Annotated in this window: 332 protein-coding genes, 4 tRNA genes and 2 pseudogenes (1 of these 338 running past the window's edge); 220 read left to right on the top strand and 118 right to left on the bottom strand. The window is 68.2% G+C overall.

Features of this window, described 5'->3' with window-relative positions:
* The 3 genes from ACLARN_RS04590 to ACLARN_RS04580 form a co-directional block, all read right to left on the bottom strand.
* The coding region (locus ACLARN_RS04590; RefSeq protein WP_409489999.1) for a transposase domain-containing protein at positions 1-407 on the bottom strand (407 nt) is incomplete at its 3' end.
* A 186-nt stretch (positions 408-593) separates the two neighbouring features.
* Complete coding sequence (locus tag ACLARN_RS04585; protein WP_409489998.1) at positions 594-866, bottom strand: hypothetical protein; 273 nt, start codon at positions 864-866, stop codon at positions 594-596.
* A gap of 45 nt (positions 867-911) precedes the next feature.
* Positions 912-1,046: a hypothetical protein gene (locus tag ACLARN_RS04580; RefSeq protein ID WP_409489997.1), complete on the bottom strand. Its 135-nt coding sequence runs from the start codon at positions 1,044-1,046 to the stop codon at positions 912-914.
* 210 nt (positions 1,047-1,256) lie between these two features.
* Here ACLARN_RS04580 and ACLARN_RS04575 point away from each other — a divergent pair, with 210 nt between their 5' ends.
* Genes ACLARN_RS04575 through ACLARN_RS04565 form a run of 3 tightly spaced genes read left to right on the top strand, consistent with a single transcriptional unit; the run spans position 1,257 to position 3,794 of the window.
* Positions 1,257-2,114 carry a helix-turn-helix domain-containing protein gene (locus tag ACLARN_RS04575; RefSeq protein WP_005163455.1) on the top strand — a complete coding sequence of 286 codons (858 nt, stop codon included), beginning with the start codon at positions 1,257-1,259 and terminating at the stop codon, positions 2,112-2,114.
* Position 2,115: 1 nt separating this feature from the next.
* Positions 2,116-2,931 (top strand): SAM-dependent methyltransferase, encoded by an 816-nt coding sequence (locus ACLARN_RS04570; protein ID WP_409489996.1) that lies wholly within the window; start codon positions 2,116-2,118, stop codon positions 2,929-2,931.
* 14 nt (positions 2,932-2,945) lie between these two features.
* Positions 2,946-3,794, top strand: coding sequence for an SAM-dependent methyltransferase (locus ACLARN_RS04565; protein ID WP_409489995.1), 849 nt, complete (start codon positions 2,946-2,948; stop codon positions 3,792-3,794).
* Positions 3,795-3,806: 12 nt separating this feature from the next.
* On the opposite strand, the gene ACLARN_RS04560 is transcribed toward ACLARN_RS04565, so the two are convergent.
* On the bottom strand, positions 3,807-4,073 hold the full coding sequence (locus tag ACLARN_RS04560; RefSeq protein ID WP_409489994.1) for a hypothetical protein: 267 nt from the start codon (positions 4,071-4,073) through the stop codon (positions 3,807-3,809).
* A 5-nt stretch (positions 4,074-4,078) separates the two neighbouring features.
* A complete protein-coding gene (locus ACLARN_RS04555) occupies positions 4,079-4,351 on the bottom strand; it encodes a hypothetical protein (RefSeq protein ID WP_409489993.1) in 273 nt (90 codons plus the stop codon).
* Positions 4,352-4,702: 351 nt separating this feature from the next.
* On the opposite strand from ACLARN_RS04555, the gene ACLARN_RS04550 reads away from it, so the two are divergent.
* On the top strand, positions 4,703-4,957 hold the full coding sequence (locus ACLARN_RS04550; protein ID WP_409489992.1) for a DUF397 domain-containing protein: 255 nt from the start codon (positions 4,703-4,705) through the stop codon (positions 4,955-4,957).
* Positions 4,958-5,016: 59 nt separating this feature from the next.
* On the opposite strand, the gene ACLARN_RS04545 is transcribed toward ACLARN_RS04550, so the two are convergent.
* From ACLARN_RS04545 to ACLARN_RS04515, 7 genes are all read right to left on the bottom strand, one after another.
* Positions 5,017-5,565 (bottom strand): hypothetical protein, encoded by a 549-nt coding sequence (locus tag ACLARN_RS04545; protein WP_409489991.1) that lies wholly within the window; start codon positions 5,563-5,565, stop codon positions 5,017-5,019.
* On the bottom strand, positions 5,558-6,691 hold the full coding sequence (locus ACLARN_RS04540) for a hypothetical protein (protein WP_409489990.1): 1,134 nt from the start codon (positions 6,689-6,691) through the stop codon (positions 5,558-5,560). The genes ACLARN_RS04545 and ACLARN_RS04540 overlap by 8 nt, the downstream gene beginning before the upstream one ends.
* Positions 6,692-6,709: 18 nt before the next feature.
* On the bottom strand, positions 6,710-7,105 hold the full coding sequence (locus ACLARN_RS04535; RefSeq protein ID WP_409489989.1) for a FixH family protein: 396 nt from the start codon (positions 7,103-7,105) through the stop codon (positions 6,710-6,712).
* Positions 7,106-7,128: 23 nt separating this feature from the next.
* On the bottom strand, positions 7,129-8,577 hold the full coding sequence (locus ACLARN_RS04530) for a hypothetical protein (RefSeq protein ID WP_409489988.1): 1,449 nt from the start codon (positions 8,575-8,577) through the stop codon (positions 7,129-7,131).
* Between the two features lie 83 nt (positions 8,578-8,660).
* Positions 8,661-9,539 (bottom strand): oxygenase MpaB family protein, encoded by an 879-nt coding sequence (locus ACLARN_RS04525; protein ID WP_409489987.1) that lies wholly within the window; start codon positions 9,537-9,539, stop codon positions 8,661-8,663.
* On the bottom strand, positions 9,536-10,084 hold the full coding sequence (locus ACLARN_RS04520; protein WP_409490022.1) for a TetR/AcrR family transcriptional regulator: 549 nt from the start codon (positions 10,082-10,084) through the stop codon (positions 9,536-9,538). The genes ACLARN_RS04525 and ACLARN_RS04520 overlap by 4 nt, the downstream gene beginning before the upstream one ends.
* Positions 10,081-11,463 (bottom strand): amidase, encoded by a 1,383-nt coding sequence (locus ACLARN_RS04515; protein WP_409489986.1) that lies wholly within the window; start codon positions 11,461-11,463, stop codon positions 10,081-10,083. The genes ACLARN_RS04520 and ACLARN_RS04515 overlap by 4 nt, the downstream gene beginning before the upstream one ends.
* Before the next feature lie 75 nt (positions 11,464-11,538).
* Here ACLARN_RS04515 and ACLARN_RS04510 point away from each other — a divergent pair, with 75 nt between their 5' ends.
* Entirely contained in the window at positions 11,539-12,543 is a 1,005-nt protein-coding gene (locus tag ACLARN_RS04510; protein WP_409489985.1) for a D-cysteine desulfhydrase family protein, read from the top strand.
* 81 nt (positions 12,544-12,624) lie between these two features.
* Here ACLARN_RS04510 and ACLARN_RS04505 read toward each other — a convergent pair.
* Together ACLARN_RS04505 and ACLARN_RS04500 are read right to left on the bottom strand one after the other, a co-directional pair.
* Positions 12,625-13,092 (bottom strand): annotated as a pseudogene (locus ACLARN_RS04505) (DUF998 domain-containing protein); the annotation flags it as partial.
* A 134-nt stretch (positions 13,093-13,226) separates the two neighbouring features.
* Positions 13,227-14,000, bottom strand: a complete 774-nt coding sequence (locus ACLARN_RS04500) for a protein phosphatase 2C domain-containing protein (protein WP_409489984.1) — start codon at positions 13,998-14,000, stop codon at positions 13,227-13,229.
* A 61-nt stretch (positions 14,001-14,061) separates the two neighbouring features.
* On the opposite strand from ACLARN_RS04500, the gene ACLARN_RS04495 reads away from it, so the two are divergent.
* Together ACLARN_RS04495 and ACLARN_RS04490 are read left to right on the top strand one after the other, a co-directional pair.
* Positions 14,062-14,271, top strand: a complete 210-nt coding sequence (locus ACLARN_RS04495; protein WP_004559389.1) for a sigma factor-like helix-turn-helix DNA-binding protein — start codon at positions 14,062-14,064, stop codon at positions 14,269-14,271.
* Complete coding sequence (locus ACLARN_RS04490; protein WP_409489983.1) at positions 14,271-14,795, top strand: Clp protease N-terminal domain-containing protein; 525 nt, start codon at positions 14,271-14,273, stop codon at positions 14,793-14,795. The genes ACLARN_RS04495 and ACLARN_RS04490 overlap by 1 nt, the downstream gene beginning before the upstream one ends.
* Positions 14,796-15,092: 297 nt before the next feature.
* On the opposite strand, the gene ACLARN_RS04485 is transcribed toward ACLARN_RS04490, so the two are convergent.
* Entirely contained in the window at positions 15,093-15,725 is a 633-nt protein-coding gene (locus ACLARN_RS04485) for a YczE/YyaS/YitT family protein (RefSeq protein WP_409489982.1), read from the bottom strand.
* 61 nt (positions 15,726-15,786) lie between these two features.
* Here ACLARN_RS04485 and ACLARN_RS04480 point away from each other — a divergent pair, with 61 nt between their 5' ends.
* Positions 15,787-17,241: a PLP-dependent aminotransferase family protein gene (locus ACLARN_RS04480; protein WP_409489981.1), complete on the top strand. Its 1,455-nt coding sequence runs from the start codon at positions 15,787-15,789 to the stop codon at positions 17,239-17,241.
* A gap of 515 nt (positions 17,242-17,756) precedes the next feature.
* Here ACLARN_RS04480 and ACLARN_RS04475 read toward each other — a convergent pair.
* Positions 17,757-18,803, bottom strand: coding sequence for a hypothetical protein (locus ACLARN_RS04475; protein WP_409489980.1), 1,047 nt, complete (start codon positions 18,801-18,803; stop codon positions 17,757-17,759).
* Between the two features lie 365 nt (positions 18,804-19,168).
* On the opposite strand from ACLARN_RS04475, the gene ACLARN_RS04470 reads away from it, so the two are divergent.
* Entirely contained in the window at positions 19,169-19,642 is a 474-nt protein-coding gene (locus tag ACLARN_RS04470) for an RNA polymerase sigma factor (protein ID WP_409489979.1), read from the top strand.
* 15 nt (positions 19,643-19,657) lie between these two features.
* On the opposite strand, the gene ACLARN_RS04465 is transcribed toward ACLARN_RS04470, so the two are convergent.
* A complete protein-coding gene (locus tag ACLARN_RS04465) occupies positions 19,658-20,821 on the bottom strand; it encodes a pyridoxal phosphate-dependent aminotransferase (protein WP_409489978.1) in 1,164 nt (387 codons plus the stop codon).
* 29 nt (positions 20,822-20,850) lie between these two features.
* On the opposite strand from ACLARN_RS04465, the gene ACLARN_RS04460 reads away from it, so the two are divergent.
* Positions 20,851-22,149 (top strand): DUF445 domain-containing protein, encoded by a 1,299-nt coding sequence (locus ACLARN_RS04460; RefSeq protein WP_409489977.1) that lies wholly within the window; start codon positions 20,851-20,853, stop codon positions 22,147-22,149.
* Between the two features lie 335 nt (positions 22,150-22,484).
* Here ACLARN_RS04460 and ACLARN_RS04455 read toward each other — a convergent pair whose 3' ends face one another.
* The gene (locus tag ACLARN_RS04455; RefSeq protein ID WP_409489976.1) at positions 22,485-22,985 is read right to left on the bottom strand and encodes a CGNR zinc finger domain-containing protein; all 501 of its coding nucleotides are present in this window, start codon (positions 22,983-22,985) and stop codon (positions 22,485-22,487) included.
* A 60-nt stretch (positions 22,986-23,045) separates the two neighbouring features.
* Between ACLARN_RS04455 and ACLARN_RS04450 the strand changes: the two genes are divergently transcribed.
* Genes ACLARN_RS04450 through ACLARN_RS04440 form a run of 3 tightly spaced genes read left to right on the top strand, consistent with a single transcriptional unit; the run spans position 23,046 to position 24,472 of the window.
* Positions 23,046-23,414, top strand: coding sequence for a VOC family protein (locus ACLARN_RS04450; protein WP_409489975.1), 369 nt, complete (start codon positions 23,046-23,048; stop codon positions 23,412-23,414).
* Positions 23,415-23,447: 33 nt separating this feature from the next.
* Complete coding sequence (locus ACLARN_RS04445) at positions 23,448-23,834, top strand: zf-TFIIB domain-containing protein (protein WP_409489974.1); 387 nt, start codon at positions 23,448-23,450, stop codon at positions 23,832-23,834.
* Between the two features lie 2 nt (positions 23,835-23,836).
* Complete coding sequence (locus tag ACLARN_RS04440) at positions 23,837-24,472, top strand: AAA family ATPase (protein WP_409489973.1); 636 nt, start codon at positions 23,837-23,839, stop codon at positions 24,470-24,472.
* Here ACLARN_RS04440 and ACLARN_RS04435 read toward each other — a convergent pair.
* Positions 24,461-25,579 carry a methyltransferase domain-containing protein gene (locus ACLARN_RS04435; protein WP_409489972.1) on the bottom strand — a complete coding sequence of 373 codons (1,119 nt, stop codon included), beginning with the start codon at positions 25,577-25,579 and terminating at the stop codon, positions 24,461-24,463. The genes ACLARN_RS04440 and ACLARN_RS04435 overlap by 12 nt on opposite strands.
* Before the next feature lie 151 nt (positions 25,580-25,730).
* Here ACLARN_RS04435 and ACLARN_RS04430 point away from each other — a divergent pair, with 151 nt between their 5' ends.
* The 5 genes and pseudogenes from ACLARN_RS04430 to ACLARN_RS04410 all read left to right on the top strand — a co-directional run.
* Positions 25,731-26,132: a helix-turn-helix domain-containing protein gene (locus tag ACLARN_RS04430; protein ID WP_409490021.1), complete on the top strand. Its 402-nt coding sequence runs from the start codon at positions 25,731-25,733 to the stop codon at positions 26,130-26,132.
* Entirely contained in the window at positions 26,129-26,776 is a 648-nt protein-coding gene (locus ACLARN_RS04425; RefSeq protein WP_409489971.1) for a hypothetical protein, read from the top strand. Before ACLARN_RS04430 ends, ACLARN_RS04425 begins: the two co-directional genes overlap by 4 nt.
* Before the next feature lie 85 nt (positions 26,777-26,861).
* The gene (locus tag ACLARN_RS04420) at positions 26,862-27,155 is read left to right on the top strand and encodes a DUF2516 family protein (RefSeq protein ID WP_076164220.1); all 294 of its coding nucleotides are present in this window, start codon (positions 26,862-26,864) and stop codon (positions 27,153-27,155) included.
* A gap of 13 nt (positions 27,156-27,168) precedes the next feature.
* Complete coding sequence (locus ACLARN_RS04415; RefSeq protein ID WP_409489970.1) at positions 27,169-27,723, top strand: YbaK/EbsC family protein; 555 nt, start codon at positions 27,169-27,171, stop codon at positions 27,721-27,723.
* A pseudogene (locus tag ACLARN_RS04410) lies at positions 27,720-28,988 on the top strand (aromatic amino acid lyase); the annotation flags it as partial. The gene ACLARN_RS04415 and the pseudogene ACLARN_RS04410, both read left to right, overlap by 4 nt.
* A 123-nt stretch (positions 28,989-29,111) precedes the next feature.
* On the opposite strand, the gene ACLARN_RS04405 reads toward ACLARN_RS04410, so the two are convergent.
* Positions 29,112-29,828 carry an ABC transporter permease gene (locus ACLARN_RS04405; RefSeq protein ID WP_409489969.1) on the bottom strand — a complete coding sequence of 239 codons (717 nt, stop codon included), beginning with the start codon at positions 29,826-29,828 and terminating at the stop codon, positions 29,112-29,114.
* A complete protein-coding gene (locus ACLARN_RS04400; RefSeq protein WP_409490020.1) occupies positions 29,825-30,511 on the bottom strand; it encodes an ABC transporter permease in 687 nt (228 codons plus the stop codon). The genes ACLARN_RS04405 and ACLARN_RS04400 overlap by 4 nt, the downstream gene beginning before the upstream one ends.
* Positions 30,512-30,685: 174 nt before the next feature.
* Between ACLARN_RS04400 and ACLARN_RS04395 the strand changes: the two genes are divergently transcribed.
* The 3 genes from ACLARN_RS04395 (at position 30,686) to ACLARN_RS04385 (ending at position 33,399) form a co-directional block, all read left to right on the top strand.
* Positions 30,686-31,582: an ABC transporter substrate-binding protein gene (locus tag ACLARN_RS04395; RefSeq protein WP_409490019.1), complete on the top strand. Its 897-nt coding sequence runs from the start codon at positions 30,686-30,688 to the stop codon at positions 31,580-31,582.
* Positions 31,583-31,861: 279 nt separating this feature from the next.
* On the top strand, positions 31,862-32,296 hold the full coding sequence (locus ACLARN_RS04390; protein ID WP_409489968.1) for an SRPBCC family protein: 435 nt from the start codon (positions 31,862-31,864) through the stop codon (positions 32,294-32,296).
* A gap of 104 nt (positions 32,297-32,400) precedes the next feature.
* Positions 32,401-33,399, top strand: a complete 999-nt coding sequence (locus ACLARN_RS04385) for an NADP-dependent oxidoreductase (protein ID WP_409489967.1) — start codon at positions 32,401-32,403, stop codon at positions 33,397-33,399.
* A gap of 76 nt (positions 33,400-33,475) precedes the next feature.
* On the opposite strand, the gene ACLARN_RS04380 is transcribed toward ACLARN_RS04385, so the two are convergent.
* From ACLARN_RS04380 to ACLARN_RS04360, 5 genes are all read right to left on the bottom strand, one after another.
* The gene (locus ACLARN_RS04380; RefSeq protein WP_409489966.1) at positions 33,476-34,105 is read right to left on the bottom strand and encodes a pyridoxamine 5'-phosphate oxidase family protein; all 630 of its coding nucleotides are present in this window, start codon (positions 34,103-34,105) and stop codon (positions 33,476-33,478) included.
* Positions 34,106-34,120: 15 nt separating this feature from the next.
* On the bottom strand, positions 34,121-35,005 hold the full coding sequence (gene purU, locus ACLARN_RS04375; RefSeq protein ID WP_409489965.1) for a formyltetrahydrofolate deformylase: 885 nt from the start codon (positions 35,003-35,005) through the stop codon (positions 34,121-34,123).
* A complete protein-coding gene (locus ACLARN_RS04370; protein WP_409489964.1) occupies positions 34,983-35,642 on the bottom strand; it encodes a DedA family protein in 660 nt (219 codons plus the stop codon). Before ACLARN_RS04370 ends, purU begins: the two co-directional genes overlap by 23 nt.
* Before the next feature lie 63 nt (positions 35,643-35,705).
* Positions 35,706-36,503, bottom strand: a complete 798-nt coding sequence (locus ACLARN_RS04365) for a class I SAM-dependent methyltransferase (RefSeq protein WP_409489963.1) — start codon at positions 36,501-36,503, stop codon at positions 35,706-35,708.
* On the bottom strand, positions 36,485-36,982 hold the full coding sequence (locus tag ACLARN_RS04360) for a DUF2505 domain-containing protein (protein WP_409489962.1): 498 nt from the start codon (positions 36,980-36,982) through the stop codon (positions 36,485-36,487). The genes ACLARN_RS04365 and ACLARN_RS04360 overlap by 19 nt, the downstream gene beginning before the upstream one ends.
* Positions 36,983-37,008: 26 nt before the next feature.
* Between ACLARN_RS04360 and ACLARN_RS04355 the strand changes: the two genes are divergently transcribed.
* From ACLARN_RS04355 to ACLARN_RS04325, 7 genes are all read left to right on the top strand, one after another.
* Entirely contained in the window at positions 37,009-38,082 is a 1,074-nt protein-coding gene (locus ACLARN_RS04355; protein WP_409489961.1) for a UDP-N-acetylmuramate dehydrogenase, read from the top strand.
* 209 nt (positions 38,083-38,291) lie between these two features.
* Positions 38,292-39,470: an Ig-like domain-containing protein gene (locus tag ACLARN_RS04350; RefSeq protein WP_409489960.1), complete on the top strand. Its 1,179-nt coding sequence runs from the start codon at positions 38,292-38,294 to the stop codon at positions 39,468-39,470.
* Between the two features lie 132 nt (positions 39,471-39,602).
* Entirely contained in the window at positions 39,603-40,415 is an 813-nt protein-coding gene (locus ACLARN_RS04345) for an alpha/beta fold hydrolase (protein WP_409489959.1), read from the top strand.
* Positions 40,416-40,436: 21 nt separating this feature from the next.
* On the top strand, positions 40,437-41,741 hold the full coding sequence (mshA, locus tag ACLARN_RS04340) for a D-inositol-3-phosphate glycosyltransferase (RefSeq protein WP_409489958.1): 1,305 nt from the start codon (positions 40,437-40,439) through the stop codon (positions 41,739-41,741).
* On the top strand, positions 41,738-42,253 hold the full coding sequence (locus ACLARN_RS04335) for a YbjN domain-containing protein (RefSeq protein ID WP_125790238.1): 516 nt from the start codon (positions 41,738-41,740) through the stop codon (positions 42,251-42,253). Before mshA ends, ACLARN_RS04335 begins: the two co-directional genes overlap by 4 nt.
* Positions 42,254-42,320: 67 nt before the next feature.
* Positions 42,321-43,235, top strand: coding sequence for a DUF4349 domain-containing protein (locus ACLARN_RS04330; RefSeq protein ID WP_409489957.1), 915 nt, complete (start codon positions 42,321-42,323; stop codon positions 43,233-43,235).
* A 517-nt stretch (positions 43,236-43,752) separates the two neighbouring features.
* The gene (locus tag ACLARN_RS04325; RefSeq protein ID WP_409489956.1) at positions 43,753-44,502 is read left to right on the top strand and encodes a phosphoglyceromutase; all 750 of its coding nucleotides are present in this window, start codon (positions 43,753-43,755) and stop codon (positions 44,500-44,502) included.
* A gap of 70 nt (positions 44,503-44,572) precedes the next feature.
* Here ACLARN_RS04325 and ACLARN_RS04320 read toward each other — a convergent pair whose 3' ends face one another.
* Entirely contained in the window at positions 44,573-45,490 is a 918-nt protein-coding gene (locus ACLARN_RS04320; protein ID WP_409489955.1) for a hypothetical protein, read from the bottom strand.
* On the bottom strand, positions 45,487-46,134 hold the full coding sequence (locus tag ACLARN_RS04315; protein ID WP_409489954.1) for a DNA-binding response regulator: 648 nt from the start codon (positions 46,132-46,134) through the stop codon (positions 45,487-45,489). Before ACLARN_RS04315 ends, ACLARN_RS04320 begins: the two co-directional genes overlap by 4 nt.
* A gap of 291 nt (positions 46,135-46,425) precedes the next feature.
* Between ACLARN_RS04315 and ACLARN_RS04310 the strand changes: the two genes are divergently transcribed.
* From ACLARN_RS04310 to ACLARN_RS04260, 11 genes are all read left to right on the top strand, one after another.
* Positions 46,426-47,658 (top strand): sensor histidine kinase, encoded by a 1,233-nt coding sequence (locus ACLARN_RS04310; RefSeq protein WP_409489953.1) that lies wholly within the window; start codon positions 46,426-46,428, stop codon positions 47,656-47,658.
* The gene (locus ACLARN_RS04305) at positions 47,655-48,344 is read left to right on the top strand and encodes a response regulator transcription factor (protein WP_005167072.1); all 690 of its coding nucleotides are present in this window, start codon (positions 47,655-47,657) and stop codon (positions 48,342-48,344) included. The genes ACLARN_RS04310 and ACLARN_RS04305 overlap by 4 nt, the downstream gene beginning before the upstream one ends.
* Before the next feature lie 82 nt (positions 48,345-48,426).
* On the top strand, positions 48,427-49,416 hold the full coding sequence (locus tag ACLARN_RS04300) for a hypothetical protein (RefSeq protein WP_409489952.1): 990 nt from the start codon (positions 48,427-48,429) through the stop codon (positions 49,414-49,416).
* 105 nt (positions 49,417-49,521) lie between these two features.
* Complete coding sequence (locus ACLARN_RS04295; RefSeq protein WP_409489951.1) at positions 49,522-51,105, top strand: hypothetical protein; 1,584 nt, start codon at positions 49,522-49,524, stop codon at positions 51,103-51,105.
* Between the two features lie 300 nt (positions 51,106-51,405).
* The gene (locus ACLARN_RS04290) at positions 51,406-52,131 is read left to right on the top strand and encodes a sugar phosphate isomerase/epimerase family protein (RefSeq protein ID WP_409490018.1); all 726 of its coding nucleotides are present in this window, start codon (positions 51,406-51,408) and stop codon (positions 52,129-52,131) included.
* A gap of 141 nt (positions 52,132-52,272) precedes the next feature.
* Positions 52,273-53,103, top strand: coding sequence for a thioesterase family protein (locus tag ACLARN_RS04285; protein ID WP_409489950.1), 831 nt, complete (start codon positions 52,273-52,275; stop codon positions 53,101-53,103).
* A 24-nt stretch (positions 53,104-53,127) separates the two neighbouring features.
* Positions 53,128-53,943 carry a pyrroline-5-carboxylate reductase gene (proC, locus tag ACLARN_RS04280; RefSeq protein ID WP_409489949.1) on the top strand — a complete coding sequence of 272 codons (816 nt, stop codon included), beginning with the start codon at positions 53,128-53,130 and terminating at the stop codon, positions 53,941-53,943.
* A 427-nt stretch (positions 53,944-54,370) separates the two neighbouring features.
* Positions 54,371-54,595, top strand: a complete 225-nt coding sequence (locus tag ACLARN_RS04275; RefSeq protein ID WP_409489948.1) for a helix-turn-helix domain-containing protein — start codon at positions 54,371-54,373, stop codon at positions 54,593-54,595.
* A 143-nt stretch (positions 54,596-54,738) separates the two neighbouring features.
* The gene (locus ACLARN_RS04270; protein WP_007030867.1) at positions 54,739-54,840 is read left to right on the top strand and encodes a 30S ribosomal protein bS22; all 102 of its coding nucleotides are present in this window, start codon (positions 54,739-54,741) and stop codon (positions 54,838-54,840) included.
* A gap of 285 nt (positions 54,841-55,125) precedes the next feature.
* Positions 55,126-56,175, top strand: coding sequence for an NAD-dependent epimerase/dehydratase family protein (locus tag ACLARN_RS04265; protein ID WP_409489947.1), 1,050 nt, complete (start codon positions 55,126-55,128; stop codon positions 56,173-56,175).
* Positions 56,172-57,263, top strand: a complete 1,092-nt coding sequence (locus tag ACLARN_RS04260) for a lysophospholipid acyltransferase family protein (RefSeq protein ID WP_409489946.1) — start codon at positions 56,172-56,174, stop codon at positions 57,261-57,263. Before ACLARN_RS04265 ends, ACLARN_RS04260 begins: the two co-directional genes overlap by 4 nt.
* 231 nt (positions 57,264-57,494) lie before the next feature.
* Here ACLARN_RS04260 and ACLARN_RS04255 read toward each other — a convergent pair whose 3' ends face one another.
* From ACLARN_RS04255 to ACLARN_RS04245, 3 genes are all read right to left on the bottom strand, one after another.
* The gene (locus ACLARN_RS04255) at positions 57,495-58,397 is read right to left on the bottom strand and encodes an HAD family hydrolase (protein WP_037308177.1); all 903 of its coding nucleotides are present in this window, start codon (positions 58,395-58,397) and stop codon (positions 57,495-57,497) included.
* Positions 58,398-58,517: 120 nt separating this feature from the next.
* A complete protein-coding gene (locus ACLARN_RS04250; RefSeq protein ID WP_409489945.1) occupies positions 58,518-59,603 on the bottom strand; it encodes a DUF5667 domain-containing protein in 1,086 nt (361 codons plus the stop codon).
* 163 nt (positions 59,604-59,766) lie between these two features.
* Positions 59,767-60,468: a sigma-70 family RNA polymerase sigma factor gene (locus tag ACLARN_RS04245; RefSeq protein WP_409489944.1), complete on the bottom strand. Its 702-nt coding sequence runs from the start codon at positions 60,466-60,468 to the stop codon at positions 59,767-59,769.
* A gap of 262 nt (positions 60,469-60,730) precedes the next feature.
* On the opposite strand from ACLARN_RS04245, the gene ACLARN_RS04240 reads away from it, so the two are divergent.
* The 7 genes from ACLARN_RS04240 (at position 60,731) to ACLARN_RS04210 (ending at position 69,149) form a co-directional block, all read left to right on the top strand.
* Positions 60,731-62,245: an AMP-binding protein gene (locus tag ACLARN_RS04240; protein ID WP_409489943.1), complete on the top strand. Its 1,515-nt coding sequence runs from the start codon at positions 60,731-60,733 to the stop codon at positions 62,243-62,245.
* 48 nt (positions 62,246-62,293) lie between these two features.
* Positions 62,294-62,530, top strand: a complete 237-nt coding sequence (locus ACLARN_RS04235; RefSeq protein ID WP_007030874.1) for a glutaredoxin family protein — start codon at positions 62,294-62,296, stop codon at positions 62,528-62,530.
* Between the two features lie 57 nt (positions 62,531-62,587).
* A complete protein-coding gene (locus ACLARN_RS04230) occupies positions 62,588-64,123 on the top strand; it encodes a molybdopterin-dependent oxidoreductase (RefSeq protein ID WP_409489942.1) in 1,536 nt (511 codons plus the stop codon).
* Between the two features lie 176 nt (positions 64,124-64,299).
* Positions 64,300-65,127: a redox-sensing transcriptional repressor Rex gene (locus ACLARN_RS04225; RefSeq protein ID WP_409489941.1), complete on the top strand. Its 828-nt coding sequence runs from the start codon at positions 64,300-64,302 to the stop codon at positions 65,125-65,127.
* Positions 65,128-65,129: 2 nt separating this feature from the next.
* The gene (locus ACLARN_RS04220) at positions 65,130-66,527 is read left to right on the top strand and encodes a glutamyl-tRNA reductase (RefSeq protein ID WP_409489940.1); all 1,398 of its coding nucleotides are present in this window, start codon (positions 65,130-65,132) and stop codon (positions 66,525-66,527) included.
* An 82-nt stretch (positions 66,528-66,609) separates the two neighbouring features.
* Positions 66,610-67,557 (top strand): hydroxymethylbilane synthase, encoded by a 948-nt coding sequence (gene hemC, locus ACLARN_RS04215; RefSeq protein WP_409489939.1) that lies wholly within the window; start codon positions 66,610-66,612, stop codon positions 67,555-67,557.
* Between the two features lie 59 nt (positions 67,558-67,616).
* The gene (locus tag ACLARN_RS04210; RefSeq protein ID WP_409489938.1) at positions 67,617-69,149 is read left to right on the top strand and encodes a uroporphyrinogen-III synthase; all 1,533 of its coding nucleotides are present in this window, start codon (positions 67,617-67,619) and stop codon (positions 69,147-69,149) included.
* 113 nt (positions 69,150-69,262) lie between these two features.
* On the opposite strand, the gene ACLARN_RS04205 is transcribed toward ACLARN_RS04210, so the two are convergent.
* Positions 69,263-70,549, bottom strand: coding sequence for an Nramp family divalent metal transporter (locus tag ACLARN_RS04205; protein WP_409489937.1), 1,287 nt, complete (start codon positions 70,547-70,549; stop codon positions 69,263-69,265).
* Positions 70,550-70,699: 150 nt separating this feature from the next.
* On the opposite strand from ACLARN_RS04205, the gene hemB reads away from it, so the two are divergent.
* The 4 genes from hemB to ACLARN_RS04185 are packed head-to-tail and all read left to right on the top strand — an operon-like array spanning position 70,700 to position 73,040.
* Entirely contained in the window at positions 70,700-71,671 is a 972-nt protein-coding gene (hemB, locus tag ACLARN_RS04200; protein WP_409489936.1) for a porphobilinogen synthase, read from the top strand.
* A 10-nt stretch (positions 71,672-71,681) separates the two neighbouring features.
* Positions 71,682-72,227, top strand: a complete 546-nt coding sequence (locus ACLARN_RS04195) for a hypothetical protein (RefSeq protein ID WP_409489935.1) — start codon at positions 71,682-71,684, stop codon at positions 72,225-72,227.
* The gene (locus ACLARN_RS04190; RefSeq protein WP_409489934.1) at positions 72,224-72,679 is read left to right on the top strand and encodes a hypothetical protein; all 456 of its coding nucleotides are present in this window, start codon (positions 72,224-72,226) and stop codon (positions 72,677-72,679) included. The genes ACLARN_RS04195 and ACLARN_RS04190 overlap by 4 nt, the downstream gene beginning before the upstream one ends.
* Complete coding sequence (locus ACLARN_RS04185; RefSeq protein ID WP_409489933.1) at positions 72,657-73,040, top strand: hypothetical protein; 384 nt, start codon at positions 72,657-72,659, stop codon at positions 73,038-73,040. Before ACLARN_RS04190 ends, ACLARN_RS04185 begins: the two co-directional genes overlap by 23 nt.
* Before the next feature lie 11 nt (positions 73,041-73,051).
* Here the strand turns inward: ACLARN_RS04185 and ACLARN_RS04180 are convergent, their stop codons facing one another.
* Positions 73,052-73,540 carry a TspO/MBR family protein gene (locus ACLARN_RS04180; RefSeq protein ID WP_409489932.1) on the bottom strand — a complete coding sequence of 163 codons (489 nt, stop codon included), beginning with the start codon at positions 73,538-73,540 and terminating at the stop codon, positions 73,052-73,054.
* 121 nt (positions 73,541-73,661) lie between these two features.
* Between ACLARN_RS04180 and hemL the strand changes: the two genes are divergently transcribed.
* The 8 genes from hemL to ACLARN_RS04140 all read left to right on the top strand — a co-directional run bounded on the left by hemL (position 73,662) and on the right by ACLARN_RS04140 (position 82,180).
* Complete coding sequence (gene hemL / locus ACLARN_RS04175) at positions 73,662-74,966, top strand: glutamate-1-semialdehyde 2,1-aminomutase (protein ID WP_409489931.1); 1,305 nt, start codon at positions 73,662-73,664, stop codon at positions 74,964-74,966.
* Positions 74,963-75,595: a histidine phosphatase family protein gene (locus tag ACLARN_RS04170; protein ID WP_409489930.1), complete on the top strand. Its 633-nt coding sequence runs from the start codon at positions 74,963-74,965 to the stop codon at positions 75,593-75,595. Before hemL ends, ACLARN_RS04170 begins: the two co-directional genes overlap by 4 nt.
* Positions 75,592-76,173, top strand: coding sequence for a TlpA family protein disulfide reductase (locus tag ACLARN_RS04165; protein WP_409489929.1), 582 nt, complete (start codon positions 75,592-75,594; stop codon positions 76,171-76,173). Before ACLARN_RS04170 ends, ACLARN_RS04165 begins: the two co-directional genes overlap by 4 nt.
* A gap of 137 nt (positions 76,174-76,310) precedes the next feature.
* A complete protein-coding gene (locus tag ACLARN_RS04160) occupies positions 76,311-76,982 on the top strand; it encodes a rhomboid family intramembrane serine protease (RefSeq protein ID WP_409489928.1) in 672 nt (223 codons plus the stop codon).
* A 435-nt stretch (positions 76,983-77,417) separates the two neighbouring features.
* Positions 77,418-78,191: a cytochrome c biogenesis CcdA family protein gene (locus ACLARN_RS04155; RefSeq protein ID WP_409489927.1), complete on the top strand. Its 774-nt coding sequence runs from the start codon at positions 77,418-77,420 to the stop codon at positions 78,189-78,191.
* A gap of 74 nt (positions 78,192-78,265) precedes the next feature.
* The gene (locus ACLARN_RS04150; protein WP_409490017.1) at positions 78,266-79,765 is read left to right on the top strand and encodes a cytochrome c biogenesis protein ResB; all 1,500 of its coding nucleotides are present in this window, start codon (positions 78,266-78,268) and stop codon (positions 79,763-79,765) included.
* Between the two features lie 5 nt (positions 79,766-79,770).
* A complete protein-coding gene (ccsB, locus tag ACLARN_RS04145) occupies positions 79,771-80,742 on the top strand; it encodes a c-type cytochrome biogenesis protein CcsB (protein WP_409489926.1) in 972 nt (323 codons plus the stop codon).
* A gap of 79 nt (positions 80,743-80,821) precedes the next feature.
* Positions 80,822-82,180, top strand: a complete 1,359-nt coding sequence (locus tag ACLARN_RS04140; protein WP_409489925.1) for a MinD/ParA family protein — start codon at positions 80,822-80,824, stop codon at positions 82,178-82,180.
* Between the two features lie 8 nt (positions 82,181-82,188).
* Here ACLARN_RS04140 and ACLARN_RS04135 read toward each other — a convergent pair whose 3' ends face one another.
* The gene (locus ACLARN_RS04135; protein ID WP_005151794.1) at positions 82,189-82,371 is read right to left on the bottom strand and encodes a hypothetical protein; all 183 of its coding nucleotides are present in this window, start codon (positions 82,369-82,371) and stop codon (positions 82,189-82,191) included.
* A gap of 149 nt (positions 82,372-82,520) precedes the next feature.
* Complete coding sequence (locus ACLARN_RS04130) at positions 82,521-82,733, bottom strand: BldC family transcriptional regulator (RefSeq protein WP_409489924.1); 213 nt, start codon at positions 82,731-82,733, stop codon at positions 82,521-82,523.
* Positions 82,734-82,969: 236 nt separating this feature from the next.
* On the opposite strand from ACLARN_RS04130, the gene ACLARN_RS04125 reads away from it, so the two are divergent.
* Genes ACLARN_RS04125 through ACLARN_RS04115 form a run of 3 tightly spaced genes read left to right on the top strand, consistent with a single transcriptional unit; the run spans position 82,970 to position 84,827 of the window.
* Positions 82,970-83,443, top strand: a complete 474-nt coding sequence (locus ACLARN_RS04125) for an Lrp/AsnC family transcriptional regulator (protein ID WP_409489923.1) — start codon at positions 82,970-82,972, stop codon at positions 83,441-83,443.
* A gap of 11 nt (positions 83,444-83,454) precedes the next feature.
* Positions 83,455-83,748, top strand: coding sequence for a DUF4229 domain-containing protein (locus ACLARN_RS04120; protein WP_076164269.1), 294 nt, complete (start codon positions 83,455-83,457; stop codon positions 83,746-83,748).
* On the top strand, positions 83,745-84,827 hold the full coding sequence (locus tag ACLARN_RS04115) for a PLP-dependent cysteine synthase family protein (RefSeq protein WP_409489922.1): 1,083 nt from the start codon (positions 83,745-83,747) through the stop codon (positions 84,825-84,827). The genes ACLARN_RS04120 and ACLARN_RS04115 overlap by 4 nt, the downstream gene beginning before the upstream one ends.
* Positions 84,828-85,127: 300 nt before the next feature.
* Here ACLARN_RS04115 and ACLARN_RS04110 read toward each other — a convergent pair whose 3' ends face one another.
* The 4 genes from ACLARN_RS04110 to ACLARN_RS04095 all read right to left on the bottom strand — a co-directional run bounded on the left by ACLARN_RS04110 (position 85,128) and on the right by ACLARN_RS04095 (position 88,658).
* Positions 85,128-85,997 carry a 1,4-dihydroxy-2-naphthoate polyprenyltransferase gene (locus ACLARN_RS04110; RefSeq protein WP_409489921.1) on the bottom strand — a complete coding sequence of 290 codons (870 nt, stop codon included), beginning with the start codon at positions 85,995-85,997 and terminating at the stop codon, positions 85,128-85,130.
* A 93-nt stretch (positions 85,998-86,090) separates the two neighbouring features.
* Entirely contained in the window at positions 86,091-86,249 is a 159-nt protein-coding gene (locus ACLARN_RS04105; protein ID WP_168214479.1) for a hypothetical protein, read from the bottom strand.
* A 63-nt stretch (positions 86,250-86,312) separates the two neighbouring features.
* On the bottom strand, positions 86,313-87,437 hold the full coding sequence (gene menE / locus ACLARN_RS04100; protein ID WP_409489920.1) for an o-succinylbenzoate--CoA ligase: 1,125 nt from the start codon (positions 87,435-87,437) through the stop codon (positions 86,313-86,315).
* A gap of 297 nt (positions 87,438-87,734) precedes the next feature.
* The gene (locus tag ACLARN_RS04095; RefSeq protein WP_409489919.1) at positions 87,735-88,658 is read right to left on the bottom strand and encodes a 1,4-dihydroxy-2-naphthoyl-CoA synthase; all 924 of its coding nucleotides are present in this window, start codon (positions 88,656-88,658) and stop codon (positions 87,735-87,737) included.
* Between the two features lie 57 nt (positions 88,659-88,715).
* Between ACLARN_RS04095 and menD the strand changes: the two genes are divergently transcribed.
* From menD to ACLARN_RS04080, 3 genes are all read left to right on the top strand, one after another.
* On the top strand, positions 88,716-90,392 hold the full coding sequence (menD, locus tag ACLARN_RS04090; protein WP_409489918.1) for a 2-succinyl-5-enolpyruvyl-6-hydroxy-3-cyclohexene-1-carboxylic-acid synthase: 1,677 nt from the start codon (positions 88,716-88,718) through the stop codon (positions 90,390-90,392).
* Positions 90,393-90,490: 98 nt separating this feature from the next.
* Entirely contained in the window at positions 90,491-92,011 is a 1,521-nt protein-coding gene (locus ACLARN_RS04085; RefSeq protein ID WP_409489917.1) for a M1 family metallopeptidase, read from the top strand.
* Between the two features lie 22 nt (positions 92,012-92,033).
* Positions 92,034-92,477: a DUF3592 domain-containing protein gene (locus ACLARN_RS04080; RefSeq protein ID WP_409489916.1), complete on the top strand. Its 444-nt coding sequence runs from the start codon at positions 92,034-92,036 to the stop codon at positions 92,475-92,477.
* 158 nt (positions 92,478-92,635) lie between these two features.
* On the opposite strand, the gene ACLARN_RS04075 is transcribed toward ACLARN_RS04080, so the two are convergent.
* Complete coding sequence (locus ACLARN_RS04075; RefSeq protein ID WP_409489915.1) at positions 92,636-93,466, bottom strand: inositol monophosphatase family protein; 831 nt, start codon at positions 93,464-93,466, stop codon at positions 92,636-92,638.
* 111 nt (positions 93,467-93,577) lie between these two features.
* Here ACLARN_RS04075 and ACLARN_RS04070 point away from each other — a divergent pair, with 111 nt between their 5' ends.
* From ACLARN_RS04070 to ACLARN_RS03975, 20 genes are all read left to right on the top strand, one after another.
* A complete protein-coding gene (locus ACLARN_RS04070; RefSeq protein ID WP_409489914.1) occupies positions 93,578-94,696 on the top strand; it encodes a glycosyltransferase family 4 protein in 1,119 nt (372 codons plus the stop codon).
* A 47-nt stretch (positions 94,697-94,743) separates the two neighbouring features.
* Positions 94,744-95,847, top strand: coding sequence for a glycosyltransferase family 4 protein (locus ACLARN_RS04065; RefSeq protein ID WP_409489913.1), 1,104 nt, complete (start codon positions 94,744-94,746; stop codon positions 95,845-95,847).
* A 67-nt stretch (positions 95,848-95,914) separates the two neighbouring features.
* The gene (locus ACLARN_RS04060) at positions 95,915-96,685 is read left to right on the top strand and encodes a BTAD domain-containing putative transcriptional regulator (RefSeq protein WP_409489912.1); all 771 of its coding nucleotides are present in this window, start codon (positions 95,915-95,917) and stop codon (positions 96,683-96,685) included.
* A gap of 69 nt (positions 96,686-96,754) precedes the next feature.
* On the top strand, positions 96,755-97,444 hold the full coding sequence (locus ACLARN_RS04055) for a demethylmenaquinone methyltransferase (protein WP_364039065.1): 690 nt from the start codon (positions 96,755-96,757) through the stop codon (positions 97,442-97,444).
* Positions 97,445-97,454: 10 nt separating this feature from the next.
* On the top strand, positions 97,455-98,741 hold the full coding sequence (locus tag ACLARN_RS04050; RefSeq protein WP_125788704.1) for a geranylgeranyl reductase family protein: 1,287 nt from the start codon (positions 97,455-97,457) through the stop codon (positions 98,739-98,741).
* A gap of 526 nt (positions 98,742-99,267) precedes the next feature.
* The gene (locus ACLARN_RS04045) at positions 99,268-99,675 is read left to right on the top strand and encodes an NADH-quinone oxidoreductase subunit A (RefSeq protein ID WP_409490016.1); all 408 of its coding nucleotides are present in this window, start codon (positions 99,268-99,270) and stop codon (positions 99,673-99,675) included.
* 6 nt (positions 99,676-99,681) lie between these two features.
* Positions 99,682-100,230: a NuoB/complex I 20 kDa subunit family protein gene (locus ACLARN_RS04040; protein ID WP_005151847.1), complete on the top strand. Its 549-nt coding sequence runs from the start codon at positions 99,682-99,684 to the stop codon at positions 100,228-100,230.
* A 5-nt stretch (positions 100,231-100,235) separates the two neighbouring features.
* Positions 100,236-100,997: an NADH-quinone oxidoreductase subunit C gene (locus ACLARN_RS04035; RefSeq protein WP_409489911.1), complete on the top strand. Its 762-nt coding sequence runs from the start codon at positions 100,236-100,238 to the stop codon at positions 100,995-100,997.
* Positions 100,994-102,325 (top strand): NADH-quinone oxidoreductase subunit D, encoded by a 1,332-nt coding sequence (locus ACLARN_RS04030; RefSeq protein ID WP_409489910.1) that lies wholly within the window; start codon positions 100,994-100,996, stop codon positions 102,323-102,325. The genes ACLARN_RS04035 and ACLARN_RS04030 overlap by 4 nt, the downstream gene beginning before the upstream one ends.
* Positions 102,322-103,194: an NADH-quinone oxidoreductase subunit NuoE gene (nuoE, locus tag ACLARN_RS04025; protein ID WP_409489909.1), complete on the top strand. Its 873-nt coding sequence runs from the start codon at positions 102,322-102,324 to the stop codon at positions 103,192-103,194. Before ACLARN_RS04030 ends, nuoE begins: the two co-directional genes overlap by 4 nt.
* Positions 103,194-104,531, top strand: a complete 1,338-nt coding sequence (nuoF, locus tag ACLARN_RS04020) for an NADH-quinone oxidoreductase subunit NuoF (RefSeq protein WP_409489908.1) — start codon at positions 103,194-103,196, stop codon at positions 104,529-104,531. The genes nuoE and nuoF overlap by 1 nt, the downstream gene beginning before the upstream one ends.
* Positions 104,528-107,011: an NADH-quinone oxidoreductase subunit G gene (locus ACLARN_RS04015; protein ID WP_409489907.1), complete on the top strand. Its 2,484-nt coding sequence runs from the start codon at positions 104,528-104,530 to the stop codon at positions 107,009-107,011. The genes nuoF and ACLARN_RS04015 overlap by 4 nt, the downstream gene beginning before the upstream one ends.
* Before the next feature lie 169 nt (positions 107,012-107,180).
* The gene (gene nuoH / locus ACLARN_RS04010) at positions 107,181-108,518 is read left to right on the top strand and encodes an NADH-quinone oxidoreductase subunit NuoH (protein WP_409489906.1); all 1,338 of its coding nucleotides are present in this window, start codon (positions 107,181-107,183) and stop codon (positions 108,516-108,518) included.
* A complete protein-coding gene (gene nuoI, locus ACLARN_RS04005) occupies positions 108,505-109,047 on the top strand; it encodes an NADH-quinone oxidoreductase subunit NuoI (RefSeq protein ID WP_409489905.1) in 543 nt (180 codons plus the stop codon). Before nuoH ends, nuoI begins: the two co-directional genes overlap by 14 nt.
* Entirely contained in the window at positions 109,044-109,889 is an 846-nt protein-coding gene (locus ACLARN_RS04000) for an NADH-quinone oxidoreductase subunit J (protein WP_409489904.1), read from the top strand. Before nuoI ends, ACLARN_RS04000 begins: the two co-directional genes overlap by 4 nt.
* Positions 109,886-110,185, top strand: coding sequence for an NADH-quinone oxidoreductase subunit NuoK (gene nuoK / locus ACLARN_RS03995; RefSeq protein WP_076164289.1), 300 nt, complete (start codon positions 109,886-109,888; stop codon positions 110,183-110,185). The genes ACLARN_RS04000 and nuoK overlap by 4 nt, the downstream gene beginning before the upstream one ends.
* Before the next feature lie 64 nt (positions 110,186-110,249).
* Positions 110,250-112,148, top strand: coding sequence for an NADH-quinone oxidoreductase subunit L (gene nuoL / locus ACLARN_RS03990; RefSeq protein WP_409489903.1), 1,899 nt, complete (start codon positions 110,250-110,252; stop codon positions 112,146-112,148).
* On the top strand, positions 112,148-113,698 hold the full coding sequence (locus ACLARN_RS03985) for an NADH-quinone oxidoreductase subunit M (RefSeq protein ID WP_409489902.1): 1,551 nt from the start codon (positions 112,148-112,150) through the stop codon (positions 113,696-113,698). The genes nuoL and ACLARN_RS03985 overlap by 1 nt, the downstream gene beginning before the upstream one ends.
* 3 nt (positions 113,699-113,701) lie before the next feature.
* The gene (nuoN, locus tag ACLARN_RS03980) at positions 113,702-115,267 is read left to right on the top strand and encodes an NADH-quinone oxidoreductase subunit NuoN (protein ID WP_409489901.1); all 1,566 of its coding nucleotides are present in this window, start codon (positions 113,702-113,704) and stop codon (positions 115,265-115,267) included.
* 107 nt (positions 115,268-115,374) lie between these two features.
* The gene (locus ACLARN_RS03975; RefSeq protein WP_409489900.1) at positions 115,375-116,199 is read left to right on the top strand and encodes a helix-turn-helix domain-containing protein; all 825 of its coding nucleotides are present in this window, start codon (positions 115,375-115,377) and stop codon (positions 116,197-116,199) included.
* On the opposite strand, the gene ACLARN_RS03970 is transcribed toward ACLARN_RS03975, so the two are convergent.
* Genes ACLARN_RS03970 through ACLARN_RS03955 form a run of 4 tightly spaced genes read right to left on the bottom strand, consistent with a single transcriptional unit; the run spans position 116,176 to position 119,296 of the window.
* The gene (locus tag ACLARN_RS03970) at positions 116,176-116,928 is read right to left on the bottom strand and encodes an ESX secretion-associated protein EspG (protein ID WP_409489899.1); all 753 of its coding nucleotides are present in this window, start codon (positions 116,926-116,928) and stop codon (positions 116,176-116,178) included. The two genes, ACLARN_RS03975 and ACLARN_RS03970, sit on opposite strands and share 24 nt — an antisense overlap.
* A 27-nt stretch (positions 116,929-116,955) precedes the next feature.
* On the bottom strand, positions 116,956-118,251 hold the full coding sequence (locus ACLARN_RS03965; protein ID WP_409489898.1) for a hypothetical protein: 1,296 nt from the start codon (positions 118,249-118,251) through the stop codon (positions 116,956-116,958).
* Entirely contained in the window at positions 118,251-118,874 is a 624-nt protein-coding gene (locus ACLARN_RS03960) for a DUF3558 domain-containing protein (protein WP_409489897.1), read from the bottom strand. The genes ACLARN_RS03965 and ACLARN_RS03960 overlap by 1 nt, the downstream gene beginning before the upstream one ends.
* The gene (locus ACLARN_RS03955; protein WP_409489896.1) at positions 118,874-119,296 is read right to left on the bottom strand and encodes a hypothetical protein; all 423 of its coding nucleotides are present in this window, start codon (positions 119,294-119,296) and stop codon (positions 118,874-118,876) included. The genes ACLARN_RS03960 and ACLARN_RS03955 overlap by 1 nt, the downstream gene beginning before the upstream one ends.
* Positions 119,297-119,742: 446 nt before the next feature.
* On the opposite strand from ACLARN_RS03955, the gene ACLARN_RS03950 reads away from it, so the two are divergent.
* Genes ACLARN_RS03950 through ACLARN_RS03940 form a run of 3 tightly spaced genes read left to right on the top strand, consistent with a single transcriptional unit; the run spans position 119,743 to position 122,692 of the window.
* Complete coding sequence (locus tag ACLARN_RS03950) at positions 119,743-120,741, top strand: hypothetical protein (RefSeq protein ID WP_409489895.1); 999 nt, start codon at positions 119,743-119,745, stop codon at positions 120,739-120,741.
* 26 nt (positions 120,742-120,767) lie between these two features.
* Positions 120,768-121,955, top strand: coding sequence for an AAA family ATPase (locus ACLARN_RS03945; RefSeq protein ID WP_184898826.1), 1,188 nt, complete (start codon positions 120,768-120,770; stop codon positions 121,953-121,955).
* A complete protein-coding gene (locus ACLARN_RS03940; RefSeq protein WP_409489894.1) occupies positions 121,952-122,692 on the top strand; it encodes an HNH endonuclease in 741 nt (246 codons plus the stop codon). The genes ACLARN_RS03945 and ACLARN_RS03940 overlap by 4 nt, the downstream gene beginning before the upstream one ends.
* On the opposite strand, the gene ACLARN_RS03935 is transcribed toward ACLARN_RS03940, so the two are convergent.
* Together ACLARN_RS03935 and ACLARN_RS03930 are read right to left on the bottom strand one after the other, a co-directional pair.
* Positions 122,668-123,303: an SRPBCC domain-containing protein gene (locus ACLARN_RS03935; RefSeq protein ID WP_409489893.1), complete on the bottom strand. Its 636-nt coding sequence runs from the start codon at positions 123,301-123,303 to the stop codon at positions 122,668-122,670. The two genes, ACLARN_RS03940 and ACLARN_RS03935, sit on opposite strands and share 25 nt — an antisense overlap.
* 112 nt (positions 123,304-123,415) lie before the next feature.
* Complete coding sequence (locus tag ACLARN_RS03930; protein ID WP_409489892.1) at positions 123,416-124,075, bottom strand: hypothetical protein; 660 nt, start codon at positions 124,073-124,075, stop codon at positions 123,416-123,418.
* A 179-nt stretch (positions 124,076-124,254) separates the two neighbouring features.
* Between ACLARN_RS03930 and ACLARN_RS03925 the strand changes: the two genes are divergently transcribed.
* Complete coding sequence (locus ACLARN_RS03925) at positions 124,255-124,569, top strand: DUF6204 family protein (protein ID WP_409489891.1); 315 nt, start codon at positions 124,255-124,257, stop codon at positions 124,567-124,569.
* Here the strand turns inward: ACLARN_RS03925 and ACLARN_RS03920 are convergent.
* The gene (locus tag ACLARN_RS03920; RefSeq protein ID WP_409489890.1) at positions 124,541-125,653 is read right to left on the bottom strand and encodes a Fic family protein; all 1,113 of its coding nucleotides are present in this window, start codon (positions 125,651-125,653) and stop codon (positions 124,541-124,543) included. The two genes, ACLARN_RS03925 and ACLARN_RS03920, sit on opposite strands and share 29 nt — an antisense overlap.
* Positions 125,654-125,809: 156 nt before the next feature.
* Positions 125,810-126,751 carry a neutral zinc metallopeptidase gene (locus ACLARN_RS03915; RefSeq protein ID WP_409489889.1) on the bottom strand — a complete coding sequence of 314 codons (942 nt, stop codon included), beginning with the start codon at positions 126,749-126,751 and terminating at the stop codon, positions 125,810-125,812.
* A 160-nt stretch (positions 126,752-126,911) separates the two neighbouring features.
* Between ACLARN_RS03915 and ACLARN_RS03910 the strand changes: the two genes are divergently transcribed.
* The gene (locus ACLARN_RS03910) at positions 126,912-127,937 is read left to right on the top strand and encodes a polyprenyl synthetase family protein (RefSeq protein WP_409490015.1); all 1,026 of its coding nucleotides are present in this window, start codon (positions 126,912-126,914) and stop codon (positions 127,935-127,937) included.
* A gap of 15 nt (positions 127,938-127,952) precedes the next feature.
* Positions 127,953-129,323: a hypothetical protein gene (locus ACLARN_RS03905; protein ID WP_409489888.1), complete on the top strand. Its 1,371-nt coding sequence runs from the start codon at positions 127,953-127,955 to the stop codon at positions 129,321-129,323.
* Between the two features lie 67 nt (positions 129,324-129,390).
* Here ACLARN_RS03905 and ACLARN_RS03900 read toward each other — a convergent pair whose 3' ends face one another.
* From ACLARN_RS03900 to ACLARN_RS03885, 4 genes are all read right to left on the bottom strand, one after another.
* Positions 129,391-130,458 (bottom strand): 2-oxoacid:ferredoxin oxidoreductase subunit beta, encoded by a 1,068-nt coding sequence (locus ACLARN_RS03900; RefSeq protein ID WP_409489887.1) that lies wholly within the window; start codon positions 130,456-130,458, stop codon positions 129,391-129,393.
* Positions 130,455-132,362 (bottom strand): 2-oxoacid:acceptor oxidoreductase subunit alpha, encoded by a 1,908-nt coding sequence (locus tag ACLARN_RS03895; RefSeq protein ID WP_409489886.1) that lies wholly within the window; start codon positions 132,360-132,362, stop codon positions 130,455-130,457. The genes ACLARN_RS03900 and ACLARN_RS03895 overlap by 4 nt, the downstream gene beginning before the upstream one ends.
* A gap of 289 nt (positions 132,363-132,651) precedes the next feature.
* On the bottom strand, positions 132,652-133,404 hold the full coding sequence (locus tag ACLARN_RS03890; RefSeq protein WP_409489885.1) for an enoyl-CoA hydratase: 753 nt from the start codon (positions 133,402-133,404) through the stop codon (positions 132,652-132,654).
* 13 nt (positions 133,405-133,417) lie between these two features.
* Positions 133,418-133,864: an Lrp/AsnC family transcriptional regulator gene (locus ACLARN_RS03885; RefSeq protein WP_005151923.1), complete on the bottom strand. Its 447-nt coding sequence runs from the start codon at positions 133,862-133,864 to the stop codon at positions 133,418-133,420.
* 74 nt (positions 133,865-133,938) lie between these two features.
* Here ACLARN_RS03885 and ddaH point away from each other — a divergent pair, with 74 nt between their 5' ends.
* The 3 genes from ddaH (at position 133,939) to ACLARN_RS03870 (ending at position 136,328) form a co-directional block, all read left to right on the top strand.
* The gene (gene ddaH, locus ACLARN_RS03880) at positions 133,939-134,781 is read left to right on the top strand and encodes a dimethylargininase (protein WP_409489884.1); all 843 of its coding nucleotides are present in this window, start codon (positions 133,939-133,941) and stop codon (positions 134,779-134,781) included.
* A gap of 93 nt (positions 134,782-134,874) precedes the next feature.
* Positions 134,875-135,531 (top strand): polysaccharide deacetylase family protein, encoded by a 657-nt coding sequence (locus ACLARN_RS03875; RefSeq protein ID WP_409489883.1) that lies wholly within the window; start codon positions 134,875-134,877, stop codon positions 135,529-135,531.
* 116 nt (positions 135,532-135,647) lie between these two features.
* Positions 135,648-136,328 carry a glycoside hydrolase family 75 protein gene (locus ACLARN_RS03870; protein WP_409489882.1) on the top strand — a complete coding sequence of 227 codons (681 nt, stop codon included), beginning with the start codon at positions 135,648-135,650 and terminating at the stop codon, positions 136,326-136,328.
* 97 nt (positions 136,329-136,425) lie between these two features.
* On the opposite strand, the gene ACLARN_RS03865 is transcribed toward ACLARN_RS03870, so the two are convergent.
* Complete coding sequence (locus ACLARN_RS03865; RefSeq protein ID WP_409489881.1) at positions 136,426-137,835, bottom strand: hypothetical protein; 1,410 nt, start codon at positions 137,833-137,835, stop codon at positions 136,426-136,428.
* A gap of 300 nt (positions 137,836-138,135) precedes the next feature.
* Here ACLARN_RS03865 and ACLARN_RS03860 point away from each other — a divergent pair, with 300 nt between their 5' ends.
* The 11 genes from ACLARN_RS03860 (at position 138,136) to ACLARN_RS03810 (ending at position 154,391) form a co-directional block, all read left to right on the top strand.
* Entirely contained in the window at positions 138,136-139,452 is a 1,317-nt protein-coding gene (locus tag ACLARN_RS03860) for a nucleotide sugar dehydrogenase (RefSeq protein ID WP_409489880.1), read from the top strand.
* Positions 139,433-140,629: a glycosyltransferase family 4 protein gene (locus ACLARN_RS03855; protein WP_409489879.1), complete on the top strand. Its 1,197-nt coding sequence runs from the start codon at positions 139,433-139,435 to the stop codon at positions 140,627-140,629. The genes ACLARN_RS03860 and ACLARN_RS03855 overlap by 20 nt, the downstream gene beginning before the upstream one ends.
* A 139-nt stretch (positions 140,630-140,768) precedes the next feature.
* Positions 140,769-142,058 (top strand): exopolysaccharide biosynthesis protein, encoded by a 1,290-nt coding sequence (locus ACLARN_RS03850; RefSeq protein ID WP_409490014.1) that lies wholly within the window; start codon positions 140,769-140,771, stop codon positions 142,056-142,058.
* Complete coding sequence (locus tag ACLARN_RS03845) at positions 142,055-143,629, top strand: Wzz/FepE/Etk N-terminal domain-containing protein (RefSeq protein ID WP_409489878.1); 1,575 nt, start codon at positions 142,055-142,057, stop codon at positions 143,627-143,629. The genes ACLARN_RS03850 and ACLARN_RS03845 overlap by 4 nt, the downstream gene beginning before the upstream one ends.
* 15 nt (positions 143,630-143,644) lie before the next feature.
* A complete protein-coding gene (asnB, locus tag ACLARN_RS03840) occupies positions 143,645-145,573 on the top strand; it encodes an asparagine synthase (glutamine-hydrolyzing) (RefSeq protein ID WP_409489877.1) in 1,929 nt (642 codons plus the stop codon).
* A 148-nt stretch (positions 145,574-145,721) separates the two neighbouring features.
* A complete protein-coding gene (locus ACLARN_RS03835) occupies positions 145,722-147,899 on the top strand; it encodes a bi-domain-containing oxidoreductase (protein ID WP_409489876.1) in 2,178 nt (725 codons plus the stop codon).
* Entirely contained in the window at positions 147,899-149,836 is a 1,938-nt protein-coding gene (locus tag ACLARN_RS03830; protein ID WP_409489875.1) for an alginate lyase family protein, read from the top strand. Before ACLARN_RS03835 ends, ACLARN_RS03830 begins: the two co-directional genes overlap by 1 nt.
* Complete coding sequence (locus ACLARN_RS03825) at positions 149,833-151,362, top strand: right-handed parallel beta-helix repeat-containing protein (RefSeq protein ID WP_409489874.1); 1,530 nt, start codon at positions 149,833-149,835, stop codon at positions 151,360-151,362. Before ACLARN_RS03830 ends, ACLARN_RS03825 begins: the two co-directional genes overlap by 4 nt.
* Before the next feature lies 1 nt (position 151,363).
* Positions 151,364-152,584, top strand: a complete 1,221-nt coding sequence (locus ACLARN_RS03820) for an O-antigen ligase domain-containing protein (RefSeq protein WP_409489873.1) — start codon at positions 151,364-151,366, stop codon at positions 152,582-152,584.
* Positions 152,581-153,762 (top strand): glycosyltransferase family 4 protein, encoded by a 1,182-nt coding sequence (locus ACLARN_RS03815; RefSeq protein ID WP_409489872.1) that lies wholly within the window; start codon positions 152,581-152,583, stop codon positions 153,760-153,762. The genes ACLARN_RS03820 and ACLARN_RS03815 overlap by 4 nt, the downstream gene beginning before the upstream one ends.
* On the top strand, positions 153,759-154,391 hold the full coding sequence (locus ACLARN_RS03810) for a phosphatase PAP2 family protein (RefSeq protein WP_409489871.1): 633 nt from the start codon (positions 153,759-153,761) through the stop codon (positions 154,389-154,391). Before ACLARN_RS03815 ends, ACLARN_RS03810 begins: the two co-directional genes overlap by 4 nt.
* Here the strand turns inward: ACLARN_RS03810 and ACLARN_RS03805 are convergent.
* From ACLARN_RS03805 to ACLARN_RS03720, 18 genes are all read right to left on the bottom strand, one after another.
* Positions 154,378-154,854, bottom strand: coding sequence for a DinB family protein (locus ACLARN_RS03805; protein WP_409489870.1), 477 nt, complete (start codon positions 154,852-154,854; stop codon positions 154,378-154,380). The two genes, ACLARN_RS03810 and ACLARN_RS03805, sit on opposite strands and share 14 nt — an antisense overlap.
* Positions 154,855-154,863: 9 nt before the next feature.
* Positions 154,864-155,469, bottom strand: a complete 606-nt coding sequence (locus ACLARN_RS03800; RefSeq protein ID WP_409489869.1) for a hypothetical protein — start codon at positions 155,467-155,469, stop codon at positions 154,864-154,866.
* 490 nt (positions 155,470-155,959) lie between these two features.
* Positions 155,960-157,405, bottom strand: coding sequence for a right-handed parallel beta-helix repeat-containing protein (locus tag ACLARN_RS03795; RefSeq protein ID WP_409489868.1), 1,446 nt, complete (start codon positions 157,403-157,405; stop codon positions 155,960-155,962).
* Positions 157,406-157,461: 56 nt separating this feature from the next.
* Positions 157,462-158,961, bottom strand: a complete 1,500-nt coding sequence (locus ACLARN_RS03790) for a right-handed parallel beta-helix repeat-containing protein (RefSeq protein WP_409489867.1) — start codon at positions 158,959-158,961, stop codon at positions 157,462-157,464.
* Positions 158,958-160,274: a glutamate-1-semialdehyde 2,1-aminomutase gene (locus ACLARN_RS03785; RefSeq protein WP_409489866.1), complete on the bottom strand. Its 1,317-nt coding sequence runs from the start codon at positions 160,272-160,274 to the stop codon at positions 158,958-158,960. The genes ACLARN_RS03790 and ACLARN_RS03785 overlap by 4 nt, the downstream gene beginning before the upstream one ends.
* A gap of 152 nt (positions 160,275-160,426) precedes the next feature.
* Positions 160,427-161,005, bottom strand: coding sequence for a dTDP-4-dehydrorhamnose 3,5-epimerase (gene rfbC / locus ACLARN_RS03780; RefSeq protein ID WP_409489865.1), 579 nt, complete (start codon positions 161,003-161,005; stop codon positions 160,427-160,429).
* Positions 161,002-162,189, bottom strand: a complete 1,188-nt coding sequence (locus tag ACLARN_RS03775) for a polysaccharide pyruvyl transferase family protein (protein WP_409489864.1) — start codon at positions 162,187-162,189, stop codon at positions 161,002-161,004. Before ACLARN_RS03775 ends, rfbC begins: the two co-directional genes overlap by 4 nt.
* Positions 162,186-163,136, bottom strand: coding sequence for a glycosyltransferase family 2 protein (locus ACLARN_RS03770; protein WP_409489863.1), 951 nt, complete (start codon positions 163,134-163,136; stop codon positions 162,186-162,188). Before ACLARN_RS03770 ends, ACLARN_RS03775 begins: the two co-directional genes overlap by 4 nt.
* Entirely contained in the window at positions 163,133-164,407 is a 1,275-nt protein-coding gene (locus ACLARN_RS03765; protein WP_409489862.1) for a hypothetical protein, read from the bottom strand. The genes ACLARN_RS03770 and ACLARN_RS03765 overlap by 4 nt, the downstream gene beginning before the upstream one ends.
* 6 nt (positions 164,408-164,413) lie before the next feature.
* On the bottom strand, positions 164,414-165,688 hold the full coding sequence (locus ACLARN_RS03760; RefSeq protein WP_409489861.1) for a DUF4910 domain-containing protein: 1,275 nt from the start codon (positions 165,686-165,688) through the stop codon (positions 164,414-164,416).
* Positions 165,688-166,710 (bottom strand): NAD-dependent epimerase/dehydratase family protein, encoded by a 1,023-nt coding sequence (locus tag ACLARN_RS03755; RefSeq protein ID WP_409489860.1) that lies wholly within the window; start codon positions 166,708-166,710, stop codon positions 165,688-165,690. Before ACLARN_RS03755 ends, ACLARN_RS03760 begins: the two co-directional genes overlap by 1 nt.
* A 5-nt stretch (positions 166,711-166,715) precedes the next feature.
* Positions 166,716-167,369, bottom strand: coding sequence for a PIG-L deacetylase family protein (locus ACLARN_RS03750; protein ID WP_409490013.1), 654 nt, complete (start codon positions 167,367-167,369; stop codon positions 166,716-166,718).
* Positions 167,366-168,163, bottom strand: a complete 798-nt coding sequence (locus ACLARN_RS03745; RefSeq protein ID WP_409489859.1) for a glucose-1-phosphate cytidylyltransferase — start codon at positions 168,161-168,163, stop codon at positions 167,366-167,368. The genes ACLARN_RS03750 and ACLARN_RS03745 overlap by 4 nt, the downstream gene beginning before the upstream one ends.
* Positions 168,160-169,395, bottom strand: coding sequence for a class I SAM-dependent methyltransferase (locus ACLARN_RS03740; protein ID WP_409489858.1), 1,236 nt, complete (start codon positions 169,393-169,395; stop codon positions 168,160-168,162). Before ACLARN_RS03740 ends, ACLARN_RS03745 begins: the two co-directional genes overlap by 4 nt.
* A 372-nt stretch (positions 169,396-169,767) precedes the next feature.
* Positions 169,768-171,693 carry a S8 family serine peptidase gene (locus ACLARN_RS03735; RefSeq protein ID WP_409489857.1) on the bottom strand — a complete coding sequence of 642 codons (1,926 nt, stop codon included), beginning with the start codon at positions 171,691-171,693 and terminating at the stop codon, positions 169,768-169,770.
* 137 nt (positions 171,694-171,830) lie between these two features.
* Positions 171,831-172,355: an acyl-CoA thioesterase gene (locus ACLARN_RS03730; protein WP_409489856.1), complete on the bottom strand. Its 525-nt coding sequence runs from the start codon at positions 172,353-172,355 to the stop codon at positions 171,831-171,833.
* A gap of 10 nt (positions 172,356-172,365) precedes the next feature.
* The gene (locus ACLARN_RS03725) at positions 172,366-173,553 is read right to left on the bottom strand and encodes a BtrH N-terminal domain-containing protein (RefSeq protein ID WP_409489855.1); all 1,188 of its coding nucleotides are present in this window, start codon (positions 173,551-173,553) and stop codon (positions 172,366-172,368) included.
* A 53-nt stretch (positions 173,554-173,606) separates the two neighbouring features.
* Positions 173,607-174,575 carry a YncE family protein gene (locus ACLARN_RS03720; RefSeq protein WP_409489854.1) on the bottom strand — a complete coding sequence of 323 codons (969 nt, stop codon included), beginning with the start codon at positions 174,573-174,575 and terminating at the stop codon, positions 173,607-173,609.
* Between the two features lie 145 nt (positions 174,576-174,720).
* On the opposite strand from ACLARN_RS03720, the gene htpX reads away from it, so the two are divergent.
* The 3 genes from htpX (at position 174,721) to ACLARN_RS03705 (ending at position 178,226) form a co-directional block, all read left to right on the top strand.
* Positions 174,721-175,587, top strand: coding sequence for a zinc metalloprotease HtpX (gene htpX, locus ACLARN_RS03715; RefSeq protein WP_409490012.1), 867 nt, complete (start codon positions 174,721-174,723; stop codon positions 175,585-175,587).
* A 248-nt stretch (positions 175,588-175,835) separates the two neighbouring features.
* On the top strand, positions 175,836-176,906 hold the full coding sequence (locus ACLARN_RS03710) for an LLM class flavin-dependent oxidoreductase (RefSeq protein WP_409489853.1): 1,071 nt from the start codon (positions 175,836-175,838) through the stop codon (positions 176,904-176,906).
* Between the two features lie 3 nt (positions 176,907-176,909).
* On the top strand, positions 176,910-178,226 hold the full coding sequence (locus ACLARN_RS03705) for an NtaA/DmoA family FMN-dependent monooxygenase (protein ID WP_409489852.1): 1,317 nt from the start codon (positions 176,910-176,912) through the stop codon (positions 178,224-178,226).
* On the opposite strand, the gene rfbA is transcribed toward ACLARN_RS03705, so the two are convergent.
* Both rfbA and ACLARN_RS03695 read right to left on the bottom strand, forming a co-directional pair.
* Complete coding sequence (gene rfbA, locus ACLARN_RS03700) at positions 178,216-179,097, bottom strand: glucose-1-phosphate thymidylyltransferase RfbA (protein WP_409489851.1); 882 nt, start codon at positions 179,095-179,097, stop codon at positions 178,216-178,218. The genes ACLARN_RS03705 and rfbA overlap by 11 nt on opposite strands.
* Before the next feature lie 53 nt (positions 179,098-179,150).
* The gene (locus tag ACLARN_RS03695) at positions 179,151-180,299 is read right to left on the bottom strand and encodes a sialidase family protein (protein ID WP_409489850.1); all 1,149 of its coding nucleotides are present in this window, start codon (positions 180,297-180,299) and stop codon (positions 179,151-179,153) included.
* A 181-nt stretch (positions 180,300-180,480) separates the two neighbouring features.
* On the opposite strand from ACLARN_RS03695, the gene ACLARN_RS03690 reads away from it, so the two are divergent.
* Positions 180,481-181,164: a hypothetical protein gene (locus ACLARN_RS03690; protein ID WP_409489849.1), complete on the top strand. Its 684-nt coding sequence runs from the start codon at positions 180,481-180,483 to the stop codon at positions 181,162-181,164.
* Positions 181,165-181,216: 52 nt separating this feature from the next.
* Here the strand turns inward: ACLARN_RS03690 and ACLARN_RS03685 are convergent, their stop codons facing one another.
* The gene (locus ACLARN_RS03685; protein WP_005152002.1) at positions 181,217-181,708 is read right to left on the bottom strand and encodes a YajQ family cyclic di-GMP-binding protein; all 492 of its coding nucleotides are present in this window, start codon (positions 181,706-181,708) and stop codon (positions 181,217-181,219) included.
* 119 nt (positions 181,709-181,827) lie between these two features.
* On the opposite strand from ACLARN_RS03685, the gene ACLARN_RS03680 reads away from it, so the two are divergent.
* Positions 181,828-181,909: transfer RNA gene (locus tag ACLARN_RS03680), tRNA-Tyr, on the top strand.
* 158 nt (positions 181,910-182,067) lie between these two features.
* On the opposite strand, the gene ACLARN_RS03675 is transcribed toward ACLARN_RS03680, so the two are convergent.
* The 4 genes from ACLARN_RS03675 to ACLARN_RS03660 all read right to left on the bottom strand — a co-directional run bounded on the left by ACLARN_RS03675 (position 182,068) and on the right by ACLARN_RS03660 (position 184,529).
* Complete coding sequence (locus ACLARN_RS03675) at positions 182,068-183,066, bottom strand: hypothetical protein (RefSeq protein WP_409489848.1); 999 nt, start codon at positions 183,064-183,066, stop codon at positions 182,068-182,070.
* 9 nt (positions 183,067-183,075) lie between these two features.
* On the bottom strand, positions 183,076-183,402 hold the full coding sequence (locus tag ACLARN_RS03670) for a hypothetical protein (protein WP_409489847.1): 327 nt from the start codon (positions 183,400-183,402) through the stop codon (positions 183,076-183,078).
* A gap of 113 nt (positions 183,403-183,515) precedes the next feature.
* Complete coding sequence (locus ACLARN_RS03665) at positions 183,516-183,887, bottom strand: hypothetical protein (protein ID WP_409489846.1); 372 nt, start codon at positions 183,885-183,887, stop codon at positions 183,516-183,518.
* 72 nt (positions 183,888-183,959) lie between these two features.
* Complete coding sequence (locus ACLARN_RS03660) at positions 183,960-184,529, bottom strand: dihydrofolate reductase family protein (RefSeq protein WP_409489845.1); 570 nt, start codon at positions 184,527-184,529, stop codon at positions 183,960-183,962.
* A gap of 39 nt (positions 184,530-184,568) precedes the next feature.
* Here ACLARN_RS03660 and ACLARN_RS03655 point away from each other — a divergent pair, with 39 nt between their 5' ends.
* On the top strand, positions 184,569-185,105 hold the full coding sequence (locus tag ACLARN_RS03655; protein ID WP_409489844.1) for a GNAT family N-acetyltransferase: 537 nt from the start codon (positions 184,569-184,571) through the stop codon (positions 185,103-185,105).
* Here the strand turns inward: ACLARN_RS03655 and ACLARN_RS03650 are convergent.
* Positions 185,090-185,512 carry a PPOX class F420-dependent oxidoreductase gene (locus tag ACLARN_RS03650; protein WP_409489843.1) on the bottom strand — a complete coding sequence of 141 codons (423 nt, stop codon included), beginning with the start codon at positions 185,510-185,512 and terminating at the stop codon, positions 185,090-185,092. The two genes, ACLARN_RS03655 and ACLARN_RS03650, sit on opposite strands and share 16 nt — an antisense overlap.
* Before the next feature lie 132 nt (positions 185,513-185,644).
* Positions 185,645-186,283 carry a TetR/AcrR family transcriptional regulator gene (locus ACLARN_RS03645; RefSeq protein ID WP_409489842.1) on the bottom strand — a complete coding sequence of 213 codons (639 nt, stop codon included), beginning with the start codon at positions 186,281-186,283 and terminating at the stop codon, positions 185,645-185,647.
* Between the two features lie 96 nt (positions 186,284-186,379).
* Here ACLARN_RS03645 and ACLARN_RS03640 point away from each other — a divergent pair, with 96 nt between their 5' ends.
* Together ACLARN_RS03640 and ACLARN_RS03635 are read left to right on the top strand one after the other, a co-directional pair.
* Entirely contained in the window at positions 186,380-186,523 is a 144-nt protein-coding gene (locus ACLARN_RS03640) for a hypothetical protein (protein ID WP_409489841.1), read from the top strand.
* Positions 186,524-186,570: 47 nt separating this feature from the next.
* Positions 186,571-186,951 (top strand): VOC family protein, encoded by a 381-nt coding sequence (locus ACLARN_RS03635; RefSeq protein ID WP_125788774.1) that lies wholly within the window; start codon positions 186,571-186,573, stop codon positions 186,949-186,951.
* A gap of 77 nt (positions 186,952-187,028) precedes the next feature.
* Here the strand turns inward: ACLARN_RS03635 and ACLARN_RS03630 are convergent, their stop codons facing one another.
* The 4 genes from ACLARN_RS03630 to ACLARN_RS03615 are packed head-to-tail and all read right to left on the bottom strand — an operon-like array spanning position 187,029 to position 189,536.
* Entirely contained in the window at positions 187,029-187,418 is a 390-nt protein-coding gene (locus ACLARN_RS03630) for a VOC family protein (protein WP_409489840.1), read from the bottom strand.
* Positions 187,415-187,705 carry an ArsR/SmtB family transcription factor gene (locus tag ACLARN_RS03625; protein ID WP_076164349.1) on the bottom strand — a complete coding sequence of 97 codons (291 nt, stop codon included), beginning with the start codon at positions 187,703-187,705 and terminating at the stop codon, positions 187,415-187,417. Before ACLARN_RS03625 ends, ACLARN_RS03630 begins: the two co-directional genes overlap by 4 nt.
* A 44-nt stretch (positions 187,706-187,749) precedes the next feature.
* Entirely contained in the window at positions 187,750-188,394 is a 645-nt protein-coding gene (locus ACLARN_RS03620) for a response regulator (RefSeq protein ID WP_409489839.1), read from the bottom strand.
* A complete protein-coding gene (locus ACLARN_RS03615) occupies positions 188,385-189,536 on the bottom strand; it encodes a sensor histidine kinase (protein WP_409489838.1) in 1,152 nt (383 codons plus the stop codon). The genes ACLARN_RS03620 and ACLARN_RS03615 overlap by 10 nt, the downstream gene beginning before the upstream one ends.
* Before the next feature lie 134 nt (positions 189,537-189,670).
* On the opposite strand from ACLARN_RS03615, the gene ACLARN_RS03610 reads away from it, so the two are divergent.
* Positions 189,671-190,321, top strand: a complete 651-nt coding sequence (locus ACLARN_RS03610; protein WP_409489837.1) for a DedA family protein — start codon at positions 189,671-189,673, stop codon at positions 190,319-190,321.
* A 44-nt stretch (positions 190,322-190,365) separates the two neighbouring features.
* Here the strand turns inward: ACLARN_RS03610 and ACLARN_RS03605 are convergent, their stop codons facing one another.
* The 6 genes from ACLARN_RS03605 to ACLARN_RS03580 all read right to left on the bottom strand — a co-directional run bounded on the left by ACLARN_RS03605 (position 190,366) and on the right by ACLARN_RS03580 (position 196,837).
* On the bottom strand, positions 190,366-191,526 hold the full coding sequence (locus ACLARN_RS03605; RefSeq protein ID WP_409489836.1) for an alkaline phosphatase PhoX: 1,161 nt from the start codon (positions 191,524-191,526) through the stop codon (positions 190,366-190,368).
* The gene (locus ACLARN_RS03600; RefSeq protein ID WP_409489835.1) at positions 191,527-192,027 is read right to left on the bottom strand and encodes a helix-turn-helix domain-containing protein; all 501 of its coding nucleotides are present in this window, start codon (positions 192,025-192,027) and stop codon (positions 191,527-191,529) included.
* Positions 192,024-192,224: a hypothetical protein gene (locus ACLARN_RS03595; RefSeq protein WP_409489834.1), complete on the bottom strand. Its 201-nt coding sequence runs from the start codon at positions 192,222-192,224 to the stop codon at positions 192,024-192,026. Before ACLARN_RS03595 ends, ACLARN_RS03600 begins: the two co-directional genes overlap by 4 nt.
* Positions 192,225-192,393: 169 nt before the next feature.
* Entirely contained in the window at positions 192,394-194,844 is a 2,451-nt protein-coding gene (gene lon, locus ACLARN_RS03590) for an endopeptidase La (protein WP_409489833.1), read from the bottom strand.
* A gap of 167 nt (positions 194,845-195,011) precedes the next feature.
* Entirely contained in the window at positions 195,012-195,860 is an 849-nt protein-coding gene (locus tag ACLARN_RS03585; RefSeq protein WP_409489832.1) for an SAM-dependent methyltransferase, read from the bottom strand.
* Between the two features lie 38 nt (positions 195,861-195,898).
* Positions 195,899-196,837, bottom strand: coding sequence for a GNAT family N-acetyltransferase (locus ACLARN_RS03580; RefSeq protein ID WP_409489831.1), 939 nt, complete (start codon positions 196,835-196,837; stop codon positions 195,899-195,901).
* 280 nt (positions 196,838-197,117) lie between these two features.
* Between ACLARN_RS03580 and ACLARN_RS03575 the strand changes: the two genes are divergently transcribed.
* The 6 genes from ACLARN_RS03575 to ACLARN_RS03550 all read left to right on the top strand — a co-directional run bounded on the left by ACLARN_RS03575 (position 197,118) and on the right by ACLARN_RS03550 (position 201,156).
* Positions 197,118-199,733 carry a bifunctional diguanylate cyclase/phosphodiesterase gene (locus tag ACLARN_RS03575; protein WP_184898966.1) on the top strand — a complete coding sequence of 872 codons (2,616 nt, stop codon included), beginning with the start codon at positions 197,118-197,120 and terminating at the stop codon, positions 199,731-199,733.
* Between the two features lie 79 nt (positions 199,734-199,812).
* Positions 199,813-199,885, top strand: a tRNA-Thr gene (locus tag ACLARN_RS03570).
* A gap of 50 nt (positions 199,886-199,935) precedes the next feature.
* Positions 199,936-200,008 (top strand) — tRNA-Met (locus ACLARN_RS03565).
* Between the two features lie 45 nt (positions 200,009-200,053).
* Positions 200,054-200,218, top strand: coding sequence for a 50S ribosomal protein L33 (gene rpmG / locus ACLARN_RS03560; protein WP_005152047.1), 165 nt, complete (start codon positions 200,054-200,056; stop codon positions 200,216-200,218).
* 87 nt (positions 200,219-200,305) lie between these two features.
* Positions 200,306-200,755, top strand: a complete 450-nt coding sequence (locus ACLARN_RS03555; RefSeq protein ID WP_409489830.1) for a MaoC family dehydratase N-terminal domain-containing protein — start codon at positions 200,306-200,308, stop codon at positions 200,753-200,755.
* A complete protein-coding gene (locus ACLARN_RS03550; protein WP_409489829.1) occupies positions 200,752-201,156 on the top strand; it encodes a MaoC family dehydratase in 405 nt (134 codons plus the stop codon). Before ACLARN_RS03555 ends, ACLARN_RS03550 begins: the two co-directional genes overlap by 4 nt.
* A gap of 123 nt (positions 201,157-201,279) precedes the next feature.
* Here ACLARN_RS03550 and ACLARN_RS03545 read toward each other — a convergent pair whose 3' ends face one another.
* Positions 201,280-202,212 (bottom strand): SGNH/GDSL hydrolase family protein, encoded by a 933-nt coding sequence (locus ACLARN_RS03545; RefSeq protein ID WP_409490011.1) that lies wholly within the window; start codon positions 202,210-202,212, stop codon positions 201,280-201,282.
* 117 nt (positions 202,213-202,329) lie between these two features.
* Here ACLARN_RS03545 and ACLARN_RS03540 point away from each other — a divergent pair, with 117 nt between their 5' ends.
* The gene (locus ACLARN_RS03540) at positions 202,330-202,545 is read left to right on the top strand and encodes a hypothetical protein (RefSeq protein WP_409489828.1); all 216 of its coding nucleotides are present in this window, start codon (positions 202,330-202,332) and stop codon (positions 202,543-202,545) included.
* A 36-nt stretch (positions 202,546-202,581) separates the two neighbouring features.
* On the opposite strand, the gene ACLARN_RS03535 is transcribed toward ACLARN_RS03540, so the two are convergent.
* Complete coding sequence (locus ACLARN_RS03535; RefSeq protein ID WP_409489827.1) at positions 202,582-203,475, bottom strand: TIGR03619 family F420-dependent LLM class oxidoreductase; 894 nt, start codon at positions 203,473-203,475, stop codon at positions 202,582-202,584.
* Positions 203,472-204,701, bottom strand: a complete 1,230-nt coding sequence (locus tag ACLARN_RS03530) for a pyridoxal phosphate-dependent aminotransferase (RefSeq protein WP_409489826.1) — start codon at positions 204,699-204,701, stop codon at positions 203,472-203,474. The genes ACLARN_RS03535 and ACLARN_RS03530 overlap by 4 nt, the downstream gene beginning before the upstream one ends.
* A gap of 207 nt (positions 204,702-204,908) precedes the next feature.
* Between ACLARN_RS03530 and ACLARN_RS03525 the strand changes: the two genes are divergently transcribed.
* The 6 genes from ACLARN_RS03525 to ACLARN_RS03500 all read left to right on the top strand — a co-directional run bounded on the left by ACLARN_RS03525 (position 204,909) and on the right by ACLARN_RS03500 (position 208,547).
* A tRNA-Trp gene (locus ACLARN_RS03525) sits at positions 204,909-204,981 on the top strand.
* Between the two features lie 27 nt (positions 204,982-205,008).
* A complete protein-coding gene (gene secE / locus ACLARN_RS03520; RefSeq protein ID WP_409489825.1) occupies positions 205,009-205,461 on the top strand; it encodes a preprotein translocase subunit SecE in 453 nt (150 codons plus the stop codon).
* A gap of 80 nt (positions 205,462-205,541) precedes the next feature.
* Positions 205,542-206,396 carry a transcription termination/antitermination protein NusG gene (nusG, locus tag ACLARN_RS03515; RefSeq protein WP_409489824.1) on the top strand — a complete coding sequence of 285 codons (855 nt, stop codon included), beginning with the start codon at positions 205,542-205,544 and terminating at the stop codon, positions 206,394-206,396.
* A 78-nt stretch (positions 206,397-206,474) separates the two neighbouring features.
* Positions 206,475-206,909 (top strand): 50S ribosomal protein L11, encoded by a 435-nt coding sequence (rplK, locus tag ACLARN_RS03510; RefSeq protein WP_076164368.1) that lies wholly within the window; start codon positions 206,475-206,477, stop codon positions 206,907-206,909.
* Between the two features lie 82 nt (positions 206,910-206,991).
* Positions 206,992-207,705: a 50S ribosomal protein L1 gene (rplA, locus tag ACLARN_RS03505; RefSeq protein WP_409489823.1), complete on the top strand. Its 714-nt coding sequence runs from the start codon at positions 206,992-206,994 to the stop codon at positions 207,703-207,705.
* 77 nt (positions 207,706-207,782) lie between these two features.
* A complete protein-coding gene (locus tag ACLARN_RS03500; RefSeq protein WP_409489822.1) occupies positions 207,783-208,547 on the top strand; it encodes an alpha/beta fold hydrolase in 765 nt (254 codons plus the stop codon).
* An 88-nt stretch (positions 208,548-208,635) separates the two neighbouring features.
* On the opposite strand, the gene ACLARN_RS03495 is transcribed toward ACLARN_RS03500, so the two are convergent.
* Positions 208,636-209,478, bottom strand: a complete 843-nt coding sequence (locus tag ACLARN_RS03495; RefSeq protein ID WP_409489821.1) for a hypothetical protein — start codon at positions 209,476-209,478, stop codon at positions 208,636-208,638.
* Between the two features lie 327 nt (positions 209,479-209,805).
* Here ACLARN_RS03495 and rplJ point away from each other — a divergent pair, with 327 nt between their 5' ends.
* From rplJ to ACLARN_RS03430, 13 genes are all read left to right on the top strand, one after another.
* Positions 209,806-210,357 (top strand): 50S ribosomal protein L10, encoded by a 552-nt coding sequence (gene rplJ / locus ACLARN_RS03490; protein WP_409489820.1) that lies wholly within the window; start codon positions 209,806-209,808, stop codon positions 210,355-210,357.
* A gap of 49 nt (positions 210,358-210,406) precedes the next feature.
* Entirely contained in the window at positions 210,407-210,793 is a 387-nt protein-coding gene (gene rplL / locus ACLARN_RS03485; RefSeq protein WP_409489819.1) for a 50S ribosomal protein L7/L12, read from the top strand.
* 451 nt (positions 210,794-211,244) lie between these two features.
* Positions 211,245-212,414: an ABC transporter ATP-binding protein gene (locus ACLARN_RS03480; RefSeq protein ID WP_409489818.1), complete on the top strand. Its 1,170-nt coding sequence runs from the start codon at positions 211,245-211,247 to the stop codon at positions 212,412-212,414.
* A 38-nt stretch (positions 212,415-212,452) separates the two neighbouring features.
* Positions 212,453-213,205: an MlaE family ABC transporter permease gene (locus ACLARN_RS03475; RefSeq protein WP_101612142.1), complete on the top strand. Its 753-nt coding sequence runs from the start codon at positions 212,453-212,455 to the stop codon at positions 213,203-213,205.
* Between the two features lie 3 nt (positions 213,206-213,208).
* Positions 213,209-214,045 (top strand): MlaE family ABC transporter permease, encoded by an 837-nt coding sequence (locus ACLARN_RS03470; RefSeq protein WP_409489817.1) that lies wholly within the window; start codon positions 213,209-213,211, stop codon positions 214,043-214,045.
* Between the two features lie 16 nt (positions 214,046-214,061).
* Positions 214,062-215,399: an MCE family protein gene (locus ACLARN_RS03465; protein WP_409489816.1), complete on the top strand. Its 1,338-nt coding sequence runs from the start codon at positions 214,062-214,064 to the stop codon at positions 215,397-215,399.
* A complete protein-coding gene (locus ACLARN_RS03460) occupies positions 215,396-216,427 on the top strand; it encodes an MCE family protein (RefSeq protein WP_409489815.1) in 1,032 nt (343 codons plus the stop codon). Before ACLARN_RS03465 ends, ACLARN_RS03460 begins: the two co-directional genes overlap by 4 nt.
* Complete coding sequence (locus tag ACLARN_RS03455; protein WP_409489814.1) at positions 216,424-217,410, top strand: MCE family protein; 987 nt, start codon at positions 216,424-216,426, stop codon at positions 217,408-217,410. Before ACLARN_RS03460 ends, ACLARN_RS03455 begins: the two co-directional genes overlap by 4 nt.
* Positions 217,407-218,585 carry an MCE family protein gene (locus ACLARN_RS03450; protein ID WP_409489813.1) on the top strand — a complete coding sequence of 393 codons (1,179 nt, stop codon included), beginning with the start codon at positions 217,407-217,409 and terminating at the stop codon, positions 218,583-218,585. Before ACLARN_RS03455 ends, ACLARN_RS03450 begins: the two co-directional genes overlap by 4 nt.
* A complete protein-coding gene (locus ACLARN_RS03445; protein ID WP_409489812.1) occupies positions 218,582-219,787 on the top strand; it encodes an MCE family protein in 1,206 nt (401 codons plus the stop codon). The genes ACLARN_RS03450 and ACLARN_RS03445 overlap by 4 nt, the downstream gene beginning before the upstream one ends.
* Complete coding sequence (locus ACLARN_RS03440; protein WP_409489811.1) at positions 219,787-221,052, top strand: MCE family protein; 1,266 nt, start codon at positions 219,787-219,789, stop codon at positions 221,050-221,052. The genes ACLARN_RS03445 and ACLARN_RS03440 overlap by 1 nt, the downstream gene beginning before the upstream one ends.
* A 31-nt stretch (positions 221,053-221,083) precedes the next feature.
* Entirely contained in the window at positions 221,084-221,605 is a 522-nt protein-coding gene (locus ACLARN_RS03435; RefSeq protein WP_409489810.1) for a hypothetical protein, read from the top strand.
* An 83-nt stretch (positions 221,606-221,688) separates the two neighbouring features.
* Positions 221,689-222,675, top strand: a complete 987-nt coding sequence (locus ACLARN_RS03430) for a hypothetical protein (RefSeq protein WP_409490010.1) — start codon at positions 221,689-221,691, stop codon at positions 222,673-222,675.
* A gap of 121 nt (positions 222,676-222,796) precedes the next feature.
* On the opposite strand, the gene ACLARN_RS03425 is transcribed toward ACLARN_RS03430, so the two are convergent.
* Positions 222,797-224,035: a hypothetical protein gene (locus tag ACLARN_RS03425; protein WP_409490009.1), complete on the bottom strand. Its 1,239-nt coding sequence runs from the start codon at positions 224,033-224,035 to the stop codon at positions 222,797-222,799.
* Positions 224,036-224,712: 677 nt separating this feature from the next.
* Here ACLARN_RS03425 and ACLARN_RS03420 point away from each other — a divergent pair.
* From ACLARN_RS03420 to ACLARN_RS03410, 3 genes are all read left to right on the top strand, one after another.
* A complete protein-coding gene (locus ACLARN_RS03420) occupies positions 224,713-228,213 on the top strand; it encodes a DNA-directed RNA polymerase subunit beta (protein WP_409489809.1) in 3,501 nt (1,166 codons plus the stop codon).
* A gap of 89 nt (positions 228,214-228,302) precedes the next feature.
* Entirely contained in the window at positions 228,303-232,214 is a 3,912-nt protein-coding gene (locus ACLARN_RS03415) for a DNA-directed RNA polymerase subunit beta' (RefSeq protein ID WP_409489808.1), read from the top strand.
* Positions 232,215-232,428: 214 nt separating this feature from the next.
* Positions 232,429-233,526 (top strand): serine hydrolase domain-containing protein, encoded by a 1,098-nt coding sequence (locus ACLARN_RS03410; protein WP_409489807.1) that lies wholly within the window; start codon positions 232,429-232,431, stop codon positions 233,524-233,526.
* A gap of 74 nt (positions 233,527-233,600) precedes the next feature.
* On the opposite strand, the gene ACLARN_RS03405 is transcribed toward ACLARN_RS03410, so the two are convergent.
* Together ACLARN_RS03405 and ACLARN_RS03400 are read right to left on the bottom strand one after the other, a co-directional pair.
* A protein-coding gene (locus ACLARN_RS03405) for an IS5 family transposase (protein ID WP_409489806.1) occupies positions 233,601-234,421 on the bottom strand; the annotation gives its coding sequence in 2 pieces (ribosomal slippage) (positions 233,601-234,067 and positions 234,067-234,421; 822 coding nt in all).
* 119 nt (positions 234,422-234,540) lie between these two features.
* The gene (locus tag ACLARN_RS03400; protein ID WP_409489805.1) at positions 234,541-235,347 is read right to left on the bottom strand and encodes a M15 family metallopeptidase; all 807 of its coding nucleotides are present in this window, start codon (positions 235,345-235,347) and stop codon (positions 234,541-234,543) included.
* Positions 235,348-235,985: 638 nt separating this feature from the next.
* Here ACLARN_RS03400 and ACLARN_RS03395 point away from each other — a divergent pair.
* The 6 genes from ACLARN_RS03395 to ACLARN_RS03370 all read left to right on the top strand — a co-directional run bounded on the left by ACLARN_RS03395 (position 235,986) and on the right by ACLARN_RS03370 (position 241,328).
* Positions 235,986-237,785: a hypothetical protein gene (locus ACLARN_RS03395; RefSeq protein ID WP_409490008.1), complete on the top strand. Its 1,800-nt coding sequence runs from the start codon at positions 235,986-235,988 to the stop codon at positions 237,783-237,785.
* A gap of 81 nt (positions 237,786-237,866) precedes the next feature.
* Positions 237,867-239,627 carry a hypothetical protein gene (locus ACLARN_RS03390; protein ID WP_409489804.1) on the top strand — a complete coding sequence of 587 codons (1,761 nt, stop codon included), beginning with the start codon at positions 237,867-237,869 and terminating at the stop codon, positions 239,625-239,627.
* Positions 239,628-239,673: 46 nt separating this feature from the next.
* A complete protein-coding gene (locus ACLARN_RS03385; RefSeq protein ID WP_409489803.1) occupies positions 239,674-239,907 on the top strand; it encodes a hypothetical protein in 234 nt (77 codons plus the stop codon).
* A gap of 26 nt (positions 239,908-239,933) precedes the next feature.
* On the top strand, positions 239,934-240,167 hold the full coding sequence (locus ACLARN_RS03380) for a hypothetical protein (RefSeq protein WP_101612157.1): 234 nt from the start codon (positions 239,934-239,936) through the stop codon (positions 240,165-240,167).
* 55 nt (positions 240,168-240,222) lie between these two features.
* Positions 240,223-240,708 (top strand): hypothetical protein, encoded by a 486-nt coding sequence (locus tag ACLARN_RS03375; protein WP_409489802.1) that lies wholly within the window; start codon positions 240,223-240,225, stop codon positions 240,706-240,708.
* A gap of 119 nt (positions 240,709-240,827) precedes the next feature.
* On the top strand, positions 240,828-241,328 hold the full coding sequence (locus ACLARN_RS03370; RefSeq protein WP_409489801.1) for a GNAT family N-acetyltransferase: 501 nt from the start codon (positions 240,828-240,830) through the stop codon (positions 241,326-241,328).
* 4 nt (positions 241,329-241,332) lie between these two features.
* On the opposite strand, the gene ACLARN_RS03365 is transcribed toward ACLARN_RS03370, so the two are convergent.
* From ACLARN_RS03365 to ACLARN_RS03350, 4 genes are read right to left on the bottom strand one after another with little or no spacing between them, the layout of a single operon-like run.
* The gene (locus ACLARN_RS03365) at positions 241,333-242,781 is read right to left on the bottom strand and encodes a hypothetical protein (RefSeq protein ID WP_409489800.1); all 1,449 of its coding nucleotides are present in this window, start codon (positions 242,779-242,781) and stop codon (positions 241,333-241,335) included.
* Positions 242,782-242,790: 9 nt separating this feature from the next.
* Positions 242,791-243,954: a hypothetical protein gene (locus tag ACLARN_RS03360; RefSeq protein WP_409489799.1), complete on the bottom strand. Its 1,164-nt coding sequence runs from the start codon at positions 243,952-243,954 to the stop codon at positions 242,791-242,793.
* Positions 243,955-243,967: 13 nt separating this feature from the next.
* Entirely contained in the window at positions 243,968-244,306 is a 339-nt protein-coding gene (locus ACLARN_RS03355; RefSeq protein ID WP_076162996.1) for a hypothetical protein, read from the bottom strand.
* Positions 244,306-244,890 carry a YbaB/EbfC family nucleoid-associated protein gene (locus ACLARN_RS03350; protein WP_409489798.1) on the bottom strand — a complete coding sequence of 195 codons (585 nt, stop codon included), beginning with the start codon at positions 244,888-244,890 and terminating at the stop codon, positions 244,306-244,308. Before ACLARN_RS03350 ends, ACLARN_RS03355 begins: the two co-directional genes overlap by 1 nt.
* A gap of 707 nt (positions 244,891-245,597) precedes the next feature.
* Between ACLARN_RS03350 and rpsL the strand changes: the two genes are divergently transcribed.
* The 39 genes from rpsL (at position 245,598) to truA (ending at position 270,304) form a co-directional block, all read left to right on the top strand.
* Complete coding sequence (gene rpsL / locus ACLARN_RS03345) at positions 245,598-245,972, top strand: 30S ribosomal protein S12 (protein WP_003102113.1); 375 nt, start codon at positions 245,598-245,600, stop codon at positions 245,970-245,972.
* Positions 245,972-246,442 (top strand): 30S ribosomal protein S7, encoded by a 471-nt coding sequence (gene rpsG / locus ACLARN_RS03340; RefSeq protein WP_005166770.1) that lies wholly within the window; start codon positions 245,972-245,974, stop codon positions 246,440-246,442. The genes rpsL and rpsG overlap by 1 nt, the downstream gene beginning before the upstream one ends.
* Positions 246,443-246,505: 63 nt before the next feature.
* On the top strand, positions 246,506-248,605 hold the full coding sequence (gene fusA, locus ACLARN_RS03335; RefSeq protein ID WP_409489797.1) for an elongation factor G: 2,100 nt from the start codon (positions 246,506-246,508) through the stop codon (positions 248,603-248,605).
* Between the two features lie 127 nt (positions 248,606-248,732).
* Positions 248,733-249,926, top strand: coding sequence for an elongation factor Tu (gene tuf, locus ACLARN_RS03330; RefSeq protein WP_409489796.1), 1,194 nt, complete (start codon positions 248,733-248,735; stop codon positions 249,924-249,926).
* A 379-nt stretch (positions 249,927-250,305) separates the two neighbouring features.
* The gene (rpsJ, locus tag ACLARN_RS03325) at positions 250,306-250,611 is read left to right on the top strand and encodes a 30S ribosomal protein S10 (protein WP_003102098.1); all 306 of its coding nucleotides are present in this window, start codon (positions 250,306-250,308) and stop codon (positions 250,609-250,611) included.
* Positions 250,612-250,642: 31 nt separating this feature from the next.
* The gene (gene rplC / locus ACLARN_RS03320; protein WP_125788816.1) at positions 250,643-251,293 is read left to right on the top strand and encodes a 50S ribosomal protein L3; all 651 of its coding nucleotides are present in this window, start codon (positions 250,643-250,645) and stop codon (positions 251,291-251,293) included.
* Between the two features lie 2 nt (positions 251,294-251,295).
* Complete coding sequence (gene rplD / locus ACLARN_RS03315) at positions 251,296-251,985, top strand: 50S ribosomal protein L4 (RefSeq protein ID WP_409489795.1); 690 nt, start codon at positions 251,296-251,298, stop codon at positions 251,983-251,985.
* Complete coding sequence (rplW, locus tag ACLARN_RS03310; protein WP_409489794.1) at positions 251,982-252,293, top strand: 50S ribosomal protein L23; 312 nt, start codon at positions 251,982-251,984, stop codon at positions 252,291-252,293. Before rplD ends, rplW begins: the two co-directional genes overlap by 4 nt.
* A 16-nt stretch (positions 252,294-252,309) precedes the next feature.
* On the top strand, positions 252,310-253,146 hold the full coding sequence (gene rplB / locus ACLARN_RS03305; protein WP_409489793.1) for a 50S ribosomal protein L2: 837 nt from the start codon (positions 252,310-252,312) through the stop codon (positions 253,144-253,146).
* Between the two features lie 18 nt (positions 253,147-253,164).
* Positions 253,165-253,446 carry a 30S ribosomal protein S19 gene (gene rpsS / locus ACLARN_RS03300; protein WP_026468892.1) on the top strand — a complete coding sequence of 94 codons (282 nt, stop codon included), beginning with the start codon at positions 253,165-253,167 and terminating at the stop codon, positions 253,444-253,446.
* Between the two features lie 29 nt (positions 253,447-253,475).
* Positions 253,476-253,892 carry a 50S ribosomal protein L22 gene (gene rplV, locus ACLARN_RS03295; protein ID WP_076163003.1) on the top strand — a complete coding sequence of 139 codons (417 nt, stop codon included), beginning with the start codon at positions 253,476-253,478 and terminating at the stop codon, positions 253,890-253,892.
* Positions 253,892-254,743 (top strand): 30S ribosomal protein S3, encoded by an 852-nt coding sequence (gene rpsC, locus ACLARN_RS03290; RefSeq protein WP_364026035.1) that lies wholly within the window; start codon positions 253,892-253,894, stop codon positions 254,741-254,743. The genes rplV and rpsC overlap by 1 nt, the downstream gene beginning before the upstream one ends.
* A gap of 3 nt (positions 254,744-254,746) precedes the next feature.
* A complete protein-coding gene (gene rplP, locus ACLARN_RS03285; RefSeq protein WP_004558864.1) occupies positions 254,747-255,166 on the top strand; it encodes a 50S ribosomal protein L16 in 420 nt (139 codons plus the stop codon).
* Positions 255,166-255,414, top strand: a complete 249-nt coding sequence (gene rpmC / locus ACLARN_RS03280; RefSeq protein WP_005166783.1) for a 50S ribosomal protein L29 — start codon at positions 255,166-255,168, stop codon at positions 255,412-255,414. Before rplP ends, rpmC begins: the two co-directional genes overlap by 1 nt.
* Entirely contained in the window at positions 255,411-255,689 is a 279-nt protein-coding gene (gene rpsQ / locus ACLARN_RS03275) for a 30S ribosomal protein S17 (RefSeq protein WP_409489792.1), read from the top strand. The genes rpmC and rpsQ overlap by 4 nt, the downstream gene beginning before the upstream one ends.
* A 79-nt stretch (positions 255,690-255,768) precedes the next feature.
* Positions 255,769-256,137, top strand: coding sequence for a 50S ribosomal protein L14 (gene rplN / locus ACLARN_RS03270; protein ID WP_005166785.1), 369 nt, complete (start codon positions 255,769-255,771; stop codon positions 256,135-256,137).
* Positions 256,138-256,140: 3 nt separating this feature from the next.
* Positions 256,141-256,455, top strand: coding sequence for a 50S ribosomal protein L24 (rplX, locus tag ACLARN_RS03265; RefSeq protein ID WP_076163007.1), 315 nt, complete (start codon positions 256,141-256,143; stop codon positions 256,453-256,455).
* A gap of 2 nt (positions 256,456-256,457) precedes the next feature.
* Positions 256,458-257,021 carry a 50S ribosomal protein L5 gene (rplE, locus tag ACLARN_RS03260; RefSeq protein WP_016331092.1) on the top strand — a complete coding sequence of 188 codons (564 nt, stop codon included), beginning with the start codon at positions 256,458-256,460 and terminating at the stop codon, positions 257,019-257,021.
* A 4-nt stretch (positions 257,022-257,025) separates the two neighbouring features.
* Complete coding sequence (locus tag ACLARN_RS03255; protein WP_005166789.1) at positions 257,026-257,211, top strand: type Z 30S ribosomal protein S14; 186 nt, start codon at positions 257,026-257,028, stop codon at positions 257,209-257,211.
* A 181-nt stretch (positions 257,212-257,392) separates the two neighbouring features.
* Positions 257,393-257,791 (top strand): 30S ribosomal protein S8, encoded by a 399-nt coding sequence (gene rpsH, locus ACLARN_RS03250; protein WP_409489791.1) that lies wholly within the window; start codon positions 257,393-257,395, stop codon positions 257,789-257,791.
* Positions 257,792-257,807: 16 nt separating this feature from the next.
* The gene (gene rplF / locus ACLARN_RS03245; protein WP_409489790.1) at positions 257,808-258,347 is read left to right on the top strand and encodes a 50S ribosomal protein L6; all 540 of its coding nucleotides are present in this window, start codon (positions 257,808-257,810) and stop codon (positions 258,345-258,347) included.
* Positions 258,348-258,349: 2 nt separating this feature from the next.
* The gene (rplR, locus tag ACLARN_RS03240) at positions 258,350-258,748 is read left to right on the top strand and encodes a 50S ribosomal protein L18 (RefSeq protein ID WP_039919720.1); all 399 of its coding nucleotides are present in this window, start codon (positions 258,350-258,352) and stop codon (positions 258,746-258,748) included.
* Between the two features lie 31 nt (positions 258,749-258,779).
* On the top strand, positions 258,780-259,427 hold the full coding sequence (gene rpsE / locus ACLARN_RS03235) for a 30S ribosomal protein S5 (protein ID WP_076163010.1): 648 nt from the start codon (positions 258,780-258,782) through the stop codon (positions 259,425-259,427).
* A gap of 1 nt (position 259,428) precedes the next feature.
* Positions 259,429-259,614: a 50S ribosomal protein L30 gene (gene rpmD, locus ACLARN_RS03230; RefSeq protein WP_076163011.1), complete on the top strand. Its 186-nt coding sequence runs from the start codon at positions 259,429-259,431 to the stop codon at positions 259,612-259,614.
* The gene (rplO, locus tag ACLARN_RS03225; protein WP_409489789.1) at positions 259,611-260,057 is read left to right on the top strand and encodes a 50S ribosomal protein L15; all 447 of its coding nucleotides are present in this window, start codon (positions 259,611-259,613) and stop codon (positions 260,055-260,057) included. Before rpmD ends, rplO begins: the two co-directional genes overlap by 4 nt.
* Positions 260,058-260,365: 308 nt before the next feature.
* Positions 260,366-261,139 carry a hypothetical protein gene (locus tag ACLARN_RS03220; RefSeq protein WP_409489788.1) on the top strand — a complete coding sequence of 258 codons (774 nt, stop codon included), beginning with the start codon at positions 260,366-260,368 and terminating at the stop codon, positions 261,137-261,139.
* Between the two features lie 50 nt (positions 261,140-261,189).
* Complete coding sequence (locus ACLARN_RS03215) at positions 261,190-261,822, top strand: LysE family translocator (RefSeq protein ID WP_409489787.1); 633 nt, start codon at positions 261,190-261,192, stop codon at positions 261,820-261,822.
* Positions 261,823-262,144: 322 nt separating this feature from the next.
* Complete coding sequence (gene secY, locus ACLARN_RS03210) at positions 262,145-263,452, top strand: preprotein translocase subunit SecY (RefSeq protein ID WP_076163417.1); 1,308 nt, start codon at positions 262,145-262,147, stop codon at positions 263,450-263,452.
* Positions 263,449-264,003 carry an adenylate kinase gene (locus ACLARN_RS03205; protein WP_409489786.1) on the top strand — a complete coding sequence of 185 codons (555 nt, stop codon included), beginning with the start codon at positions 263,449-263,451 and terminating at the stop codon, positions 264,001-264,003. The genes secY and ACLARN_RS03205 overlap by 4 nt, the downstream gene beginning before the upstream one ends.
* Positions 264,004-264,047: 44 nt before the next feature.
* Positions 264,048-264,824: a type I methionyl aminopeptidase gene (gene map, locus ACLARN_RS03200; RefSeq protein WP_409489785.1), complete on the top strand. Its 777-nt coding sequence runs from the start codon at positions 264,048-264,050 to the stop codon at positions 264,822-264,824.
* Between the two features lie 538 nt (positions 264,825-265,362).
* Positions 265,363-265,584 (top strand): translation initiation factor IF-1, encoded by a 222-nt coding sequence (gene infA, locus ACLARN_RS03195; protein WP_005166804.1) that lies wholly within the window; start codon positions 265,363-265,365, stop codon positions 265,582-265,584.
* A 36-nt stretch (positions 265,585-265,620) separates the two neighbouring features.
* Positions 265,621-265,734: a 50S ribosomal protein L36 gene (gene rpmJ, locus ACLARN_RS03190; protein WP_004558882.1), complete on the top strand. Its 114-nt coding sequence runs from the start codon at positions 265,621-265,623 to the stop codon at positions 265,732-265,734.
* Between the two features lie 205 nt (positions 265,735-265,939).
* Positions 265,940-266,320, top strand: a complete 381-nt coding sequence (rpsM, locus tag ACLARN_RS03185) for a 30S ribosomal protein S13 (protein ID WP_101612179.1) — start codon at positions 265,940-265,942, stop codon at positions 266,318-266,320.
* Positions 266,317-266,502, top strand: coding sequence for a hypothetical protein (locus ACLARN_RS03180; protein ID WP_004558884.1), 186 nt, complete (start codon positions 266,317-266,319; stop codon positions 266,500-266,502). The genes rpsM and ACLARN_RS03180 overlap by 4 nt, the downstream gene beginning before the upstream one ends.
* An 18-nt stretch (positions 266,503-266,520) precedes the next feature.
* A complete protein-coding gene (rpsK, locus tag ACLARN_RS03175) occupies positions 266,521-266,928 on the top strand; it encodes a 30S ribosomal protein S11 (RefSeq protein WP_020643222.1) in 408 nt (135 codons plus the stop codon).
* A 23-nt stretch (positions 266,929-266,951) separates the two neighbouring features.
* Positions 266,952-267,557, top strand: coding sequence for a 30S ribosomal protein S4 (gene rpsD, locus ACLARN_RS03170; RefSeq protein WP_409489784.1), 606 nt, complete (start codon positions 266,952-266,954; stop codon positions 267,555-267,557).
* A 127-nt stretch (positions 267,558-267,684) separates the two neighbouring features.
* A complete protein-coding gene (locus tag ACLARN_RS03165) occupies positions 267,685-268,758 on the top strand; it encodes a DNA-directed RNA polymerase subunit alpha (protein WP_005166811.1) in 1,074 nt (357 codons plus the stop codon).
* Positions 268,759-268,833: 75 nt separating this feature from the next.
* Entirely contained in the window at positions 268,834-269,397 is a 564-nt protein-coding gene (gene rplQ / locus ACLARN_RS03160) for a 50S ribosomal protein L17 (protein ID WP_409489783.1), read from the top strand.
* 73 nt (positions 269,398-269,470) lie between these two features.
* The gene (gene truA / locus ACLARN_RS03155) at positions 269,471-270,304 is read left to right on the top strand and encodes a tRNA pseudouridine(38-40) synthase TruA (protein WP_409490007.1); all 834 of its coding nucleotides are present in this window, start codon (positions 269,471-269,473) and stop codon (positions 270,302-270,304) included.
* Here truA and ACLARN_RS03150 read toward each other — a convergent pair.
* The 4 genes from ACLARN_RS03150 to ACLARN_RS03135 form a co-directional block, all read right to left on the bottom strand.
* Positions 270,274-271,233 (bottom strand): endonuclease domain-containing protein, encoded by a 960-nt coding sequence (locus ACLARN_RS03150; protein WP_409489782.1) that lies wholly within the window; start codon positions 271,231-271,233, stop codon positions 270,274-270,276. The genes truA and ACLARN_RS03150 overlap by 31 nt on opposite strands.
* Before the next feature lie 289 nt (positions 271,234-271,522).
* Positions 271,523-272,245 (bottom strand): hypothetical protein, encoded by a 723-nt coding sequence (locus ACLARN_RS03145; protein ID WP_101612183.1) that lies wholly within the window; start codon positions 272,243-272,245, stop codon positions 271,523-271,525.
* Positions 272,242-273,423, bottom strand: a complete 1,182-nt coding sequence (gene eccE, locus ACLARN_RS03140) for a type VII secretion protein EccE (protein WP_409490006.1) — start codon at positions 273,421-273,423, stop codon at positions 272,242-272,244. Before eccE ends, ACLARN_RS03145 begins: the two co-directional genes overlap by 4 nt.
* A gap of 38 nt (positions 273,424-273,461) precedes the next feature.
* Positions 273,462-273,695, bottom strand: coding sequence for a hypothetical protein (locus ACLARN_RS03135; RefSeq protein WP_409489781.1), 234 nt, complete (start codon positions 273,693-273,695; stop codon positions 273,462-273,464).
* 259 nt (positions 273,696-273,954) lie between these two features.
* Here ACLARN_RS03135 and eccB point away from each other — a divergent pair, with 259 nt between their 5' ends.
* From eccB to ACLARN_RS03120, 3 genes are all read left to right on the top strand, one after another.
* Complete coding sequence (gene eccB / locus ACLARN_RS03130) at positions 273,955-275,580, top strand: type VII secretion protein EccB (protein WP_409489780.1); 1,626 nt, start codon at positions 273,955-273,957, stop codon at positions 275,578-275,580.
* A gap of 68 nt (positions 275,581-275,648) precedes the next feature.
* Positions 275,649-275,963: a hypothetical protein gene (locus ACLARN_RS03125; protein ID WP_409489779.1), complete on the top strand. Its 315-nt coding sequence runs from the start codon at positions 275,649-275,651 to the stop codon at positions 275,961-275,963.
* A 5-nt stretch (positions 275,964-275,968) separates the two neighbouring features.
* Positions 275,969-277,111, top strand: a complete 1,143-nt coding sequence (locus ACLARN_RS03120; protein ID WP_409489778.1) for a WXG100 family type VII secretion target — start codon at positions 275,969-275,971, stop codon at positions 277,109-277,111.
* A 102-nt stretch (positions 277,112-277,213) separates the two neighbouring features.
* On the opposite strand, the gene ACLARN_RS03115 is transcribed toward ACLARN_RS03120, so the two are convergent.
* A complete protein-coding gene (locus ACLARN_RS03115; RefSeq protein WP_409489777.1) occupies positions 277,214-278,866 on the bottom strand; it encodes a S8 family serine peptidase in 1,653 nt (550 codons plus the stop codon).
* 23 nt (positions 278,867-278,889) lie between these two features.
* Positions 278,890-280,254 carry a type VII secretion integral membrane protein EccD gene (eccD, locus tag ACLARN_RS03110; protein WP_409490005.1) on the bottom strand — a complete coding sequence of 455 codons (1,365 nt, stop codon included), beginning with the start codon at positions 280,252-280,254 and terminating at the stop codon, positions 278,890-278,892.
* Between the two features lie 457 nt (positions 280,255-280,711).
* Between eccD and eccCa the strand changes: the two genes are divergently transcribed.
* The 5 genes from eccCa (at position 280,712) to ACLARN_RS03085 (ending at position 287,975) form a co-directional block, all read left to right on the top strand.
* The gene (gene eccCa, locus ACLARN_RS03105; RefSeq protein WP_409489776.1) at positions 280,712-284,719 is read left to right on the top strand and encodes a type VII secretion protein EccCa; all 4,008 of its coding nucleotides are present in this window, start codon (positions 280,712-280,714) and stop codon (positions 284,717-284,719) included.
* Between the two features lie 68 nt (positions 284,720-284,787).
* Complete coding sequence (locus ACLARN_RS03100; protein ID WP_409489775.1) at positions 284,788-286,707, top strand: type VII secretion-associated protein; 1,920 nt, start codon at positions 284,788-284,790, stop codon at positions 286,705-286,707.
* A gap of 12 nt (positions 286,708-286,719) precedes the next feature.
* Positions 286,720-287,082, top strand: coding sequence for a hypothetical protein (locus tag ACLARN_RS03095; protein WP_409489774.1), 363 nt, complete (start codon positions 286,720-286,722; stop codon positions 287,080-287,082).
* Between the two features lie 233 nt (positions 287,083-287,315).
* Positions 287,316-287,636 carry a WXG100 family type VII secretion target gene (locus ACLARN_RS03090; RefSeq protein ID WP_409489773.1) on the top strand — a complete coding sequence of 107 codons (321 nt, stop codon included), beginning with the start codon at positions 287,316-287,318 and terminating at the stop codon, positions 287,634-287,636.
* Positions 287,637-287,690: 54 nt separating this feature from the next.
* The gene (locus tag ACLARN_RS03085; protein ID WP_409489772.1) at positions 287,691-287,975 is read left to right on the top strand and encodes a WXG100 family type VII secretion target; all 285 of its coding nucleotides are present in this window, start codon (positions 287,691-287,693) and stop codon (positions 287,973-287,975) included.
* Between the two features lie 122 nt (positions 287,976-288,097).
* On the opposite strand, the gene ACLARN_RS03080 is transcribed toward ACLARN_RS03085, so the two are convergent.
* Both ACLARN_RS03080 and ACLARN_RS03075 read right to left on the bottom strand, forming a co-directional pair.
* Entirely contained in the window at positions 288,098-288,835 is a 738-nt protein-coding gene (locus ACLARN_RS03080; protein WP_409489771.1) for a DUF4333 domain-containing protein, read from the bottom strand.
* Between the two features lie 3 nt (positions 288,836-288,838).
* The gene (locus ACLARN_RS03075) at positions 288,839-289,729 is read right to left on the bottom strand and encodes a hypothetical protein (protein ID WP_409489770.1); all 891 of its coding nucleotides are present in this window, start codon (positions 289,727-289,729) and stop codon (positions 288,839-288,841) included.
* A 276-nt stretch (positions 289,730-290,005) separates the two neighbouring features.
* Here ACLARN_RS03075 and rplM point away from each other — a divergent pair, with 276 nt between their 5' ends.
* The 6 genes from rplM (at position 290,006) to ACLARN_RS03045 (ending at position 295,887) form a co-directional block, all read left to right on the top strand.
* On the top strand, positions 290,006-290,458 hold the full coding sequence (gene rplM, locus ACLARN_RS03070) for a 50S ribosomal protein L13 (protein WP_076163031.1): 453 nt from the start codon (positions 290,006-290,008) through the stop codon (positions 290,456-290,458).
* 14 nt (positions 290,459-290,472) lie between these two features.
* On the top strand, positions 290,473-290,985 hold the full coding sequence (gene rpsI, locus ACLARN_RS03065) for a 30S ribosomal protein S9 (protein WP_409489769.1): 513 nt from the start codon (positions 290,473-290,475) through the stop codon (positions 290,983-290,985).
* Positions 290,986-291,182: 197 nt separating this feature from the next.
* The gene (gene glmM, locus ACLARN_RS03060; RefSeq protein ID WP_409489768.1) at positions 291,183-292,517 is read left to right on the top strand and encodes a phosphoglucosamine mutase; all 1,335 of its coding nucleotides are present in this window, start codon (positions 291,183-291,185) and stop codon (positions 292,515-292,517) included.
* 78 nt (positions 292,518-292,595) lie between these two features.
* Positions 292,596-292,910 (top strand): type VII secretion target, encoded by a 315-nt coding sequence (locus tag ACLARN_RS03055; RefSeq protein WP_409489767.1) that lies wholly within the window; start codon positions 292,596-292,598, stop codon positions 292,908-292,910.
* A complete protein-coding gene (locus tag ACLARN_RS03050) occupies positions 292,910-295,372 on the top strand; it encodes a hypothetical protein (RefSeq protein ID WP_409489766.1) in 2,463 nt (820 codons plus the stop codon). The genes ACLARN_RS03055 and ACLARN_RS03050 overlap by 1 nt, the downstream gene beginning before the upstream one ends.
* A 20-nt stretch (positions 295,373-295,392) precedes the next feature.
* Complete coding sequence (locus ACLARN_RS03045; RefSeq protein WP_409489765.1) at positions 295,393-295,887, top strand: hypothetical protein; 495 nt, start codon at positions 295,393-295,395, stop codon at positions 295,885-295,887.
* 4 nt (positions 295,888-295,891) lie between these two features.
* Here ACLARN_RS03045 and ACLARN_RS03040 read toward each other — a convergent pair whose 3' ends face one another.
* Complete coding sequence (locus ACLARN_RS03040) at positions 295,892-296,824, bottom strand: cytochrome P450 (protein WP_409489764.1); 933 nt, start codon at positions 296,822-296,824, stop codon at positions 295,892-295,894.
* A 15-nt stretch (positions 296,825-296,839) separates the two neighbouring features.
* On the opposite strand from ACLARN_RS03040, the gene ACLARN_RS03035 reads away from it, so the two are divergent.
* The 5 genes from ACLARN_RS03035 to ACLARN_RS03015 all read left to right on the top strand — a co-directional run bounded on the left by ACLARN_RS03035 (position 296,840) and on the right by ACLARN_RS03015 (position 302,306).
* Positions 296,840-298,573, top strand: coding sequence for a fatty acyl-AMP ligase (locus ACLARN_RS03035; RefSeq protein WP_409489763.1), 1,734 nt, complete (start codon positions 296,840-296,842; stop codon positions 298,571-298,573).
* A complete protein-coding gene (locus tag ACLARN_RS03030; RefSeq protein ID WP_409489762.1) occupies positions 298,563-298,868 on the top strand; it encodes an acyl carrier protein in 306 nt (101 codons plus the stop codon). The genes ACLARN_RS03035 and ACLARN_RS03030 overlap by 11 nt, the downstream gene beginning before the upstream one ends.
* A 138-nt stretch (positions 298,869-299,006) precedes the next feature.
* Complete coding sequence (locus ACLARN_RS03025) at positions 299,007-299,321, top strand: hypothetical protein (RefSeq protein WP_076163038.1); 315 nt, start codon at positions 299,007-299,009, stop codon at positions 299,319-299,321.
* A complete protein-coding gene (locus ACLARN_RS03020; RefSeq protein WP_409489761.1) occupies positions 299,321-301,711 on the top strand; it encodes a hypothetical protein in 2,391 nt (796 codons plus the stop codon). The genes ACLARN_RS03025 and ACLARN_RS03020 overlap by 1 nt, the downstream gene beginning before the upstream one ends.
* Before the next feature lie 28 nt (positions 301,712-301,739).
* Positions 301,740-302,306, top strand: a complete 567-nt coding sequence (locus ACLARN_RS03015) for a hypothetical protein (RefSeq protein ID WP_409489760.1) — start codon at positions 301,740-301,742, stop codon at positions 302,304-302,306.
* A 185-nt stretch (positions 302,307-302,491) separates the two neighbouring features.
* On the opposite strand, the gene ACLARN_RS03010 is transcribed toward ACLARN_RS03015, so the two are convergent.
* The gene (locus ACLARN_RS03010; protein ID WP_409489759.1) at positions 302,492-303,316 is read right to left on the bottom strand and encodes a dienelactone hydrolase family protein; all 825 of its coding nucleotides are present in this window, start codon (positions 303,314-303,316) and stop codon (positions 302,492-302,494) included.
* Positions 303,317-303,445: 129 nt separating this feature from the next.
* Between ACLARN_RS03010 and glmS the strand changes: the two genes are divergently transcribed.
* From glmS to tsaE, 8 genes are all read left to right on the top strand, one after another.
* A complete protein-coding gene (gene glmS / locus ACLARN_RS03005) occupies positions 303,446-305,308 on the top strand; it encodes a glutamine--fructose-6-phosphate transaminase (isomerizing) (RefSeq protein ID WP_409489758.1) in 1,863 nt (620 codons plus the stop codon).
* 14 nt (positions 305,309-305,322) lie between these two features.
* Complete coding sequence (locus ACLARN_RS03000; RefSeq protein ID WP_409489757.1) at positions 305,323-306,768, top strand: NAD(P)H-hydrate dehydratase; 1,446 nt, start codon at positions 305,323-305,325, stop codon at positions 306,766-306,768.
* A gap of 234 nt (positions 306,769-307,002) precedes the next feature.
* On the top strand, positions 307,003-307,818 hold the full coding sequence (locus tag ACLARN_RS02995) for a DeoR/GlpR family DNA-binding transcription regulator (protein ID WP_409489756.1): 816 nt from the start codon (positions 307,003-307,005) through the stop codon (positions 307,816-307,818).
* Positions 307,808-309,235 carry a xylulokinase gene (gene xylB / locus ACLARN_RS02990; protein ID WP_409489755.1) on the top strand — a complete coding sequence of 476 codons (1,428 nt, stop codon included), beginning with the start codon at positions 307,808-307,810 and terminating at the stop codon, positions 309,233-309,235. Before ACLARN_RS02995 ends, xylB begins: the two co-directional genes overlap by 11 nt.
* Positions 309,236-309,239: 4 nt before the next feature.
* Positions 309,240-310,331, top strand: coding sequence for an ABC transporter ATP-binding protein (locus ACLARN_RS02985; RefSeq protein WP_409489754.1), 1,092 nt, complete (start codon positions 309,240-309,242; stop codon positions 310,329-310,331).
* A gap of 29 nt (positions 310,332-310,360) precedes the next feature.
* Positions 310,361-311,500 (top strand): alanine racemase, encoded by a 1,140-nt coding sequence (alr, locus tag ACLARN_RS02980; protein ID WP_409489753.1) that lies wholly within the window; start codon positions 310,361-310,363, stop codon positions 311,498-311,500.
* On the top strand, positions 311,497-312,594 hold the full coding sequence (locus tag ACLARN_RS02975; protein WP_409489752.1) for an alpha/beta fold hydrolase: 1,098 nt from the start codon (positions 311,497-311,499) through the stop codon (positions 312,592-312,594). Before alr ends, ACLARN_RS02975 begins: the two co-directional genes overlap by 4 nt.
* Positions 312,594-313,058 carry a tRNA (adenosine(37)-N6)-threonylcarbamoyltransferase complex ATPase subunit type 1 TsaE gene (tsaE, locus tag ACLARN_RS02970; RefSeq protein ID WP_409489751.1) on the top strand — a complete coding sequence of 155 codons (465 nt, stop codon included), beginning with the start codon at positions 312,594-312,596 and terminating at the stop codon, positions 313,056-313,058. The genes ACLARN_RS02975 and tsaE overlap by 1 nt, the downstream gene beginning before the upstream one ends.
* 176 nt (positions 313,059-313,234) lie before the next feature.
* On the opposite strand, the gene ACLARN_RS02965 is transcribed toward tsaE, so the two are convergent.
* From ACLARN_RS02965 to ACLARN_RS02955, 3 genes are all read right to left on the bottom strand, one after another.
* Positions 313,235-313,648, bottom strand: coding sequence for a hypothetical protein (locus ACLARN_RS02965; protein WP_409489750.1), 414 nt, complete (start codon positions 313,646-313,648; stop codon positions 313,235-313,237).
* Positions 313,649-314,127: 479 nt separating this feature from the next.
* Complete coding sequence (locus ACLARN_RS02960) at positions 314,128-315,456, bottom strand: carboxyl transferase domain-containing protein (RefSeq protein WP_409489749.1); 1,329 nt, start codon at positions 315,454-315,456, stop codon at positions 314,128-314,130.
* Entirely contained in the window at positions 315,453-316,874 is a 1,422-nt protein-coding gene (locus tag ACLARN_RS02955) for an acyl-CoA synthetase (protein WP_409489748.1), read from the bottom strand. The genes ACLARN_RS02960 and ACLARN_RS02955 overlap by 4 nt, the downstream gene beginning before the upstream one ends.
* 290 nt (positions 316,875-317,164) lie before the next feature.
* Between ACLARN_RS02955 and tsaB the strand changes: the two genes are divergently transcribed.
* The 3 genes from tsaB to tsaD are packed head-to-tail and all read left to right on the top strand — an operon-like array spanning position 317,165 to position 319,352.
* Positions 317,165-317,830 (top strand): tRNA (adenosine(37)-N6)-threonylcarbamoyltransferase complex dimerization subunit type 1 TsaB, encoded by a 666-nt coding sequence (gene tsaB / locus ACLARN_RS02950; RefSeq protein WP_409489747.1) that lies wholly within the window; start codon positions 317,165-317,167, stop codon positions 317,828-317,830.
* Positions 317,827-318,306: a ribosomal protein S18-alanine N-acetyltransferase gene (rimI, locus tag ACLARN_RS02945; RefSeq protein ID WP_409489746.1), complete on the top strand. Its 480-nt coding sequence runs from the start codon at positions 317,827-317,829 to the stop codon at positions 318,304-318,306. The genes tsaB and rimI overlap by 4 nt, the downstream gene beginning before the upstream one ends.
* Entirely contained in the window at positions 318,306-319,352 is a 1,047-nt protein-coding gene (gene tsaD, locus ACLARN_RS02940; protein ID WP_409489745.1) for a tRNA (adenosine(37)-N6)-threonylcarbamoyltransferase complex transferase subunit TsaD, read from the top strand. The genes rimI and tsaD overlap by 1 nt, the downstream gene beginning before the upstream one ends.
* On the opposite strand, the gene wecB is transcribed toward tsaD, so the two are convergent.
* From wecB to ACLARN_RS02925, 3 genes are all read right to left on the bottom strand, one after another.
* Complete coding sequence (gene wecB / locus ACLARN_RS02935) at positions 319,349-320,500, bottom strand: non-hydrolyzing UDP-N-acetylglucosamine 2-epimerase (RefSeq protein ID WP_409490004.1); 1,152 nt, start codon at positions 320,498-320,500, stop codon at positions 319,349-319,351. The two genes, tsaD and wecB, sit on opposite strands and share 4 nt — an antisense overlap.
* Positions 320,501-320,607: 107 nt before the next feature.
* On the bottom strand, positions 320,608-320,787 hold the full coding sequence (locus tag ACLARN_RS02930) for an LPXTG cell wall anchor domain-containing protein (protein WP_044855691.1): 180 nt from the start codon (positions 320,785-320,787) through the stop codon (positions 320,608-320,610).
* Positions 320,788-320,808: 21 nt separating this feature from the next.
* Positions 320,809-321,585: a choice-of-anchor P family protein gene (locus ACLARN_RS02925; RefSeq protein WP_409489744.1), complete on the bottom strand. Its 777-nt coding sequence runs from the start codon at positions 321,583-321,585 to the stop codon at positions 320,809-320,811.
* Positions 321,586-322,010: 425 nt separating this feature from the next.
* Here ACLARN_RS02925 and xrtP point away from each other — a divergent pair, with 425 nt between their 5' ends.
* Both xrtP and ACLARN_RS02915 read left to right on the top strand, forming a co-directional pair.
* Complete coding sequence (gene xrtP, locus ACLARN_RS02920; protein ID WP_409490003.1) at positions 322,011-322,514, top strand: exosortase P; 504 nt, start codon at positions 322,011-322,013, stop codon at positions 322,512-322,514.
* The gene (locus ACLARN_RS02915; RefSeq protein WP_409489743.1) at positions 322,514-323,902 is read left to right on the top strand and encodes a glycosyltransferase; all 1,389 of its coding nucleotides are present in this window, start codon (positions 322,514-322,516) and stop codon (positions 323,900-323,902) included. Before xrtP ends, ACLARN_RS02915 begins: the two co-directional genes overlap by 1 nt.
* A gap of 15 nt (positions 323,903-323,917) precedes the next feature.
* On the opposite strand, the gene ACLARN_RS02910 is transcribed toward ACLARN_RS02915, so the two are convergent.
* Positions 323,918-325,813 (bottom strand): N-acetylmuramoyl-L-alanine amidase, encoded by a 1,896-nt coding sequence (locus ACLARN_RS02910; protein ID WP_409489742.1) that lies wholly within the window; start codon positions 325,811-325,813, stop codon positions 323,918-323,920.
* 143 nt (positions 325,814-325,956) lie between these two features.
* Here ACLARN_RS02910 and ACLARN_RS02905 point away from each other — a divergent pair, with 143 nt between their 5' ends.
* A protein-coding gene (locus tag ACLARN_RS02905; RefSeq protein ID WP_409489741.1) for an HAD family hydrolase crosses the window boundary here: on the top strand, positions 325,957-326,052 show its beginning. It continues 567 nt past the right edge of the window; only the first 96 of its 663 coding nucleotides appear in the window; it begins with the start codon at positions 325,957-325,959; its stop codon lies off the right edge, out of view.

Genomic DNA, 326,052 nt, shown 5'->3' with positions numbered 1-326,052 from the left:
CCACGCAACCACGCACCCGGCGTGGACCGTTTCGCCATCGGTTGAGCGACCCGCTCGAACAACAACCTCAATGGCTCCGAACCCAGTCGCATCCGCGCTTTCGAAATCGCGCCAACCGTGGGTATCGCCCATTCACTCCGCCAGGAACCAACAGTTCGCAACCCATGAGACAGCTTGCGCATGACCTCTTCGTAACCGTCACCAAAGAACAAGCACAACGCCAGCACATAATAAACAACAACCCGCGCAGGCAATAGCCGGACACGCTTTTCCTGCCGATCAGCGGCAGTGACCACCTCGTCGACCAGATCACGATCCAATAAACGAGTCAGCACACCAATGCCAATAGCATCAGTTAGTCGATCATGATCACTGACTATCGACCGCAAATCACGCGTCACACCCACAACGGAACGCTACCCCACGCCCCGTTACAATCAGCAACACCACCATCACAGTCAAACCGGCAGCTGCTAAGTAAGTGGCATTGCCCAGGGACGGGTGGGGGGCTGGGGTGCGGGCGCGCGCGGTATTCGCGCTAGTAGGCCACTTGCTGGTGTGTTCCCAATGTCGCCTTTGAGACGCTCAGCGTCTCAAAGGCGACATTGGGAACACATGCGGAGTGGACCGATCGCGGCCCCCAGGTCGACCGGCGCGGCACTGTCGAGGCCGTCTAGTTCGGCGTAGGTCCGGTGCGGGTTCGCGGGCAGTCGTTCCTGTTCGGACAGTGCGTCGTAGGACCCGAGATCGGTTTCGTGAGCGGCCTGGAGGGCGTAGACCGGCGGCTCCAGCTCATGGACCAGGTCCAGGGCTTTCCGCCAGTCGTCGACGAACAGCACCCGCCGTTCCGGCGGCCGGACCAGCACGTGCGCCGCGTGTCCAGGGCGGATCAGCTCCAGCCGGACGTCGGGTCAGCCGGTCGCGCGTCTTCCGGTGCCGGCGATCGTCGCACCGGTCGCCGGCCAGTTCTCGTTCGTGTGGCCGCCGTAGTGACCACAGTGGTCACCGACGCCCCGCCGGTCGGGATTGGTCCACTCGGTCCCCATCCCGGGCGAAGGTGGCCGAAATGTGACGAGATCGTTCCGCCACCAGGGTGACACACCAGGTGACTGGTGTTTTCAGCCGTTTCCTGGAACGCTGCGCAATGTCATCATCGAACCCCGCAAGGTGCAGTACCCTGGGTGGGTTCGAAGTGTTCGCGCGCAGGACGGCGGGAAGCCGCGGTCCTGGCTATGTGGTCCGGGAGAGCAAGGCTGATGGCCAGCACCGTCACCTCGCGCCGGAAGCAGCTCGGAAACGAGCTCCGGCATGCCCGCAACGCCGCGCGGATGACACAGCAGCAGGTCGCCGAGGTTCTCGGCTGCACCCAGGGCAAGGTCAACAAGATCGAGTCCGGTGCCGTCGGGGTCAAGCTCGGGGATGTGCGATCGATGCTGAACGCGTTCGGGATCAACGGCGACGAGGCCGACACGCTGATGAACCTCGCCCGCGCCGCCGCCGGGCAGCGTGGCCACTGGTCCGGCTACCGATCCGTGGTGCCGCACTGGTTCCGCACCTTCACCGACCTCGAACCCGCGGCCGCGGAGATCCTCACCTGGCACGGTGAGCGCATCCCCGGCCCGCTCCAGTCCGAGCACTACATGCTCAAGCAGTTCACCGAAGCCGGCGCCACCGACGTCACCTCGCTGGTCCGCAACCGGCTGGACCGCAAGGCCGTCTTCGAACAACAGCAGCCGCCCTACTACCGGTTCATCATCAGCGAAGGCGCCCTGCGCCGCGCCCCCGGCGGCTCCGCCCCCGCCGTGATGCTGGACCAGGTCGAGCATCTCTTGGCACTGGACAAGCATCCGCGCGTGTATGTGCACGTGTTGCCGTTCGGCGCGCGGCTCGCCGCGGTGCCCAACGACTTCACCATCATGCGTTTTCCCGATCGCACCAGGGATTTCGTCTACATCGAGCATTCCGCGGGCGGCTTGTACCTCGACGACGTCAAGGATTTCAACATTTTCGTCGATTCTTGGGACCGGTTGCGCGGCGCCGCGCTGGAACGCCAGGAGACCCGGCAGTTCCTCAAGGAACTCGCCGAGCTGTACCGCAACCAGATGCAATCCTGAGATGGACCCGCAGTTCCTGCCCGAGGGGGTCGATCTCGAGCGGCCCAACGCCGCCCGTATCTACGACTGGGCGCTCGGGGGAACCGCGAACTGGGCGGTGGACAGGGAATTCGGCGAGCAACTGGTCAGGACCTTCCCGCTCATCCGCTCCCTCGCCAGGGCCAACCGGGCCTTCCTCGGCCGCGCGGTCCGGCATTGCGCGGAGAACGGCGTGCGCCAATTCCTCGACCTCGGTTCCGGTGTGCCGACCGTCGGCAACGTCCACGAAATCGCCAACGAGGTCGACGACGACAGCCGCTGCGTGTACGTCGACAACGAACCGGTCGCCGTCGCGCACGCCAAGATCCTGCTGGAGAAGAGTGGTGACCCCGCCAGGCACGCGGTGATCGCCGGCGACCTCCGCGACGCGGACGGCATCTGGGAGAGCGCCTTCGACACCGGCGTGCTCGACCCGGCGAAACCGGTGGCCCTGCTCACCGTCGCCGTCCTGCATTTCGTGCCGGGTCCCGAACTCGCCACCGTCGTCGCGCGGTACCGGAAGCTGCTGCCCGCCGGGTCGTTCTACGTGCTCTCCCACGTCACGATGTCCGACGTGGAAGGTGACGAGCTGGAACAGGTCCAGAGCGTCGTGAAGCAGTACGAACAGTCGAGCACACCCGCGTCCTTCCGCGACCGGGAAGAGATCTTGGGCTTCTTCGGGGATTTCGACCTCGTGGCGCCGGGTCTGGTCCCGGTCGGCGCATGGAGGCTGGACGACGCCCGCTCGCCTACGCTTAGCTGCACCATCGGCGGGGTCGCCCGCAAACCCGCTTTATGACGAGGTGTGACCGCATGACGACGCAGCAGGATCCCGCAGCCCCCGAAGGTGTCGATCTCGAACGACCCAACGTGGCCAGGGTGTACGACTGGTTCCTCGGCGGTACGGCCAACTGGGCCATCGACCGCGAGTTCGGCACGCAGGTGCTCAAGCAGTTCCCGGAGGTCAAGACGTTCGCCAGGGTCGGGCGCGACTTCCTCGGCCGCGGCGTGGGATACCTGGCCCGCCAGGGGATCACCCAGTTCCTCGACATCGGCTCCGGGGTGCCCACCGTCGGCAACGTCCACCAGATCGCGAGTGCGATCAACCCGGACTCCCGCGTCGTCTACGTCGACATCGAGCCGGTCGCCGTCGCGCATTCCCAGCTGCTGCTGGAACGCGAGGGCCTGCTCGGGCGGCACGCGGTCCTGCAAGGCGACGTACGGGACCCCGCCGACATCTGGAAGCGCGCCCTCGAGACCGGCGTCCTCGACCCGCGGCAGCCGATCGGGCTGGTCATGGTCGGCCTGCTGTACTTCCTCGGCCCGGACGAGGGCGTACACGAGATGGTCCAGCGCTACATCGACCTGCTCCCGTCGGGTTCGTACTTCCTGTCCTCGCATCTGACCGAGGACGGCGTCACCCGCAAGGAGGGCGACAACCGGGAGAACGTCCAGGAGCTGTACAAGAAGACCAGCGCTCCGTTCCACCTGCGTTCCCGCGCGGAGTTCGCCGCGTTCTTCGACGGACTGGAGATGGTGGAGCCCGGGATCGACTGGATGGCCGCCTGGCATCTGGACGAAGCGGCTTCCCGCGCGAGCGACCGGTTCGCCGACGATCCGACGTTCACCGGCGGGCTCGGTGGACTGGGCCGCAAGCCCTGAGACCTCTGGAAGTCAGGCCCGGCCGGTCAGATGCCCGATCAAGGGCGACAGCTCGAACTGACCCTCGAACGGCCGGCCGGTCCTGATCAGGTCACGATGCGCGCCGCGCTGCCCGGGGAAATCGATCTCGGAGTTCCACGGTGGCTGCTTGCGCAGCGGGGCCTGGATGAGGCTGAACCCGAAACGCTGGCGGAGTTCGAGTCCGATGTTGCGGTGCTTCGCCGAGGCAAGGCGTTCGTCCTCACGGCGGAACAGCAGCGTGGTGAGACGGACGGCCATCCCGGTCACACCCCCCGGCTCGGACGCGGCAACCGCGTCTGCTCGGCCGAACCGGCCAAGCCGAGACAACGCTCACACGGCATCCCCGAACCGACGGGGATCCATTCCAAGTGGTCGTAAGGCATCGCCGCGCCGCAACGGGCGTGCAGGAACTCGGGGTGCGAACCCCTGGAGTGCAGGTCGAAAAGGTGCGCGGAGCGGCGGCTCTCGCCTGCCGTACCGGCCATGAGCCTGCCGACGGCGAGTACCGTCGCAGGCATGGTGTCCTGAATGATCACGCTGATCCTCCCCCACGAGGTCGGCGGTGGGTGGTCATGCGCCGCGGGGTGCTGCCCCTGCCGGTCACCTGCCGTCGGTGCCCTGCCGGAACGGCGAAACTCCCTGCTAACGCCGCCTCGGTGACGCCTGTCGCCGAGGTTTTTGCATACTGCGAGCGATTCACCAACAACCGAGCCCCGGCCGCTGCGATTAATCCTACTCCTGGAATAATCTTCATGTCGAGAGTGGGCGGAGTTGATCACCCACTTGGCCGTGCGGGATAGTCCCGTTGAGGCAGGGAGAAGCCGGGACCGTGACGGTTCGCGCAGGTCGCGACCCGCACCCCCGACCGACGTTCGGAGGTACGACCAATGGCCGATTATCCATCGGCGGCGGATTACGATCCGACCACGGCCGTGTCGCTGTTCGACGACGCCGCGTGGGAGAAGTCCTTCGCGAGCGAGCCCAACGGGGGGAACTGTGTCGAGGTCAACCTGGGCAGGGAAGGCCTGGTGGGGGTGCGTGACACCAAACTGGCCGAGAGTCCCGTCTTCGTCTTCGATTCCGGTGAGTGGAACGCCTTCCTCAAGGCGGTCAAGGCCGGACAGTTCGATTTGAGCCCATGACGAAAGGCTCGCGTGCCCCATCGGGACACGCGAGCCATCCGATCTTCGGTCACTTCGAGTCACACCGCCGCAGGGAGCCCGCTTCCACGCAACCTGGATCTGGTCCTGCGCCAGGCGACGGTGATCAGGACGGCCAGGACGATCAGCGGGATCAGGCTGATCGACCAGCTCACCGCCATCGGCGGCCCCGGCTGTTCGAGCACCGTCAGGTCGCGGAGTTCCCCCGCGCCCTTGCCCGCGGGCCCGTCGAGCTCGAACCGGAACGTCCACGAGCCCTCTGTCTGGAGGGCCCGGATATCCAGTCCCCACACCTCCAGTTTCCGTGGATGCTTCGCCAGCGGCTGCGGGCGGCCCAGCCGCCCGGTCTCCGGATTGACGAACGCGAGCGTCCCCGACTTCCCGGCGATCCCGTCGTCCGGGATGAACGTGAAGTCCAGCGATTGCATGGCACGCAACGGCCACGTGCTGAACCCGACCGTCATCCCGTACGGGCCGACCTGCACCCGTTCGGTGTGGACGATGTTCACCGGTTCGTAGGCGTTCGCCGCGGGAGTGGTCGCGAACAGCAACCCGATCGCCGCCGCCAGTGCCAGCAGTGTCTTACGCATGCGCGTTGTCCTCCTTCGCCGGGGCCAGCAGCCGCAGCATCCCGCCGAAGCGCCACCCGGCGAACCCGCCGAGCAGCCCGATCACCGCACCGACGGCGGCCGTCGCGAACACGACCGCCCAGTCGACGGAGTCGCCCCCGTAGACGATGGTGTTCTGGATCGGCATGCTCGCACCGACCAGGAAACCGCCGATTCCGCCAGCCAGCACCGAAACGCGGCCCGCGGACCAGCCACGCCGCGAAAGCAGGTAGACCGCTTCGAGTACGGCAGCGATCGGCAGCAACGCCATCGGCATCATCGCGGGCATCGCGGGCACGCCGTCGATGTAGTCCCGCATCGGCAGGCCGACGGCGTTCGCGTACGCCTCCGCGGCCCACGGCGAGAACCACCAGGTGATCGCCTGGATGACCGCCAGCGCCGCGGCGACCCGGATCGCGCCGCCGGGCCGCCCCCAGAATCCGGCGCCCGCCGAGACAAGCAGCACCGAAAGCAGCGCGATGCCCACGGAGACGACGTCGAGACCGTCGACGTCGACCTGCTCCAGCCCCAGCACGGTCACCGTGCTGAACGCGATCAGCACGCCGAGGCTGCCGACCACGCCGACGGTGCCCCAGCGGTGCTCCCGCGCCGCCGCGAACACCATGACCGTGCCGATGATGCTCAGCGTGATCGACAGCAGCAGCCCGATGTGCGGCGGCGAGTCGATCACCGCGTCGAAGCCGTACAGGCCGTGCCACCACTGGTCCCACAGGCCGTACAGCAGGAACATCGCCGCGCCGGTCCCGGTCACCAGGTAGCCGGCCGGTGCGGCGAAGACCTTGCCGAAGACGTTGATCGCGCGACCGCCGACGCGCGCGTCGACCTGGCGGCCGGCCCGGCGCGCGGCCGTGGTCATCAGCACGACCACGAGGCTCGCGAGCCCGGAGATCGCGCTGCCCGAATACAGGAACAGATGTGGCATCGTGAAGAACGTGTCCGGGCCGACGTCGCCGTGCCACTGGATGTCCCAGGTCAGCCCGATCAGCGAGATCACCGATCCGGCCAGCACGGTGCCCGCCGGGATCAGCCCGGTGCGCTCACTTCGCGCCACCGAGGCGACCCTCGCTCCTCCCGCGGTGAGATCCATACCCCCGACCTCCCTCTCTTACTTGACCAGCAAAGGAAAAACGTGCTGCGTGGCGCCGGACGGCCCACGCAGTGAAACGGTGATCTCCCATTGCCCCGGCATCGGCAACAGGACGTCGCCGGTGCGATACCGGCCGGGCGCCTCCGCGATCGCTGGCGACGGCGCGAGCGCGTGCCCCATCTGCGGCATCACGGGTTCGAGGGTGACCACGTCCGGCTCGGCGCCGGTGACGGTCAACGCGAAGACATTGCCGCCCTGGTGCGGATCTTCGACCGACAACTGCACGGTGTACGGACCCTGCGTCGAGCGCTGGACCTGTGCCCCGCCGCCGCTCGGCCACACCAGCCAGGCCACGATCGCCGCCGCGAGCACGGCGACCACCGAGATCAGCAGGACGGGCTTTCGTCTGTCCACTGTGGAATTAACTGCGGTGGAATTCACTGCGGTGCCCCTTCCGCCGGGACTTCGAGCTGCATGGGCACGGTCAGCACCGTGTAGTCGCGTTCGGCCTGCAACCAGATCCGGTACTTGCCTGGTGCGGCGAAGGTGTAGGTGAACGGGACGTCGGGGCCGTACGCGGCGACGGTCTCGTCCGGTTTCCCTGGCATACCGGGCGATTGCGGGATCATCGAGTGCACGTGGGCCCAGGTCGGCGCGGCAGCGGCATCCGCGCCGACCCGGCTGTCGTCGGTTATCGGGCCGACGACGATCAGGTGGCCGAGCATGCCAAGCCACGGTTGGAGATCCGCCTTGCCGAACCGCGCGGTGATGGTGGTCGGTGTACCCGGTTTGACGTCGACGTCGACCGGGTTCCCGTTGACGACTCGCTTTCCCGCCCCGGTGGGCACGGGTTCGGCGGGGGAGTCCGGTCCGGCCGCGACAGCCATCGTGGTGCGGACCAGTTGCACGCCACCGCCTCGCCGGGCGAGTTCCGCGGCGACGGCGTAGGTGCCGGCTTCGGGTGGCGTGAACTTCACGCGGTAGTCACCGGGGCCGACGCGCACCGGATGCAGATGCCAGAGCCTGCCTGTCGGTGATATGACGACGAAGTGGATCAAAGCGTTGTCGTGCACCAGAAGGTCGTCGACCGGGCGGCCGGTCGCGCCGTCGGCCAAGGCGATCCGGACCTCGGCGAGGCCGCCTGATCGCGCGTTCGGAGACCGTACGGCCAGGTTCACCGGCGGTCGTGAGAAGTCCACAGTGGACATCTGGGCGTTCGCGTACGGGTCCTGGATGTTGTCGATGGTCGGATCCAGTGCTGTGCCCGGCGCGGGCGGTGCGGGGGTCGACGCCGAGAGCATCGCCCCGGTGATCGCGACCGCGAGCGCGGCGACCATGCCGCCAGCCGGGATCAGCGCGAGCTGTGGTCGTTTGACGCGCATCGCCACGACGAGACCGATCACCAGGAACACCCCCGCGGCGACGAAACCGCCGAAGGTGGCCTTCTCCCACGGAGGGATGACCCTGGCCGGGACGAGAAACGGGACGGACGCGGTGTCCGTCCCGTCGTCGAGGCCGAGTTCCCACGGCCCCGGCTGGTCGACGCGCAGCAACGCCGGATGAGCGCCGGGCTTCCCGTCCAGCTGGACCGTGGCTTCGGAAAACACCGTTCCCGCGGTGGACGCGCGCAGCTTCAGCGTTCCCGGCGCGCTCCCGGTATGCGTGACGACGTCGACGTGCAGTGGACCGGGCGCGATGTCCATCCGTCGCAGCACGATCGTGAGATCCCGGGTGCCGAGCGTCTGCGCGACCTGGACGTCCGCCCCGCTCGACACGCCGTCCGCCTGGGCCGTGCCGCCCAACAGCAACGACGCCAGCGCACAGAGCACGAGTACGCGGGCGATGACCAGCGGCGCCGTGCGCCGCCCCCTCGGTGAATTCCCCATCCCGCCTGAAGTTAACGACCGGGGCCGGGGAAAGCGTCACGGCGCCGGGTGAACCGGTGTCCCCCGTGAAGGGGATGGTTCCCTTACTTCGGGTGGGGGGAGCCCTGAACCCCACCCAAGAACCGATACGCCCGAGGATGCGCCCGGAACCAGACGTTGAGCCGCCCGATCCGGCGCACGAGCGAGGACCGCAACGTCACCGGCACCAGGCCGCCGGCCAGCCTCACCACGGTACGGAACCGGTCGAACCGGCGCCGGTCCCGATCCGTCCACTGTAGACCGAGCCGGTCGCGCAGTGCGGGTGGGAGCGTGCCCCGGATGACGAACATCTGTGCCAGGTACTGCCATCGCCGCAACCGGATCCAGCGGGCGTCGGGCAGCCACCGCCAGGGCTTCTTCACCGTCCGGATCGTCTCGAACAACGTCGAGATCGTCTCGTTCGGCCCGAAGCCGTCGAGCGTTTCCGCGTAGTACCGCTCGAATTCCGGCCACGTCGGCGGCAAGTCCTGCTCGCGCAGGCCGAGAAGCCGCCCGACGTCGCACATCTGCGCGTAGTACTCGTCCAGTTCGGAAGGTGTCATCGGTTTGCCGTAGAACCGTTGCGTGTCAACGGGAACCATGACGAGCGTGGCGTGCACCCAGGCGTACGCGCGGGGGTTCAGCGCGCTGTACCGACGGCCGTCGGCGTCGACACCGGTGAACTCGCGGTGCAGCGCGCGCAGCCTGTCCGCTTCGTAGCGAGCGCCTTCCGGGCCGCCGTAGACGTAGATGGACAGCGACGCGGCCGTGCGCATCAGCCGGGTCCACGGATCTTCGACGTAGTCGGAGTGATCGCGCACTCCCGCGGCGACCACCGGATGCGCGACCTGCAGCACCAGTACCTGACCGGCCAGCAGGCCGGCCCGGAAGTCCCCGAAGTACCTCCACGCCGCCGTCCCCTTGACGATCGGCGGGCCGGTCATGACGCGCCGCGGATGAGCATCATCAAGGGCAGGGCCACCGGGACGCCGTCGTCGCCCGTGGCGAGCCTGCGCAACTGGAGCCCGGCGATCAGCGCCACGACCGGACCGGTCAGCCGCTCGGGCGACGGCACACCCAGCGTCCGCAGGATCACCAGCGAGAGTTCGTCGTAGGCGGCGAAACACCGCGCGGCCGCGTCCTGGAGTCCTGGATCGCGCGCTGCCTGCAAGTACAGCTCGTGCGCGCCGAGTTCGTCGGTGCCGAAGGGCAGTTGCGCGATCACCTGCTCGACCACGGTCGCCGCTTCTTCGACGCTCAGGCCCTTCTCGCGGTAGGCGTCGACGAACCCCGTCAGCTTCGAGGTCTCCTCCTCGGCGAACAACAGCATCGCCTCGCGCAGCAACGCGGTCTGGCTGGGGAAGTGATAGGTCAGCGTGCCGAGCGAGACCTCGGCCTGCCGCGCGATCCGGCGGTTGGTCAGCCCGCCGACGCCCTGTTCCCCGACCACCTTGAGTGTGGCGTGGAGGATCGTCTCGCGGGTGTTCACCAAGCGGTCTCGGGTTTGCGGTCCTGCCACCGTTCGACCTTTTCCAGTTGCGCGGCCAGCGAGATCAGCCGTTCCTCGGAGTGCGACGGGCCGAGCAGCTGCCCGCCGAGCGGCAGGCCTTCCGGACTCGGCCCGGCGGGCACGTTGACCCCCGGCCAGCCCAGCACGTTCCACGGCCAAGCGTAGGGGCACGCGGCGATCATGGCCTGGTCGGTCTGCCAGCCGCTGAGCTTGTCGAAGGTGCCGATCCGCGGCGGCGGCGTCGCGGTGGTCGGCGTGAGCAGGACGTCCACCCGGCCGAACACCGAGCCGATCTGCCGTTGCAGCAACGGTTCCGTGGCCCGCGCGAGCCGCAGCGCCGGACCGGCGAGCGCCGAGCCCTGCCGCGCGTTGGCCCGCGTGCGCGGGTCGAGCCTGGCCTGATCCGGGACGCGACGGGACCAGTCACGCACGCCGACGAGAGAACGCGGCAGGAAGGTGAGGCCGATCAGCCGGTAGTCCGGTTCGACCTCGACGATCTCGTGGCCGAGTTCGGCGAACCGCTCCGCGAGCCGGACGACGGCCGCGTGCGCTTGCGGGTCGAGCCGGGTTTTCGTGGCGGTGAAAGGGATCCGCGTGGACAGCCCGATGCGCATCCGGCCCGGTTCGCGGCGGGCGGCCGCCTGGAACGCGGTCCCGGTGCCGGCCGCGACGTCGAGCAGCAGGGCCGCGTCGGCGACGGTGCGCGCGAGCGGGCCGACCACGGTCAGCCCGTGGAAGAGTTCGCGTTCGGTCGGGACGCGGCCACGCTGCGGTTTGATCCCGACCAGATCGGTCCACGCGGCCGGGATCCGGATCGACCCGGCCCCGTCGGAACCCAGCGCGGCGGCGATCACCCCCGACGCGATGGCCGCCGCCGCGCCGCCTGAGGAACCGCCAGGGGTCCGCTCGGGGTCCCACGGATTGCGGGTCGCGCCGAACGCCGGGCCTTCGGTGAAAGGCCACTGGCCGAGTTCCGGAGTGTTGGTCTTGCCGATGAGCACCGCGCCCGCCCGGCGGAGCGCCGCGACGGGCGGGGAGTCCGCTGTCGCGGGGGAGAAGTCGCCGTCGCAGCCGAACGCCGTCGGCAGGCCGGTGACGTCGAGGTCGTCCTTGATCGCGGTGGGGACGCCGAGCAGGGGAGCGGTCTCACCGGCGGCCAGGCGCCGGTCGGCGTCCTCGGCCTCGCGAAGGGCTTCTTCGTGGCGAAGGCACTTGAAGGCGTTGAGAGTCGGCTGGCTTGCTTCGGCTCGCTCGAGCGCCAAGCGCGTGAGCTCGACAGATGTCGTGGCTCCGCTGGCGAGCATCGAGGCCTGTTCAACGAGGCCGGTGAACGCGAGGCTTGGTTTCGAGGTGGTCATGATTCCCCCTGCGTGTCTCGTTCGTTCAAACGAACGATACCACCGGGTGGGCCTCGATGTGGTTACGTGACCTGCATGAACTTCGATCGCTTCCCCCGCGTCGACCTCGGCGGGTACCCGACGCCGCTGCATCCGGCACCCCGGCTTGGCGAGGCTCTCGGCCTGCCGAACCTGCTGCTCAAACGGGACGACGTCCATCCGCTCGGCCTGGGTGGCAACAAGCTGCGCAAACTCGAGTTCCTGCTCGGCGCGGCGATCGAGGCGGGCGTCGACACGGTGATCACCTTCGGCGCGTTGCAGACCAACCACGGCCGCCAGACCGCCGCGGCCTGCGCGAAGCTGGGCTTGCGGTGCGAACTCGTGCTCACCGCGAAGGTTCCTCGTGACGGCGACGCGTACGAACGGTCCGGCAACGTCTTGCTCGATCACCTCTTCGGCGCGAACGTGCATGTCTGCCGCGACGGGGAGGAGACGGGCGGGACCTACGACCGGCTGATCACCGAGGCCGCGGCCGAGGGGCGCAAGGTGGCCACCTTCCCCGTCGGAGGCTCTGACGCCGTCGGGGCGCTCGGGTACGCGACGGCCGCACACGAAATCGCCGGGCAACTCGCCGACCGCGGCATCACCAAGGCGCGGCTGGTCGTCCCGCACGCCAGCGGCGGGACCGCGGCCGGGCTCCTCGTCGGGACGGCGAAGCTCGACTGGCTGACACTCGACATCGCCTGCGTCAGCCATCCGGTCGACGAGGCCCTGGACAACCTGGCCGACCTCACCACCGCGGTCTCCGCACTGCTGGGGACCGAGCCGCCGTCACTCGAAGGACTGCGCATCGACGACCGAGCGATCGGCCCCGGCTACGGGATCCCGACCGCCGAGACGTGGGACGCGGTGCGGCTTTTCGGCCGTACGGAAGGGATCGCGCTTGATCCCGTGTACACCGGCAAGGTGGCCGCCACGCTGGTCGATTGGGCCGCCGAAGGCCATTTCGCGGCCGAGGAGCACGTCGTTTTCCTGCATACGGGTGGTCTGCCCGGCCTCTACGGTTACGCGCCCGAATTCACCGGCACGCTGGGCCGCTGACGCGACCTTCAGCATCCCGCCGATCAGGATCACGTGCGCCACCAGTGAAAGCCGCTGCGCGACGCCGACCGGCGCGATGTCGGTCAGCGTCATGAAGAACGGGATGTCGGACAGGCGCACGAAGATGAAGGTGAGCCCGAAGACGATCAGCCCGGCCGCGCTGCCCCAGGCGAGGCGGCCGATCTGCCTGGCCGCGGGGGTGCCGCGCAGGTTGTCGCGCAGGCTGAACCCGGCGGCGGGCAGGCTGAGGAACGCGATGAGGCACGCGTACAGGTGGATCTCGCCGCTGACCGGGTCCGGGAATTCGGGGTAGCTCGCCGGGAAGATCGCGGCCGCCGCCAGCCCCAGCGACCACAGCACGAAGAGCAGTTTCGTGGTGCGGCTGAGCTGGATCCCGGCCGCGGCCAGCGCGCCGAGCGCGGTGAGCGAGCCGATGGACAGCGACAGCACGCTCGCGCCGAGCATGCCCGTGCCGCGGTCGACGTAGGCGTAACTCGACAACGTGTCGAACACTGGATCGCGTGAACTGATCAGGTGCAGCACGACCATCGTGAACACCGCCCAGCCGATGGCCACCGCCGACGCGATCAGCCAAGGTCTGGCACGCGAGGACTCCCCAGGGAACGTCATGCGTTCAGCGTGCTCGCGAGGCCGCGGATTTCCGATCCGGGAAGCCCCCGGTTTTACCCTGGGGCTACCCCTAGCTCGACCAGTACCAGTAGCTGGTCATCGTGCCTTTTCGCGCGGGGCCAGCGGTCGCCGTCCGGGTCCTGTTTCTCCGCCGTGCGCACCGCGTCGAGTACCGCGTCCGGGCCACGCTTCCGGCTGATGGCGAGCACTTCCGGCCAGTCGAACAGTTCGTACTCGTCGACACCGATCGCGACGCCGTCCGTCGCCAGCAGCAGGGCCTCGACCTCGGAGCGTGGCCAGCTGCGGCGTACGGCCTCGGTGGCCGCCTTCGGTTCCGCCTCGGCGACCCAGAAGCCGTCCGGCGCGTTGCGTTTCGCGCGGACGTCGGCGCCGGTGCGGAGCTGACCGCCGTCGCGAAGGGAGACCAGCCTGTCGTCGGTGAGCGGGTCGGCGCCCGAAGGCCGGAAGGCGACGATCGGGCTGTCGGCGAGCACCAGCCCGTCGACGGTGTCGTCCGTCCAGCGCGCGATCGCGACCGTGCTCGACGGCGAGCGCCCCGGTTCGAGGCTTTCGCGCCGTGCGACGTCGGCGATCGACTCGGCCAGCAGGACCGAGAGATCCGCCCGGGGTTCCGCGCTCAGCGCCTGCGACAGGCTGTGCACGAGCAGGCTCGCGTACCAGCCACCGGACGGCAGATCCGGATGCGGCGAGGTCGCGCCGTCGAGCACCACCACGGCGTTGCCGAGTACGGCGACGTGGTCTTCGGTCGGGCGCGGTGCTCCGTCCGCGCCTACTCCGTCCCTTTCCGCCACTGCGATTTCGACCATGCCACGACCCTAACTGTCAACTGGCGTTGACACCGGTGTCATGTCAACGTAGGTTGACATCATGACCGAAGCGACAGACCTGGCCGCGCGAGCCGGTGACCGCGACCCCCGCGTGGGGTTGCGCGCCGTCGCCGCCTTGCGCCGGCTGTTGGAACAACTCGAGGCCGTGCAGGTCCGCAGCGCGCGGGTGCACGGCTGGTCCTGGCAGGAGATCGCGGCCGAGCTGGGGGTCAGCAGGCAAGCGGTCCACAAGAAGTACGGGAGGCACTGATGTTCGAACGCTTCAGCCCCGAAGCCCGCGAGATCGTCCTCGGGTCGCAGCGTGTCGCGTCGGACGAGAAGTCCGCGAACGTCGACGCGCTCCACCTGCTGACCTCGCTGTCCCTGAACGCGGGCCTGCTCGCCACCTTGGGCTGCCCGGCGGAAGAACTGGCCGACGACCTCCGGCGGGTCCGCCGGCGGGGCGGGATGAGCGACGCCGATGTCGAAGCGCTGACCGGCTTCGGCATCGACGTCGAGCACATCGTCGAGCGGGTCGAGCAGACCCACGGCGAGGGCGCGTTGACCGGTGGGGCGCGGAGCAAACGCGGCCACCGGCCCTTCACGCAGGAGGCGAAGAAGGTGCTGGAGAAGAGCCTTCGTGAAGCCATCGACGTCGGGGACAAGCGCATCGACGCCGAGCACTTCCTGCTCGCGCTGACCTCGATCCCCGGCGTGGCCGCCGATGTCCTCGCCCAGCGGGGCATCGACTACCTCGCCGTCCGCCGCCTGCTGGAGCGACGCGCGGCCAGCTAGCGTCGCGTGATCCTGCTTGCTTGGCGTTTGGTTTCGTTCCTCAGACGGCGATCTCGCGTGACCGCCGTCCGGTCACGGGTAAGACCTGCAGGATCACGCGACAGCACGTGTCGCGAAAGCCACTTTCGCGACATCTGACGTCCCGAAAGTGGCTTTCGCGACGCATCAGGTCCGGCGTTGTTGGCGAATTCGGGTCCTGACGGGACTACGAGCGGCGGCGGCAGTTCGGGCGAGCGGGTCCCACCAACCTCACGAGCAGGTGGGGTTCATTCAGCGATGGGTGACCGGATTCCGGCTTCAGCTCTCAGCGCGCTCACGCCAGGCGACCAACGGAAGGAACGCCTGCGTGAGCGGCCCGATGGCGAGCGCGTAGAGGATCGTGCCGACGCCGACGGTGCCACCGAGCAGCCAGCCGGCGGCCAGCACGGTGATCTCGATGAGGGTCCGGACAAGCCGGATCGACTTGCCCGTCCGGGCCGCGAAACCGGTCATCAGCCCGTCGCGAGGACCAGGGCCGAGTCGCGCGCCGACGTAGATCGCGGCGGCGAGGCCGTTGAGTACGACACCGGCGACCAGGTTGAGGATCTGCCAGCCGAGCACGTGCTGCTCGGGAAGGAAGATCCGCACGAGGTCGACGGTGAGCGAGATGACCACGATGTTGGCGACGGTGCCGATGCCGGGCCGCTGCCGCAGGGGGATCCACAGCAGCAGCACCGCGACCGAAGCGAACGCGGTGACCGTGCCGAACGAGAGACCGGTGATCTTCATCAGGCCTTCGTGGAGCACGTCCCACGGGTCGAGGCCGAGGCCCGACCTGGTCAGCATGGCCATGCTGCCGCCATAGAGGGCGAGACCGCCGACGAGCTGGATCGAACGGCGGGTGGTGTCGTGGGAGATGCCCACGGGTCGGAGATCGAGTGTAAGTGCCACGAGTGCACCATCAGGGGTAAGCGGCTTTCTTGACCATGGCCAATCTGCAAGAATTGGCCTTATGGAACCGCTGATCCCGCTGACTGGACGCGTTTCGGGCCTGAAATTGGCCACTTTGCTGGGAAGTTGGCGGCAGAGTGGTTCTCGTCACGGCGCCGCGGACCTCGCGGCGGCGGTCGAACTGCTGGTCCTCGACGGCAGGCTCACGCTCGGCACGAAACTCCCGGCCGAACGGGAGCTCGCCGACGCCCTCGACGTCAGCCGCACCCTGATCGGTGCCGCGCTGGACAAACTGCGGGCCGACGGCCTGGTCGCCAGCCGTCGCGGCGCCGGATCCTGGATCGCGTCACCCGGTGGCCGGGGCCGGGAGGCGATGCTGCCGTCCGGGGAAGGCCTCATCGACCTCGCCCAGGCCTGCCCGCCCGCCATCGCTGGCCTGGTCCCCGCCGTGGACGCCGCGCGGAAGGCGCTGGCGGACCACCTCGGCGAGAACGGCTATCACGTACGTGGCCTGCGGATCCTGCGCGAGCGGATCGCCCGCCGCTACACCGAACGCGGCCTGCCGACCAAGGCCGACCAGGTGATGATCACCAACGGGGCGCACCACGCGTTCGTGCAAGTCCTGCGGATGCTGGCCGGTCCGGGTGACCGGGTGCTGGTCGAGCAGCCGACGTATCCGAACGCGCTCGAAGCCATCGGCGCCGCGCACGCCATCGGAGTACCGGTGCCGCTGGACCCGGCCACGGGCTGGGACGTCGTCGGGATCGAGGCCGCGCTGAGGCAGTCCGCGCCGAGGCTCGCGTATTTCGTCGCGGATTTCCAGAACCCGACCGGACTCCGACTGGACGCGGCGGGCCGGGAGCGGCTCGCGGCCGCACTGAGCCGCGCGCGGACGCCGTCGATCATCGACGAGACGCTGGTCGAACTGGACCTCGAAGGCGATCCGGCCGACGGCCCGCCGCCGCTCGGCGCGTTCGCGGGCGATCTCGGCATCACGATCGGCTCGGCGTCGAAGTCGCATTGGGCCGGGCTGCGACTCGGCTGGATCCGTGCTTCGGAGGACGTCATCGGCAGGCTGGTCGCGGCCCGTTTCGCCGTCGATCTGGGCTCTCCGGTCTTCGAGCAACTCGTCCTCGCCGAGCTGCTCGACGACGGCGGATCCGCGCTGGCGCACCGTCGCGAGGAGACGCGGGCCCTGCGCGACGCGCTGACCGGGGCGCTGAACTGGTACTGCCCCGAGTGGACTTTCACCGTGCCGCCGGGCGGGCTTTCGCTGTGGTGCCGTCTGCCGGAGCCGATGAGCACGCGGCTGGCTGTCGCCGCGGCGGGGCACGGGGTGCAGGTGGCGCCGGGCTCCCGGTTCGGCGTCCACGGTGGACTGGAGCGCTGGCTGCGGCTGCCGTACGCGCTTCCGGCCGACAGGCTCTTCGAGGCCGTGCGGCGGCTGGGCGCGGCCGCCGCTTCGGTGTCCGCGACTCCCGCCACGGCCGCCCCGGTAGCCGTCCAGGTCACCTGACCCCGCCGCAATTCGTCACCTACTTGCGGCCGTTCCGTGGGTGACCAGCGCAAGTAGGTGACGAATTGCGGGGCCGGAAACGGAAATAGCCGGTGCGCCGGCGGGGCGGCCGATGCTCCAGGGAGGGCATCGGCGCCGCACGACCAGCGCACCGGCTATCCGGCCCGCCCCGAAGTCGAAACCTCGGAACGGGCACCGCGGCGGTTACCCGGCACAGCCCCTCGACGTGCCGGGAACCGCCCGCGGTTCAGGTGGTCTTCGAGCTTGGCCGGTTCCTGCTCGGCGCGGTGAGCAGAAACCCCCGAAGTCCACCCTGTGCTGGTCCCGGCGCCGCAGGGGCAGCGCGGCGCCGGGGCCGGGATCCGAACCGGCCGGGCGCGGTCGGCCGTTCGGAAAGACGGGAAAACCTGACTGAGGGCAGGCGGAAACGCGACTTGTGCCAGGGATTTCAGGAGACGTCGAAAACCGAAGTTGATCTTGGTTTGGACGTGGTTCTCCCCGGCGACCCGGTCAGGTCAGTCGGGGGAGGTGGCGGGAAGCGCGGCTTCCCTGCCGGTGCGCTCGCCTTCGTGGTCGCAGCCGGTCCCGAGGAGCTTCAGCTGCGTGGCGGGGATTCCGGAGTCGAGCACGGCGAGCGGCCCGCGGCCGCCGCCGGAGTGGTCGTGCCCTGGCTGGGCGGTCGTCGTGGGCGCGAGCGGGGCCACCGGGGTGTTCGGCAGGCCTCCTCCGCCGCCCGAGCCGCCGCCGTCCGGGGACGCGTGCGTGTCGGACTCGACGGGGGCCGCCGGAGCGGGCCGGTCGTCGGACTTGATCCGGGTGGGCAGGGCGACACGGTGGTTCTGGACGGTCGTCGCCGGAGCGGGAGCCTCGGCGGGGACGAGCGGACGCGGGTCCGGTGTGCTCGGCGCGGACGGGCCCGGCGTCGTGGCCTTGACCGGCACGGCGATGGTGACCGAGCCACTCGCCGAGTCGCCCGAGCCGCCGCCGAAGACGGGGTCGAGGGTGTCGCCGACGCCCGGCAGGATCACCGGTTTGTCCGAAGTGCAGCAAGGGCCCGGCGTGACGATCGGCACGACGACCTCTTCGCTGATTCCGCCGACGACCCCGCCGACGGTTTCGACGACGCCGCCGACCGTGTGCGTGACGATGTCCAGCACGCCACCGATGAGGCCGCCCAGCAAACCGTTGGCGGCCTGGGGCTTCGTGGTCTTTTCGACGGAACTCGTGCTCGAAACGGCCTTCTCTTCGACGGCGGCCTCAGGCTCTTCGCTCTTTGCGGGGACGAGCGTGGGAACGGGCTCTTCTTGCGCCGACTCGGCCTTCGAGGTTCCGGTCTCGCTCGAGTCCGAAGTGGACTCTTTTGGCGTAGTCGTCTTTTCGTGCGACGGCTGGACCACCGAGGTCTCCGGCGTCGCGGAAGTCTGTTCCTCGGCCGAAGCCGGCGTGCTCAAGACGGCGCCGAGGAGCCAGCCCGTGAGTGCCAGCCCGCCCGCGAAAAGGATTCGCGCTCCCGCTTTCGGGGGGACGAGGCCGCGACGGCGCACGACTGCCGGACCACTCACAGCAATCACCACCGTCCGCGCCTGAAACCCACGTTCTCCGCGTGAGTCCGATCTTGCTTGGGGTCTCTTCCGGTCAGGTCGCAGTTCCCCCGGGGCTGCACCAGTTTTAGCACCGGAGGGGAGTGTTTCACCTCAGCCGCCGCCGATCCAGCCCGTTAGGCGGAACGACGCAACCGGCTCCGGTGCCTGGAGTACCGAAGTTGATCACTCTCGGTGTGTGCCGTGCGGCCATCCGGGCACGGGTGGAACTACTCAAATCCTCGGTGACCTGACCTTTTCTGGATCCCTGCTGCGGTGCGTGCCGTCGAAGTCGCGTTCGGTGATCGAAGCGGCGGACGCGAGCCGCCCGGAGAGGAGAGTCCGCGATGTGGGATGTGAAAGCGGTTTCGGCGGCGGTGCTCAGCGCGCTGAAGGTCTACCGGCTGAGCGAAGCCGACGCCAGGGACGTCTGCCAGGACGCCTGGCTGGAACTGCTCCGCGCGCCGGGCGCGCTGCGTGACGAAGCGAAGCTCCGGGCTTGGCTGACGACCACCGCGCGGCGCCGCGCGCTCCGGATGATCACCAGGAACAGGCGTGAAACGCCGCGTCCGCTCCCGCCTCCGGACACGACCCCGGAGGCGGAGGTCGTCCGCGCCGAACGCGACCGCGCACTGTGGGCCGCGGTCGACCTTCTGCCGGATCTGCACCGGCGGTTGATGTGGCTGCTCGCGCACCGGCCGGAGTTGTCCTACGCCCAGCTCGCGGGGGAGCTGGGGATCAGCCCGGCCAGTGTCGGCAGGGTGCGAAGACGGTGTCTGGATCGGCTCAGAAGGGCTCTTGAAAAGGGCGGCTGGGCCTGATGGACATCGGACGAGTCACCGCAGTTTGCGCAATCGGGTGACCGCTTCGTCGATGACCTCGTTGCGTTTGCAGAACGCGAAACGCAGCAGGTGTTTCCACTCTTCCGGGTGATCGGTGAACACCTTTACGGGCACGGCCGCCACACCCACCCGTTCGGGGAGTTCCCAGGCCAGTTCCGCGGCGTCGTCGAAGCCGAGCGGACGGACGTCGACACAGATGAAGTACGTCCCGGCGGTCGGCCGGACCGCGAACCCCGCTTCCTTGAGGCCGGCCGCGAGCCGATCCCGTTTGCCCTGGAGGCTCGTGCGCAGCTCCTCGGCCCACGGCAGTTCGTGGTCCAGCGCGTGGGCGACGGCCGGCTGCAACGGGCCGCCGGAGACGAAGGTGATGAACTGCTTCGCCGCCTTCACCGCCGCGACCAGTTCGGGGCTCGCGCAGACCCAGCCGATCTTCCAGCCGGTGCAGTTGAACGTCTTGCCCGCGCTGGAGATCGAAACCGTGCGATCGCGCATACCGGGCAGGGTCGCGAGCGGGATGTGCTCGGCGTCGTCGAAGACGAGGTGCTCGTACACCTCGTCGGTGATGGCGATCAGGTCGTGTTTCACGCAGAGCGCGGCGACGGCTTCCAGTTCGGCGCGTGTGAACACCGTGCCGGTCGGGTTGTGCGGCGAGTTGACGAGGATCGCCCTGGTCCGGTCGGTCACCGCGGCGCGCAGGCCCTCGACGTCCAGCGCGAACCGGCCGTCGCGTTCGACAAGGCCGACGACGCGCCGCTCGGCCCCCGCCATGGCGACGGCGGCCGCGTACGAGTCGTAGTACGGCTCGATGACGATGACCTCGTCGCCCGCCTGCGTCAGCGCGATCAGCGACGCCGCGATGGCCTCGGTGGCCCCGGCGGTGACCAGGATCTCCGTGCCGGGGTCGTATTCGACGCCGTACCGGAGCCGGTGTCGCGCGATCGCCGCGCGCAATTCCGGTCGTCCGGGACCCGGCGGATACTGGTTCGCACCCCCGAACAGCGCGTTCTTGGCGGCGTCGAGCATTCCGGCAGGCCCGTCGGTGTCGGGAAAACCTTGGCCGAGGTTGACGGCTTCGTGGCGGACGGCCAGTGCCGTCATCTCCGCGAAGATGGTCGACGTGAAGGGCTGGAGGCGGGGTACGAGGACAGGTTCGCGCACGATCAGCCATCCTCACGGACAATGGCCGTGTGGAGCAACTGACGCCCGCCAAGGTGACCCCAGCCGATCCTCCAGGTGGAACCGCCGCAGAGGAGGAGAAGAGCCGCGGCCTGCGCAAGATGAAGATGGTCGCGCTGTCGTTCCTGCTCGGTGCGACGGTGATCTTCCTGCTGACCAGCTGGGCCGAGGCCGAGGGCTGGCCGGGCTGGGTCGGCTACGTCCGTGCCGCCGCCGAAGCCGGGATGGTCGGCGCGCTCGCGGACTGGTTCGCGGTGACGGCGCTGTTCCGGCATCCGCTGCGGCTCAAGATCCCGCACACCGCGATCATCCCGAACAAGAAGGACGCGCTGGGCAGCAGCCTCGGTGACTTCGTCGGCTCGAACTTCCTGTCCGAGGCCGTGATCCGCGAGAAACTGAGCCGGGTCGAGGTCTCGAAGCGGCTCGGCGGCTGGCTCTCGCAGCCGAAGAACGCCGAACGCGTGACCTCTGAGCTGGCCACCGTCGTGCGTGCCGCCGTCAAGGTGCTCCGCGACGAGGACGTCCAGGCGATCATGGAACAGGCCGTGGTCAAGCGGATCGTGGACAAGCCGTGGGGACCGCCGCTCGGTAAGATCCTGGCGGGCGTGTTCGCCGACGGGGCGCACCACAAGCTGGTGGACCTGATGTGCGACCGCGCCTACGAATGGGTGCGCGACAACCACACGACGATGCTGCGCGTGGTCTCGGACCGGGCGCCGAGCTGGTCGCCGAAGTTCGTCGACGAGATGCTCGCGGACAAGGTCTACGGCGAGGTGCTCTCGTTCGTGTGGGCGGTGAAGACCGACGTCAACCACCCCATGCGGCTGGCGCTGGACAAGTTCCTCGGCGAGTTCGCCCAGGACCTCCAGACCGACCCCGAGGTGATGGCACGCGCCGAGCAGGTCAAATCCCAGATGCTGGGGCACGACGAGGTGCAGAAGCTGATCGGCTCGGCATGGGCGACGGCCAAGGAGATGCTGCTCAACGCCGCCGAGGACCCGTCGAGCGAGCTGCGGCGCCGGGTGCGCACCGGGCTCGAGGCCTTGGGTGAGCGGCTGGTCTCGGACGACCACATCCGGTCCAAAGTGGACAACTGGGTGGAGGGCGCGGCGGCCTATCTGGTCACCAACTACTCCCGCGAGATCACCGGGATCATCACCGACACCGTGCAGCGCTGGGACGCCGAGGAGACCTCGCGCAAGATCGAGCTCCAGGTGGGCCGGGACCTCCAGTTCATCCGGATCAACGGCACGGTGGTCGGCGCGCTCGCCGGTCTGGTCATCTACGCGGTCGCGCAGCTGCTCTTTTGAGCGGCGACGCCTATACCACACTCCGGAGGCCTTACCGGGAGTTGTCCACAGGAAGTGGAGTCATCCCCAGGGTTATCCACAACATTTCACGTTTTTGGCCTAACGGTGTGCACAACCCCTGGGGGTAACTCGGGGGTGGGTGACACCAGAAGTTGTGGTCGCCCCGGGTGTGAGGGCCAGCGGCCGTGTCGCGAAAGCCACTTTCGGGACATCAGACGTCGCGAAAGTGGCTTTCGCGACACCCGGAAGGGCCCCGCGGCGGCCCGGATCAGCGAGCACTCATGACCACCTGTACCGACCGGTCACCGCAGCCTCCCCGCGCCGCCGGAGTGCTCTCAGGTCGAGACGTCCGCCGTCCGCGCCCGCCAGACCCGCGCCTTCTCCCGGTTCCCGCACGACCGCATCGAGCACCACGTCCGCGACCGGTTGCGTGATTCGTCGTAGAAGGCCCACAGGCAGTCGTCCGCCGGGCAGATCTTGAGCCGGATCCACTCGCCGAGCACGGTCAGCCGGGTCGACGCCGCCATCACCGCTTCGCTGACCGATTCCGCGACCAGGAGCGGGCCTGCCGGGCCGAGGACGATCTCCGCCGGCGCGCGCAGGCCGAGCCGGGGCAGCCGCGGATCGCCGATCGCCGAGCGCAGCGCGTCCCGGGTTTCGCGTGCGGCCGCGGGGGTATCCGCTCGCAGCCGGTGATCGCGGGCCCAGCGTTGCCAGGTCTCCAGATCGTCCAGGAGGTCGGTGCCGCGGTCGACGTTCACCGTGTTCAAAAACTCGACCACCAGGGACGCGTCGGTGTTCACCTCGCCCAGTGTACGGGCGAGACCGGTTGTCATCGGCTCCGATAACCCGCATACTCCGTTCACTGGTTACTCGATCATTGTGGAGGCTGAACCATGGGTGCGGTACCGACCTTCGGCGCGGTGGCCCTCGACTGCCCGGACCCGGTCGCGCTGGCGGAGTTCTACCGCGAGCTGCTCGACTGGAAGGCGGCCGAAGTCGCCGCGGACGGCCATTGGGTGACGCTGCGGAACCCGGAGGGTGGCGCGCGGTTCTCGTTCCAGCGGGTGCCCGACTACCGGCCGCCCGCGTGGCCGTCGGCGGAGAACCCGCAGCAGGCGCACGTCGACCTCGACGTCACCGATCTCGAAGCCGGTCACGAGCGCGCGCTGGCCATCGGTGCGAAGCTGCTCGACGACTCCCCGAAGACCTTCCGGGTGTACGCGGATCCGGCCGGTCATCCGTTTTGTCTGTGCGCCTGCTGACCTCGGCCGCGAAAAATGCGTAATCTCTGATACGTGATTTGTCCGAAGTGCCAGAACGCCATGAAGACCGTCGACAAGAACGGTGTCCACATCGACCAGTGCCAGGGATGCCGCGGCATCTTCCTGGACAGGGGCGAGCTGGAAGCCATCGCCGGTGCCGAGAACTCGTACTACGGCGGCGGCGGGCACCAGCCGCCACCGCCGTACCAGGGAGGTGGACACGCGCCGGCGCCGCACTACGGCCGCCCGGACTCCCCGCGCCCGCACCGCGGCGGGTACGCCGACTCGCCGAAGGGGTACCGGGGCGGCGGTTACGCGGATTCGCCCAAGGGTTACCGCGGCCACGCCGACTCCCCGCACGGGTACGGCCACCACGGCAAGCGTCGTAAGGGCGGCTTCCTCGAGGGCCTCTTCGACTGACCGTGGTCCTCGATCTCAAGATCTGCCCGGCCTGCGGTGATCGTGCCGAACGGCCACAAGTCGAGAGCGGAGGGCTGCTGGTGTGCGCGGAATGCGCGCACCGGTGGCCGTTCCGGCGGCTCCCGCTGTTCGCGCTGACCGGGCCGAGCGGGGCAGGCAAGTCGACGGTCGGGCCGCGCCTGGCGGACCGGCTCGGCGACCTCGCGCTCGTGGTCGAGCAGGACGTGCTGTGGACCGGGGCGTTGCGCGACGACGTCCCCGGCCATCCCGCGTTCCGCTCGACCTGGCTGCGGATGGCGGCGATGCTGCACCAGAACGGGCGGCCGGTCGTGCTCTGCGGCACCGTCGCGCCGCCCGAGTTCGAGCAGTTGCCCGAGCGCGTCTTCTTCTCCGACATCCACTACCTGGCGCTCGTCAGCGAGCCCGAAGCCCTGCGCAAGCGTTTGCTGGCCCGGCCTGCCTGGCGCGAGTGGGACGAGGAGCGGGTCGAGGAGATGCTGGAGTTCAACGAGTGGTTGCAGCGGGAAGCGCCGTCGCTGGAACCGCCGGTCGAGCTGTTCGACACCACCCACATCCCGGTGGACGCCGCCGTCGACCGCGTGGAGACGTGGGTACGGGGCCTGCTCTCACGGTCGTAGCGGCCAGGTCCTGCCTTCAGGTGAGTCCAGCCAGATCACCTGGTCGTCACCGTCGAGGCTGAGCCCGAACCGGTCCCGCCAGGGTTGGCCGAGTTCCAGCCAGTCCTCCTGCGCGCGTTCGACCTGCTCCCAGAGCCGCCGCGGCCCGCCTTCCGCCACTTCGAACTCGCGGCCCCGTTTCCGGTGCCGCACCCAGGAGCCGTCGGAGTGCACGAGGCCATCCCGCAGCGCCGACACCCCGGGAAGCTGGAGTCCGGCGAAGAACTCGAAGCGGCTGCGGACTTCGGTGATGGCTCCCATCGGCAGCCGGGTCGGACGCCACGCGAGGTCGCCGTCGGGCACCTTCGACGGCTTGAATCTGTGTGCGCGAAGCGGCATGAAGCGACCGTCGCGGGCGAGTACGCGCCCGTGTCCTGTCGCGCCTTCGCCCGCGACGATCCGGACGAGGCCGCCGCCGATCGGCCGGTTCAGCGTGGTGACGATCAGCCCGCCCGGCACCGTCTGCTCCAGCCACGCGGGCGGGATCGACGACACCGAGCATGTGCACAGCACCCGGTCGTAGAGGACGCCTGCCGGGAATCCCTCGGCGCCGTCGGACGCGGCACACGAAGGCGCGTACCCGGCTTCCGCGAGCCGCTTGCGCGCGGCGTCGACCAGGTCCGGGTCGATGTCCACTGTGTACACGAGCCCCGAGCCGAGCCGTTGGCACAGCAGGGCGGCGTTGTAACCGGTCCCTGTGCCGATCTCCAGTACACGGTGCCCGTCGGCGACCCGGAGCTCTTCGAGCATGATCGCCATGATCGACGGCTGGCTGGACGAACTCGTCGGTGTCCCCGGCTGCGCGCCCAGGTAGCGCGCCCGTTCCCAGAGCCCGGAGTCGTCGTCGAGCTGGACGACGAGGACTTCGGGGGAGTAGGCGCGTTCGAGCCAGCCGTCGTCGCCGTTCTCCATCGCGGCCCAGCCGTTCGCCGCCGGGACGAAGAACCGCGGCAGGAAGACGTGCCTCGGCACGGTGCGGAACGCGGTCATCCAGCGCGCGTCGTGCAGCGCGCCTTCGGCGAGCAGATGCTCGACGAGGCGTCGCCGCAGCCGCGTCGCACTCGACATCCCTCCAGCGTAGCGGGGTGAGCGGCAACACACCCGATGGTTGCAAGCACAGTGCTTGCAATAGCTAGCACTCGCGCGTAGCGTTGAAGACGTCGCGAGGAGGTGACCGATGTCAGACACCGACCGGGATCAGCCCCCATCGGGTGGACCGATGGAGAAGGTCGCGGACATCGCTTCCGACATCGGCGAGTACATCCGCCAGCAGCGCAGCACGGCGAAGATCTCCTTGCGGCAGCTGTCGAAACTCGCCGGCGTGTCCAATCCGTACCTGAGCCAGATCGAGCGCGGGGTCCGCAAACCCAGCGCGGAGATCCTGCAGCAGATCGCCAAGGGCCTGCGTATCTCGGCCGAGGCGCTCTACGTGCAAGCGGGAATCCTCGATCTGCCGACGGGCGGCCCGGTCGGCGACTCGATCCGCGCCGACACCGAGCTGACCGAGCGGCAGAAGCAGGTCCTGCTCGACGTCTACGAATCGTTCCGCCGCGAGAACGCCGCCGCGAAGCCAGAGCGGGCGGCGACCACAGATCAAGTCGAACCCAAGGAGACAGCATGACCACGGCCACGAACACCAACACCGACCGCAAGAACACCGCCCTCGACCAGGTCCGCACCCCGCTGCTCGCCGCCCTCGGCGCCGGGAACCTGGCAGGCCAGGCCGTCATCGACGCCGTGAACAAGGCCAAGGAGAAGGTCGTCGAGGGTGGCGAGACCGCTCGCAAGAACATCGAAGAGCTCCCGCACGACGTCGAGGGCCTCCGCGAGAAGCTGGACCCGGCCGAGCTGCGCAAGGTCATCGACGAGTACACCGAAGCCGCGCTGAAGCTGTACAACAAGCTGGCCGAGTCCGGCGAGCAGGCGTGGGACAAGATCGCCGCGCAGCCGCAGGTCAAGAAGGCCATCGAGCAGCTCGAGGACGCGACCGCGGACACCCGTGAGCGCATCGACACCGTGCTCGGCAAGGTCACCAAGGGCACCCGCTCGGCAGGCGAGAAGACCGCCCGCAAGGTGACCGAGGTCGCCGGCGAGATCGCCGACGAGGTCGAGGAGATCGGCGACGACCTCGCGCACGAGACCCGCTCGGCTTCGCGCAAGGTCGCCAACAAGACCGCGCCGAAGACCACGTCCCCCGTGCGCCGCACCACCACCAGCCCGGTCGCGAAGAAGCCGGCCACCGCGCCGAAGCCGACCGAGAAGTAAGGTCCGCGTGAATCCCAGGGCCCCTGGTACCGGCTTCGGTACCAGGGGCCCGGGTCATTCGCCCGGTTTGACGTAAGCTGACTTCGTGTTCGTTGCCACCTGGATCCTCATCGCCATCCACTGGGGCGGCGCACTGACGGGGCTGTTCGCTTTCGTGCACGCGCTGCTGCAGCGTGCGGACGCGTATTCGGCCGCCGATCGCAAGACCAAACCCATCTGGATGCTCATCACCGGCGGGTCCACCGTCGTGATGACCTTCTTCGAGTTCTACGGCGGCGGCATGATCCTGTGGCTGCCCGCGCTCGTCGCGGTCCTGGTCTACCTCGTGGACGTCCGCCCGAAGCTCATCGAGGTCCAACGCGGCGGCCGCAACTGGTGATTAAGGTGGCGGCGTGACCACTTGGACCATCGCCGGAAGCCTCACCGCCGTCCCCGCCCTCTCGCGCACGGACCTGCTCGCCGAGCCCGTCGCCAAGGCACTCGCTTCCCTCTCCGATCCGGACGCCGTCGGCGTTGTCGAGATCGACGCCGAACTGGCCGACACCGCCGCCTTCTGTGAGGCGTACGGCTCCCCGATGTCGGCGTCCGCAAACTGCGTTGTCGTCGCGGGCAAGCGCGCCGGTGAGGTCCGGTTCGCCGCCGCGATGATCCTCGCCACCACCCGTGCCGACGTGAACGGCGTGATCAAACGCCGCCTCGACGTGCGCAAGGCGTCCTTCGCCCCGATGGACGAGGCCGTCTCGCTCACCGGCATGGAGTACGGCGGTATCACCCCGGTTGGCCTGCCCGAGGGCTGGCCGATCCTGATCGACCAGCGCGTCGCGGACGAACCCGAACTGGTCATCGGCAGCGGGATCCGCGGCGGCAAGCTGCTGATCTCGGGCTCGGCCCTCGCCTCCCTGCCCGGCGCTGAGGTCATCGAAGGTCTCGCGCGTCCCGTCGAGTGAGACTGTCCACAAAGGACTTCGAACTGGACTCGGCGTTCGAGGCCGGGTTCCTGGAGATCGACCCCGCGCTGCTGACGAGGCTCGGCGAGAACCGCGCCCGTGTGCTCGCCGCGCTGGACGATCGCCCCGTCTACGGCGTGAACACCGGTATGGGACGGCTCGCCGGGGTCGCGCTCGGCACGCCCGAGGGGCACCAGCGGAATCTGCTGATCGGCCGTGCCGTCGGCGGTCCGCCCTGGCTCTCGGCCGAGGAGGTGCGCAGGCTCCTGCTGGTGCGCCTGCGGGATCTCCTCGCGCCGGAGGCGGGCGCGAGCCCGGAACTGGTGACGTTCCTCGTCGACCGGCTGAACGAGGGATTCACCCCGGCCGTGCCGAGGACGGGACTGGGCAGCGCAGGCGAGATCATCCCGCTGGCGCACGCCTTCCAGACCTTCCTCGGCGTCGGGACCGTGCTGGTGGACGGTGTCGAGACGCCCGCGTCGGAGGTGCTGGAGAAGCCCTACGAGCTGGGCCTCAAGGAAGGCGCGACGCTCATCCAGGGCTCACCGCTGGCCGAGACGCTGGCGGCTTTCGCGCTGGCCGAGGTGCGGCGGCTGGTGGAGTCGCAGACGCTGGCCGCGGCGATCGCGATCGACGTTCTCGGTGCGCCGCAAGCGATCTATCGCCCTTCGCTGGCGGGAGACGACAGCGTCCTGCGATCGGTGCTCGCCGAGGTGAGCGCTCTGGTCCGCGGTTCGGTCGAACGGCCGGAAGTCGTCCAGGCGCCGGTCTCCGTGCGGGTCGCGCCGCGGGCGATCGCCCATCTGACGAGGGTCGCCGACGAACTGGACGAGGTCCTGCGCCGTTCGATGCCGACGGACTCGCCCGCCTTCCTCGACGGCGAATTCGTGACCACGACGGGGTTTCACGCCGTCGAACTCGGACTGCGGATGGACGCGGTGACGGCGGCGCTGGTGCATCTCGGCGAGATCGGCGTCCAGCGGACGCACCGGTTGCTGGACGAGCGGTTCAGCGGACTGCCCGCCCAGCTGGCGGTGGATCCGGGGCCGCAGGCGGGACTGGTGCCGCTGCACAAACGCGCGGTGGGGGAACTGCACGCGTTGCGGCGGCTGGCCACGCCCGCGACACTGGGCTCCGTCGACACTTCCGCCGGACAGGAGGACGTGCAGGCGTTCGCCTGGGCGGCCGGGAATCAGCTTCGCGACGCGTGCGCGCGGATGTCCGCCATCACGGCTTGTGAGCTGATCACGGGTTCGCAGGCGCGGTGGCTGGCGACCGGTGACGGGCCGCCCGGTCTTCGGGCGGCGTATCGGCGGCTGAGGGAGTTGGTGCCGCCGGTGGTCGTGGATCGGCCGCTGGGACCGGAAGTGACCGCGCTGATCTCGGTGCTAGGAACGGACTTCCGCACGGGACCGGATCGCCAGCCCGCGCGGAGTCACCCAGCGGGTGATGAGCGCGAAAACGGCCTCGCACACCAAAGCCAGCAGGACGACGGCGATCCCGCCCGCCAGGATCTCGCCGTGGCCCGGATCCCCGAGCGCGAAACCGTCCACAATGTACCGTCCGAGCCCGCCGCCGTCGTTGACGATGGCGCCGATCGCGACGGTCGCCACCAGTTGCAGGAACGCGACGCGGGCACCCGCGAGGATGACCGGTGACGCGAGCGGCAACTCCAGGCGCAGCATGATCTGCCACTCGCGGTAGCCGGTTCCGCGCGCGGCGTCGACGGTCTCCTGTTCCAGCTGGATGACGCCCGCGTACGTGTTCGTGAACAACGGCGGCAACGCCAAGGCGACGAGTGCGAGCATCAGCGGCCAGAACGTCGTGTCGACTTCGAGCCGGGAAGCCAGGAACCAGAACAGGATCACCAGCCCGAAGCTGGGGATGGCGCGGCCGATGTTCACCGCGCTCGTCGCGAGGAACTGCGCGCGGCGGTAGTGCGCCAGCCACAACGCGGCCGGGATCGTCAGCACGGCGGAGATCGCCAGTGCCAGCAACGAGAACTGGAGATGCTCGACCGTCCGGTACGGAACGCCGGCCGGGTCCGTCCAGCTCCAGCGGTTCGGTTCGCCGAACCACTCGATGGTCTGGTCGATGATGCTCATCGCGACGCCGCCTTCCGCGACCACGGCGCGAGCGCGCGCCCACCGAGCCACAGCAACAGATCCACCACCATGGCGAGCACCACGGACAGCCCGACGCCGACGATGATCGACGTCGAGTTCGGTGTCGCGGTCTGGATCCCGTTGCGGATGAAGTACCCGAGCCCGCCCTTGCCGAGCATGGAAGTCACCGTCACGAGCCCGATCGTGGTCACCGCCGCGACGCGCAGGCCCGCGATCACCACCGGCAGCGCGAGCGGCAGTTCGACCTGCCACAGCAGCCGCGAGCGCGTGAAACCCATGCCTATCGCGGCTTCGCGGACTTCCTTGGGGACTTGTTCGACACCGGTGACTATGTTGCGGATGAGGATGAGCAACGTGTAAGTCGCCAACGGGATGACCGCGGTGGTGAAGGACGTCAAACCGGTGAAGGGCACCAGCACGGCGAAGGCGCCGAGACTCGGGATGACGTACAGCGAACCGGCCGCGCTCAGCGCGACGACGTAGAACCACCGGCGACGCAACGAAACCACGGAAACACCGACCGAAACCACCAGTCCGATGGCGAGCGCCGCCGCGGTCAGCGTGATGTGCTCACCGAGCCGCTCGAGGATCTCGTCGAGATGGCGGTCCACCCACCGCCATTCGAACAGCGGCCGCCCGCCTTGGGCGGGTACGGGGAACACGGAGGAGGCTCGCACCGGCCGACCTTACCCCGTTCGGGCGCCGGAGATTCCGTTCTCTGAGAGCACACGGGGCGGAACTCTCAAAATGTGGATTCTGTCGTGACCCGGAGATACTGTCCATTCCTCTGATCGAGTCATAGGAGTGTGCACGTGCGCTGGACACGGAATGTTCGAGTGGGCGCGGTGCTCGCCGCCGCCGTCCTCGGTATGACCGCCTGCGGGGGTGGCGACGACGCAGCGGCTCCGGCCGCGCAGGGCAAGGGCGGGAACCCGATCGTCGTCGCCTCGTTCAACTTCACCGACAGCCTGGTCCTCGCCGAGCTGTACGCGAACGCGCTGGAGGCCAAGGGTTACCCGATCACCCGCAAGCTGAACCTCGGTTCGCGTGAGCTGATCTACCCGGCGCTGAAGTCCGGCGAATTGCAGTTCATCCCCGAGTATCAGGGCGCCGCCATCACCACCGGCTTCGGCAAGGAGGCCGCGAAGGACGCGGCGGGCGAGCACGAGCAGCTCAAGAAGCTGTTCGAGCCCGAAGGCGTCGGCCTGCTGGACTACTCACCGGCGGAGGACAAGAACACCTACATCGTGAAGGCCGACCTCGCCAAGGAGAAGGGCCTCACGAAGATCAGCGACCTGTCCAAGGTCGACAACGTCATCGTCGCGGGCGGCCCGGAGTGTGAGAAGCGGCTTCCCTGCTTCAAGGGCTTCACCGACGTCTACAAGTTGAAGGCCACTTTCCAGACCGTGCAGGAAGCGGGCCCGCGCGTCGAGCAACTGCGGTCCGGGAAGGTCACCGTCATCCCGGTCGACTCGGTGAGCCCGCTCGTCGGCGACCCGCAGTTCGTGGCGCTGGAGGACGATCTCGCCATCGTGCCGACCGAGAACGTCGTGCCCGCGGTGAACAAGAAGGTCCTCGACGAACGCGGTGCCGACTTCGCGGCCACCGTCAACGCCGTGAGCAAGGCCCTCGACACCGTGCAGCTGCGTGAGCTGAACAAGCGCGTCGACTCGGACGGCGAGAAGCCGGGCGACGTCGCGAAGGACTGGCTGAAGGAGAAGTCCCTCATCTAGTGTCGCGTGATCCTGCAGGTCTTACCCGTGACTGGACGGAGATCTCGCGTGATCAGACGGAGATCTCGCGAGATCTCCGTCTGAGGAACGAAACCAAACGTCAAGCAAGCAGGATCACGCGACACTAGCCCTCTCAAGTGCGATGAAGGGGCCTTTCATAGCAAAATTTTGCTATGAAAGGCCCCTTCATCGCATCCAGGGGCAGGGGCGCCCGCGCCGGTCAGGCCGTCCGGTGGAATCGTGGGCACTGTCGTCGCAACACGGGTGAAAGGGAGTGGGATGGGAAAGGTCACGGCCATCGCGGAGCGCACCATCGAGGCGCCGGCCGACAAGGTCAGGGCGCTCGTCGCCGACTACGCCGAAACCCGGCCGAAGCTGCTGACAGAGCACTACCGCGACTACGAAGTCACCGAAGGCGGCGTCGGCGCGGGCACGAAGGCGAGCTGGAAGCTGCAAGCGACGTCGAAGCGCGTGCGTGACGTCGCCGCGACGGTCACCGAGCCGTCCGAAGGGACCCTCGTCGAGACCGACGCGAACTCCAGCATGGTCACCTCCTGGACCGTCCGCGAGGTGCCGGAGGGCAGCCTCGTCCGGATCGAGACGACCTGGGACGGCGCGGGTGGCATCGGCGGCTTCTTCGAGAAGACCTTCGCGCCCGGTGGCCTCAAGCGGATCTACGAGGGAGTTCTCGGCAAACTCGCCGAAGTCGTGTAGTACTCGCCACAATCGGAATGGTCGCCCCGGTTAGCCTGTTGTACCCGTCGTGAATGCGGGGCGATCGCCCCGCTTGTGGTTCGCAACAGACTTGGAGTTACCTCGTGAACGCAACCGAGATCCGGCTCGCCTCCCGTCCCCACGGTGTCCCGACGCTCGAGAACTTCGAGATCGCGGACGTCGAGATCCCGACCCCGGGCGAAGGCGAGATCCTGGTCCGCAACCAGGTGCTGAGCGTGGACCCGTACATGCGCGGCCGGATGAGCGACGCGAAGTCCTACGCCGAGCCGTACGAGGTCGGCAAGGTCATGCACGGCGGCGCCGTCGGTGAAGTGCTCGAGTCCACCGTGGACGGCTTCGAACCGGGTGACCTCGTGCTGCACGGTCTCGGCTGGCGTTCCCACGCCGTCGTCGCCGCCAAGCACGCGGTCAAGGTGGACCCCGAGGCCGCGCCGATCACGGCGTACCTCGGCGTCCTCGGCATGACCGGGCTCACCGCGTACGCCGGACTGCTCGACGTCGCGGAGTTCAAGGAGGGCGACACCGTCTTCGTGTCCGGCGCGGCCGGTGCGGTCGGATCCGTCGTCGGCCAGCTGGCGAAGCTGAAGGGCGCGAAGCGGGTCATCGGCAGTGCCGGCACGGACGACAAGGTCAAGTGGCTGACCGACGAGCTGGGCTTCGACGCGGCGTTCAACTACAAGGACGCCCCGGTCGTCGAGCAGCTGCGCGCGGCGGCGCCCGAGGGCATCGACGTGTACTTCGACAACGTCGGCGGCGACCACCTCGAGGCGGCCATCGACTCGATCAACCTGCACGGCCGGATGGCGATCTGCGGGATGATCTCGGTCTACAACAACACCGAACCCGCCGCGGCGCCGCGCAACCTCGCGTCGATCATCGCGAAGCGGTTCACCATGCGCGGCATGCTCGTGAGCGACCACTTCGCGTTGCAGCCGCAGTTCGTCAAGGAGGTCGCGCCGCTGGTCGCCTCCGGCGAACTCAAGTACTCCGAGACCATTGTGGACGGTATCCGCAACGCGCCGCAGGCCTTCCTGGACCTGCTGGGCGGCGCGAACACCGGCAAGATGCTGGTCCGCGTCTGAGCCCTCCCCGATGTTATAAACGGTCCGTTCATAACAAATCCTGTTATGAACGGACCGTTCATAACACTTTCAAGGCTCAGTACTGCGTCGTCAGGGCACCCTCGGTCAGCGCCGCGTCCAGCGCCTCCGCCGTGACGTCCAGCTTCATCTGATCGCGGAACATCCGGCCGGCGCTCGGGATGCCGGAGCGGTCCGGCCAGGTCTCCGGCTTCCACAGCGAGGACCGCAGGAATGCCTTGGCGCAGTGCAGATACAGCTCCTGGACCTCGACCAGGATCGCCAGCGACGGCCGCTTTCCCTTGACCACGAGGTCGTCGAAGAACGGCGCGTCCGCGACCAGTTTCGCGCGGCCGTTGATCCGCAGCGTCTCGTTCATCCCCGGCACCAGGAACAGCAGTCCGGCGTGCGGGTTCTCGAGGATGTTCGTCTGGCTGTCGAGCAGCTTGTTGCCGGGCCGGTCGGCCAGCACCAGCGTCTTCTCGTCGAGCACCAGCACCGAACCGGCCGGGTCGCCGCGCGGGGAGACGTCGCAGGTGCCGTCGGACGAGGCCGTCGCCAGCAGGTAGAACGGCGAGTGCTCGATCACCGTGCGCGCGTGCGGGTCGATGCAGGGGAGGATCTTCCCCTTCGTCCGCTCCATCGGGTGACCCAGGTGCTCACGCAGCGCCTCGTGCGTCTCGATCACCTTGATCTCTGAAGTCCCCATGATCCCAGTGAACCATCAGAAGACGACAGTCCGGTTCCCGTGCACCAGAACGCGGCCCTCGAGGTGCCACCGCAGCCCGCGCGCCAGCGTCACCTTTTCGATGTCGCGGCCCTTGCGGACCATGTCCTCGACCGAGTCGCCGTGGTCGACGCGGATGACGTCCTGGTCGACGATCGGGCCCGCGTCGAGGTCGGCGGTGACGTAGTGGCAGGTCGCGCCGATGAGTTTCACCCCGCGCGCGTGGGCCTGGTGGTAGGGCCGCGCGCCGACGAACGACGGCAGGAAGCTGTGGTGGATGTTGAGCGCCCGCCCGGCCCAGGCCTCGCACAGTTCCGCGGGCAGGACCTGCATGAACCGGGCGAGGACGACGGCGTGCGGGTCGTGCTCGTCGACCAGTTTCCGGACCTCGGCGAAGGCGGACGCCTTGGCTTCGGCGTCTCCGGCGGGGAACGGGACGTGGTGGAACGGGATGCCGTGGGCTCGGGTGATGTCGCCCAGCGACGCGTGGTTGCCGATGACCGCGGCGACGTCGACGTCCAGTTCCCCGGACGCGACGCGGCCGAGGAGGTCGTAGAGACAGTGCCCGGCCTTGGAGACGAGGATCACCGCGCGACGACGCTCACCTGTGTCGCTGACCTGCCAGCTCGACTCGGCCGAAAGCGACTCCGCGACGTCGGCGAAGCGCGTGCGCAGTTCGGTGGCGTCGAACGGGAGCGAGTCGGCGCGGACGACCTGGCGGGTGAAGAACCAGCCGGTGTCCGGGTCCGTGTGGTATGCCGCTTCGACGATCCAGCCGCCGTGCTCGGCGAGGAAACCCGAGATCCGGGCGATGATGCCGGTGCGGTCGGGGCAGCCGAAGGAGATCACATAGCGGCGTTCAGGGTTCGACACACACGCCATTGTCGCCGGTCTCGGCCGCGGCGCGGCGCCGGGTCAGGATGCGCACGCGCACCCGCCGCCCGACCTCGATCGCCCCGACCAGCAACAGCCCGAGCGCGAAAGACAGCAGAAGCCCCTTCTCCGGTTCGTCCGCGAAGGCGGCTCCGCCGACGAGACCGATCAGGACGCTGTACACCGCCCAGATGCTCGCGCCGAGGGCGTCGAGCGGGACGAACTTGCCCGGCGGGTAGCCGAGGCTGCCGTTGGCGAGCCCGCTCGCGACGCGGCCGCCGGGCAGGTAACGGGCGGCGAGGATCAGCAGGACGGCGTTGCGCTGCACCTGGATCTTCGCCCATTCGTAGCGCCGGATCCCGTCCGGACCGCGTTGCAGGCGGGACAGCGCTCGCGGGCCGGCCGCGGCGCCGACGGTGTAGCTGAGGCAGTCGCCTAGCCAAGCCCCGAGCGCCGCGACCACCGCGAGCAGCGCCAGCTGCGGCAGATCCGGGCCGATCAGGACCGCGACGGTGATGACCGTCGTCTCACTCGGCATGAACGGTAGGAGCGCGTCCAACCCGGACACCAGGAACACGATCACCCACAGCCAGGGTGAGCCCAGCGTGCCCTTGAGCAGCTCGGTGACGTACTCCAGCAGTTCCACGGTTCCATGGTGATCACCGCAGGTCGCTTTGGGGTGACGGAGCGGGGTTCGACCGGTGAATTCCTAGTCCGGGGCCACTGACGACCAAGGCACGGTGAGTTCACCGAGCCGCCACCGCGACGGCCGGTTCAGCACCGGCCAGCCCCGGGCGGTGAGCAGGTGCACGGTATGCGCCCAGCGGGCACGGACGCCGAAGTTCTGGTGCGGCGCCGCCGTCGCCCAGCAGATGTCCAGAGTGGACAGTAGTTCGTGGACGCGTTCGCCGGGAACGTTGCGGTGGATGAGGATCTTGGGCAGGCGTTCGGCCACTGTGGACGGACGTTCCAGGCTGGCGAGGTGCACGGACAAGGTCAGCGCGCGCGGGCCGTCGTGCCCGACGGCGACCCAGGTGCTCAGCCGCCCGATCTCGTCACAGGTGCCCTCGACCAGGAGCCCGTCCGGCGCCATCGCGTCCAGCATCAGCGACCAGGCCCCGGTGACCTCGGCCTCGTCGTACTGCCGCAGCACGTTGAACGCGCGCACCAGCACCGGCCGTGTTCCGGCGAGCTCGAAGCCGCCGCGCCGGAAGTCCAGCCACGGCCGGTCGACGGCGGATTGCGCGACCGCGACCCGTTCGGCGTCCAGTTCCAGGCCGAGTACGCGGACGTCGCGCCGGACAGTGCGCAACCGGCGGGCCATCTCCACCGTGGTCACCGGCGAGGCGCCGTAGCCGAGGTCGACCACGAGCGGTTCGTCCGCGCCGCGCAGTAGCCGGGTCACGGCCGGGTCCCTTGCGAGCCACCGGTCCACGCGGCGGAGCCGGTTGGGGTTGGTCGTCCCGCGTGTCGGTGCCCCGACCGGTTTCAGTGCTCGGCCAGCCACTTCGCGACGAATTCCGCCTCGCGTTCCAGCAGTTTGGCGACCTGTTCGGCGATCACGGTCTCCAGCTTGCCGCCGACGAACGGGAGCCGCACCTTGACCTGACCGCTATTGACCAGCGTCGTCTGCTCGCCTTCGCCGGTCAGCGACGTCTTCGCGGTGATCTCGCCGGGCACGCCCTGCACGGACGCCGTCGCGTTGCCCGCGTATCCGGCTCCGGAGGCCTTCCAGGTCTGCTCGCGCTCGACGACGAGGTCGCCCCGGTGCAGTGTCCGGACGGCCGACGGGAGCTTGTCCGAGCTGATGCCCTGACGCAGCTTGTAGCGCACCCCGTCCTCGGCCGGGACGTACTCCAGCAGCTCCGCGTTGTCGCCGCCGATCTGCTCCAGCCGGGCCCGCAGCGCCGCCTCGCCCGCCACCGCGTCCCACGCGCTCGCGAGGTCGGCGGAGAAGGCTGTGCGGTGCTCGATACGGGATGCCATGGCGCCAGACAGTACCGTTCATGGGCGTGAGCACTGCCGAAACTCCCACTCAGCACGCCGCCCTCGCCGAGCACACCACGCTGCGGCTCGGTGGCCCGGCGCGGCGCTACGCCGAGGCGACGACGGCGCAGGCCCTGGTCGACGCGGTCCGCGAAGCCGACGACGCGGGCGAGCCGGTCCTGCTGCTCGGCGGCGGGTCGAACCTCGTCGTCGCCGACGAGGGCTTCGAAGGCGCGCTGCTGAAGGTCGGCAACACTGGCTGGACGCGTGACGGAGATCTCGTCGAGGTCGAGGCGGGGCAGAACTGGGACGGTTTCGTCGAGGGCCTGGTCGCCGAGGGCGTCGGCGGGCTCGAATGTCTCTCCGGCATCCCGGGTTCGGTCGGCGCGACGCCGATCCAGAACGTCGGCGCTTACGGCTGCGAGGTGGCCGAGTCACTGGTCTCGGTCGATCTCTACGACCGCGCCGCCCGCGAGATCCGCACGCTGACCGCCGAAGAGCTCGGCTTCGGCTACCGCACCTCGATCCTGAAGGGGACCGACACGGGCGTCGTGCTCACAGTGCGCTTCAAGGTCACCGAAGACGGGCTGTCGGCTCCGATCCGCTACGCCGAACTCGCCCGCACGCTCGGCGTCGAGATCGGTGACCGAGTCCCGGTGGCCGAAGCACGCGAAGCGGTCCTCGGGCTGCGTCGCGGCAAGGGCATGGTCCTGGACGCCGACGACCACGACACGTGGAGCGCGGGCTCGTTCTTCACCAACCCGATCATCGGCGAGGCCCAGCTGGCGAAGGTGCTGGCGGGGATCGCCGACGCACTTGCCGTCACAGGCGAGGACGTTCGGGTGCCGCAGTACCCGGCGCCCGGCGGCACGAAGCTGTCCGCGGCGTGGCTGATCGAGCGCGCCGGGTTCGCGAAGGGGCACGAGGGGCCGGGTGGCCGGGTGTCGCTGTCGACGAAGCACACGCTGGCGCTCACGAACCGGGGTAAGGCGTCAACGGCGGATCTCCTCGCGCTGGCCCGCGAAGTGCGCGACGGCGTCGAGGCCCGCTTCGGCGTTTCGCTGCACCCAGAACCCCTGCTCATCAACTGCTCGCTCTAACACCCGCAATTCGGCACCTACTTGCGGTCCTTGCGTGCGCAAAGATCGCAAGTAGGTGCCGAATTGCGGGGGAGCGAACAACCCCACGCCGCTCTCGTGCGTCTATCCCCTTGAGGGGCGAGGGTGAGTTCCGTCGCCGCGGGTAACGTCGGAGAGGTCCTCAGCGCTGAGCGGGTAGAAGCTCGCGGGGGGCCAGTGGGAGGTTGACGGTGATCGAACGGCGCACGGTGTTCAAGGCCGCGCTCGCCGCGGGTGCGGCCATGCTGGCCGCTGCCTGCTCCAGCGAATCAGGCGGCAACGCCAAGCCGGAGGGCAGCGGCGGCGAAGGAGAGGCCTCGGCGCCGCCGGTCGCCAAGATCACCGCCGAACCCGCCGTCGACGCCAAGGACGCTCCCGTGGTGACGCCGGTCGTGGTGAAGGTCACCGACGGCAAGCTCACCGAGGTCAAGGTCACCGGGGATTCGGGCAAGGACGTCAAGGGCGAGCTTTCCCCCGACGGGCTCACCTGGACCGCCTCCGAGGTCCTCGGCTACGGCAAGACGTACACGTACGCCGCGAAGGCCACCGGCAGCGACAACAAGCCCGCCGAGCTCAAGGGCACCTTCACCACGGTCAAGCCGGCCAAGGAGGTCCGCGCCACGCTGAACCCGGCCGACGACGCCGAGGTCGGTGTCGCGATGCCGATCAGCGTGAAGTTCGCTTCCCCGGTCAAGGACAAAGCGGCCGTCGAGAAGGCGCTCAAGGTGACGACCGACAAGGACGTCGAGGGCTCCTGGGGCTGGCTGTCGGAGACCCAGGTCGACTGGCGGCCGAAGGAGTACTGGCCTGCCAACATCACGGTCAACGTCGAGGCGAAGCTCTACGGCGTCGCGCTCGGCGGCGGCGCGTACGGCAAGGCCGACGTCACCACGAAGTTCAAGATCGGCCGCAACCAGGTGGTCAAGATCAACACCCCGGACCACACGATGAAGGTCTACCGCGGCGGCGCGGAATCGGCGAGCTACCCGTGCTCGAACGGGCTCGACGGCGACGTCCAGCGGAACACCCCGAACGGCACGTTCATCGTGATGACCAAGGAGCCGACGGCCCGCTTCGACAACGCGCGCTACGGCTACACCAACGTCAACAAGAAGTGGGCCTGCCGGATCTCGAACAACGGCGAGTACATCCACGAGAACCAGGACAACGCGTCGAACATCGGCAAGGCCAACACCTCGCACGGCTGCGTGAACCTGCTCGAGGCGGACGCGAAGAAGTACTTCGACTCGGCGATGATCGGCGACCCGGTCGAGGTCACCGGCTCGAAACTGGGCAGCCCGACCAAATCGGACGTCAAGAACTGGTTCTACGACTGGAAGTCCTGGAAGGCCCTGTCAGCGATTAAGTAGCCGCGTGACGCGCGCCCAGGGTGTCGCGAAAGCCACTTTCAGGACATCCGGTGTCCCGAAAGTGGCTTTCGCGACACTTGCTGCCCGAATCGCGCTCACGACCACCCTGGCCGACCTCATAAAGTGCGACCTATGAAGACCGAGGTAGTCGGCTACGGCGGGACCCGCATCGGCTTGTGGGTCGAAGGCGCCGAGAACACCCGTCCGATCGTGTTCGTGCACGGCTGGGCCCAGTCCGCCAAGGCCTGGGCGCCCCAGCTGGCCGACCCCGCGCTCTCCGAGCGGTTTCGCCTGGTCGCGATGGATCTGCGCGGTCACGGGGACTCCGAGATCCCTTCGGCGGGCTACGACGATCCGCGGGTCTGGGCCGAAGACCTCGCTTCCGTGCTCGACTTCGCCGGTGAAGACGCCATCGTCGTCGGCTGGTCCTACGGTGGGCTCGTCATCACCGACTTCCTTCGTGTGCACGGTTCCGCACGGCTCGGCGGTGTCGTGCTGGTGGGCGCCATCACAGAAATCGGCAAGAACCGGCCCGGCGGCAAGGTCGGGCCCGCGATGCGTGAGGCCATCCCGGCGGTGCTGTCGGACGATCCGGCGGTCGCGATCCCCGCGTTGGTGCAGTTCAGCGCGCGGATGACGGCGGGCCCGGTGTCCGGGACGCTGACCCAATCACTGCTCGGCGCCTGCCTCTCGACGCCGCCTTCCGTGCGCTCCGCGCTGTTCCGGCGCGACGTCGGGAGTGAGGACGTTCTTCGCGATCTGGACAAACCGACGCTGATCGTCCATGGTCTCGCGGACGCTGTGATCGATCCGACGTGCGCGGAATACGCGGCCGGGAAGATTCAGGGGGCTGTCATGCGTTGGTTACCTGAGGTGGGGCATCTGCCGTTCGCCGAAGCAGCGGATGAGTTCGGTGATCTGCTGCGCGGGTTCGCCGATCAGTAGGACTTCAGGAGTGTTGACCAGGTGACGTTCCCTCTGTACGGGTTCGATGCCGCGCCAAGGCGCGTCGCGGTGCTGTCGTTGCACACCTCTCCGCTCGAGCAGCCGGGTACCGGCGACGCCGGCGGGATGAACGTCTACGTGAGCCAGACGGCCACCGAGATGGCCCGCCGCGGCGTCGAAGTCGAGGTGTTCACGCGGGCGACGTCCTCGGATCAGCCCCCGGTCGCCGAACTGGCGCCTGGCGTGCTGGTGCGGCACATCCCGGCCGGGCCGTTCGAGCCACTGGGACGCGACGAACTCCCGGCACAGCTGTGCGCGTTCACCGCCGGGGTGCTGCGGGCCGAGGCGTTCCACGAACCGGGCTACTACGACCTCATCCATTCGCATTACTGGCTCTCCGGCCAGGCGGGCTGGCTCGCCCGCGACCGCTGGGGCGTGCCGCTGGTGCACACCGCGCACACCCTGGCCAAGGTCAAGAACGCCGCGCTGGCCGAGGGCGACACCCCCGAGCCGCGCACCCGCGTGATCGGCGAAGAGCAGGTCGTCACCGAGGCGGACTGCCTGGTCGCGAACACCCGCGTCGAAGCCCGCGAGCTGATCGAGCTGTACGACGCCGACCCGCACGCCGTGCACGCCATCCCGCCGGGGGTCGACCTCGACCGCTTCACACCGGGTTCGCGGTCGGCCGCGCGCCGGGCGCTCGGCTTGCCGCAGGACGCGATCGTGCTGGCCTTCGCGGGCCGGATCCAGCCGCTGAAGGCGCCGGACGTCCTCCTGCTGGCCGCGGCCGAAATGCTGCGCGAGCGGCCGGAGCTGGCGTCACGGCTGGTCGTGCTGATCGTCGGCGGCCCGTCCGGGACCGGGCTGGAGCAGCCGCAGGCCCTGCGCGAACTGGCCGTCTCCCTCGGTATCGAGGAGCAGACCCGGTTCATGCCGCCGCAGCCGGGCCGGTCGCTGGTCAACGTCTACCGCGCGGCCGACGTCGTCGCCGTGCCGAGCTACAACGAGTCGTTCGGGCTGGTCGCGCTCGAGGCGCAGGCCTGCGGGACGCCGGTGATCGCGGCCGAGGTCGGCGGGCTGCCGGTCGCGGTCCCGCACGGGGTTTCCGGGCTGCTGGTGCCTTCGCACGATCCGAAGGAGTGGGCGGGCGCGCTCGCCAACGTCGCGTTGCGGCCCGGCTGGCGTGCCGAACTGTCGGCCAACGCCGTCGTCCACGCGCAGCGCTTTTCCTGGCGCCGTACGACGGACCGCCTGCTGGACACGTACGCTCAGGCGACCGGCGCGTTCCGGCGTGCCCTCGAACAGCGCGCGGAGGTGGCGGTTTGACGCTCGACGAGACCTTGCGGTCCTCTTTGGACAATGCGGGCCTGGAGTACGACAGGCGCGGCGAGGGCAAGTACTTCGTCACGTTGCCCGGCACCAAGAAGTTGCAGACGAACTGCTGGCTGGTCGCGGGTGACCACGCGTTCGCCGTCGAGGCCTTCGTCTGCCGCCGTCCCGATGAGTCCCATGAGGACGTTTACCGCTTTTTGTTGCGCCGCAACGCGAAGTTGTACGGCGTGCATTACACCGTCGACGCGATGGGCGACATCTACCTGGTCGGCCGGTTCGGCCTGGACACGGTGACCGAGTCCGAATTGGACAAGATTCTCGGGCAGGTGCTGGAGGCCGCCGACGGCGATTTCAACACGCTGCTCGAACTCGGGTTCGCCGAGTCGATCAAACGCGAATGGGACTGGCGGGTGTCGCGCGGCGAGTCGCTGGCGAACTTGCAGGCGTTCAAGCATCTCGTCGAACCCTCGAACGGACACGAGCCCGGAGCCTTGACCGACTCGTGACCCGGATGGTGCAACGGCACTGAAGTCCGCTCCGTCTCTCTCCGCAGCACTGGAGGGAGAAGGACTTATGCGCAAGCGATTGAGATGGATCGCCGCCGCCGGCATCGTGCTGGCGCTGGCGGGCTGCTCGGCGAACGATTCCGGCAGCAGCGAATCCGCGGCGATGCCGATGTCGTCCGACGGGAAGCAGGCGGCGCCGAACCAAGGCGCGCCGAATCAGGACAGTGGTGGCAAGGCGGGACAGGAGAAGGCGCCGGTGCCCGCCGGGCAACCGGGCGTCACCGACCGCAAACTGGTGCGCACGGCGAGTATGGAGCTCACCACGCCGAACGTGGCCGACCTGATCTCGCAGGTCCGCGTCATCACGCAGGGCGCCGCCGGCTACACCGGGCAGGAGAGCACCCAGGAGAAGCGGGCGACGATCAGCGTCGTCGTCCCCTCCGAACGCCTCGACGGCGTACTGGACCAGTTGGGGAAGCTGGGAAAGCTGGTCCGGCGGGAGGCCACCGCGACGGACGTGACCGAGCAGCTCGTCGACGTCGACTCCCGGCTCGCCACCCAGCGAGCGAGCGTCGAGCGCATCCGCGCGCTGCTCGCGAGGGCGACGTCGGTCGCGGAGATCACTTCGGTCGAGAGCGAGCTGACGAATCGTGAAGCCGAACTCGAGTCGCTTCAGAAGCGTCGCGAGAGCCTCGCCGGAAGTGTCGCCATGTCGACTATTTCCTTGCAGGTGAAGGCGGAAGAGGTCGTCGTCGCGGAAGAGTCCCGCAACGGGTTCCTCGATGGGCTGGCCGGCGGCTGGGACGCGTTCCTGACGTTCGGTGGCGGCCTGCTGGTCGTGATCGGGGCGATGGCGCCGTTCGTGCTGGTCTTCGGCATTCCCGCGGCCGCGCTGGTGTGGTGGCTGCGCAAGCGGCGCCGTCCGGCGGCACCCGCGATGGCGACGGCGTCGGATCTGCCGTCCGCCCCTCCGCTGGACTGACCGGTGGCCGTGTCGCGAAAGCCACTTTCGGGACATTAGACGTCGCGAAAGTGGCTTTCGCGACACCCGCGAGTGGCCTGAAAAAGACTAGGCGGGACGGCTCGAGGGAGGGGGGAGTCGCGATCTCGAGCCGCCCCGCTGAAGTTCCCGCCAAAGTGGACCCGGTGACGAGGGGGATGCCAACGGGGCCGGCGGGCGCCGCGACTCGGCAGGGGGGAGACGAGTCGCGGTCGTCACCCGCGTCGAGCCGGGGAGTGCGTGGAATCCGGCCGCGCGGGACTTAGTCAACCTGTCAGATCTCCACCTGTAATCACAAGACTACCGGTTACCCCATTCGAGTGAAATTTGAAAACCGGGATAACGGAGTGCAGCCCGATCTCCGGGGATTCGGCCTTGTTGGCAACCCGTCTTCTGGACGGGTGAAGGTGTTACTCACAGGTAACGCACTCTCTGTAGAACAAAGGGCAATCCCAGCCCTCTGACCGGCCCTTCCGCCTGCTCTGGCAGGCTGAACCCCATGGCTGAGCTTGGGACTCTGGTGCTGCTGCGTCACGGGCAGAGCACGTGGAACGCCGAAAACCTGTTCACCGGCTGGGTGGACGTGCCGCTGTCGGAGCAGGGCGAGCAGGAGGCGCGCAAGGGCGGGCAGCTGCTCGCCGAGTCCGGCCTGCTGCCGGACGTCGTCCACACGTCGCTGATGCGCCGGGCGATCTCGACCGCCAACCTGGCGCTCGACGCCGCCGACCGGCACTGGATCCCGGTGAAGCGCGACTGGCGCCTCAACGAGCGGCACTACGGCGCGCTGCAGGGCAAGAACAAGAAGCAGACCCTTGACGAGTTCGGCGAGGAGCAGTTCATGCTCTGGCGCCGCTCCTACGACACCCCGCCGCCCCCGATCGACCCGGCCGACGAGTTCAGCCAGGCGGGCGACGCGCGCTACGCCGACCTCGGCGACTCCGCCCCGCTGACCGAATGCCTCAAGGACGTCGTCGCGCGCCTGCTGCCGTACTGGGAGTCTGCGATCGTGCCGGATCTCCGGGCGGGCAAGACCGTGCTGGTCGCCGCGCACGGCAACTCGCTGCGGGCACTGGTGAAGCACCTCGACGGTATCTCCGACGACGCCATCGCCGGGCTCAACATCCCGACCGGCATCCCGCTGCGCTACGACCTCACCGAGGACCTCAAGCCGGTCACCGCCGGTGGGACCTACCTCGACCCGGAAGCCGCCAAGAAAGCCGCGGCCGCCGTGGCGAACCAGGGCCGCTGACCTCTCGCAATTCGGCACCTGGTTGCGATAGTTCGCGCTTCGAACGATCGCAACCAGGTGCCGAATTGCGTCAGGGGAGGGGCTGGACCAGCTCCAGGCCGGCGGCCTTCCAGCCCTCCGGCAGGTGCTGGAGCCGCAGGACGATCGGCAGGTACTTCTTCGTCACCTGGCCTGCCGCGTCCGTGACGTTCGTGGCCGCGTAGAGCAGCACACTCGCCTTGTCGTCCACGAGTTCCATGACCGCGGCGACGGGGTTCGGCGCCATCGCCGCCTTCGTGCCCGCGGCCCGGATCTGACTCACCTGAGTCGCCTTGCCCTGCTGGAACTGCGTCAGCAACTGTCCGGTCGAGACGGACTCGTAGCGGGCGAAGGTGCCTTCAGGATCGGCCGGATCCACGCTCAGCAGAGTCTCTGCGACACGCAGACCGCCGTCGCGGGCTGAGTCCCGCGCCCTCGCGATCGCCCGGTCGCCCACGCCCGGTTTCTCCGGGGCGAGCGGCGACCCCGCCGGGTTCACCTTCACCTCGCCGATCCGCCAGCGGTCGCCCTCGCGCACGGCCGCGAGCAGCACCGACGCGATGCCTTTGCTGGTGGTGCCCGCCCGGGTACTGCTCTGGTCCAGCACGGTCAGCACCCGCGCCTTGTCCGCCGTCTGCTCGACGGCCGCCGAGACGATCACCCGTGTCACCAGCTTGATCGGCTCCGCCGAGTTCCGGACCTCGGTCAGCAGCTTCGCCAGCTCTTCGCGCGCCGCGGGCGTCAGGTTCTCGGCGGTCGCCTTCTCGTAGGCGGGCAGTGCCGCGCTGTCGTAGGAGAACACCGCTTCGACGGCCTTCTTGACCGACGTCAGCACCGAAGCCGTGCCCGCCGGATTCACCAGCGCGAAGTTCGAGGGCGGGCTCGCCGGTTCGGGCCGGGCGGTGCCGGAGACGGTGGTGGTGCAGCCCGCGAGCACCAGCAGCACGGCGAACCCCGCCCAGCGCTTCACAGGAGGCCGAGCTCCCGCGCCCGCGCGTCGACCTGGAGCCGCGACGTCACGCCGAGCGCCACCAGCAGTTCCGAGACGCGCCGCTGATAGGTGCGCACGCCCATGCCGAGGCTCTTCGCGGCCTTGTCGTCCTTGCAGCCGGTGGTCAGGAATTCGAGGATCTGCGGTGCCTCCATCCGGATGTCGGCGAACCGCGCGTCGAACGTCTCCAGCGTGGCGGCCGCCTGCCAGGCGGTTTCGAACAGCGACAGGATGCCTTGAACCAGCTCCGGGCGCGAGATGACGCTGTAGGAGCGCACCGCCTTGCCCTCGTCGCCCGCCATGATCGCGACCCGCTCGTCGAGCAGGATCGTCTCGTTGATCTCCTCGGTGCCGATCCGGATCTGCGCGCCGAGACCGGACAGGTGGTGCAGGTGCTGCGCGGTCTGCTCGTTCAGCAGGACGCCGGGGCGGTACAGCTTGCGGATCCGCTTGTCGCGCACCATCCGCTCGCCGTGGCGGGTGAGCGACGGCCGGGAAAGCGCCCAGGTGTACAGGTCGTCGGCCGCGCACGCGATGTCGGTCGCCGCGACGAACAGATGAGCCGTCCGGTCGAACAGCTCTTCTTCTCCGCGAATCAGGGAGATGTCACTGACGAGTTCCACGGCGACAGTCTTCCAACATTCCCCGGCCGCCGTGACGGGAACATCGCTATTTCCCGGCGAGCGGTCACCGCGGGCGCCGAGAGTCGCGACGAAAGTCGGGAACCGGGCGCGAGGCGCCACCGGAGTCCCCGTTACGGGTGACCCGCTTCACCCGGGAGATCTCGGCAAGGGATCGGTCACGTGAACGGCGCCTGACCTGCAGGCGAACAGGGTGTCCCCAGGTGTCATAGGCATCACGAGTACGCGGCCGGGACTAGGCCAAAAGACTACCCGCGCGCTTACGATCCCCTTGTGACCACGCCTGTTGCACTCGCCCTTGCCGTCGGCGGACTGATCGTCGGTGTGGTCGTCGGCTTCCTGATCGCGAGGAGCCGCGCCCGCCGCGAGGAACGGCGCCCGACCGGACCCACCGTCGCCGAACTGCTCGAACGCCTCGTGCGGTCCAGCAACAACGGTGTCGTCGTCCTCAACAAGTTCGGCGACATGGTCCTGCACAACCCGCGCGCCTACGAGCTGGGACTGGTGAAGGTCAACCAGGCCGATCCGCGGGCCCGCAAGGCCGCCGAGCAGGTGGTCGAGACCGACGACCCGATGGAGATCGACCTGTCCCCGCTGGAGGCGAGGGGCCGCCAGCCCGAAGCCGTCCTCGGCGAGGTCCGCCCGCTCGGCGACGGATTCACCGTGGTCGAGGCCGTCGACCACTCCGAAGCCATCCGCCTCGAAGCCGTCCGGCGGGACTTCGTCGCGAACGTCAGCCACGAACTCAAGACCCCGGTCGGCGCGATCGCGCTGCTCACCGAGGCCGTGCTCGACGCCGCGGAGGACACCGAGGAGGTCCGCCGCTTCGGTAGCAAGATCCTTCGCGAGTCCACGCGGCTGGGCCAGCTCGTCACCGAGCTGATCGCGCTCTCGCGGCTCCAGGGCGCCGAGCGGCTGCCCGACCTGAACGTGGTCGAGGTCGACGCCGTCGTCCGCGAAGCGCTCGGCCGGACGACGCTGTCGGCGGAATCCGCCGAGATCACCATCACCACCGATTCGGCCAGCGGGCTGCTCATCGAGGGCGACCGGACGCTGATGGTCACCGCGCTGTCGAACCTGCTGGAGAACGCCGTCGCGTACTCGCCTGCGGGCAGCCCGGTGTCGATCAGCAGGCGGCTGGTCGACGGGAAGGTCGAGATCGCGGTGACCGACCGCGGCATCGGCATCGCCGAGGACGAGCAGCAGCGGGTCTTCGAGCGGTTCTTCCGTTCGGACAAGGCGCGATCGCGGTCGACCGGCGGCACCGGGCTCGGCCTGGCGATCGTCAAGCACGTGGCCGCCAACCACGGCGGTTCGGTCGGCCTCTGGAGCCGTCCGGGCACCGGGTCGACGTTCACCCTGCGGATCCCCGCGCACATCGGTGCCGAACCGGCCGCGGCCGCGAAACAGGCTCCGCCGGCATCCCGGCCGGAGAAGACCCCCGAGCGGACACCCCGTCTCGTGGCAACAGGGCAAGAAAGCCCCGACCATGGAGGAAACCTGTGACGAGGGTTCTCATCGTCGAGGACGAAGAGTCGTTCGCCGACCCGCTCGCGTTCTTGCTCCGCAAAGAGGGCTTCACCGCCGCCGTCGCCGTGACGGGGCAGCAGGCACTCGAGGAGTTCGACCGCAACGGTGCCGACATCGTGCTCCTCGACCTCATGCTCCCCGGAATGAGCGGGACGGACGTCTGCAAGCAGCTCCGGCAGCGCTCCGCCGTACCGGTGATCATGGTGACCGCGCGCGACAGCGAGATCGACAAGGTCGTCGGGCTGGAACTGGGCGCCGACGACTACGTCACCAAGCCTTACTCGGCCCGCGAGCTCATCGCGCGGGTCCGGGCGGTGCTGCGCCGAGGCGGTGAGCCGGGCTCCGAAGGCGACCTCGCGCCCCTCGTGCTGACCGCCGGTCCGGTGCGGATGGACGTCGAGCGGCACGTGGTGACCGTCGACGGCCAGGAGGTCTCCTTGCCGCTCAAGGAGTTCGACCTGCTCGAGTACCTGCTGCGCAACGTGGGCCGCGTGCTCACCCGCGGGCAGCTGATCGACCGGGTGTGGGGCGCGGACTACGTCGGTGACACCAAGACGCTCGACGTCCACGTGAAGCGCCTGCGGTCGAAGATCGAACCGGACCCGGGATCGCCCCGGCACCTGGTCACGGTGCGTGGCCTGGGCTACAAGTTCGAGACCTGATAGCGCTGGTACCCGCCTGTTGCGATACAGATCACGGTTACGGTTTCGTGACCTGACGTGCGGGCGGGTACCGTAGACGCTCGTGCGCCTAGGGGTACTCGACGTCGGTTCCAACACCGTCCACCTGCTCGTGGTCGACGCCCACCGTGGCGCCCACCCGACCCCGATGCATTCCGAAAAGGCCGTCCTCCGGCTCGCCGAGCAGATCACCCGCAACGGTGACCTGAGCCGCGCGGGCGCGGACAGCCTCGTGCGGGCGGTCGAGTCGGCGAAGGCGGCGGCCCTGCGGCTCGGCTGCGAAGAGGTCATGGCGTTCGCGACCTCCGCGGTCCGCGAGGCCAAGAACGCCCCGAAGGTGCTGGCGAAGGTCCACGACGAGACCGGCGTGGAGCTGAAGGTGCTTTCCGGTGTCGACGAGTCCCGGCTCACCTTCCTCGCCGTCCGCCGCTGGTTCGGCTGGTCGGCGGGCAAACTGCTGGTGCTCGACATCGGCGGCGGCTCACTGGAAGTCGCGATGGGCCGCGACGAGGAGCCCGAACTGGCCGAATCCCTCCCGCTTGGCGCGGGCCGGACCACCCGGACGCGGTTCCAGCACGACCCGCCGACCCGCTCCGAACTCATCGCGACTTCGGCGTGGCTCGAAGAACAGCTCGCCCCGCTCGCGAAGAAGGTCACCAAATTGGGTGAACCCGATCGTGTCGTGGCGACGTCGAAGACATTCCGGTCACTCGCCAGGCTGACCGGAGCGGCGCCGTCGGCCAGCGGGCCGCACGCGCGCCGTACCCTGACCGACACCGCGTTGCGCCAGCTCATCGCGTTCATCTCCCGGATGACCGCCCATGACCTGGCACAACTCGAGGGGGTCAGCGCGAGCAGGTCGCATCAACTGGTGGCGGGCGCGCTCGTCGCACAAGCCACCATGCGGGCGCTTTCCCTGGAAGAACTGGAGATCTGTCCGTGGGCACTGCGAGAAGGTGTCATCCTGCGACGGCTGGACCATTCGAATGGGGCGGACGAGACTGTGGGCGGCAGCGCCCGACTGGACTTCGTCGAAGGAGAACGGGCACGGTGAAGAGGTGACGGAAATGCGGATGACGGCCGGTAGCGCGCGCGACGACGCCGATGCCCCGTCGCGTGCCGGTTCACAACGGCTGGAGCGCGCATTGGACAGCACGGTATGACGGACGAAACAGAGAGCGGCCCGCCTCAGAAGACCGTGGCGGAGCTGCTCGCGCAGCACGGAGCCCAGCCCGAAGGCGGGCGCCGCAGGCGACGCCGCGCGGCCGACGACGAGGACGAGGCTCCCGAGCCGCCGCGCGGCCGACGCGCGCCCTCGGTGAGCGACACCGCGCCGCAGGCGATCATCGACAGGGTGTCCGGCGACACCCCGCCGCCGCCGTCGCGACCGCCACGCCGTTCGCGCCCCCAGGACTCCGGAGTACGTCCCGTTCCGCCGCCGCAGCAGCAGGACTCCGCGCCGCTGCCGGTGCCGCCGAACGTCGCGTCCGCCCCGACCAGGCAGACCCCGCCGGTGCGCCCGCCGCAGCCGCCTCAGGAGTCGGGTCAGTTCGCGCGCCCCGCTCCGCCGCAACCGCCTCAGCAGTCGGGTCAGTTCGCCCGGCCGACTCCGCCGCAGGAGCAGAGCGGCTATCAGCAGCGCCCGCCGCAACCGCCTCAGCAATCGGGCCAGTTCGCCCGGCCGACTCCGCCGCAGGAACAGTCCGGCTACCAGCAGCGCCCGCCGGATTCCGAAGGGCTGCCTCCGCGTGGCCGTCCGCGGCCCCCGGGCCCGGAGGAGACCCGTGGCGCGGTGCCGCCGGTCCGCCGTCGCCCCGAACCGCCGGCCGGGCCCCCGTCCGCGGGACTTTCGGCGAGACTCGACGGCGGCGCCGACGCTCCGCCCGAGGATGTCCAGGAAGCGCCGGGCCCGATGGCCAGTGGCGCGTTCGCGACCCCGCCCGCGCAACCGGCGCGACGCCGCCGTCCGCCCGCTCGTCCCGCCCAGCCCAAGGCCGAGCCGAGCACCGAGCAGTTCGCGGCGGTCGACGACACCGAAGCCGAGGTGCCCGCGCCCGCCGAGCCCGCGGCGCCGCCCGCCGGGCTCGCCGGATGGCGCAAGCGCAGGCAGAAGGTGCAGTCCGAGGACACCGAGATCGGCGGCATCCCGCCGGTACCGCTCCTGGTCGCACCCGTCGAACCGGACGCCGACCCCGAACCGGACGTGTTCGACGCGGGCCCCCCGACCATGGCTTCTACCCACCAGCCCCACCCCGCGCCGATGCCGTTCGTGCCGCCGCATTCGCTCGACGACCGCGCCCGGCAGGACGAACTCGACGATTACGAGCGCGAGTTCGCCGACCCGGCGTACCCCGACGGCGGCCCGGACTTCGCGCGCGACGACTACGGCTATCGCGCCGACGAGTACGAAGACGACTACGACGAGCAGGATGCGGACGTCGTCGACGAGGCCGAGCCCGAGGAGCCCGCCGAGAACGCCTCGCCGGGGAAGCAGTGGCTGGCGCTCGCCGGTCAGCTCGCCCTCGGCGTGGTCGGCGGCGCCGGGGTCTGGCTGGGCTTCAACTGGCTGTGGGTGAACATCCCTGCCGCCGCGCTGGTCGCCGCGCTGCTGGTGATCGTCGCGCTGGTGTGGATCGTCCGCAAGATCCGCCGGGCCGATGACCTGCAGACGACGGTCCTCGCGGTGCTGGTCGGGCTGGTGGTGACGGTCTCACCGGCCGCACTCCTCCTCGTCGCGCGTTAGCCGCAAGGGCGACCAGCGCGAAGGCGACCACGCGGAACGGTGACCACCGCGACGGTGACCACACGGTCTCCGAAAGCGCGCCAGCGCGACGGAGACTTCACCGTCGCGCCCCTCTTTCGCCGGAGGCTCGCGATCTCGATGGCAGGGCGCCCTTAGGCTCTCCACGTGAGTGCTCTCGGGGACTCGCGCCCTGGCAGCGAGATCGCGAAGGGCGCGACAGACAAACACGGCGCGACAAACATCACCGTCGGCGTATCTACCGCGTCCGTCTGGCCGTTGAAGGCGGGTGTGGCCTTCGAGATGGCCGCCGACCTCGGCTACGACGGCGTCGAGGTGATGATCTGGGCCGACCCGGTCAGCCAGGACGTGTCCGCGCTGCGCCGCTGGTCGCGCCGTACCGGCGTGCCGGTGCTGTCGATCCACTCGCCGTCGCTGCTGATCACCCAGCGCGTGTGGTCGCCGGATCCGGAGGTGCGCCTGCGGATGTCCGTGGACGCGGCGCTGGAACTGGGCGCGCGCACGGTCGTCGTGCATCCGCCGTTCCGGTGGCAGCGCCGCTACGGCGACGCGTTCGGAGACCTCGTCGACGAACTCGAAGAAGAGAGCGGCATCGAGATCGCCGTCGAGAACATGTTCAAGGTCCGCCCGCCCGGTGGCTCGCGGACGTCGCGCGTGTCGGCTTTCCGGCCTTCGATCGACCCTACGGACGTAGGGTTTCGTCACTACACGCTCGACCTGTCCCATACAGCGGCAGCCGGGATGGACGCCCTCGCACTCGCCGAACGGATGGGAAAAGGGCTCACGCACGTCCATCTGGCGGACGGCACGGGCCTCCCGAAGGACGAACACCTGGTGCCCGGACGCGGGATCGAACCCTGCGCCGAACTCCTTGAAAAGCTCGTGAACAGCGATTTTTCCGGACAGGTCGTGCTGGAGATCAACGCCCGCCGCGCACCGGGTGCGGCACAGCGGTCGAGAGATCTCGCGGAGTCACTCTTGTTCGCGAGGTTTCACCTCGGTCAGTGACAAAGATCGTCTCCAGGTGCGGAGATTCATTCCTCCCTGCGCCCGAGGCCCTGGTACACGTAAAGTTCCGACCGTGAACCAGCTGCGTTTGTTGATCTCCCGCACCCCGATGGATCGGCTCGTGGCCTGGGTCAGTGCTCGGTGAGCGCGGCCGACGACACGGGCACCTCCTTCGACGCGGCATGCGCGACGCGCTCACTGGGTGACGGCACTTTCACAGCGGTACTGCGCACGGAATGGTCGATCGGCGGGCATCCGCACGGCGGCTTCCTGATGGCCCTGATGGCGCGGGCCGCCCTCTCGCTTCTTCACGAACGCGGCGAGCCACCGTCCGAGCCGCTGGCGATCAGCGCGGAGTTCCTGCACCCGCCCGCGGTGGGGCCGGTGCTGCTGCGCACCGACGTCCGGAAGGTCGGACGGCGCGCCTCGGTCGTCGCGGTCCTGCTGGAGCAGCGGGGCCGCAGCTGCGTCGAGGCCAGGGTGACGACCGGACGGCTGCCGATGCGGCGGCCGGAGTGGACCGACGTCCCCGCCATGCCCGCGGAGCCGCCGCCCGGCGCGGTGCCCGTCACCGGTGAGACGTCCGAAGGCATGTTCAACCTGGCGCAGGGGTGCGAGGTCCGGCTGGATCCGGCGAGCGTCGGCTACTTGCACGGCCGGATCGGCGACCCGCCGAAGATGCGGCTGTGGGTCCGGCCGCGGCACGGTCTGCCGGATCCGTTCTTCGCCCTGCTCGCGGGGGACGTGAACCCGCCGGTGGTCTACAACCTCGGCCGCGTCGGCTGGTCGCCGACCGTCCAGCTGACCGCGTTGCTGCGCACCCGGCCCGCGCCGGGCTGGCTGCGGGTGATCGTGCAGGCCCATTCGGTGCACGAGGCCTGGTTCGATTCGGACGCCGTCGTGGTGGATTCGCAGGGCAGGCTGGTCTGTCAGGCGCGTCAGCTGGCGCTTGCCCCGGCGCCCGGGGGCTGACGGCGGTTTGGCACGCTGAACCGCATGAGTGTGATCGCGGTTCTGGGTGCGGGAAAGATCGGAGAGGCCCTGCTCTCGGGCCTGCTGCACGGCGGGCACAGCCCCGCTGACCTGCTGTTCACCGAGCGGTATCCGGCGCGCGCGGCCGAACTGACCGAGCGCTACGGCGTCCAGGGGGTCACCGTCGCCGACGCCGCGCGCCGGGCCGACGTGCTGGTCGTCGCGGTCAAACCGCAGGACATCGACCCGGTCCTCGCCGACCTCGCGCCGCTGCTCGGCAAGGAGTCGCTGGTGGTCTCGCTGTGCGCGGGCCTGCCGACCGCCCTGTACGAGCGCAGGCTGGCCGACGGCGTCCCGGTGGTGCGGGTCATGCCGAACACCCCGATGCTCGTCGGAGAGGCGATGAGCGCGGTCTCCGCGGGTGCGCACGCGACCGCCGAGCACATCGCGCTGGTGAAGGAGCTGCTCTCGCACGTCGGACAGGTCGTCGAGGTGCCGGAGTCGCAGCAGGACGCCGTCACGGCGCTGTCCGGGTCCGGGCCGGCGTACTTCTTCTACCTGGTCGAGGCCATGATCGACGCCGGGATCCTGCTCGGCCTTCCCCGCGCGCTCGCCGGGCAGCTGATCATCCAGTCGGCGGTCGGGGCGGCGAAGATGCTCGCGGAGTCCGACGAGCACCCGGTGCTGCTGCGCGAAGCCGTCACTTCACCGGCCGGAACGACCATCAACGCCATCCGCGAACTGGAGAAGCACGGCGTCCGCGCGGCGCTGCTCGCCGCCATCGAGGCCGCGAAGGACCGCTCGACCGAACTGGGCGCCGCTCACGAACCTCGCGATTAGTCACCTGGTTGCGGTCGTGAGCCGCGAGTCGTCCGGCTGGACACGTGTGTTCTCCACCCAATCACCTGTGTTGTCCAACCAATCACGCGAACCGCCCGAAACGCGCCACTCACGACCACCTGTACCGACACCTCACCGGCCGCGGAAGGAAGCGCGGGGCCGGGCGGTGCTGGGACGAAGGGGCCCTTCCGCGCGTGCGACGCGACCCCTGCCCCGCAATTAGTCACCTACTTGCGCCGGTCGAGGGGCGCGTGCGAGCAGGTGCCCCCGCAAGTAGGTGACTAATTGCGGGTCGGACGGGCCCATCTCGGTGACTCGCGTCGCTTTAGCCACACGTGTCCCGCTACTCTCAAGAGAGCACGTGCGTGTCGATACCACAGGTGGGGAAGCCTCGTGGCGCGACACGTGTCGAAGGGCACGGTGATTCATGCCGTCGAACAAGAAGGATGATCTGCCCAAGGTCAACACAGTGGGCCAGGTCCAGTTCCTGACGGTCGCCGAGGTGGCCACGCTGATGCGGGTCTCCAAGATGACCGTCTACCGCCTCGTTCACTCGGGCGAGTTGCCCGCGGTGCGCGTGGGGAAGTCGTTCAGAGTGCCCGAAAAGGCCGTTCACGAATATCTGCAAGGCGCGTACTTCGACGTGGGCTGAGGCACGCTTCGCGGAGCACAGTGTGCCCGCCGGAGGGCGTCTTCCGGGGCGCGAGTACCCTGGAAGACCGCTCGTGCCTGTGCGCTCCACCCGTTGGACGCTGCGCCGGGCAGCGTGACCGACGACGAAGGAAGGAGCGCTCTATGGGCTCTGTGATCAAGAAGCGCCGTAAGCGTATGTCGAAGAAGAAGCACCGCAAGTTGCTGCGCCGGACGCGCGTTCAGCGTAGGAAGGCCGGCAAGTAAGACACAGCCGGTGAGTGGCCCGTCCAGTTTCTGGGCGGGCCACTCCCATTTAGTGGACGTCGTCCGCCCATTCGAGTGAGACGCGTATCCCCTCTGCGAGCGCCGGGTTAATAGCATGTAAGCGCTGGCTCGACTACCCCTAATGAGCGGTAACATCTCAAGGGTCGCCGCGCGATGCTTCCAGTGAGTGCAGGTTCGCGCACGCTCGGTAGATCAAGTTTGCACTCAAGGTCATCAGGACCCCGTGATCGAAGTCCGAGAACCGACCAAGCCGCAGGGAGTCCTATGCCGTCGAACATCGTGCTCGTGACCGGGGTCGGGGGAGACCTTGGCGGGAAACTGCTCGCCAGACTCGGCAACAATCCGGAGTTCGAGCGGGTGATCGGCGTGGACACCACGCCTCCGCAGAAGTCGGTACTGCAGCGCATGGGTCACGCTGAATACGTCCGCGCGGACATTCGCAACCCGCTGATCGCCAAGGTGATCAGCACGGCCAAGGTCGACACCGTCGTGCACGCCTCGTGCACCGCGCATCCGGCAGGGCCCGCTCGCCGCACGGCGATCAAAGAGGTCAACGTCATCGGCACGATGCGGCTGCTGGCGGCCTGCCAGCGCTCGCCGCTCGTGCGCAAGCTCGTGGTGAAGTCGACGGCCGCGGTCTACGGCGCGGGGGCGCGTTCGCAGGCTGTCTTCACCGAGGATTCCGAGCTCATCCCCACCTCGACCAGCGGATACGCCAAGGACGCCGTCGAGATGGAAGGGTACGTGCGCGGGCTCATGCGCCGCCGTCCCGACATCACGACGACGCTGTTCCGGTTCGCCAACATCATCAGCCCCGAGATCGACACCGTGCTCTCGCGCTACTTCGCGCTGCCGGTGGTCCCGACCGTCTTCGGCTACGACGCGCGGATCCAGCTGCTGCATGCTTCGGACGCGCTGGCCGTCTTCGAGCAGGCGACGCTGAACGACAACCCCGGCGTGTTCAACGTCGGCTCGGAAGGGGTACTCACCCTTTCACAGGCGATCCGGCGAGCAGGCCGGGTCGAACTGCCGATGCCCAGCGGTGTCGTCCCGTCGATCGGCAAGGTCCTGCGCGGAGCCCGCGTGGTCGACTTCTCCGCCGACCAGGTCCGGCTGCTGAACTTCGGCCGGGTCGTGGACATCACGAAGCTCAAGAAGGACTTCGGCTACACACCGCGCTGGACGACGCGCGAGGCGTTCGACGACTACATCACCGGCCGCGGGCTCAGGCCCGTGGTGGACGGCGGCAGGCTGGCCGGATTCGCGGGCAAGGTCCTGGTGGCCGCGGCGACAGGGCAGGCGGGACACCGGTGAGCAGGCCACACGAGAACTCTCATGAAGGCGAGGCGGAAGACGTGAGCGGCGCAGAAGCGCAGGTCATCCCGTTGCACGGCCCCGGCAGAGAGAAGCCGGACCCGGCGGCTCAGGCGGATCGGGATCTTCGCGAGTCCGAAGAGGCACAAGAAAAGCTGAAACAGGAGCGTCGGGCCGATGCGCCCGTCGTCGAGTTCCCCGGCTCCGCGCGGGTCTCGCCCGCCCGGACCCGCCCTGCCGACGCGGACCTCCTCCCGGCCTCGCTCAGGACGGCGCTGGGCTTCCTGCGGGACCGGCTGACCGGCGACTACACCGTCGACGAGTTCGGCTTCGACGCCGAGCTCACCGAAACCCTGCTGCTGCCGCCGCTGCGCGCGCTGTTCGAGAAGTGGTTCCGCGTCGACACCTTCGGCGTCGAGAACCTGCCCGCCGACGGCGGCGCGCTGCTCGTGTCGAACCACTCCGGAACCTTGCCGCTCGACGCGCTGATGACCGCCGTCGCCGTGCACGATCACGTCCCCGGCGGCAGGCACCTGCGCGGTCTCGGCGCGGATCTGGTGTTCCAGGTGCCGCTGGTCGGCTCCTTCGCCCGCAAGTCCGGGCAGACACTCGCCTGCAACGCCGACGCGGAACGCTTGCTGCGCAACGGAGAACTCGTCGGCGTCTGGCCGGAAGGGTTCAAGGGCATCGGGAAACCGTTCTCGTCGCGGTACAAGCTCCAGCGGTTCGGCCGCGGTGGTTTCGTTTCCGCGGCGCTGCGGACCGGGGTGCCGATCATCCCCGTGTCGGTCGTCGGCGCGGAGGAGATCTACCCGAAGGTCGGCGACATCAAGCTGCTCGCGCGGCTGCTCGGCCTGCCGTACTTCCCGGTGACGCCGTTCTTCCCGCTGCTCGGCCCGCTCGGCGCGATCCCGCTGCCGACGAAGTGGAGCATCGAGTTCGGCGAGCCCATCCGCACGGACACCTACGACGCGGACGCCGTGGACGACCCGATGCTGGTGTTCACGCTGACCGACCAGGTGCGGGAGTCGATCCAGCAGACGCTGTACAAACGCCTTTCGCAGCGGAAAAGCGTCTTCAAGGGCTGACCGCCTTCCGCACTTAGTCACCTACTTGCGCCGGTCTCTGGCACTGGGGAGCGGGATGGGAGCCGAGGTCATGGCGATCCCCGCCGCGTTCAGTCCTCTGGTTGCGGTACTTGCGCGTGCTAGAACCGCGTGACTCGCGTGCTCAGAACCGTGACTTGCGTGCTTGAGGCCGGAACTCAGACTTCCGGCCTCAAGCACGCGAGTCACGGTTCTGAGCACGCGAGTTACGGGTCAGCGGCGCCGGTAGGCCATGCCGGCCGCGACGGCGCCGGCCACGGCACCCACGCCGAGCACCGAAGGAACGCCGATCTTCGCGGCCTTCCGTCCGGTCCGGAAGTCGCGGATCTCCCAGCCGCGCGCCCGCGCGACGTCGCGAAGTCCGCCATCGGGGTTCACCGCGACCGCGGTCCCGACGACCGACAGCATCGGGACGTCGTTCTGCGAGTCCGAATACGCCGTGCAGCGCTTGAGATTCAGCCCTTCGCGTGACGCCAGCGCCCGGACGGCGTGTGCCTTCGCGCGGCCGTGCAGCAGGTCGCCGACGAGGCGGCCGGTGTAGACGCCGTCCTTGGTCTCCGCGACGGTGCCCAGCGCGCCGGTGAGGCCGAGGCGCCGCGAGATGATGGCCGCGAGCTCGATCGGGGTCGCGGTGACGAGCCAGACGCGCTGTCCGGCGTCGAGGTGCATCTGCGCGAGCGCGCGGGTGCCGGACCAGATCTTGTCCGCCATCAGCTCGTCGTAGATCTCTTCGCTGATGTCGGTGAGTTCCTGCACGGTGCGACCGGCCACAAAGGACAGTGCGCGTTCGCGGTGGGTCTTGATGTCCTCTTTGTTCTCCCGGCCGCCGAGCCGGAATTTGACCTGCTGCCAGACGAATCCGGCCAGATCGGCGGAGGTGAAGAACTTGCGCGCGGCCAGGCCGCGGGCGAAGTAGAAGATCGACGCGCCCATCATCATGGTGTTGTCGACGTCGAAGAACGCGGCCGCGGTCAGGTCCGGCGGAGCGGGCGGCGCGGGCGGTTCGAGGGCTTCGGCGGACGCGGTCGCCATGGCGGCCTCGGCCGACGCCTCGCCCGCGAGCTCGGCCAGCCGTTCGAGCTCTTGACTCTTATCCCTGCCCCGCCAAACTGACACGCACACCGCCTCCGGAATCCCAGGTGCCTACGCACAGCGTAGCGAGCGCTTCACCGGCTCGTCCCGGGTGTGGCGCCTCCCTCAGTGTCTGTTTGGTGAACCCGCTTCCGCGACGGAGCGTCAGCCGATGACTATCGGCGGTAACCCCGGGATGAGCGGCGGAATCGAAATCAGCGGCGGCGGTCGGGTGGTGGTCGTCGGGGGAGGTGTCTTCGTCGTCGGGGCGGGCGTGGCCACGACGGGCGGTGGCACGCCTCCCGAGGGCGGCGTGAGCGGTCCGGTCGGGGCCGCGGTGTCCACGCCGGACGACGGCGGCGCCGAGGTCGGCGACGGCGACGGCGACCCGGTCGGGGCCGAGGACGGCGCGGACGGCGTCACCGGCGGTACGACGGCGTCGGGGGAGCCGGGGTCGCGGACGCAGTCACCGGCGGCCGGGAGCGCGCCCAGCTCGTCGGACGAGCCCGTGGTGATCGTGTAGCAGACCAAGCGCGAGCCGAGATCCGTCGTACGCGCCTGGACCTTGTCGAGCAGGACGCGGGCCGCGGCGAACTTGTCGTGCGCCTCGGCGGGGGCGCTCCCGACCTGGAAGCCGAGCCGGTCGGACTGCTGCTGGGCCCAGGTGCGGAGTTCGGCCAGCCGGGTCTGGCCACCTTGATCGGTGACGATCGCCGTCAGCTGCGAGACGCCGGCACGCAGATCGGTCTCGAAGTCGGCGAGGCCGGTGAAATAGGCGCCGGTGGACGCGCCCTGGCGGGTCAGTTCGCCGAGTTCGCCGACGCGGTTCGTGGCGAACTCCAGATGCTTCTTCGCCTTGTCCCGCTCGTCGAAGGTGAGGCTGAGCGCGGCCGATTCACCCGCTCGTTTGATGCCGTAGAGCGGATCGCCCGGCAACGCGTCCTTCGACAGCAGCAGCGTGATGCCGCCCAGCGCGAGTACGAGCGCGACGGCGGCGGCGGAGAGGTTGGCGACGGCGTGGCCACGGCGCTTCGGCGGGGCTTCGGCTTCGGCGAGACGTCCGGCGATCTCGTCGCGGATACGTTGCCGAGTCTCCGCGTCGGGAGTGCCGCTGGCGCCCAATTCGCGCAAGCCGCCGACGAGCGCGAGTTCGTGCGCGAATTCGTCGTCTTGTGGTGCGGTGCCGTCGACAAGGTCCGCGAAGCGGTCACCGTCCGCCCGCTCCCGTGCGAACCATCCCGGCACGCCCACGGCGAAGTCTCCATCTGCTCAGCCCGGTCCTGACACCGGTCTGGCTGGGAAAACGAGCGGGGACGCCCAGGAGTTACGGCAAGGCCCGGTCAGGAGTAAATATTAGAACTTTACAGCGACGCGGAGCGTCTCCGTTGAGGGTGGTGGTGGGTATATCGGCGGGTTAACGCAATCCGGTGGGCAGAAGTTGTGCCAAACGGCGTACCGCGCGGTGCTGAAGGGCCTTGATGGCGCCTTCGTTGCGCTTCATGATGGCCGCGGTCTCGGCGACCGAGAGTCCCTGCATGAACCGCAGCACGATGCACTCGCGCTGGTCTTCACCGAGTTCGGCGACGCAACGCAGCAGTTCGGCACGGGTGGCGCGGCTGATGGCCTGCTGTTCGGGACCCGCGACGGCCTGCACGCCGACGTTCCCGATCGGCGCCCCGTTCGGCTCGGCGACCTCGTCGGTGACGACCTCAAGGCGGAACCGGCTCGACTTCACGTGGTCGAGGATGATGTTGCGCGCGATGGTGACGAACCAGGCGCCGACGTCGCGCCCCTGGTAGCTCACCGACGTGATGCGGCGCAGCGCACGCAGGAAGGTCTCGCTGGTGACGTCCTCCGCGAGGTCCCGGTCGCCGAGGCGGAACAGGACGTAGCGGTAGACGACGTCGACGTAGCGGTCGTAGAGACGGCCGAACGCGGACGTGTCGCCGTCCTGCGCGGCGCTGACCAGTTCCCACGCTTCGGCCTTCGCGGCCTCGGCGGCGGCATCCGATGCCTCCTCGGGCTTGGGCCGGGACGCCGGAACCGAGGGGAAACCGCTCCGGCGGAGGATGTGGCCCGCCAGCATCGAGACGGGATTCGGCACGGGAAGGGTCACGGTGCACCTCCCGTTCCGGACAGGGAAGACCGGCCCGCATGTCCCACCGCCGCGTGGGCCTGCAAGATCTGCACGTCCGGACTCCCTTTCTCACCATCGAGTGATCAACACCACTCGACGACGACCAGCAGCATACGTGTAGTTACCGCGAAGTAGGTAGCGGTGCCGGGGTTACGGAACTGCGACGAAAGCGAGTGACACCCATGACGGTGGCCGAGATGACAAACTGACAACGCCGTTCACCGAGGGAAGAGGTTCGCAGTTGAGTGCGGAGCAGGTTGCCGAAGGAAGCGTGCCCACCTTGCTCGCCGAGGCCGCCCGGCAGTGGCCTGGAAAGGCGGCCGTCCAGGAGACCGGTGACGGGGTCTCGCTGACCTGGGCGGAACTCGACAACGCCGCCCACGCACTGGCCCGGGCCCTGCTCGACGCGGGAATCGAGCGTGGCGACAGGGTGGCCTTGCGGCTGCCGACGTCGGCCGCGTTCGCCGTCTCGCTGTTCGGGGCACTCCGGGCGGGCGCGGTGGTCGTCCCGATCTCGCCGCAAGCTCCGGTGGCGGAGTTGAACGGGCTGCTGGAGCACAGCGGCGCGCGGCTCGTCCTCGAACGCGAAGTGAGCGAGGAACTCCTCGATGGAGTGACAAGCCTCTCACCGCCTGTTACCTCGGATGGAGCAGTCGAACCGGTCGAGTTGGCTGGGGCCGGTGAGGACATAGCGGTCATTTCGTACACCTCCGGAACGACCGGCCCGCCGCGCGGTGTGATGCTGTCGCACCGGGCGCTGCTGGCGAATCTCGACCAGCTGAGCCGGATCGTCCCGACACCGCTCGTGCACGGCGACCGCGTGCTCATCACCATCCCGCTGTTCCACGTCTACGGCCTCGGGCCGGGGCTGTTGCAGATCACGTCGGTCGGTGCGACGGCGATCCTGTCCGAGCGTTTCCTCGCCGAGCGGACCCTTGCCGACTGCGCCGAGTACCGGGTGACCTCGATCGCCGGCGTGCCCGCGATGTACGCCGAGTTCGCCGCGATGGACCCCGAAGAGCTGGGCGCCGGCCTTTCCACCGTCCGGCGGATGACGTCCGGCGCGGCACCGTTGCACCCCAAGATCCTCACCGCGCTCCGCGGCGCCACCGGACTGGACGTCTACGAGGGCTACGGCCTTACCGAATGCGCGCCCGTCGTAACAACGACGCTGGTCACCGGCTACCCGAAGCCGGGTTCGGTCGGGCGGCCGCTGCCCGGCGTCGAGGTCCGGCTGGTCGACAGCGACGGCGACGCGACACCCGTCCCGCAAGACCCGGACGAACTCGGCGACGCCTTCGACGAGGACGGCGGCACCGGGCTGGTGTCGATCCGCGGCGCGAACCTGTTCTCCGGCTACTGGCCCGACGGCTCGCACGGGCCCGGCGAAGATGGCTGGTTCCGTACCGGCGACGTCGGCTACCTCGACACCGACGGCGACCTGCACCTGGTGGACCGGGCCAACGACCTGATCATCGTCAACGGTTTCAACGTCTATCCGCACGAGGTCGAGAACGTGATCTCGATGCTGGACGAGGTCGTCGAGGCGGGTGTCGTCGGCGTCGTCGACGAGCGCACTGGCGAAGCGGTGAAGGCCGTCGTCGTCCCGGCGCCCGGCGCGTCGCTCTCGGAACAGCAGGTCGTCGAGCACTGCGCGGAGCACCTGGCCGGGTACAAGGTGCCGCACACCGTCGAATTCGCCGAGTCCCTGCCGCATTCGGCCACCGGCAAGCTGCGCAGGCTTCGGCTGCGCTGATGGGCCCTCGGCGGGAAAGATCGTCTCGGGCCAGGTAAGGATTGAGGCATGGCGCACCACGTGACCGTCATGACCCGCACGGGCTGCCATCTGTGCGAGGTCGCGGAACAGGACATCGAGCGGATCTGCGGCGAACTCGGCGTCGCCTGGTCGGCGCGGGACGTCGACAGCGACCCCGAATGGCGGGCCGAATACGGCGACCGCGTGCCGGTGATCCTGATCGACGACGCCGAGCACGGGTACTGGCGGGTCGAAGAGGACAGGCTCCGGAAAGCACTGGCGTAACACACTCGTAAGGGCGAACAGCCGATCTTCGGGCGGTTTCGCTCCGAAGATGGAGTCGTGGACGAAGAACGCAGGCTCACCTTCCCGCAAGCCGCTCTGACCGGGCTGCTCGCTCTCGCCGCCGCGCTCGGCGTCGGGCATCTGGTCGCGGGTTTCGTCGGGTACACGGCTTCGCCGTTCGTCGCCGTCGCGAACTTCGTCATCGACCACAGCCCGCACGCCGTCGTCGCCTGGGCCGAGCGGACGCTGGAGACATGGGACAAGCCCATCCTCAAGATCGGCCTCGCCGTGGTGCTGGTGCTGATCGCGCTGCTCGCCGGACAGTTATCGCGGAGGAAACCACTGCCGGGCCAGGTGCTCGTCGGCCTCCTCGGTATCGCAGGTGTCGCCGCCGTCTACGTGCGCACCGACCTGGGGCAGATCTCCCTGCTGGCGCCGGTGGCCGCGACGGTCGCCGCGCTCGTCGTCTTCACCTGGCTGCACCGGTTCTTCCTGCCGCCCGTGTTCTTCGACCCTCGGGAGAGTGAAGGGCCGGACCGGCGGAAGGTGCTGATCACCGGTGCCTCCGTCGCGGCCGGGGCCGGTGTCGCCGCGCTGACCGGAGAATTCGTCGGGACCAGGAAGAACGCCGAGGAGTCGCGCGCCGCCGTCGGCAGGCTCGTCGCGGCGAGGACAGCGCCACCGATCCCGCCCGACGCGGACTTCGTGAAGTTCGGCACCCCGCCCTATCTCACTCCTTCGAAGGATTTCTATCGGATCGACACCGCCCTGGTCGTCCCGCAGGTCCGCACCGAGGACTGGAGCCTGCGGATCCACGGGATGGTCGACCGCGAAGTCACCTATACGTATGACGACATCCGCTCGCGGCCGCTGCTCGAACGCGACGTCACGCTGTGCTGCGTCTCCAACGAGGTCGGCGGCCCGTACATCTCCAACGCGCGCTGGATCGGCATCGACCTGCGCGACCTGCTGACCGAGGCGGGCGTGAAACCCGGCGCCGAGCAGCTGTTCGCGACCAGCGTCGACGGCTGGACCTGCGGAACCCCCGTCGAAGCCGCGCTGGATCCGGGGCGCGGCGCGATGCTCGCCATCGGCATGGACGGCGAACCGCTGCCGATCGAACACGGCTTCCCCGCGCGGATCGTGATCCCCGGGCTGTACGGCTACGTGTCCGCCACGAAATGGGTGACCGAACTGGAGATCACCACCTGGAAGGGGCGCGAGGCGTACTGGCTCAACCGCGGCTGGGGCCGGGAAGGGCCGGTGAAGACGCAGTCGCGGATCGACGCGCCCGGTTCGGCGGTGACCGCGGGCAAGGTCGTCGTGTCCGGGATCGCGTGGGCGCAGCACACCGGCGTCGCGAAGGTCGAGATCCGGGTCGATCAGGGGCCGTGGCGGGAGACCGTCCTGTCGGCCGAGACGTCGAAGGACACCTGGCGGATGTGGTGGACCGAGGTCGACGTCGCCGCTGGTCAGCATCAGGTCGCCGTCCGTGCCACGGATCAGTCCGGCTACACGCAGACGGAAGAGCGGGTCGGCACGGTGCCGGACGGGGCGACCGGATTTCACACGGTGTCGGTCAACGCGCGCTAGAGACGCTGACCACAGCGCTCACCAGTGACTTTGTGCCTGCGTTCACAAGTGGCTACCGTAGAACCATCGCCTCCGGTGGGCGTCCGGCATCGAACGGACTCAGCGCCTCGGGTCAAGAGCCGATTTCCTGGTTCAGGCGATTCATGTCGTCAGCAGGACCAGAGGAGCGGACAAGCGTGGTGTCGCAACGAGGCCGGCGCACCCGGGTGACACCGGACGCCGACAACGCGCCCACCGCGGAGATGCCCGCCGTCGAGACCACCGCCGAGCCGGAAGCGGTCCGCGCGAAGTCGATCCCCGAGGCCGCGGTCGCCCGCCTCGCCGTCTACCTCCGCGTGCTCTCCGGGCTGGCCGAGCAGGGCGCGACGACGATCTCCAGCGAAGAACTCTCACAGGCCGCGGGCGTCAACTCCGCGAAACTGCGCAAGGACCTGTCCTACCTCGGCTCGTACGGCACCCGCGGCGTCGGTTACGACGTCCAGGTGCTGGTCAGCCAGATCGAGCGGATCCTCGGCCTGACCCGCAAGCACAAGGTCGCCGTGGTCGGGATCGGTAACCTCGGGCACGCGCTGGCCAACTACGGCGGCTTCCCGGGACGCGGTTTCCCGGTCGAGGCGCTGTTCGACCTCGACCCGGACCTGGTCGGCGTGCCGGTCGGCGGTCTCCCGGTCTCGCATCTCGACGAGATCCCCAAGGTCTGCGCCGAACGGCAGATCTCGATCGGCGTCATCGCCACTCCGCCCACCGCCGCGCAGTCGGTCTGCGACCGGCTCGTGGCCGGTGGCGTGCAGTGCATCCTGAATTTCGCCCCGGTGGTGCTGCAGGTTCCGGCACATATCGAGGTGCGCAAGGTCGATCTCGCCGTCGAACTGCAGATCCTGTCGTTCCACGTCGCTCGCCGCGCCGATCTGGCCGCCAACGGCAATGGCGGAGGGGACGCAGGCTCCAAAAGCGCCGAGAATGGCAGCGTGAACGGCCACGGCAATGGAATGGTGGTGCGCTGAAAATGAGCGTGTTGGCGGTCGGGCTTTCGCACCGCAGTGCCGAACTGAACACCCTGGAGCAGGTCGCGGTCCCCGCGACCGAGGTGACCAAGGTGCTCCACGAACTTCAGCAGGCCGAGCACATCAGTGAGGCCATCCTGGTCTCGACCTGCAACCGCATCGAGGTCTACGCGGTCGTCGAGACCTTCCACGGCGGCCTGAACGACGTCTCCGACGTACTCGCCCGCCAGGCCGGGATGCAGCCGGCGGACCTCTACGACTCGCTGTACGTGCACTACGCCGGCGCCGCGATCGAGCATTTGTTCTCGGTCACCTCCGGCCTGGACTCGATGGTCGTCGGCGAGACGCAGATCCTCGGCCAGATCCGGTCCTCGTACGCCACCGCGCGCGACGCCGGCACCGTCGGCCGCACGCTGCACGAGCTGATCCAGACCACGCTGCGCGTCGGCAAACGGGTTCACAGTGAAACGGGTCTAGATCAGCTGGGCGCGTCGGTCGTCTCCGAGGCGCTGGCCGCTGCCGGGGACATCACCGGTAAGCACGCGCTGATCATCGGCGCCGGTTCGATGGGCGCGCTGACCGCGTCCCACCTGCGTAAATCCGGGATCGGCGAGATCACCATCGCCAACCGCACCGAGGCCAGGGCCGCCCGCCTCGCCGCCGCGAGCGTCGAACAAGGGGTGCCGGCCAAGGCCGTGCGGATGAGCGGGATCGCGGCCGCGGTCGCCGAAGCGGACGTCGTCGTCTGCTGCACCGGCGCGAACGCCGCGGTGTTCACCACCGAGCACGTCCCGGCCCGCGCCGGTCGCCCGCTGGCCGTCTGCGACCTCGGACTCCCGCGTGACGTCGAGCACGACGTCGCCGGACTGGCCGACGTCACCGTGGTCGACCTCGAGACCATCCAGCGCCGCATGCGCGAAAAGGGCACCCCGACCACCGACCGGCAGACCGCGAAGGCCACCGGCATCGTGCTCGACGAGGTGCGCGAGTACCTCGCCGGTCAGCGCAGCGCCGAGGTCACCCCGACGGTGACGGCGCTGCGGCGCCGGGCGGCCGAGGTCGTCGACGCCGAACTGCTGCGGCTGGACAACCGCCTGCCGGACCTCGAAGCCGGGGTCCGCGAGGAGGTCGGCCGCACGGTCCGCCGAGTGGTCGACAAGCTGCTGCACGCGCCGACGGTGCGGGTCAAACAGCTGGCCGCCGAGACGGCCGACACCGATTACGCCAACGCGCTGCGCGAGCTGTTCTGCCTCGACCCGCAGGCACCCGCCGCCGTGGCCAGCCCCACCGCTACGAAAGGTGACGGCCAGAAGCGCAGCCCGATCCCGTCCTCGGGAAACGAGCCGTCGCGCGCGCTTCGGCCGGAGGCTCCGCTATCGCGACGGCAGGGCGCCGAGTAATGACAAGTGAGTTCCAAGATCAGGAGCGCCCTGGCGGCGCGATAGCGGTCGCGCGCAACGCCGCGAAGAAAGACAGTGACCAGTGAGCAGAGTCATCCGGATCGGGACGCGCGGCAGCAAACTCGCCCTCGCGCAGACCGGCACCATCGCCGACGCCCTGCGTGCCACCGGGGCCGAGGTCGAGCTCGTCACCGTGACGACGCCCGGTGACAAGTCGTCCGCGCCCATCCCGACGATCGGGGTCGGCGTGTTCACTTCCGCGCTGCGCGAAGCCTTGCTGCGCGAGGAAGTCGACGTCATCGTGCACTCGTACAAGGATCTGCCGACGAAGCCGGAGCCGGGCATCGTGCTCGCCGCCGTGCCGCGCCGCGAGGACCCGCGTGACGCGCTGATCGCCCGTGACGGGCTGACTCTCGGCGAGCTTCCGCCCGGTTCGACCGTCGGCACCGGCTCGCCGCGGCGCACCGCGCAACTGCGCGCGCTCGGTCTCGGTTTGGAAATCGTGCCGATCCGAGGCAATATCGACACCCGCATGCGCAAGGTGACCGACGGAGAGCTCGACGCCGTCGTCCTGGCGCGTGCCGGACTGGCCAGGATCGGCCGGGCGGAGGAGATCACCGAGACCCTCGACCCGATCCAGATGCTGCCCGCACCCGCACAGGGTGCGCTGGCGGTGGAGTGCCGGGCCGGTGACGTGGACATCGAGCACCTGCTCGGGTCCACAGTGGACGATGAAGGCACCCGTGCCGTGGCGACCGCCGAGCGGGCGTTGCTCGCGGCGCTGGAAGCCGGGTGCAGCGCACCGGTCGGAGCGCTGGCGGAGATCGTCGAAGACCTGGACGCCGATGGCCGGGTCGTCGAGCGGATCTCCTTGCGGGGCACCGCCGCCGTCGAAGCCGACGGGGAAGCGGTCGACATGGTGCGCGCTTCCGCGCTCGCCGAAAAGCACGAAGCCGAACAGCTCGGCCGGACATTGGCCGCCGAGCTGCTCGACCTGGGGGCCGGCGCGCTGTCCGGCCCCGCCCAGTGAGCTGAGAGAGACAGTTACGGCCGCGAACGACTGCGGCCGCCTAAGAGGAGAACGCACAGATGACCCCCGCGCGTAAGACCACCGGGCGTGTCGCCTTCGTGGGCTCGGGCCCCGGTGACGCCGGTCTGCTGACCGTCCGCGCTCAGGAGCTGCTCGCCAAGGCCGAGGTCGTGGTGACCGACCCGGACGTCCCTTCGGGCGTCCTGGCTTTCACCGCCGAGGGCGCCGAAGTGCGCCCCGCCGTCGGTGAGGCCACCGAGGTCGCCAAGGACCTGGTGAACGAGGCCAAGGCGGGACGGCTGGTGCTCCGGCTGATCGCTGGTGACCCGCTGACCCAGCCCGCCGTCGTCGCCGAGGTGCAGGCCGTTTCCCGGACCAGCGCCGTCTTCGACATCATCCCGGGCGTCTCACCCGGCGCCGCCGTCCCGGCGTACGCCGGTGTCGCGCTCGGCGGCACGCACACCGAGGTCGACGTCCGCGGTGACGTCGAATGGGCCGCGCTGGCCGCCACCCCGGGCCCGATCGTGCTGCACGCGACGTCGGCGCACCTCGCCGAGGCCGCGTCCGCGCTGACCGAGCACGGGCTGCCGTCGACCACCCCGGTCGCCGTTACGTCGAACGGGACCATAAACACCCAGCGCACCCTGGACACCACGCTGGCCACCGTCGCGAACGAAGCGGGCGAGCTCGTCGGCCCGCTGATCGTGACCATCGGCCAGGCCGTCGGTCAGCGCTCGAAGCTGTCTTGGTGGGAGTCTCGCGCGCTGTACGGCTGGAAGGTCCTGGTGCCGCGCACCAAGGAGCAGGCCGGTGAGATGGCGGAGCGGCTTCGCGGCCACGGCGCCACCTCGCACGAGGTCCCGACCATCTCGGTCGAGCCGCCGCGCAGCCCCGCGCAGATGGAACGCTCGGTCAAGGGCCTCGTCGACGGCCGCTACCAGTGGATCGTCTTCACCTCGACCAACGCCGTCCGCGCGGTGTGGGAGAAGTTCGAGGAGTTCGGCCTCGACGCCCGCGCTTTCTCCGGCGTGAAGATCGCCTGTGTCGGCGAATCGACCGCCGCGAAGGTGCGCTCGTTCGGCATCATCCCCGAGTTGATCCCGGAAGGTGAGCAGTCCTCGGAAGGCCTCCTCGCCGAGTTCCCGCCGTACGACGACGTCCTCGACCCCGTCGACCGCGTGCTGCTGCCGCGGGCGGACATCGCCACCGAGACCCTTTCGGCGGGCCTTCGCGAACGCGGCTGGGAAATCGATGACGTGACGGCGTACCGCACGGTGCGCGCCGCGCCGCCGCCAGCCGAGACCCGCGAGATGATCAAGACCGGCGGTTTCGACGCGGTCTGCTTCACCTCGTCCTCGACCGTGCGGAACCTCGTCGGCATCGCCGGCAAGCCGCACACCCGCACGCTGGTCGCGTGCATCGGCCCGAAGACCGCGGAGACCGCCGTGGAGTTCGGGCTGCGGGTCGACGTCCAGCCCGAGAAGGCCGACGTCCCGCACCTGGTCGACGCACTCGCCGAGCACGCCGCCCGGCTCCGCGCCGAAGGTGCGCTTCCGCCGCCGCGCAAGGCGAAGCGGGCCCGTCGCTCCTGACAGTTCGTTCAAGTACATGAAGGCCCCCTTCCTTGCGCCAGGCGCAAGGAAGGGGGCCTTCATGTACTTGGCACCCGTCGCGAGTAGTTGCCTACTTGCGACGGTCGCTCACCTCAGCTGAAGAACTTCACGACCTCCGTGTAGGCGAGGTAGGCGAACATCGCGAGGCAGATCCCCAACAGCCCGTTCGAAATCCAGCCGGACCGCCCCTCCCTCGGCACCCGCGACGTGTTCATCAGCACCAGCAACGTCCCCGCCAGGAACGGCATGAACAACGCGCCCAGTACGCCGTAGATCACGGTGAGCTGGAAGGGCTGATCCAGGAACAGCAACGCCATCGGCGGAAAAGTCAGCCACAGCACGTAACCCCGGTACGCGGGACTGCGTTCCCCGGCCTTCTTCTCATACGTCTCAACGCTTTCCGTCGTGTTCGCGGGCAGCCGCAGGATGCGCCACCAGTCGGCGAAAAGCAGGCTCACGCCGTGCCAGACGCCGATCACCGACGTGAACGACACCGCGAAGAAGCCGATGAGGAACGGGATCCGCGCCCACTGCCCGTAGTCCGCGGCGAGAGTGTCGCCGAGGAACAGCAGGCCCTTGTCGCCCGAGATGATCTTCTGGCCCATCAGCAGTTCGGCGCCGACGATCAGCATCGCGATCACGAAGATCCCGGTCATGACGTACCCGACGGCGTTGTCGGTGCGCATCATCGGCAGCCACTTCGCCGAGCGCCAGCCCTTCGCGAGCGTCCAGTAGCCGTAGGCCGCCATGGTGATCGTGCCGCCGACGCCGCCGACCAGGCCGAGGACGTAGACGAGCGAGCCATCGGGCAGGGTCGGCACGGCGCCTTCGAACAGCGCGGTGAAGTTCGGCATGACGAGGATCGCGGTTCCGACCACGGTCACGAACATCACGCCGACCAGGATGGTCATCAATTTCTCGATGATCGCGTAGCGACCGAACCACACCAGCGCGAAGCCGAGCAGGCCGCAGATCATCGCCCAGTACCGCACCGAAAGCGCGGGGAAGAGCGCGTTCAGCGGCAAGCCGGACGCCGACATCGCGGTCGCGCCGTAGACGAATCCCCAGATCACCGCGTAGATCCCGAAGTAGATCAGCGCCCACATCCCCAGCGTCCGCCAGCCGGACAGGATCGTCCTGCCCGACGTCAGATGCCAGCGGCCGACGGCTTCGGCCAGCGCGAGTTTGAAGATCGTCCCGACGAGTACCGCCCACAGCAGCGTGTACCCGAAGCGCGATCCGGCCACCATCGTCGCGACGAGGTCGCCCGCGCCGACCCCGGTCGCCGCGGCCATGATCCCTGGCCCGACGTGGCGCAGCCGTGCGCGCCAGCCGACGGGCGGTTCTTCCAGTTGGTCGGTCACCGTTGAACTCGACATGAGGTGGAAGGTAACGCGCGTCACACCGGCGGCAAAACGGGCAAAGGTGATTCTTTGCTGTCCCTTAGGGTTCGCCGCCCGACTGGACCAACGGGCCGTTCATCGCGCCTGCGGACCGGTTCTCAAGCAGGCCGGAGTACCGTCGTGAGGGTGTTTCCTGAGCATCGTCCCCGCAGGCTCCGCACCACTCCTGCCATGCGCAGGCTGGTCGGTGAGACGGAGCTGCGCCCGCGTCAGCTGATCCTCCCGATGTTCGTGGCCGAGGGCATCGACACGCCCCGCCCGATCTCCAGCATGCCCGGCGTCGTCCAGCACACCCGCGACACGCTGCGCAAAGCCGCTGTCGACGCGGTCAACGCCGGTGTCGGCGGTCTGATGCTGTTCGGCATCCCGAAGACCCGTGACGCCGAGGGCACCGGCGCCATCGACCCGAACGGCATCCTCAACGTCGCCCTGCGCGACCTGAGGGCCGAACTCGGCGACTCGACGGTCCTGATGGCCGACACCTGCCTCGACGAGTTCACCGACCACGGCCACTGCGGCGTCCTCGACGCCGAAGGCGGTGTCGACAACGACGCGACCCTTCGCCTGTACGCGGAAATGGGACTGGCGCAGGCGGAAGCGGGCGCGCATCTGCTCGGCCCCAGCGGGATGATGGACGGCCAGGTCGGCGTCATCCGCGGTGCGCTCGACCGCGCTGGCCGCACCGACACCGGGATCCTCGCCTACTCGGCGAAGTTCGCCAGCGCGTTCTACGGCCCCTTCCGTGAGGCCGTCGACTCGCAGCTGAAGGGCGACAGGAAGACGTACCAGCAGGATCCGGGCAACGTGCGCGAAGCGTTGCGCGAGATCGAGCTGGACATCGCCGAGGGCGCGGACATGGTCATGGTCAAGCCCGCACTGTCCTATTTGGACGTCATCAGGGCAGCGGCCGAAGCGTCGCCGGTTCCCGTGGCGGCATACAACATCTCGGGCGAGTACGCGATGGTCGAGGCCGCCGCGGCGAACGGCTGGCTCGATCGCGAGCGCACGATCCTCGAGGTGCTGACGTCGATCCGCCGCGCGGGCGCGGACATGATCCTCACCTACTGGGCGGCCGAAGCCGCTGCTTGGCTGGACTAGGCTGCCTCGCGTGAGCGATAGCAAAGCCGACGAAACGGACGACGAGCGCCGCAAGCGGGGGAGGGCGCCCGATCCGATCCTCCCCGGCCAGGAGGCGCCGAAACACGTCGTGCCGAAGCCTGTCGCCATTTCGTTCTGGCTGTGGATCGCGACCGGTCTCGCTCTGCTCTCCGGGCCCCTCTACCTGCTGCTCGGCAGGCAGTCGGTGATCGACGAGTACTCCAGGCAGAACGCCGCACAGGCCGACCCGGCGCTGAAGGTCGACCCGGTCCGGATCGTCGAGGGGGTCGACGCGCTGATCAGGAACCTGTTCGTCGGTGCGATCACTTTCGCCGTGCTCTTCGCCCTTTTCGCCTATAAGGCCCGCGAGGGAACGCGTTCGGCCAGGACGGTGCTGACCGGGCTCGCGCTCTTCCTGGCGCTCGTCGGGCTCTTCCTCCTCGGTGGCGCGTTTTTCGTGGTCATCGCCACGCTGATCGCGGTGATCGCGCTGATCCTGATGTACCTGCCCAGCGTCGCCGACTACTTCCCGAAGGCCGGGCGCGAGCTGCCATGACGCCCGAGCCGGCTCTCTACGGTGAACCCGGCGTCGGCTGGACGGCGTTGCTGTGGGCACCGCTGTTCGCCCTCGCCGGGCTGCTCGCCGAGCTGGCGACCGGCGGGCCGGTCCACTGGCTGGCGTGGATTCTGGTCGCGGCGGGGCTGGTGCTGATCACCGTGCCGTGGGTGTACGCCCGCCGCCGGTACCTCTCGCTCGAAGTCACCGCCGACGGCTACCGGCAGGGCAGGGAAACCCTGGAGGCGGCCCGGATCGCCGAGGTCATCGAAGACGAAGAGGCGCCGGTCGGTTCGCGGGTCCTCGGTGGCGGCTGGACGATCCCCAAGAAGCACGGAGAGGTCGGGTTGAAGCTCGACGACGGCGTCTTCGTCCGCGCGTGGGCCAAGGATCCGGACGCACTCCGCGAGGCTCTCGAGGATTTGGTGCGTGCTCGCACCACAGAGTCATGAGAAGCTGCTCACTGTGATCGACCTTCCCCAGCCGACCGGGGCCGACCTGTGGCCACCGGAGGACGCCCGGCCCTCGGCCCGGCTGCACAAACCCCTGCGCGCTCTGGTGGGAGCCGTCGAACTGATCCTGGCCGCGTTCGCGGTGTGGGGTGCTTTCGCGTGCTGGCAGGCCGGTGTCGTCCCGGTCCTGATCACCTACGGCGAAACGACGACCCTCGAATCGCAGCGTTACTTCGGCGGCCCGCTCGCCGGTGCCATCGGGCTGGGCGTACTGGCCGCGATCCTGGTGGTGGACGCGATCCGCCAGTTCCTGCTCGCCGTCCGGGCCAAGGGACGCAAACCCAAGGAACCCCAGTACTGAGAAAACCCAGTTCAGTTGAGCCAGACGACGGCGGCGTTGACCGCTGTCGAGAACAGCAGCCACAGCAGATACGGCACGAGCAGCCACGCCGCGAGCTTCGACCGGCGGGCGAATTCCATCATCGTGATGGGTACGACGAAGTCCAGTACGACGACATCGGCCAGTGCCAGGACGTGCGCGCCGCCGGCGAAGAACAGCGGCGTCCACAGCAGGGTCAGCAGGAGGCAGACGCCGTAGAAGGCGAAGCCGCGCGTTTCGCCGTCGGTGCGCCAGTAGCACCAGCCCGCGACGGCGACCAGGAGGAGCAGGGCCGACCAGACCGGACCGTAGAGCCAGCCCGGTGGCGCCCAGGACGGGCGGGCCAGTGCGTTGTGCGTCTCGGTGCGCGTGGCCACGGCAAGCGCGGCCACTCCGCCCACGATCGCGGCCATGGCGACGAACCCGGCCAGCGCCTGCCAGCGCAGGCGGCGGTGATGGGTCGGCGGCCGCATCGTGGACACGTGGATTCCTCCGCGAGGGTTGCGACAGGAGTGCTTCCACCCTAGTGGGGCTGGTCACGCCGCGCCCGGAACCGCGAGGACTCGGCGGCGGGTGTCATCCGGGATTTGCGAGACTGGGGGCGTGACTACCGGAGTCGATCAGTCCAAGGCATGGTTCGAACGAGCGAAAGCCGTGGTCCCGGGCGGGGTGAACTCCCCGGTGCGGGCCTTCAACTCCGTCGGTGGGACCCCGCGGTTCATGGTGCGTGGCGAGGGCCCGTATCTCTGGGACGCCGACGACAACCGCTACGTCGATCTGGTCTCCTCGTGGGGGCCGATGGTCCTCGGGCACGCGCATCCGGCCGTCGTCTCCGCCGTGCGCGAAGCCGCCGTCAACGGGCTGTCGTTCGGCACGCCGACCCTCGGCGAGGTGGAACTGGCCGAGGAGATCATCGGGCGCGTCGAGCCGGTGGAGCAGGTCCGCCTGGTCAATTCCGGCACCGAGGCGACGATGAGCGCGATCCGGCTGGCCAGGGGGTTCACCGGCCGGGCGAAGATCATCAAGTTCGCGGGCTGCTATCACGGCCACGTCGACGCCTTGCTCGCCGAAGCGGGCTCCGGCGTCGCGACGCTCGGCCTCCCGACGTCCCCCGGCGTCACCGGCGCGCAGGCGGCCGACACGATCGTCCTGCCCTACAACGACCTCGACGCGGTCCGGAAGTCCTTTGTGGACAACCCAGGCTCGATCGCCGCGATCATCACCGAAGCGGCCGCGGGCAACATGGGCGCCATCGCCCCGGCCGAGGGTTTCAACGCCGGGCTCAAGGAGATCGCGCACGAGCACGGCGCGCTGCTGATCATGGACGAGGTGATGACTGGGTTCCGCGTCTCGAAGGCGGGCTGGTTCGGTCTCGACGGCGTCGCCGGTGATCTCTACACCTTCGGCAAGGTCATGTCCGGCGGGCTGCCCGCCGCGGCCTTCGGCGGCCGTGCCGACGTGATGGCGAAGCTGGCCCCGGGCGGGCCGGTGTACCAGGCGGGGACGCTGTCGGGGAACCCCGTCGCCGTCGCGGCCGGGCTCGCGACGCTGCGCGCGGCCGACGACGCCGTGTACGCGGCCCTCGACGCCAACGCGAAGCGGCTCGGCGACCTGTTCGACCGGTCACTGACCGAGGCCGGGGTCGCGCACACCGTGCAGTACGCGGGCAACCTGGTCAGCGTGTTCTTCAGCGAAACCCCGGTGACGAACTACCCGGGCGCGCAGGCTGCGGAGACCTGGCGGTACCCGGCGTTCTTCCACGCGCTGCTGGACAACGGCGTCTACGGACCGCCGAGCGCGTACGAGGCTTGGTTCGTCAACGCGGCCATGGGCGACGCCGAGTTCGAGATCATCTCCTCCGCGCTGCGCGTGGCCGCTCGTGCCGCCGCCGAGGCGGTCCAGGCGTGAGCGAGACGACGATCGTGCACCTGCTCCGCCACGGTGAGGTGCACAACCCGGACAAGATCCTGTACGGCCGTCTGCCCGGCTTCAAACTGTCGGATCGTGGTCAGCGCCAAGCGCTGACTGTCGCCGAAGCCGTCGCGACACACGACATCACGCATGTCGTCGCTTCGCCGCTTCAGCGTGCGCAGGAGACCGCGGCGCCGATCGCCGCCGCGCACCGGCTCGACGTCGACACCGATGATCGGCTCATCGAGGCGGACAACCAGTTCGAAGGCGAGCGGGTCGCCGTCGGCGATGGCGCCCTTCGCCAGCCGAAGCACTGGCCGAAGCTGGTCAACCCGTTCCGGCCGTCGTGGGGTGAGCCGTACGTCGAGATCGCGCATCGCATGCTCGGCGCGATCTACCGGGCGCGGCAGGAGGCCGCGGGACACGAGGCGCTGTGCGTCTCGCACCAGCTGCCGATCTGGACCGTGCGGCGGTTCTTGGAGGCGAAGCGGCTCTGGCACGACCCGCGCGTCCGGCAGTGCTCGCTCGCTTCGCTGACCAGCCTGGTCTTCGAGGGCGAGGAACTCGTACGGGTCGTCTACAGCGAGCCCGCCGGAACGACCGACCCGAAGGTGACCGGGGCATGAAGCGCGCGCTGGCGTCCCTGGCGGTGCTGCTGCTCGTCGTCACGGGCTGCACGACCGGCAAGGACGCCGTCGTCGCCGGCGGCAGCTTCAACTTCGTGTCGCCGGGCGGGAAGGTCGACATCACCTACGACGTCGCGGATCGCCAGCAGTCGCCGACGCTGTCCGGCGACGACCTGATGAACGAAGGCAAGCAGCTTTCGATCGCCGACTTCCCCGGCAAGGTCGTCGTGCTGAACCTGTGGGGCCAGTGGTGCCCGCCGTGCCGCGTCGAGGCGCCGGAGATGCAGAAGCTCTACGACCAGACCAAAGCGTCCGGCGTCGAGGTGGTTGGCATCGATCTGCGCGACAACGACCGGAAGCCGCCGCAGGACTTCATGCGGGACCGGAAGCTGACGTACCCGTCGATCTACGACCCGTCCGGGCGGACGCTGCTCCAGCTCTCGGGCTATCCGCGCAACATCATCCCGTCGACGATCGTGCTGGACAAACAGCACCGCGTCGCGGCGGTGTTCCTGCGTAGCCTGCTGGCTTCGGACCTGCTGCCGGTCGTCGAACGCCTGGTCGCCGAACCCGCCTGAGCTGAAGGGCCCCGCGCAAGTAGTCCTCTGGTTGCGGTCCTTCGCCAGCTGACTACCGCAACCAGAGGACGAAACGCGGCGGCTGGTTATCCTCCTCATCCGGCCGCGTGGAGCGGCGCTGAACTGGGGAGAAGGAAATGACGACTGCTTCAGACGTGCCCAGATCCGGTCAACGTGACGCCGAGGCCATGATCGCGGAGGCCAAGAAGGCCCTGTGGGTCATGGTCGGCGTGCTCGTGGTCCTCTGGCTGATTCAGATCTACAACGCTGTCGACGGCTACGAGCTGGCCCTCGAATACGGGACACGGGCACGGGAGATCAGCTCGCTGCCCACCGTGCTCACCGCACCGCTCATGCACGCCAGCTGGGGACATATCGAGTTCAACTCCGGGCCGCTATTCATCTTCGGGTTCCTCGCGGCGTATCGCGGAGTGAAGAAGTTCCTCAGCGTCACGGTCTTGATCGCGGTGACGAGCGGCCTCGGCGCCTGGGCCCTGCACGACTCCGGCACGGTCGGGGTCGGCGCGAGCGGCCTGGTGATGGGCTACTTCGGGTACGTGCTCGTGCGCGGGATCTTCGACCGGCACAAGATCGACATCGTGATCGGCCTGGTCATGGCGTTGTGCTTCGCTTACCAGTTCACGAACCTGTTCCCGCAGGACGCGGGGGTCAGCTGGCAGGCGCACCTCTTCGGCTTCCTCGGCGGCCTCGCTGGCGGCTGGGTGTTCCGGGACCGCCGTCCCAAGCCGGAGCCCGCCGCACCCGCCTTCCCGACCATTCCGCTCACGCCGCCCGACACCCTCAAGTAGTCCTCTACTTGCGGTAGTTAGCTGGTGCAACTACCGCAAGTAGAGGACGAAACGCGGGGTTGCCGGCACGACCACCCCGCCCCACGCGGTGTTGACGCGTGTTCCGCAGCGGCCAGCGGTCTTGCGGCAGGCTGTGGCGAGTGTCCCCAATGTGGCATTGGAGGCGCTGAGCGCCTCCAATGCCACATTGGGGACACATCCCACTCTTTCTCCCGCCCTGCTCGACCCACCGCTTCCCGGTGCCGGAACCGGGAAGCCCCGCACCCCCGCGTTTCGTCCTCTGGTTGCGGTCCTTGCGCGAGCTAACTACCGCAACCAGGGGACGAAACGCGGGGGAGGGGGAGACGGGACCAACGTCCTAAGTGGGTGCGACGTAGGTCCCGTTGGGCAAGCCCCGGCGTTTTCACTCCGACCACACTCCCTACTCTCAGCTGGGTGAACGGTGTAACCGAGCTGGCGCTCTCCGGGCCGCTGCTCCTCGCCGCGGGCGTCGCGCTGCTGGCCGGGACGATCTCCTTCGCGTCGCCGTGCGTCGTCCCGCTGGTGCCGGGGTACCTCGCGTACCTCGCGGCGCTGGTCGGCGCGGACGCCCCCGCGGTCAGCCCCGACGAGGAGCGCAAGAAGGGCCGTTACGCCGTCGTCGGCGCGGCGGCCCTGTTCGTGCTCGGGTTCACCGTCGTCTTCGTGGTGACGCTGGGGACGCTGGTGTGGATCGCCGACGCCGTCCAGCTCAACATGGACCTCCTCCAGCGCCTCGGCGGCGTGCTGACGATCGCCATGGCGCTCGTCTTCCTCGGCTGGATCCCGGGACTGCAGCGCGAGTTCCGTTCACACCACGTGCCGCGCGGCGGACTGTGGGGCGCGCCGGTGCTGGGCGCGGTGTTCGGGCTCGGCTGGACACCGTGCATCGGGCCGACGCTGTCCGCGGTCATCTCCATGGCCAGCGCCACCGGCGGGGCGGCGGTGCGCGGGTACGTGCTGATCCTGGTCTACTGCCTCGGTCTCGGCGTCCCGTTCCTCCTCATCGCGTTCGGCGCCCGCTGGGCCGTCCGCGCGACGGACTGGCTGCGCCGCCACGGCCGTCAGGTGCAGGTCTTCGGCGGCGTCCTGCTGCTGGTCGTCGGCGTCCTGCTGGTGACCGGGCTGTGGGGCGACATGACCGGCTGGATCCGGAACACCCTCGTGAACGACCTCAGGCTGCCCTTGTGACCACCGAATACCGCCAGACGCCGCTGAAGCGGGTCCTCGCCTTCCTGCGCAACACCTGGCGCGGGCTGACGTCGATGCGCACAGCGCTGGTACTGCTGTTCCTCCTCGCGCTCGCCGCGATGCCCGGCGCCCTGCTGCCGCAGCGGAACCTCAACGTCGCCAAGACCGACGAGTACATCGCCGCGCACGGCTGGTGGGGCGAACTGCTCGACCGCACGCAGTTCTTCGAGGTCTACGGCAGCGTCTGGTTCTCGGCGATCTACATCCTGCTGATGGTCTCGCTGATCGGCTGCCTCGCGCCGCGCAGCCTCGACTACGCGAAGGCGATGCGCGCGAAGCCGGTGCTCACGCCACGCAAGCTCGCGCGGATGCCGCACCATCTGTCCACCACGACCGATCGGACTCCCGAAGCGGTCATGAAGGACACTCACGCGCTGCTCAAGGGATGGCGCCGCGTAGAGCGCGAAGAGGCCGACGGCGTCCGGAGCATCTCCGCCGAACGCGGATATCTCCGCGAGACCGGCAACCTCGTCTTCCACTTCGGCATGCTCGGCCTCATCATCTTCTTCGCGCTGGGCAAGCTCTTCGGCTACGAAGGCCAGGTCATCGTCCAGGCCGACGACAGCCAGTGGTGCAACTCCGGGATCCTCGGTTACGACACCTTCAACGCCGGTCTCCGCGTCGACGGCACCGACCTGAACCCGTTCTGCATCCGCCTGAAGGACTTCGAGGCGCGCTACACCGAGGCCGGGCAGGCGAACTACTACCACTCCAACATGGAGTACCAGTCCGGCGAAGACCTGAAGACCGGCGCGTGGAAGCCGTACGGCCTCGAGGTCAACTCGCCGCTGCGCACCGCGGGCGACCGCGTCTACCTGCTGAACTTCGGCTACTCCCCGAAGTTCACGGTGACCTTCCCGGACGGCACCGTCCGCACCAACCTCACGCCGTGGCGTCCCGCCGACGAGCCGACGAAGCTCTCCGAAGGCGCGACGAAGATCGACCAGCCCGGCATCACCGACCCGATCGAACGCCGCACCCGGCAGCTCGCGATCACCGGCCTGCTCGCCCCGACCGCGTTCATGCACGGCAACGTGCTGACGTCGTCGCGGCCCGAGGCGAACAAGCCGGCGGTGGCCATCGACATCTACCGCGGCGACCTCGGCCTCGACGCGGGCCGCGGGCAGTCGATCTTCCAGATCGACCAGTCGCTCGTCGAGGACGGCAGGCTCAAGAAGCTCACCCGGCAGAACCTGGACCAGGGACAGGAAACCGTGCTGGACGACGGCACGAAGGTCCGCTTCGACGGCGTCCAGGAATGGGTGGCCATCCAGGTCTCGCACGACCCGGTGCAGGGCTGGGTGCTGGTCTGCGCGGTCGCGATGCTGATCGGGCTGGCGGGATCGTTGCTGGTCAAACGGCGCCGGGTGTGGGTCCGGGTGACCCCGGGACGCGACGGCGGGACAGGTACCGTGATCGAGGTCGCCGGGCTGGCGCGCACCGATCAGGCGGGCTACGGCGAAGAGTTCCAGCGGATCAGCGACAAGCTGGTCCAGGGGCAGAGAGGCAACTAGAGGTCATGCCGATCAACGAGACGCTGTCCCAGTACAGCGACTACTCCTACACCACCGCGGCGGCGCTCTACGTCGTCGCGCTGATGTTCGCCCTCATCGAGCAGGGTTTCGGGGCGAAGGGCCGCCTGGCGGCCGAACGCAGCATGCAGCGCTCCCGCGAACTGGTCGGTGCGGGTGGTCCGTCGGTGACCACCGTGACGCCCGTCGAGCCCCCGCGCGAGATCGGCCGCCCCGAGCGCATCGGCCGCATGGGCGCCGCGCTGCTGGTGCTGGCCGCGCTGCTCCACCTGTCCGCGATCGTGCTGCGCGGGCTCGCCGTGCACCGCGCGCCGTGGGGCAACCTCTACGAGTACGGCATGGCCACGACCTTCATCGCCGTCGTGACCTGGCTCGTCATCATGCGGAAGTTCCCGGTCCGCCACCTCAGCGGCTTCCTGCTGCTGCCGGTCGTGATCCTGATGTTCGTCAACGGCACCATGCTGTACACGACGGCCGCGCCGGTGCAGCCCGCGTTGCAGTCGTACTGGCTGATCATCCACGTTTCCGCGGCGATCATCGGCTCGGGTGTCTTCCTGGTGCCGGGTGTCGCGAGCGTCCTCTACCTCTTCCGCGCCGCCCACGACGACAACCCGGCGAAGTTCGCCAAGTTCGGTTCGAAGCTGCCCGCCGCGGACGTGCTCGACCGCATCGCCTACCGCACCACCATCTTCGCCTTCCCGATCTTCACCTTCGGCGTGCTCTGCGGCGCGGTGTGGGCCGAGGCGGCGTGGGGCCGGTTCTGGGGCTGGGACCCCAAGGAGACCGTCGCGTTCGTGGCGTGGGTCGTCTACGCGGCGTACCTGCACTCCCGGGCCACCGCGGGCTGGCGCGGGAAGCGGGCCGCGATCATCAACATCGTCGGCTTCTCCGCGACGATCTTCAACATGTTCTTCGTGAACCTGGTGACCTCGGGCCTGCACTCCTACGCCGGGGGCTGACCGTCGCCGCTGCACGCGAGCCGACTACCGTCAATACTGAGGTAATGGGGGAAGACGTGCGCGGAGGAGGAATTCAGCGGTGACCGGACCCAGTGAAGAATCGGCTCCTGGCCACCCCGAACCCACCGAGAGCGCCCAGCCCTCGGAGTTGTTCTCCGAGGACAGGACGGACTCGGCGCCGCATCCGGCCGCGGGCTTCGAGGCGGAGCCGACGCAGGTCGTCCAGCCCGAGTACCCGCCACAGGCCCAGTACCCGCAGCAGCAGGCCCAGCCGGGCCAGTACGCGCAGCAGCCCGCTCAACAGCAGCAGCCGCTGCCGCAGCCGTCGCACGGGCAGTACCAGCAGCCCTACGACCAGAACCTGCCGCCGTTGCAGCCTCAGCAACCCCAGCAGCAGGCCGCCCAGTACCCGCCTCAGCAGCAGTACGCGCCGCCGCCGCAGCAGGCTGTCCAGCAGCCCGCGGTGCCGGGGCTCCCGCAGCCGCAGGGCAGGCACGCCCTCCCGGACGAACTCGCCACCGCGAGCCTGGTCAAACCGCAGAAGCGCAAGCCGCAGTCGGGCTGGCGCAAGGCGCTCTACGTGGGCACGGGGAAGCTCCTCAACCCGGGGGAGAGCCCGGCCGACACCCGCAAGCGTGAACTGATCGCGCAGATCAACCAGCCGCTGCGCGGGTGCTACAAGATCGCGATGCTGAGCCTCAAGGGCGGCGTCGGCAAGACCACCACGACCACCACGCTGGGCTCGACGTTCGCGTCGCTGCGCGGTGACCGGGTCGTCGCCGTCGACGCGAACCCGGACCGCGGGACGCTGTCGCAGAAGATCCCGATCGAGACCACCGCGACCGTCCGGCACCTGCTGCGGGACGCGGACAAGATCACCAGGTACAGCGACGTCCGTTCGTACACCTCGCAGGGCGGGAGCAGGCTGGAGATCCTCGCCAGCGAGCAGGACCCGGCGGTTTCCGAGGCGTTCTCCGAGGACGACTACCGGCGCACGGTCAACCTGCTGGAGCACTTCTACAACATCGTGCTCACCGACTGCGGGACCGGTTTGATGCACTCGGCGATGAAGGGCGTCCTGGACGTCGCGGACGCGCTGGTGGTGGTCTCGTCAGGTTCCGTGGACGGGGCGCGCAGTGCTTCGGCGACCCTCGACTGGCTGGAAGCGCACGGCTACGGCGACCTGGTCAAACGCTCCGTCGCGGTGATCAACTCGGTGCGGCCCAAGGGCGGCTCCGTCGACCTCGACAAGCTCTCCGCGCACTTCGGCGCGCGAGTCCGTTCGGTCTGCCGCATCCCGTTCGATCCGCACCTGGAAGAGGGTGCCGAGATCGAACTGGACCGGCTCGACGCGGACACCCGGCTCGCGCTGCTGGAACTGGCCGCCACCGTCGCCGACGGTTTCGGCGGCCAGCAATACCGGCAGGTCCAGCCCTAGCGCTGCTCTTATTCTTTGTCCTCGTCTTTACCTTTGCGCTGCTGCTCACCGAGCTTGCGCAGGAAGTCGGGGTCGTCGTCCGGGGCCAGTGTCGGTCGCGACGAGGGCACCCCGACACGCTCGATCCCGAACGCGCGCCACAAGACAACAGCGACGGTGAGCGCTCCGATGGCCGCGAGCAGATAGATCATGCTCGGCCCCTTTCCGCGTGGAGGACGTTGCTCAGTCCCACGAGGCTAGCCTCTTTGCCTCGCGCGGGGGGACTCATGGATACCCCAATGTGACGAAGGGTCGTTTCGTACCCTTCGTCACTGGAGTCTCTTTTACGAGAAATGCCAGGTCAGACCCTGCGAGCAGGCTCGCTGGCGTCGGTGGTGAGTTCGGCGAGGAGCTCGTTCACTTCGGCCTCACGGAACCGGCGGTGCCCGCCGGGAGTGCGGATCGAGCCGATCCGGCCCGCGGTCGCCCAGCGGGTCACGGTCTTGGGGTCAACCCGGAACAGGGCCGCCACTTCGCCGGGGGTGAGCAACCTTCCGCCCATCGTCGCGGTCATTTTCCGCCTCCTTCACAGCTCCACTGCTAAACCGGAAGCCGTCGTGCCGGGTAGCCAACACGGCAATCGTTGCATCTCACCCGTCAGGTACTCGAACGGTTGTCCAACAGTAAAGAGCCCTTAAAGGTCAAAACCGACAACCGCGACATGCGCCTCCGGGCGCCGAGGTCTTGTCATGGATGTATGAAAACGCGCCCTGGTCATGCGAATCGGGCCGTGGCACCTAAGGTGTAGCGGTGGACCAGGTGGATCGGAAGATCATCGCGGCATTGCGTGAGAACGGCAGGGCTACCTACGCCGACCTCGGCCGGTCTGTCGGGCTGTCGGCCTCATCGGTGCACGAGCGGGTCGGCAAACTCGAGGCCGCCGGCGTGATCACCGGCTACCACGCCATGGTCGATCCGAGCACGGTCGGACTCGGGGTGACGGCGCTGGTCGGCATCCACCCCACCGACACGGCGAGCGACGAGGACGTCGCGGACGCGCTCGGGGCACTGGACGAGGTCGAAAGCTGCTACGCCGTCGCAGGTGACGAGGCATTCGTCGTCAAGGTGCGAGTGGCGACCGTCGACGACCTGGAGGCGGCGCTCAACCGGCTGCGGCGCATCCCCGGCGTCGGCCGGACGAACACCACCGTCGTGCTCTCGACCCGCTTCGAAGGGCGGCCCAACAACGCGGGCCTGGAGGACGGCCGCAACGGCAGCGCGTAGCCTGCGTTGATGTGAGCGACAATCCGGAAATCGCCGATCACCTCGCCCGTGACCTGACGTTGTACGTGCTGGCCAGGTTCGTCCTGGTCGGGGTCATCGGCGGCGGGTTGCTGCTGGTCAACGTCCCGCTGCTGGTCGCGATGCTGATCGGCCTGGTCGTGGGGCTGCCGCTGGGTCTGCTGCTGTTCCGCCCGCTGAACGCGCGCGTGACCGCCGGGCTCGCCCGCCGCAACGAAAAGCGCGCTCGCGCTCGTGCCGAACTGCGCTCCCAGCTGCGCGGCGACCGGGTGGACGGGACAGCGTGAGCCGGCTGCACAGCCGGAGTTGGGTCCGCGAAGCCGTCCGCATCATCGAGGCCGACGCGAACCGCAGCGCCGACACGCACCTGCACGTCTTCCCGCTGCCCGCGGAGTGGGGCATCGACCTGTACCTGAAGGACGAGTCCGTCCACCCGACCGGCTCGCTCAAGCACCGGCTCGCGCGTTCGCTCTTCCTGTACGGCCTGGTGAACGGCCAGATCGGGCAGAACACCGTGCTCGTCGAGGCCTCCAGCGGCTCGACGGCGGTGTCGGAGGCGTATTTCGCGCGGATGCTCGGACTGCGGTTCATCACCGTGGTGCCGCGGAGCATCTCGCCGGAGAAGATCGCGCTCATCGAGTTCTACGGCGGTGAATGCCACTACGTCGACCGCGCGCCGGACATGTACCCGGAGGCCGAGCGGCTCGCTTCGGAGTGCAACGGCCACTACCTCGACCAGTTCACCTACGCCGAGCGCGCGACGGACTGGCGCGGGAACAACAACATCGCCGAATCCGTGTACGCGCAGATGCAGTCCGAGCGGCACCCCGTGCCGGCCTGGATCGTGGTCGGCGCCGGGACCGGCGGCACGAGCGCGACCTTCGGCCGCTACGTGCGCTACAAGCGCCACACCACGAAGATCGCCGTCGTCGACCCGGAGAACTCGTCGTTCTTCGGCGCCTGGGAGACCGGCGCGCTCGACTACGCGACCGGCATGCCGTCGCGGATCGAGGGCATCGGGCGGCCGCGCGTCGAGCCGTCGTTCGTGCCCGGCGTGATCGACGAGATGCTGCAGGTGCCGGACGCCGGTTCGCTGGCGGCCATCCGGCTGCTGCGCGAGCGCACCGGGCACTGGGCGGGCGGCTCGACCGGGACGAACCTCTTCGGCGCGTTCACGCTGATCTCGCGGATGATCTCGGAAGGCCAGGCGGGCAGCGTCGTCACGCTGCTGTGCGACGGCGGCGAGCGGTACGCCAACACGTACTACAACGACGAGTGGCTGGCGCAGAAGGAGATCGACATCGCGCCTTACCAGGAGATGTACCAGGAGTTCCTGGTGAGCGGGAAGTTCCTGCCGGAGCTGTGACGGCCTACCTCAGGGTCTGCCGGATCACCAAAAGAGCGGGGGACCTTTGCTATCGCCGGGGGCGCATTTAGTGGGCCGCGCACCGGGCAAGCGGCACAGGTAGTGGTCCGAAGCGGGAAACCCAAGGGATGAACGGTCCGTTCATCCCTCTCGCCGCGCCCTCGGGGCCCGACGTGAGCTGGATGTGGTGACCGGCCCTTTCGTGCCGCACTGTGTGGATTTCGGGACGTCAGATGTCCCGAAATCCACACGGTCACGCCGCAAAGGGCCGGTCATGACCGGGAAGCGGCGCCAAAGTGCTCAGAGCGAGAGCGCGACGGCGGTCAGGATCGCCCACCCCAGCATGGCGAGACCGGTGTCCCGCAGCGCCGGGATCAGCGCTCGTCCCTGTTCGCCACCGCCGACGGCCTTGACCGACTTCAGCAGCAGCGGCGCGGTCAGCAGACCCAGCAGCGCCCACGGCGTCACGAACGCGAGGAGCACGCTGACGACGTACGGCACCGCGATCAGCACCAGGTAGAGCCGCCGCGTGCCCTTGTCGCCGAGCCGGGTGGCGAGCGTGCGCTTGCCGGACTCGATGTCGGTCGGGATGTCGCGGAGGTTGTTGGCGGTCAGCACGCCGGTCGAGAACGCGCCGACGGCGACCGCGCAGCCGAACGCGGTCCAGCTGATCTGTCCGGCTTGGACGTACACCGTGCCCAGCACGCCGGCCAGCCCGAAGAAGACGAAGACCGCGATCTCGCCGAAACCGTAGTAGCCGTAAGGCTTCTCGCCGCCGGTGTAGAACCAGGCGCCGAGGATGCAGACCGCGCCCATCGCCAGCAGCCACCACAGCCCGCTGATCGCGACGAGCACGAGCCCGAGGACCCCGGCGAGCCCGAGGGCGACGAGGGCGGCCGCCAGCACGGCCTTCGGCTTCGCGACACCGGAGCCGACCAGGCGCAGCGGCCCGACGCGGTTCTCGTCGGTGCCGCGGATGCCGTCGGAGTAGTCGTTGGCGTAGTTGACGCCGACGATCAGGGCGAGTGAGACCAGCAGCGCGAGGACCGAACGGAGCCAGGAGAAGCCGTCGAGCGCGACCGCCGCGCCGACCCCGGCGACCACCGGTGCCACCGCGTTGGGCAGCGTCCGCGGGCGCGCCCCTTCGATCCATTCACCAGCAGTCGCCATGCCGCCATTCTGGCCCTGGCGACTACCGGCCGGTATGCGGGGCTCGTCACCCGCTCGCGGTGCCGAGCCACCGCGAGCAGGGGACGAACCGTGCTACTTCAGATCTTTGATGGTGTCTTCGAGCGTCCAGGTGAGTGTGCCGCTGTTCGGAACGGCGGTTTCCGGTTCGTCCGCCAGCGCGGGTCCGGCCAAAGCGACCAGACCCATCGTGACGGCGGTGCAGGCCAATACTGTGCGTGTCCAGCGCGTCATGCCTTAGACGTAAACCCGTGGGTAATGATCATGTCAACAACGTCCCAGTGATCGGTGGAGAATTCACGACCTTCGTAGGAGATTCCGTACGGCCGTCCTGTCGACCTTTCCTGGACCTCGCAACGGCAGCTCTTCGGTGAATTCGACCCGCTTCGGGGCGGCCGCCGCACCGGCCTCGTCGCGGCACGCCGCCCGCAGGGCGTCGACGTCGCAACCAGCGCCGACGACGAGTGCGACGACCGCTTCGCCCCACTCGGGATCGGGTACTCCGACCACGCACGCGTCGCGGATTCCGGGCTGTGCGGTCAAGATCCTTTCGACCGCCGCGGCAGCCACCTTCACCCCGCCGGTGTTGATCATGTCGTCGATCCGTCCGAGGATCTCCAGACGTCCATCGGGTGAAAGCCTGCCGCGGTCGGAAGTGCGGAACCGGCCTCCCTCGAAGGACTCCGAGGTCAGGTCAGGTCGCAGTCGGTAGCCGTGCGCGAGCACGTCACCCGTGATACAGACCCGCTCGTCCTCGAGTTCGACGTGTACGCCATCCAGCGGTACGCCGTCGTAAACGCAGCCGCTCGCGGTCTCGCTCATGCCGTACGCGGGCACGATCTTCACGCCCGCTCCGGCGGCGCGCTCCCGTAGTTCCGTGGTCGTCGCCGCGGCGCCGACGATGATCGCGTCGAACGCGCGGGCCGCGGCCAGTCCCGGGCCGCCCGCGTCGAGCAGCCGTCCCAGTTGGGTCGGGACGAGCGCGGTGTAGCGCGGCCCGTCCAGGGCGAGGAGCGGCGAGGCGGCTTCGGCGAAGTCGTCCGGCCGGAAACCGGAGACGTGCAGCACCGACGGTGTCGTCCCGGCCAGCAGCGAACGGACCAGCACCTGCAATCCGCCGATGTACTGCGCCGGGGTCGCGAGCAGCCAGTGTCCCGGTCCGCCGAGCCGCTCGTGGGTGGCGCGGGCCGACGCGGCCAGCGCGGCGGCCGAGAGCAGGACGCCCTTGGGTTCGCCGGTGGACCCCGAGGTGGCGATGATCACCGCCGTCCCGGGCTCGGCCGGGAGTGCCGGCTCCATCGCGTCCCGCAGGGCCTCCGACGCGTAGGGGAGGACGGCCGGACCGCCACCGAGCGCCTCGGCCAGTGCCGAGGTCAGCTCGGTGATCGACTCCGGACTCCCGTCCACCCCGACCGCACGCATCTCGCGACTCTAACCCCGCACTTCGCCGGCGAAGTGACCCTCCGCTCAGCTGCCCTCGCCACTGTCCTTGTCCGAGTGACCGTGGCTACAGCTCTCGGTCTGCACAGGGTCGGCCTGCGGGCCCGCGGATGCGACCCCCGGCGCCGAGCAGCGTCGACACCCGGCAGCTGATGTCCCCAATGCCACATTGGGGACATCAGCCGACGGCACCCCGGAACCCTCCTCCCGCAATTCGTCCTCTGGTTGCGGTAGTTGGTGCCACGAACCACCGCAACCAGAGGACGAAACGCGGGGCGGTCAGTAGTAGTAGGGGAAGGCTGACCAGTCGGGGTCGCGCTTCTCCAGGAAGGCGTCGCGGCCTTCGACGGCCTCGTCCTGCATGTAAGCCAGCCGGGTGGTCTCACCCGCGAAGAGCTGCTGGCCGACCAGGCCGTCGTCGGTGAGGTTGAACGCGTACTTCAGCATCCGCTGCGCGGTCGGCGACTTGCCGTTGATCGTCCACGCCCAGTCCAGCGCCTCGGTCTCGAGGTCCGCGTGCGGAACGGCGGAGTTGACCGCGCCCATCGCCTGCATCTGCTCGGCCGTGTACTCGCGGCCGAGGAAGAAGATCTCGCGCGCGAACTTCTGCCCGACCTGCTTGGCGAGGTACGCCGAGCCGTAGCCGCCATCGAAGGAGCCGACGTCGGCGTCGGTCTGTTTGAAGCGTGCGTGTTCGGCCGAGGCGAGCGTGAGGTCGCACACCACGTGCAGCGAGTGCCCGCCACCGGCGGCCCACCCCGGGACCACCGCGATGACCACCTTCGGCATGAACCGGATCAGCCGTTGGACCTCGAGAATGTGCAGCCGTCCGGCCCTCGCCGGATCGATCGTGTCCGAGGTCTCCCCATCCGCGTACTGATACCCGGAGCGTCCGCGAATACGCTGGTCACCACCGGAACAAAACGCCCAGCCGCCGTCCTTCGGCGACGGGCCGTTGCCGGTGATCAGGACGCAGCCGACGTCCGAGCTCATCCGCGCGTGGTCGAGCGCGCGGTACAGCTCGTCGACGGTGTGCGGCCGGAAGGCGTTGCGGACCTCGGGACGGTCGAACGCGATGCGCACGACACGTTTGCCTGAGCGGCTCTCAGAAGAGCGGTGATAGGTGATGTCGGTGAAGTCGAAACCTTCGACTTCCGTCCACAAGGCGGGGTCGAACAGCTCGGAAACCTGGGCGTCATCCACGTTTGGGAGAATAGGACGTGTGGCCGTGAGTCGTAGTGTGAAATCCGAGGTCTGCCGGTGAATCCTTCCACCGCGCAGGCCAGGGTCATCGTCGACGAACTCGTTCGCAACACCGTCTCGCATGTCGTGCTCTGCCCCGGCTCGCGCAACGCCCCGCTGTCGATCGCGCTCTACGACGCGGCGGCCGCCGGGCGCCTCCAGCTGCACGTCCGGATCGACGAACGCGGCGCCGCCTTCCTCGCCCTCGGCATCGCCGCGCGCACCGGCCGTCCGGTGGCCGTGCTGTGCACTTCGGGCACCGCGGCCGCGAACTTCCACCCCGCCGTGCTGGAGGCCGACCGCGCCGGCGTTCCGCTGATCGTGCTGACCGCCGACCGCCCGCCCGAGCTGCGGGCCGCCGGTGCGAGCCAGGTCATCGACCAGCACCAGCTCTACGGCAACGCCATCCGCTACTTCGACGAGCTCGCCGTCGCCGAACGCCGCGCCGGGCAGAACTCGTACTGGCGCGGCCAGATCTGCCGCGCCTGGAACGCCGCGTACGGCGAATGGCGCTGCGGGCCGGTGCACCTGAACATCCCGTTCCGCGAGCCGCTCGTGCCGGACATCGACGACGACGGCGAGTGGTACGAGTCACTCGAAGGGCGTCCCGACGGCGCCCGGTGGACCGAACTTCCCGACTTCGGCGCGCTTCCCTCGTTCGTGGTGCCCTCGGCCCGTTCCGGCCTGGTCATCGCGTGCGACACCGGCGTGCAGGCCGCCAGCGAGTGGGCCGAGCTGCACGGATGGCCGGTCGTCTCCGAGACCGGCGGTATCGGGCTGGCCGGCGCGACGGCGATCTCGTCCGGTGCCTGGCTGCTCGGCGTCGAGGAGTTCATCTCGCGGCACAAGCCCGAGCAGGTGCTCTGCATCGGCCGTCCGACGGTGTTCCGGCAGGTCCAGCGGATCCTGTCCGATCCCGACGTCGAGGTGCTGCTGGTCCGGCCCGATTCGGACTGGCCCGCGCCCGCGCACAACGTCCGGCAGGTCGGCCAGTGGTTCGACGAGCCGACCAAACCCGCCGATCCGGAGTGGCTCGCCAGCTGGCAGCGCGCGGACAAGGCGGCGTCGTCGGCGGTGGCCGAGGCGCTGGCCGTCGAACCGTGGCCGAGCGGGCTGCGCCTGGCCCGCGAGCTGATCGACGCGGTCCCGGAGGGATCGCTGCTGGTCGTCGGCTCGTCCAACCCGACGCGCGACGTCGCGCTCGCCGGACGGCTGCGGCCGGACGTCCTCGTGCACCGCAACCGCGGCGTCGCCGGGATCGACGGCATGGTCTCGACCGCGATCGGCGCCGCGACCGTCCACAGGGGACATTCGTACGCCCTGCTCGGCGACCTCACGTTCCTGCACGACGCGAGCGGCCTGCTGACCGGGCCCGCCGAGCAGCGTCCCGACCTGACGATCGTGGTGCTCAACGACGACGGCGGGGGCATCTTCTCCCTGCTGGAGCAGGGCGCGCCCGAGCACAACGCCAGCTTCGAGCGCGTCTTCGGCACGCCGCACGGCGCTGATCTCGGTGCGCTGTGCGCGGGCTATCGCGTTCCGCACGTCGTCGCCGAGACGCTCACCGAGTTCCGGGCAGCGCTGAAGCCCGCGCCGGGTCTGCGGGTGGTGGAGGTCCGGGTGGACCGAACGCGCCACCGCGAGCTGCACGCGCGCCTCCGTACGGCGGTGTCGTCGGCTGTGCGGGCTGTCTAGCGGTATTCCAGAGGATAGGAACCCCTCCTTCGGACGTGTCTCCGCGCTGATCGGCTGGCTACGTTCAAGCGCGCTGACAAATCCTGGGAGGATTCGCAATGCGCTTGAAGACTCGCGCCGGCTTCGCCGGATTGACCGCGGGCGTCGTCTCGGTGCTGCTCGTGGGCTCCGCGGCCGCCGCACCCGCGCCTGGTTCGATCGGCGTCGGCGACCCGTACTACCCGCACGCCGGGAACGGCGGCTACGACGTCGGTCACTACGACCTCCGGCTGACCTACCAGCCGTCCACCGACCTGCTGTCCGGTGCCACGACGATCCTGCTCACCGCGACGCAGGACCTGTCGCGGTTCAACCTCGACTTCGGCCTCAAGGTGTCGAGCGTCCGGGTCAACAACCGGCCCGCGCAGTTCGCGACGTCCACCGACGGCACCGGTGAGCTGACCGTCACGCCGTCGGCGCCGCTGAAGAAGGGCCAGACGGCGACCGTCGTCGTGGCCTACGCGGACACACCGTCGAAGGTGAAGATCGACGGCTTCACCGCTTGGAAGAAGACCCCGGACGGCGCGCTGGCCGTCGACGAGCCGCAGAGCGCGGCCTGGTGGTTCCCGTCCAATGACCATCCGACCGACCTGGCCACCTACGACGTCTCCGTCGAGGTCCCGAACGACGTCGCGGCGCTGTCCAACGGCTCGCTCGTGCGCAAGACGGTGCAGCGGCCGGGCTGGACGCGCTGGAACTGGCGCAGCACCAAACCGCAGGCGACGTATCTCACGTCGCTGGAGGTCGGCAAGTTCGAGGTGAACGAGCAGACCACGCCGGACGGTAAGCCGTTCATCACCGCTTACGGCGCCGACCTCGGCGAATCGCTCGGCGCGGCCAAGGCCAGCGTCGAGCGGACGCCGGAGATCACCGAGGTGCTCGCCTCGAAGTTCGGCCCGTACCCGTTCGAGGCGCAGGGCGGCGTCGTCACCACCGGCATCACCTTCGCGCTGGAGAACCAGACGCGGCCGGTGTACGGCGCCAGGGCGTTCCGGTCCGGCTCGAACACCTCGATCGTCGCGCACGAGCAGGCGCACCAGTGGTTCGGCGACAGCGTCACGCTCGGCAAGTGGAGCGACATCTGGCTGAACGAGGGCTTCGCCTCCTACGGCGAGTTCCTGTGGTCTGAGGAGACCGGCGAGGGCACGGCCGACGAACTCGCCCAGTACATCTACGACTCGGCGCCGGCCGAGGACCCGTTCTGGCAGGTCCTGCCCGCCGACCCGGGCGTGGACAACCAGTTCCACGCGGCCGTCTACGACCGTGGCGCGCTCGCGGTGCACGCGTTGCGCAAGGCTGTGGGTGACGACACGTTCTTCCGGATCCTGCAGACCTGGCAGCAGGTGAAGAAGAGCAAGTCCGCGGTGATCGGAGAGTTCATCGCGCTCGCGGAGAAGATCTCGGGCAAGCCGCTGTACGACCTGTTCCAGACCTGGCTGTACACCAAGGGCAAGCCGTCGGTCAGTCCTAACGGGACCCCGGCAGCCGCTCTTCGGGCCGCTTCCGCCCCGGTGGCGCCGAAGTCCTACCCGCAGATCAAGGCGACGCACGAATTCCTCGCCGAGCGACACGCCCACTGACGGGTAGCGCTACGCTCGCGGCGTGACGGCCAAAGCGGAGCGAGTGAGGCGCATCGGGTGGTTTGCCGCCCTCGTTGTCGCCTCACTCGTCACCGTGCTCGGCGTCTCGCTGCTGTTCGCCGCCTTCCGCAACGACAGCTCGATCGAAGCGGAACTCGGGCAGGCGACCGCGCAGGTCGAATCGGTGACGTTCGACCGCACGATCATCAACTACGCCACCCCCGACGGCATCGTCCACAGCCCGGCCAACGGTGTCCTCTACCCGGCGGGCCTTGCCGCCGGGCAGCTGGTGAACATCGAGTACGACGTCGGCGACCCCGAACTCGCGCGGGTGGCGGGCCGCTCGGCGGCGAACACCCTGCTGCCACTGGGCAGCATGATCTTCTTCACCTGGCTGGTCGCGGGCCCGCTGCTGTGGTGGATCCGGCGGCTGAACGCCCGGTCACGGGCCGAGTCCTCCGTCTAATCACGCGAGATCTCCGTCTAATCACGCGAGATCTCCGTCCAATCACGCGTGATCGCCGTTCAATCACGCGAGTTCGCCGTTTCCGCACGGATGGTTCGTGTGACCGAGCGGGCGACTCGCGTGATCAGGCGGCGAACTCGCGTGATTGAACGGAGAACTCAGCCGACCGAGTCCTGCCACCAGCCCAGGACCTCGTCGGCCACTCCCGGAGCCGCGACCAGCAGGGCGTCGACGGGCAGGGCCGAGTCCTCGCCGTGCCGGTCCAGCACCACGGCCCCCGACTCGATGGCCAGCGCGACCGAGCCGGCCACGTCCCACTCGCGGTAGCTGTGCAGCACCGCCGCGGCCGCGTGCCCCAGCGCGACCTGCGCGATCGCCAGCGCCGCCGAACCCAAGACCCGGACCCCGGCGTGCGCGGCGGCGGCCCGTTCGATGAACTGGCCCATCCCCGGCCAGACACCCTTGCGCGTGAGTTCCGTGCAGACGATCGCCCCGGCGGTACCGCGGCGGTCGGTCAGCCTGATCGGCTTGCCGTTCGCCCTGGCGCCGCGGCCGCGCGCGGCGGCGTAGATCTGGGCGCGGTACGGGTCCGCGACGACGCCGACCACCGGTCCCGAAGCGTCGATCAGGGCGAGGCTGTACGCGCACCAGGGAACACCGGCGACGTAGTTCGCGGTGCCGTCCACCGGGTCGACCACCCAGCGGTATTCGGCGACGTCGGCACCGTGGTCGGCACCGAATTCACCGCCGACGACGGGGATGCCGGGGAATTCCGCGGTCAGCACGCGGCGGGTGTGGCGTTCGAGGATCCGGTCCGTGTCGGTGACCCAGTCGAAGGGTGAGTCGTTCAGATCCGGCTGGGCGCCCCGGCCGGCGGTCGCGGTGATCACGTCGGTCGCGTCGTTGGCCAGCCGCCCGGCCACTTCGAGGGCCCTCGACAGCAACCCGGGCTCGACGGGTTGCGGCGGCCTTGACGACAGAAGGGTCATGCCTGCCTAGTGTGGCCGAAACTGGTTTCCGGAACACGACCTTGAGATGACATGTCGTCTGTTCCGTTTTTGTTGGCGTGGGCGTCACAACCGGATGCGAAGGTGAGCATCGTGCGAGTCGCGATAGTCACCGAAAGTTTCCTGCCCCAGGTGAACGGCGTGACCAACTCCGTGCTCCGCGTCGTGGAACACCTCCGCGACCGCGCGCACGACGTGCTGATCATCGCCCCGGGGCCGGGCCCCGAGGAGTACCTCGGCGCCCCGGTCGTGCGCATTCCCGCCCTCGACTTCCCCGGTGTGAACTCCCTCCCGGTCGGGGTGCCGACCAGGACGGTGCTCACCGCGCTGGCCGATTTCGGGCCGGACGTGGTGCATCTGGCGTCGCCGTTCGTGGTCGGCGCCCGCGGTCTCGCCGCGGCCAGACGGCTGCGGGTGCCGTGCATCGCGGTGTACCAGACCGACATCGCCGGTTTCGCCGCCGCGTACGGCTTCGGCCTCGCGGCCCGCGCGGCCTGGCGCTGGGTGCGGCGGCTGCACTCGCGGGCCGACCGCACGCTCGCGCCGTCGTCGGATTCGGTGGAACAGCTGAAACTGCACGGGATCCCGCGGGTGCACCGCTGGGCGCGCGGGGTCGACATCGAGCGGTTCTCGCCGGTCCACGCGGATCCCGCGTTGCGTGCCGAGCTGGCGCCGAACGGCGAGCTGCTGGTCGGTTTCGTCGGCAGGCTCGCGCCCGAAAAGGAGGTCGAGCGGCTGACAGCGCTCGCCGGGGTCGACGGGATCCGCGTGGTCGTCGTCGGTGACGGGCCGCAACTGCCGATGCTGCGCGAGCGGATCCCGGGTGCCGCGTTCCTGGGCGCCCGATACGGCGAAGAGCTTTCCGCCGCGTACGCGAGCCTCGACGTCTTCGTCCACACAGGACCGCACGAGACGTTCTGTCAGGCCATCCAGGAGGCGATGGCGTCCGGACTGCCGGTGCTCGCGCCGAACGCGGGCGGCCCGAAGGACCTGGTTCTGCCCGGTCGCACCGGCTACCTGCTGCCCGCCGACCGGGCCGGATTCGCGACGGCGCTGGTGGACAAGGTGAACGACCTGCGCGACGACGCGCTGCGCGCCAGGCTGGGGGAGAAGGCGCGCAAGGTGGTGCTGGGCCGCACGTGGCCCGCGGTCTGCCGGGAACTGGTCGGCCACTACGAGGCCGTTCAGGGCAAAGTCGCTCGCGCGGCCTGACGCGAAATGCAGCGGCCGGGAAAGGACCGGGCACAAGGCGGGCTCGAATGCATATAGTGCAGCTGGCCAACTTCTACGGGCCACGTTCGGGCGGGTTACGGACGGCGCTGCACCATCTCGGCGCGGGCTATGTGACGAGCGGCCATCAGGTGACCCTCGTGGTACCAGGGCGACGCTACGCGGACGAGACGCTGCCTTCGGGAGTCCGTCGGTTTTCCCTTCCAACACCCCAGATTCCCGGTACGGGCGGCTATCGCGCGGTCGACCCGCACCGGGTGCGCGCGGTGCTGAAACGGCTGGAACCGGACAGGCTGGAAGTGTCCGACAGGCTCACGCTGCGCGGCATGGGCGTGTGGGCGCGGCGCAACGGCGTGCCCAGCATGGTGATCTCGCACGAGCGGCTCGACAGGCTGCTGGAGCAGTTCCTGATGCCGGAGCCCGTCGCTCGGTGCGTCGCGGACGTCGCGAACCGGCGGATGGCGCAGCGCTACGACACCGTCGTCTGCACGACGGCGTTCGCCCGCGCGGAATTCGACCGGATCGCCGCGCCGAACGTGCGGCGCGTCCCGCTCGGCGTCGACCTCACGACGTTCGCCCCGGCCCGGCGCGACGACGGCTGGCGGCACACGTTGTCCGGCGACGCGGACGCGCTGATCGTCCACTGTGGACGTCTCTCGCCGGAGAAGCACGTCGAGCGCAGTGTGGACACCGTCGCCGAGCTGACCGAGGCAGGGCACCGCGTGCGGCTCGTGATCGCGGGCGACGGGCCCCGGCGGCGGGCGCTGGAACGGCGGGCGCGCGGGCTGCCGGTGACCTTCCTCGGCTTCCTCTCCGGACGCGGCGACGTCGCGCGCCTGCTGGCCAGCGCCGATGTCTCCCTCGCGCCCGGTCCACACGAGACGTTCGGGCTGGCCGCGCTGGAGGCACTCGCTTCGGGGACGCCGGTGGTGGTCTCGGCGTCGTCGGCGCTGCGGGAGATCGTGCGGCCCGGATGCGGCGAGGCCGTCGACGATCACGCCCCGGCGTTCGCGGGCGCTGTCACCGAGCTTTTGAAGAGACCAGAGATCACCCGGCGCGCGGCGGCACGGGCCCGCGCGGAGGAATTCGCGTGGCCACGGTCGGTTCAGGGGATGCTCTCCGCCCTCGCCTGATCTTTTGTATCCAATTTGTACAACCGGCCTTCATCGTCCCCTCAGCCATCGAGCGAGAGGACGGCACGTGAGGTTCGAAGTACTGGGCACGTTCAGCATCTCTTCCGGTTCGCGGTCGGTCCCCTTGCGGGGCCGGATGAGAAGAACGCTCCTCGGGGTGCTGCTGGTCCGGGCGAACACCTTCGTGCCGGTGGACGTGCTCACCGAGGCGCTGTGGGAGAGCCGGTGGGAGCCGCGGGCGGTGCCGAAGCTGCACTGGCACGTCCACAAGCTGCGGCAGGCCCTGCCCGAGGGCGACCGGCTCGGGTTCGACCACGGCGGCTACCGGCTCGCGGTCCATCCCGGCGAACTCGACGTCGAGACCTTCGAGACGCTGGGAAGCCAGGCGCTGAAATCCGCCGACCCCGCGCAGCGCGCCTCGCTGATCCGGCAGGCCCTCGGCCATTGGCAGGGCGCGCCTTACGACGGCTTGGACGTCCCGCTGCTTTCGGACGAGACGATGCGCCTCTCGGAGCACCGCCTGGTCCTGCTCGAAGAGCTCTACCAGGCCGAACTGAACCTCGGACGGCACGCGAGCGCGGCCGTCGAGCTGGCGGATCTGGTGCGGCGGCATCCGTTGCGGCAGCGTGCCCAGTACCTCCTGATGGACGCTCTCTGGCGAGCCGGGCGCACCTCCGACGCCCTGTCCGCGTACCGGCGTGCGCGTCGGGTCTCGGTCGATCAGCTCGGCCTCGAACCGGGGCCGGAACTGCGGTTGCTGGAGCGGCGGATCCTCGCCGGTGGGGTCGCGGGGGCCGGTGCGCATCGTGCCCCGGCGTTGCTCGACCGGACCAGGTGAACCTACGGGGCGTCGCTTTGCTCCCGCTTGGCCGACGTGTCTCAGAACCTCGGGGTTAGGGTTCGAGGCATGTCCCGAGCGAGTCTTGACAAGGATCCGCACGAAGTCGCCGCAATGTTCGACGACGTCGCGGACGGCTACGACCGCGCGAATTCGTTCATGACCTTCGGCTTCGACCGCCGCTGGCGCACCACCACCGCGCGGGTGCTGGACGCCAAACGCGGCGAGAAGGTGCTGGACCTCGCGGCGGGCACCGGCGTGTCCACCGTCGAGTACGCGCGCAACGGGGCCTGGTGCCTGGCCGCGGACTTCTCGGTCGGCATGCTCAAGGCGGGTAAGCACCGCGGCGTCCCGATGGTCGCCGCCGACGCGTTGAAGCTGCCGTTCGCCGACGACAGCTTCGACGCGGTGACCATCTCGCTCGCGCTGCGGAACTTCGTCGACACCAAGGCCGCGCTCACCGAGATCGCGCGCGTGGTCAAACCGGGCGGCCGTCTCGTGATCTGCGAGGTGTCGACGCCCACATTCCCGCCGATCCGGTTCCTGCACCGGAAGTTCATCGCGAAGCTGCTCACCTGGGTCGGCAGCCGGACCTCGTCGAACCCCGAGGCCTACTCCTACCTGGCCGAATCCATGCTGGCGTGGCCGGACCAGCGGACGCTGGGCGAGATCATCGCGAGCGCCGGCTGGACCGAGGTGGAGTGGCTGAACCTCACGTTCGGCGTCGTCGCCATCCACCGCGCGAAGAAGCCCGCATAAACTCGCGGACATGACCCGTCGCAACGCAGATCACGACGCCGAAGTCATCGTCGTCGGTGCCGGACCGGCCGGCTCCACCGCCGCCACGTACCTCGCCCGTGCGGGCGTCGACGTGCTGCTGCTGGAGAAGACCGAGTTCCCGCGCGAGAAGGTGTGCGGCGACGGCCTGACCCCGCGTGGCGTCAAGCAGCTGATCGATCTCGGCATCGACACGAGCGAGGACGCGGGCTGGGTGCACAGCCGCGGCCTGCGGATCCTCACCGGCGAGCTGACGCTCGAACTCGACTGGCCGGATCTGACCAGCTACCCGCCGTACGGCGTTTCGCGTACTCGTCAGGACTTCGACGACCTGCTCGCGAAGACCGCGGTCAAAGCGGGCGCGCGGCTCTACGAACGCACGACCGTCACCGGCGCGATCACCAGCCCGACCGGCCGCGTGATCGGCGTCGAGGCGAAGGTCGGCCCGGAGAAGACGCCGGTGAGCTACCGCGCTCCGCTGGTCCTGGCCTGCGACGGCGTCTCCGCGCGGCTCGCGCTGAGCGTCGGCATCCAGAAGAACGAAAAGCGCCCGATGGGCGTCGCCGTCCGGCAGTACTACAAGAGCCCGCGCCACGACGACCCGTTCATCGAGGGCCACCTGGAGCTGTGGGACCGCTCGGACCCGCGCGACCCGAAACTGCTGCCCGGCTACGGCTGGGCGTTCCCGCTCGGCGACGGCACGGTGAACGTCGGCCTCGGCATGCTGTCGACGTCGGCCGCGTTCCGCAGCACCGACTACCGCGCGCTGCTGCGCCAGTGGCTCGACGGGACGCCCGAGGAATGGGGCTACCGCGAGGAGAACGCCATCGGCAAGGTCGGCGGCGCCGGTCTCCCGATGGGCTTCAACCGCACGCCGCACTACCGCGACGGCCTGCTGCTGCTCGGCGACGCGGGCGGCATGGTCAGCCCGTTCAACGGTGAGGGCATCTCGGCCGCGATGGAGTCCGCGCAGCTGGCGTCGGAGTTCGTCGTGCAGGCCTTGGCGCGGCGCGAAGGACCGTCGCGCGAGCGGGCGCTGGAGGGATATCCGCGCGCGGTCGGTGAACTGATGGGCGGCTACTACCGGCTCGGCAACGTGTTCGCGAAGCTGATCGGGAAGCCGAAGGTCATGCACGCCGCGACGAAGTACGGGCTGCGGATCAACTCGATCCTTCCGCTGGTCTACAAGGGACTCTCGGGCTGCTACGACGCCAAGGGCGGGGACGGCGTGGACCGCCTCATCGCCGCGCTGGCCCGCGCCACTCCCACCCCACGCTGACGCTCGGAACTCGCGTGAAGGCCCCCTTCCCTCGGCTCAGCCGCGTGAAGGGGGCCTTCACGCGCTTGGGAACCGGCCGCAAGTAGTCCTCTGGTTGCGGGGGTTCGCGACACGTCTGGACCAATCCCGAGCACTCCGGGCAGTGGTATCGGTCACAGGACAGAACCGGTCAAAACCCGCATCGGAGTCGATCTTGGGGGCGACGCCGCAGGTCACCGGTACCGCACGTCGGAAGTAACCGTGCTGGCCGTGCGGTCAAGTTAGGGCAGCCTTATAGCACGGGGCCTAGGGACAAGAATGTGAGTCACGTCCTACACTCCCCCCATGCTTTGTGAATCGCTTCACATCCTCGACGGGAGGCTTGTGAACTATTTCACAAGCAAGGGGGCCGTCATGCACGGCCCGTAAGGGTTGCCTAACCCTCGGCGGTGTGACCCAGGTGACTTAGGGTGCCGACCGAGGGAAGCGGTGAACCCCGACTCGAAAACCGCAGCGGCGCGGAAAGGATGGCGAAAACCCCGTGCTGATGTTGCCCGTGCTGACCCAGGCCGGTACCCCTTCGGTGCCCAACCTGGACATGTACCTCCCCCTGGTCCTCCTGTTCGTCCTCGCTCTCGGCTTCGCGGTGCTCTCGGTGCTGCTCGGCCCGCTGGTCGGCCCGAGCCGTCCCAACAGGGCGAAGACCGCGGCCTACGAATGCGGTATCGAACCGTCGCCGCAGCCGGTCGTCGGTGGCGGCCGGATGCCGGTCGCGTACTACATCACCGCGATGCTGTTCATCCTGTTCGACATCGAGATGGTCTTCCTCTACCCGTTCGCGGTCTCCGCGGACGCGCTGGGCATGTTCGGCCTGGTGGAGATCGTGCTGTTCATCGCGACGGTCGGTTTCGCGTACGCCTACGTGTGGCGTCGCGGCGGCCTGGATTGGAACTAGAGAAGCATGGGCCTCGAAGAAAAACTCCCCAACGGCATCCTTCTCGCGAGTCTTGAAGGCCTGGTCAACTGGGCGCGCAAGAACTCGATGTGGCCTGCCACCTTCGGTCTCGCCTGCTGCGCGATCGAGATGATGACCGTCGGCGGTTCCCGGTACGACATCGCCCGCTTCGGCATGGAGCGCTTCAGCGCGACGCCGCGCCAGGCGGATCTGATGATCGTCGCCGGCCGCGTCACGCAGAAGATGGCGCCGGTGCTCCGCCAGATCTACGACCAGATGGCCGAGCCCAAGTGGGTGCTGGCGATGGGCGTCTGCGCCTCGTCCGGCGGGATGTTCAACAACTACGCCGTGGTGCAGGGCGTCGACCACATCGTCCCGGTCGACATGTACCTCCCCGGCTGCCCGCCGCGCCCCGAGATGCTGCTCGACGCGATCCTGAAACTGCACGCCAAGATCCAGGACGAGCCGATCAACGCCCGCCGCGCCGCGATCCGCGCCGCCAGTGGTGAGCGCACCGAGCTGATCGCCTCCTCGATCAAGTACGCGAAGAAGTGAGCGACGTGCCCGACGACAACGCAGAAACCCCGGAGACCGGCGGCGAGCAGTCCAGCGCCGACCGGCCCGAAGGCGGCTTGGAGCCGCAGGGCGTCCGCCCGGCCGAACCGGTCGTCACCGGTAAAGAGCGCCAGGGCATGTTCGGTGTGCACGGCACCGGTGACACCTCCGGCTACGGCGGCGTCCGTCTCCCCGCGTACAACCCGCCCCCGGCGGAGCGTCCGTACGGCGGCTGGTTCGACGAGTTCGCCGACGAGTTCTACGCGGCCTTGGCGGATAACAAGGTTCCGGCGAGCGCGGTCCTGCAGACCACGGTCGACCGTGGTGAGATCACCTTCTACGTCGCCCGCGAGCACCTCGTCGAGATCGCGCGGACCCTGCGCGACGACACCGGTCTCCGGTTCGAGCTGCTCAGCTCGGTGTCCGGGGTGGACTACGGCGTCGACGTCCCGCAGCGGCTGCACTCGGTCTACCACTTCACATCGATGACCTACCGGCGCCGCATCCGGTTGGAAGTCACTCTCGACATCGAGGACCCGCACGTCCCGTCGCTGGTCGGGCTCTACCCGACCGCCGACTGGCAGGAGCGGGAGACCTGGGACATGTTCGGCATCGTCTACGACGGTCACCCGGCCCTGACCCGCATCCTCATGCCGGACGACTGGGACGGCCACCCCCAGCGCAAGGACTACCCGCTCGGCGGGATCCCGGTCGAATACAAGGGCGCGGAGATCCCGCCGCCGGACCAGCGGAGGTCGTACTCGTGAGCATTCACGACGAAGCAACCGAAGTTCCCGAAGCCGATTCCCGCGACACCACCGAAGGCCGTGTCTACAGCGTTTCCGGTGGTGACTGGGAAGACGTCATCGAGGACTCCCGCCACGACGAGCGCATGGTCATCAACATGGGCCCGCAGCACCCGTCGACGCACGGCGTGCTCCGGCTCGTGCTGGAGATGGAGGGCGAGACCGTCACCCAGCTCCGCTCGGTCATCGGCTACCTGCACACCGGGATCGAGAAGAACTGCGAGTACCGCACGTGGACCCAGGGCGTCACCTTCGTGACGCGCATGGACTACCTCGCGCCGCTCTCCACCGAACTCGCGTACTGCCTCGGCGTCGAGAAGCTGCTCGGCATCCAGGCCCCGCGCCGCGCCGAACTGCTGCGCGTGATGCTGCTGGAGATCAACCGCATCGGCTCGCACCTGGTCTACATCGCCACCGGCGGGATGGAACTGGGCGCCACCACCGCGATGACGCTCGGCTTCCGTGAGCGCGAAGAGGTCCTGCACCTGCTGGAGCACCTCACCGGTCTCCGGATGAACCACGCGTTCATCCGCCCCGGCGGCCTCGCGCAGGACATGCCGGACGACTACCAAGAGGTCGTCAGCGCGTTCGTCAAGACGATGGACGAGCGGCTTCCCTTGTACGACAAGCTCTTCACCGGTCAGCCGATCTGGCGCAACCGGCTCAAGGGCGTCGGCTACCTGCCGGTGGACGCCTGCCTCGCGCTCGGCGTCACCGGCCCGGTGCTGCGCAGCGCCGGTCTCCCGTGGGACCTGCGCAAGACCGAGCCGTACTCCCGCTACGACGAGTTCGAGTTCGACATCCCGACCTCGACCGACGCGGACTGCTGGGCGCGGTACCTGATCCGCGTCGAGGAGATGCACCAGAGCCTGCGGATCATCAAGCAGTGCCTGAAGAAGCTCGAGCCGGGCCCGGTCATGGTCGAGGACAAGAAGGTCGCCTGGCCCGCGCAGCTTTCGCTCGGCAGCGACGGCTTGGGCAACTCGCTGGAGCACGTCCGCAAGATCATGGGCCAGTCGATGGAATCGCTGATCCACCACTTCAAGCTGGTCACCGAGGGCTTCAAGGTCCCGGCGGGCCAGTCCTACACGACGGTGGAATCGCCCCGCGGTGAACTCGGCGTGCACCTCGTGTCCGACGGCGGCACCAGGCCGCTGCGAGTCCACGTGCGCGAACCGAGTTTCGTGAACCTGCAGTCGATGCCCGCGATGGCCGAAGGCGGCCTGGTGGCGGACGTCATCGCCGCCATCGCCTCGATCGACCCCGTCATGGGGGGAGTGGACCGTTGAGCACCCAGCCCGGAACGACACCGACACCCGAGCCCGGCACCAGTTTCGCCGAGCAGACCCACATCGCCGCCGGTGGTGACGTCGACGTGATCGCGATCGCGCCGGATCCCGCCGAGGCGGAAGGGGTCCTGGAGAACGCGAAGCTCGAAGACATCTTCGACGCCGACACCTACGCCAGGGCGCAGAACCTGATCTCGCGTTACCCGCAGTCTCGCTCCGCGCTGCTGCCGCTGCTGCACCTCGTGCAGTCGGTGCAGGGTTACGTGAGCCAGGAGGGCATCGCTTTCTGCGCCGCGCAGCTGGACCTGTCCGACGCCGAGGTCAGCGCGGTCGCGACGTTCTACACCATGTACAAGCGCCGCCCGTGCGGCGAGCACCTGGTGAGCGTCTGCACCAACACGCTGTGCGCGGCCATGGGCGGCGACGCGATCTACAAGAAGCTCCAGACGCACCTCGGTTCCGAGGAGAAGCCGCTGGGGCACAACGAGACCGCGGGCACGCCGAACGAGCAGGGCTCGATCACCCTCGAACACGCCGAATGCCTCGCGGCCTGTGACCTCGCCCCGGTCATCCAGGTCAACTACGAGTACTTCGACAACCAGACCGAGGACAAGGCCGTCGCGCTGGTCGACGCGTTGCAGGCGGGCAAGAAGCCCGCCCCGACGCGCGGCGCGCCGCTGACCAGCTTCAAGGGCGCCGAACTGCAGCTCGCCGGGTTCTTCCCGGAGGACGCGCAGCAGTACCGCACGGACGTCGACGGTCCTTCGCAGGCCGTCGAAACCCTGCGGGGAGCGCAGGTCGCGCAGGAGCGCGGCTGGACCGCGCCCGCCATGAAGGACGTAGCGCTCCCTGAAGTGGAGAAGAAGTAATGGCCGATCCCATCACTCCGGTCCTCACGAAGCGCTGGCTTTCGCCCAACTCCTGGACGATCCAGTCCTACGAAGCCCTCGAGGGCTACACCGCGATCCGCAAGGCGCTCAAGGGCACTCCCGAGCAGATCGTCCAGCTGGTCAAGGACTCCGGCCTCCGCGGCCGTGGCGGCGCGGGCTTCCCGGCAGGCATCAAGTGGTCCTTCATGCCGCCGAACAAGGGGGGTGGGTCCGGAGGACAGGGGGGCGGGTTCAAAACCGACAAGCCGCACTACCTCGTCATCAACGCCGACGAGGGTGAGCCGGGCACCTGCAAGGACATCCCGCTGATGATGGCGGACCCGCATTCGCTCATCGAGGGCTGCATCATCGCCTCGTACGCGATGCGTTCGCACCACTGCTTCATCTACGTCCGCGGCGAGGCGCTGCACTGCATCCGCCGTCTCAACGCGGCCGTGCGCGAGGCCTACGAAGCGGGCTACCTCGGCCCGAACATCCTCGACTCCGGATTCGGCCTCGACATCACCGTGCACGCGGGCGCTGGGGCGTACATCTGCGGCGAGGAGACTGCGCTGCTGGACTCGCTGGAAGGCCGTCGTGGCCAGCCGCGGCTCAAGCCGCCGTTCCCGGCCGCCGCGGGTCTCTACGCCGCGCCGACCACGGTGAACAACGTCGAGACCATCGCCAGCGCGCCGTACATCATCAACGGCGGGTCCGACTGGTTCCGCCAGATGGGCCGCGAGAAGTCGCCCGGCCCGAAGATCTACTCGATCTCCGGCCACGTCGAGAAACCCGGCCAGTACGAATGTCCGCTCGGCACCACGCTGCGCGAGCTGCTGGACATGGCGGGCGGCATGAAGGACGGCGTCCCGCTGAAGTTCTGGACGCCGGGTGGTTCGTCCACGCCGATGTTCACCAAGGAACACCTCGATGTTCCGCTGGACTTCGAGGGCGCGGCGGAAGCCGGGTCGATGCTGGGCACGACGGCCGTGCAGGTCTTCAACGAGACCGTTTCCGTGCCGTGGGCCGTGATGAAGTGGACGCAGTTCTACGAGCACGAGTCCTGCGGCAAGTGCACGCCGTGCCGCGAGGGCACGTACTGGCTGGCGCAGATCCTGGAGCGCATGGTCGAGGGCAAGGGCACCGAAGAGGACATCGACACCCTCCTCGACGTCTGCGACAACATCCTCGGCCGGTCGTTCTGCGCCCTCGGTGACGGCGCGGTCTCGCCGATCCAGAGCGGGATCAAGTACTTCCGGGATGAATTCCTGGCACTCTGTGAATTAAACAATGGTCGAGCAAACAAGCGCGAACTTTTGGTGGGGGCGCAGGCATGACGATCGCACCCGACAAGCCCGAAACGTCCACAGAGGACATTCCGGTACCCGAAGGCCACGTCAAGCTGGTCATCGACGGTGAAACGGTCATCGCGCCCAAGGGCGAGCTGCTGATCCGCACCGCCGAACGGCTCGGCACGGTCATCCCGCGCTTCTGCGACCACCCGCTGCTCGACCCGGCTGGTGCCTGCCGCCAGTGCCTGGTCGAGGTCGAAATGGGTGGTCGTCCGATGCCGAAGCCGCAGGCCTCGTGCACCATGACGGTCGCCGACGGCATGGTCGTGAAGACCCAGCTGACCTCGGCCGTCGCGGACAAGGCCCAGCAGGGTGTGATGGAGCTGCTGCTCATCAACCACCCGCTGGACTGCCCGATCTGCGACAAGGGCGGCGAATGCCCGTTGCAGAACCAGGCGCTGGAGCACGGCCGCGCGGAATCCCGTTTCGTCGACACGAAGCGGACGTTCCCGAAGCCGCTGCCGATCTCCTCGCAGGTACTGCTGGACCGCGAGCGTTGCGTGCTCTGCCAGCGCTGCACCCGGTTCTCCCGCGAGATCGCCGGCGATCCGTTCATCGAGCTGCTCGAACGCGGCGCCCACCAGCAGATCGGCACCGCCGAGACCGCCGACGTGCTGGACCTGGCTTCCCGGACCACTTCCGGCCAGCCGTTCCAGTCGTATTTCTCCGGCAACGTCATCCAGATCTGCCCGGTCGGCGCGCTGACGTCGGCCGCGTACCGGTTCCGTTCGCGGCCGTTCGACCTGGTGTCCTCGCCGAGCGTGTGCGAGCACTGCTCGTCGGGCTGCGCCGAGCGGACCGACTTCCGCCGCGGCAAGGTCATGCGGAAGCTCGCGGGCGACGACCCCGAGGTCAACGAGGAGTGGCTCTGCGACAAGGGCCGGTTCGCCTTCCGCTACGCCACCGCCAACGACCGCATTCGCCGTCCGCTGGTCCGCAACGCCGACGGTGTCCTGGAAGAGGCTTCCTGGACCGACGCGCTGCGCGCGGCCGCGGCAGGACTGGCCGAGGCGCGTGACGGCAAGGGCGCCGCGGTGCTGACCGGCGGCCGCCTGACCGTCGAGGACGCCTACGCGTACTCGAAGTTCGCGCGGATCGCCTTGGGCACCAACGACATCGACTTCCGCGCCCGCCCGCATTCGGCCGAGGAACTCAGCTTCCTCGCGTCGCACGTGGTCGGGACGACGCCGGAAAGCGGCGTCACCTTCGGCGAGATCGAGCGGGCACGCACGGTGCTGTGCGTCGCGTTCGAGCCGGAGGACGAAGCGCCGATCGTGTTCCTGCGGCTCCGCAAGGCGGCCCGCAAGAACCGCACTCGCGTCGTCCACTTAGGACAGTGGACCACCTCGTCGGTTCGCAAGACCTTCGGTGAGCTGCTGGCCTGCGCACCGGGCTCCGAAGCCGCGGCGATCGACGGCATCGCGCAGCACGCGCAGGACGTCGACGCCGCACTGACGGCTGAAGGTTCAGTGATCCTCGTCGGCGAACGTGCCGCCGAGGTCCCCGGTCTCTTCTCGGCCCTGCACCGGCTGGTGGAGCGCACTGGCGCCCGGCTCGCGTGGATCCCGCGTCGCGCGGGTGAGCGCGGTGCCCTGGCGGCGGGTGCGGCGCCGACACTGCTGCCTGGTGGTCGCTCGGTCGCCGATGCCGCAGCTCGCGCCGAGGTCGAAAAGGCTTGGGGCGTCACACTTCCCGCCACTGAGGGCCGCGACACCACCGCGATCCTCAAGGCGGCTTCCGGGAACGACCTCGACGGCCTGCTCGTCGGCGGCGTCGACCCGGACGACCTGCCGGACCCGGATCTGGCCCGCCGCGCGCTCGAGAACGCGAAGTTCGTGGTGAGCCTGGAACTGCGGCACAGCGCGGTCACCGAGCACGCGAACGTCGTCCTCCCGATCGCCCCGGCGGTCGAGAAGGCGGGCAGCTACCTGAACTGGGAAGGCCGTCGCCGCGAGTTCACCGTCACCCTCGAAGGCACCGGCGCCCTGCCGGACTGCCGGGTGCTCGACACCCTCGCCGTCGAGATGGACGCGGACATCTTCACCCAGACCCCGGCCGCCACTGCCGCCGATCTGGCGAAGCTGCCGAGCGTTATAAACGGTCCGTTCATTACAGATTCTGTTATGAACGGTCCGTTCATAACACGCCCCGAGCCCACCAACGGCCAGGTCCTCCTCGCCACCTGGCGCCAGCTGATCGACAACGGTGCGCTGCAGGACGACGAGCCGCACCTCAAGGGCACGCAGCGCGAGGTCGTCGCCAAGCTCTCGGCCAAGACCGCCGAAGGACTGGGCGGCACCGTGAAGGTCTCCACCGAACGCGGCTCCATCACGTTGCCGATCGAGGTCGCCGACCTGCCGGACGGCGTCGTGTGGCTCCCGGGCAACTCCGACGGCTCAGCCGTCCGCGCTTCCCTGAGCGCGGGACACGGCTCGGTCGTCACCCTCACCGGGACGGAGGCGTGAGTTCGATGTTGCTCAGCTGCGGCGACCAAGCACGACGCCGCGCCCTGGCCGAAGGCCCCGCTATCGCGGCGGCAGGGCGCCACGACTCAGCAGCTGTGCTGGGATCGCCGAATCGCGCCCTGGCGACGCGATCGCGGTCGCGCGGCTTCGAAGAATGCCGAGGTGAGAAGTGACTCCGTTGCTCAGCCAGATGCCGGACGCCGCCGAGCGGGCGGCGCTGCTGGCGGACGACCCGTTGTGGCTGATCCTGATCAAGACGGTCGTCATCCTGCTGATCGGCCCGATCCTGACGATCTTCCTGATCGTCTGGGAGCGCAAGGCCGTCGGCCGGATGCAGAACCGTCCCGGCCCCAACCGGGTCGGGCCAGGCGGTTACCTGCAGTCACTGGCGGACGCGATCAAGCTGCCGTTCAAGGAACAGATCATCCCGGACACTGCCGACCGCAAGGTGTACTTCCTCGCGCCGGTGATCTCCGCGGTGCCGGCGCTGATCGCGCTGGCGGCGATTCCGTTCGGCCCGGTGGTCTCGATCTTCGGTGAGCGGACCACGCTCCAGCTGGTCGACCTTCCGGTCGGCGTGCTGGTGATCCTCGCTTGCTCCTCGATCGGTGTGTACGGCCTCGTGCTGGCCGGCTGGTCGTCCGGCTCGCCGTACCCGCTGCTCGGTGGACTGCGAAGCGCGGCTCAGGTGATCTCCTACGAGATCGCGATGGGTCTGTCCATTGTGGGCGTCATCCTCTACGCGGGCTCGATGTCGACGTCGCAGATCGTCGAATCGCAGCAGACCGGCTGGTACTTCTACCTGCTGCTGCCGAGTTTCGTGATCTACCTGATCTCCATGGTCGGTGAGACCAACCGCGCCCCGTTCGACCTCCCCGAGGCCGAATCCGAGCTGGTCGGCGGTTTCCACACCGAGTACAGCTCGATGAAGTTCGCGATGTTCTTCCTCGCCGAGTACGTCAACATGGTGATCGTTTCGGCGTTCGCGACGACGTTGTTCCTCGGTGGCTGGAAGTTCCCGTTCGTCGGCGCCGAGCACGCGCTCAACCAGGGCTGGCTCCCGCTGCTGTGGTTCACCGCGAAGCTGTTCATCCTGCTGTTCGGCTTCATCTGGCTGCGCGGCACGCTGCCGCGGCTGCGGTACGACCAGTTCATGCGGCTGGGCTGGAAGGTCCTGGTGCCGGTCAACCTGGTCTGGATCGTGGTGATCGTCTCGGTCCGCGCTATCAAGAACTCGGGCGGGCTCTCCACCCCGCAGATCCTCATCGGCGGCGGCGCGCTCATTCTCGTCGTCGTCATCCTGAGCCTGCTGTTGCCGGACAAGAAGGTCCCGGACGACGACTACGTCCCGGTGACCGGTGGCGGGTTCCCGGTGCCGCCGCTCGATCTTCAGGTTCCGGATCAGACTCCGCGTCAGAAGGCCGTCGCGAAGGCCGAAGCCCGGGCTGCCAAGCGCAAGCCCGCGGCGGTTTCCAGTGGAAGGGAGGCCGGCGATGGGGATGTTTGATCCCATCAAGGGTTTCGGTGTCACCTTCGGGATGATGTTCAAGAAGGTCGCCACCGAGGAGTACCCGGAGGCGGGCGCCCCCGCGGCTCCGCGCTACCACGGCAGGCATCAGCTCAACCGGCATCCGGACGGGCTGGAGAAGTGCGTCGGCTGCGAGCTGTGCGCGTGGGCCTGCCCGGCGGACGCGATCTTCGTCGAAGGCGGCGACAACACCGAAGAGGCACGGTTCTCGCCAGGTGAGCGCTACGGCGCCGACTACCAGATCAACTACCTGCGCTGCATCGGCTGCGGGTTGTGCGTCGAGGCCTGCCCGACCCGGTCACTGACGATGATCAACTTCTACGAGCTGGCCGACGACGACCGGCAGCGGCTGATCTACACCAAGGAAGACCTCCTCGCGCCGCTGCTGCCCGGTATGGAGCAGCCGCCGCACCCGATGCGGCTCGGTGAGAACGAGCAGGACTACTACGTCAACGGCCCCGAACTCGCGCGCCCCAAGCCCGCCGAGAACACGGAGGCCGTCCAGTGATCACGGCTTTTCTCGCGCAGACCGACGTTTCGGCCGGGATCACCACCGGCGAGACCATCGCGTTCTGGGTGCTCGGTCCGCTCGCGCTGCTCGGTGGGCTCGGGATGATCTTCTCCCGCAACGCCGTGCACTCGGCGCTGTGGCTGGTCCTCACGATGCTGTGCCTCGGCGCGCTGTACATGATCCAGCAGGCGCCGTTCCTCGGCTTCACGCAGATCATCGTCTACACCGGCGCGATCATGATGCTGTTCCTGTTCGTGCTGATGATGGTCGGCAGGGAGAGTTCCGACTCGGTCGTCGAAGTCCTGCGCGGGCAGCGGGTCATGGCGACCCTGCTCGGCATCGGCGTTGGCGGGCTGCTCGCGGCGGGTCTCGCCCGCTCGCTGGCCAACGTCACCCCGGCGCTGCCGCTCGACCCGGCGAACCTCGACGGCGGCGGCCCCGGCGGCCTGGGACGGCTCATCTTCACGAAGTACCTGTTCCCGTTCGAGCTCACCTCGGCGCTGCTGATCACCGCCGCGCTCGGCGCGATGGTGCTCGCCTTCACCGACCGCCACGCCAAGGGCGGCAAGAAGTCGCAGAAGGAACTCGTCGTCGACCGGTTCACCGGCAAGCACGACCGGCCTTCGCCGCTGCCCGGCCCGGGTGTCTTCGCGACCGCCAACTCGATCGCCACCCCGGCGCTGCTGCCGGACGGCTCGATCGCGCCGGAGTCGCTCTCGGACATCATCGAGTCCACTTCGGCCTCGCGGCTGGAAGACGAGCGCAAGCAGGTCGCTGGCAAAGAAGATGGCCCGGACGCCCACGCGCTCGTAGGTAAGAAAGAAGGGGACGAGGAATGACCCCGACGTACTACCTGCTCCTGTCCGCGCTGCTGTTCACCATCGGCGCGGTCGGGGTGCTGGTGCGCCGCAACGCGATCGTCGTGTTCATGTGCATCGAGCTGATGCTGAACGCGGCGAACCTGTCCCTGGTCACGTTCGCCCGGATCAACGGGACGCTCGACGGCCAGGTGATGGCGTTCTTCGTGATGGTCGTCGCCGCCGCGGAGGTCGTGGTGGGGCTGGCGATCATCATGGCGATCTTCCGCACCCGGCGCTCGGCCTCGGTCGACGACACCAACCTGCTGAAGTACTAGTGCCACCTCATCCCCGCCGCCCACCCTTGACGGACGCGCTCCGCGCGACTGATTGGAACCGAGAGTGACCGCATCATCGTGGCTGCTGGTGGCTTTTCCCGCCCTCGGCGCCCTTGTTCTTCTGCTGGCCGGTAAACGCGCCCGCCCTTGGGGACACCTCCTCGGCAGTGCGACCGTCTCACTGTCCTTTGTGTACGGCCTGATCCTCTTCTTCACGGCCGACACGAAGAACATCGCGGACGTCAAGCTGTTCTCGTGGATCCCGGTTTCGGCGCTGCAGGTCGACTTCGGGCTCCGGATCGACGCGCTGTCGCTGACGTTCGTGCTGCTGATCACCGGCGTCGGCATGCTGATCCACTTCTACTCGATCGGCTACATGGCCGAGGACCGCGACAGGTCGAGGTTTTTCGCGTACCTCAACCTGTTCGTCGCCTCGATGTTGATCCTGGTGCTGGGCAACAGCTTCTTGACGCTGTACCTCGGCTGGGAAGGTGTCGGTCTTGCCTCGTACCTGCTCATCGGCTGGTACCAGGACCGTCCGTCCGCGGCCTCCGCGGCGAAGAAGGCGTTCCTGATGAACCGCGTCGGTGACGTCGGGCTCGCGCTGGCGATCTTCCTGATGTTCAAGTACGTCGGGAGCACCGGCTACGCCGAGGTCTTCGGCGCGATCGACAAGATCCCGACCGGTGCGATCACCGCCATCGCGATCCTCCTGCTGCTGGGTGCCTGCGGTAAATCCGGCCAGTTCCCGTTGCAGGCCTGGCTTCCGGACGCGATGGAGGGCCCGACCCCGGTCTCGGCCCTCATCCACGCGGCGACCATGGTCACCGCCGGCGTCTACCTGGTCGCCCGCGCGCACGAGATCTTCAACGCCACCCAGGACGGCAGGCTGATCGTCACCCTCGTCGGCACGGTCACGCTGCTGATCGGGTGCATCATCGGTTGCGCGTACGACGACATCAAGAAGGTCCTGGCGTACTCCACGGTCAGCCAGATCGGCTACATGATGCTCGCCGTCGGCCTCGGGCCGATCGCGTACGCACTCGGCATCATGCACCTGGTGGCGCACGGTTTCTTCAAGGCGGGGCTGTTCCTCGGTGCCGGTTCGGTCATGCACGCCATGAACGACGAGGTCGACATGCGGAAGTACGGCGGGCTGCGCAAGCACATGCCGGTCACCTTCTGGACCTTCGCGCTCGGGTACCTCGCCCTGATCGGCATCCCGCCGCTGTCCGGCTTCTTCACCAAGGACGCGATCATCGAAGCGGCGCTGAGCCAGGGCGGCTGGCGCGGCTGGGTGATGGGCGGCGCGGCCCTGCTCGGCGCCGGGCTCACCGCGTTCTACATGACGCGCCTGATGGTGATGACCTTCTTCGGCAAGGAACGCTGGAAGGAGATCAAGTCCAGCGACGGCCGCGACTTCCACCCGCACGAGTCCCCCGCGGTGATGAAGTGGCCGATGATCATCCTGGCCGTGGGTTCGATCGGTGCGGGCGCGTTCTTCGCACTCGGCGACCGATTCGCCGAATGGCTCTCGCCGGTGGTCGGTCCGCTCGAAGAGGGTGGCCACAGTGTCATCCCGCACCTGCTGGTCCCGTTCCTCACCGTGGCGCTGTCCGTAGTCGGCGTCGTCGCCGCGTGGCTCTTCGTCGGCCGTAAGGACGTTCCGGTGGAACGGCCCGAGCGGGTCTCTGTCGTGGTCAAGGCCGCGCGCAACGACCTCTACGGCAACACCTTGAACGAGACGCTGGTCGCCCGTCCGGGCACCTGGCTCGCCCGCGCGCTGGTCTACGTGGACAACCGCGGGGTCGACGGCGCGGTCAACGGCCTCGCCGCCGCACTCGGTGGCGGATCCGGGCGCCTGCGCCGCCTTCAGACCGGCTTCGTCCGCTCGTACGCACTGTCCATGCTGGGCGGCACATTCCTGCTTCTGGCGGCACTCCTGCTGGTGAGGTTCTCCTGATGACTTGGCTCCTGGCAACCATCCTGGTGCCGCTGGTAGGTGCAGCGGTCGTCGCGGGGATGAAGAAGAACGACAGGCTGGCGACGCTCACCGCGCTCGTGGTGTCCCTCCTGACCTTCCTGCTGGTGATCCCGCTGTGGGCGAGTTATTCGCCGTCGGGGGACCGGATCCAGCAGAAGTCCTCGATGGACTGGATCCCGAACTTCGGCATCCACATCTCGTTCGGCATCGACGGCATCGCGCTGGTGATGATCGCGGTCATCGGCCTGCTGGTGCCGATCGTGGTCGGCGCGCTGGGCCTGACCGACAAGCTCCCGGCCGGGCGCTCGGCTGGCGGGTTCCTTTCGCTGATCCTGGTGCAGGAGGCGCTGACCATCGCGGTGTTCGCCGCGACCGACGTCTTCCTGTTCTACGTGCTGTTCGAGATCATGCTGATCCCGATGTACTTCCTGATCGGCGGCTACGGCGGCGCGAACCGGCAGTACGCGGCGGTCAAGTTCTTCCTGTACTCGTTCCTCGGCGGCCTGATCATGCTGGCCTCGGCCATCGGGGCGTACTCGCTGGCGTCGGACAAGCTGGGCAAGGGCACCTTCGACTGGGAAACGCTCGTCACGGTCGTCCGCGACGCCCCGCTGGGTACGCAGATCTGGCTGTTCATCGGGTTCTTCCTCGCCTTCGCGATCAAGGCCCCTTTGGTGCCGTTCCACACCTGGCTGCCGGACGCCGCGGGCCAAGCGCCCATCGGCGTCGCCGTGCTGCTGGTCGGTGTGCTGGACAAGGTCGGCACGTTCGGGTTCCTGCGCTACTGCCTCCCGATGTTCCCCGACGCCAGCAAGGAACTCGCGCCGTGGGTACTGGTGCTCGCCGTCGCGGGTGTCCTTTATGGATCGATCCTCGCCGCCGGGCAGCACGACATGAAGCGGTTCATCGCCTACGTGTCGATCGCCCACTTCGGTTTCATCGCGCTGGGCATCTTCACCTTCAACGAGCAGGCGATGGTCGGCTCGGTGTCGTACATGCTCAACCACAGCCTCGCCACCGGGATGCTGATCGTGGTGGTCGGCCTGATCGTGATGCGCGGCGGGTCCACCAAGATCTCCGACTACGGCGGCATGGCGAAGGTGACCCCGCTGCTCGGCGGGATGCTGCTCATCGCCGGTCTGTCCACTTTGTCCCTGCCCGGCACGAACTCCTTCATCAGCGAGTTCCTGGTGCTGATGGGGTCCTTTGTGGACTACCCGGTGTACACGATCATCGCGACGGTCGGCATGGTGCTGGCCGCGGCGTACGTGCTCTGGCTCTACCAGCGCGTCATGCAGGGCCCCGTCCGCGGTGACGCCCTGATCGGCGCCGGCGGAGGCCCCGGCACGGCGATCGCGCCCGAACTCGGGGCGACCAAAGCCATCAAGGACCTCGGCGGCAGGGAGATCGCGATCCTGGCGCCGATGGTCGTGCTGATCATCGCGCTCGGGTTCTATCCCAAGCCGGTGCTCGACACGATCACCCCGTCGGTGCAGGCGACCATGTCGTCCGTGCAGGGAGGCAAGTAAACCGTGCACTTCTTGACTCAGGCGCCACCGGTGACGGTGCCGTCGATCGACTACTTCGCCGTCACGCCGATCCTGATCATCCTCGGGGCCGCGTGCGTCAGCGTGCTGTTCGAAGCCTTCCTGCCCAAGCACATGCGGTGGCCTTCGCAGGTCTTCCTGTCGGTGCTGGGGATCGCGGCGGCCGGTGTGTTCCTCGTCTGGTACGCCAGTTCGTCCGCGCCGAAGAGCGGCATCACGACCTTCAGTGGCGCGATCGCCGTCGACCGGCCGTCGCTGTTCCTGTGGGGCACGCTGCTCGCGCTCGCACTGGGCGCGGTGCTGCTGATCGCGGACCGCTCGGTGGAACCGGGTGGCGCGTTCGTCGCGCAGGCAGGCATCCGGCCCGGCACCTTGCAGGACCGGGCGCAGGTCGGCACCACCGGCATGCAGACCGAGGTCTTCCCGCTGACGCTGTTCGCGCTCGGCGGCATGATGTCGTTCGTCGCGGCCAACGACCTGTTGACCATGTTCATCGCCCTTGAGGTGCTGAGCCTGCCGCTGTACCTGATGTGCGGTCTCGCGCGGCGGCGTCGCCTGCTCTCGCAGGAATCCGCGGTCAAGTACTTCCTGCTCGGCGCGTTCTCGTCAGCGTTCTTCCTCTACGGTCTCGCGCTGCTCTACGGCTACGCGAACTCCGTGAAGCTGTCGGACATCGCCAACGCCGCCGCCGGTTCGGACCGGTCGGACACGCTGCTGTTCGCCGGTCTCGGGTTGCTCGCGGTCGGCCTGCTGTTCAAGGGTTCGGTCGGCCCGTTCCACACCTGGACCCCGGACGCCTACCAGGGCGCGCCGACCCCGGTCACCGCGTTCATGGGCGCCTGCACCAAGGTCGCCGCGTTCGGCGGGATCCTGCGGGTGTTCTCGGTGGCGTTCGAATCGACCAGCTGGGAATGGCGTGGCGTGCTCTGGGGCGTCGCGATCATCTCGATGCTGATCGGCGCGGTGCTGGGGCTCACGCAGACCGACGTGAAGCGCATGATCGCCTACTCGTCCATCGCGCACGCCGGGTTCCTGCTCGTGGGTGCGATCGCGATGACCGAGGAAGGCCTGTCGAGCACGCTGTTCTACCTGCTGGCCTACGGCTTCACCACGCTCGCCGCGTTCGGTGTCGTCTCGCTGGTGCGGGACTCGAACGGCGAAGCGACGCATCTGTCCGCGTGGGCGGGGCTGGCGAAACGGTCTCCGGTGCTGGCCGCGGTGTTCACCTTCCTGCTGCTCGCACTGGCCGGTATCCCGCTCACCAGTGGGTTCGTCGGCAAGTTCGTGGTGTTCTCGGCGGCCCTGTCCGACGGGATGGCACCGCTGGTGGTCATCGCCCTGATCTTCAGCGCCGTCGCCGCGTTCTTCTACCTGCGGGTGATCGTGCTGATGTACTTCTCCGAGCCGTCACCCGACGGTCCGACCGTCACCGTGCCCGGCGCGTTCACCACGACGGCGATCACGCTCGGCGTCCTCGTCACGCTGGTGCTCGGACTGATCCCGGCGTTCGCCCTCGACTGGGCGGCCTCCGGCGGCTTCGCCCTCAAGTAGTTCTTCTGACACGAGAAGGCCCCCTCACCGCCGTGAGGGGGCCTTTTCGTGGCGTTCGCCCGTCTCGGGGGCTGACTTGCCGATGCGCACCGGGGATCTTGCTCGCGATGCCGAGACCGAAACCCACCCCGCGGACGCGGGCCCTAGCCGAAGGACTCCGAGTCGCGCGGAGAGCGGGCAGACTGGCGATGACCGAAGTGGCCGACAAACTGGACTGGTCGCAGTCGACGATCAGCCGGATCGAAACCGACGTGCGATCGGCGTCGGCCGAAGAAGCGTCGGCACTGCTCGCGGTCTATGGGGTCACTGGAGAATCGCGGGACGTGCTGCTCTCGCTGTCGCGCGACGCCGACCAGCCGCACTGGCTGGAGACTCGCGACGCCGGGGTGTCCTGTCAGCTGAAAACCCTTGCCCAGTACGAACTCGGCGCCACCCGAATCGTCGAGTCCTGCACCGCGGTGCTGCCCGTCCTGGTGCAGACACCTTCGTATGCCAGAGCCGCGCTGGTCGCGACGGGCGTTGCTGCAGGCGAAATCGAAGCGCGGTTGGAACTGGCGCGGGAACGGCAGAAGGTGCTGGGGCACAAGAAGTTCGTCGCCTATCTCGATGAAGGGGCGCTGCGCCGCCAGATCGGCGGACGTCGGGTGATGGCGAATCAGCTTCGGTATCTCGTCTCGATGGCCGGACGCCCCACCATCGAACTGCGGGTGATCCCCTTCTCGGCCGGTGGCCGTCCCGGCGCCCATGTCCTGCTGGAATTCGGCGACGCCCGGCCGGTGGTGTACCTGGAGCAGCGGCGATCAGGGTTGTTCCTGCATCGGCCCGATGACGTCGATCCCTATTTTCAGTCCACGGTGGACGCGGTGGCACTGGATCCCGTGCGGTCGATGCGCCTGATCGAGTCCTGCCTAATGGTCGAGGCTCGCCCTTAGTGCGGCGACTTTTTGGGCCAGTAGCGTAGGTTCGCCGGGCAGGACGGTGATGTACCGGTTCCGGGGCGAACCGGCCACGTGCATGGCCACCCGTCCGGCCTCGAGGTCCAGGTACGTCAGGCCGTCGGTGGCTTCGACACGCTTTCCGCCGACGGGACGCTTGGCCGCGGCGAAGAACCCGACGCCGAAATACGGCTGCTCGAAGACCTCGTCCAAGCGCCGCGCCTCCCGGCTGCGTGACTCGGGTTCGTCGTAGAGGTCGCTCCCGGCGCCGAGCTTGAAGTCGTCCTGTGGCAAGGAAAAGGGGGAGAACCGCGCCGGCGGGTACTCAGGAAGGTTCAGCACGAGCGCCGCCGCGCGGTCGGCGGTCCGCACGGTTTTCAGCCACACCCGGTCGCCCTCACAGATCGCGGTCACCGCCGCCCGCCCGCGCACGGCGACGAGCGCGCTGTACTGCTCCGTTTCCGTCCGCACGGTCGCGTAGTACTCGGTGTTCGGCCGGTCCAGTATGTGCAGGACGTCCTCGAAGTCGCTGGTCAACCGCTTGCCCTCGGTGAACCCGAGCCCGCCGAGCTCCTCGAACGCCGCCCTGGCCTCGCCGTTCCGCGACGACGGCGGGATGTAGCGCAGGCCGCCTGCGAAGATCAGATGCGGATCTCCACAGCCCGCGTGACGGAACGCGGTCAGCAAGGTGTCGAGCGTGATCTCGACCGGGCGCGCGAGCACCACGTGTCACCCTCCCCTGGGACTGTGGTGCTAGTTCTTCTTTTCGCCGATCACCGGCGGCATCGGCTTTTCGGTGTCACCACCGAAGGTCTCGTCGGGGTCCGGGTTCTGGAGGTACGCCGGAGCCTTCTTCTCCTTGTCGTCCTCGCCCTTCCCCCGGGCCGCACCGGGAGCCATCGGCATCCCGTTCGCCCCGCCCCGGCCAGCAGCTCCGGCCGCTCCCGCGGTGCCCCGGCCGCCGACGCCCTCACCCGGCATCCCGGCGCCGCTACGACCGCCCATGCCGGGCTGCCCTGGACCGCCTGGCACGCCCGGGACAGCGCCTCGGTAGCCGCCGCCCGGACCTCCCGGTGACTTGCCGCCGGTTCCGGTTCCCGGGCCGCTGGTTCCGGAGCCGCCCGTTCCCGGACCGAACGGGCCGTACCCGGGCGGGAAGGTGCCTGGCGAGTTGTACGTGGTGGGCGGCCTGCCGTTCGGCCCGAAGTCGAGGTTCGCCGCCGGTGGCACGATCGGAGTGGACTGGGGCGGCGTGTACGAGTTCGCGCGAGTTCCGTCGTCGGGCTGCTGCGTGCCCGGGTGCGACTGGCCCGGCGGAGGCTGAATCGGCTGAGGGCCTTGCCCGGGCTGCGGGCCGCTGTGCACGGGACTGCCCTGATCCGGACCACTCTGGCCAGGCCCTGGCCCGCCTGATGTGCCGGGTCCACTCGTCCCGCGATACGGCTCGCCGATGCCGGGCCCGCGTCCGTCGTCGCCGAACCCCTTCGCCGACGGCCTCCCGGAGCTGCCGTCGTCCAGCGTCACGGAACCGCCGGGGTCGGTGAGCTGCGCGTACTGGGCGGGCAGCTCGTCACCGTTGGAGGTGCTGGCCGAGTGGTAGGTCGCGAAGGTGTCGATGTTGTGCTGGCTGTCGGCCTGGTAGCCCTTGACCTTGTCGAAGTAGCCGACGGGCTTGCCCTCCATCAGGTCGATCGCGTCCTGAGCGGTGGGCTGGGGCTGCTCCGGCGGCACCGGCTTGACCGAGTTCTTCGCCGACCCGAACGCGCCCATCTGCGCGGTGATGGCGCTCTGGGCGCGGGCCAAGTGCATGGCGTCGTCCATGGAAGCCTCGACGAGCGGCTTCGTCGCGTCCACGGCCGCGCTGCTCGCTCCGCCTTGCCAACCTGCGGCTGTCTTCTGGCTGAGCGTCGTGATCCGCTGCATGCGGTCTTGATGCCGTTTGGCCAGGTTGTAGGCGCCTTGCTGGGCGTCGGAGAGCGAGTCGGTGCCGTTGCCGCCGGTGACCTGTTCGTAGATCTGGGCGGCGGTGAGCGGTTCTTCGGCGACCATCAGTTGCCCCCTCGGACGGTGGTCAAGACCCGGATCGCTGCCTCACGGGCGGCGTCGCAGGGGTCCTTCTTGCCGATATTGGCCTCGGCTTGCTCTGCGACAATTCCGATGGTTTCGGTGTCACTGGCCCCGAGCGCTACTGAGCACTTCCCCGAGGGACGTTCGTCTTTTGTGCCATAGGCGGTCAGGGGATACCCGTCCACCGGTACGAGCGGTTCGACCAGTTTGTACGCCCCACCCTTGGCCTTGTAGACGCTTGCTGTACCTCCGTCGGGAGACCTGCCGAAGATCACGTCTACCAAGGGGCGGGAGGTGGACGGAATAGACCACATGCAGGAGGGACCGGCTGCGCCGTCTGTGCTCTCCTTGGGGGCCGCACCTGGCCCGAGGAGTTCTCCAACCTGTGTTTCGGTGAGGGCATTGCAGGGCGTCTGCTTGATCTGGGTCAAGTTAAGGGGACTGGCGACCTTGGGGACATGGGGACCAGGCACTTGGCCAGTCGAAGCTGAAGAGCTCGGACTCGCTCCGCCGCTCGTGGGCGTCGGAGTGCCATTGGTGGTCGGGGGCGAGCATGCGGAGAGTGCAAGCGTGGCGGCGCCGACGAGAAGGATGGAGCGTCGCATCAGAAGATGCCCTTCGGCTGTTGATTGACGACTGAGGTGGCATGTTCTTCCGCGGTGGCGTACTTGCCGAGCGCGGTCACGTACTTGTCCGCCATGCTCTCGCAATAGGCGATGCGCCGGTTCAGGGCGTCCGAGAGGGCTGTGCCTGACTCCTGGGTGACGTTCGCGTTGTTCAAGCTCGCGTATTCCTTGCCTGGGGGCTTCGCCTTGGCCAGATACTCCGCCTGGTTCAGGTCGACCTTGTACTCCTTGGCCAGGTCACGCCACTCCTTCACCAGTTCGTGAAGGGTCGCCTCGTCAAACTTGAACCCCGCCCCTTCGGCAACAGGCTTCCCGTAGGCCCCACCGGACGGCCTGATGCCGATGGTGTCATCCCAGCGCACCCCAGGGTCATAAGTCGGCGATCCCTCAGGCACGGCCATGCACCCCTGCCGCCTCGAATCGTTCCCCGCTGAATGGGCGAACCCGCCCCGAAGTCACCGTCGTCATGTGCCCCTCCCGTGGCTACAAGGTGCGTTATCCCCGATGCACCGTGCGTAATCCGACGCCGGGAAGATTACCAGGGTTCCGGAGGCGGGGAACCCATCCGCATAAAGTTCCGTTCCCTCCTGAATAGAGTTCCGGACGACGGTGACTATCCGTGAAAATCGATCGTATGAATGACCCCGAATGACGGGGTCCGCGCTGGTGAGTGGCGGCTGACCTGCGCATACTCTGCGTAATGAAGTTTCGAAGAGTGATTCTCGGCGCAGTACTTGTCGGGTTGCTGGCGGCGTGTACGGATTCCGTGGTCACGACCCCGCCGCGACCACAGTTTCCGAAATGGCAGCCGATACAACCGCGACCCGCTGATCGCGATGAACGGGCGGTGGATGCCGCACTGGCCACGGTCGACTTCTGTTCCCTGATCGATCTGGCCGTCTACGCGCTACGTCAGCCGCTCGACGCCGCGCCGGCGACTCTGCGGCCGGAGGTAAAAGACGGCAGGAAGTATTGCTCGCTCGTCCGTAATGACTACGAGGTGCTCTACGTCCACGACATGGATCCGCGTCACGCGTCACTCCGGAACGACGGAGCCGTGGTCGACCTGGGCGGCGTGAAGGCCTACCAGCTCGAAACCCGTCGTGAGGGCAGAGTTGATGGCTGCGCGATCACGGTTCCGCTCAGTTTCCAGCGCGCGGTCAAGTTCGAGATCGGCCTCGGAAGCCGGAGCAAAGACTGCGAACTCCTCCGCGACTTCGCCACCGCCGGTGCGGCGAAGCTTCCTCGCGACCTGGTCTATCCGCTGGACGGCCAGGACAACGCCCGGGTCGGGGCCTGCGCGAACTGGGTCTCCAACAGCAAAGGCGAGAACTGCGATCCAGCCGTAGGCGCCCAAGTGCCAATGGGCGCCGAGCTGATCCTCGCCGCCGGGGCAGCGGATCCGAACGTCGAATGCGCGGTGTTCCGCGACGCGGTCAAGAAGACCTTCGGGCCGGACTTCGAGCCGATCGCCACGCCGAGCTCCTGCTACTTCGTCGAGCCACTGCATCGGCTTCAGATCGAGGCTGGGGCCACCGCGAACGGCGGAGCGCCGGGGGAGTGGCTCGCGGATCCGAGCAGGACCTTCAAAGACCACCAGCAGACCTCGTTCAGCGGAAACCCGGGAGTCGCGTTCCGCTCGAAGGACGACCGTAAGTTCTCCCTGTACGTCTCACCGCTGGGGAATCTCGACGCGCGCGGACATGTCCGGCTGACGATCTCGCCCGAACAGGAGCGGGGCATCGACGACTGGGATCGTTCGAAGGTGGTCTCGGCTGTGGACGTCGCGCGGGTACGGGCTGTGATGGAACTGGCGATGGCGACCCACTTTCGGACGGCCAGGTGACGTCCGCGCCGTCGTAAGCTTCCTCCATGTACATCGAGCGGGTCCGGCTGGAGAACATCCGCGGCTTCAGCGGCGCCCGCACCGTGGACCTCCGGTTGCCCGGCCCCGGCTGGGTAGTGCTCGCCGGGCGCAACGGTTCGGGCAAGACGTCGCTGCTGCGCGCCATCGCGGTCGCGGCGGCGCCGGACGTGGCCTGGGGGCTGCTGTCGGACGCCGGGAGCTGGATCTCGATGGACCAGACGTCCGGGTCCATCGAGCTGTCGGTGATGCGCGAGGAGGGCCCGGCGCCGGTCGAGGTCCGCTGGCTCGACTCAGGTCTACTGCCGATCTCCGGGCTCCCGCCGGGCCAGCCGTTCTGCGCGGCCTACGGGCCCTTCCGGCGGCTCGCGGGCGGTAGCGGCGAGGCCGAGTCGTGGATGCGTGGCGCGGGGTCGCTGGCGCGGATGGCCAGCCTGTTCCACGAGGACGCCTCGCTCGCCGAGGGCGTCACCTGGCTGATCAACCAGCATCTCCGTGCCCTGGAAGGAAAAGCGGGCGCCCGCGAGCTGAAGGACGCGGCGCTGGAGATCCTCGGCGACGGTCTCCTGCCCGGCGGCTACCGGATCAGGGACGTCGATTCGGACGGGCTCTGGGTCGAATACCGGGGCGACCGGTTCCCGCTGCGCGAGATGAGTGACGGCTACCGCACGGTGACCGCGCTCGTGGTCGACCTGCTCAAACAGCTCGACGGCGCGGGCCTCGACCACGAGAGTCCCGGTGTCGTGATCATCGACGAGGTGGACGCGCATCTCCACGTGTCGTGGCAGAAACGCATGGGCCCTTGGTTCAAGGCGCATTTCCCGCGGATCCAGTTCATCGTCACCACGCACAGCCCCTACGTCTGCCAGGCCGCCGATCCCGGCGGGCTCATCCGGCTTTCCGGGCCGGACGAGGAAGTCCCGCCGCGGGTGGTCTCCGAGGAGCTGTACGAACGGGTCGTGTTCGGCACGGGGGACGACGCCGTGCTCTCCGACCTCTTCGGCCTGGACACGCCTTATTCGCCGCAAGCGGTCGAACTGCGGGAGCACCTCGCCGAGCTCGAGTTCCAGGTGGCCTCCGGGCGGGCCGACGCGAACGGTGTCCGGGAATGGGAACGTCTCCGGGACATGCTGAGCAGCTCGCCGCCGAGCCGGGTCGACGAGGTGGCCAGGCGGTTCGAGGCCGACGATCGGTGATCGGGATCCGCCGGATCGCGCTGCCGGGGCGGGTGGTGGCCGACCTCGAAGACCTGACAGCGCGGATCCCGCCGGGTGACAGCAAAGAAGCGCGACGGCTCTGGCGGGTTTCCCGCGCTGTACGGCGCTCTTTGCGGGCGGGCCTGGACGTGATGGCCGCCGGCCGCGGGTACTGCATGTACTGCGGCGACGGCCTCGGGTCCACTGTGGACCATTTCGAGCCGATCGCGCGGAATCCGGGGCGCGCGTTCGACTGGCTCAACCACGTGCTCGCGTGCGAATACTGCAACAGCCACCACAAACGCGACTTGTTCCCCGTCGACGACGACGGCGGCAGCCTGCTGATCGACCCGACGGCCGAAGACCCGCTGGAGCACCTGTTCCTGGTGCTGTCGATCGGGACTTACCGTGCGCTGACCGAAAAGGGCGAGCAGACGATCAAGGTGTGCGGCCTGAATCGCGCGCAATTGGCACGTGGACGGGAAACGGCGGTGAACCAGGTGAGCGCGCTCGTCACGGGCTGGTGGACCGCGCGCGAACTGGGCGACGACCTGAAGCGGCGCGCGATGGTCTGGACCCTGCTCGACCAGCCGCACGCCGATGTCCTGCACGCGATGCTCCGGCAGGCGGGGATGCCAGGGGCCCGCGCCGTGTTCCGCAAGGACGACGAACTCATCGACCTGCTTCGCGCCCCGGAACTCGCCGAAGACCTTCAGCTCTCCGGGGGCGTGGTGTAAGCGGCGAGGGTCGCGTCGGCGCGTGTGCGGGCGATGGCCGCGTCGGTCCCGTTGGCGACGTCGGCCTCGTACCAGGCCTCGTTGCTGAGCGTCATGAACCGGACGCCGTCTTCGCTCACCATCCAGGCCATGGCGGCCTCGGGGTCGTTGGCCTCACCGGATTCGAGGTGCAGCGCGAGGCCGTGCAGCATCATGTCCCAGCCGATGCCGACCGCGCCCGGGCCGAACTGCTTCCAGTGCTCGTTCGGGACGGCGGTGTGGTCGAGCTCGAACCGCGTCCGCCCGTCGGCTTCGGCGCTCAGCCGGACTTCGACCCAGCTGACGTCGCCGCCGTACTCCCAGGTCGCGGCGAAGCCCTTCGGGGGATCGCAGCGTTCGACCGTCCCGCCCGCGTTGCCTTCGAACTGGTACTTGCCGCCGACGCGTAGTTCGCCACTGATCGGGAGGAACCAACGGGGGATGCGCTCGGCGTTGGTGCAGGCGTCCCAAAGGTCGTCGAGGTCGGTGTCGTAGACCTGGCTGACGGTGGCCGTCACCGCCTCACCCGCTTCGATCACGCGCTTGCCCAGCTTGCGCTGAACGGAGTTGATGTGGCTGGTCACGTCGACCATGGGATCCTCCTCGGCTCGGATGCGGCCAAGATATCAGCGTAGACTTATATAAGCCAGAACAGAAAAGGGGCGCCCGGGATGGCCCCGGACACCCCTTCTCCTGGCAGGGTGGTTACGGAGTGGGGGAGCAGGCCGTGCGCCCGATGATCGTTTCGCCGGTGATGTTCGAGCCAGGGGCGAACTTGATCCGCAGCATGGTCAGCCCGATGCTGCCGTTGCCGGGCAGGCTCTGCTCGTTGAAGATCGCCTCGGCGAGCAGGGTCCCGTTGGACTTGGTGATCGGCTTGACGTAGCCGACCGGCACCGGTGACGGCAGGGTGCCGAGCCCGGTCGCGCCGCCGTACGTCCAGCTCGCGTTCGTGCCGGTCTGTGTGGCCGTGCAGCTGACCGAGTAGGTCCTGATCTTGATTCGCGGTCCGCCCGATGAGACCAGCGCCGAGAGCTCGAAGTTCTGTCCCTTGGCCTCGGACTTCGTCGAGGTCACGTCGTTTTCGGGGTCGACGACCGTGGTCGTGCAGGTCGTGGTGCCGCCACCGAACGTGATCCCGGTCCTGGTCACGACCCCGGACGAGTTGCTGGTCGGTCCCTCGACCGCGCAGTCGGCGAGTGACGAGATCGAGATCGGCGCCGAAGTGCCCTTGGTGAAGGCGGCGGAACCGAGCGAGGCCACGCCCGCGGGGTTGGACGCGGCGGCGGGCGTCACTCCGGCGCCGAGACCTGCCAGCAGCAGTGCGCCGACCAGTCCGGCCCGACTTGCGATGGTGATGCGCATGGCTTTTCTCCTCACGTGATGGAGAGCGAGCCGGGTCGGCCGTTCTTCCTTTGTCTTCACTATCTGCGTGTCGGATTCGACCGTTGCGTTCGTGACGGTCGTTTCACTCGCCCGTGGATCATGGGCACCCGTTGGATATTCAGGTTCGCATCCGGATACAGCTCTGTATATTCGAGCGCATGCCGACCTATCGCGTCCTCGTCAACGGCAAGTTCGACCACCCCGACGCCGACACCCGCGCCCGGCTGCTCGCCGAGTTGGATCAGCATCAGGCGATCGGGTTCACCGACGACGGCCAGCTCACCTACAGCGCGCACCTCGGCGCGTTCACCTTCCGCGTCACGCTGGTGGGCGAAGAGGAGCGCGACGTGCTCGACGAGGCCGAGCTGAAGGTCATGGAGCTGCTGGACGCCAAGGGCTACCCGTACCGCGACGTCGCGGGGAAGGCGACCTGCATGGACGACATCAAGATCCGGCGCCGTCCAGTGTCCTGAGGATTTCTGAGGCGAGGAAGAGGCGGACGCGTCCTGGCGACTCGATCTCCGTCAGCACCCCCATGTCGACCAATTTGACCACGTTCTGGGTGGCGGCCCGATGCGTGACTCCGAGGATCTCCGCGGCCCGGTTGATCGTCATCGCCGGCGTCTCGAAGAGGGCGTCGACCAGTTGAGGGAGCAGGCTCGAAGTGCGGGCGGAGGTGACCCTCGTCCGGTAGTCCTGTCGGAGTGAGTGCAGCGCGACGGCGCGGTCGCGCGCGTCGATCGCCTGATTTTCCAGTACTGAAAGAAAGAAGTGGATCCAGCCTGCCCAGTCCCCGTGGGTGCTGACCGCGAGCAGTCCGGCGTAGTACTCGTCGCGTCGCGGCTCCAGATAGGCGGACAGATCCAGGAGTGGAGCGGGCAAGAGGCCCCATTCGACGAGAAGCAGGGTCACCAGAAGCCTGCCGACCCGGCCATTGCCGTCGATGAAGGGGTGGATCGCCTCGAACTGGTAGTGCAGGCAGGCGATCGTGATCAGCGGCGGAAGGACGTGCTCCGCGTGCAGGTACTTCTCGAAGGCGTCGAGGCAGCCCCAGAGCAGTTCCGGTGGGGGAGGAACGTAGCTCGCGGTGTCGAGAACGCAACCGGGTGGGCCGATCCAGTTCTGTGAGCGGCGGAACTCGCCCGGCGTGGCGTATCCGCCGCGGACTCCGGTGAGCAGGACCCGATGGGCTTCACGGAGCAGAGGAAGGCTCAGCGGCAATCTGCGTTCGGGGGCGAGGACATGTCCTAGCGCGGTCACATAGTTGAGCACCTCCTTCACGTCGGAGCCTTGTTTCGAAGCGTTCGGCTGTAGTTCGAACAGCACGAGGTCGGACATGGTCGCTTCCGTGCCTTCGATCCGGCTGGAAAGCACGGCCTCGCGTCGCATCATGGAGTGGACCAGGAACGCCGCACTGGGCAGAGTGCGCCCGATGCCCGCGAGTTCTCCGACGGCCCGGTCCGCGGCGGAAAGCGCGCTCGCCAGGCCGAGGTCGAACTCGACGTCCGGGGGCAGAGGCGGTGGGACGAAGGCGTGGTAGCCGCGCTCAGAACGCACGAGGTGTGCCCTCTGGCGTTCTGAAACAGCTGCGGTCCGCATTGATACTTACCTCTCCCAGCCCGCTGGTTATGATATTAGAAGCGGTAAAAGTATCACAGTGAGCGTGGTGTGCTACTTGGCTTCGGCAGCGGTCGCCGGGTTTCGGGACGCGCTTCAGGAGACCTCGTTCGCCGGAGCAGCGAAGGTGTTGCACGCCGAAGTGTCCTTCGCGTTGAAGCCGCGCTTCTGCCACAACGCGGCGTTCTTCGCCGAACCGTGGGTTTCGCTGTCCGAGGCCTCGAACCCGGCTTGTTTGAGCGGGGCGAGCAACTTGGCGCTGATCGAGCCGCGGCCGGCGGCGTTGGCCAGGAACAGCGTGCTGAAGCAGTCGGCCTGGAGTTCGAGCCGCCTGCTCAGCTCGAGGATCTTCGTCTGGTCGCCGCCGGCCTCGCGGTAGAGCGCGTCGTGCTTCGACATGATGCCGGACTGTTCTTGGACGTGGTGCCCGTACTCGTGGGCGAGCAGGAACAGCTGCGTCAGCAGGTCGGGGCCGCCGTATTCGAGCTGCCTCGGCAGCGGGACGAAGATCGTCGCGCCCTCGGAGCAGTAGAAGCCCATGGCCTCCGCGGCGGGCGGAGGAGCGCCGCAGGGAGTGGTCTTGACGTCGTCGGTGTCGACCTTGACCGGGATCCGCGGCTCGTCGACCTGGGTCAGGGCGGGATGCCACGCCCGCTCCAGACAAGGGAGGAGAGCCAGGTAGAACGACTCCAGTTTCTCCTTCGCGCGACCGAGTCTCGGCAGCTCGCAGGTCACCTTCGGCACTGTCACGCCGGGAGCGACAAGAGGATTGTCCGCCGTCTCGTACTTGCGGATCGGCACGGGCGGCCGTGCGACGGAGGACGTGGAAGGAGCCGAGATGGTCGGCTGGCGAGTCTGGACGGAGCCCGCCCTCGACTGCTTCACGCCACCCACCACCAGTGCGGCCACGACCAGCATCACCGCCATGAACACGGCGAACAGGACGACGGTGATCCACACCGTCGAACGCTGCTCCCGATGGTCTTCGGCGGGAGGCGCCCACGCCGGTCTTTCGCCGGAATCATCCGGTGTCGTCATGCTTTTTCCCCAGTTCGTGCGATGAGCAGCAGGATACTCGGCGGGGGTGTCATATTCGTCACCGTTTCCCCTGGACAGCACGTCAACAGGCCCGAGTGGGTAGCCACTACGCTGGAAGCAATCCCGAACCGGTGTCAAAGAGAGCGGAGCCGACGTGTCTGTGTCTTCACCTGCCCCAGGTGGTGCCATCGAGGACCTGCGCGCGTCCGTGGGGCTCCAGATCGCCGACGAACAGCTCCTGCGCACCCTCGCGACCGGTCTCGCCGACGTCGAGACCCTCCTTCGCGAGGTCGTCCGCAGTGACGTCAAGGCCGTCGAAGACGCCGCTTCGCACCTGGTCGAGGCCGGGGGCAAACGTTTCCGTCCGCTGTTCACCCTGCTGTCCTCGCAGTTCGGGCCGAAGCAGGGCGACCAGGTGGTCACCGCGGCCGCGGCGGTCGAGCTGGTGCACCTCGCGACGCTGTACCACGACGACGTGATGGACGAGGCGACGATGCGCCGCGGCGCGGAGAGCGTCAACGCCCGCTGGGACAACACCATCGCGATCCTGACCGGCGACTTCCTGTTCGCGCACGCCTCACGGCTGGTCGCGGACCTCGGCACCGACGCGGCCCGGATCATCGCGGAGACCTTCGGCGAGCTGGTCACCGGCCAGATGCGCGAGACGGTCGGCCCGGCCGACGGTGACGACGCGGTCGAGCACTACCTCACGGTGATCGCGCAGAAGACCGGTTCGCTGATCGCCACTTCCGGCCGTTTCGGCGGGATGATGTCCGGTGCCCCCGAGGAGTACATCGACGCGCTTCGCCGCTTCGGCGACATCATCGGCACGGCGTTCCAGATCTCCGACGACGTCATCGACATCGCGTCGGCCTCGGACGAGCTCGGCAAGGCGCAGGGCACGGACCTGCGCGAAGGTGTCCGCACGCTCCCGATGCTGTACGCGCTGGCCGACCCGGCCACCGACCCGCGCCTGGTCGAGCTGCTTTCGGGCCCGATTTCGGACGACAAGCTCGTCGCCGAGGCCCTGGACCTGCTGCGGGCCTCGTCCGGACTCGAACGCGCACGCGAAACTCTTTCCGACTACGCTCGTCGGGCGCGTGCCGAGCTCGCGGCGCTGCCCGCGTCGCCGGCCCGGGACGCCTGCGAATCGGTCGCCGACTACCTGGTCGCGCGAACGCATTAACAAGGGGCAGGTTAGATGTCCATTTTCGGACAGGTTTGGCTGTGGAGTCTGCTGGCGTTCGTCGTCGGCGCGCTGCTCACCTGGCTGGTACTGGTGCTTCCCGCGCGCAAGCGCATCCGTGAGCTGGAAGGCTCGCTGGCCACCGCGCACGCCGAGAAGTCCCGGTTGCCCGCCGGGGTGAGCCTCGGCGCGGGGGCCGCGGTCGCCGCGGGCGGGACCGCGTACTTCACGAAGCCGTCGCACGACGAGCTGGACGAGGAGTTCGCGGCCGCCGAAGAGCCGCAAGTGCCGAAGCCCGCGTACCCCGAGACGCTCGCCGAGCAAGAGCCCGCGCAGCTGTGGTCCGAACCTGTCGTCGATGAGCAGCAGACTCCGGAGCCCGCTCAGGACGTCCACGAGGACTTCGCCGAGAAGCCGAGGCCGGAGCCGGAGCCCACTCCTGCCGCGACGCAGACCTTCGAGCCCGAAGATGTGTACGAGGCCGACAACGAGGCCGAGTACCGCACCGCGCCCGAGACGGACTTGGAGCCTGAGCCGGAGTCCGCGGCCGAGCGGACGCAGTTCATCCCGGCCGCCCAGCTGGAACCGGAACCCGAGCCCGAGCCGGCGAACCCGTACGCCGCGGCGGCGACCGAGTACCTCCAGCCCGCGTCGCAGCTGGACGTCGAGCCGGAACCGGAGCCCGAGCCGGCCCCGCCGATCCTGCCGGGCGAAGGGCCGTACCGGTCCCGCCTGGAGATGCAGCTCGACCCCGAAGGTGTCGAGACGCAGCCGGAGCCGGTCTCGTTGTTCAGCCCCGCGTCGCGCGTCGAGACGGAGCAGGCGCCCGTCGAGACCAACTGGTTCGAGCGGGAAGAGGAGCTGCAAGACCCGCCCGCGTACGCCTTCGGTTCCGACGAAGAAGCGCAGGCCGGCCTCCTCGGCTCGGAGCCCGAGACGCCCGCCGAAGCCACCCAGGTGCTGCCCAAGCGCACACCGCGAGGAGGTGGAGGCGCCGTGCGCGGCGGTTTCGAGCCGCCGCAGCCGATCCAGCCGTCGATGCGGGCGATCGAGCGCCGCGAGCCGGACCTGTCCGGTGGGCAGAGCGGCTCGCTGTTCGAGCCCGCCGTCCAGCCTGGTGACGCGATGCCCGCGCCGGAACCCCCGCCCGCGCGGCAGGTCGCCGCTCCGGTGACCGAGTCCGTCCCGCCCGGCCCGTTCGGTCCCGGTTCGGCGATGCCGAGGCCGGGCGGCGGCCGCCCCGCCGACGACTTCGCGGTCAAGGCCAGCGTGACGGCCCTGCGGTACTGCACCGAGGACTCGCCTCAGTTCCCGAAGATGGTCGCCGAGGTGTGGTTCCGGTCCGCCTCGGATGCGGAGCGCGTGGGTTTCCGTCCCCTCAGCTGAGAGATGCAATGAAGGGGCCTTTCATAGCAAAATTTGCTATGAAAGGCCCCTTCATTGCACTCGAGAGCTAGCTGACGACCGTCCAGGTGTCCTTGCCGCGAAGCAGCCCCTGCAGATCGGGCTTGCGAGCGGCCTGGGCCTCCTCGACCTGGGCACGTGCCTGGTCGTCGTAGGTCGGCCGCGAGACCTGCCGCAGGATGCCGGTCGGCACGTGGTTCAGGTTCTGGTCGCCGAGCCGCGACAGCGCGAACGCGTAGGCCGTGTCCTGGATCGTCGGGTCGTGCACGACGAGGTTCTCCTCGCCGATGTTCGCGACCTTCCCGACCTCCAGTCCGCCCCATCCGCCGCGCGTGACGCCGTACTCGCCCTGCGGGCCGAACTTGATCGGCTCGCCGCTCCGCAGCGGGATGAGCCGGTTCGCGGCTTCGTCCTTGTCCTTGAGGACGTCGAACGCGCCGTCGTTGAAGATCGGGCAGTTCTGGTAGATCTCCACCAGCGCCGAACCGCGGTGCTTCGCGGCGGCCTCCAGCACCTCGGTGAGGCCCTTGCGGTCGGAGTCGAGCGCGCGGCCCACGAACGACGCTTCGGCGCCGATCGCCAGCGAGAGTGGGTTGAACGGGGTGTCGACCGAGCCCATCGGGGTGGACTTGGTGACCATGCCCGGCCCGGACGTCGGCGAGTACTGGCCCTTGGTGAGGCCGTAGACCCGGTTGTTGAACAGCAGGATCTTGATGTTCACGTTGCGCCGCAACGCGTGGATCAGGTGGTTGCCGCCGATGGACAGCGCGTCGCCGTCACCGGTGACGACCCACACCGACAGGTCCGGCCGTGCGGTCGCGAGGCCGGTCGCGATCGACGGCGCACGGCCGTGGATCGAGTGCATGCCGTAGGTGTTGAGGTAGTACGGGAACCGGGACGAGCACCCGATGCCCGAGATGAACACGATGTTCTCGCGCTTGAGGCCCAGCGTCGGCAGAAAAGACTGCACGGCGTTGAGCACGACGTAGTCACCGCAGCCGGGACACCAGCGGACCTCTTGGTCCGACTTGTAGTCCTTCGCCTTCTGCGGTTCGATTTCGGCCGGAACGAGATCCAAGCCGCCGAGAGTAGGAATCCCCAGGTCAATCGCGGTCACTTCGCCGCCTCCGTACTGGTGATGATCTCCGTGAACACGCCTTGCAGCTCCTCTGCCTTGAAGGGCAGCCCGGCGACCTTCGTATACGACTTCACGTCCACGAGGTACTTCGCCCTCAGGAGCATCGAGAGCTGGCCGAGGTTCATTTCAGGGACGACCACGGTGTCGTACGAACGGAGTACGTCACCGAGGTTCCCCGGGAACGGGTTGAGGTGCCGAAGATGCGCCTGCGCGATCGGCATGCCCTCCTTGCGGACGCGGCGGCACGCGGCACCGATGGGCCCGTAGGACGAGCCCCAGCCGAGTGCCAGGACACGTGCCTTGCCGCCGCTCGGGTCGTCGACGACGAGGTCCGGGACGTCGATGCCGTCGATCTTGGCCTGCCGCAGGCGGACCATCTTCTCGTGGTTGTCCGGGTCGTAGGAGATGTGGCCGGTCTTGTCGGCCTTCTCCAGCCCGCCGATGCGGTGCTGCAGACCGGCCGCGCCCGGCACCGCCCACGCGCGGGCGAGGGTTTCGGGGTCGCGTACATACGGCCAGAATTCCCCGGAATCGTCCTCGGCATTCGGCTCGGTGGCGAATTCCACGCGCAGATCCGGCAGCGTCCCGACGTCCGGGATCAGCCACGGCTCGGAGCCGTTCGCGATCGCGCCGTCCGACAGCAGGAAGACCGGCGTCCGGTACTTCAGCGCGATCCGGGTGGCCTCCAGCGCCGCGTCGAAGCAGTCCGCGGGGGACAGCGGCGCGACGATCGGGACCGGGGACTCGCCGTTGCGGCCGAACATCGCCTGCAGCAGGTCGGCCTGCTCGGTCTTGGTCGGCAGCCCGGTCGACGGGCCGCCGCGCTGGACGTCGACCACGACCAGCGGCAGCTCGGTCATCACCGCGAGGCCGATGGCTTCGGACTTCAGCGCGACACCGGGACCGGACGTCGAGGTGACGCCCAGCGCACCGCCGTAGGAGGCGCCGAGCGCCGCGCCGATGCCGGCGATCTCGTCCTCGGCCTGGAAGGTGAGGATGCCGTAGTTCTTGTGCTTGGACAGCTCGTGGAGGATGTCCGACGCCGGGGTGATCGGGTACGTGCCCAGCAGGATCCGCAGGCCGGACTGCTGCCCGGCGGCGACCAGCCCGTACGCCAGCGCGGTGTTCCCGGTGATCTGGCGGTACGTGCCCTGGTTCAGCTTCGCGGGCGCGACCTCGTACGTCGTCGCGAACGACTCCGTCGTCTCGCCGTAGTTCCAGCCGGCGCGGAAGGCCAGGATGTTGGCCTCGGCGATGGCGGACTTCTTGGCGAACTTCTCGCGCAGGAACCGTTCGGTGCCCTCGGTCGGCCGGTGGTACATCCAGGAGAGCAGCCCGAGCGCGAACATGTTCTTCGCGCGTTCGGCGTCCTTTTTGGACAGTCCGGTCTCTTCGAGCGCGCCTCTGGTCAACGTCGACATCGCCACCCGGTGGACTTGATAGGCCGAAAGGGTGTCGTCGTCGAGGGGATCCTTCTCGAAGCCGACCTTGACCAGGTTCCGCTTCGTGAACTCGTCGGTGTTCAGGATGATCGTCCCGCCTGACGGAACATCGGCGAGGTTCGCCTTCAGCGCGGCGGGGTTCATCGCGACCAGGACGTCCGGCCGGTCGCCCGGCGTCAGGATGTCGTAGTCGGCGAAGTGCACCTGGAAGCTCGAGACGCCTGGGATGGTTCCCTGTGGCGCGCGGATCTCCGCGGGGAAGTTCGGCATGGTGGACAGGTCGTTGCCGAAGGCCGCGGCCTCCGAGGTGAACCTGTCTCCCGTCAGCTGCATGCCGTCACCGGAATCGCCGGCGAACCGGATGACCACCCGGTCCAGCTTGGCGACCTCGGTGGGCCGGACGGCCGACAAGGAGCCGTTGCCGTTCGCACTCGTGCTCATAGGTCAGGGAATCCCTCTCTCCCGACGTGCGCGGTCCCGGCGATGCCGGGTATCCGACGCCTCGCCCGGCGATGTCGGCCAGGTCACAGGTGTCCTGTCCCGAGGTTAGTCCTCGTGACACTTCCCAGGTTGCCCGCAAGTGCGGCCTTGACCTACTTCTCGAGTGTCCTGAGCTCGTCGCTGAGCGGGGGTTTTCCGGTTTAAGTGTTACCGATGGTAACGGTTAACGACGCGACTCGATTGTGAGCCGTATCTCCTTGCAGCGTAGTGAAGTCTGCTCGAGGAATGGTCACTGGCCGCTGATTCTTGCTTTGAGCCTGCCGAGACGTTCGGTGAAAGCGGGTCCGGTGAGCGACGTCAGCTGCGGCGCGATCTCGGCGTCGACGGCGGCCGAATGGTCGGTCAGTGAAGCGGTGTGCCGAAGCGTGCGCTTCGTCGCCAGAAGGACGTCGCGAGGCGCGTCGACGGCGGGTCGTGCCAGCTCACGGGCCGCCTCGACCAGATCTCCTTCGACGAGGCGGAGCGCGAGTCCGGCTTCGACAGCGGCTTCGGCGCCGACGATTTCTCCGAAGAGTGTCATCGCCGCGGCCTTCTGCGGGCCCACGAGCCGTTGGATCATCCAGGTCATCCCGCCGCCGGGGTGGATGCCCAAGTCGAGAAATCTGGCCACGAACTTCGCCTTCGGTCCCACGATGCGGACGTCCGCGGCGAGCGCGAGGTTCAGTCCGGCCCCCACGGCCGCCCCGCCGACCGCCGCGATGGTCGGCAGGGAACACCGGGCCACCGAGAGGAAACCGTCGTAGACGGCGCGGAGCCCGTCCTCCCGCGCGCCGGCGAGCGTGTCGAGGTCCGCGCCCGCGCAAAAGGCCGGTGGCGCGCCGGTGATGACCAGTGCGTGGACGCTCTCGTCGGCTTCGGCGCTCGCGACGGCCTCGGCCAGCTGGGCGGACAGGGTGAGGGTCAGGGCGTTGCGGGTCGCGGGCGCGTCGATGGTGAGCACGGCGACGCCGCCGTCATGGCTGGAGTGGATCTGATCGGTCACGCGGTCGAGGGTGTCATGCCTCGGGGGTCGGCGGGCGTTCTAACAACCGGGAAAGGACGACGGTGGAGACCGTGCGGTCGACGATCTCCAGCCCGCGCAGCCGCTCCAGCGCGGTCTCCAGATGGTGGATGTCCGAAGCGCGCAGGTGGACGATGGCGTCGGCCGCGCCGGACACCGTGTAGGCCGCGACGACCTCCGGCAACGGCTCCAGCCTGGCGCGGATCCGGGCCGGGGTGATGTTGCCGTTGCAGGTCATCTCGACGAAGGCTTCGGTGCCCCAGCCCAGCGCCTCCGGGTCGACGACCGCGGTGAAGCCGCGCAGGACCCCGGTTTCGAGCAGTCTGTCGACCCGCCTCTTCACCGCGGGCGCGGACAGGCCGACGACTTTCCCGATGTCGGCGTAGCTGGACCTCGCGTTGGCCATCAGACATGAAACGATTCGCTGGTCGATGGTGTTCACACGCAATGTTTAGCAGGTATATGCGCAGCGAACAGCGATTGATTGCGGAATTAGGTAAGCCTTACCCTTCGTGTATGCCGGTACTAGAGCAGCCCCGTGTGCCCACGACGCGCCGCTACCTCATGTGCCCGCCGCGGTACTTCGCGGTGGATTACGTCATCAACCCGTGGATGGACCCGTCCGTCCCGGTCAGCGTCGACACCGCGATGGCGCAATGGACCGAACTCCGTGACACCTACCGACGCCTCGGCCACACCGTCGAGGAGATCGACGCCCAGCCCGGCCTGCCCGACATGGTGTTCGCCGCGAACTCCGGCACCGTCGTCGACGGCCGTGTCCTCGGCTCCCGGTTCCGCGCCCCGCAGCGCACCGCCGAGGCCGAGCACTTCCGCCGCTGGTTCGTCGAGCACGGCTACCGCGACATCACCATGCCGGAGAAGATCAACGAGGCCGAAGGCGACTTCGCCTGGACCGGAAAGGTCCTGCTCGCCGGCACCGGCTTCCGGACCGACCCGGCCGCGCACGCCGAAGCGCAGGAGGTCCTCGGCGTCCCGGTCGTCTCGCTGCGGCTGATCGACCCGAGCTACTACCACCTCGACACCGCGCTGTTCGTGCTCGCCGAGGCCACCGACACCGCGCCCGCCCAGATCGCCTACTACCCGGCGGCGTTCTCGGCCGGGTCCAGGAAGGTGCTGGAGCGGATGTTCCCCGACGCGGTAATCGCGGACCGGGCCGACGCGGAATGCTTTGGGCTGAACGGGGTGTCCGACGGCCGCAACGTCGTCCTGCCGGTCGAAGCGACCGGTTTGGCGTCGCGGCTGACCGAACGCGGCTACGAGGTCGTCTTCGTCGACATCTCCGAGCTCAGGAAAGCGGGCGGCGGCCCGAAGTGCTGCACCCTGGAGATCCGCAAGTAATCCGTTCGTGGACACCTTGCGCGATCATGTAACTACTCCATTCGCCAATGCGATTAATCGGGAAACACTCGGTCCCCGAATAATGAGGTGCGGATGGTGATCCTGGCGATCGGCGGCGTGGGCAGGCCCGTGCGCGCGCTGGACCCGGGCGAAAACGAAACATGGGTGACGGTCGAGCAGTTCGAGCGGGTGCTCGACGCGGTGACCGGATGTGAAGACGTCGGGCTCACCTTCGACGACGGCAACTCCTCCGACGTCGAGATCGCGCTGCCGCGACTGGTCGAGCGCGATCTCACGGCGGAGTTCTTCCCGCTGGCCGGCCGCATCGGCCAGCGGGGCTTCGTCGACGCCGACGGCCTTCGCGAACTGGTCGAGGCGGGGATGTCGATCGGCTCGCACGGCTGGGAGCACCGCGACTGGCGGCGGCTCGACGGCAGGCACGCCCGGCGCGAACTCGAAGTCGCGCCGAAGCTGCTCGCCGACTTGAGCGGGAAGCCGGTCCGCGCGTACGTGCCGCCGTTCGGCGCCTACGACCGGCGAGTGCTCAGCAGGCTCCGGCGTTCCGGCGCGACGAGGATCTACACCACGGAAGGCGGCGCGGCGTCACGCGACGGCCTGCTGCGGCCGCGGACCAAGGTCCGGTACGACGTCGACCAGGAGTGGATCGACGGCGTGCTCGGTGACCGGGACGGCCTGTACCGCCGAGCGGGACGACTGATGGCCCGAGTCTCCAGGCTTGTCCGCTTTTGACCGTTTTTCGTTGCGTAGTGGGAAAACAACACCCCGCCGACTCTTGAGAACGGTCATTGTCGGCGGCATTCTGAGGACCCTCGATAAGAAGCCTTATTAACTAAGGGGTGCTCGGTATGCGGAAACTGCTCCTGTTCTCGGCGATGGTGGTGGCCGCGGGACTGGCCCCCGCGGCGGCGGCCACGGCCGCCCCTTCGGAAGGCGTTTCGCTCCAGGCGGGCCCGACCGCGCAGCAGTTGCTCGCGAAGACCACCAGCTGCAAGCAGATCTCGAACGGCAAGTACAAGACCGACGACGAAACCGGCCGGACCATCGCGGTCTGCGACGCTGGGAGTGCCGTGTTCTGGAAGGCCGACATGGACATCGACTGCGACGGACAGCCGACCGCGCGGTGCAACAAGAACACCGACCCGTGGTTCCAGGACGGCACCGCGTACCCGCGCTCCGACGGCAAGGCGCTGATCGCCGACCAGACGCCCTACGTCGTCGTGCCGAGTATCAGCAGCACGTGGAACTTCGAGAAAGCCGGCCTCAAGGGCGCCGGTTCGTGCGCGGTGATCTACAACAACAAGGTGCTCTACACCGTCATCGGTGACACCGGCCCGAAGGACATCATCGGCGAGGCCTCCTACGCGGCCGCGAAATCGCTGGGCATCAACCCGGACCCGAAGAACGGCGGCGTCGACTCGGGCGTGACCTACATCTGCTTCAAGAACTCGAAGGTGTCGCCGATCGAGGACCACGGGAAGTCGACCTCGGTCGGGGAGGGGCTGGCGGCGAAGTTCGTCCAGGGGTAACAGCGCCAGGAATGCCCGAGTACATGAAGGCCCCCTTCCTTGCGCCTAGCGCAAGGAAGGGGGCCTTCATGTACTTCCGGCACCGCTCAAGACACGGTCAGCGAGGCTCGAGCTGCACCCACCACTCCCAGCCGTACGGCGGGGCGACGTGGTGGACGGTCGAGTTGTCGACCGCCTTCCAGGGGCCCACGACGCGGAACACGTATTCGCCGACGGCGACATTGGGGAAGGTCACGAATCCCTTGGCGTCGGTCTTGGCGAGCGAGACCAGCTTGTTGTCCTTTGTGGACAAAGTGACGGTGGTGTTCGGCAGGCCTTCACCGTCGTCCGGCCGGTAGTCGTGGTCCTTGTCGACCCAGGCCAGTCCTCGGGAATCGGCGCGCTTGCCAGGTACCTTGGCTTCGGCCGACACCCACGGGCCCCGCAGGTAGGTCTTGCCGTTGAAGTTGCAGTCGAGGACGGTCTTGCCGAAGTATTGCGCCTTCTCGGGCACCTGGCCGGTCAAGGTGAGGGCCAGTCGCTCTCCCGCGGCCAGCGTGCCCGCCTGTGCGGGACCGAAGGCGCCCCACTGCTCCTGCGGGATCTTCAGGTCGATATCAGTACCTTGGGGGTCCTTGCAGGTCGCGTAGAGACCGGAAAGCGGGGACGCGCCGCTGTTCGTGAGAGTGACCGTCGCCTTGGCCGTCTCTCCGGGCGCATAGCGCGCCTTGTCGAATTCGATCTTCGCCTGAAGGTCCTTTTCGAGCGGCTGGCGGCCTTGGACGCTCACGTTCTGGTACTTGCCGCTGCCGTCCAGGCGCATCACGTCGCCCTCCGGAAACAGCCAGCCTGCCGGGTCGTACCGGAAGCCCAGCACCCGGATGGTCCCGACCGGGACCGCGTCGAAGGAGAATCGCCCCGCGGCGTCGGTGACCACCGACAGTTCCTGCGGCAGCCCGGGGCCGCCGACCCGTGCCGTGAGCCCGGCCAGTTCCTCGCCGGGGGTAAGCACGCCGTCGCGGTTCTTGTCCCCGTAGACCTGCCCGGCGACACGTTCGGTGGTCTCCGGCGGAATCGGGTTCACCGGGACGTCGGCGCTGTTGTCCGAGTAGTCGGTGTCGGCCGGGGCGCTCAAGTCGATCCTCACCACGGGGTTGCCCGCCTCGGCGCCCCAGATGTAACCGGTCACGCGATAGGTCCGGCTCTCGCCCGCCTCGAAGGAGGTTCCGGGGCCGTTCGTGTCCAGGTCGCCCCACGTGTTCGGGTCGAAGCCGTAGTAGGGGCCGGAATAGGTACTTCCCGTGGCTCTGACCTCGGTCGCCTTGGCATCGCCGATGTTGGTGATCGTGAGGTCGATCGGGATGTGGTCGCCGCGGAGCCAGCGCCCTTCCGGCACGGCCGCCGTGATCTTGAGGTTCGGGCCGGGATCGGCGTACGCGGGTACCGCGGCCATCGCTCCGGTGAGGGTGAAGGCCAAGGTCAGCGCGCTGACGGCGCGGACAGACCGTCTGGGCAGGGTTCTGCGCATCGATGTTCCCCCAAGTGCTCGTCGTTGACGAAACAAACCTAAAAGCCGCGTCGTCCGATTGACCAGTACGGAACATTCCGGCGTTACCGAAAGGCAACCGCGAGGGCGTCTTGGGCGTGTATAGGAGATCGAGACGAAACCCTTACGCCTCGCGTGTAGCGTTTCGGGGTCCTCGAACGATGAGTAATTCCCTTGCCGCACAGGCATTCCGCCAAAAGCAGGCGACTTCTCCGGCAGCGGTAACGAACCCGGTCCGTCAGCCGACCAACGGTCAGCGGAACGCGGCTGGAGGAATTCGTCATGAAGATCAGTGTGTTCGGGCTCGGTTACGTCGGTTGTGTGTCGGCGGCGTGCCTTGCCGGGCGCGGGCACGAGGTCGTCGGGGTCGACGTGAACCCGGTGAAGATCGACCTCATCTCCAGCGGCAAGGCGCCGGTGGTGGAGGAGCGCATCGGCGAACTCACCGCCGAGGTGGTCGCCAAAGGCAAACTGAGAGCCACCACCGACGTCAGACAGGCGATCGCGGACAGCGAAGTCTCCCTGATCTGTGTCGGTACCCCGTCCGCGCCGAACGGCAGCCTGTCGACGGCGTTCCTGGAGCGCGTGGCCGAGGAGATCGGTGAAGCGCTCAAGGCCAAGACGGCGAGGCACACCGTCGTCTTCCGCAGCACCATGTTGCCGGGCACCTGCCTGGACCTGCTGGTCCCCATCCTCGAGAAGTCGTCCGGCCTCACCGCAGGTGTCGACTTCGGTGTCGCGGTGAACCCCGAGTTCCTGCGCGAGGGCAGCAGTGTCAAGGACTTCTACGACCCGCCCAAGACCGTCATCGGCGAACTCGACGCGGCCAGCGGCGACGTCGTGGCGGCGCTCTACGAAGGGCTTCCCGGCGAGGTCTTCCGCGTCGCGATCCCCGTCGCCGAGATGACGAAGTACGCCGACAACTCCTTCCACGGGCTCAAGATCGGCTTCGCGAACGAGCTCGGCGCGATCTGCCGTGCCCTGGGGCTCGATTCGCACCAGGTGATCGACGTCTTCCTCGCCGACCGCAAGCTCAACATCAGCCCCGCCTACCTCCGCCCCGGGTTCGCCTTCGGCGGCTCGTGCCTCCCCAAGGATCTGCGTGGCCTGGTCTACGCCGCGCACCGCGCGGACGTCGCCGTCCCGATCCTGTCGCATGTGCTGCCGTCCAATGACGAACACCTCCAGCGTGCCTTCGACCTGGTCGCGCGCACCGGCAAACGCAAGGTCGGGCTGTTCGGCCTGTCCTTCAAGCCCGGCACCGACGACCTCCGCGAGAGCCCGCTCGTCGAGCTGGCGGAGCGCCTGCTCGGCAAGGGTTACGACCTCCGCATCTACGACGCCAACGTCAGCCTTTCGCGGCTGATGGGCGCGAACCGCGAGTACATCGAGGGCAGGCTGCCGCATCTCGGCCAGCTGTTGGCCGGCTCCGTCGACGAGGTCATCGACCACGCCGAGGTCTGCCTCATCGGCTGCACCGACCCGGACGTCCTCGCGGCGCTCCCGGCGGGCGGCGGCCACACCATCATCGATCTCGTCCGCGTACCCGACGCCGACCGGCGCCGGACTGAAGAGGGATATGTCGGCCTTGCCTGGTAAAGCTCTCATCCTCGTCGAGAACCTTTCCGTCCCCTTCGATCGCCGTGTCTGGCAGGAGTGCCAGACACTTCGCGACGCGGGCTGGGAAGTCCACGTCATCTGTCCACAAGGGACGAAGCGGGACACCGAGGCCGAAGTCACCATCGACGGCGTCCACATCCTGCGGTACCCGCTGAAGGCCGCCACCGGTGGTCCGGCCGGGTACGTCCAGGAGTACGGCTCCGCGCTGTGGCATACGCTCCGGCTCGCCCGCAAGGTCGGCCGAGGCGGAAAAATCGACGTCGTGCACGCCTGCAACCCGCCGGACCTGCTGTTCCTGGTCGCGCTGTACCTCAAGCGCCAGGGCGCGAAGTTCATCTTCGACCAGCACGACCTCTGCCCCGAGCTGTACCTCTCGCGGTTCGACCGCGGTGAGGACTTCCTCTACCGCGCGGTCTGCGCGCTGGAACGCCGCACCTACAAGACGGCGAACGTCGTCATCGCGACCAACGAGAGCTACAAGGACGTCGCCGTGAAACGCGGCGGCAAGTCGCCGGACGACGTCTTCGTCGTGCGCAGCGCGCCGAAGGTCGAGCGCTTCCATCTGATCCCGGCCGAGCCCGAGCTGAAGAAGGGCAAGCCGCATCTGCTGGCGTACCTCGGCGTGATGGGCCCGCAGGACGGCGTCGACTACGCGTTGCGCGCGCTCGCTTCGCTGCGTGACGAGGTCGGCCGCACCGACTGGCACGCCGTGTTCATCGGTTCCGGTGACGCCTTCGACGCGATGGTGGCGTTGTCCAAGGAACTCAAGCTCGACGACCAGGTCGAGTTCACCGGCCGGATCTCCGACGAAGATCTCCTGCGCTACCTGTCCTCGGCCGACGTCTGCCTGTCGCCGGATCCCCTGAACCCGCTCAACGACGTGTCGACCATGAACAAGATCATGGAGTACATGGCGATGAGCCGCCCGATCGTCTCCTTCGAACTGCGGGAGGCTCGGGTCTCGGCCGGGGAGGCCGCGCTGTACGCGCCGGCGAACGACGAGCCGGAGTTCGCGAAGTTGATCGCGCATCTGCTCGACTCGCCGGAACAGCGGGCGGAGATGGGTGAGCTGGGGCGGGCGCGCGTCGCCGGTCCGCTCTCTTGGGAGAACTCCCAGAAAGCCCTGCTCGCGGCCTATGCCGCCGCGGTCCGTTGATCGACTTCCCGGTCGCGTTTTGAACAAGACTCGGGCAATCCTGTAACCAACGCCGCGATCAAGCCGACGGGATTGATGCCGCACGAACAACGCACCGATGGGAGATCCCGGTTTGACTGACGATACGGTGCGCCTGTCCATGATCGGGCAGGTTCTGCGCGGACGATGGCGGACCTTGGTGGTCCTCGCCGTCCTCGGTGCCCTGGTCGGCGCGGGATCGTCGGTGATCCTTTCCCCCGGCTACCGGACCACGTCCAGCGTGCTGCTCCAAGGCCCACGCGAGGCGGACGAACTGCTCACCCAGGCCGAGGTGGCGACCAGCTCGGTCGTCCTCGACCGGGCCGCCGCCGTTCTCGGGGACGGCGAGACCGGCGCCGATCTGCGGGACAAGGTGGCCACTTCGGTCGCACAGGGCAATGTGATCACCATCGAGACCACCGGGGACACCGCCGAACAGACGCAGCGGATGGCGGACCAGCTCGCGCAGGAGTTCGTGAAGTACTCCACGCAGATCATCGCCGGTTCCGGGGACGCCGCGGTGCAGCTGGCGCAGGAGCGTCGCGAGACGTTGCGCCAGCAGGTCGCGCAGACGAACCAGCGGATCAGCGAACTCTCCGCGAAGGTCAACGAAGGCAAGACGACCGTGGAGAGCGTCCAGCTCCGCACCGAACTGCAAGGCCTGCGCTCGTCGATCGAGTCGGCGATGTCCAGCCTGAACGCGGCCGACACCGCCAGCGGTCTCGGCAACATGGTCGTACTGGGCTCGGCCGAGCTGCCGTCCGCGGCCGCGGCCCCCACGCTGCCGCAGCTCGCGCTCGGCGGCGCGGCGTTGTTCTTCCTCATCGGCCTGTTCGGGCACCTCTTCACCGCGCGTACCGACCGGCGGCTGCGGGACGAGGAGGAGATCGGCGCGGCGCTCGGCGGCCCGGTGCTGGCGACCTTCGACGTCGTGGACGAGCAGCCCGCCGGGACCGGTTTGCGGGCCAAGCTCCTCCGTGACGACAAGCCGTGGAACACCCCGCGGGTCGACGTGTTCGCCGACGAGATCGACTCCGACGTCCAGTACCGGCGCCTGATTTCCCGGCTCCCGCACCGGCGGCTGCTCGTGTTGACCGCCGACGGCGACCACGCCGGGCAGGCCGCCGCCCGGCGGATCGCCGGTCTCGCCGACCGGTGGTTCACTCCTGCGACGGTGTCCCCGGTGCGACCCGTCATCGAAGACACCGAAAACTCCGCTGTCGAAGGGGTTCTCGTCGTGACAAGCCTCGGTTCCCGGCCCGCCTGGGAGCTGGTCGGCATCGCCGAAGCCTGCGCCGACGCCGGTCTCGCCGTGGTGGGTGCCGTGCTGACCCGCCCGGTCCGGCCGACCCGCACCCGACCCGGCGCCCCCACTCGTTCCCACCACGAAGCACTGGCAGGTACAGCGTGACCAGCGCCGAAAAAGCGAAGTCAGAGCCGCTCGTCGACCTTCAGCGACTGGTCGTCTCGGTACGCAGACGCCGTCGACTGTGGCTGGCCACCGCGCTGGTGGGGTTGATCGCCGGCGGGCTCGTCGCGTTGTTCCTGCCGTCGCCGCCCACCGCGGTGGCGCAGATCCTGGTCATCCACCCCGACGACTCGCCGACCGACAGCGGGACGCTGATGCGGACCGACGTCGCCGTGCTCCAGACGACGAAGATCGCCAACGAGGCGCTCAAGAAGCTGAACAGCATCCAGGCGCCGGAGGAGTTCCTCAAGGACTACGAAGGGCTGGGCCTGACGAACAACGTCCTCCAGCTGACGGTCAAGGGGAAGAGCGCGGACGAGGCGCTGGCCCGCGCGCAGGCGATTTCCGACGCCTTCATCACCGAGTACATCGCCCGCAACCAGGCGGCCGCGGCGGCGACCCAGAAAGCCTTGCTGGACCAGCGAAACCAGACCCAGAACGAGCTCACCACGATCGAAAGCGGGATCGTCACCGAAGAGGCAAAGGGCCGTAACGCCAATCCCGCCCAGCTGGAGCGGTTCTACTCGCGCCGGGCGGAGCTGAACTCGAAGATCTCCGACTACGACGGCCGCGCGCAGGAGGCGGGCATCGGCACGCCGAAGGTCGCCGCCGGGACGCAGATCGTGGACGCGCCGCGGATCCTGCCGCATTCGCTTCTCAAGACCCTCGCCACCGACGCCGGGATCGGCTTCGCGCTGGGACTTCTCGCGGGACTGGCGCTCGCCGCCGTCGCGAGCGTGGTGAAGGACCGGCCGGTGCTGCGCCGCGAGATCTCTCGGCATCTCGGCGCCTCGGTCATCGCGCAATTGCCGAAACCGCCGCGGTTCCTGCGGACCTCGCGCGCGGCCACCCGGCGGCAGCGGGTCGCGGTGACCCTGGTCCGGGCCGTCTCCCAGGAGCGCGGTTCGGTGTCGGTGCTCGACCTCGGCGCCCGTGAGGTCACCGCCGCGCTCGCTGTCGACATGGCGCGCGAACTGGCGGAGAAGGGGCCGGTCTCGCTCGTCGACGACCTGCCGAAGGTGAAGCTCCGCGAGCTGGCAGGCGAAGGCCCGGTCCAGGTGCTGGACCGCGGCGACGTGCCGATGGCGGGCAAGGAACGCCGCATCGGTGTCGGGTCGATCGAACCGGGGACGGCGTGGACCGACCTCGAATTCCTCGGAAAGGAAACGATCCTCGTCGTCCAGACCGGGTACGCGAACACCGAATGGCTGCACACCGTCGCGCGGCAGCTCGCCGACCGGCGGATCCCGATCATCGGGGTCGTCGTGGTGGATCCCGATCCGCGCGACCACACCGACGGGACGCTGTGGGACGGCCTGCACACCGCGTTGCGGGGACGTGCCGGTGCCGTGCCGGAGCGGAAGGTCTCGCCGAAGCCGGTCGAGATGTTCCCGAGAGAGCGGAAGAACGGGCGGCATCCGACCCCGTACAAACGTGCCAAGGAACTCGGCAACGCTGATCAGCCGACGAAACGATTCGCACCTGTGTCACCGGATAACGCCGAAGCCTTGTAAGGGGAGCGAAAGTAGATGTGCGGCATCGCAGGGGCCTACTTCTGGCCGGACGGGGGACCGCTCACCGATCGGCTCACCAAGATCATCGCCCACCGCGGGCCGGACGGTTCGGGGCGGTACGACCACCGGGCGGGTGACGGGGAAGTCCATTTAGGACACCGAAGGCTGTCGATCGTCGACCTGACCGAGACCGGCGCGCAGCCGATGGTCAAGGACGGCCTCGCGCTGACCTACAACGGCGAGCTGTACAACTCGCCGGAGCTGCGGAAGGAACTCGAAGCGGCGGGCGTGCGCTTCCGGGGGACGTCCGACACCGAGGTCCTGCTGGAAGCCTGGCGCAAGTGGGGCACCGAGGGCTTGCACCGGCTTCGCGGCATGTTCGCGTTCGGTGTCTTCGACGAGCGCACGGGCGCTTTGACCTTGGTGAGAGACCAGCTGGGCATCAAACCGCTGTTCCTGGTGCGCCGCGGCAAAGGCGTCGCGTTCGCGTCGGAGTTGAAGGCGCTGGCCGCGGAACTCGGTGGCTCGCTGACCGTCGACGACACCGCGCTCGTCGCTTCCCTGCTCTACTACTGGGTTCCGGACGGAAGGTGCGCGTTCACCGAGGCTGAGAAGCTGCCGCCGGGCAGTTGGGCGCGGTTCCGGCCGAACGGCGACGTCGAGCGCGGCACCTTCTGGTCGCTGCGCCAGGTCGCCGAGGAAGGCGCGGCCTTCGAGGGCGAGTTCGATCTCAACGCCGTCATCGAGGACTCCACGCGCAAGCACCTGATGGCCGACGTGCCGGTCGCGACGTTCCTCTCCGGCGGCCTCGACTCCAGCTACCTGACCGCGATCGCCGCTCGTGAGCAGCCAGGGATCTCCGCGTACACCATCGGTTTCCGGGCCGAGGACGCGAAGTTCGAGGCGATGCCGGACGACCTGATGTACGCGAAGAAGGTCGCCGCGAAGTTCGGGGTCGACCTGCACGAGATCGAGATCGCGCCGCAGGTGCTGGACCTGCTGCCGCGGATGACCTACCACCTCGACGAGCCGATCGGCGACCCGGCGGCGATCAACAGCTACCTGATCTGCACCGCCGCCCGTGAGGCCGGCGTCAAGGTGATGCTGTCGGGCATGGGTGCCGACGAACTGTTCGCCGGGTACCGCAAGCATCTCGCGAACAAGATCGCCGTGCGGTACCAACGGGTTCCCGGGCTGGTCCGCCGTCCCATCGAGTCCGTTGTGGACAGACTGCCGGTGGCGACGTCGAAGCGCGGGTTCCGCTCGGTCCGGTTCGCCAAGCGGTTCCTCTCGTTCGCGGAACTGCCGGAGGAGACCGCGTTCCGGCGCAGCTACACGATGTACGACCAGGCCGAGCTCGTCGGGCTGCTGAACCCGGACCTCGCGGGCGCCGTCGATGACGTGATCACCGAGCACGCGGACACCTATCACGACAACACGTTGACCGACTTCGTGAACCGCATGTGCCTCGCCGATTCCCGGCTGTTCCTGCCGGGACTCAACCTCGCCTACACCGACCGGTCGAGCATGGCCGCGTCCACCGAGGTGCGGACGCCGTTCGTCGACATCGAGGTCGTGAAGGCCGCGTTCCGGATCCCCGGTGACAAGAAGATCGTCAAACGCCAAGGGAAAATGGCGCTCAAGGAAGCGGCGCTGTCGATCCTTCCCGCCGAGATCGTGCACCGGCCGAAGGGGCTGTTCAGCGCTCCGCTGCGGGCTTGGATGAGCCGCGACCTCGCGCCACTGGTGCGTGAGGTGACGAACGAAGGCGAATTGGTGAAGGCCGGGTTCCTCCGTCGTGAGGCCCTGCAACGGCTCGTCGACGAAGACGCGTCCGGGCAGCAGGACCGGTCCAAGCATCTCTGGCACATCTTGACCCTCGAATACTGGTATCGCGGTGCCCTTGCGGCCCGATCTACCTCAGCTCGGCCAGGTGGGTCGTGAGTGGCGGTGTCGCGAAAGCCACTTTCGGGACATCAGATGTCCCGAAAGTGGCTTTCGCGACATGCTCGTGCGCCACTCACGACCCACCCGACCCGCGCGATACCTCCGCCTCCACCCCTCACCTTGCCTTACCCCCACTAGGAGCGACGTGAAGCAGGTAGTGCAGAACTACAAGAGCGGGGAGCTGGCGCTCCTCGACGTCGAAATCCCCGCGTGCAAACCGGGGGGTGTGCTGGTCCGCACCGCCTATTCGCTGATCTCCACCGGCACCGAGATGATGAAGGTGTCCGAGGCGAGTCTTTCCCTGGTGGGCAAGGCGAAGGCGCGGCCGGATCAGGTCGCGAAGGTGATGCAGAGCGTCGCGACGAACGGGCTGAGCGCCACCTACCGCAAGGCGATGAACAAGCTCGACTCGTACACGCCGCTCGGGTACTCGCTGTGCGGCGTGGTCGAGGAGGTCGGCGCGGGCATCGACGACGTCTCCGTCGGGGATTTCGTGGCGTGCGCCGGGAACGAGCACGCGCTGCACGCGGAACTGAACTGGGTGCCCAAGAACCTGTACTCCCGGGTGCCCGACGGCGTCGACCCGCGGCACGCCGCGTTCGGCACGGTCGGCTCGATCGCGATGCAGGGCGTGCGCCGCGGTGAACCGCAGATCGGTGACATCGCGCTGGTCATCGGGCTGGGCCTGATCGGCCAGCTGGTCGTGCAGCTGCTGGTCGCCTCCGGTGTCCGCGTCCTCGGCGTCGACCCGGACCCGACGCGCTGCGCGCTGGCCGAGCAGCTCGGCGCGCTCAACTGCGGCGACCCGGGATCCGGCGTCATCGACACGGCGGTCGCGGAGATCAGCGCCGGGCACGGTGTCGACCAGGTGTACCTCGCCGCGGGCGGCAGCACGAACGAGCCGGTGGAGCTGGCCGCGAAGCTGAGCCGCGACCGCGGCCGGGTGATCGACATCGGCAAATGTTCGCTGAACCTGCCGTGGAACGCCTACTACGAAAAGGAACTCGACGTCCGGTTCTCCCGCTCGTACGGCCCCGGCCGCTACGACCCGGAGTACGAACTCGAAGGCCGCGACTACCCGATCGGCCAGGTCCGCTGGACCGAGCGCCGGAACCTCGAATGCGTTGTCGATCTGATGGGCAGCGGCCGTCTCGACGTCGAGCCGCTGATCTCGCACGTCTCGGACTTCTCCGACGCCGTCGAGACGTACCGGAAGCTGAACGAGGGCGAGCTCAAGGCCGTCGCCGTGCTGTTCGAATACGAGAAGCGTGCCGCCGCAACGACCGAGCAGGTCACCTCGGTTTCCGTGCCGAAGCCCTCGACCGTTCGCGCGGCGCCGAAGGCCGGTGGCGTGCGGATCGGGTTCATCGGCGCGGGCAACTACGCGTCCTCCATGCTCCTGCCGCATCTGGCTGAGATGGAGCACGTCCACCTCACCGAGGTCGTCACCACCTCCGCGCTTTCGGGCGCGAACGCCAAACGCAAGTTCGGTTTCGCCCGCGCCACCACCGATCTCGACGCGATGCTCGAAGACTCCGCGATCGATGCCGTGTTCATCGTGACCCGGCACAGTTCGCACGCCGAGCTGACTCGGCGGGCGCTGCTCGCGGGCAAGGCCGTCTTTGTCGAGAAGCCCCTCGCGCTGTCGGAGAAGGAACTCGAAGTCGTGCTGGGCGCGATCGAGGAGTCCGGCAACGACCGGCTGCAGGTCGGTTTCAACCGCCGGTTCGCCCCGCTGCTGAACGAGTCGGTGCTCCACTTCGGACCGCGCATCGGCCCGGCTTCCGTGCGGTACCTGGTCAACGCCGGTCAGCTCGACGCGGGCAGCTGGTACAACCAGGCCGACAGCGAGGGGTCGCGGTTCGCGGGCGAGGGCGGTCACTTCATCGACACGGTCAGCTGGCTGCTCGGGTCCGACCCGGTGTCGGTGTACGCCACCGCGACGCCGGGGCACCAGGATCTCCAGATCCTGTTGCGCTACCCGGACGGCTCGACCGCGTCGATCGCGTACACCACCAGCGGTTCGTCGGCGTTCCCCAAGGAAACGATCGACGTCACCGCCGATGGGAAGGTGCTGAAGTTCGACGACTTCGCGCGCGCCTCGGTGTTCGGCCGCAAGAAGTGGGCCAGCTCCCGCATCCCCAAGGGCCGCGACAAGGGCCAGGCCGCCGAGCTCGAAGCGTTCGTCAACGCGCTGAAGACCGGGGTCTCGATGCCGGTCTCCGTCGACTCGCTCGTTTCGACGACGCTGGCCACGCTCGCGGTCAACCGCAGCCTCGAAACCGGTGCTCCGGTGCGGATCACCACAGAGGGGCTGGGCTAATGGATCCGTCCTGGTACCTGCGAAGACTGTCGCGGATGGGGCCTGCCGAGATCGCGGGCCGGGTCACCGACGTCGTGCGCAAACGCCAGTGGCGCGGGGTCGCGGGCGAGCAGGCGGTCTGGCTGCCGGACCGGCGGTTCGCGTCGGTGCCCGGTGACGAGGTGCTCGCCGCCGTCTCCGGTGAGGTGGTGAAGGATCTGCTCGTCAAGGCGGACCGGCTCATGGACGGCCGTGCCGAGTACTTCGGCGTCGAGCGGGACGACCTCGTCGACCCGGATTGGTCGTACGACCCGAAGACCGGTCGCCGCGCACCGTCCGATGTGTACTCCTTCGACATCCCGTATCGGAGCGAGGACGCGGTCGGCGACATCAAGCAGATCTGGGAGCCGTCGCGGCACCAGCACCTCACCGTGCTGGCCGCCGCGTACGCGCTGACCGGCGAGGACCGGTACGCCGAGCGCGTCGCCGCGCACCTGAAGTCGTGGTGGGCGGCGAACCCGCCGATGCGCGGGGTGCACTGGGTCAGCGGGATCGAACTCGGCATCCGGCTGCTGTCGTGGGTGTGGGTCCGGCGGCTGCTCGGCGGCTGGGCGCAGGCCCCGGCGCTGTTCGAGGACAACCCGGTGGCGCTCAACCAGATCTGGCATCACCAGCGCTGGCTGGCCGCGTTCCCGAGCCGGGGTTCGTCGGCGAACAACCACGTGATCGCCGAGGACGCCGGACAGCTCGCCGCCGCCTGCGCGTTCGACTGGTTCCCGGAATCGGGCCAGTGGCGGGACACGGCGCTGGCTTCGCTGGACAAGATGTTGCGGCACAACACCTTCGACTCCGGAATCAACCGTGAGCTCGCCACCGAGTACCACGGGCTCGTCCTGGAGTTGGGCCTTGCCGGGGCGCTGGAAGCGCAGGCCGCCGGTGTCGCGGTGCCCGAGTCGACCTGGCTTGTGCTGCTGCGGATGACCGACGCACTGGCGTCCATAGTGGACAATCGGCTGCGGCCGCCGCGGCAAGGTGACGCGGACGACGGCTTCGGGCTCATCGTCGACGGGGACGAGACCAGTCGCTGGGCGTCGTTGCTCAACACCGGATCAGTCCTTTTCGGACGGTTGGACTGGTGGCCGGAGGCGCCGGGCGGCGAGGTCCGCACGGCGCTCTTCTCCGCGCTGGCCAAGGACATTCAGATCGATTCGCGGCGTCCGGTTCGGCGTCGGGACGACTTCGCCGACGCCGGGATGACCATCCTGCGTGACGGCGAGATCTGGTGTCGCTGCGACGGCGGGCCGCACGGCTTCCTGTCCATCGCCGCCCACGCGCACGCGGACGCGCTCTCGGTTGAGGTCCGGCACGACGGTGTCGACATCCTCGCCGACCCCGGAACCTACTGCTACCACGGCGAACCGAAGTGGCGGTCGTACTTCCGGTCGACGGCCGCGCACAACACGCTCGAACTCGGCGGTACTGACCAGTCCGTCTCCGGTGGCCCGTTCCTGTGGACGAAACACGCCGTCACCACCGTGATCGCGGCCGGAACGCCGTCGCGCTGGAGTGCCGAACACGACGGCTACGCACCGGTGGTCCATCAGCGGTCGGTGGAGCTGGAGGACTCGACGCTGCGGATCCTGGACGAGGTCCGCGGCGGTGAGGCACAGCCATGCCGTCTCGCGTTCCACTTCGGCCCCGCCGTCGAGGTCGTGCTTTCCGGCGGGACGGCGACGCTGTCCTGGACGGTCGACGGCCAGGAGCGGAAGGCTTCGCTCGAACTGCCGCCCGAATTACGATGGTCGGCGCATCGCGGCGAGACCAGCCCGCCGCTCGGCTGGTACTCGGCCGGGTTCGGCCGCCGCGAGCCCGCGTGGACGTTGCTCGGAGCCGGAACCGGGGGCACGTTGTCCACCCAGCTCACCTTCGACACAGGTAACGAGGATCCCCCATTGTGACCGCACGACCGCATCGTCTCCGCCGGGCAGCGCTAGTGGTGCTGCTCGGCCCGCTGGCGCTCGTCTCCTGCACCACCCCGGCCGACGAGGCCGGGCCAGGACCGGATCCGGCGAAGGTGCCGTCCGGTTCGACAGCGCAGGTGTGCGACAAGTTGCCACCGGGTCCGGCGGAGGCGCCGGCGGGGGCGGTGAAGATCGATCCGGCGGTGCCGGGCGACCTCGCCGCGAAGACGCGGTCGAGCCCGGCCGGGACGACGTTCTGGCTGGCACCAGGCACGCACAGACTCGGCGACGACCGCTACGACCAGGTCAACCCGAAGGCGGGCAACGTCTACCTCGGCGGCCCGCAAGCGGTTCTCGACGGCCGGAAGATCAACCAGTACGCCTTCTCCGGCGACGCCGCCGACGTCAAGATCCGGAACCTGACCGTGCGGGGCTTCGCCGCACCGCACGACGAGGGCGTGGTCAACCACGATTCTGCCGACGGGTGGGTCATCGAGCACAGCGCCGTCCAGGACAACGACGGCGCGGCGCTGATGGCGGGCGCGCGGCAGCAGGTCCGGGGGAACTGCCTGCGGCGCAACGGGCAGTACGGGATGAACGCGTACGCGCAGAGCAACAAGATCACCGGTCTCGTGGTCGAGGGCAACGAGATCACCGGCAACAACACCGGTGACTGGGAAAGCAAGATCGACGGCTGCGGCTGCACCGGCGGGATCAAGTTCTGGTCGGTCGACGGCGCCGACATCCGGGGCAACTGGGTGCACGACAACCGCGGTGTCGGGCTGTGGGCCGACACGAACAACAACGACTTCCGCATCGAGGGCAACGTCATCGAGAACAACGACGGCTCCGCCCTGATGTACGAGACCAGCTACAACGCCGTGATCAGCGGCAACACCATCCGCCGCAACAACTGGGTGGACGGCAAGGGCTACATCGACCGCGGCGACAGCTTCCCGGTGGCGTCGATCTACATCTCCGAGTCCGGCGGCGAGCCGAGGGTGAAGGCACGCACGGACAAACTGGAGATCTCCGGCAACTCGTTCGAGAACAACTGGAACGGGGTCACCCTGTGGGAGAACTCCGACCGGTACTGCAACAGCCCGGCCAACACGTCGTCCGGCTCCTGCACGCGGCTGGTGCCCGAACAGGCGAAATGCGCGCAGCCCGGGATCGCGACGGGTCCGCTGAACGCGGACTGCCGGTGGAAGACCCAGCGCGTCGAGATCCACCACAACCGGTTCGTGCTCGACCCGGCTGTCGCCAACTGCGAAGAGAGCTGCGCGCGGATGGCGATGCTGGCAAACTTCGGCACGTTCCCGGAGTGGTCGCCGTACAAGGGTGAGGTCGTCCAGCAGGCGATCACCTTCGCCCAGGGCAACCGGCTCTACGACAACACCTACTCCGGGCCGTGGAACTTCGTGGCCTTCGAGCCGAGCCGGGTGCTGGGCTTCGGTGAATGGCAGGGCGCGCCCTACCGTCAGGACCAGGGCAGCAAGTTCGCGCGTGCGGGAGGTGGCTGACATGCTCGATCCCGCGGTCCGGGCCGAAGCGGCGATCCGCCGGAGCACCCCCAAGGCGGTCGGCGTCGTCTGGACGCTGCTGATCATCAACACCCTGGGCTCGACAGGCGCGAAGACGGTCATCCCGCTGCCGAGGTCGGTCAGCCAGCTGATCACCATGGGCGCGCTGTGTGCCGCGTTCCTGATCGCGCTGGCGCTGAACAGCAAGCTGCGGGTCAGGCCGAGCGCCTATCTCTTCCTGCTCACGCTGTTGCTGGTGCTGAGCATCGTCGCGAGCCTGAACCTGGAAGGCGGGTTCGGTGCGCTGTTCCGCTGCTTCCGGTTCACCCTGTTCCTCAGCACCCTGTGGTTGCTGACCCGCTGGTGGGACGGCGGCCTCGACCTCGTCCGCCAGCACATCCGCACCTACGGCGCGGTGCTGGTGACTGTGGTGATCGGGCTTGCGCTGAGCCCTGGCAACGCGATGCCGTTCGAGTACGGCGGACGGCTCACCGGGACACTGTGGCCGCTGACGCCGCCGCAGGTCGGCCAGTACGCGGCCGTCGTCATCGGCCTCACGACCCTGTTGTGGCTCGGCGGGAAACTGGACCGGCGGAACGCGCTGATCGTCATCGTCCCGACCTTCGGGATCCTGCTGCTGACCCACACCCGCACCGCGATGCTCGGCCTGGTCGCCGGGACCATCGTGGCGCTGATGTCGCAGTGGATGTCCAGCGCCCGCGCCCGCAAGGTGTTCACCGGGCTGGTCCTCGGCGGGGTGTTCGCCGTCGCGGTGCTGGGCGGGCTGCTCCAGGCGTGGTTCCTGCGGGGGCAGTCCGAGGAGAACTTCTCCAGTCTCACGGGCCGGGCGAAGGTATGGGACGCGCTGCTCGCCGCGCCGCGCACGACGCTGGAGTACCTGTTCGGCGTCGGCCTGACCGACAAGTCCTACGACGGGCTCCCGATCGACAGCAGCTGGCTCGCGGTCTACCACGAGCAGGGTTTCGTCGGGATCGCGATCGTGGCGGCGTTCCTGCTCGTGCTGGTCGTGGTCGCGGTGCTGCGGCCGCCGTCGCCCGCGAGGGCGTGCGCGATCTTCCTGATCACCTACTGTCTTTCCGCCTCCTACACTGAGGCGGGCCTCGGCGACGCGTCGCCGTACCTGCTGCACCTGGCCCTGGCCGCGTCGCTGCTGGTGCGTGTGCCCGCCGACGAACCCGAGTTCCTCAAGGAGACGGCGTGAAGGTCCTCGTGATCCACAATCGGTACAGATCCGAGCAGCCGAGCGGTGAGAACAACGTCGTCGACCAGGAGATCGCGCTGCTGGCCGAGGCCGGGCACGACGTCGGCCTCTTCGAGCGGCGCAGCGACGACATCGCGGAGATGTCCTTGCCACGCAAGGCCGTCATCCCGCTTCAGGTGCCGTGGAACCGGGCCGTGCGCGCGGAACTGGCCCGGCGTCTCGCCGACGACCGGCCGGACGTTGTCCACATCCACAACACGTTCCCGCTCCTGTCGCCTTCGGTGCTGGCCGCTTGTGCCGACGCAGGCGTGCCGACGGTCGCGACCGTGCACAACTACACCCTGATCTGCCCGCCCGGCACGCTGTACCGCGAGGGCTACATCTGCACCGATTGCGTGGGACGCACACCGATCCCGGCGGTGCGGCACGGGTGCTACCGCGGTTCGGGGCTCGCCACCGTGCCGATGGCGGCGAGCCTGATGCTGAACCGCAACCGCTGGTGGACCGGGGTTTCGCGGTTCTTCTGCATCTCGCGGGCGCAACGCGAGGTGCTGATCGCCGCCGGGATGCCCGCCGAGCGGCTCGCGGTGAAGTACAACTTCGTCGCCGATCCGGGCAAGACGCGCAAGGGCGCGGGGGAGCATGTGCTGTTCCTCGGCCGGATCACCGAGGAAAAGGGCATCGGCCTGCTGATGAAGGCCTGGGACCGGCTCGCCGCGGTGGGCGGCCCGTTGCCGCCGCTGGTGATCGCGGGCACCGGCCCGATGCAGGACGAGGTCGCGCACTGGGCACACGGCCGCGACGACGTCCGCTATGTCGGTCTCCAGTCCAAAGAGGAGTGTCGAGACCTGATCGCCCGCTCGAACGCCGTCGTCGCCCCCTCGGAATGGCTGGAGACGTTCGGCCTGGTCGTGGTCGAGGCGATGGCCGCCGGTGTCCCGACCGTCGCCGCGGCCCACGGCGCCTTCCGCGAACTGGTGGAAGACGGCGTCACCGGCCTGCTGCACGAACCCGGCGACCCCGAGTCGCTCGCGGCACGGCTGCGGGAGGTCGTCGGCGACGCCGAACGAAACCAGGAGATGGGCTGGGCGGCCCGGCTGGTGTACGAACAGGAGTTCACCCCGAAGATCGGCCTCGAGCGGCTGGTCGGCGGCTACCAGGCCGCGATCGACGCGTGATCACCGGTCCATCCGCGCTCCCGCCGCGGGCGCGGGTCCCGCTCTGGACTCTGGGCGCCTTCGGTTTCCTTGTCGCCCTCATCCTCGGCGTGCGCTACGCCGGGACCTCCCACACCGCCGGACTGGACGCCCTCCTGCTGCCGGCCATCGACCGCGTCGAAGGCCCGCTCTGGTACCTGGCGACCGCGATCGACTTCGCGGGCGAACCGGTGGGCGCCGTGGTGGTCATCGCGCTGTTCGGCTGGCTGTGCCTGCGGCACCGGCGGCCGCGAATGGCGATCCTGATGGTGGCCGCCTCCGGGGTGACGGTGGCGCTGACCACCGGCCTGAAACCCCTGACCGGCAGGCTGATCCACGGCGAATTCCTCTCCTATCCCAGCGGGCACACGGCATTCGCGGTGACCGTGGCGACGGTCGTCGCGCTGCTGGTGATCGACGTACGCGGTCTTGGGCCTCTTGGCGGGGCCGGGGTGCTGGCAGTGCTGGTCGCGTTCTCGGCGCTCGCGATGGGGTGGGCCGAGGTGGCGCTGGGGGCGCACTATCCGACGGACACTTTCGGGGGCTTCGGGGTGGCTGTCGCGGTGGTGCCGGTGGTGGCGTGGGCGGTGGACCGGCTCACTTCCCGGTGACGCCGTCGAGCAGTTCCCGGCCGACGTCCACGTGGCCCGCGTGCCGGGCGAAGCTCTGCGCGAGGTGGAACAGGACCCACTCGAAGGTCGGATGCTCCTCGACACCGCCACGTCTTGTCGTCCGGGCGGCCAGAGTGTCCAGGGGCGTGACCGCGGCCAGCCGGACGCAGTTCTCTCGTTCCCCTTGGAAGAACGCGAGGATCTCGCCGGTGGTCTCGTCCGGCGCGACGAGCCATTCCTGCTCGGCCGTCCCGGGCCAGGTGAAGTCGACCCGTTCACCTGCGAACAAATGCCGGATCCAAAAGCGTTCGGTGCAGGCGAGGTGTTTGACCATCCCGAGCGGGGTCCACCCGGACGGCACGAGGCTCCGGCGCAGCTCTTGTTCGGACAGCCCGTCGAGGTAGCCGAGGAGCAGCGCGCGGGTATCGCTGAGCACCGGCGAAGGTTCAGGCGTCTCTGCCATGCCCTCACGCTACGCAGCATGCTCGACGTCCGGGCGAGGGCGAGCCTGCGCGGTCCGGAACGCGGCTTGAAGCTCGCGCTCGACCTCGTCCGGCTCGGTGCGCAGCCGTGACGGCAGGGTTTGGAGCACGACGATCCCGGCGGCGACGTATCTCGCGTTGCGGGCGACGGTGGCGCGATGGTCTTCGAGGTTCGCGTGGTGGCGGTAGGAATCGATCTCCCAGGCGAAGGCGATCTCGTCGCACCAGAAGTCCGGGGTGGCGATGTAGTTCCCGTTGGCGTCGAAGATCGGGACGTTCCAGTGGCCTGGTGGGAGTCCGGAGCGTTGCCAGAGGCGCCATGCGTCGGCTTCGGCGACGGATCTGGCTCCAGCGAGGAGTGGGGTGAGGGCCTTCCTGGGCAGGGCGGTTCCGGCGCGTCCTGCTTGGTCGAGTTCGTGGGTGAGCATGTCGGTGGTGCAGAAGCGGCGTTGGACGGCCTCGGCCATCATCGCCTGGATCTCGTCTTCGTCGGTTAGTCGTCGGGCGGCGTCGATGACGGCTCTGGGGACCGGGGCGACCGGGAGACCGCCCTTCAGATGAGGGCGGGGCGGATTTCGAGTCCTTTCGACGTACACAAAGCCCGTCGTGACGACCCGGCGATCGTGAGGGACCAGGACGTGCACGTCTTGGGGTTGAGGTAAGCGCTCCAAACCATGACGGCGAAGTGCCCAAAGGCCGGTCAGAGTCGCCCCTTCTCGGCCGTGGAGCAACGCGCCCTGGAGCCGCTGCTCATCGGTGGGTTCTCCACTGTGAAGCAACACGATTCCGGGCAACAACCGCTGCCATGGGCCGCCGGGAGCACATCGGCGTCTAATGGTCCTGTCCGGCACTCCGGCGGCTTCAAGTTCTGCCGCCCGGAGGACCAGTGGGCCACGGGTCAGAAGGGGACTGCTCGTCCAGGTTCCTCGGTGCACCTGATCACCATGGACCCCACCACCGACAACATCGTTCGAGAAGGTGCATGAACGGACCTGTCATGACGGAATTCGGTTGAGTGGGGAAGATTCCGGACACTCAACGTCCGGAATCTTCCCCACTCGAAGCCACGCCCAGCCGGTCGCGACCTCAGCACCCACCATCCCCGAAAGAGCTACAAGCGTCCTGCGAGTAAGGAGCCCCCTGCCACCCAGAGACCCCCACCGTCCGCGAAGTGTCATGAACGACAAACCGCCAATCCCCCGTATAAGCGTTGTCGTACCACCGATTCTCCTGCCGAAAAGTCACCGCGTCCGAAACGACGGCACCGCGATAAGGCGACCACTCCGGATAGGTCCCGTAGTTAGCCAGCAGCGCCATCCGCCCGCAAAAGCCCGAGCAATCGGATCCGTGAGAGAACTTGTTGCCGTGAATGGAAACCCGCTGAGTCTTCCACCGGCAGTCATCGTACAACGGACGTGACGCGATCCCTGGCGCGGAACAGGAAGAGGCCGAAGGAACGAGAAGCGTGCACGAGCCGGACGAAGTGTTCGCCGGGCTGTTGCAGAAACGGTCCGCGTTCTCCCACAGGGTGATTCCGGCCCAGTTGTCCTCGAAGACGTTGTCGACGATCTCCACCAAGGAAGTCCGGGCCTTCAACCGAGGTTCCCCGCCCGATTCGGAAAGATAAATCGTCCCGACCGGGAAATTGTCGCCACGCGCGGCGAAAGCGCGTCCCTGGACAAGCGTGTTACGCCGGAAGGTGTTCCCGCGGACCACGAGGTTGTAGGAGATCTCGTAGAACAACGCCTCGGACTCGTTGTCCTCGATCAGATTTTCTTCGATGACGAAGTCGTTGTTGTTCGTATCCGCCCACAGGCCAGCGCCGTGGTTGTGGTGGACCCAGTTCCCGCGGATGTCGGCGCCGTTCACGGCCCAGAATTTCGCGCCACCGCTGCAACCGCAGCCGGGATTCTTCTTTTCCCAGTCGTCGGTGTTGTTCCCGGAGATCTCGTTGCCCTCGACGAGCAGTCCGGTGATCCCGTCGCCGGCGCGGTAGGCGTTGATGCCGTACTGCCCGTTGTTCCGCAGGCAGTTCCGCCGGATCTCCTGGCGCGGTCCCGCCATCATCGCGGCGCCGCGGTTGTCCTCGATGGTGTTGCCCTCGATGATCCAGTGCTCGCCGGAGTCGTGGTTCACCACACCCTGATCGTGTGGCGCCGCGAATCCGCGGATCGTGAGGCCGTGGATGACGACATCGCGCGCCTGCTGGGTGAACGCGTAGCGGTTGACGCCGCCACCGTCCAGGATCGCGCCGGGTGCGCCGAGGTAGGCGTTGCCGTCCTTCGGGATGATCTGGCCGAATTCGTCCGGGCCCAGGGTGTGCTTGCCCTCGGTCAGCCAGAACGTCGTGCCGTCCGGGAGTTCGCGCGTCTTCGCGGAAAGATCGGTCCCCGGGGAGATGACCACGGCGCCATCCGGTTTCCCCGGGCTCACCGGTCCCGCGGCGCAGACCGCGACAGGAGAAGCCGCAGCCGGTAAGGCCGTGACGACTCCTGTCGCGAGCAGCATCAAGATGACCAGGAACGCGGGCATACCCGAAACGGTAAGCCACTATGGACGGTCCCAGGTGGACACTTACAGGTGAACCTTCAGCACGTCTCCGTCTCCCCGAACCCGCTGCAGGTGTCCTGCAAATAGGGCGCGGCCTGCCATTGCGCCGCGGTCAACCGCCGCGACGTGTCATGGGCGACGAACGTCCAAGGCCCGTAGTACTTGTTGTCGTACCACCGGTTCTCCTGCCGGAAGGTGATCGCCTCCGAGATCACGGCACCCCGGTACGGCGACCAGGCCGGGAAGGTCCCGTAGTTCGAGAGCACCGCCATCCGTCCACAGAGGCCGAGACAGCCCTCCATCGACGAATCGAACTCGAACGTGTTGTCGTGCACCGAAACGCGCTGGGTCTTCCACCGGCAGTCGCCGTACAGCGGCTCGGTCTTGATGCCCGGATCGGAGCAGGCGGACGTCGGCGACACCAAGGCCGTACAGGACAGTGTGGAGGTGTTGGCCGGGCTGTTGCAGAACCGGTCGGCGTTCTCCCACAGCGTGATCCCCGACCAGTTGTCGGAGAACATGTTGCCCCGGATGTCGATCCGGCTGGTCCGGGCGGGCAGCCTCGGTTCTCCGCCCGATTCGCTGAGGTACACCGCGGCGACCGGGAAATTGTCGCCCTTGGCGGCCCGGGTGCGGCCCTGTACCAGCGCGTTGCGGCGGAACGTGTTTCCGAACAGTTCCAGGTTGTAGGAGATCTCGTAGAACAGCCCTTCCGAGGCGTTGTCCTCGATCAGGTTGTCCTCGATGAGGAAATCGTTGTTGTTCGTGTCGGCCCAGAGTCCGACACCGTGGTTGCCGTGGACCCAGTTGCCGACGATGTCGGCGCCGTTCACGGCCCAGAACTTCGCACCGCCGCTGCAACCGCAGCCCGGGACCTTCGTCTCCCAGTCGTCGGTGTTGTTCCCGGAGATCTCGTTGCCCTCGATCACGAGATCGGTCAGCCCGCCGCCGAAACGGTAGGCGTTGATGCCGTACTGCCCGTTGTTCCGCAGGCAGTTCCCGATCACCCGCTGGCCGGTCCCGGTCATCATCCCGGCGCCGCCGTTGTCCTCGATGACGTTGCCTTCGATGGTCCAGCGTTCACCGGAATCGTGGTTGACCACGCCCTGATCCCGTTCGGCGACGAAACCGCGGATGGTCAGCCCGCGGATCACCACGTCCTTGGCCGGCGTGGTGAAGGCCGCGCGGTTGAGTCCGCGTCCGTCCAGCACGGCGCCGGGCGCGCCGAGGTAGACGTTGCCGTCCTTGGGCATCACCTGACCGAACTGGTCGGAACTCAGGATGTGCGTGCCGGGCGCGAGCCAGAACGTGCTCCCCGGCGGGCTGAACCGGGTCTTGTCGGTCAGATCGACACCTGGTTCGACGACCTGGGCGCCTTCCGGTGCGGAAGGGACGCCGACGGTCGTGCCGCACACCCCTCGGGTCGGCTCTGGAGTCGCCACCGCTGTGGATTCAACGGCGACCTGGAGCAGTAATACCGACAGCGCGACGCAGAGCGCGCGCGAGCCGGCCGAGCGATGTCGGATCCCTGAACTCATACCCTTCTCCGAAATACCGGCTTCACCGGACGGCCACCCAGCCACGGCGCCGGATCATCCGCGTCGAGCGCTTTGCGATACACGAGGCAGGCCTGCGAGACCACTTCGACAGTCCGGTCGATGTCTTCTTCGGACAATGCGCCGCTGACCACGAACGACGGTCCGAGGATCCCGCCCGTGACCAGTTGCCGCAGGAACAACGTTCGGTAGTCCTGCGACGGTTTCTTCTCCGCGTCGAGCGTGCCGAAGACGAGGTTGCTCGCCCGGCCGCGCACGACGACGTGTTCACCGACCCCCGCCGAGGCCGCGACTTCGCGGACCCCGGCGGCGAGCCGGTCGCCGAGCGCGTGCAGCCGCGCGGCGATGCCTTCTTCGGTGTAGGTCTCCATGACCGCGATCGCGGCGGCCAGCGAATGCGTCTCGGCGCCGTGCGTGGTGGACAGCAGGAAGACCCGCTCCCCGCCGGTACGGAGGCCGCCGAGTTCCATCAGTTCGCGTTTGCCCGCCAGCGCCGAGACGGCGAACCCGTTCCCGAGCGCTTTGCCGAACGTCGAGAGGTCCGGCGTGACACCGTAGAGCCCTTGCGCTCCGGCTTCGGACCAGCGGAAACCGGTGATCATCTCGTCGAAGACCAGTACACAGCCGTACCGGTCGGCGAGTTCCCGCAGGCCGACGAGGTAGCCGGGCGGTGGTTCGAGCTGGGTGGACGCCTCCAGGATCAGGCAGGCGATCCGGCCTTCGTGCTCCCGCAGCAGCTGTTCCGTGGCGGGCAGGTCACCGTAGGGGAACGACACGGTCAGGTCGGTGACCTCGCCGGGGATGCCCGATGACATCGGCGTGGTGCCGATGAACCAGTCGTCGGTCGAGAAGAAGGCGTGGTCGCGGCAGATCGCCACCAGCGGCCTGCCGGTGGCCGCCCTGGCGAGCTTGACCGCGGCCGTGGTGGCGTCCGAGCCGTTCTTGGCGAACTTGACCATCTCCGCGGTCGGAACGGTCTCGAGGAACTTCGTCGCCGCCCGTTCCTCCACAATGGACGGACGGGCGAAGTTGGCGCCCCGGTCGATCTCCCGGTGGGCGGCTTCGCTGACCCGCGGGTGCACGTGCCCGAGGCTGACCGCGCGCAGCCCCGAGCCGTACTCGATGTACTCATTCCCGTCGACGTCCCAGACATGCGCGCCGAGCCCGTGGGAGATGACCGGTGCCAGGTTCTCCGGGTACTGGTCGTCGCCCTTGGCGTAGGTGTGCGCGCCTCCGGGGATCATCGCGTGGAGGCGCTCATTGGCCCGCATGGACTGGGCAAGCTGACGGGTCATGCTTTCACCTCGTGTTCTGTAAGTGCCTGTCGGTGAACCCGCGTCCGCGATCGCGTCGCCCACGGCGCGGCCTGGTCGAACTTCTCACGGTGGCGACAAAGGGCGCCCTGCCACCGCGATAGCGGGGCCTTCGGCCGGGGCGGGTTCACGCGTTATGTCCCTTCCGCGAGGCACGTCGCAGCTCCGCCAACAGGTTGTAAGACCGCGGAAAGCGGGAGGGCCCGGCGGTCCCGCTCCGAGACGAAGGCCGCCGGAAGCGGCCAGTCGATCGCCAGTTCGGGGTCGTCGTAGGCGATCGCGACGTCTTCGGACGGATCGTGCGCGCGGTCGATCCGGTAGGAGACGTCGGCGTATTCGGTGAGCGCCTGGAACCCGTGCGCGCACCCGGCCGGGATGTACAGCGAAACCTGCGTCTCCCCGGACAGTTCGAACGTCTCCTTGCCGAGGAAGGTCGGCGAATCCGGTCTCAGGTCGACGACGACGTCGAAGACGGCGCCCCACGAACACCGGACCAGTTTCGCCTCGCCCGCGCCCGAGCGGAGGTGCATCCCGCGCAGCACTCCTCTTCGAGACCGGGAAACGCTGTCCTGGAGGAACCCGTTCGGGTCGATCCCGGCCGACCGGACGACGTCGGCGTCGAAGGTGCGGCTGAAGAAGCCGCGTTCGTCGGCGTGCGGTGTCGGCTCGAACAGGTACGCGCCCGCGATGGCGGGCACCGGGGTTGTCTTCATCGGACTCCCATCGGCAGGAAGGCGGCCGACAGTTCGGCGAACTGCTCGTCCAGCAGCCGTACTTGCTCCGCGCCGCGTTTCACCAGGGTTTCGGTCAGTTCGGCCGCCCGGCTCTCGAGTTCGGCGAACTGGCGCACCAGCGCGTCGAGGTCGATCTCCTTGGCCTGCTGGCAGAACTCTCCGAGACCCAGCGCGGTCATGAGGACGTCGTTCTTGCGGGCGTACCCGATGGACAACGTCGGTTTCGCCAGTTTCAGCGCGCACAGGACGTTGTGGTACCGGGTGGCGACCACGGTCTCGACCGCCGACATCGCCCGCAGCACATCGTCCAAAGTGGACGTGTCGGCGGCGGTGATCAGCGGGGAATCCAGTTCCCGCATGATCTCGCCGACGACCTGCCGGTCGGCCTGATCGCCGATGAACAACCGCACCGGGCGGCCGTCGGCGACCAGCCCGGCGACGAACCGGGTCAGCTTGTCCACATAGGACTCGTAGATCTCGTCGGCGCGGGCCCGGTCGTCGTTCCCGCCGTAGTAGGCCATCACCCCGACCCCGACGGCACGGGGCAGCACCGGTTCCGACGGCGCCGGAAGGGCGAAAGCGAGATCGGGGTAGACGCGGTCGTTCGTGACGTCCACCCCCATCGCGCGCATCGCGTCCCGAGACGGCTCGTCCCGGTAGGACCGGAACGCCGCCAGCCGCGCGGCCCGGCCGATGATCGACCGGGTGGCCCGGTGCGTGCTCACGTTGGCGCCGACGCTCACCAGCGCCACCTTCGTGCCGACCACCTTGCCGGACGCCGAAAGCAGCAACAGCGCGTACGGGAAACCCCAAGGCCGCAAGGGAAGGGTGGATTCGAGGACACCCATCCCCGGCACGATCACCACGTCCTGGCGCCGCACCCACGCCGCCGTGCGGACGACGTCGACGAGCTTGCCGAATCCCTTCATGGCGATGGACAATGGCCCCGAGGCCGTCCGGTACTCACCCTGGTACCAGTTCAACGCGGTCGTCTCGAGTCCGTAGCGAGACGCGACGATTTCCGGACCGCCGCACATCACACTGAGCGCGGCAGCGGGATGCTCCGCGCGCAAATACCCGAGAACCGCCTCGAAGGAACCGTCGTTACCGAGATTCCCTGATCCGAGGAGACCGAACAGCCCGATTCTCACGGGCGGGGTCAAGGGACTCGTCCCTCCTGGCCGGCGACGACCGAGACCACGGAGACCTCACGGGGTCCGGTTTCGGCCTCTGCCTGGACCGGCATCCGGCCCATGGCCGGGTTTCCCGCCCGGTTCAGCATCCATTGCCGCAGGTACCGGAAGCACTCGCGCTTCTCCGCGCCGGAGATCGGCGCGGTGCGGATCGCGTTGACGTAACCCAGGACGTACTCGCCGAGCAGCCGGATCATCGGGTGGCGCAGCTTGTCGGCCCGCTTCGGGTCGAGGTTGGTCGCCCGCCTGCGCACGGTCGGGTGCTCGTGTTCGGAGCGGCCGGGGTGGTCGCGCCGGAAGTACAGCCAGTCGGGCACCTGGTGGAACGGGCCGTGCAGGGCCAGTTCCGAGATGATCGTGCGGTCCGCGTGGTGGTAGCTGTCCAGCGGCGCGACGCGGCGCAGCACCTCGGTGCGGATGACCGCGCCGTCGTCGTCCCCGCCGGGCGCGAACAGCGTGCTGCGGAAGCGTTCCGCGGCGTGCGGCGAGACCGTGTTGAGCGGGTACTCCAGCGCCTGCGTGACGACACCCTTCTCGTCGATCATCGCCGTCCACGAGTGCGAGAGGACGAACTCGGGATGCTCGTCGAGCGCCTCTACGCAGCGCTCCAGCAGGTCGCGCGCGTAGAGGTCGTCGTCGGAGGCCCACTTGAACAACTCGCCGCGGGCGACGTCGACGCAGTAGTTGTGGTTGGGCGCGCAGCCGATGTTCACCGGCTGGCGCACGTAGCGAACCCGGGAATCGAGCTTCGCGTACTCGCGGCCGATCTCTTCGGTGCGGTCCGCGGACGCGTTGTCCGAGATGATCAGTTCGAAGTTCTCGTAGCTTTGGCCGAGGAGTGCGTCCAGCGATTCGGCGAGGTAGTCCTCGCCGTTGTAGACCGGGAGCCCGATGCTCAGCCGAGGAGCGGTGCTCATGACGTCCTCATTTCTTCCTTCTCCGAAGTCAGGTGATCTTTGAGCGCGGCATGCAGCTGAAGCCACCACACCGCTGACCCGCTGGTGATCGCCAACGCGACCCCCCATGCGGATCCGGACGCCCCGGCCAAGAAGGCGCCAATGAGCCCGAAACAGACGTAGCCTGCCGAGTTGATCAGCTGGGCGCGAAGGCTCCTTTTCGCAGCGCCGAGCGCACGCAATCCGGCGGCCGCCCCGGTGTTGAATCCCGCGGCGGCGATGCCGATGGTGACCGGGAGGATCAACTGCGAGGCGGGATCCCAGACGTCACCGAGTACGAACCGGCCGGCGTCGTCGGGTACCAGAAGCAAGGCGAGACCCCAGAGCAGGGCCGCGGCCGCCTGGCCCGCGCCGAGAACGGCGCAGAAGTTCCGAAGGCGATGCGGGGCCCGTTGGAGCACCCGCGCGCTTTCGGCCACCGTGACCAGGGAAAGTCCCATCAAAAGGGCGAAGAACGGTCCGAGCAGAAGTTCGGCGCCGCGTACCGCGCCGACACTCGCGAGCCCGGCGATCGCGCCGAGCCCGTACATCCGCAGCTGGGTCGAACCGGCGTTGCTGACGTTCTCGACCACGTACCGGGCACCGAGGTCGCGGTGTCGTTTGAGCCATTCGAGCGTGCCGCGCGGATCCGGCCGGACCCCCGCCTGCAGACAGCCGTATCCGGCGGCGACCGCACCGGACAGGCCCCACGCCAGGATGAACGCGACGACCGTGTCGAACCACCGGTGCGCGATGAACAGCGCCGGGATCAGCGCGATACCCCAGACGACGTCGTTGACGAACGCCTTCTTCCCGTGCCCGGCGGCGAAGAAGGTGAACCGCCAGGCGTCCTGAAGCAGCAAGGTGGGGATGACCACGCCGAGCGCGACGAACGCCCCGCCGATGGGGCCACCCACCACGAGACCGGCGACCACACTGATCACACCGGCGACGACACCCGCGGAGAGCGCCGTGCCGGTCGCCCTGGCGGTCGCTGTCCGCCAGGTCTCCGTGGGTACCCCGGAGAACCGCACCATCAGCGGATCCGTCGTCAGCCCGCGCGAAAGGTTGAGCACCACGCCGTAGCTGACCCAAGCGAGGCTGAACATGCCGAAGGCGAACGTGCCGAGCGAGCGCGCCACGAACAGCCCGACCACGAAGTTGGTGATACTGGAAACGGCCTGGTCGCCGAGGCCCCAGCTGAGCCGTCCGGCCATGGCCCGGACGGCTGGGGAACGCAGAAGTGATCGCATCGGCCTCTAATCCTTGAGCAATCCGGCGTCGTGCAGCGCCCGAGTGGCGGCGACGACGGAATCGAACGGCAGCCCGGACCGCTCGGCGACGTCGAGCAGGCTGTGCTCGCCGTCCGAGAGGTTGAGCACCCAGAGCATGGCCATCTGGGCTTGTTTGGCGTCGCTCCTCCCGCCGAGCGAGCCGTACAGCCCGCGCTTGCCGAGCTGCGGCTCGCCGTAGGGACTGAGGTTGACGTAGCTGCGGTTACGGTCGAGGACGGCGTGTACGTCCCGCAAGGTCTGGAGAGTCTCCTCCATCGCCGCCGTGGAAACGAAATCGAGGTTGTCGGCGGAGGTGTGGTATTCGGGGTAACCCGCGTACGGCGTCCTCGTCAGCGATCCGACACCGAGGTTGAAACCGGGCGAACAGAACTGCCGCTCGTCGTACCCGTACGGCGAGAAGTCCACGATCTTGTGCTCGCGCTCGGCGAGGACGTACTCGAGGACGCGGTCGATCTCGGCGTCGCCCCGGCGGCTTCGCTTGTAGGTCAGCGATCCCGGGTCGCCGGCGCACGCCAGCACGAGCCCGGCCTTGATCCGGCCGACGCGGTCGGTGTTGCGCGCGAGCCAGGTGATGGCGCCGATCGTCCCCGGCATGAACAGGAACCGATAGGTGTAGTGGGGATTTTCGAGCGTCTGCGCGAAAGCGGCGGCGATCGCGATCCCGGCGACGTTGTCGTTCGCCAGCGAGGGATGGCAGGTGTGGCAGGAGATGATCACCTCGTCGGCGACCTCGCCCGGCACGACGTGTTCGGCGTAGGTGAGGTGCCCATCGTCCAAAGTGGAATCGATGTGCACCTCGTACTCGCCGTCCGGCATCGCGTCGAGGGTTTCCTGCGCCAGGCAGAAACCCCAGGTCGGCGAGTAGTAGCTGGTCCGGTACGGCACCCAGGACGGCTGGTCCGGCAAGGTGTGCAGGTGTTCGCGCAGTTCGGCGAGTGGCATCTTCCTCGACACCGGGACGCTGTAGCCGACGACGTGCAGGTTCGACTCCTGGAAATCGACCACGCGCCGTCCGGAGGCGTCCTTGATGTAGGCGTCGCGGATGTTCCACTCCTGCGGCACCGTCCAGTCCAGTACCTGCGTGCCGGTGGGGACCTCGTGGATCTCCAGCGGGATGTGCTCGCCGACGATCTCCAGCGTGGCGCGGACGCCGTCGCCGGTGATGCTGCGGCACAGCGGATACAGGCGCTCGACCAGCTTCTCGAGGTCGGCGCCCGTCTCCAGTTCCCGGTGAGTCATCAGCGACGCCGCAAGGTGTCGTCGAGTTCGCCCGCGGCGGTGCGGTCCTGCAACCGCGCCAGGCGGGTGAACAGGCGCTGGAAGCCGTGTTCGGTGAGGCCGTGGGTCCGGTAGGCCTCGATCAGTTCGAGCGCGCCGTCCTTGACCGACCAGTCGCAGTCGAAACCGGGAATCGCCGCGCGGAACCGGGAGAAGTCGACCCGGTAGGAGCGCGGGTCCGCGCCCGCCTCGCCGGTGATCCGCAGCGTCGAGCCGGGAACGGCCTCGACGACCTCCTCGGCGATCTCGGCGACGGTCACGTTGTTGCGTTCGGTGCCGATGTTGAACGCCTTGCCGTGGATTGCCTCCTTCGGTGCTTCCAGCGCCGCGGTGAAGGCACGCGCGATGTCCTTGGCGTGCACCAGTGGCCGCCACGGCGTGCCGTCGGAGAGCACCAGCACCTCGCCGGAGAGGTGGGCGTGCGCGGTCAGGTTGTTGAGCACGATGTCGCCGCGCAGCCGCGGCGAGAAGCCGAACGCGGTGGCGTTGCGCATGTACACCGGGCTGAAGTCGTCGTCGGCGAGTTCCTGGACGTCGTCCTCGACCCGCACCTTCGACTCGGCGTACGGCGTCACCGGGCGCAGCGGCGCGTCCTCGTCGACCAGGCCGTCACCGCCCGAGGCGCCGTAGACCGAGCACGTCGAGGCGTAGAGGTACCGCTTGACTCCGGCGTCCTTCGCCAGCTTGGCGAGCTTGACCGAGGCGTGGTGGTTGATGTCGTAGGTCAGATCCGGCGCCAGCGAACCGAGCGGGTCGTTCGACAGCGCGCCGAGGTGGATCACGGCGTCCACTCCGGACACGTGCTCGGCCGTGACGTCACGAAGGTCGACCTCGTAGCCCTCGGGATCCTCGGGCCGGGGGCCCAGCACGCAGGTGTCGTAGAGACCGGAGTCGAGGCCGATCACCTCGTGGCCGGCGGCGGCCAGCACCGGGGCCATCACCGTGCCGAGGTAACCCTTATGCCCGGTCAGCAGCACACGCATGGCTTTCAGCCTTTCGAGGAGAGGTCGAGCGTGAGTTTCTTGAGGTCGAAGGCCTCCGCATAGCGCTGCCCGCATTCGATACCGCGAATGCGGGCGAGGCCGAGGAAGGCTTCCCGGTCGTACCAAGGGCGGTGCCGCTGCGAGGCGTAATGCTCCTGCAGCAGGCGGACCTTCTCCTCGGCCAGTTCGGGGGAAAGCGGGACGTACGCGGTGGGTTTGCCGAGGTCGCCGTCCCATTTGGCGATCTCGTACTCCAGCTGGAGATGGGTGCGGAACACCGTCGGCACCAGCGTCGCCAGACCGCGATGGTCCTGATGCGCGTCGGCCGTGCGCGGCGAGAGGACGAGGTCCGGGTCGGTGCGGCGGCGCAGTTCCTCCAGCCCGTTCTTGGCCTCTTCCCAATGCGCGGGGAACCGGCCGTCGGGCAGTTTGAGCACGGTGACCTCGACGTCGGCACTGGGGCAGAAGGCCGCGAGCGCGGCGCGCTCCTCGGCCTCCCGTTCGGTGCCGCCGCCGGACAGGACGAGCGCGTCGACCCGGACACCCGGATTTTGGTCGCAAATGGTCAACAAACTGCCGCCCGCCCCGATGGCGATGTCGTCACAATGCGCGCCGAGCGCGACGATCCGCTCGATCCCGCCGGTACCGAGAGCGATCACGCCGTGCTCGCCGTCGCGGATTCGCGCTCCCACCGCGCCCACGGGCGGTCTCCGTGCGCGTAGGCGTCGTCCAGCTGGACGCGTTCCTTGACGGTGTCGGTCGGCTTCCAGAACCCGCGGTACGGGTACGCGAGCAGCTTGCCCCGCTTGGCGAGTTCGCCGCAGCCGTCGGCCACCAGGTCGCCGCCCTCGGGGATGTGGTCGAAGACCTCCTGGCGCAGCACGAAGTACCCGCCGTTCTCCCACAGCGGCATCTCGCTGACCGGGGTCAGCGCGCCGATCAGGCCGTCCTCGCCCATTTCGACGCAGTGGAACGACGACTGCGGCGGCACGACCATCATCGACGCGCCGGCGTCGGAGGCCGAGAAACGCTCGATCATCTCCGGCAGCGGGGCGTCGGTGAGGACGTCGGCGTAGTTGGCGAGGAACATCTCGTCGCCCTCGAGAAACGGGCGCACCCGGCGAAGTCGCTCGCCGATGGCCGATTCGAGACCGGTCTGGACGAAGGAGATCGACCAGTCCGCGATGTCGGTCGACAGCAGTTCCGCCTTGCCGTTGCGCAGGACGAAATCGTTGGAGGTGGTCTCCTGGTAATTGAGGAAGAATTCCTTGATGTGGTGCGCGCCGTAACCGAGGCAGAGAATGAACTCGGTGTGACCGAAATGCGCGTAATAGCGCATCACGTGCCAGATCAGGGGTCTGGGGCCGACCATGGCCATCGGCTTCGGCACGTCGGACGCGTCACCGTTGCGCATCCGCATGCCGTAGCCGCCGCAGAAGAGGACTACCTTCACGACTTCACCTCGACGATTTCCAGGTGCGGGATGGGGAAGACCAGTTTTCCGCCCCACTCGCCGACAAAGGACAATTGGGCGGTCAATTCCTCCCGGAGATTCCACGGAAGGACGAGCACGTAGTCGGGCCGGTCCGCCTCGATGCGCTCCGGCGGCAGAATGGGGATCCGGGTGCCGGGGGTGAACCGGCCGTGCTTGTACGGGTTGCGGTCGACGGTGTACCGCAGCACGTCCGGCCGGATGCCGCAGTGGTTCAGCAGCGTGTTGCCCTTGCCGGGTGCGCCGTAGCCGACGACGGTCTTGCCTTCGAGCGCCGCGTCGGTGAGAAACTTGTTCAGGTCGAGCCGGACCTTGGTGACCCGCTCGGAGAATTCGGTGTAGCCGGACATTTCGTGCAACCCGGCCGCCTTTTCGGCGTCGAGGATCCGCGTCATCCGCTCACTCGGCTCGCCCGCGACGGCGTCCGGACGCGCCCACAGCCGGATGGAACCGCCGTGGGTGGGCAGGAGTTCGACGTCCACAACGGACAATCCGCCCCGCGCCAGCGCCCGGCGCGCGGATTCCACCGTGTAGTACTGGAAGTGCTCGTGGTAGATCGTGTCGTACTGGTTGTCCTGGATCAGCGTCAGCAGGTGCTGGACCTCGATGCTGACCCAGCCGTCATCGGCGACGAGGGAGCGGAGCCCGTGCGTGAAGCCGATGATGTCCGGAATGTGCGCGTAAACGTTGTTCGCCACGACGAGGTCCGCTGGACCGTGCTCCTCGCGGACTTCGTTTCCGCTCTCGGGACTGAGGAAGGCGGTCTTCGTCGGCACCCCGGCGTCACGCGCGGCTTGGCCCACGTTCACCGAAGGTTCCACGCCGAGACAGCGGATCTGCTGTGCCACAACGTGTTTGAGCAGATAGCCGTCGTTGCTGGCGACCTCGACGACGAACGAGGACTCATCCAACCCGAGCCGCTCCACAGCGCCGTCGACGAACGTCTTGGCGTGTTCGACCCAGGAGGCGGAATACGACGAGAAGTACGCGTATTCGGTGAACGTCTCTTCCGGGGTGATCAGCGGCGGGATCTGGGCGAGCCAGCATTCGGTGCAGACCTGGAGGTGCAGGGGGTAAGTCGGCTCCGGTTCCGCGAGCTGCTCCGCGGTCAGGAATCGCTCGCATGGCGGAGTCGCCCCGAGGTCGACGACACTGGCGAGATGGGCCGAGCCGCAGAGTCGGCAGGTGGTCATCGAAAGGCTCCTAGGCTCGCGTCACGTATCCCAGACGTCGGCACCCCGGGTCGCCTCGTTACATGCCTTTCAGAGCTCTCGTGCTTCTGTCTCCCAACCGAAACCTGCCGTCTCGGCCATCCGGGCGCGGGCAATGGGCAGCCGGAACGCTACCGAGGGTGAGCACGGAACACTGCTCACGCTCCTGGCCCGGTGTCGCGAAAGCCACTTTCACGACGTTAGACGTCGCGAAAGTGGCTTTCGCGACACCTGATGGCCCTATCGCGTTTAGTCACCTAAACGCGATGCGTGCGACCCGCGTGAAGGCCCCCTTCCCTTGAATGACCAGCCGAGGGAAGGGGGCCTTCACGCGCAAAGCAGCAGCAACTACCGTCAAGAAACCACCAACGCGTAGTCCGCATCGGTCGCCGAAGTCTCCGGGTGCCCGTCGGCGTTCACCTGCGTCGCCACGACCTCCACCGTCCACGTACCCGCGGCCGGCTTCTCGAGGATGACGTTCTCCACCGTGTCGACGGTGTTCGGCGACCCGCCCGCGGTCGAGAAGTTGCCCGCCTTCAACCCGTTGTTGCCGTAGTACACGGTCCCGTTCGGCGCGGTGACCTTCAGCGTCAGGTCGTTGACCCGGGTGACCGACGCGCTCGGCGAGCCCGCCGGGTCGGTGTAGGCCAGCGTCGCCTTGAACTGCTTGGACCCGTTCACCGCGACCGTGTACTTCTTGGACTGCCCGGTGCCCAGCAGATCCGTCTCGTTGACCAGCACCGGCAGCTTCCACCCGTTCGCCTTGGCCTGTTCGTGCAGGTACCGCACGTTCGCGGTGCCCCAGCCCTGGTGCGTCCGGGTCATGTCGTGCGAGGTGCCGGTGAACGCGAACTGGTCGGCCCCGTTGATCAGCAGCGCTTTCGCGGTCGCGGCGTGCGGGCGGCTCGTGAAGACGTCGCGGCCCTTGCCGGGGGCGCCGTCGAACACGCCGTCGGCCCACATCTGGAACAGCAGGCCGGCGTTCCCGCAGGTGATCGGAGTGGCGCCACTCGTGCCGCCGAACGACGTGGTGTACGAGGTGTCACTGCCGGACGACGTCGTGTCGATCCGGTCGTAATAGTTCGACAGTTCCGGTTTGATCCGCCCGTCGGCGGCCGGGCCGATGCTGGCGCCGCCGCTCCACTTGTCGTCGGTGCGGCCGAGGGTGTTGTAGTGGTACTGCCCGCCGACCGACAGCACGTTCTTCGACCAGGCCTGCGGCCGCGACTGCTGTGTCCCGGCGTTGCTCTGCGACTGGCAGATCAGCAGGTCGTGGTCGAAAACGATGCGGTCGAGCTCGGCCGAAACCGAGTTGTACGCCGTCGTCAGCCCACCGCCCCAGCTGTTGCTCTGGAACACCGCGCGGTACTTGCCCGCCGGGTCGACCAGTTCCTTGGTGTGGGCGTAGCGGTCGGGCTTGTTGTAGGTCGCGAAGATGCCCTGGCCTTCGGGCAGCAGTCCGCGCTGCGGCGCGCTCACGCCGGACGCGAAGATCTGGCCGTACGTCGAAGTGCCGTGGCTGGTGCTGGTCGAGTTCGAACCGTGCATCACCGTCGGCCGCGCCTTGAACTCCTGGTGGGTGACGCGCAGCCCGCCGTCCATCACCTCACCGCGCACGCCCTGACCGCGGTAGCCGCCGACACTCTCGATGTGGTTCGCGCCGCTGCTTTCCCGCGCGTTCGCCATGTCGGTCTCGGGGGCGGTGATCGCGCCGACGGCGAGCACCTCGGCACCCTGGGCCACGGCGGCGACCTGGCCGGAGCCGAGTCTCGCGACGATGTGCTGTCCGCTCTGCGAGATCGCCTCGATGCCGCCCTCGAGCCGCAGGATCCGTTCGGCGACCGCACGCTGGTCCCGCGCGTCGGATTCGACCAGCGTCACCAGGTAGTCACCGGTCGCGGCCAGTGAGATCTCCACCTTGTCGTCCGGCCGGTATTCGCCGAGCCAGCGGACGAAATTCAATTTCGTGACCGATTCCCTGTTCTCCGGCTTCAGTCGGACCACGTAGGCGAAATCGGGAATATAGGTCCCGATTCGCACGCCGAGTGCGCGCAATTGCCCGCGCTGTACGTCGGTCAGCGCACCCCGGACCTGGAGCAGGTAGGCGCCTTTCCAGTCATGACTCGTGGCCGTCCGCTGGCTGAGCGGATCGAAGGTCCTGCTGGCCAGGCGGATGAATTGGGGGTCGCCTTCGGCAGGGGCGGCGACAGCGACCCCGCTCGTCAGCATGAGGGCGCCGACCAAGGGCGCGAGAAGGCGGACAGACTTCGACCGTGGCATGAAATACCTCCGGGGATCTCTGCAGGGGAGAGGTCTTTCGAAGGTACCGGCCGAAAAGGGTGATGATCAGCCGCTGAACGGCCCAGCCGTTTTCCGGTATTGCGGGAAATGGAGCATAAACGGTTAAAAACCTGTTTTCAGCGGGCGGCGGGGATCTCGTCGATCGTCCCGCTGAACCGCGTCAGCCGCGCGCGTTCCTCTTCGTCGAGGCGGCGGGTGCCGCCGTCGGGCAGGGTGCACGCGACCCAGATGGTGCGGCAGCGCGCGTAGACGGCCCTGTCGTCGCGGAGCCTGCTGTTCACCATGATGTCGCAGGTCCCGATCCGGCCGACCACGGTCTCCACCTCGACCGGATGGTCGCGGAACGTCAGCCGCCGCACGTAGCTGACGTTGTGCTTCGCGATCAGGTAGGCCGGTCCCTTCGCCTGGAAGACGCGTTCGCGCAGCGGATCGAGCATCGCGACCTGGGCTTCCTGGAAGTAGTCCAGCAGCCGGACGTTCCCGACGTAGCCGAGATGGTCCAGGTCGGTGACACGCAGGCGGTGGCGGTAAAGGTGGATCTCGGGGGCGGGGCGCTCGGGCGTCGTCCCCAGCGGATGTGCGTGCACGAAGTTGATCTTCAACGATCGCGGGCCGATCCGGCCGCGCGGCGCAACGGACACCGGGCCGGGTTCACTCCATCAGGGCTTCGGAGAGCTCGCGGATCGCGGTGCTCTCGGCGGTGTGGATGTCCCGGATCTGCGTGCCCATCGCGGCGAACAGATCGCCGACCTCGACGTCGGTGAACGGCATCTCGTCGTTGTAGTGCGCGCGGAGTTTCCACATCTCCTCGCCGGCCGCGGCGGCCGCGTCCTGCCCCGCGTCGCCCTCGCGGACGCCCGCCGACACCGTGCTGACCAGCCCGCGCACCCAGGCGAACTCCGCGTTCGACGCCGGGACGGCGGTCTCGGCCAGTTCCGCCCAGCGTTCGGCGATCCCGCGCCAGGTCGTGGCCTGTTCACCCAGGGCGGGGAGGTCGAGCAGCCCGGAGGCCTCGGTGAGCGCGTCGGCGAACAGCCCGCGCAGATGCCCGCCCTCCATCCCGGCCGGGGTGACGCTTTCCCAGACGTTGAGCAACGCCCCGACGAGACCGCGCCGCTCGCCGAACGCGCGCGGCCAGCCCTTGGGGTCGCGTTCGTCGGTCATCGCCTTCGCCCAGCGCCCCCAGGCGGGCAGCGAGAACGACTTCGACGACGCCGAGAGGTTCCGCGCGCAGTCCGTCAGCCCGCCGCGCACGGCCACCCGCCAGTCGGCGACCTCGCCGGGCTCGATCGTCGCGAGCAGGTTCTTGTACGAGCCGACCCGGCCGCGCGCGGCGTCGAACGTCTTCCGGTCGACCGTCAGCGGGGCGAAGTTCCGGTCGTCGACGAGCACCCGGCCGTCCTCTTCGCCGTACGCGACGACGAAATGCCCGCCACCACCGGACATCTCCGGCGGCAGATGCCAGTAACCGAGCGACTCGCGGTCGGGCAGGACGATCACCGGCCGCCCCGCTTCGAGGTCCGCGGTGAGCCGTTTCGCGGCGGCGCGTTTGCCGCCGGTGGTGTGGATGTCCGCCCGCAGGCCCAGACGGTCCACTGTGGACTTCAGCCACTCCTGCGGATACTGCCAGCGCGCACGGAAGCCGAACACGATCGTCGACATCGTCTCGTGCGCGAAGTCCCACAGGATGTATCCGGCCCCGGTCCCGCCGGACGCGGCGAAGATCAACGCCTCACTGGGCGCCTTCCCGTCCGGTCCTTCGACACCGTGGTGTGCCAGTACGGCGGCCACCGCCGACACGTCCGGTTGCAGCCCGCCGCGCAATTCGTACTCGCTCACCCCGCCATCATGCCCGCGGGTGGCGGGGCGGGCGAGTGTCGTCAGAGCTTTCCTCAGAAATCCTTGATCAAGGAAACCCTGCCGCGCAAGGGATCCGTCACGTACACCGTTTTGGCGCGCTGGTCGACCGCGACCGCGCCCGGGTTCACCCCGAGTGACAGGTCACCGGTGAGCAGGTTCGTCACGCCGTCGACCCGGGCGATGCCGTTGGGGCCTCCGTTGGTGTAAACGGTGTTCGTGCCTTGGTGGACCGCGACGGCCGACGATTCCGAGCGCAGCAGCACCGTCGCCTTTTCCTTGCGCGCGTCCGCGTCCACAACGGACAGATGATGGATCGCCGAATTCGCGACGAACACCGTGCCGGTCCCTCGGTGCACGGCGACCCCGGTCGGTGACTTGCCCACCTTGACGCCGCCGGTGAACTTCTCCGCTCCGATGTCGAAGATCTCCAGTGAGTCCGTGCCCGTGCTGGTGCAGTGCGCGAGTTTGCGGCCGCCGTCCACCGCGATCGAGGACAGGGCGGGTGTGGGCCCCGGGACCAGTTTCAGCAGGCGGCAGCCGACGCCGTCGAGGACGGCGAGCTTCCCGGTGAGGTCGCTGACCGCGTAGATGCGGTTCGCCTGCTCGTCGACGTCGACACTGGACGCCCCCGGACCGGCGGGGATCACGCTGACGACGTCGTTGGTCCGCCCGTCGACGACGAGGACGGTCCCGGCGGGCGGATTGGTGACGAAGACCCGGTTGGTCACGGTGTCCACCGCCAGCCCGGCGGGCTGGCCGCCGACCGGGATCACCGCGCCGACGGTGTCGGTCCGCGAGTCGAGCACGACGATCGTGCCGGTGGCCGGGTCCGAGACGTAGGCGAAGCCGGTGACGGAATTCACCGCGATCGCCTCCGGGGTGCCCCCGACCTCGACGAGGAGGACTTTCTGGGCTCTGGCCGCCGGCGCGAAGGCGACCGCGGAAGCGCCTGCCGCGGCCAGCGTGAGCAGGGCTCGGCGGCTCAGTTCGGGTCCTCGCACAGGCGCCTCCCGATGATCGTTCCGGGGCTCGACGATAACCCGCGGTCCGGCCGGGCGAAGGAACTTAGCGTCCCCCGATCGCGTTGTTTCCGATGAGTAACCTCCCCTCGTCCGAATGCTCGGAGAAAGAAAGGAGCAGGACGCCGTGCACAAACACCAGAACGGGCTGAAGACCGTCGTCCTGCTCGGCGTGCTGTCCGCGCTCATCGTCGGGATCAGCGGGTTCTTCGGACGGGGCGCGCTGGTCATCGGCCTGCTGGTGGCGCTCGGGGTCAACGCCTACGCCTATTTCAACTCCGGCAAGCTGGCGCTGCGGGCCATGTGCGCCCGCCCGGTTTCCGAAGCCGAGCAGCCGGCGATGTACCGGATCGTGCGTGAACTGGCGACCACCGCGCGTCAGCCGGTGCCGCGGCTCTACATCAGCCCGACGCAGGCCCCGAACGCGTTCGCCACCGGCCGCAGCCCCCGGCACGCGGCGGTCTGCTGCACCACCGGCATCCTCGGCCTGCTCGACGAACGCGAACTGCGGGCCGTGCTGGGGCACGAGCTGTCCCATGTCTACAACCGCGACATCCTCATTTCCTGTGTCGCGGGTGCGCTGGCGAGCGTGATCAGCGTGATCGCCAACATCGCGATGTTCACCAGCGTCTTCGGCGGCGGCAACCGCGAGGACGGCGACAGCCCGCTGGTCGCGTTGCTGCTGGTGCTGATCGGGCCGATCGCGGCCGCCGTCGTGAAGCTCGGGGTGAGCCGGTCGCGGGAGTACCAGGCCGACGCGTCGGGCGCGGAACTCACCGGCGACCCGCTCGGGCTGGCGTCGGCGCTGCGGAAACTCGACCGGGGGACGCGCGCGGCGCCGCTCGTGCCAGAGCCGAAGCTCGTGTCGCAGTCGCACCTCATGATCGCGAACCCCTTCCGGCCGGGCGAGGGCCTCTCGAAGCTCTTCTCGACCCACCCACCCATGGCCGAACGCATCCGCCGCCTGGAGGAAATGGCCCGCCGCCCCTTCTAACCCCCCGCCGTTTCGCGTTTAGCCCCCTAATCGCGACGCGCCTCCAGATCGCGTTTAGCGGGCTAATCGCGACGCGCCCTCGGGATCGCGATTAGGGGGCTAATCGCGACGCGCCCCCGGATCGCGATTAGGGGGCTAAACGCAGGTCGGCCTCCGGAGCGCAGTTAGCGGGCTAAACGCGATCGGCCGCCGGGTGTCTCACCTCGTGGGAGGGGGAATCGAGGGGTGGGCGGGGGAGTTCCCCGGGCATGGGTTCCGCACAGCAGTTGCACCTCGGGGTCGCCCTCGACGGGGCAGGCCACCACCCGGCCGCCTGGCGGGTTTCCGACGTCCGCCCGGCCGCCTTGTTCACCGCCGCCCAATACCTAGCGCACGCGAAGCTCGCCGAAGCGGCTTCGCTCGACTTCGTCACCCTCGATGACACCCTCACGCTCCAGCCAGGCGGTGAAGAGGTCGTCCGGGGCAGGCTCGACGCGCTGCTGACCTTCGCCGCGATAGCCCCGGTGACCAGCGGAATCGGCCTCGTCCCGACGGTCACCACCACGCACACCGAGCCGTTCCACATCTCGACGGCCGTCGCTTCGCTCGACTTCGCGAGCCGCGGCCGCGCCGGCGTCCTCGCGGTGCCTTCGCGCACCGAAGCCGAGGCCGCGCACTTCGGCAGGCGCACCCTGCCGTCCGAGGTGGACGCCGAAGCGGAGAACGCCGAGGTCGTTGACGTCATCGCGCGCCTCTGGGACAGCTGGGAGGACGGCGCGATCATCCGCGACGAGTCCACAGGCCGCTTCATCGACCGCGAGAAACTGCACTACGTCGACTTCGAAGGCCGCTTCTTCAGCATCAAGGGACCTTCGATCACGCCGCGCCCGCCGCAGGGCCATCCCGTCGTCGCGGTGTACGGCGACTCGCCGTACGCGCGCGGCGCCGACGTCGTCCTGATCGACGAGGTCCGCGACGCCCGCGAGCGCTTCCCCGACGCCAAACTCCTGGCCGGACTGTCCATCGTGCTCGCCGAGACCGAGCAGGCGGCCGTCGACCGCCGCCACGCACTGGAGGCCTACGCGCCCTTCCCGCCGGGCCTGAGTTTCACCGGCACCCCCACCGACCTCGCCGCCGAACTGCCCCGTCTCGCCAACGCGGGCGACCTCGACGGCTTCCACATCAGGCCCGCCGTCCTGCCCGACGACCTGGCGCTCTTCACCGCCGAGACCGTCCCCGCGCTCCAGGGCGCCGGCCTGTTCCGGCAGACCTACACCGGCACCACCCTGCGCGACCACCTCGGCCTCGGGGTCGCCGCCAACCAGTACGCGGAGGCGTGACAGATGCCCAAGCAGGTCAAACTCGCCGCGCACTTCCCCGGCGTCAACAACACGACCGTGTGGAGCGACCCGCGTTCGGGTAGCCAAATCGACTTTTCGTCCTTCGAGCACCTGGCGCGCACGGCCGAGCGGGGCAAGTTCGACTTCCTGTTCCTCGCCGAAGGCCTGCGCCTGCGCGAGCACGCGGGCGAGATCCTCGATTCCGACGTCGTCGGGCGGCCGAACACCACCACCGTGCTGGCCGCGCTCTCCGCGGTCACCACCCGGCTCGGCCTCGCGGGAACACTGTCGTCGACCTTCAACGAGCCGTACGAGGTCGCACGCCAGGTCGCCAGCATCGACCACCTCTCCGGCGGTCGCGCCGCGTGGAACGTCGTCACCTCACCCGACGCGTGGACGGGGCAGAACTTCCGGCGAGGTGGCTTCCTCAAACGCGAGGACCGCTACCGTCGCGCCGAGGAATTCCTCGCCACCGTGCGCGAACTCTGGGACAGCTGGGCGCCCGACGCGTTGGTGGGGGACAAGGAGAACGGCGTCTTTGCCCGCGGCATCGGCCGCTTCGTCCACAGTGGACAGCAGTTCGACATCCGCGGTGAGTTCACCGTTCCGAGGACGCCGCAGGGGCAGCCGATCGTCATCCAGGCAGGGGATTCCGACGAGGGCAGGGAATTCGCCGCCAAGACCGCCGACGTCATCTTCAGCCGCCACGGTTCGCTGGAAAGCGGCAAGGAGTTCTTCGCCGACGTCAAGCGACGGCTGCCCGCCCACGGTCGCGAGCCCGGCGAGCTGCTGATCATGCCCGCCGCGACGTTCGTCCTCGGCGACACCGAGGAGGACGCGCACGAGTACGCCCGCGAGATCCGCTACCAGCAGGTGCGCCCGGCGACCGCGATCCAGTTCCTCGAACAGGTCTGGAGCCGCGACCTCTCCGCCTACGACGCCGACGGCCCGCTGCCCGAGGTCGACCCGGATCCCGACGCCGAACCGCTCACCTGGGGCCGCGTCCGGCACGAGAAGGATCCACTGGCCGTGGCCGCGAAATGGCGGGCGATCGCGGAGGAGAAGAAGCTCTCGATCCGCGAACTGGTCATCGAGGTGACCGCGCGCCAGCAGTTCGTCGGCACCGCCCGGCAGGTCGCCGAATCGATCGACGAGTACGTCCAGAGCGACGCCGCCGACGGCTTCGTGCTGGTGCCGCACCTGACCCCTGGCGGACTGGACGCGTTCGTCGACGACGTCGTTCCGCATCTCCAAGAGCTGGGTGTCTTCCGGACCGACTACACCGGCGACACCCTGCGGGAGCACCTGTTCAGCCGGTAGCGCCTTGCGTACGCGCGACGTTCATCAGGTATTCGCCGTAGCCGGACTTCGCGAGCTTCGCGCCGAGCGCGAAGCACTCGTCCGCGTCGATGAAGCCCATCCGCAGCGCGACCTCCTCGAGACAGGCGATCCGGACGCCCGTCCGGTGTTCGAGGACCTGCACGAACTGGCCCGCTTCCAGCAGCGAGTCGTGCGTGCCGGTGTCGAGCCAGGCGAACCCGCGACCAAGGTCGATCAGGGTCGCGCGGTCCTGCCGCAGGTAGGCGAGGTTGACGTCGGTGATCTCGAGTTCGCCGCGCGGGGAAGGCTTGAGGTCGCGGGCGATCTCAAGTACCTGGTTGTCGTAGAAGTACAGGCCGGTGATGGCCTTGTTCGACTTCGGCTTCTCGGGCTTCTCCTCGATGGAGAGGAGCTTGCCGTCGGCGTCGATCTCGCCGACGCCGTAGCGCTGCGGATCCTTCACCGGGTAGCCGAACAGCACGCAGCCGTCGAGCGCGGTCGCGGCGGCTTGCAGCCTGCTGGAGAAACCCTGGCCGTAGAAGATGTTGTCACCGAGCACGAGCGCCACTTGGTCGTCGCCGACGAAGTCCGCGCCGATGACGAACGCCTCGGCCAGCCCGTTGGGGGCGGCCTGCTCGGCGTAGCTGAAACTGAGCCCGAACTGGCTGCCGTCACCGAGGAGCTTGCGGAAGTTCGGCAGGTCGGCGGGGGTCGAGATGATCAGGATCTCGCGGATCCCGGCGAACATCAGCACCGAGATCGGGTAGTAGATCATCGGCTTGTCGTAGACCGGCAACAGCTGTTTCGAGATGGCCTGGGTGATGGGATGCAGCCGCGTCCCGCTGCCCCCCGCCAGCACGATGCCCTTCATCCAGCGCCCCCGCTTCGTAGTCGTCCGACCTGCGACTCACACTACCGGGTGGATCAGAACGCCGGACCCTTCGCGAAATAGGCCTTGCAGCCGTCGTTGTATTCGGTGGAGATCTGCAACACGTTCTTGCCGCCGTCGACCGGCAGCAGTGTCGAGCTGTAGTTGGGGCAGAAGTTGTTGTGGATGCCGGTGACATGGACCGGCGCGGGCAGTTCGTACCAGTTCCCGGCGCCGAAGTTGTCGTTGGCGAGCAGGACCTTGCCGTTCTTGCCCTGCGGGACGCCGGCGGCGTTGGTGTAGATCTGCCCGACCATCACCAGCCGCACGCCGTTCGGGCCGCCGGGGAACAGCGTGATCGTCTGGGCGTGCTGGAAGTAGTTGCCGCTGGCGGTGTTCACGCGGGTTCCGGGATCGAGCGGGTCGCCCCAGTTGGCGCCGTCGGAGGAGATCTTGAAGTACGGGTCGCAGTAGCGGTTGCCGTAGTTGCAGATCTCGTACGCCAGGTAGTACCGGCCGTCGGGGAGGCGCCGGATGATCGGCATCCCCGGCCGGACCCGATGGGGCGGGATGGCCATCGTGCGCTGCTTGGTGCCCCAGTGCACCCCGTCGGTGGACGCGACCCGGTTCATCACCTGCGCGAACTGCGGCGCCTCGGTCTCGTCGGCGTAGTGCAGCCACAGCGTGCCGCCCGCGTCGACGACGAACTCCGGCTCCCAGATGCCGTCGTGGTTGTGCGAGCGCGCGGCCTCGGACAGGAAGGACCAGCTGCGACCCGCGTCGCGGCTGTACCAGATCTTGATGCCGATCCGCCGCTGCGGACCGGCGTCCTGACGGTAACTCGCGGCCCACAGCAGAGTGCCCGCGCGCAGCCTGCCGACCCGCTGCGGCAGCTCGTACAGCGTTCCGCAGCACATGCCGTTGCGACCGTCGCGGTCGCGGACCTCGCCGATCTTGTGAAAGCTCTGGCCCTCGTCGGTGCTTTCCATGATCGGGGTGAACTTGCCGCTCGAGTCTTCGCTGGTCAGTGACGCGAGGATGCGGCCGCGGCCGATGGCGGAATGCTCCAGGCGGATGAGTCGCGCGTACGAGCCGTAGCCGGGAACGAGCTGCTGCCGTTCGGCGGCCTGCGCCGAAGTGAGCAGCGACGCGATCACGGTGAGTGACAGTGCGAGGGCGAGTACGGTGCTGAGTCGGCGCTTCATCGTGACCTTCCTCGAACGCGAACGCCGGATTACATCACGGGCATTTGTCCATTTCGGACTCCCGCGAAGGCGTCGCGGCAGAAACCCACGCGCGGGTGACCCGAATCGCTCGGCCGGGTGGCGCGGTAACGCTGGGCGATCACCCGGCGAAGATCCCTTGGGGGCTCGACTAGGGGGATACGTGATCAGGCGTTTGTGCGCGGCCTTGAGCGCCGTGCTGCTGACCGCAGGTCTGGTGGCCTGCTCTCCGCCGAACATGGGCCGAGTCGTCCCGCGGGCCGCGTCCGAAGGCCTGCGTGATTCCTCCGGCGTGCCCACCCCGCCGCCGACGTCCACGACCACCCCGCCGCCCGGCCCCCAACCCCCGGAGAAGCACTCGGGCAAGGGAAGCGCGACGGTCACCATGGCCTGGCCGATGCGCATGGGCTTTGTGACCTTCGACTGTCCGAAGTGCTCCGGGCACGTCGCGGTCAACACCGAGAACGAGCTGATCGTCAACGACAGCGGCCCCTACAAGGGCACGCAGTGGATCAACGACATGCCCGGCTACCGGGCGAAGACGTTCACGATCAAGGCGAACGCCGCCTGGACGCTGACCATCACCGACGAAAGCGGCCTGCCCGTGCTGGAGCCGGGCAAGCCCCTCTCGGGTAAGAGCGAGGCCGTCTTCTCCGTGCCCGACACCGTCTCGTCGGTTGCTGTCACCACCAAGAACAGCGGTCGCACCGCGGTGTGGGTGCACAGCGACGACTTCTCGGATCTCCCCGTGAACCAGCTCGGCGACTACAAGGGCGACGTTCCCGTGCCCGGCCCCGCGTTCGTGTCGATCGAAGGCGACGAGACCTGGACGGTCACCGCGTCGTAGGTATGACGAAGGCCACCTTCGGTGCTCCCGAAGGTGGCCCTCTTCGCTGAGATCAGCGGTAGTTCGTGAACTGCAGCGCGATCTCGAAGTCCTTGCCCTTGAGCAAGGCGATCACGTCCTGCAACTGGTCCTTCTTCTTGCCGGACACCCGCAGCTGGTCGCCCTGGATCTGCGCCTGGACCCCCTTCGGGCCCTCGTCGCGGATGAACTTGGCGATCTGCTTCGCCTTGTCCGACGCGATCCCTTGCAGGATCTTGCCGCCCACCTTGTAGATCTTGCCGGACAACGCCGGCTCGTCCGCCTCGAAGGCCTTCAGGGAGATGCCGCGCTTGATCAGCTTCTCCTTGAACACCTCGACCGCCGCCAGCGCCCGCTCCTCGGTCTCCGACTCGATCGCGATCGCCTCCTCGCCGGACCAGTCGATCTTGGTCCCGGTACCCCGGAAGTCGAACCGCGTACCGAGTTCCTTGCTGGCCTGGTTCAGGGCGTTGTCCACCTCCTGGCGATCGACCTTGCTCACCACGTCGAAAGAGGGATCCGCCACGTGTTCTCACACCTCGTACTCGCTTGTCAGGAGCTTCCACCCTAGCCCTGTGTAACCCGGTTGACGGGCCCGCCACGGCCTTGGGTATTCTTTCATCTCGACCGGGCTTGCCCGGCCACGGCGAGTTGCCCGAGCGGCCAAAGGGATCTGACTGTAAATCAGACGGCTACGCCTTCGGGGGTTCGAATCCCTCACTCGCCACACCAGAGCGGCCCCGTGACCACGTCACGGGGCCGCTCTTGTTCGTGCCGTGTCCGGCCCTGATGCCGGGCCGCGTCCCCTCGCCGTGTGGATTTCGGTGCATTGGATGACCCGAAATCCACACAGCCCACCCCTCACCATGTACCGGCGGGCGCGGCTCAGGTCCCGACGGGCGGACCGGGCGGCCGGTGTTCTTCCTTCTTCTTCTCGGCAGGCATCTCCGGCGCGGGGGTTTTGCCCGCCTTCTCGGCGAGTTCCGGGGTCAGGTTCGAGTTGGCCAGCGAGAGCAGTTGCGCCAGCGTGAGACCGGTCTTCCCTTCCCAGCTGGGGATGTGGTCCTTCCACTCCAGGTCCGCGGCGTTGCGGGCGTCGATGTGGGCGAACAACCTGTCCATCCGCCCGTTCAGTGCCTTCACGGCGTTGCGGTAGTTCTCCATCACCTTGTTCAGCTGCTGCTGGAACGCCCACATCACGTCGGTGACCCCGCTGCTGATGCCGACGTCGATGTGCGTCGAGTCCCCGCCTTGAGTCTGCGTGGGCGCTCCGGACGCCAGGCCACTCGTTCCCCACAGCAGCCTGACCACGTCGAGGCCGAGTTTCCCGTTGGGAATCTGGCCGATCGCGAGCTCGGCGACCTTGCCGCAGAAGAGCATGGCCGCTCGCATGTCGGTGCCTTCGTCGAGCCGGTCCAGTGCCGAGTCCAGCGACATCCCCAGCTGGTGCAGGTCGTTCTTGCGGGCGGCCTGCACCGCGAACGCCGCGTCCAGCAGCCCGGACGCCTCGGGCAGATAACCCTCGGCGTCGTCGATGTTCTCGGATCCGCCCGCGAAGTACCCCAGGTGACTCTGCACCATGTCGAGATACTTGGTGTACTCCCGCGACGCCTCCCCGGACCAGTGGGTGACGAGCCGGTTGCCGATGCCTTTCAGGATGTTCCGGGACTCCTCGAACGCCTCCTTCTTCCGGAGGATGTCGCCCGGCGCCCCCGAGAACGCGCCGAGATCGCCGTCCACGGCGAACTTCAGCCAGTCTCGCAGTGGCTGAAGCAGGAAAAGGGTGTCGTCCGAGGCGCCTGGCGTCGCGGGCCACTCGCTACGGGCCTTGTCGCACAGGCTGTTGTACATCGCCGTGAAGGCGACTGGACTGAAGTCGGTCATCGAAGTCCCCTACTTCCCGACGATCTCTCGTTCGACCCGCTCGTACATCTCGGCGATGGTCTTGAGCCGTGACGCCGCCACGTCGAGCGAATCGCTGATGCCCACCCCGCCCATGATCAGCAACGCGATCAGCTTGTTCCGGTTGCGGCCCAGCTCGGTGGCCTCGTCGACCTCGGACCCGAACGCTTCGACGGGTGAGGTGTAGAGATCACGCATCGACGTCGACGCCGTTCGGACCAGGTTCTCGGCGCTGGGCATCCCGGTGCCGCCCTTGTCGTCCGTGGCCATGGTTTTCAAGTCGTCGATCTCGACGCTGAAGCCCTTGGGCTGTGGCATTTGACTCCTCCATGTCACTTAGGCCGGTCGACTTGCAGACGTCCGGAGACGCTCGTCGGTTTCCTGGGCCACTCGGTCGGGCGAGTATCGATCGCGTCTGCAAACGCGGGCGCTCACCGGCCGGGATCCGGCCTCGGTGGCCATGCCGGATGCCTGCTCGGTTCAGCCAGGTCTTCGAGGTAGGTGAACCCGCTGAAGTCGTCGTCCGTCGGAGGCGGTTTCCGCGCGCGCCGGGGTTCGGCCGGCGCGGGCGCGGGTTGGACGTCCGCGGCGACCTCTGCCAAGAGCGGCCACAGCTTTTCCTGGGCTTTCGGAGTGAACAGTGCCTGCGCGAGCGGATGCGGGCATGTTCCGGCGGCGACTTCTTCCCAGCTGAACTTGCCGTCCAGCACGCAGTCCGCCGCCCGGGTCAGCCGCGGCGGCGCATCGGGCCGGGCGGCAGCGCGGCGATACACCTCGGCCGTGAACTTCGACGCGTCGACCATGACCGCCACCTCCGTCGTTCCCCAGCCGCTACGCAGGAGTACGCCGACCCTACCGAGCGGTCGGTGAGCACGTCATTCCGAAGAGGACCGGTAGCGCAGCAGCACGATCCCCGAGGTGAACGTCCGTTCCTCCACCAGCCGAAGCTTCGGAACACCGGTCGCTCCCTCGAACAGCCGCCGCCCTTCCCCGGCCACGACGGGATAGACGAACAGCCGGTACTCGTCGACCAGCCCCTCGGCGATGAGCGCCCGCACCAGCGAGATGCTGCCGGTCGTCACGATGTCCTTGCCCTCGGCGGCCTTCAGCCTCTCGATCTCCGAACGCACGCCACCGGAGAGCACCGTCGTGTTCTCCCACTCCGGCTCCGTCAGCGTGCTGGAGACCACGTACTTGCTCACGGAGTTCAGATAAGCCGAGATTCCTGTCGTGTCGGCGGTCTGCTTCGGCCAGTAGCCGCGCATGTCTTCGAAGGTGACGCGTCCGAGGAGGAACGCGTCGGCGTTTTCACGTTGTTCGTGGAGCGCGGCCAGGACATCGGACAGGTCGACGTCCGGATCGCTGTCGCCAGGGCTGAACCAGTCGCCCGCCAGTTCGATCACGCCGTCGATCGTGCTGTTCTCCGTCACGACCAGATCCCGCATGAACAGACCGTACCGCCGACCCCCGACAAGAATGGACCGATGACCGAGCCGCAGCCCTGGCCCACCACTCCGCCGGCCCACGGATCCGTCGTCCTCCGCGAGTTCGTCGAAGCGGACGTCGGTCTCGTCCTCGAACTCGGCGAAGATCCGTACGTGCCGCTCATCGGCAACCTCCCCGCGCATCCCACGAGGCAGGAAGCCAAAGATTGGGTACGACGACAGCAAAGCCGTCACGCCGAGGGAAGGGGCTTCCCGTTCGTGATCGCCGCGGAAGGCGCGGCGGTCGGCACGATCGGGCTGTGGCTGCGGAAACTGTCGGAAGGCGTCGGGATCGTGGGCTATTCAGTCTCGCCGAAGCATCGGCGACGCGGGTTCGCGGCCGACGCGCTCAAAGCGATCACCGTGTTCGCCCGGACGGTGCCGGGCGTGGAGCGGATCGAGCTGTACATCGAACCGTGGAATCGCGGCTCGATCCGCGCGGCCGAGAAGGCGGACTACCGGCACGAAGGACTACTGCCCGCCCATCAGGAGATCGGCGGCATCGCGCGGGACATGCACCTCTATGTCTCCCCGTGAACCGCCCGCCTCGACGCGTACCAGGTCTCGCCCACGGGTTCGCCCGCCATGTTCCAGCTCCACGACACCGTCGGCGTGACGCGCGCGTAGCTGCCCGGGCCGACGATGCCCACTCGTTCGACCGGATCGGCGGCCTCACCGTAGATCCGGACGCCGCGCGCGATGAACGGGTCGAACGAGACCATGTCATCGATGACCAGGGCGACTTTCCGTTGCCCCGCTTGGATGTTGCGGAACTTCCGGGTCGCGAGGACCGATCCGCCCCCGCCGCCGACCCAGAAATGGGTGCCGTCGAACTCGAACGACAGCGGCACGACGTCGGGCTGCTCGCCGTCGGCGGACAGGGTCGCGAAGCGGGCTAAGGGTTGTGAGCGCAGGTACGCGATCTCTTCGTCGGTGAAGGTCACTTAGGATGCTCCTCTGATAAGGGGGTTCCATGTTCGCGATTACGCCGTTGCACCTCATCATCCTGCTCTTGGTGGTCGCCTTCGTCGCCGCTGTGGTCGTCGCGGTGGTGCTGGCCACCAAAAAACGCTGAGCTACTCGCGGATCGCGTAGTCGCCGAAGGCCGGTTCAAGCAGCTCGAAAGCCCGCTTGGTCGCCTTCGCCAGCGCTTCGGCGATCTTGTCGTTGCTCTCGCCGGCATGTGAACGCCGGAGGGTTTCGCGGAAGAGGACGCGGTCGATCGCGTTGAGTTCAGCGGCCGCCATGACCGGGGTGACGTCGTCCGCGTCGGCTCCGGTCTCGGTCGCGAGCACCTTGGCGAGTGCCTCTTCCCGCAGTTCGTGCAGCTCACGCTGTCGCGCGGTCAGGGTCGGACTCTCCAGCACCATTTTCGCGAAGGCCTGCCCGGTGAAGCCGATCATGGGCGAGTGCTCCGCCACCGCGTCCAGGAAGGTGCGCTGTAGCGCGGCCAGCGCCGACTCACCGGCCTTCCTGGAGCTGACCGCGTTCGCGAGCCCGCTCGTGAACTCTTCGTGCCGGTCCATGGCCAGGTCCTCTTTGCGCGGGAAGTAGTTGGTGACGGTCTTCTTCGCGACCCTCGCCGCCGCGGCGATCTCGGCGATCGTCGTCTCCTCGAAGCCCTTCTCCATGAACAGGACCGTCGCCTGGTCGGAGATCAGCTGCCGCGTCTCCTGCTTCTTGAGCTCTCGTAAACCCACATCCGTGCTGGTCATGAGCGAAGTTTACCACCGTCGCAAAAATATCCTTGACGTCTTGTAGTTCGAGTGTAAACTTACGTCCGTACTACCGACTGAGAGAGAAGAGGCTCCTTGACTGCTCGAATCCCCCAAGGCAACGAAGGCACCAACCGCGCCCAGGCCCGCCGGAACGACCGCCGCCATCAGCAGCCGTTCCCCGGCCGCTCGACGCCGGTGCGCCGCTCGTTCGGCGTCCCGCGCCGCCGGTCGTACTGACCGATCAGCACCTCCGAAAACTCACCGCCGACCGAAGGGGATAGCCCATGAACGTCCTTGCCTCCACTGTTTCGCTGACCGTCGACGACGTCGCCGCCTCCAGCCGCTTCTTCACCGAGCACTTCGGCTTCACCGAGCAGATGGCCGCGGAGGGTTTCGTCTCCCTCGGCCATGAAACCGCGAAGGTGACCATCGTTCTGCTCCAGGCGGGGATCGAGGTTCTGCCGGAGAACCTGCGGCAGCAGCGCGCATCCGGCGTGATCGTGGCCTTCACGGTCGAGAACCTCGAAGCCGAGGAGAAGCGCCTGCGCGACGAAGGTGTTGAGATCACGCTGCCGTTGCGGGAAGAGCCGTGGGGAGAACGCCTCTTCATGGTCACCGACCCGAACGGTGTGCCCGTGGAACTCGTGGAATGGGTGCAGCAGTAAGGAAACGCCCCATCTCTAAGTGAAATAAAGCGGGGCTTGGTCCACAGTGGACCGGGCCCCGCTTTCTCGTGCGGGAGCTACTTCATCGTGGCGAGCTGGATCAGGTTGCCGCAGGTGTCGTCGAAGACGGCGGTGACCACCGGTCCCAGGTCGACGGCGTCCTGGGTGAACTCGACACCCAATCCCTTGAGACGTTCGACCTCGGCGAAGACGTCGTCGACGGCGAACTGGGTGAATGGGATACCGTCGCTGACCAGTGCTTTCTTGAACGGGCCCGCTGCGGGGTGCCCGTCCGGCTCCAGCAGCAGTTCGACGCCGTCCGGGTTGGCGGGGGAGACCACGGTGAGCCAGCGGGCGTCGCCGGTGGGGACGTCGTGCTTCTTCTGGAACCCCAGCTTCTCGGTGTAGAACGCGAGCGCCTTGGCCTGGTCGTCGACGAAGACGCTGGTGATGTTGATGCGGATCACGGGTTCGGTTCCTCTCGGTCGATGGGCCACCGCTCGACGATCGAGCGCAGTGGACTCGTGTCGATGTGGTGGAACTTGTAGCGGCCCTGCCGTCGGGTGTGCACCAAGCCCGCCTGTTCGAGCATCGCGAGGTGCTGCGAGATGGCCTGGCGCGAAGAGCTCAGGCCATGTTTCATGGTCAGCCGTCCGCAGATCTCGAACAGTGTTTGACCGTCCTTTTCGGTCAGTTCGTCCAGGATGACGCGTCGCGTCGCGTCGCCGATGGCCTTGAACAGGTCGCCGTCCACGACTCAGTTATAGGCAAGTCGTCACTTGCCTGTCAACTCGGAGGTCAGGAACCCAGGTAGCGCAGGATCGCCAGGACGCGACGGCTGTAGCCGGCGGTGGTGGCCAGCCCGAGCTTGTCGAAGATGGCGTTGACGTGCTTCTCGACGGCGCTCAACGACACGAACAGCGACTCGGCGATCCCGGCGTTCGTGTGGCCCTGCGCCATTTTCTCCAGCACTTCACGCTCTCGGACGGTCAGCTTCGCGAGCGGATCGGTGTGCGTGGTCCGCGCGAGCAGCCGCCGGACCACCTCCGGATCGAACGCCGCCCCACCCGCGGCGACCCGGTCGAGCGCGTCCAGGAATTCGCCCACCTGGGCGACCCTGTCCTTCAGCAGATAGCCGACGCGTTCGCCGTCGCCGGTGATCAGCTCGGCGGCGTAGCGCTTCTCGACGTACTGCGAGAGCACCAGGACGCCGATCTCCGGCCAGCGCTTCCGGATCTCGAGTGCCGCGCGAAGACCCTCGTCCGTGTGGGTCGGCGGCATACGGACGTCGGTGACGATCACGTCCGGTCGATACGCGGCGGTCGTCGAGAGGAGCGCGTCACCGTCGCCGACCGACGCCACGACCTCGTGCCCCTCTTCGACCAGCAACCGGACCAGCCCCTCGCGCAGCAGGGTCGAGTCTTCGGCGAGGATCACTCGCACGGCAGTACCGCCGTCACCACGGTCGGCCCCCCGAGCGGACTGTCCACGGTGAACTCCCCGTCCGCTGCCGCGACGCGCCGCGCGAGGCCCGACAGGCCGCCGCCCGACGCACGCGCTCCACCCGTGCCGTCATCGGTGATCCGCACCCGCACGCTGTCCCCCTCCCGTTCGGCCTCGATGTCGATCCGCGTCGCCGCGGCGTGCTTGATCGTATTGGTGACCGCTTCGGACGCCACGAAGTAGACGACGGTCTCGATGGCCGCCGGTGGCCGTTCCGGCAGGTCGACCCGCAGGTGGACCGGCACGCCGGAGCGTTCCGCGAGCGCTTCCAACGCGGGGTGCAGCCCGTCCGAGTCCAGCGCGATCGGATACACCCGCCACGACACCTCGCGGAGGTCTTCGAGGGCGCGCTGAGATTCCTCGTGTGCCTGCCGGAGCAGCTCCGACGCGTGACCCGGATCACCGGCGCGCCGCGCCCGGCCGAGCAGCATCCCCAGCGCGACGAGCCGCTGCTGGACGCCGTCGTGCAGGTCCCGTTCGATCCGGCGGCGCTCACCGTTGACCGCCTCGACCACCTCCGCCCGGCTGGTCGCGAGTTCGGACACCCGGCGGCGCAGCTGTTCCTTCTTGCTGGGGCCGAAAAAGCTCATCGCCAGCTTGCGATCCAGCGTCGCGGCCCCGATGAGTCCTTGCAGGGAAAGGAAAATGAGCAGTGCGCCGAAGAGCACGGTGGTGACCGGGTCGTACCAATCGGCCGGGGCCTCACCGCCGGGCGACCTGCCGTCGAGGAGCTGATACCCGATGATCACACCGGATCCGGCACCCAACAGGATCATGCCGAAGATCCCGGCGCTGAGCAGCCCGATGACGCAACGCGGGACCAGGTAGGCCATCGCGCGGCGTCCGGTGTAGTCCGTCGCGTTCTCGGCGCCGAAGTACTTCTCCAGCCGTTGTCGTTCCATTTCGGACAGTGTGCGGGCGCCCGAAAAGACGGGCCGTCGCAACGCGGGGACCGCGAGCGCGATGCCGCCGAAGAGCACGTAGAAGAACTCCGCGACCGCTGTCATGGCGCCGATCGCCAGGCCCAGCGTGCCGCGGAGCATCTTGCGCAGGTAGCGGCGCGTCGCTGCCGGAAAAGGCATAGGGCCAGGTTAGCGGGGTATCGGAAGGTCGGTATTGCGGTTTTCCTCAGTGATCTGTGCCGCTTCACCGCAGGGTGCGGAACCCGCGCAATTCGTAGGTTCGTTGGTACCGCAGACGACCACGAAAGGCCGCCATGAACCTCCTCCTCGCCGAAGCCACCAACGAATCGATGGGCGGCCTCGCCGGCTGGGCAGTGTCACTGATGGACTCACTGGGAGGTCCGGGAGCCGCGATCATCGTCGGACTGGACAACCTGTTCCCGCCGATCCCCAGCGAACTGGTGCTGCCGCTCGCCGGGTTCTCCGCCAGCCAGGGGACGTTCACCCTGGTGGAAGCGCTGGTATGGACGACCTTTGGTTCGGTCGCCGGCGCGATCATCGTGTACTACCTCGGCATGCTGCTCGGCCGCGACCGCACGCGCCGCTGGATGGCGAAGATCCCGCTGGTCAAGACCTCCGACTTCGACAAGACCGAGGCCTGGTTCCAGAAGCACGGTGCCAAGGCGATGTTCCTCGGCCGGATGGTGCCGATCTTCCGCAGTCTCATCTCGCTGCCCGCCGGGATCGAGCGGATGCCGTTCTGGCGGTTCCTGACCCTGACGACGGTGGGCAGCCTGATCTGGAACACGGTGTTCGTGCTGGCCGGGTACGGACTGGGGGAGAGCTGGCACCTGGTCGAGGAGTACGCCGGGTTCTTCCAGTACTTCGTGATCGCGGCCGTCGCGGTCGCGCTGACCCTCTTCGTGGTGACCCGACTGCGTGAGAAGGACCGCACCGACGCCTGAGCCAGTGCGGGGCCGCCCGGGCCGGGCGGCCCCGCACGCGGTGGTCAGGAACGGAAGGGGCCGGTCACCTCGTAGGTGATCCCGCCGGAGGACGAACCGGAGGTGCCGCGTTGCGACGAGAAGTACAGCCGGTTCCCGGCGGGGGTGAACGCGGGGCCGCAGATCTCCGACGAGCTCTGGCCGCTGATCCGCAGGAACGGTGCCACGATGTCGTTCGGCGTGATGATGCAGATCTCCATGTTCCCGCCGTCCTCGGCGACGAACAGGTCACCCGACGACGTCCCGGTGACGTTGTCGACGCCGGTCAGCGGCGCCGAGCCGGGGCTGACCAGCGAGTCGTCGTAGGCCAGCTCGTAGGTGCTGTTCGTGAGGTTGAGCTGCCAGACGCGGTTGTCACCCTTGGTGGTGAACCACGCGGTGTCGTTGGCGTAGTGCAGCCCTTCGCCGCCGGTGAACCGCTTGGCGCCGGAGACCTGGTTGCGGGTCGCGGTGGGGGAGCCGTCGGGGTCGGGCACGTTCGCCCAGGTGAAGCTGCCCGATGTCGCCGTGCCCGCCTTCAGCACCTGCAGTGTTCCGGCGGAGAGGTTGCCCCAGGTCGTCGGGACGAAGCGGTAGAAGCAGCCGTCCGAGGTGTCTTCGGTCAGGTAGACGACCTTGCGCACCGGGTCGGCCGCCGCGGCCTCGTGCTTGAACTTCCCCATCGCGGGCCGCTGGACGGCGGCCGTGGCCGGACCGTTCGGCTGGCACTCGTAGACGAATCCGAGGTCGACCTCCTCACAGGAAAGCCAGGTGTTCCAAGGAGTCTTGCCGCCCGCGCAGTTCTGGCGCGTGTTCGCCAGGATGCGGTGGGCGCCGGTGATGTTCCCGCTCGCGTCGAACCTGACCGCGCTCGCGCCGCCGCCAGGGGTGATCTCCGAGTTCGAAACGTAGATCCAGCCGCTGCCGTCGGCGAACACCGCGCCGCCGTCCGGGGCGCTGTGCCAGGTGTAACCGGTGCTCGCGACCTTCTGGCCGGAGCGCGCGATGACCCGGCTGGTGAAACCCGCGGGCAGCTGGATTCCGTTCGCGTCGGCCGCCTGGAGCGCGCCGTACGGGCTGGGTCCGTTCTGTGCGGGAGCGGCCAAGGCCGTCCCCGAAAGCCGGTTGCCGAACGCCGTGACACCGGCGCCGACCACGGCCGCGCGCAGGAAATTCCGTCGCTTCACTCATGCCTCCAAGGCATCCGCTGATGTGGTGGTGCGGGAAAGGAGCGGCTCGGAGGTTACGGGTGGAACGGGACTTCCAGGTGAATTCGCGGCGTATTCACCGCGAGAAGGGAACTTTCGTAGGAAACCCTGGCTCAACACGATTTCCTTCGCCTTGCGCAGACCTGGCGCTTCGTCCCCGCCGCGCTGTTCCGCGATGTCGATGGCGAAGAGTATCCGGTCGAGCGGGGCACATCCTCCATTGCGGTGGTGTCGGCGTCCGATCAGGTGACGCCAGGCGACGAGATGGTCGTCGAGTCCCGGCTCCCCCGGAACGGCCCGCAATAACACGCGGAGCAGGACTCTCATCTGGTTTTCGTTGCTGGGCAAGGTGTTCCGGGCCAAGGTGTCGGCCAAGGTGCTGCGCGACTGACCGGTCGCGGCGGCCAGTGCGCGGATGCTGAGACCGCTTCGGTCGCGGAGTTCGCGCAGGTGTGCCATGAACTCCGATTCGGTGTTCACCGGCGTGTCCGCGCGGGCACGGGACGGCCGAGGACGGCACCGAGCAGGGTGACCGCGATCCCGGCCGCGATCGGTGCGCTCGTGCCGGCGAAGGTCAGCAGGGTGGTGAATGCGGTGAGAATGCTCAGACAGGCGATCTGACCGGCCGAAACGCACCTGCGCTTCGGCAGCAGGGGGTACAGAATTCCGTGACTCATGACCTTGCCCTCTCAAGGCTCAGTGGCCGCACCCGGCGGGGTGGCACGGAATCTACGTTATCAAACCGTGATATGAAGTTTAAGACTGATTAATGTCCGGATCCGTCCGGATCTCGAATGCCGAAAGCCCCGGATCCTGAGTGGGATCCGGGGCTTCGGCCTCGCGCTGTTACGCCGCTTGGGCGACCGGAGCCGTCGCCGGGGCCAGCGCGATGTCCAGCACGTCGCGGACGTTCGCCACGGCGTGCACGTCCAGCCGCGCCAGCACTTCGGCCGGGACGTCGTCGAGATCCGGCTCGTTGCGCTGCGGGATGATCACCGTCTTCATCCCGGCCCGGTGCGCGGCCAGTAGCTTCTGCTTGACCCCGCCGATCGGCAGCACGCGTCCGGTCAGCGACACCTCACCGGTCATCGCGACGTCCGACTTCACGACCCGGCCCGAAAGCAGGGACGCCAGCGCGGTCGTCATCGTGATGCCGGCACTCGGCCCGTCCTTGGGCACCGCGCCGGCCGGGACGTGCACGTGGATGCCGCGGTCCTTCAGGTCGCCGACCGGCAGTTCCAGCTCGGCGCCGTGCGAGCGCAGGTAGGACAGCGCGATCTGCACCGACTCCTTCATCACGTCACCCAGCTGACCGGTCAGCGACAACCCGGTCGAGCCGGATTCCGGATCCGCCAGCGACGCCTCGATGTAGAGGACGTCACCGCCGGCACCGGTCACCGCCAGGCCGGTCGCCACGCCGGGGGTCGACGTGCGCTGCGTCGACGCGGGTAGCGAGGACTCCGGCAGGTGCCGTGGGCGGCCGAGGTAGGTCTCGAGCCCGTCCGCGTCGATGGTCAGCGGCAGCTCGACCTCGTCCAGCGCTACCTTGGTCGCCACCTTGCGCAGCACCTTCGCGATGGTCCGGTTCGCGTTGCGCACCCCGGCTTCCCGCGTGTACTCGGCGGCGATCCGGCTGAACGCGTCGTCGGTCAGCGTGACGTCGTCCTCGCCGAGGCCCGCGCGGTCCAGCTCGCGGGGGAGCAGGTGGTCGCGGGCGATGGTGACCTTTTCGTGCTCGGTGTAGCCGTCGAGGGTGACCAGCTCCATCCGGTCCAGCAGCGGTCCGGGGATGGTTTCGAGCGCGTTCGCCGTCGCGAGGAACACGACGTCGGACAGGTCCAGCTCGACCTCGAGGTAGTGGTCGCGGAACGTGTGGTTCTGCTCCGGGTCCAGCACCTCCAGCAGCGCGGCCGTCGGGTCGCCGCGGTAGTCGGCGCCGACCTTGTCGATCTCGTCGAGCAGCACGACCGGGTTCATCGAGCCCGCTTCCTTGATGGCGCGGACGATCCGGCCGGGCAGCGCGCCGACGTAGGTGCGGCGGTGACCGCGGATCTCGGCCTCGTCGCGGATGCCGCCGAGCGCCACCCGGACGAACTTGCGGCCCATCGCCTTCGCCACGGACTCGCCGAGCGACGTCTTGCCGACCCCGGGAGGACCGGCGAGCGCCAGCACCGTGCCAGCCCCTCGCCCACCACCATCCTCAACGGAGCTTCGCCCTGCCTTGATCCCGCGGCGTCCGCCGACCGGCCCGAGCCCCGGCTCCGCGCGGCGTTTGCGGACGGCCAAGTACTCGATGATGCGTTCCTTCACGTCGTCGAGACCGGCGTGATCGGCGTCGAGGATGTCGCGCGCGGCGGCGATGTCGTGGACGTCCGTGGTGCGCTCGTTCCACGGCAGTTCGAGGACGGTGTCCAGCCACGTACGGATCCAGCCGCCCTCGGGGGACTGGTCCGACGTCCGCTCCAGCTTGTCCACTTCGGACAGTGCGGCCTTCTTGACGGCGTCCGGCAGCTCGGCGGCCTCGACACGGGCGCGGTAGTCGTCGTCGTTGGCGGTGCCGTCGAGTTCGCCCAGCTCCTTGCGGATCGCTTCGAGCTGGCGGCGCAGCAGAAACTCCTTCTGCTGCTTCTCCATGCCCTCCTGGACGTCCTTGCGGATGGTGTCGGTGACCTCGAGCTCGGCCAGCTGCTCGCGGCTCCATTCGAGGGCCTTTTCGAGCCGTGCCGAAACATCGAGCGTGGAGAGCAGCTCGAGCTTCTGCTCGGTTTTCAGGTACGACGAGTTGCCCGCGAGGTCGGCGAGCGCGGACGGGTCCTCGACCTCCTGGACGGCGTCGATCATCTGCCAGCCGCCCCGCTGCTGGAGGATCGCGAGGACGACGCTCTTGTACTCGGTCGCGAGCTTCGCGGAATCGTCGTCGGTGGTCTCGGTGGCGACCTCGGCGTGGACCCAGCGGGCGGCGCCGGGACCGTCGGCGATCCGGCCGACGACGGCGCGGCGGGTACCGCGCAACAGCACCGCGGTTTTGCCGCCCGGCACGCGGCCGATGCGCTCGACGGTCGCGATGGTGCCGAGCTCGGCGTACTCGCCGTGGACGCGGGGAACGATCAGCACCTCGGCCTTGGTGGCGGCGCTGGACCGGATCCCCGGGAAGGAAGCCTGGGCAGGCGTGTTGGCCTGGGCGGACTCCACCGCGGCGCGCGTCTCCGTGTCGGCGAGGTCGAGCGGGACGATCATGCCCGGCAGCACGACGTCGTCATCGAGCGGGAGGACGGGCAGGAGGCGGTTGTCGGTCATCTGTGCACTCCTCGGTTAGTTGAGTCTGTCTAGCTCAACTCTCCGATCGACCCGTTTGTTTCCTCCTCGCGTTCGCCGTCAGCGATCACCCGCCCCTCCGACCTCTGTACCCCAACGCGGCGCGGTTAGCCCGCTAAAGTCGCCGCGTCGGGATAAGAGGTCGGACGTCAGGGGTGGGTGGCGACACCGCACCAGGCGAACGGCCGGGCGCCCAGTTCGTCCCGTCGCAGTTCTCGTACCGGCCGCCAGTCGGGCAGGTGGACGACGCCGGGCTCCAGCAGCGGCCAGTCCCCGAAGAGGGGTTCGATCTCCTCGCGGTCCCGCATCCACACCGGGTTGCTCGTCTTCCGGTACTGCTCGACCATCCAGCGGAGCCCGTCGGCGTCCTCGCCGGTCTGGCCCCCGAAGCTCATATGCGACAGCCCCAGCCAGCTGCCCGGCGCCAACGCGTTCCGGTAGGTCGCGACCAGCGCGGGCGGGTCGTCGTGCGGCCCGGCGAAGTGCAGTACGGCCATCATCATCAGGCACACCGGCTGCGAGAAGTCGATCAGTCGCAGCGTTTCCGGATGTCGCAGGACGTCCTTGGGCCGCCGCATGTCCGCGTGGACGATCCCGGCCCAGTCGGTCGCCTCGTGCCGTTCGAGGATCAGTTCCGCGTGCGCCACCGCCACCGGCTCGTAGTCGACGTACACGACCTTCGCCGTATCGCCCGGCTCCAGCTCCTCTTCGAGGATCTCGTGCACGTTCCCGGCGGTCGGGACACCGGAACCGAGATCGATGAACTGCCGGATCCCGGCGTTCAGCGCCGCGCGCACGACGCGATTCATGAACTCGCGGTTGTGCCGCGCGCCCGGTTTGACCCACCGCCACTGCCGTTCCAGCGCGCGGGCGAACTCGCGGTCGACGGCCCAGTTGTGGTTCCCGCCGAGGAACCAGTCGTAGATCCTCGCCGCGGACGGCTTTTCGGTGTCGACCCCGGTCGGCGCCACCGGGGCCGCGTCATCGTCCCTGGTCACAGAAACCCCCTGATCTTCGAAGATCAGCCTATCGCCGGTCAGGGCACCGCGGGCCGCCGCTGCCAGTACGTCCAGAGCGGCCGGTAGCCCTGCGCGTACCAGAACGGCGTCGAGCGCGGGTTGGCCAGCGCGTGGTGCAGCAGCACGGCTTCGGTCCCGCATTCGTCGAAGACCTGGTGCGCGTGCGCGGCGAGCGCCGACCCCACCCCGCTCGACCGCGCCGGTTCCGCCACCGCCAGCGACGACAGGTAGCCGACCCGGTCGGCCGCGACCCGGTCGCCGATCCACGACGTCTCGTCGGGGAACTGCACCCGCACCATGCCCAGCGCGCGTCCGTACAGCTCGGCGATCCACAGTGTCGGATTTTCCCGGCCCAGCTGTTTCGACAGGTCCGCGGTGATCGCTTCCTCCGCGCCCTCGCGCAAAGTGACAGAACCGAACTGCGCGTCATAACGCTGCAATTCCAGCTCGAGCCCGACGGCGGTTTCGAGATCATCCGCTTCGGCAGGCCGGATGTGCACTCCGGGCGTGGCGGGCGGTCCCGTCACGGCCAGCCGGTCGGCCGGGCGGACCGCGATCACCAGCACCGGCGCGAATCCGCGGCGCAGCAATTCGGCCGAGCCGGGCGAATCGCGGCTGGGCCGCACCACGGTCGCCGCCGTTTCGACATCTCCAGGTGGGGCGACCGCCTTCAGATGTTCATCCCATCGGGTGAGTAATGCGTCAAGGGCCGCTTCGGGGCGGGGGCCGGTGAGCCGTGCTTCGAGGCGATGCTCGACGAGGGCCCGCCACGGAGAGTCAACAGAATCGGGGCCCGCTTCAGTCCGTACCGACAATCCGGCGGCGGCCGAGTCGCCTTCTGTCGCGGAGAGTGACACGGAGCCCTCGACAGGCTCCAGTGCAGGCATTTCGGGGAGCAGGACGTCCACGGTGGCGAGCCGCTCGGCATGCCCGGCGGCGATGGCGTGGCTATTCATAGGACTATTCAAGCCCCTACTGACGGGTCCGCCGGGAACTTCACGAGATTGGCTCGGCCGTGGCGCCACGTGACTTCCGGTAGTCGGAAGGAACGCGAATAACGCTCCCATTTCACCCCTTGGTCCACGCAGGTCAGCGCGACGCGCCCATTGTTAACCCTGGGGTGATCTCATACTGTCTCGAATGGGACTTGGGTACGCCCTCCGGGGTACTGTATTGCCCTCGTCCCCGAGGTCGCGGTAGGACAAGACCGGTTGGGCAGCCGGGAAGGAAGGTCGGATGCCGGACACGAACGGCAGGCCCGTGAGCGCCGCACAGGCGGCACCGGGCAAGGGAGGGGCCGTTACGGAGGCTCGTACCGACGAGCGACGATTCCGCGTCTACACCTTCGCAGTCCTCACCATGGGCATCGCCGCCGCGGCCGCGGTCAGCCTGTGGCTGGACTTCGAAGCCTCGGACGACCTGTTGTGGATCGGGCCGATCCTCGCGCTCGCGTTCCTGCTGGCCGAACAACTCGGGATCAACGTCGACGTCCGCAGCGGCATCTCGTGGACGATCTCGTTCACCGAGATTCCCCTGGTCATCGGCTTCTTCGTCGCACCATTCGAAGTCGTGCTCGCCGCGCATCTCGCGGCGGGCATCGGAACCCTGCTGGCGCGCAAGGTCGCCGGCCGCGTCCTCTACAACGCTGGCGCCTTCCTGTTGGAGATCACCGGCGCGTTCGCCGTGGCAGGACTGGTGAAACAGGCCTCCGGCGCCCACGACATGACCTGGATCGCCGCGCTGGCAGGCACTTTGACCGCGCCGCTGGTCAGCACGCTGCTCGCGCTCGCCGCCGTCCGCGTGCTGCGCCGCCGCATGCGGGTCAGCACCGCGATCCGGCTGACCGGCCGCATCCTCGTCGTCGGATTCGTCAACGCCTCGGTCGGTCTTTCCGGATATTTGGTCATTTCCGGTACTCCGAAGGCCTGGCCGCTCGTGCTGGCCGTCTTCCTCGGGCTCACCGCGTTGTACTGGGCGTATTCGGATCTGCTCCGCGAACAGCGCGACATGGAAGCGCTATCCGACGTCAGCCTGATGGTCGCGCGCTCTGGTCAACAGGCCGCCGCGCGGCCCGCCGGGCGAGCCGACGAACTCGTCGGCGGGGTGGACGTCCGCGAATGGGCGACCATCGCCGAACGCATCAAGGACCAGCTGGCCGCCGGCCGGGTCGTGCTCAGGCTGCGGCTGGAACCCAAGGACACCATGCGGATGGTCGTCGCGGGTGACGAACTGCCGCCCGTGGACCCGGCCGCCGACGACCCGTTGCTGCGCCTGCCCGGCGCGCACGTCCGGCATTTCCGGATCACCGAAGCCAATCCCGACGTCCGCTCCGCGTTGCTCGACCGCGGCGCGCAGGAGGCGCTGGTCGTCCCGCTGCGCAGTGCGAACCAGCTCCTCGGCGTCGTAGAAGCGCACGACAGGCTGTCCCGCTGGCGTGGTTTCGGCAAGTACGACGTCCAGCTGCTCGGCACGATGGCCAGCCACCTCGCGACGTCGCTGGACAACCGGCGCCTGCTCGCGACCCTGCGCCACGACGCCTACCACGATCCGCTGACCGGCCTGCTCAACCGGCCGGGATTCCGCCAGGTCGCCAAGGAACCGTTGCGGGAACAGGTCGACGCGGTCGTGCTGCGGGTCGACCTCGACGTCTTCTCCACCGTCAGCGACGCGCTCGGTTACGTGTGGGCCGACAGGATGGTCATCGCCGCCGGACGCCGGATCCGTGACGCGCTCGGCCCCGACGTCCCGCTCGCCAGGCTCGAAGGCGCGTCCTTCGCGGCGCTCCTCGTCGGCTGCGCGCCGGAACGCGCCCAGGCCGCCGCGGAACTGCTCCGCGCGGAACTCGTCGCGCCGTACCCGGTGGACCGGCTTTCCGTCGAAGCCAACGCGATGATCGGCTACGCCACGTCGTCGGCCGAAGACGACGACCAGGTCGACGTCGACGGGCTCCTCCAGCGCGCCGACGTCGCCGTCCGGGCGACCAAGGGCGGTGAAGAGGTCCGCGGATACATGGCCAGCATGGGCCAGATCTTCATGCGCCGGTTCCAGATGGTCACGCAGTTCCGGCAGTCGCTCGAAGAAGGCCAGCTCAGCGTCCACTACCAGCCGAAGATCACCTTGCCGAACCGGCAGATCCAGGGTGTCGAGGCGCTGGTGCGCTGGGTGCATCCGGAGTTCGGCAGGCTCGGCCCGGACGAGTTCGTCCCGGCGATCGAAGCGGCGGGCCTCATCGGTGTCCTGACGTCCTTCGTGCTCGAAGAGTCGCTGAAGCGGGTGCGGAAGTGGCTCGACGAAGGCTTGCGCATCTCCGCCGCGGTGAACCTGTCGGTGCGGAACCTGGCCGACGAGGACTTCCCGACGAAGGTCGCCCGTGAACTCGACCGCTTCGGTATCCCGCCGGAGCTGCTCACCTTCGAGCTGACCGAATCCGGCGTGATGTCCGACCCGCAGAAGGCGCTGCCGATCCTGCGGGAGCTGCACTCGCTGGGCATCGTCCTCGCGGTCGACGACTTCGGCACCGGCTACTCGTCGCTGGCCTACCTGCGGCAGCTCCCGGTCGATCAGGTCAAGATCGACAAGAGCTTCGTCCTCGGCATGGGCACCGACCTCGGCGACCTCGCCGTCGTGCGGTCCATCGTCGAACTGGGCCACTCGCTCGGCCTCACGGTCGTCGCCGAGGGCGTCGAGGAAGACGTCGCGCGGGATCAGCTCGAGGCGATGGGATGTGACGTGGCACAGGGCTACCTCATCTCGCGGCCGCTGCCGGAGGACCGCCTGGAGGCGTGGCTGCAGGCCCGCACGGCGCGCTCGCCGGGGCGACACTCCGAGACCGTCTTAACCCTGCTGACCTGAGGTTTTGCGGTAACCTGCCCCCCGGTCAAGGCCCCTCGACCGGCCTGCTAATCTTTCCAAGTCCTCGCGAGAGGGCAAGGCCCCTTTAGCTCAGTCGGTAGAGCGTTTCCATGGTAAGGAAAAGGTCTACGGTTCGATTCCGTAAAGGGGCTCGCAACCTCAACCGCGTCACGCAAGCGTGTCGCGGTTAGGGTTATGTAAGGGCGGTGTAGCTCAGCTGGCAGAGCAAGCGGCTCATAATCGCTGTGTCGCCGGTTCAAGTCCGGCCACCGCTACGCGGTAATCCTGGGTATCCCAGGCCTAGTAGAGAAGGAAATGCTGTGGCTGCCACTGACGTGCGACCGAAGATCACGCTCGCGTGTGAGGAGTGCAAGCACCGCAACTACATCACCAAGAAGAACCGGCGCAACAACCCGGATCGCCTGGAGATGAAGAAGTTCTGCCCGAACTGCGGTACGCACCGGACTCACAAAGAGACCCGCTGAGCGTCTAGCGGTTCTACAACTCTCACCCGAAGCCGTCCTGGTCACCAGGGCGGCTTCGGGCATTTCCGGGTTCGGTAGCCTGCTCGGGTGGCCTTGGACCAGTCGTTCACCGGGCGGGTGTACCCGCCGACCAGTACCTATGAAGTGAGTCGCGAGAAGATCCGGGAGTTCGCCGACGCGCTCGGCGACGCGAACCCGCTCTACCGCGACACCGAAGCGGCGAAGGCGGCCGGGCACCCCGACGTCATCGCGCCGCCGACGTTCCTCACGATCATCAATCTCGCCTCGATCAACGCGATCGTCACCGACCCCGAGCTGGGGCTCGACTATTCGCGGATGGTGCACGGCGACCAGCGGTTCACCTATGTGCGGCCGGTGCACGCGGGCGATGTCCTGTCGCTCACCACGCATATCGACAACATCATGACCCGTGCGGGGAACGACTTCATCAACCTGCGCGCCGAGATCTCCGGCGCCGACGGCGGCCCGATCGCCACCACGCACGCCCAGCTCGTGGTCCGAGGGGAGGGCGCGTGAGCACGTTCACCGCCGGAGAAGAACTGACACCGCTGACCATCGACGTCACCAGGGACCAGCTGGTGCGCTACGCCGGCGCTGCGCTGGACTTCAACCCCATCCACTGGAACGAGGCCTTCGCCAAGGAGGTCGGCCTGCCGGACGTCATCGCGCACGGCATGCTGACGATGGCGCTGGGCGCGCGGCTCGTCACCGACTGGCTCGGCGACCCCGGCCGCCTCGTCGACTACTTCGCGCGCTTCACGCGCCCCGTGGTCGTGCCGAACGACGGCGCGGCGACGATCGAGTTCACCGGGAAGGTCGCCGTGGTCAACGACGACGGCACCGCGCGGATCGACATCACCGCCAAGTTCGACGGCAAGGCCGTCCTCGGGAAGGCACAGGCGGTCGTCCGCGCCTGACCTCAAGCGCGACTCCCCGCCTCCGCGTTTAGTCCTCTAGTTGCGATCCTTGCGCGCGCAAGGATCGCAACTAGAGGACTACTTGCGCTCGCCCTTTCGCGATATCCGGGCGGCTGGCGTGCCCTACGCGACCTTGAGCAGCTTCTCGATGACCTCTGCCATGCCTTCCTCGCCCCGAGCGTTCGGGTGCAGCGGCGCGGCGGGCACCGCGGGTGCCGGGCCTTCGATCCACCGCCGGTTCGCGGCAGTGCACATGTCCCGCCCCTTGCTCGCGGTCGACATGTCGGCGAAGCCCGCTTCGTGCTCCTTCGCCGTATCCGCCAGCGTGGTGTTCAGCCGCGCTAGCGACTCGCGGAAGTAGGCGACGTCCCCCGCACCGACCGGCAGGACCGGCCAGCAACCGCCGTCGTCGTCCGGAAGCACCGTCGGATACCCGACGACCACGATGCGTGCTTCGGGCGCTTTCGAACGGATCTGGTCCAGGACTCCGCCGAGCCGGTCCGCCGCGGCGGTGATCCGCTCGGCGAGTTGGTCCCGGCCGCCCGCGGTCAGCCGGGTCTTGCAGGGTGAAGCGGTCTGGTGCTGCGTCGCGCATTGGCCCGCGAAGCCGACGAAGCCCACGTCGTTGCCACCGATACCGACGGTCACCAGCGTCGTGTCGCCGTCGATGGCGTCGAGCTGCGGAGCGTTCGTGCCGTCACGGGTCTTCTGCTCGCCGGTGAGGTGTTCGGTCGTGGCGCCACCGCAGCTGACGTCGACGAACTCGGCCGGACGCAGGCTCGCGGCGAGCAGGCTCGGATAGTTGTTGTCCGAACGGTCGCAGCCCGTCGGCGCCCCCACGGGACGCCCAGTGCCCGGCGAAGCCGTGTAGGAGTCACCCAGCGCTACATATCGGCCCGATCCATCCGAGGTGGTGACCCCCGTCGGTGTCTCCGACGTCCCGCGCTCCCACAGGTGGTAAGCGATCCCCAGGACGGACAGCACGATCACCAGGAACAGACAGCCGCTGCCAGTTCTCCGCTGCGTCACCCGTTCGTTGTACGCGACCTGGGTCACTCTTGTCATCGGTCCGACCGTCGGTGAATTACGCGTGAACGGGTGATCACCGGTTGCCTGAGACGTGGATCACGTTCAGGGTGGGTCGCGTACCTGGCCCCGAGGAAAGGCGAAGACGTGAGCCTGAACTTGAACAAGCTGGTCGACAAGGCGTGGGAGGACAAGGGCATCAACGAGCTACTGGACGCGCCGCCGTCCGCGCTCGAAGGCCTGACCAAGAAGCACGACGAACTCCTCGCGGAATTCAAGATCAAGACCGTCCGGGACCTCGGCAACTGGAAGTACGCCGCGAAGGCCCACGCACTCGTTCAGCTCGCCGACGGCGAATCCTGACCACTGAGGGCCTCTTCCCCGCCGGGGGAGGGGCCCTCAGCTCGGGACGAGACCGCGCAGCTCGGCGGCGAGATCGAGGGCGTGCGTGACGTCCCGCGCGAGGTAGTGCGGGTCGACGAAGGCCTCGGCGATCCCGGTTTCGGCGGCCGCCTCCAGCTGCGCCGCGACGTCCTTGAGATCGGTGCCCGGTTTGGGATTGATCCGCAGTACCCGCCGCAGCGCGCCAGGGTCGCGGCCCGCCTTCTCGGCCGCGCTCACCACGGTTTCCCAGAGCTTCGCGAGGTAGGGCGCGGGCAGCCCGGCAGGCAGCCAGCCGTCCGCGCGCCTGCCGACGCGGTCCAGCGCCGCCTCGGATAATCCGCCCAGCAACACCGGCGGATGCGGGCTCTGCGACGGCCGCAGTCCCACCTTCGACGCCGGGATCTGCCAGCGTTCGCCGCTGTGCTCGACCGGGTCGCCGGTCCAGAACTCCCGAAGGACGTCGAGAAGCTCCTCCAGTTGCTTGCCGCGGGCCTTCCACGGCGTACCTGTCGCGGTGTACTCGTCGCGAAGCCAACCGGTGCCCAGTCCGACGTCCAGGCGGCCACCGCTCACCTGATCCAGTGAAGTGAGCATTCGGGCGAGCACCACGGCCGGATACACCGTTCCGGTCAGCGTGCTGGTGCCGAGCCGGACCTTCGTCGTGACGCTCGCGGCCACCGTCAGCAGGATCAGCGGATCGGCGAAGGTGACGAATTCGGGCGGGTAGGGCCGTTCCGGCGTGCCGCCGGGATAGAAGTCCGACGGCGAAACCGGGGCGAGCACCCGATCTCCGACCCACAACGACGCATACCCGAGTTCCTCGGCGGCCGTGGCGAAACCGGCGACGGCGCCCATCGTCGCGAGAGGCCCGTACTGCGGAAGAGCGATTCCCAGACGCATCACGGTCACCGCGCTTCCGCGAGCAGACGACCCATCCTGGTGATCCCCTCGGCGAGATCGTTTTCGGCCAGCGCATAGGAAATCCGGAAGTACCCGGGTGTCCCGAACGCTTCGCCGGGCACCACGGCGACCTCGGCCTCGCGCAGGATCAGATCGGCCAGCGCCACCGTGTCGGCCGGTCGCTCACCGCGGATCTCCTTGCCCAGCAAGGCTTTCATCGACGGGTAAACGTAGAAGGCGCCGAGCGGCACCGGAGTTTCGACACCCGGGATCTCGGAAAGCAGCGAAAGCGCGGTCTTGCGCCGGGAATCGAACGCTTCGCGCATCGCGAAAACGGCGTCGAGCGGACCGCTCACCGCCGCCAGCGCGGCCCGCTGCGCGACGTTCGAAACGTTGCCGCACAGGTGCGACTGGTACGCCGTCGCCGCCTTGACCACGTCCTGCGGGCCGAGCAGCCAGCCCACCCGCCAGCCGGTCATCGAGTACGTCTTCGCGACCCCGTTGAGGACGACCGTCCGATCGGCGAGTTCCGGGACCACGACGGGCATCGAAGGCGCTTCGGCGCCGTCGTAGACCAGGTGCTCGTAGATCTCGTCGGTGATGACCCAGAGGCCGTTCTCGTAGGCCCAGCGACCGATCGCCTCGACCTGCTCGCGCGGGTACACCGCGCCCGTCGGGTTCGACGGCGAGACGAACAGCAGCACCTTCGTCCGCGGCGTCCTGGCGGCTTCGAGCTGCTCGACCGTGACCAGGTAGTCCGTCGTCTCGTCCGCCGTGACCTGCACTCCGACGCCGCCGGCGAGGGCGATCGACTCCGGGTAGGTCGTCCAGTACGGCGCGGGCAGCAACACCTCGTCGCCGGGGTCGAGCAGCGTGGCGAACGCGGAATAGACCGCTTGCTTGCCGCCGTTGGTCACCAGGATCCGGCTCGGGTCCACCTCGAACCCGGAGTCGCGGGCCGTCTTCGCGGTGATCGCCTCGCGCAGCTCCGGCAGCCCGCCCGCGGCGGTGTAGCCGTGGTTCACCCTGTCCCGGACGGCTGCTTCGGCGGCTTCGAGCACGTTGGCCGGGGTGGGGAAGTCCGGCTGCCCGGCGCCGAACCCGATCACCGGACGGCCCTGCGCCTTGAGCTCCCGGGCCTTCGCGTCGACGGCCAGCGTTGCCGACGGCGTGATGCCGCCGATGCGGGCGGAGACGCGGGAAGCCGGCGAAGGCGAGGGTGCGGGAGCGCTCATGGCGACATCGTGGCACGATCATGGTGTCGGCCGTGGGGGAGTTTCCTCACGGAAGGCTGCTCCGCGCCGCCTTTGAGGGGCGCGGTTGCGAAGCTGTTCGGGGGTTGCCGTAGACTTCTGGTCTCGGAACGCACTACGGTCATCCCCGCCACGGCGGTGGGGACGATGGAATGCGTCCTCGGGAGCCCCAGAGCATCGGGGTTCCAAAGGGGTGTAGCTCAATTGGCAGAGCAGCGGTCTCCAAAACCGCAGGTTGCAGGTTCAAGTCCTGTCACCCCTGCGTAAGCGAACTGGTGAAGGCGGAGGAGTGGTCGTGAGCGACAGCGACGCCAGCGGTGATAAGGCGAAGGACGACGCCGGGCAGAAGCCCGACGAACAGTCCCGCCCGGTGACCGCCGCTGCCCGGCGTGAGCGCCGTGCGTCCGCGCGCCCGTCCGGGAAGGCCGACGCCAAGTCGGACGACAAGACCCGCCCCGCCGGCAAGGCGAAGGCCGGGGACAAGACCGAGAAATCCAAGGACGCCAAGGGCACGGCGACCCCGAAGCGCGACCGCAAGCCGAAGCAGGCGTCGATCTTCGCCCGGCTGATGCGCTTCATCCGCGAGGTCTGGGCCGAGCTGCGTAAGGTCATCTGGCCGAACCGCAAGCAGATGGTCACCTACACCGCGGTGGTGCTGGTCTTCGTGGTGTTCATGGTGGCGCTGGTGAGCGGCCTCGACCTGGCCTTCAAAGAGGTCGTCGGTGCCGTCTTCGGCAGCTGAGGCAGCCGGTCGCGGGGCCTGAGCGGCACCGCACGGTGGCCTCCTGCGCCACGGCAACCGATCAACTGAGAGGACGGAACGTGACCTCCGACAACGGCACAGCAGCCGGTCATGAGCTGACCGAGCTTTCCGACGAGCAGGTGCACGCGGCACTCGGTGACGAGACGTCCGAGCACCTGGACTCCGTCGAGGTGCCCGCCGCAGGCGACGAGGTCGACGAAGCCGGAGATGTCGCGGAGGCCGAAGAGGCGTCCGTCGAGACCGACGACAACGCAGCCGACGACAACGCCGCCGAGCCCGAGCCCGACGAGAACGTCGACCCGGTCGAGAAGCTGCGCGCGGAACTCAACGCCGCTCCCGGCGAGTGGTACGTCGTGCACTCGTACGCGGGTTACGAGAACAAGGTGAAGACCAACCTCGAGACCCGTACCCAGACGCTGGACGTCGAGGACTACATCTTCCAGATCGAGGTGCCGACCGAAGAGGTCACCGAGATCAAGAACGGCCAGCGCAAGCAGGTGCAGCGCAAGGTGCTGCCCGGCTACATCCTGGTCCGGATGGACCTGAACGACGCCTCGTGGAGCGCGGTGCGCAACACGCCGGGTGTCACCGGGTTCGTCGGTGCCACGTCGCGTCCCTCGCCGCTGACGGTCGAAGAGGTGCTGAAGTTCCTCGCGCCCAAGGTCGAGGCCGCCGCGCCCACCAAGTCCGGTAAGGGCGAGGCCGCCGCGTCGGAGTCGCAGCTTGGCGGCCCCGCGGTCGAGGTCGACTTCGAGATCGGCGAGTCGGTCACCGTCATGGACGGCCCGTTCGCGACGCTGCCCGCGACGATCTCCGAGGTCAACGTGGACGGGCAGAAGCTGAAGGTCCTGGTGTCGATCTTCGGCCGGGAGACCCCGGTCGAACTGTCGTTCAACCAGGTCTCCAAGATCTGACGGCCGCCAGACGGCCGGCAGTCCCCGCGTACTGGCAGGTGTGCGGGGGACTCAAGTCAGTAAGAAGGAACCAACGAAATGCCACCCAAGAAGAAGAAGCTTGCGGCGATCATCAAGCTGCAGATCAAGGCGGGTGCGGCCAACCCCGCGCCGCCGGTCGGCCCCGCGCTGGGTCAGCACGGCGTCAACATCATGGAGTTCTGCAAGGCCTACAACGCCGCGACCGAGTCGCAGCGCGGGGACGTCGTCCCGGTCGAGATCTCCGTGTACGAAGACCGCTCGTTCGACTTCAAGCTCAAGACGCCGCCGGCCGCGAAGCTGCTGCTGAAGGCCGCGGGCGTGGAGAAGGGCTCCGGCGAGCCGCACAAGACCAAGGTCGCCAAGGTCACCTGGGACCAGGTCCGCGACATCGCGAAGACCAAGGAATCCGACCTGAACGCGCACGACGTCGACCAGGCCGCGAAGATCATCGCCGGCACCGCCCGCTCCATGGGCATCACGGTCGTCGACTGACGCTGTTTTTCAGCACCACGTGGGAGAGCCAGTGCTGGCTCACGCACCACACTGATCCGTTTGAAGAGCTAAGGACAGAAGCATGACCAAGCACAGCAAGGCCTACCGTCAGGCCCTCGAGCTGGTGGACCGCGAGCGGCTGTACGCCCCGCTCGAGGCCGCGAAGCTGGCCAAGGAGACCTCCAAGACGAAGATGGACGCCACCGTCGAGGTCGCCATGCGCCTCGGTGTCGACCCTCGTAAGGCCGACCAGATGGTCCGCGGCACCGTGAACCTGCCGCACGGCACCGGTAAGACCGCTCGCGTCATCGTTTTCGCCGTCGGTGACAAGGCCGCCGAGGCCGAGGCCGCCGGCGCGGACGTGGTCGGTACCGACGAACTGATCGAGCGCATCCAGGGTGGCTGGCTCGACTTCGACGCCGCGATCGCGACGCCGGACCAGATGGCCAAGGTCGGCCGTATCGCCCGAATCCTCGGCCCGCGTGGCCTGATGCCGAACCCGAAGACCGGCACCGTGACCCCCGCGGTCGCGAAGGCCGTGACGGACATCAAGGGCGGTAAGATCAACTTCCGCGTCGACAAGCAGGCCAACCTGCACTTCGTGATCGGCAAGGCGTCGTTCGACACCGAGAAGCTGGTGGAGAACTACGCGGCCGCGCTGGACGAGATCCTCCGCGCCAAGCCGTCGTCGGCCAAGGGTCGCTACCTGAAGAAGGTCACGATCTCCACGACGATGGGCCCGGGTGTCCCGGTCGACCCGGCCCGGACCCGCAACCTCCTTTCCGAGGAAGCGTGAGTCTGAGTTAGACATCACTGAGAAAGGGGCGGTCCCGCTACGGCGGGGCCGCCCCTTCTTCGTGTTTGCTGGAGGGCATGCCTACCTTCGCGTCGTTCGACGGGCTCCAGCTGAGCTACACCGTGTGGGAGGGCGAAGGACGTCCGGTGCTCCTTCAGCACGGCTTCGCCGCCGACACGAACGCCAACTGGATCGCCGCCGGCGTCGTCGCCACGCTCCGGCAGGCGGGACTGACCGTGATCAGCCTCGACGCTCGTGGGCACGGACGGTCGGCGAAACCGCACGACGAGGCGAGCTACGGCGACGACGCGATGGTCCGCGACGTGTCCGCACTGCTCGACACGCTGGGCCTCGACGAGGTGTCGATGGTGGGCTACTCGATGGGCGCGATGATCGCGCTCGGCGCGGTGGCCACCGACCCGCGGATCCGATGCCTCGCGATCGGCGGGGTCGGCTCGGGGATCGTCGACTTCGGGGGTGTGGACACGCGGGTGGTCACGCCGGCGGCGATCAGCGAGGCTCTGCTGACGGAGGATCCCTCGACGCTTCCGCGGTCTTCGGCGCCTTTCCGAGTCCTGGCCGACGCTCTGCGCGCGGACCGCGTCGCGCTGGCCGCCGCCGCACGCGGGACCGCGAACCCGAAACTGGACCTGACGGCCATCGCCGTCCCGACCCTGGTCCTCGCCGGCGACACCGACCCGCTGGCCGCCGAACCCGAACGCCTGGCCGCCGCCATCGCCGGTGCCCGGCTCGTCCGCGTCCCCGGCGATCACCTGACCGCCGTCACGAACCCCGCCTTCGGTTCCGCGCTGACCGGCTTCCTGACCTCGCACGACCTCTGACCGGCGGCGACTTTAGCCCCCTAATCGCGATCCGGCGGGCACTTGCGTTTAGCCCCCTAATCGCGATCTGGGGTGGACGAGACCCAGGTCAGTTGCCGGTGGGGGGAGCCGGGCAGGGGTCGGGGGAGTTCGCGTGCCCGGTGATCAGCCACTGGCCCATCTCGACTTCCTGAAGGGTGAAGCTGCCCAGCAGGGGGCCTCCGCGGATGCTGTACCAGCAGGAGTGGATCGTCAGGTTCTGCCGCGGGACCACACTCGACATCGGGCGCACCGCGTAGATGTACGGCGTGATGTCGGTGACCTTGGCGTTCAATGCCGGAACAGCGGTGGCGCAGTCCGGGTAACCGAGGTTCCGGGCGAACTCGGCCTGCGCCTGTTCGCTCATCGACAGGCAGACCTTCTCGACCCGGGTGGCAGGCGGGTACGGCTTGCCGATCGTGTCGTAGATGGCCCGCACGGCTTCCCAGGGATTGGTCGAAAGCACCTGGTTGGTGTGGTGCTTGCCGCCGCCGCCCTGAACGAACGTGGCCGTGTCCTGCCCGGCGTCGCTGGGGAAGATCTGCCGATAGGCGATGGTGGCCCCGACGCAGATCAGCACGATCACGATCACCCAGGCCAGGAGCTTCCCGCCCAGGCGTCGCAGCCAGCGCGGCACGCGCGGCCGTGGGGCCGGGACGAGCTCGCCGGGAGGCGGTCCCGGAGGCGTCGGCGGCTGTCCGTAGTGCTGGGTCACGGGTTGCGCGGGCTGGGTCGGCACGAGGCCCTGCTGCTGCGCCTCGGTGAACTTCAGATAGTCCTGGAACTGCTGAAACTGCTGGAACTGGCGCAGTTGCTCCTCGTTCAACTGGGGCGCGGGCTGACCTCCCGCCTTGGGCTCGATGTCCGTGCCGGGCTCACTGTCCGGCTTTCCGTCATCACGCTGCTCCGCCACGTCACCATGATGCCTCGCGAGACCCCCGGCGCACTCCGCCGGTCGCGTTTAGCCCGCTAAACGCGATCCGGGGGTCCCGTGCGGAGGCCGGGAGAGGGTCGCGTACTCTTGTCAAGGTTCTACCGAAGACCGCTGGTCTTCTCCTGGTCATCTGGCCTGGAGAACGAAGGCCCCGCTAGGGCGGGCGACCCGCGCAGGAGGAACGAGGCTCGCTAGCGACGTTCACCGTCGCTAGCCCTGACGCCCCGCGCCTGTCTGCGCTGGGGCGTTTCGTCGTTTCAGGGGCTCTCAAGGCCAGTGGACCACTAGCCAAGAGAGGAGGCGACCATGGCGAAGCCCGACAAGGAGGCGGCCGTCGCCGAGATCGCGGAGAGCTTCCGCAGCAGCTCGGCCACAGTCGTTACCCAGTACACCGGCCTCTCCGTGTCCCAGCTGTCCCAGCTGCGCCGCGCTCTCGGCACCAGTGCCAAGTACCGGGTCGCGAAGAACACCCTCGTCAAGCGTGCCGCCACGGACGCCGGCATCGAGGGCCTTGAAGACCTGTTCGTCGGCCCGACCGCCATCGCCTTCGTCGAAGGTGAAGCTGTTGACGCCGCGAAGGCGCTTCGCGACTTCGCGAAGGACAACAACGCGCTTGTGATCAAGGGCGGCTTCATGGACGGCAAGACGCTGTCCGTGGACGAGATCAACAGGATCGCCGATCTCGACAGCCGTGAGGTCCTGCTCGCCAAGGCGGCGGGCGCGTTCAAGGCGAAGCTGTCCCAGGCCGCCGCGCTGTTCCAGGCGCCGGCGTCCCAGGTCGCTCGCCTGGCTGCCGCGCTGGAGGACAAGCAGCGCAACGCCGGTACCGAAGCAGCCGAAGCACCCGCCGAGAGCTGAACAACCCCCCACCCCGAACTTTTAGTTCGTTTCAGAGAGGAAAGCCACCATGGCGAAGCTGAGCACCACCGAGCTGATCGACGCCTTCAAGGAGCTCACCCTTCTTGAGCTGTCCGAGTTCGTGAAGGAATTCGAGACCACCTTCGACGTCACCGCGGCCGCCCCGGCTGCCGTTGTCGCCGCCGCCCCGGGTGCCGCTGCCGCCCCGGCCGCCGAGGAGCAGGACGAGTTCGACGTCGTCCTCGAGTCCGCTGGTGAGAAGAAGATCCAGGTCATCAAGGTCGTCCGTGAGGTCGTCTCGGGCCTGGGCCTGAAGGAGGCCAAGGAGCTGGTCGAGGCCGCTCCCAAGGCCCTCCTGGAGAAGGTCGACAAGGAGGCCGCCGAGGCCGCCAAGGAGAAGCTCGAGGCCGCGGGCGCCAAGATCGCCATCAAGTGATCTCGGGCGCGTCAGCGCCTACCGCAGCACCGTCGAAGGGGCGGGCATCCACCACGGATGCCCGCCCCTTCGCTGTCTCCGGCCCCCTGCCCGCTTCGACTTTCGCGGGCTAAGTGCGACGCGTCGTCACGCTAAGCACCTGAGCCCCGAAGTGCGTTTAGCCCCCTAATCGCGACGCGGCAGCGCGCCGACCTGGGCAAGGGACCGTCGTGGATCTGCGCGTGGGGGTGACGTGCACTACGGTGCTGCAAGCGGTGCACGGGCCGGTAGCGGGCTGCGCGAAAAGTTACCCGCGGGTCTGGCCAGAAAAGAAAACTCGTGAGTAACCTGTTCGCACTCAGCTCGTTGCACCTGGTTGACGCGGGTATCGCTGCGCGGACGCATGCGTTCTCCCGAGCCAGTGGCACGGGACGGCAGTGCGCGACGACGCGGAACAGCTCCTGGAGGTGCGATGGGTGCCGAGGTGGTCATCGAAGGTCTTTCTAAGTCCTTCGGTAAGCAGGCCATCTGGCGGGACGTCACGTTGACCCTGCCTCCGGGCGAGGTGTCGGCGATGCTCGGTCCGTCCGGAACCGGTAAGTCCGTCTTCTTGAAGTCGATGATCGGTCTGCTCAAGCCGGACCGCGGCCGTTGCATGATCAACGGCGTCGACATCGTGACGTGCTCCGAACACCAGCTCTACGAGGTGCGCAAGCTCTTCGGCGTCCTCTTCCAGGACGGCGCGCTGTTCGGGTCGATGAACCTCTACGACAACGTGGCGTTCCCCTTGCGCGAGCACACGAAGAAGTCGGAGACCGAGGTCCGCCGGATCGTCCTCGAGAAGCTTGAGATGACCGGTCTCAACGGCGCCGACAAGAAGCTGCCCGGCGAGATCTCCGGCGGTATGCGCAAGCGCGCCGGTCTCGCCCGCGCCCTGGTGCTCGACCCGCAGATCATCCTGGTCGACGAGCCGGACTCCGGCCTCGACCCGGTCCGCACCACCTACATCTCCCAGCTCTTTCTCGACGTCAACGCGCAGATCGACGCGACGTTCCTGATCGTCACGCACAACATCAACCTCGCCCGCACCGTCCCGGACAACCTCGGCATGCTGTTCCGCAAGGAACTGGTCATGTTCGGGCCGCGCGAGGTGCTGCTGACCAGCGAGGAGCCGGTCGTCAAGCAGTTCCTCAACGGCAAGATGGACGGCCCCATCGGCATGAGCGAGGAGAAGGACTCGGCCCAGCTCGCCGCCGAGCGCGCGATGTTCGAGGCCGGTCACCACGCGGGTGGTGTCGAGGACGTCAGCGGGGTGCCGCCGCAGATGCAGCCCACGCCCGGCGTGCCGACGCGGATGGGCGCGATCCGCCGCAAGGACCGCGTCATGCAGATCCTGTCGGGTCTCCCGCACGAGGCGCAGCAGAGCATCATCGAGTCGCTTTCCCCGGAGGAGCAGCAGCGCTACGGCGTCCGCCCGCAGCGGCTCGCCGCCGCCGGACACCGCGGACCGCAGAGCGACGGTTCGATGCCGAACCACCACCAGGGGCAGCTGCCCGACGACCAGGTCGCCCACATCCCGCATCCGGGGAGACCGGGCAACCACCGCATGCGGCCACATGATCCGGGGTCAGGTGGCGCGTGAGCTCTCCCGCTTCATCGGCGAAGATTCCCGGGATCGGCATGTTGCGCGAGACCGGGAACCTGTTCGCTCTCGGCCTCGACATCGTTCGTGGCATCTTCCAGCGCCCGTTCCAGCTGCGGGAGTTCATCCAGCAGGCCTGGTTCATCGCCAGCGTCACGATCCTGCCGACGGCGCTCGTCGCGATCCCGTTCGGCGCGGTCATCTCGCTCCAGTTCGGTTCGCTCGCCCGCCAGCTCGGCGCCCAGTCCTACACGGGCGCCGGGTCGGTGCTCGCCACCGTGCAGCAGGCCAGTCCACTGGTCACCGCGCTGCTGGTCGCGGGCGCCGGCGGTAGCGCGGTCTGCGCGGACATCGGCGCGCGGACGATCCGTGAAGAGATCGACGCCATGGAGGTGCTCGGCGTCTCCGCGGTGCAGCGGCTGATCGTGCCGCGTGTGCTCGCGATGATGCTGGTGGCGCTCCTGCTGAACGGCATGGTCAGCGTCATCGGCGTGCTCGGCGGTTACTTCTTCAACGTCGTCCTCCAGGGCGGGACGCCGGGCGCGTACCTGGCGAGCTTCTCCGCACTGGCCCAGCTGCCGGACCTCTGGGTCGGCGAGCTGAAGGCGCTGATCTTCGGCTTCATCGCCGCGGTCGTCGCCTCCTACCGGGGACTGAACCCGTCCGGCGGCCCGAAGGGCGTCGGGGACGCGGTGAACCAAGCGGTCGTCATCACGTTCCTCATGCTGTTCGTGGTGAACTTCGTGATCACGCTGATCTACCTGCAGATCGTGCCCGGAAAGCTGGACTGACGCATGACCTTCCTCCAGGGCGCCAAGCGGGTCGCCAACCGTCCACTGCAGACACTGGATCAGCTCGGCGACCAGATGTCGTTCTACGGCCGCGCGTTGCTGTGGATACCGCGAACACTTCGCCGCTACACCAAGGAAGTCCTGCGACTTCTCGCCGAGGTGAGCTTCGGCTCCGGTTCGCTCGCCGTCATCGGCGGCACGGTCGGCGTGATGGTCGGCCTGACCCTGTTCACCGGTGTGCTCGTCGGCCTGCAGGGCTACTCGGCGCTGAACTCGATCGGCACCTCGGCCTTCACCGGCTTCCTGACCGCTTTCTTCAACACCCGTGAGATCGCGCCGCTGGTCGCGGGCCTCGCGCTGTCGGCGACGGTCGGCGCCGGGTTCACCGCCCAGCTCGGCGCGATGCGGATCTCGGAGGAGATCGACGCGCTCGAGGTCATGGGCGTCCCGAGCCTGCCGTACCTGGTGACCACGCGGATCATCGCCGGTTTCGTCGCGGTCATCCCGCTGTACGTGATCGGCCTGCTGAGTTCGTATCTGGCGTCCAGGCTGGTCGTTATCTATATCTACAACCAGTCAGCGGGTACCTACGACCATTACTTCGACCTGTTCCTACCACCACAGGATGTGTTGTATTCGTTCATCAAGGTGCTGTTGTTCAGCGTCTTGATCATCCTGTCCCATTGCTATTTCGGATACCGGGCCTCCGGTGGCCCCGCCGGTGTCGGCGTGGCTGTCGGTAAGGCGGTCCGGCTGAGCATCGTCACGGTGTCCATCATGAACTTCTTCATCGGTTTCGCGATCTGGGGAACCGACGTCACGGTGAGGATCGCAGGATGATTCAGGGGCGGGTGGGATGGTGAAGACACTGCGGCGCAGGCTGCTGGGTCTGCTGCTAGTCGCCGTGCTCATCGGCGGGGTGGCGCTGAGCATCGCGCTGTACGAAAGGGCGTTCACGCCCGTGGTGAGCGTGAAGCTCCAGTCGGGCAGCATCGGGAACCAGCTGCTGAAGCAGTCGGACGTGAAGGTCCGCGGGCTCATCGTCGGTTCGGTGAAGGACATCGCCGCGACGACGGAGGGCGCCGAACTCACGCTCGCGCTGAATCCGGAGTCGGCGAAACTGATCCCCCAGAACGTTTCCGCGCGATTCCTGCCGAAGACGTTGTTCGGTGAGCGCTTCGTGTCCCTCGAAATCCCGGACGCCCCTTCGGCGAAGACGATCGCCGAGGGCGACGTGATCACCCAGGACCGCACGTCCAGCGCCGTCGAACTCGAGCAGGCCTTCGCCCATCTGATGCCGGTGCTTCAGGCGGTTCAGCCGCAGAAGCTGTCGAGCACGCTCTCGGCGATCTCCACCGCGCTCAACGGCCGCGGCGACCAGCTCGGCGACACGCTCGCGCAGCTCGGCACCTATGTCGGCGACCTGAACCCCCACGAGCCCCAGCTCCAGCGGAACCTCAAGGAGCTGGCGGAGTTCTCGGACAACCTCAACGCCGTCGCCCCGGATCTGGTGCAGACCTTGGACAACCTGAGCACGACCACGCGCACCGTGGCCGACCAGAAGATGAACCTGCAGAACCTCTACGGCAGCGTCACCCAGGCTTCGGTCGATCTCCAGACCTTCCTGCGGAACAACGCCGACAACCTGATCCGCCTCGCCGACAGCGCCCGCCCGACGGCGGAACTGCTGGCGAAGTACGCGCCGTCGTACCCGTGTGTGATCGGGCAGATGGCCGCCAGCCTGCCGAAGATCGACAAGGCGCTGGGCAAGGGCACCAACCGGCCCGGTCTGCACGCGACCATCGAGGTCACCGTCAACCGCGGTCCGTATCTGCCGGGCAAGGACGAGCCGAAGTTCGAGGACAAACGCGGTCCGCGCTGTTACGACCTGAAGCAGTTCCCGGACCCGTTCCCGCAGTACCCGCCGGATGGCCCGATCAAGGACGGCAGCACGGTCAAACCGCCGTCCCGGTCGGCCAACGACGGCCTCTCGCCCTCGAATGGTTTCGCCAACGTCGGTGGTTACAACGGCGGGGGAGCGCCCGGCGGTAGCCCGTCCTACAGCACGTCCGAATCGGACTTCCTCGCGCAGTTGGTCGCCCCGCAGGTCGGCATGGCCGCCTCGGACGTGCCCGGCTGGGGTTCGCTGCTCGTCGGGCCGCTCTACCGAGGGGCGGAGGTGCACGTCAAGTGAGGGGACTGCTCGCACCGCTGATCAAGCTTTGCGCCTTCGTCGTGATCACCGTGCTGTTCACGACGATCCTCGGGATCAGCATCGCCAACATCAACACCACCAGCACCAACGCCTACAAGGCACGCTTCAGCGACGCGACCCTGGTGCTGCCCAACGACGACGTCCGCATCGCGGGCGTCCGGGTCGGGCAGGTCAAGGAGGTCCGCATCGTCGACCGCCGCCAGGCCGAGATCGAGTTCGAAGTGGACGCCGGCCGCAAACTGCCTGCCGGGGTGACCGCGCAGATCAAGTTCCGGAACCTGGTCGGCCAGCGCTACCTTTCGCTCGGGCAGGGCACCGACTCCTCCGGTAAGACGCTGGAGCCCGGCGGCAACATCCCGCTGGAGCGGACCACGCCCGCGCTCGACCTGACGCAGCTGTTCAACGGGTTCAAGCCGCTGTTCACCGCGCTCAACCCGGACGACATCAACAAACTGTCCTACGAGGTCATCCAGGTCTTGCAGGGTGAAGGCGGCACGATCGAAAGCCTGCTGCGGCACACCGCGTCGCTGGCGACCACGATCTCCGACAAGGACCAGGTGATCGGTGAGGTCATCGACAACCTGAACTCGGTGCTCGACACGGTCAACGCGCATACGCCGCAGCTGAACGACCTGATCGTCAAGTTGCAGCAGCTGGTCTCCGGGCTGGCCGCGGACCGCGAGCCGATCGGTGACGCCATCGAATCGCTCGGCACCCTCGCGCAGACGACGTCCGGTCTGCTCGGCGAGGCTCGCGAGCCGCTCAAGCAGGACATCGCCGCACTCGGCACGCTGACGAAGAACCTCAACGACAGCCAGCCGATCGTCGAGCACTTCATCCAGTTCCTGCCGCAGAAGGTGACGGCGCTGACCCGCACCGCCGACTACGGCTCCTGGTTCAACTTCTTCGCCTGTGAACTGACGGGAGCCGTCGCCCTGCCTCCGCTGATCAACGAGCCGATCAATCTGCCGCTGCTGCCGGTGAACCGGGCGAGGTGCACGGCATGAAGTCGTTCCAGAAACGCAATCCGATCCCGATCGCGCTGGTCGGTATCTCGGTGCTGCTGCTCGGTTTCCTCGCCGCGCTCAACTCCGAGGACCTGCCGGTGATCGGCGGCGGGACGACCTACAGCGCGGACTTCAGCGAGACTTCGGGCCTGCAAGAGGACAACGACGTCCGGGTCGCCGGGGTGAAGGTCGGCAAGATCTCCGAGATCAAACTCGACGGCGACAAGGTCCGGATCTCCTTCAAGGTCAAGGACGCCTGGCTCGGCGACAAGACCAGTGCGGCGATCAAGATCAAGACCGTGCTCGGCCAGAAGTACCTGGCGCTCGACCCGCAGGGGCAGCGCACGCTCGACCCGAGCGCGACCATCCCGCGTGACCGGACGATGTCGCCGTTCGACGTGCTCGACGCCTTCCGCGGGCTTTCGCAGACCGTCGACGACATCGACACCGCGCAGCTGGCGAAGAGCTTCGACGTCATCACGGAGACCTTCGCCGACACCCCGGCCGACGTGAAGGGCGCCCTGAACGGCCTTTCCCGCCTCTCGGACACGATCGCCTCGCGGGACTCGCAGCTGTCGACCCTGCTCGCGAACACGCGGCAGGTCTCGCAGACGCTCGTCGACCGCGACGCCGAGTTCCAGAAACTCCTCACCGACGGCAACAAGCTGCTCAGGGAGGTGTCCCGGCGCAAGGACGCGATCGCCGCGCTGCTGGACGGCTCGCGCAACCTCGCCACCCAGCTCAAGGGCCTGGTCGACGACAACGACGCGCAGCTCGACCCGGTACTCACCCAGCTCGACCAGCTGACCTCGATGCTGCAACGCAACCAGGACGCCCTCGGCCACGGCATCGCGCGGTTCGCGCCGTTCATCCGGGTGTTCACGAACACGATCGGCAACGGCCGCTGGTTCGACAACTACATCTGCGGACTGGTCCTGCCGTCGTTCGGGCCGATCAACGAGAAGGGGTGCTACGAGAAATGAGTACCCGTCTCGGAGCCGGCCTCGCCCGCGGTTTCACCATCGCGATCGTGCTCGCGCTGGTGGTCGCCGGCGCGCTGTGGTGGACGCTCAAGGACGCCGGCCGCAACCACCTGACCGCCTACTTCGCCGGTACCGTCGGCCTCTACGAGGGCAACAGCGTCCGCATGCTCGGCGTCGACATGGGCACGATCACCAAGATCCAGCCGATGGGCAACCAGGTCCGCGTCGAACTCGAATACGACCGCTCGGTGGCGGTGCCCGCCGACGCGAAGGCGATCATCGTTTCGCCGTCGCTGGTCAGTGACCGCTACGTGCAGCTGGCCCCGGCCTACAAGGGCGGCCCGCGGATCGACGACGGCGCCGTCATCGGCCTCGACCGCACCGAGGTCCCCCTGGAGGTCGACGAACTCGCCGCCAGCCTTTCGCGGGTGAGCAAGTCGCTCGGCCCCAACGGTGCCAACAAGAACGGCTCGCTGTCGAACCTGCTCGACACCGCCGCGAAGAACTTCGACGGCAACGGGCAGGCGCTGCACGACACGATCACGAAACTCGGCCAGGCCGCGGGCACGTTGTCCGGCAACAAGGACGACCTGTTCAAGACCGTCGAGAACCTCGGCTCCTTCTCCCAGACGCTGGTGAACAGCGACAAGCAGGTCCGCGACTTCGAGCGGCAGCTCGCCGACGTCAGCGGATTCCTCGCGGGGGAGCGGGAAAACCTCGCGGCCACGGTGAAACAGCTGTCCGACACGCTCACCGCGGTGCAGGCGTTCATCGAGAAGAACCGCGACCGGCTCAAGTCCAATGTGGACAAGCTGGCCAGTGTGACCAAGGTGCTCGTCGACCAGCGCGGCGCGCTCGCCGAGATCCTCGACGTCGCCCCGGTCGGCCTCGGGAACCTGGTCAACACCTACAACGCCTCGTCGGGCACGCTCGACGCGCGGGCCAACCTCAACGAGCTCACCCAGCCCCCGCTGGTGATGGTGTGCAACCTGCTCAAGCAGACCCCGGACGCGCTCGACGCGCTGGGCGACGCGTGCAAGGGGGTCGCCGGTCTGGTCGACGGGCTGGTGCCGCTGCCGTCGATCGCGCAGGTGATCCAGTCCTCGCAGGCGGGCCAGCTGCCGCCGCTTCCGCTCCCCATCGCGGGGCAGCTCTACGGATCGGCGGCGAAATGATCAAGAGGTCTCTTGCCCTCGCGGCCGCCGGAACCGTCGCGGCGCTGACGTTGAGCGGTTGCGCCTTCAGCGGGATCTACGACATCCCGCTGCCCGGCGGCGCCGAACTCGGCGACCACCCGTACACCGTCAAGGTGCAGTTCCGGGACGTGCTGGACCTGACCCCGCAAGCCGGGGTGAAGGTCAACGAGGTCTCCGTCGGCCGCGTCGAAGCGATCGGGCTGACCCAGGACGGCTGGAACGCCGAGGTCACCGTCCGGGTCAACGGCGACGTGAAACTGCCGGCGAACGCGCTGGCCAACGTCAGGCAGTCGAGTCTGCTCGGGGAGAAGTACGTCGAGCTGACCGCGCCCGCCGACGGTCAGGGCAAGCTCGCCGACAACGCGGTGATCCCGCTGGCGCGCACGAACCGCAGCGTCGAGGTCGAAGAACTGCTCGGCGCGCTTTCGCTGCTGCTCAACGGCGGTGGCGTGGAACAGCTCAACACCATCACCAAGGAACTCAACAACGCCACCAGCGGCCGCTCGCCGGAACTCAAGGCGCTGCTGAACAACACCAACCAGCTGGTGACGAACCTGGACAAGCAGTCCGCGAACATCACGCGGGCGCTCGACGGGCTCAACCGGCTCTCGCTGACCCTGAACGGCCAGAAGGACAAGCTGGTCGGCGCGGTCGACAATCTCGGCCCCGGTCTCGGTGTGCTGGAGCAGCAACGCGGTCAGCTGGTCACCATGCTCAACGCGCTCAACCACCTCTCCGGCGTCGCCGTCGACACGGTGAACAAGAGCAAGGAAGACCTCGTCGCCGACCTCAAGGCCTTGCAGCCGACACTGCAGAAGCTCGGCGAGGCGGGCTCGGATCTGCCCAAGGCGCTTGAGATCCTGCTGACCTTCCCGTTCAGCGACGCCGCATACGACGGCGTCAAGGGCGATTACTTCAACCTGTTCGCGAAGGTCGACCTGAACCTGAACGAGATCCTCAAGAACCTCGGCCGCAGCCGCGAGAACCCGCTCAAGGACGTCGCCGGAGTGCCGGGGCTGACCGGCGGGACCGAGGGACCCGGCGTGAACCCGCCGCTGCCGATCCCCGACAGCGTCGGTGGCGTCGCGGGCAGCCAAGCGAGCGCGCCGCAGGGCGGTGGGCAGCCGCAACAGACCGGACCCGCCGGGATCTTCGGCCTGCTTTCGGGAGGTGCGGGCTGATGCTGCTCCGTAGGACGAAGCTCCAGCTGGTCGCGTTCGCGATCATCTCCATCGTCGCGATCGTGTACGCGCTGATCCGGTTCGCCGGTCTCGGCCAGGTCTTCGGCGACGAGGGCTACACGGTGAAGCTCGAACTCAAGCAGTCGGGCGGCATCTTCCAGAACGCCGAAGTCACGTACCGCGGCTTCAACATCGGCCGTGTCGGCGAGCTGCGCCTGACCAAGGCCGGGCTGGAAGCCGACCTCAACATCGCGCCCGACGCCCCGCAGGTGCCCGCCGATCTGGACGCCGTGGTCGCGAACCGGTCGGCGGTCGGCGAGCAGTTCGTCGACCTGCGGCCCAGGGGAGAGAAGGGCCCATTCCTGAAGCCGGGTTCGGTCATCCCGGCCGACAAGGTCAAGACGCCGGTGCCCACCGAGCAGCTCATCGGCGACCTCGACAGCCTCGCGGCGTCGGTGCCGACCGACTCGCTGCGCAAGGTCGTCGACGAGTCGTACAACGCCTTCAACGGCACCGGCCCGGACCTGCAGCGGCTGCTCGACACCGCGCGCAGCTTCACCACGACCGCGCAGGAGTACCTGCCGCAGACCATCCAGCTGCTGGAAAAGGGCGGGCAGGTCCTCGACACGCAGAACGACATGGCGAGCTCGATGAAGTCGTTCAGCGCGGACCTGAACAAACTCTCCGGCACGCTGAAGAACTCCGACGCCGACATCCGGAAGCTGATCGGGATCACCCCGCAGGTGGCGACCCAGATCAGCGAGGTGCTCGCGGAATCGGGGCCGGGGCTGGGCGCGCTGACCGCGAACCTGCTCACGACGTCGAACCTGCTCGTGACCCGGCTCGACGGACTCGAGCAGGGCCTGGTGACCTATCCGATGCTCGCGGCGGGCGCCAACACCGTCGCCAACGACGGCACCGCGCACCTGGGTCTCGCGCTCAACCTGTTCAACCCGCCTTCGTGCACCAAGGGCTACATCGGCCTCGACAAGTACCGCGAAGGCACCGACACGACGGTGCGCCCGCCGAAGGACGACGCGTACTGCGCCGAGCCGAAGGGCAGCCCGATCAACGTGCGCGGTTCGCAGAACGTGCCGTACAACGGCGTTCCGCAGATCCCGTCGCAGGGCGACGTCGCCGCCAACGCGGGCCGGTCGGCCGAGGAGCTGGCCAGCCTGCGCGCGGCACAGGGCATGCCGAGCGTCCTGCAGAGCCCGGGGGTCAGCCTGGCCAGCCTCGGCGCGCTGCTGGGCCTGCCCGGCTGAGCCCGAGACCGTATACCTACCCTGGAGTGTCATGAGTTCTTCTCGATCGCGGACCCTGGTCCTGGGGGCGGCGGCGTTCGCGCTGGCCGCCTTCGTCGCCGCGGCGATCTTCGGTGTCATGTGGGCCGTGGCCGCCTCCGACGACAACGCCGATCTCGCGCGTTCGCGTGACGACGTCGTCAAGGCGGGCGGCACCGCGATCAAGGCGTACACCGAGGTCGACTTCGAGAACCTCAATGGCTTCTTCGACCGGCAGAAGGCCGTCTCGGACGAGAAGATGGTCAAGCAGCTGGAGCAGCTGGAGCCGACCTACCGCAAGGCACTCGGTGACGCGAAGACCAAGGTCGCGACCACGATCCAGGACATCGCCGTCGAGGAACTCGACGATCACGAGGGCAAGGCGAGTTTCCTCGCCGCCATCACCACGCAGGTCACCCAGGGCGACAAGGCGAGCTCGAAGGCGTTGCGCCTGGAGGTCTCGATGACCCGGGTCGGCGATGAGTGGAAGCTGTCCGGGATCGACAACGTGCCCCTCGTCGCGGCCGGCCAGTAAGAGCGTCACCCAGAACGGAGTCCGTAGTGCCCTCCTCCCGCCGCCAGCCCCCTCGCAGCACTCCGCCGGTGCGCCGCCCCCGGGTGGCCGGTCTGCGACGGCCCGGTTCCTCTTCCGCTTCCGAGGTCGACACGGCTCCTTCGGTGGAGTCGGTGGATTCGGTGAAGGAGACGCCCGAGGCGAAGCCGGCGCCGGTTCGGCGTCCTTCGCCGCGGCCTGCTCCGCGTCCGGTGCCTGAGCCTGAGCCTGAGCCTGTCGAGGCCGTTGAGGAGCCTGCTGAGGTCGCTGAGGCTCCTGAGCCTGAAGTGGCCGTTGTCGAGGCTCCTGAGAGCACTGAGGCTGCCGAAGAGGAGGTTGTCGCGAAGCCGAGCCCGCGCGCGAAGGCGCGGGCGATCGCCGAGGCGAAGCCGGACGACATCGAAGAGGCCGAAGCCGAGGTCGCCTCCGAGGCCGATTCCGACTCTGACTCCGACTCCGACGAGAAGCCGGTCAAGGCGAAGAAGCCGGTCTCCAGGCAACTGATCCTGGCGGGCGCGCTGGTCGTCGTCGGGCTGCTGCTGGCCGCGACCGCGGTGCTGTTCAAGATCCAGGCCGACGACGTGTCGAGCTCGACGGACAACACCGCGCTGCTGGACGTCGCGAAGACCGCGCAGGTCAAGGACCAGGTCGCGAAGGCGACCGAGGCGCTGTTCTCGTACGACTACAACAACATCGCGAAGACCGAGACCGCGGCGGGCGATCTGCTGGTCAACGACGAGGTGCGGGCGAAGTACAACCTGCTGATGGGCGAGGTCAAGCGACTGGCCCCGCAGCAGAAGATGGTCGTGACCTGCAAGGTCACCCGCAGCGCCGTCATCCGGCTGGAAGGCGACCGGGCCGACGTGATGGTGTTCGTCGACCAGAGCTCGACGCGGGCCGACACGAACAAGACGACCGCCGGGAGCGCGCAGCTGCACTTGAACGCGGAGCTGCAGGGCGACAAGTGGAAGATCACGGCGATGAACACCTACGCCGCTCCGCCCAACCCGGCCCCCGCCGCACCCCCCGCTTCCCCGGCCCCCTCCAAGTAGCGCGCCCCGGACCGGATCGCGTTTAGCCCCCTAAACGCGATCCGGTCGCCGGACGACCTGAGGCCCTGCCCGCGTCGCGTTTAGGGGGCTAAACGTGACGCGTCGCCGCGCTGACCAGGGGTTACACGCCGCGGCTCGAGCGGAGCTTGAAGCTCGCCTTTCGCGCCTTCTTGGCCATCCTCTGGTCCGGATGTTCCACGCCGACGACATTCAGGAGTTCGAGTCTGTCCGGGTGGTCAGAGGACGTCAGCAGGTCCACGATGTCGAAGCCGTCGTCCATGTCGGCGAGTTGATGAACGAACGCGCCGAGCGCGTGCATCGCCGCGAAATGGTCGGCCATCCCGAGGACGACCTCGTCGCGGGTGACCGTTTCCGGGCCGACCGCTCCACGTTCGGACAGCCACATCGCGGCGACCGCGCCGATCAGACCGCCTTCGGCTTGGACTCCCACGGCGGTCTCGAGGCCGATCTCGCCGGTTTCCCCGAGCGCGATCAAGGCGAACAGTCGTTCTTCGGGAAGCCGCGCCGCGCGGAGGAACTCGCTCGCCTCCACAGCCGCGTCGGAGGGTGACCGGTGCCGGACCCAGGCCTTCAGCTCCGCGTCGATGATCTCCGGCGCGGCGTCGACGAGGCGTGGGCTCAGCTCATCGAGGCTCGCTTCCGCGGCGTCACCGATGACCGGCGCGTCCACTCCGGCCTCGCGGAGTTCCCTGTTGATCGCCCAGACGGCGATCGGGGTGAGGCTGACGAGGACCGGGGAGGGATTGGGCTTGCCGACGATCTCGGCGATCCTCGCGAGCCCGGCCGGGTCCGCGGTCTCCTGCTCGATCGCGCCGAGCCGTCCCAGCAAATCCAGCGTGACGGCTGTCGCGTACCGCGTCGACTCACTGGGTGCCTGGCCAAGATCGAGTGCCGAAGCCAAGACCCCGAAGAGAAGCTCGACCGGCACCGGGACCGGACCCGACTGGTAGAGCGTGAGGGAGATCGATGCGACCAGTTGGGGAAACAACATCCCGAAGGCCAGCGGCACGGCATCGTTTTGGGAGGCGATGCCGGACCCGGCTTCACCGATCGTCGAGTACAGCCGCTCCCAGAGCTGGAGAGGGTCGTCGAGGAGCTTCGCGTTCTTCTTGACGGGCACATGTTTGCCCTTGAAGACCCGGACCAGCCCGGAAGCCTCCGCCCACCGAGGGATCAGCGTGCCGCCCGGCTTGCTGTTCTCGTCCAACCCGGCGACGTATCCGCGGAGATCGTCGATGAGGAGACTCCGAGCTGCGGCTAGCCGCAGCTCGGCCTCCGGCCGCAAGAAGACCGGGGGCATTGCCTGCGTCATCTCGGTCCTGGCGTCCTGCTCGCACATTTCGCACACGCGGCCCAGTCTGGCAGCGCCCGGCGGAGTACGTTCAGCGGGCTGATCGCGATGCCGCCCAGGCGCGTCGCGTTTAGCCCGCTAAACGCGATCCCCGCGCCCCCCTGTGCGCCGCACCAGAAGACTCACCGACCACAACCGCCACAGGGCCCAGCCCACTCCAGGAGCGCCCCGCCCCGGCCCGGTGACTCTCCGGAACGGCCTCCGGCGGGAGCGCGTTTAGCCCGCTAAACGCAGGTCGGCGCCCCAAGGCCGTCACCTGCGGGTACCGGGCGGTAACCAGGACGACCGTCCTGTGAAGCCCCCATCGCGGCGCTACTTCGACGCTGCGCCAACCGGCGGGTCCGCCGCGCGGCATCTTGACTCAGAGCCCGCGTGGGGTCACGCTTACTGCCAACGGTGAGAACCGGCGGTGCCCTTGCGGGAGGGACGGTCCGGGGAAGCCGAGGAGAGGCATACCTGAAGACGTTGCGACGCAGGCTGGGCCCCATCAGGAGCGCCCCCTGGACATACCGTGACGTTCGGGCTAGACTGCTTCTTTGCGCTGCCCTCTTTCAGGCTGCCCGGAGCCGGTAGTTAGGATAGTGGGCACACGGCACCCTTGACAGTCCGCATCAGCTGTTGCTGACGCGGCTGCTCACCGCTCATTGTCCCCGGAAGGACGCATCTTGGCAGTCTCTCCCGCGAACCAGGCCACTGCTGCGACCACCTCGGCTGTATCTCGCTCGGAGTCCACGGGAATCCCGGGAGCCCCCAAGCGGGTCTCCTTCGCAAAGATTCGCGAGCCGCTCAACACCCCGAACCTGCTCGACGTGCAGATCAGGTCTTTCGAATGGTTCACCGGCGACGAGGCGTGGTTCGAACGCCGCGTCGAAGAAGGTGAAGAAAACCCGGTCGGCGGCCTGGAAGAGGTCCTCAACGAGATCTCGCCGATCGAAGACTTCTCCGGATCCATGTCGCTGTCCTTCTCCGACCCGCGCTTCGACGAGGTCAAGGCCTCCGTCGAGGAGTGCAAGGACAAGGACATGACGTACGCGGCCCCGCTGTTCGTGACCGCCGAGTTCGTGAACAACAACACTGGCGAGATCAAGAGCCAGACGGTCTTCATGGGCGACTTCCCGGTGATGACCGACAAGGGCACCTTCGTCATCAACGGCACCGAGCGTGTCGTCGTGTCCCAGCTGGTCCGTTCGCCGGGTGTGTACTTCGACAGCAGTGTCGACAAGACCACCGACAAGGACGTCTTCAACGTCCGCGTGATCCCGAGCCGGGGTGCCTGGCTCGAGTTCGACGTCGACAAGCGCGACACCGTCGGCGTCCGCATCGACCGCAAGCGCCGCCAGCCGGTGACCGTGTTGCTGAAGGCGCTGGGCTGGACCACCGAGGCGATCCGCGAGCGCTTCTCCTTCTCGGAGACGCTGCTCGCCACCCTCGAGAAGGACCACACCGCCGGCACCGACGAGGCCCTCCTCGACATCTACCGCAAGCTGCGCCCGGGCGAACCCCCCACCAAGGAGAGCGCGCAGACGCTGCTGGAGAACCTGTTCTTCAAGCCGAAGCGCTACGACCTGGCCAAGGTCGGCCGGTACAAGGTCAACAAGAAGCTCGCCCTCACCACGCCGTACGACACCGGGACGCTGACCGAAGAGGACATCGTCTCGACCATCGAGTACCTGGTCCGGCTGCACGCCGGCGAGGACAAGGTGACCGTCGGCGACCAGACCATCCCGGTCGAGACCGACGACATCGACCACTTCGGCAACCGTCGTCTCCGCACCGTCGGCGAGCTCATCCAGAACCAGATCCGCGTGGGTCTGTCCCGGATGGAGCGCGTCGTCCGTGAGCGGATGACCACCCAGGACGTCGAGGCGATCACGCCGCAGACCCTGATCAACATCCGTCCCGTCGTGGCGGCGATCAAGGAGTTCTTCGGTACTTCGCAGCTGTCGCAGTTCATGGACCAGAACAACCCGCTGTCGGGGCTGACGCACAAGCGTCGTCTGTCCGCCCTCGGCCCGGGTGGTCTGTCGCGTGAGCGCGCCGGTATGGAGGTCCGTGACGTCCACCCGTCGCACTACGGCCGCATGTGCCCGATCGAGACGCCGGAAGGCCCGAACATCGGCCTGATCGGTTCGCTCTGTTCGTACGCGCGGGTCAACCCGTTCGGTTTCATCGAGACCCCGTACCGCAAGGTCGTCGAGGGTCGCGTCACCGACCAGGTCGACTACCTGACCGCGGACGAGGAAGACCGGTTCGTGAAGGCGCAGGCCAACGCGCCGATCTCGGACGACGGCACCTTCGTCGAAGACCGCGTCCTGGTCCGTAAGAAGGGCGGCGAGGTCGAGCTGATCGACCCGCTGGACGTGGACTACATGGACGTCTCGCCGCGACAGATGGTCTCGGTCGCGACGGCGATGATCCCGTTCCTCGAGCACGACGACGCGAACCGCGCGCTGATGGGCGCGAACATGCAGCGTCAGGCCGTGCCGCTGCTCCGCAACCAGGCGCCGTACGTCGGCACCGGTGTGGAGCTGCGTGCCGCGGTGGACGCCGGTGACGTGCTCGTCGCCGAGCAGTCCGGTGTCGTCGAGGAGCTCTCGGCCGACCTGATCACGATCATGCACGACGACGGCACGCGGAAGAGCTACGGACTGTACAAGTTCCGTCGCTCTAACCACGGCACCTGCTTCAACCACCGCCCGATCGTCAACGAGGGTGACCGGGTCGAGCAGGGTCAGGTCATCGCCGACGGCCCGTCCACCGAGAACGGTGAGATGGCGCTCGGCAAGAACCTGCTCGTCGCGGTCATGCCGTGGGAGGGCCACAACTACGAGGACGCGATCATCCTCTCCGAGCGCCTGGTGCAGGACGACGTGCTCACGTCGATCCACATCGAGGAGCACGAGATCGACGCCCGCGACACCAAGCTGGGCGCCGAGGAGATCACCCGGGACATCCCGAACGTCTCCGAGGAGGTCCTCGCCGACCTCGACGAGCGCGGCATCATCCGCATCGGTGCCGAGGTCCGCGATGGCGACATCCTGGTCGGCAAGGTCACGCCCAAGGGTGAGACCGAGCTGACCCCGGAAGAGCGCCTGCTCCGCGCGATCTTCGGTGAGAAGGCCCGTGAGGTCCGCGACACCTCGCTGAAGGTGCCGCACGGCGAGACCGGCAAGGTCATCGGCATCCGCGTGTTCTCGCGTGAGGACGACGACGAGCTGCCCCCGGGCGTCAACGAACTGGTCCGCGTCTACGTGGCCCAGAAGCGGAAGATCCAGCCGGGCGACAAGCTCGCCGGCCGCCACGGGAACAAGGGTGTCATCGGCAAGATCCTCCCCGCCGAGGACATGCCGTTCATGGAGGACGGCACGCCCGTCGACATCATCCTGAACACCCACGGTGTCCCGCGTCGTATGAACATCGGTCAGGTCCTGGAACTCCACCTCGGCTGGCTGGCGTCGCAGGGCTGGAAGATCGAGGGCAACCCCGACTGGGCGAAGAACCTCAACGAGGAGCTGTACGACGTCGACCCCGGCACGAACACCGCCACCCCGGTGTTCGACGGTGCCAAGGAAGACGAGCTGACCGGCCTGCTCGGTGCCACCAAGCCGAACCGCGACGGTGAGCGCATGGTGAAGCAGAACGGCAAGGCCACGCTGCTGGACGGCCGCTCCGGCGAGCCGTACCCGTACCCGGTCGCGGTCGGCTACATGTACATCCTGAAGCTGCACCACCTTGTCGACGACAAGATCCACGCCCGGTCCACCGGTCCGTACTCGATGATCACGCAGCAGCCGCTGGGTGGTAAGGCGCAGTTCGGTGGCCAGCGCTTCGGTGAGATGGAGTGCTGGGCGATGCAGGCGTACGGCGCCGCATACACCCTGCAGGAGCTCCTGACCATCAAGTCGGACGACGTGGTCGGCCGCGTGAAGGTGTACGAGGCGATCGTCAAGGGCGAGAACATCCCCGAGCCGGGTATCCCCGAGTCGTTCAAGGTGCTCCTGAAGGAGCTCCAGTCGCTCTGCCTCAACGTCGAGGTGCTGTCCAGTGACGGCGCCGCGATCGAGATGCGCGACTCCGACGACGAGGACCTCGAGCGCGCCGCCGCCAACCTCGGCATCAACCTGTCCCGCAACGAGTCGCCCTCGGTGGACGACGTCGTGCACTGACGGCTGTCCGAGGCGGGGCCTGCCTCCCGTGGGCCCCGCCTCGACCGCCAACCCCTCTAGTCGACTCAACCCCAAGGGGATGCAAAGACGTGCTGGACGTCAACTTCTTCGATGAGCTCCGCATCGGTCTCGCCACCGCCGACGACATTCGTCAGTGGTCCTTCGGTGAGGTCAAGAAGCCGGAGACCATCAACTACCGGACGCTCAAGCCCGAGAAGGACGGCCTCTTCTGCGAGAAGATCTTCGGCCCGACCCGGGACTGGGAGTGCTACTGCGGTAAGTACAAGCGGGTCCGCTTCAAGGGCATCATCTGCGAGCGCTGTGGCGTCGAGGTCACCCGCGCCAAGGTGCGCCGTGAGCGGATGGGCCACATCGAGCTGGCCGCTCCCGTCACCCACATCTGGTACTTCAAGGGTGTTCCTTCCCGCCTCGGCTACCTGCTCGACCTGGCGCCGAAGGACCTCGAGAAGATCATCTACTTCGCGGCCTACGTGATCACCGGTGTGAACACCGAGCTGCGGCACAACGACCTGCCGACCCTCGAGAACGAGATCGGCGTCGAGCGCAAGAACCTCGAGACCAAGCGTGACGCGGACATCGAGGCACGGGCGCAGAAGCTGGAAGCCGATCTGGCCGAGCTGGAGGCGGAGGGCGCCAAGTCCGACGTCCGCCGCAAGGTCAAGGAAGGCGGCGAGCGCGAGATGCGTCAGCTGCGTGACCGCGCCGGTCGCGAGCTGGACCGTCTCGAGGAGGTCTGGACGACCTTCACCAAGCTCGACGTCCGTCAGCTGATCGCCGACGAGCTGCTCTACCGCGAGCTCATCGACCGCTACGGCGAGTACTTCACCGGCGGCATGGGCGCGGAGGCCATCCAGAAGCTGGCCGCGGAGTTCGACGTCTCGGCCGAGGCCGACAACCTGCGCGACACCATCCGCAACGGCAAGGGGCAGAAGAAGCTCCGCGCGCTGAAGCGGCTCAAGGTCGTCGCGGCCTTCCAGATGACCGGAAACGACCCGCGTGGCATGGTGCTCGACGCCGTCCCGGTGATCCCGCCGGACCTGCGCCCGATGGTCCAGCTCGACGGTGGCCGGTTCGCCACCTCCGACCTGAACGACCTCTACCGCCGGGTCATCAACCGGAACAACCGGTTGAAGCGGCTGATCGACCTCGGCGCGCCCGAGATCATCGTCAACAACGAAAAGCGGATGCTGCAGGAGGCCGTCGACGCGCTGTTCGACAACGGCCGCCGCGGCCGCCCGGTCACCGGTCCCGGTAACCGCCCGCTGAAGTCGCTGTCCGACCTGCTCAAGGGCAAGCAGGGCCGGTTCCGTCAGAACCTGCTCGGCAAGCGTGTCGACTACTCCGGCCGTTCCGTCATCATCGTCGGCCCGCAGCTGAAGCTCCACCAGTGCGGTCTGCCGAAGGACATGGCGCTCGAGCTGTTCAAGCCGTTCGTCATGAAGCGGCTGGTCGACCTGAACCACGCGCAGAACATCAAGTCCGCCAAGCGGATGGTGGAGCGCTCGCGCCCGCAGGTGTGGGACGTGCTCGAAGAGGTCATCACCGGCCACCCGGTGATGCTGAACCGTGCGCCGACCCTGCACCGCCTCGGTATCCAGGCCTTCGAGCCGCAGCTGGTCGAAGGCAAGGCCATCCAGCTGCACCCGCTGGTCTGTGAAGCGTTCAACGCGGACTTCGACGGTGACCAGATGGCCGTGCACCTCCCGCTTTCCGCGGAGGCGCAGGCCGAGGCCCGCATCCTGATGCTGTCGGCGAACAACATCCTTTCGCCGGCGTCGGGCCGCCCGCTCGCCATGCCGCGTCTGGACATGGTGACCGGTCTGTTCCACCTGACCCGTCTCACCGAGAAGGCCGAGGGTGCCGGCAACGCGTACTCCTCGCCCGCCGAAGCGATCATGGCGTACGACCTCAAGGCGCTGAGCCTGCACGCCCCGGTCAAGATCCGCATCGTCGATCGTCAGCCCGCCAAGGCCGACGAAGCGGCGCTCGCGGAGAAGGGCTGGGAGCCGGGCAAGGCTTGGCTGGCCGAGACCACCCTTGGCCGCGTGCTGTTCAACGAGCTGCTGCCGGCGGACTACCCGTTCATCAACGAGCCGATGCCGAAGAAGCGTCAGGCCCTGATCGTGAACGACCTCGCCGAGCGCTACTCGATGACGCAGGTCGCGCAGACCCTGGACCGCCTGAAGGACGCCGGTTTCTACTGGGCGACCCGTTCGGGTGTCACGGTCGCGATCTCCGACGTGCTGGTCCCGACGGGCAAGAAAGCCATTCTGGACGAGTACGAAGGCAAGGCCGACCAGGTCGAGAAGCGGTACCAGCGTGGTCAGCTGTCGCACACCGAGCGCAACAACGAGCTCGTCAAGGTGTGGACGCAGGCCACCGAAGAGGTCCACAAGATCATGGAGACGGCGCTGCCGGACGACAACCCGATCGCGATGATCGTGAAGTCGGGTGCGGCGGGCAACATGACGCAGGTCCGGTCGCTGGCCGGTATGCGTGGTCTGGTGTCGAACCCGAAGGGTGAGTACATCCCGCGTCCGATCAAGGCCAACTTCCGTGAAGGCCTGTCGGTGGCGGAGTACTTCATCGCGACGCACGGTGCCCGTAAGGGTCTGGCGGACACGGCGCTCCGTACCGCCGACTCGGGTTACCTGACCCGTCGTCTGGTGGACGTGTCGCAGGACGTCATCGTCCGCGAGGTCGACTGTGGCACCACCCGCGGCATCAACATGCCGATCGGTGAGGACATCGGCGACGGCAAGGTCCTGCGTGACCAGCACGTCGAGACCAGCGTGTACGCGCGGAACCTGGCGACCGACGCGGTCGACGCCAAGGGCAACGTCGTGCTCAACGCCGGTGACGACATCGGCGACCCGGCACTGGACAAGCTCATCTCGAGCGGGATCGCCAAGGTCAAGGTGCGTTCGGTGCTGACCTGCGAGTCGGCCGTCGGTATCTGCGCCACCTGCTACGGCCGGTCCATGGCGACCGGTCAGCTCGTCGACGTCGGCGAGGCCGTGGGTATCGTCGCGGCCCAGTCGATCGGTGAGCCGGGTACGCAGCTGACGATGCGTACGTTCCACCAGGGTGGTGTCGCCGGTGACGACATCACGACCGGTCTGCCCCGTGTCCAGGAGCTGTTCGAGGCCCGGGTCCCGAAGGGCAAGGCGCCGATCGCCGACGTCGATGGCCGTGTGCGCATCGAGGAGAGCGAGCGGTTCTGGAAGATCACGCTGATCCCGGACGACGGCAGCGAAGAGATCGTCTTCGACAAGCTGTCCAAGCGTCAGCGGCTCGCGAACACCCCGAACGGCCCGCTGGGCGACGGTGACCGCGTCAACGTCGGTCAGCAGCTGCTCGAAGGCACGCCGGACCCGCACGAGGTCCTGCGGGTCATGGGGCCGCGCGAGGCGCAGATGCACCTGGTGGACGAGGTCCAGAAGGTGTACCGGGCGCAGGGTGTGTCGATCCACGACAAGCACATCGAGGTCATCGTGCGGCAGATGCTGCGCCGCGTGACGATCATCGACTCCGGTGCCACGGACTTCCTCCCGGGCGAGCTGCCCGAGCGGACCAAGTTCGAGGCGAAGAACCGGGCGTCGGTCGCCGAAGGTGGCGAGCCCGCTTCGGGTCGTCCGGTGCTGATGGGGATCACGAAGGCCTCGCTGACCACGGACTCGTGGCTGTCGGCGGCCTCGTTCCAGGAGACCACGCGTGTCCTGACCGACGCGGCCATCAACGGCCGTTCGGACAAGCTCGTGGGCCTCAAGGAGAACGTGATCATCGGTAAGCTGATCCCGGCCGGTACCGGGATCAACAAGTACCGCAACATCCAGGTGCAGCCGACCGAGGAGGCGCGGGTCGCCGCTTACGCGATCCCGTCCTACGACGACGGCTACTACACCCCGGATGTGTTCGGCTCCACGCCGGGCGCCGCGGTGCCGCTGGACGACTACGACTTCGGCCGCGACTTCCGCTGATCGAAGCGAAATCCACGAGAAGGGCCCCCGCCGATCCGGCGGGGGCCCTTCCCGTTTCCACAGCCCCCACACCTGGGCACGCTCGCGCCAGCCCGGATCGCGTTTAGCGGGCTAAACGCGATCGGGTCCAGGGGCGACGACCGGTGCGATATCGGGCGGTATGCGCGACGGATGGCGGCCGATCTCCGGCGCGTCCGTCGACAAGATTGGGTGCATGAAGCCACTTGCGAAAGACGTGGAAACTCAGCTCGATTCCGCATTGGACGGTGTCTGCCGCGCGGGAGTACCGGGGGTGTTCGCCGAGGTGCGTCAGGGCGAGCAGGTCTGGCGTGGCGCTTCCGGAGTCGCCGACCTCGAAACCGGTAGCCCCGTCCATCCCGGCATGCGGCAGCGCGTCGGCAGCATCACCAAGACCTTCGTCTCCGCCGCGGTGCTGCGGCAGGTCGAGAAAGGACGGATCCGGCTCGACGCACCGATCGGTGACCACCTTCCGCAGCTGGTCCCCGGGGAACGTGGCCGGAAGATCACGGTCCGGATGCTGCTCAACCACACCAGCGGCCTCGCCGAGTACCTCCCGTACGCCTTCCCGTCGCTCAAGGAACTCGCCCCCGAAAGTCTCGATGACAACCGGCTTCGGGAGTTCCGTTCCGTCGAGCTGATCGCGTTGGGGGTCGGCGCACCCGCCACCAGCGAGCCGGGAAGCACCCCTGGCGTGTACTCGAACACGAACTACCTGCTCCTGGGCGAACTCCTGGAACACCTGACCGGCACCACGGCCGAGAAGCACATCGCCGACGATGTCATCGGGCCCGCTGGTCTCACCGGGACTGGATTCCCCGACGGGCCGCAGATCGAGGAGCCGCACTCGCGGATGTACGAGGCGCTGTTCGGCCGGATCGACCCGCCGCGCGACTACAGCGTCTACAACATGTCCTGGGTGATGCCCGGTGCCGGGCTGATCTCGACCGTCGAGGATCTCAACCGCTTCTACGGCAAGCTGCTCGCCGGCGAGATCGTCACGCCGTCCTCGCTGGAGCAGATGCAGCGCACTGTCCCGGTGATCGCCCAGGACGGGCGGACGCTCGACTACGGCCTCGGCCTGTACAAGACCGAGACTCCCGAGGGCGTTTTCTGGGGTCACGACGGCACGGTCTGGGGAGCGTTGACGATGTCCTGGACCCGCGCCGACGGCGGCCGGCAGTTCTCCGCCGCGATGAACCTCGTGCGGTGGAGCAAGCCCGGCGCCGTTCCCCACCCCATCGATGACGCACTGGCGACCCTCAAGCACGAAGCCCTCTGCGGCCACCCCTGACCCCACTCCCCGGAGCGCGTTTAGCCCCCTAATCGCGCTCCGGGGGCGTGTTGCGTTTAGCGGGCTAAGGGGTCCTAACAGATTGAGTGGGTTTTGAGTCGGCGCCAGCAGATGATGGCGCAGCCGAGGGTGAGGAAGGCTTCGTGGATGTCGTCGCGGACTTCCCAGCGGATGCGCAGGCGTCGGAACCAGTGCAGCAGGGCGAACGCGCCCTCGACGACCCACCGGTAGACGCCGAGGCCGGAGCCGTGTTCCTCGCCGCGGCGAGCGATGACAGGCGTGATTCCCGCGGCGCGGACCAGGCGGCGGTACTTGTCGTGGTCGTAGGCGCGGTCGGCGTAGATCCGACGCGGCCGACGGCGAGGCCGCCCACGGCGGCCCCGGACCGGCGGGACCGCGTGGATCAACGGCATCAGCTGGGTGACGTCATGCCGGTTCCCGCCGGTCAAGGTCGCCGCCAGCGGGATACCGGTGCCGTCGGTGATCACGTGGTGCTTGGACCCGGTGCGGGCCCGATCGACCGGGCTGGGACCGGTTTTCGGCCCCCTTTTAACGCCCGCACATGCGACCCGTCGACCGCCGCCCGTGACCAGTCCAGCTGGCCGGCCGCGTGCAGCTCCGCCAGCAGCAGCTCGTGCAGCTGCTGCCACACCCCGGCCTCGGTCCAGTCCCGCAACCGGCGCCAGCACGTCATACCCGACCCATAGCCCAGCTCCTGCGGCAGAAACTCCCACGGAATCGCCGTATAGAGCACGAACATGATCCCGCACAACGCCTTACGGTCATCCAACCGCTTACGCCCAGGATGCCGAAACCGACGCTCCACCCCCGGCAACAACGGCTCGATCCGCTCCCACAGACCATCATCGACCTCCCACGGACGCCGCTGCCCCACCCAGCCCACCCCTCACACAACGATCACCGAGACACAGCATCAAACCACACTCGAGATCATTCTGTTAGGACCCCTAAGTGCGATCTGGCGGGAAGGGAGGGCGACTTGCGTTCAGCCCCCTAATCGCGATCCGGGCGGAGCGGGGCGCAGGTCAGGGAGTGCCGGGAGACGGGGAAGTCGAAGTAGGTATCCGGGAACGGCTCCCCGTTGAGGGTGTAGTGCCACCACTCCTCAGGCAGGTTCCGGAAACCGGCCGCCGCGAGCGTGCCCTTGAGCAGTTGCCGGTTCACCCGTGCCTCGCCGGCGATCCGAGGGTCGTCGGTGTGCGAGAGCGTGTCGAAGCAGTCGTACCCGGTCCCCATGTCGACCATGTTGTCCGGGAACCGGTCCGCCGCGAAGCACGGCGTCAGCGCCTCGCCCGGTCGATAGGGGCGCTGCGGCCGGGGCGGCAGTTTCACGATCGTCAGGTCCACCGTGCTCCCGCGGCTGTGCCCGGACTTCTCCGCGATGTACCCGTCGGCGAACAACCGGTCCTTCGCCACGTTCGGATAGAATTCCGCCTTCATCTTCTCGTCGGCGAGATCCTTGGCCCACCGGACGAAGTGGTCGACGGCGCGCTGCGGCCGGTAGCAGTCGTACACCTTGAGCGTGTAGCCCTGCCGCAGCAGCTGCCGCTGAGCCGTGCGCAGCCCCTCCGCGGCTTGCCGCGTCAGGAGGCACAGGGGCTGGACGTATCCGTCGATCTTCCGGCCGACGAAGTTGTGCTGCCCGCGGTACCGGATCTCGTGCGGGATCGTCGGCGCCACATCGGAAAGCGCGACGAACTCGGGTGGCGCCTTCGGCTCGGATGCCTGGGCGGGCGCGGGAATCGCGGTGAGCACGGCGAGGGCTGCAACGGTCAGCGTCCTTCTGAACGTCTTCGGCATGGCCCTGTCTTACCGCCTCCGAAGGCTCTGTGGACCTGCGGATCCACCAGAGTTCCCTGGATTGAATAACGAACCCATAACGGCCCAGTGTTCGCCGGACGCAGGTTACTGGTCCGTTGTGACCTGTAGTAGTGCCGCCAGGTGGCCTAATTCCCAGCACTCGGAAAATCGCCACCCGTCCGGCCTAATGGCGCATCCGCATCGTGGGAAATTCACCCGGTCGTGGCGAGTCCCATTCTTTGACCACGACATTGACACTCGTGCGGCTTCACACGAGTATTTCGCCCATGCAATCCCCAGTCGCCTTGGTGTGGCGCCGGCACGTTGACTTGCGGCAGCAAGCAAGCGCGCTGTGTATGGATTCCTGATCTGTTCCGGCTCGTCGCGTCGTAACTGAATTCGCGCATCCGAAATGGATGTGCCCGTTCTTCGTGCGCTGACGCTTTCCGTGCACCGCAACGGTTCCCTATGTGGTCCGGCGGTTGATTGCTTTCCCTTGATCCGTGCCGGTGACGCCTGCGCGAAAGGGGGAGAGGTGTGCCAATTGTCTGGCGCTTCGGTAGCGAAAACAGGGAGAAAGAATGTTATCCAACTCGCCCAAGTTGCGAAAAGAGTGGCGAAAAGTGGTGATTGGCGCCATGGCGGCGGTGCTCGCCGTGGGAACGGTGACCTATACCGGCTCCGCCACGAGTGCCTACGCCGATGTCCAGGTCGTCAAGGACGCCAAGAAGGCGGCCGACGGCAAGGAGTACTGGGTCCAGAATCACCTCGTGTCCAAGGATGTCGCCGCGTCCCGGAGCGCCGACGGCCAGCGCAAGAAGTGGCTGCTGGTCTGGGCCGGTGACGAGAACATCGCCGACACCCTGGTCAAGGACGTCAAGAACCTGCCGGGTTCGCTCGGCGGCGGCCTCAACAAGATCAAGAACGCGTTGCCCGGTCCGGATTTCCTCGCCGTGATCGACGCGACGCAGGGCTCGCCGACCTACGGCAAGGTCGTCAACACCGCCACCGTCGGCCCGCTCGTCGAGAACGAGCCGCACCACATGCAGTACGTGTGGCACAAGGGCGACACGATCTACGCCGGTGCGCTGTTCGCCGCCGCGACGTACGCCTTCGACGTCTCCGCGTTGCCGCAACTGAAGCTCAAGGGCGTCAGCCTCCCGACTCAGACGCTCGGCGGTTCCGTGCCGGACGCGTACTGGGTGCTCAAGGACGGCACCGCGTACGGCACGTACATGGGCGGCCCGGTCGTGCCGGGCCCGCACACCTACGCCAACGGTTCCACCGTGGTGGGCAACGGTTTCGCCGGCAGTCCCGGCGAGGTCGTCCGCTTCGACCAGAACGCGCAGGTGCTTTCCGAGTCCCCGGCGGCCACACCGCAGGGCGACAACAAGAAGCTGTGCGACAACCTCCCACAACTCGACAAGCCGACTTGCGCCAACCCACACGGCATCCAGGCCCGTGAGGATCTCAACACCCTGGTCACCAGTGACTACGCCGAGCCGCGGAACATCATCCTCGACCCGGTGAAGCAGCCGTCGCCGTACCTGCGCCGGCCGACCGTTCGCACATGGGACATCTCCGACCGCAACAAGCCGAAGCTCAAGGCGGTCTCGTACCTGCCGGACGGCCCGCGGGCCGACCCGGCGGACCCGCTGCACGCCGAAAGCCGTGCGGTCATGGAGACCACGGTGACCAACCTGCCCGGCCACAAGGGCGCCTTCGCCCAGACCATGCAGGGCGGCGCGGTGTTCTACACGCCGGACATCACCGCCAAGGAGCCGCACTGGATCCAGGTGTTCGACGACGGCGCCGCGAACAAGGCGATCCACCCGAACAACGACTCCAACGGTGGCGGTTCGAACGGTGGCTGGATCCAGACCAGCCCCGACGACAAGTACCTCTACCGCGCGATCACCGGACGGTCCAAGGGCGCGCTCGGCCCGGACGACCCCGGTACCACCGGCGGCGTCTACATCCTCGACATCCAGAAGCTGCTCGCCGCGGGCGACAAGGTCGAGAACATCAACGGCCGGATCGATACGAAGGAGAAGTCCCAGCAGGGCGGTGGCGGCGACCTGCCGACCGTCGTCGGCGCGGCCGCGATCAACCCGGGCACGCCGGGTGGCGGCCCGCACTGGGGCGCGTACGACAACTTCGTCCTCGGTGACGATGGCTACTACCGCGAAACCGACAAGCCGCAGCACCTCGCGGTTTCGAACTACTTCGTCGCACGGTCCGGTTTGGACGGTGACCACAAGGTCAACCTGCTGAACCTCGGCCAGGACGGGAAGCTCGCGGTCGACCAGAACTTCCGGGACGAATTCACCGGACAGGTCGGGATCAACTTCAACCGGAAGACCTGGCCGCACGGGTCCTTCGGCAACGCCAAGCCGCACTCCGAGCTGTTCGTCGTGGCTGACGCGGATCTCAAGTAACCCTGCTCGGCGCGGAAGGCCGTGGGTGGCGGGCGCACCCCGTCACCCACGGCTCCGCCGATCTACTCGGAGAAGGTTCCCATGGATCACCACGTCATACCGGCGAGTTCGGATTCGGCCGGAGTCGGCATCGCCTTGGTCCTGCTCCGGCTCGGCCTCCTGCTGGCGACGGCTTTCCTCGCCGGCACCGGAATCCTGCGTCCGCTCGTGGGCGAACTACCCAAACGTCTGTACCTCACCATCGTCGCGCTCGGCGGGGTTTCCGCCGCGCTGGCGGCGGTTTCCGCTTTCGCGACCGACGTCAACGTCATCGCGCTGAGCGTGCACCTCGTGCTCGCGGTGGCCATTCCGATTCTTGTCAGGTGGCCGTCCGCCGGGCGCTGGGCTTCCCTCGCGCTCGCCGCTCTGGTGGTGCTCGAAACCTCGCTCGGGCGGACCGGCGTCGAATTCGCCATCGACACCGTCTACGTCGCGGCGGCGGCCTTGTGGTTCGGCGTCACCGTTCTTTCCGTCTGGGTGCCCGCCGACCGCTGGCGCCAGACGAACTTCCGGCTCGGCCCGCTTTCCCTGACGCTGGGCGGACTTCTCGTCGTCGCGGGTGTGGTCCAGCTGTTCTCCTCGGGGCTCGGTTTGGACCGCCGGATCTACGAAACGCTCTTCGGCATCACGTTGCTGGTGATCGCCGTGTTGCCGGTCGTCGCCACCGTTGTCGCCGGATTCTTCCTCTCCGGCAAGGAATCCACGCGTGCTTACCGATTCGGCGCGGCTGCCATTGCCATCGGTTTCGTCGCGTGGAGCGCCCTCGCGGCCGTCCCCAAACCGCCCGAGGTCCCGATCCCAGGTGTCGCTCTGCTCGCCGACGCCTCCATCGGTGAGCGTCAGTTCCCGGTGCTGGTGAGCCCGCAGCGACCCGGCAAGAACCTCGTCCATTTCCCGGCGAGCGCGGGAGACGACCTGTCCGCCGGAATCGACGGCGGCCTGATCGGCAAGGCCATCGTGCGTCCCGGCGCCGAAGGCACCTGGGCCGAGGTCGACCTGCCGAAGGGGCGCAGCGACCTGATCATCAGCCGTGGCGACGAGAAGACGACGATCGAGGTCGACGCGGGTGAGGAGCAGGGCCCCGCGATCGAGGACGTGGACGCGCCCGAGTGCGCTTCGGCCGCGCTGGGCGGCCTGATCGCCGACCGCCGCGAAGTCCTCACAGCATGCCCCGCCGACGCGCTTTCCAGTGAGGACAGCGGTTCGCTCGTCAAACTCGTCGAGTTCCTCGCCGGGCGCAAGCCTTCCGCGCTCACTATCGTCGAGGACACCTCGCCACGCAGTGCCGCCGCCGCGAAGCTGGTCCGGGAGACCGCCGCGCGCGTCGGGCTCCCTGTGCAGGCCGAGGCGGGCCCGAACACCGCGCTGCTCGTGGTGTCCGGCTGGGCGGGTGGCTACACGGCGATGACCCGCGCGGCCGAATCGCAGCGGCTCAAGCCGACCCACCAGTACGGTCTGTACCTCGCGCCCTGGCTGCTGAACGGCCCGATCGTCAACTCCGTCGCGAGTTCCTCGCTGCCACTGAGGTTCGACCCGCGCGAGCAGGTCGCCGTGAGTTTCGCGGTCGCCGCGGGCAATGCCTTCGGTGGCGAAAGCCCCACCCTCGGCGGCTTCCGCAGCTGGCTCGGAGACCAGTGGCGGTCGATGAACGGCGACGTCCAGATCTTCGCGGCGGCGCAGGTCAACGCCATGCCGATGTACCCGGGCGAACCGCACGCCGTCGGGATGATCGCCGACCGGAACTACGCGGGGCAATGGATCCCCGACGGCACGATCGTGCCGGTCAGCTCGGTACTCCGGTGAAGGATTCCGCTCGATTCCAGCAGCGGTAAGGAAAAAGGGAGAAGAGATGAAGCGAATCGCGGCCCGTGTGCTGCTGCCGCTCGCCGTCGCGGGCGCGCTGTCCGGACTCGCCGGCGGGGTCGCCTCCGCCGACCCGTTGCCGGGCCTGCCGACCGGTGGCGGTGGCCCCGCGCTCTGGCTGATCCCCGGCGTCGACCTCGGCGGACTGCTCGGACCGACCGTCCCCGTACCCACCGACCTCCTCGCCCCGATCTACGGGCTCATCACGCCGATTTCGTAAAACCGTTACCAGTAAAGGAGAATCTCATGAAGAAGACCCTCGTTCGCGCGGTCACCGGTGCGGCGCTAGCCGGCCTCGTCGTGCTCGGCTCGGCTGCTCCCGCGCTCGCCGTGCAGGCGGCCCCGAGCGATGTCGTGGTCGTCGACGAACCCGACACGAGCGACCTCAACAACATCTGGACGTTCGCGCCGCTCGGCGTGCCGGTGCTCGGCCTGATCCAGTCCCTCAACGGCGTCCCCGGACGGCTGCTGCCGTCCTGACTTCCGTGGCGGCGCGGCTCTCGGGCCGCGCCGCCGCTTTCGGTGAGGAGAACCGATGGCCGACAGACAACTGATCGGGCGCATCGCCATCGCGGGGATCGTGGTGGCCGCGCTCGCGACCTGTGTGGTGCTGCTCAACGGCGGTGAAGAGCCGCAGGCAGAGACCGTGGCCGTCGTCGGCGAACCGACGGGCACGGCGCCGTCACGCGAACCGGACCGCACGATCACGCGGACCCTGAGCCAGCCGCAGCCGGTGTCGAACGACTGGCAAATCGCCTACGAGCTCGCCGGGACGGGGACCGCGACCGTGGTCTACGACTCGAACGGGCTGGGGCTCGTGCACCAAGAACTCCAGGTGACGCTGCCGTGGCGCAAGGAGCTCACGTGGAAGAACACCGGTACCCCGCCGACCGTCCAGCTGATAGGGCAGGGCGAGGGCGCCGTCGAATGCCGGGTCGCGGTGGGCGGCGCCGTCGTCACCTCGGAGAAGTCCGCCCCCGGTGAGGTCGCCACCTGCGCCGGCCGCCTGGCCCCCTCCTGACCAGTGCCGCGCGGCGACTTTAGCGGGCAAACCGCGATCCGGGGCGCGGCGACTTCAGCCCCCTAATCGCGATCCGGCGGCCGGGGAAAATCAGTGGCCGGGCTGGGCAGAATGGGGCCATGAGCTGGAGCTTCGAAGTCACCCCCGTCGATCACCCGGACGCCGCCCGGTTGCTGCGCGAGTACCTGGACGAAATCGCGTCCCGGTTCCACGGGCGCCCGATCGCCGACGACGAACTCGACGCCCTGCTCGACGAGCATCACAGCAGGTACCTGGTCCCGCCGACCGGCGCTTTCCTCCTCGCCTGGCGTGACGGGGTGCTCGCCGGCTGCGCAGGGCTCCGGGTCATGGACCCGGAAATCGTCGAACTCAAGCGCGTCTTCCTCCGGCGTTCCGAGCGTGGCAAGGGCGGCGCGGCGCTGCTCGTGGCCGCCGCCGAGGACGTCGCCCGCGGCCTCGGCGCCACGACCATCCGCCTGGACACCCGCAGCGACCTGGTCGAGGCGAGGGCCCTGTACGCGCGCCTCGGCTACGACGAGGTCGAGCCCTTCAACGACGACCCCTTCGCCCACTACTACTTCTCGAAGTCCCTGGTCGAGGCCCTGTCGGATCGCGTTTAGCCCGCTAAACGCGACGCGGTCGCGGGGCGTAGGTCGCTTTCGCGAGGAGGGTGCCGGCGAGGACGGGGGCCAGGCCGATCAGCAGCAGGAAGAAGCCCGTGTCCTTGCCCTCGATCAGCGGATGCCACCACAGTGGTGTCACGGAGATGTCGACGACGTCGCCCCGGTCCGGGAACGTCCCGAACGACATCCACCGCAGGTCCTTGACCGCGTGCGTCTCGCCGTCGAGTTCGTAGGTGCCGTCCACCAGGTTGCCGTTGCCGCAACTGGTGCAGTTCGACGTGCCCGCCTCCGCCAGGAGGGTCGTGGTCACGGTGAGCCGCGCCACGGGAGCGAGGCCGGTCAACGCGGTCAGCGAGTTCACCGCGAGCGCCAGCCCCGGCAACACCAGCGCGAGCGCGACGACCGTGCGCGCCACCAGGGACAGCGACGACAGCGGCTGACGGCCCGTCGCTTCCCTGCGCCGGTTGAGCGGGCCGCGGAGCCCGGCGAGTGGGCCCCGGCGACCGTCGAGCCATCCCGCGTCACTGGTGTCGGAAGCCTTCGCGACCGAACGGAAATCAGCGTCCTCCCAGTCCACTGTGGACGCCAGGATGGCCAGGCGCCGGGAGTCGGCGAACATCATCTCTTCGGTCAGTGTCCCGGCTTCGGCTGCCCACAGTGAGCCGCCGTGGAAAGCCACCTCGCGGACCCGGAACCACGGGTCGCGGTCCAGCAGATCACGGACGCCCTGGGTCGACAGCAGGGCCTGGGCGAACTTCGGATCCGACGTCGTCACGGTGAACCGGCGATCGAACTCCGTGCCGGTCTCGAACCTTTGAAGCAACGCGTCCGGCTTCGGCGCCCCGATGGTGTTCCGCGTGATGCGGGCGTCCTCCAGCGGTGTGAACCGCTCCGGTTCGAAAGCACCCGTGACGGGGGTGATGACGACCGACGGCACGACGGGTGTCCGCAGCTGGATCAGGGCGTACGTCCCATCGATCAGGTCGGCCGTCCTGGCCAGTTCGGGGAAACCGTCGGAGGAACCGCCGAGCCGGTACTCGACCCCGAGCAGCCGATGCCCGTGGTGGCCGAACTCGACCACCGTCACCACGGACTCGGGGGACGCCTGTGCGTGGCCGACGGCGATGCCGCGCCGGGGGAGTACGCCGAAGCTCGGCTCGCCGACCCCGTCGAGCCTGCCGGTCCACGTCTTCTGCCGATACCCCCGGAACGCCGCCAGAGCCGCGATGATCAGCGGGAACGCGAACCAGAGCCAGCCGGGAACCGCGCTCCCGGACCCCGCCGAGAGCCAGTACAGCGACGTCTCGGAGACGAGGATCCCGCAGAGGGCGTAGCTGACGGCGGCCGCGGTCGGCCGCCGTCCGTCGAACCGCCCGCCGAGCAGCAGCAGCGCCAGTGCCACGGTGTAACCACCGGCGATGAGCCACGGTCCGGCCAGCTGATCGTCCATCGGGCGACCCTACTGGTCCATGTCGAGGTTCTCGCGGGTCTCCTCTTCGCTGTGGCGACCGCCGGTGCGGCCGTATTCCTGCCCGGTGGTGGTGTTCTTGGTGTTGTCGATGGCCTTGTTCGCGAAGTCGAAAGCCGCCTTGCCCTGATAGGCGGATCCCTTCGACAGGTCGGCCGGGTTGACCCCGACGACCTGCTTGATCGCCTGGTTCGGCACACCCTTGAGGACGTCCTTCGCGGCGTCGCCGAACGTGCCCAGCTGTGTCCCGGTGTCCTTGGCGAACGCGCCGACGATCGTCTTCTCCTGACCGGGCGTCATCCCGACCTTGCCGGCCTTCGTCAGCTTCGAACCCTGTTTGACCAGGTCGTCGGTCCACTTGAGCATGAAGCCCATGAACTTGTCGAGCAGCTTGCCGAGTTTGCCGAGGTGCTTGGTGATCTTGCCCATCGCGCTCGCGGCCTTGGCGATCGTCGCGGTCATCGCCGCGGCCACCGTGGAGCCGAGACTGACGACGGACGCGGCCAGTGCGGGCAGCCAGATGTAGATCGCCCAGGTGACCAGCTCGGAGATGATCGATTTGACGACCTCTTCGATGACGGTCATCACCATCGACCACATCTGCAGCGTCTCGGCCACCGTGCCGGCGCTGTTGCCGATGCCCTTGATGCCGACGGCGAAGTCGCCGAGCGCGTTCCGGGCGGCGTCGCCCGCGTCGCCCACCCAGTCCTTCAGCGACTCGTCGCCGGTCTTGACGAAGTCGTCGGCCAGCGTGACGAAGCCCTTGGCGATGTTGCCGAAGTTGCCGGCCGCGGTCTTGAGCGCCGGACCGTCACCCGTGACGAAGTGCAGCGCGTCCTGCAGCGGCTGGATCAGCTCGATCAGGATGTTCAGGCCGTTGCTGACCAGCCAGCCCACCGGGTCGAGCACGAAGCTCGCGAGGTCCGCGCCCGCCCCCGCGATGAAACCCGCGCCGTCCTGCACCAGCTGTCCGCCCGCGGCCACGAGGTCGCCGGGGCCCTGCGCGGTGCTGAACTTCTCGTAGGCGGTGGTGACGGTGGTGACGCCCTTGCCCGCGATCGGCACCTTCTTCGCGGCGTCGAGCGCGTTCTTGCCGAAGCTGTCGTCACCCGTGATCTTGACGTTGCCGGCGACACTCGCCTTCTCGTCGGTCATGCCGTCCCCCAGCTCACTTCGGTCCGTCGATCTTGGCTTCGTACTTCCCCAGAGTGATCGTCGCGTCGTTTTCGAAGCCGTTGTAGATCGACGCCGCCTGGGTCATCTTCCCGGAGAACGAGTCCACCCCGGTCTTCATCAGCTCGAGCAGCTCACGCAGGTCGGCGAGCTTGCCGGTGTAGGTCTGCTTCACCGCGAGCCCGATCAGGCCCCACGACTTGTCCGTGACGTCGGCCTGGTCGACGAGGCCGCCGAACTTGCCGGCCTCGTCCTTGTAGTAGCCGAGCTTGTTCGCGTAGTCGGTCAAGGCCTGCGTCTTGACCGCGTGCCCGCCGGCGCCTGGTCCGGTCATCAGTGGTCCTCCTCGTCGAACAGGTTCTTGAGGAACTGGTCACCGGCCGAGTTCCGGCCCGCCGCCGACGGGCCGGGAGTCGATTCGTCCGACCGGCGGAGCACCGTCTCCTCGCTGAAGTCGTCCTCGTTCCGAGGGCGGCGGGCGGGGCGGCCGGTGTCCGCTGGTGGCTCCTCCGACATCTGAGACCGTAGATCGTCGGCCGTGGTTCCCAATGCTTCCGCCTGGGCTTCGAGAACCTGCTCCTGAACGTTCAAATGGAACGCCCCGCCGAACTGCTCGTCGACGATCCCGGCCTGCTTCCGCGCCGCGTCGGCCACCGCGGTGTGCAAAGTGGACAGAAGGCTGGCGGCGAGTTGTTGTGGTTGCTGCCGAAGGGCTTCCGGGGACAGGCGGATGTCCTTGACGGCCCCGCCGGGGCCCGCGACGACGGTGACCGAACGATCCGGTGACGTCGCCACCGACTCCAGTTCCGCCAGTTCCGCCTGCATTTCGCCGACCTTCGCGAACTGCGTTTCGGCTGTTTTGATCTTGGACTGGAACTTCTCGAACTCGGCGACCAGCTGTTCGAACTCGGCCGACATGGAGCCTCCCCGTGCAAGTGCGTGTGACCGGTGTCATCGTGACCTATTCACCGGTTTGACGCGATGGTGTGCTTTCCGGATCCATCCGGCTCACCCGTTAGGGGAATAGGTAGCGTGGTTCGCCGAGTACGGCGGTATCAGCACAGCGAGGGGAGGGCGTCGTGGACGCCGAGCAGCAGGAAGGCACGGAGGAACCCCGGCGGGGGAGTCACGCGGCGCCGGAGGGGGCTCCCGTGCATCCGTTGATCGACCTCAACCGGGATCCACACCCGGGCAGGGCGGATCACGCCAAGCCCGATGAGGACTGAAGGCGCCTCCGTTGAGGCGCCGACGAGGAATGGGCCTCCTGTCGGGAGGTGCTACGCCAAGGCCGACGGGAATGGAACAGCCCGAAACGCCGTTCCATCAGGGTGGCCGCGGCGTGCCGCCCGGCACGATATAGTTATCGACCCCCCGATTTGGTCGGCCCCGAAGTGGCCGGGTATCTTTGGAGACCGTGCCCGGCAGGCGTCGGGCCGTCCCGTGTGCCGTGCGGCGTGAACGGGGTGCTCAGGCATCCGGTTCGAAGGCTTCGCCCACACGGGATCCGACGGAAAATCCCTACGGGAAGTTACCGGTCGCAAGACCGTGACGCGGGCCGACACGCCCGACCGCGGGGGCCGGAGACAGACACGTAGTAGCAAGATCGCGAACAGAAAGCTGGTCCATTGCCCACGATCCAGCAGCTGGTCCGTAAGGGCCGCCAGGACAAGGCTGCCAAGCAGAAGACCGCGGCCCTCAAGGGGAGCCCGCAGCGGCGTGGCGTGTGCACTCGCGTGTACACCACAACCCCCAAGAAGCCGAACTCGGCGCTTCGCAAGGTCGCTCGTGTGAAGTTGACCAGCGGCATCGAGGTCACCGCCTACATTCCCGGTGAAGGCCACAACCTGCAGGAGCACTCGATGGTGCTCGTGCGTGGTGGTCGTGTGAAGGACCTTCCGGGTGTCCGTTACAAGATCATCCGCGGTTCGCTCGACACCCAGGGTGTCAAGAACCGTAAGCAGGCGCGCAGCCGGTACGGCGCGAAGAAGGAGAAGAGCTAATGCCCCGCAAGGGTCCGGCCCCTAAGCGGCCGCTGATCTCTGACCCCGTCTACGCATCCCCGCTGGTCACCCAGCTGGTGAACAAGGTGCTGAAGGACGGCAAGCGGTCCCTGGCCGAGCGCATCGTCTACGGCGCCCTCGAAGGTGCTCGCGAGAAGACCGGCACCGACCCGGTCGTCACGCTGAAGCGCGCCCTCGACAACGTGAAGCCCACCATCGAGGTGAAGAGCCGCCGTGTCGGTGGTGCCACCTACCAGGTGCCGATCGAGGTCAAGCCGGGCCGCTCCACCACGCTCGCGCTCCGCTGGCTGGTCTCCTTCTCCGCGGCCCGCCGTGAGAAGACCATGATCGAGCGCCTGCAGAACGAGCTCCTCGACGCGAGCAACGGCCTCGGTGCCAGCGTGAAGCGGCGCGAGGACACGCACAAGATGGCCGAGTCCAACAAGGCCTTCGCGCACTACCGCTGGTGATGACCGCCCGGCTGCCGATCAAAGCCTTGCCGGGCCCCAATTTTGAGACAGGGGAACACTCTCGTGGCACGTGAAGTGCTGACCGACCTGAACCAGGTCCGCAACATCGGCATCATGGCCCACATCGACGCCGGTAAGACCACCACCACCGAGCGGATCCTGTTCTACACCGGGGTCAACTACAAGATCGGTGAAGTCCACGATGGCGCCGCCACCATGGACTGGATGGAGGAGGAGCAGAAGCGGGGTATCACCATCACCTCGGCTGCCACCACCACCTTCTGGGCCGATCACCAGATCAACATCATCGACACCCCGGGTCACGTCGACTTCACCGTCGAGGTGGAGCGTTCGCTCCGCGTGCTCGATGGTGCCGTCGCCGTGTTCGACGGCAAGGAAGGTGTCGAGCCGCAGTCCGAGCAGGTCTGGCGTCAGGCGGACAAGTACGAGGTTCCTCGTATCTGCTTCGTCAACAAGATGGACAAGCTCGGCGCGGACTTCTACTTCACCGTCCGCACCATCGAGGAGCGCCTCGGCGCCCGCCCGCTGGTCATCCAGCTGCCGATCGGCGCCGAGAACGAGTTCGAAGGCGTCATCGACCTGGTCCGCATGAAGGCGCTGACCTGGCGCGGCGAGGTCCAGAAGGGTGAGGACTACGCCGTCGAGGAGATCCCGGCCGAGCTCGCCGACAAGGCGGCCGAGTACCGGGAGAAGCTGGTCGAGGCCATCGCCGAGACCGACGACTCCCTGATGGAGAAGTTCCTCGAGGGCGAGGAGCTGACGGAGGCCGAGCTGAAGGCCGGTATCCGCAAGCTCACCGTGAACCGCGAGGCGTACCCGGTGCTCACCGGTTCCGCGTTCAAGAACAAGGGCGTGCAGCCCATGCTCGACGCGGTCATCGACTACCTGCCGTCGCCGCTGGACGTCCCCGCCGTCGAGGGCACGCTGCCCGACGGCGAGACCGTCGTGTCGCGCAAGCCGTCGACCGAGGAGCCGTTCTCCGCTCTGGCGTTCAAGATCGCCGCGCACCCGTTCTTCGGCAAGCTGACCTACATCCGGGTGTACTCGGGCAAGGTCTCCTCCGGCGCGCAGCTGATCAACGCCACCAAGGAGCGCAAGGAGCGCATCGGGAAGCTCTTCCAGATGCACTCCAACAAGGAGAACCCGGTCGACGAGGCCCAGGCCGGCCACATCTACGCGGTCATCGGCCTGAAGGACACCACCACCGGTGACACCCTCGCCGACCCGCAGAACCCGGTCGTCCTCGAGTCGATGACGTTCCCGGCGCCGGTCATCCGCGTCGCGATCGAGCCCAAGACCAAGGCCGACCAGGAGAAGCTGTCCCTGGCGATCCAGAAGCTGGCCGAAGAGGACCCGACGTTCCAGGTCAACCTGGACGAGGACACCGGCCAGACGATCATCGCGGGTATGGGCGAGCTGCACCTCGAGGTGCTGGTGAACCGCATGAAGTCCGACTACAAGGTCGAGGCGAACATCGGTAAGCCACAGGTCGCCTACCGTGAGACGGTGCGCAAGACGGTCGAGAAGCTCGACTATGTGCACAAGAAGCAGACCGGTGGTTCCGGTCAGTTCGCGAAGGTCATCGTCAAGCTCGAGCCGCTCGAGTCCACCGACGGTGCCCTCTACGAGTTCTCCAACAAGGTCACCGGTGGCCGCGTGCCGCGGGAGTACATCCCGTCGGTCGACGCGGGCGCGCAGGACGCCATGCAGTACGGCGTACTGGCCGGATACCCGCTCGTCGGGTTGAAGTTCACCTTGTTGGACGGCGCGTACCACGAGGTCGACTCTTCGGAAATGGCCTTCAAGATCGCCGGCTCCATGGCGATGAAGGAAGCCGCGAAGAAGGCCGGTCCGGTCATCCTCGAGCCGCTGATGGCCGTCGAGGTCACCACGCCCGAGGACTACATGGGCGATGTGATCGGCGACCTCAACTCCCGCCGTGGCCAGATCCAGGCCATGGAGGAGCGCGCCGGTACCCGTGTCGTCAAGGCACTGGTCCCGCTGTCGGAGATGTTCGGCTACGTCGGCGACCTGCGGTCGCGTACCCAGGGACGTGCCAACTACTCCATGGTGTTCGACTCCTACGCTGAGGTTCCCGCGAACGTCGCGAAGGAAATCATCGCGAAGGCGACAGGGGAGTAGTTCCCTCTCGCTCGCGGGCATAAGGAAAACTCCTGAACGTCCGCACCACCCACCGAGAAACGAATCTCCGTCTGACGACAGCCACGTCGGCCGGTGAGTAAGCAAAACAGTCCAGGAGGACATTCCAGTGGCGAAGGCGAAATTCGAGCGGACCAAGCCGCACGTCAACATCGGGACCATCGGTCACGTCGACCACGGTAAGACCACTCTGACCGCGGCGATCACCAAGGTTCTGCACGACAAGTACCCCGAGCTGAACACGGCGTCGGCGTTCGACCAGATCGACAACGCGCCGGAAGAGAAGCAGCGCGGCATCACGATCAACATCTCGCACGTCGAGTACCAGACCGAGAAGCGTCACTACGCCCACGTGGACGCCCCCGGTCACGCGGACTACATCAAGAACATGATCACCGGTGCGGCGCAGATGGACGGCGCGATCCTCGTGGTCGCGGCGACCGACGGCCCGATGCCGCAGACCCGTGAGCACGTGCTGCTCGCGAAGCAGGTCGGCGTGCCCTACATCGTGGTCGCGCTGAACAAGGCCGACATGGTCGACGACGAGGAGATCCTGGAGCTCGTCGAGCTCGAGGTCCGCGAGCTGCTGTCCTCCCAGGACTTCCCTGGTGACGACGCTCCGGTCATCAAGGTCTCCGGCCTGAAGGCCCTCGAGGGCGACGCCAAGTGGGGCGAGAGCGTTCTCGAGCTCATGGCGGCCGTCGACGAGAGCGTGCCGGACCCGGTGCGCGAGCTCGACAAGCCGTTCCTGATGCCGATCGAAGACGTCTTCACGATCACCGGCCGTGGCACGGTCGTGACCGGCCGTATCGAGCGTGGCCGCGTCAACGTGAACGAAGAGGTCGAGATCGTCGGCATCAAGGAGAAGTCGACCAAGACCACCGTCACCGGTGTCGAGATGTTCCGCAAGCTGCTCGACCAGGGTGAGGCCGGCGACAACGTCGGTCTGCTGGTCCGCGGCATCAAGCGCGAGGACGTCGAGCGCGGCCAGGTCGTCGTGAAGCCGGGTACCACCACCCCGCACACGGAGTTCGAGGGCTCGGTCTACATCCTGTCGAAGGACGAGGGTGGTCGTCACACCCCGTTCTTCAACAACTACCGCCCGCAGTTCTACTTCCGTACGACGGACGTGACCGGCGTGGTGACCCTCAAGGAGGGCACCGAGATGGTCATGCCGGGCGACAACACGGACATCAGCGTTGTGCTGATCCAGCCGGTCGCCATGGACGAGGGCCTGCGTTTCGCCATCCGTGAGGGTGGACGGACCGTCGGCGCCGGCCAGGTCACCAAGATCAACAAGTGATTTAACGCCACCCGGGGGTCTGATACACCCCCGGGTTAAAGGCGTCAAATCACGTGTGCGACACTATTCAGGTTGCTCGTCCTGGGGCGGCCGAACCTTTCGAGGTTCCGGCCGCCCTGGTATGAGCGGCCACGGTCCGTGGAGCTCTTCCTTCGGGTGAGGCCAGCGGGCGCGGCGGTTGAGACGGCACGGCCGGATCGCTGCCTCCTCTCATGAGGAAGACCAGCAAGACGACGATCCCGCGGGATCCGTCTGTGCGTCGGGCGCGACACGCCCGACCGCGTGGACCGGGGACAGGGCCGTTGAACTGCGAGAACCCCGGCCCAGCCGAAGGTTTGAAGAGACAAAGCGGCACGAGACGACAAGGAACGCAGCCACCATGGCGGGACAGAAGATCCGCATCCGGCTCAAGGCCTACGACCACGAGGCGATCGACACCTCGGCGCGCAAGATCGTGGAGACGGTCACGCGCACCGGCGCCCGTGTTGTCGGGCCGGTGCCGCTGCCCACCGAGAAGAACGTTTACTGCGTCATCCGCTCGCCGCACAAGTACAAGGACTCGCGCGAGCACTTCGAGATGCGCACGCACAAGCGTCTGATCGACATCCTCGACCCGACGCCGAAGACGGTCGACGCGCTCATGCGCATCGACCTGCCGGCGAGCGTCGACGTCAACATCCAGTAGCGGCTGGCGAGCGGCGGAGAGTAAGAGACTCATGTCTGACAGGCAAATGAAGGGCATCCTGGGCACCAAGCTCGGCATGACCCAGGTCTTCGACGAGAACAACCGGGTCGTCCCGGTGACCGTCGTCCAGGCCGGTCCGAACGTGGTCACCCAGGTTCGGACCCAGGAAACCGACGGCTACAAGGCCGTGCAGCTGGCTTTCGGCGCGGTCGACCCGCGCCGGGTGAACAAGCCGCGCACCGGCCACTTCGACAAGGCGAGCGTGACCCCGCGTCGTTTCCTTGCCGAGCTGCGTACCACCGACGCCGAGACCTACGAGGTCGGCCAGGAGATCACCGCTGAGGTGTTCGAGGCCGGTATCGAGGTCGACGTGACCGGTACCAGCAAGGGCAAGGGCTACGCCGGTGTCATGAAGCGTCACGGCTTCAAGGGCCAGGGCGCGAGCCACGGTGCACAGGCCGTGCACCGCAAGCCCGGCTCGATCGGTGGCTGTGCCACCCCGGGCCGCGTCTTCAAGGGCCTGCGCATGGCGGGCCGCATGGGCAACGACCGGGTCACCACACAGAACCTGACCGTGCACGCGGTGCGTGCCGAGGACGGCCTGCTGCTGATCAAGGGCGCCGTGCCCGGTCCCAAGGGCGGCCTGCTGTTCGTGCGCAGCGCCGCGAAGGGTGGTAACTGATCATGACCAGCGTCGAGCTGAAGACCCCGGCCGGTAAAGCCGACGGCACGGTCGAGCTCCCCTCGGAGATCTTCGACGTGCAGGCCAACGTGCCCCTCATGCACCAGGTCGTGGTGGGCCAGCTGGCCGCCGCTCGCCAGGGCACGCATGACACCAAGACCCGCGGTGAAGTCCGCGGTGGTGGCAAGAAGCCGTACCGCCAGAAGGGCACCGGCCGCGCCCGCCAGGGTTCGACCCGTGCGCCGCAGTTCACCGGTGGTGGCGTCGTCCACGGCCCCACGCCGCGTGACTACACCCAGCGGACCCCGAAGAAGATGAAGGCCGCCGCTCTGCGTGGCGCCCTCTCCGACCGGGTTCGCGCCGGGCAGCTGCACGTCGTGACCGAGCTGATCGCCGGCGACAAGCCGTCGACCAAGTCGGCCAAGACCGTGATCGCCGCGATCACCCAGGCGAAGCGCGTCCTCGTGGTCCTGAACCGCGACGACACGATCAGCTGGGCGTCCGCGCGGAACCTGCCCGAGATCCACCTCATCGCGCCTGACCAGCTCAACACTTACGACGTGTTGGTCAACGACGACGTGGTGTTCACCAAGTCCGCTTACGACGCTTTCGTCGCCGGTCCCGTTCGGGGCAAGGGCGTCAAGGCCTCGGCGCGGTCGAGCGAGGTTTCGGAAGGGAGTGACGAGCAGTGAGTGCTATCGCCATCGCCGATCCTCGCGACATCTTGCTCGCGCCGGTGATCTCCGAGAAGTCCTACGGACTGCTTGAAGACCACAAGTACACGTTCGTGGTTCGCCCGGACGCCAACAAGACCCAGATCAAGATCGCGGTCGAGCAGGTGTTCGGCGTCAAGGTGGTCAGTGTCAACACCCTCAACCGCCAGGGCAAGCGTAAGCGGACTCGCGCCGGCTTCGGCAAGCGCAAGGACACCAAGCGCGCCATCGTGACTCTTTCGGCTGAAAGCAAGCCGATCGAGATCTTCGGCGGACCCACCGCGTAAAGGACTGAGCTGACACATGGGCATCCGCAAGTACAAGCCGACGACCCCGGGTCGTCGTGGCTCCAGCGTCTCCGACTTCGCCGAGATCACTCGGTCCACCCCGGAGAAGTCGCTGCTGCGTCCGCTGAGCAAGTCCGGCGGCCGTAACTCCAGCGGCAAGATCACCACCCGCCACAAGGGCGGTGGCCACAAGCGTGCGTACCGGCTGATCGACTTCCGCCGGAACGACAAGGACGGCGTTCCCGCCAAGGTCGCGCACATCGAGTACGACCCCAACCGGTCCGCTCGTATCGCGCTGCTGCACTACGCCGACGGCGAGAAGCGCTACATCATCGCCCCGGAGAAGCTCAAGCAGGGTGACACGGTTGAGAACGGCCCCCGCGCCGACATCAAGCCGGGTAACAACCTGCCGCTGCGCAACATCCCGGTCGGCACCGTGATCCACGCGATCGAGCTCCGCCCCGGTGGCGGCGCGAAGATGGCGCGGTCCGCCGGTGCCAAGGTGCAGCTGGTGGCGAAGGACGGGCCTTACGCCCAGCTTCGTCTCCCCTCGGGCGAGATCCGCAACGTCGACGTGCGCAACCGCGCCACCATCGGCGAGGTCGGCAACTCCGACCACTCCAACATCAACTGGGGCAAGGCGGGTCGTAACCGCTGGCGCGGCAAGCGCCCCACCGTCCGTGGTGTCGTCATGAACCCGGTCGACCACCCGCACGGTGGTGGTGAGGGTAAGACCTCCGGTGGTCGTCACCCGGTGAACCCGAACGGTAAGCCCGAGGGTCGTACCCGTCGCCGCAAGGCTTCGGACTCGATGATCGTCCGACGTCGCCGTACCGGCAAGAACAAGCGCTGAGCAGGGAGGTAGAAGCACATGCCACGCAGCCTTAAAAAGGGCCCCTTCGTGGACGACCACCTGCTCAAGAAGGTGGACGTTCTCAACGAGTCGGGCAAGAAGACCGTGATCAAGACTTGGTCGCGTCGCTCCACGATCATCCCGGACTTCCTGGGTCACACGATCGCGGTGCACGACGGACGCAAGCACGTCCCGGTGTTCGTCACCGAGGCGATGGTGGGTCACAAGTTGGGCGAGTTCGCCCCGACTAGGACCTTCAAGGGCCACATCAAGGACGACCGCAAGTCGCGCCGCCGCTGAGCGGGCACGAGAGAACAAGGAAGCTAGCGATGAACGCCCAGAACGACGTGGCCGAGGCATTGCCGACGGCTTACGCGCGGGCTCGCTTCGTCCGGGACTCGCCTACCAAGGTGCGCCGGGTGATCGAGCTGATCAAGGGACGTAGCGCCGCCGACGCCTTGGCCGTGCTCCAGTTCGCCCCGCAGGCGGCAAGCGAGCCGGTCGCGAAGGTGCTCGCCAGCGCCGTGGCCAACGCCGAAAACAACCTCGATCTTGACCCGGACACCCTCTGGATCAAGAACGCCTACGCCGACGAGGGCCCGACCCTCAAGCGCATCCGTCCGCGGGCCCAGGGCCGCGCGTACCGGATCCGCAAGCGGACCAGCCACATCACCGTCGAGGTGGAGTCGCGTCCCAAGGCCGAGGCCAAGAAGGCACAGGGCAAGAAGAAGGCAGGTGGCCGGTAGTGGGCCAGAAAATCAACCCGCACGGCTTCCGCCTGGGTATCACCACGGACTGGAAGTCGCGTTGGTACGCCGACAAGCAGTACGCGGAGTACGTGGCCGAGGACGTCAAGATCCGGAAGCTGCTGTCCACGGGCATGGAGCGCGCCGGGATCTCCAAGGTCGAGATCGAGCGCACCCGTGACCGGGTCCGCGTCGACATCCACACCGCCCGGCCGGGCATCGTCATCGGCCGTCGTGGTGCGGAGGCCGACCGGATCCGCGGCGCGCTGGAGAAGCTGACCGCCAAGCAGGTCCAGCTGAACATCCTCGAGGTCAAGAACCCCGAGGCCGACGCCCAGCTCGTCGCTCAGGGTGTCGCGGAGCAGCTGAGCAACCGCGTGGCGTTCCGCCGCGCGATGCGCAAGGCGATCCAGACCTCCATGCGTTCGCCGCAGGTCAAGGGCATCCGCGTGCAGTGCGGCGGTCGTCTCGGCGGTGCCGAGATGTCCCGCTCCGAGCACTACCGCGATGGCCGTGTCCCGCTGCACACGCTGCGTGCCGACATCGACTACGGCTTCTTCGAGGCCAAGACGACGTTCGGTCGCATCGGCGTGAAGGTGTGGATCTACAAGGGCGAGCTCGTGGGTGGCCTCAAGGCCCGTGAGGCGCGTGACGCCGCCGCGGCCGCCGAGCGTGCCCCGCGCCGTGACCGTGGAGACCGTCCCGCCCGCCCGCGCCGTTCCGGTGCGTCGGGCACGACGCCGACCTCGACCGAAGCCGGTCGGGCTGCCGCCGCCGCCAAGAGCGACGACGCCGCCCCCGCGGCCACCGAGGCCCCGGCTGCTGAGACTGCAGAAAAGACGGAGGGCTGACACGTGCTCATCCCGCGCAGGGTCAAGCACCGGAAGCAGCACTCCCCGAAGCGCCACGGTGCCGCCAAGGGCGGTACGAAGGTCAGCTTCGGCGAGTACGGCATCCAGGCGCTTGAGCACAGCTACGTGACCAACCGGCAGATCGAGTCCGCTCGTATCGCCATGACGCGTCACATCAAGCGTGGCGGCAAGGTGTGGACGACCATCTACCCGGACCGCCCGCTGACCAAGAAGCCGGCGGAAACCCGCATGGGTTCCGGTAAGGGTTCGCCCGAGTGGTGGATCGCCAACGTGAAGCCGGGCCGCGTGATGTTCGAGATCTCGTTCCCGAACGAGGAGACCGCCCGTGAGGCGCTCCGTCGCGCGATCCACAAGCTGCCCATGAAGTGCCGCATCGTGACCCGTGAAGGTGGTGAGTTCTGATGGCGAAGGCAGGTGCCGCTCTGGCATCGGAGCTGCGTGAGCTCACCGCGGAAGAGCTCGTCCTGCGTCTGAAGGAATACAAGGAGGAGCTCTTCAACCTCCGCTTCCAGATGGCGACCGGACAGCTCGACAACAACCGCCGTCTGCGCACCGTCCGCACGGACATCGCGCGGATCTACACGGTCATGCGCGAGCGTGAACTCGGCCTGTCCGTTTCCCCTGACGCCGAGAGTGAAGGTGCCGCATGAGCGAGCAGCCCACCGAGGCGGCCGTCCGCAACGACCGCAAGGTCCGTGAGGGCTACGTCGTCTCGGACAAGATGAACAAGACGATCGTGGTCGAGCTCGAAGACCGCAAGAAGCACCGTCGCTACGCCAAGGTTCTCCGCAGCACCAAGAAGGTCAAGGTGCACGACGAGAACAACGAGGCGGGCGTGGGCGACAAGGTCACCTTGATGGAGACCCGCCCGCTGTCGGCGACCAAGCGCTGGCGTCTGGTGCAGATCGTGGAGAAGGCCAAGTAAGTAGGGCTCTTTTTGAGTCCCTTAGTTCCGCAAGGCTCGCGTCTCAACGCGAGAACCAGCGCGACATACAGGAGTTGACGTGATCCAGCAGGAGTCGCGGCTTCGGGTTGCCGACAATACGGGCGCGAAGGAAATCCTTTGCATCCGCGTTCTCGGTGGTTCGGGGCGGCGCTACGCGGGCATCGGCGACATCATCGTCGCCACCGTGAAGGACGCCATGCCGGCTGCCGGCGTGAAGAAGGGTGACGTCGTCAAGGCGGTCATCGTTCGCACGCGCAAGGAGCGCCGTCGTCCGGACGGTTCTTACATCCGCTTCGACGAGAACGCTGCTGTGCTCATCAAGAACGACAATGAGCCCCGCGGCACCCGCATCTTCGGCCCGGTGGGCCGCGAGCTGCGCGACCGAAAGTTCATGAAGATCATTTCGCTCGCGCCGGAGGTGTTGTAGAGCATGAAGGTGAAGAAGGGCGACACGGTCGTCGTCGTCGCCGGCAAGGACAAGGGTGCCAAGGGCAAGGTCATTCAGGCCTACCCCGAGCGCGAGCGCGTGCTGGTCGAAGGCGTGAACCGGATCAAGAAGCACACGCGGATCTCCCAGACCCAGCGCGGCGCGCAGTCCGGCGGCATCGTCACGCAGGAGGCGCCCATTCACGTCTCGAACGTGATGGTCGTCGACTCCGACGGCAAGCCGACCCGGGTGGGCTACCGCATCGGCGAGGACGGCAAGAAGGTCCGGGTCTCGCGCCGGAACGGTAAGGACATCTGATCATGACCACCGCAGAGAAGATCGCCCCGCGCCTCAAGGTGCGGTACCGCGAGGAGATCAAGGGACAGCTCCAGGAGGAGTTCTCCTTCGAGAACGTCCACCAGATCCCGGGCGTCGTCAAGGTCGTCGTGAACATGGGTGTCGGTGACGCCGCCCGTGACAGCAAGCTGATCGAAGGCGCCATCCGCGACCTGGCCGCGATCACCGGGCAGAAGCCCGAGGTTCGCAAGGCTCGCAAGTCCATCGCGCAGTTCAAGCTGCGTGAGGGCCAGCCGATCGGTGCGCGCGTCACGCTGCGCAACGACCGGATGTGGGAGTTCCTCGACCGGCTGCTGACCATCGCGCTGCCGCGTATCCGTGACTTCCGCGGGCTTTCGCCGAAGCAGTTCGACGGCAACGGCAACTACACGTTCGGTCTCAACGAGCAGTCGATGTTCCACGAGATCGACCCGGACGCCATCGACCGCCCGCGCGGTATGGACGTCACTGTCGTCACCACCGCCAACACCGACGACGAGGGCCGCGCGCTGCTTCGCAAGCTCGGCTTCCCGTTCAAGGAGAACTGAGTCGATGGCCAAGAAAGCACTGGTCCACAAGGCCGCGAAGACGCCGAAGTTCAAGGTTCGCGGTTACACGCGTTGCCAGCGGTGCGGTCGCCCGCACTCGGTGTTCCGCAAGTTCGGGCTCTGCCGGATCTGCCTTCGCGAGATGGCACACGCGGGCGAGCTGCCCGGTGTCCGCAAGTCCAGCTGGTAAGAGTCTCCTTTGCCAATCCGGCCCGAAAGCAGGCGGATACGGTCTGAGCCAACCGGCTCATCTGGACCCTTGCCGCCGTGACTGCCGGTCGGATTGGCAAACAATCGGATACAGAACTCCCACTTCGCCACAGGCCCCGCACTTCGCAGGGAACCAGGGCGAGAAAGGTTGACAGGTCACCATGACGATGACCGACCCCATCGCAGACTTCTTGACCCGTCTGCGTAACGCGAACTCGGCTTACCACGACGAGGTCGTGCTTCCCCACTCGAAGATCAAGGCGAACATCGCCGAGATCCTCAAGCGCGAGGGCTACATCGCGAGCTACCGCGACGAGCCGGGCGAGAAGCACAAGAACCTCATCGTGGAGCTGAAGTACGGCCCCAACCGTGAGCGCAGCATCGCCGGCCTCCGCCGCGTGTCCAAGCCCGGCCTGCGGGTCTACGCAAAATCGACCGAACTGCCGTCGGTTCTCGGTGGCCTCGGCGTCGCGATCATTTCGACGTCGTCCGGCCTTCAGACCGACCGTCAGGCCAAGCGCAACAGCGTGGGCGGCGAAGTCCTCGCCTACGTCTGGTAAGGAAGGGGGCACAGACATGTCACGCATTGGAAAGCTGCCGGTCGCCGTCCCCTCCGGGGTCGAGGTGACCATCGAAGGTCAGCAGATCAAGGTCAAGGGGCCTAAGGGCACCCTTGAGCACACCATCGCCGAGCCGATCACCGTGGAGCGCGCCGAGGACGGCACGCTGCAGGTGAAGCGTCCCGACGAGGAGCGCACCAGCCGTGCCCTGCACGGTCTCACCCGGACGCTGGTCAACAACCTCGTCGTCGGTGTGACCGCGGGCTACGAGAAGAAGCTCGAAATCCACGGTGTCGGTTACCGCGTGCAGGCCAAGGGCTCGGACCTCGAGTTCGCCCTCGGCTACAGCCACCCGGTGAAGATCGAGGCCCCGGAAGGCATCACCTTCAAGGTCGAGACCCCCACCCGGTTCTCGGTCTCGGGCATCGACAAGCAGAAGGTCGGCCAGATCGCCGCGGTCATCCGCAAGCTGCGCCGCCCGGACCCGTACAAGGGCAAGGGCCTGCGCTACGAGGGTGAGAAGATCCGCCGCAAGGTCGGAAAGACGGGTAAGTGATCATGAGCGACACGACTACGAAGCGCAAGCCGGTCGGCAAGGACATCTCGACCCGCCGCCGCGTCGCGAAGGCCCGTCGGCACTTCCGCCTTCGCAAGAAGATCAACGGCACGGACCAGCGTCCGCGCCTGGTCGTCAAGCGTTCGTCGCGGCACATCGCCGTGCAGCTGATCGACGACCTCGCCGGCAAGACCCTGGCGTCGGCGTCCACCCTCGAGGCGGACGTCCGCGCCCTGGACGGCGACAAGAAGGCCAAGGCCGCCAAGGTCGGGGAGCTTCTCGCCGCCCGCGCCAAGAACGCCGGCGTCTCGACCGTGGTGTTCGACCGTGGCGGTAACGCCTACCACGGCCGCATCGCCGCACTGGCCGACGCCGCCCGTGAAGCGGGGTTGGAATTCTGATGCAGATGCTCGTGAATGGAAGGAAAGCCTGATGCCGGGACGTACACGGCAATTCGGCGGCGGCCAGGGCGGACCCGGCGGGCAGGGCGGCAACGACCGCAATGAACGCCGTGGTGGCGGCCGGGATCGTCGCGACAGCGGTCGTGGCGGGGCCGGCCAGGACAAGACCCCGCACCTCGAGAAGGTCGTGACGATCAACCGCGTCGCCAAGGTCGTCAAGGGTGGTCGTCGCTTCAGCTTCACCGCCCTGGTGGTCGTCGGTGACGGCGACGGTCAGGTCGGCGTCGGCTACGGCAAGGCCAAGGAAGTTCCCGCGGCCATCGCCAAGGGCGTCGAGGAAGCGAAGAAGAACTTCTTCCGCGTTCCCCGCGTCGGTGGCACCATTCCCCACCCCATCCAGGGTGAGGAAGCCGCCGGTGTCGTGCTGCTCCGTCCGGCCTCGGCCGGTACCGGCGTCATCGCCGGTGGTCCGGTGCGCGCGGTGCTGGAGTGCGCGGGTGTCCACGACGTGCTGTCGAAGTCTCTCGGCTCCGACAACGCGATCAACATCGTGCACGCGACCGTGGCGGCCCTGAAGGGTCTGCAGCGTCCCGAAGAGGTCGCGGCCCGCCGCGGTCTCCCGCTCGAGGACGTCGCCCCGGCTCGGATGCTGCGTCAGCGCGCGGGTCAGGGGGTCTGACATGACTCAGCTCAAGGTGACCCAGGTCAAGAGCAAGATCGGCACCAAGCACAACCACCGTGAATCGCTGCGCACCCTCGGGCTGCGCAAGATCCGGCAGTCTGTGGTGCGTGAAGACACCCCCCAGGTTCGCGGCCTCATCCACACGGTCCGCCACCTGGTGGAGGTCGAGGAGGTCAAGGCATGACTGCCATCAAGATCCACCACCTTCGTCCGGCTCCCGGCGCGAAGCGCGAGAAGATGCGCGTCGGCCGTGGTGAGGGCTCGAAGGGCAAGACCGCCGGTCGCGGTACCAAGGGCACCAAGGCCCGGAAGAACGTGCCCGCCGGTTTCGAGGGTGGGCAGATGCCCATCCACATGCGGCTCCCGAAGCTTCGCGGCTTCAAGAACCGCTTCCGTACCGAGTACCAGCCGGTGAACCTGGGCGACATCGCCCGCGTTTTCCCGGACGGTGGCAAGGTCGGCAACGAGGAGCTCGTCGCGAAGGGTCTTGTTCGCAAGAACAAGCTCGTGAAGGTGCTCGGCAACGGTGACCTGAACGGCGTCAAGCTGGACGTCACCGCCGATGCTTTCTCCGGCTCCGCCAAGGAGAAGCTCTCCGCCGCCGGTGGCTCCGCCACCACGCTCTGAGCTTTCTTCGCTCGCTTCACCGAAAGGCCCGCCCGGCTCCGCCCGGCGGGCCTTTCGCTTGCGCTCCTCCCGGCGACTTCGACTTTCGCGGGCTAAGTGCGATGCGGCCTCTTCGCCCCGGCGCTCCCGCCGACTTGCGTTTAGCCCCCTAATCGCGATCTGGGGCCAGAGGCGAACAGAGCGACTTTAGCCCCCTAATCGCGCTCCGCCGGTCGCCAAGGTGCCCGCCGCTCAGATCGCGATTAGGGGGCTAAACGCACCAGGCGGCGAGCGTGGCGGGCGGGGATCTGAGCTGGAAGGATCGCGAGGTGGACACACCTCCCGGGCAGGATCCGCAGCCCTTTCAGCAGCAGTCGGTCGCGCCGCCGACAGTCATCTCGGTGTCCGGACCCATGGACCCCGCTAGCGCGCCGGTCCGGTCTGACCAGCCCGAGCCTCGCAGGCTGGTCGCAGCGGGCTTGGCGGCTCTGGCCCTGGTCCTGACCCTCGCCGGCTGTTTCTTCCCGTTCTTCAGCACGGAGCATCGCCTCGACTTCGATCGCAGCGACAAGTTCGTGATCGTGGTCGTCCAAGGCGCGTGGGAAACAGTGATCAACCAGCCCGGAGGACGCAGCCTCACGACGTCGACGTCGCCTGTCGGTTTTCCTCTCCTGATCGCCGCGGCGATCCTGCTGGCGGCCACGATCGTCAGCGCCCGCGCCGCCTTATTGCGACGGCCGGGGATCTTGGATCGATGGCTCGTCACCATCGGGGTGGTGTTCCTCGCCGGAGTCGTCTTCACCGTCACCATGCTGGGATTCGGGAATCAGCTGGGAGAACCCACCGAATCGGCGACGACGCTCAGCGCTGGCATATGGGCTCTGTTCGCGGCCGTCGTCGCGGCAGCCGGCGCGGCGGTCATGAGTCACCGCGTCGAGGAGGCCGAAATCCCGGTGAGCGGCGACCCGGGACTCGCGGATATGCCCACTCCGAAGGACGGTATTTCCGTCGCGGTGCTCCCGCCGGAACCCCAGCCGATGCCCCCGCCGGACTATTCGGCCTTCGCGCCTCCGCCGGATCCCGGCCCGAAAGAGCGCGATTAGCCCGCTAAACGCGCTCGCGTCGGTCGATACGGTGGGGGAGGAGGTGGCCGATGACTTGGGCGGTGGTCTTTTTCGGTGCGGCGGTGCTCGTGGCTTTTACGCCAGGGGCGAACAATCTGCTCGGCCTGCACCACGGCATGACACAGGGTGTGTGGAAAGGGCTGGCTGGCCTGTTAGGCCGATTGGCCGCATTCACGGTGCTGATCGCGGCTGTCGCCGCCGGGCTCGGGCAGCTCCTCGCGGCCTCCGAAGTTGCACTCACGGTGATCAAGTGGGTAGGCGTCGCCTACCTGGTCTGGGTCGGCGGACGGCTGCTGTGGTCGACGTACCGCGGCGACCGGACTGCGCTGGTCACAGGGCCGCAAGGCACTGATTCCGTACCGGCTCCGCGGATCGCGCGGAAGGAATTCGTCGTCGCGATCACGAACCCGAAGGCGATCCTCATCTTCACCGCGTTCGTGCCCCAGTTCATCGACGCAGCTCACGGCTCCTTTCCCGTCCAGATCGCGATCCTCGGCGCCGTCTATCTGCTCGCCGAGTTCGTCGCGGGCGCGACCTACATCGGGGCCGGCGCGCTCGTGAAGTCGCTTCGGCTGTCCCGCCGCGCCACACGCAACGTCGATCGCGGCACCGGTGTCGCGCTCCTCGGCATGGCGGGAGCCCTCGCCGCGTCGAGCTCCTGAACCCACTTCCTGATCACGGTGCGTTTAGCCCCCTAATCGCGATCTGATGGAGCCCGGAAAGCAAGGAACGACAAGGCGATCTGTCAAGGTTCCGGAGCGAGAAGCAGATGTCGATCAACCTTGCGGACCAACCTTCGTTCGGAAAACCCACACGCACTGCGGACACGCCCTGTGAAGCTGTTAGAGTCGGCGACACGCTTCGGGACGAGTGTGCCCCGAAGCGTTCCTGGCTTGTGCCAGAAAGCTGTGTGTTCCCGCCGGCCCCAGGTCGGCCAAGCCGATCGTCGGTACGACAGCCGACGACGCCGAGGAGGTCCCCCGCGTGCTCAGCGCCTTCCGCTCGGCTCTCGCGACGCCGGATCTACGTAAGAAGATCCTGTTCACGCTAGCCATCGTCGCGGTCTACCGAATCGGTGCCACCATCCCGGCCCCGGGCATCTCGTACTCCGCCGTCCAGAAATGTACGGAAACCGGGTCGCAGGAGGGCGTCTATCAGCTGCTGAACCTGTTCAGTGGCGGTGCACTGCTGCAGCTGTCGCTGTTCTCGACCGGCATCATGCCGTACATCACGGCGAGCATCATCGTCCAGCTTCTCACCGTGGTCATCCCGCGGTTCGAGGAGCTGAAGAAGGAAGGCCAGGCCGGCCAAGGCAAGCTGACCCAGTACACCCGGTACCTGACGATCGCCCTCGCGATCCTGCAGGCGACCGGTGTGGTGGCGCTCGCCGACCGCAAGCAGCTCTTCCCGCAGTGCGACACCGCGATCATCCCGGACAACAGCGTCTATACGCTGGCCATCATCGTCATCACGATGACCGCCGGTACCGCCGTCATGATGTGGCTGGGTGAGCTGATCACCGAGCGCGGCGTCGGCAACGGTATGTCCGTCCTGATCTTCCTGAACATCGCGGCCCGCATCCCGATCGAGGGTGGCAACATCCTCAGCAGCGCGGGCCCCGTGGTGTTCACCCTCATCTGCGTGTTCGGCCTGGTGATCATCGCCAGCGTCATCTTCGTCGAGCAGGGCCAGCGCCGGATCCCGGTGCAGTACGCCAAGCGCATGATCGGCCGCCGCATGTACGGCGGGACCTCGACCTACCTGCCGATCAAGGTGAACCAGGCCGGTGTCATCCCGGTCATCTTCGCCTCGTCGCTGCTCTACCTGCCGGACCTGATCAGCCGCCTCGTCGGTGACGCCAACAGCAACGCGGGCTGGCAGGTCTTCATCCAGAACTACATCGTCAACCAGTCCAGCTGGGCGCACGTCCTGCTGTACTTCGCGTTGATCATCTTCTTCACGTACTTCTACATCACGATCACGTTCAACGTGGACGAGCGTGCGGAAGAAATGAAGAAGTTCGGTGGCTTCATCCCGGGTATCCGCCCGGGCCGTCCCACCGCGGAGTACCTCAGTTACGTCCTCGGCCGGATCACCCTGCCGGGCTCGCTGTACCTGGGCATCATCGCGATCCTTCCGAACTTCTTCCTGTCCGTTACCGGTAGCGGGAACAACCAGAACTTCCCGTTCGGTGGCACGGCTGTGCTGATCATGGTCGGTGTCGGTCTCGACACCGTGAAGCAGATCGAAAGCCAGCTGATGCAACGTAACTACGAAGGGTTCTTGAAGTGACGCGCCTGGTTCTCGTTGGCCCTCCTGGCGCGGGCAAAGGTACTCAGGCGGTAGCACTGTCGGAGAAGCTCCGGATCCCGCACATCTCGACCGGCGATCTGTTCCGCGCCCACGTGGGCGAGCAGACGCCGCTGGGCCAGGAAGCCAAGCGCTACCTGGATTCCGGTGAACTCGTGCCCGATTCGGTCACGAACGAGATGGTGCGCGAGCGTCTTGCCGAACCCGACGCCAAGGTCGGTTTCCTGCTGGACGGCTTCCCCCGCAACACGAAGCAGGCCGACGTCCTCGGTGAGATCCTCGGCGAGGTCGACACCGAGCTGAACGCGGTCATCCAGCTCCAGGTCTCCGAGGACGTCGTCGTCGAGCGGCTGCTGTCCCGCGGCCGCTCGGACGACACCGAAGAGGTCATCCGCCGCCGCCAGCAGATCTACGTGTCCGAGACGGCTCCGCTGCTCGAGTACTACGTGGACATCCTGGTCACGGTCGACGGCGTCGGCTCGGTCGACGAGATCTCCGCCCGCGTGCTGGAAGCGCTGCGCGACCGCACGTGAACCTCGGAGGACTGCGTGTACTGCAACGGCTTCGTCGTGGGCGCATGATCGAACTCAAGAGCCCGGGCGAGCTCCAGGCGATGCGGGCGGCCGGTCTGGTCGTCTGGCGAACCCTCACCGCGGTGCGCGAGCTCGCCAAGCCGGGGACGACCACGGCCGATCTCGACGAACTCGCCGAGCAGACGATCCGCGACGCCGGCGCGGTGCCCTCGTTCAAGGGGTACCACGGCTTCCCGGCGTCGATCTGCGCTTCGGTGAACGAGCAGATCGTCCACGGCATCCCGTCGAAGACGCAGGCCCTGAACGAGGGCGACATCATCTCCGTGGATTGCGGCGCGATCCTCGACGGCTGGCACGGCGACTCCGCGGTCACTCTCGCGATCGGTGAGGTGTCGAAGGCGGATCTCGCGCTTTCGGCGGCCACCGAGGCGGCGATGTGGGCGGGGATCGCCGCGGTGTCGTCCGGTGGGCGGCTCACGGACATCTCGTACGCCGTGCAGACCGCGGCCGAGAAGGCCGGCCGGGAAGACGGCATCGAGTACGGGATGATCGTCGAGTACGGCGGTCACGGGATCGGGCGCCAGATGCACATGGACCCGTTCCTGCCGAACCTCGGCAAACCCGGCAAGGGGCCGAGGCTCAAGACCGGGATGGCGCTCGCGATCGAGCCCATGCTGACCGGTGGCGGCGGCGAGACCGTCGAGCTCGACGACGGTTGGACCGTCGTGACGGCGGACGGCTCGCGGGCCGCGCACTGGGAGCACACCGTCGCCATCACCGATGACGGCCCGTGGGTGCTGACAGCCCCCGAAGACGCCTGACCCTCCCTGCCTCCGGTTCGCGTTTAGCCCGCTAAACGCGAGCGCGCCCGGACTTGCGTTTAGCCCCCTAATCGCGATCCTCGCGTCGCGATTAGCCCGCTAAACGCAGGTGGGCGCCGGATCGCAGTTAGGCCGCTAAACGCAAGTCCGTCCGCTGGTCGCCGCAGTGCCGGGGCCCGCCGCTGAGGCGCCCGGGCGCTGCCCCCATCGGGTGCGCCGCGGGCCGCCTAGCGCGGCCAGGTCGCAGGCCCGCCGGAGCGCGATTAGCCCGCTAAACGCAGGTCGGCGGAGGCGTACGATGGGGGAGGTCGCTTCCGGCGAGCCCAGGGGCACGTAACACAGTTACCCCCCGTTTGGGCCTCACGACACGGGTTGCGTACACTGTCAAGTCGGTGTACTCATCGCGCCCGGATCCTGCGCGCTCGTGAATTCTCGCGAACGGACATTGGACCCAGGGTGGAGTGTGCCGAAGCACCACCCAGCCAAGCACTCAAGCTCTGACTGATAACACAGCGTAGCGACAGGAAATGCGGAGGACATGGGCAAGAAAGACGGGGCCATCGAGGTCGAAGGCCGCGTAGTCGAGCCGCTCCCCAACGCGATGTTCCGCGTCGAGTTGGAGAACGGCCACAAGGTCCTTGCACACATCAGCGGCAAGATGCGGCAGCACTACATCCGTATCCTGCCCGAGGACAGGGTTGTCGTGGAGCTCTCGCCCTACGACTTGTCTCGTGGTCGCATCGTCTACCGCTACAAGTGATCACGACGAGTTAGCACAAGCAGGAGAGCAGGAGACGTGAAGGTCCAGCCGAGCGTCAAGAAGATCTGCGACAAGTGCAAGGTGATCCGCCGCCACGGCCGGATCATGGTGATCTGCGAGAACCTGCGGCACAAGCAGCGGCAGGGCTGATCACTCGCACTCGTACAGAGTGGATTGACGGCTACACAATCTCCCCGCACCTGCCGGGCCGTGCGAACGGCCCGGTTCACCCTCGGACTTCAGGCCGAGGCCGGGACACCCGAAGCGCAAGCCAAGGGCACGACAGGCGAGTCGGTCCCGGGACCGGACGGGGAGCAGACCTGAAGATGAATTCTATGAAGGAGCATCAACGCCAATGGCACGACTCGCTGGCGTAGACCTCCCCCGCGAAAAGCGGTTGGAGATCGCGCTGACTTACATCTACGGCATCGGCCGTACCCGCTCGAAGCAGCTCGTCGCGGCTGCCGAGCTCAACGCGGACACTCGCGTCAAGGATCTGAGCGATGACGACCTCGCCAAGCTGCGGGTCTACATCGAGGAGAACTTCAAGGTCGAGGGTGACCTTCGCCGTGAGGTGAACGCCGACATCCGTCGGAAGATCGAGATCGGGTGTTACGAGGGCCTTCGCTGGCGTCGCGGACTTCCCGTCCGTGGTCAGCGGACCAAGACGAACGCCCGTACCCGTAAGGGTCCGAAGAAGACGGTCGCCGGCAAGAAGAAGGCTGGCAAGAAGTGAGCGTCCAGGGCAAGAAGGTCGTGCAGATGGGCGGCGTCCACCGCCGCGGCTCGGCATGTGTCTCGCCCAAGGCGCTCTACGCCCGCCCGATGGCGCTCCGCAACCTGTACACCGACGCCGGATCGATCATCCGGCGCGGCCAGGCCGAAGCGGTCGCCGCTCACCAAGAGAACGCGCGCTAACAGGAGAACCCTCAGAACATGCCACCGAAGTCTCGTACTGCGGCGGGGGCCAAGAAGGTCCGCCGTAAGGAAAAGAAGAATGTCGCGCACGGCCACGCGCACATCAAGAGCACCTTCAACAACACCATCGTCTCGATCACGGACCCGACCGGTGCCGTGATCGCGTGGGCGTCGAGTGGTCACGTGGGCTTTAAGGGCTCGCGTAAGTCCACCCCGTTCGCCGCGCAGATGGCCGCCGAGAGCGCCGCCCGCAAGGCTGCTGAGCACGGCATGAAGAAGGTCGACGTTTTCGTGAAGGGCCCCGGTTCGGGCCGCGAGACGGCGATCCGCTCGCTGCAGGCGGCCGGCCTCGAGGTCGGCACCATCCAGGACGTGACCCCGCAGCCTCACAACGGCTGCCGCCCGCCCAAGCGGCGCCGGGTCTGAGGAACGGGGAGGAGTAAGAAGAAATGGCTCGTTACACCGGCCCCGCGACGCGTATTTCGCGTCGCCTCAAGGTTGACCTCATCGGCGGCGACCAAGCTTTCGAGCGTCGCCCCTACCCGCCGGGCCAGCACGGCCGCGGGCGCATCAAGGAGTCCGAGTACCTCCTGCAGTCGCAGGAGAAGCAGAAGGCTCGCTACACCTACGGCGTTCTCGAGCGTCAGTTCGTCCGGTACTACAAGGAAGCCGTCCGGCGTCCGGGTAAGACCGGTGAGAACCTGCTGCAGATCCTCGAGTCCCGTCTGGACAACGTGATCTACCGCGCCGGTATCGCCCGCACCCGCCGTCAGGCGCGGCAGCTGGTGAGCCACGGTCACTTCGTGGTCAACGGCGTCAAGGTCAACGTGCCCTCGTACCAGGTCAGCAAGTGGGACATCATCGACGTGCGGCCGAAGTCGTTCGCGATGCTGCCCTTCGTCGCTGCCAAGGAGTCGTTCGGCGAGCGTCCGATTCCCGCGTGGCTCCAGGTTGTTCCGTCCAATCTCCGTGTGCTGGTCCACCAGCTCCCGGAGCGCGCTCAGATCGATGTTCCGGTCCAGGAACAGCTGATCGTCGAGCTCTACTCGAAGTGATCCACCACCGGGCCGGGGCTTCCCCGGCCCGGTGTGGGCACGGGCGGCGGCGCCCGGAGTGCGCCGCCGTTTCGCCATCCCTTTCGGTGTCATATGGCGGGCGCCGTTTGGAAAGGAATTAGGAAAGATGCTGATTTCCCAGCGGCCGGCTCTCGGCGAAGAGACGGTCAACGAGACCCGCTCCCGGTTCACCATCGAACCGCTGGAGCCCGGCTTCGGCTACACGCTCGGCAACTCGCTGCGGCGCACGCTGCTGTCGTCCATTCCTGGCGCGGCCGTGACGAGCATCCGCATCGACGGCGTGCTGCACGAGTTCACCACCGTTCCCGGGGTGAAGGAAGATGTCACCGACATTATCCTGAACCTCAAGGAGCTCGTGGTCTCCTCGGAAGAGGACGAGCCGGTCACCATGTACCTGCGCAAGCAGGGCCCCGGTGAGGTCACCGCTGCCGACATCGTGCCTCCGGCCGGTGTCACCGTGCACAACCCGGATCTGCACATCGCGTCGCTGAACGGCAAGGGCAAGCTCGAGATCGAGCTCGTCGTCGAGCGCGGCCGCGGTTACGTTCCGGCCCTGCAGAACAAGCAGGCGGGCGCGGAGATCGGCCGGATCCCGGTCGACTCCATCTACTCCCCGGTGCTGAAGGTGACCTACAAGGTCGAGGCGACCCGTGTCGAGCAGCGAACCGACTTCGACAAGCTGATCCTGGACGTGGAGACGAAGCCGTCGATCACGCCGCGGGACGCTGTCGCGTCGGCCGGTAAGACGCTGGTGGAGCTGTTCGGTCTCGCGCGCGAGCTGAACGTCGACGCCGAGGGCATCGAGATCGGCCCGTCGCCGCAGGAGGCGGACACCATCGCCGCCTACGCGATGCCGATCGAGGACCTGGACCTCACCGTCCGGTCTTACAACTGCCTCAAGCGCGAGGGCATCCACACCGTCGGCGAACTGGTCTCGCGCAGCGAGGCCGACCTGCTGGACATCCGCAACTTCGGTGCGAAGTCGATCGACGAGGTCAAGCTCAAGCTCGTCGGTCTCGGCCTCGCGCTGAAGGACAGCCCGCCCGGGTTCGACCCGACCGCGGCCGCGGCAAGCTACGACGGTGAAGGCTGGTCCGAGGGCGTCGACAGCATCACGGACGGAATTTCGGACAATGGCCACGACGATGGCCAGGACTACGCAGAGACGGAGCAGCTGTAAGGCCAGCTTCGGCTCCCTCACCGGTAGGGGTGGGGGAGCCCCGGCCTCCAGCTGTGAGCTGAACGAGGAGAACCGATGCCCACCCCCACAAAGGGACCCCGTCTCGGCGGGTCGCCCGCGCACGAGCGGCTGATCCTGGCCAACCTGGCCACTCAGCTGTTCGAGCACGGCAAGATCACGACGACCGAGGCGAAGGCCCGGCGGGTGCGCCCGCTGGCCGAAAAGCTGATCACGAAGGCGAAGCGGGGCGACCTGCACAACCGTCGTCAGATCCAGCGCATCGTGCGCGACAAGGACGTCGTGCACAAGCTGATCGCCGAGATCGGTCCGTTCTTCGCGGAGCGTCCGGGTGGCTACACCCGGATCACCAAGACGATGGCGCGCAAGGGCGACAACGCCCCCATGGCGGTCATCGAACTGGTGGCCGAGAAGACCGTCACCGCCGAGGCCGAGGCCGCGCGCAAGACGAAGTTCGCCAAGGACGAGCCGAAGGCTGCCGCACCGGCCGCCGAGGAGACCACCGAGGCCCCTGAGGTAGCCGACACGGCCGCCGCTGAGGCTCCGGAGGCCACCGAGGCTCCCGCCGCCGACGAGGCCGCTGAGGCCCCCGCCGCGGACGCGGACAGCAAGAAGGACTGACGTCCTGACGGCACCGAACACCCCGGACGAGCCCGCCACTCCCACTGCGGAGGGCGGGCTCGTTCGTCTGCGTCTGGATGTCTCCTACGACGGCACCGATTTCTCCGGCTGGGCGCGGCAGCCCGGGCGGCGCACCGTTCAGGGACTCCTTGAGGAGGCGCTCGCGAAGCAGCCTCCAGGAGCCTCGGTCCCGAAGTCCGTCGTCGTCGCCGGCCGCACCGATGCCGGTGTGCACGCGGCCGGCCAGGTGGTCCACGTCGACGTGTCGCCTTTAGCGGGCAAAACGCGATCCGGTCGCCTTGAACTGGACGAGCAGGGCATTCCCGACCTGGGGCGGATGTGTCACCGCTGGAATCGGTACCTGCCGGGTGACGTGCGGGTGCTGGGTGCTCGCGTGGCCGCACCGGGGTTCGACGCGCGGTTCTCCGCTGTGCGACGGCATTATCGTTACCGCGTCTCTGACGCGCCGTGGGGCGTGGATCCCTTGCGGCGTCATGACACGTTGGCCTGGGGACGGCCGCTCTCGATCGACGCGATGAACGACGCGTCGGCGTCCCTCTTGGGACTTCAGGATTTCGCGGCCTTCTGCAAGCAGCGCGAAGGAAGCACGACAATTCGCGAGTTGCAGCGGCTCGTTTGGCGGCGGACCGGACCACACACTGTCGAGGTCGGCGTCTCCGCCGACGCCTTCTGCCACTCAATGGTGCGCAGCCTGGTCGGAGCGCTGCTTCTGGTCGGCGACGGCCGTCGTGCGCTGGGTTGGCCCGGCGACGTCCTGGAGAGCCGCACGCGCGACAGCGCTGTCGCTCCCGCACACGGCTTGACGCTGATGGCCGTCGACTACCCGCCGGACACGGAACTCGCCGCCCGTGCCGATCAAACGCGCGCCATGCGCACCCCCTCCTGACCCGACCGCGGCACAGTTAGCGGGCTAACCGCGCCGCGGCGGGCACGCAAGACGGCCTCGACGATGCCTTCGAAATCGGTCGCCAGGTCTTCCGCGGTGACGATGACGAAGCGCCAGCCCTCGGCCTCCGCCCGTCTTCGGCGTTTGCGATCGTGGGCTCGTTGCTGCGGCGTGTTGTGCCATCGTCCGTCGTATTCGATCGCGACCTTGTACTCCTCGTCTCCCAGGTCGAGGCGAGCGACGAAGTGACCCGTTCGAGAGAAGACCTCGAACTGAGGTGTCGCCGCGATGCCGGCGGCGGCCAGCACGATGCGAACCTCCGATTCCGGAGGTGATTCCGCGCGAGGATCGGACAGCCGCAAAGCATGCCTGGCCAAGCGGATTCCTCGATTGCGGCGACCATAGAACTCCCCGTTGAGATGGAGATCGCGCAGCTTCTCGGCTCTCATGAACTGGTCAAGATCCGGCACGCCGGTGCGGAGCCGTCGCACCCATCCGGATTTTCGAGGAGAAAGCCGCAGGAGCAGGTCCAGCGCGATCCGGGTCTTACGCGCGATACGGATGCCGTTCCATGGCCCCGATTCCTCGGGTCTGATCTCAGTACGCCGAATTTTGATTCCGTCGATCGGACCGAAGCGGTATTTCTCCGGAACGACCATCTCGACCGGATCAAGGGGCCTGGCCAGCTCGACGCCTTGAACGGTCGCGGCCGATCGGCCGGTCAGCACGGCTTCCGGAGGCGCCAGCAACGCGGCGCCTCGGCAGCGCAGCTCATGCGTGACCTCCACGTCAGCGCGCGTGTAGACGTCTTGGAACAGCCTCCGGACGCTGGAACCGCGCAGTCTGCTCGCCGTGATGAGGCCCGCTTTGCGTGCCTCGGAGCCGCGGAAGACGTCGGGGAGATGAGATGAATCGAATGGCTTGGTCATATCGACACGGTGATCGACAAGACCGACACCACACGGCCATCACCGGCCCCTCAGGAGCCACTTATCCACAGCCCCCGGCTTGTCCACAGTTCGCACGATTGCCCCTTGACGGACACCCTCCCGGCCCGCTTCCCACGCCACTTCGACTTTAGCCGCCTAATCGTGAAACGGGACGGGACGCAAAACGGGGGCACCGTCCGATGTGGACAGTGCCCCCGCGGAGCACACTTAGCCCGCTAAAGTCGCCGCGCCGGGTTAGTCGCCGCGCCGGGTTAGTCGCCGCGCCGGGTTAGTCGCCGCGGCGGACGGGGCCTAGGAGCTGTTGCTCTTTCGCGGTGGTGACCAGGCGAAGAGGGCGCCAGAGGTTCCGGCCGAGGGCGACGACCTGGTCGTCCTTCAACGTCGTGAGCTGCTTCATCATCTGCGGCGGGAGCCGCCAGATCCGCGCGGCCAGTTCGGCCTGCCCTGGCGGGAGCCGCTGCATCAGCACCAGGTCGGCCGCGTTCGCGGTCGCCCCGGCCTGCGGATGCAGATAGGGCAGCACGTAGACCGTCGTCTGCCACGGCGACCGCGGCGGGAACAGGTCCTGCGGTGTCGGGCCACCGTCGGTCACCACCAGCAGCGGCGCGTCCTCGGACGGACGCGGCAGGTCCACCGGCGACAGCCGCCGGATCTGCACCAGCGGCGACGGCCTGCCGTTCGGCTGATTGCCCGCCGCCTGAGGAAGAACCTGCCACGCGGCCGGTCGCCCGGTCGCCACGACGACCCACGCTCCGACGGCCATCGCCCGCAGCGCCACCTGGCGAGCCAGGTACAGACCACCGACGAGCACGATCCGGGTCGGTGTCGAGCGCAGCGCGGAGATCGTCAGCGGCTCACCCTTGAGCCCGGAGCCGAGGACGATCCCGCCTCGGTCGCCGGACGGGCTGATCGCGTCGAGCATCGCTGGGTCGACGGTGAATTCCGGGGCGACACCGGCGTTCTGGCCGGCGTCACGCATACGGGTGCTCATGCCGTGCCTCCGATCGGCAAAGTCGCGGAGAACCCGGAGATCTGCAGGCCGCGCAACGGCGTCAGCGCCACACCCAGCCGGTCCGAGACGCCCTGCAGCCGCTGGTCGGCCGCGTCCAGTTCACGCGGGTTCCGCGCGCTCAGGCGCACGATGCCCCGCAGGCCGATCTTGCCCTCATCGGCCGACGGCGAGATCGACATCGCCACTGTCGCCGACAGCGCGCGGACACTGGTCAGCGCGTTCAGGCTGCTGCTGATCTTGCCCTTGGGCCAGCTGGTGATCGCGTAGCTCGCGTGTCCGATGCCGGCCGCGGTGACGCCGGTCCAGCGCTCCTGCAGGCCGACTTTCGCGGGCGAACCGGCGACCGCGGTCAGTTCCGCGGCCGAGATGCTGGACCGCAGCAGCTCGTCAGGGTCGAGTGGCCGGGTCGGCACGCCCTGCGATTCCAAGGCGTTGCGGACTCGCGACAGCGCGCCGATCAGCGCGCGATGGGCACCGACGACGCCGCCGCCGCGTTCGCGGATGGCGGCCGGGCACCGGCGCGGGTCGAGCCGGATGGCGACCCACGTCGTCCGCCGCGCGGCCGCGGGAAGCGGGCCGAGCACCTCCATGTAGGAGCTGAGCGCGGGCGAGTCCGACGGGAGGGACGCGCTGCCCGGGTAGCAGTGCCAGATCATCTGGATCGAGTCGAGGACCACGCCGCGGTCTTCCAAACACGGCGCGAGCGCGGACAGCGGCAGGCTCGGCGCGCCACCGGCCTGGGTGATCAGCGCCGGCGCGGGCTCGACGAGCAGGACCGCGGTCCAGGTCCCGTCGTTCCACGCGAGGCCGACCTGCTGGCGTTCGTGGTCGACACCGTGCGCGACGACGAGATCGGGAACAGCGAGGCGAAGCAGGTTCACCCGGGCGTCGTCGGGGCCGGTGACGGCGTCCTCTTCGGCGGCGAGTGTCTCGATGCTGCTCGGCGGAAGTGGAGTCGCCACGCGATCATGCGAACGGACCATGTACCGCATGGTGAGTCCAGCCCATTGGGTGAACCAGCGGCCGCCCCAACGCAGGAACGCGATGATGATCGCGACCCCGAGCACGCCGATCGCGACGTACTTCAGCTTCATGTCGATCGCGAGGAGAACGAGACCGATCGCGAGCCCGAGTTCGAGCACGACCAGGTTCGCCACGGGCAGCGGACCGAGGTTGATCCCGCCGGTCCGGCGCCTCACCGGCGCGGCGATCCGCGGCGCGGGGGCGGACGGGGGATCGGGCTGCGGGCCGGGGCCGCCGGACGGAGGACCGCCCGGGCCGCCTGGTCCACCGGGACCTCCCGGACCACCAGGTCCGCCGGGGCCCCCAGGCCTTCCTGGACCGCCCGGGCCCTGCGGTCCGCCAGGGCCACCTGGTCCGCCGGGTCCACGAGGAACACCGGGGCCTCCCTGGCCGCCGGCCGGGCCACCAGGACCACCTGGTCTGCCGGGCCTTGGCGGAGGCCCCGGCGGGCGACCTGGAGGTTGAGACCCCGGAGGGCCGGGCGGACGTGGAGGAGTGGTGACGGACATCCGCGCTTTCTCTTCCCCTCGTGCGTGCTACGTACCCGGAAAGCCGGTCCCGAGGAACTTGACACTAGCTGGAGTTGGTAGAAACCCCACACCAGACGGTCCCCGTACGGCTATCCTGCGGAACCGTACCGCGACGGGGAGGACTGTAGGTCGAGAATGCCATCAACACCGACTACTAAGTCTCAAGTTCAGGCTTATCAGTTCGTTCTGCGCCGGATGCAATCCGCGCTGGTCCGTCGCGACGCCGTCATGCTTCACGACCCGATGCGCACGCATACGCGAGCCACCATCGTGGGCATCGTGCTGGCCGCGCTGGGCGTCCTGGTCTTCGTCATCTGGGGACTGCTGAGCCCGAAGCCCTCCGTTCCGGACGCGGGCAACATCGTCATCGGCGAACAGTCCGGAACGGTGTACGTCGTGGCGGGGAACCCGAAGAAACTGATTCCGACCTTCAACCTCGCTTCCGCACGGCTGCTGATCATCGCGCAGTCGAAGCAGGGGGCGCAGCAGGCGGGCGGCAAGCCCGCCGGGCCCGCACAAGCCTCCGAAGTGAAGAACCCCACAGTCGTTTCGGACGAACAGCTGAAGAACATTCCCCGCGGTCAGCTCATGGGCATTCCCAACGGCCCGCAGCTGATGCCGACGGAAGGCCAGCGTGTCGCCCCGGACTGGGGTGTGTGCGACGAGGTCGTGTACGACCCGACAGTGCCGAGGCCGGATCTCACGAAGACCGAGACGACCGTCTACGCGGGTGTGAAACAGCTCGGGAACCGTGAGCTCGGCCAGAACGAGGCCCTGCTGGCCAAGGGCGTCAACGGCAGGACCTACCTGATCTACCGGCTGGCGGCGAACCCCAACCTCCCGAACGCGAACGCCGTCAAGGCCGAGATCAAGCCTGACGCCAGTGCCGTTCTCTCCGCGTTGAAGCTGCCCGACCAGCCTCGCGGTATCTCCCAGGGCTTGCTGGACGCGATCCCCGAGGTGCCGGAGCTGAAGCTGCCGGACGTCACGGGCAAGGGCGAGGTCCCCAACTTCGAAATCGAAGGCATGAAGGTCGGCGACGTCTTCTCCACCGAGCAGGCCGAAGGGCGGAAGGACTTCCACCTCATCACGAGGGAAGGGATCCAGTCCGTCTCCCCGGCCGTCGCGGACATCGTCCAGACCGGGAAGAACGACGGCAGCACGTCGGTCATGTCCGTACCGCTGGGCAAGATCCGCAACGTCACGCGGGTGGTCGCCGGGCAGCCGGGCTTCGTCGAGCTCGACGCCTACCCGCAGACCGTGCCGACGGTGCTCAACGCGACTCAAGGTTCCCGGGTGTCCTGCCTGAGCTGGTCCATCGCCGGCGACGGCACCAGCAGGGACGGTCACACCGCGGTGTTCGTCGACGACAAGCTGCCGAAGGGCAGGAACGCCGACGGGTCCGCGCCCGGGGTCAAGATCGGTACTCCCGGCCCGGTCGGCGCGCCGATCAACAGCTTCTTCATGGAGCCCGGTTTCGCGGCGGTCGTCCAGTCGGCGACCGGCAAGGAGACCTTCGACAAGGGGCCGATCCAGCTGATCTCCGATCGCGGGATCCGTTACGGCGTCCCCGACGCCGTCACGGCGGACTCGATCGGGCTCAACAAGCGTGTGCCCGCACCGGAGTCGATCGTCAGGATCCTGCCGGTCGGCGCGTCGCTGAACACGCAGGACGTGCTTCGCGCGTTCGACACGGTGCCGATCGACGACCGGGCTGGATCGGTCGCCACGCAGGGGCAGCAGCCTCCTGCGGGAAACTGATCGCGGGAACCCCTGGGGCGGTACGAGCGTCTCAACGCCCAAGCATTGTCGGGTGAGTGGAGGGCGCAGTGGCCGGCCTGAAGATCGACGGCACCGTCGTCGGTGACTACGCGAAGCGGGTGGACGCGGCCGCCGGAGAACTCGAGCTGGCGGCCGCCGACGTGACCGGAGACGGCCTCACCGTCGAATCCCACGGCACGCTGGGGGAGGAGCTGGGCCTCGGCACGTCTTACGGACGCGCGGCCGAGGCCATCCGGCGCCAGCTGGTGGAAGGCGCGGCCGCGCTGCGGTCGGCGTCGGAGGCCCTGCACACGGTGACCGCGCGGCACGCCGGGCACGACGACGAGGCCGCCCAGATGATCAAGCACGCCGTGGAGCTCTGAACCGCATGATCGCCGAGTCGGAGAACCCGACCGATTCCATCCCGCACCCGATGGCGTCCGCGCGCCCTGCCGCTCCCGTGGCGGCGCCGGGCGCGTTTAGCCCGCTAAACGCGCCCGGCTCGGGAGGTGAGGACCTCATTGGGGCCGCGGAGCCGCATCTCGCCTTCGTTTCGGAGCTGTCCGGTCATCTGGGGCTGATCGATCCGGTCGAGGCCTACCTGACCCCGCTGGCAGGGCGCTGGGAGGACCTGAAGAACGAAGCGGACCGGCTCCGGAAAGCGGCGATGACCGCGGCCACCGTGTCGAAGGAACTGTCGGAGGACCTCGGCCGTCTCGACGCCGGGTGGTCCGGCAAGGACGCCGATGCGTTCGTCGCGTACATCGGGGACATCAACATCGCGGGCTCCGACGTCGAAGACGCCCTGAACACGCTGGCGGGTTCGCTCGACGAGCTGGTGTTGTCGATCCGTCGCATCCTGACCGACCTCGTCGAGATTCTAGTCGACACGGCCGAACTGACCTCCGAGACCGCGATGCTGCCGGTCGGTGGCGTCCGGCGGGCGCGAACTCAGCTGGAGGAGGCGCAGGAGTCGGCCAAGGCGCTGTTCGAAGCCGGGCGCGACGTCCTCGAGGGCTTTGTGAGGCTTTGTGACGGGGTCGACGATCCTGATGCTGTTTCGCGGAGCATCGAGATCGCTCACCGGTACCCGCAGGACGAGTTCAAGCTCCACGACGACTCCGCGGCGGCGGGTGCGCCGGCCGCGGAGAAGGACGCCGCTGAACCGGATTCCGGTGCCGCGACCGAGGAACAGTCGACGTCGCCGTCCGCTGCCGAAGGCAGGCAGACCGGATCGCAGGATCCTCCGATCGAGCAAGGGCAGGCGCCGATCCCCGAGGTCGCGCCCGTGCAGGCCGCTCCGGCTCCTGGACCGGGTGGCGCGGGGGCCGGATCGGCGATGATGCCGATGGGGATGGCGCCGATGGGGATGGGCATGGGCGGGGGAGGCGGGACGGCTCACCAGTCGAAGACGCGGCCCGCCTCGAAGCCGTCCGATGTGGTCGGCGAGCCCGGCCAGGTCGTCCCGCCCGTGATCGGCGAGGACGACAGCCCGGCGAAACCCCCTCCGAAGCCCAAGCCCGCCAAGTAGGTGCCCTCACGGGCCGAGCGACTTTAGCGGGCAAAGTGCGATCCGGACGGCGCGGGGGCGAGTCCAGGGCAGATCGCACTTTGCCCGCTAAAGTCGCTCGGCCTACGGGGTCTTGCGGCCTGGTGAGGTGGTCGGCCGGTTGCGGCGGACCGAGTGCACCACGAACAGCGTGACGAGCAGCGCCACCAGGCCCCCGCCGGTTCCGGCGAGCGCGACGATCATCGGGGCGGGATCGCGGTCGTTCGCGGGCGGCAGATCCCCGGGCAGCTGAACCGGTTTGGCCTTGTCCGCCTCCGACGGCACGATCGCCGTCAGCGCCGCGATGGGATCGATGACCCCGAAGCCGACGAAGTTGTCCCGCCCACCCGGCGCCGCGGGGTGCTGCGCCGTCGCCTTGATCCGGTTCATCACTTCACGCGCGCTCAGGCCCTGGAACTTCGCGCGCACGAGAGCGGCCACGCCGGCGACGTACGGCGCGGCGAAGCTGGTCCCCTGGATGGCGCCGGGTTCCCCGTTGCCCTCGATGGTCAGGTTGGCCAGGCTGCTCGACCCTTCCGCCGGGTCCAGCGAAATGATCTTGGTGCCCGGTGCGGCGACGCTGACCCACGGCCCGTTGACGCTGAACCCCGCGACACCGCCGGTGTCGTCGATCGCCGCGACGGACAGGACGTCGTCGGCGAACCACGGCGGCGTGACGATCATCTTGGGGGACTTGGGGTCCGGCTGGTCGTTCTGCAGGCATTTGTCCCCGACGTTGCCCGCCGCCGCGACGACGACCACGTCGCGCCCCACGGCGTAGTTCACCGCAGCTTGAAGTCGCTGCTCGGGTTCGGTGATGCCGCCGGTGGCCGGACGACAGTTGTCGACCGACATGTTGATCACCTTGGCACCCTTGTCGACGGCCCGGACCACGGCCTGCGCGAGTGTCTTCAGCGTCCCAGCGGTCTTGCCCTGTTCCTGCTGCCGTCCGCCCTTGTCCTGACCGGGCGCTGTCCCGTCCGCCGCGCCGCCGACGGCGCCGTTCCCCTGTGAGGACGGCGGAAGCTGCGAACCCGGATTGTTCGACGAAGCAGGCGGAGCGGAGTTGGATGCCGTGTTGGGCGGCGGTTCCTTTTTCTCCGCCTCTTCGTAATTCTGGCTGGACTGCCGGATCGACAGGATGGTGGCGTCCGGCGCGACTCCCCGGAACCCGATACTCGCGTCGGGCGGGTTCGCGGCGATGATCCCCGCCACCTCGGTGCCGTGGCCGTCGCAGTCCTCGAGCCCCGGTGCCTTGCCGCCGTTGGGAGTCGCGACGTAGTCGCCACCCGATTCGACACGGCCGCCGAAGTACGGGTGCGCGGTGACGCCGGTGTCGATCACGGCGACCTTGATGTCCTTGCCGACCGAACCGGTGGCGCCGCGCATCAGCTGGTGCACCTTTTCGATCTGCAGGTACTCCTGGCCCCACGGTCGGTTCTTGATGTCGACCTGGTCGCCGCCGAGCTTGCTGCGCTGCACGCACTGCGTCTTCTGCTCGTAGTTCTTGTCCGGCTTGCCTTCGTCCGCCGGTTTCTTGGACGTGTCCACCGGAGGCGGGGTCGCGTAGTAGCCACCGGCGTCCGCCGGGACGCTGCTCTGCTGCGCCCACGCGGGAAGTGCCACCGACGCGGGCGAGAGAACACCGATACCGGCCGCCAGCAGCACCGTCCCGGTACGTCCGGCGAGGCCGAGGTGGCGGACGCGCGTCCCCCTGGACTTCCGCGCTACAGCCATCAGAGCATCATCCGATCGGGTCGTCACTTGAAATTGAGGTGGCGCAGCGTCGTGTAGAGATCCATGACGCCGAGCGCCAGCGGGAGCACCGTCGCGATGAAGACGGCCTCGAAGATCTCCACGGTCCTCCGCAGCGGCGGCGAGAAGCGCTGGTTCGGGAAGATCACGCCGACCACGAGCGCGCCGGCGCCGATCAGCAGCAGCGCGCCGAACACGAACAGGACGCGGTTCAGCGGGCTCGCCGACCACATCCAGCCGAGCAGGATGCCCGCGCCCGACACCATTCCGGTGGTCAGCAGCGCGATGGCCTGCGCGCCGTTCGCGTACGCCCGCGCCCGCAGGAGCAGGACCAGCGTGGCGATCACGCCGAGGATCGGGCCGAAGACAGACGGGGACGTCGAGGCGATGATCGCGAACAAGGCCGTCGCCGCGCCGCAACCGGTCAACAGACCCGTCATGTACTCGTGGGCGACCGCGGTGCGACGCTCGATGGCGCGATAGTCCGGGAAGCCCGAGTCTTCCTTGAGTTCTTCGGCGCTGCCGGGAACGTGCGGTGTCGGGAGGGCCGCGAGCTTGATCGTCGCGCGCGGCAGGATCGAGATGCAGGCCAGCGAGAACGCGACCGCGCCGGCGGCGACACCGGCGATCGGAGTGTCGATGAGCGTCGCGGCCAGGAACGTCAGCGCCGAGATCGTGGCCGTCGTCGCGGCCGCGATGAAGGTGGTGATCCCGTGCCCGATGACGAGGATGCAGACCGCCGCCACGATGATCACGAGGGCACTCGCGAGCAGCAGGTTCGCCCACAGGGACAGCCCCGGCACGATGTAGAACCCGCTGACGAAGGCCAGCGACAGGCCGCCCGTCGCGGCGATCAGGACGCCGGTCGCCTCGGCTTTGTAGGCCTTGGCCAGCGTCGCGCCGATCGCGACGCACGCGATCGCGCCGACACCGCCGGCGATCGCGGCGGCGAGTGCGTTGCCGCCGTAGAACGACCCGCTGGTGAAGAGCGCGAGAGCCGCGAAGAACAGCGCCAGGCCGCCCGCGATGTGCCCGAAGCGACGCGCCGTCTCCTTGGTCCACGGACGGAAGCTGTCCGGGGACGACTCGGCGATCGCGTCGACGACGTCGTCGTACAGCGGCGGAGGCGGGTTCTCGTTGCGTTTGCGCAGCTGCAGCAGTTCGCCGTCGACGACGCCGAGGGACGCGAGGGTCCGGCTCGGGTCGAGAGGCGCGTCGCCCAGCTTCGCCAATGCCCAGCCGCCGTGGCGGGCGCCGCCGTCCGGCGTCGCCTCTTTCGCCATTTCCAACAGCATGGGCAGCAGGTCCGCCACCGCGACGTCAGCCGGCAAAGCCACGTCGATCCGGGTGCGTGGCGCGACCACCGTCACCCTGCTGAATACCGTCGTGCCCGTTGCCACTGCCTTCCCCCTGCCCTGAGAGTCTGGTCCCCGGGGAACCTATACCGAACCCGGGTGCCCACATCATCGACTGTCGGAAAAAGACCGGCAAAAGTAGGCAAGCACCCTCCGCGGCCCCTTCCGCGGCAACCGAACGCGGCGACTTTAGCGGGCAAACTGTGACGCTTAGCGGTCCTAAGCATCCGGGAGGTCCCACAGCCGACGGATCGCACTTAGCCCGCTAAAGTCGCCGCGCTCGGCCGGAGGCCTGCGGGTTCGTTGGGGGTTGTCGGTCCGGAGCCCTACACTCCCGGCATGCGTACGGCCCCGGTCGGGGCCGTTCTCGGCGTTGTCCGGATTTCACCGGCCACGTTCGATAGGTTGTTTCGCGCACCCGTACGCGCACCAACGGTGGCCGCCATCGTCGAGTTTGAAGAGGGGTCCTTCGATGAGCACGCTGCAGTTCAAGAAGTCACCGCGCCTGGCGGCACCGCGCCCGCCGGGCGGCGAGGTGCATCTCGAACCGCCGCCTGAGGTGCCGCGCACCATCCCGGGCAACATCGTCATGAAGCTGCTTCCCGCGGTGATGATCGTCGCCTCCATCGGGATGATGGTCTTCATGTTCACCACGGGTGGACGCAACCCCATGATGATGATGATGGGCGGCATGATGGTGCTCAGCACCGTCGGCATGATGGCCGGCGGCGCGGGCAAGGGCGGCGGCGCCAAGAAAGCCGAGATGGACGAGGACCGCAAGGACTACCTGCGTTACCTCGGCCAGATGCGCGACAGGGCCCGCGAGGCCATGGTCGACCAGCGCGCCGCGCTCGAGTGGGTCCACCCCGACCCGCAGACGCTGTGGTCGCTGGCCGCGAGCCGCCGCATGTGGGAACGCCGCCAGAACGACCAGGACTTCCTCCACCTCCGCGTCGGCCGCAGCTCGCACCGCCTCGCGACGCGGCTCGTGCCGCCGCAGACCGGTCCGGTCGACGAACTGGAGCCGATCGCGACGCTGGCCCTGCGCCGGTTCGTGCGCGCGCACTCGATCGTCCCGGACCTGCCGACCCAGATCACCCTCCGCGGGTTCGCCGCGGTCAGCATGCAGGGCGACCGCGGCCTGACCCGCGGCCTCACCCGGGCGATGCTGGCCCAGCTGCTCACTTTCCACAGCCCCGACGACGTCCTCATCGCGGTCGCGACGGCGGGCCGCGCCAAGGAGGAGTGGGAGTGGGCGAAGTGGCTGCCGCACGCCCAGCACCCGGCGCTCGCCGACGGCATCGGCCAGCTGCGGATGATGGCGGGCTCCCTCGCACAGATCGAGGAGTGGCTCGACGAAGAACTCCGTGACCGCCAACGGTTCTCCCGCAACGCGACGCCCGCGCCGGACCAGCCGCACGTCGTCATCATCGTCGACGACGCCGAGGTCACCCGCGAGGAGCAGATCATCCTCGAAGAGGGTCTGGTCGGCGTCACCCTGATCGACCTTTCCGACTCCATCGGCAACCTCGCGGCCCGTCGCGGTCTGCGTCTGGTCGTCGAGGAAGACCGCCTCGGCGCGCGCAGCGCCGGCGGCGTCGAGTGGTTCGGCCGTCCGGACACGCTCAGCGTGGTCGAGGCCGAAGCGCTGGCACGACTCCTCGCCCCGTACCGCGTCGGCACCGCCGCGCAGGACGCCGCCGAGGAAGAGCCGCTGCTGTCCAACCCCGGTCTGCTCGAACTGCTGGGCATCCCCGGCGACCCGATGACCTTCGACGTCCAGCAGGCCTGGCGCCCGCGCCCGGTGCGGGACCGCTACCGCGTCCCGTTCGGCGTCGGCGAGTACGGCCAGCCGGTCGAGCTGGACATCAAGGAAGCCGCGATGGAGGGCATGGGCCCGCACGGCCTGTGCATCGGGGCGACCGGTTCCGGTAAGTCCGAGTTCCTCCGCACCCTGGTGCTGGGCATGCTCGCCACGCACTCGTCGAGCACGCTCAACTTCGTCCTCGTCGACTTCAAGGGTGGTGCGACGTTCATGGGGTTGGACGCCGCACCGCACGTTTCCGCGGTCATCACCAACCTCGCGGACGAGGTCACGCTGGTCGACCGCATGAAGGACGCGCTGGCCGGCGAGATGAACCGGCGCCAGGAAGCGCTGAAGAACGGCGGTAACTTCAAGAACGTCTGGGAGTACGAGAAAGCGCGCGAGAACGGCGCCGACCTCGACCCGCTGCCCGCGCTCTTCATCGTCTGTGACGAGTTCTCCGAGCTGCTGGCCGCGAAGCCGGACTTCATCGACCTGTTCGTCGCCATCGGACGGCTGGGCCGGTCGCTGCAGATGCACATGCTCCTCGCGTCGCAGCGGCTGGAAGAGGGCAAGCTGCGCGGTCTCGACTCGCACCTTTCCTACCGCATCGGCTTGAAGACCTTCTCCGCCGCGGAATCCCGTGCCGCGATCGGCGTGCCCGACGCGTTCGAGCTGCCGTCCGTGCCCGGTGGCGGCTACCTGAAGTACGACACTTCGACGCTGGTCCGCTTCAAGGCCTCGTACGTCTCGGGCCCGTACCGGCCCGCGGGCATCAAGGCGGCGGGCCCGGCCGCGACCGTGGTCCGCGCGGACAAGCGCCCGCAGCTGTTCGTCCCGGACTTCGTCGAACTGCCGAAGGAGCCGGAGCCGGAACAGATCGAGGCCGCGCCGGTCGAACAGGCCAAACCGGAGGAGGCCGTCGAGCCCAGTGAGCTCGACGTGATCGTGTCCAGGCTGATCGGGCAGGGACCGCCGGCGCACGAGGTGTGGCTGCCGCCGCTGAAGGAACCGAACTCGCTCGACACGCTGCTGCCGAACCTGAACCCCACCGACGACCGCGGTCTGTCCCCGGTCGGGTTCTTCGGCAACGGACGGTTGCAGGTGCCGATGGGCATCGTCGACCGCCCGTACGAGCAGCGTCGTGACCTGCTGTGGGCCGACTTCTCCGGTGCCGCGGGGCACGGTGTGATCGTCGGCGGGCCGCAGTCGGGCAAGTCCACCATGCTCCGGACGCTGATCATGTCCATGTCGCTGACCCACACCCCCGAGGAAGCGCAGTTCTACGCGCTCGACCTCGGTGGCGGTACGTTGGCCGGTCTCCAGGGCCTGCCGCACGTCGGTGGTGTCGCCGTCGCCCGACGGGAGCCGGACAAGGCCCGCCGGATCGTGGCCGAGCTGACCACCCTGCTCACCGACCGGGAAGGCCGGTTCGGTGCCATGGGCATCGACTCGATGAACGAGTTCCGCAACCGCAAGCGGCGCGGCGAGATCAAGCCCGAGGAAGACGCCTTCGGTGACGCCTTCCTGATCGTCGACAACTGGAAAGCACTGCGGGACGACTTCGACGAGCTCGAGGTCTCGATCACCAAACTCGCCACCCAGGGTCTTTCCTACGGCGTGCACGTCATCATCGCGGCGAACCGGTGGGCGGACATCCGCCCGGCGATCAAGGACATGATCGGCACCCGGTTCGAGCTCCGCCTCGGTGACCCGAGCGAGTCCGACATCGACCGCCGGGTCGCGGTGAACGTCCCGGCAGGCCGCCCCGGCCGCGGTCTGACCAGGGACAAGCTGCACCTGCTGACCGGTCTTCCGCGTATCGACGGATCGAGCAACCCCGACGACGTCGCCGCCGGTGTCGCCGACGCGGTGGCGAAGATCAAGGGCGCGTGGCGTGGCCGCCCGGCGCCGCAGGTCCGCCTGCTGCCCGAGATGGTCACCTACGACGAGGTGCTCAGCATCGACACCAAGCGCAACACGAAGCTGGTGCCGATCGGTGTCAACGAGGAAGACCTCCAGCCGATCTACCTCGACTTCGCGGCCGACTCGCACTTCTACGCCTTCGCGGACGGGGAGTCGGGCAAGACGAACCTGTTGCGGCAGATCACCCGGGGCATCACCGAGCGGTACACGACGCAGGAAGCGGTCGTCATCCTCGTCGACTACCGGCGCACGATGCTCGGTTTCGTCGGCGGCGACCAGCTGCTCGGCTACGCGGTGTCCGCCGCGCAGCTGGACAGCATGGTCAAGGACGTCCACGGGTCGATGACCCGGCGGCTCCCTGGTCCGGACGTGACGCAGGAGCAGCTGAAGACCCGGTCCTGGTGGACCGGTCCGGAGCTGTTCATCATCGTCGACGACTACGACCTGGTCGCCACGCAGACGAGCAACCCGCTGAAGCCGCTCGCCGAGTTCCTCGCACAGGCGAAGGACGTCGGCCTGCACGTCATCGTGGTGCGCCGCAGTGGTGGCGCGAGCCGGGCGATGTTCGACCCGATCCTCGGCAAGCTCAGGGAGATCGCGGCGCCCGGTATGGTCATGAACGGCTCGCGGGACGAGGGCAACCTCGTCGCCAACGTGAAGCCGAGCCAGATGCCGCCGGGCCGAGGCAACCTCGTGACCCGGAAGCACGGCAAGCAGCTCATGCAGGTCTCGTGGATCCAGCCGGACTGACCTCCCGCTGAACCAGGTGAGGTCCCGGCTGGGCGAGGGGTGACGACGACGATCTGCGGGAGTGGCTTGTGACTGTGCGGGTAGCGGTGGACTTCGGGACATCGAGCACCTGCGTAGTCGCTTCGATCAACGGCCGCGAACCGCAGGTCGTCGTGGTGGACGGGCAGCCCCTGATGTCGTCGGCGGTGTACGCCGCGCCGGACGGGACGCTGTTCGTCGGCCAGGAGGCGGAACGGCAGGCGGCGGTGGATCCGTCGCGCTACGAGCCGAACCCGAAGCGCCGGATCGACGAAGGCGACCTGCTGCTGGGCGACAACGTCCTCCGCGTGACCGACGTCGTCCACGCCGTGCTGAAGCGCGCGGTGACCGAGGCGCGACGGCTCGCCGGTGACGCCGAGGTCGAGCTGCTCGTCTTGACCCATCCCGCCGATTGGGGCGCGACCCGGACCCGCCTGCTCCGGCAGGCCGCGGGTGGTCTCGCGCGTCAGGTCGCCCTCGTCCCGGAGCCGGTGGCCGCGGCGGTCTATCATGCCGCGACGTTCGCCCCGGCCGAGCTCAATTCCGAGCGCACCGTCGAGTTCAGCGGCAGACCGGGGGACGCCCTCGCGGTGCTCGACCTCGGCGGTGGCACCGTCGACGTCTCCGTGGTCCAGCGGATGCCCGGCAGTCCGGCGGATCGCAGTTTGCCCGCTAAACGCGCCGGGTTCCAGGTGCTGGCCACCCGGGGGGATCCGAGCTTCGGGGGCGCGGACGTCGATCAGGCGCTCCTGGAGCACGTGGGTTCGCTGGTGTCGTCCGTGGATCCGCCGGAATGGCGGAAGCTGGTCGAGGGCCGCGAACTCACCGACCGGCGGCGCCGCCGGGTTCTGCGGCAGGACGTGCGTGGCGCGAAGGAGACACTGTCCCGGCACGCGTACACCGACGTCCCGATGCCGCCGCCGTTCGCCGACGCCCACGTGACCCGGGAGGACCTCGAGCGGCTCATCACGGGCCCGCTCGGGCGCGCCGTCGAGCTGACCGTGGCCGCGATCGGCGATTCCGGGCTGCGGCCGAAGCAGCTGACGGCGATCTTCCTCGTTGGCGGGTCGAGCCGGATCCCGATGGTGTCGCGGCTTGTGCACGAGCGGACCGGTGTCGTGCCCACGACCTTGGACCAGCCGGAGACCGTGGTCGCCCGCGGCGCCCTGCGCGCGGTACTGATCGACCCGGACCGCACGGGCTCGCTGGCGGGCTCCGCGGTCTCCCGCGTCGGCGCGCCCGCGCCCGCCCCCGCCGACCGGCGCCCCGACCCCCAACGCCCCCAGTTCCCCCGCCAGCCCGCCCCGCCCACGCCGCCGCAGAGCGCGTTTAGCCCGCTAAACGCGCCGCGGCAGGGGATCGCCACACCGCCGCCCTGGCGGCCGGGCGAGCCCTCCCGGGACACCAAACCGGCCGAGCGAGGCGGCAAGGGCAAGAAGACGCCCTGGATCATCGCCGCGGCCGTCGTGGTCGTGGCGGCCGTCGTCGGTGGCGTCCTCTTCGCGGTCAACAGCGGGGAGGACGTGCCGGAGGGCCGGACGCTCGCCCAGTACGACTACCGCTTCATCGCGCCGATGGACTGGATGCAGACCGACGACCGCGTCGCCAAGCGGCAGGTGGTGATCCATCCGAACGACTCCCTCACCGGGGACGATCTCGTGGTCGCCCAGGAGTACGTGATGAACTACGACGCGACGGCCGACAGACAGAAACTCGTCGACGAACTCGGCCGCGAGGCGGAGGCCGCGCCGGCGAAATACAGCGGCTTCAACGGTTCCGCGAACTACGCCGGTAAAACCATCATCTATTACCGCGAGACCAAGCCGAGCGCACGCGTCGACTGGTACGTCGTCGCGCAAGGAAAGATCCGCGTCCACATCGGTTGCCAGTACGGCACCGGCTCACCGCTCGAGCAGCGGGTGAGCGCGGCCTGCGAGCAGGTCGTCAAAACGATGGCGGTCGTCAACTGAAGGGGGAGGCAGATGCCACCCGAACCCGAGACCGCCGCCGAGCATTTCGCGCGCACAGGGCGCGACGCGGTCACTTATGCCCGGCAGGTCGCCCGCACGGCCAAAGCGCGGTACGAACGCCGTCGCGGTGAGAACGCGGAACTGGCGAAGCAATTCGGCAAGGGACGGCTCGCGGGCGGCGAGACCGCGCCGACGCCCGCCGTCGTCCGGAACGCCGCGAAACGGTTCCGCACGGGGGCCGGTCTCCCGGTTCCCGCTTTGCCCTCGGCGGCGGACTTGGTTCCCTTTCGGCCAAAACCGGCGGCCAGACGGCCACGTGTGGGTGACGACGACGAGGACTTTTCGCAGTCGCGAATCATGGGCCGCGGCGATTGACCGACCCCTGTGCACTTGCTAAGTCACGTGGTGAAAGCCCTTTTCTCCCCGTGAATCGCAGCGCGCACGCTGGGTTCCCGGGTTCGGTTCCCGCCAGGAGCGTTAACGCAAGCAACTACTTGAAACCAACGAGCGACAAGAGGGAACCAGACGTGGCAGTGTCTCCGTCGTAGGTCCGTACCAAACGAACTTCACCGAGTACGGATAAACCACGAACGAAGGGGGTAGCTCCCATGGCTGGCGGATTTACCGGGACAGTTGAGCAGTTCACTCAGTCCGAGAAGCGCGTGACCGAGGTTCGCGTTTCGATGGACCAGAACCTGAGCAAGCTTCGCGACAACATCGAGGCCACCCGCGCGGGCTGGACCGGCGACGCGGCGCTCGCGTTCAACAACGTGATGAAGCGCTTCGACGAGGCGGGCCGCGGTCTCAACCAGGCTCTCCAGAACATCGGTGACCTGCTCGAGCAGGCCGGCTCGAAGTACAACGCTTCCGAGCAGCAGCAGCAGGAACTGATCAACTCGGTCAACAAGGGCTTCGGCGTCCTCGGCTGATCCACTGTTCCACCTGATCACCATCCAAGCTTTTCTTAATCACTGGAGGAACCCATGGGCGAGATGAAGGTCGATTACGCCACGATCCACGCGGCGGCCGACGACTGCAAGAACACCGGCGGTGAGCTGGAGGGCCTGTTCGGACAGCTCAAGAGCGACCTCGCTCCGCTGGTCAACACCTGGGACGGTGACGCGAAGACCGCGTACATGGCCGCTCAGCAGGAGTGGGACAACAAGTTCGAGGAGCTCAAGCAGCTTCTCGCGCAGGTCGCCGGCGTGCTGCCGCAGCTGGCCGACGGTTACCAGAGCACGGAGCAGGGCGTCACCGGCCTGTTCTGAGTCTCACGCTCCGAACGAGCAACGGCGGGCAGGCATCTTCGGATGCCGAGCCCGCCGTTTCGTTTGTGTGCAAGAAAAAGCCGCGACAGCGTTGGCCGTCGCGGCTTTCGGCGTGCGGTGCGTCAGTGCGGTGCGCCGACCTCGAATTCCGGTGTGGTGTTCAGCACCCGGACGGTGACCTTCTTCTGCTGTCCCGAAAGATCGATCGAGCAGTCGAACGTGGTGCCGTTCACCACCGGTTGGCCGGAAGGGCATTCCACGTTCTTCACGTCCGGCTCCCCGTAATGCTCGCTCAGCACACGGGTGACCCCGTCCTGGACCGACTTCTGGTCGAGACTGTCACCCGCGAACGCGCCGAGCAGCCAGGCCCCGACGCCGCCCGCGACCACGACGGCCGCGGCGATTCCGCCGATCAGCAACGTCTTCTTCGAAACCTTCGGCTTCTTTTCCGGCTGTGCACCGAAAGCGCCGAGTCCGCCGTAGTTGGAGGACTGCGCGGGCTGGAACCCTCCGCCGTACTGTCCCTGCGGGGGAGTGCCCGGAATCTGTTGCGGTGCCTGCCAATTCTGCTGCGGCGCGGGCTGCTGCGGTTGCTGCTGCCACGCCGTACCCGATGCCGGAGCGCCGGTTTGCTGCCAGGGCCCGGAAAACGAGCCGGTGACGCCGGGCTGCTGCTGCCACTGTCCCGTGTACGAGCCGGTGCTCGCGGCGCTGGGGTCGTTCTGCTGCCACTGCCCGGAATGCGGTCCGGTGGCCTGCCCTTCCTGCTGCCAGCCCTGCTGCTGGTTCCCGGGATTCGCCGGCGGCTGCCACCACTGCTGCGGTTGCTGCGGCTGTTGTGGTTGCTGTGGCTCGGTCATGCCTCAGACGCCTTTCAACTCGTTGAACCGGCGGTTGAAGTCGTCTTTGGCCGCTTTGTCCGGCAGCACGGTGATCTGCGAGGCGTCCGGCAGCTTCGGCAGGTCCTGCGTGGTCGCCTTGCCGGTGAACCGGAAGTCGTAGCGCAGCTCGATCTTGTGCCCGCCACCCTCGATCTTGGCGTCCATCACGATCTGGTTCAGCGTCCCGTCCGGGTTGAGGGAGACGGTCGTCGGAACCGGGGCCTTCTTCATCTCTTCCGTGATCGCACCGCTGATCGACGGCGGCAGGATCTCCACCCGCCGCTCGATGAACTTCCCGAACGGGACGTCGGCGGTCAGTTCGATCCGCTTGTCCGGAAGGCTCTTGGCGCCCTTCACGATCTTCTTGTCCGCGTTGTAGGACACGGCGATCGCGTCGGCCATCTTGCAGGCGGTGATGATCCCGACCCACGCGCAGGGAATGGTCAGCCCGGCCTCCGACTTCGGCATCGAAACCCACGCTGTCGGGGCGAGGCTCTTGTAGACGGGCCCGAGGTACACGTACTCGACGGCCCCTTCGGCCGGGGTGTACCAGTCGATGCTGTCGTCCGGGTTCTTCTGCGAGCGCTGACGGCTGACCCGGCCTTCCGGGGAACCGGTGCGGGCCGAGGAGATCGTGCTGCGGACGTACTTCTCGTCGAAGCGGAAGTAGGCGCCCGATTCGCTGGTGACGTCACGCTGGTCGCCGATGGTGTCCTGCAGCTTGTTCATCGCCGCTTCGAACTTCGTGCCGACGTAGGTCGCCGCGTCGTCGCCCTTCGGCACGGCGGTGCCCGCCCGGGCCTGGCCGCAGGCGGTGGTGAGCGCCAGCACGGCGCCCAGTACGCACAAGATGGTCGTTGGCCGTTTGTTCATCGCCGTTCCCCTGAATCGAGTCCCCGCGCGCGGTGCGCGTCCGGATCGTCTCATCCTCCCTCGCGAAGGACGATGCCGTGGGCGGTTCCGCCACACCGGCGGGGTACAGTTGCGAGGCGCCCGCCGGGCGCCGGTCCTAGTATGGGACCCCGGACCGACCCCCGCTTCGCAGTAGGGTCGGGCGTGGGGGTATCTTCATATGTCGTTGTGCGCTGCGGCGCGTAAGCGCTAGGCCCGCACAGAACCCACACGCAATGTTGACGACGAGGTAGACCCTTGCCCACGTACAGCCCCAAGCCCGGCGACGTCACTCGTGCCTGGCACGTGATCGACGCCGAGGATGTCGTGCTCGGCCGGCTCGCGACCGAGGTCGCCACGCTGCTGCGCGGCAAGCACAAGCCGACCTACGCCCCGCACGTGGACACCGGTGACTTCGTCATCATCGTCAACGCCGAGAAGGTTGCGCTCACCGGAAACAAGCGCGAGCAGAAGTTCGCGTACCGGCACAGCGGTTACCCCGGCGGTCTGCGGAAGCGCTCCTTCGGCGAACTGCTCGACACCAAGCCCGAGCACCTGCTCGAGAAGGTCGTCAAGGGCATGCTCCCGAAGAACAAGCTCGGCCGCGCACAGGGGAAGAAGCTCAAGGTCTACGCAGGCCCTGAGCACCCGCACGCCGCGCAGCAGCCGCAGGCGCGCGAGATCACCAAGATCGCGCAGGTCGCGCAGTGAGTGAGGAACAGTCTGTGACCAGCACCGAGGAGACCGCGACCGAGGCCGTTGAGGCCGTCGCGACCACGGAGACCCCCGCTGTCGGCGACGCCGTCGCGACCAGCGAGACCCCGGCCAGCCCGCGCCCGTCGCGTGCCGCCGGTGGCAACGCCCAGACCGTCGGCCGCCGCAAGGAAGCCGTCGTCCGGGTCCGCGTCGTCCCCGGTACCGGTGAGTTCAAGCTCAACGGCCGCACGCTCGAAGAGTACTTCCCGAACAAGGTGCACCAGCAGCTCATCCGTGAGCCGCTGGTGACGGTCGACAAGCCCGACTCGTTCGACATCTTCGCCAACCTGCACGGTGGCGGGATCTCGGGCCAGGCCGGTGCGCTCCGCCTCGCGATCGCCCGTGCGCTCGTCGAGGTCGACGCCGACGACCGCCCGGCCCTGAAGAAGGCCGGCTTCCTGACCCGTGACGCTCGCGCCACGGAGCGGAAGAAGTACGGCCTCAAGAAGGCCCGTAAGGCTCCGCAGTACAGCAAGCGCTGATCGCGCCTCTGGCGCAACCCGCGGAAGCGCCCATCCGTCTCTCGGATGGGCGCTTCCGTGTTTCCGGGGTCTTTCGGTCCCGTTTCCCCGTGGTCCCACCTGCCCCATGCGCCCCACCCGTTTCACGTTTAGCCCGCTAAACGCACTTTTTCGGGGCTCGCTAGGTTGTCGTGGTGGTTTCTCAAGGAGGTCGACAGATGGCTCGTCTATTCGGTACCGACGGCGTACGTGGCCTCGCCAACGAGGAGCTGACCCCGGAGCTGGCGCTCTCGCTCGCCGCCAGCGCGGCCCGCGTGCTGGCCGCCCACGACCGTTCGCACCGTCCGGTCGCGGTCGTCGGCCGTGACCCGCGGGCCAGCGGCGAGATGCTCGAGGCCGCCGTCGTGGCGGGTCTCACGTCCGCCGGTGCCGACGTGCTCCGTCTCGGCGTCCTCCCGACGCCCGCCGTCGCCTACCTGGTCGGCGCGCTCGAAGCCGACCTCGGCGTGATGATCTCCGCCTCCCACAACCCCATGCCCGACAACGGCATCAAGCTCTTCGCCGCGGGCGGCCACAAGCTCCCCGACGGGATCGAGGACGAGATCGAGGCCGGTCTCGCCGCTCCCGTCGCCCGCCCGACCGGTATCGGCGTCGGCCGCGTCAAGGACATCCCCGACGCGGGTGACCGCTACATCCAGCACCTGCTGGCCGCCACCCCGCACCCGCTCGCGGGCCTGCGCGTCGTCGTCGACTGCGCCAACGGCGCGTCGTCCTTCGCCGCCCCCGAGGTCTACCGCAAGGCAGGCGCCGAGGTCATCGCGATCCACGCCGACCCGGACGGCGTGAACATCAACGAGCACTGTGGGTCGAATCACCCGGACGCGTTGCGCGCGGCCGTCGTCGAGCACTCCGCAGACCTCGGGATCGCGCACGACGGCGACGCCGACCGCTGTGTCGCGGTCGACGCCGCGGGTGAACTGATCGACGGCGACCAGATCATGGCCGTCCTCGCGCTCGCCCTCGCCGAGACCGGCGAGCTGACCAAGAACACCCTGGTCGCGACCGTGATGAGCAACCTCGGCCTGCACCTGGCGATGCGCGCGCACGACATCAACCTCGTCACCACCGCCGTCGGCGACCGCTACGTCCTCGAGGAGCTCCGCGCGAGCGGGTTCGCCCTCGGTGGCGAGCAGTCGGGGCACGTCGTCCTTCCCGCGTACGCCACCACCGGCGACGGTCTCCTCACCGCGCTGCGGGTGATGAGCCGCATGGCGGCCACCGGCAAGTCGCTCGCCGACCTCGCCGCCGTCATGAACCGCCTGCCGCAGGTCCTGGTGAACGTGCCCGTGGCGGACAAGGCGGCGGTCGCCGTCTCGGCCGCGGTCCGTGACGCCGTCGGCGCCGTCGAGGCCGAACTCGGCGAAGAGGGCCGCGTCCTGCTGCGCCCGTCGGGCACCGAGCAGCTGGTCCGCGTCATGGTCGAAGCCCCCGCGCACGACACCGCGCAGGCCGCCGCCGACAGGCTCGCGGGCGTCGTCTCCTCCGCCTCGTAAGCCCCCTCACGATCTTCCCAACTGGCTGCGCCCCGGTTACCGGCCCGGTACATTCCGTGTGCGTATACCTAGGGGAGGGTGACGGTGACGGGCAACGGGCACAAGGTCGATCCGGCGCAGCTGAACGAAGCGGCCAAGGTTCTGCAGGACCTGCCCAAGCAGGCCTGTGAAGGGCCGATCGGGGCGGTCGAGCAGATCAACCTGAACGCCGGCAGTTTCGGGCCGGCGCACGGGGACTGCTTCACCGGCTATTCCACGAGCATCCAGCGACTGGCGAAGTGCGCGCGCAGTTACCTCGCGGCATCGGACGAGTTCGGCCGCAAACTGGCGGCGTCCAAGGACCTCTATCAGTCCAATGAGGACGCCAACGCCGGTGAGATGAGGAAGCACTGATGGGCCTCGCAGATGTCGGCGGGGACGTCGGTCACGACATTCCCAGCCGGGCCGAAGTCGAGAAGATCCTCAACGACCCGAACATCGATCGCGACACCAAACGCGAACTCGCCCTCAACTACATCGACTACATCGAGGACGAGAGCCCGGAAAGCTGCGGTTTCGCCAGCGAAGCCGACCGGAACGGCTTCCGGGACCACATCAAGTCCATGAACGGTGACTGGATCACCGAAAGCGACATCGGTGACAACGACGGCTACCTCGAAGATGTCCAAGCGGCCTACAAGACCGCGCACGAGAAGTACGACGCGAACCAGGCCGCGGGGCGGCAAGGCGATCGCGACGCGCTGAACAAGGACGCGGCGAAAACCCAGGAGATCGCCGGTCGCGCCACCGAGACCGACCCAGGCTGCGCGAATTCGAACGACATCATGGTCCCCGGCCTGTCGGGGTTCAAGGTCTACGAGATCTTCCACCCGCTCTACGTTCGCGCGCTGGGCTTGGCGGGCGGTGGAGCGGCCGTCTCCCTCGGCGAACTCCAGCGGCTGTACCACGAACAGGACAACATCCCGTTCAACTTGTTCAAGGCGAGCGCGGACGAGTTGACCGCGGTCAACACGGCCATCGCGGGGTCGGCGCAGGACGTCTCCGGGAAACTGGGGAACTCGCTCGGCACCTGGGAAGGCGCCGCGGCCGATCAGGCGCGCGCCTACCAGAAGGCCTACTCGGACAAGACCGGTCTGGTCGCCGAGGCGTTCAAGGCGGCGGGCGACGGGCTTCTGCGGACCAACGCCTCGGTGGGCAAGTTCTGCCGGGAAAAGGTCGAGTGGCTGCAGAAGTGGTACACCGACAACATCGACGGCGCCACCGCGCAGGACATCGAGCGGATCATCCGCGTCGCCGACGGTTCGTGCAGCCAGAACGACATCATCCACTGCATCAAGTTCCTGAGCATCGAGGCCAAGGACGCGTTCAACGACGACGCCGGTGACATCGACCAGAGCACCATCGACGAGGTTCTCAAACCTCAGGCGGTGGCCTGGCTGAAGAACGTCTTCCTCGGCTGGTTCGGCAAGCACGTCGAGAACTTCCAGCTGGTCTGCAAGAACACCCGCGACGCGATCAACGGCGCGTGGAAGGCGTACTTCGATTCACTCGGTCAGGTGGTCGAGAATCCGTACGCGGATCTGGGCAAGACCCCGGAGACGGGCGGCGAAAAGCCCGTCGAGAAGGGTGGCGGCGGGAAGGACACCGGTGGCGGGGGCGGCGGGCCTTCCTCCGGTGGGGGCGGCGGACCCTCCTCTGGCGGCGGCGGGCCGAAGCCGCCGCCGAGTGCGGTCGAGTACATGCAGCCGGAAAAGCCCGAAGTGCCGGGGCAGGAGAAGAACCCGGTCACGGACAAGCCGCTCGACGTCGACCCGGCGACCGGCGAGCCTTATCCGATCGACCCCCGCACGGGTGAGGCGATCAAGAGCGACACCGACGGCACCCGGCCCGAGACGGTGACGGTCGAGCAGGGCGACCGCAAGATCTCCATGGCCGAACCCGGCGCCGACGGGAAGATGGGCATCTCCGTCCAGGACGGCACCGGTCAGGCCAAGGATTACGACCTCGACTTCGGCGACGGCAAGGCCACGCCCGGCACCGGCGACGCGGCGGGTGGGCCCGTGCACCGGGACACCGCCGAGCGGCTGGACCAGCAGTCGGCCTCGCGTCCCCTCGCGAGCCCGGGGCAGGTCTATCAGCCGGGCCCCGACGGCAAGATCCACATCGAGGACGGCGGCCTCAAGATCACCGCGGAACGGCCGAGCGGTCCCGAGGGGCCGACGCTGGTCACTGTCGACGACGGGTCGGGGCATCCGTCGAAGTACACCTTGGGTGAGGACGAGCCCGCGAGCGGTCGTCACGCGAGTTCGGATCCGACACCGCAGGCGGCGGGCGCCGCTGCCAGGCCGGTCGAAGAGGTCGGGCGTCAGCAGGCCGATCAGGGAGTTCGCTCGCACGACGCGACATCCGGCGGTGTCGGCGGCGGAGCATCCGCCTCGGTGCCCGCGGGAACCGCTCACCAGCCCGAACCGGTGGCGGCGGCCGCGGACGGTGGTTCCGAATCGACCACCGCCCAGTCGTTGAGCAACCCGTTCGACGGTGGCGACGACGGCCTGGGTGACACGTCGGATCCCGCCGGATCCGGTGGCGGCGCGTCCGCTCCCTCGGCGCCGTCCGGCCTCGGTGCCGCTCCCGGTGGGGGCGCCCAGGATCCGGCCGCGGCCGGAGCGGGGATGATGGGCGGCATGGGCATGATGGGCGGCGGGGCGGCCGGAGGCGGGCAGGGATCCGGTGAAGACCAGCAGCGCACGTCCAGCGGATACCGGGTCGACGGCGGCCTGTTCGACACCGCGACGACGACGGGCAGCCGGATCAGCGGGTCGCTCGACGACGACGGCGTCATCGGCTTCCGCTAGCGGGTCAGGGGAGGGGATCAGTGAATCCTGAGGAGGATCTCGCCAGACTCCGGCACAAGCTGGCCGGGTTGGAGCGCGAGAACGGCGACCGGATGTACCTGGTCGACAACCGGGCGACCAAGGCGATCGAGGAGACCAAGGCCGCGGGGGACAAGCTCAAGCAGGAGACGGGTGCGGCGCTGGCCGCGCGTCTCGAGCAGAAGCGGCGGGCGGAGGCCGCGGGCGGTTGGGCGACCGAGTCGACCCTCGGTGACAAGGTCGAAGACGACGGCGATTTCGGGTTCGAGGAGGACGAGGCGGAGAACGAGCGCCGCGCCGGGTATCGGGCGGCCGACGAGCCGCCGATCTCGTTCCGGCCGCCTCCTGCCTCGCAGGCCCCACCACCACCACCACCACCACTTCCACCGGCGGCTCCGGTCGCGGTTCCCGAGGATCGTCCTGCCGGGCGGCATCGGCGGTCGGCCGCACGGGGTGACGACGACGATTTCGCCGAAACCGACTGGCTGGCGACCTGAGCCGTCAGGCTCGCAGTGTCACGATGGCCCGCTCGACGCCGTGGAAGACGGCATGCGTCTTGTACTCCACGTCTTCGGCGACGTGGTCGGGCGTCAGGATCTCGGCAAGTGCGCGTAGCGCCACTTCGCCCTCGGCGACCGCGACTCGCGAGCCGGGGCAGGTGTGGCGGCCGAGGCCGAAAGCGAGTTCGTCGCCGGGGCCCAGCGGGATGGCCAGTTTGTTCCCGGTCGTGAAGTCCTTGCCTGCCAAGGAGAACGGCGCGGTCACGCGGCGGGCGGTGAAGCGGGTCGGGGCGATTTCGTGGATCAGGCCGCGTACGTCGTCGAGGACGTCTGGGCGGCGTAGGAGTTCGAGGCCGGCGAGGGCGAGGAAGTTCATGGAGTTCTCGTACGCCGCGTGGGCGAGCATCACCGGCGTGATCATCAGTTCGTCTTCGGTGATCCGGCCCGCTTCGTGCGCTTCGCGGATTAGCGCCAGCCCGCCGCCTTCGACAGCCGTCGCCTTGAGGAAGAACATCGCGACCCTGAGCGCGGCGGTGTCGGCTCCGGCCGGTCCGCCCGACCAGACGTCCAGGTTCGCGGCGGTCTCCGAAAGGTTCGTCAACAGCTTCCCGTCGAGTGGCTCCACCGTGCCGAGCACCGCCTCCGTCACCCTGGCCGCCGCAGGCCTGGCGAAGTCGGCCACCAGGTCGAACCGAGCGCGCGACTTTAGCCCCCTAATCGCGATCCGGAGGTCGGTGAGCACGGCGTCCGGCAGGGGCTCCACCAGGGCGATGACCTCCTTGACGACCGCGCGCAGCCGACGGTGGTCCGCGCCGTCCATCAGCAGGAGGTTCGGGGTCTCGGCGGCGGCACCGCCCGGGTTCGAGCTGAGCTCGCGGTCGCGCAGGGCCTTGACGCGGTCCGCCGGATCGTCCAGCACGAAGAAGTCGTCCACGTTCGTATGATGCCCATGCCGCGGCCGGAAGAGGTGCCAGTGCCCGAAGAAGTGCCCGAAGAAGTGTTGCGGACCCCGCTCGTGCACCGCCTGCTGGAGCGCGTCGAGGTCGAGCGCCCGGCGTACACGCACCTCGACTGCTCGAACCGGCACGAACTCGTCGAGGACACGCTGACCTGGGCCGAACTCCTCGTCCACGTCCGCGCTGTCGCCGCGAAGCTGCGCGAAGTGATCCAGCCGGGAGACCGCGTCGCGATCACGGCGCGACAGGACCTCTCCTACGTCGTCGCGTTCTTCGGCGCGCTGTACGCCGGGGCCGTCGCGGTGCCGCTGTCCGCGCCTGACGTCCGCGCTCACCGCGAGCGGCTCGTCGGGGTCCTCAACGACTGCGACGCCGACATCTGGCTCACTTCGGAAGGCCTGGTCGAGCGGATCACGGAGTTCGCCGAGACCGAGCCGGTCCCGGCGCCTCGCGAGATCGTCGCCGTCGACACCCTGCCGCTGGATCCGGCGGACCGGACCCCGCCGTCGCCGGTTTCGCCCGAAGACCCCGCCTACCTGCAATACACGTCCGGCACGACGCGATCTCCCGCCGGGGTGATCATCACGCATCGGGCCCTCTCGGCCGCGTGCTGGCAGATCTGCGACGCCTACGACGTCGGCGAGCACACCACCTGCGTCGGCTGGATCCCGTTCTTCCACGACATGGGGCTGGCGCAACTGCTCGCGGGGACGATGCACTCCGGCGGCCGGACGGTGTTCATCGCGCCACTGGAGTTCATCCGGCGCCCGGAGCGCTGGCTGCTGCTGATGTCGGCGTATCCGAACACGCTCACGGCGGCCCCCAACTTCGCGTACGACCTGGTGACCGAGGCCGTGCCCGAGCCGAAGCGCGCCGAGTACGACCTCTCGACGGTGTCGATCGCGCTGAGCGGCAGTGAACCGGTCCGGGCGGCGACCGTCCGGAAGTTCCTCGCGGCGTATGAGCCCCACGGTTTCCCGCGCGGCGCGTTCCGGCCGTCCTATGGCCTGGCCGAGGCGACGGTCTACGTCGCCAGCGGCGACTCCAACGGCCCGGTGCTGACCGAGATCGACGGCCGCGAAGTCGTCGAGATCGGCTGGCCACGGGGGCAGCGGATCCGCGTCGTCGCCCCGCCGGATCGCGTTTTGCCCGCTAAAGTCGCCGCGCCGCCGGATCGCAGTTTGCCCGCTAAAGTCGCCGCGGGCGAGATCTGGGTCAAGGGGCCCAACGTGGGGGCCGGGTACTGGCGTCGTCCGGAGTTGACCGCCGAGGTGTTCGGCGCCGAGCTCGACGGGGAAGGCGGCTGGCTCCGCACCGGCGACCTGGGGTCGATCCGGGACGGCAGGCTCTCCGTGACCGGACGCCTCAAGGACCTGATCATCGTCGACGGCCGCAACCACAGCCCTCACGACATCGAAGAGACCGTCGCCGCCGCTCACCCCCTTCTCGGGCCGGAGCGGGTCGCCGCCTTCTCGGTCGACGGCGACGAAGGCGAGGGCGTCGTCGTGGTCGCCGAGCGCGCTCGGAAGGCCCCCGACTTCGACGAACCCGAGATCGCGCGGGCGGCCACCCGCGCCGTCGCCGAGCGTCACGACGTGGCGCTCCGGGCGTTTTTCCTGGTGAAACCCGGCGGGCTGCCGCGGACGTCCAGCGGCAAGGTCGCGCGTTCCGCGGCCAGAACGCGGTATTGGGCGCCGGATGGGACAGAATCCCCCCATGGCACCTGACGGGAGCGAGTACGTCGACGAGATCAAGGCCCTCGTCTGCAAGACCTTCGACGTCGATCCGGACACCATCGACGAGAACACGCCCTTCGCGGAAATGGGCGTCGACTCCCGGCGCCGCGTCCGGCTCCTGGCGACCGTCGAAGTGGAGTTCGGGATCGACATCGATCTCGACGAGCTGGACCGCCTGGTCGACATCCGGGGCGCGGCGACCGTGCTCGCCGAGGCCGTCGAGACGGGCGCGAAACCGCGGAAACGCGGTCTACCAGGCCTCTTGCGCCGAAATCGTTTGAGTTAGCAAAGGTGTGAATGTCCCTGCGGCCTCGATGACCGGTGGGTACATTCTGTGTGCATATGCGATGGCACCTGATGCCGCCGGCGTGCGTCGTAGGTAGGACAACGAGGCGGATACAGCGGGACGAAGGGGGCACCGGTCATGCCGGACGGGGGCTACAAAGCCGATTCAGAGGCGATGCTCACGGCGTCGACGTCGTTGGAGCGCGCAGCTGAGAACACGACGTCCGAGGCGGGGAAGGTGGGGCCGACGCAGGTCCAGCCCGCGGACTTCGGCCGGGTGCACAAGGACCACCAGAAGGGCTACGCCACCGGGATCCTCGCCATCTCCGACGCGATGAAGGGCTACGCGGGCCAGCTCACCCAGCTCGCCGGCGGGGTCAGTACCGCGTCGACCCGCTACACCTCTTCCGACCAGGCGAACGCCGCGGCTGCCAACAAGGCGGGAACCCAGTAATGAGTGAACCGACGCCCGCGCAGATCAAGGAAATCCTGAACGACCCCTACGTCACGAAAGGCACCAAAGACGCGTTGTTGTTGCCGTTCGGCAACAGGGAAGAGGCTTACAAGAAGGCCGTCGCCGAACGTGACTCGAACGCGGCCGGGGACAAGAAACAGGCCGCCGAAACGAAGCAGGCCGACAAGGACCTCGACGCCATGTCCCGGCCGGCCGCGGGGGGTGCCACCACCAAGTCCGACCAGGTGCTCGACCTCGGGAAGCCGGCGTTGGACTTCTTCTCCGACTGGGCCGAGCAGGTCTGGAACAAGATGCCGGAGAAGTCGTACGAAATCAGCTACAAGACCGACATCTGGGACCGGTTCCACGAGAACCGTGAGATCAACTTCCAGAAGATGTTCGACGAGGTCGAAGATCTCGGCGACGCGAAGAAGGCCGTCGAGCAGACCCAGAAGGACGCGACGGCGGCGCTGACCACGCTCTTCCACGACTGGAAGGGCGAAGGTGCGACGGCCGCGAAGGTCAAATACGAGCAGCGAATCCAGCCCGACGCGAAAGAGCTCATCGCGCAGATGGATGGCGCCATCAAGCTGGTGCCGTCGACCATCGACAAGATCTACAGCGCGCTCAAGCTGAAGGTCGACGAAACGCTGAAGCTGCGAGTCGACAAAGTCGCTACGGCGCCGCTGTTCACGGCGAAGCAGGTCGTCGAGATCGCGAACGGCAAGGTCGATTCCAAAGAAAAGCTCATGGACGTCGCGGTCTGGCTCGACTCCGCGTGTCCGGGTAACAACCTCGCCGAACGGCTGCGTGACGACGACTGCAAGCTGAACGACGAGAACAAGGACTACGCGATCGGGGCCGCGAAGCAGTGGCTGAAGGGCTCGTTCGCCACCGAGTTCGGTGAGCGGTTCGAGAACTTCAAGAAGCTCTGCAAGAACGCGACCGAGACGATCAATACGCAGTATCACGAGCTTTCGCGATTCATGGAGGACTACACGAATCCGTTCCCCGCGGCCGGATCCGAGAAGCCGCCCGCCGATGACGGCAAGGGCAATGGCAACGGGAACGGCAACGGGAATGGCGGCGGCAGTGGCAGTGGGAGTGGCGGCGGAAGCGGGAGTGGGAGCGGCGGTGGCGGCACGCCGCCGGCGGCATCGGTTCCCGAGGCGCCGAAGCCGGAGGACAAGCCCGCTGACGGGACGAACCCGGTCACCGGGAAGCCGCTCGAAATGGACCCCGAGACCGGCAAGCCGTACCCGATCGACCCGGCGACGGGTGAGGCGATCAAGGACGGCATCGACGGTCAGGACACCATGACCGTCGAAAAGGGCGACAACAAGATCGAGATGACCGAGCCGGATAAAGACGGCAAAATGGACATCAAGGTCGACGATGGCAAGGGCAACGAGAAGGACTACAAGCTCGACTTCGACGACCCGAAGGGCGAAGACGACAAGCCCGGCGAAGAGGGCAAGGACGGCAAAGACGGCGAGTTCGGCCCGAAGGGCGCGGTCAAGGAAGGCGAGCCCGGCGCCGACGGTGTCTACCGGCCCGGCCCGGATGGCAAGATCCACATCCAGGACGGCAACCTCAAGATCACCGCCGAGCAGCCGCAGGGCCCGAACGGTCCGACCGTGGTGACCGTCGATGACGGCAAGGGCGAGCCGACCACCTACACCCTCGACGAAAAGGGTGAGAAGAAGGAACTCAAGCCCGGCGATGTCGTCGAGACCGACGACATCAAGAACGGTCTCGACGACCGGAATCCCGGAAACCCGCAGCCTGGCAAGGTCGATGAGGTGCGCACGATGCCCGCCCCGGCCGATGGCGGAGGCTTCAGTGCCCCGGGTGGCGTCGAGGTCGGCGCCGGTGTCGGTGGTGGTGGCGAAGGGGCCGCCGCGGTGTCCGCGGGGGCGGAGGCCAGTGGTGGCGCGGCGTCGGGTCCGGGTGGTGACGGCACCGTGCCGACCGCCAGTGGCGGCGGAGGCGGGGGCAGCTTCGAAGGCGCGCTCGGTGGCGTCGGCGAGGGTGGTTCTGCGGGGTCGCTGAACGAGGCCGGTTCGCTGGAAGCGGGCATTCAGACCGGGGGCGGCGCGCAGCCGGCCGGGGTCGAAGGTGGTCTCGGAATGGCGCCCGGTGGTGGGATGGACCCGGCCCCCGCGGGCGCCGGTGCCGGCAGCTCGTCCGCCGGAATGGGCGGCATGATGGGGGGAATGGGTGCCATGGGCGGCGCGGCCGGTGGTGGTGGCGGCGGCGGTGACACGCAACGCGGGTCGAGCCAGTACCGCGTCGAGGGTGGCATCTTCGAGACCAGTGGCGCGGGCGGCCGGATCAGCGGTTCGCTCGACGACGAGGGTGGCGACCGTTCGATCAGCTACGAGCGATGATCGGTAGCCGGGGAACGAGGGAGGACCGATGAGCGCTGTTGACCGGCTGGCGGCCGCGATGTCCAGGCAGGACGCCGCCATCACGGAGCAGGTGGAGCAGCGTGGGCTGCGGGAGCGGCATCTCGTCGAGGCCAAGGCCCAGGCGATGGAGACCATGCAGAAGGACGCGGCCGTCCACGACAAGTACGCCGCCCACATGCAGGAACTGGGGAAGCGGAGCAAGGAGGCGGGCGGCTGGCTGACCGGCAAGACGACCGCCGACCGCAGCCACACGATCGGCTTCGACATCGAGGACGACGACAAGCCGGACGCCCGGTTCGCCGAGTTCGGCGCCCGTCAGGGGCCCGAGGCGGCGCGGCCGGTGGCTGCACCTCCGCCGCCTCCTCCTCCGGTCGCGCCGGGTGTGCCCGGAATGCCGGCGACGGTGGACGTCCCTCCGCCCGCGGCGCCGACGTCCGCGCCTACACCCGTGCCGAGTGCCGAGGCGCCCGACGCCCCTGGCACGCCCGCGCGTCGCCGAGGTCGTCACGCCGCCCGCGACGACAAGGGTTTCGACGACGACGACTTCTCGAATAACTCGTGGATGGTCGACTGACCGCTTCACCGCACTTCAGGGCCCGGCTCACCAGAGCCGGGCCCTTCTTTCTGCTCGCTCCGCTCGCCCGGCAATTTCGACTTTCGCGGGCTAAGTGCGACGCGTAGGCATGCTAAGCAACCGGGCGCGGGTCGAGGGCCCGGATCGCGATTAGCCCGCTAAACGCAAGCCGGCCGGGGAGCGGGTCAGGCGGCGGGTTCGTCTTGGAGCTCGATCGGGGCGCGTTTGACGTCGGCGTCCAGCAGCGGCTGGTACTTCGTCGTCCCCGTGAGGTGAGTCAGGAAGAACGCGGTGAACAGCGCCCTCGTCAGCTGCTGGGTCCCGCGATGCGGCTTCCCGTGCAGCAGCAGCTGGCTCCAGTGCTTGCCCTCGGTGACGCCGAGGTGCGAAGACTTCCCGAGCGTCCGCAGCTGCACCGGCCCGCCCCACGCGTCCGCGATGGCCTCGGCGTGCCCGACCGGCGGCGCGACCAGGTCTTCGCCCGCCGCGAGATGCAGACCGGGCACGGTCACCGACTGGGCGGACACCGTCGCCGGCGGCAGCGTCTGGGCGGGAGTGATGGTCGCGACAGCCTGAATCCGCGGTCGATCGTCGTTCTCGGCGGCCTGCGCGGCGGCCAGGACCGCCGAACCGCCTCCGGTCGAGTGCCCCGCGAGGCCCAGTTTCGCCGGGTCGACGCTGATGCCGTCCGGTCCGAGGCGGACCGTGGTGATCAGGTCGAGCGTGGTGAGCAGGTCGCCGGCCAACAGCCGATGCGACGGCAAGGGTCCGCGCTGGGTGGCCGGAGCCGCAGCAACGATGCCCCAGCTCGCGAGGTGCCGGAGCAGATGCCGATAGCTCCCGGTGGGCTGCAACCAGCCATGCCCGAACGCGATCGCGGGCATACCGAGCCCTGAGCGGGGCGTGAACACGACACCGGGGAGCCCGACCAGGGCGAGGTTGCCGCGCAGAACCTCGTGCGGACCTGGGTGGGACAGCTCCGCGAGCAGCTGCTTGGGCTTGCTGGCCATGTTCGTGACCTTACTGCCCGCACTCCCGTCCGGCCCGCGCGCCGCCCCGGCGTTCGCCTTTAGCCCGCTAAACGCGAGTGCGCGCCGCCCGCGCGAAGGGGCCGAATTTCTCTCGTTAGGCTGGCGGCCGTGTGTGGAATCGTGGGATATGTCGGACACCGCCCCGCTCTGGACGTCGTCATCGGCGGACTGCGCAGGATGGAATACCGCGGCTATGACTCGGCAGGCGTCGCCGTCCTCGACGGCGCCGGCGCACTGAAGGTCGAGCGCAAGGCAGGTCGCCTGGCCAATCTGGAGACCCAGCTCGACACCGTCGGCCGGGACACCTTCACCGGCACCGCCGGGATGGGTCACACCCGCTGGGCCACCCACGGCGCCCCGGTCGACCGCAACTCCCACCCGCACCGCGACGCCTCGCAGCGCGTCGCCGTCGTGCACAACGGCATCATCGAGAACTTCGCCGCTCTTCGCGGCGAGCTCGAGGCCGATGGCGTCGAGATGGCGAGCGACACCGACTCCGAAACCGCCGCGCACCTCATCTCTCGCGCCTACACCGAAGGCGACACGAAGGGCGACTTCCCGGCCAGCGTCGCCGCGGTCTGCCGTCGGCTCGAGGGCGCGTTCACCCTGGTCGTCACCATCGCCGATCAGCCGGACACCATCGTCGCCGCCCGCCGTTCCTCCCCGCTGGTCGTCGGCGTCGGCGAGGGCGAGCACTTCGTCGCTTCCGACGTCGCCGCGTTCATCGAGCACACCCGCGAGGCCGTCGAGCTCGGCCAGGACCAGCTCGTCGTGATCACCCGAGAGGGTTACGAGGTCACCGACTTCCACGGCGACGCCGCCCAGGCCAAGCCGTTCACCGTCGACTGGGACCTCTCGGCCGCGGAAAAGGGCGGCCACGAGTACTTCATGCTCAAGGAGATCGAGGAGCAGCCGGAGGCGCTGGCGAACACGCTGCGCGGCCACTTCGACGGCGGCCGGATCATCCTCGACGAGCAGCGCATCTCCGACCAGGACCTGCGTGACGTCGACAAGGTCTTCGTCGTCGCCTGTGGTTCTGCGTACCACTCGGGTCTCGTCGCCAAGTACGCCATCGAGCACTGGTGCCGTCTCCCGGTCGAGGTTGAGCTGGCCAGCGAGTTCCGCTACCGCGACCCGGTGCTGGACCGCGCGACGCTGGTCGTCGCCGTTTCGCAGTCGGGCGAGACCGCGGACACCCTCGAGGCCGTTCGCCATGCCCGCGAGCAGAAGGCCCGCGTCCTGGCCGTCTGCAACACCAACGGCGCGCAGATCCCGCGCGAGTCCGACGCCGTCCTCTACACGCACGCCGGTCCGGAGATCGGTGTCGCCTCGACCAAGGCGTTCCTCGCGCAGATCGCGGCCAACTACCTGGTCGGCTTGGCGCTCGCGCAGGCTCGCGGCACCAAGTACCCGGACGAGGTCGCCCGCGAGTTCGCCGAACTCGAGGCCATGCCCGCCGCGGTACAGAAGGTCCTGTCCACTGTGGACCAGGTCCGCGACCTCGGTCGCCGGATCGCGGACTCGAAGGCCGTGCTGTTCCTCGGCCGTCACGTCGGTTTCCCGGTCGCCCTCGAAGGCGCGCTGAAGCTCAAGGAACTGGCGTACATGCACGCCGAAGGCTTCGCCGCCGGTGAGCTCAAGCACGGCCCGATCGCGCTGATCGAAGAAGGCCTGCCGGTCGTCGTGGTGATGCCGTCGCCGAAGGGCCGCGCGGTGCTGCACTCGAAGCTGGTTTCGAACATCAGCGAGATCCAGGCGCGCGGCGCCCGCACGATCGTGATCGCGGAGGAGGGCGACGAGACCGTCCGCCCGTTCGCCGACGAGCTGATCGAGATCCCGGCCGTCCCGACGCTGCTGCAACCGCTGGTTTCGACGGTGCCGTTGCAGGTGCTGGCCGCCGAGATCGCCCGTACGCGCGGGTACGACGTCGACAAGCCGCGTAACCTGGCGAAGTCGGTCACCGTCGAGTAAGGACCGGAGGCGTCGTGCAGGGAATCTGGACCACGGAACGGATTCGCGCGGCGGAGGACCGGTTGCTCGCCGTCACTCCCGACGGCGAGCTCATGCGGCGAGCGGCTTTCGGCCTGGCGGTGCACGCCGCCGAGATGCTGGCCGAGCACACGGGTTCGGTCTCCGGGCGGCGGGTGACGCTGCTCGTCGGGTCGGGCAACAACGGCGGCGACGCCTTGTGGGCAGGCGCGTTCCTGCGCCGCCGCAATGTGGCCGTTTCGGCGATCCTGCTGAAGCCTGAACGCGCTCACGGCGCGGGTTTGGCCGCCTTGAAGCGATCCGGCGGCAAGATTGTGTCCGTTGAGGACGGTCCACAATGGATTGACCGAGCCGATCTCGTGATCGATGGGATCGTCGGCATTTCGGCGCGAGGGCCCTTGCGGGCGGACGCTGCCGCGCTGCTGGAGCACGTGAGCGCACCGGTGCTGGCCGTCGATCTGCCGAGCGGGGTGGATCCGGACACCGGCGCCGTCGACGGTCCGGCGGTCGTCGCCGACCGCACGGTCACTTTCGGTGCGCTCAAGCCGGTGCACGCGCTCGCTCCCGCGTCCTGCGGTGAGGTCACTTTGGTGGACATCGGCTTGCGGCCGGAACTCGGCGAGCCCGATCTGTGGCGGCTCGACACGGCCGATGTCGCCGCCGCGTGGCCGGTTCCGGGGCCTGGCGACGACAAGTACAGCCAAGGTGTGGTCGGGGTGGCCGCGGGCTCCGCGACGTACCCGGGCGCGGCCGTGCTCGCGGCAGGCGCCGCCGTGCGGGCGACGTCCGGGCTGGTGCGGTACGCCGGACACGCCGCCGACGTGGTGCGCGGACGCTGGCCCGAGGTCATCGCGACCGGATCGGTGACGGACGCCGGGCGGGTGCAGGCGTGGGTCGTCGGGCCGGGGATCGGGACCGGGCACGAGGGCCGGGACGTGCTGCGGTTCGTGCTCGGGCGGGGTGTGCCGGTGTGTGCGGACGCCGACGCGACGACGATCATCGCGCGCTCGCCCGACGTGCTCGACGCGCGCGATCCGGATACGCCGCTCGTGCTGACCCCGCACGCGGGGGAGTTCGAGCGGCTGATGGGGTCGCCGCCCGGGGCTGACCGGGTCGCGGCGGCGCGGTCGGCCGCGCGGAAGTACGACGCCGTCGTGCTCTTGAAGGGGCACTGCACGGTGGTCGCGGCGCCGGATGGGCGCGCGCTGGTGAACACGCCTCGCGGATCGTGGCTCGCGACGGCCGGGTCGGGGGACGTCCTGTCCGGTCTGGTCGGCGCGCTGCTCGCGGCCGGACTCGATCCCTGGCTCGCCGCCGGGGCCGCCGCGCACGTCCACTCGCTCGCCGGATCCCTGGCTGCCGGCGGCGCTCCCACCTCGGCGTCCGGCATCCTCGATGCCGTCCCCGATGCCATCCGGTCCGTCCGCTCCCTCACCCCCTGACCAGGGCACCGACTTGCGTTTAGCCCCCTAAGTGCGCTCTGCGGGCAACTGCCTCCAGAACGCACTTAGGGGGCTAAACGCAAACCGGCGGGCCTGGAGGTGAGGCGGCAGGAAATGGGAGAGTTATCGAGTTACGTGTTAACTCCGGGCGAATAATCTGGTAAGAAGCAGGTGTGAGCGCCGACACCCACCCCGCCGAGACCGCGACGGTCCGGGTCGTGAACGGTGTCGCCCATGTCTAAGACCAGGCCATCGGACGCCGCCGTCGAGCACCGGCGCCAGGAGATCCTCGACCACGTCATCGCCACCGGCGAGGTCCGCATCGACGACCTCACCACACGGTTCGGCGTCAGCCTGATGACGATGCACCGCGACCTCGACGACCTCGCCGAGCGCCGTCTCCTCCGCAAACTGCGCGGCAAGGTCGAGGCCTACCCGGCGACGACCATGGAGTCGGCCGCCCGTTTCCGCGACACCTTCAACCTGGCCACGAAGGACGCGCTGGGCGAGGCCGCCGCGGCGCACGTCCACTCCGGCCAGACGGTCTTCGTCGACGACTCGACGACGCTGTTCCCGCTCGTCCGCCGCCTCGGCCAGGTCGAGGACCTCACCGTCATCACCAACTCGCTCGAAGCCGCCCGCATCCTCGGCCCGGCGAAGAGCGTCGAGGTCGTCCTCGCCGGCGGCCGCTATCACCACGAGTTCGACTCGTGCGCCGGTCCGGACGTGGTCGGGTTCCTCGACCGCACGCACGCTGACATCGCGTTCGTCTCGGTCGCCGCGGTCGCGGTCGGCCGCCTGTTCCACCCGGTCCAGGACTACGCGGAGCTCAAGAAAGCCGCGCTGCGCACCGCCGACCGCAACGTCCTGGTCGTCGACAACTCCAAGTTCGGCCGCACCGCCACCTACGCGTACGGCGACATCGGCGACTACGACCTCCTGATCACCGACGAAGAGGCGCCGACCGAGGAGATCGAGGCGGCGCTGCTCGCCGGAACGGCCATCGAGCAGGTCGAATGCGCACCGGAGGGCCCGGAATATGAGTTCTGACCTGGTCGCCGGAATCGACTCGTCGACCCAGTCGACGAAGGTCGTCGTCTGCGACGCGCACACCGGCGAGATCGTCCGCACCGGCCGCGCCGCGCACCCCGAGGGCACCGAAGTCGCCCCGTCGGCGTGGTGGGACGCGTTCCGCGAAGCCACGGACGGCCTCCTCGACGGTGTCGGCGCGATCGGCATCGGCGGTCAGCAGCACGGCATGGTCACCCTCGACGAAACAGGCGAGGTCGTCCGGCCCGCCTTGCTGTGGAACGACACCCGCTCCGCGAAGGCGGCCGAAGACCTCGGCGGCGAGCTCGGCCCCGAGAACTGGGCGCAGTCCGTCGGCTCGCTGCCTGTCGCCAGCTTCACCGTCACGAAACTGCGCTGGATGGCGGAGCACGAGCCCGAGTTGGCCGATCGCGTCGCCCGCGTCCTGCTCCCGCACGACTGGCTGACCTGGCAGCTGCTGGGCGAAGGCGCCGAGCCGGTCACCGACCGCGGCGACGCCTCCGGCACCGGGTACTTCTCGCCCGCCACCGGCGCCTACCGCCAGGACCTCCTCGCGCACGCCTTCGGCGGCCGGACACCCGAACTGCCCAAGGTCATCGGTCCTGCCGAGGCCGCGGGGCACACACCGGACGGGATCCTGGTCTCGGCCGGAACCGGTGACAACATGGCCGCCGCGCTCGGTCTCGAACTCGCCCCCGGCGACGTCGTGGTCTCGCTCGGCACGAGCGGCACGGTGTTCGGCGTTTCGGAGACCGCGAGCGCAGACCCCTCCGGCATCGTCGCCGGATTCGCCGACGCCACCGGCCGATTCCTGCCGCTGGCCTGCACCCTCAACGCCGCCCGCGTGCTCACCGCGACGTCCGCGATGCTCGGCGTCGAACTCGCGGACTTCGACAAGCTGGCGCTCGCCGCCGACGCGGGCTCCGGCGGCCTCACTTTCCTCCCGTACCTCGACGGGGAGCGGACGCCGAATCTCCCGGACGCCACGGGCACGCTCCTCGGTCTGACCAGGGCCAGCATGACGCCCGAGAACCTCGCTCGCGCCGCCGTCGAAGGCATGTTGTGCGGACTCGCCGCCGGTCTCGACGCCCTTCGCGAACAGGGACTCGAAGTCCACCGAGTGCTTTTGATCGGCGGCGGCGCGCAGTCGGCCGCCGTCCGCGCGGTCGCGCCGATCGTGTTCGGCGTGCCCGTCGTCGTCCCCGAAGTCGCCGAATACGTCGCGGTCGGCGCCGCGCGGCAGGCGGCCTGGGCCCTCGCTTCCAGCACGGAACCTCCTCGCTGGCAGGAAGACCACGGCACCACCCCGCTCGAACCGACCGAGGCGGACCGCGCCGAGGGACACCGGATCCAGCAACGACATCTCGAAGCCCGCGAACTCGGGCACGGCATTTCCGCGAAACCGAAAGAGGACTGAACCGATGGCCACGATCACCTACGACAAGGCGACCCGGCGCTACGCCGGTTCCGAGCGGCCCGCCGTGGACGCACTCGAACTCGAGATCGCCGACGGCGAATTCCTCGTGCTGGTCGGGCCTTCCGGCTGTGGCAAGTCCACCAGCCTGCGGATGCTCGCCGGCCTCGAGGACATCGACGAAGGCGCCGTCTGGATCGGCGACCGCGACGTCACGCAGCTGCCCCCGCGCGCCCGCGACATCGCGATGGTGTTCCAGAACTACGCGCTGTACCCGCATATGACCGTCGGCCAGAACATGGGCTTCGCGCTGAAGATCGCGGGCCGTCCGGCCTCGGAGATCAAGCAGAAGGTGCTCGACGCGGCCAAGCTGCTCGACATCGAGCAGTACCTCGACCGCAAGCCGAAGGCGCTCTCCGGTGGTCAGCGCCAGCGTGTCGCGATGGGCCGCGCCATCGTGCGTGAGCCGCAGGTCTTCCTGATGGACGAGCCGCTGTCGAACCTCGACGCGAAGCTGCGTGTTTCGACGCGTACGCAGATCGCCGCGCTCCAGCGCCGTCTCGGCGTCACGACCGTGTACGTCACGCACGACCAGGTCGAGGCCATGACGATGGGTGACCGGGTCGCGGTCCTCTCGGACGGTCTCCTGCAGCAGTGCGACACCCCGCGCGCGCTGTACGACAAGCCCGCAAACGCTTTCGTCGCCGGATTCATCGGCTCGCCCGCGATGAACCTCGTCACCGCGAAGCTCACCGAAGACGGTGCCGAACTCGGCGGCGCACGGGTGCCGCTGACTCGCGAGATTCTCGCCAAGGCCGACGGTGACACCGTCACCCTGGGCTTCCGCCCGGAATCGCTCGAGGTGACCGCCAGCGAGGACGGCACGCTGCCGATCAAGGTGGACCTCGTCGAGGAGCTCGGCTCGGACGCGTACGTCTACGGCAAGCTCGCCGAGAGCGACGCCGAGGGCACGAAGTCGAACGTCGTCACCCGGGTCGACCCGCGCAAGCCGCCGGTCATGGGCGACACCCTGCACCTGCGGGTCCGCCCCGACGAGCTGCACGTGTTCTCCGCCACCACCGGGGCACGCCTGTCCTGAGCCGGGGCCGTGGGAAACTGGTGGTCGTTATGACCGCCAGTTTCCCGCGTGCCGAGGTCGTCATCGACCTGTCCGTCATCCGGCACAACGTCGCCCTGCTCGCTTCCCGCGCCCCAGGGGCCCAGACCATGGCCGTGGTCAAGGCCGACGGCTATGGCCACGGCGCGCTCGAGGTCGGCAGGGCCGCTGTCGAGGGTGGGGCCACCTGGCTGGGCACCTGCTCCCTCGACGAAGCACTCGCACTGCGTCACGCTGGGATCGGATGTCGGCTCTTCAGCTGGCTCGACACCCCCGAAGCCGACTTCGCACCCGCAGTCGCCGAAGACATCGACGTCGCCGTCAGCTCCCTCGACGAACTCGCCCGCGTGGCCGACGGCGCTCGCCGAGCGCGCGACTTTAGCGGGCTAAGTGCGATCTCTCGGGTGCACCTCAAGATCGACACCGGGCTGTCCCGAAATGGCTGCCCACCTGCGGAATGGCCGGCGCTCGTCAAGGCAGCGGCGGCCGCGAAGCCGCTCATCGACGTTGTCGCGATCTGGTCGCACCTCGCCTGCGCCGACGAGCCGGGTCACCCGTCCATCGACGCGCAGGCGAAGCGGTTCGACGACGCCTACGACATCGCCCGCGCGGCGGGCCTGAACCCGATACGGCACCTAGCGAACTCCGCCGCCGTGCTGACCAGGCCGGATCTGCACTTCGACCTCGTGCGCCCCGGGATCGCGATCTACGGGCTGAACCCGGTGCCCGTCGCCGAGGATCTGCGCCCGGCGATGACCTTCAAGTCGTCCGTGGTGCTCACGAAAAGGATCGCCGCCGGCGAATCCGTGTCGTACGGCCATTCCTGGACGGCCGAGCGCGACACCACTCTCGCCCTGGTCCCGGTCGGATACGCCGACGGCGTGCCGCGGTCGCTGTCCGGACGGATGGACGTCTGGCTCGGCGGACGTCGTCGTCCGGTGGCCGGACGTGTCTGCATGGACCAGCTGATCGTCGACTGCGGAGACGACGAACCGGCCGTCGGCAGCGAAGTGATCCTTTTCGGCCAAGGCACGTTTGGCGAGCCGACGGCCCGGGAATGGGCTGACAAGCTGGGAACGATCGACTACGAGATCGTGACTTCGATGTACCGCCCGCGAATCCACCGGACGTATCTGGAGGCAGGCTCGTGACACCTTCACGACGACTGCTGGCCATCGTCGGCGGCGTCGGGGCGGTGGCCACCGGCACCGCCGCCGCGATCGCCGTCGCCGCACAGCAGCGGCGGCAGAGTGAGGACCCGTTCGTGGACGAGCCGTTGGGGGATCTTGAACCGGACCGGACTTCGACAGTGGCGGCGGAGGACGGCACGCCGCTCGCGGTCGAGGAGATCGATCCGGCCGATGGGGGAAAACCGGAGCTGACCGTCGTGGGCGTGCACGGTTTCGCGTTGTCGAAGCGCTGCTGGCATTTTCAGCGGCGAGACCTCGCGTCGCTGAAGCTGCCGCGAGTGCGTCAGGTCTACTACGACCATCGCGGGCATGGGCAAGCCGGCGCCGCGAACGCCGAAACCAGCACCATCGAACAGCTGGCGCGCGACCTCGACATGGTCCTGCGCTCGGTGGTGCCGGAGGGACCCATCGTGCTCATGGGGCACTCGATGGGCGGCATGGTGATCATGGAACTCGCCGCGGAGCATCCCGAGCTGTTCGAAGACCGCGTCGGCGGCGTCGCGTTCATCGCGACCGCGGCGGGCGAAGTCGGCGCTCGGGGCTTGCCGCGATCACTGCTTTCGAAGTACAACCCGCTCACGCGAGGCGTCGGCGGGCTGGCCGGATGGCAGCCGGGACTCGTCGAGTTCGTGCGCGCGGCGGGAGGGCAGCTGACCCGGCAGGCCGTGCGCAGGCTGGCTTTCGGCAGCCGGGACGTGTCTCCGCGACTCGTCGACTTCATGCTGGAAATGCTCGAAGTGACGCCGGTGCGCGGACTCGTGAATTTCGTCGACACGCTCGGCAGCCACAACCGGTATGCCGCGCTCGCCGGGTTGAAGCACGCGCACGTGCTGGTCATCGGCGGCGATTCCGACCGGTTCACGCCTATCTCGCACGCCGAGCGGATCGCGGCGGAGCTGCCGGACGCGGAGCTGGTGCGCGTGCGCGGCGCGGGGCACATGGTGCAGCTGGAACAACCTGAACTGGTGAACAGCCACCTGATCGACTTGATGCAGCGGTGCACGGGCACCGATGGTGAAACTCCTGACCGGCGAACCTGGTGGTGGCAGCGCTGATGAACTTCGCTTTCCCGACTCCCGAGTCGACCATGGACTTCGGGCGCGCGCTCGGGCGTTCGCTGCGCGCGGGTGACCTGGTGTTGCTCGCCGGGCCGCTCGGGGCGGGCAAGACGACGCTGACCCGCGGGATCGCAGACGGTCTCGGTGTCGGCGGGCGGGTCAGCTCGCCGACGTTCGTGATCGCCAGGGTGCATCCGGCGGGCGAGGCCGGAGTCGCTCTGGTGCATGTCGACGCGTACCGGCTCGGTGGGGATCTCTCGCAGCTGGACGACCTGGACCTCGACACCGAACTCGAGCGGTCCGCCTTGGTCGTCGAGTGGGGCGAGGGGGCGGCGGAGCGCCTTTCGGAGGACTACCTCGTCGTGCGCCTGGATCGCCGCGAGGACGATGTCCGCATGGTCACCTTGGAGCCGCACGGCACGTGGGAGTCTCGGACGCCCGACTTGCGTTTAGCGGGCTAAACGCGATCTGTGCGGCAGGCGGGCCGCAGCGCGATTAGCCCGCTAAACGCGAGTCTCACCCGGATGCCGCATCAGGGCTGACCTGGCGAAGCGTCCCCTTCGTGCCCCAAGACCTCAGTGGTCCGGGCTTGGGGGTGCGCATGCCGCTGGGTCCCACAGCGGCATGCGCACCCTGTCTAGACGGCGGGGGCCGGTTCAGCCTGCGGTCCGCGCCGACGGTGAAGCCACCACAATCCGCACAGGCCGATCACACCGGTCTGCGCGGCCGGTGTCGCGACGATGGCCAGTGCGAGGAGTGCGGCGATCAAGGCGAACCAGTAGAGCAGGACACGCCTGGTGTTTTCCCGGCTGCCGAAGAACGTGCTTCGCCAGAATTCGGGCCACTGCGTCGCGGGACGCAGATGGACGCGACGGCACGCGGGGTCGGTGACCATGCCGACCGGTTCGCCCGCCAAATCGAGCAATTCGTCGAGACTGACTTCTGCCGGGTGACACCCGCCGTGGTGATCCTGGTTCGTATCCGGGGTCATCACCTGCGGCTGGGGTGGCTCCTCTGGCATACCGCCGGAACACGGCGCTACGCTGGGCATGTTTGACGCCTCCATAGGACTATTCGGGTTGATGGAGCTGTTGAACTTCAAAGCGGCTCCCCCTTGCCCGGGGAGCCGCTTCCTTTATGTGCGGTATTCGGATGTTTCCGGGCCGCAACACAAGCCATTGTGGACGAAGTTTCCGGACCTACGGGGCGGTAAGTGAAAGGTTGCTGAATCCTGCGCCGAGCGGTCGGCGTAATTCACCCCGGGTCATCGGTTTGCACTACTGTAACTCGAAAGAGTAGTTGCGGACGTGGCTTGCCATCTCATTGTGCAGATAGCGAGAGTTGAGTACACCCAGAGTATTTCGCATTCATACTATCGAGTGGATCACCGTTGTTGATGCGGAAAGAATTGTTCGGTACCGGACGTTCGGCCGCGGCATCCGCACATGCAGATGGCCATGCTCGGCGCATAGTGCCCGCTCAACGCCGATCTCCGACCGTTTGTCGCCGCGCCGGATCGCGTTTAGCGGGCTAAACGCGATCTGTGCGGTGAGTGAGCCGCGCGATTCCCAGGTCGACCAGGTCTTGGGGGCGTAGCCGCAGGCGGTCCGCGAGGGCGGGGACTTCGTCGGCGGGCAGCTTGAGGATCGCCGCGGCCGCCTCGGGCGTCGTGACCGAGAAGTACGCGTTGAGCGTCACCCAGGTCGATCCCGGCGCCGCGAACGCGAGCGCGCCACCGGATCCGCCTTCCCCGATCACCAGCGTCGTGATCGGCACGGCCGCGCTCGCGATCGCCTCGAACATCTCCGCGATCGCCGCACCGGCCCCGGCCCGCTCGGCCGTCGCGTCGTTCGCCGCACCGGGGGTGTCGACGAGCGTGAGAATCGGGATCCCGAGCCGCGACGCGAGCCGCACCAGCCGCGCCGCCGTCCGGAACCCTGCGGGCAGCGTCGCCGTTCCGCACTGTGCCGCGTACGCGATAGCCCGGCCGCCTCGCCAGCCGAAGCCGCATAAGACACCGGAGTCGACTCCGCCGCACCTGTCGCCCGAGACATCCTCACGCCACTCGAAGTACGCGTCGAGATACTCCGCCGCCCTCGGCCGATCAGCCGAGCGCGCCGCCTGAACCGCGGCCCAGCCGCTGTCGGGCAATCCCGCCGACCCGAGCGCGTGAGGAGGCTCGGCGGCTTCCGTCGTCGGCGAGGCCAGCAAGCGCAGCCACCGTTCCAGTACGGCGGGAAGATCGGCGGGCGGCACGATCCCGTCGACCTGGCCCCACGCGAGCTTCGCCTCGGCCGTGTACGCCTCCGCGGGCGCGTCGGCAGGCCGTACCCGTGATCCGGCGAAGCCGACCTGCGCCTCGGGAAGCGCGAGAATGACGTCGGCGCTCGCGCCGAGTGTCGCCCAGCCGCCGCCCGTGGTCGGGTCACGCAGCACCGAGATCTGCGGCACCGACCGGGCTCCGGCCGCCGCCCGCGCGATGCGCTGCAACTGCGAAAGCGCGCGCATCCCTTGCTGCATGCGGCTGCCGCCGGTCGCGATCAGCGACACCACGGGCAACCGGGATTCCACTGCCCGCGCGAAGGCCGCCTCGACGCGATCACCCGTCCGCTGACCGATCGACCCGCCAAGGAAACCGAATTCGAAGGCGACCACGACCGCCTCGACGCCGCCGATCTCGGCGGTCCCGCAGAGGACGGACTCGTCTTCGCCTGACCGTTCCGCGGCGGCCTCGCGTGCCGCGTGATAGCCCGGCCAATCGATCGGCCCGTCGTCCGGCTCGTCGGAACGCGGAACGTCCAGGTCCACGAAACCGGTCGCGATCTCCTTGATGACGGACCGGGCGGAAGGCCTGCTCATCCGAGCGCCCGCTTCATGACCTTGCCCATGTCGTTGCGCGGCAACGCCTCCAGATAGCGGACCACCCGCGGCCGTTTGTGCGGCGAGAGCAGGCGTGAGACGTGGTCGGCGAGTTCCGACTCCGTCGGGCGTTCCCCGTCGGGCACCACCCAGGCCACGATGCGCTCGCCGAGATCGTCGTCGGGCTCGCCGGTCACCGCGACCTCCGCGACGCCGGGATGTTCCATGAGCGCGTTCTCGATCTCGCCCGCGCCGATCTTGTAGCCGCCGCTCTTGATCAGATCCGTCGCCTTCCGGCCGACGATCTTCACGTATCCGGCAGCGTCGCGGGTCGCCAGGTCGCCGGTCCTGAACCAACCGTCGTCGAACGCGGCTTCGGTGGCGTCGGGGCGGTTGAGGTACTCGGTGAACAGGTTCGGCCCGCGGACCTGGATCTCGCCGACGGTCTCGATCTCCTCGACGGGCTGTCCCGCCTCGTCCACGAGCCGCAGGTCGACGCCGTCCAGCGGGACGCCGACGGTGCCTGGGACACGCTCGCCGTCGGCGCGAACGCTGGTGTTCATGAGGGTCTCGGTCATCCCGTAGCGCTCGATCACGCGTTGACCGGTCGCCGCGGTGATGCGCTGGTGGTCGTGGACGGGCAGCGCCGCCGATCCGGAGACGAGCAGCCGGGCGCCGCTCAGCGCCTCGGCGAGCGACGGATCGTCGCCGACCTCACCCGCGATGCGGTGATACATCGTCGGGACGCCGAACATCATCGTCGCCCCGGTCGCGAGTTCGCGTGCCACGCCCTCTGTGGAGAACCGGCCGAGATGCCGCACCGAGCCACCACGTCGAAGGGGTCCGAGGATGCCGAGGATCAGGCCGTGGACGTGGAACAGCGGAAGACCGTGCACCAGGACGTCGTCGGCCGTCCACTCCCAGGCGCTCTCGAGCGCGTCGAGAGTGGTCGAGAGCGCGCGGCGTGGGAGGACGACGCCCTTGGGCGGGCCGGTGGTGCCGGAGGTGTAGACGATCAGCGCCGGGGCCTCGGCGTCCGGTTCCGCGGGGAGGTCGACGGGCGCGCCTTCGAGGGTGATGTCGCGACGGGGCAGGCCGCCGAGGCCGGTGGGCAGGTCGGCGCCCGGTTCGGCGAGGACGAGCAGGGGCTCGCTGTCGACGAGGATGTGCGCGAGTTCGCGTTCGCCGATCTTCGGGTTGAGCGGGATGGCGGGGACGCCGGCGAGCAGCGCGGCGATCACGGCGACGCTGGTGTGCACCGTCGGTGTCGCCCAGACGGCGACGCGGCCGCTCGGCAGGTCGCGGGCGAGCGTGCCGGCGACGGCCGCGAGGTCGGCGTACGTCAGGGACGTGTCGCCGAAGCGGAGGGCCTCCTTGCCGGAGCCGCTCGCCAGCGTGGGGAACAACCGATCGGGCACCTTGTGACCTCCTGCTCGACTCCGCCTGCCGGGGCGTGTGGCCCTCGCTGGACGGACCGTACCGCGCATGTCGCCCCCACCCCTGCGACCTGCTTCACACCCCTCCTCGCTCCTGCCACCGAAGTGCGTTTAGCCCCCTAATCGCGATCTGGGCCGGGGTCTGCGGGCGGCACGGAGGGAGCGACTTTAGCCCCCTAATCGCGATCCGGCGGCGGGGGAACGGCCACGGCACCGGATCGCACTTAGGCCGCTAAACGCGGCGCGCGGGCCTGGTCGTAGGCTGGGTAACCGTGCTGGTACTGGCCATCGACACCTCGACCCCGGCGGTCACCGCGGGCCTCGTCGCCCTCGACGGCGACACGCTCGAATCGCGCGGCGACCGCGTCACGGTCGACCCGCGCGCGCACGGCGAGCTGATCACGCCCCACGTCCTCGAAGCGGTCAAGGCCGCGGGCGTCACGCTCCGCGATCTCGACGCCATCGTCTGCGGCGTCGGCCCCGGCCCCTACACCGGCCTCCGCGCCGGCATGGCTACCGCCGCGTCGCTCGCCCACGCCCTCGGCATCCCGGCCCACCCGGTGTGCAGCCTCGACGCGATCGCCGCCGACGTCGCCCCCGGCGAAGCGCCCTTCCTCGTCCTCACTGACGCGAGGCGCCGCGAGGTCTACTGGGCCGCGTACGCCGCCGACAGCACCCGCACCGACGGCCCGCACGTCCAGCGCCCGGCCGACCTCGAGACCACCATCAAGGTCGCGGCGGGCGACGGCGCCCTCCTTTACGCGGACGCCCTCGGCGTTCAGCCGATCGAGCCGCGCTTCCCGTCACCCCTCGGACTGGTCAAGGCCGCCCGCGAAGCACTCCAAAGCGGAAGCGAGCCCGCCCCGCTCACCCCGCTCTACCTCCGCCGCCCCGACGCCGTCGAACCGGCCGCGCGCAAGAAGGTGACCACGCCGTGAGGCTGGAACCCTTACGCCGCAAGGATATTCCCCGCTGTGTCGAGATCGAGAAGATCCTCTTCCCCGGCGATTCGCCATGGAACGCGCACGCCTTCCACGCGGAACTCGACGCCGGCGGCCACTACCTCGTCGCGCGCCTGGACGAAAGCGACGAGGTCATCGGTTACGCCGGGCTCGCCGTCGTCGGTCGTCGCGGCGACTACGAGGCCAGCATCCACACGATCGGCGTCGACCCCGACAACCAGCGCAAGGGCATCGGCACCACGCTGCTGAAAGCGCTCCTCGACCGCGCCGACGAGCTCGCCGCGCCGGTGTTCCTCGAGGTCCGCACCGACAACGACGCGGCGATCACGCTCTACGAGCGGCACGGTTTCGAACGCGTCGGCCTCCGGAAGCGCTACTACCAGCCCTCCGGCGCCGACGCCTACACGATGGCCCGCCCGCGGGCCCAGGTCCGAGACGAGGTGGCGGGCTGATGCCACGCATCATCATGGGCATCGAGAGTTCGTGCGACGAGACCGGCGTCGGCCTCGTCCGGCTGCACGACGACAACACGGTCGAACTCCTCGCCGACGAGGTCGCCTCCAGCGTCGACCAGCACGCCCGCTTCGGCGGCGTCGTCCCCGAGGTCGCCAGCCGCGCGCATCTGGAGGCCATGGTCCCGACCGTCGAGCGCGCCTTCGACAAGGCAGGGCTGAAACTGTCCGATGTGGACGCCATCGCGGTGACCGCCGGACCCGGTCTCGCCGGCGCCCTCTTGGTCGGCGTCGCCGCGGCCAAGGCGTACGCCGCCGCACTCGATATCCCGCTCTACGGTGTCAACCACCTGGCCGGGCACATCGCCGTCGACACGCTCCAGCACGGGCCGCTGCCCGAACGCTGTCTCGCCCTGCTCGTTTCCGGCGGCCACACGCAATTGCTGCTGGTGGACGACATCGCGTCCGGGATCACCGAGCTCGGGTCCACTGTGGACGACGCGGCTGGCGAGGCCTACGACAAGGTCGCCCGCGTGCTCGGCCTGCCGTATCCCGGTGGTCCGCCCATCGACAAGGCGGCCAAGAACGGTGACGGCACGGCGATCGCTTTCCCCCGTGGCATGACCGGACCCCGTGACGCCAAGTTCGATTTCTCCTTCTCCGGCTTGAAAACCGCCGTCGCGCGCTGGGTCGAGGGCGCCGAGCGTCGTGGTGAGGAGATCCCTGTCGACGACGTCGCCGCGTCGTTCCAGGAGGCCGTCGCCGACGTTCTCACCAGGAAGGCGATCTGTGCCGCCAAGGAACACGGTGTGGACACGCTGGTGATTTCCGGTGGCGTGGCGGCGAATTCACGGCTGTCCGAACTCGCCGCCGAGCGCTGCGCGGAAGCCGGGATCACCCTGCGGGTCCCGCGGCCGCGGCTGTGCACGGACAACGGCGCGATGATCGCCGCGCTCGGCGCGCACGTGGTCGCCGCCGGCCGCCCGCGCGCCTCGCTCGACTTCTCCGCCAATCCGGCGCTGCCGGTCCAGATCGTCTCGATCTAGCGCAGTTCGGCGCCGGTGCGCGGCACCGGGGCGAGGTTGAGCAGCTCTTCCAGCGCGGCCACCGACAAGGCGGCGGCATTGCCGTCGCCGTAAGGGTTTCCGGCGTGCGTCGGATGGAGATCGCCGCGCAGGATCTTGGCCGCGGTGTCGGCGATGAGACCGGTGTCCGTCCCGACCAGCCAGGCGCAGCCCGCCTCGATGGCCTCACGCCGTTCGGTGACGTCGCGGAGCACGAGGACGGGTGTGCCGAAAGTCGGCGCCTCTTCTTGGATACCACCGGAATCGGTCAGGACGAGTTCGGCCAGCCGCAGGGCGCGCACGAGATCGGGATACTCGAGCGGTTCGGTGATCGTGACCCGCGGCGTCCCGCCGAGCGCGGTCACGACCTGCTCCCGCACGGCCGGATTCGGGTGCACCGGGAACAGGATCTGGACGTCGTTGTGCTCGGCGACGATCAGTTCGATGGCCGCGAGCGTGCGGCTCAGCGGCTCACCCCAGGACTCACGCCGGTGCGACGTCACGAGGACGAGGCGCTCGTTCGCCTCGGCGATTTCCATCTCCAGCAACGCGAGCGCGGTGTCCCGCGCCGGGAGATCACGTTCGGCGATCGCGATCACGGCGTCGACGACGGTGTTCCCGGTGACCGCGATCCGTTGGCGTGCAACACCTTCCGTGCGTAGCGCGGCCGCGGCGCCCGGCGTCGGCGCGAGGTGCAGGGCGGCGACGCGTGAGATCATCTGCCGGGTGCCCTCTTCGGGGAACGGGGCGGCGAGGTCGTGCGTGCGCAGTCCCGCTTCGAGGTGCACCACCGGGATACCCAGCCAGAACGCGGCGAGCGCGCCCGCCAGCCCGGTCGTCGTGTCGCCTTGCACGACGACCGCCGCCGGGGAGACCCGTCGCAGCAGCTCGTCGAGCGCGGGCAGCAACCCGGAAACCAGTTCCGCCTGTGTGCCCGTGGTTCGCGGCGGGGTGTCGAGCCAGGCGTCGACCGGCAGGCCGAACGGGATCAGCGCCTGCTCGACCATGCCCTGATGCTGTCCGCTGTGGACAACAAAGGGCCGAAGGCGCGGGTGCTCCGCCAGCGCCAATGCCAGCGGCGCGAGCTTGACCGCCTCCGGCCGGGTCCCTGCCAGCAACATCACATCCACGCGTTCGCGCTCCTCATCCACGGGTTCGAGTGTCCCGGAAAACCCGGGTGATGGCCGCCGGCGTGCGAGAGGCCCACGCCGGCGGCCGTTCTGCCGAAGGGGAGCGATCAGCTCCCCACCTTGCCGAGCCGTTTCGTGCGGCGGTAGCCGGCGATGACCGCGATGGTTCCGAGAACCAGCAGGATCACCCCGACGGCCAGCCACCAGCCGACGTCGGCCCCGGTGGCGGCGAGGGCACCCACTCCGCCACCGGCGACGCCGACTCCGGCGCCAGGCAACTTGTACATTTCGACCTCACTTCACCCTGGTCAGGCGGTGGTCACGGAGCGACGGCCGCGGACGACGCGGATACCGACCGGAACGGCGATGGCACCGAGCAGGCCGAGTCCGATCCACAGCCCCGCGCCCGAAGCCATCGGCACCGGCAGGCCTGCCGGACCGCAGGTGGCGGACGAGACGATGACGTCACCGGAGCCGAGTGGGGTGAGGGCGTCGCCGAGCAGCTTCACGTGGATGGCGTTGACCGTGAGGCTGCCGTCGGGGTTCTTGATTTGTTCGTTGAGGATGATCGTCGCGACGTTGACGGTGCCGAGACCGACCTTGATCTGCGTGTTCGGTGCCGGTGTCGCGTCGACCGTGCCCGCGCTGCCGAAGTTCGCCCCGACCAGGTTGGTCGCGCCCTGCACACCCTGCTGGGTCGCGGTGCAGGTGGCTTCGACGGCCTTGACGCCGACGTCGCCGAGAGCGGTCTTCAGCAGCGGCAAGCCGACATCGGCGGTGCTGGCCTTGGCGGTCACGGCACCGGAGTTGTCATCGCGCTTGGCTTCGGTGTTGATCGCGCCCGCGGTGAGCACACCGGGGAGGTCGACCTTCGCGAGGCTGTTGGTGGTCGGCCCGGAGGTCTTCGCTTCGGCGAGCGGCCCGGCCTTCACCGCGTCGAGGCCGAGGAGCTTCACGTCGACCTTGACGCCATACGCGGAGCCGTCACCGGGGGCCGCCGAGGCTGGCGCCGCACCGGCGAGAGCCACGCTCACCACCACAGCGGCGAGCAATCCGCCTCGTCGCAAGAGGTGTGTGTTCTTCAACTGGTCCTCCGAATTGATTCGTGGGGTTTTCTCTCATCTACGGACGGCACTTGGGCGCGACCGTTGCGGACGAATCCTCAGCTGGCCTGACTCGGCTCGCAGATCGTCTATCGCCGAGTGTTTCCCAAATTGAACAGGAAACTTCGAGGACCACCGGATCGGGTGGTTTCACGGCAAAATCACCCAGGCAAAGGTGATATCACTCGTTCGGCCTAATCAGTTAGTCCACGATCGTGCCGAAAGGGGCAATGATCGCTTTGGAAATGCGAGCCCGGTCGGAAGGTCCGGCTTCCACCCACTTACTCTCGTCGGCGAAGTCTCTGTCGGCTTCGTCGAATCCTGTCGTCCGCTGCGTCTTTCCTGAGAGGGTCACCGTGGCCGTTGCGAGTGCTCCTTTGCCGAGTTCGAGCCGGTTTCCGCTGCGTATCGCGGTACTGGCGGTCATCGCCATCGCGGTCGGCCTGGTGCTGGCCGAACGCCTGTACCGGGTGTTCGAAGTGCACCTCGCGGGGTTGATACTGAGGGTCATCACCACATCGGGTGTCTTTGTTGTCGGTGAACGTGAGACGGTCTACTTTGGGTTGTCAGGCGATACTCCACTCGGGTTGCGAATGACGCCGGAATGCTCTTCGGCATTCATGTTGCTGCCGCTGTTACTGGTGACCGCCGCCATGTTGTATTTCCGTCCGAGAAACGCGAAGAGGCTACTATCCTCGTTGGCGATTTCCGCGATCGTGGTCATTCTTGTCAATCAGATGAGGGTTTTGGCGATCGTCGGACTCGTGAACATGCTGGGTATCGACGAAGGCTATTACTGGGGACACACTTTGCTCGGTTCGATGGTCAGCGTCCTCGGCGGCGCGATCGCACTCGTGCTGTTCGTCTGGCTGAGCACCCGTAAGCCCCGTGCCGAGCGAGAGGCCGTCTGATGGGCGGCGGTTCGCTCAAGATCCTGCTCGCGATCACCCAGGCCTTCGCGCTCACCATGAGCGTCGCGTTCATCGTTTACGTGGTCGTGATCGTCGTGCCGTACCTGCGGCGCAAACCCGCGCCCGTCGGTGACACCGCCGACTACACCTGGCACTTCTTCGTCCCGTGCCGCGACGAGCAGGCCGTCATCCGCGAAACGGTGCGGTACCTGCGTTCGACGTTCCGGCACGCGCACGTCTGGGTCGTCGACGACGACTCCGAGGACCGCACGGCCCGCGTGGTCAAGTCGATCTGGCGGCGCAACGGCGGCTACGACCCGTATCTGCACCTCGTTCCCCGGCGCCGCCCGGAGGCGAGGACGGGCAAGGGTGACGCGCTCAACGCCGCCTACCAGGCGCTCAACGACTGGATGGGCCCGGACGCGAGCCGTGAGGACGTGGTCGTCGTGGTCGTCGACGCGGACGGCCGTCCGGCGGAGAACTGTCTCGAAGTGTGCGCCGCGGACCATTTGTTCGGCGACGAGAGGATCGGCGCGGTCCAGCTGGACGTCTGGATGGGCAACGCCGACAGCCGCCCGCCGGGGAAGAACTGGTTCTCGCGCGCCTTCGGGCTGAAACTGGCTCAGATGCAGGATCTCGAGTTCCGTACGGCCATCGCGGCGATCCAGACCTCGCGCGGGTTCACCGGCACGATCTCCATGGGCGGCAACGGTCAGTTCACGCGACTGTCCGCATTGGACTCGATCGCCGGGACGGACGAACAGCCGTGGCGCGGTTCGCTGCTGGAGGATTTCGAACTCGGCGTGCACCTGCTGACCGCGGGCTGGCGGACCGGCTACACGCCGGATTCCCATGTGAAGCAGGAAGGTTTGTACAGCCTGCGCCGATTCCTGGTGCAGCGCACCCGCTGGGGCCAGGGCACGATGCAGTGTTCACGGTATCTGCGGCGGATCTGGGATTCGCCGCATGTGAGCACACTGGGCGCCGCGGAGATGATGTACTACCTCGCGCAGCCGTGGATGCAGTTGCTCGGCTCGCTGCTGTACCCGATCCCGTTCCTGCTGCTGCTCTTCGGCGCCGCGGGGGATCCGGGGCAGATGTGGACCTGGTTCGCCGACGACGGCGCGTGGATCCTGTTCGCGATCTACGGCTCGTTCGGGCTGCTGCCGTTCGTCGTGTGGGGCCCGATCTATCAGTTTAAATGCCTGAAGAGCCGCAATCTGCTGCGCGGGCTCGGGATGGGCTTCGCCTACGCGCTGTACATCTACACGTTCTACATCACGTCGTGGCGGGCGCTGTTCCGCTTGGTCCGCGGCCGGAACGGCTGGTCGAAGACGCGGCGGAACACCGAGCACGCTCCCGGGGTCAAGGTCGCCCTCGACTCCTGACCCCGGGACCGGCGGTCAGAAAGCGGGCAGGATCCGGACGTCGTCCGCCTTCACGAACGCGACGCGATGCCCGAACTGGATCTGCACGTAGCGCGTCTTTCCTTTGACGACAACGTGATTGGCCGGATCGAACGTCGTCGCCGAGTAGTACTCGGATCCGAGCACGTTGCCTGCCGAGTACCGCTGCCCCGCTGAGAAGGTGTAGGGGAGCGGGATGACCTGCTGCACCGGCACGTTCGCCGGATAGGCCTCGGGCTCGGGGTACGCGCGCCCGAACACCGGCACGGTCGCCAAGCCGGGCTTCGGGGTGACGACCAGGCCGAACGCCGGGCTCGTCGTGCGCGCGTCGCGGAACCAGCCCTTCTGGCCGAGGTACCAGATCGCCGTCCAGCCGTCACGTCGCTCGGCGACCACGTACCGCTGGCCGGTTTCCGCCCGGCTGCCGATGTCGGAGACGGCCATCGTGCTCGCCGAACCGTCCGGCCGCAGGCCGATGTCCTTGAGCAGCGGCGCCGAGTCGGTCGGCTCGCTTCGCAGCACGACCGAACCGGAACCCCTTGCCGGGCAGGGCTTTCCGCCGGTCTCGCAGCCGGTGAACGCGGGCTGGTTCGTCGCGAAGTCCGGCGTGATGGTCACCAGCGGCGAACCGGGACGGCCGAAGCCGGACAGCGGTGCGCCCATCAGGTCGAAGTAGTGCGACCAATCCCAGTACGGGCCCGGATCCCAGTGCATCCCCCTGATGGTCGAGGGGATCGTGCCAGGAACGTTGTCATGGCCGAGGATGTGCGCGCGGTCGAGCGGGATGTCGTACTTCCGCGCGAGGTAGCCGACGAGCTTCGCGGAAGTGCGATACATCGCCTCCGTGTACCAAGTTCCCTTCGCGGCGAAGCCCTCGTGCTCGATGCCGACGGACTTCGCGTTGACGTACCAGTTGCCCGCGTGCCAGGCGACGTCCTTGGTCGGCACGTGCTGCGCGATCTGGCCGTCGGACGAGCGGATCGTGTAGTGCCAGCTCACGTACGTCGGGTCGGTGACAAGGTCCATCGCCGTGTCCCAGTAACCCTCGGTGTCGTGGATGATGATGTATTCGACCTTCTGGCTCTTCGGCCGGTTCGCCTTGTCGTGGTTGCCGTAGTCGTTGTTCGGCAACTCCTGGTACGGCGCCGGTACCGAAAGGCACGAGACCTTCTTCGGGCACTCGGCCTTCGAGGTGTCGGCCTGTCCGCGCGGCGGGCTCATCGGCGTCGCGGCGAGGGTGACGCTCTGGCCGTCGTCGGTCTTGCGGCTGACGCCCTTGGAGATGGTGTCGAAGACTTCGTCGGCGAAGGCCTGCGCGCCTGCCGCGTCCTTCGCGCCGCTGTAGCGCGCGACGGCGGCGTTCCAGTCGCCGGTTTCACGCTGGTACTTCGCCAGCAGAGCGGCGCCACCGCGGATGTTCTGCGTGGTGTTCGTGCGCAGCGTCGCGACGTCCTGGCCGATCAGCCTGGACGCCTCGTCGATGGTCTGGAGGCCGGGCGGGGGAGGCTTCGGCGCCGGTGTCACCGGGAGTTTCGCCTGGCGCGCGTCGTCGCCGCGCGGATCCTCCCCGCCTTCGTCGTGATGCGTGCCGGTGCCCGCTTCACGCAGATCGGTCAGGTGCATCGGGCCGTAACCGGCGGACGTGCTCGGCGTGCCGGCGTTGAAATCCCACCGCGACTCCAGGAAGGAGACGCCGAGCAGGACGTTCTCGGGAACACCGAACTCCTGCGCGGCGGCCGCGAAGTCCCGCTGGCGTTGCTGATCCGCAGGGGCTGCTTCGGCGGGGACTGCGGCGAGAAGGCCCGCGGTGAGGGTGAGGATCGCGAGTCCGGCGGTCCGTTTCGGGCGGCGCCGGCGCGGTAGGAGGGCAACGGGACGGAAGGGACGCGGCATGGGCGTGTACCCCCAGTGTCTAGGTCTGCTGTACAGGACCGACCCCAATGGTCGGAACCTAACCAGAAACCCGCCCCTTCCGTAAGGTCCGTCCAGGACTTGCGTTTAGCCCCCTAATCGCGATCCGGTGGCAAGGTGGGGGCATGGCTGGGGTGAAGGAGCTTTTGCAGGAGAAGGACCATGTCTTCCTCGACTTCGACGGTCCGGTGTGCGACGTGTTCGCGAAGTTGCCGGCGAGC

It is taken from the genome of Amycolatopsis sp. cmx-11-12, assembly GCF_046269425.1.
GTDB lineage: Bacteria > Actinomycetota > Actinomycetes > Mycobacteriales > Pseudonocardiaceae > Amycolatopsis.
The sequence above is the reverse complement of the archived record's forward strand: the minus strand, read 5'-3'. Positions and strand labels throughout refer to the sequence as shown.

Excerpts from the sequence above, each read along its gene's own strand:
- ACLARN_RS02985 (WP_409489754.1), top strand. The coding sequence starts at position 309,240 with ATGGCCACGATCACCTACGACAAGGCGACCCGGCGCTACGCCGGTTCC.
- ACLARN_RS03665 (WP_409489846.1), bottom strand. The coding sequence starts at position 183,887 with ATGGTCGACGCGTCGAAGTTCACGGCCGAGGTGTATCGCCGCGCTGCC.
- ACLARN_RS04380 (WP_409489966.1), bottom strand. The coding sequence starts at position 34,105 with ATGGGGACTTCAGAGATCAAGGTGATCGAGACGCACGAGGCGCTGCGT.
- ACLARN_RS03985 (WP_409489902.1), top strand. The coding sequence starts at position 112,148 with ATGACTTGGCTCCTGGCAACCATCCTGGTGCCGCTGGTAGGTGCAGCG.
- rplQ (WP_409489783.1), top strand. The coding sequence starts at position 268,834 with ATGCCCACCCCCACAAAGGGACCCCGTCTCGGCGGGTCGCCCGCGCAC.
- ACLARN_RS04150 (WP_409490017.1), top strand. The coding sequence starts at position 78,266 with ATGCGCACAGCGCTGGTACTGCTGTTCCTCCTCGCGCTCGCCGCGATG.
- ACLARN_RS03765 (WP_409489862.1), bottom strand. The coding sequence starts at position 164,407 with ATGCGATCACTTCTGCGTTCCCCAGCCGTCCGGGCCATGGCCGGACGG.
- ACLARN_RS04405 (WP_409489969.1), bottom strand. The coding sequence starts at position 29,828 with ATGAGCATCATCGACCAGACCATCGAGTGGTTCGGCGAACCGAACCGC.
- rplD (WP_409489795.1), top strand. The coding sequence starts at position 251,296 with ATGACCAGCGTCGAGCTGAAGACCCCGGCCGGTAAAGCCGACGGCACG.
- ACLARN_RS03675 (WP_409489848.1), bottom strand. The coding sequence starts at position 183,066 with ATGACCGACTTCAGTCCAGTCGCCTTCACGGCGATGTACAACAGCCTG.
- ACLARN_RS04575 (WP_005163455.1), top strand. The coding sequence starts at position 1,257 with ATGGCCAGCACCGTCACCTCGCGCCGGAAGCAGCTCGGAAACGAGCTC.
- ACLARN_RS03370 (WP_409489801.1), top strand. The coding sequence starts at position 240,828 with ATGAGCTGGAGCTTCGAAGTCACCCCCGTCGATCACCCGGACGCCGCC.
- ACLARN_RS03050 (WP_409489766.1), top strand. The coding sequence starts at position 292,910 with ATGGGCCTCGCAGATGTCGGCGGGGACGTCGGTCACGACATTCCCAGC.
- ACLARN_RS03145 (WP_101612183.1), bottom strand. The coding sequence starts at position 272,245 with ATGAGCACCCGTATGCGTGACGCCGGCCAGAACGCCGGTGTCGCCCCG.
- ACLARN_RS03380 (WP_101612157.1), top strand. The coding sequence starts at position 239,934 with ATGAAGAAGACCCTCGTTCGCGCGGTCACCGGTGCGGCGCTAGCCGGC.
- ACLARN_RS04490 (WP_409489983.1), top strand. The coding sequence starts at position 14,271 with ATGTTCGAACGCTTCAGCCCCGAAGCCCGCGAGATCGTCCTCGGGTCG.
- ACLARN_RS03735 (WP_409489857.1), bottom strand. The coding sequence starts at position 171,693 with ATGCCACGGTCGAAGTCTGTCCGCCTTCTCGCGCCCTTGGTCGGCGCC.
- rpsQ (WP_409489792.1), top strand. The coding sequence starts at position 255,411 with ATGAGCGAGCAGCCCACCGAGGCGGCCGTCCGCAACGACCGCAAGGTC.
- rpsD (WP_409489784.1), top strand. The coding sequence starts at position 266,952 with ATGGCTCGTTACACCGGCCCCGCGACGCGTATTTCGCGTCGCCTCAAG.
- ACLARN_RS03865 (WP_409489881.1), bottom strand. The coding sequence starts at position 137,835 with ATGCGCAGAACCCTGCCCAGACGGTCTGTCCGCGCCGTCAGCGCGCTG.
- ACLARN_RS04330 (WP_409489957.1), top strand. The coding sequence starts at position 42,321 with ATGCGCAAGCGATTGAGATGGATCGCCGCCGCCGGCATCGTGCTGGCG.
- rplE (WP_016331092.1), top strand. The coding sequence starts at position 256,458 with ATGACCACCGCAGAGAAGATCGCCCCGCGCCTCAAGGTGCGGTACCGC.
- ACLARN_RS04345 (WP_409489959.1), top strand. The coding sequence starts at position 39,603 with ATGAAGACCGAGGTAGTCGGCTACGGCGGGACCCGCATCGGCTTGTGG.
- ACLARN_RS04110 (WP_409489921.1), bottom strand. The coding sequence starts at position 85,997 with ATGGCGACTGCTGGTGAATGGATCGAAGGGGCGCGCCCGCGGACGCTG.
- rpsK (WP_020643222.1), top strand. The coding sequence starts at position 266,521 with ATGCCACCGAAGTCTCGTACTGCGGCGGGGGCCAAGAAGGTCCGCCGT.
- ACLARN_RS04450 (WP_409489975.1), top strand. The coding sequence starts at position 23,046 with ATGGGTGCGGTACCGACCTTCGGCGCGGTGGCCCTCGACTGCCCGGAC.
- nuoI (WP_409489905.1), top strand. The coding sequence starts at position 108,505 with ATGGGGATGTTTGATCCCATCAAGGGTTTCGGTGTCACCTTCGGGATG.
- ACLARN_RS04390 (WP_409489968.1), top strand. The coding sequence starts at position 31,862 with ATGGGAAAGGTCACGGCCATCGCGGAGCGCACCATCGAGGCGCCGGCC.
- ACLARN_RS03975 (WP_409489900.1), top strand. The coding sequence starts at position 115,375 with ATGCCGAGACCGAAACCCACCCCGCGGACGCGGGCCCTAGCCGAAGGA.
- rplX (WP_076163007.1), top strand. The coding sequence starts at position 256,141 with ATGAAGGTGAAGAAGGGCGACACGGTCGTCGTCGTCGCCGGCAAGGAC.
- rplA (WP_409489823.1), top strand. The coding sequence starts at position 206,992 with ATGACCAAGCACAGCAAGGCCTACCGTCAGGCCCTCGAGCTGGTGGAC.
- ACLARN_RS02965 (WP_409489750.1), bottom strand. The coding sequence starts at position 313,648 with ATGCCCAGCGTAGCGCCGTGTTCCGGCGGTATGCCAGAGGAGCCACCC.
- eccCa (WP_409489776.1), top strand. The coding sequence starts at position 280,712 with ATGAGCACGCTGCAGTTCAAGAAGTCACCGCGCCTGGCGGCACCGCGC.
- ACLARN_RS03360 (WP_409489799.1), bottom strand. The coding sequence starts at position 243,954 with ATGACCGACGAGAAGGCGAGTGTCGCCGGCAACGTCAAGATCACGGGT.
- ACLARN_RS03010 (WP_409489759.1), bottom strand. The coding sequence starts at position 303,316 with ATGGCCAGCAAGCCCAAGCAGCTGCTCGCGGAGCTGTCCCACCCAGGT.
- ACLARN_RS03855 (WP_409489879.1), top strand. The coding sequence starts at position 139,433 with ATGTCGGCCTTGCCTGGTAAAGCTCTCATCCTCGTCGAGAACCTTTCC.
- ACLARN_RS03015 (WP_409489760.1), top strand. The coding sequence starts at position 301,740 with ATGAGCGCTGTTGACCGGCTGGCGGCCGCGATGTCCAGGCAGGACGCC.
- ACLARN_RS04525 (WP_409489987.1), bottom strand. The coding sequence starts at position 9,539 with ATGACCGGCCCGCCGATCGTCAAGGGGACGGCGGCGTGGAGGTACTTC.
- ACLARN_RS03610 (WP_409489837.1), top strand. The coding sequence starts at position 189,671 with ATGAACCTCCTCCTCGCCGAAGCCACCAACGAATCGATGGGCGGCCTC.
- ACLARN_RS03085 (WP_409489772.1), top strand. The coding sequence starts at position 287,691 with ATGGGCGAGATGAAGGTCGATTACGCCACGATCCACGCGGCGGCCGAC.
- rplK (WP_076164368.1), top strand. The coding sequence starts at position 206,475 with ATGCCACCCAAGAAGAAGAAGCTTGCGGCGATCATCAAGCTGCAGATC.
- ACLARN_RS04470 (WP_409489979.1), top strand. The coding sequence starts at position 19,169 with ATGTGGGATGTGAAAGCGGTTTCGGCGGCGGTGCTCAGCGCGCTGAAG.
- ACLARN_RS03790 (WP_409489867.1), bottom strand. The coding sequence starts at position 158,961 with ATGAGTTCAGGGATCCGACATCGCTCGGCCGGCTCGCGCGCGCTCTGC.
- ACLARN_RS03925 (WP_409489891.1), top strand. The coding sequence starts at position 124,255 with ATGCCGACCTATCGCGTCCTCGTCAACGGCAAGTTCGACCACCCCGAC.
- ACLARN_RS04055 (WP_364039065.1), top strand. The coding sequence starts at position 96,755 with ATGTCCCGAGCGAGTCTTGACAAGGATCCGCACGAAGTCGCCGCAATG.
- ACLARN_RS03410 (WP_409489807.1), top strand. The coding sequence starts at position 232,429 with ATGAAGCCACTTGCGAAAGACGTGGAAACTCAGCTCGATTCCGCATTG.
- ACLARN_RS04530 (WP_409489988.1), bottom strand. The coding sequence starts at position 8,577 with ATGGGGAATTCACCGAGGGGGCGGCGCACGGCGCCGCTGGTCATCGCC.
- ACLARN_RS03710 (WP_409489853.1), top strand. The coding sequence starts at position 175,836 with ATGGGTTCCGCACAGCAGTTGCACCTCGGGGTCGCCCTCGACGGGGCA.
- ACLARN_RS03695 (WP_409489850.1), bottom strand. The coding sequence starts at position 180,299 with ATGAAGCGCCGACTCAGCACCGTACTCGCCCTCGCACTGTCACTCACC.
- ACLARN_RS03500 (WP_409489822.1), top strand. The coding sequence starts at position 207,783 with ATGCCTACCTTCGCGTCGTTCGACGGGCTCCAGCTGAGCTACACCGTG.
- rplL (WP_409489819.1), top strand. The coding sequence starts at position 210,407 with ATGGCGAAGCTGAGCACCACCGAGCTGATCGACGCCTTCAAGGAGCTC.
- ACLARN_RS04570 (WP_409489996.1), top strand. The coding sequence starts at position 2,116 with ATGGACCCGCAGTTCCTGCCCGAGGGGGTCGATCTCGAGCGGCCCAAC.
- ACLARN_RS03395 (WP_409490008.1), top strand. The coding sequence starts at position 235,986 with ATGGCGGCGGTGCTCGCCGTGGGAACGGTGACCTATACCGGCTCCGCC.
- ACLARN_RS02960 (WP_409489749.1), bottom strand. The coding sequence starts at position 315,456 with ATGAGCAGGCCTTCCGCCCGGTCCGTCATCAAGGAGATCGCGACCGGT.
- ACLARN_RS04495 (WP_004559389.1), top strand. The coding sequence starts at position 14,062 with ATGACCGAAGCGACAGACCTGGCCGCGCGAGCCGGTGACCGCGACCCC.
- ACLARN_RS04430 (WP_409490021.1), top strand. The coding sequence starts at position 25,731 with ATGGAGAAGGTCGCGGACATCGCTTCCGACATCGGCGAGTACATCCGC.
- ACLARN_RS03850 (WP_409490014.1), top strand. The coding sequence starts at position 140,769 with ATGATCGGGCAGGTTCTGCGCGGACGATGGCGGACCTTGGTGGTCCTC.
- ACLARN_RS04560 (WP_409489994.1), bottom strand. The coding sequence starts at position 4,073 with ATGGCCGTCCGTCTCACCACGCTGCTGTTCCGCCGTGAGGACGAACGC.
- ACLARN_RS03760 (WP_409489861.1), bottom strand. The coding sequence starts at position 165,688 with ATGACTCACCGGGAACTGGAGACGGGCGCCGACCTCGAGAAGCTGGTC.
- ACLARN_RS03030 (WP_409489762.1), top strand. The coding sequence starts at position 298,563 with ATGGCACCTGACGGGAGCGAGTACGTCGACGAGATCAAGGCCCTCGTC.
- ACLARN_RS04325 (WP_409489956.1), top strand. The coding sequence starts at position 43,753 with ATGGCTGAGCTTGGGACTCTGGTGCTGCTGCGTCACGGGCAGAGCACG.
- ACLARN_RS04045 (WP_409490016.1), top strand. The coding sequence starts at position 99,268 with ATGTTGCCCGTGCTGACCCAGGCCGGTACCCCTTCGGTGCCCAACCTG.
- ACLARN_RS03870 (WP_409489882.1), top strand. The coding sequence starts at position 135,648 with ATGCGGAAACTGCTCCTGTTCTCGGCGATGGTGGTGGCCGCGGGACTG.
- rplV (WP_076163003.1), top strand. The coding sequence starts at position 253,476 with ATGAACGCCCAGAACGACGTGGCCGAGGCATTGCCGACGGCTTACGCG.
- ACLARN_RS03020 (WP_409489761.1), top strand. The coding sequence starts at position 299,321 with ATGAGTGAACCGACGCCCGCGCAGATCAAGGAAATCCTGAACGACCCC.
- ACLARN_RS03875 (WP_409489883.1), top strand. The coding sequence starts at position 134,875 with ATGGTGATCCTGGCGATCGGCGGCGTGGGCAGGCCCGTGCGCGCGCTG.
- ACLARN_RS03575 (WP_184898966.1), top strand. The coding sequence starts at position 197,118 with ATGCCGGACACGAACGGCAGGCCCGTGAGCGCCGCACAGGCGGCACCG.
- ACLARN_RS03480 (WP_409489818.1), top strand. The coding sequence starts at position 211,245 with ATGGGTGCCGAGGTGGTCATCGAAGGTCTTTCTAAGTCCTTCGGTAAG.
- ACLARN_RS03820 (WP_409489873.1), top strand. The coding sequence starts at position 151,364 with ATGCTCGATCCCGCGGTCCGGGCCGAAGCGGCGATCCGCCGGAGCACC.
- ACLARN_RS03595 (WP_409489834.1), bottom strand. The coding sequence starts at position 192,224 with ATGAGTCACGGAATTCTGTACCCCCTGCTGCCGAAGCGCAGGTGCGTT.
- ACLARN_RS03705 (WP_409489852.1), top strand. The coding sequence starts at position 176,910 with ATGCCCAAGCAGGTCAAACTCGCCGCGCACTTCCCCGGCGTCAACAAC.
- ACLARN_RS04515 (WP_409489986.1), bottom strand. The coding sequence starts at position 11,463 with ATGACCACCTCGAAACCAAGCCTCGCGTTCACCGGCCTCGTTGAACAG.
- ACLARN_RS03795 (WP_409489868.1), bottom strand. The coding sequence starts at position 157,405 with ATGCCCGCGTTCCTGGTCATCTTGATGCTGCTCGCGACAGGAGTCGTC.
- ACLARN_RS04075 (WP_409489915.1), bottom strand. The coding sequence starts at position 93,466 with ATGACCCTTCTGTCGTCAAGGCCGCCGCAACCCGTCGAGCCCGGGTTG.
- ACLARN_RS03915 (WP_409489889.1), bottom strand. The coding sequence starts at position 126,751 with ATGACGACACCGGATGATTCCGGCGAAAGACCGGCGTGGGCGCCTCCC.
- ACLARN_RS04295 (WP_409489951.1), top strand. The coding sequence starts at position 49,522 with ATGACGGACGAAACAGAGAGCGGCCCGCCTCAGAAGACCGTGGCGGAG.
- rpsS (WP_026468892.1), top strand. The coding sequence starts at position 253,165 with ATGCCACGCAGCCTTAAAAAGGGCCCCTTCGTGGACGACCACCTGCTC.
- ACLARN_RS03670 (WP_409489847.1), bottom strand. The coding sequence starts at position 183,402 with ATGCCACAGCCCAAGGGCTTCAGCGTCGAGATCGACGACTTGAAAACC.
- rpsJ (WP_003102098.1), top strand. The coding sequence starts at position 250,306 with ATGGCGGGACAGAAGATCCGCATCCGGCTCAAGGCCTACGACCACGAG.
- rplF (WP_409489790.1), top strand. The coding sequence starts at position 257,808 with ATGTCACGCATTGGAAAGCTGCCGGTCGCCGTCCCCTCCGGGGTCGAG.
- tsaE (WP_409489751.1), top strand. The coding sequence starts at position 312,594 with ATGAACTTCGCTTTCCCGACTCCCGAGTCGACCATGGACTTCGGGCGC.
- ACLARN_RS04165 (WP_409489929.1), top strand. The coding sequence starts at position 75,592 with ATGAAGCGCGCGCTGGCGTCCCTGGCGGTGCTGCTGCTCGTCGTCACG.
- ACLARN_RS03350 (WP_409489798.1), bottom strand. The coding sequence starts at position 244,890 with ATGTCGGCCGAGTTCGAACAGCTGGTCGCCGAGTTCGAGAAGTTCCAG.
- ACLARN_RS03655 (WP_409489844.1), top strand. The coding sequence starts at position 184,569 with ATGACCGAGCCGCAGCCCTGGCCCACCACTCCGCCGGCCCACGGATCC.
- rplO (WP_409489789.1), top strand. The coding sequence starts at position 259,611 with ATGACTGCCATCAAGATCCACCACCTTCGTCCGGCTCCCGGCGCGAAG.
- rpmD (WP_076163011.1), top strand. The coding sequence starts at position 259,429 with ATGACTCAGCTCAAGGTGACCCAGGTCAAGAGCAAGATCGGCACCAAG.
- ACLARN_RS03660 (WP_409489845.1), bottom strand. The coding sequence starts at position 184,529 with ATGCGGGATCTGGTCGTGACGGAGAACAGCACGATCGACGGCGTGATC.
- rplJ (WP_409489820.1), top strand. The coding sequence starts at position 209,806 with ATGGCGAAGCCCGACAAGGAGGCGGCCGTCGCCGAGATCGCGGAGAGC.
- ACLARN_RS04550 (WP_409489992.1), top strand. The coding sequence starts at position 4,703 with ATGGCCGATTATCCATCGGCGGCGGATTACGATCCGACCACGGCCGTG.
- ACLARN_RS04455 (WP_409489976.1), bottom strand. The coding sequence starts at position 22,985 with ATGACAACCGGTCTCGCCCGTACACTGGGCGAGGTGAACACCGACGCG.
- ACLARN_RS03025 (WP_076163038.1), top strand. The coding sequence starts at position 299,007 with ATGCCGGACGGGGGCTACAAAGCCGATTCAGAGGCGATGCTCACGGCG.
- ACLARN_RS03445 (WP_409489812.1), top strand. The coding sequence starts at position 218,582 with ATGATCAAGAGGTCTCTTGCCCTCGCGGCCGCCGGAACCGTCGCGGCG.
- ACLARN_RS02915 (WP_409489743.1), top strand. The coding sequence starts at position 322,514 with ATGGGCGGCGGTTCGCTCAAGATCCTGCTCGCGATCACCCAGGCCTTC.
- ccsB (WP_409489926.1), top strand. The coding sequence starts at position 79,771 with ATGCCGATCAACGAGACGCTGTCCCAGTACAGCGACTACTCCTACACC.
- ACLARN_RS03905 (WP_409489888.1), top strand. The coding sequence starts at position 127,953 with ATGTCCATTTTCGGACAGGTTTGGCTGTGGAGTCTGCTGGCGTTCGTC.
- ACLARN_RS04105 (WP_168214479.1), bottom strand. The coding sequence starts at position 86,249 with ATGACGCGCTGGACACGCACAGTATTGGCCTGCACCGCCGTCACGATG.
- eccB (WP_409489780.1), top strand. The coding sequence starts at position 273,955 with ATGCCATCAACACCGACTACTAAGTCTCAAGTTCAGGCTTATCAGTTC.
- ACLARN_RS03475 (WP_101612142.1), top strand. The coding sequence starts at position 212,453 with ATGTTGCGCGAGACCGGGAACCTGTTCGCTCTCGGCCTCGACATCGTT.
- alr (WP_409489753.1), top strand. The coding sequence starts at position 310,361 with ATGACCGCCAGTTTCCCGCGTGCCGAGGTCGTCATCGACCTGTCCGTC.
- ACLARN_RS03615 (WP_409489838.1), bottom strand. The coding sequence starts at position 189,536 with ATGCCTTTTCCGGCAGCGACGCGCCGCTACCTGCGCAAGATGCTCCGC.
- glmM (WP_409489768.1), top strand. The coding sequence starts at position 291,183 with ATGGCTCGTCTATTCGGTACCGACGGCGTACGTGGCCTCGCCAACGAG.
- ACLARN_RS03425 (WP_409490009.1), bottom strand. The coding sequence starts at position 224,035 with ATGTGCGAGCAGGACGCCAGGACCGAGATGACGCAGGCAATGCCCCCG.
- ACLARN_RS04290 (WP_409490018.1), top strand. The coding sequence starts at position 51,406 with ATGGCCGCCGACCTCGGCTACGACGGCGTCGAGGTGATGATCTGGGCC.
- ACLARN_RS03440 (WP_409489811.1), top strand. The coding sequence starts at position 219,787 with ATGCTGCTCCGTAGGACGAAGCTCCAGCTGGTCGCGTTCGCGATCATC.
- ACLARN_RS03385 (WP_409489803.1), top strand. The coding sequence starts at position 239,674 with ATGAAGCGAATCGCGGCCCGTGTGCTGCTGCCGCTCGCCGTCGCGGGC.
- ddaH (WP_409489884.1), top strand. The coding sequence starts at position 133,939 with ATGCCGGTACTAGAGCAGCCCCGTGTGCCCACGACGCGCCGCTACCTC.
- ACLARN_RS03960 (WP_409489897.1), bottom strand. The coding sequence starts at position 118,874 with ATGCGACGCTCCATCCTTCTCGTCGGCGCCGCCACGCTTGCACTCTCC.
- ACLARN_RS03400 (WP_409489805.1), bottom strand. The coding sequence starts at position 235,347 with ATGCCGAAGACGTTCAGAAGGACGCTGACCGTTGCAGCCCTCGCCGTG.
- purU (WP_409489965.1), bottom strand. The coding sequence starts at position 35,005 with ATGGCGTGTGTGTCGAACCCTGAACGCCGCTATGTGATCTCCTTCGGC.
- ACLARN_RS04190 (WP_409489934.1), top strand. The coding sequence starts at position 72,224 with ATGACGCCCGAGCCGGCTCTCTACGGTGAACCCGGCGTCGGCTGGACG.
- rfbC (WP_409489865.1), bottom strand. The coding sequence starts at position 161,005 with ATGAAGACAACCCCGGTGCCCGCCATCGCGGGCGCGTACCTGTTCGAG.
- ACLARN_RS03580 (WP_409489831.1), bottom strand. The coding sequence starts at position 196,837 with ATGAATAGCCACGCCATCGCCGCCGGGCATGCCGAGCGGCTCGCCACC.
- ACLARN_RS03115 (WP_409489777.1), bottom strand. The coding sequence starts at position 278,866 with ATGGCTGTAGCGCGGAAGTCCAGGGGGACGCGCGTCCGCCACCTCGGC.
- ACLARN_RS03635 (WP_125788774.1), top strand. The coding sequence starts at position 186,571 with ATGAACGTCCTTGCCTCCACTGTTTCGCTGACCGTCGACGACGTCGCC.
- ACLARN_RS03035 (WP_409489763.1), top strand. The coding sequence starts at position 296,840 with ATGCCGCGGCCGGAAGAGGTGCCAGTGCCCGAAGAAGTGCCCGAAGAA.
- nuoK (WP_076164289.1), top strand. The coding sequence starts at position 109,886 with ATGACCCCGACGTACTACCTGCTCCTGTCCGCGCTGCTGTTCACCATC.
- ACLARN_RS03365 (WP_409489800.1), bottom strand. The coding sequence starts at position 242,781 with ATGGACGATCAGCTGGCCGGACCGTGGCTCATCGCCGGTGGTTACACC.
- ACLARN_RS03945 (WP_184898826.1), top strand. The coding sequence starts at position 120,768 with ATGTACATCGAGCGGGTCCGGCTGGAGAACATCCGCGGCTTCAGCGGC.
- ACLARN_RS03770 (WP_409489863.1), bottom strand. The coding sequence starts at position 163,136 with ATGAGCACCGCTCCTCGGCTGAGCATCGGGCTCCCGGTCTACAACGGC.
- rpsM (WP_101612179.1), top strand. The coding sequence starts at position 265,940 with ATGGCACGACTCGCTGGCGTAGACCTCCCCCGCGAAAAGCGGTTGGAG.
- ACLARN_RS04015 (WP_409489907.1), top strand. The coding sequence starts at position 104,528 with ATGACGATCGCACCCGACAAGCCCGAAACGTCCACAGAGGACATTCCG.
- ACLARN_RS03375 (WP_409489802.1), top strand. The coding sequence starts at position 240,223 with ATGGCCGACAGACAACTGATCGGGCGCATCGCCATCGCGGGGATCGTG.
- ACLARN_RS03455 (WP_409489814.1), top strand. The coding sequence starts at position 216,424 with ATGAAGTCGTTCCAGAAACGCAATCCGATCCCGATCGCGCTGGTCGGT.
- ACLARN_RS04205 (WP_409489937.1), bottom strand. The coding sequence starts at position 70,549 with ATGTCGAGTTCAACGGTGACCGACCAACTGGAAGAACCGCCCGTCGGC.
- ACLARN_RS03530 (WP_409489826.1), bottom strand. The coding sequence starts at position 204,701 with ATGAGCGCTCCCGCACCCTCGCCTTCGCCGGCTTCCCGCGTCTCCGCC.
- ACLARN_RS03955 (WP_409489896.1), bottom strand. The coding sequence starts at position 119,296 with ATGGCCGTGCCTGAGGGATCGCCGACTTATGACCCTGGGGTGCGCTGG.
- ACLARN_RS03755 (WP_409489860.1), bottom strand. The coding sequence starts at position 166,710 with ATGCGTGTGCTGCTGACCGGGCATAAGGGTTACCTCGGCACGGTGATG.
- ACLARN_RS04270 (WP_007030867.1), top strand. The coding sequence starts at position 54,739 with ATGGGCTCTGTGATCAAGAAGCGCCGTAAGCGTATGTCGAAGAAGAAG.
- rplR (WP_039919720.1), top strand. The coding sequence starts at position 258,350 with ATGAGCGACACGACTACGAAGCGCAAGCCGGTCGGCAAGGACATCTCG.
- ACLARN_RS04040 (WP_005151847.1), top strand. The coding sequence starts at position 99,682 with ATGGGCCTCGAAGAAAAACTCCCCAACGGCATCCTTCTCGCGAGTCTT.
- ACLARN_RS03215 (WP_409489787.1), top strand. The coding sequence starts at position 261,190 with ATGACTTGGGCGGTGGTCTTTTTCGGTGCGGCGGTGCTCGTGGCTTTT.
- ACLARN_RS03450 (WP_409489813.1), top strand. The coding sequence starts at position 217,407 with ATGAGTACCCGTCTCGGAGCCGGCCTCGCCCGCGGTTTCACCATCGCG.
- ACLARN_RS03805 (WP_409489870.1), bottom strand. The coding sequence starts at position 154,854 with ATGGCAGAGACGCCTGAACCTTCGCCGGTGCTCAGCGATACCCGCGCG.
- ACLARN_RS03470 (WP_409489817.1), top strand. The coding sequence starts at position 213,209 with ATGACCTTCCTCCAGGGCGCCAAGCGGGTCGCCAACCGTCCACTGCAG.
- ACLARN_RS03355 (WP_076162996.1), bottom strand. The coding sequence starts at position 244,306 with ATGACCGGACCAGGCGCCGGCGGGCACGCGGTCAAGACGCAGGCCTTG.
- ACLARN_RS04210 (WP_409489938.1), top strand. The coding sequence starts at position 67,617 with ATGACCCCCGCGCGTAAGACCACCGGGCGTGTCGCCTTCGTGGGCTCG.
- ACLARN_RS04435 (WP_409489972.1), bottom strand. The coding sequence starts at position 25,579 with ATGTCGAGTGCGACGCGGCTGCGGCGACGCCTCGTCGAGCATCTGCTC.
- ACLARN_RS03165 (WP_005166811.1), top strand. The coding sequence starts at position 267,685 with ATGCTGATTTCCCAGCGGCCGGCTCTCGGCGAAGAGACGGTCAACGAG.
- ACLARN_RS03095 (WP_409489774.1), top strand. The coding sequence starts at position 286,720 with ATGCCACCCGAACCCGAGACCGCCGCCGAGCATTTCGCGCGCACAGGG.
- ACLARN_RS03075 (WP_409489770.1), bottom strand. The coding sequence starts at position 289,729 with ATGAACAAACGGCCAACGACCATCTTGTGCGTACTGGGCGCCGTGCTG.
- rplC (WP_125788816.1), top strand. The coding sequence starts at position 250,643 with ATGTCTGACAGGCAAATGAAGGGCATCCTGGGCACCAAGCTCGGCATG.
- ACLARN_RS03740 (WP_409489858.1), bottom strand. The coding sequence starts at position 169,395 with ATGACCACCTGCCGACTCTGCGGCTCGGCCCATCTCGCCAGTGTCGTC.
- ACLARN_RS03390 (WP_409489804.1), top strand. The coding sequence starts at position 237,867 with ATGGATCACCACGTCATACCGGCGAGTTCGGATTCGGCCGGAGTCGGC.
- ACLARN_RS04050 (WP_125788704.1), top strand. The coding sequence starts at position 97,455 with ATGACCCGTCGCAACGCAGATCACGACGCCGAAGTCATCGTCGTCGGT.
- ACLARN_RS03785 (WP_409489866.1), bottom strand. The coding sequence starts at position 160,274 with ATGACCCGTCAGCTTGCCCAGTCCATGCGGGCCAATGAGCGCCTCCAC.
- ACLARN_RS03895 (WP_409489886.1), bottom strand. The coding sequence starts at position 132,362 with ATGAGCACGAGTGCGAACGGCAACGGCTCCTTGTCGGCCGTCCGGCCC.
- menE (WP_409489920.1), bottom strand. The coding sequence starts at position 87,437 with ATGCGTGCGGTCGGGGTGGACGGGAGTCCGGAGTCGATCACCGAGCTG.
- tsaD (WP_409489745.1), top strand. The coding sequence starts at position 318,306 with ATGCCACGCATCATCATGGGCATCGAGAGTTCGTGCGACGAGACCGGC.
- rpmC (WP_005166783.1), top strand. The coding sequence starts at position 255,166 with ATGGCGAAGGCAGGTGCCGCTCTGGCATCGGAGCTGCGTGAGCTCACC.
- ACLARN_RS04545 (WP_409489991.1), bottom strand. The coding sequence starts at position 5,565 with ATGCGTAAGACACTGCTGGCACTGGCGGCGGCGATCGGGTTGCTGTTC.
- ACLARN_RS03435 (WP_409489810.1), top strand. The coding sequence starts at position 221,084 with ATGAGTTCTTCTCGATCGCGGACCCTGGTCCTGGGGGCGGCGGCGTTC.
- ACLARN_RS04565 (WP_409489995.1), top strand. The coding sequence starts at position 2,946 with ATGACGACGCAGCAGGATCCCGCAGCCCCCGAAGGTGTCGATCTCGAA.
- ACLARN_RS04130 (WP_409489924.1), bottom strand. The coding sequence starts at position 82,733 with ATGACCGCGACGATGGGCGGAAGGTTGCTCACCCCCGGCGAAGTGGCG.
- ACLARN_RS04360 (WP_409489962.1), bottom strand. The coding sequence starts at position 36,982 with ATGGCATCCCGTATCGAGCACCGCACAGCCTTCTCCGCCGACCTCGCG.
- xylB (WP_409489755.1), top strand. The coding sequence starts at position 307,808 with ATGAGTTCTGACCTGGTCGCCGGAATCGACTCGTCGACCCAGTCGACG.
- ACLARN_RS03255 (WP_005166789.1), top strand. The coding sequence starts at position 257,026 with ATGGCCAAGAAAGCACTGGTCCACAAGGCCGCGAAGACGCCGAAGTTC.
- lon (WP_409489833.1), bottom strand. The coding sequence starts at position 194,844 with ATGACCGACAACCGCCTCCTGCCCGTCCTCCCGCTCGATGACGACGTC.
- ACLARN_RS02910 (WP_409489742.1), bottom strand. The coding sequence starts at position 325,813 with ATGCCGCGTCCCTTCCGTCCCGTTGCCCTCCTACCGCGCCGGCGCCGC.
- ACLARN_RS04510 (WP_409489985.1), top strand. The coding sequence starts at position 11,539 with ATGAACTTCGATCGCTTCCCCCGCGTCGACCTCGGCGGGTACCCGACG.
- asnB (WP_409489877.1), top strand. The coding sequence starts at position 143,645 with ATGTGCGGCATCGCAGGGGCCTACTTCTGGCCGGACGGGGGACCGCTC.
- rplB (WP_409489793.1), top strand. The coding sequence starts at position 252,310 with ATGGGCATCCGCAAGTACAAGCCGACGACCCCGGGTCGTCGTGGCTCC.
- proC (WP_409489949.1), top strand. The coding sequence starts at position 53,128 with ATGAGTGTGATCGCGGTTCTGGGTGCGGGAAAGATCGGAGAGGCCCTG.
- ACLARN_RS03935 (WP_409489893.1), bottom strand. The coding sequence starts at position 123,303 with ATGGTCGACGTGACCAGCCACATCAACTCCGTTCAGCGCAAGCTGGGC.
- ACLARN_RS02930 (WP_044855691.1), bottom strand. The coding sequence starts at position 320,787 with ATGTACAAGTTGCCTGGCGCCGGAGTCGGCGTCGCCGGTGGCGGAGTG.
- ACLARN_RS04275 (WP_409489948.1), top strand. The coding sequence starts at position 54,371 with ATGCCGTCGAACAAGAAGGATGATCTGCCCAAGGTCAACACAGTGGGC.
- ACLARN_RS03465 (WP_409489816.1), top strand. The coding sequence starts at position 214,062 with ATGGTGAAGACACTGCGGCGCAGGCTGCTGGGTCTGCTGCTAGTCGCC.
- ACLARN_RS03120 (WP_409489778.1), top strand. The coding sequence starts at position 275,969 with ATGATCGCCGAGTCGGAGAACCCGACCGATTCCATCCCGCACCCGATG.
- ACLARN_RS04160 (WP_409489928.1), top strand. The coding sequence starts at position 76,311 with ATGACGACTGCTTCAGACGTGCCCAGATCCGGTCAACGTGACGCCGAG.
- rfbA (WP_409489851.1), bottom strand. The coding sequence starts at position 179,097 with ATGAAGGGCATCGTGCTGGCGGGGGGCAGCGGGACGCGGCTGCATCCC.
- ACLARN_RS02995 (WP_409489756.1), top strand. The coding sequence starts at position 307,003 with ATGTCTAAGACCAGGCCATCGGACGCCGCCGTCGAGCACCGGCGCCAG.
- ACLARN_RS04085 (WP_409489917.1), top strand. The coding sequence starts at position 90,491 with ATGCGCTTGAAGACTCGCGCCGGCTTCGCCGGATTGACCGCGGGCGTC.
- ACLARN_RS03830 (WP_409489875.1), top strand. The coding sequence starts at position 147,899 with ATGGATCCGTCCTGGTACCTGCGAAGACTGTCGCGGATGGGGCCTGCC.
- ACLARN_RS03080 (WP_409489771.1), bottom strand. The coding sequence starts at position 288,835 with ATGACCGAGCCACAGCAACCACAACAGCCGCAGCAACCGCAGCAGTGG.
- ACLARN_RS04235 (WP_007030874.1), top strand. The coding sequence starts at position 62,294 with ATGGCGCACCACGTGACCGTCATGACCCGCACGGGCTGCCATCTGTGC.
- ACLARN_RS04220 (WP_409489940.1), top strand. The coding sequence starts at position 65,130 with ATGAGCGTGTTGGCGGTCGGGCTTTCGCACCGCAGTGCCGAACTGAAC.
- ACLARN_RS04065 (WP_409489913.1), top strand. The coding sequence starts at position 94,744 with ATGCATATAGTGCAGCTGGCCAACTTCTACGGGCCACGTTCGGGCGGG.
- map (WP_409489785.1), top strand. The coding sequence starts at position 264,048 with ATGATCGAACTCAAGAGCCCGGGCGAGCTCCAGGCGATGCGGGCGGCC.
- ACLARN_RS03860 (WP_409489880.1), top strand. The coding sequence starts at position 138,136 with ATGAAGATCAGTGTGTTCGGGCTCGGTTACGTCGGTTGTGTGTCGGCG.
- ACLARN_RS04540 (WP_409489990.1), bottom strand. The coding sequence starts at position 6,691 with ATGGATCTCACCGCGGGAGGAGCGAGGGTCGCCTCGGTGGCGCGAAGT.
- ACLARN_RS03645 (WP_409489842.1), bottom strand. The coding sequence starts at position 186,283 with ATGACCAGCACGGATGTGGGTTTACGAGAGCTCAAGAAGCAGGAGACG.
- rpsH (WP_409489791.1), top strand. The coding sequence starts at position 257,393 with ATGACGATGACCGACCCCATCGCAGACTTCTTGACCCGTCTGCGTAAC.
- infA (WP_005166804.1), top strand. The coding sequence starts at position 265,363 with ATGGGCAAGAAAGACGGGGCCATCGAGGTCGAAGGCCGCGTAGTCGAG.
- ACLARN_RS04480 (WP_409489981.1), top strand. The coding sequence starts at position 15,787 with ATGGAACCGCTGATCCCGCTGACTGGACGCGTTTCGGGCCTGAAATTG.
- ACLARN_RS03965 (WP_409489898.1), bottom strand. The coding sequence starts at position 118,251 with ATGGTCGCCGAAGAACCGCTCACCGCCGCCCAGATCTACGAACAGGTC.
- ACLARN_RS04580 (WP_409489997.1), bottom strand. The coding sequence starts at position 1,046 with ATGGGGACCGAGTGGACCAATCCCGACCGGCGGGGCGTCGGTGACCAC.
- rpsE (WP_076163010.1), top strand. The coding sequence starts at position 258,780 with ATGCCGGGACGTACACGGCAATTCGGCGGCGGCCAGGGCGGACCCGGC.
- ACLARN_RS04135 (WP_005151794.1), bottom strand. The coding sequence starts at position 82,371 with ATGATCTATCTGCTCGCGGCCATCGGAGCGCTCACCGTCGCTGTTGTC.
- ACLARN_RS03930 (WP_409489892.1), bottom strand. The coding sequence starts at position 124,075 with ATGCGCATCACCATCGCAAGTCGGGCCGGACTGGTCGGCGCACTGCTG.
- ACLARN_RS03150 (WP_409489782.1), bottom strand. The coding sequence starts at position 271,233 with ATGACCAAGCCATTCGATTCATCTCATCTCCCCGACGTCTTCCGCGGC.
- rpsG (WP_005166770.1), top strand. The coding sequence starts at position 245,972 with ATGCCCCGCAAGGGTCCGGCCCCTAAGCGGCCGCTGATCTCTGACCCC.
- nuoF (WP_409489908.1), top strand. The coding sequence starts at position 103,194 with ATGGCCGATCCCATCACTCCGGTCCTCACGAAGCGCTGGCTTTCGCCC.
- ACLARN_RS04265 (WP_409489947.1), top strand. The coding sequence starts at position 55,126 with ATGCCGTCGAACATCGTGCTCGTGACCGGGGTCGGGGGAGACCTTGGC.
- ACLARN_RS04500 (WP_409489984.1), bottom strand. The coding sequence starts at position 14,000 with ATGGTCGAAATCGCAGTGGCGGAAAGGGACGGAGTAGGCGCGGACGGA.
- ACLARN_RS03090 (WP_409489773.1), top strand. The coding sequence starts at position 287,316 with ATGGCTGGCGGATTTACCGGGACAGTTGAGCAGTTCACTCAGTCCGAG.
- ACLARN_RS04425 (WP_409489971.1), top strand. The coding sequence starts at position 26,129 with ATGACCACGGCCACGAACACCAACACCGACCGCAAGAACACCGCCCTC.